446 protein-coding genes, 4 tRNA genes, 1 other RNA gene, 1 pseudogene and 2 riboswitches (1 of these 454 only partly in view) are annotated in these 439,509 nt (G+C 68.4%); of the genes and pseudogenes, 237 read left to right on the top strand and 215 right to left on the bottom strand.

The features are described 5' to 3' along the window. The 3 genes in view from kdpB to AC07NB_RS07005 are tightly spaced (at most 34 nt apart) and all read right to left on the bottom strand, a layout consistent with a single transcriptional unit that may run on beyond the window. Positions 1-1,742: the 5' portion of a potassium-transporting ATPase subunit KdpB gene (gene kdpB, locus AC07NB_RS07015; protein ID WP_494571901.1), read on the bottom strand. Its footprint begins 307 nt before the window's first position; the window shows 1,742 of its 2,049 coding nt (coding positions 1-1,742); its start codon is at positions 1,740-1,742; the stop codon falls past the left edge of the window. A gap of 34 nt (positions 1,743-1,776) precedes the next feature. Continuing rightward, positions 1,777-3,480 carry a potassium-transporting ATPase subunit KdpA gene (gene kdpA, locus AC07NB_RS07010; RefSeq protein ID WP_494571861.1) on the bottom strand — a complete coding sequence of 568 codons (1,704 nt, stop codon included), beginning with the start codon at positions 3,478-3,480 and terminating at the stop codon, positions 1,777-1,779. 12 nt (positions 3,481-3,492) lie between these two features. Beyond that, positions 3,493-3,585 carry a potassium-transporting ATPase subunit F gene (locus tag AC07NB_RS07005; RefSeq protein ID WP_492314038.1) on the bottom strand — a complete coding sequence of 31 codons (93 nt, stop codon included), beginning with the start codon at positions 3,583-3,585 and terminating at the stop codon, positions 3,493-3,495. Positions 3,586-3,865: 280 nt separating this feature from the next. On the opposite strand from AC07NB_RS07005, the gene AC07NB_RS07000 reads away from it, so the two are divergent. From AC07NB_RS07000 to AC07NB_RS06990, 3 genes are read left to right on the top strand one after another with little or no spacing between them, the layout of a single operon-like run. Next, positions 3,866-4,003 (top strand): hypothetical protein, encoded by a 138-nt coding sequence (locus AC07NB_RS07000; protein WP_291837611.1) that lies wholly within the window; start codon positions 3,866-3,868, stop codon positions 4,001-4,003. Next, entirely contained in the window at positions 4,000-4,221 is a 222-nt protein-coding gene (locus AC07NB_RS06995; RefSeq protein WP_494571860.1) for a hypothetical protein, read from the top strand. The genes AC07NB_RS07000 and AC07NB_RS06995 overlap by 4 nt, the downstream gene beginning before the upstream one ends. Next, entirely contained in the window at positions 4,218-4,394 is a 177-nt protein-coding gene (locus AC07NB_RS06990; protein ID WP_291837608.1) for a hypothetical protein, read from the top strand. The genes AC07NB_RS06995 and AC07NB_RS06990 overlap by 4 nt, the downstream gene beginning before the upstream one ends. A 240-nt stretch (positions 4,395-4,634) precedes the next feature. Here AC07NB_RS06990 and AC07NB_RS06985 read toward each other — a convergent pair whose 3' ends face one another. Beyond that, positions 4,635-4,994 (bottom strand): hypothetical protein, encoded by a 360-nt coding sequence (locus AC07NB_RS06985; RefSeq protein ID WP_494571859.1) that lies wholly within the window; start codon positions 4,992-4,994, stop codon positions 4,635-4,637. A gap of 374 nt (positions 4,995-5,368) precedes the next feature. Here AC07NB_RS06985 and AC07NB_RS06980 point away from each other — a divergent pair, with 374 nt between their 5' ends. The 3 genes from AC07NB_RS06980 to AC07NB_RS06970 are packed head-to-tail and all read left to right on the top strand — an operon-like array spanning position 5,369 to position 8,413. Beyond that, positions 5,369-6,691, top strand: a complete 1,323-nt coding sequence (locus AC07NB_RS06980) for a tyrosine-type recombinase/integrase (RefSeq protein WP_494571858.1) — start codon at positions 5,369-5,371, stop codon at positions 6,689-6,691. Next, complete coding sequence (locus AC07NB_RS06975) at positions 6,684-6,953, top strand: helix-turn-helix transcriptional regulator (RefSeq protein ID WP_494571857.1); 270 nt, start codon at positions 6,684-6,686, stop codon at positions 6,951-6,953. The genes AC07NB_RS06980 and AC07NB_RS06975 overlap by 8 nt, the downstream gene beginning before the upstream one ends. Continuing rightward, on the top strand, positions 6,950-8,413 hold the full coding sequence (locus tag AC07NB_RS06970; RefSeq protein WP_494571856.1) for an ATP-binding protein: 1,464 nt from the start codon (positions 6,950-6,952) through the stop codon (positions 8,411-8,413). Before AC07NB_RS06975 ends, AC07NB_RS06970 begins: the two co-directional genes overlap by 4 nt. A gap of 248 nt (positions 8,414-8,661) precedes the next feature. Here the strand turns inward: AC07NB_RS06970 and AC07NB_RS06965 are convergent, their stop codons facing one another. Beyond that, the gene (locus tag AC07NB_RS06965) at positions 8,662-9,819 is read right to left on the bottom strand and encodes a hypothetical protein (RefSeq protein WP_494571855.1); all 1,158 of its coding nucleotides are present in this window, start codon (positions 9,817-9,819) and stop codon (positions 8,662-8,664) included. A gap of 305 nt (positions 9,820-10,124) precedes the next feature. Here AC07NB_RS06965 and AC07NB_RS06960 point away from each other — a divergent pair, with 305 nt between their 5' ends. Then, entirely contained in the window at positions 10,125-11,084 is a 960-nt protein-coding gene (locus tag AC07NB_RS06960; protein WP_494571854.1) for a nucleotidyltransferase domain-containing protein, read from the top strand. On the opposite strand, the gene AC07NB_RS06955 is transcribed toward AC07NB_RS06960, so the two are convergent. Continuing rightward, positions 11,059-11,829, bottom strand: a complete 771-nt coding sequence (locus AC07NB_RS06955) for a hypothetical protein (RefSeq protein ID WP_494571853.1) — start codon at positions 11,827-11,829, stop codon at positions 11,059-11,061. The two genes, AC07NB_RS06960 and AC07NB_RS06955, sit on opposite strands and share 26 nt — an antisense overlap. 128 nt (positions 11,830-11,957) lie before the next feature. On the opposite strand from AC07NB_RS06955, the gene AC07NB_RS06950 reads away from it, so the two are divergent. From AC07NB_RS06950 to AC07NB_RS06935, 4 genes are all read left to right on the top strand, one after another. After that, a complete protein-coding gene (locus AC07NB_RS06950) occupies positions 11,958-12,149 on the top strand; it encodes a helix-turn-helix domain-containing protein (RefSeq protein ID WP_494571852.1) in 192 nt (63 codons plus the stop codon). 420 nt (positions 12,150-12,569) lie between these two features. Beyond that, positions 12,570-12,636: transfer RNA gene (locus tag AC07NB_RS06945), tRNA-OTHER, on the top strand. A gap of 872 nt (positions 12,637-13,508) precedes the next feature. Then, the gene (locus AC07NB_RS06940; RefSeq protein WP_494571851.1) at positions 13,509-13,961 is read left to right on the top strand and encodes a hypothetical protein; all 453 of its coding nucleotides are present in this window, start codon (positions 13,509-13,511) and stop codon (positions 13,959-13,961) included. 110 nt (positions 13,962-14,071) lie between these two features. Next, positions 14,072-14,338, top strand: a complete 267-nt coding sequence (locus AC07NB_RS06935) for a hypothetical protein (protein WP_494571850.1) — start codon at positions 14,072-14,074, stop codon at positions 14,336-14,338. A gap of 63 nt (positions 14,339-14,401) precedes the next feature. On the opposite strand, the gene AC07NB_RS06930 is transcribed toward AC07NB_RS06935, so the two are convergent. From AC07NB_RS06930 to AC07NB_RS06910, 5 genes are all read right to left on the bottom strand, one after another. Beyond that, on the bottom strand, positions 14,402-14,791 hold the full coding sequence (locus AC07NB_RS06930) for a hypothetical protein (RefSeq protein WP_494571849.1): 390 nt from the start codon (positions 14,789-14,791) through the stop codon (positions 14,402-14,404). A gap of 75 nt (positions 14,792-14,866) precedes the next feature. Further along, positions 14,867-15,736: a hypothetical protein gene (locus AC07NB_RS06925; RefSeq protein ID WP_494571848.1), complete on the bottom strand. Its 870-nt coding sequence runs from the start codon at positions 15,734-15,736 to the stop codon at positions 14,867-14,869. Positions 15,737-16,073: 337 nt separating this feature from the next. Further along, a complete protein-coding gene (locus AC07NB_RS06920; protein WP_494571847.1) occupies positions 16,074-17,531 on the bottom strand; it encodes an HWE histidine kinase domain-containing protein in 1,458 nt (485 codons plus the stop codon). 1,698 nt (positions 17,532-19,229) lie between these two features. Continuing rightward, positions 19,230-19,958 (bottom strand): GIY-YIG nuclease family protein, encoded by a 729-nt coding sequence (locus tag AC07NB_RS06915; RefSeq protein ID WP_494571846.1) that lies wholly within the window; start codon positions 19,956-19,958, stop codon positions 19,230-19,232. Continuing rightward, positions 19,951-21,138, bottom strand: a complete 1,188-nt coding sequence (locus AC07NB_RS06910) for a DNA cytosine methyltransferase (RefSeq protein ID WP_494571845.1) — start codon at positions 21,136-21,138, stop codon at positions 19,951-19,953. Before AC07NB_RS06910 ends, AC07NB_RS06915 begins: the two co-directional genes overlap by 8 nt. A 339-nt stretch (positions 21,139-21,477) precedes the next feature. Here AC07NB_RS06910 and AC07NB_RS06905 point away from each other — a divergent pair, with 339 nt between their 5' ends. Then, on the top strand, positions 21,478-22,023 hold the full coding sequence (locus AC07NB_RS06905; protein WP_494571844.1) for a hypothetical protein: 546 nt from the start codon (positions 21,478-21,480) through the stop codon (positions 22,021-22,023). Here the strand turns inward: AC07NB_RS06905 and AC07NB_RS06900 are convergent. From AC07NB_RS06900 to AC07NB_RS06885, 4 genes are all read right to left on the bottom strand, one after another. Beyond that, complete coding sequence (locus AC07NB_RS06900; protein WP_494571843.1) at positions 21,995-22,645, bottom strand: HNH endonuclease; 651 nt, start codon at positions 22,643-22,645, stop codon at positions 21,995-21,997. The genes AC07NB_RS06905 and AC07NB_RS06900 overlap by 29 nt on opposite strands. Further along, on the bottom strand, positions 22,635-24,122 hold the full coding sequence (locus AC07NB_RS06895) for an ATP-binding protein (protein WP_494571842.1): 1,488 nt from the start codon (positions 24,120-24,122) through the stop codon (positions 22,635-22,637). The genes AC07NB_RS06900 and AC07NB_RS06895 overlap by 11 nt, the downstream gene beginning before the upstream one ends. A 125-nt stretch (positions 24,123-24,247) precedes the next feature. Then, positions 24,248-25,918, bottom strand: a complete 1,671-nt coding sequence (locus AC07NB_RS06890) for an ATP-binding protein (RefSeq protein ID WP_494571841.1) — start codon at positions 25,916-25,918, stop codon at positions 24,248-24,250. Positions 25,919-26,032: 114 nt separating this feature from the next. Next, positions 26,033-26,728, bottom strand: a complete 696-nt coding sequence (locus tag AC07NB_RS06885) for a hypothetical protein (protein ID WP_494571840.1) — start codon at positions 26,726-26,728, stop codon at positions 26,033-26,035. Positions 26,729-27,237: 509 nt separating this feature from the next. On the opposite strand from AC07NB_RS06885, the gene AC07NB_RS06880 reads away from it, so the two are divergent. The 4 genes from AC07NB_RS06880 to AC07NB_RS06865 all read left to right on the top strand — a co-directional run bounded on the left by AC07NB_RS06880 (position 27,238) and on the right by AC07NB_RS06865 (position 30,719). Further along, complete coding sequence (locus AC07NB_RS06880; protein WP_494571839.1) at positions 27,238-27,468, top strand: hypothetical protein; 231 nt, start codon at positions 27,238-27,240, stop codon at positions 27,466-27,468. Positions 27,469-27,504: 36 nt separating this feature from the next. Then, the gene (locus AC07NB_RS06875; RefSeq protein WP_494571838.1) at positions 27,505-28,293 is read left to right on the top strand and encodes a DUF2971 domain-containing protein; all 789 of its coding nucleotides are present in this window, start codon (positions 27,505-27,507) and stop codon (positions 28,291-28,293) included. A gap of 69 nt (positions 28,294-28,362) precedes the next feature. Further along, positions 28,363-29,502 carry a PIN domain-containing protein gene (locus tag AC07NB_RS06870; RefSeq protein ID WP_494571837.1) on the top strand — a complete coding sequence of 380 codons (1,140 nt, stop codon included), beginning with the start codon at positions 28,363-28,365 and terminating at the stop codon, positions 29,500-29,502. A 35-nt stretch (positions 29,503-29,537) separates the two neighbouring features. Beyond that, entirely contained in the window at positions 29,538-30,719 is a 1,182-nt protein-coding gene (locus AC07NB_RS06865) for an abortive infection family protein (protein WP_494571836.1), read from the top strand. Positions 30,720-30,837: 118 nt separating this feature from the next. On the opposite strand, the gene AC07NB_RS06860 is transcribed toward AC07NB_RS06865, so the two are convergent. The 4 genes from AC07NB_RS06860 to AC07NB_RS06845 form a co-directional block, all read right to left on the bottom strand. Continuing rightward, a complete protein-coding gene (locus AC07NB_RS06860; protein ID WP_494571835.1) occupies positions 30,838-31,110 on the bottom strand; it encodes a hypothetical protein in 273 nt (90 codons plus the stop codon). A gap of 26 nt (positions 31,111-31,136) precedes the next feature. Then, on the bottom strand, positions 31,137-31,454 hold the full coding sequence (locus tag AC07NB_RS06855; protein WP_494571834.1) for a hypothetical protein: 318 nt from the start codon (positions 31,452-31,454) through the stop codon (positions 31,137-31,139). A gap of 89 nt (positions 31,455-31,543) precedes the next feature. After that, positions 31,544-32,053 (bottom strand): Hsp20/alpha crystallin family protein, encoded by a 510-nt coding sequence (locus AC07NB_RS06850; RefSeq protein WP_494571833.1) that lies wholly within the window; start codon positions 32,051-32,053, stop codon positions 31,544-31,546. A gap of 84 nt (positions 32,054-32,137) precedes the next feature. Next, the gene (locus AC07NB_RS06845; protein ID WP_494571832.1) at positions 32,138-32,626 is read right to left on the bottom strand and encodes an Hsp20 family protein; all 489 of its coding nucleotides are present in this window, start codon (positions 32,624-32,626) and stop codon (positions 32,138-32,140) included. Positions 32,627-33,109: 483 nt separating this feature from the next. Here AC07NB_RS06845 and AC07NB_RS06840 point away from each other — a divergent pair, with 483 nt between their 5' ends. The 6 genes from AC07NB_RS06840 (at position 33,110) to AC07NB_RS06815 (ending at position 45,471) form a co-directional block, all read left to right on the top strand. After that, a complete protein-coding gene (locus AC07NB_RS06840; protein ID WP_494572566.1) occupies positions 33,110-34,810 on the top strand; it encodes a hypothetical protein in 1,701 nt (566 codons plus the stop codon). Between the two features lie 7 nt (positions 34,811-34,817). Then, complete coding sequence (locus tag AC07NB_RS06835) at positions 34,818-36,122, top strand: hypothetical protein (RefSeq protein WP_494571830.1); 1,305 nt, start codon at positions 34,818-34,820, stop codon at positions 36,120-36,122. Between the two features lie 13 nt (positions 36,123-36,135). Next, entirely contained in the window at positions 36,136-37,290 is a 1,155-nt protein-coding gene (locus AC07NB_RS06830; protein ID WP_494571829.1) for a patatin-like phospholipase family protein, read from the top strand. Between the two features lie 29 nt (positions 37,291-37,319). Next, on the top strand, positions 37,320-37,892 hold the full coding sequence (locus AC07NB_RS06825) for a hypothetical protein (RefSeq protein ID WP_494571828.1): 573 nt from the start codon (positions 37,320-37,322) through the stop codon (positions 37,890-37,892). A gap of 174 nt (positions 37,893-38,066) precedes the next feature. After that, positions 38,067-38,606, top strand: a complete 540-nt coding sequence (locus AC07NB_RS06820; protein WP_494571827.1) for a hypothetical protein — start codon at positions 38,067-38,069, stop codon at positions 38,604-38,606. Positions 38,607-38,790: 184 nt separating this feature from the next. Next, positions 38,791-45,471, top strand: coding sequence for an RHS repeat-associated core domain-containing protein (locus AC07NB_RS06815; protein WP_494571826.1), 6,681 nt, complete (start codon positions 38,791-38,793; stop codon positions 45,469-45,471). Positions 45,472-46,541: 1,070 nt separating this feature from the next. Here AC07NB_RS06815 and AC07NB_RS06810 read toward each other — a convergent pair. The 13 genes from AC07NB_RS06810 to AC07NB_RS06750 all read right to left on the bottom strand — a co-directional run bounded on the left by AC07NB_RS06810 (position 46,542) and on the right by AC07NB_RS06750 (position 55,897). Then, positions 46,542-46,626 (bottom strand) — tRNA-Leu (locus AC07NB_RS06810). Between the two features lie 236 nt (positions 46,627-46,862). After that, positions 46,863-47,645 (bottom strand): energy transducer TonB, encoded by a 783-nt coding sequence (locus AC07NB_RS06805; protein WP_494571825.1) that lies wholly within the window; start codon positions 47,643-47,645, stop codon positions 46,863-46,865. Positions 47,646-47,650: 5 nt separating this feature from the next. Beyond that, positions 47,651-48,184, bottom strand: coding sequence for a CcdC protein domain-containing protein (locus AC07NB_RS06800; RefSeq protein WP_494571824.1), 534 nt, complete (start codon positions 48,182-48,184; stop codon positions 47,651-47,653). A gap of 87 nt (positions 48,185-48,271) precedes the next feature. Continuing rightward, positions 48,272-49,123 carry a hypothetical protein gene (locus AC07NB_RS06795; protein WP_494571823.1) on the bottom strand — a complete coding sequence of 284 codons (852 nt, stop codon included), beginning with the start codon at positions 49,121-49,123 and terminating at the stop codon, positions 48,272-48,274. A 65-nt stretch (positions 49,124-49,188) separates the two neighbouring features. Beyond that, positions 49,189-50,202: a fumarylacetoacetate hydrolase family protein gene (locus AC07NB_RS06790; protein ID WP_291837593.1), complete on the bottom strand. Its 1,014-nt coding sequence runs from the start codon at positions 50,200-50,202 to the stop codon at positions 49,189-49,191. Between the two features lie 58 nt (positions 50,203-50,260). After that, a complete protein-coding gene (locus AC07NB_RS06785; protein WP_494571822.1) occupies positions 50,261-51,001 on the bottom strand; it encodes a hypothetical protein in 741 nt (246 codons plus the stop codon). Positions 51,002-51,084: 83 nt separating this feature from the next. Next, the gene (locus tag AC07NB_RS06780) at positions 51,085-51,351 is read right to left on the bottom strand and encodes a hypothetical protein (protein WP_291837587.1); all 267 of its coding nucleotides are present in this window, start codon (positions 51,349-51,351) and stop codon (positions 51,085-51,087) included. Beyond that, positions 51,342-51,812, bottom strand: coding sequence for a methyltransferase family protein (locus AC07NB_RS06775; protein ID WP_291837584.1), 471 nt, complete (start codon positions 51,810-51,812; stop codon positions 51,342-51,344). The genes AC07NB_RS06780 and AC07NB_RS06775 overlap by 10 nt, the downstream gene beginning before the upstream one ends. Continuing rightward, positions 51,809-52,174, bottom strand: coding sequence for a cupin domain-containing protein (locus tag AC07NB_RS06770; protein ID WP_494571821.1), 366 nt, complete (start codon positions 52,172-52,174; stop codon positions 51,809-51,811). Before AC07NB_RS06770 ends, AC07NB_RS06775 begins: the two co-directional genes overlap by 4 nt. Further along, the gene (locus tag AC07NB_RS06765) at positions 52,171-53,235 is read right to left on the bottom strand and encodes an isoaspartyl peptidase/L-asparaginase family protein (protein WP_492314032.1); all 1,065 of its coding nucleotides are present in this window, start codon (positions 53,233-53,235) and stop codon (positions 52,171-52,173) included. The genes AC07NB_RS06770 and AC07NB_RS06765 overlap by 4 nt, the downstream gene beginning before the upstream one ends. 39 nt (positions 53,236-53,274) lie before the next feature. Next, positions 53,275-53,979: an ABC transporter ATP-binding protein gene (locus AC07NB_RS06760; RefSeq protein ID WP_494571820.1), complete on the bottom strand. Its 705-nt coding sequence runs from the start codon at positions 53,977-53,979 to the stop codon at positions 53,275-53,277. Then, entirely contained in the window at positions 53,976-54,965 is a 990-nt protein-coding gene (locus tag AC07NB_RS06755; RefSeq protein ID WP_492314030.1) for a FecCD family ABC transporter permease, read from the bottom strand. Before AC07NB_RS06755 ends, AC07NB_RS06760 begins: the two co-directional genes overlap by 4 nt. Further along, positions 54,962-55,897 carry a TroA family protein gene (locus AC07NB_RS06750; protein ID WP_494571819.1) on the bottom strand — a complete coding sequence of 312 codons (936 nt, stop codon included), beginning with the start codon at positions 55,895-55,897 and terminating at the stop codon, positions 54,962-54,964. Before AC07NB_RS06750 ends, AC07NB_RS06755 begins: the two co-directional genes overlap by 4 nt. A 237-nt stretch (positions 55,898-56,134) precedes the next feature. Here AC07NB_RS06750 and AC07NB_RS06745 point away from each other — a divergent pair, with 237 nt between their 5' ends. Next, positions 56,135-57,817 (top strand): peptide MFS transporter, encoded by a 1,683-nt coding sequence (locus AC07NB_RS06745; protein WP_291838764.1) that lies wholly within the window; start codon positions 56,135-56,137, stop codon positions 57,815-57,817. A 106-nt stretch (positions 57,818-57,923) separates the two neighbouring features. Here the strand turns inward: AC07NB_RS06745 and AC07NB_RS06740 are convergent, their stop codons facing one another. Then, on the bottom strand, positions 57,924-59,960 hold the full coding sequence (locus tag AC07NB_RS06740; protein ID WP_494571818.1) for a TonB-dependent receptor plug domain-containing protein: 2,037 nt from the start codon (positions 59,958-59,960) through the stop codon (positions 57,924-57,926). Between the two features lie 117 nt (positions 59,961-60,077). Further along, positions 60,078-62,105 carry a TonB-dependent receptor plug domain-containing protein gene (locus AC07NB_RS06735; RefSeq protein WP_494571817.1) on the bottom strand — a complete coding sequence of 676 codons (2,028 nt, stop codon included), beginning with the start codon at positions 62,103-62,105 and terminating at the stop codon, positions 60,078-60,080. 171 nt (positions 62,106-62,276) lie between these two features. Between AC07NB_RS06735 and AC07NB_RS06730 the strand changes: the two genes are divergently transcribed. Beyond that, positions 62,277-63,245: a TraB/GumN family protein gene (locus AC07NB_RS06730; RefSeq protein ID WP_494571816.1), complete on the top strand. Its 969-nt coding sequence runs from the start codon at positions 62,277-62,279 to the stop codon at positions 63,243-63,245. Between the two features lie 56 nt (positions 63,246-63,301). Here the strand turns inward: AC07NB_RS06730 and AC07NB_RS06725 are convergent, their stop codons facing one another. Together AC07NB_RS06725 and tldD are read right to left on the bottom strand one after the other, a co-directional pair. Then, positions 63,302-63,976, bottom strand: coding sequence for a hypothetical protein (locus AC07NB_RS06725; protein WP_494571815.1), 675 nt, complete (start codon positions 63,974-63,976; stop codon positions 63,302-63,304). A 93-nt stretch (positions 63,977-64,069) separates the two neighbouring features. After that, the gene (gene tldD / locus AC07NB_RS06720) at positions 64,070-65,500 is read right to left on the bottom strand and encodes a metalloprotease TldD (protein ID WP_494571814.1); all 1,431 of its coding nucleotides are present in this window, start codon (positions 65,498-65,500) and stop codon (positions 64,070-64,072) included. A gap of 22 nt (positions 65,501-65,522) precedes the next feature. Here tldD and AC07NB_RS06715 point away from each other — a divergent pair, with 22 nt between their 5' ends. Further along, positions 65,523-65,654 (top strand): hypothetical protein, encoded by a 132-nt coding sequence (locus AC07NB_RS06715; RefSeq protein WP_494571813.1) that lies wholly within the window; start codon positions 65,523-65,525, stop codon positions 65,652-65,654. Between the two features lie 12 nt (positions 65,655-65,666). On the opposite strand, the gene AC07NB_RS06710 is transcribed toward AC07NB_RS06715, so the two are convergent. The 3 genes from AC07NB_RS06710 to AC07NB_RS06700 are packed head-to-tail and all read right to left on the bottom strand — an operon-like array spanning position 65,667 to position 67,392. Continuing rightward, a complete protein-coding gene (locus AC07NB_RS06710) occupies positions 65,667-66,443 on the bottom strand; it encodes a GIN domain-containing protein (protein ID WP_492314023.1) in 777 nt (258 codons plus the stop codon). Between the two features lie 14 nt (positions 66,444-66,457). After that, complete coding sequence (locus tag AC07NB_RS06705; RefSeq protein ID WP_291839733.1) at positions 66,458-67,030, bottom strand: DUF1700 domain-containing protein; 573 nt, start codon at positions 67,028-67,030, stop codon at positions 66,458-66,460. Continuing rightward, positions 67,030-67,392: a PadR family transcriptional regulator gene (locus AC07NB_RS06700; protein ID WP_291839731.1), complete on the bottom strand. Its 363-nt coding sequence runs from the start codon at positions 67,390-67,392 to the stop codon at positions 67,030-67,032. The genes AC07NB_RS06705 and AC07NB_RS06700 overlap by 1 nt, the downstream gene beginning before the upstream one ends. Before the next feature lie 244 nt (positions 67,393-67,636). On the opposite strand from AC07NB_RS06700, the gene coxB reads away from it, so the two are divergent. From coxB to AC07NB_RS06655, 9 genes are all read left to right on the top strand, one after another. Beyond that, positions 67,637-68,641 (top strand): cytochrome c oxidase subunit II, encoded by a 1,005-nt coding sequence (coxB, locus tag AC07NB_RS06695; protein WP_492314022.1) that lies wholly within the window; start codon positions 67,637-67,639, stop codon positions 68,639-68,641. 23 nt (positions 68,642-68,664) lie between these two features. Then, a complete protein-coding gene (ctaD, locus tag AC07NB_RS06690; RefSeq protein ID WP_492314021.1) occupies positions 68,665-70,329 on the top strand; it encodes a cytochrome c oxidase subunit I in 1,665 nt (554 codons plus the stop codon). 76 nt (positions 70,330-70,405) lie between these two features. After that, positions 70,406-71,365 (top strand): heme o synthase, encoded by a 960-nt coding sequence (gene cyoE / locus AC07NB_RS06685; RefSeq protein WP_492314020.1) that lies wholly within the window; start codon positions 70,406-70,408, stop codon positions 71,363-71,365. A 4-nt stretch (positions 71,366-71,369) separates the two neighbouring features. Next, a complete protein-coding gene (locus AC07NB_RS06680) occupies positions 71,370-71,549 on the top strand; it encodes a cytochrome c oxidase system small membrane protein (protein WP_494571812.1) in 180 nt (59 codons plus the stop codon). After that, positions 71,546-72,112, top strand: coding sequence for a cytochrome c oxidase assembly protein (locus AC07NB_RS06675; RefSeq protein WP_291833270.1), 567 nt, complete (start codon positions 71,546-71,548; stop codon positions 72,110-72,112). Before AC07NB_RS06680 ends, AC07NB_RS06675 begins: the two co-directional genes overlap by 4 nt. A gap of 52 nt (positions 72,113-72,164) precedes the next feature. Further along, positions 72,165-73,073, top strand: coding sequence for a cytochrome c oxidase subunit 3 (locus AC07NB_RS06670; protein ID WP_291833274.1), 909 nt, complete (start codon positions 72,165-72,167; stop codon positions 73,071-73,073). After that, positions 73,070-73,459 carry a DUF983 domain-containing protein gene (locus AC07NB_RS06665; RefSeq protein WP_291833276.1) on the top strand — a complete coding sequence of 130 codons (390 nt, stop codon included), beginning with the start codon at positions 73,070-73,072 and terminating at the stop codon, positions 73,457-73,459. Before AC07NB_RS06670 ends, AC07NB_RS06665 begins: the two co-directional genes overlap by 4 nt. Beyond that, positions 73,452-74,192 (top strand): SURF1 family protein, encoded by a 741-nt coding sequence (locus AC07NB_RS06660; RefSeq protein WP_494571811.1) that lies wholly within the window; start codon positions 73,452-73,454, stop codon positions 74,190-74,192. The genes AC07NB_RS06665 and AC07NB_RS06660 overlap by 8 nt, the downstream gene beginning before the upstream one ends. 50 nt (positions 74,193-74,242) lie before the next feature. Next, positions 74,243-75,454: a M16 family metallopeptidase gene (locus AC07NB_RS06655; RefSeq protein WP_494571810.1), complete on the top strand. Its 1,212-nt coding sequence runs from the start codon at positions 74,243-74,245 to the stop codon at positions 75,452-75,454. Here AC07NB_RS06655 and AC07NB_RS06650 read toward each other — a convergent pair. Continuing rightward, positions 75,451-76,431 carry a DUF2268 domain-containing putative Zn-dependent protease gene (locus AC07NB_RS06650; RefSeq protein ID WP_494571809.1) on the bottom strand — a complete coding sequence of 327 codons (981 nt, stop codon included), beginning with the start codon at positions 76,429-76,431 and terminating at the stop codon, positions 75,451-75,453. The two genes, AC07NB_RS06655 and AC07NB_RS06650, sit on opposite strands and share 4 nt — an antisense overlap. Before the next feature lie 131 nt (positions 76,432-76,562). On the opposite strand from AC07NB_RS06650, the gene AC07NB_RS06645 reads away from it, so the two are divergent. The 3 genes from AC07NB_RS06645 to AC07NB_RS06635 are packed head-to-tail and all read left to right on the top strand — an operon-like array spanning position 76,563 to position 79,236. Continuing rightward, complete coding sequence (locus AC07NB_RS06645; protein ID WP_494571808.1) at positions 76,563-77,153, top strand: GNAT family N-acetyltransferase; 591 nt, start codon at positions 76,563-76,565, stop codon at positions 77,151-77,153. A 26-nt stretch (positions 77,154-77,179) separates the two neighbouring features. Next, positions 77,180-78,847, top strand: coding sequence for a putative bifunctional diguanylate cyclase/phosphodiesterase (locus tag AC07NB_RS06640; protein WP_494571807.1), 1,668 nt, complete (start codon positions 77,180-77,182; stop codon positions 78,845-78,847). Beyond that, the gene (locus tag AC07NB_RS06635) at positions 78,847-79,236 is read left to right on the top strand and encodes a hypothetical protein (protein WP_494571806.1); all 390 of its coding nucleotides are present in this window, start codon (positions 78,847-78,849) and stop codon (positions 79,234-79,236) included. The genes AC07NB_RS06640 and AC07NB_RS06635 overlap by 1 nt, the downstream gene beginning before the upstream one ends. On the opposite strand, the gene AC07NB_RS06630 is transcribed toward AC07NB_RS06635, so the two are convergent. Continuing rightward, entirely contained in the window at positions 79,233-79,802 is a 570-nt protein-coding gene (locus tag AC07NB_RS06630) for a YqgE/AlgH family protein (protein WP_492314011.1), read from the bottom strand. The genes AC07NB_RS06635 and AC07NB_RS06630 overlap by 4 nt on opposite strands. Before the next feature lie 126 nt (positions 79,803-79,928). Here AC07NB_RS06630 and AC07NB_RS06625 point away from each other — a divergent pair, with 126 nt between their 5' ends. From AC07NB_RS06625 to vsr, 3 genes are read left to right on the top strand one after another with little or no spacing between them, the layout of a single operon-like run. After that, positions 79,929-80,414 carry a peroxiredoxin gene (locus AC07NB_RS06625; protein WP_291833302.1) on the top strand — a complete coding sequence of 162 codons (486 nt, stop codon included), beginning with the start codon at positions 79,929-79,931 and terminating at the stop codon, positions 80,412-80,414. Positions 80,415-80,468: 54 nt separating this feature from the next. Continuing rightward, complete coding sequence (locus AC07NB_RS06620; RefSeq protein ID WP_494571805.1) at positions 80,469-80,693, top strand: hypothetical protein; 225 nt, start codon at positions 80,469-80,471, stop codon at positions 80,691-80,693. After that, positions 80,587-80,922: a DNA mismatch endonuclease Vsr gene (gene vsr, locus AC07NB_RS06615; RefSeq protein ID WP_494571900.1), complete on the top strand. Its 336-nt coding sequence runs from the start codon at positions 80,587-80,589 to the stop codon at positions 80,920-80,922. The genes AC07NB_RS06620 and vsr overlap by 107 nt, the downstream gene beginning before the upstream one ends. Here vsr and AC07NB_RS06610 read toward each other — a convergent pair. The 5 genes from AC07NB_RS06610 to AC07NB_RS06590 all read right to left on the bottom strand — a co-directional run bounded on the left by AC07NB_RS06610 (position 80,883) and on the right by AC07NB_RS06590 (position 85,542). After that, on the bottom strand, positions 80,883-82,826 hold the full coding sequence (locus AC07NB_RS06610) for an ATP-binding protein (RefSeq protein ID WP_494571804.1): 1,944 nt from the start codon (positions 82,824-82,826) through the stop codon (positions 80,883-80,885). The genes vsr and AC07NB_RS06610 overlap by 40 nt on opposite strands. A gap of 66 nt (positions 82,827-82,892) precedes the next feature. Continuing rightward, the gene (locus tag AC07NB_RS06605) at positions 82,893-83,930 is read right to left on the bottom strand and encodes a quinone-dependent dihydroorotate dehydrogenase (protein ID WP_494571803.1); all 1,038 of its coding nucleotides are present in this window, start codon (positions 83,928-83,930) and stop codon (positions 82,893-82,895) included. Beyond that, positions 83,921-84,277 carry a DUF952 domain-containing protein gene (locus AC07NB_RS06600; RefSeq protein ID WP_291833313.1) on the bottom strand — a complete coding sequence of 119 codons (357 nt, stop codon included), beginning with the start codon at positions 84,275-84,277 and terminating at the stop codon, positions 83,921-83,923. The genes AC07NB_RS06605 and AC07NB_RS06600 overlap by 10 nt, the downstream gene beginning before the upstream one ends. Beyond that, positions 84,274-84,774 carry a SixA phosphatase family protein gene (locus AC07NB_RS06595; protein ID WP_492314006.1) on the bottom strand — a complete coding sequence of 167 codons (501 nt, stop codon included), beginning with the start codon at positions 84,772-84,774 and terminating at the stop codon, positions 84,274-84,276. The genes AC07NB_RS06600 and AC07NB_RS06595 overlap by 4 nt, the downstream gene beginning before the upstream one ends. A gap of 24 nt (positions 84,775-84,798) precedes the next feature. Beyond that, positions 84,799-85,542 (bottom strand): class I SAM-dependent methyltransferase, encoded by a 744-nt coding sequence (locus AC07NB_RS06590; protein ID WP_492314005.1) that lies wholly within the window; start codon positions 85,540-85,542, stop codon positions 84,799-84,801. Positions 85,543-85,587: 45 nt separating this feature from the next. Here AC07NB_RS06590 and gloB point away from each other — a divergent pair, with 45 nt between their 5' ends. Beyond that, positions 85,588-86,316 (top strand): hydroxyacylglutathione hydrolase, encoded by a 729-nt coding sequence (gene gloB, locus AC07NB_RS06585; protein ID WP_494571802.1) that lies wholly within the window; start codon positions 85,588-85,590, stop codon positions 86,314-86,316. Here gloB and AC07NB_RS06580 read toward each other — a convergent pair. The 4 genes from AC07NB_RS06580 to AC07NB_RS06565 form a co-directional block, all read right to left on the bottom strand. Further along, the gene (locus AC07NB_RS06580; RefSeq protein WP_492314003.1) at positions 86,306-87,073 is read right to left on the bottom strand and encodes a DUF4908 domain-containing protein; all 768 of its coding nucleotides are present in this window, start codon (positions 87,071-87,073) and stop codon (positions 86,306-86,308) included. The genes gloB and AC07NB_RS06580 overlap by 11 nt on opposite strands. Positions 87,074-87,173: 100 nt before the next feature. Next, positions 87,174-87,899, bottom strand: coding sequence for an acetoacetyl-CoA reductase (phbB, locus tag AC07NB_RS06575; protein ID WP_291833328.1), 726 nt, complete (start codon positions 87,897-87,899; stop codon positions 87,174-87,176). 120 nt (positions 87,900-88,019) lie between these two features. Then, a complete protein-coding gene (locus AC07NB_RS06570; RefSeq protein WP_291833331.1) occupies positions 88,020-88,769 on the bottom strand; it encodes a DUF72 domain-containing protein in 750 nt (249 codons plus the stop codon). A 33-nt stretch (positions 88,770-88,802) separates the two neighbouring features. Further along, positions 88,803-89,384: a TetR/AcrR family transcriptional regulator gene (locus AC07NB_RS06565; RefSeq protein ID WP_291833334.1), complete on the bottom strand. Its 582-nt coding sequence runs from the start codon at positions 89,382-89,384 to the stop codon at positions 88,803-88,805. Between the two features lie 112 nt (positions 89,385-89,496). Here AC07NB_RS06565 and AC07NB_RS06560 point away from each other — a divergent pair, with 112 nt between their 5' ends. Continuing rightward, positions 89,497-89,796: a CC_3452 family protein gene (locus AC07NB_RS06560; RefSeq protein WP_291833337.1), complete on the top strand. Its 300-nt coding sequence runs from the start codon at positions 89,497-89,499 to the stop codon at positions 89,794-89,796. A gap of 15 nt (positions 89,797-89,811) precedes the next feature. Here the strand turns inward: AC07NB_RS06560 and AC07NB_RS06555 are convergent, their stop codons facing one another. The 16 genes from AC07NB_RS06555 to AC07NB_RS06480 form a co-directional block, all read right to left on the bottom strand. Further along, complete coding sequence (locus tag AC07NB_RS06555) at positions 89,812-91,383, bottom strand: ATP-binding protein (RefSeq protein ID WP_494571801.1); 1,572 nt, start codon at positions 91,381-91,383, stop codon at positions 89,812-89,814. Positions 91,384-91,497: 114 nt separating this feature from the next. Continuing rightward, the gene (locus AC07NB_RS06550; protein ID WP_494571800.1) at positions 91,498-91,890 is read right to left on the bottom strand and encodes a VOC family protein; all 393 of its coding nucleotides are present in this window, start codon (positions 91,888-91,890) and stop codon (positions 91,498-91,500) included. Next, positions 91,890-93,251 carry a glutamate--cysteine ligase gene (locus AC07NB_RS06545; RefSeq protein WP_494571799.1) on the bottom strand — a complete coding sequence of 454 codons (1,362 nt, stop codon included), beginning with the start codon at positions 93,249-93,251 and terminating at the stop codon, positions 91,890-91,892. The genes AC07NB_RS06550 and AC07NB_RS06545 overlap by 1 nt, the downstream gene beginning before the upstream one ends. Before the next feature lie 194 nt (positions 93,252-93,445). Then, complete coding sequence (locus AC07NB_RS06540; RefSeq protein ID WP_494571798.1) at positions 93,446-94,165, bottom strand: 16S rRNA (uracil(1498)-N(3))-methyltransferase; 720 nt, start codon at positions 94,163-94,165, stop codon at positions 93,446-93,448. 25 nt (positions 94,166-94,190) lie between these two features. Beyond that, entirely contained in the window at positions 94,191-94,985 is a 795-nt protein-coding gene (locus AC07NB_RS06535; RefSeq protein WP_492313996.1) for a hypothetical protein, read from the bottom strand. A gap of 73 nt (positions 94,986-95,058) precedes the next feature. Further along, positions 95,059-95,241, bottom strand: coding sequence for a hypothetical protein (locus AC07NB_RS06530; protein WP_494571797.1), 183 nt, complete (start codon positions 95,239-95,241; stop codon positions 95,059-95,061). Positions 95,242-95,261: 20 nt separating this feature from the next. Continuing rightward, positions 95,262-96,425 carry an acyl-CoA dehydrogenase family protein gene (locus AC07NB_RS06525; protein ID WP_494571899.1) on the bottom strand — a complete coding sequence of 388 codons (1,164 nt, stop codon included), beginning with the start codon at positions 96,423-96,425 and terminating at the stop codon, positions 95,262-95,264. A gap of 207 nt (positions 96,426-96,632) precedes the next feature. Further along, a complete protein-coding gene (locus tag AC07NB_RS06520; protein ID WP_494571796.1) occupies positions 96,633-98,420 on the bottom strand; it encodes an acyl-CoA dehydrogenase C-terminal domain-containing protein in 1,788 nt (595 codons plus the stop codon). A gap of 3 nt (positions 98,421-98,423) precedes the next feature. After that, the gene (locus AC07NB_RS06515; protein ID WP_492313992.1) at positions 98,424-98,909 is read right to left on the bottom strand and encodes a MerR family transcriptional regulator; all 486 of its coding nucleotides are present in this window, start codon (positions 98,907-98,909) and stop codon (positions 98,424-98,426) included. Between the two features lie 144 nt (positions 98,910-99,053). Next, the gene (locus AC07NB_RS06510) at positions 99,054-99,476 is read right to left on the bottom strand and encodes a DoxX family protein (RefSeq protein ID WP_492313991.1); all 423 of its coding nucleotides are present in this window, start codon (positions 99,474-99,476) and stop codon (positions 99,054-99,056) included. A gap of 323 nt (positions 99,477-99,799) precedes the next feature. Beyond that, positions 99,800-99,961 (bottom strand): hypothetical protein, encoded by a 162-nt coding sequence (locus AC07NB_RS06505; RefSeq protein ID WP_494571795.1) that lies wholly within the window; start codon positions 99,959-99,961, stop codon positions 99,800-99,802. A gap of 56 nt (positions 99,962-100,017) precedes the next feature. Beyond that, the gene (locus AC07NB_RS06500; protein WP_494571794.1) at positions 100,018-100,212 is read right to left on the bottom strand and encodes a helix-turn-helix transcriptional regulator; all 195 of its coding nucleotides are present in this window, start codon (positions 100,210-100,212) and stop codon (positions 100,018-100,020) included. Continuing rightward, positions 100,209-100,436 carry a hypothetical protein gene (locus tag AC07NB_RS06495; protein ID WP_494571793.1) on the bottom strand — a complete coding sequence of 76 codons (228 nt, stop codon included), beginning with the start codon at positions 100,434-100,436 and terminating at the stop codon, positions 100,209-100,211. Before AC07NB_RS06495 ends, AC07NB_RS06500 begins: the two co-directional genes overlap by 4 nt. Positions 100,437-100,546: 110 nt before the next feature. After that, positions 100,547-100,786, bottom strand: coding sequence for a helix-turn-helix domain-containing protein (locus tag AC07NB_RS06490; RefSeq protein WP_492313987.1), 240 nt, complete (start codon positions 100,784-100,786; stop codon positions 100,547-100,549). 13 nt (positions 100,787-100,799) lie between these two features. Beyond that, positions 100,800-101,321, bottom strand: a complete 522-nt coding sequence (locus tag AC07NB_RS06485) for a DUF2975 domain-containing protein (RefSeq protein ID WP_494571792.1) — start codon at positions 101,319-101,321, stop codon at positions 100,800-100,802. Positions 101,322-101,428: 107 nt separating this feature from the next. Continuing rightward, entirely contained in the window at positions 101,429-102,865 is a 1,437-nt protein-coding gene (locus AC07NB_RS06480) for a protein adenylyltransferase SelO (protein WP_494571791.1), read from the bottom strand. A 209-nt stretch (positions 102,866-103,074) separates the two neighbouring features. On the opposite strand from AC07NB_RS06480, the gene nhaA reads away from it, so the two are divergent. From nhaA to AC07NB_RS06465, 3 genes are all read left to right on the top strand, one after another. Beyond that, a complete protein-coding gene (nhaA, locus tag AC07NB_RS06475) occupies positions 103,075-104,289 on the top strand; it encodes a Na+/H+ antiporter NhaA (RefSeq protein WP_494571790.1) in 1,215 nt (404 codons plus the stop codon). A 231-nt stretch (positions 104,290-104,520) separates the two neighbouring features. Beyond that, positions 104,521-107,169, top strand: coding sequence for a TonB-dependent receptor (locus tag AC07NB_RS06470; protein ID WP_291835303.1), 2,649 nt, complete (start codon positions 104,521-104,523; stop codon positions 107,167-107,169). Between the two features lie 78 nt (positions 107,170-107,247). Further along, complete coding sequence (locus tag AC07NB_RS06465; protein WP_494571789.1) at positions 107,248-107,721, top strand: hypothetical protein; 474 nt, start codon at positions 107,248-107,250, stop codon at positions 107,719-107,721. Between the two features lie 22 nt (positions 107,722-107,743). Here AC07NB_RS06465 and AC07NB_RS06460 read toward each other — a convergent pair whose 3' ends face one another. Beyond that, entirely contained in the window at positions 107,744-110,857 is a 3,114-nt protein-coding gene (locus AC07NB_RS06460) for an efflux RND transporter permease subunit (RefSeq protein WP_494571788.1), read from the bottom strand. Positions 110,858-110,866: 9 nt separating this feature from the next. Next, positions 110,867-112,012 carry an efflux RND transporter periplasmic adaptor subunit gene (locus AC07NB_RS06455; RefSeq protein WP_492313980.1) on the bottom strand — a complete coding sequence of 382 codons (1,146 nt, stop codon included), beginning with the start codon at positions 112,010-112,012 and terminating at the stop codon, positions 110,867-110,869. A 228-nt stretch (positions 112,013-112,240) separates the two neighbouring features. Here AC07NB_RS06455 and lepA point away from each other — a divergent pair, with 228 nt between their 5' ends. Both lepA and AC07NB_RS06445 read left to right on the top strand, forming a co-directional pair. After that, the gene (lepA, locus tag AC07NB_RS06450; protein WP_492313979.1) at positions 112,241-114,049 is read left to right on the top strand and encodes a translation elongation factor 4; all 1,809 of its coding nucleotides are present in this window, start codon (positions 112,241-112,243) and stop codon (positions 114,047-114,049) included. A gap of 134 nt (positions 114,050-114,183) precedes the next feature. Then, a complete protein-coding gene (locus tag AC07NB_RS06445; RefSeq protein WP_494571787.1) occupies positions 114,184-115,176 on the top strand; it encodes an HNH endonuclease in 993 nt (330 codons plus the stop codon). Positions 115,177-115,317: 141 nt separating this feature from the next. On the opposite strand, the gene AC07NB_RS06440 is transcribed toward AC07NB_RS06445, so the two are convergent. The 4 genes from AC07NB_RS06440 to AC07NB_RS06425 form a co-directional block, all read right to left on the bottom strand. After that, positions 115,318-116,802 (bottom strand): NfrA family protein, encoded by a 1,485-nt coding sequence (locus AC07NB_RS06440; protein ID WP_494571786.1) that lies wholly within the window; start codon positions 116,800-116,802, stop codon positions 115,318-115,320. Positions 116,803-116,819: 17 nt separating this feature from the next. Continuing rightward, positions 116,820-119,132 (bottom strand): glycosyl transferase family protein, encoded by a 2,313-nt coding sequence (locus AC07NB_RS06435; RefSeq protein ID WP_494571785.1) that lies wholly within the window; start codon positions 119,130-119,132, stop codon positions 116,820-116,822. Between the two features lies 1 nt (position 119,133). Then, positions 119,134-120,261 carry a non-hydrolyzing UDP-N-acetylglucosamine 2-epimerase gene (gene wecB, locus AC07NB_RS06430; protein WP_494571784.1) on the bottom strand — a complete coding sequence of 376 codons (1,128 nt, stop codon included), beginning with the start codon at positions 120,259-120,261 and terminating at the stop codon, positions 119,134-119,136. 182 nt (positions 120,262-120,443) lie between these two features. Next, positions 120,444-121,286, bottom strand: coding sequence for a hypothetical protein (locus tag AC07NB_RS06425; RefSeq protein ID WP_494572565.1), 843 nt, complete (start codon positions 121,284-121,286; stop codon positions 120,444-120,446). Positions 121,287-121,563: 277 nt separating this feature from the next. Between AC07NB_RS06425 and AC07NB_RS06420 the strand changes: the two genes are divergently transcribed. Further along, a complete protein-coding gene (locus AC07NB_RS06420) occupies positions 121,564-122,094 on the top strand; it encodes an OmpA family protein (RefSeq protein ID WP_494572564.1) in 531 nt (176 codons plus the stop codon). Positions 122,095-122,188: 94 nt separating this feature from the next. Beyond that, positions 122,189-122,635 carry an SseB family protein gene (locus AC07NB_RS06415; RefSeq protein WP_494571323.1) on the top strand — a complete coding sequence of 149 codons (447 nt, stop codon included), beginning with the start codon at positions 122,189-122,191 and terminating at the stop codon, positions 122,633-122,635. 16 nt (positions 122,636-122,651) lie between these two features. Here the strand turns inward: AC07NB_RS06415 and AC07NB_RS06410 are convergent, their stop codons facing one another. Together AC07NB_RS06410 and AC07NB_RS06405 are read right to left on the bottom strand one after the other, a co-directional pair. Next, on the bottom strand, positions 122,652-123,743 hold the full coding sequence (locus AC07NB_RS06410; RefSeq protein WP_494571322.1) for an MrcB family domain-containing protein: 1,092 nt from the start codon (positions 123,741-123,743) through the stop codon (positions 122,652-122,654). Between the two features lie 140 nt (positions 123,744-123,883). After that, the gene (locus AC07NB_RS06405) at positions 123,884-124,318 is read right to left on the bottom strand and encodes a hypothetical protein (protein WP_492313972.1); all 435 of its coding nucleotides are present in this window, start codon (positions 124,316-124,318) and stop codon (positions 123,884-123,886) included. 98 nt (positions 124,319-124,416) lie between these two features. Here AC07NB_RS06405 and AC07NB_RS06400 point away from each other — a divergent pair, with 98 nt between their 5' ends. After that, entirely contained in the window at positions 124,417-125,163 is a 747-nt protein-coding gene (locus tag AC07NB_RS06400; RefSeq protein ID WP_494571321.1) for an NYN domain-containing protein, read from the top strand. On the opposite strand, the gene AC07NB_RS06395 is transcribed toward AC07NB_RS06400, so the two are convergent. Beyond that, positions 125,160-126,296 (bottom strand): zinc-dependent alcohol dehydrogenase family protein, encoded by a 1,137-nt coding sequence (locus AC07NB_RS06395; RefSeq protein WP_494571320.1) that lies wholly within the window; start codon positions 126,294-126,296, stop codon positions 125,160-125,162. The genes AC07NB_RS06400 and AC07NB_RS06395 overlap by 4 nt on opposite strands. Before the next feature lie 290 nt (positions 126,297-126,586). Here AC07NB_RS06395 and AC07NB_RS06390 point away from each other — a divergent pair, with 290 nt between their 5' ends. Further along, positions 126,587-127,024 (top strand): acyl-CoA thioesterase, encoded by a 438-nt coding sequence (locus tag AC07NB_RS06390; RefSeq protein WP_492313970.1) that lies wholly within the window; start codon positions 126,587-126,589, stop codon positions 127,022-127,024. A gap of 4 nt (positions 127,025-127,028) precedes the next feature. After that, positions 127,029-127,739: a hypothetical protein gene (locus AC07NB_RS06385; protein ID WP_494571319.1), complete on the top strand. Its 711-nt coding sequence runs from the start codon at positions 127,029-127,031 to the stop codon at positions 127,737-127,739. 4 nt (positions 127,740-127,743) lie between these two features. On the opposite strand, the gene AC07NB_RS06380 is transcribed toward AC07NB_RS06385, so the two are convergent. Continuing rightward, entirely contained in the window at positions 127,744-127,944 is a 201-nt protein-coding gene (locus AC07NB_RS06380) for a hypothetical protein (protein WP_291836685.1), read from the bottom strand. A gap of 131 nt (positions 127,945-128,075) precedes the next feature. Between AC07NB_RS06380 and AC07NB_RS06375 the strand changes: the two genes are divergently transcribed. Further along, on the top strand, positions 128,076-128,849 hold the full coding sequence (locus AC07NB_RS06375) for a YebC/PmpR family DNA-binding transcriptional regulator (RefSeq protein WP_492313968.1): 774 nt from the start codon (positions 128,076-128,078) through the stop codon (positions 128,847-128,849). Positions 128,850-128,904: 55 nt separating this feature from the next. Here AC07NB_RS06375 and AC07NB_RS06370 read toward each other — a convergent pair whose 3' ends face one another. The 4 genes from AC07NB_RS06370 to AC07NB_RS06355 form a co-directional block, all read right to left on the bottom strand. Beyond that, complete coding sequence (locus AC07NB_RS06370; protein ID WP_492313967.1) at positions 128,905-129,111, bottom strand: hypothetical protein; 207 nt, start codon at positions 129,109-129,111, stop codon at positions 128,905-128,907. Between the two features lie 9 nt (positions 129,112-129,120). Continuing rightward, a complete protein-coding gene (locus AC07NB_RS06365; RefSeq protein WP_494571318.1) occupies positions 129,121-130,710 on the bottom strand; it encodes a ShlB/FhaC/HecB family hemolysin secretion/activation protein in 1,590 nt (529 codons plus the stop codon). 64 nt (positions 130,711-130,774) lie between these two features. Beyond that, a complete protein-coding gene (locus AC07NB_RS06360) occupies positions 130,775-131,593 on the bottom strand; it encodes a hypothetical protein (protein WP_494571317.1) in 819 nt (272 codons plus the stop codon). 218 nt (positions 131,594-131,811) lie between these two features. Further along, on the bottom strand, positions 131,812-133,242 hold the full coding sequence (locus tag AC07NB_RS06355; RefSeq protein ID WP_494571316.1) for a M20/M25/M40 family metallo-hydrolase: 1,431 nt from the start codon (positions 133,240-133,242) through the stop codon (positions 131,812-131,814). A 103-nt stretch (positions 133,243-133,345) separates the two neighbouring features. Between AC07NB_RS06355 and AC07NB_RS06350 the strand changes: the two genes are divergently transcribed. The 3 genes from AC07NB_RS06350 (at position 133,346) to AC07NB_RS06340 (ending at position 135,631) form a co-directional block, all read left to right on the top strand. Continuing rightward, positions 133,346-134,125, top strand: coding sequence for a hypothetical protein (locus tag AC07NB_RS06350; protein ID WP_494571315.1), 780 nt, complete (start codon positions 133,346-133,348; stop codon positions 134,123-134,125). 44 nt (positions 134,126-134,169) lie between these two features. Continuing rightward, the gene (locus tag AC07NB_RS06345) at positions 134,170-134,862 is read left to right on the top strand and encodes an MgtC/SapB family protein (RefSeq protein WP_492313962.1); all 693 of its coding nucleotides are present in this window, start codon (positions 134,170-134,172) and stop codon (positions 134,860-134,862) included. Positions 134,863-134,941: 79 nt separating this feature from the next. Beyond that, positions 134,942-135,631 (top strand): MgtC/SapB family protein, encoded by a 690-nt coding sequence (locus AC07NB_RS06340; RefSeq protein ID WP_494571314.1) that lies wholly within the window; start codon positions 134,942-134,944, stop codon positions 135,629-135,631. 132 nt (positions 135,632-135,763) lie between these two features. Here AC07NB_RS06340 and AC07NB_RS06335 read toward each other — a convergent pair whose 3' ends face one another. Both AC07NB_RS06335 and AC07NB_RS06330 read right to left on the bottom strand, forming a co-directional pair. After that, a complete protein-coding gene (locus AC07NB_RS06335) occupies positions 135,764-136,990 on the bottom strand; it encodes an MFS transporter (RefSeq protein ID WP_494571313.1) in 1,227 nt (408 codons plus the stop codon). Then, on the bottom strand, positions 136,983-137,393 hold the full coding sequence (locus AC07NB_RS06330; protein WP_492313959.1) for a MarR family winged helix-turn-helix transcriptional regulator: 411 nt from the start codon (positions 137,391-137,393) through the stop codon (positions 136,983-136,985). Before AC07NB_RS06330 ends, AC07NB_RS06335 begins: the two co-directional genes overlap by 8 nt. A gap of 95 nt (positions 137,394-137,488) precedes the next feature. Between AC07NB_RS06330 and ruvC the strand changes: the two genes are divergently transcribed. The 15 genes from ruvC to ftsH all read left to right on the top strand — a co-directional run bounded on the left by ruvC (position 137,489) and on the right by ftsH (position 150,670). Continuing rightward, entirely contained in the window at positions 137,489-138,004 is a 516-nt protein-coding gene (gene ruvC / locus AC07NB_RS06325) for a crossover junction endodeoxyribonuclease RuvC (protein WP_492313958.1), read from the top strand. After that, the gene (gene ruvA, locus AC07NB_RS06320) at positions 138,001-138,618 is read left to right on the top strand and encodes a Holliday junction branch migration protein RuvA (protein ID WP_291836657.1); all 618 of its coding nucleotides are present in this window, start codon (positions 138,001-138,003) and stop codon (positions 138,616-138,618) included. The genes ruvC and ruvA overlap by 4 nt, the downstream gene beginning before the upstream one ends. After that, entirely contained in the window at positions 138,615-139,649 is a 1,035-nt protein-coding gene (ruvB, locus tag AC07NB_RS06315) for a Holliday junction branch migration DNA helicase RuvB (protein WP_291836654.1), read from the top strand. The genes ruvA and ruvB overlap by 4 nt, the downstream gene beginning before the upstream one ends. A gap of 48 nt (positions 139,650-139,697) precedes the next feature. Beyond that, a complete protein-coding gene (locus tag AC07NB_RS06310; RefSeq protein WP_291836651.1) occupies positions 139,698-140,066 on the top strand; it encodes a hypothetical protein in 369 nt (122 codons plus the stop codon). Continuing rightward, positions 140,063-140,533, top strand: coding sequence for a YbgC/FadM family acyl-CoA thioesterase (locus tag AC07NB_RS06305; protein ID WP_494571312.1), 471 nt, complete (start codon positions 140,063-140,065; stop codon positions 140,531-140,533). The genes AC07NB_RS06310 and AC07NB_RS06305 overlap by 4 nt, the downstream gene beginning before the upstream one ends. A gap of 1 nt (position 140,534) precedes the next feature. Further along, a complete protein-coding gene (locus tag AC07NB_RS06300) occupies positions 140,535-140,975 on the top strand; it encodes a hypothetical protein (RefSeq protein ID WP_494571311.1) in 441 nt (146 codons plus the stop codon). A gap of 153 nt (positions 140,976-141,128) precedes the next feature. Next, a complete protein-coding gene (gene tolQ / locus AC07NB_RS06295; protein ID WP_494571310.1) occupies positions 141,129-141,848 on the top strand; it encodes a protein TolQ in 720 nt (239 codons plus the stop codon). 3 nt (positions 141,849-141,851) lie between these two features. Further along, positions 141,852-142,310 (top strand): protein TolR, encoded by a 459-nt coding sequence (gene tolR, locus AC07NB_RS06290; RefSeq protein ID WP_291836640.1) that lies wholly within the window; start codon positions 141,852-141,854, stop codon positions 142,308-142,310. Positions 142,311-142,314: 4 nt separating this feature from the next. After that, positions 142,315-143,106, top strand: coding sequence for a cell envelope integrity protein TolA (gene tolA / locus AC07NB_RS06285; protein ID WP_494571309.1), 792 nt, complete (start codon positions 142,315-142,317; stop codon positions 143,104-143,106). Positions 143,107-143,225: 119 nt separating this feature from the next. Further along, positions 143,226-144,599 (top strand): Tol-Pal system beta propeller repeat protein TolB, encoded by a 1,374-nt coding sequence (tolB, locus tag AC07NB_RS06280; RefSeq protein ID WP_291840261.1) that lies wholly within the window; start codon positions 143,226-143,228, stop codon positions 144,597-144,599. A 130-nt stretch (positions 144,600-144,729) separates the two neighbouring features. After that, a complete protein-coding gene (gene pal / locus AC07NB_RS06275) occupies positions 144,730-145,281 on the top strand; it encodes a peptidoglycan-associated lipoprotein Pal (protein WP_291840263.1) in 552 nt (183 codons plus the stop codon). A gap of 107 nt (positions 145,282-145,388) precedes the next feature. Continuing rightward, a complete protein-coding gene (locus AC07NB_RS06270; protein ID WP_494571308.1) occupies positions 145,389-146,468 on the top strand; it encodes a DUF3667 domain-containing protein in 1,080 nt (359 codons plus the stop codon). 40 nt (positions 146,469-146,508) lie between these two features. Next, positions 146,509-147,420 carry a tol-pal system protein gene (locus AC07NB_RS06265; RefSeq protein ID WP_492313951.1) on the top strand — a complete coding sequence of 304 codons (912 nt, stop codon included), beginning with the start codon at positions 146,509-146,511 and terminating at the stop codon, positions 147,418-147,420. Continuing rightward, complete coding sequence (gene tilS, locus AC07NB_RS06260; RefSeq protein ID WP_494571328.1) at positions 147,417-148,745, top strand: tRNA lysidine(34) synthetase TilS; 1,329 nt, start codon at positions 147,417-147,419, stop codon at positions 148,743-148,745. Before AC07NB_RS06265 ends, tilS begins: the two co-directional genes overlap by 4 nt. Beyond that, a complete protein-coding gene (gene ftsH / locus AC07NB_RS06255) occupies positions 148,742-150,670 on the top strand; it encodes an ATP-dependent zinc metalloprotease FtsH (protein ID WP_492313950.1) in 1,929 nt (642 codons plus the stop codon). The genes tilS and ftsH overlap by 4 nt, the downstream gene beginning before the upstream one ends. Positions 150,671-150,733: 63 nt before the next feature. On the opposite strand, the gene AC07NB_RS06250 is transcribed toward ftsH, so the two are convergent. Continuing rightward, positions 150,734-151,147 carry a GreA/GreB family elongation factor gene (locus tag AC07NB_RS06250; protein ID WP_291832777.1) on the bottom strand — a complete coding sequence of 138 codons (414 nt, stop codon included), beginning with the start codon at positions 151,145-151,147 and terminating at the stop codon, positions 150,734-150,736. A 292-nt stretch (positions 151,148-151,439) separates the two neighbouring features. Here AC07NB_RS06250 and AC07NB_RS06245 point away from each other — a divergent pair, with 292 nt between their 5' ends. Genes AC07NB_RS06245 through folP form a run of 6 tightly spaced genes read left to right on the top strand, consistent with a single transcriptional unit; the run spans position 151,440 to position 156,122 of the window. Next, positions 151,440-152,456 (top strand): alpha/beta fold hydrolase, encoded by a 1,017-nt coding sequence (locus AC07NB_RS06245; protein WP_494571307.1) that lies wholly within the window; start codon positions 151,440-151,442, stop codon positions 152,454-152,456. 14 nt (positions 152,457-152,470) lie between these two features. Next, positions 152,471-153,688 (top strand): acyltransferase family protein, encoded by a 1,218-nt coding sequence (locus AC07NB_RS06240; RefSeq protein ID WP_291832781.1) that lies wholly within the window; start codon positions 152,471-152,473, stop codon positions 153,686-153,688. A 60-nt stretch (positions 153,689-153,748) separates the two neighbouring features. Beyond that, the gene (locus AC07NB_RS06235; RefSeq protein ID WP_291832783.1) at positions 153,749-154,393 is read left to right on the top strand and encodes a hypothetical protein; all 645 of its coding nucleotides are present in this window, start codon (positions 153,749-153,751) and stop codon (positions 154,391-154,393) included. 3 nt (positions 154,394-154,396) lie between these two features. Next, positions 154,397-154,699 carry a winged helix-turn-helix domain-containing protein gene (locus AC07NB_RS06230; protein WP_291832785.1) on the top strand — a complete coding sequence of 101 codons (303 nt, stop codon included), beginning with the start codon at positions 154,397-154,399 and terminating at the stop codon, positions 154,697-154,699. After that, entirely contained in the window at positions 154,699-155,295 is a 597-nt protein-coding gene (locus AC07NB_RS06225; protein ID WP_494571306.1) for a YdeI/OmpD-associated family protein, read from the top strand. Before AC07NB_RS06230 ends, AC07NB_RS06225 begins: the two co-directional genes overlap by 1 nt. Before the next feature lie 35 nt (positions 155,296-155,330). Continuing rightward, a complete protein-coding gene (gene folP, locus AC07NB_RS06220; RefSeq protein WP_494571305.1) occupies positions 155,331-156,122 on the top strand; it encodes a dihydropteroate synthase in 792 nt (263 codons plus the stop codon). On the opposite strand, the gene AC07NB_RS06215 is transcribed toward folP, so the two are convergent. Genes AC07NB_RS06215 through AC07NB_RS06185 form a run of 7 tightly spaced genes read right to left on the bottom strand, consistent with a single transcriptional unit; the run spans position 156,106 to position 160,030 of the window. Then, a complete protein-coding gene (locus AC07NB_RS06215; protein WP_494571304.1) occupies positions 156,106-157,350 on the bottom strand; it encodes an NAD(P)/FAD-dependent oxidoreductase in 1,245 nt (414 codons plus the stop codon). The two genes, folP and AC07NB_RS06215, sit on opposite strands and share 17 nt — an antisense overlap. Before the next feature lie 56 nt (positions 157,351-157,406). Continuing rightward, positions 157,407-157,799, bottom strand: coding sequence for a VOC family protein (locus AC07NB_RS06210; RefSeq protein WP_291832795.1), 393 nt, complete (start codon positions 157,797-157,799; stop codon positions 157,407-157,409). A gap of 12 nt (positions 157,800-157,811) precedes the next feature. Next, complete coding sequence (locus tag AC07NB_RS06205) at positions 157,812-158,234, bottom strand: DUF1579 family protein (RefSeq protein ID WP_494571303.1); 423 nt, start codon at positions 158,232-158,234, stop codon at positions 157,812-157,814. Beyond that, positions 158,231-158,671, bottom strand: a complete 441-nt coding sequence (locus AC07NB_RS06200; protein WP_494571302.1) for an SRPBCC family protein — start codon at positions 158,669-158,671, stop codon at positions 158,231-158,233. Before AC07NB_RS06200 ends, AC07NB_RS06205 begins: the two co-directional genes overlap by 4 nt. Next, positions 158,668-159,135: an SRPBCC family protein gene (locus AC07NB_RS06195; protein WP_494571301.1), complete on the bottom strand. Its 468-nt coding sequence runs from the start codon at positions 159,133-159,135 to the stop codon at positions 158,668-158,670. The genes AC07NB_RS06200 and AC07NB_RS06195 overlap by 4 nt, the downstream gene beginning before the upstream one ends. Further along, positions 159,132-159,722 carry an SRPBCC family protein gene (locus AC07NB_RS06190; RefSeq protein WP_494571300.1) on the bottom strand — a complete coding sequence of 197 codons (591 nt, stop codon included), beginning with the start codon at positions 159,720-159,722 and terminating at the stop codon, positions 159,132-159,134. Before AC07NB_RS06190 ends, AC07NB_RS06195 begins: the two co-directional genes overlap by 4 nt. After that, on the bottom strand, positions 159,719-160,030 hold the full coding sequence (locus AC07NB_RS06185; protein WP_492313936.1) for an ArsR/SmtB family transcription factor: 312 nt from the start codon (positions 160,028-160,030) through the stop codon (positions 159,719-159,721). Before AC07NB_RS06185 ends, AC07NB_RS06190 begins: the two co-directional genes overlap by 4 nt. A 214-nt stretch (positions 160,031-160,244) precedes the next feature. Here AC07NB_RS06185 and thiD point away from each other — a divergent pair, with 214 nt between their 5' ends. Genes thiD through AC07NB_RS06165 form a run of 4 tightly spaced genes read left to right on the top strand, consistent with a single transcriptional unit; the run spans position 160,245 to position 162,980 of the window. Next, on the top strand, positions 160,245-161,042 hold the full coding sequence (gene thiD, locus AC07NB_RS06180) for a bifunctional hydroxymethylpyrimidine kinase/phosphomethylpyrimidine kinase (RefSeq protein ID WP_494571299.1): 798 nt from the start codon (positions 160,245-160,247) through the stop codon (positions 161,040-161,042). Continuing rightward, on the top strand, positions 161,039-161,611 hold the full coding sequence (locus AC07NB_RS06175; protein WP_494571298.1) for a nucleotidyltransferase family protein: 573 nt from the start codon (positions 161,039-161,041) through the stop codon (positions 161,609-161,611). The genes thiD and AC07NB_RS06175 overlap by 4 nt, the downstream gene beginning before the upstream one ends. Before the next feature lie 11 nt (positions 161,612-161,622). Beyond that, entirely contained in the window at positions 161,623-162,174 is a 552-nt protein-coding gene (locus AC07NB_RS06170) for an AAA family ATPase (RefSeq protein WP_291832811.1), read from the top strand. Next, the gene (locus AC07NB_RS06165; RefSeq protein WP_494571297.1) at positions 162,171-162,980 is read left to right on the top strand and encodes a PhzF family phenazine biosynthesis protein; all 810 of its coding nucleotides are present in this window, start codon (positions 162,171-162,173) and stop codon (positions 162,978-162,980) included. The genes AC07NB_RS06170 and AC07NB_RS06165 overlap by 4 nt, the downstream gene beginning before the upstream one ends. Positions 162,981-163,042: 62 nt before the next feature. Here AC07NB_RS06165 and AC07NB_RS06160 read toward each other — a convergent pair whose 3' ends face one another. After that, the gene (locus tag AC07NB_RS06160) at positions 163,043-163,429 is read right to left on the bottom strand and encodes a hypothetical protein (protein ID WP_291832815.1); all 387 of its coding nucleotides are present in this window, start codon (positions 163,427-163,429) and stop codon (positions 163,043-163,045) included. Positions 163,430-163,766: 337 nt separating this feature from the next. Here AC07NB_RS06160 and AC07NB_RS06155 point away from each other — a divergent pair, with 337 nt between their 5' ends. The 17 genes from AC07NB_RS06155 to AC07NB_RS06075 all read left to right on the top strand — a co-directional run bounded on the left by AC07NB_RS06155 (position 163,767) and on the right by AC07NB_RS06075 (position 180,781). Further along, complete coding sequence (locus tag AC07NB_RS06155) at positions 163,767-164,054, top strand: hypothetical protein (protein ID WP_291832817.1); 288 nt, start codon at positions 163,767-163,769, stop codon at positions 164,052-164,054. A 9-nt stretch (positions 164,055-164,063) separates the two neighbouring features. After that, positions 164,064-164,744 (top strand): response regulator transcription factor, encoded by a 681-nt coding sequence (locus AC07NB_RS06150; RefSeq protein ID WP_291832819.1) that lies wholly within the window; start codon positions 164,064-164,066, stop codon positions 164,742-164,744. Beyond that, entirely contained in the window at positions 164,741-166,177 is a 1,437-nt protein-coding gene (locus AC07NB_RS06145; RefSeq protein ID WP_291832821.1) for an ATP-binding protein, read from the top strand. Before AC07NB_RS06150 ends, AC07NB_RS06145 begins: the two co-directional genes overlap by 4 nt. An 84-nt stretch (positions 166,178-166,261) precedes the next feature. Further along, complete coding sequence (locus AC07NB_RS06140) at positions 166,262-167,623, top strand: hypothetical protein (RefSeq protein WP_494571296.1); 1,362 nt, start codon at positions 166,262-166,264, stop codon at positions 167,621-167,623. 37 nt (positions 167,624-167,660) lie between these two features. Continuing rightward, a complete protein-coding gene (ccmI, locus tag AC07NB_RS06135) occupies positions 167,661-168,464 on the top strand; it encodes a c-type cytochrome biogenesis protein CcmI (protein WP_492313930.1) in 804 nt (267 codons plus the stop codon). Further along, a complete protein-coding gene (ccmE, locus tag AC07NB_RS06130) occupies positions 168,461-168,931 on the top strand; it encodes a cytochrome c maturation protein CcmE (RefSeq protein WP_494571295.1) in 471 nt (156 codons plus the stop codon). The genes ccmI and ccmE overlap by 4 nt, the downstream gene beginning before the upstream one ends. Next, complete coding sequence (locus AC07NB_RS06125; RefSeq protein WP_494571294.1) at positions 168,928-170,907, top strand: heme lyase CcmF/NrfE family subunit; 1,980 nt, start codon at positions 168,928-168,930, stop codon at positions 170,905-170,907. Before ccmE ends, AC07NB_RS06125 begins: the two co-directional genes overlap by 4 nt. Beyond that, positions 170,904-171,395, top strand: a complete 492-nt coding sequence (locus AC07NB_RS06120; RefSeq protein WP_494571293.1) for a cytochrome c-type biogenesis protein — start codon at positions 170,904-170,906, stop codon at positions 171,393-171,395. The genes AC07NB_RS06125 and AC07NB_RS06120 overlap by 4 nt, the downstream gene beginning before the upstream one ends. A gap of 116 nt (positions 171,396-171,511) precedes the next feature. Beyond that, on the top strand, positions 171,512-173,053 hold the full coding sequence (locus AC07NB_RS06115; RefSeq protein ID WP_494572563.1) for a trypsin-like peptidase domain-containing protein: 1,542 nt from the start codon (positions 171,512-171,514) through the stop codon (positions 173,051-173,053). A gap of 68 nt (positions 173,054-173,121) precedes the next feature. Continuing rightward, complete coding sequence (locus AC07NB_RS06110; protein ID WP_492313926.1) at positions 173,122-173,793, top strand: response regulator transcription factor; 672 nt, start codon at positions 173,122-173,124, stop codon at positions 173,791-173,793. Between the two features lie 9 nt (positions 173,794-173,802). Continuing rightward, positions 173,803-175,239, top strand: coding sequence for a sensor histidine kinase (locus AC07NB_RS06105; RefSeq protein WP_492313925.1), 1,437 nt, complete (start codon positions 173,803-173,805; stop codon positions 175,237-175,239). Further along, positions 175,236-175,667, top strand: a complete 432-nt coding sequence (locus AC07NB_RS06100) for an acetyltransferase (protein WP_494571291.1) — start codon at positions 175,236-175,238, stop codon at positions 175,665-175,667. The genes AC07NB_RS06105 and AC07NB_RS06100 overlap by 4 nt, the downstream gene beginning before the upstream one ends. Continuing rightward, a complete protein-coding gene (locus AC07NB_RS06095) occupies positions 175,664-178,537 on the top strand; it encodes a bifunctional [glutamine synthetase] adenylyltransferase/[glutamine synthetase]-adenylyl-L-tyrosine phosphorylase (protein ID WP_494571290.1) in 2,874 nt (957 codons plus the stop codon). Before AC07NB_RS06100 ends, AC07NB_RS06095 begins: the two co-directional genes overlap by 4 nt. A gap of 63 nt (positions 178,538-178,600) precedes the next feature. Then, the gene (locus AC07NB_RS06090) at positions 178,601-179,212 is read left to right on the top strand and encodes an EF-hand domain-containing protein (protein ID WP_494571289.1); all 612 of its coding nucleotides are present in this window, start codon (positions 178,601-178,603) and stop codon (positions 179,210-179,212) included. A 65-nt stretch (positions 179,213-179,277) separates the two neighbouring features. Further along, entirely contained in the window at positions 179,278-179,841 is a 564-nt protein-coding gene (locus tag AC07NB_RS06085) for an RNA polymerase sigma factor (protein ID WP_291837675.1), read from the top strand. Between the two features lie 5 nt (positions 179,842-179,846). After that, entirely contained in the window at positions 179,847-180,275 is a 429-nt protein-coding gene (locus tag AC07NB_RS06080; protein WP_492313921.1) for a hypothetical protein, read from the top strand. Next, positions 180,272-180,781, top strand: a complete 510-nt coding sequence (locus AC07NB_RS06075) for a periplasmic heavy metal sensor (RefSeq protein ID WP_494571288.1) — start codon at positions 180,272-180,274, stop codon at positions 180,779-180,781. The genes AC07NB_RS06080 and AC07NB_RS06075 overlap by 4 nt, the downstream gene beginning before the upstream one ends. Here AC07NB_RS06075 and AC07NB_RS06070 read toward each other — a convergent pair. From AC07NB_RS06070 to AC07NB_RS06060, 3 genes are all read right to left on the bottom strand, one after another. Further along, positions 180,778-182,628, bottom strand: coding sequence for a PAS domain-containing sensor histidine kinase (locus AC07NB_RS06070; RefSeq protein WP_494571287.1), 1,851 nt, complete (start codon positions 182,626-182,628; stop codon positions 180,778-180,780). The genes AC07NB_RS06075 and AC07NB_RS06070 overlap by 4 nt on opposite strands. Positions 182,629-182,785: 157 nt before the next feature. Then, on the bottom strand, positions 182,786-183,361 hold the full coding sequence (locus AC07NB_RS06065; RefSeq protein WP_291837684.1) for a hypothetical protein: 576 nt from the start codon (positions 183,359-183,361) through the stop codon (positions 182,786-182,788). 94 nt (positions 183,362-183,455) lie between these two features. Beyond that, entirely contained in the window at positions 183,456-183,866 is a 411-nt protein-coding gene (locus AC07NB_RS06060; protein ID WP_291837687.1) for a CBS domain-containing protein, read from the bottom strand. Between the two features lie 114 nt (positions 183,867-183,980). Between AC07NB_RS06060 and amaB the strand changes: the two genes are divergently transcribed. Continuing rightward, positions 183,981-185,471: an L-piperidine-6-carboxylate dehydrogenase gene (amaB, locus tag AC07NB_RS06055; RefSeq protein WP_494571286.1), complete on the top strand. Its 1,491-nt coding sequence runs from the start codon at positions 183,981-183,983 to the stop codon at positions 185,469-185,471. Positions 185,472-185,548: 77 nt separating this feature from the next. On the opposite strand, the gene AC07NB_RS06050 is transcribed toward amaB, so the two are convergent. From AC07NB_RS06050 to AC07NB_RS06030, 5 genes are read right to left on the bottom strand one after another with little or no spacing between them, the layout of a single operon-like run. Beyond that, the gene (locus AC07NB_RS06050; RefSeq protein ID WP_494571285.1) at positions 185,549-186,682 is read right to left on the bottom strand and encodes an HlyD family secretion protein; all 1,134 of its coding nucleotides are present in this window, start codon (positions 186,680-186,682) and stop codon (positions 185,549-185,551) included. 22 nt (positions 186,683-186,704) lie between these two features. Next, positions 186,705-188,381 carry an MFS transporter gene (locus tag AC07NB_RS06045; RefSeq protein WP_494571284.1) on the bottom strand — a complete coding sequence of 559 codons (1,677 nt, stop codon included), beginning with the start codon at positions 188,379-188,381 and terminating at the stop codon, positions 186,705-186,707. Continuing rightward, the gene (locus AC07NB_RS06040; protein ID WP_494571283.1) at positions 188,378-188,941 is read right to left on the bottom strand and encodes a TetR/AcrR family transcriptional regulator; all 564 of its coding nucleotides are present in this window, start codon (positions 188,939-188,941) and stop codon (positions 188,378-188,380) included. Before AC07NB_RS06040 ends, AC07NB_RS06045 begins: the two co-directional genes overlap by 4 nt. 58 nt (positions 188,942-188,999) lie before the next feature. After that, positions 189,000-190,190 carry a winged helix-turn-helix domain-containing protein gene (locus AC07NB_RS06035; RefSeq protein WP_494571282.1) on the bottom strand — a complete coding sequence of 397 codons (1,191 nt, stop codon included), beginning with the start codon at positions 190,188-190,190 and terminating at the stop codon, positions 189,000-189,002. A 55-nt stretch (positions 190,191-190,245) separates the two neighbouring features. Continuing rightward, positions 190,246-192,060 carry a vWA domain-containing protein gene (locus AC07NB_RS06030; protein WP_494571281.1) on the bottom strand — a complete coding sequence of 605 codons (1,815 nt, stop codon included), beginning with the start codon at positions 192,058-192,060 and terminating at the stop codon, positions 190,246-190,248. 149 nt (positions 192,061-192,209) lie between these two features. Here AC07NB_RS06030 and AC07NB_RS06025 point away from each other — a divergent pair, with 149 nt between their 5' ends. After that, on the top strand, positions 192,210-194,075 hold the full coding sequence (locus AC07NB_RS06025; RefSeq protein ID WP_494571280.1) for a monovalent cation:proton antiporter-2 (CPA2) family protein: 1,866 nt from the start codon (positions 192,210-192,212) through the stop codon (positions 194,073-194,075). Positions 194,076-194,133: 58 nt separating this feature from the next. Beyond that, positions 194,134-194,634 carry a hypothetical protein gene (locus AC07NB_RS06020; protein ID WP_494571279.1) on the top strand — a complete coding sequence of 167 codons (501 nt, stop codon included), beginning with the start codon at positions 194,134-194,136 and terminating at the stop codon, positions 194,632-194,634. 6 nt (positions 194,635-194,640) lie between these two features. Here AC07NB_RS06020 and AC07NB_RS06015 read toward each other — a convergent pair whose 3' ends face one another. Next, complete coding sequence (locus tag AC07NB_RS06015; protein WP_494571278.1) at positions 194,641-194,943, bottom strand: UBP-type zinc finger domain-containing protein; 303 nt, start codon at positions 194,941-194,943, stop codon at positions 194,641-194,643. Between the two features lie 125 nt (positions 194,944-195,068). On the opposite strand from AC07NB_RS06015, the gene dusA reads away from it, so the two are divergent. After that, the gene (gene dusA / locus AC07NB_RS06010) at positions 195,069-196,100 is read left to right on the top strand and encodes a tRNA dihydrouridine(20/20a) synthase DusA (protein ID WP_494571277.1); all 1,032 of its coding nucleotides are present in this window, start codon (positions 195,069-195,071) and stop codon (positions 196,098-196,100) included. Between the two features lie 111 nt (positions 196,101-196,211). Continuing rightward, entirely contained in the window at positions 196,212-196,526 is a 315-nt protein-coding gene (locus AC07NB_RS06005) for a hypothetical protein (protein ID WP_291840550.1), read from the top strand. Here the strand turns inward: AC07NB_RS06005 and AC07NB_RS06000 are convergent. Beyond that, on the bottom strand, positions 196,510-197,247 hold the full coding sequence (locus AC07NB_RS06000; RefSeq protein WP_494571276.1) for a DUF4126 domain-containing protein: 738 nt from the start codon (positions 197,245-197,247) through the stop codon (positions 196,510-196,512). The genes AC07NB_RS06005 and AC07NB_RS06000 overlap by 17 nt on opposite strands. Here AC07NB_RS06000 and AC07NB_RS05995 point away from each other — a divergent pair. Next, complete coding sequence (locus tag AC07NB_RS05995) at positions 197,246-198,229, top strand: SDR family oxidoreductase (RefSeq protein ID WP_494571275.1); 984 nt, start codon at positions 197,246-197,248, stop codon at positions 198,227-198,229. The genes AC07NB_RS06000 and AC07NB_RS05995 overlap by 2 nt on opposite strands. 3 nt (positions 198,230-198,232) lie before the next feature. Here AC07NB_RS05995 and AC07NB_RS05990 read toward each other — a convergent pair whose 3' ends face one another. From AC07NB_RS05990 to AC07NB_RS05960, 7 genes are all read right to left on the bottom strand, one after another. After that, a complete protein-coding gene (locus tag AC07NB_RS05990; protein WP_291840541.1) occupies positions 198,233-198,751 on the bottom strand; it encodes a hypothetical protein in 519 nt (172 codons plus the stop codon). A gap of 66 nt (positions 198,752-198,817) precedes the next feature. Continuing rightward, positions 198,818-199,105: a GNAT family N-acetyltransferase gene (locus tag AC07NB_RS05985; protein ID WP_492313909.1), complete on the bottom strand. Its 288-nt coding sequence runs from the start codon at positions 199,103-199,105 to the stop codon at positions 198,818-198,820. A 105-nt stretch (positions 199,106-199,210) separates the two neighbouring features. Then, the gene (locus AC07NB_RS05980; protein ID WP_291835507.1) at positions 199,211-199,615 is read right to left on the bottom strand and encodes a hypothetical protein; all 405 of its coding nucleotides are present in this window, start codon (positions 199,613-199,615) and stop codon (positions 199,211-199,213) included. A 15-nt stretch (positions 199,616-199,630) separates the two neighbouring features. Further along, positions 199,631-200,284 carry a hypothetical protein gene (locus AC07NB_RS05975; protein WP_494571274.1) on the bottom strand — a complete coding sequence of 218 codons (654 nt, stop codon included), beginning with the start codon at positions 200,282-200,284 and terminating at the stop codon, positions 199,631-199,633. Positions 200,285-200,355: 71 nt separating this feature from the next. Beyond that, entirely contained in the window at positions 200,356-200,751 is a 396-nt protein-coding gene (gene folB, locus AC07NB_RS05970) for a dihydroneopterin aldolase (protein ID WP_492313907.1), read from the bottom strand. 3 nt (positions 200,752-200,754) lie between these two features. Beyond that, positions 200,755-201,513, bottom strand: coding sequence for an SDR family oxidoreductase (locus tag AC07NB_RS05965; protein WP_494571273.1), 759 nt, complete (start codon positions 201,511-201,513; stop codon positions 200,755-200,757). Further along, positions 201,506-201,637 (bottom strand): hypothetical protein, encoded by a 132-nt coding sequence (locus AC07NB_RS05960; RefSeq protein ID WP_291835515.1) that lies wholly within the window; start codon positions 201,635-201,637, stop codon positions 201,506-201,508. The genes AC07NB_RS05965 and AC07NB_RS05960 overlap by 8 nt, the downstream gene beginning before the upstream one ends. 27 nt (positions 201,638-201,664) lie before the next feature. Here AC07NB_RS05960 and AC07NB_RS05955 point away from each other — a divergent pair, with 27 nt between their 5' ends. The 7 genes from AC07NB_RS05955 to pgsA all read left to right on the top strand — a co-directional run bounded on the left by AC07NB_RS05955 (position 201,665) and on the right by pgsA (position 207,791). Beyond that, positions 201,665-202,138: an NUDIX domain-containing protein gene (locus AC07NB_RS05955; protein ID WP_494571272.1), complete on the top strand. Its 474-nt coding sequence runs from the start codon at positions 201,665-201,667 to the stop codon at positions 202,136-202,138. A 59-nt stretch (positions 202,139-202,197) separates the two neighbouring features. Then, on the top strand, positions 202,198-203,061 hold the full coding sequence (locus tag AC07NB_RS05950; protein ID WP_494571271.1) for an alpha/beta hydrolase: 864 nt from the start codon (positions 202,198-202,200) through the stop codon (positions 203,059-203,061). 41 nt (positions 203,062-203,102) lie between these two features. After that, complete coding sequence (locus AC07NB_RS05945; RefSeq protein ID WP_291835525.1) at positions 203,103-203,549, top strand: DMT family transporter; 447 nt, start codon at positions 203,103-203,105, stop codon at positions 203,547-203,549. Between the two features lie 50 nt (positions 203,550-203,599). Beyond that, a complete protein-coding gene (gene uvrC / locus AC07NB_RS05940) occupies positions 203,600-205,510 on the top strand; it encodes an excinuclease ABC subunit UvrC (RefSeq protein WP_291835550.1) in 1,911 nt (636 codons plus the stop codon). A 172-nt stretch (positions 205,511-205,682) separates the two neighbouring features. Further along, positions 205,683-206,381, top strand: a complete 699-nt coding sequence (locus AC07NB_RS05935) for a hypothetical protein (protein WP_494571270.1) — start codon at positions 205,683-205,685, stop codon at positions 206,379-206,381. Between the two features lie 83 nt (positions 206,382-206,464). Next, entirely contained in the window at positions 206,465-207,076 is a 612-nt protein-coding gene (locus AC07NB_RS05930) for a carbonic anhydrase (protein WP_494571269.1), read from the top strand. Positions 207,077-207,146: 70 nt separating this feature from the next. Next, complete coding sequence (pgsA, locus tag AC07NB_RS05925; protein WP_494571268.1) at positions 207,147-207,791, top strand: CDP-diacylglycerol--glycerol-3-phosphate 3-phosphatidyltransferase; 645 nt, start codon at positions 207,147-207,149, stop codon at positions 207,789-207,791. Positions 207,792-207,918: 127 nt separating this feature from the next. On the opposite strand, the gene AC07NB_RS05920 is transcribed toward pgsA, so the two are convergent. Then, on the bottom strand, positions 207,919-209,994 hold the full coding sequence (locus AC07NB_RS05920) for a S46 family peptidase (protein WP_494571267.1): 2,076 nt from the start codon (positions 209,992-209,994) through the stop codon (positions 207,919-207,921). A gap of 119 nt (positions 209,995-210,113) precedes the next feature. After that, positions 210,114-212,207, bottom strand: a complete 2,094-nt coding sequence (locus AC07NB_RS05915; RefSeq protein ID WP_492313901.1) for a S46 family peptidase — start codon at positions 212,205-212,207, stop codon at positions 210,114-210,116. 183 nt (positions 212,208-212,390) lie between these two features. On the opposite strand from AC07NB_RS05915, the gene AC07NB_RS05910 reads away from it, so the two are divergent. Genes AC07NB_RS05910 through AC07NB_RS05900 form a run of 3 tightly spaced genes read left to right on the top strand, consistent with a single transcriptional unit; the run spans position 212,391 to position 215,360 of the window. Beyond that, a complete protein-coding gene (locus tag AC07NB_RS05910; RefSeq protein WP_492313900.1) occupies positions 212,391-213,563 on the top strand; it encodes an ABC transporter permease in 1,173 nt (390 codons plus the stop codon). Then, positions 213,560-214,315: an ABC transporter ATP-binding protein gene (locus AC07NB_RS05905; RefSeq protein WP_291834412.1), complete on the top strand. Its 756-nt coding sequence runs from the start codon at positions 213,560-213,562 to the stop codon at positions 214,313-214,315. Before AC07NB_RS05910 ends, AC07NB_RS05905 begins: the two co-directional genes overlap by 4 nt. 25 nt (positions 214,316-214,340) lie before the next feature. Further along, a complete protein-coding gene (locus AC07NB_RS05900) occupies positions 214,341-215,360 on the top strand; it encodes an HlyD family secretion protein (RefSeq protein WP_494571266.1) in 1,020 nt (339 codons plus the stop codon). A 16-nt stretch (positions 215,361-215,376) separates the two neighbouring features. Here AC07NB_RS05900 and AC07NB_RS05895 read toward each other — a convergent pair whose 3' ends face one another. Then, positions 215,377-216,246 (bottom strand): LysR substrate-binding domain-containing protein, encoded by an 870-nt coding sequence (locus AC07NB_RS05895; protein ID WP_494571265.1) that lies wholly within the window; start codon positions 216,244-216,246, stop codon positions 215,377-215,379. A gap of 53 nt (positions 216,247-216,299) precedes the next feature. Here AC07NB_RS05895 and AC07NB_RS05890 point away from each other — a divergent pair, with 53 nt between their 5' ends. The 4 genes from AC07NB_RS05890 to AC07NB_RS05875 all read left to right on the top strand — a co-directional run bounded on the left by AC07NB_RS05890 (position 216,300) and on the right by AC07NB_RS05875 (position 218,462). Further along, positions 216,300-217,454 (top strand): MFS transporter, encoded by a 1,155-nt coding sequence (locus AC07NB_RS05890; RefSeq protein WP_494571264.1) that lies wholly within the window; start codon positions 216,300-216,302, stop codon positions 217,452-217,454. 66 nt (positions 217,455-217,520) lie between these two features. Further along, on the top strand, positions 217,521-217,775 hold the full coding sequence (locus AC07NB_RS05885; RefSeq protein ID WP_291834400.1) for a RebB family R body protein: 255 nt from the start codon (positions 217,521-217,523) through the stop codon (positions 217,773-217,775). After that, a complete protein-coding gene (locus AC07NB_RS05880; protein WP_291834397.1) occupies positions 217,772-218,110 on the top strand; it encodes a RebB family R body protein in 339 nt (112 codons plus the stop codon). Before AC07NB_RS05885 ends, AC07NB_RS05880 begins: the two co-directional genes overlap by 4 nt. 1 nt (position 218,111) lies before the next feature. Next, positions 218,112-218,462: a hypothetical protein gene (locus tag AC07NB_RS05875; RefSeq protein ID WP_494571263.1), complete on the top strand. Its 351-nt coding sequence runs from the start codon at positions 218,112-218,114 to the stop codon at positions 218,460-218,462. Here AC07NB_RS05875 and AC07NB_RS05870 read toward each other — a convergent pair. Continuing rightward, the gene (locus AC07NB_RS05870) at positions 218,449-219,246 is read right to left on the bottom strand and encodes a crotonase/enoyl-CoA hydratase family protein (RefSeq protein WP_494571327.1); all 798 of its coding nucleotides are present in this window, start codon (positions 219,244-219,246) and stop codon (positions 218,449-218,451) included. The genes AC07NB_RS05875 and AC07NB_RS05870 overlap by 14 nt on opposite strands. A gap of 279 nt (positions 219,247-219,525) precedes the next feature. Then, positions 219,526-219,684, bottom strand: a complete 159-nt coding sequence (locus AC07NB_RS05865) for a hypothetical protein (RefSeq protein ID WP_376858655.1) — start codon at positions 219,682-219,684, stop codon at positions 219,526-219,528. 154 nt (positions 219,685-219,838) lie between these two features. Between AC07NB_RS05865 and AC07NB_RS05860 the strand changes: the two genes are divergently transcribed. Then, the gene (locus tag AC07NB_RS05860; protein ID WP_492313895.1) at positions 219,839-220,069 is read left to right on the top strand and encodes a DUF1289 domain-containing protein; all 231 of its coding nucleotides are present in this window, start codon (positions 219,839-219,841) and stop codon (positions 220,067-220,069) included. Positions 220,070-220,178: 109 nt separating this feature from the next. After that, complete coding sequence (locus tag AC07NB_RS05855) at positions 220,179-220,688, top strand: retropepsin-like aspartic protease family protein (protein ID WP_291834388.1); 510 nt, start codon at positions 220,179-220,181, stop codon at positions 220,686-220,688. Positions 220,689-220,781: 93 nt separating this feature from the next. On the opposite strand, the gene AC07NB_RS05850 is transcribed toward AC07NB_RS05855, so the two are convergent. From AC07NB_RS05850 to AC07NB_RS05825, 6 genes are all read right to left on the bottom strand, one after another. Then, on the bottom strand, positions 220,782-221,606 hold the full coding sequence (locus AC07NB_RS05850; RefSeq protein WP_291834385.1) for a sulfite exporter TauE/SafE family protein: 825 nt from the start codon (positions 221,604-221,606) through the stop codon (positions 220,782-220,784). Positions 221,607-221,629: 23 nt separating this feature from the next. Further along, positions 221,630-221,839 (bottom strand): helix-turn-helix transcriptional regulator, encoded by a 210-nt coding sequence (locus AC07NB_RS05845; RefSeq protein WP_291834382.1) that lies wholly within the window; start codon positions 221,837-221,839, stop codon positions 221,630-221,632. Then, complete coding sequence (locus tag AC07NB_RS05840; RefSeq protein WP_494571262.1) at positions 221,832-222,374, bottom strand: hypothetical protein; 543 nt, start codon at positions 222,372-222,374, stop codon at positions 221,832-221,834. Before AC07NB_RS05840 ends, AC07NB_RS05845 begins: the two co-directional genes overlap by 8 nt. Positions 222,375-222,501: 127 nt before the next feature. After that, positions 222,502-223,200, bottom strand: a complete 699-nt coding sequence (locus AC07NB_RS05835) for a hypothetical protein (RefSeq protein WP_494571261.1) — start codon at positions 223,198-223,200, stop codon at positions 222,502-222,504. A 62-nt stretch (positions 223,201-223,262) separates the two neighbouring features. Continuing rightward, the gene (locus AC07NB_RS05830) at positions 223,263-223,772 is read right to left on the bottom strand and encodes a methylated-DNA--[protein]-cysteine S-methyltransferase (RefSeq protein ID WP_494571260.1); all 510 of its coding nucleotides are present in this window, start codon (positions 223,770-223,772) and stop codon (positions 223,263-223,265) included. A gap of 9 nt (positions 223,773-223,781) precedes the next feature. Then, positions 223,782-224,564, bottom strand: coding sequence for an isocitrate lyase/PEP mutase family protein (locus tag AC07NB_RS05825; RefSeq protein WP_291834376.1), 783 nt, complete (start codon positions 224,562-224,564; stop codon positions 223,782-223,784). Between the two features lie 166 nt (positions 224,565-224,730). Here AC07NB_RS05825 and AC07NB_RS05820 point away from each other — a divergent pair, with 166 nt between their 5' ends. The 6 genes from AC07NB_RS05820 to AC07NB_RS05795 all read left to right on the top strand — a co-directional run bounded on the left by AC07NB_RS05820 (position 224,731) and on the right by AC07NB_RS05795 (position 232,649). Then, the gene (locus tag AC07NB_RS05820) at positions 224,731-225,645 is read left to right on the top strand and encodes a hypothetical protein (protein WP_494571259.1); all 915 of its coding nucleotides are present in this window, start codon (positions 224,731-224,733) and stop codon (positions 225,643-225,645) included. 224 nt (positions 225,646-225,869) lie between these two features. After that, the gene (gene uvrB / locus AC07NB_RS05815; RefSeq protein ID WP_494571326.1) at positions 225,870-228,089 is read left to right on the top strand and encodes an excinuclease ABC subunit UvrB; all 2,220 of its coding nucleotides are present in this window, start codon (positions 225,870-225,872) and stop codon (positions 228,087-228,089) included. Positions 228,090-228,220: 131 nt separating this feature from the next. Further along, the gene (locus AC07NB_RS05810) at positions 228,221-230,470 is read left to right on the top strand and encodes a DGQHR domain-containing protein (protein WP_494571258.1); all 2,250 of its coding nucleotides are present in this window, start codon (positions 228,221-228,223) and stop codon (positions 230,468-230,470) included. Then, positions 230,463-231,281, top strand: coding sequence for a DNA adenine methylase (locus tag AC07NB_RS05805; protein WP_494571257.1), 819 nt, complete (start codon positions 230,463-230,465; stop codon positions 231,279-231,281). The genes AC07NB_RS05810 and AC07NB_RS05805 overlap by 8 nt, the downstream gene beginning before the upstream one ends. Positions 231,282-231,459: 178 nt before the next feature. Continuing rightward, a complete protein-coding gene (locus AC07NB_RS05800; protein WP_494571256.1) occupies positions 231,460-231,933 on the top strand; it encodes a DUF1579 domain-containing protein in 474 nt (157 codons plus the stop codon). Positions 231,934-232,100: 167 nt separating this feature from the next. After that, entirely contained in the window at positions 232,101-232,649 is a 549-nt protein-coding gene (locus tag AC07NB_RS05795) for a hypothetical protein (protein WP_494571255.1), read from the top strand. A 211-nt stretch (positions 232,650-232,860) separates the two neighbouring features. Here the strand turns inward: AC07NB_RS05795 and AC07NB_RS05790 are convergent, their stop codons facing one another. Continuing rightward, positions 232,861-233,064: a cold-shock protein gene (locus AC07NB_RS05790; protein WP_291837410.1), complete on the bottom strand. Its 204-nt coding sequence runs from the start codon at positions 233,062-233,064 to the stop codon at positions 232,861-232,863. A gap of 208 nt (positions 233,065-233,272) precedes the next feature. Next, entirely contained in the window at positions 233,273-234,034 is a 762-nt protein-coding gene (locus AC07NB_RS05785) for an extensin-like domain-containing protein (RefSeq protein WP_494571254.1), read from the bottom strand. A gap of 117 nt (positions 234,035-234,151) precedes the next feature. Here AC07NB_RS05785 and ppk2 point away from each other — a divergent pair, with 117 nt between their 5' ends. Further along, complete coding sequence (gene ppk2 / locus AC07NB_RS05780) at positions 234,152-234,901, top strand: polyphosphate kinase 2 (RefSeq protein WP_494571253.1); 750 nt, start codon at positions 234,152-234,154, stop codon at positions 234,899-234,901. On the opposite strand, the gene gluQRS is transcribed toward ppk2, so the two are convergent. Both gluQRS and AC07NB_RS05770 read right to left on the bottom strand, forming a co-directional pair. Further along, positions 234,898-235,734, bottom strand: coding sequence for a tRNA glutamyl-Q(34) synthetase GluQRS (gene gluQRS, locus AC07NB_RS05775; protein WP_494571252.1), 837 nt, complete (start codon positions 235,732-235,734; stop codon positions 234,898-234,900). The two genes, ppk2 and gluQRS, sit on opposite strands and share 4 nt — an antisense overlap. Positions 235,735-235,746: 12 nt before the next feature. After that, a complete protein-coding gene (locus AC07NB_RS05770) occupies positions 235,747-236,880 on the bottom strand; it encodes a cupin domain-containing protein (RefSeq protein WP_494571251.1) in 1,134 nt (377 codons plus the stop codon). Positions 236,881-236,924: 44 nt separating this feature from the next. Here AC07NB_RS05770 and AC07NB_RS05765 point away from each other — a divergent pair, with 44 nt between their 5' ends. The 4 genes from AC07NB_RS05765 to AC07NB_RS05750 all read left to right on the top strand — a co-directional run bounded on the left by AC07NB_RS05765 (position 236,925) and on the right by AC07NB_RS05750 (position 239,496). Further along, on the top strand, positions 236,925-237,581 hold the full coding sequence (locus tag AC07NB_RS05765; protein WP_494571250.1) for a DNA-3-methyladenine glycosylase family protein: 657 nt from the start codon (positions 236,925-236,927) through the stop codon (positions 237,579-237,581). Between the two features lie 140 nt (positions 237,582-237,721). Further along, complete coding sequence (locus tag AC07NB_RS05760) at positions 237,722-238,372, top strand: trimeric intracellular cation channel family protein (protein ID WP_492313876.1); 651 nt, start codon at positions 237,722-237,724, stop codon at positions 238,370-238,372. A gap of 13 nt (positions 238,373-238,385) precedes the next feature. After that, entirely contained in the window at positions 238,386-238,784 is a 399-nt protein-coding gene (locus tag AC07NB_RS05755; protein ID WP_291837423.1) for an ASCH domain-containing protein, read from the top strand. 151 nt (positions 238,785-238,935) lie between these two features. Continuing rightward, entirely contained in the window at positions 238,936-239,496 is a 561-nt protein-coding gene (locus AC07NB_RS05750) for an HNH endonuclease (RefSeq protein WP_291837425.1), read from the top strand. Positions 239,497-239,517: 21 nt separating this feature from the next. On the opposite strand, the gene AC07NB_RS05745 is transcribed toward AC07NB_RS05750, so the two are convergent. Next, positions 239,518-240,153 carry a glutathione S-transferase family protein gene (locus tag AC07NB_RS05745; protein WP_494571249.1) on the bottom strand — a complete coding sequence of 212 codons (636 nt, stop codon included), beginning with the start codon at positions 240,151-240,153 and terminating at the stop codon, positions 239,518-239,520. 183 nt (positions 240,154-240,336) lie between these two features. Here AC07NB_RS05745 and AC07NB_RS05740 point away from each other — a divergent pair, with 183 nt between their 5' ends. Further along, the gene (locus AC07NB_RS05740; protein ID WP_494571248.1) at positions 240,337-241,116 is read left to right on the top strand and encodes a transglutaminase-like domain-containing protein; all 780 of its coding nucleotides are present in this window, start codon (positions 240,337-240,339) and stop codon (positions 241,114-241,116) included. On the opposite strand, the gene AC07NB_RS05735 is transcribed toward AC07NB_RS05740, so the two are convergent. The 3 genes from AC07NB_RS05735 to rpmB all read right to left on the bottom strand — a co-directional run bounded on the left by AC07NB_RS05735 (position 241,113) and on the right by rpmB (position 243,635). Further along, on the bottom strand, positions 241,113-242,840 hold the full coding sequence (locus tag AC07NB_RS05735; protein ID WP_494571247.1) for a M1 family metallopeptidase: 1,728 nt from the start codon (positions 242,838-242,840) through the stop codon (positions 241,113-241,115). The genes AC07NB_RS05740 and AC07NB_RS05735 overlap by 4 nt on opposite strands. Before the next feature lie 73 nt (positions 242,841-242,913). Continuing rightward, the gene (locus tag AC07NB_RS05730; RefSeq protein ID WP_492313872.1) at positions 242,914-243,252 is read right to left on the bottom strand and encodes an MmcQ/YjbR family DNA-binding protein; all 339 of its coding nucleotides are present in this window, start codon (positions 243,250-243,252) and stop codon (positions 242,914-242,916) included. Positions 243,253-243,335: 83 nt separating this feature from the next. Beyond that, a complete protein-coding gene (gene rpmB, locus AC07NB_RS05725) occupies positions 243,336-243,635 on the bottom strand; it encodes a 50S ribosomal protein L28 (RefSeq protein ID WP_291841029.1) in 300 nt (99 codons plus the stop codon). A 199-nt stretch (positions 243,636-243,834) separates the two neighbouring features. Here rpmB and AC07NB_RS05720 point away from each other — a divergent pair, with 199 nt between their 5' ends. Next, positions 243,835-244,305 carry a DUF3617 domain-containing protein gene (locus tag AC07NB_RS05720; protein WP_291841027.1) on the top strand — a complete coding sequence of 157 codons (471 nt, stop codon included), beginning with the start codon at positions 243,835-243,837 and terminating at the stop codon, positions 244,303-244,305. 52 nt (positions 244,306-244,357) lie between these two features. Here AC07NB_RS05720 and AC07NB_RS05715 read toward each other — a convergent pair whose 3' ends face one another. Together AC07NB_RS05715 and AC07NB_RS05710 are read right to left on the bottom strand one after the other, a co-directional pair. Beyond that, entirely contained in the window at positions 244,358-244,609 is a 252-nt protein-coding gene (locus tag AC07NB_RS05715) for a hypothetical protein (protein ID WP_291841025.1), read from the bottom strand. Between the two features lie 101 nt (positions 244,610-244,710). Beyond that, positions 244,711-245,655: a DUF808 domain-containing protein gene (locus AC07NB_RS05710; RefSeq protein ID WP_494571246.1), complete on the bottom strand. Its 945-nt coding sequence runs from the start codon at positions 245,653-245,655 to the stop codon at positions 244,711-244,713. Between the two features lie 141 nt (positions 245,656-245,796). Beyond that, a riboswitch (cobalamin riboswitch) is annotated at positions 245,797-246,001 on the top strand. Between the two features lie 105 nt (positions 246,002-246,106). Here AC07NB_RS05710 and metE point away from each other — a divergent pair. Continuing rightward, positions 246,107-248,476 (top strand): 5-methyltetrahydropteroyltriglutamate--homocysteine S-methyltransferase, encoded by a 2,370-nt coding sequence (gene metE / locus AC07NB_RS05705; RefSeq protein ID WP_494571245.1) that lies wholly within the window; start codon positions 246,107-246,109, stop codon positions 248,474-248,476. Further along, a complete protein-coding gene (locus AC07NB_RS05700; RefSeq protein WP_494571244.1) occupies positions 248,473-249,213 on the top strand; it encodes an acyl-CoA thioesterase in 741 nt (246 codons plus the stop codon). Before metE ends, AC07NB_RS05700 begins: the two co-directional genes overlap by 4 nt. On the opposite strand, the gene AC07NB_RS05695 is transcribed toward AC07NB_RS05700, so the two are convergent. The 4 genes from AC07NB_RS05695 to fdxA form a co-directional block, all read right to left on the bottom strand. Then, on the bottom strand, positions 249,167-250,426 hold the full coding sequence (locus AC07NB_RS05695) for a glycosyltransferase (RefSeq protein ID WP_494571243.1): 1,260 nt from the start codon (positions 250,424-250,426) through the stop codon (positions 249,167-249,169). The two genes, AC07NB_RS05700 and AC07NB_RS05695, sit on opposite strands and share 47 nt — an antisense overlap. 104 nt (positions 250,427-250,530) lie before the next feature. Continuing rightward, positions 250,531-251,352 (bottom strand): hypothetical protein, encoded by an 822-nt coding sequence (locus AC07NB_RS05690; protein ID WP_494571242.1) that lies wholly within the window; start codon positions 251,350-251,352, stop codon positions 250,531-250,533. A gap of 124 nt (positions 251,353-251,476) precedes the next feature. Then, positions 251,477-252,019: a CarD family transcriptional regulator gene (locus AC07NB_RS05685; RefSeq protein ID WP_492313866.1), complete on the bottom strand. Its 543-nt coding sequence runs from the start codon at positions 252,017-252,019 to the stop codon at positions 251,477-251,479. Between the two features lie 314 nt (positions 252,020-252,333). Continuing rightward, complete coding sequence (gene fdxA / locus AC07NB_RS05680) at positions 252,334-252,675, bottom strand: ferredoxin FdxA (RefSeq protein WP_291834231.1); 342 nt, start codon at positions 252,673-252,675, stop codon at positions 252,334-252,336. A 152-nt stretch (positions 252,676-252,827) separates the two neighbouring features. Between fdxA and AC07NB_RS05675 the strand changes: the two genes are divergently transcribed. Then, entirely contained in the window at positions 252,828-253,454 is a 627-nt protein-coding gene (locus tag AC07NB_RS05675; RefSeq protein ID WP_494571241.1) for a YceI family protein, read from the top strand. Here the strand turns inward: AC07NB_RS05675 and AC07NB_RS05670 are convergent. From AC07NB_RS05670 to AC07NB_RS05660, 3 genes are read right to left on the bottom strand one after another with little or no spacing between them, the layout of a single operon-like run. Beyond that, entirely contained in the window at positions 253,438-253,719 is a 282-nt protein-coding gene (locus AC07NB_RS05670; protein ID WP_492313864.1) for an RNA-binding S4 domain-containing protein, read from the bottom strand. The two genes, AC07NB_RS05675 and AC07NB_RS05670, sit on opposite strands and share 17 nt — an antisense overlap. After that, on the bottom strand, positions 253,716-255,056 hold the full coding sequence (locus AC07NB_RS05665; RefSeq protein ID WP_494571240.1) for an MFS transporter: 1,341 nt from the start codon (positions 255,054-255,056) through the stop codon (positions 253,716-253,718). The genes AC07NB_RS05670 and AC07NB_RS05665 overlap by 4 nt, the downstream gene beginning before the upstream one ends. Further along, on the bottom strand, positions 255,053-257,548 hold the full coding sequence (locus AC07NB_RS05660) for a helicase-related protein (protein WP_494571239.1): 2,496 nt from the start codon (positions 257,546-257,548) through the stop codon (positions 255,053-255,055). The genes AC07NB_RS05665 and AC07NB_RS05660 overlap by 4 nt, the downstream gene beginning before the upstream one ends. Before the next feature lie 297 nt (positions 257,549-257,845). Between AC07NB_RS05660 and AC07NB_RS05655 the strand changes: the two genes are divergently transcribed. Continuing rightward, positions 257,846-257,922: transfer RNA gene (locus tag AC07NB_RS05655), tRNA-Arg, on the top strand. Positions 257,923-257,966: 44 nt separating this feature from the next. Here the strand turns inward: AC07NB_RS05655 and AC07NB_RS05650 are convergent. The 4 genes from AC07NB_RS05650 to AC07NB_RS05635 form a co-directional block, all read right to left on the bottom strand. After that, on the bottom strand, positions 257,967-258,737 hold the full coding sequence (locus AC07NB_RS05650) for an acid phosphatase (protein ID WP_494571238.1): 771 nt from the start codon (positions 258,735-258,737) through the stop codon (positions 257,967-257,969). Between the two features lie 21 nt (positions 258,738-258,758). Beyond that, on the bottom strand, positions 258,759-260,336 hold the full coding sequence (locus AC07NB_RS05645) for an alkaline phosphatase D family protein (protein WP_494571237.1): 1,578 nt from the start codon (positions 260,334-260,336) through the stop codon (positions 258,759-258,761). Positions 260,337-260,408: 72 nt separating this feature from the next. Next, on the bottom strand, positions 260,409-262,628 hold the full coding sequence (locus AC07NB_RS05640; protein WP_494571236.1) for a TonB-dependent receptor: 2,220 nt from the start codon (positions 262,626-262,628) through the stop codon (positions 260,409-260,411). A 270-nt stretch (positions 262,629-262,898) separates the two neighbouring features. Continuing rightward, entirely contained in the window at positions 262,899-264,152 is a 1,254-nt protein-coding gene (locus AC07NB_RS05635) for a TetR/AcrR family transcriptional regulator (RefSeq protein ID WP_494571235.1), read from the bottom strand. A 143-nt stretch (positions 264,153-264,295) separates the two neighbouring features. Between AC07NB_RS05635 and AC07NB_RS05630 the strand changes: the two genes are divergently transcribed. Then, entirely contained in the window at positions 264,296-265,666 is a 1,371-nt protein-coding gene (locus tag AC07NB_RS05630; RefSeq protein ID WP_494571234.1) for a phophatidylserine decarboxylase associated domain-containing protein, read from the top strand. Between the two features lie 195 nt (positions 265,667-265,861). Here the strand turns inward: AC07NB_RS05630 and AC07NB_RS05625 are convergent, their stop codons facing one another. Genes AC07NB_RS05625 through AC07NB_RS05615 form a run of 3 tightly spaced genes read right to left on the bottom strand, consistent with a single transcriptional unit; the run spans position 265,862 to position 271,085 of the window. Then, positions 265,862-266,305: a hypothetical protein gene (locus tag AC07NB_RS05625; protein ID WP_291834259.1), complete on the bottom strand. Its 444-nt coding sequence runs from the start codon at positions 266,303-266,305 to the stop codon at positions 265,862-265,864. Next, the gene (locus AC07NB_RS05620; RefSeq protein WP_494571233.1) at positions 266,302-270,534 is read right to left on the bottom strand and encodes an RHS repeat-associated core domain-containing protein; all 4,233 of its coding nucleotides are present in this window, start codon (positions 270,532-270,534) and stop codon (positions 266,302-266,304) included. Before AC07NB_RS05620 ends, AC07NB_RS05625 begins: the two co-directional genes overlap by 4 nt. Then, the gene (locus tag AC07NB_RS05615; RefSeq protein WP_492313855.1) at positions 270,525-271,085 is read right to left on the bottom strand and encodes a hypothetical protein; all 561 of its coding nucleotides are present in this window, start codon (positions 271,083-271,085) and stop codon (positions 270,525-270,527) included. The genes AC07NB_RS05620 and AC07NB_RS05615 overlap by 10 nt, the downstream gene beginning before the upstream one ends. Positions 271,086-271,360: 275 nt before the next feature. Between AC07NB_RS05615 and AC07NB_RS05610 the strand changes: the two genes are divergently transcribed. The 3 genes from AC07NB_RS05610 to AC07NB_RS05600 are packed head-to-tail and all read left to right on the top strand — an operon-like array spanning position 271,361 to position 275,258. Beyond that, complete coding sequence (locus tag AC07NB_RS05610; RefSeq protein WP_494571232.1) at positions 271,361-272,959, top strand: DUF4153 domain-containing protein; 1,599 nt, start codon at positions 271,361-271,363, stop codon at positions 272,957-272,959. Between the two features lie 2 nt (positions 272,960-272,961). After that, a complete protein-coding gene (locus tag AC07NB_RS05605) occupies positions 272,962-273,672 on the top strand; it encodes a response regulator (RefSeq protein WP_291832527.1) in 711 nt (236 codons plus the stop codon). After that, positions 273,669-275,258, top strand: a complete 1,590-nt coding sequence (locus AC07NB_RS05600; RefSeq protein WP_494571231.1) for a sensor histidine kinase — start codon at positions 273,669-273,671, stop codon at positions 275,256-275,258. Before AC07NB_RS05605 ends, AC07NB_RS05600 begins: the two co-directional genes overlap by 4 nt. A gap of 5 nt (positions 275,259-275,263) precedes the next feature. On the opposite strand, the gene AC07NB_RS05595 is transcribed toward AC07NB_RS05600, so the two are convergent. Next, positions 275,264-275,671: a DUF983 domain-containing protein gene (locus AC07NB_RS05595; protein ID WP_291832530.1), complete on the bottom strand. Its 408-nt coding sequence runs from the start codon at positions 275,669-275,671 to the stop codon at positions 275,264-275,266. A gap of 154 nt (positions 275,672-275,825) precedes the next feature. On the opposite strand from AC07NB_RS05595, the gene AC07NB_RS05590 reads away from it, so the two are divergent. Beyond that, complete coding sequence (locus tag AC07NB_RS05590; protein WP_494571230.1) at positions 275,826-278,675, top strand: tetratricopeptide repeat protein; 2,850 nt, start codon at positions 275,826-275,828, stop codon at positions 278,673-278,675. A gap of 43 nt (positions 278,676-278,718) precedes the next feature. Here AC07NB_RS05590 and AC07NB_RS05585 read toward each other — a convergent pair whose 3' ends face one another. The 3 genes from AC07NB_RS05585 to AC07NB_RS05575 form a co-directional block, all read right to left on the bottom strand. Beyond that, positions 278,719-278,997, bottom strand: coding sequence for an HU family DNA-binding protein (locus AC07NB_RS05585; RefSeq protein WP_492313850.1), 279 nt, complete (start codon positions 278,995-278,997; stop codon positions 278,719-278,721). Between the two features lie 121 nt (positions 278,998-279,118). Continuing rightward, the gene (gene fliP, locus AC07NB_RS05580) at positions 279,119-279,910 is read right to left on the bottom strand and encodes a flagellar type III secretion system pore protein FliP (RefSeq protein WP_291832588.1); all 792 of its coding nucleotides are present in this window, start codon (positions 279,908-279,910) and stop codon (positions 279,119-279,121) included. Positions 279,911-279,942: 32 nt separating this feature from the next. Then, positions 279,943-280,218 (bottom strand): flagellar biosynthetic protein FliO, encoded by a 276-nt coding sequence (locus AC07NB_RS05575; RefSeq protein WP_291832537.1) that lies wholly within the window; start codon positions 280,216-280,218, stop codon positions 279,943-279,945. 150 nt (positions 280,219-280,368) lie between these two features. On the opposite strand from AC07NB_RS05575, the gene flgB reads away from it, so the two are divergent. From flgB to AC07NB_RS05550, 5 genes are all read left to right on the top strand, one after another. Continuing rightward, on the top strand, positions 280,369-280,773 hold the full coding sequence (gene flgB, locus AC07NB_RS05570; RefSeq protein ID WP_494571229.1) for a flagellar basal body rod protein FlgB: 405 nt from the start codon (positions 280,369-280,371) through the stop codon (positions 280,771-280,773). Between the two features lie 50 nt (positions 280,774-280,823). Continuing rightward, on the top strand, positions 280,824-281,210 hold the full coding sequence (gene flgC / locus AC07NB_RS05565; RefSeq protein ID WP_291832540.1) for a flagellar basal body rod protein FlgC: 387 nt from the start codon (positions 280,824-280,826) through the stop codon (positions 281,208-281,210). 9 nt (positions 281,211-281,219) lie between these two features. Next, a complete protein-coding gene (gene fliE / locus AC07NB_RS05560) occupies positions 281,220-281,519 on the top strand; it encodes a flagellar hook-basal body complex protein FliE (protein ID WP_291832542.1) in 300 nt (99 codons plus the stop codon). A gap of 82 nt (positions 281,520-281,601) precedes the next feature. Then, positions 281,602-281,988 (top strand): VOC family protein, encoded by a 387-nt coding sequence (locus AC07NB_RS05555; RefSeq protein ID WP_291832544.1) that lies wholly within the window; start codon positions 281,602-281,604, stop codon positions 281,986-281,988. Then, on the top strand, positions 281,985-282,434 hold the full coding sequence (locus AC07NB_RS05550) for a GFA family protein (protein WP_492313847.1): 450 nt from the start codon (positions 281,985-281,987) through the stop codon (positions 282,432-282,434). The genes AC07NB_RS05555 and AC07NB_RS05550 overlap by 4 nt, the downstream gene beginning before the upstream one ends. A gap of 7 nt (positions 282,435-282,441) precedes the next feature. Here the strand turns inward: AC07NB_RS05550 and AC07NB_RS05545 are convergent, their stop codons facing one another. The 4 genes from AC07NB_RS05545 to AC07NB_RS05530 form a co-directional block, all read right to left on the bottom strand. Next, positions 282,442-283,521 (bottom strand): acyltransferase family protein, encoded by a 1,080-nt coding sequence (locus AC07NB_RS05545; protein ID WP_494572562.1) that lies wholly within the window; start codon positions 283,519-283,521, stop codon positions 282,442-282,444. Between the two features lie 125 nt (positions 283,522-283,646). Further along, positions 283,647-284,159 carry a hypothetical protein gene (locus tag AC07NB_RS05540; RefSeq protein ID WP_291832553.1) on the bottom strand — a complete coding sequence of 171 codons (513 nt, stop codon included), beginning with the start codon at positions 284,157-284,159 and terminating at the stop codon, positions 283,647-283,649. 60 nt (positions 284,160-284,219) lie between these two features. Next, positions 284,220-284,795 carry a GTP cyclohydrolase I FolE gene (folE, locus tag AC07NB_RS05535; protein ID WP_291832556.1) on the bottom strand — a complete coding sequence of 192 codons (576 nt, stop codon included), beginning with the start codon at positions 284,793-284,795 and terminating at the stop codon, positions 284,220-284,222. Positions 284,796-284,859: 64 nt separating this feature from the next. Further along, complete coding sequence (locus AC07NB_RS05530; protein WP_494571228.1) at positions 284,860-285,426, bottom strand: DUF308 domain-containing protein; 567 nt, start codon at positions 285,424-285,426, stop codon at positions 284,860-284,862. Between the two features lie 233 nt (positions 285,427-285,659). Here AC07NB_RS05530 and AC07NB_RS05525 point away from each other — a divergent pair, with 233 nt between their 5' ends. The 11 genes from AC07NB_RS05525 to flhA all read left to right on the top strand — a co-directional run bounded on the left by AC07NB_RS05525 (position 285,660) and on the right by flhA (position 296,512). Continuing rightward, positions 285,660-286,055: a MarR family winged helix-turn-helix transcriptional regulator gene (locus AC07NB_RS05525; RefSeq protein WP_492314089.1), complete on the top strand. Its 396-nt coding sequence runs from the start codon at positions 285,660-285,662 to the stop codon at positions 286,053-286,055. 92 nt (positions 286,056-286,147) lie between these two features. Further along, positions 286,148-286,411 carry a flagellar biosynthesis protein FliQ gene (gene fliQ / locus AC07NB_RS05520; RefSeq protein WP_291832566.1) on the top strand — a complete coding sequence of 88 codons (264 nt, stop codon included), beginning with the start codon at positions 286,148-286,150 and terminating at the stop codon, positions 286,409-286,411. A 7-nt stretch (positions 286,412-286,418) separates the two neighbouring features. Beyond that, a complete protein-coding gene (gene fliR, locus AC07NB_RS05515) occupies positions 286,419-287,189 on the top strand; it encodes a flagellar biosynthetic protein FliR (protein ID WP_492313843.1) in 771 nt (256 codons plus the stop codon). After that, positions 287,182-288,258, top strand: a complete 1,077-nt coding sequence (flhB, locus tag AC07NB_RS05510; RefSeq protein WP_291832573.1) for a flagellar biosynthesis protein FlhB — start codon at positions 287,182-287,184, stop codon at positions 288,256-288,258. Before fliR ends, flhB begins: the two co-directional genes overlap by 8 nt. A gap of 95 nt (positions 288,259-288,353) precedes the next feature. Continuing rightward, entirely contained in the window at positions 288,354-290,000 is a 1,647-nt protein-coding gene (gene fliF / locus AC07NB_RS05505) for a flagellar basal-body MS-ring/collar protein FliF (protein WP_291832576.1), read from the top strand. Between the two features lie 14 nt (positions 290,001-290,014). After that, positions 290,015-291,040: a flagellar motor switch protein FliG gene (gene fliG / locus AC07NB_RS05500; protein WP_492314088.1), complete on the top strand. Its 1,026-nt coding sequence runs from the start codon at positions 290,015-290,017 to the stop codon at positions 291,038-291,040. Between the two features lies 1 nt (position 291,041). After that, positions 291,042-291,692: a FliH/SctL family protein gene (locus tag AC07NB_RS05495; RefSeq protein WP_494571227.1), complete on the top strand. Its 651-nt coding sequence runs from the start codon at positions 291,042-291,044 to the stop codon at positions 291,690-291,692. Further along, positions 291,692-292,024 (top strand): flagellar motor switch protein FliN, encoded by a 333-nt coding sequence (gene fliN, locus AC07NB_RS05490; protein WP_291832583.1) that lies wholly within the window; start codon positions 291,692-291,694, stop codon positions 292,022-292,024. The genes AC07NB_RS05495 and fliN overlap by 1 nt, the downstream gene beginning before the upstream one ends. A gap of 59 nt (positions 292,025-292,083) precedes the next feature. Then, complete coding sequence (gene flbD / locus AC07NB_RS05485) at positions 292,084-293,481, top strand: sigma-54-dependent transcriptional regulator FlbD (RefSeq protein WP_492313840.1); 1,398 nt, start codon at positions 292,084-292,086, stop codon at positions 293,479-293,481. A gap of 3 nt (positions 293,482-293,484) precedes the next feature. Further along, entirely contained in the window at positions 293,485-294,408 is a 924-nt protein-coding gene (bla, locus tag AC07NB_RS05480) for a class A beta-lactamase (protein ID WP_494571226.1), read from the top strand. Positions 294,409-294,421: 13 nt separating this feature from the next. Beyond that, the gene (gene flhA, locus AC07NB_RS05475) at positions 294,422-296,512 is read left to right on the top strand and encodes a flagellar biosynthesis protein FlhA (RefSeq protein ID WP_291839434.1); all 2,091 of its coding nucleotides are present in this window, start codon (positions 294,422-294,424) and stop codon (positions 296,510-296,512) included. A 1-nt stretch (position 296,513) separates the two neighbouring features. Here the strand turns inward: flhA and AC07NB_RS05470 are convergent, their stop codons facing one another. Next, the gene (locus AC07NB_RS05470) at positions 296,514-297,221 is read right to left on the bottom strand and encodes a hypothetical protein (RefSeq protein ID WP_494571225.1); all 708 of its coding nucleotides are present in this window, start codon (positions 297,219-297,221) and stop codon (positions 296,514-296,516) included. 130 nt (positions 297,222-297,351) lie between these two features. Here AC07NB_RS05470 and AC07NB_RS05465 point away from each other — a divergent pair, with 130 nt between their 5' ends. The 5 genes from AC07NB_RS05465 to AC07NB_RS05445 all read left to right on the top strand — a co-directional run bounded on the left by AC07NB_RS05465 (position 297,352) and on the right by AC07NB_RS05445 (position 301,191). Beyond that, positions 297,352-298,860 (top strand): sensor histidine kinase, encoded by a 1,509-nt coding sequence (locus AC07NB_RS05465; RefSeq protein ID WP_494572561.1) that lies wholly within the window; start codon positions 297,352-297,354, stop codon positions 298,858-298,860. Continuing rightward, entirely contained in the window at positions 298,860-299,285 is a 426-nt protein-coding gene (locus tag AC07NB_RS05460) for a response regulator (RefSeq protein WP_492313836.1), read from the top strand. The genes AC07NB_RS05465 and AC07NB_RS05460 overlap by 1 nt, the downstream gene beginning before the upstream one ends. After that, positions 299,282-300,328, top strand: a complete 1,047-nt coding sequence (locus tag AC07NB_RS05455; protein ID WP_291834981.1) for a sensor histidine kinase — start codon at positions 299,282-299,284, stop codon at positions 300,326-300,328. The genes AC07NB_RS05460 and AC07NB_RS05455 overlap by 4 nt, the downstream gene beginning before the upstream one ends. Before the next feature lies 1 nt (position 300,329). After that, positions 300,330-300,848, top strand: a complete 519-nt coding sequence (locus tag AC07NB_RS05450; RefSeq protein ID WP_492313835.1) for an NUDIX domain-containing protein — start codon at positions 300,330-300,332, stop codon at positions 300,846-300,848. Between the two features lie 157 nt (positions 300,849-301,005). Next, a complete protein-coding gene (locus AC07NB_RS05445) occupies positions 301,006-301,191 on the top strand; it encodes a CsbD family protein (protein WP_291834986.1) in 186 nt (61 codons plus the stop codon). Positions 301,192-301,266: 75 nt separating this feature from the next. On the opposite strand, the gene AC07NB_RS05440 is transcribed toward AC07NB_RS05445, so the two are convergent. Genes AC07NB_RS05440 through AC07NB_RS05425 form a run of 4 tightly spaced genes read right to left on the bottom strand, consistent with a single transcriptional unit; the run spans position 301,267 to position 304,565 of the window. Further along, positions 301,267-301,776: a hypothetical protein gene (locus AC07NB_RS05440; RefSeq protein WP_291834989.1), complete on the bottom strand. Its 510-nt coding sequence runs from the start codon at positions 301,774-301,776 to the stop codon at positions 301,267-301,269. A gap of 36 nt (positions 301,777-301,812) precedes the next feature. Further along, a complete protein-coding gene (locus tag AC07NB_RS05435; protein WP_494571223.1) occupies positions 301,813-302,991 on the bottom strand; it encodes a vWA domain-containing protein in 1,179 nt (392 codons plus the stop codon). A 20-nt stretch (positions 302,992-303,011) separates the two neighbouring features. Beyond that, complete coding sequence (locus AC07NB_RS05430; RefSeq protein WP_492313833.1) at positions 303,012-303,545, bottom strand: GNAT family N-acetyltransferase; 534 nt, start codon at positions 303,543-303,545, stop codon at positions 303,012-303,014. 9 nt (positions 303,546-303,554) lie between these two features. After that, positions 303,555-304,565, bottom strand: a complete 1,011-nt coding sequence (locus AC07NB_RS05425; RefSeq protein WP_494571222.1) for a zinc-binding alcohol dehydrogenase family protein — start codon at positions 304,563-304,565, stop codon at positions 303,555-303,557. 84 nt (positions 304,566-304,649) lie between these two features. On the opposite strand from AC07NB_RS05425, the gene AC07NB_RS05420 reads away from it, so the two are divergent. The 4 genes from AC07NB_RS05420 to AC07NB_RS05405 all read left to right on the top strand — a co-directional run bounded on the left by AC07NB_RS05420 (position 304,650) and on the right by AC07NB_RS05405 (position 307,300). Next, a complete protein-coding gene (locus AC07NB_RS05420; RefSeq protein ID WP_494571221.1) occupies positions 304,650-305,027 on the top strand; it encodes a winged helix-turn-helix transcriptional regulator in 378 nt (125 codons plus the stop codon). Beyond that, positions 305,024-305,944, top strand: a complete 921-nt coding sequence (locus AC07NB_RS05415; protein WP_494571220.1) for a histone deacetylase family protein — start codon at positions 305,024-305,026, stop codon at positions 305,942-305,944. The genes AC07NB_RS05420 and AC07NB_RS05415 overlap by 4 nt, the downstream gene beginning before the upstream one ends. A gap of 127 nt (positions 305,945-306,071) precedes the next feature. Beyond that, on the top strand, positions 306,072-306,656 hold the full coding sequence (locus tag AC07NB_RS05410; RefSeq protein ID WP_492314087.1) for a histidine phosphatase family protein: 585 nt from the start codon (positions 306,072-306,074) through the stop codon (positions 306,654-306,656). A 17-nt stretch (positions 306,657-306,673) separates the two neighbouring features. After that, positions 306,674-307,300 carry a peptidylprolyl isomerase gene (locus AC07NB_RS05405; RefSeq protein ID WP_291835004.1) on the top strand — a complete coding sequence of 209 codons (627 nt, stop codon included), beginning with the start codon at positions 306,674-306,676 and terminating at the stop codon, positions 307,298-307,300. Between the two features lie 5 nt (positions 307,301-307,305). Here AC07NB_RS05405 and AC07NB_RS05400 read toward each other — a convergent pair whose 3' ends face one another. Further along, the gene (locus AC07NB_RS05400; protein ID WP_291835007.1) at positions 307,306-307,662 is read right to left on the bottom strand and encodes a hypothetical protein; all 357 of its coding nucleotides are present in this window, start codon (positions 307,660-307,662) and stop codon (positions 307,306-307,308) included. Further along, on the bottom strand, positions 307,659-308,633 hold the full coding sequence (locus tag AC07NB_RS05395; protein WP_494571219.1) for a hypothetical protein: 975 nt from the start codon (positions 308,631-308,633) through the stop codon (positions 307,659-307,661). Before AC07NB_RS05395 ends, AC07NB_RS05400 begins: the two co-directional genes overlap by 4 nt. 127 nt (positions 308,634-308,760) lie before the next feature. On the opposite strand from AC07NB_RS05395, the gene AC07NB_RS05390 reads away from it, so the two are divergent. The 10 genes from AC07NB_RS05390 to AC07NB_RS05345 all read left to right on the top strand — a co-directional run bounded on the left by AC07NB_RS05390 (position 308,761) and on the right by AC07NB_RS05345 (position 315,614). Then, the gene (locus AC07NB_RS05390) at positions 308,761-309,006 is read left to right on the top strand and encodes an exodeoxyribonuclease VII small subunit (RefSeq protein ID WP_494571218.1); all 246 of its coding nucleotides are present in this window, start codon (positions 308,761-308,763) and stop codon (positions 309,004-309,006) included. After that, positions 309,006-309,356 carry a tRNA-binding protein gene (locus AC07NB_RS05385; protein ID WP_492313826.1) on the top strand — a complete coding sequence of 117 codons (351 nt, stop codon included), beginning with the start codon at positions 309,006-309,008 and terminating at the stop codon, positions 309,354-309,356. The genes AC07NB_RS05390 and AC07NB_RS05385 overlap by 1 nt, the downstream gene beginning before the upstream one ends. A gap of 38 nt (positions 309,357-309,394) precedes the next feature. After that, positions 309,395-310,264, top strand: a complete 870-nt coding sequence (locus AC07NB_RS05380; RefSeq protein ID WP_291835042.1) for a polyprenyl synthetase family protein — start codon at positions 309,395-309,397, stop codon at positions 310,262-310,264. 118 nt (positions 310,265-310,382) lie between these two features. Further along, on the top strand, positions 310,383-312,293 hold the full coding sequence (dxs, locus tag AC07NB_RS05375) for a 1-deoxy-D-xylulose-5-phosphate synthase (RefSeq protein WP_291835017.1): 1,911 nt from the start codon (positions 310,383-310,385) through the stop codon (positions 312,291-312,293). 54 nt (positions 312,294-312,347) lie between these two features. After that, on the top strand, positions 312,348-312,767 hold the full coding sequence (locus AC07NB_RS05370) for a hypothetical protein (protein WP_494571217.1): 420 nt from the start codon (positions 312,348-312,350) through the stop codon (positions 312,765-312,767). 249 nt (positions 312,768-313,016) lie between these two features. Next, positions 313,017-313,376 carry an AtpZ/AtpI family protein gene (locus AC07NB_RS05365; RefSeq protein WP_291835022.1) on the top strand — a complete coding sequence of 120 codons (360 nt, stop codon included), beginning with the start codon at positions 313,017-313,019 and terminating at the stop codon, positions 313,374-313,376. Between the two features lie 7 nt (positions 313,377-313,383). Continuing rightward, the gene (locus AC07NB_RS05360; protein ID WP_291835025.1) at positions 313,384-314,157 is read left to right on the top strand and encodes a F0F1 ATP synthase subunit A; all 774 of its coding nucleotides are present in this window, start codon (positions 313,384-313,386) and stop codon (positions 314,155-314,157) included. A gap of 55 nt (positions 314,158-314,212) precedes the next feature. Beyond that, on the top strand, positions 314,213-314,437 hold the full coding sequence (locus AC07NB_RS05355; protein WP_056619394.1) for a F0F1 ATP synthase subunit C: 225 nt from the start codon (positions 314,213-314,215) through the stop codon (positions 314,435-314,437). A 71-nt stretch (positions 314,438-314,508) separates the two neighbouring features. Further along, entirely contained in the window at positions 314,509-315,102 is a 594-nt protein-coding gene (locus AC07NB_RS05350; protein ID WP_291835036.1) for a F0F1 ATP synthase subunit B family protein, read from the top strand. Then, positions 315,102-315,614, top strand: coding sequence for a F0F1 ATP synthase subunit B (locus tag AC07NB_RS05345; protein WP_291835039.1), 513 nt, complete (start codon positions 315,102-315,104; stop codon positions 315,612-315,614). Before AC07NB_RS05350 ends, AC07NB_RS05345 begins: the two co-directional genes overlap by 1 nt. 61 nt (positions 315,615-315,675) lie before the next feature. On the opposite strand, the gene AC07NB_RS05340 is transcribed toward AC07NB_RS05345, so the two are convergent. Further along, entirely contained in the window at positions 315,676-316,140 is a 465-nt protein-coding gene (locus tag AC07NB_RS05340) for a DUF6789 family protein (RefSeq protein ID WP_492313823.1), read from the bottom strand. Between the two features lie 128 nt (positions 316,141-316,268). Next, a complete protein-coding gene (locus tag AC07NB_RS05335) occupies positions 316,269-317,192 on the bottom strand; it encodes an SDR family oxidoreductase (protein WP_494571216.1) in 924 nt (307 codons plus the stop codon). A 71-nt stretch (positions 317,193-317,263) separates the two neighbouring features. On the opposite strand from AC07NB_RS05335, the gene AC07NB_RS05330 reads away from it, so the two are divergent. Next, positions 317,264-317,869, top strand: coding sequence for a TetR/AcrR family transcriptional regulator (locus AC07NB_RS05330; RefSeq protein ID WP_494571215.1), 606 nt, complete (start codon positions 317,264-317,266; stop codon positions 317,867-317,869). Between the two features lie 35 nt (positions 317,870-317,904). Here the strand turns inward: AC07NB_RS05330 and gcvPB are convergent, their stop codons facing one another. The 9 genes from gcvPB to AC07NB_RS05285 all read right to left on the bottom strand — a co-directional run bounded on the left by gcvPB (position 317,905) and on the right by AC07NB_RS05285 (position 327,060). Beyond that, on the bottom strand, positions 317,905-319,473 hold the full coding sequence (gene gcvPB, locus AC07NB_RS05325) for an aminomethyl-transferring glycine dehydrogenase subunit GcvPB (protein ID WP_494571214.1): 1,569 nt from the start codon (positions 319,471-319,473) through the stop codon (positions 317,905-317,907). 14 nt (positions 319,474-319,487) lie between these two features. After that, a complete protein-coding gene (gene gcvPA / locus AC07NB_RS05320; protein WP_494571213.1) occupies positions 319,488-320,834 on the bottom strand; it encodes an aminomethyl-transferring glycine dehydrogenase subunit GcvPA in 1,347 nt (448 codons plus the stop codon). Further along, positions 320,835-321,347, bottom strand: coding sequence for a hypothetical protein (locus AC07NB_RS05315; protein ID WP_494571212.1), 513 nt, complete (start codon positions 321,345-321,347; stop codon positions 320,835-320,837). A 4-nt stretch (positions 321,348-321,351) separates the two neighbouring features. After that, a complete protein-coding gene (gcvH, locus tag AC07NB_RS05310; RefSeq protein ID WP_291837832.1) occupies positions 321,352-321,717 on the bottom strand; it encodes a glycine cleavage system protein GcvH in 366 nt (121 codons plus the stop codon). An 11-nt stretch (positions 321,718-321,728) separates the two neighbouring features. Further along, on the bottom strand, positions 321,729-322,841 hold the full coding sequence (gene gcvT / locus AC07NB_RS05305; protein ID WP_494571211.1) for a glycine cleavage system aminomethyltransferase GcvT: 1,113 nt from the start codon (positions 322,839-322,841) through the stop codon (positions 321,729-321,731). 140 nt (positions 322,842-322,981) lie between these two features. Further along, a riboswitch (glycine riboswitch) is annotated at positions 322,982-323,079 on the bottom strand. Between the two features lie 118 nt (positions 323,080-323,197). Beyond that, a complete protein-coding gene (locus tag AC07NB_RS05300; protein WP_494571210.1) occupies positions 323,198-323,518 on the bottom strand; it encodes a hypothetical protein in 321 nt (106 codons plus the stop codon). After that, positions 323,515-324,525: an adenosine deaminase gene (locus tag AC07NB_RS05295; RefSeq protein ID WP_494571209.1), complete on the bottom strand. Its 1,011-nt coding sequence runs from the start codon at positions 324,523-324,525 to the stop codon at positions 323,515-323,517. The genes AC07NB_RS05300 and AC07NB_RS05295 overlap by 4 nt, the downstream gene beginning before the upstream one ends. A 33-nt stretch (positions 324,526-324,558) precedes the next feature. Next, positions 324,559-326,361 (bottom strand): arginine--tRNA ligase, encoded by a 1,803-nt coding sequence (gene argS, locus AC07NB_RS05290; RefSeq protein WP_494571208.1) that lies wholly within the window; start codon positions 326,359-326,361, stop codon positions 324,559-324,561. Beyond that, complete coding sequence (locus AC07NB_RS05285) at positions 326,362-327,060, bottom strand: Tat pathway signal sequence domain protein (protein WP_492313813.1); 699 nt, start codon at positions 327,058-327,060, stop codon at positions 326,362-326,364. A gap of 149 nt (positions 327,061-327,209) precedes the next feature. Between AC07NB_RS05285 and ispH the strand changes: the two genes are divergently transcribed. Beyond that, on the top strand, positions 327,210-328,181 hold the full coding sequence (gene ispH / locus AC07NB_RS05280; protein WP_494571207.1) for a 4-hydroxy-3-methylbut-2-enyl diphosphate reductase: 972 nt from the start codon (positions 327,210-327,212) through the stop codon (positions 328,179-328,181). A gap of 219 nt (positions 328,182-328,400) precedes the next feature. Beyond that, entirely contained in the window at positions 328,401-331,343 is a 2,943-nt protein-coding gene (locus AC07NB_RS05275; RefSeq protein ID WP_494571206.1) for a hypothetical protein, read from the top strand. Here AC07NB_RS05275 and AC07NB_RS05270 read toward each other — a convergent pair. After that, positions 331,324-332,415 (bottom strand): 5'-methylthioadenosine/S-adenosylhomocysteine nucleosidase family protein, encoded by a 1,092-nt coding sequence (locus tag AC07NB_RS05270; protein WP_494571205.1) that lies wholly within the window; start codon positions 332,413-332,415, stop codon positions 331,324-331,326. The two genes, AC07NB_RS05275 and AC07NB_RS05270, sit on opposite strands and share 20 nt — an antisense overlap. Before the next feature lie 177 nt (positions 332,416-332,592). Between AC07NB_RS05270 and AC07NB_RS05265 the strand changes: the two genes are divergently transcribed. Genes AC07NB_RS05265 through AC07NB_RS05250 form a run of 4 tightly spaced genes read left to right on the top strand, consistent with a single transcriptional unit; the run spans position 332,593 to position 336,264 of the window. After that, positions 332,593-333,513, top strand: a complete 921-nt coding sequence (locus AC07NB_RS05265) for a DUF4232 domain-containing protein (RefSeq protein ID WP_494571204.1) — start codon at positions 332,593-332,595, stop codon at positions 333,511-333,513. Positions 333,514-333,553: 40 nt separating this feature from the next. Next, complete coding sequence (locus tag AC07NB_RS05260; protein ID WP_291839231.1) at positions 333,554-334,747, top strand: glycine C-acetyltransferase; 1,194 nt, start codon at positions 333,554-333,556, stop codon at positions 334,745-334,747. After that, positions 334,744-335,796: an L-threonine 3-dehydrogenase gene (gene tdh / locus AC07NB_RS05255; protein WP_291839233.1), complete on the top strand. Its 1,053-nt coding sequence runs from the start codon at positions 334,744-334,746 to the stop codon at positions 335,794-335,796. The genes AC07NB_RS05260 and tdh overlap by 4 nt, the downstream gene beginning before the upstream one ends. 9 nt (positions 335,797-335,805) lie before the next feature. Continuing rightward, positions 335,806-336,264 (top strand): opioid growth factor receptor-related protein, encoded by a 459-nt coding sequence (locus AC07NB_RS05250; RefSeq protein WP_494571325.1) that lies wholly within the window; start codon positions 335,806-335,808, stop codon positions 336,262-336,264. 4 nt (positions 336,265-336,268) lie between these two features. Here the strand turns inward: AC07NB_RS05250 and AC07NB_RS05245 are convergent, their stop codons facing one another. Together AC07NB_RS05245 and AC07NB_RS05240 are read right to left on the bottom strand one after the other, a co-directional pair. Continuing rightward, complete coding sequence (locus AC07NB_RS05245; RefSeq protein WP_494571203.1) at positions 336,269-337,258, bottom strand: DNA topoisomerase IB; 990 nt, start codon at positions 337,256-337,258, stop codon at positions 336,269-336,271. Further along, positions 337,255-337,599: a hypothetical protein gene (locus tag AC07NB_RS05240; RefSeq protein ID WP_494571202.1), complete on the bottom strand. Its 345-nt coding sequence runs from the start codon at positions 337,597-337,599 to the stop codon at positions 337,255-337,257. The genes AC07NB_RS05245 and AC07NB_RS05240 overlap by 4 nt, the downstream gene beginning before the upstream one ends. 74 nt (positions 337,600-337,673) lie before the next feature. Here AC07NB_RS05240 and rlmJ point away from each other — a divergent pair, with 74 nt between their 5' ends. After that, positions 337,674-338,492, top strand: coding sequence for a 23S rRNA (adenine(2030)-N(6))-methyltransferase RlmJ (gene rlmJ / locus AC07NB_RS05235; protein ID WP_494571201.1), 819 nt, complete (start codon positions 337,674-337,676; stop codon positions 338,490-338,492). A 1-nt stretch (position 338,493) separates the two neighbouring features. Here the strand turns inward: rlmJ and AC07NB_RS05230 are convergent, their stop codons facing one another. Continuing rightward, on the bottom strand, positions 338,494-338,796 hold the full coding sequence (locus tag AC07NB_RS05230; protein WP_291833890.1) for an antibiotic biosynthesis monooxygenase family protein: 303 nt from the start codon (positions 338,794-338,796) through the stop codon (positions 338,494-338,496). Positions 338,797-338,931: 135 nt separating this feature from the next. Between AC07NB_RS05230 and AC07NB_RS05225 the strand changes: the two genes are divergently transcribed. Beyond that, the gene (locus AC07NB_RS05225) at positions 338,932-339,621 is read left to right on the top strand and encodes a glutamine amidotransferase-related protein (RefSeq protein ID WP_494571200.1); all 690 of its coding nucleotides are present in this window, start codon (positions 338,932-338,934) and stop codon (positions 339,619-339,621) included. Between the two features lie 72 nt (positions 339,622-339,693). After that, entirely contained in the window at positions 339,694-342,174 is a 2,481-nt protein-coding gene (locus AC07NB_RS05220; protein ID WP_494571199.1) for a hybrid sensor histidine kinase/response regulator, read from the top strand. Here the strand turns inward: AC07NB_RS05220 and hemF are convergent. Beyond that, the gene (gene hemF, locus AC07NB_RS05215) at positions 342,140-343,015 is read right to left on the bottom strand and encodes an oxygen-dependent coproporphyrinogen oxidase (RefSeq protein ID WP_494571198.1); all 876 of its coding nucleotides are present in this window, start codon (positions 343,013-343,015) and stop codon (positions 342,140-342,142) included. The two genes, AC07NB_RS05220 and hemF, sit on opposite strands and share 35 nt — an antisense overlap. A 213-nt stretch (positions 343,016-343,228) precedes the next feature. Here hemF and AC07NB_RS05210 point away from each other — a divergent pair, with 213 nt between their 5' ends. Further along, entirely contained in the window at positions 343,229-344,497 is a 1,269-nt protein-coding gene (locus AC07NB_RS05210; RefSeq protein ID WP_494571197.1) for a dipeptidase, read from the top strand. On the opposite strand, the gene AC07NB_RS05205 is transcribed toward AC07NB_RS05210, so the two are convergent. The 3 genes from AC07NB_RS05205 to AC07NB_RS05195 are packed head-to-tail and all read right to left on the bottom strand — an operon-like array spanning position 344,498 to position 346,746. Then, complete coding sequence (locus AC07NB_RS05205; RefSeq protein WP_494571196.1) at positions 344,498-345,463, bottom strand: sulfotransferase family protein; 966 nt, start codon at positions 345,461-345,463, stop codon at positions 344,498-344,500. It abuts the gene before it with no gap. Continuing rightward, a complete protein-coding gene (locus tag AC07NB_RS05200) occupies positions 345,451-346,251 on the bottom strand; it encodes an aspartyl/asparaginyl beta-hydroxylase domain-containing protein (RefSeq protein ID WP_494571195.1) in 801 nt (266 codons plus the stop codon). Before AC07NB_RS05200 ends, AC07NB_RS05205 begins: the two co-directional genes overlap by 13 nt. Before the next feature lie 45 nt (positions 346,252-346,296). After that, the gene (locus AC07NB_RS05195) at positions 346,297-346,746 is read right to left on the bottom strand and encodes a tRNA (cytidine(34)-2'-O)-methyltransferase (protein ID WP_291833911.1); all 450 of its coding nucleotides are present in this window, start codon (positions 346,744-346,746) and stop codon (positions 346,297-346,299) included. 196 nt (positions 346,747-346,942) lie between these two features. Between AC07NB_RS05195 and petA the strand changes: the two genes are divergently transcribed. The 9 genes from petA (at position 346,943) to AC07NB_RS05150 (ending at position 356,473) form a co-directional block, all read left to right on the top strand. Continuing rightward, positions 346,943-347,482 (top strand): ubiquinol-cytochrome c reductase iron-sulfur subunit, encoded by a 540-nt coding sequence (petA, locus tag AC07NB_RS05190; protein WP_291833914.1) that lies wholly within the window; start codon positions 346,943-346,945, stop codon positions 347,480-347,482. A 17-nt stretch (positions 347,483-347,499) separates the two neighbouring features. Continuing rightward, complete coding sequence (locus AC07NB_RS05185) at positions 347,500-348,798, top strand: cytochrome b (protein ID WP_494571194.1); 1,299 nt, start codon at positions 347,500-347,502, stop codon at positions 348,796-348,798. A gap of 8 nt (positions 348,799-348,806) precedes the next feature. After that, entirely contained in the window at positions 348,807-349,685 is an 879-nt protein-coding gene (locus AC07NB_RS05180; RefSeq protein WP_492313799.1) for a cytochrome c1, read from the top strand. Between the two features lie 133 nt (positions 349,686-349,818). Continuing rightward, positions 349,819-350,406 (top strand): DUF1579 domain-containing protein, encoded by a 588-nt coding sequence (locus tag AC07NB_RS05175; protein ID WP_494571193.1) that lies wholly within the window; start codon positions 349,819-349,821, stop codon positions 350,404-350,406. A 76-nt stretch (positions 350,407-350,482) separates the two neighbouring features. Continuing rightward, positions 350,483-352,132, top strand: coding sequence for a M28 family metallopeptidase (locus tag AC07NB_RS05170; protein WP_494571192.1), 1,650 nt, complete (start codon positions 350,483-350,485; stop codon positions 352,130-352,132). Positions 352,133-352,355: 223 nt separating this feature from the next. Beyond that, on the top strand, positions 352,356-353,978 hold the full coding sequence (locus AC07NB_RS05165; protein ID WP_494571191.1) for a M28 family peptidase: 1,623 nt from the start codon (positions 352,356-352,358) through the stop codon (positions 353,976-353,978). After that, a complete protein-coding gene (locus AC07NB_RS05160) occupies positions 353,975-354,364 on the top strand; it encodes a RidA family protein (protein WP_494571190.1) in 390 nt (129 codons plus the stop codon). The genes AC07NB_RS05165 and AC07NB_RS05160 overlap by 4 nt, the downstream gene beginning before the upstream one ends. 43 nt (positions 354,365-354,407) lie before the next feature. Continuing rightward, on the top strand, positions 354,408-354,836 hold the full coding sequence (locus AC07NB_RS05155; RefSeq protein ID WP_494571189.1) for a thiol-disulfide oxidoreductase DCC family protein: 429 nt from the start codon (positions 354,408-354,410) through the stop codon (positions 354,834-354,836). Continuing rightward, positions 354,833-356,473 (top strand): saccharopine dehydrogenase family protein, encoded by a 1,641-nt coding sequence (locus tag AC07NB_RS05150; RefSeq protein WP_494571188.1) that lies wholly within the window; start codon positions 354,833-354,835, stop codon positions 356,471-356,473. Before AC07NB_RS05155 ends, AC07NB_RS05150 begins: the two co-directional genes overlap by 4 nt. Positions 356,474-356,499: 26 nt before the next feature. Here AC07NB_RS05150 and AC07NB_RS05145 read toward each other — a convergent pair whose 3' ends face one another. The 6 genes from AC07NB_RS05145 to AC07NB_RS05120 all read right to left on the bottom strand — a co-directional run bounded on the left by AC07NB_RS05145 (position 356,500) and on the right by AC07NB_RS05120 (position 363,258). Further along, complete coding sequence (locus AC07NB_RS05145; RefSeq protein ID WP_494571187.1) at positions 356,500-357,510, bottom strand: DUF6607 family protein; 1,011 nt, start codon at positions 357,508-357,510, stop codon at positions 356,500-356,502. Positions 357,511-357,557: 47 nt separating this feature from the next. Continuing rightward, positions 357,558-359,768, bottom strand: a complete 2,211-nt coding sequence (locus tag AC07NB_RS05140; protein ID WP_494571186.1) for a TonB-dependent hemoglobin/transferrin/lactoferrin family receptor — start codon at positions 359,766-359,768, stop codon at positions 357,558-357,560. Positions 359,769-359,878: 110 nt separating this feature from the next. Next, a complete protein-coding gene (locus tag AC07NB_RS05135; protein ID WP_494571185.1) occupies positions 359,879-360,997 on the bottom strand; it encodes a beta-ketoacyl-ACP synthase III in 1,119 nt (372 codons plus the stop codon). A gap of 93 nt (positions 360,998-361,090) precedes the next feature. Next, positions 361,091-361,912, bottom strand: coding sequence for an HpcH/HpaI aldolase/citrate lyase family protein (locus tag AC07NB_RS05130; protein WP_494571184.1), 822 nt, complete (start codon positions 361,910-361,912; stop codon positions 361,091-361,093). Beyond that, entirely contained in the window at positions 361,912-362,589 is a 678-nt protein-coding gene (locus tag AC07NB_RS05125) for an SDR family NAD(P)-dependent oxidoreductase (RefSeq protein WP_494571183.1), read from the bottom strand. The genes AC07NB_RS05130 and AC07NB_RS05125 overlap by 1 nt, the downstream gene beginning before the upstream one ends. 177 nt (positions 362,590-362,766) lie before the next feature. Further along, the gene (locus AC07NB_RS05120) at positions 362,767-363,258 is read right to left on the bottom strand and encodes a GAF domain-containing protein (protein WP_494571182.1); all 492 of its coding nucleotides are present in this window, start codon (positions 363,256-363,258) and stop codon (positions 362,767-362,769) included. 338 nt (positions 363,259-363,596) lie between these two features. Here AC07NB_RS05120 and AC07NB_RS05115 point away from each other — a divergent pair, with 338 nt between their 5' ends. Together AC07NB_RS05115 and AC07NB_RS05110 are read left to right on the top strand one after the other, a co-directional pair. Then, positions 363,597-365,015 carry a tetratricopeptide repeat protein gene (locus AC07NB_RS05115; protein WP_494571181.1) on the top strand — a complete coding sequence of 473 codons (1,419 nt, stop codon included), beginning with the start codon at positions 363,597-363,599 and terminating at the stop codon, positions 365,013-365,015. A gap of 15 nt (positions 365,016-365,030) precedes the next feature. Then, complete coding sequence (locus tag AC07NB_RS05110; protein ID WP_492313787.1) at positions 365,031-366,506, top strand: hypothetical protein; 1,476 nt, start codon at positions 365,031-365,033, stop codon at positions 366,504-366,506. 64 nt (positions 366,507-366,570) lie between these two features. On the opposite strand, the gene AC07NB_RS05105 is transcribed toward AC07NB_RS05110, so the two are convergent. The 3 genes from AC07NB_RS05105 to AC07NB_RS05095 form a co-directional block, all read right to left on the bottom strand. Continuing rightward, positions 366,571-367,095, bottom strand: coding sequence for a DUF2589 domain-containing protein (locus AC07NB_RS05105; RefSeq protein ID WP_494571180.1), 525 nt, complete (start codon positions 367,093-367,095; stop codon positions 366,571-366,573). Positions 367,096-367,097: 2 nt separating this feature from the next. Next, on the bottom strand, positions 367,098-367,508 hold the full coding sequence (locus AC07NB_RS05100; protein WP_494571179.1) for a hypothetical protein: 411 nt from the start codon (positions 367,506-367,508) through the stop codon (positions 367,098-367,100). 109 nt (positions 367,509-367,617) lie between these two features. Further along, positions 367,618-367,690: transfer RNA gene (locus AC07NB_RS05095), tRNA-Ile, on the bottom strand. 213 nt (positions 367,691-367,903) lie between these two features. Here AC07NB_RS05095 and AC07NB_RS05090 point away from each other — a divergent pair. Further along, a complete protein-coding gene (locus AC07NB_RS05090; RefSeq protein WP_291835628.1) occupies positions 367,904-368,713 on the top strand; it encodes an SIMPL domain-containing protein in 810 nt (269 codons plus the stop codon). Positions 368,714-368,767: 54 nt separating this feature from the next. Here the strand turns inward: AC07NB_RS05090 and AC07NB_RS05085 are convergent, their stop codons facing one another. Continuing rightward, complete coding sequence (locus AC07NB_RS05085; protein WP_291835626.1) at positions 368,768-369,043, bottom strand: hypothetical protein; 276 nt, start codon at positions 369,041-369,043, stop codon at positions 368,768-368,770. 59 nt (positions 369,044-369,102) lie between these two features. Beyond that, positions 369,103-369,459 carry an aspartate 1-decarboxylase gene (gene panD, locus AC07NB_RS05080; RefSeq protein ID WP_492313784.1) on the bottom strand — a complete coding sequence of 119 codons (357 nt, stop codon included), beginning with the start codon at positions 369,457-369,459 and terminating at the stop codon, positions 369,103-369,105. Positions 369,460-369,701: 242 nt separating this feature from the next. On the opposite strand from panD, the gene AC07NB_RS05075 reads away from it, so the two are divergent. The 4 genes from AC07NB_RS05075 (at position 369,702) to AC07NB_RS05060 (ending at position 373,502) form a co-directional block, all read left to right on the top strand. Next, positions 369,702-370,388: a hypothetical protein gene (locus AC07NB_RS05075; RefSeq protein WP_494571178.1), complete on the top strand. Its 687-nt coding sequence runs from the start codon at positions 369,702-369,704 to the stop codon at positions 370,386-370,388. Positions 370,389-370,520: 132 nt separating this feature from the next. Continuing rightward, complete coding sequence (sppA, locus tag AC07NB_RS05070; protein ID WP_494571177.1) at positions 370,521-372,302, top strand: signal peptide peptidase SppA; 1,782 nt, start codon at positions 370,521-370,523, stop codon at positions 372,300-372,302. 105 nt (positions 372,303-372,407) lie between these two features. After that, the gene (locus AC07NB_RS05065) at positions 372,408-372,728 is read left to right on the top strand and encodes a hypothetical protein (protein ID WP_494571176.1); all 321 of its coding nucleotides are present in this window, start codon (positions 372,408-372,410) and stop codon (positions 372,726-372,728) included. Between the two features lie 12 nt (positions 372,729-372,740). Further along, positions 372,741-373,502 carry an N-acetylmuramoyl-L-alanine amidase gene (locus AC07NB_RS05060; RefSeq protein WP_494571175.1) on the top strand — a complete coding sequence of 254 codons (762 nt, stop codon included), beginning with the start codon at positions 372,741-372,743 and terminating at the stop codon, positions 373,500-373,502. Between the two features lie 41 nt (positions 373,503-373,543). On the opposite strand, the gene AC07NB_RS05055 is transcribed toward AC07NB_RS05060, so the two are convergent. Further along, complete coding sequence (locus AC07NB_RS05055) at positions 373,544-375,643, bottom strand: TonB-dependent receptor domain-containing protein (protein ID WP_494571174.1); 2,100 nt, start codon at positions 375,641-375,643, stop codon at positions 373,544-373,546. Between the two features lie 71 nt (positions 375,644-375,714). Here AC07NB_RS05055 and AC07NB_RS05050 point away from each other — a divergent pair, with 71 nt between their 5' ends. Together AC07NB_RS05050 and rnpB are read left to right on the top strand one after the other, a co-directional pair. Continuing rightward, entirely contained in the window at positions 375,715-376,473 is a 759-nt protein-coding gene (locus AC07NB_RS05050; RefSeq protein WP_494571173.1) for a hypothetical protein, read from the top strand. A gap of 32 nt (positions 376,474-376,505) precedes the next feature. Continuing rightward, positions 376,506-376,900: RNase P RNA component class A (gene rnpB / locus AC07NB_RS05045), an RNA gene on the top strand. 70 nt (positions 376,901-376,970) lie between these two features. On the opposite strand, the gene AC07NB_RS05040 is transcribed toward rnpB, so the two are convergent. Further along, positions 376,971-378,434: a serine hydrolase gene (locus tag AC07NB_RS05040; protein WP_492313778.1), complete on the bottom strand. Its 1,464-nt coding sequence runs from the start codon at positions 378,432-378,434 to the stop codon at positions 376,971-376,973. A gap of 399 nt (positions 378,435-378,833) precedes the next feature. Between AC07NB_RS05040 and AC07NB_RS05035 the strand changes: the two genes are divergently transcribed. From AC07NB_RS05035 to AC07NB_RS04980, 12 genes are all read left to right on the top strand, one after another. After that, positions 378,834-379,319 (top strand): division/cell wall cluster transcriptional repressor MraZ, encoded by a 486-nt coding sequence (locus AC07NB_RS05035; RefSeq protein WP_494571172.1) that lies wholly within the window; start codon positions 378,834-378,836, stop codon positions 379,317-379,319. Next, on the top strand, positions 379,316-380,269 hold the full coding sequence (gene rsmH / locus AC07NB_RS05030) for a 16S rRNA (cytosine(1402)-N(4))-methyltransferase RsmH (RefSeq protein WP_494571171.1): 954 nt from the start codon (positions 379,316-379,318) through the stop codon (positions 380,267-380,269). The genes AC07NB_RS05035 and rsmH overlap by 4 nt, the downstream gene beginning before the upstream one ends. Further along, a complete protein-coding gene (gene ftsL / locus AC07NB_RS05025; protein ID WP_494571170.1) occupies positions 380,266-380,706 on the top strand; it encodes a cell division protein FtsL in 441 nt (146 codons plus the stop codon). Before rsmH ends, ftsL begins: the two co-directional genes overlap by 4 nt. Next, the gene (locus AC07NB_RS05020) at positions 380,703-382,421 is read left to right on the top strand and encodes a peptidoglycan D,D-transpeptidase FtsI family protein (RefSeq protein ID WP_492313774.1); all 1,719 of its coding nucleotides are present in this window, start codon (positions 380,703-380,705) and stop codon (positions 382,419-382,421) included. The genes ftsL and AC07NB_RS05020 overlap by 4 nt, the downstream gene beginning before the upstream one ends. Continuing rightward, positions 382,418-383,875, top strand: a complete 1,458-nt coding sequence (locus tag AC07NB_RS05015) for a UDP-N-acetylmuramoyl-L-alanyl-D-glutamate--2,6-diaminopimelate ligase (protein ID WP_494571169.1) — start codon at positions 382,418-382,420, stop codon at positions 383,873-383,875. Before AC07NB_RS05020 ends, AC07NB_RS05015 begins: the two co-directional genes overlap by 4 nt. Then, positions 383,868-385,259, top strand: coding sequence for a UDP-N-acetylmuramoyl-tripeptide--D-alanyl-D-alanine ligase (locus tag AC07NB_RS05010; RefSeq protein ID WP_494571168.1), 1,392 nt, complete (start codon positions 383,868-383,870; stop codon positions 385,257-385,259). Before AC07NB_RS05015 ends, AC07NB_RS05010 begins: the two co-directional genes overlap by 8 nt. Before the next feature lie 4 nt (positions 385,260-385,263). Then, positions 385,264-386,373 carry a phospho-N-acetylmuramoyl-pentapeptide-transferase gene (mraY, locus tag AC07NB_RS05005; RefSeq protein ID WP_492313772.1) on the top strand — a complete coding sequence of 370 codons (1,110 nt, stop codon included), beginning with the start codon at positions 385,264-385,266 and terminating at the stop codon, positions 386,371-386,373. Positions 386,374-386,377: 4 nt separating this feature from the next. Further along, positions 386,378-387,877 carry a UDP-N-acetylmuramoyl-L-alanine--D-glutamate ligase gene (murD, locus tag AC07NB_RS05000; RefSeq protein ID WP_494571167.1) on the top strand — a complete coding sequence of 500 codons (1,500 nt, stop codon included), beginning with the start codon at positions 386,378-386,380 and terminating at the stop codon, positions 387,875-387,877. Further along, entirely contained in the window at positions 387,874-389,055 is a 1,182-nt protein-coding gene (locus AC07NB_RS04995; RefSeq protein WP_291839505.1) for an FtsW/RodA/SpoVE family cell cycle protein, read from the top strand. The genes murD and AC07NB_RS04995 overlap by 4 nt, the downstream gene beginning before the upstream one ends. Positions 389,056-389,130: 75 nt before the next feature. Then, positions 389,131-389,436, top strand: a complete 306-nt coding sequence (locus tag AC07NB_RS04990) for a hypothetical protein (protein ID WP_494571166.1) — start codon at positions 389,131-389,133, stop codon at positions 389,434-389,436. 64 nt (positions 389,437-389,500) lie between these two features. Beyond that, entirely contained in the window at positions 389,501-390,592 is a 1,092-nt protein-coding gene (murG, locus tag AC07NB_RS04985; RefSeq protein WP_494571165.1) for an undecaprenyldiphospho-muramoylpentapeptide beta-N-acetylglucosaminyltransferase, read from the top strand. A gap of 39 nt (positions 390,593-390,631) precedes the next feature. Further along, a complete protein-coding gene (locus AC07NB_RS04980) occupies positions 390,632-391,741 on the top strand; it encodes a mechanosensitive ion channel family protein (protein WP_494571164.1) in 1,110 nt (369 codons plus the stop codon). A 139-nt stretch (positions 391,742-391,880) separates the two neighbouring features. Here the strand turns inward: AC07NB_RS04980 and AC07NB_RS04975 are convergent, their stop codons facing one another. After that, positions 391,881-392,363, bottom strand: a complete 483-nt coding sequence (locus AC07NB_RS04975; protein ID WP_494571163.1) for a hypothetical protein — start codon at positions 392,361-392,363, stop codon at positions 391,881-391,883. 48 nt (positions 392,364-392,411) lie between these two features. Here AC07NB_RS04975 and AC07NB_RS04970 point away from each other — a divergent pair, with 48 nt between their 5' ends. Continuing rightward, positions 392,412-393,131 (top strand): WecB/TagA/CpsF family glycosyltransferase, encoded by a 720-nt coding sequence (locus tag AC07NB_RS04970; protein ID WP_494571162.1) that lies wholly within the window; start codon positions 392,412-392,414, stop codon positions 393,129-393,131. A 41-nt stretch (positions 393,132-393,172) separates the two neighbouring features. Here AC07NB_RS04970 and smc read toward each other — a convergent pair whose 3' ends face one another. The 4 genes from smc to AC07NB_RS04950 form a co-directional block, all read right to left on the bottom strand. Further along, positions 393,173-396,610: a chromosome segregation protein SMC gene (smc, locus tag AC07NB_RS04965; protein ID WP_494572560.1), complete on the bottom strand. Its 3,438-nt coding sequence runs from the start codon at positions 396,608-396,610 to the stop codon at positions 393,173-393,175. Positions 396,611-396,623: 13 nt separating this feature from the next. Continuing rightward, the gene (locus AC07NB_RS04960; protein ID WP_492313764.1) at positions 396,624-397,256 is read right to left on the bottom strand and encodes a thioredoxin domain-containing protein; all 633 of its coding nucleotides are present in this window, start codon (positions 397,254-397,256) and stop codon (positions 396,624-396,626) included. A gap of 9 nt (positions 397,257-397,265) precedes the next feature. Beyond that, positions 397,266-397,907: a thioredoxin domain-containing protein gene (locus tag AC07NB_RS04955; RefSeq protein ID WP_494572485.1), complete on the bottom strand. Its 642-nt coding sequence runs from the start codon at positions 397,905-397,907 to the stop codon at positions 397,266-397,268. 97 nt (positions 397,908-398,004) lie between these two features. Then, positions 398,005-398,562: a DUF721 domain-containing protein gene (locus tag AC07NB_RS04950; RefSeq protein ID WP_291835991.1), complete on the bottom strand. Its 558-nt coding sequence runs from the start codon at positions 398,560-398,562 to the stop codon at positions 398,005-398,007. A gap of 21 nt (positions 398,563-398,583) precedes the next feature. Between AC07NB_RS04950 and AC07NB_RS04945 the strand changes: the two genes are divergently transcribed. After that, positions 398,584-399,618, top strand: coding sequence for an A/G-specific adenine glycosylase (locus tag AC07NB_RS04945; protein ID WP_492313763.1), 1,035 nt, complete (start codon positions 398,584-398,586; stop codon positions 399,616-399,618). Next, positions 399,615-400,172, top strand: coding sequence for an isochorismatase family protein (locus AC07NB_RS04940; protein ID WP_492313762.1), 558 nt, complete (start codon positions 399,615-399,617; stop codon positions 400,170-400,172). The genes AC07NB_RS04945 and AC07NB_RS04940 overlap by 4 nt, the downstream gene beginning before the upstream one ends. On the opposite strand, the gene AC07NB_RS04935 is transcribed toward AC07NB_RS04940, so the two are convergent. The 4 genes from AC07NB_RS04935 to AC07NB_RS04920 all read right to left on the bottom strand — a co-directional run bounded on the left by AC07NB_RS04935 (position 400,169) and on the right by AC07NB_RS04920 (position 407,030). After that, the gene (locus AC07NB_RS04935) at positions 400,169-402,316 is read right to left on the bottom strand and encodes an amylo-alpha-1,6-glucosidase (protein WP_494572486.1); all 2,148 of its coding nucleotides are present in this window, start codon (positions 402,314-402,316) and stop codon (positions 400,169-400,171) included. The genes AC07NB_RS04940 and AC07NB_RS04935 overlap by 4 nt on opposite strands. A 222-nt stretch (positions 402,317-402,538) precedes the next feature. After that, on the bottom strand, positions 402,539-403,651 hold the full coding sequence (locus AC07NB_RS04930; protein ID WP_494572487.1) for a glycosyltransferase family 4 protein: 1,113 nt from the start codon (positions 403,649-403,651) through the stop codon (positions 402,539-402,541). Positions 403,652-403,794: 143 nt separating this feature from the next. Further along, positions 403,795-405,849 carry an alkaline phosphatase D family protein gene (locus tag AC07NB_RS04925; protein ID WP_494572488.1) on the bottom strand — a complete coding sequence of 685 codons (2,055 nt, stop codon included), beginning with the start codon at positions 405,847-405,849 and terminating at the stop codon, positions 403,795-403,797. Between the two features lie 101 nt (positions 405,850-405,950). Continuing rightward, positions 405,951-407,030 (bottom strand): site-specific DNA-methyltransferase, encoded by a 1,080-nt coding sequence (locus AC07NB_RS04920; protein WP_494572489.1) that lies wholly within the window; start codon positions 407,028-407,030, stop codon positions 405,951-405,953. A 171-nt stretch (positions 407,031-407,201) separates the two neighbouring features. Here AC07NB_RS04920 and AC07NB_RS04915 point away from each other — a divergent pair, with 171 nt between their 5' ends. The 4 genes from AC07NB_RS04915 (at position 407,202) to AC07NB_RS04900 (ending at position 413,128) form a co-directional block, all read left to right on the top strand. Continuing rightward, a complete protein-coding gene (locus AC07NB_RS04915) occupies positions 407,202-409,277 on the top strand; it encodes a catalase (protein ID WP_494572490.1) in 2,076 nt (691 codons plus the stop codon). A 194-nt stretch (positions 409,278-409,471) separates the two neighbouring features. Further along, the gene (gene ppdK / locus AC07NB_RS04910; protein ID WP_494572491.1) at positions 409,472-412,162 is read left to right on the top strand and encodes a pyruvate, phosphate dikinase; all 2,691 of its coding nucleotides are present in this window, start codon (positions 409,472-409,474) and stop codon (positions 412,160-412,162) included. 139 nt (positions 412,163-412,301) lie between these two features. After that, a complete protein-coding gene (locus tag AC07NB_RS04905) occupies positions 412,302-412,442 on the top strand; it encodes a hypothetical protein (RefSeq protein WP_494572492.1) in 141 nt (46 codons plus the stop codon). Between the two features lie 209 nt (positions 412,443-412,651). Continuing rightward, positions 412,652-413,128, top strand: coding sequence for a porin family protein (locus AC07NB_RS04900; protein ID WP_494572493.1), 477 nt, complete (start codon positions 412,652-412,654; stop codon positions 413,126-413,128). Between the two features lie 73 nt (positions 413,129-413,201). Here AC07NB_RS04900 and AC07NB_RS04895 read toward each other — a convergent pair whose 3' ends face one another. Further along, a complete protein-coding gene (locus tag AC07NB_RS04895; protein ID WP_291835285.1) occupies positions 413,202-413,465 on the bottom strand; it encodes a hypothetical protein in 264 nt (87 codons plus the stop codon). 127 nt (positions 413,466-413,592) lie between these two features. On the opposite strand from AC07NB_RS04895, the gene AC07NB_RS04890 reads away from it, so the two are divergent. Continuing rightward, the gene (locus AC07NB_RS04890; RefSeq protein WP_494572494.1) at positions 413,593-414,084 is read left to right on the top strand and encodes a hypothetical protein; all 492 of its coding nucleotides are present in this window, start codon (positions 413,593-413,595) and stop codon (positions 414,082-414,084) included. Here the strand turns inward: AC07NB_RS04890 and ychF are convergent, their stop codons facing one another. The 10 genes from ychF to AC07NB_RS04840 all read right to left on the bottom strand — a co-directional run bounded on the left by ychF (position 414,085) and on the right by AC07NB_RS04840 (position 424,616). Then, a complete protein-coding gene (gene ychF, locus AC07NB_RS04885) occupies positions 414,085-415,179 on the bottom strand; it encodes a redox-regulated ATPase YchF (RefSeq protein WP_494572495.1) in 1,095 nt (364 codons plus the stop codon). 79 nt (positions 415,180-415,258) lie between these two features. Continuing rightward, the gene (locus AC07NB_RS04880; protein WP_494572496.1) at positions 415,259-415,738 is read right to left on the bottom strand and encodes a copper chaperone PCu(A)C; all 480 of its coding nucleotides are present in this window, start codon (positions 415,736-415,738) and stop codon (positions 415,259-415,261) included. 14 nt (positions 415,739-415,752) lie between these two features. Beyond that, complete coding sequence (locus tag AC07NB_RS04875) at positions 415,753-417,105, bottom strand: PepSY-associated TM helix domain-containing protein (RefSeq protein ID WP_494572497.1); 1,353 nt, start codon at positions 417,103-417,105, stop codon at positions 415,753-415,755. A gap of 5 nt (positions 417,106-417,110) precedes the next feature. Beyond that, complete coding sequence (locus AC07NB_RS04870; RefSeq protein ID WP_494572498.1) at positions 417,111-419,183, bottom strand: TonB-dependent receptor family protein; 2,073 nt, start codon at positions 419,181-419,183, stop codon at positions 417,111-417,113. Positions 419,184-419,265: 82 nt separating this feature from the next. Then, positions 419,266-419,652, bottom strand: coding sequence for a hypothetical protein (locus tag AC07NB_RS04865; protein WP_494572499.1), 387 nt, complete (start codon positions 419,650-419,652; stop codon positions 419,266-419,268). A 41-nt stretch (positions 419,653-419,693) separates the two neighbouring features. Next, on the bottom strand, positions 419,694-420,314 hold the full coding sequence (pth, locus tag AC07NB_RS04860) for an aminoacyl-tRNA hydrolase (RefSeq protein ID WP_291835274.1): 621 nt from the start codon (positions 420,312-420,314) through the stop codon (positions 419,694-419,696). A 77-nt stretch (positions 420,315-420,391) separates the two neighbouring features. Next, positions 420,392-421,069 carry a 50S ribosomal protein L25/general stress protein Ctc gene (locus tag AC07NB_RS04855; RefSeq protein ID WP_492313748.1) on the bottom strand — a complete coding sequence of 226 codons (678 nt, stop codon included), beginning with the start codon at positions 421,067-421,069 and terminating at the stop codon, positions 420,392-420,394. Positions 421,070-421,207: 138 nt separating this feature from the next. Beyond that, positions 421,208-422,287: a hypothetical protein gene (locus AC07NB_RS04850; RefSeq protein ID WP_291835279.1), complete on the bottom strand. Its 1,080-nt coding sequence runs from the start codon at positions 422,285-422,287 to the stop codon at positions 421,208-421,210. A 162-nt stretch (positions 422,288-422,449) separates the two neighbouring features. Beyond that, a complete protein-coding gene (locus AC07NB_RS04845) occupies positions 422,450-423,607 on the bottom strand; it encodes a hypothetical protein (protein WP_494572500.1) in 1,158 nt (385 codons plus the stop codon). Positions 423,608-423,683: 76 nt separating this feature from the next. Further along, positions 423,684-424,616 carry a ribose-phosphate pyrophosphokinase gene (locus AC07NB_RS04840; protein WP_492313746.1) on the bottom strand — a complete coding sequence of 311 codons (933 nt, stop codon included), beginning with the start codon at positions 424,614-424,616 and terminating at the stop codon, positions 423,684-423,686. A gap of 207 nt (positions 424,617-424,823) precedes the next feature. On the opposite strand from AC07NB_RS04840, the gene AC07NB_RS04835 reads away from it, so the two are divergent. Together AC07NB_RS04835 and recN are read left to right on the top strand one after the other, a co-directional pair. Then, complete coding sequence (locus AC07NB_RS04835) at positions 424,824-425,681, top strand: outer membrane protein assembly factor BamD (RefSeq protein ID WP_492314085.1); 858 nt, start codon at positions 424,824-424,826, stop codon at positions 425,679-425,681. 144 nt (positions 425,682-425,825) lie between these two features. Continuing rightward, a complete protein-coding gene (gene recN / locus AC07NB_RS04830; protein WP_494572501.1) occupies positions 425,826-427,526 on the top strand; it encodes a DNA repair protein RecN in 1,701 nt (566 codons plus the stop codon). Here the strand turns inward: recN and AC07NB_RS04825 are convergent. Together AC07NB_RS04825 and efp are read right to left on the bottom strand one after the other, a co-directional pair. Further along, the gene (locus tag AC07NB_RS04825; RefSeq protein WP_291836536.1) at positions 427,523-428,329 is read right to left on the bottom strand and encodes an inositol monophosphatase family protein; all 807 of its coding nucleotides are present in this window, start codon (positions 428,327-428,329) and stop codon (positions 427,523-427,525) included. The two genes, recN and AC07NB_RS04825, sit on opposite strands and share 4 nt — an antisense overlap. Positions 428,330-428,427: 98 nt before the next feature. Beyond that, positions 428,428-428,997 carry an elongation factor P gene (gene efp / locus AC07NB_RS04820; RefSeq protein ID WP_291836533.1) on the bottom strand — a complete coding sequence of 190 codons (570 nt, stop codon included), beginning with the start codon at positions 428,995-428,997 and terminating at the stop codon, positions 428,428-428,430. Between the two features lie 157 nt (positions 428,998-429,154). Here efp and AC07NB_RS04815 point away from each other — a divergent pair, with 157 nt between their 5' ends. Further along, entirely contained in the window at positions 429,155-429,529 is a 375-nt protein-coding gene (locus tag AC07NB_RS04815) for a hypothetical protein (protein ID WP_291836531.1), read from the top strand. A gap of 2 nt (positions 429,530-429,531) precedes the next feature. Here the strand turns inward: AC07NB_RS04815 and AC07NB_RS04810 are convergent, their stop codons facing one another. Then, positions 429,532-430,077 carry a tryptophan-rich sensory protein gene (locus tag AC07NB_RS04810; RefSeq protein WP_494572502.1) on the bottom strand — a complete coding sequence of 182 codons (546 nt, stop codon included), beginning with the start codon at positions 430,075-430,077 and terminating at the stop codon, positions 429,532-429,534. A gap of 24 nt (positions 430,078-430,101) precedes the next feature. Between AC07NB_RS04810 and AC07NB_RS04805 the strand changes: the two genes are divergently transcribed. Next, positions 430,102-430,971: a hypothetical protein gene (locus tag AC07NB_RS04805; protein ID WP_494572503.1), complete on the top strand. Its 870-nt coding sequence runs from the start codon at positions 430,102-430,104 to the stop codon at positions 430,969-430,971. Between the two features lie 2 nt (positions 430,972-430,973). Here AC07NB_RS04805 and bfr read toward each other — a convergent pair whose 3' ends face one another. Both bfr and AC07NB_RS04795 read right to left on the bottom strand, forming a co-directional pair. Further along, on the bottom strand, positions 430,974-431,474 hold the full coding sequence (gene bfr / locus AC07NB_RS04800; RefSeq protein ID WP_291836522.1) for a bacterioferritin: 501 nt from the start codon (positions 431,472-431,474) through the stop codon (positions 430,974-430,976). A 153-nt stretch (positions 431,475-431,627) separates the two neighbouring features. Then, entirely contained in the window at positions 431,628-431,813 is a 186-nt protein-coding gene (locus AC07NB_RS04795; protein ID WP_291836547.1) for a (2Fe-2S)-binding protein, read from the bottom strand. Between the two features lie 134 nt (positions 431,814-431,947). Between AC07NB_RS04795 and AC07NB_RS04790 the strand changes: the two genes are divergently transcribed. From AC07NB_RS04790 to AC07NB_RS04760, 7 genes and pseudogenes are all read left to right on the top strand, one after another. Beyond that, positions 431,948-433,909 carry a beta-propeller domain-containing protein gene (locus AC07NB_RS04790; protein ID WP_494572504.1) on the top strand — a complete coding sequence of 654 codons (1,962 nt, stop codon included), beginning with the start codon at positions 431,948-431,950 and terminating at the stop codon, positions 433,907-433,909. 31 nt (positions 433,910-433,940) lie between these two features. Next, positions 433,941-434,600, top strand: coding sequence for a thiamine phosphate synthase (gene thiE, locus AC07NB_RS04785; RefSeq protein WP_494572505.1), 660 nt, complete (start codon positions 433,941-433,943; stop codon positions 434,598-434,600). A 73-nt stretch (positions 434,601-434,673) separates the two neighbouring features. Next, the gene (locus tag AC07NB_RS04780) at positions 434,674-436,353 is read left to right on the top strand and encodes a sensor histidine kinase (RefSeq protein WP_494572506.1); all 1,680 of its coding nucleotides are present in this window, start codon (positions 434,674-434,676) and stop codon (positions 436,351-436,353) included. Positions 436,354-436,488: 135 nt separating this feature from the next. Continuing rightward, positions 436,489-437,910, top strand: coding sequence for a cytochrome ubiquinol oxidase subunit I (locus tag AC07NB_RS04775; RefSeq protein ID WP_291841117.1), 1,422 nt, complete (start codon positions 436,489-436,491; stop codon positions 437,908-437,910). Further along, positions 437,910-438,944: a cytochrome d ubiquinol oxidase subunit II gene (cydB, locus tag AC07NB_RS04770; protein ID WP_492313740.1), complete on the top strand. Its 1,035-nt coding sequence runs from the start codon at positions 437,910-437,912 to the stop codon at positions 438,942-438,944. Before AC07NB_RS04775 ends, cydB begins: the two co-directional genes overlap by 1 nt. Next, entirely contained in the window at positions 438,919-439,086 is a 168-nt protein-coding gene (locus AC07NB_RS04765; protein ID WP_291841113.1) for a hypothetical protein, read from the top strand. The genes cydB and AC07NB_RS04765 overlap by 26 nt, the downstream gene beginning before the upstream one ends. Before the next feature lie 18 nt (positions 439,087-439,104). After that, positions 439,105-439,509 (top strand): annotated as a pseudogene (locus tag AC07NB_RS04760) (hypothetical protein); the annotation flags it as partial.

Genomic DNA, 439,509 nt, shown 5'->3' with positions numbered 1-439,509 from the left:
GCGATGGAGAAGGTCGTCAGGGCGCCGCGCGTGATGAGCAGCTGTTTGCCGACCTCGACGATCTCGATGACCTTGGTCGGATCCGAGTCGAGATCGACCATGTTGCCGGCTTCGCGGGCGGCTTGCGCTCCGGTCTGCATGGCGACGCCGACATCGGCCTGGGCGAGGGCCGGCGCGTCGTTGGCGCCGTCGCCGCACATGGCCACCAGCCGCCCCTTGGCCTGTTCGGCCTTGATCAGGCGCATCTTGTCCTCGGGCGTGGCCTCGGCGAGGTAGTCGTCAACCCCGGCTTCCGAGGCGATGGCCGCCGCGGTCACCGGGTTGTCGCCGGTGATCATGACGGTGCGCAGGCCCATCAGGCGCAGTTCGGCGAAGCGCTCCTTCACGCCCGGCTTGACCACGTCCTTCAGGTGGATGACGCCGACCAGGGCGCCGTTCTCGGTCACGGCCAAGGGGGTGCCGCCCGAGCGGGCGATACGGTCCACGGCCGAGCGGAACTCGGCCGGGGCGGCGGCCTCGTCCAGCGCCAGCGATTTCAACACGGCGTCGACCGCGCCCTTGCGCCAGCTGTCCTTGCCCGCATCCAGACCCGACTGGCGGGTCACGGCGGTGAAGGGGATGGCCTTGGAGCCTTCCGGCTGTTCGACCACGATGCCGGCGTTGCGGCCCAGTTCGACGATGGAGCGGCCTTCCGGCGTCTCGTCCGCCAGGGAGGCGGTGACGGCGGCGCGCAGGGCGGCCTCGGGACGCACGCCCGGGACCGGGATGACCTCGGTGGCCATGCGGTTGCCGAAGGTGATGGTGCCGGTCTTGTCGAGCAGCAGGGTGTCGACATCGCCTGCGGCCTCGACCGCCCGGCCCGAGGTGGCCAGCACATTGACCTTCAGCAGCCGGTCCATGCCGGCGATGCCGACGGCGGACAGCAGGCCCCCGATGGTTGTGGGGATCAGGGTGATGAACAGGGCGCCCAGCACCAGGGGATCCAGCTTCACGCCCGAATAGGCGCCCAGGCCCAGCAAGGTCACGACGGCGATCAGGAAGACCAGGGTCAGTCCGGCCAGCAGCACCGACAGGGCCAGCTCGTTGGGCGTCTTGCGGCGGTTGGCGCCCTCGACCATCGCGATCATGCGGTCGAGGAAGGTCGAGCCGGGAGCCGACGTGATACGCACCTTGATCCAATCCGACACCACGGTGGTGCCGCCGGTGACGGCGGACCGGTCGCCGCCGCTTTCGCGGATCACCGGCGCGCTCTCGCCGGTGATGGCGGCCTCGTTGACCGAGGCGACGCCCTCGATGATCTCGCCGTCCGAGGCGATCACATCTCCGGCCTCGACCAGGATGATCGAGCCGACCGCGAGCTCATGCGCCGGGGTCGGGACGATCGTGCCGGTCTTCGGGTCGACGATCAGCTTGGCCTTGGTCGTCACCCGGGTGGCGCGAAGGCTGTCAGCCGCCGCCTTGCCACGGCCCTCGGCGACGCTCTCGGCCATGTTGGCGAACAGGACCGTGGCCCAGAGCCACAGCGCCAGCTGGATGGCGAAGCCGGCCGACTGGCCGCCGGCCACCGCCGCGACCGCCGAGACGGTCGCCAGCAGGGCCACGATCCAGGTGGTGAAGATCACCGGATTGCGCAGCAGTTTGCGCGGGTCCAGCTTGACAAAGGCGTCGCCGAGCGCGCGGCCCAGCATGGCGCCGTTGAGGCCGCCCGCCAGAGGCGCCGGGCGGGTCTTGCCGCCCGGCATTTCAGGATTTGCGAAGGTCATTGGGGATGTCCGTTCAGAACGCCCCGCCGAGCATCTGGAAATGCTCGACGATGGGTCCCAGGGCGAGGGCCGGGAAGAACTGCAACCCGCCGAGGATGAGGATGACGCCGATCAGCAGGCCGATGAACAGGCCGCCGTGGGCAGGGAGCGTGCCCGGGCTGGGCGCCAGCTTGGGCTTGGCCACTAGCGAGCCGGCGATGGCCAGCACCACGACGGCGGGCACGAAGCGACCGGCCAGCATGGCGATGCCCAGCGTCGTGTTCCACCACGGTGCGTTGGCCGTGAGCCCGGCGAAGGCCGAGCCGTTGTTCGCCGCTGCCGAGGTGTAGGCGTAAAGCATCTCCGACAGGCCGTGCGGCCCGTGGTTCAGCAGCCCCGCCAAGGCGGTCGGGAAGACCGCCGCGATGGCCGTGAAGCCGAGGATGGCCAGGGGCAGGACCAGCACCGCGATCATGGCGTACTGGATCTCTCGCGCCTCGATCTTCTTGCCCAGATACTCGGGCGTGCGACCAACCATCAGGCCCGCCACAAAGACCGACAGCATGGCCATGACGACCATGATGGCGATGCCCGAGCCGATGCCGCCGGGCAGAATTTCGCCCAGTTGCATCAGGAACATGGTCAGCCCGCCGGCCAGCGGCATCAGACTGCCGTGCATGCCGTTGACCGAGCCGTTGGAGGCGCCGGTGGTTTGACCGGCCCAGGCGGCGGTGGACGCCACGCCGAAGCGGGTCTCCTTGCCTTCCATGTTCACCGGTTGCTCGATCCCGGCGGCGACGAGCGCCGGCGCGGGCTGGCTTTCAGCGATGTAGATGCCCGAGGTGCAGGCCCCCAGAAGAACCAGGGCGGCGATGGCGAGCGCTCTCACCTCGCGCTTGGCCAGCACGCTGCGGCCGAAGGCGAAGAAGGCGGCCCAGCCCATGACGTTGATCGCCACGGCGGTGATCAGATTGGTCAGGGGCGAGGGGTTCTCGAGCGGGTGGGCGGCGTTGGCGTTGAAGACGCCGCCGCCGTTGATGCCCAGCTGCTTGATGGCGACTTGGCTGGCGGTCTGGAACAGGCTGATGGTCTGCTGTCCGCCTTCCAGGGTGGTCGCCGTGGCGTGCGCCGACAGGGTCTGCGGCAGGCCGAGGCCGACCAGAACGACGGCGAGAATGAAGGCCAGCGGCAGCAGGACGTACAGCGTCGTCCGCGTCAGGTCGGCCCAGAAATTGCCGACGCCTTCGCCGCGGTTGGCGACGAACGCCCGCGCCAGGGCGGCCGCGATGGTCGCGCCGGTGGCGGCGGAGACGAAGTTCTGCACCGTCAGCCCGGACATCTGGGTGAAGGTCGACATGGTCGACTCGCCCCCATAGGACTGCCAGTTGGTGTTGGTCACGAAGCTGACGGCGGTGTTGAACGCCAGATGCGGGCTGACGCCCTCGAACCCCTGCGGGTTCAGCGGCAGCACGCCCTGCAGGCGCAGGATGGCGTAGAGGAACAGGAAGCCGACGGCGTTGAACGCCAACAGGGCGCCGGCGTAGCCGAGCCAGCCTTGGCTGCGGGTCGGATCGACGCCCGAGGCCTTGTAGAAGACGGCCTCGACCGGCTTCAGCACCGGATCCAGCCAGGTCCGCTCGCCGTTCCAGACGCGCGACATGTAAATCCCGATCGGCCAGCCCAGAAGGGCGGCGAGACCGAGTGTGAGGGCGATTTCCGCCCAACCTTGAACAGTCATGACGGCGGCTCCCTAGAACCGCTCGGGGCGCACGAGCGCCGCGATCATGTAGGCGGCGACCACGACGGCCCCGGCCCCCCAGAGGATGGAAACGATCATCGTCACATCCTCTTCATTGCAGCGGCGAGACCGGCGAAGGCGACAAACGCCCCGCCGCCCAACGCCAGAAAGATCAGATCGGCCATGCCGACAGCCTCCGACTAAAGAAGGCCGGACAAGGCTCCCGAACCGCGTAAGCGCGCCATCCGCTTTCGCGGCGGCGGCATAAGGAAAGCGTAAGGACGGGCCATCGGGATTATGCGGCCCTTATGCGCGGCCCCGCTTTTCGAATGGCGCGCTGAGGCCTGCCGGGTGTCGATTTGGGGCCTCTGCAACGGAGGTCGAAATGACCCGCAATTCCCTGCTGATCCACAGTCTTAAACCGCGTCCGCAAGGGACGCCCGGCGTCTGGCGCATGACGCTGGATCTGGTGGGCCTGGCTTTCGGCGCCCGTCCATCGTCGGATCGGGAGCGCGGCCGATGATGAGCGGATATGCGGACGGCGCTCCGGCGTCGGTCCGGCCCCTGCGGCCACGCCGCTACAGGGTGCGGGCGTGCAAGGGCGGCTGGTGCGTCGCCGTCAACGGCTGCCGCACCGGAGCGCTGGCCGACCGCGAGGCTGCGGCGGCGCTGGCCGGAAGCCTGCAGGCCGAAGCCGACCGACTGACCGGCCGCCAGAAATGCGGGAGGGCGTCGGCATGATGGCCCGGGTTCCGGTCGATGTTCGACCCTCCGACGGCCTGTGGACCTTCGCCTCGCGCGACGGGCGGCTGCTCGGCATCTTCACCAGCCGTCAGGCCGCCTTGCGCGCCGCGCGCGACGAGGTCAGCGGCCATCCGGGCTATGTGCTCATCGCAGGTTCGCCGGGCGGCTGACGTCACGGCGCGGGGGGCGGAGCGACCAGTGGAATAGCCGCCTCCGTCTATCGAAAATTATCCGCCGGGGGTGCGACGGACTGGCTGAAATCATCCGTTCAGATAGTGCGTTCGCCTAACGGCCCGGAGTTCCTCACCCCGGTCTGACCCGATGAACGTCGGAGCCCCCGTTGGTCCCCTTCCGACGGGGGCTTTTCCATGCAGAAAGGGCGACCCTTGCGGATCGCCCCCAGGAGCTCATCAGGCCGGCGGGTTCCAGTCGCCCGGCTCGAACGGCCCCATCTCGGTACAGACGTACATCGGCGTCTTCACCTCATAGCCGGACGGCAGGTTGGGCGAGCTGACGTAGATCATCGAGCCGGACTGGACGCAGGTGTCATAGCCGCCGCCGATATAGTTGGTGTGCTCGGCGTCGGAGTAGACCTCATAGGAATAGGCGATGGGGAAGCACTGGTTCGGGCCGAAGCAATAGACCCCGGGACCGGGATAGTACTGCTGGACCGAGGCCGCCGCGGCGGCCGTGGGGGCGGGGGCGGCGGCGCCGAGCGACGCGACCATGACCAGACCGGCCGCCGTCGCGGCCAGGATGTTCTTCAGCATGAGACCCTCCTACAAAAATAAAGCCAAGCTTGGCGCGAGGCAGTAGGGGGCGCCGGATCGGCAACCCAAAGTCACAAGATCGTGCGCGCGATGAGTGTGTTGGGGCGCTGTGCTCGCGTCGGCATGAATCTCACGCCTTGAGTCGATTGGTGCGGGCGGTCGGGCTCGAACCGACACTCCTTTCGGAACCGGATTTTGAGCAAGCGGAAATCGTCTACGAACCTCTACGAGATCGCCGCCAAATCTACGCCAAGTAGCTGTTACGGGTAGACAATCCGGAACAACGCCTTGCGAGATCGCAGCCCTCTCTACGACATGGTTCGCTCTCCGGCTGCTCCTGCCAAGCACCTGAAGCGGACCTGAACGGAGGTCCGATGTCCAAGGCCAAACTCACCAAAACGCTCGTCGAGGCGACCAAGCCCCAAGAGCGGGATTACGAGGTTCGAGACACCCTGACGCCCGGCTTTTTGCTGAAAGTCACGCCCGCCGGCGGCAAGGTTTTTATGCTCGCCCACACCACCGTCCAGGGGTGCAGGCGTAAGCCTGCCATCGGCCGTTTCGGCGAAATGAGCGTGGAGCAGGCGCGCGCAGTCGCCCGGGATTGGCTTGCCGAGGTGCGCAGGGGAGCGGACCCCGGCGGAGACCGGGCGCAGCACCGCCGCTCCCCGACTGTAGAGGATCTCTGTGAGCGCTTTATGCGGGAGTACTCCGAGCCGCGGAACCGGCCGAGTACGATCCGCGGCAACCGTCAGCGGATTCGGGGGCACATCAATCCCAAGCTCGGCTCGATGAAGGTGCAGGATGTCACCCGACCCGACATCGCGGACCTGATCGGCGCCATGCAGGCCACGCCGGGAGCAGCCAATCTGCTGCTGTCGCTGCTGCGCAAGATATTCAATATGGCCGAGGTCTGGGGCTACCGTCCCGACGGATCAAACCCCTGTCGACATGTCCCGCGTTACCCGGAGCGGTCGCGAACCACCTTCATCACCGACGACGAGATGCGTCGGCTCTTCGCTTATATGAACCAAGCCGAGCGCGATGGACTGGAACATCCCTTCATCCTGCTCGCCATTCGGCTCCAGTTCGCATTCGCGGCCCGGCGCTCGGAGATTCTCGGGCTACGATGGGAGTGGATCGACTATGACCGCAAGCGGGTGGTCTGGCCCGACAGCAAAACAGGCGGCATGTCCAAGCCGCTGACCCGGGAAGCTATCGCATTGTTCGAACGCGCTCCGCGTCTGGCCGGCAGTCCGTTCGTGGTCCCGGCGATCTTCGATCCAAAGTCGCCGATGCCGGAGCATACCTATTCAGGCGGTTGGGCGCGCGTTCTTCAAAGAGCGGGCGTACGGCACTATGGGACGCACGCAATCCGCCATCGCGCCGCGACCGACATCGCCAACTCCGGCGTGCCGGCCAAGATCGGGATGGCTTTGACTGCGCATAAGACCGTCGCGATGTTCATGCGCTACGTCCATCCGGAAGATGAAGCGATCCGGGCAGCAGCGGATCGGGTCGCCGACCTTCGCCGGGGCATCAACAGCTCGCCTATGGAGGATCGTGAATTGGCTTCCCTGAGGCGGCCCGCACTTTCGCTACCGCCTCCGAAGACAGCCGTGGGCGCCTACCGGCCGCTCAGACGCGCAGGAACATTGCGCTCCGCCCGCAAGCCCTCGACAGGAGTCACCCATGGCTAAAAGCCGTTGGCCTTCGCCGGACATCGTCGCGCGCGCCGTCATAGTCGATGATCTGGGCTCAGTCCCGTTCGTAACGACAGAAACGGCCGCGCGATTTCTTGCGCTCAGCCCGCATTCTTTGGAGTGCTATCGCGCCAAGGGGACCGGTCCAGCATTTTATAAGTTCGGGAAGGCGGTTCGCTACGCACTCTCCGATCTGGAGGCATGGATCGCACACTGCCGGCATGATCAAACGGCGGGTGACCTCCGGCGGGTATATTGATCAATCCGTTCGGAGATTGCCGATCGGGCGACTTCCGTTATCAGAGACATATGGCGATCACGGCGGCGCAGATCGATCTTTGGCGGCAAGAGCCGACCGAACACCAAGCCTTGGAGTTCAAGGAAGCCAAGGCGTCCTTCAATTTCGATAGGCTGAAGGAATATTGCGTCGCCATCGCCAATGAGGGCGGCGGCCATCTTGTTTTGGGTGTCTCTGACGCGAAGCCTCGGGCCGTAGTGGGAAGTCAGGCGTTCCCGAATATCGTCGATACCGCAGACAGACTTTTCCTCGCTGTGGGTTTCCGGGTGGAGGTTGAGGTCGTCGACCACGACGACGGGAGGGTCGTCGTCTTCACGATCCCACCCCGCCCTCGGGGGTCCGCCCACCACCTCGATGGCAAATATCTGATGCGTTCGGGCGAGAGCCTGCGGCCCATGTCCCCAGACCGGTTGAGGGCCATCTTCGCTGAAGGCCAGCCGGATTGGGTCGAGCAACCTTCGCTATCCGGATTGGATGCAGCCCAGGTCGTAGAGCTGCTCGATACCCAGACCTTCTTCGAGCTCCTCAAACTGCCCTATCCAACATCGCAGGAAGGCGTTCTTGAAAAGCTCATTCAGGAACGTCTGATCGATCGCGAGCCTGATGGCCTTTCGATCCGTCGCCTGGGCGGCCTCCTGCTTGCGAAACGACTCGATCAGTTTCCCGATCTCGCGAGGAAGGCCCCACGCGTCATTGTCTACGAAGGCGCCTCAAAGCTGGACACCCGTATCGATCAGATCGGCCAGCGCGGTTATGCGGTCGGATTCCAGGGCCTGATCGATTTTGTAATGGGGCAACTTCCTCAGAACGAAATCATTGAGCATGCGCTTCGGCAAAAGGTGAAGCTGCTGCCGGAGCATGCCGTTCGCGAGCTGATCGCCAATGCTCTCGTGCATCAGGATCTTTCGATCGGCGGTATGTCGCCGATGATCGAGGTCTATTCCAACAGGTTGGAAATTTCGAACCCGGGCGAGCCAGTCGTTCCGGTCGAGCGATTTATCGACGGCTATCAGTCGCGCAACGAACGTCTCGCGGACCTCATGCGCCGTATGTCGATTTGCGAGGAGCGAAGCAGCGGCGTGGACAGGGTTATTACCCTGGCTGAAACTTATCAGCTGCCCGCGCCGGATTTTAGAGCGGCGCATCACCGAACGGTGGCGACCATCTATGGGCAAAAGCCGTTCGAGGAGATGGATCGCGAGGGACGTATTCGCGCTTGCTATCAACACTGCGCATTGAAGTACGTTTTGTCCGAGAGAATGACCAATCAAAGCTTGCGGGAGCGGTTCGGTTTGGGGGAAGCCAAGAACGCGACGATTTCGCAGGTGATTGCAGCGACCTTCGAAGCGGGCCTTATCAAGCCCGATGCGACGGCGGGCGAATCTCGTCGTTACGCGCGCTATTTGCCGTTCTGGGCATAAGCCCATTTAAACGCTCAACGCATTTGCGAGATTGTAGCGTTGGAAAAGCGATCCTTTCCAACGATCTCCAATTTTATCGCTAATCCGAACGACGCAGCGATTGGCTATTTAAAAGCTGGCTCAAAGATCGCTCTACGAACGTCGTAAAATCCGACGCTACCGCGCTTTGCTCATTTAATCGCAAACCGAGTTGGCGTTAGGAAAATGCCTCACATCGATTTTCTGGTCATAAATAGCGGCGCTAAATTTTAACGCGTTAAAATCCCCTCGGGAACGCGAAGCACGCCCTGCTTAACCGGGTCCAAACGGTCGGCTTCGCCCAAAGCCCAATCGCTCCAATCCTTGTATGAACCGGAGCCATCCGACGCACTTTGTTCCAGAACGGCGCTTACAAAGCCTCTTATATCCATGGCGGTGCGCCACGCGTGCGCCTGTGAGAACAACAGATCCCTTCGCTCTTGGGCCACACGTTCCAGACGTTCGCGTTCCTGTTTCTCGGCCTCGATACGCCGCTTGACGATCTCGGCTTCGTTCTGGGCGCGCCGTTCGATCGCCCAAGCGTGTTGGGATCGCGCGAGGTTGCGATATTCCGCTTCACCGGTCAGCAGGGCGGCGGCGACGATCTCGGCCAGTTGGTCTTCAAGCTTCCTGCCATCTTCGTCAGCCCACACCCGACGCGGCACACCCTCGTCCCAACGCGGCTTCAGCTCGAACTTCAGAGGTCCGACTGGACCGCCTTGGACCTGATGTTCGCCCCAGCGGTCCGGCTTGGCGGCCGGGTGGTCCAGGCTGAACGCCAGCCATTGATCGCCAATTTTCACACGGAGATCGCGACCCGTCTTTCCTGTTACATCGATCTTCGCGCCCTGACGCGACAAGCCGCTGGCAAGGGCGTCCAGCACTCGCAGCCGGCGCTGCTCGAAAGGCGAGTCGAAGATCGGAGGATCCCAACCGAAGCTGGAGGCCTCGTATTTGATGCGCCGTTTCGCGTCGGCCTCGATCAGTTTGCGTACGACAGCCGTTGGTGACGAGAGGTCTCGCACGCGCGCGACCTTGCCAACCTGTTTGATAATCCTCCCGTGGACATCTTCCAGGAGCTCCTCGAACGTCGGAGCCTCGGGGAGAGGCTCGGCCAGTTCCGCTACGGGATCGTAAGGCCAGTGTCGGGCAGAAGCGCCGATCTGAACGAACTCCGCCTTTCCGGGAGCGCGCTGGGGGAGGCGGACGCGCACAACAGGCTTTCCGGCGTTGAGCTTGGCCCAGTAGCCGCGATCGGGCACCGGGATGTTTGCGGCCACGCAGTGCTTTTTAAGACCGACATCCGAAAGGCCGAGCGACGCTGCGACCGTACGGACCGGCTCCTTCCAGACGAGGTCGTAAAGCGCCTGGCGCGAGAGAACGGGCATGGGAAGACCGGAAGCTGAGTCGAAGTTGGGGCGGTCGGCGGCGGGGCCTCGCCTAGGGTGAGAGTGGGCCAGACCGCCGGCGTCACTTCAAGGGCGGCTTCGCCGTCGCTGAGCGATGAGCGCGCCGCGCTCACCCCTGACGTGCCGCCGCCGGTCCGGCTTGGGCCGTCATGGCGAAGGTGCCGTGTCTTGCTCTCGCGAGCGTTGTCGCAGAGACTCGCGCCTCGGCATCCGGCGGAGCGGTTACAGGGGCATAGTGGATGCGAGGACGGCAGTTCGGACGTGGTGAGCGGGAAGAGGCGCGAGTGGCGCGTAAGAAAGAGAGTGGGTTGCAAACGAGCCTGGACCATCTGCCTGCGGCCAAGCGCGCTGAGCTCGCGTTCGTCGTCGAGGTTCTGAAGGACGGCTTGGCAAAGAGCCTGTCGACGAAGAAGGCGCCGGAATTGGTTTCCGCTTCGATCCTGAAGATAATCCTGTTCGGATCGTACGCGCGCGGCGACTGGGTGGAAGACCCAGTTGGCCGCTACTTCTCGGACTTCGACCTCTTGGTGGTGGTTTCGGACGAACGCCTCACGGATGCATGGGACCTTTGGGCGCCAACTGAAAGTCGCTTGCTATCGGAGTTGGTGTCGGGTCAGCATTTGCGGACGCCGGTCAGTTTCGTCGTGCACAGCTTGGATGACGTGAACCGGCAGTTGGCCTTGGGTCGGTACTTCTGGGTCGACGTGATGCGCGATGGCGTGGTCCTGTCGGATACGCCGGGCGCCGAGCTGGTTGAGCCGAAGCCGATGTCGGCGGAGGTCGCGCTTTCAGAAGCTGAGGCTTACGCGGAAGAGGCGTTCGAATTTGTCGAACGACGACTCGAAGCTCTTGCAATGGAAATGGAGCGGGGCCTCACGTCACCGGGATGGCGAAAGGATGCAGCCTTCACCGCGCACCAGATCTCAGAGCGCCTCTATCACTGCCTGCTGATGGTCTTCACACTCTACATTCCCAAGTCACACAACCTCATCTTCCTGCGGAAGCGGACGGACGAGCTTGACGAACGACTGAGAGAGGTGTGGCCGGCGGAGACAAAGTTCGAGAAGCGTGCGTTCGAACTCCTCCGGGCGGCTTACGTGAAAGCGCGGTACTCGCCCCACTATCGAGTCAGCAGCGAGGAGTTGGACTGGGTGGCGTCTCGCATTCGGATGCTTGATCGAATTGTAAGAGACGCTTGCGTTCGCAGGCTCGCTGACCTTAGCTCTGAGGCCGCCGACCACTAACCTGTTCGACAGGATGAACGGTTGTCCTCTTTCCTTCGATGGTGACACGGAATCGCGAGCCATCGGCTTCTATCTCGAAAACATGTCTGACGAAGCCGAGATAAATGGTGTCGGGCCCATTCCCGATCTCTGAGAGCGGAGTGCCGCTCTCTTCTTCGTCCCCAATGTGGCGGGTCTGGTAGCCAAGCAGTCGGATCGACTGCGGCAGACCGCCCAGTTCATCCATAACGGCGCTGATCGCGATCGGAGCTGCGCTTTGCCGGTTCAGGTACGCAGGGCGGGAGAAGAAAGCCCGAATCGCGCGCGCCATGTCCCGCCAAGCTTCCCAATTATCCTTGATGGGCTTGCCGAGGAAAAAGCCTGCGAGCGCCACTTGCCACAGCGGAACCGTGGGCGTCTGCAACAGGGTAATGAAGGCGGGCAAATCTACGCTGGGACCAATGTTCCCTTCCTCGAACGGCACTCCAAACTCGGCTTCCAAGCCGCGCCGGAAAGCCTCGCGCGCTTGGGGCCATTCGTCGTCCCTCACGCCATAGCTGCCGTCCTGGATTGCCACGAGCAGCGGCTCGGGACGCTCACCTGTCATGCTTTCCTCGACCACGTAGACATCCTTTTCAGGCCTTGCGGCGAAACGACGCCGCCACTTCACAGATAGGCGCCCCCGGTAGTCGAAGCCAACAAAGTCGCTAAACGCGCTCGACACTGACAAGGGCAGGATAGGCTTTGCGCCGGCATTGTCAGACAAACTGGCTCACGGCGGATCGCCAGTCGCAGTGATCAGCGCGCTCCCACCCCGGAATCTTGCGGTGGGGCGGGTGCCGGTCTCGCGACGCCTGCTGTTGATGCAGATTGTGGCTGCAGGAGCGCCAGCCCGTGTCCGATCACCTGTCAGAGACCGTCCACTTCCTGCGGACCCCTGAGGCCGCGGCGCTCCTGCGCATCTCGCCTAGGACGCTTGAGAAACACCGTAGCCAAGGCACGGGACCGGCCTTCCGCCGGGCGGGCGGCACCGTCCTTTACACTCGGGATGACCTAGAGGCTTGGACGCTCCCAGCCTGGCAGTAGGTTATGATGGCGGCGCTTTTCGAGAGCCAACTTCTGGGAGGCGCCAGGAGCGGACGTTGATCATCAGCCCGAAAGCGGACGCCCATAAGTCCGAGGGTCTGACGTCTGCTTTCGACCCGTTGCGGACCTTCGCCTTCATGCGAGACTGGCGCGAAAGAAGGAGGTGGCTTTGGCCGAGAAGCTATTCGAAGATGAGCGCTTGAACGTCCATTACGACGGGTCCGCGATCTGCGTCATAGCCGTGGGTGCCTTCGGTGATCCGCTTGATCTTGGCGAGCACGAGGTGGAGGACCTGATTTGCAAGTTGCAGACCGCACTTGCGGAGAGCAGGGCCTAAGGTCCGCTCGCCACCCTTAGGTGAACTTCGCTTTCCGACCCATTGCGGACGTTGACCCCACGCCTTCGCTCTCCGAGACTGGAGCGGGGATGGTGTAATCGAACATACCGGTCACAACCGGAGTCGCAGGTGCAAGCCCTGCTCCCCACGTCAGCTTACCGCGCCTAGTCGACCGTCAGCTCCCGCCCCATTGCGGACCTGCGCCAGCCAAAGGCATCATCGGCCAATGACCGAGACGGAAACTCGCCTCCTTCGCTCGCTTGCCTTGATGTGCGACCAGTACCTCCGGTCACCGGTCGGCGATCTAGATCACCTGTGCATGAGCGCCGGCGAAGATGCTGTCGAAATATTGGTTGAGCATGGGCTGGTGCAGCGTTCGGCTAGAGGCGGACATTGGACCGAGGCGGGGCTAGCGCTGCTACGATCCTAAAGTCCGCTTTCGACCCAAAACGGACCTTCCTCGGACGTGTATAGCGCTCGCAAAATCAAATCATTCCGCAAGCATGAAGCGCACGACCTGCTCGAAGCTGTCCGCCCGATCGCGGCCGGCTGCCCAATCCGGTCGCAAGATACCGATCTCCATGCCTTTCGCGGCGGCCGTGCCGAAACCGAGGTCCGGCTGCGACTCAGCCAGAATTTCGCAGTGGTTGGGTCGACGTTGAGCGTCGACCTGACAGCGAACCGCTGCCCAGCCTGATTGGACCCCTTGCGATCCAGCGACGCCGGGGTACTCCGGACGAGGCGGTCTTTCCCAGACGAGCGGCGCAAAGATCACATCGGACGCCAAGTTTGGCGGCGGCTGAGCGACTTCTTGTCCGAGCACTATGGCGGCGAGGAGCGCTATCACTTGTATGCCCTGTTGGTCTCTGGGCGACATTGGCCGACCAGCCGGTCATCGTCGAGACTTCCATCTGGCTCCGGCCGACGGCAAGGGTGGATGTCCGCTTTCGGGGCGGTCGTTCCCGAAAGAACGTCCGCTTTCCACCCGTTGCGGACATTCAGGCCATCGGCGACAAGAAGCCATGTCTCGCTATTTCAAACCCGGCACGCTCGTTCGGCGCATCAATCATCCCGGCGACAGTTGGGAGGACGGTGTTGTCGTCCATTGCTGGCTGGACGATCAGCTTGGCGTTTTCGACTGCTACGTCGCCTTCTTCGGCAGCGCGATCCCAGATGGAAAACCGCCGGAGAAGCCATACGTCCTGCGCTACGCCTCTACATCACTGACAGAGATTGAGCCTGCTGCACCGGGCGAGGGCAGCTACGAGTTAGTGATGGGGAGCGACGTGACTGATCGAGACGGGATGTATCTCGAACTGAACGACGGCTCTATGGAGGCGATGCCGCTTGGCGAAGTCTTCTATTCTGACATCGACGGCTCCATGACCGCATCCACGTTCGGAAATAGCCTTCCGCTCGACACAGTGGAATGGATGATAGGCGTAGCCAAAAGACGGCTTCCACCGAAGACGTAATGTCCGCTTTCCACCCATTGCGGTCCGTCAGCTACCGACCCGTTGCGGACATTAAATCTGGCCGGCGTAGGGTTCGCGCAGCTAGGCTCCACGGGTGAATAGGAGGCAGGATGAAGGTCTACTGGCTGAAATTCTTGGAGCCCGCCGCCGCCCAAGGACTTGGCTTGGGAGCGGGTATTACCGCGCGCGACCCCGCTGACGCAGCCGCGTTGGCGCAGGACGCGTTCGGGGATGTCCGGATCGAGTCGATTGACCCCGTTGATGACCTATCCTCTCTCGACCAAGGGCACGTCCGCCCAAACATGGGAAATATCCTGACCCGAGGGGTCTGGTTTCCGTTGGGCTACGAGATCAGCGGCGCGCCGCAAACCCGATAGGTCCGTTTTTTTGCCGTGTGGTGGTCGTCGGCCCGACCCATTGCGGATGGAGACCGCACTCGCTCAATCAGCCAACCTCGCACGCTCAAGACGCTGGAGTTCAAGCTTTTGGATGCGAGTTCGGAACTCTGTCTTCTCGAACAGGTGGCCGCTGGGCCAGATGACGGACAGAGCGATGGCTTCGCCCTTTAGTGCTTCTAAATCCTGCACTCGTCGGTAGGCCCAGAGACGCCACCGCGTCACCTGCCACGACCAGATGAGCCAAGGCGCGACAAGCGCCAGAGTGATCAGTAGCAAAGACCAGGGACCTAGCTTGTCGAGCAGAGTCTTTTGCGTGGTGAAGACCCACCCGACGATTGCAAACCCCAGCCCGTAAGCGATCAGAACCGATCCATTGACCCATGCCAGGCCAATCCACGCCGCGCGGCGAGCGGTCATCTTCGATGGCGGCATGTAGCGATCCTTCCTAGTCAGCAGCGGGTGAAGCCAAGGGCCACAAATGCCCGTAACCACCGTTAGCGGATGTCCCTAAATCGAAACCGCATCACGGACGTGCGCGGAACGGACGACGTCGAAGGGGTGGTCCAGGAGCAAGAGGGACCCGTCATCGAACTCCACCGCGTCGTAAGGTCTCCCGCCCGTGGCGATGCGTGAAACCGGCATGAGGCTTTCGCCGGACATGACGAGGATGTCTCCGCTATAGGGCCGAGGCAGCAACCAGTTCGACAAGGATTTTGAGAAGCGCGGGACGCCGACAAAGCCTGAGGTATTTAGCCGATGTTCTGGGTCATAGAACTGAGGTTGCAGCACCTCCGAGGTGCGAAAGGCTCCCGTTCTCAGGTCGAGACAACAGAACCTGTCGTAGCAGGTGAACCACAAATCGTGCCCGACAACGACGGCGTTCGACGCCCCGCCACGACCCGCTGCCAAGGGAAGTAGTTCCGTGGTCCGCGCTACGGGGTCGAAGATCGCGACATGCGAAGTTTTGTGGATCGTGATCGCAAGCGAACGGCGATCCGGCATGAGAAGGGCATTGGTCGGACCTGTCTCAGAGTCATGAGACAAGGCAGCGTCATCGAGTTCGAAACGGGCGAAGCGACCCCTTTGGGTATCGACCAGCACATCGAAGAAGCTGACGGACCAACTTGCTTGGTCGTCGGTCAGTTCGGTCTCGTTCAGTTCGCGCATCGTAAAGTGCGAGCCGGGATCGACGATGGCCACGCCTGTATCGTGGCGAAGTAGAAGTGCTCCTTCCGGGGCCTGCCTGAAGTTCGCGAACCGCCCGCCGAGATCGAAACGCGTCTCGCGACCATGCCGGTCGAGAACGCGGACTCCTGGAGGATCGCGATACGATCGGCCGCTGAAAATGACGCGGTTGTTGTCGATACGGAGAAGCATAGGAGCCCGCGCCCTCGGATAAACAGCGGCCTGGACAATGGACTACCGAGGGGCCGCTAGCCACCCATTGCGGACTTCCACATGCCTTCGGCGACTTAGGTCAGTGCTGCGCCATCAGCGGTCATTAGAGCGCAATCAGGAAGCGGACATTCGTATCGACGTCCGGGCCCGCGGCGCCCTCTGGGTCGCGAATGCCGTTCAGCTCTTCCGGAAGGCTTCTCAAACCATCAGCGCCAGAGGTTCCAGGTTCGGGTGATGTCCCACGGCCTCAAGCGGCACGACCACAGCCCGCCGACCTTAGAGTTTGGTTCATTCGACGGCGAATGAACCAAATCGTTCAGCTTCCGCGGATTAAGGCATCGCGGGTCGTACGCAGGGTGAAGCAGACGCCGTCTGAGGCGTATTCGACCTTGGCCTGACCGCCTATCGTGTGGACAAGCGCCCGCTCGATCAACTGGGAGCCGAAGCCTCTGCGGGTGGGTGGGACGACAGGCGGCCCGTCGACTTCTTTCCAGCTGAAATCGACGGCATCCCCATCCACAGACCAGCGCACCCGGACGCAGCCTTGATCATTAGAAAGCGCGCCGTATTTCGCGGCGTTGGTGGCCATCTCGTGAAGACAGAGAGACATGGCCTGAGCGGCCGACGGGGACAACGGCAGCGCTGGGCCTCTGATGGTGATGCGCTCATGGCCGGCCTCTACAAACGGTGCGAGCGCCCGTCGAACGATGGCGTCCATCTCGACCAGACCCCACTCAGCTCCCATGAGAATTTCCTGGGCGCCGGAGAGCGCCTGAAGGCGTCGCTCGATGTTTTCACGACCCTGTCCGACGGAGACGCCCTGCCGGAGAGTCTGAGCCACGATGGACTGGACGCTGGCCAAGGTGTTCTTGACGCGGTGGTTGAGCTCCTGGGTCAACATGGCCCGATGAGCCTCATCCTCCTTCTGGGCCGTGGTGTCCGACACGACGCCGGTGACACTCACAGCTTCCCCGTGAGGGTTGAAGCGGGTTTCGCCGCGGACGTGGACCCACCGCAGCTCGCCAGCCGGCGTTCGGATCCGATATTCCAGGTTGATCGAACCGTCCGTCGCCAAAGACCGGTCGACCGTGTCGGTCCAGCGCGGCAGGTCATCCGACACGATCGCCGCTCTCAGGTCCTCCATGGTGAAGCTGTCCGCCGGGCCTCTGCCGTAAATGGCCTTGCACAGAGCGCTGGTCATCAGCCTGTTGGTTTCGACATCCAAAGTCCAGGTTCCGAGTCCTCCGGCTTGCAGCGTAAATCGGAGCCTCTCCTCACTGGCCGCGAGGTCGGCGAGGCGGCGCTCTATGTCCGCCTCCAGCGCACTCCTGTCGTCTGACAGCCGAGACAGTTCCAACCGGTCTCGTGTGATGTCCAGCTGAGAGGCGAAGAAGTAGGTCAGTTCGCCGTTGTCAAAGACCGGAGAGATCAACACGCGGTTCCAGAACGTCGTACCGTCCTTGCGATAGTTGAGCAGATCGATCTCGATCGGCACCCGGGCGTTCACCGCGTCCCGGATTCGGCCGACATCGGCGACATTGGTCGCCGGGCCCTGAAGGAAGCGGCAGTTGCGTCCGAGGGTCTCCTCACGGGAGTATCCGGTCAGACGACCGAAGGCGTCGTTGACGAAGATGATCGGATTGTCCGGTTGCCGAGGATCGGTGATCAACATCGGCATGCGGGTCGCCCGAGCGGCGGCGGCGAAGGGATCGGATCCGTCCCCTCGCCGATGAATCTCGACGTCGATGCGATGATCTTCGGCTTTGTCGCTCATTCAACTGTCGTCCGTGCTGCCGCGGCGGCTGACATTCTGCGAATTGCGCGAGACTGTCGATCAGGCTCCGTCAAGCGCTTTCAGCAAAGCGCCATGACCGGACGTTGGCATCAGTCCCGAAAGCAGACGTTCAGCGGGTCGATTGTCGAAGGTCCGCTCCCGACCCATTGCGGACGTTCAGGGAGCACCTCAAGCTGTGCCCCATGACGCGCGCCGACCTTCTCCGTACCGCTACGCCACATCTGATCGCAGATGTTCGCATGTATGCGACAGCAGACGGCGGTCGGAAAACGCCAGCTCTCCCGGGCTGGGGATGCCCATGCTTGGTGTCCCTGACAAAGCCACTCGTGGGGTGGGACGCTTGGCCAGTCTTACACGACGAGCCCCTGCGGCCAGGTGATAGGCGACGGGTGGGCTTGGTCTTCCTGTCGGGCGACGAAGCGGCAGAGGTGATACGCGATGCCGGTCGGTTCTTCCTTTGGGAGGGGCGAGCTATCGGCGAGGCCGAGGTGATTAGCTAGTTCCGCTTCCGGCCCTATCCGTTTGTCGGCTTTCGACCCAGAGCGATCATTCCATGCGTCCGCTTGGTGACCATTGAATGCGCGGGTCGCGGGTCGCCAGCGCCAGAAATCAAGTTGCTCATGATTGGCCGAGTTGACGTTGCCTGCTTGCCAAGGACAACTGCGAGGGAACCGTCGTTCCGTCTCGGATGATCGTCAAGGCATAGGGGGCCCAATATGACTGACGAGCGTCGGTGGGATAGCTTCGCTACAGCCTCTCGCAGATTTGGATTTGCGTTTCTGTTGATGTGTCTGAGTTCCTGCGGGGACAACGGGGGCCTCCAAAGAGCCGTGGACAACTCAAGCCCGCTCTCCCCGAAGCCCCTACCTGATTTCACCTTTGACGTTCAGATCAGCCCCGGAGCGACGGAACGTCTGGCGTTGAACAAAAGCCGTGTTCTCGTCTCCGTCCTGCCGCTTAAGGCCGCGGAAGCAGGGGAGACGCCAGATTGGTGGTCGTGGGTCACAATGGGACCCACGCGCGATGTCTGGCTAGCTCATAGCGGCGAAGCGCGATTTTCCGGTCTGAAGGTAAAGTCAAGATTCCTCGGAAATGGCGATTACAGCAAGATCATCGCGAACGTGAACACCCGAACGGAGAAGCCAGAGGTAGATAATATTACTTGCGATCAGTTCCATGCTTCTGTTTCACAGTTGGCGAGTTCCGACCGTGTCATTGAATGCACATTAGCTGAGGAGTGGCGCGGTCGCCGGGGACAGGTCGCAGCGCCTCGCTAGAATATGCGAAACCCTGCCACGTGCGGGTCGCTGACGTCCGCTAACCACCCATGGCGGACGTTCACGCTGCCTAGCTGATCAAGTCGGCGAAGCGCCAGGAGCAGAACTTGGGTTCCCGCCCTGAAGCGGAACTTCACGCTCCAAGCGTTCGGCCGTGAAAATGGTTGGCACCTAACCCGTTCCGAGCAGGATCTGGCTGTCGACGCCTTACAAGTCAGACATAGTGTCGGTTCATCCGAAAGGCCGGCCTCTCGAAGCCATGCCTAGCAATCGCACCGATTTCAGTGAAACCAAGAGTAGGGCTTTCGTCACTGCCGCCGACCCGGCTCCATCCGCCTGCATCCTGTGTGGGTCATGAGATCGAACTGGGTCCCGAGGATACGCTTCAGAAGGAGATCGATCACGCCTCCTCCTCGCTCTCGCTTTCTGATCGCACCGAAGCCGGCCCGCCGAGTGCGTCATAGCGGCGAGCGGCCAGCCATTGCAGCCGTTTGGCTTGCGTCAACAGGACCCGCCGCAGCCCCCCCTGCACCTTCCGTTCTGAAATGACTTGGGCAAGGCGCGCCAAAATCTGTGCGCGCCGTGCGATTCGAAAGTCCGGGTGCGAGCGGAGTTCGAAGACTCGGTCCGAAACGATTCGTCCCCGGACCGAAGAAGGCGGCTCAACTGCGGATCGACCAGGAGGCGGATCCTTCTCGTTGAGGATCGCCTTGAACTCCGACGCTTCGACCGCTTGTTCGGTGATTAGGCGTTCCAGCGCGTCGAGGTGTTGACGCGCCTCGACATCAGATCGGTTGGCGTCCTGGAAAGCCGGCAATGGCCAGAGCTCAACCTCAAAGACCTCGAACGGGTCGAGCACCGACATCGCAACAGCGTCTGTCCGCTGATTGGTCAGATGGCGTCGAACGCGGGTGCGGAGACGCTCGTTGGTCTGTCCCACATAGATCGGCTCGCCATCGTAATCGAAGAAGGCGTACACGCCCCAGCGAAAGTTGCCGACGGGAACCCCTGTTTGTTCGAACGCCGTATCGAGCAGGCGCGCGAGGTTCTCGCGCAAATCCTCCGTTTCAAAGGGCGGAAAATTTACGGCGTCCGGATTACGGCCGAACAGCAGCCCGGTGTCAGCCACGTTTCGCCCGAATATCGTGCCGTTTGCCGCTCGCCGAGCGCTTTGCGGCCGCCATCGCCTCGACGCCCAGCAGCGGCTCGAAGATGTGCTCGGCCAGGTGTCGAACGACGGGCGCCGCGACGCCGTCGCCGGTGAGATGATAGGCCTCGGTGTAGTTGGCCGGCAGCTTGTAGCTGTCCTTTAGCCCCATGAGCCGCGCCGTCTCCCGCGCCGAAATCAGGCGGCTGCGCACGCTCTCGCCGTCCACGACGAGTATCACCTGACGGCTCGATCCCCCGGCCGGCGTGCGAAGGCATCCGGCGACATCGTCGAACCGAACCTCGGCACGCTGGACCTTGTTTCCGTTCTCATCGAAGCGTGTGCGTTTGTAGACGCCGCCAACCATTCGCCGGCCGGCCCGCTTGGCGGCGGTGAGCTTGTCCAGATTCACGCGAGACATCATCCCGACCAGCGCCTTGGTCTCAGTAGCCGTGTGCCACTTCACGTCCGTCGGATTATCCTCGATGATATCCGCAAAGGTTTCCGTGCGGTGTGGCGGGGTCGGGAGGTTCCACCAAACCCTGCGCTCAAGCACCTCCGGGGCGACGCGGTCGAATGCTCGCTCGAGCGCCGGCGTGTGGAAGGGGCCGATCGGGCCTGACGCTAGGAGGTCGGGATCGATGAGAACGTCTGGCCGCACGCCAATCAGGAACAGTCTCGGACGAGACTGCGGGACAAAGAGTTGTGCATTGATCACCAGCGCGCCGTAACGATAGCCGCTCGTGGAGAAAGCCTCGCAAATGGCCGCGAAATCGCTGCCGTTATGCGACGTCAGCGTGCCGCAGACGTTCTCAAGCGCTACGATCCTTGGCGCACGATTTTCGTCCTTGAGGGCGTCAACGATATCCCAAAACGGATAAAAGGTTCCTGACCGCTCGCCTTTGAGACCTGCTCCGACGCCGGCAAGCGATAGATCCTGGCAAGGGAACGAGCCCCAGATGAGGTCCGCTTCCCCCGGAAGCTGGCGAGGCTCGACCTTGCGAATGTCACCAACGTGAAGCTCGCCCCCCGCGCCCCAGTTCGCTTGGTAGGTCAACCCCTTCTTGCCATCAAAGTCGTTGGCGAAGCGACAGGTCCAGCCCTCGCCGAGGCCGGCTCGAGCCATGCCGGCCCCTGCGAAAAACTCGTAAAAGTCAGCCATTGAGACGCTGAAGCTCCAAAGCGACGACCTTGCTCAGTTCCCGCGCCAACTTCTCTCTTACCGCTTCCGCAACCCAGGTGTTGCGCGAAACGCGTCCTGCCCGCGCTGCACAACTTGCGTCTATCTGGGCAAACACACCCGCCGGAAGCCGCAGGTTGATGCGATCGGGCGCTGTGGTCGTAGAAGTTGTCGAATCTCGCTGCATGGCGCCACAATGGCGCCAGAAGTTGAATTAGTCGAGTTGCTATTTTGTTCTTTTTTCAGGAGGGGGCAAGTTCCTGAATGTCAGCGACTGCGTTCGGTCACCGAATTTATGACGAGCCGCTCCGGAGACGCATCGTGCTTGCCGATCTCGCCGAGATTTCCGATGAGGAGGCGGACGCGGGTGAGGACTATGGATTGGAGGGCAACCATCTCTACCGCGATATCCGGTCTGTGGATTGGGATCTGGTCGCCGCCGCGATCCAAGCCGAAGCCGCGCTCTTCGACCGGTTTAGGGCGTCGGCGGACATGGACGCCGAGTACGAAGCCTGGCGTGAGGAGCTGGACCAAGTCGAAACGCCGGAAGAGGACTTCTGGGGGCTCGACCTCGGCGTCATCAGCGCTGCCTTCGCCCTGTCGGCGATTGGGGCGGTTACGGTCCGGAGTTGCAACGCCGGAGGGTTCGGCGGGCGACACGCTGAAGCCTTTCCGCTCGTCACCATGTTCCTCCCGCGGAAACTCGCGGGCGAGGTTCTCGCCGCCGCCGAGGATGCAGACGTGGGCCTCGAGATGATTGAGGGCGGCCTCGTTCGACTCTACGGGCGCACCGACTTCGACCTGCACAGGTTCGCCCAGGTCGCACTGGCCAGAAAGCTCAGGCTTGATCCGTATCCCCAGCCCTGACCTCGGCTTCGACGGCCTGTTTGATTAGCGCATTGATGGCTAGAACAGATGGCTCGGCTTCATGCGCCGTCCTGGCGAAAAGCACCTGCTCCGCGAGATCGGCATAGCGTCGATCCTGGCCGAAGAGAGCGTCCTGCCCTTCAAGCTCGTAGAACCGCCACAGCCTGCACAGTTCAATCGTTCTCGCCCCCTTGGCCGTTTTGGCCGCGTAGACGACAGTCCCGAACATGAAGTGCTCCTCCCACTTATCGTAGTGCGGATGAACGATCGAATAGGCTGCGGATTCTCGGGGGAAGGTTTTGCGCGGCTTGACCAGAACAACTTGGTCGCTCTTGGCGGAGTTGCAGTCGATGCAGGCGACCGCGAGGTTCGCAGGTTCGAACATGAAGGTCGGGTGCGAAGCTTGGGCGATCACGTGCTCAATGTCCCAGGCGCGCCCATGGGTGGTGGCGTTACGGCGGCGGCAGTAGCAGCATCGCAGCCCCTGATCCTTGAGATAGAACTGCTTGATCCGCCCTCTGAGGGTGTTCAGCTCATCGCAGCCCCAATCGAGCTCCCGCTCGCCGACGGTCTTGATCAGGGCCACTTCGTCCGCAGTGTACTTGATCGCGTTAGTCGCCATCTAGCGACAGCTCCGCCTTGGCGTCTTGCAGGTCCTTTACGATCTGCTTGACCTGAACGCCGTCGTCCATTGTCTCGGATAGCCGGACGAGCTCTGTGAGCTGCTTTTCAAACGCTTCGGACCCAATCTTTCGTTCGCCGACTAGGCGAAGCGCTTCGGCCAGCACATCGCGAAGATAAAGGTTCGACGGCTCCACCACATCGAAGGCGCGGGCCATTACATAATCCGGCGACCGCCCCATCATATCCGAGTTCGACACGGTCTCGCGCCGGTCCATCGAATAAATGCTGGCCCCCTTGGGCATGTCGGCGACGATCAGCGGACTGTGTGTGCTGAAGATGAAGTGACAGCCGCTGAACGTCGAAAAGACTTCCCGCATCAGGTTGATGTAACGGCTTTGCCATTCTGGATGAAGGCTGGTTTCGGGTTCGTCGATGAGGATCAGGCTTCCATCGCGGAGATGAGCCGCAACAGAGAGAAAGACGGTCAGAATGCTGATCTGGCCGGAACTGGCCTCGCGCAGGTCGTGGGTCACGCCATCGGGCCGACGAACGATGACATTCGCTAGGGTCAGCGCGCCCAAGCGTCGCAGCAGTCGCAGAGCCTCCATGTCGAAGGGGCGCGGCGTCGATCGTCCATCGAAGGTGATGGTGTAGATGATCTTCCTGTTCGCCGAATCCACGAAGGGGCGAAGGGCGGCCCGCAGCCAGGCTTCGGAATAGCGTTTCGAACTCGACGCCGACCGCAGGCGCGCAAGCAAACGCGAGTCGGTGCTCGAAGACGCGTCGAGATCACGTTCCCCACGAACGAAGGCCGCCACGTCCGGGGTGATCGCCAGATTCAGCTTGACGTGCACCTCCGCTGCGTACCCGAGAAACTCGAAGACTTGGCTGAGCCGCTCGTTGTCCGCGGCACTGCGGGCGCGATCCAGCCCCTCCAGGGCGCGATACAGCAGGGCGGAGATCGATGCGCGATTGGTGCGATCCCGCATCCCGACATAGCAGTAGAACTGCTCGTCATCGCTGACGTCGGACAGTTCGCGCTCCACGATGTCGTCACTGGACCCTGACGGCTCGAGTGGGAATTTGTCGACGGAGGTCAGTGCGACCGCGATGACGCGCGATGGAAGCTCCGGCAGGAGATCGACCATCGGCGGTGATGACCAGGCATCCTCGAACAATGTCGCGCTGCCCGAAGGCCGTCCATCGACCACGAAATCGAGGACATCGATCCTGCGAGAACGTCCGCCACGTCCACTGGCGCCCCGCTGCAGCCGGACAAACTCGCTGGCGATATTGCCGAGGAGCCGGCTCTTTCCCGAGCCGTTGTTTCCGATGACGACCGAATAGGTGCAGGCCTCGGACGGCTCGCGCCAGTCTTCCGCCAGAACGACAATCGGATCGTCTGCGGCCGGAGCCGCGCCCTTCGGACCCGTTGCGCCGCCCCCGGCGCGAATGAGCCGAAACGTCCGCGCCATTTTCCCCATCCTGAATATGCTGACGCACAGTCTAGGCTGGCGTTCGGATCAAGCGCAACCAATGCGACAGTTATCGTCGCGCCGCTCGCCACATGGGCGTCGCACCGTTCGCCATCATGAGACCTTCAGCGGGCCTTGCTGTGCGGCGGCTGGACTGTTTTGAGGAGTTTTCTGATGCGCGCCTTGATGTTCTCGTACGTGTTGCTCAGGTGAACCTTGGCGTTCTGGTGAAGCAAACCGGTGTGCCCGACGGCGTTTCGCACAGGTTTGTAGGATAGGGCATCTCGCCAAAGCGAGGCGCCGACATTGAGCTTTGAGCCCTCAACGGCGACGGCGAGGGAATCCATTCCCAGATAATCGAGATCCTCTTCGGATTTCCGCAACTGGAAACTGATGTTTGCGGCCTCCTTGGCTTCCGCTTCGCGCTTGCGCCACTCCTCCGCGTCGCGCGCAATTGTCCCCTTGAGCGGCTCGCCTCGATAGACGATGTATTTGCGAACTATGTTTTCGGACAGGAAGCAGTCGATGTAGGCTTGAAGGTTGAACTCGGCGTCGTTTCTCAGATCGCCCAACCAGCCGTCCACGATATCCTTGCCTGCGTCGTCGTCCCCAAGTTCGAACTCGACAACGGTGGCGTTGTAAAGGTCGCGGGCTTTTCTCTGCTTTTTAGACCGTCTCGGGTTCTCCTCGTCGCCTTCCAGATTTCGGTCGAGGCGAAGCTCGTCCCAACGGTTGATGATCTCCGGCAGAAGTCCTTCCTTGACGTACTTCATCAGCGCCTGGAATTGGTCGTCGTCCTCGACCACGCCTTCGCGGCTGCTGGTGAAGGGGTCGGCTCCCTCGCGGTCCATGATATCGAAGTGCAGTTGCCCGTAGAGGTAACTCTCGACGATCCTCTGGGTGGGAATGTGCCGGAGGATATTCTTCTCGCGGAGCCGTCCATTGACGAACAGATCGATAGTCGCGCGTTCGTCCGTCCCGGTAATCTTCAGGTTGCGAGGCATTTCCACCGTCGCAGCGAACCCTTGGACGTTCAGCGCTGCTGTCAATGAAATTGGCTCCCCCTTGAGCCTGTTCAATGTCTTGAGGAAATCGTCCGTATACGCATTCACGATCCAAAGAAATTCCGTATGCTGCGCGAGATCTTTCAGATCCTCTTCCCCTACCCGCTCGCCATTGACATGGATGTTGAAAGCTTCATCCAGCACCGAGAATTTGAAGCTCATCGCCAGCATCTTCTTGATGTGCTGAGGCGAGCTACGCAGCTGCTCCTTCATCCCCTGGAAGACGATGATGGTGCCGTGCTCGTGGTCAACCGCCAGATCCTCGATAAGCGAGAAATCCAGATTCTCGAGGGGATACTCGTCGGCCGTGTTGTCGCTCTTGATCGCATTATCGAGGCCGGTGTTGTCGATGACGCCGCCCGTGAATTCTCCGCCGGCCGTCTTCGAAAAGACTGAGACCCGCTGGGCGCAAGACAGCAGAGCGAGCTTCCCGATGCCCTTTGCGCCGATGTAGGGGCGCCCGTCGGCGGTGGCCCGGTCGCCATTCCGGCGTTTCGAGTAGCCGATCTTCAGAAACTTGTTCTGAAAATCGTCGGGCGTCATGCCGATCCCATCGTCCTTGATCGAGAAGGTCGAGGTTGCGGTGTTTATATCGATCCAGACGTTGTTAGCTTCCGCGTCCCACGCATTGGAGATGGCCTCCGCCAAGACCGTGACGAAGTTACGATAGAGGTTTCTGCCCAAGTGATTGAGCACGCTCAGCGAGATTTCGAAGGTGAACTCTTCCGCCATAATCGCCTCCCCCTTGTCCATTCTCGCGACCCGCTGGCCTTTCGCCAGTTATGCGGGTCCGAAGCTTGGCTTTCAATCTCAGTGCATTGGAAGACGAAAGTCGGCGGGCCTGTATCAGGCCCACCGGGTCTCCGTGGCGATGTAATCTCGAATGACGGACCGAACGACAATGCCGTCGTCCTGAATCACAGCGTATCGATAAATGCCAGGCTGGATAACGATCCACCCATCGACGACATCGTCGCCGGTGATGAGGCGCGACATCAGCCGACATCCGACCTCGGGCCAGACCTCCCAGTCGACCTTCTCGAAGTTCCGTCTCAGCTCTGGAGACATCACGGTCAGCGGTACGCTCGCCACCGCGACGGGATCATCACGCAAGGGCTCGCCGAGCTCGAAGAAGGCGTGGCCTCTAGCGTTCTTCACGATGATCCGCTCAAGGCGCTCTGTCTCGGGCATCCAAGTGGTGTTGCCAGCGGCGTCTGCAACGCGGGCCTGATCCAGCCGAGCCCGAAGACCGGGACTGTTGGTGAGAAGGCGGGAGGCTGCCGGTATCACCTGCTTGTCCGGCTCCGTTGACCCGGTCAGCACGCAGCTAATGAAGGATACCAAGTAGGCCTCGTCCTTAGAGAAGCCGTTGTTGCAGGACGAGCAGACCGGCACCTGCGGTACGTGGTGCGGAAGCGGTTTTCCAAGCAGTGATTTTGTTGGGGTGTGGTCACGGTTGGTGTTCGTGTTTTCCAGCGTAACCCCGCAGTGGATACACCAAGCCTTGTGGCGCTCGTCGCTGAAGTCGTCGATCTTTTCCATCGGCAATCCGCCCTGTCAGTCCGCTCAGCGCACGCCGAAAAACATTATTCCCGATGTCGAGATGAGCGCGCACTATCTCCATTTCACCGCTATTCGGACATTCCGGACGTCTGCTTTGAGTCAGACTCGGACATTCCGAAGGCGGGCGACTCGACGTCGCCTGATGACTCAAAGACGACGCTCGTCGGGTCCGCTCTACGACCAGCAAGGTCCTGATACCAATTGCGCTCCGCTAGGCGGCCGTAGGACTGATTCTTGCCTAAGCGATCAGGCTTGACCGGCCCACCCGACGATCCCATCTCGAAGACGGCCCCACGTTCGCCAGCCCGGGCGACGGGGACGGGGTCTGATCGATGGCCATTGTTGGGGTGGCGCCCCGTCTGCAGTTCGGACGTAAAACGAACCCGATCTCCGCGCCGTGATGGGCGTGCGCCGCCGGGCCAAGGGCGACGCTAAGGCGATCTCCATCCCCAAGAGCCTAGCGCAAATGCCGGGCGGATCGAGATCCCATGTTCAAGTTCGACATCGCCGCCGTCATCAACGCCGTCCGGTCGCCCCTTCAGTTCGTCGCCCTGCTGGCGATCCTGTTCTTCCTGTCCTTCCTCATCCTTCGCCTCGGCCCGGAGACGCGGTCAGGCCCGGGATGCGGGGTCAGTCTGGCCTGTCGGGCACAGGAGGACCGATCCCCGGTTCGCGACCGGGCTCGCATCAGGCTGGAATACGGCCAAGGGGTGCACTAACGCTTCGACTTGGCGACTGAGCGGACCGAGAATCCCATGCTGTATAAGTTCGTCAGCGGCGACGATGACGCCCTCGTGGAGATCTTCGACAAGGCCGTCGCCGAGGGTGGACTCAAATTCGGGGCGGCCTGGGCTTTCAACGATCCCTTCGAGTTCAAGTTCACTTCCGTCGCTCCGGCCTCGCGAGAAGCCTTCGACGCCTGGCATCTGGCCCATGCGCCCGACAAGACGCCGCAACAACTGGACAACGCCTGGGACGCCTTCGCTGGCGGTTCGGCGGACTGGACCACCCAGATGCTGCCGCGCATCCATCTGCTCGGCTCGGTCTATGTGCTCTGCCTCGCCCAAAGGTGGGACAGCCACCTGATGTGGGCCCACTACGCCCGTTCGCACCGGGGCTTCGCCATTCGCTACAAAGCCGAGGTCTTGGACGAACTGGCAGGGCTGGAGGGCTATGTCGGGAAAGGACCGGTCGTCTATCGCGATGAAGTGCCCCAACTGCATTGGTTCGACGGCGATCCCAACAAGAGCATGGGAGCCATCATCGGCACCAAGTCGAGCGAATGGGCTTATGAGCAGGAATATCGGGTCGTCCTGTCCGGCCCGCCCCAGGAAGACGCCCTTTACCGCACTGTTCGGCCGGAGATGGTTGACGGCGTCATCCTGGGCGCACGGGCGCCGGAGCGTCTCATTCGCCGGGCAATCGACCTTCGACGCCTTCGCCCGAACTTCTCCGTCGATCAGGCGCGTTCGCGCGCCGGGGAATTCGGCCTCGTCGCCTCGCGCATGGATGACCTTAGCCGGGTTATAGGCGAATTCCTTTAGGGCCGAGGTTGCCGACAGGGGCGGGCCTAGAGGGCTGGTCCCAGACGATCCAACGGCTAGGCTGGCGATATGAAATACGACGTCCTGACCATCGACACCCAGGTCATCCATGCGAACGGCTTCGACCTGGAAGGCGGGTTGCTGGGCCAGATCGCCCAGTTCCGTGACGGTTCGATACGTTTCGTCCTGTCCCGGATCACGCTCAGGGAGATACTTCGGCACCTGACCGAAAAGGCCGAGGAGGCGCGGCGGGGCCTCCAGAGCGCCTTCCGCAAAGCGCAGGACGGTCAGTTTCCGCTCGAGTTGCCGGACCTCAAGGCGATCGATCCGAAGGCGGTGGCCCGATCCCGTCTCGAGGCCTTCGTCAAGGCGACCGGTGCCGAGATCATCGACTACGACTCCGTCTCGCTCCCGGAGGTCATGGACCGCTACTTCAAACCGGCACCGCCGTTCGCGACGGGCAAGAAGAAGAGCGAGTTTCCCGATGCGGTCGCCCTTCTGTCCCTGGAGGCCTGGGCGAGGGCCAATGACAAGCGGGTGCTGGCGGTCAGCAGGGACGGCGACTGGACGGCCTTCGCCGAAGCCAGTGGGGTGATCGACGTCCAGACCGATCTCGCGGACGCCTTGGCCGATCTGCAGAAGGACACGGCGGAAGCCATGACGATCGCCGCCGACCTGCTCCGTCGGATCAAGACGGACAACGACTGGGAATTGCGGGCCGGCTTCTATTCCAGTCTCGACAGTGAGGTCTCCCGCTATAGCGCCACTGCGGAGGCAGAGAGCTATCACAGCGTGGAGGCTGAAGAGGTCAGCCTGACCTTCCTCGATTTCGACTATGTCGAGGATCCGGCGGAGCAGGCCTTCGAAATCGTCCAGGCCCGGCACGATCGCCTGGTCGTCCAAGTCGAACTGAAGGTGAGGATCAGCGCGGAGGCCGCCTTCACCTTCCAGATCTACGACTCCATCGACAAGGACTATGTCAGCCTGGGATCGTCGCTGGCTCAGACCGAGGACGAACTCGAACTGACCACCCTCGTCACCTTCGACCATGACGAAGAACAGGAGGGAAGCCCCTGGACGGTCTACAACGTCGAACTCCTCGGGTACGGCGAGGTCGTCGACTTCGGCTATATCGAGCCGGACTACAGTCGGGAGTGGGAGGACGACGACTACGGTCGGGAGACACCCTCGGAGAATCCGGCTTCATGACCGTTAACCCCGCCAGAACGACCCTTCCAGGCCGGATGATCGCCAGCCTGCGGGCGACTGTCGCCGACGAGATCGCCAAGGCCAAAGCCTATGAGGTCCCGGCGCTATGCACACGCCTCGGTCTGGCGCCCGGCGACGGCGATGAGGCCTTTCGGAGCAAGGTCCGTTACGCCAGTCGTCGACTGGCGGAGGCGACGCCGGCCGAGGTCCTCGCCATCGCCCGCACCCTACTTGAAGAGGCGGAGAATTTCGACCTGGAGGAGCAGGTCGGCCGGATCGACGATCTCTCGGCCGCCGAGGTCACGGAGATCACGCGCCGCAGGCTCATGACCCTGTTCGACACGACACCCCTGGCCACCCAGTGCGAGGAGATCGACCTCATCCGCAAGGTCTGGCCGATCAGCCAGATGCCACCGGCCCTGGAACCCCAGTGGGGGCAGGCATCCTCCCTGGAAGACGACATCTTCCAGCATGTGATCCGCAACCCGGACTGGTCGGGCAAGGAACTCCTCGAGCACCTGGGTCTGCCAACCTGTTCCCACGCCCGTCTCTTCCGCTTTCTCGCCCTCACCGTCGATCCGATCATGCGGACGCCCGAAGAACAGGACGCGCTCGCCGCCCGGATCAACGCCATTCTCGTCCACGACGGCTATGCGCTGACGGTCGTCCGGCGACGCTCCGGCAGCGCCATCTATGAGGTCCAGACGCGGGCCTCCGCCTCTCCGGCGGAAGACGCGATTTCCGCCGCCCTGGTGGCCTTCGACCCCCGGGATGTGCACCCCCGATGGCAGGCCGCCCTGGACAGTCGGGAGACCGATCCCCAGCGCGCCATCACTCTGGCGCGAACCCTTCTTGAAGACGTCTGCAAATGGATCCTGACCCAGGCGGGCGAGCCCTTCGACGATGGCGCTGATCTGCCCCAACTCTATAGGACCCTAGCCAAGACACTGAACCTCGCGCCGGACGACCACGCTGAACAGGTCTTCAAGCAGATCCTATCCGGATGCCATTCCGTGGTCTCAGGTCTCGGGACACTGCGTAACAAGCTCGGAGACGCGCACAGCCTCGGTCCCGTTCGCGCCCGCCCCTTACCGAGGCACGCCGAACTCGCGGTCAATCTGGCCGGCGCCATGGCGACCTTTCTCGTCGCGACCTGGGAAGCGAAGCGCGCCAGTCCCTCCGACCAGCCTGTAAGCCTTCGCTCTGATGGGCATTAGGGGGTTGGGAGTACTAGGTGAGCGGCTCTAGGGTCCACTCTCGGGTTGGAAGTTAATGTCCGTTTCTGGCGCTTCACCGACGCGTTCCTGACCCGCCACCGCCCTTGGCTCCCGGGGCCTACGCCGCCTCTAGTACGATTGCGGGATCGCGAAGTCGCCGCTCAGCTCGCTTCTCGGGGATGAGCGCTGGACTCAAGAAGCGCCCGCCCAACGATCCATCCCGCAGATAGATGTGGATTTCGGAGGGCGTTCCCATCCTGGCCAGCCGGTCGGCGAGATCCATGGCGGCAGTTTCCGCCGCCCGCCCGCTGAGAAAGACGAGGTCGTTGTCGATTTGATCGCTTTGGACCGTCCAGCCGTCCGCGAGCGGGCGGACATCGATGATGCGCATGGTCGAGTTCCGAGTGTCGTGGATGGTCAGTGGGCCGGGGCGTCCTTGGCAGGGGCCATCGCGTCCAGGCGTTTCAGCGCCGCACGCACCTCGTCCAACGGGACGGGCTCGGGCGTTCCCAGCAGCCATCGCAGGCGTGGATCGTCGCGCACCGCCGAGGCGTCCGAGGCCCAAGACGAGAGGATCTCGCGCTTCTCGTCGTACATCAGGTCCCGGTCCTTCAGAACTTCCGCCGGGTGCTGGAATCCCACGGCGGGCCGGACGCCGCGCTCCAAGGCGGTCCTGAGGCTGCACGGCATGTCGCCGTAGGGCTCGAAGATCTGTTCCGAGGTCGCAAGCCGCATCATCGTCTCTCCTGTCTTCTCCTTTCTCCCAGGGGTGTCCATGCGGGGAGGGGAAGGCGCCGGCCCCCGTCTGGGGCCGGCGCCGGCGATCAGTGGCTGGTCATCCCGGTGTTGATCGGGATCCGCCTCGCCCGTTCCCGGCTTTGCTCGGACTTGGGCGCGATCACCGTCAGCACCCCGTTGCGGAAAGTCGCCTGGATGGCGTCCTCGTCGATGTCGCCGAGCGAGAGCCGCCGCTCGAACCGGCCGTAGACGCGCTCGCTGAAGGCGCGGCTGCGGTCCTCGGTCTCCTGGCGCTTCTCGCCGCGCAGGGTCAGCACGCCGTCGTCGAACAGAACCTCGACGTCCTTCTCCTCAAGGCCGGGCAGTTCGGCGGTCACCCGGTACTCGCGCTCGTGGTCCTGGACCTCGATCTGAGGCCAGGCGAGGCGTCCGCCCCACAGGCCGGGGCCGTCGAACCCGCGGAAGACATCGTCGAACAGCCGGTTCATCTCGCGATGGAGGGTGAACAGCGGGCTCGCGCCCGGGCCCTCGGCCACGGGCAGGTTGCGATCCCGGTCGCTGGACCGGTTCCACGGGACAAGATCACGTACGTTCATGGTGTTGCTCCTCTTCTGGCTTGCAGAGAGGAGTCGAGGCGGAGCCTCGCCGCCTCGACTCCGAGTCTGGAGGACGCCGGCCGGTCAGGCGGCCTGGCGCTCCGGCTGAGGGTTGTCGATACGGCGCATCGCGGGCGGTTCGCCGGACGCGGCGATCTCGATGCGCCGCGGCTTGAGCGCCTCGGGCACCTCCCGGACCAGGTCGATCGCCAGCACGCCATTGTCGTAGGCGGCCGAGGTCACGACCACGTGGTCGGCGAGTTCGAAGCGGCGCTCGAAGTCGCGCCCGGCGATCCCGCGGTGCAGGTAGGCGCGCTCGCCGTCCTTTTCGTCGCGGATTTTGCGGCCAGAGACGACCAACAGGTTGGACTGGGCCGTGATCTCCAGTTCGTCGGCCGCGAAGCCGGCGGCGGCCAGGGTGATCCGGTAGCCGTCCTCGCCGGTCTTTTCCACGTCGTAGGGCGGATAGCTTCGGTCGCCCTCGCTCCTCATCGCGCTGTCGATGAGATCCGCCAAGCGGTCGACGCCGATCATCGACCGGTACAGGGGCGAAAAGTCATATGCCGTTCTCATTTCCATCTCCTCGAACGAGCAAGTTGGACATGGAGAGGCGCCCGGAAGCGGACGCCTCCCGACCGCCAGGCCCTTGCGGCGCCTGGCAGCGGAGAAATTAGAAAGGTTCAGAACAGCGTCAAGGCTCGGCAAGCTGGTCTCGCCGCAAAAAATTGGAGAACCACAGGGGCGCGCCTTCACGGCCATGGAACGGCTCCATCTTCCGCAATCCAAGAGGGAGAAGGTCGGCTATGTGCGAACTTGTCGATGTCCGCTTCTGGCGCGGAACTGACTTGGTTGCCACGGCCCGTCGGGGCACCTGTGAGTGGCAAGCAGAAACCGCCGGGCAAGCTATCGCTTTCGGATCGCCGCCTTCACGCTGAAGAACTAGGCGATTGAGGGAGGGTCTCCTCAGACCACGTCGAGTTTAGGTGCTAGCGGGTCTGGCCACTTTGCGGCCTTCAACAATCAATGGTAGAGCAACTTAAGGGTCGCGGGGGCGCCATGGCGGAAGCTACGCAGGTCAGCGCACGGACACCGCACTCGCGGCGGCTTTGCATTGTCGCCCAAGATCCTTCAATCCGGCGAGGTGCCGATATCCTCACGGCCGAGGTGGAGGTGCCCGCCGAGGCCTTGTCGGCCGGTCCGCGCGGCTACCGCGTCAACGTCATCGACTACGACGTCAGCGCCAACGTCCTCTACAAGCCCGCCGTCCTGCCCGAGCCGGATGCAGCCGAGCCGACGGGCAAGCCGGTGCGGCCTATCCTCGAGGATCCGGCGTTCCACGCTCAGAACGTCTACGCCATCATCATGCGGGTTCTGGCGCGGTTCGAGTTCGCGCTCGGTCGCCGTATCGCCTGGGGGTGCGACGGACACCAGCTGAACGTGGCGCCACACGCCTTCGCCGAGCCGAACGCCTTCTATTCGCGAGAACACAGAGCTCTCTATTTTGGCTACTTTCAGGGCAAGTCCGGCGCGATGGTCTATACCTGCCTCTCGCATGACGTCGTAGCGCATGAGACCACCCATGCGATCCTCGATGGGTTGCGCGCCCGGTATCTGGAGCCCTCCTCAGCCGACCAGGCGGCTTTCCACGAGGGCTTTTCCGACATCGTCGCCCTGCTGTCGGTCTTTTCCCTGCAGGACGTCATCGGCTTCATGCTCGACAGGGGCACCGGCGGGGATCGGCTGGTCTCGCGCAAACACCTGAAACGCACCGCGCTGGAGAACTCGATCGCCGGCCTGGCGGACGAAATGGGTGAGGAACTGTCAGGACTTCGCGGGGACGCGCTGCGGCGTTCGGTCAAGCTCAAGTCGGGGGCGAACTACGCGAATGACGACGCGTTCGAAGCGCCGCATCGGCGCGGCGAGCTACTGGTGGCGGCGGTGATGAACACCTTCCTGGACATCTGGTTGTCGCGGATCGACCGGGTGGGCTTCATTGAACGGGGACGTCGGGACCGCACCCTGGTTGTGGAAGAGGGCGCGCGGGTGGCCGACCATCTGCTTACCATCATGATCCGGGCCATCGACTACTGCCCCCCGACTGACCTTCGGTTTTCCGACTATCTGGCCGCCGTGCTGACCATCGACCGCGAGGTTGTCCCGGATGACAGCCGATATGGCTATCGCGACGCCCTGAAGAAGAACTTCGCGGACTTCGGGATCACGCCGGCCGCCGGCGCCGGTCCGGACGGCGCCTGGCCCTACTTCGACGGCGCGCAGCTGAGCTACAGCCGATCACGCTACGACTCCATGCTGCGGGACGAGGAAGAAGTCTTCCGCTTCATGTGGGAGAACCGGGCGGCGCTGGGCGTCGAAGGAGTCGGCAATCTGGAGGTTCAGTCCGTCCGGCCCAGCGTCCGGATCGGGCCGGACGGCTTCATCCTGAGGGAAACGGTGGCCGAATACGTCCAGACCCTCACCCTGGATGTCGGCGAACTTCAGGACCTGCTGGGCATCGAGCCGCCCGATGGTCTGCCCAAGTGGCTTCCTGTTCGTCTTCTAGGCGGCGGCACCCTGATCTTCGATGAATACGGGCGCCTCAAGCACCAGATCGCCAATCATCTCGGCCGCACCCCTGAAGATAAAACCCGGCAGTCCGACCGCCTAAAACATCTGGTCAAGTCCGACTATTTCGACCGGAAACCGGATGCGGCCTCGCCGTTCGCGGCCCTACACGCGGCGCGCGGGCTGGCGGGGTGAAAACCAAATGACCGCACCCACCAGCCTCCAAATCCGCAGCTACCAGGTCGGCTTCGGCGACTGTTTCCTGCTCAGCTTTCGGTATCCCGAGGGCGATCGCCACGTTCTCATGGACTTCGGCTCGACGAGCCTGCCGAAGGACGCGCCGCCAAGCCGCATGCTCGATGTGGCGAAGGACATCCAGGACCAGTGCAAGCCTGGAGGTCTGACGGCCGTCGTCGCCACCCACAGACACAAGGACCATATCTCGGGCTTCGATCCCGGGGCGAAGCTCAAGGGTCCCGGGGCGATCATCCGAGCGCTCAACCCGGAGCTGGTTCTCCAACCGTGGACCGAGAATCCCGATCTCGAACCCAACGCGACCGCGCCCAAGGCGAGCGGAGATCTAGCGCTGCAGATGCGGCAGTTCGCAGCCCTCGACAACATGCACGACGTCGCCGGTCTCGCCCTGAAGGAAGCCAAGCGCTCGCAGTTCTTCACAGACGAGGCGCGCGACGAACTCAAGTTCCTAGGCGACGACAATATCAAGAACGCCGCGGCGGTGAAGAACCTCATCGAGATGGGGCGGTCGGGCAAGGCGGTCTACGCCTCCTACGGCGTGGAGTCCGGCCTCGGCACCCTGCTTCCCGGCGTCAAGGTTCATGTCCTCGGACCGCCGACCGTGAAACAGTCGAAAGAGGTGCTGAAACAGGCGAGCACCAATGCGGACGAATACTGGCACCTGCAGGCGCGAGGCCTGCGCACCGGCGCGGCCGAAACCGGCAACGCCAAGGCCGCGCCGCTGTTTCCCAAGGATGTGGCTGTGAAAACCCCGCAGGCCTTCCCCGTCGATCAGCGCTGGTTTGTCCGCCAGGCAAGGCGCATGCGGCAGGACCAGTTGCTGGGAATCGTCCGCAGGCTGGACAGCGTGCTCAACAACACCAGCCTCATCCTGCTGTTTGAGATCAACGGGAAGTTTCTCTTGTTTCCCGGGGACGCCCAGTTCGAGAACTGGGCTTACGCCCTGTCACGATCCTCCGTCCGCAAGCGGCTAGCCAAGGTCGATGTCTATAAGGTGGGACATCACGGCAGCCTGAATGCGACGCCGAAGCAGCTGTGGCGGTTGTTCGAGAAGAAGAAGGAGGTCGAGGAAAGCGTCCGGATGATCTCCCTGATGTCGACGATGGCCGGCAAGCATGGTCAGGAGGAGGCCAAGACCGAGGTTCCGCGGGTGGACCTTGTCACCCAATTGGAACGGGAAACTCGCCATTTCTCAACCCAGTCCCTGGCCAATCCCAAGTTCTTCCACGACACGATCGTGGATCTGACGTGAGGTCTCGGCGCACATGAGCGAGCTCGCTCCGGACCCGTCTGACGCCCGCCTCCAGATCCGGAACGACCCGCTAGGCGGCGACATCCGACCTGGTGTCGGCCTGGCGCTGTCCGGCGGCGGCTACAAGGCGGCCCTGTTCCACCTTGGCGCTCTGACCCGGCTCAATGAGTTGGGCGCCCTGCGTCGGATCGACCGAATATCAAGCGTCTCGGGCGGGTCGATCACCTCGGCTTGGCTGGCGCTGAACTGGTGGAGACTGACTTTCGATGCGGCGGGCCGAGCGACCAATTTCGAGGCGGTAGTGCGGGCGCCGTTCGAACGGTTCATCGCATCGGCCCGGATCGACATCTTCACCGGCGTGTCCGGACTGCTCAACCCGTTCAGCACTACCGGCGAATCGCTGGCCGCCGCTTATCGGAACGGACTTTTCGGGACGGCGACTTTGCAGGATCTTCCTGAACCGGGAGACGGGACGCCCAACTTCGTCTTCAACGCCACCAATATGCAATTGAACTCCCTGTGGCGGTTCAGTCGGCGCCGCGCGACCGATCATCGGGTGGGTGAGGTCCGCTCGCCTGCCTTCTCCCTCTCCAAGGTCGTGGCGGCCTCCTCGGGCTTCCCACCCGTCTTCTCGCCGGTAGTGTTCGACTTCGAACCGGGCCAGCTTCACCCCTTCGAAAACGCGGACAGGGGCTCAGGGGATTATCTGACCCGCGCGATCGTCGCGGACGGCGGGATCTACGACAACCTAGGACTCGAGACGGTCTGGAAGCGGTTTGAAACGGTCCTGGTCAGCAACGCCGGCGATCCGTTCGATGAGACGGCGACACCGTCGCGGAACTGGTTGCAGCAGTTGCGCCGTGTCACGAGCGTCATGCATCGGCAGGGCGAGAACCATCGGCTGCGTTGGCTGGTCGCTTTGGCCCGGACGGAGCGCCGGACCGTCGCGGCCTGGTCGCTCCACAACGACCCGCAAGCCTATGGAACGCCGGGCGCGTTGAGCCTCTCGGAGGCGGACAGCCGGCGGGCCAAATCCGCCGCCGTAAGACTTTGGCCGCCGAAGGTCGGCGAAGGCGAAGCGCTCCTCCGTCACGGCTATGCGATGTGCGACGCCGCCGTCAGACGATACTGGATCACCGACGCGCATCCGCCTTCGACATTGCCCTGACGCTCTCGCCTTTCGCCTCGGATGGACCCATGGCCAAGTCTCGTCTCCACCTCCTCAAGGGTGACAAACGTACGATTGAGGTCCGCGACTGGACGCCGTGGCTTGAACAGGCGGCGGGCCTTGTCGAACGGTTCGACGAGGAACTCGGAGACGACCCCTTCGCCTACAATGAGACTGCCAGCGTCAGCCTGCTTGCATCCGCGGCCGCGTGCGCGGGCTATCTTGGTTTGGCCGAATTCGGCGTCACCAAACGCAGCGCTGCGGACTTGAGACGCTCGGCCGCCGGTCGGTGCGATCTGTGGATGTCGTCCGAAGCTCGCGACTGGGGTTTTGAGTTCAAGCAGCTCACGCCGGAGACGCTGACGGAGGCGCGTTGGGAGAAGGAACGGAACAGAGCGATAAAGGCCGCGCGCTGTCTCCGCGCCGACGAGGCGGAGGTTCGAGTCGCGGGGCTGATCGTGTCCCTCTACTGGCAGGAGGAAAGGCCAGCGAGGGATACGGCCGAAAGCCTTCGGCTATTGGCCGAGCAATGCGATTTCGCCTGGGAGATCCGCGCCGGCGACGCGGCCAGCGACACCTTCCTTTTCTTTGACGCCATTTGATCGGCGATCCCGAGCGGCCTTCGCTTGGATCCGAAGGGCGAAGCCAGTGGGCCTCGAAGGTCTGCTTTTTTTGTGGACGCGGATGTCCGCTCATGGCGCAAAGTCGATGCCCTAAAGGAGACACCAGCCGACCTGACTGTTCGCTTGGCATGCAAATGATGAAACTATGCGTCGATGAACAAGGTGCGTTACATCCGCCCGGCGGGCGTAAAGGAAAAGGCTGGCGTGGTCGCCAACGTTAGCGCTGCCGTTTCGGCCGTCGCTGCTCTCGCCGCCGTCATTATTGCGGGTCAGCAAGCAGTATCGGCTCGGGACGCTCCGAAGGCTCAGGCCTTGGCAGCTCAACAGGTGTCCGCCTGTGGCGAGGCGATACGGGCAGCCAGCGCCAATGAACGCGAGCTCCACATGTTTCTCAGGGCCTACGCTGGAAATGCCGAGCCAATTCCGCCTGAGCGGATAGAGAAGCTCGCCGTCGCACAAGAGATCTTGATAAATGCGCTTTCTACAGGCGAGGTGTTTTTTGATCTGACAGATCAACGCGCTTTCAGGCGGGTGAGGGAGGTCACTCTCAATCCCGCACTCGTCGCCTTTGCGCGCACGCACGGAACCATTGCGGGCTTTACGCCTGGGGCCGTGGACGACCTCATGAGCTCCGTAGATGACGCCGAAGAGCGGCTTAGAACCATGTGCAGGGCCAAGCTGTTTCCACGCTAGTGCGACGAGAACCAGAGATTGGTCGCTAGAAGACTAGTTCCAGGCGGTGGTCCAATGTCCGCTCCTGGTGCCCTCCAGCCCTGCGTCGCCCGACGCGCGTCTTCCGTGAAGTTTTCGCTTCCCACCGCCCTCGCCATCGGCTTGTGTCCAAGCGTTACGGTAGCGTTCGGGGGAAGCCGTCTTGGTGTTGGGTGTTGAGGGCGTCCGCCGAGTTGCGGGCCGCATCGGTCTTCGTCGCGTCCTGATCGGCGGGCTCGCCGGGATCGTCGCGATCGGTGGCGCGGCGGGGGTGCTGTTCTCCGCCTCGCGGCTGGGCGCGCGGGCTCAGACGCCTCCCGGTTATACCCTGTCCGGCTATAATGCCTCCGGTCTCCCAGGCTTCCGCCTGTCGGTGCAGCAAGCGCTGACAGCGCCGGGCGGCGCGGATGTGGCGACCGTCTATGGTTCTCCTGCCTCGCCGACGGCGACGGCGCCGAGCGCGCGGATCACGGCCCTGGCTCGGGCGCTGGAGAACGACCCCGACCGCATCTATCAGTTCGTCTACAACTCGATCCTGTTCGAGCCGCAGTTCGGTCTGCACAAGGGCGCTGACGGCGTGCTGCTGGACGGCTCGGGCGGGTCGTTCGACCAGTCGCAGCTGATGGCCGAGTTGCTGCGCGCCTCAGGCTATCAGGCGCGCTTCGTGCTGGGGCAGGTCAATCTGTCGGGGGCGGACGCCAAGTCGATCCTGCGCGTCGATAACGCCAAGCAGGCCTGCCTGCTGCTGGCGGCGGCGGGCACCCCCGCCACCGTCAACGGCGCGACCGATTGCGGCGCGATGTCCGGCGACGTCAGCGGCGTGGCCATGCTGCACCTGTGGGTCGAGGCTGAGATCGGCGGAACCTGGTACGCCTTCGATCCCTCGCTCAAGACCAACACCAAGGTCGCCGGCATCGACCTGTGGGACGCCGCGGGAACCTCGCGCTCCGCCGCCTGGACCAACGTCTCGTCCGGGGTGTCGGTCAGCGGCGGCGCGCTCAACGGCGTCAACGCGACCAACATCCAGAACGACGTGGCCGGCTACGCCACGACCTTGCAGAACGCCCTGATCACGGATCACAGCGGCAGGTCGCTCAAGCAGCTCGCCGGGGGCTGGGAGGTCAACCGCACGGAGGCGGCGCCCCGTGTGGCGGCGACGCCCTATCAGGCGAGCGTGTCCGCGCGTTGGGCGGGCGACGTGCCCGCGCCTTATCGCGCGACCGTGCGCCTGCAGACCGCCGGCTTCGATCACACCTTCGACCTGCCCAGCATCTATGGCTGGCGCACCCAGGCGCAGCTTCAGGGGCGGGCGCTGGTCGTGGCGGTCCGCAAGCGCGAACATATCGACGGACGCGCGACGGCCTACTTCGGAGGCGGCCTGGACCCCGCCCAGTGCGACGGCGCGCAGGTGATCTGCGGAACCGACCCTGGGCAGACGGCCTTCGACGCCCAGGCGCGGCGGCTGGATATCTCGATCAATCACCCGTACGCGGCGCGCCGCACCGGTGTGGACGGCTCAAGTCAGCCCTGGTCCGCGGGCACCTTCGGCGACGAGACGGTCGCCAAGACGCTGCAGCCGACCCGGCGCGAGGACCTGATTGTCCGGACCGCGGGCGGGAACGGCGGTCGCAAGGCGGCGTGGGCGACGGCGGACGACCCCATCCATCTGCATCGCCTGATGCCGACCGACGGCGCCAGATACGCCGACTGCTACCATCCGGTCGGCGAGGATCCCATTCTCACGGCCGAGGAATGCGAAGGACAGATCGTCGAGCCGTGGCGGTATTGGGCGGACGGAACGCCGCCGCAGAACCGGTTCAGTGACCTCAGCCTGGTGACGGAACTGTCCTGGCGCAAGGACGGACTGGTCAACGCCTGGACGGACCTGTTCGACAAGACGGTGCGCGTGATCGAGCCTCTGTCGGGCGCGCGGATCTTCCACCAGCACTCGATCGGTCTGGCCAGCAATCCCGGCGGCGACATCGCCCTGGATATCGACACCGCCGTGGCCATCGGGACGCAAGGGACGGACCAGCCGCATCATATCCTGTCGGCCCTGGCCGCCCTGTCGGTGACGGGCGAGGCGCTGGCGCTGATGCAGACCGAGGCCGAGCATGTGCTGGGGTCGCCCCAGACACGGAAATTCTCCACGGCGCCGCGGCGGCTCGGGGCCGCATCCGGGTTGCAGGTGCTGACGACGGCCGGCTCCAGTTCGGGGCTGCCGGGCGCGATCACGGCGGAAACCAAGGCTGAGATCGAGCGCTATCTCACCAGAGGCTTCACGGTCGTCGCGACCACGGGGAACAACGTCTTCCTCGCCCGCCGCAACGACGGCTCGGAACAGGCCTGGATCATGCAGCAGGCAGCGGCCGCGGACGGAACGCCGGCCTTCCTGCTCAAGGGCGCCGCCGGCGAGACCCCGGATCCGCTCGACTATCTGGGCAAGGAAGAGAGCCGCCGCATCGCGGCCAACGTTTCGCACTCGCTTCTGGGCGCGGTGGATCTGCGCACCGGCAGCATGTCCTTCAGCGAAGGGACCGAGCTGTCGATCGGGCAGGGCGACTTCCCCCATTCGCTGAGCTTCTCGCGCAGCTATGTCTCCACCGGCCCGGTGCAGGGCGGCAGCGGGCTGGGCATGGGCTGGACCCACAACTGGGAGAGCTCCGTCGGCCATACGACCGACATCGGAGCGCTTCTGCCGGACGCCGAAACCGTGACCGCGGCGCCCATGCTGATGGCGGCGCTGGTCGCGCTGGAAGCCGGGCGCGCCGACACCCTCGAGGCCTCCGTCGTGTCCGGGATCGCGATGGACTGGCTGCAGGCTCAGGCCGTTGACAATGTGGTCACCGTCTCCGGCGGCGGCCAGACCGGCCGCTTCGTGCGGCTGGTGGACGGCAGCTGGCGCAATCCGGCCGCGCCGACCCAGAGCCTGGCCCCGGTCGGCGAGCCGTCGATCGGTCCGCGCTCCACCGAGCTGAACTGGACCTTGTCGGACCGGTCGGTGATGACCTTCCGCAACATCGACAACCCGGACGACAACGTCACGGCGCCGCAGGAGCTGCGCGGCGCGGCGACCAGCTGGACCTTCCCGACCGGAGTGGTCATCACCCTGGCCTACGGCGACTACAACGCGACCAATCCGCCGATGCTGAAGACGGTCTCCAACAATCTGGGCGCCGTCCTGACCTTCACGCACAGCCAGTCGGCCAGCACCGCGGGGACCGCCCAGTGCAACAGCTCCGCGCTGGCCGTGTATCCGAAGCGGGGCGCGGGCTACTGGCAGGCGGTGGATCAATGCCAGAGGGAGGCGAGCGACGGCGGCCGGCTGATGCGCGTCCAGGCCGGGACCGCGACGGTCGACTTCACCCAGGAGCGGGAGTGTCCGCAGGGCGTGAACTTCTGCGCCCTTCAACTGACCAAGGCCAAGCGCACGGGCGTGCGGGAGCGGACCTATGTCTACGCCGCCCCGACCGGCGCCCTGGGCGTGAACCCGGCGCTCACCGAGTACCAGCACCTGCTGACCGAGGTCCGGGACGCCGGTGTCGTCGCGCCGGTGGCGCGCTTCGACTGGCGGGCGGTGGGCGGCCAGGTGGCCCCGTATGTGGCCGAGGCGTTCGACGCGGAAAACCGCAAGACGATCTACTATTCGTCGACCTCCACCTTCTCCTCGGCCCTGGATGCGCAGAACGCGACGACCCCGGAGAAGCTGACGGTTCGCCAAACCTACGACGAGGACGGTCGTCTGATCGCCTCGGCCGACGCCCTGGGCCGCACCTCGCGGGCCAAATATGACGGACCCGGCCGCACGACCGAGATCCAGACGCCGTGGGGGGACCGAACGGCCTTCACCTTCGATCCGCGCGGCAACTTGATCAAACGCCGCCAGACCCCGATCGACAACTGTTCGGCCGGCCTGACGGCGGAACAGGTCCAATGGTGGTGCCAGACCATCGAGATCGAGGCGCAATACGACGCCACCTGGAACCTGCCGACCAAGATCATCCTGCCGGCCACGGCGGCCGATCCGACCCGCCCGGAGTGGACGCTGCACTACAACAGCCAGGGCCTGGTCGATGTGATGACCGGGCCGACCGTGCAGAACGGCTTGACGGGTACGAACGCCCAGGCCGTGTGGCGCACCTGGTTCGACGGCTACGGCCGTCCGACCCGGACGCAGGATCCGACCGGGATCGAGGCGACCATGGCCTATGGCGGCTCCGGCCTGCCGGCCTTCTGCCTGCGCGAGAGCGTGCAGGGCTCCCAGAGCCCCGCCGACCGGATCGCAAGCACCTTCGTGTGTGACGACGTGGGCAATGTGACCAGCGCCACCGTGGGCGGGGCGACCACCACGACGGAATACGACACCCTGCGCCGCAAGACGAAGGAGACTGGTCCGGCGGGGACCAACATCCGGACGGAATGGGTCTATGACGACGCGGGCGACCTGACCCAGGTCAAGTCGTGGGACGCGACGGCGGCGACCTGGCGCACGACCACGACGACCTATTCGCTGACGCACCAGCCGCTGACCGTGACCGATCCCTCGGGCGACACGGCCCGCACCTGCTATGACCTAGTCAACCGCCCGGTCGTGACGATCGACCCCGAGCTTCGGGCCACGCGCACGGCCTACAACGCCGCCGGCCAGCCGACTGAGATCCACCGCTTCCAGCGGGCGACAGCGAACAGCTGCGAGATCGGGACCCAGCTGCCGGACAACGCGACCTTCACCGAGACCCGCTGGCGGCGTTTCCTGTACAACGGCGCCGGCCTGCAGAGCGCCGAGATCGACGCCAACGGCAACATGACCCAGCAGGTCTATGACGGCCTGGGCCGCGCGGCGAAGACGATCTTCGCCGATACCAATGAGGAATGGACCGCCATGGACCAGCGCGGCCAGGTCGTGGTCCGCAAACAGAACAGCGGCCACCGGGCCAGCCTGTTCTATGACGCCATGGGCCGGGACTTCCACGTGCGGGAGTACGGTGACTCCGAAAGGGCCTATCAGTGGAAGGGCCGCAACAGCCGGGCCTCCTACGATCTGGCCGGGCGTCCGGTCTGGCGCGACATGTCCAACCAGGAGACCACGACCGCCACGTTCGACGACAGCCTGCGCCGGGACGTGCGCAACTACACCTACAATGACGGCCTGGGCCGGCTGACGGCCGAGCAGTGGCGGCCCGAGGGCGTGGGCGGGCTCAGCTTCACGACCGGCTACGGCTATGCCGACGGGCGCGGCAACCGCACCTCGATCACCCAGCCGGGCGGTTGGACCATCAACTACACCTTCGATCTGGCCAACCGGGTGCAGACGGTCAGCTTCCCGGGCGCCTCCGGGACCCAGACGGTGACGATCAGCCATGACTCGCTCGGTCGGCGCACCGGCGTCGACCGTCCGGGCGCGGCGGCGGACACCAGCTACAGCTACGACATCGACAATGACCTGACGGGCCTGACCCACGCCTTCGTGGCCGGGACGGGGCCGGGGTCGACCAGCTTCGCCTATGGCCGCGACGCCGCGGGCAAGGTCACCTCCATCGGCCTGAACCAGCCGACCTTCGAGTGGATGCCGACCCTGGCCTATGCCCGCACCTACGGTCCGGCCAGCAACATGAACCGCATCGCCTCGGTCAGCGACGCGGTCGAAAGCCGGGCGTTGACCTGGAGCGGGGACGGGGACCTGTACCAAGAGGTGCGCACGCCGGTCGGCGGCGGGGCGCCGGTGACCTGGACCTATCACTACACCTACGGCCACCGGCTCGGGATCGTGGAGAACAATGCGGTCTCGCCGATGACGGCCAGCTACCACTATGACTCAGACGACCGCCGCACCAAGAAGGTGGTCAACGGGGTCACCACCCGCACCCTGTGGTCGGGCACGGACGAACTGGCCGAGTACGACGTCAACGGCGACCTGATCCGGCGGTTCATCCCGGACGGGACCGGGACCATGGATGCTCGGTTGGCGACGGTGACGCCGTCAGGCGTCGTCTACTGGCATCATACCGACCACCAAGGCTCGGTGATCGCCACCTCGGACGCCAGCGGCAAGACCGTGGGGACGGCGACCTACTCCCCGCACGGCGAAGGCGCGCCGCCGGCGCAGAGCCCATTCGGCTACACCGGGCATGAGTACGATCCGGAGACGGGGCTCTACTACTATCGGGCGCGGTACTACTCGCCGTATCTGGGGCAGTTCCTGAGCCGGGATCCCGTCGGGACCAAGGATGATCCGAACCTGTATATGTACGTGGGGCTGGATCCGGTCAACGCGACCGATCCGACGGGGATGTATAAATGCACAGCCTCCGCCAATGCGTGTAGCGTGGTAAGGGCGGGGTTGGTGGCGATGGATCGAGCAATCAGAGGGCTTCCCGAGGGCTCAGAGAGGCGCGCGGCAGTTCAGTCAATTCGTTCCACTTACGGGGAGGAAGGCATTGATAACCAGGTTCAAATTACAGGATCAGCTGATGGCCCCCTCATGGGAGCGGTCGCGCGAGATGGGCAGATTACCGTCAGCATAAACGAGGAAGCTCTTCGCTACGCAATTGAGGACGGAGGCTACAACGATCAAGCCTTTGCAGAATTGCTTGGCCACGAAGGGACGCATGGTCAAGATGATCTGGCACAGGGAGGAACCGCCAGCGGAACCCGGCAACAAGCGCTGAGTTCTGAAATTCGTGCATATACTGCACAATCGTATATTGCTGAGGGCTTGGGAGAGCCGTCCTTGTGGAAAGTATACCAGCCCGATGACGTGGCCGCGCAGGACGCGGAGATCTTGTCGGCCGCTACCGCATCAACCGACTCTTATTGTTCTACGGTTCCAAGTCCATGCTCAGATTGACAATTATCACATCTCTTTTGATCGGTTGTGCGCCGTTATCCAAACCAACTGTTATTTCTGATGGATGTCTCGACGTGTCAGACATCAATGCGCGACCGACCGCATATGAAAATATCGATCTCATTGGATCGGCTTCGTCAGATGGTATAGGGGAGATATACTTTCGTCGCCGAGATTGTCCGTCTCAGACTTACCCAGTTAGGTTTGATGGCGGCGACGTAGTTGGTAGATCTCAATTGCTGCGGTTAATCTATGGGAGGTCGCCAAATAGAATGGCTGTGACGGATCTGAGTGGTCGTGGATCTATCCGGCATTCAAATGGGGTTCTCGGGGTGTTTTTCTCTAGGATTGAAACCATAAACGGGACGAGTATTTCTCAATCGAGCATAAATTCTGAATGATTATCGGTAGTTCATAACAGGGCGCCCAAGGTAGGCAGGATCTAGGGGCTCGACTTGGCCAAGTGGGTGCAGGCGTCAGCTTCCTAGGTGCATCTGAACTCGGGCGGTGACGAGCAGGCCGACCCGGCCTAACTTCCGCGATGGGCGGGAAGGAGCCTCATGCTCCCTGCCAACAAGCAGACGAAGGCGCGTCAATGTCGGGTTTCCGGCGGAGCGTCAATGTCCGCTGCTGGCGCTTCGCCGACTTGATCAGCCAGGCAGCGTGAACGTCCGCTAGGCTGGGAAGCGGACATTCAGCGGGGCGATCGCCCTCCATGCTCAGCTTGGCCGGTCGCCGACGCTTCGGCCTCCAATACTACGTCCCATGCGTCTCGAAGGTGCGCGCCGTGCTCGCGGAGCGCCTTGACCATATTGTCCCTCGACAGAGGAACATGGTTTGCCCAGTCGCTCGTGACGTGGGGTGGAGTGGCCCGCGCGAAATATCCCAAAGCCTCTCGACGTACTGCGATCATACCCACTCCCTCGGTCTGGGCTCCGAGAGTGCGGGCATGGGCGAATGTCCGCAATGGGTCGAAAGCGGACCTCGGCCTCAGCCCGGCTCGAATGCCTGCTTTCAGGCTGCGCGCTAATGTCCGCTGTTGGCGGGAAGCCGACATCCTCAGGAAGGCGTGGTGCGGGTGGCCGGGGTCGAACCGGCACTCCTCTCGGAACTGGATTTTGAGTCCAGCGCGTCTACCAATTCCACCACACCCGCACAGGCGTCAGCGCGCTCTGCTCCTATCGCGCACCTAAGCCAGTTTCAACTGCTTGCGCGGCGCTTGTGAATGGAGTCGCCAAGTGAAGGCGTACTGGACCGAAAATCGACGTGGTGCGGCGAGCTGACGCAGGAAAGCGAAACCGCTTTTTGAGTCCGGCGCGTCTACCAGTTTCACCACGCCCGCATGACGTTGCGCCTACAGGGGCGGTCGCACGAATGCAACTCGCCTCAGGTCACCGGCCGCCCGGCGGTTCGAACTGCATGGCGAAGACCAGCAACTGGCCACGAATATCCGTCCCGTTCGTCGAAGGATTCAGGCGCGCGTCACGGGCGCTTCGCAGCGCGCTGGCGCCGAAGTCTGCGTCCGGTGGCGTCTCGCTCTCGACCCGACAGTCCGTGAGCCCCCATTCCGGCGAGACGATGCAGGACAGACCGACCCGTCCCCGGCCCGCGGTCTGCGCGGCCGGACTCCTTGGGAAGGCCGGGATGGGCATTGCGCTCCAGGTGACGGGTTCGGAGACGCGCACCACCAGGTCCCGCGGCTCATCCAGCGGTTTGGCGCAGGCGGTCAGGACGGCGTCCACCGCGGCGGCGGAGGCCGGGACGGTCAGGCGGTAGCGGTGCGAGCGATCGGTCGGACCTTCGGGATCCAGCCGGATGTCCAGATCGCCGCCGGCGCGAAGCTGGCGCGCCAGCCGGGCGGGCTCGTCGGCGCCCAGGACGGGCTGGCCGGGCTGGGCGATCCAGACCTGGTCCTCGGCCGCGATGGCCCCGGCCGACACCTGCACCTTGCGGGTCGCGCCGGTGGAGACCGGGACGCCGGTCACCAGCATGTCCAGGTCGCCCGCGCGGCAGCGCAGGGCCAGGACGTTGGCGCCGAAGTCGAGCGTGGCCAGGGTCAGCTGCTGTTCGGCGTTGGTGGTCAGGTCCCAATCCTCGGCCGCCTGCTGGGCGAGGGCGGGGGAGGCGCCGAGCGCGCAGACGGCGGCGGCGAGAAGGGTCTTGGTCAGGCGCATGGGTGTCAGGCCTCGGTCTCGACATGGGCGTCGGCGCCGCCGTGGCGGATGTTGCGGGCGCGGATCCACATTTCGATGCGCTGGACTACGACGGTCCCCGCGGCGAACAGCATGAAGGCCTCGAGAATGGCGAGCGGATTGACGTGCCAGTCGGCGGCGTGAGCCTCGAGCCACGGGCGCAGCGTCTGGCGCGCGATCAGGATGGCGATGATGATGACCAGGCCGATGGGCGAGGCCTGGGCCTTCAGCGTGCCGTCCGGCTCCTTGTAGATCGTGGTCATCTTGCCGCGCTGCCAGCCGAAGGCGCAGCCCAGCGCCAGGCCGACGGCGAGGATCAGCAGGGACAGAGGCTCGACCGGCGCGTGGCCGCGCCCGCTGACGGTCATGCCCCAGATGCCGAAGCCGATGGCGGCCACGACCAGCAGGGGCGCCACCCACATGTACTCGATGCGCAGGGTCCGGGGTCTGCGATTGCGCAGCAGGACGAGCGGGATCACCACCGCGATGGCGATGAGCGGAATGAGTTGTGCTTGTGTCACGAAGACTTCCCCCGTTCGCGCTGATCGGCGAACGGGGGAAGCTTAGTCCGTCCTGAGCCCGCGTAAAGACGGGCCGGCGTTCGAGACCTAGTTGGGGGTCACGCGCTGCGGATTGTAGATCTCGTCACGGCCCGGCAGGCGGCTGGGCGGCGATTCCATGTAGTTGCCTTCGAGCTGCCCGTAGTTGGTGACGAAGCTGATCGTCCGACCGGCGATGGACTCGCCCTGAACGATCGGAGACACCCGACCCGAACGGTGGGCGCCGAGCACGGCGGCGCGCCCGAAGCCGCCGTTTTCCGGGAACTCGCTTTCGGCGCGGCAGCCGCGCAGCGATCCATCGGCCTGGACCGTGCACTGGATCCCGGCCAGACCGGCCTCGAAGCTTTCCGAACGGTTGGGGAGGCTGGGGCGCGGCGCGCGGTCCCAACGCAGGCCGACGAAGCTTTCACCGGACGGCGCGACATCGGCGGGGGTGGTCAGGCTGAGGCCGCAGGCCTCGAAGACGCGCCCGACGGCCTGGTTGGACGCCGGAATATCGACCTCGTACCGGCGCACTCGGCTTCCATCCGCGATGGAGACATTGAGGCGACCGCCATGGCTCAGGTCGGTGGCGACGCTGCGCGGCCAGACCGCGAACGCCGAGGTGCTGTTGCGCGCCGACACCCATTGCGAAGTCCGGTCGGCGGCGCCGTTGAGGCTCCAGCCCAGCGACCGGCGGCCGGAGCCCGCAGGCAGGCCCGAGACCACGACGCTCAGCCGGTCGTTGGCGCAGCGTACGGCGACGCCGAAATTCTGGAAGGTGACGGCGGCGATGCTCAGGTTCCGCGATTCATCGCGCCCGAAATCCCAATCCTCACCCGCATCCTGGGCCAAGGCCGGCACGGCTGCGAGCGCCATGCAGGCCATACCGATCGTGCGCCAAAGCGACTTCCGGTTCATTAGTCTACTCCCCATTCCCTTGTTGTCGTGGCCAAGCTTAACACCGACAGAAAGGCGAAAAGGCGTCAGCCCGCAACCGGACCGACAGTTTGCTCGATGGCGCCGAAAATGGAGTGGTGCTTGTCGTCAAGCATCTCGATGCGAACGGTGTCGCCATGCTTGAGGAAGGCCGTTTCGGGCTTGCCGCGCAGGATGGTCTCGACCGTGCGGACCTCGGCGATGCAGGAGTAGCCGAGGCCGCCCTCGGACACCGGCTTGCCTGGGCCGCCGTCGGCGTCGCGGTTCGAAACGGTGCCCGAACCGATCACCGTGCCGGCGCACAGGGCGCGGGTCTTTGCCAGGTGGGCGATCAGGGTTCCAAAGTCGAAGGTCATGTCGACCCCGGCGTCGGCTTTGCCGAAGTCCTCGCCGTTCAGCTGGACCGCAAGGGCGCCGTGCAGCTTGCCGTCGACCCAGCGATCGCCGAGGGCGTCGGGGGTGACGAAGACCGGCGACAGGGCGCTGGCGGGCTTGGACTGGACGAAGCCGAAGCCCTTGCCCAGCTCGGCCGGGATCAGGTTGCGCAGCGACACATCGTTGACCAGGCCGACCAGGCGGATGTGCGACAGGGCCTCTTCGCGGGTCACGCCCTGGGGCACGTCGCCGGTGACGACGACGATCTCGGCCTCGAGATCACATCCCCAGCTTTCGTCGGCCAGCGGGATGGCGTCGCGCGGGGCGAGGAAACCGTCCGAACCGCCCTGATACATCAGGGGATCGGTCCAGAAGCTGTCGGGCATTTCGGCGTTGCGGGCCTGACGCACCAGGGCGACGTGGTTCACATAGGCCGAGCCGTCCGCCCACTGGTAGGCGCGGGGCAGGGGCGAGGCGGCGTCGCGCTCGTGGAAGCGGCCGCGCGGCACGCCGCCGTGCTCCAGGCTTTCAGCCAGGGCCCGCAGGTCGGGCTCGACCCGGTCCCAGTTGTCCAGCGCCGCCTGCAGGGTCGGCGCGATCAGGAAGGCGTCGGTAAACCAGGCGAGGTCGCTGGAAACGAGAACGAGGCGGCCGTCACGACCGTGCTTGAGCGAGGCGAGTTTCATGTTTCCGGCTTAAGCGGTTTCCGGCGTTCGGGAAACCGCCTGTCGCGGGATCGTGTCGTCAGTCGTGGCTGAAACGCGGCCCGTCGACGCCGGACAGCTCGGCCAGCGCGGCCCGCAGCGCCCGGATGCGGGCCTTCTCGTGCCGCCAGTGTTCATTGAAGGCTGCGACGGCGAGGCGCAGGGCGTCGGTCTGTTCGCGCACCGTCATCTCCTTACGCGGTGCGGGGGCCGGATGGTGATCGTGGTGGGGCTTGTCCGGCTTGGCGGGCGCCGGCGGGGCGACGTTGATGGTGATGTTGGCCGTCGCGGCGCTGGCGGTCGGGCCATGGCCGTGGTCGTCGGCAGGCTTGTCGTTATGACCATGGCCGTCATGGGCCTTGTCAGGGTCGGCCTTCGGAGCGTCGTGGCTGTCCTTGGGCTTCTCGGGCAGCTTGCCGTCGACGGCGGAGCGCAGGGCCTTCACGCACGCGGACAGGCCGTCCTTGCCGCCGGCGAGCGCCAGGGTCTTGCCCAGACGGTTGTCGACCACGCCCAGCAGATGTTCGGCCCGGCCCTTGAGGGCGCTGTCGTCCGCCTTCATGGCGTCCTTGGCCGCGCCGTCGATGGCCTTCCAGATCGAGGCCGAGGCGTCGCCGGTCTTCGGCGCAGCGCGCGCGCCGAGGAACCAGCCCATCAGGACGGCGGCGAGCAACAGCAGGATCAGGGCGCCCCACAGCACCGGGTCCGCGCCCAGATAGAGGGGGGCGTCGAGCGGGGCGTTGGCCGGATCGGCCGTGGCGAAGTCTGGGCCGTAGGACATGCAATACCCGCTGAGAGGACCGAACGGCATTCTGCGCCGACGGCAGCGCTTGGCAACGGGAAAAGGTTAACGGTTTTGTGGATTCAGCCGGGCGGGTGGATCAAGGCCTTGGCCTCGGCGCCTTCGCGGCCCCCGATCAGGCGCACCTCGACCTCGACGGCGATGGCGCCCTCGGGCTGGTGGGCCCACAGGTAGCGGCGCTCGATCTCGACCTCGCGGCCGGACGGCGCGACGCCCTCATAGGTGTCGCCCCAAGGCGTGACGGCCTTCATGTCGGGCCACGGCAGGGCGCAGGCGGCGTCCAGCTCCTCGATGGCCACCACGGACAGTTCGTCTTCGTTCACAGCCATCGGCGCACCTTCGAGCGATAGGCGTCCCAGGCGGCGCCGAATTTCTGCGAGAGGTAGCGTTCCTCGCGCAGGATCACGAAGCGGTGGATGACGACCAGGCAAGGCAGAAGTGCGGCGAGCGCCGCCGAGCTGTCCATGGCGACCGCGAAGCCCACATGGATGACGGCGAAGCCGATGTAGATCGGGTTGCGGCTAAAGCGATACAGGCCGTCGGTGATCAGGGCGGTCGAGGGCTTCCACGGCTCGGGCGCGGTGCCCCAGCGGCGGAATCGGCCGAGGGCGATCATTTCGATCAGCAGGCCGCCGACCACGAGGCCGAACGCCAGACCGCGGCGCAGGTTGGTGTCCAGCCCCAGCGAGGAGTCGTGGAACAGCTGGCCCAGACCCCAGCCCGCCAGAAGGAAGGCGAGATAGATCAGCGGCGGCGGGGCGAGGACGCCGGGGGTGTCGCGGGCGGTCATACGGTCTGTCCCGACGGAGCGGTGAAGTCGGAGACGGGTGCGTCGCCGGTGTTGACGACCTCGGACGGCTCGAAGATCATCACCTCGGCCTCCTCGTCGGCGGCGGTGCGGTGTTCGACACCGCGCGGCACGACGATGAACTGGCCGGGGTCGAGGGTGACGATCCGGTCGCGGAACTCGACCCGGAAGCGCCCCTTCCAGACCAGGAACATCTCCTCGGCGTCGGCGTGGCTGTGCCACGGAAAGACGCCCTGCACCTTCACCAGCCGAACGTCCTGACCATTCAGCTGGGCGGCGACGCGCGGCCGCCAGTGATCGGAGAAGGCGGCGAACTTCTCGGTCAGATCGATGGCGGCGGTCACGGCTGGAGGTCCTCATCGCCATAGATGGCGACCTGGGCCGGCGCGGAGCTGGAGACGGCGCCGCGATACATGCCGGAGGTGTTCATGGCGAAGGCGGGCGCTCCGTCGCGGCCCATGACGATTACGCCCCCGTCGCCGCCGATCGAGCCCACATCCGCGATCTCGGTCTCGGCCGCCGCCTGCGCGGTCGCGCCTCCCCGCGTGCTGACACAGATGTCCCGCGCCACGGTCGCGCGGATGAAATACTCGCCCGAGCCGGTCGCCGAGACCGCGCAGCCGTCGGCGTTGGAGGCGTAGGTGCCGGCGCCGATCACCGGCACGTCGCCGACGCGGCCCCAGCGTTTGGCGGTCATGCCGCCGGTGGAGGTGCCGGCGGCGAGACGGCCCTGCTGGTCAAGCGCGACCGCGCCGACGGTGCCGAATTTGCGCTCGTTCAGGGGCGGCTGCGGCAGGTCGTTGGCGGCCTGCGGTCCCGGCGCGCCGGCGGGACGGGGCGGGATCGGCAGGTTCTGGGCGCGCAGGGCGGTCTCCAGTCCCCGCCAGCGGCGCTCGGTGAAGAAGAAGCTCGGATCGACCTGCTCCAGTCCGACGGATGCCGCGAAGCTGTCGGCGCCCGGGCCGATCAGCATGACGTGGGGCGATTGCTCCATCACCGCGCGGGCGGCGCCGATGGGGTGGCGGGTGGTGGTCAGGCCGGCGACCGATCCGGCGTTCAGGGTCGCGCCGTCCATGACCGCGGCGTCCAGCTCGTTGCGGCCCTCGGCGGTGAAGACGGCGCCGCGTCCGGCGTTGAACAGCGGATCGTCCTCCATGACCTGGATCGCCGCCTGGATGGCGTCCAGCGCCGAGCCGCCGTCGGCCAGGATCGTCTGTCCGGCCTCCAGCGCGCGGTGCAGGGCGGCGCGGTAGGCGGCGTCCTGCTCGGGCGTCAGGCTGGCGCGCTCGATGACCCCGGCGCCGCCGTGGATGGCGAAGGACCAGCGGGGCGTCTCCTGCGCCGCGGCGGGCGCGGCGATCAGGGCGAAGACGGCGGCGGCCAGGGCGAGGCGGAGACGGGTCATGACCGCAGGGTCGGCCACCCGGGCCGTCAACTCAAGGGCTCAGGAGACAGCATGGCCGCAGCAGGGGCAGGCGGTGGTCTCGACCCCGAACAAGGCGCGCAGGCGGTCGGGCGCGAGGGCGGCTGCGGGGCTCGCCGATTCGATCCAGTCCGGTCCCAGCGACAACACCCTGTCGGCGCGCACGGCGAAGGGCAGATGGTGGGTGGAGGCGATGACGGCGCGCCCCTCGCCCGCCAGCGCCCGGATCGCGGTCTCGACCTGCAGGCTGTGGGCGGGGTCGAGCAGAGCCAGGGGTTCATCCAGCAGGCAGACGGCGGCGTCCTGCACGAACAGGCGGGCGATCAGGACCAGCTGCTGCTGGCCGCTGGACAGGCGGTCGAAAGGGCGGTCCGCGAGATCGGCGACCTCGAGCCGGACGAGGGCGGCGCGGGCGGCGTCCAGGTCGTCGGGGGCGAGGGCCGAGGACCAGCGCCGCCGTCCCGCCCGGCCCAGGGCGGCCACATGCAGGGCGGAGAAGCCGGCCGACACGGCGCCCGGCGGCGGCAGATAGGCGGCCGGTCCGGCCCCCACGGTACGGCCGTGCAGCGGGGGCAGCAGGCCCGCGACGGTCTTCAGCAGGGTGGTCTTGCCGGCGCCGTTGGGACCGATCAGGGCCACGACCTCGCCCGGCGCGACGGCCAGATCGAGCAGCGGCAGGCGGAAGCCGCGGCGGCCCGCGACCAGTTGTTCTAGGATCAGGCTCATGCCCGCCTCGCGCTGATCACGAACAGCAGCAGGAAGGCCGGCGCGCCGACGGCGGCGGACAGCAGGCCGACGGGCAGCTCCGCGGGGCCGAAGGCCGAGGCCAGGCGGTCGATGACAAGGGCGAACAGGGCGCCCATCGCCATGGCGGCGGGGATCAGCCGCCCGGCCTGTTCGCCGACGACCAGCCGCGCGGCGTGGGGCGCCAGCAGGCCGATCCAGCCGACCACGCCGGCCACGGCCACCGCCGCGGAGGTCATCAGGGCGGCGGCGCACAGGGCGAGGATGCGCAGGGGCCGCGCGGGCAGGCCCAATGAGCGCGCCTGCTCGTCCCCCAGAGACAGCACGTCCAGCCGGAAACCCAGCCATAGCAGGATCACGGCCCCCAGCGCGGCGGGGACCAGGGCGAGGGCCGCCTCCGACAAGGTGGCGCGGGTGAAGGAGCCCAGCAGCCAGTAGGTGATGGCCGGAAGCTGGGAATAGGGCTCGGCCAGGGTGACCACGAGCCCCAGTCCGGCGGAGGCCAGCGCGCCGGCCACCACCCCGCACAGGATGAGGGCCAGCCGCCCGTCGCCGCTGCGGGTCAGCGCCGCGCAGCCGACCGCCAGCGCCCCGGCGGCGAGCCCGCCGATGAAGGCGGCGGTCTGGGTCATGAAGACCCCGGCGCCCAGCAGCAGGGCGACCGCCGCGCCGAAGCCCGCGCCGGAAGAGACGCCGAGCAGGTCGGGCGAGGCCAGGGGGTTGCGGAACAGTATCTGAAAGCCCGCCCCCGCGCCCGCCAGCGCCGCGCCGCAGGTCAGGGCCGCGAGCAGGCGGGGGCCGCGCAGGGCCAGGGCCAGCTCCGCCTCGGGCGAGCCGCGTCCGAACAGGGCGGCGGCGAGGTCGGCCGGGGCGACCGACAGCGGGCCGGAGCACAGGACGGCGGTCGCGGCGGCGAGGGCCGCCAGCGTCAGGGCGGCGGTCGGGACCCAGGCTGGAACGCCTCTCAATCGAGCCATTGCGGGCGGCGGATTTCGGCCGGGGCCAGCCCGTAGAGGCGGCGGCTCAGCATGGCCAGCGCCATGGCGCTGTCGCCGGGAGAGGCCAGCCAGGCGCAGCCCAGCAGACGGTTCACCGACGGCGGCCGGTCGATCCAGCCGAACGGCTTGTCGGGCAGCAGCAGGATGCGGCGCATCCCGCCGTTGGAACGGCGGCGCCAGACCTCGCTGTGCAGGGCGGTACGCGCGAAGCCCTCGTTCAGGGTGACCAGCACTTCGGGGTCCCAGGCGATGATTTGTTCGCGGGTGACCCGTCCGATGTCGGTCGCGCCGACCGCGACATTGGTCCAGCCGGCGCCCTCGAGCACCTCGGTAGCCAGGGCGCCGCGGAAGCCGGTCTCCAGCCCGTCGGCGCCGCGGGCGTAGTAGAAGCTTCGGCCCGGCGGCGACCTGCGCCAGTCGGCCAGCACCCGTTCGGCGTCGTCGGCCAGGCTGGCGCCGCGCTCGGCGGCGCCGAGCAGCCCTCCGGCTTGTCGGAAGGCTTCGGGAATGCGGGTCAGGGCGCCGTCGATCAGGGTCCAGGGCAGGTTCAACCGCGCCTTGATCCGGACCCCGCGCTGGACGTTCTGCGCATCGGTGTCGCCGTAGTCGAGAATCAGGCTCGGGCGCAGGGCGGCGATGGCTTCCAGTCCGGCCTGCCGTCCCGGTCCGGCCAGCCCGCCCAGCTCGGGCAGCGCCGCGGCGCCGGGCGCCAGTCCGGCCAGGCATTCGGGGTCCGGCTTGCGCGGCCATCCCGCCAGCCGCTCGCGGGCGACGGCCCAGATCAGCAGGGCGGCGGGTTGGCCCGCGGCGACTACGTCGCCCGTCACTGTGGGCGCGCGCGAGCAGGCGGCCGCGGCCAGGCCGCCGGCCAATCCGATCAGGGTCGCGCGCCGAGTCGTCATGCTTTTACCTGCCGCCTGTCCGGCGGGCCTATCCTGCCGTCAGGGGGGGCGGCAAGCCACCTCGGCGCCAATTTACCCTTAACTCTTGTCCGGTCTTCATCCGCGTGCTGCTTATGCGCCCATCGCGTCAGGTGGGGCGCAAGGCAAAATGGGAGTTGGCCGTTGAGTACGACGGACACAGGGGGCGCGCTTACCGCCGGGCCCCGCAAGACATTTCTGGGACATCCGCGCGGGCTGGTGATCCTGTTCTTCACCGAGATGTGGGAGCGCTTCTCCTACTACGGCATGCGGGCCCTGCTGGTTCTCTATCTGACCCAACATTTCCTGTTCAGCACCGGCGAGGCGCAGGGCATCTACGCGGCCTACGCCGCGCTGGTGTATCTGATGCCGGTGCTGGGCGGCCTGATCGCGGACCGGTATCTGGGATCGCGCAAGGCGGTCATCATCGGCGCGGTGCTGCTGGTGGCCGGCCACTTCACCATGGCCTTCGAGGGCACGGGCGGGCGTGAGCGCCTGACCATCGGCGCCACGACCTACGAACTTCAGGTCGAAGGCCGAGACCAGAACCGCAAGATGTTCGCCGTCAACGGCGACGAGCGGGTTCATATCTCGATCACGCCGCAAGGCGTCTCGACCGTCGGCGCCGAGCCGGCAGCCGCCAATGCTGTCGCGGCTCCGACCGCCGGCGGCTTCCCGGCCTTCACGCCCGCGGGCGGCTACAGCCTGGAGACCAACCGCGACCTGGCGCTGGGCGAACCGATCCTGTTCTTCGCCCTGTCCCTGATCATCGTCGGGGTCGGCTTCCTGAAGGCCAACATCTCCACCGTCGTGGGGGCGCTCTACGAAGAGAACGACCCGCGTCGCGACGGCGGCTTCACCATCTTCTATGTCGGCATCAACCTGGGTTCGTTCCTGGCCACCGCGGCCTGTTCCTATCTCGGGATCAAGTACGGCTGGGCCTACGGGTTCGGCTTGGCGGGCGTGGGCATGCTGTTCGGCCTGCTGACCTTCGTGCTCGGCCAGGGCTGGCTCGAGGGCCGCGGCGCACCGCCGGTTCCGGTTCAGGGGCGCAGCATCCTGGGCGTGCCGCTGGTGCCGTTCTTCTGGATCGCCGGCCTGGTCGCGGTCTTCCCGACCTGGCTTCTGATGCAGCGTCACGAGATCATCGAGAACCTGCTGCCGTGGCTCGCGGGCGTCATCTTCACCCTGGTTGTCGGCTACACGGTCTTCAAGCTGAAGGGCTCCGAGCGGAGCCGCATGCTGGTCGCCCAGGTGCTGATCTTCTTCTCGGTCCTGTTCTGGGCCCTGTTTGAACAGGCCGGCTCGTCGCTGACCCTGTTCGCCGACCAGTCGACCCAGATGCCCTCGTGGTTCAATGCGGCCATGACGCAGATGTTCAACCCGGGCATCATCGTTCTGGGCGGTCCGATCATGGCGGCGCTGTGGGTCTGGCTGGCCAAGCGCAACGCCGAACCCTCCACTCCGGTGAAGTTCTCGTTCGGTCTGATGTTCGTCGGGATCGGCTTCCTGGTGCTGATGTGGGCGGCGGGCAATCTGGCCAATGCGGACTTCCGCGTGCCGCTGCTGTTCCTGTTCCTGACCTACTTCTTCCACACCATCGGCGAGCTCTGCATTTCGCCGGTCGGCCTTTCGATGATCACCAAGCTTTCGGTGGCGCGCGTGGTCGGCCTGATGATGGGCGTGTGGTTCCTGTCCAGCTCCGTGGCGCACATCGTGGCCGGCATCATCGCCAAGGCGACCGCGACCGACACGGTGGCGGGCGTCGTCACCGACCGCGCCCTGGCCCTGGAAACCTATGGCTCCATCTTCGGGACCATCGGCTGGGTCGGCGTCGGCGTGGGCGTGTTCCTGCTGATCATCTCGCCGCTCCTCAAGAAGGGCATGGCGGGCATCCACTGATCGCCCTCACGGGTTGATCACACAGGAAGGGCGGGACCTCGCGGTCCCGCCCTTTTTTGATGCACCGGGGCATCCTCAGTTTCCGGGGGACGGAGGGACGCCTTCTTCAGAAGGTCTTTCTTATCTGCAGGAACAGCCAAGGGCTCATCTTCGTGCGGCGCACCTCGTGGGTGACGACCGGCGCCACGTCGCGCGGTCCGCTGTAGAGGTCGCGGTTATAGCCCTGGGCCCGGTCGCTGGCGTTGCCCATGTCGACGCGGACGGTCAGGTCGGGCCGCGGCTTCCACTGGCCATAAAGAGATACGCCCGGCTCAGCGTAGAGGGCGCGGATCTCGCGCACCCGGAAGATGCGCCCCTTGTCGACATTGCAGCCGTGGTCGAAGCCATAGGACCAGCGACCGCCCTTTAGGTCCTGGTTGAAGTTGACGCCGCAGCCGAAGGCCTGGTTGCCCTCGAAGCGGCGCTCCTGGCCGGTGACCGGGTCGGTGACGCGGGTCTGTGACCAGCTGCCGCGGGTTTGCAGACGGGCGTTGGACAGGCCCAGCCGGTCCATCGGCAGCGTCAGGCGCACCTGATAGAAGTTCGAGGTCCCGTCGCCGATGTTGCCGACGCCGTCGAAGCCCCCCGCCAGCGGGATCACATCGACCACGTCCTGGACCTCGGCATGCTGGACGGTCACGTCGAAGACGCCCTTGTCCCAGAAGCGGCGCTCGTAGAAGGCCTCGAACACCGTCTCCTGCGACGGCGCCAGATCGGGGTTGCCGCCCTCGACCTGGCCGATGTCGATGTCGGCCGAGGCGACAAAATCACCGAAGTCGAGCTGGCCCACCGTCCGCTCGACCCGGAAGCGGAACTGGTGCCCGGTCCACGGCGTCCACGTCGCCTGGATGCGGGGCTTGGGATAGACGAACGACTTGCTCAGGTCGCTGTCGCCCGTCTGGCTGATCTCGGACACCTCGACCCGTACGCCGAACTCGAGGGTGAACTCGGGATTGGGTCGCCAGGTGGCCTGGCCGAAGACCTCCCCCCGCAGCTCCTCAACCCGCACCGAGGCCGAGGGCAGGGGAACGGGCACGCCGTTCTCGGAATAGGTCGTGGCGCTGTCGAGGAAGTTCCACGCCACCTCGCCGCCGGTCTCGACCGACCACTGGTCCGAGGGGCGATGGCGCAGCTCGACGCGGGCGATCGACTCTCCCTCGGTGTCGTCGGAGGTGAAGGTCGAGCTGTTCCCGCCGCTGGCGGAGACGCCGGTGTAGTCCTCGGTTTCGTAGCGCTGCAGGCCGGTCAGCTCGAGCGCGGTGCGCGGCCCAAGGTCCCGGACCCAGCTGACGCCCAGCTCGCTGTCGATGCCGTGGTCTTCCTCGTCGTTGCGGCTGTCGGTTCCGGGACCCGAGCGGATCAGGACGTCCTGGGCGTTCTCATTGCTGAACCAGCCCAGCAGGCCGGTGATGCGCAGGCGACCGCCGGCGAGGCGGCGCTGTACGGCGCCGGTGCCGCGCACGTTGCGGAAGCGGTCCCACAGCACCAGGTCGGCGTCCTGGACCAGATTGCCCGACGCGTCGTAGCGCCGACGGAAGCCGTCGCCCGTGCCGTCCGTCCGGTCGGAGGTTGCGCTGATCGAGCCTTCGATCTGGTTGTCGCCGTCGCGACGGGAATAGCGGGCCGCCAGAAGCGGACCGAGATGGCCGTCGGGATAGATGTAGCTGTTCAGCTCCAGCACCCGTTCGGTGGTCACCTGGCGCGCCAGAACGACGTTGGCGACGACCGGATGGCCCTGCATGTCGATGCCAGGAGCGCCGCCGCGGATCAGCTCGATGCGGGCGACCCCTGCGGCCGAGATGCGGCGCAGGACCGCCTCCAGATTATCTGTCTTGGCCGAGGGCGGCTGGCCGTCGATCAGGACGTTGCCCGACGCGCCGGCCAGGCCGCGCGTGTCGCTGTCGCCGGAGTTGAAGGCGAAGCCCGGCAGGCGCGTGATCATGTCGAACGCCGTGTCCGGGCGGCTGTCGGCGAAGAAGACGGGTTCGAACACCAGCACGCCCTGCTGGGCGATGGTTTCGGGGGCGGGCGGCGCGGTCTGCGCCAGGGCCGGGGTTACGAGGACGGACGCTGCGACGCTCGCTAGCCAGAATGCCTTGTGCATGACGTCTCCCCTGTCGGTAGAGGTTGCCTGCGAAGCCCCGCCGGCTCCAGTTACAAGCGGGACAGGTGTGTGAACCGGCGGCGGTCAAAGGGAAACCGCCGCCGCCTCCGGAGCCGATCAGAACGTCTTGCGCAGGCGCAGCTGGTAGAAGGTCCGCGGGTCGATCTGACGGGTTTCGATGTAGGCGATCGGCCGGGTCAGGCGGTCGCCGTAGACGATGCGTTCCTGGTCGAAGTCGTTCCAGACGTTGATCTGAGCCCGCAACGACAGGGTCGGGGTCGGCTTGTATTCGGCCCAGAGCTCGAAATAGTCCTTGCCGCGCCAGCTGAACCTCTGGTCGGGGTCGTAGCTCGCCAGGCCCAGCAGCGGCAGCCAGGCGCCGCCCCACTGCAGGTTCCAGGACTTGATGTCCTGAGCGATGGTGATGGTCGCCTGTGTGGGGCGCACGTCTGAGATCGGGCGCGTCTCGCCGGTGGTCGGGTCGGTGACCTCGGTCTTGTTCCAGGTGTTGCGGAAGCCGACGCGGCCGCCCGTGAAGCCGACCTTGTCCATCGGCACCAGGATGTTCACCGCCAACTGGTCCAGCGTTCCATCGCCGATGTTGCCGTTGGCCGACAGGCCGCCGTCCAGCGGGATCACGTCGATGGCGTCGCTGATCTCATCGTGGCGCAGGGTGATGCTGACGATGCCGTCGCCCCAGAAGCGGCGCTCATAGGCCAGCTCGCTGATCCAGCGCTGTTCGGGCTCCAGGTCGATGTTGCCGCCGAAGACGTTCTCGTCCTCCAGTTCGGCCGAAGCGGCGAAGTCGCTGAAGTTCAGCTGTCCGACCTCGCGTTCGAAGCGCAGCCGGAACTGGTTGTTGGGTCTCGGCGTCCAGGTGGCCAGGAAGCGCGGCTTGATGAAGTAGAAGCTCTTCTCCTTGTCCGCGTCGCCCGACTGGCTGATGGTCGAGGCCTCGACACGCACGCCGCTTTCCAGGGTCAGGTTGTCGCGCAGCCGCCAGGTTCCCTTGGCGAAAAGCTCGCCGCGCGTCTCCTCGACCTTGACCGAGGCCGAGGGCAGCGGAACGGCCACGCCGCCGACGCTGAAGGCCTGCTCGGTCTCCAGCATGTTGTAGGCGACCTCGCCGCCGGTCTCTATGGTGAGCTTGGGGGAATGCTCATAGCGCAGCAGGCTGCGCAGGATGGTTTCGGAGCTCTCGCTGACCGAGGAGAAGCGCTGCTCTGGCGCGTTCACCGCATTTTCCGTGACCCGCGAGAAGGCGCTCGAATCGTTGTCGGAGAACTCGTGGATGAAACGGGTTTCGGACTTCAGGCGGCTGTCGATATCGCGGGTGTAGACCAGGCCGAACTCGCCGCTGGCGCCGTCCTCGGCGTAGACGCTCTCACGCCGCACGGTGGGCGAGGTCTGCAGGTTTATGTTCGAGAAGTCGTTGATCCCGTAACGGGCGGTCAGGTCGATCTTGCCGCCCAGGAAGGGGCTGGCGTAGTTGACCCGCAGCGAATTCCCGCCGCCGGACTGGTCGTTGAAGAAGTCTTCCTGACGCAGGAGGGTCCCGGCGCCGTCGCGGCGGACGACCGGGCCGACGCCGTTGGAGTCGCTGGTCGACATGCCGTCGCTGAGGGTGAAGCCCCAGGTGCGATCGCCGTCCTTGGCCGTGAACTGCCACGAGCCGCCGTAGACGTCGTTCCCGCCCTCGAACAGGGCGGCGTTGCCGGTGAAGACCGACTGTCGGCTGGACTCGCTGCGGGTGATGACGTTCACGACGACCGAGAAGCCCTGCATGTCGATGCCGGGGGCGCCGCCGCGGATCAGCTCGATGCGCAGGACCTGGGCGGCCAGGGTGCGCGACAGGACATTGGAGCCGGTGTCGTTCTTGGAGGCGGGCCGCGAGCCGTTGATCAGGATGTTGCCGACCGAACCCTCGAAGCCGCGGCTGCCGTCGCCGTCGTTGACGCTGAAGCCGGGGACGCGGTTGACCATGTCCAGCGCGGTGTTGGGCTGCTGGTCGGAGAAGAAGGCGGGTTCGAAGATCAGCACGCCCTGCTGACCCGCTTCGGCCTGTACAGGCGGCGGCGTCTGAGCGGCGGCGGCGCCGGCGGTCAGCAACAGCGCTGTGGTCGCCAACAGAATGGTTCTGGTCATTGCGAAACTCCCCTCGTCGTGTGACGAGAGGTGTGACCGGATGGTTTGCTTGTCTCCAGTTACAAGACGGACAGGTGGATTAAATCGGCGACAGCATTACAGGGCTGTCATCTTTATGTTCTGATCTGGTCTATCCAATACTTCTCTTCATCAAGTCTAACGGGTGAGTTCGTGAAAGCCGTCGTCGCCGTTGCCGTCTCCCTTCTGCTTCTGACTGCCGGCGCATCGCCGGCCCTGGCGCAGACGCCCTCCGCCCCCGCTTCGCAGGAGGCGACCGAGCTGGATGAGGTCGTGGTGCTGGCCCGTCGCTCGGGCGCGCCGATGTGGACGATCACACGGGGCGATTCGACCCTGATCCTGGTGGGCTCGATCCGCGCCATCCCGCGCGACGTCACCTGGCATCCCGATGCGCTGGAGCAGGCGACCGCCAAGGCGGACCTGATCCTGCTGCCTCAGGAGGGCCGGGCGTCGTTCAGCGATATCCTGCGCGTCATCTGGCGCGCACGGACCATCGGGCGGATGCCCCAGGGGCAGACCACGGCGACCTGGCTGTCGCCCGAGTATCAGGCGCGGCTTGACGCGCTGATGGCCGACGAGCGGAACCAGAACTGGCGCACCCAGAGCCTGCTCTTCACCAGCCTGGACCTGATGCAGGACAAGGCCGGCTTCCGCGCCGGGGGCGAGGCGCAGGACGCGGTGGACGTGGTGCGCCGCGCCGGCCGCCGCGCCCGCATCGACATGCGTCCGGTCGGCACCGTGCGGGGCGACGAACTGGTCGAAAGCCTGATCTCGGCGCCCCAGAGCATCCATGTGCCGTGCGTCGAGCGCGCCATCGCCGCCGCCGAGGCCGGGCCCGAGTCGTCGCGTGACCGCGCGATCGACTGGCGCGCCTTCCGCGTGCCGGACGTGGTCAACTCGCCGATCGAACAGGCGCTGAACGTCTGCTGGCCGTGGGGCGATCCCGAGCTGGCTCCCCAGCTGCACCAGCAATGGGCGGCGGCGGTGGAGACAGCCATGATCTCGCCGGGCACGACGATGGGCGTCGCGCCGGTCCGCCTGCTGGCCGAAGAGGGCGGCGTGCTGGACAGCCTGAAGGCCCGCGGCTTCGAGATCGTAGGACCGGAGTGGCGGTCCCGGTAATCCGGCTCAGAACGTGATCGGCGGCGCGGCGAGAGCGGACTGGCCCGTTCGTCGCCTCACTGCTGGATCAGCAGGGGCACGAGGTCAGTGTTGGACGCCACCGACCGCGCCCATGTCCCGCTGTCCCAGCTCCAGCCGTTGTTGATGTCGAACTGGACCGTGCGCTGCGCGGCGCCCCTGAGGTCGATCAGCACGCCGGGGGCATAGGCCTGATAGATCACGGTGCCGGTGTTGACCGACATGGCCGAGAGCATCAGCAGGACCTGTTCCACCGGCGCGATGACGTCGAGCATGTTCCCGTAGAGCGGTACGGCGCAGACCGGGTTCGCCTGGCTCTCCACCACCTGCGAAACGCCGCAAGTCCACGGCTGACTGGCCTGGTTCAGGATGGAGATCGCGGCGGGCGTTCCTCCATCCGTAGCGGTCATGGCGCCGTTGGCGCCGACCTGAGCGGTCTGGCCGAGGCCGATGTCGGTCGTCGAATTGGGCCGGATCATTCCGTGGGCGATGATCTGACTGGTCGAGGCATAGGCCTGATACTGTTCCTGCCAGGTGATGGAGGTGGTCATCAGCAGTCGGCTCGTCTGGTACCACAGCAGAGGCGCGGCGCCGTTGACCGTGGTCTGGACGGCCTTGAAGGCCGACAGCGCGTAGCCGCTCGCCATGAGCGCCTCCAGCGTGGCCGGCGTCATCTGGATGTCGACTGCGTACTGAGAGAGGGCGGCCTTCATGAAACGTCTCCCCGGACGGGCCGAGACCGCGAGTGCGATCGTTCATGCAACCGTCAAGGGAAGCTCTACCATGAAACGCCGGGCGGCGTCGCCTCAGACCGCCGTGCCGCCGACCGTGAGTCCGGCGATCTTCAGCGAGGGTTGGCCGATGCCGACGGGGACGCCTTGGCCGGCCTTGCCGCAAACGCCGACGCCAGGATCGAACTCGAAGTCGTCGCCGATCATCTGCACCTGGGTCAGCGCCGTGGCCCCGTCGCCGATCAAGGTGGCGCCGCGGACGGGGGCGGTGATCCGACCGTCCTCGATCAGATAGGCCTCGGTGCACTGGAACACGAACTTGCCGTTGGTGATGTCCACCTGGCCGCCGCCGAAGTTCGCGGCGTAGAGGCCGCGCTTCGTCGAGGCGATCATGTCGGCCTTGGAGTCCTTGCCGCCTTCCATGAAGGTGTTGGTCATGCGCGGCATGGGCATGTGGGCGAAGGACTGGCGGCGGCCGTTGCCGGTGGCGCGGGCGTTCAACTGACGCGCCGACAGCCGGTCGTGCATCAGCCCGACCATGATCCCGTCCTCGATCAGCACGGTGCGCGAGGTCGGCGTGCCTTCGTCGTCGATGGTCAGGGAGCCGCGGCGACCCGCGATGGAGCCGTCATCGACCACGGTCACGCCCGGGGCGGCGACGCGCTGGCCCATCTTGCCGGTGAAGACCGACGATCCCTTGCGGTGGAAGTCGCCTTCGAAGCCGTGGCCGATCGCCTCATGCAGCAGCACGCCCGGCCAGCCTGCGCCCAGGACCACGTCCATCTCGCCCGCCGGGCAATCGACGGCCTCCAGATTGACCAGGGCCTGACGCAGGGCCTCATCGACCTGGCCCTGCCAGCGGGCCGGGGCGATCCAGGTCTCGAAGCCGGCGCGCCCGCCGGCCCCCGAGGAGGCGCTCTCGCGCTTGCCGTCCTTCTCGACGGTGACGGAGACGTTCAGGCGGACCAGCGGACGCATGTCGCGCATCAGTCGGCCGTCGCCGCGCAGGATCTCGATCTGGCGATGCTCGCCGACCAGCGAGGCCGAGACCTGCACCACGCGCGGATCGCGGGCGCGGGCCCAGGCGTCGATCTCGGCCAGCAGGGCGATCTTGTCGGAGAAGGCGGGGGAGGCGAGGGGATCGACCTCGTCATAGAGTTTGCGGTTGGTCGCCTGCGGGGCGTCGGCGGCGATCCCGGCGTAGCCGGCGCGGGCGAGGGCGGCGCTGTCGGCGGCGCGGCGCAGGGCGGGGCCGCTGATCTCGTTGGCGTGGGCGTAGCCGGCGGTTTCACCGGCGACGACACGCAGGCCGAAGCCCTCGGTCGCGTCATAGGCGGCGGACTTCAGGCGGCCGTCGTCGAAAACGAGCGATTCCGATTCGGAGCGTTCGAGGAACAGTTCGCCGTCATCGGCTCCGGTCAGGGCGTCCTGGAGGATCGAGAGGGCTTCGTCGGCGCCGACCTCGGCGCTGTCGAGGATGGCGGGCGGGGAAACGAGGACGGTCATGACGGCAGAGATAGGGACTTAGATGCGCCGCGTCACGGTCTTCGCCGCGCACGGGGCGCGGCGAATGAAGCGGGGATGGCGCGACGAGGGAGCAGCGGCCATCCCCGCTCCGGCCGCCGAAGCGGCCGCCCTCCACCACGACGAGGAGGGATAGGGGCGGCGAGGATCAGTCGAGATCGACGTCTCCCCAGCCGGTGATCGACTGGTTCAGCTGGGCCGGGTTGCGCGTCAGGGTGACGTCGCCGTGGCCGGAGATGTCGATGTCGGCGCGGCCGGTCGGACCGACCGTCACATCGCCGCGGCCCGTGAGGTCCACCTTGGCGTCGACGACCTCGAGCCGGCGCAGGTCCGTATCGCCGTCGCCGTTGACGGTGACGGTGACCTTCGGCGCGCGGCCGTCCGCCTCAACCTCGCCGTTGCCGTTGACGGTCACGTCGAGGGTCGGCTGATCGTAGCCGCGGATCTTGAGCCGGCCGTGTTCACCCATTTCGAAGGTGTGGACCGCGGGGGCCGTGACCTCGACCCGCAGGGCCTCGGTCTCGCTCCAGACGCGGATGCCCGTGCCGGTCCAGCGGATGTAGCCGCGCTCGCTGCGGTCGTCGTCGAGCATGATCAGACGGCCGTCGGAGAAGCGAACCTTGTCGACGGCGTCCTTCGGCCCGGTGATGCGGATGCCCGGCTGGTCGCCTTGAATGTAGGTGACCTGCCCGGGGATATCGACGGACAGGCGCTCGCCGCCGGTCCATTCGATGGTGCGGACGGTTTCCGGCGAGACCTCGCCCCGTTCCAGGTGGAAGCCGGAGTCGCCGGCCTCGTCGTCGGTGACGACCCAGGTCCAGTCGTTGCGTCGGACGTCGTTGCCGACCAGCGCCATGGAGCCGCCGATGCCGACCAGTGCCAGGACGAAGCCCACGCCGGTGATGACCAGTAGATTGCGGATCATGTCAGGTCCCTCCCTCAGGCCTGGTTCTGGTTGTCGAGCGCGGGCTTCAGCACGCGGTAGTGCAGTCGGGCGTACCAGACGGTCGCGTCGATCAGCCATTTGGTGAGCAGGGCCATCAGGCCCACCATGAAGATGCCCAGGCCCATCAGGCCCACGCCCATCAGAAGGGCGGCCAGCACGCCTCCAGGCCCGCCGAAGAAGGATCCGGCCACAGCGACGAAGCCGCCGGCGATGAAGACCGCGACGCCGCTCAGCAGCATGGCGATCACCGCGCCGAACACCGGGAAGACGATCGGCAGCAGAATCAGGATGTCGATGGCGCCCAGGCCGATCAGCCCGAAGATGGCGCCCGCCGCCGCGGCGGGGTTCTGTTCCTGGTCCCAGCGACGGGCGCCGGCTTCGGCGCGCAGCTCGCGGGCCAGACGGTCGGGATCGCCGAGGGCGGCCGCGACTTCGGCTTCGGAGCGGCCGTCAGCGATCCCGTCGTCGAAATGCTGCTCATAGTCGGACGCGATGTCGCCGGCGGCCCGGGTGGGAAGGCCCACCAGCCCGCGGCGCAACCGGCCCATGAATTCGTCCCTCGTCATTATTCAGCTCCCTCTTGGGCGGACGGCGCAGCCGGTTCGGCCGGAACGTCCACAATGGTTTCGACGGCGCGGGCGAAGGCGCGCCACTCGGCGGTCTGGGCCGCGAGGGCCCGGCGACCGGCGTCGGTGAGTCGGTAGTATTTGCGCGAGGGCCCGGAGGACGATTCGACCAGATAGGTCTCGACCTGGCCGTCCGACTGCATCCGCCGCATCAGCGGGTAGATGGTGCCCTCGCCCATATCGATGGCGTCCGACAGGGTGGACGCGATCTCGTAGGCGTAGCTTTCGCGCCGGTTCAGGAGGGCCAGGACGCACAGCGTCAGCACCCCCTTCTTCAACTGGATCTCTATGGTTTCAGGCACATCAACGTCTCCTGTGATGTCGATGGGATACTGCAAGGTATCTTGCGCCGCAAGGTAGCTGGCGAAACATGAATGCGATTTAATCCGGCGCCCGAACGTCGCGGAACGGTCGGGACGCTTGGCAAGTGAGGGAGGGGGCGATATGGACCGCCCGATGTACCGCCGCGGGCCGCTGTGTCCCGGCGCTTGTTTGCGATTCACTCGCAAATGATTGCGAAGAAACGGTTTTATGAGGATGTCTCGCATGGGGATGGGCACGCGCGCCCGGGCGATCGTCGGTGGTGGACTCACCGCCCTGAGCCTGGCCGTTTTCGCCGCCACGCCGGCTTTGGCTTCGGGACCCGAGCGCATGGGTCAACCGACGCCGGGCGGTATCGGGCTTCAACCGGCGGCGTCGCCGCTGAAGGTCGAGGCGCACCACTTCCACGACCTGATCCTGATGCCGATCATCACGCTGATCACCCTGCTGGTGCTCGGCCTGATCATCTGGATCGTCATCCGCTACAACAAGAAGTCCAATCCGGTTCCCGCCAAGTGGAGCCACAACACCATGATCGAGGTCATCTGGACGATCGTCCCGGTGCTGATCCTGGTGGGCATCTCGCTGTTCTCGTTCCGCCTGCTGTTCGCCTATCACGACATGCCGACGCCGGACCTGACCGTGAAGGCCACGGGCAACCAGTGGAACTGGGCTTATGAATATCCGGACCAGGGCATCGCCGAGTACGTCTCGAACATGCTGCCCGAGGACAAGCTGGCCGAGCGCGGCCTGTCGCATGACGTCTACCGCCTGGCCGCCGACGAGCCGATCGTGGTGCCGGTGGGCAAGACGGTCCGCGTCCTGGTCACCGCCGCCGACGTGATCCACGCCTTCGCCCTGCCGGCCTTCGGCCTGAAGGTCGACGCCGTCCCGGGCCGGGTCAACGAGACCTGGTTCCGCGCCGACCGCACGGGCACCTTCTATGGCCAGTGCTCGGAGCTGTGCGGCGTCGATCACGCCTTCATGCCGATCGAGATCCGCGTGGTGACCCAGGCTGAGTTTGAAGCCTGGGTGACCAGCAAGGGCGGCTCGATGACGCCGAAGACCGCGGCTGAAGCTCCGGGCGGCACCGCCGCCCAGGCCGCCGCCGGCACCACCGGCGCGCCCACCGTCGCCGACGGCGCTGTCGCCGTTCCCGCCCCTGCCGCGCCCGCCGCGGCCACGCCGGCCCCGGCTGCGGCTCCCGCCGCCGCTCCGGCCGCCCAGTAACGATACGCGAGAGCCCCAAAGACATGGCCACCGCAGCCGAAAACCTCGCCCACGACCACGACGGGCATCACGACCACAAGCCGGGTTTCTTCACCCGCTGGTTCCTGTCCACCAACCACAAGGACATCGGCACCCTGTACCTGCTGTTCGCCATCATGGCGGGCATCGTGGGCGGCGCCCTGTCCGGCCTGATCCGCTGGGAACTGGCCGAGCCGGGCATCCAGATCTTCAAGGAAGGTTCGTCGATCCAGCTGATGGGTCTGATCGAGCAGTCCAAGCACGGCTATAACGCCGTCGTCACGGCCCACGCCCTGATCATGATCTTCTTCATGGTCATGCCCGCCATGATCGGCGGCTTCGGCAACTGGTTCGTTCCGATCATGATCGGCGCGCCGGACATGGCCTTCCCGCGCATGAACAACATCTCGTTCTGGCTGCTGGTCGCCGCCTGGGTGCTGCTGATCTGTTCGATGTTCGTCGATGGCGGCCCGGGCCGCGGCTTCGGCGGCGGCTGGACGATCTATCCGCCGCTCTCCACCACCGGCCACACCGGCCCGGCGATGGATCTGGCGATCTTCTCGCTGCACGTCGCGGGCGCCTCGTCGATCCTCGGCGCGATCAACTTCATCACCACCATCTTCAACATGCGCGCGCCGGGCATGACCCTGCACCGCATGCCGCTGTTCGCCTGGTCGGTGCTGATCACCGCCTTCCTGCTGCTGCTGTCGCTGCCCGTCCTGGCCGGCGCCATCACCATGCTGCTGGCCGACCGCAACTTCGGCACCAGCTTCTTCAACCCGGCCGGCGGCGGCGACCCCGTCATGTTCCAGCACCTGTTCTGGTTCTTCGGCCACCCCGAGGTGTACATCCTGATCCTGCCGGGCTTCGGCATCATCAGCCACATCGTCTCGACCTTCTCGAAGAAGCCCATCTTCGGCTACCTCGCCATGGCCTACGCCATGGTCGCCATCGGCTTCGTCGGATTCATCGTGTGGGCGCACCACATGTACACGGTCGGCATGAGCGTGAACCTGCGCGCCTACTTCATCGCCGCCACCATGATCATCGCCGTGCCCACGGGCGTGAAGATCTTCAGCTGGATCGCGACCATGTGGGGCGGATCGATCAGCTTCAAGACGCCCATGCTGTGGGCGATCGGCTTCATCTTCCTGTTCACCGTCGGCGGCGTGACCGGCGTGGTCCTGTCGAACGCCGGCATCGACTACAGCCTGCATGACACCTACTACGTCGTGGCTCACTTCCATTACGTGCTGTCTCTGGGCGCCGTCTTCGCCATCTTCGCGGGCTTCTACTACTGGTTCGAGAAGATGTTCGGGGTGAAGTACAACGAGTTCCTGGGCTGCCTGCACTTCTGGATCATGTTCGTGGGCGTGAACCTCGTGTTCTTCCCGCAGCACTTCCTGGGCCTCCAGGGCATGCCGCGCCGCTACATCGACTATCCGGACGCGTTCACCCTGTGGAACCACGTCTCGTCGATCGGTTACGCGATCACCGTCGTCGGCGTCGTCGTCTTCCTGGTCATGCTGGCCGAAGCCGCCATCCGTCGCCGCAAGGGTGAAGCCAACCCGTGGGGCGAAGGCGCCACGACGCTGGAGTGGACCCTGTCCTCGCCGCCTCCGCACCACCAGTTCAACGAACTGCCGGTGGTCAAGAGCGACGAGCACTAGGACGACCGGCCCCGGCCGGAACGACAATCGGGGGCCGCTCCTTCATAAGGGGCGGCCCTCAACCGTTAGAAGCGCAATGACCGACACCGCCCCGTCCACGATCTCCACGGCCCAGCCGGAAGACTTCTTCCAGCTGCTGAAGCCGCGCGTCATGTCGCTGGTGATCTTCACCGCCGTGACCGGCCTGGTCGTGGCCCACGGCGCCATCGACTGGATCTCGGCCGCCATCGCCGTGCTGTGCATCGCCGTCGGCGCGGGGGCGGCCGGCGCCCTGAACATGGCGCTGGAGGGCGAAACCGACGCCCTGATGCGGCGCACGCGCGGCCGGCCGGTCGCGGCGGGCCGCGTCCGGAAGAACGATGCGATGGCCTTCGGGGTCGTCCTGTCGGTCTTCTCGGTCATGCTGCTGGGCATGACGACCAACTGGCTGGCGGGCGGCCTGCTGCTGCTGACCATCCTCTACTACGCCGTCTTCTACACCCTGCTGCTGAAGCGCCGGACGCCCCAGAACATCGTCATCGGCGGGGCCGCGGGCGCGCTGCCGCCGGTGATCGGCTGGGCGGCGGCCACCGGCCAGGCCCCGTGGCAGGCCTGGCTGCTGTTCCTGATCATCTTCCTGTGGACCCCGCCGCACAGCTGGGCCCTGGCCCTGTATTCGGCCGGCGACTACGCCAAGGCCGGCATTCCGATGATGCCGGTGGCCCGGGGCGCCAAGAGCACCCGGCTGCAGATCCTGATCTACACCCTGCTGTTCCTGCCCGCGGCGATCGCGCCGGGCCTGACCGGGCTGGGCGGATTGATCTATCTGGTGGTCTCGCTGGTCGGCGGGCTCGGCTTCCTGCTGCTGGCCGTCCGCCTGTGGCGCTCGCGCGCCGGCGATCAGCCTGACAAGGCCGAGGCCGTGGGGCGAGAGGCCGCATTGTATGACGTCCGCGCCGAGGCCAAACCGGCGCGCAACCTGTTCGCCTTCTCGATCCTGTACCTGATGGCCCTGTTCGCCGCCTTGCTGGTCGAGAGCCTTACCCCGGGACTGTAAGCCCATGCGCCGCCTGACCCCTGAAGAACTCGCCGCCCGCAAGAAGCGCAACCTGGCCATCGCCGGGGTGCTGGTGGGCTTCATGATCCTGGTGTTCGGCGTCACGGTGCTGAACCTCAAGCGCAACCTGGACGCCCGCGGGGCGGCCGTCGCCGCCGGCCAGCCGGTGGGCTACGCCCAATGAAGCTGTCGCGAAACGCTGTCGCCATCGTCTGCGTGCTGGGCGTGATGGGGATGACGGGCGCGTCCTTCGCCGCCGTGCCGCTGTACCGCATGTTCTGCCAGGTCACCGGCTTCGACGGCACCGTCAAGAAGGCCGAGAGGGCTCCTGATGTCCAGCTGGACCAGACGGTGCTGGTCCGCTTCGACACCAACGTCCGCGACCTGCCCATGACCTTCCGGGCCGAGCAGGTGACCCAGCGCGTCCGCATCGGCGAAACGGGCATGGCCTTCTTCGACGTGACCAACACCTCGGACAAGCCGATCAGCGCCAAGGCGGCCTACAACGTCGTGCCGGAGCGCGCCGGACCCTATTTCCAGAAGCTGCAGTGCTTCTGCTTCGACGAGCAGATCATCCAGCCCGGCGCGACCATGAAATTCCCGGTCCAGTATTTCGTGGCGCCCGAAATGGCGACCGACCGCGAGAGCCGCGGCGTGACCGAAATCACCCTCAGCTACACCTTCTATCCGACCGAGCGGTTCCAGCAGGCCGTAAACGGCGTCTCGCCCTCTGGCGCGGCCGGATAGCGGGCGCTATAGCCTGCCCCCAATACGACTCTCGACCGTTCAAGAGATACAGATGGCCGACGCCCACGCGACTCCGCATCACGACTATCACCTGGTGAACCCCAGCCCCTGGCCGCTGGTGTCCTCGATCGCCGTCACGATCATGATGATCGGCGCGGTCGTCTGGATGAAGGGGCTGGCGTCGGCTGACGCCGGTCCGGTCGCCGGGGCCCTGCTGGCCAAGGGCGACAAGGTCCTGTTCGTCGCCGGTCTGGCCGGCGTGCTGGTGTCGATGTTCGGCTGGTGGGCCGACGTGATCAAGGAAAGCCGCCAGGGTGATCACACCCCGGTCGTCTCGATCGGCCTGCGCTATGGCATGCTGCTGTTCATCGCTTCGGAAGTGATGTTCTTCGCCGCCTTCTTCTGGATGTTCTTCGAAATGAGCATCTTCAACGAGGCTCGCGCCCACATTCCGGAAGTCGGCGCCTGGGCAGACACCGCCAAGGCCTGGTCGACCTGGCCGCCGAAGGGCATCGAGACCCTGGACGCCTGGCAGCTGCCGCTGCTGAACACCGTCATCCTGCTGCTGTCCGGCACGACCGTGACCTGGGCTCACCACGCCATCGCGCAGGGTGATCGCAAGGCCACCAAGATCGGCCTGATCATCACGATCGCGCTCGGCGTGCTGTTCACCGCCGTCCAGGTCTACGAGTACAGCCACATCATCCACGAGAACCTGTTCTTCAACGAAGAAGCCATCAACTCGGGCCTGTACGGTTCGATCTTCTTCATGGCGACGGGCTTCCACGGCTTCCACGTCCTGATCGGGACCATCTTCCTGATCGTGTGCCTGCTGCGCCTGCTGGCCGGCCAGTTCACCCCCGAGAAGCATTTCGGCTTCGAGGCGGCCGCCTGGTACTGGCACTTCGTGGACGTGGTCTGGCTGTTCCTGTTCGCCTTCGTCTACGTCACCTTCGGGTGATCGACGGGCCCTCAGGTCTGAACAATCAACCGGCGCGGATCGACCCGATCCGCGCCGGTCTGCTTTGCCGCTGCCCCAACTGCGATCAGGCGCCGCTGTATGCGGGCTTTCTCAAGGTGGTGGACCGGTGCGAGGCCTGCGGCTTCGACTACAGCCGCCTGAACACCGGCGACGGCGCGGCCATCTTCATCATGCAGATCGCGGGCGGCGTCGTGGTCTTCGGCGCCCTGTTCGCCATGATCGCCTGGAATCCGCCGATCTGGCTCCTGCTGCTGATCGCCCTGCCGCTGGTGGCCGGGCTGTCGATCGGGCTGATGCGCCCGGGCAAGGGCGTGATGATCGCCCTCCAGATGCGCAACAAGGCCGGGCAGGCGAACCATGGCTGAGGCCCGCGTTCGCTTCCCCTGGGGGCTGACCATCGCCTCCGGACTGTCGCTGGTCCTGCTGTGCGCGCTGGGGACATGGCAGGTGCAGCGCCTGCAGTGGAAAGAGGCCCTGATCGCGGAGGCCGAGGCCGCCGCGACCGCCGCGCCGCAGCCCCTGTCCGCCGTCCTGGCCGCCGCCGATCCGGAATTCCGCAAGGCGATCATCGTCTGTGGCGGGCTGGCCACGGCCCCGTTCGTCGAACTCCAGACCATTCAGGAGGGACAGGTCGGCGTGCGGCTGGTTTCGGCCTGCCGTCCCCAGGGCGCCGGTTCGACCTTCCTGGTCGATCGGGGCTTCATCGCCGACACCATCTCCGCCCGCCCGCCGGTCGCCGCCTCGGGGACGCCGCTGGAGGTCACGGTCGAGGTGCGCCATACGCCGCCGCCAGGCCCCATGGCCCCAGCCGTCAGCGGGACGCATTTCTACGCCCGGGACACCGTCGCCATGGCCCGGGCGCTGGGCGTGATGGAGGCCGTCGATCCGCGCACCCTCTACGCCCTGTCCTCGACCAATCCGGAATGGCAGGCGCTGCAGCCCTCGGCCCCGCCGGCGGCCTTCTCCAACAACCACCTCGGCTACGCCCTGACATGGTTCGGACTGGCGCTGGCGCTCGCGGGAACCTACGTGGCCCTGCTTCGGCGCAAGCTGCGCCCCTCGACGCCGTCCAGCGACACTGAAAAGAGCTCTTCCTGACCGCCACCCTCCACACTCTGTCCAACGGCGTCCGCGTCGTCTGCGATCCCATGCCGGGTCTGCGCACCCTCGCCCTGACCGTCGCCGTGCGCGGCGGGGCCAAGTGGGAAAGCGAGGCCACCTCAGGCTGGTCCCACTGCCTCGAACATCTGGTGTTCAAGGGCGCGGGCGACATGGGCGCGCGGGAGATCGTCGAGCGGATCGAGGCCGAAGGCGGCTCGATCAACGCCGCGACGGGCTATGAGCGCACCAGCTTCGAGGTGCGGGCGCTGGAGGGCGGCCTGCCGCTGGCCATGCAGGTTCTCTCCGACCTCGTCTTCCGCCCCATGCTCGATCCCGCCGAGATCGTGCGCGAAAAGGACGTGGTGGCGCAGGAGATCGCCGAAGCCTTCGACACGCCCGACGACCACGTCTTCGAAATGGCCCAGACGCGCGCCTTCGCCGGCCAGCCGCTGGGACGTCCGATCCTGGGCTCCGTGGCCAGTCTGAAGCCGATCGACCGCGCTTCCATCGGCGTCTGGCGCGCCCGCCTGTATTCCCCCGACCGCATGGTGGTGGCGGCGTCCGGCGCGGTAGATGAGGCCGAGCTGCTGGCCCTGGCCGAGCGCTGGTTCGGCGATCAGGTCGCCACCCCGGCGGAAGAGCCCGATACGCCCCGCTTCACCGGCGGCGACGCAGCCCTGACCCGGCGGATCGAACAGGCCAACATCGTCTTCCAACTGCCCGCCCCGTCGGCGGTCGATCCGGCCTATGCGGCCACCCGGCTGATGAGCGAGATCCTGGGCGGCGGCATGGCCTCGCGCCTTTTCCAGAGCGCCCGCGAGGAGCGGGGACTGGCCTACGCCATCGACGCCTATCACGAGCCCTATGAGAACGCGGGCGTCCTGGGCATCTACTCCGGAGCCTCGGCCGACCGGGCCGTCGAACTGGCCCAGGTCTGCGCCGCTGAACTGAAGGCGCTGGCCGAGACCGGTCCCACGGTCGCCGAGCTGTCGCGCGCCAAGGCGGTGCTGAACGCCGGCCTGTGGATGTCGGACGAGAGCCCGGCGGCTCGTGCGGGCCGGGCCGCGGCTCAGGTGCTGCTCTTCGGCGCGCCGATCGAATCCCGGACCATGGCCGACCGCACCCTGGCCCAGACCGCCGAGGACGTCCGCGCCGCCGCCGCCGGGTGCCTGGCGCCCGGCCTGGCCGCCACGGCGGTGCTGGGTCCCAAGGCCGCCGCCCCGGCGGGCGCGGCCTTCAGGGACGCTCTTTTCAGCTAGTCAGCGAAATAGCCGGAGGCGTCGACGAAGCGCTGAACCGCGGCCTGATCCCCGAAGTCCAGCTCGATCATCGCCTTGATCGCGGCGGGCTTGTCGGCGGCGCGCGCATGATAGCGCGAGACGATGGCGTAGCCGACGTAATAGCCCAGGTCGCGAACGCCGAAGGCGTTGTCGGTGCTGTTGTAGAGCCAGCCGCTGTAGTCGTTGACCATCATGTCCCGGCGGAAGGCCGCCTTGATCGCGGCGTCGTTCTGCGGGCCGTAGGTCACATAGGCCAGGTCGGGCATGCGGCCGGTGACCTGCTCGGCGACGAAGTCGGCCACGCCCTCGTACACGGCCTGGGCCAGCAGGGTCTGGCGCTCACCGCGCTCCTGGGTGTGGACCACCTCGTGCACCGCCAGCAGGTCGAGGTTGGCGAGCGGGTCGCTGGCGAAGTATCCGGCGAAGAACCTCTGCAGTCCGGCCGACATCTGCGAGGTGTCGACGCTCTGGTCTCCGGTGGCCATCTCGACGCCGAGCAGCACCTTGTCGTCCAGGGTCGTGCCCGCCGAGCGCAAGGCCCCGACCTCGAAATAGATGCCGGCCGGCCGCAGGTCCGGATAGAGATCGCGGAAGCGATCCAGGTGCCCCTCGAGCCGGACGAGGGCGCCGGCGGCCAGCGCCGTGCGCGGCCGAACGGTGTCCCAGTACCGGGGGTAGGCGTTGATGGCGGCGACATAGGTGGCGGCGCTGTAGCCCTTGGCTTCCATGAAGGCGTGCAGGCCAGGCGTGCCCTGGTCGATATAGAGGCGCTGGAACTCGGCCTCCTGCTGCACGGGATCGGCCATGCCGCGCACTGCGTCATAGGCGGTCCAGAACCGCGCCACGTCGTCATCGACGACGGCGATCGCGCCGGGCGAGGCGGGGGCCTGGGCGAGGGCGCTCGTCGACGGCCCCAGGGCCATCAGCAGGGTGGCGAAAAGCAGCGCTCTGGTCATTTGATCTCCCGCGACGTCCCGCGCTAGGGGCCGATGACTGGCCGCGCCGTCAAATGAAACTCCGGTAATTTCGCCCCCATCCAGCGCCGAAACCGTCGCCAAGGCGGTCGCGAGCGGTTTATTCTGAGGTCATGGCGCTTCTGGACTGGATCAGCGACGCGGGCGGACCCGTGGTGGAGGGCGAGGGGGTCATCCTGCGCTCGCCGCGCTCGGCCGACCATGAGGCCTGGGCCATGCTGCGGCAGGAGTCCTATCCCTATCTCCAGCCGTGGGAGCCGACCTGGCCGGAGGACGACCTGACCCGCGCGGCCTTCAAGCGGCGGCTGGCGATCTACCAGCGCGAGCTGGAGGCCGGGAACGCCTGGCCCTTCTTCATCTTCACCGATCACGGGCGAACGCTGGTGGGGGCCGTCACCCTGTCGAACGTCCGGCGCGGCGTCGCCGAGACCGGCACCATCGGCTACTGGATCGGCCGCCGGTTCGCCGGGCAGGGCCACGCCACGGCGGCGGTGCGCGCCCTCGTCAGCTTCGCCTTCAACGAATTGAACCTGCATCGGGTCGAGGCGGCGTGCGTGCCGCACAACATGGCCTCGCGCCGGGTGCTGGAGAAGTCGGGCTTCGAGCATGAGGGCCGGGCGCGGGCTTATCTCAAAATTAACGGCGGTTGGGCAGATCATCTCCTGTTCGGCCGCGTGAATGACGGGGCCGGGCGCGCCGGCTGACGCCGTGCACCGGAGAACCGCGGCGCGTGAACACTCGCTCCAGAAGTCTGGCCTGGGACGCGACGACCGCCATTGAGGCGTTGGCCGCCGCCGATGCCGCGCTGTGGATCTGGACGCCCGCCGAGGATCAGATGCGGTTCACGGGCGCGACGCGGGCCCTCGGGCTGGGTCCGCTGGCCCCCGAATGCTCGGGTGCCGCCTTCACCGCCGTGGCCATTCCGCAGGACCGGGCGCTGGCTGAAAAGATTCTCAAGCCGCAGGAGGAGGGGACCGAGGTCGCCGTTCGCCTGCGCATGCGCGATTCCGAGACCTGCATCTGGCGCGGGGTCTGGCTTGAAGACGGCCTGCGCGCCGCTGGCGTCGTGGCGCTGGAAACCAAGTTCGCCGCCTCGCACCGCGATCACCTGACCGGCCTTCTGGACCGCCGCACCTTCCTGTCGCGCGCCGGCGAGACCCTGACCCAGATGGGCGAGTTCGAGCTGGTGGTGGCCGACGTCGACCGCCTGCGCCGTCTCAACGAGGCCCTGGGCCATGAACGCGCGGACCTGGTGCTGGCCGCGCTGGGCTCGCGCCTGAACGCCGCCTTCCCGCACGATTCCAACGCCGCCCGCATCGGGGAGGACGAGTTCGCCATCCTGGTCCCGCGCGGCGCTGGCGCGGCGACCGAACGCCTGCGCGAGGCGCTGGAACAGCCGCTGCGCGTCGCCGGTTTCGACATCTATCCGACGGTCTCCATCGGCGGCGTGACCGTCGAGGGCGGCCCTGACGCCGCCGATCCCGCCGAACTGCTGCGCCGGGTCGAACTGGCGGTGGAACAGGCCAAGACCGCCGGGCGCGGCGGCATCGCCGCCTATGGCCGCGCGCTGGAGAGTGACAGCCTGTCCCGGCTCGCGCTGGAGGCGGACCTGCGCAACGCCTTCGTGCGCGGCGAGATCGAGCCCTTCTACCAGCCGATCGTGAACCTCAACACCGGCGCGGTCGCGGGCTTCGAGGCTCTGGCCCGCTGGCGTCACCCCAAGCGCGGCATGGTCCCGCCGGATGAATTCCTGGGCCTGGCCGACGAGATGGGCCTGATGAACGACCTGGGCCTGCTGATGATGACCGCCTCGGCGCGGCAGCTGGCCGAATGGCTGGCCCGACATCCGTCGGCGGGCAAGCTGTTCTGCAGCGTCAACCTGTCGGTCGGCGAGATCGAGCGGGCCAATCTTGTCGAGGACGTCTCGCGGATCATCAGCGAGGCGGGCCTGCCCAAGGGCGCGCTGAAGCTGGAGGTCACCGAAGGCGACATCATGCGCGACACCACCCGCGCCGCCGAGACGCTGACGAAGCTGCGCAACGCCGGGGCCTCGCTGGCGCTGGACGACTTCGGCACCGGTTTCTCGTCGCTCAGCTACCTGGCCAAGCTGCCGTTCGACACGCTGAAGATCGACCGCTACTTCGTTCTGACCATGGACAAGGACGAGGGCTCGGCCAAGATCGTCAAATCGGTCGTCAACCTGGGCCGCGACCTGTCGCTGGAAGTCGTCGCCGAGGGCGTCGAGAACGCCGGCCTCGCCAAGCTGCTGCTTGAGGCCCAGTGTCACTACGGGCAAGGCTTCGGCTACGCCCAGGCCCTGCCCGCGCAGGAGGCCGAGGTCTATCTGAACGAGTCCCTCGCCGACGGCTCGGCGCCGATCAAGGCCCGGTCGGCTTGATGATCGGAGACAAGACCCCGGGATGGCTGCGCATCCTGGGTATTGTCGCGGCTCTCGGCCTTGTCGGGTGGGGCGCTTGGGAAAAGTGGACCAACTCGGGCGCGGGGCCTGTCGAGCGCGCGCTTCGGCAAAATGACCCTTCCTTCGGCGAGGCTGTGATCCACCTCGCCGAAGGGCCGAACTTCATCGATTCCGATGGATCTCAGCGGCGTCGGACCAGGTTGTGGTGCGGTCAGGTCGACGGCCGTGTCGATGGGAGGGTCGCAGTCCTCATGCGCCACTCGCGAAAATGGACAGGCGTCAGCGTCGAAGAGGTCGCGTCCGGCGAGACCGCGCTGACGGATCGCGCGCGCTGGCTGCTGTCGAAATGCGAGGGCGTGAGGCCCTAGGCCCGCCCGGCCTGCCCTGACAGTTGCGCCGGATCGACGCCAAGCGTCGCCACGGCCCGCGCCCATTTGGCGTCGTAGTCGGTGTCGAAGATCAGGCCCGGATCGGCGTCGGCGGTCAGCCAGACATTCTCGACCAACTCATCCTCCAGCTGCCCGTCGCCCCAGCCCGCATAGCCGAGCAGCAGGATCGACTGACGCGGCCCCTTGAGCGGATCGACCATGGCCGCCAGCGCCTCGCGCGTGCCGGTCATGGCCAGACCCTCGCCGAAGGGCATCGAGGCGTCCTCCATCATCCAGTCGTCGGTGTGCAGGACGAAGCCGCGTTCCCGCTCCACCGGACCGCCCACCAGCACCTTGCGCGCGGCGGCGCCGTCCGGGGCGGGGGTGTCCAGCTTGGACAGCACCGCCTTCAGGTCTACGCCCGGCGCGGGGCGATCCAGTCTCAGGCCCATGGCGTGGTCCGGGCCGTGCGCGCAGACCAGGATCACCGCATGCTCGAAGCGGGGGTCGCTGATGCCCGGCATGGCCACCAGCAGGCGTCCGACGAGGGATTGGAAGTCGTCCATGCCCTTATGATCGGCACGCGAGGGCGGCGGCGCAAGCGCGGCGTGGACGCAGGCGGTTGGCGCGGCCCTCGGCAACGCCTATCTGGTCCGGGAGTTTGATCCTCATCTTCCTTCCAGGAGCCTGCCATGACCGTCCAGATCGGCGACCGTATTCCCTCGGCCAACCTGACCCGGGCCACCGACGACGGCCCCAAGCCGGTCAGCACCGACGACATCTTCGCGGGCAAGACCGTGGCCCTGTTCGCCGTTCCGGGCGCCTTTACCCCGACCTGTTCGGCCCGCCACCTGCCCGGCTTCAAGGATCACCGTGAAGACTTGGCCGCCAAGGGCGTCGACACCGTCGCCTGCGTGTCGGTCAACGACGCCTTCGTCATGGGCGCCTGGGCCGACAGCCAGGGCATCGGCAAGGAAGACATCCTGATGCTGGCCGACGGCAACGGCGACTTCACCCGCCAGCTCGGCCTGGCGCTGGACGCCAAGGGCTTCGGCATGGGCGAGCGTTCGCAACGCTACTCGATGCTGGTCAAGGACGGCGTCGTCGAACAGCTGAACATCGAGCAGGGCGGCGAGTTCAAGGTGTCCTCGGCCGAGCACCTGCTGGCGCAGCTTTAAAGCGTTGGTCGCGAGGCCCTACCGCCCCTCGGCTACTTGAGGGCCTCGCGACCGATGGGTTCAACCGACGTCTTCACCCCGGAAAAGCGCAGCGCCGTGATGCGCCGCGTGAAGGGCAAGGACACCACGCCTGAACTGGCCGTGCGCCGCATCCTGCCTGCGCACGGCCGGGATCGGCTATCGGCTGGGCGGCGCCGGCCTGCCGGGGCGGCCGGACGTGGTCATGAAGGGGCGGCGGACAGTCGTCTTCGTCCACGGCTGTTTCTGGCACGGCCATGAATGCCCGCGCGGGTCCAGACAGCCCAAGGCCAACGCCGCCTACTGGATCGCCAAGATCGACCGCAACCGCGCCCGCGACGCCGCCAACGCGGAGGCGCTGCTGGCGCTGGGCTGGCGGGTCGTCACCGTCTGGGAATGTGCGATGAAGGCGCCGGACTGTCCCGACCGCCTGCTGGCGGCCGTGCGCGATCAGGCGGCGGCCGTCTCGATATCGTCCGCTTCGCCCTGATCCGTCATCACATGGGTGATGGCGCCCAGCAGCATCGGCGGCGTGATCGGCTTGGGCACGAAATAGGTCATGCCGGCGGCGGTGCAGGCGGCGATGTCCTCGGGCGAGGTATCGGCGGTCACCGCGATGATCGGCACGCCCGCGTTCGGGCCGTTTCCGGCGCGGATGCGCTTCGTCGTCTCGCGCCCATCCAGCTCCGGCATCCGCACGTCCATGAAGATCAGGTCGAAGGCGGTGTGTTCGCAGATCTTCAGCGCCGCCATGCCGTCGGCGGCGGTGGCGATGTCGCAGCCCAGCGGCTGCAGGATCAGCTGGATGGCGCGGCGGTTGATGTCGTGGTCGTCGACCACCAGCACCCGCATCGGACGGCCTTCGTCCTCGTCGTCATAGGCCTCGTCCGCGATCGGTTCGGGTGCGGCCTCGGCGGCGACGGGAGCCGGAGCGGGGCGAGCCGTCTCCAGGGGGCGGGGCGCGACGGCGGGGGCGGCAGGGCCCTGCCGGTTCGACAGGACGCGGGCGACGGCGTCGCGGCTCTCCTGATCCAGGCCGGGCGTGACCGCCTCGGTCATCTCTCCCGGCGCCAGGCGCAGGGCCAGAGTGAAGCGGGCGCCCTCGCCAGGGCGGCTGCGGGCGGTCAGACGGCCGTCCATCAGGTCCGCCAGCTGCCGGCTGATAGACAGGCCCAGGCCGGTGCCGCCGTGACGCGCGCTGACCCCGTCCATGGTCTGGTCGAAGGGGGTGAACAGGCGGGCCACCTGCGCGGCGGTCATGCCCGGGCCGGTGTCGACCACCTCGATCAGGACGGCGTAGCCGCCGGGCTCCTCGGTCCAGCCGTTCAGGCGCAGGGTGATCGCGCCCTTGTCGGTAAACTTGATGGCGTTGGAGATCAGGTTGTTCAGCACCTGCCGCAGGCGCATCGGGTCGCCGCGCACCGAGGCGGGCATGGTGGCCGCGCCCTCGACGCGGAACTTCAGGCCCTTGGCCCGCATCGGTCCGCGCCACAGGCGGACGGTCTGGTTGAGCAGTTCACGCAGGTCGAAATCGACCGCGTCGACGGTCATATGGCCGGCCTCGAGCTTGGCGTGATCCAGCAGATCGTCCAGCAGGGCCTTCATCATGAAACCGGCGTCGCTGATCAGGCGGGCCTGAGCGCGCGCGGAGCCGTCGTTGGCCCCCCGTTCCAGCTCTGCCGCGCCGGTCAGGATGGCGCTGATGGGGGTGCGCAGGTCGTGGCCGACCGTCGCCAGGAAGGCGCTGCGGCCGTCCATGATGCGCTCGGCGTCGATACGCTTCTGCTCGGCCTCGATCCGGGCGGCGCTCTCGGCGGTGCGCGCCTCGTTCATCCGCTGCCAGGTCGACAGGCAGTAGGTGATGAAGACGCCCACGGCGATGGCCGCGGCGGTCACGAAGCCGGTCGAGCCGCCGAACAGGGCCATGAACACGGGGATGGAGGTCAGGTACAGGAACTGCGGCGTGACCGTCAGGATCAGCACGCGCATGGAACGCGGCGCATTGATCATCGAATAGATGGCGCCCGCCGACAGCAGCATGGCCGCGCAGACCCCGCCCATCGGACCGCCGATCAGCCACAGCGGGACGGACAGGCTGCCGAAATAGCCCGCGTTGACGAACAGCAGAAGATCGCCGGCCAAGGCGCGGAAGCCGGTCAGCTTCTGGGCGCGGCCGCCGATGATCGGGGCGAAGGCCCACAGGTCCAGGCCCTGAACCAGGAAGTAGCCCAGCACCCATCCGACGCTGATGTTCCAGCCGATCAGGGGACTGAAGACCAGGGCGCTGGCGGCGGCCATGCCGAGACGCTGCAACAGCGCCTTGCGACGCTGGCGGATGGCGATGACCCATGGATCGGTCATCGGCGTCGTGTTGCTGGCGCCGGTGTTCGCCATGCGTCTCCCCGAGGATGGGCGTACTCGCCCTTCCTTCCACCATGACGCGTCTGCCCTAACGGTCCGTCAACGGCCCGTTCCAACGGCCTCCGAGACGGTGGAGAAGCCGTCCGCGCGCAGGCGGGCGGCGAGGTCGCGCTTGATCCGCGACACCAGGCCGGGCCCCTCGTAGATCAGGGCGGAATAGACCTGGATCGCCGAGGCGCCGGCGCGGATCCGGGCCCAGGCCTCGGCCCCGGAATCGATGCCGCCGACCGCGATCAGGGGCAGCTTACCGGCGGAGGCGTCGGCGGCGGCGCGAAGCGCGTCCAGCGCCCGCGCCCGCAGCGGGGCGCCCGACAGGCCGCCGGCCTCGTCCTTGTCGGGCGAGCGCAGGCTGTCGGGGCGGTCCAGCGTGGTGTTGGAGACGATCAGGGCGTCCAGGCCGTGGTCCAGGCTGGCCTCGACGATCATGCCGATCTCGTCGGCGGTCAGGTCGGGCGCGATCTTCAGGAAGACGGGGGTCGGGTCATCGCCGCGGGCCGCCGCCAGCCGCCCCAGCAGGTCGTCCAGCGCTGCTCGGCCCTGCAGGGCGCGCAGGCCCGGCGTATTGGGCGAGGAGACGTTGACGGTGACGTAGTCGGCCAGACCCTTCAGCCGGACCAGACCGGCGACATAGTCGGCCGCCTTGTCCTCGGTATCCTTGTTGGCGCCGAGGTTGGCCCCGATCACCGCCGTCTTCGGGCGGTGCGCCAGTCGGTCCGCGAAGGCCTCCAGCCCGGCGTTGTTGAAGCCCATCCGGTTGATGATCGCCCGGTCTTCGCTGAGCCGGAACAGGCGCGGCTTCGGATTGCCGGGCTGGGCCAGCGGGGTGACCGAGCCGCATTCCACGAAGCCGAAGCCCAGGCGCGCCAGCCCGTGCAGGGCCTCGCCGTTCTTGTCGAGACCCGCCGCCAGCCCGACCGGATTGGGCAGGTCCAGCCCGGCCAGACGGGTGTGCAGCACGGGATCGTCGGCGCCGGGCGCGGGCAGGGGCGTGACCTGCAGCGCCTTGATCGCCAGCTGGTGGGCCATCTCGGGATCCAGGCGGCGCAACAGGGCCGCGCCGAGGTCGGTCAGGGCCATCCGACGGCTCCGTCTTCGAATCGCATGATCCCGTCCGCATCCACCGACAGGCCACGCTCGTCGCGGGCGGCGGAAACGGGCAGCGGGGCGAACAGGTGTGGAAACAGATCGCCGCCGCGCGAGGCCTCCCACTTCAGCGCCTCGCCCAGAACCGCCAGGTCCACCTCGATCAACAGCAGGTCGCCACGCCCGGCGTAGTGGCGGCGCGCCGTCTCGGCCAGCTGGGCCGCGCTGGACATGTGGATGTAGCCGTCCTTCAGGTCCACCGCCGACCCGGCATAGGCGCCGTCCAGACGGGCGAGCTCCCACTCGGCGTGGTCGACCAGCTTGTAGGCGATCTCGCTCATTCGGCGATGTCCCGCGGCTGCAGGAAGCCTTCGAAGGTGCAGCGCCCGGCCACATCCACCGTGAACAGGGCCGCGGCCCCCGGCGGGAAGCCGCCGCTCATCCGGTCCAGCACGGACGGCGAGGCGGCGCTCTCGATCAGATATTCGACAGCCAGCAGGTGAACGCCCGGATTGTGCGCCACCACCAGCAGGCAACCGGCCTCGTCCTCGACCGCCTCGATATGACGGCGCAGCGTATCGGCCGAGCCGTTGTAGAGCGGTTCGTCGTCGCGCACCTCGACATCGCCCATGGCGTCGTGGACCAGGGCCCAGGTCTGGCGGGTGCGGGAGGCGGGGGAGACCAGCGCCAGATCCGGGCGCACGCCCCTGGCCGCCAGGGCGCGGCCCATCAGGGCGGCGTCGCTTCGGCCACGCGCCGACAGGTCGCGGTCGCGGTCACGGCCGGAGCCGCTCGCCCGTTCCGCCTCGGCGTGGCGCATCAGGATCAGTCGCTGCATGGGCCGCCTTTACGGGTGTTCGGCCTATTCGGCCAGATCACGCCGGGCGCGCGAGGCCGGTTGCGGCTGCAGTGCGGAGTTCCGCACCGGGACGGTGGCCACCGCCCCGCCGGGACGGGCCCTGGCGTAGGCCTGGCGGGTGGCCTCCAGCAGGATGACGCCGGCGGCTCCGGGCAGCACATGCTTGCCGATCTGTTCCAGCCCGTCGGCCAGCGGCAGCAGCGGACCCCACGGCGGCACATACAGGGTCTGGGACCAGGCCGTCGGCTCCAGCCCGGCCTCGCGCACCAGCCGTTCCAGCTGGCGACGGGTGAAGGGCCGTCCGTGGCCGAAGGGGGTGTTCTCGGACCGCGCCCAGAGGCCGCCGCGCGCCGCCGCCACCAGGATGACCCGGCCCGCCGGCGCCAGCGCCCGCACCGCCTCCAGCATGAGCGCCTGGGCGTCCTCGGCCTCTTCCAGCGCATGAACCATCAGGATGCGGTCGAATGATCCGGCGGCGAAGGGCAGGCGGCGGTCTTCGACCAGCACGGTGCGGTTCTTGCCCGCCTGCGGCCACAGCTCAACGCCCTGACCGCCCGGCATGGCGGCGACCACCCGGCGTGCGCCGATGAAGGCCTCCAGCCACGGTGTCGCATAGCCCAGGCCCAGCACGTCGCAGTTGCTGGCCTCGCCCCACGCGTCCTCGAGCCGGCGGGCCAGCAGTCGGCGGGCCAGCGCGCCCGCGGGCTCGCCGTAGAAAATCCTCAGGTCCTCGATGCTGCGCCGCATGGGGCCAGCATAGACCCGCCGGGGAGCGGCTGCCAGAATGCCGTCATGACCCTCGAAATCCGCCTCTTCCCCTGCCTGAACGACAACTACGGCTTCCTGGTCCGCGACACGGCGACCGGAACCGTCGCGACGGTCGATACGCCCGACGCGACGGCCATACTGGCGGAGCTGGAGCGGTCGGGTTGGGGGCGGCTGGACCTGATCCTGAACACCCACTGGCACCCCGACCACACCCAGGGCAACGCCGCCCTGCAGGCCGAGACCGGCTGCGAGATCGTCGGCCCGGAGGAGGTGCGCAAGGCCGCGCCGCTGGATCGCGTGGTGCGCGGCGGCGATACGGTGATGCTGGGCGAGACGGTGCTGGAGGTGTCGGACGCGCCGGGGCACACGCTCGGCCACATCGTCTATCGCGCGCCGTCGGACGGTCAGGCCTTCGTCGGCGACGTCCTGTTCACTCTCGGCTGCGGCCGCCTGTTCGAGGGCACGCCGGACCAGATGTGGGACAGCCTGCGGACGCTGGCCGCCTGGCCGGACGAGACGACAGTCTGGTGCGCGCATGAGTACACCGCCGCCAACGCGCGCTTCGCCCTCAGCCTCGACGACCGGCCCGAGATGCGGGCGCGCGCCGCCGAGATCATGGCGATGCGCGAGCGGGGCCAGCCCACCGTGCCCACGACCATCGGTTCGGAGAAGGCCTTCAATCCGTTCCTGCGGGCGACGGACGCCGCAGACTTCGCCGCCCGGCGCGCGGCCAAGGACGGCTTTACCGGTTAGGCGTCGGGTCCTGCGGCAGGAAGGCGCGGATCACCCGCGCGGACGATGGACGCCCCGCGACGCCCTGCGTCGGGGCGACCACGATGCGCAGTTCGCCCCGCACATAGGTGACCGCCGTGCTGCCGCCCTGAACGATGACGATGCGGCGCAACTGGTTCAGCGACGACCGGCCCGTCGGCGAGCGGGCGATGCGCAGCACCGCGTCGGTCGACAGGATCAGGGCTTCGACGGTCAGGCCTTCGGCGTCCGCATCGGTGTCGACATTGATCTCGATCAGCCGACCCATGGTCTGGCTCATCATGGCGCTGCGGCGCGTCATCAGCTGGAACAGCTGCGCCGGCCCCAGCGACGGCTGGGTCAGCGCTTCACCCGGTCCCGTCAGCGAGACGGGCGACCCGCCCGGCGCGCGGCTGGTGAAGACCGTCATGCCGCCGCCGGGCGTCAAGCGCAGGATCTGCTGGCCGGCGTCGTTGCGGTAGATGACGTCCCCGCGCGGCGCGGCGGTGGGGCGCAGCACCCAGGTCTCGTCGCGGCGATCGAAGCGTAGCAGGGGGCGTTGCCCCGACCGGTCCAGGGTGAAGGCCTCGCCCGATTCCGATATGTATCGTCCGACGGGCGGTGGCGCGTGATTGGCGCCACCCCGGCTGCGCAGCGCCTGGCTCTGCTCGGCCTGGGCGTTGCCGCGTTCCTGGGCGAAGACCTGGGGCGCGGTGAATGCAGCGGACAGCAACGCCGCCGCCGCGATGGCAAGCGCCATCACGGTCGGAAGCGGCCCGCGCGCCATTCTGACCCTTGCCGTCAACTCCATGGCTGACTTGGTGCAGTCGTCACGCGGCGGATTTTGGGCAGGGATCGGATCAGCCGACCAGATACTGACCGCCGTTCAGCGACAGGGTGCAGCCTGTGACATATCCGGCACGTTCACCGGCCAGCCAGGACACCATGTCGGCGATTTCCTCGCCTTTTCCGAGCCTTCCGACCGGGATTTGGGCGATGATTCCGGCCAGGACCTTCTCGTCCATCGCGCCCACCATCTCGGTGTCGATGTAGCCTGGGGCGATGCAGTTCACGGTCACGCCCTTGCGCGCGTTCTCCAGCGCCAGCGCCTTGGTGAAGCCGATCATCCCGGCCTTGGCGGCGGAATAGTTGGTCTGGCCGATCTGGCCCTTCTGGCCGTTGATCGAGGAGATGTTGACGATTCGGCCGTGGCCCCGGTCGCGCATGCCGTTGATCACGTGGCGCGTCATGTTGAAGACGCTGTCCATGTTCACGCGGATGACGTCCGACCACTGGTCGGCACTCATCTTGTGGAAGAAGCCGTCGCGGGTGATGCCGGCGTTGTTGATCAGCACGTCGACGGGGCCCAGCTCGGCCTCGACCTCGGCGACGGCGCGGGCGCAGTCGTCATAGGAGCCGACATTGCCTTTCACCACCATCACGCCCAGCTCGCGGGCCGTGGCCTCGGCGGCTTCGGTATTGCCCGAATAGCCGGCGGCGACGGCCATGCCGTCCTCCTTCAGCCGCTGCACGATGGCTTTGCCGATACCGCGGGTTCCGCCCGTGACCAGTGCGACGCGTGCCATATGCGCTTCCTTTTCCCTTGAGCGGCGGTCTCTGACGCGGACCGCCTGCCGTATGGATACGCTTTAGCCCGCGCGCCGTTGCGCGGAAAGACGCCGTTACGCAGCTTTATCGTCGGCGCGTCACCCGAGCTTGGCGATCAGGGCCTGCGCCGCCGCCGGATTGCGCACTTTCGCCCCGGCGATGAAGTAGGCGAACACGTCGCCGCGCTTGGCCCAGTCCTTCGCCCGGGCCGCGATCCCGTCCAGTTCGGCCGAGGTCATGCCGGTCGGCTCGTCCGGCCTGCTCGACATCAGGCGCGCATAGGTGAAGTCGGCGGTCGGCAGGTCGATCCTGGGCCATTCCGGCGCCTCGTCGTCCTCGGCGTAGACGATGGCCGCGCCGTATTTGGCCGCCAGATCGTAGAACTGCTGGGTGTCGAAGGTCGGGCTGCGGACCTCCAGCGCGTGACGCAGCCGGATGCCGTCCTTCTCCTTGGGCAGCAGCTTCAGGAAGCCCTCGAAGTCGACCGGGTCGAACTTCTTGGTGGCCATGAACTGCCAGTTGATCGGCCCCAGCTTGTCGCCCAGCGCGGTCAGACCCTGGTCCAGGAACCGCTCGAAGCTCTCATTGCCTTCCGACAGCACCTTTCGATTGGTGCAGAACCGGCTGGCCTTCACCGCGAAGACGAAGTCGTCCGGCGTCTCGTCGCGCCACTTCATCCAGGTCTCGGGCTTGAAGCCGGAGTAGTAGGTGCCGTTGATCTCGATCGAGCTCAGCTTGCTGGAGGCGTACTCCAGCTCCTTCTTCTGGCTGAGTTTGTCGGGATAGAAGACGCCGCGCCACGGCTCGAAGGTCCAGCCGCCGATGCCGACCCGAATGGTGCCTGTCATGGTGTCCTCTCCCTGTCGTCCAAGGACCTAGGATCAGACCGCCGATCCCACAAGCGCCCGATAGGCCGCCGTCGCCTGCGCGCGGGCCGTATCGTCGTCCAGCAGGCGGCGCGAATGCCCGTAGGCCAGCACGATGCCCTTGAACTGGAACACCAGGATCTCGAGCGCGACGCTGTCGGCGTCGGGCTTCAAGGTCCGGAACTCGCGCTTCAGCGTCTTCGCCCACAGGATCTGGCTGTCCTTCAGGGTGTCGCGCAGAGGGCCCGGCTGATCGTCCAGTTCGATGGCCGCCGCCTTCAGCGGGCAGCCGCCCGGCCGGTCCTCGCCGTCGATCCAGTCCAGCTCGCCCTGGAAGATGCGGTCCAGCCGCTCACGGCCCTGCGCCAGCGGCTCGGCCGGGGCCCAGACGGCGGCGGTGAAGCGGGCGATCATGGCGTCGACCACCTCGGCCTGCAGCGCCTCCTTGGACTGGAAATGCTTGAGCACGGCGCTCTTGGACACCCCCGCCGCGCCGGCGACGTCGGCCAGGCTGACCGCCGCCAGCCCACGCACGGTGACCTGGGCCATCGCCTCGTCGATCAGCCGGGCATGGGTGGACTCGCCCTTGGGCGGCATCAGCGGAAATCCTGTTGACTCAAAGTGACCGATCGGTCACTTATGGGTGTACGACCGGTCACTTTTATCCGATCCCGGTCGTTCTGACCACCCCCTCCGAGGAGGAAGCGCCATGCTTCTCATGTCCCTGATGACGGCGGCCCTTCTGGCCGTTCAACCTGCGCCGGCTCCCACCGGCGCTTCGGCCACCCTGGTCCAGCCGCGCGAGATCCGGCTGAACCTCGACGGCCGCAACTGGGCCTGCGGTCCGGACGGCGCCTGCGTCGGCCGGGGCGGCGGCGCGGCCCAGCCGCTGATGCGCGAGTGCCGCCGGTTCGTGGCCCGCACCGGCGCCGTCTCCGGCTTCAGCCGCGGCGGCCTGGCCCTGACCCAGGCCGAGATCGCCCAGTGCAACACGGCCGTGGCCGCTTAAGAAAGCCGCCGGTCGTCAATCGATCACCGCCTCGATCCCGGCCAGCAGGCTGGCGGCGGTGATCGGCTTGGCGACATGGCTGTCGGCGCCGGCGGCCATCGCGTCCTGGCGGTGTTCGATCATGGCGTTGGCGCTCAGCATCACGATCGGGGTGCGCCCCCGGCCGGGTGAGGCCGCCTCCAGCGCGCGGATGGCGCGGGTCGCCGTCAGTCCGTCCATCACCGGCATCTGCATGTCCATCAGGACCACGTCGAAGTCGTCGTCCTCGAACGCCGCGACGGCCTGGGCGCCGTCCCCGGCGATGACCACCTCGGCCCCGTGGCTGGCCAGGATCAGCTGGACAACGCGCTGGTTCGTCGGGTGGTCTTCCGCCAGCAGGACCCGCAGCGCGCGCTCGGTCAGCGGATGGGCGCCCCCTCCGCTGCGGGCGTCGCGCGCGTCATAGTCGTCGAGGCTCTGCTCCCGCTCCAGCGGCAGGGCGAAGCGGAAGCGGCTGCCTTCGCCGGGCGCGGACTGGGCCTCGATCTCGCCGTCCATCATCTCGACCAGTGAGCGGCAGATGGACAGGCCCAGGCCGGTGCCGCCGAAGCGGCGCGTGATGGTGCTGTCGGCCTGGTTGAAGCGCTCGAACAGGTGCGAGGCGTGGTGAGCGTCGAAGCCGACGCCGGTGTCCTCCACCGAGATCGCCAGCCGGCCCTCCGCCATCTGGACGCGCACGGTGATCGCGCCCTCGGCGGTGAACTTGACCGCGTTGGACAGCAGGTTGCCGAGGATCTGGCGGATGCGAGTGCTGTCGCCGCGGAACATCCCGCGCGCCTCGGGATCGCGTTCGACGTGGAACGCCAGGCCCTTGTCCTCGGCCCGGGTCTGCATGACCGCGATGGGCTCCAGGGCCTCGTCCAGATCGAAGGGCCGCGACTCCAGGTCCAACTGGCCCGCCTCGATCTTGGAGACGTCGAGGATGTCGGACACCAGCCGCTCCAGCGTCACGCCCGAACTGCGGATCAGCTCGACCATCTCGGTCTGGCCGGCGTCCAGCGCGGTGCGCGACAGGGCGTCGACGATGCCGATGACCCCGTTCAGGGGCGTGCGGATCTCATGGCTCATATTGGCCAGGAAGTCGGACTTGGCCCGGTTCGCGGCCTCGGCCGCCGCCTTGGCGTCCAGCAGGGCCTGCTCGGCCGCGACCCGATCCGTGACGTCGCGGGCCACGCCGTAGATGCGGTCGCCGGACCGCTGGGCGCGCCATTCCAGCGTGCGGTAGTGGCCGTCCTTGTGCCGGTAGCGGTTGATATGGCCCACCACGGGGGCGCCGGGACGCCGGTTCTCGACCTCGCGGGCGCTGTCCCGGGTTCCGGGCAGGTCGTCGGGGTGGACCAGGTCCAGCAGATAGGTCCCCTGCAGCTCCGCCGGTGCATAGCCCATGGCCGCCCGCCAGGAGGGGCTGACCCGAACCAGGCGCCCGTCGAGCTCGCGGATGACCAGCAGGTCGAGGGAGACGTCGAAGAAGTTGGCCAGTTCCGCCTGCCCCCCGGCGCCGGGCGCCGTGTCGTCGTTGGAGCTTCTGGCGGGGGCAGGGCAGGTCATCGTCGAGGGACGTCCGCAGGGGTAACCGGAACAACAAGCTTAACGCCGTGATGTTAAGGTCGGATTGCATTGGTCCGCGTCAAATCGCCATGCGCGGGCCGCCGGGCGGGGGCGTCAGCCGCGCAGTTCCAGGTCGTTGCCGTCGGGGTCGCTGATGTAGATCGATACCGCCTCGCCGGTGGAGCCGTACCGCAGGCCTTCGTCGCCCAGCTTGACGCCATGCGACTTCAGATGGGCCCGTACGGCCTTGATCTGGAAGTCGGCGATGCGCAGGCACAGGTGATCCATGTTGCGGCCTTCCGGACCCGGCGCCGCCCCGCCCTTGGCGCCCAGCACGCCGGCGACCGGGACCAGATCGATGAGGGCGTCGCCGGCCCGCAGCTGGATCAGGCCGATGTCGTCGCGGCGGCGTTCGACGGTGCAGCCGATCACCTCGCAATAGAAGGCGATCATCGCCTCCAGGTCGCGGGTGCGGATCACCACGTGATCAATGCCGAGCGGGCGCATCAGTAGGCGAAGTCGCGGTACAGGCGGGTCAGGTCGCCCTGCCATTCGCCGTTGTACAGGTCCAGCAGCCGTTCGGCGGGCGTCACGCCGCTGGCGGCGATGTCTTCCAGTTCGGACAGGTAGCCGCGCTCATCGACCATGCCGCCCGAGAAGCGGGCCCGGTTCTTCAGGCCCTGACGGGCGATCTCGACCATGTCCTTTGCGACGGCCTGCACGGTGCGGCCGCCGACCTCGGCCTTGAGGCCCAGCCGGGTCACGTCACGGCGCAGGCGTTCGTGGTCGGCGATGTCCCAGTCCTTGACCAGGTCCCAGGCGGCGGCCAGCGACGGGGCGTCGTACAACACGCCGGCCCACAGGGCCTGCAGGGCGCAGATGCGGCTCCACGGCCCGCCATCGGCGCCGCGCATCTCAAGATAGGCCTTCAGCCGCACCTCGGGGAAGAGCGTCGTCAGGTGGTCGTTCCAGTCCTTGAGCGTGGCCAGCTCGCCCGGCAGATCGTCCAGCCGGCCGTCCATGAATTTCCGGAACGAGCGGCCCGACAGATCGATGTACTGGCCGTTGCGCTTGGCGAAATACATCGGCACGTCCAGCGCATAGTCGGCGTAGCGCTCGAAGCCGAAGCCGTCCTGGAAGACGAAGTCCAGCATGCCGGTGCGGTCGGGATCGGTGTCGGTCCAGACATTGGCGCGGGCGGTCAGGAAGCCGTTGGGCTTGCCCTCGGTGAAGGGCGAGTTGGCGAACAGGGCGGTCGCGATCGGCTGCAGCGCCAGGGCGGTGCGGAATTTGGCGACCATGTCGGCTTCGCTCTCGAAGTCGAGGTTCGACTGGATGGTGCAGGTGCGCAGCATCATGTCGAGGCCGAGGTTCCCCTTCTTGGGCATGTAGGCGCGCATGATGCCGTAGCGGCCCTTGGGCATGATCGGCACGTCCGCGCGCGTCCACATCGGGTCGAAGCCGGTCCCGAGGAAGCCGAGGTTCAGCTGGTCGGCGACCTGCTTGACCTCCATCAGGTGCTGGCCGGTCTCGTTGCAGATGTCGTGCACGTCCTTCAGGGGCGCGCCCGACAGCTCGAACTGGCCGCCGGGCTCCAGGCTGATGGAGGCGGTCAGACCCTCGGCGTTCTTGCGCTCCAGGGCGATGACGTTCTCGCCCTCATAGACCTTGTCCCAGCCGAAGCGGGTCAGGCCGTCCAGCATCGCCTTGATGCCGTTCGGACCTTCATAGGTCGGGCGGCGCAGGGTCGAACGGTCGAAGCCGAACTTCTCGTGCTCGGCGCCGATGCGCCACTGGTCGCGAGGCTTGGCGCCCTTCGACATGGCCCCGATCAGGTCTTCGCGGGAAAGCGGCGCGGTGTCGGCCATGGATGTCTCAAGCCCCTCGTGTCGCGGCTAGATGGGCGGGAAGCGGCCCTTGCTCAAGGGGCAGGCGGAATTGGAACGGTCCCGACAGCGGTTTCGTCGGACTCGTGGCGGAAAAAAAACGGGTGCGAAGAGTGCGAACAGTGCGATTCCATCGTGCCGTATTCTGCCTCGCCGATACGTCAATTCCGGTCGGATCAGCGGTCCCAGTCGCCGAGGGCCGCCTGCCACAGGGTCAGGGCGGTGGTCGCGGCGGTGTCGGCCCGCAGCACGCGCGGTCCCAGCGAGACGGCGGTGGTGAAGGGCAGGGCCCGCAGCCGGTCGCGTTCCTCAGGCGTGAAGCCGCCCTCCGGCCCGATCAGCACGGCCCAGGACGATCCGCCCGCGGCCTGCAGGGCCTTCATCGCCGGCTCCCCGCCGGTCTCGTCGCAGAACATCAGCCGGCGGGAGACGTCCCAGCTGTCCAGGATCGCATCCAGTTTCGACGGCTCGTCCACCAGCGGCACGTCCAGCCGTCCGGTCTGTTCGGCGCTCTCCTCGGCGATGGCGTCCAGCCGGTCGAGGCGCAGGTGCTGGGGCTGGGTCCGGGCGGTGGTCACCAGCCGGATCCGCGCGGCGCCCAGCTCGGTCGCCTTCTCCACCGCGAACTCCAGCGCCGCCTTCTTCACCGTGGCGATCAGCAGGTGGATGTCGGGCGGATTGATCTGGTCGCGCACCTGTTCCTCGGCGCGCAGCACGGCGCCCTTCTTCAACACCTCGGCGATGGTGCAGCGCCACTCGCCGTCCAGGCCGTTGAAGACCCGCAGCTCATCCCCGGCCTTCAGCCGCATCACCTGGGTGAGGTAGCGCGACTGGTCGAGCGTCGGCGCGAGCGCGGCCCCGGGGGACAGGGGCTGGGGGATGTGGAGGCGGGTCATGGCGCCTTGATACCCGACACCAGGCTCACCGCGGAATGATCTCGCAGGTGAAGGCGTCGGTCTTCTGAAAATGACGGAAGGGCCGCCCATCGCGCGAGATGTGGGTGTCGGCCCGGGTGTCGTACTTCAGGACCAGTCCCGTCTCCGCGTCATGCAGAATGACAGCCTCGGTCCCATGGTCGACCGCGATGGCGGCGCCTGACACCTCGCCGGACCCGCTCGCCGTGATGCGGCCTGCGAACCGCCAGGCGCGTCGGCCCTCGAATTCGACCTGGCCCTCGTACCGCATGTCGACCGATCCGTTCACGGCGAAGGGCAGGCCCATGCCCGCGCCGGCCCGGGTGAGAAGATTCCGCCGCAGGTCCTCCGGATAGTAGCTGTCGCCGACCGCGAAAGACCGACCGAGGAGCAGCCGCTCGGGAACGTCCTCGGCCGTGGCGGTCGCGAGGGCGTACATCTGGTTTCTCGGCAGGGCGTCCACGGACGGTCCCGACATGTCCGCCGTGGTCACGGCTCCATCGGGCGCCGTTTCGAAGCGCAGCGTCGACTCGTTGGATGGCGTGATCACCGAGTGCTCGAAGGCCCACCCGTCCGGCGCGCGTGACGCCCGGAAGCGACGCGTTTGCCGCTCGATCGTCGGCTGGGCGTCGGCCACGGCCTGGCCTTGGTCCATCAGCACGAGCCGGGTCGCCTCGCCCTGGCAGGTCCGCTGCAGGGTCGTGGACAGCTTCGGCGTGATCCGCGCGTCCTCAGCGACGGCGCCCTGTGACAGCAACAGGCCGACGACGAGAGCCGCGCATGCCGTGTGACGACGTTTCATGGCCCCTCGCAACTCGCCCAGGCCGAATATCCGACGGCCGCCGGGAGAGGGCAAGCAACCGTGGATCAGCAGGTTATTCGCCCAGCTTCTCTCTGAGAAGTTCGATGGCGATCGCAAAGGCCGCGATCCTGCGCGTGAGCAGGGTGTGCTGGGCCGTGCCGGGGGTGAGACGGACCAACGCCTTTTCGCATTTGGACAGGGTCGACTCGATCGCCCGCAGCGCCTCTTTGAGATCCTGTTCGCTATGAGCGGTCATGGGGCCCGGCAATTCAGGCCCTACAGCGTCCGCGCGATCAGCAGCTTCATGATCTCGTTGGTGCCGCCGTAGATGCGCTGGACGCGGGCGTCCTTGTACAGCTGGGCGATCGGGTACTCGTTCATGTAGCCGTAGCCGCCGTGCAGCTGGAGCATCTCGTCGATGACCTCGCCCTGGATGTCGGTGACCCAGTATTTGGCCATCGAGGCGGTGGCGGCGTCGAGCTTGCCGTCCAGGTGCAGGCCCATGCAGTGGTCGACGAAGACCTTGGCGACCGTCAGTTTCGTCTTGACCTCGGCCAGTTTGAACTGGGTGTTCTGGAAGTCGATGACGCGCTTGCCGAAGGCCTTGCGCTCCTTGACGTAGGCCAGCGTCTCCTTGAGCCCGCGCTCGGCGGCGGCGACGCCCTGGATGGCGATGTTCAGCCGTTCCTGCGGCAACTGCTGCATCAGGTGGATGAAGCCCTGGCCCTCGGTTCCGCCGATGACGTTCTCCAGCGGGACCTTCACGTCGTTGAAGAACAGCTCGGAGGTGTCATTGGCCTCCATGCCGATCTTGTGCAGGTTCCGGCCGCGCTCGAAGCCTTCCGCGCCGTCGGTCTCGACGACGATCAGGCTGGTGCCTTTGGCGCCTTCGGCCGGGTCGGTCTTGGCGACGACGATGATGAAGTTGGCCAGCTGGCCGTTGGTGATGAAGGTCTTGGAGCCGTTCAGGACGTAGTGGTCGCCCGACTTGATGGCCGTGGTCTTCACGCCCTGCAGGTCCGAGCCCGCGCCCGGCTCGGTCATGGCGATGGCGCCGACCAGTTCGCCGGTCTGCAGGCGGGGCAGCCAGCGCGCCTTCTGCTCGGCCGTGCCGTAGTGCCAGACGTAGGGCATGACGATCGCATTGTGCAGCGAGATGCCGAAGTGGTCCGCGCCCTTCCAGCCCAGCTGGCGCATCAGCACGACTTCGTGGCGGTAGTCGCCGCCGAAGCCGCCGTCCTCTTCCGGCATCGACAGGCCCAGCAGGCCTGCGTCCCCGGCGTCGTTCCACAGCTGCCGCGGCACCGAGGAGTCGGCGATCCACTGCTGGACCTTCTCCAGCGGCGCATGCTCGTCGATCCACTTGCCAACGGAGTCGGAGAAGAGGGTGATCTCCTCTTCCTGCATGAAGGCGGGGTCGGGGCTGTTGAGGACGTTCATGGGGGCATCACTCACGTTCTCCCTCCCCTCATGGGGAGGGTGGCCGCGCAGCGGCCGGGTGGGGGCGGCTCGGCGAGGTGGGGCGCGGTCGTGCCGAGCCCTCCCCACCCGGTCGTCGCTGGCGCGCCGACCACCCTCCCCATGAAGGGGAGGGAGAGTTGTCAGTCCGTCGCTGCCGCGCTCACGCCACGGCAGTCAAATCCGTGCTCAGAACGAGTCCGCCGGCATGGCCATCAGCACGTCGGCGCCGGTCTTCATCTTGACCAGGTGCCCAGCGGCGTCGGGCAGGATGCGCTCGACGAAGTAGCGGCCGGTCTGCAGCTTGGCGGCATAGAACGGGTCGGACGAACCGGCGTCGATCTGCTTCTGGGCGGCGATCGCCATCTGGGCCCAGACATAGGCCAGGGCGGTGATGCCGAAGATGTTCAGATAGTCGGTCGAGCCGGCGCCGGCGTTGTCCGGGTTGGCCATGCCGTTCTGCATCAGCCACATGGTGCCGTCCTGCAGCTTCTTCTTGGCGTCGGCCAGGCCGTCGATGAAGGGCTTCACCGTCTCGCCGGCGTCGTTGTGCTCCGCCACGAAGGCGTCGATGTCGCCGAACCAGCTCATGATGGCGCGCCCGCCGGCCGACGGCAGCTTGCGGCCGACCAGGTCCAGCGCCTGGATGCCGTTGGTGCCCTCGTAGATCATGGTGATCCGCGCATCGCGCAGATACTGGGAGGCGGGGAAGTGTTCGGTGTAACCCGAGCCGCCGTGGACCTGCATGGCCAGCGAGGCGGCGTGGAAGCCCTTGTCGGTCAGATAGGCCTTCAGCACGGGGGTCAGCAGACCCATGTAGTCCTTGGCCTTGGTGGCGACGGCCTCGTCTTCCGACTTCTCCAGATCCGACTGCAGCGCGGTCCACAGGATGAAGGCCTGGCCGCCTTCGACGAAGGCGCGGGCTTCCAGCAGCATGCGGCGCACGTCCGGGTGGACGATGATCGGGTCAGCGGGGCCGTCCGGGTTCTTCGGTCCGGTCAGCGAACGGCCCTGCAGGCGGTCCTTGGCGAACTCGGCGGCGGCCTGGTAGGCGGCCGTGCCGATGGCCAGGCCCTGCAGGCCGGTGCCGAGGCGGGCCTCGTTCATGACCACGAACATGTTGTTCATGCCCCGGCCTTCCTCGCCGATCAGCCAGCCCTTGGCGCCGTCGTACTGCATGACCGCGGTCGCGTTGCCGTGGATGCCCATCTTGTGCTCGAGGCCGGCGCATTCCAGCGTGTTGCGCTCGCCGATAGAACCGTCCTCGTTGACGAGGAATTTGGGCACCAGGAACAGGGACAGGCCCTTGATGCCCGGGACCGCGCCTTCAACGCGGGCCAGGACGGTGTGGATGATGTTGTCGGCGAAGTCGTGCTCGCCCGCCGAAATCCAGATCTTCTGGCCGGTGATCGAATAGCTGCCGTCGCCGTTCGGAACGGCCTTGGTGCGGACCATGCCCAGGTCGGTGCCGCACTGCGGCTCGGTCAGGTTCATGGTGCCGGTCCATTCGCCGGTGGCCATCTTGGGCAGGTATTTCTGCTTCAGCTCTTCCGAGGCGTTGGCGTGGATGCCCGCCCAGGCGCCGGCCGTCAGGCCGGGGTACATCGAGAAGGCCGCCGAGGCGCCGGCGGTGAACTGGCCGACGGCGGAGCCGATGACCGAGGGCATGCCCTGGCCGCCGTAGGCCGGATCCATCATCAGCGAAGGCCAGCCGGCCTCGACCATCTGGTGATAGGCTTCCTTCCAGCCCTTGGGCGTGGTGACGACGCCGCCTTCGGACCAGTGGCAGCCTTCCTTGTCGCCCGGATTGTTGATCGGGGCGATGACCTCGTCCGAGAAGCGCGCGGCCTCCTCGAGGATTTGCTGCGCCAGCTCGGACGAGACGTCCTGGAAGCCGGGCTGGTTGGTGTAGCGGTCGATCTCCAGCACCTCGTTCAGGATGAACGTCAGGTCACGGACGGGGGCTTTGTAGGCCATGCGTCAGGCTCTCGCTTTGAAGGGCTGGTGGTGGTGGTCGATGTTCAGGCGAGCCTTCATCAGGGTCGCGTATTCCTCGGCGCCGGGCAGGAGGTCGGGGCGGAACTCGCCCAGCTTCTCCTCCATCCACCGGCAGGCCTCTTCGGCCGTCTCGATGGCGCCCTCGATGTCGTCCAGCTGTTGCTTCAGCGCGGCGATCTGGGCGCGGTGCTGGCGCAGGGCCACGGCCATCTGGTGGGCGTTGTGATCCTTGCGGTCGTACAGATCCAGCATCGACTGGATCTCCTGCAGGCTGAAGCCGATGCGGCGGCCGCGCAGGATCAGTTTCAGGCGGGCGCGGTCGCGGGCGTCGTAGACGCGCGTCTGGCCCTTGCGGGCCGGATTGAGCAGGCCCTTGTCCTCGTAGAACCGCAGGGCGCGCGCCGTCGCGCTGAACTCGCGGCACAGCTGGCGGATCGAATAGGTGCGGTGGTCGTCGGCGGTCGCCATGTCCGAAGTTCTAGACTGAACTTGACGTGCACGTAAAGGGAAGGTTTGGCCGAGGCGGCAGGCGCCGGATCGTGGCCGCCAAAGCGAAGGGCCGCGACGTTTCCGCCGCGGCCCTGCTGCCTATCCGCCTGTCGCCTTGAGAGTCTAGCGAACCTCGCGGGCCCGCATCCACAGCACGGGCGCCGTCATGGCGATCAGGATCAGGTTGCTGACCGCCGGGCCGACGTCCATGCCGGTCGCGTGGAAGACCAGCATGACGGTTTCCAGCAGCAGCAGGCCCGAGGCGGCGACGACCAGCAGCGGGCGGCCGTGTTTCCACGACGCCAGCGGGGCCAGCAGCAGGACAGCCAGCACGATCTCGGCGACGCCGAGGCCGCGTGTGAAGTTCTCCGACACCAGGGCCGGCCACTTCATGAGGTCGGTCAGGTTGGCCAGCGGCTCGCTCAGCTTGGCGTAGCCGGCGGCGATGAAGAACATCGCGACCCAGCCCTGCAAGGTCCACAGGGTCAGGTTGCGGTAGCTCGCGTTCAGCCGCGAGCGGGCGGGATTCAGTGTCTGAGAAGTCATTGTCGATGACGCCCGTCGGGCGCTCTTGTTATTTGCAACAGTCGCGAGATCGGATCGGCGAAGCCATTCCGCAAGGGGGCGAAGCGATAGCGTAACCATCCGTGACCGCCTTCTGCGGAATCCCCGCGGCCAAAGCGTGGCCGTATTTATAAATCGGTGTAATGCGACCGGCCTTTCCGCCCGGTTAAGCCGGTCCCGGGGTGAATCGTACTGACAGGTCATGACGGGGCTCCGGGGCGGACGGGCCGGCGGGGCGCGCCGGCCAGGACATCTCTACCGCCACCCTGCTGCCAGTTGCTGTCAGCAGCCTTACATGAGCGATGTCAGTTCTCCGCCGTGACGGGGGCGGGCGAGGTGTCGGCGGCGGCGCTGATCTGCGCGTCGGCGGCGTAGAGGAAGGCCGAGGCGACGACCGTCAGGCACAGGCCGGCGGCGAAATGTTCCAGGCAGGAGGCGGCGCGCCCCAGGATGATGCTGGTGACCATGGTCTTGTTCCTTGATGTGAAAGAGGGGGATGGGCTCCGAGGGATCGGGCCCGGGATCAGAGGTGGAAGAGTTCTTCGACCGGCCGGTTCAGCGCTCGCGCCGCCCTGAAGGCCAGGGTGACGGAGGGGTCGTAGAAGCCGTTCTCCATGGCCCGAAGCGTCCGGAGCGAGATGTCCAACCGGTTGGCCAGTTCGGCCTGCGTCAGGTTCTGTTCGAGGCGCAGGGCCTTCAGCGGATGGGGCGCGTTCACTGGGCCTTGTCCCATTGCTCGCGACCGAACCGGCTCAGGGCGAGAAGGATCGCGGTGATCAGCAGGACCGTGCCGACGGACGGCGCCTGTCCCCAGGCCATCGGCCAGAAGGGGATGGGCTCGGGCATGTCCGAAACGATCACGACGATGGCCAGAAGGAAGATCGCGATCTCGCCCCGCGAAGGGCTCCAGGCCGCTTTGGTCGGCGCCGGCGGGTTGGTCATGTCAAGGCTCCCTGTCGTTGTGACAAGGGTGTTTTACATCGCGCCAACATGGAGTCAAGCGTCTTTTACATCATGACAAGCGGGCTTTCCGAAAGCCTGCTGGAACGGCCTCAGGCCGCGGCCTCTTCGTCTTCCGTCGGCTGCGGGCCCTCGCTGCGGGCCAGGAGTTCGCCGGGCTGGCAGTCCAGTTCGCGGCACAGGGCGTCCAGGGTGCTGAAGCGGACGGCGCGGGCCTTGCCGGTCTTCAGGATCGACAGGTTGGCTAGGGTGACCCCGACCCGGTCGCTGAGCTCGGTCAGGGACATGCGGCGCTCGAGCAGCAGGCGATCCAGTTGGACATCGATGGACATCTGCGCCTCCCCCTCAGACCGTCATCTGCTGGTCGTCGCGCATGGCTGCGCCCTGGCGGAACACCTCGGCGAGCATGAAGACGATCAGGATGCCCAGCCAGGCGCCGAGATCGAGCTGATAGTCGAGGTCGGCGATAATCCCCTTGGGGACCGTGAAGGCGAGGATGGCGGCGCTGATCTGCACCCCGATCAGGCCGAGGCCGACTCCTTGCAGCCGCCCGACATTGGCGCGTTCGAAGGCGTCGCCGTGGTTCACCGCCAGGAACATCCGGCGCAGGCGGTTCAGGATCCACCAGGTGCTGAGCGTCGCCACGAAGGCGGCGAGGAAGGTGGCGCGCTCGTTGAGAAGGAGCAACCCCATGCCCGGGTCCTCATCCGCCAGGCCGTCGATGAAGCCGGCGGCGAAGTCCGGCATGACGAGCGAGGCCAGCAGCAGCAGGGCCGTGAAGACGACCGCGAAGGTCACGAACACGTTCACGAACCCCAGAACCCAACGCAGGGCGCTGGCGACGGAGCGACGACCGATGAGCTTCATTTGACTACCTCCCCGCCGCGACGGGCGGCCATGTCGATAGTCGATATGACCGTATCGATTATCAATCAAGGAAATTGTCGATAAACGATATGAAACTTTCGTAAGGTTCAGGCGCGGGCGCTCCGCGTCGCCTCGATCCGGATCAGCTTGTCGTGCAGGGGCGACCAGTCGTCGTGGGCGTCGATGGCGGCCCAGATGGCCTCGACCTCGTCGATCAGCATCTCCTCCGGTTCCGCCGCCGCGAAGACGGGATGCTCCAGCCGCTCGGGCCGGTCCGGCTCATGCTCGAACAGGGCGAAGCGGAAGTCGGCGAACGCCTTGGTCTGGTACAGGGCCGCGCGTGGACCGGCGAGCGCCCGGGCCGAGGAGGCGAAGCCGCCGAACCAGTCGTGGAACAGGGGCTCCCAGCGGATCGCCTCGCCGCCCTCGCGCTGCAGGGCCAGGGTAGAATCGAGCAGGCGCTGGTCCGCGGCCTCGCCGAGGCTCTTCACGCCCAGCCGTTCCAGGAAGGCGGCGCGCAGGTGGCGGATGTAGGCCGGGCCGAACCCGTTCAGGGCCTCGGTCAGGGCTTCGGCGTCGGCCGCCAGCTTCAGCGCCCCGCCCAGCTGGGTCAGGGCCCAGAACACCGCCTCGGGCTGGCGGGCGAAGGCGTAGAGGCCGGTCTGGTCGAAATAGGCGGCGGTGAAGCCGGGCTCGTAGAAGGGCAGGAAGCGCCAGGGGCCGTAGTCGAAGCTCTCGCCCGTGACGTTCAGATTGTCGGTGTTCAGCACCCCGTGCACGAAGCCGGCGGCGATCCAGCGCGCCGTCAGCCGGGCCGACGCCTCGACCACGGCGGCGAGGAAGCCCGGGACATCGCCTTGCGCGACGTGCGGGTGGTAGAGCGACCGGGCGTGCTCGACGAGGGCCTCGATCATGTCGGGCCGCCCGAAATAGGCCGCGCGCTGGAAGGTGCCGAAACGGATGTGGCTGTGCGACAGCCGCACCAGCACCGCCGAGCGGGTGGGGGAGGGTTCGTCGCCGCGCTCAAGATCCTCGCCGGTCTCGATCAGGCTGAAGGCCCGGCTGGTCGGGACGCCCTGGGCTTCCAGCATCTCGGCCGCCAGCACCTCGCGCACGCCGCCCTTCAGCGTCAGTCGCCCGTCCGCCGTCCGTGACCAAGGCGTCGTGCCGGAGCCTTTTGTTCCCAGGTCGAGAAGTCGACCTGGGAGGGCGCTGTCGCTGGCTGCTTGAGCGCGTGAGGTCTCCCTCAACTGTCCCGCCAGGAACCCGCGCCCGTCGCCGAGGTCGGGGTTGTAGGTGCGGAACTGGTGCCCGTGATAGCGCATCGCGATCGGTTGGGGCTGGCCGGGCAGGGGCTCGAACCGGCCGAAGTGGGCGATCCATTCCGCGTCCGTGAGCGTCTCCAACCCCACGGTCGCCGCCGCCCGGTCGTTGCGGAAGCGCAGCAGGGTCTTTGGAAACTCCGCCGCCCGCACGGCGTCGCCGTATTCGTCTCCCAGATCGAAGAAGCGGGGCTCGGGGCGGTAATCGGGAGAGACGGGCATCCGCGCCAGATGCGGTCTGCGCGCCCGCGAAGCAACCGCCCGGCCGTGCGTCTTCGCCTTGAACGGACGGCCGGTGGCCGTATGGTGGCCGCAGAGATCAGGCCCGCGCCCCCTCCGGGGCGCCGGGTCAGGCCGGCGCGCCTCCTGCGAATCCGGTCCGGCGTCCGTCGATAACCTGGCGCCACTGACCTTGTTCGAACGGAGGCCCCATGGCGCGCAAACTCACCCTCGAATTCCTCAAGACCGAGGCCGGCTCCGGCGCGGTTCTGGGCCTTGCGGCCATCGCCGCCCTGGTCGTCGCCAACTCGCCGTGGTCGGCCGACTACTTCAGCTGGCTGAAGAGCGAGCATGTCGTCCAGCTCGGGCCGGTGATGCTGGAGCTGACGATCTCGGAGTGGATCAAGGAAGGCCTGATGGCGGTCTTCTTCCTCGTCGTGGGGCTGGAGATCAAATACGAGATCCTGCGCGGCGAGCTCAGCGATCCCCGCAAGCTGGCGACGCCGGTGCTGGCGGCGGTGGGCGGCATGGTCATCCCCGCCGTGGTCTATCTGGCCTTCTCGACGACGCTGGGCGGGCCGCATGGCGGCTGGCCCATTCCGCTGGCCACCGACATCGCCTTCGCCCTGGCCGTCTTCGCCATGGTGGCGCGCAACCTGCCGTCCTCCCTGCGGGTCTTCCTGCTGACCCTGGCCATCGCCGACGACCTGGGCGCCATCGCCCTGATCGCCATCCTGTTCTCCAAGGGCGTGGCGATCGGCCCCCTGCTGTGGGTCGCGGGGCTGCTTCTGGTCGGGGCTGTGGTGGCGCAGTGGAAGAAGATTCCGGCTCCCTTCTGGGTGCTGGGCTTCGGCCTGATCTGGTACCTGACCGTGCAGTCGGGCCTGTCGACCTCCCTGACCGCCGTGGCCTTCGCCGCCATCGTGCCGGTCAAGGATCGCCGCTCTGACGGCCAGAGCCCGCTGCAGGAGGCCATGCACGACCTGCATTTCTATGTGGCCTATCTGATCCTGCCGCTGTTCGCCTTCGCCAAGGCGGGGGTCAGCTTCGCCGGCCTGTCGCTGGAGCAGGCCTTCGCTCCGCTGGTGCTCGGGATCGCCCTGGGGCTGTTCATCGGCAAGCAGGCCGGGGTCTTCGGGGCCGCGGTGCTGGCGTCCGCCGTCGGTATTGGGCGGCGTCCGACCGGCGCGACCTGGCTGGAGCTTTACGGCGTCAGTCTGCTGTGCGGCGTCGGTTTCACCATGAGCCTGTTCATCGGCATCCTGGCCTTCCCCGGCGCGATCGACTCGCCAGAGCAGGTTGAGGTCAAGCTGGGGGTGCTCGGCGGGTCTATATTATCAGCGATCACCGGAGCGGTGGTTCTTGGGATTGCAGCCTCGCGGCGCAAGAAATTGGCCGAAACAGGCGCGGATACTCACAATAGTTGAGCGAATATTGACGTAACGTCATCGCTTTCTGTCGCTTTTGCGTCACAGTTAGCCTTCACGCACCGGCGAAATTCGATCTGGGCGACCAGCGCTCCTTGTCGCTGAGTCCTGCCTGAGTTACCCCGGATACTGGAGTTTCGCGCTCCACGATAAGGGCGCGGACCAAGGGATCAGGAAACGCCACGACCACCGTCACAACACGGGGTCGGGCCTATGTCGGGGAGCCATTGCATGCGCCTTACCAACCTTCTTCGCACCACCGTCTCGGCCGCTGTCGTGGGCGCCTGCGCCTTCGGCATCGCCGGGACCGCGTCGGCCCAGAGCGCGGGCCAGGACGGCCCGACGACCATCGACGACATCATCGTCACCGCCCAGAAGCGTGAGCAGAACCTTCAGGACGTGCCGATCGTGGTCACCAGCCTGCCGGCGGAAACGCTGCAGAACGCCGGCGTCCGCGACATCAAGGACCTGCAGATCCTGACGCCGGGCATGACCGTCACCTCGACGTCGTCGGAAGCCTCGACCACCGCCCGTATCCGCGGCGTCGGCACCGTCGGCGACAACCCCGGCCTGGAAAGCTCGGTCGGCGTCGTGATCGACGGCGTCTATCGCTCGCGCAACTCGGTCGGCTTCGGCGACCTGGGCGAACTGGCCCGCATCGAGGTCCTGAAGGGTCCGCAAGGCACCCTGTTCGGCAAGAACACCTCGGCCGGCGTCATCAACATCATCACCGAAGCCCCGTCCTTCACCCCGGGCTTCAACGCCGAACTGACCGTCGGCAACTACGGCGCGATGGGCGGTTCGGGCTCGGTCACCGGCCCGATCACCGACACCCTGGCCTTCCGCCTGTACGCCGCCCGCCGCGTGCGCGACGGCTTCTATGACGTGGACATCGGCGACGGCCCCCGTCCGGAGACCGACGACCAGAATCAGGACTTCGGCGCCGTCCGCGGCCAGCTGCTGTGGCTGCCGAACGACAACACCTCGTTCCGCCTGATCGCCGACTACACCTCGCGCGACGAATACTGCTGCACCGGCGTGCAGATCCGCTCGGGTCCGACCCAGGCCTTCATCGACCTGCTGTCGAACGGCTCGGGCGCCCGTCCGCCCGCGCCCGGCTTCGCTCCGCTGCCCTTCTCGCGCCTGGCCTACGCCAACCGTTCGAGCGGCCAGGAAATCGAAGACAAGGGCGTCTCGCTCGAAGCCAACTTCGACATGCCGTCACTGTTCGGCGGCGCGACCCTGACCTCGGTCACCTCGTGGCGTGAATGGGCGACCACCCTGGGCCAGGACATCGACTACACCGGCGCGGACATCGCCTACCGCAACCAGGACGGCGACAACGGCTACAGCGTCAAGAACCTGACGCAGGAGTTCCGCCTGGCCGGCCAGACCGACCGCCTCGACTGGCTGGTCGGCTTCTTCGCCACCAAGGAAGAGATCACCCGCAACGACAGCTGGTACTTCGGCTCCGACTACACGCCGTTCATCTCCTACCTGCTCAGCGCGAACCTGAACGCCGCCACGGCCGGCGCCGTCCCGATCAGCCCCAACATCGTCCCCTGCTTCACCCGTGCCGGTCAGGTCGCCACCAACCCGGCGCCGCCCTTCGGCCTGCGCGAATGCCTGGGCACCGGCGGCGCGGTCGGAGGCGGCGGCCCCGGCTTCACCGTCGGCCAGGGCTATCGCGACACCTACGACCAGGAATCGACCTCGTTCGCGCTCTTCACGAACAACACCTGGCACGTCACCGACCAGTTCGATCTGACGCTGGGCCTGCGCTACACGATGGATGACAAGTCCCTTGACGCGCGCCAGCTGAACGTCGGCGGCAACGGCGCCGCCTGTACGGCGGCCCAGCTGAACGCGGCGGCCATCGCCGGCGCGGCCGGTGCGGCCAACGTCGGCGGCATCCTGGGCGCTCTCTGCCTGCCGTTCGCCAACAGCGCGTTCAACAACCGCACGATCGCCGAGGACGCGGACGACAGCGAACTGACCGGCACGATCAAGGCGTCCTACCGCCTGAACGACTCGGTCATGTTCTACGGCTCGTACGCTCGCGGCTATAAGAGCTTCGGCTTCAACCTGGACCGCGTGCACCGCACCGGCACCATCACTCCGGTGTCGACGCTGTACTTCCCGTCCGAGTACGTCGACAGCTACGAAGCCGGCGTGAAGATGACGCTGCTGGACCGCACCCTGCTGCTGAACGTCACCTACTTCGACCAGAAGTTCGAGAACTTCCAGCTGAACACCTTCAACGGCGTGGGCTTCACGGTCGAGCCGATCCCGGAGCTGACCTCGCGCGGCATCGACGCCGACATGGTCTGGTTCTCGCCCATCGAGGGCCTGAGCTTCCAGGGCGGCGTGACCTACACCGACGCGGAGTACGGCGTGTTCACCGCCGCCGACCTGGTGGATCCGAACAACTTCCCGGCCGCCTCGCTGCTGCCGGGCTCGCGTCCCTCGTTCGCCCCGGAGTACTCGGCCTCGCTGTCGATCAACTTCGAGCGCAACCTGGGCAGCGGCCTGCGCGGCGGCTTCAGCCTCGCCGGCAAGTACATGTCGGAATACAACACCGGTTCGGACCTCTCGCCCTTCAAGATGCAGGACGCCTTCACCACGGTGAACGGCCGCATCTCGATCGGTTCCGAGGACGAGCGCTGGACGATGGAGCTCTGGGGCCAGAACATCACCGACGAAGAGTACCTGCAGGTCGGCTACAACGGTCCGCTGCAAGGCACCGCCTTCCAGTCGACGGTCCAGGCCGCCGGCAGCCACCCGGGCACCTACTACAACCAGGCTCTGGACACCCAGACCTACAACGCCTTCCTGGGCCAGCCGCGCACCTACGGCATGACCCTGCGCTTCAAGTACTGATCGCTTCGCCAAAAGGCGGATCGTGGAACCGGCCGGGGGCGACCCCGGCCGGTTTTGTTTTGGGTGAAGGAGATCGCCATGGTCCGCCGTCCGCTGTTCGCCGCCGCCGCCCTGGCGCTGCTCGCCGCCCATCCGGCCGCCGCCCAGGATCAGTCCGGCCCTTGGACGCCGCTGATGACCTTCGGGCCGGGGGTGGTGGGACGGGAGGCGCGGCCGGCAGTCTCCGGCCCCGACGGTCTCGAGGTCCGGATCATCATCGCCTGGCGGGACCCGGATGACGCCGCCATCGGCGACTACATGCTGGGGCGTTTCCTGGTGAACTGCGACGCGCGGCAGGCCTCGGCCATGGAAGCCGTGACGATGTCGCTGACCGAGGGCGAGCTGAGCCGGGAATCCCGCGAGCGCCCGAACTGGGGCGATGCGGCCCCGGGGTCACCCTCGGCGGCGCTGATCGGGGTGTTGTGCGACGGGAGGATGGTTCAGGACGGCCCGCTTCATGCGGACGCCGCGGCCTTCGTCGCCGCCGCACGTCGGACGCCGCCCGCTCCCTGATCGGGGCGGGCGGCTCCAGGCATTAGTCCGTGGTCCAGGACGCGGGCTCTTCGCGCACCGGAGCCGGCGCGTGGCCTTCGTTACGGCGCGCGGCGAACCCGCCGCCGAGGTGGCGCGAGATCCATTTGGCGATGTCGTCGATGATCGTGAAGATCGGCGGGATGAACAGCAGCGACAGGAAGGTGGACGAGATCAGTCCCCCGACTACGGCGATGGCCATGGGCTGGCGGAACTCGACGTCCGCGCCCCAGCCGATGGCTACCGGCAGCATGCCGGCGCCCATGGCGAAGGTGGTCATCAGGATGGGCCGCGCCCGCTTGTGGGCGGCGTCCATGATGGCCTCGAAGCGGGTCATCCCGGCCTTCTCGGACATGACGATGTAGTCGACCAGCAGGATCGAGTTCTTCGCCGCGATCCCCATCAGCATCAGCACGCCGATGAGGGACGAGATCGAGAAGCTGGACTGTCCGATCATCAGCGCCGCCAGCGCCCCGCCCACCGCCAGCGGCAGGGAGGCCATGATGGTGATCGGGAAGGCGAAGCTGCGGAACAGCAGCACCAGCACGGCGTACATCAGGAACAGGCCGGTGGCGAAGGCGATGGCGAAACCGGTGACCATCTCCTGGATGAATTCGGCGTCGCCGGCCGGAACCTCGCGGACGCCTTCCGGCAGGGTCTTCACCGAAGGCAGCTCAGCGACACGCTTGGCGGCGTCGCCCGACCGGATGCCGTCCAGTTCGGCGGTGATCGAGGCGATCCGCGCCCGGTCCTGCCGGCGGATTTCCGACGGGCCGGCGCCAAAGGCGATATCGGCCACCGAACTCAGCGGGACCGACCCTCCGTTGCTGGTCGGCACGCGCAGGGTCTCCAGCACCGCGAGGTCCTCACGCGCGCCTTCGGTCAGTTGCAGCCGGATCGGCACCTGCCGGTCGCCCAGATTGTATTTGGGCAGGTTCTGCTCGACGTCGCCGATCGTGGCGACGCGAATGGTCTGCGAGATGTCGCCGGTCGACACCCCCATCAGGGCCGCCTCGTCGGCGCGGGGCGTCACCAGGATTTCGGGGCGGGCGATCGACGCCGTGTTCACGACGTTGGCCAGGCCGTCGACGGAGCGCATCTCGGCTTCGATCTTGCGCGCCGCGGCTTCCAGCTTGTCGCCGTCGTTGCTCAGGATGGCGAAGGTATAGCTAGTCCCGTCGCTGGGCCCGCCGCCTTCCTGGGCTGCGCCGGCGCCGATGCGGACCCCCGGCACGTCGTTCCAGCCGTCGACCATCACCCGCTGGAATTCCTGTTGGGTGATCTTGCGATCGCCCTTGGGGACCATGTCCGCATAGATGTTGGCCTGGACGACGCTCTGACCACCGACCTGGGCGTAGACGGAGGTCACCTCCGGCCGGGCTTCCAGATCACGCGTCAGGCGTTGAACCACGTCATCCGTCTGGCGCAGGGTCGCGCCCGGCGGCAGTTCGACCGAGAAGGCCGCGCGGGACTGATCGCCCGCCGACATGAACTCGAACGGGACGGCGCCGCTGGCGATGATGCCGACTGAGGCCAACAGGAAGCCGGTGCCGAGGCCGAAGACTTTCCAGCGGTTGGTCACGCTCCACTTCAGCGCCTTCAGATAGCCGCCCATCCACGGCGGATCCCTGTCCTCGTGCTTGTGGTGCTTCAGCAGATAGGCCGCCATCAGCGGCGTCAGCGTCCGGGCGACCACCAGCGAGAAGGCCACGGAGACGCAGGCCGCCAGGGCGAAGGCCTTGAAGAACTGGCCCACGATGCCAGGCATGAAGCCCACGGGCGCGAACACGGCGATGATGGTGGCCGTGGTCGCCACGACGGCCAGGCCGATCTCGTCCGCCGCCTCCATCGAGGCGTGATAGGGCGTCTTTCCGTCCCGCATATGCCGGACGATGTTCTCGATCTCCACGATCGCGTCATCGACCAGGATGCCGACCGTCAGCGACAGGGCCAGCAGGGTGACCCCGTTCAGCGACTGGTCCAGCGGCCCGATGACCGCGAACGTCGGGATCAGCGACAGGGGCATGGCCACCGCCGTGATGATCGTCGCCCGCCAGTCGCGCAGGAAGATGAACACCACCACGACCGCCAGCACGGCGCCCAGGATCAGGGCTTCGACCGAGGCCAGATAGCTCTCCTCGGTGAACTCGACGTTGGCGTTGACCTGTTCGATGCTCAGTTCGGGGTGAGCCGCGTCGATCTCCGCGACGACCTCGCGCGCCTTCTCGGCGACCGCGACCTCGCTGGCCGTGCGCGAGCGCAGGAAGTTGAAGGTCACCGCCTCCTGGCCGTTGTAGCGGGCCAGGGTCCGGGGCTCGTTCCAGTGGTCCTCGACCGTGCCCAGGTCGCCCAGCCGGACCGTGCGGCCGCCGCCGATCGGGATCAGGGTCTCGCGCAGCTGTTCGACCGATCCGGCCGAGCCCAGGGTGCGGATCGACCGCTCCGAACCGGCGATGGTCACACGCCCGCCGGGCAGGTCGCTGTTCACCGAGGTCAGCGCCTGGCTGACCGTCGCCGCGGTCACGCCGAAGGAGGCGAGGCGGTCGGGGTCGAGGGCGACCCGGATTTCCCGGTCCACGCCGCCCGAGCGATTGACCTGGCCCACGCCGCGCACGGCCAGCAGGTCCCGGCTGATGTCGTTGTCGACGAACCAGCTCAGTTGTTCCGGCGTCATGGTCGGCGACCGGACCACCCAGGTGATCAGGCTGTCGCCGGTGATGTCGATGCGCTGGACGCTGGGTTCCTGCATGTCCTGCGGCAGGTCGGCGCGCAGGCCGCTCATGGCGTTGCGGACGTCGTTGGTCGCGCGCTCGGTGTCCGTGCCCAGCTCGAACTCGATCTGGGTGTTGGAGACCCCGTCGGTGATCTGGGAGGTGATGTGCCGCACGCCGGACAGGCCGGACAGGGAGTCCTCGACCAGGCGCGTCACCTGGACTTCCATTTCGCTGGGCGCGGCGCCCGGGCGGACGGCCGTGACGTTGACCAGCGGGAAGTCGATGTCCGGATTGTTGTTAATCCGCATGCCCATGAAGCTGATGATCCCGGCCAGGGTCAGCAGCGTGAACATCAGGATGATCGGAATGGGGTTCCGGATCGACCAGGAGGAAATCTGGTTCATCTGGGGGCCCTACTGCCGGGCCGCGGGAGCGCGGGGCGCCGCCGCCGGCGTCGGGGCGGAAACCGTCACGCGGTCGCCTTCGGCCAGGAAGCCGGCGCCGTCGACCACCACCTGGGCCCCGGCGTTCAGACCCGTCACCGCCGTGCGGTCCCCGTTGCGCGAGACTACCGTCACGACCTGGAAACGGACCGTCCCGTCCGTGCGCAGCACGAAGGCGCCCGGCTTGTTCTGACGGTACAGCACGGAGGCCGTCGGCACGGTCACGGCGGGCTGGTCGCCCACATCGATGCGGGCGCGGGCGAACATGCCGGGCCGGAAGCCGCTGCCCGACAGGGCGATACGGGCTACGCCCAGGCGGGTCTCCGGGTTGACCTCGGGGGTCACGATACGCACGCGGCCCGAAGCGTCGCCCACCTGATCGGACGACACGGTCGCCGTCTGGCCGGCGCGCACCAGCGCCAGGTCGGTCTCGGGCACCTGGGCGTCCAGCTCAAGCCGGCCGTCGCGGACGATGCGGAACAGTTCGGTTCCGGCCGAGATGATCTGGCCGCGCGTGACGCTGCGGCTGATCACCAGGCCCGACACCGGCGCCTTGATCGTGGCCTGCGACAGGCGGGTCTGGGTTTCCGACAGGGCGGCGCGGGCCGAGGCCAGATTGGCCTGCGAGGCACGCTGGTTCGCCAGGGCCGTGTCCAGCCCCGCCTGGCTCAGGAAGCCGCGGGTCTTCAGTTCCTGGGCCCGGCCCAGCGCCGCGTCGTCGCGCGCCGCATTGGCCTCGGCCGTCTGCACTCCCGCCTGCTGCTGGCGCAGCTGGGCGCGCAGCAGGGCGTCGTTCATCTGCACCAGAGGCTGACCCTGCCGGACGTAGGTCCCCTCGTCGACATAGACCGCCGTCGCCGTCAGTCCGCCGGTCTCGGCGCCCACCGGGACCTCTTCCCAGGCGGAGACGGAACCGGAGGCCGTGATCGTGCGCGTCAGGTTCTGCAGCGTCGCGGCCTGCACCGTGACGGCCTGACCGCTGGCGTGACCGGCATCGGCCTTCTTCTCGGCCTCCTTGGCCTTCTCGTCGCCGCCGCCGCAGGCGGCCACGGCCACGCTCACAGCCATCAAGGCGGCAGCAGTGACGGTCCAGGTGTTGCGGAGTCTCATCGGCATCTGATCCCCTGTGGGCCGGCGCGGTGGGGAGCCGCGGGCCCGGACGGAAGGAACGCCCCTGTGGGCGTCCGGTTGTCATCAGTCGTTGAATACAGATTTCGCCGGCATTCGGAAACGACAAAGCGGCGCCTTACGCGGAAGTAATCAGTAACGAAATCAGTGGCGGAGCCGGAGGGATATCCCGTTGCGTTGGCGCTTTCCCGTGCGTCGTGCTAGGCGCGCCGGACCATGACGACCCCTCCCATCGACCGCATCCGCAACTTCTCCGTCGTCGCGCACATCGACCACGGCAAGTCCACGCTCTCCGACCGGCTCATCCAGTTCACGGGCGGCCTGACCGCGCGCGAAATGTCCGCCCAGGTTCTGGACAACATGGACATCGAGAAGGAGCGGGGGATCACCATCAAGGCGCAGACGGTGCGCCTGAATTACAAGGCCAAGGACGGTCTCGAATACGTCCTGAACCTGATGGACACGCCCGGCCACGTCGACTTCGCCTATGAGGTCTCGCGCTCGCTGGCCGCCTGCGAGGGCTCGCTGCTGGTCGTCGACGCCTCGCAGGGGGTCGAGGCCCAGACCCTGGCCAACGTCTATCAGGCGATCGACAACAACCACGAGATCGTGCCGGTCCTGAACAAGGTGGACCTGCCCGCCGCCGAGCCGGAGCGCGTGCGCGCCCAGATCGAGGACGTCATCGGCATCGACGCCTCCGAGGCCGTGCTGGCCAGCGCCAAGTCGGGCCTCGGCATTGAAGACGTCCTCGAAGCCATCGTCACCAAGCTGCCGCCGCCCAAGGGCGATCCGGACGCGCCGCTGAAGGCCATGCTGGTCGACGCCTGGTACGACCCCTACCTGGGCGTCGTGCTGTTGGTCCGCGTCTTCGACGGGGTGCTGAAGACCGGCCAGCGCGTGAAATTCATGCAGAACGGCTCGACCCACCTGGTCGACCGCGTCGGCGTCTTCCTGCCCAAGAACACCCCGGTCGACCAGCTGTCGGCGGGCGAGGTCGGCTTCATCACCGCCCAGATCAAGGAAGTGGCTCACGCCGCCGTCGGCGACACCATCACCGATGAGAAGAAGCCGACCGCCGAACCGCTGAAGGGGTTCAAGGAGGTCCAGTCCGTGGTCTTCTGCGGCCTGTTCCCGGTCGACGCCGCCGATTTCGAGGACCTGCGCGCGGCCATCGCCCGTCTGCGCCTGAACGACGCCAGCTTCACCTATGAGATGGAGAGCTCGGCGGCGCTCGGCTTCGGCTTCCGCTGCGGCTTCCTGGGCCTGCTGCACCTGGAGATCATCCAGGAGCGCCTGAGCCGCGAGTTCAACCTCGACCTGATCGCGACGGCGCCGTCGGTCGTCTACAAGATCGCCCAGCGCGACGGCACGACCATCGACCTGCACAACCCGGCCGACCTGCCGGACGTGATGCAGATCATGGAAATCAGCGAGCCGTGGATCAAGGCGACCATCCTGACCCCGGACGACTACCTGGGCAGCGTGATCAAGCTGTGCCAGGACCGCCGCGGCACCCAGCTGGAGCTGTCCTACGTCGGCTCCCGCGCCCTGGTGGTCTATGAGCTGCCGCTGAACGAGGTGGTGTTCGACTTCTACGACCGGCTGAAGTCGATCTCGAAGGGCTACGCCTCGTTCGACTACGAGATCACCGGCTACAAGACCGGCGACCTGGTCAAGATGAGCATCCTGGTCAACTCGGAGCCGGTCGACGCCCTGTCTATGCTGGTCCACCGCGGCCGCGCCGAGACGCGCGGGCGCGGCATGGTCGAGAAGATGAAGGAGCTGATCCCGCCGCACATGTTCGTCATCCCGATCCAGGCGGCCATCGGCGGCAAGATCATCGCCCGCGAGACGGTGCGGGCGCTGCGCAAGGACGTGACCTCCAAGTGCTACGGCGGCGACGCGACGCGGAAGAAGAAGCTCCTCGAGAAGCAGAAGGCCGGCAAGAAGCGGATGAGGCAGTTCGGGAAGGTGGAGATCCCGCAGGAAGCGTTCATCGCGGCGCTGAAGATGGATGAGGATTGACCCGCGCGCTTCGAGATCGTCCATAGGTCGAAGAGTTTGTCGGGAGAGCGCAATTGGTATGGTTTGCCGAAAGGTATGGTCCGGGCCAGTTGGCGCTCGATCAAATCCAGACAAATGGCAGCTGACGTTGCGTGATGCCGAACTACTGGTGGGTCAATCATAAGCAAACGCTTCGCCAGGAGATCGAGGGTCAGTACCTTTGGTCGCCTAAAGCTGAGCGAAGAGGCGCGCGGAGCCAGTTTTATGATAACATGCGCCAGGCTTCGCCCGGCGATGTTGTCCTTTCCTATGCAAATGGCCAGATCGGTTGGATAGGGCGAGTCGCGGAGTTCGCCTTTACGGCTCCGAAGCCGGCGGAGTTTGGTAACGTCGGGTCGTATTGGGACCATGAGGGCTGGTTGCTCCCGGTGTACTGGACGCCGCTATCACCACCGGTGCGTCCCAAGACGATGATCGAGACGCTCGGTCCCCTGCTGCCGCAGAAATACTCGCCTATCAGCGCCTTAACGGGCCACGGCAACCAGAAGGCTTATCTGGCGAGCATTTCTGCGGAAGCTTTCGACATGATCCTGGTCGGAGCCGCCTTTAGCGCGGAGGCGCTGGCGCGAGGTGGCGGAAACAGCCTGACCTTCGATGTCGTGACCGAGATACTGGATGATGCGATCCAGAAGGGGGTTGAGCTCGATGCAGGGTTAGACAGTACGATCAAGAAGTCCCTGATCCAGGCCCGCCGAGGTCAGGGTGTTTTCCGTAAGAACGTGGAGGCGCGAGAGCGTGCCTGTCGGCTGACAGGGATCACCAATCCTGCCTTGTTGATCGCGAGCCATATTAAGCCTTGGAGAGTGTGCGAGACTGCGGCAGAGCGGTTGGATGGTGCGAATGGCCTGTTGTTGACGCCCGATGCGGATCACCTGTTCGATCGAGGCTTCATCAGTTTTGGCGACGATGGGGACGTGCTGGTATCCTCCCGCGTGCCTACGGACGACCTGAGGCGGCTAGGCTTCGAACAACTGATGCGTCAGCGGTCGGGTCTAAACGATGAGCCGGCGACTTGGAGTGCGGAGGGATTTCAGACGGCTCATAATGTCTATCTCGGCTACCACCGTAGTCAGGTGTTCATCGCCTAATAGCTGGCGGAGCTCCGTCTGGTTTTAGGCTTCGAGGCTCACGAGGACTTTCGTGAGCGCGGCCTGCACAACCCTTCCCAGGACAGGACTGCGCATCGAAATGTCGCAGGGTGATCTGGAGTGACCGAGGGAGCTCCCACCTCAGAACCCCACCGTCACCGCCGCCACCACCCCCGCATCCCGTGGCCCGTCGTCCAGTGGCGCATAATATCCCAGCGACAGGTCCAGATACCGCCCCGGCGCGCGCAGGTCGTCGCCGCCAATCCAGTGGCGCCAGGCGACGCGGGGGCCGGCGGCCACCGCCCATTCTTGCGCGCGCAGGCTGTCGTAGTCGGCCCGCACGCCGACGCCGGCGGTGAGGGTGTCGCGGCGGCTTTCGGAGGCGACCCAGGTCCAGCCGATATTGGCGTCGGCGACGGCGTAGGTCTGCTCGTCCTCCAGCAGGCGCGCGGCGTCCACATAGACGTGGGCCGAGGGCCAGGCGTCGCGGTCGTAGCGCAGGTCGCCGCCCACGTCCGCCGACCAGGCGGCGCGCAGCATGGTGTCGTCGCGCGCCGCGTCGCCGATGGCGATCAGGCGGCTGGCTTCCAGCGAGAGATTGGTCTCGGTGAAGGGCTTCCAACGCACGCCGACCCAGCCTTGCGTGCTGTCGCCGCCGGTCGGGCCGGTGTCGGCGTCCACGTTCTGGTAGGCGCGGGCGAAGACCTGCACCGGGCGGCCGTTGTTGTCGCCGCCGACCCGGGCCCAGACCTCGCCGCCGACCTGGGTGACCTGGTCGCCGCCGGCGTTGACCAGCGTCGTCGCACTGGCCGCCGGGCCGGTCGCAACCGTCACCGTCCCGCCGACGCGATGTTCCAGCGTCTGCAGTTCGCGACCGATTTCATGGCGGCGCTGCGGCGTCATCTCTGCGGCGGGCAGGGTGCGCGCGCCCTGCTCCAGCCACGTGATCGCTTCGGCGTCCTGGCCGGCGCGGCGGGCGGCATAGGCGGCGTCCAGCGCCTGGGCGCCCTTCAGCGGTTCGGCGCGGTCGGCGGCGGCGAAGCCCTGAACGGCCAGCCGGTCGTCGCGCGCGCCGACGGCGGCGTAGGCGAAGTCCAGCGGCGCGTCGCCCGGCAGCATGCCGGTGGCGGCGGCTTCGCGCAGGACCGTGCGGGCCTCGCCGGTGCGGCCGAGCTGGACCAGGGCCTGCGCCCGCGCGCGGGTCAGATAGGCGCGGCTCTCCGCCGTCGGAGCCAGCGGCGCGGCGAGGGCGTAGGCCTCCACCGCCTGTTCCAGATCGCCGGTCTGGCGCGCGGCCTCGGCGCGGCGGGTCTGGACGCGGTGATCCCAGCTGCCAGCGACGGGCTGCAGGGCGGCGAGCGCGCCCGCATGGTCTCCCGATCCGGTCAGGGCGTCGGCCAGCAGCAGCCGCCAGTCCAGATTGTCCGGCGCGGCGGCGACGGCGCGGGCCGCGGGGGCCACGGCGTCGGCGGGGCGTCCGGCGCCCATGGCTTGGTAGGCGGCGGTCGCGTCGGCGTAGCCGTCCGCCTGGGCGGCCACGGTCTGGGCGCGGGCGTCGGCCGGCGTCAGGACCACGGCGCCGGTGGCGGCGAGGGCGACGGAGGCGAGGAGCAGGGAGCGGTTCACGGCGGGGCCTCGGGGGGTCAGACGGGTTCGTGACGGGGGTCGGGCAGGGATTCGGGCGGCGCGCTTCTCAGCGCCTCAGCCAGATGTTCGTTCAGCCAGCGCGCGCTGCGCTGGTCCTTCAGGGCGGTTTCGATATCGGCGGCCGAGACCATGTTCAGCCGGGTCAGGGTCTCGCCCAGCGAGCGGCCGTCGGCGCGCGACGCCGCCAGCGCGGTCTGCAGGTCGGCGTGGGTGATGCGGCCCTGACGGATCAGGATGTCGCCCAGCCGCGCATAGCCGGCCCGCACCGAACGCCACAGCATGGCCTCACGCGAGGCGTCTAGGCGGCCGGCCGCCCGCATCCGCGTCAGCTGCTCGCGCACGCCGGGGAAGGGATCCTCGCCCCAGGCGAAGCGGATCGCGAAGGCGATGTCGCTGAGCGGCGCGAACAGGAAGCGCACGCCGCGCACGCCCTGCTGGCCGAAACGCTTTTCCAGCGCCGTGCGCTGGTCGGAGGGCAGGGGCTCGGCCAGGGCCACGTCCAGATTGGTCCCGGTGCGGCGCAGCGGCACGGCCCCGTACCGCGCGGCCTCTTCCGGCGTCAGCAGGTTCAGCACCGCGGGGTCGATCTGGAAGGGATCGAAGATCGAGGCGTAGGTCTCGCCGCGCTCGGCGAAGGCCTCGGCCAGATGGTCGTCCTCGACCGTGCCGAGATCGAGCAGCAGCAGGCCGAGCGGGCGGTAGTCGGCCTTCTGGGCCTCGAGTGCGGCGGTCAGGTCCGCCTCGCTCACGTGGTTCCAGAAGCGCAGGGTGTCGCCCAGCCGACCCGAACCCTGCTGCAGTTCCGACAGTGACGGATAGGCGTGCTGGGTCTTGTCCCAGGCGATCGGTCGGCCGGTCATCAGATGGCTGATCCACTGGCGCGAGGCCCGCCAGAAGGCGCCGAACGAGATCAGGTTGGAGGTCACGATCCGCACCGGCGTCAGCGGCACATGCTTCAGGCCGTGATTGATCCCGGTGAACCAGGCGCGGTGCAGGATGCGATTGACCAGGAACAGGAAGTTGATCGTCACGATCACCCAGACCCAGTGCCGGTCGATCACCGGCGGCAGGTTCACGGCCTCCGGCCAGATCATCTCGACCAGCAGCAGGCCGAGCAGCTGCACCACGATCACATAGCCGAACATGCCCACCGGGGCGGTGAACAGGGCCTTGCGGTCGCGGAACAGGTAGTAGCGGTTCACCAGTCCGCCGAACCATCCCAGCTGGGCCCAGCCCATGATGGAGATGCCCAGGGTCCACCGCGCCTTCTGCCGGACGCTGTAGAAGAATTTGTGCGGGAAGAACTCCTTGGTCGACACCAACTCGCGGCGCTGGATGTCCACCATCCCCTTGCGGAACCAGGCCTTCCTCTGACGCGGCACCCGGGCGTGGTAGCGCACGAACATCGACGGATACCCCAGCGCGCTCAGCCGGTGGGCGACGTCATAGTCCTCGGTCAGGCTGTCGGTGTTGAACGGCTGGCCGTCCTTTTCCTCGACCAGCGCCATCATGGCCTGGCGATGGAAGGCGGTGGCCACGCCCGCCGACGGAGTCATGCGGGCCAGGGCCGAGCGGACGGGCAGGTCCTTCGTGTGGAACTCGGCGAACTCGTCCATGTAGTGGCAGGCGACGAGGTTGGTCCATTTGCGGTCCATGGACAGGACCGGCATCTGGATCATGGCCGCCTCGTCGACGAACCAGTTGACCGTCTTCAGGCCGAACGGGTGCACCACGTCCTCGGCGTCGTGCATCAGGAAGGCGCCGAACTTCTGGCCGCTCTTCTCCTCGTACAGAAGGATGTTCTGCACGATCCAGTTCAGGCAGTCGGCCTTGGAAGTCGGGCCGTCGTGCGGCACCTCGGCCCGATGCACGTTGGGGAAGCGCTGACGCACCTTCTCGACCTCGCGCCGGGTCTCCGGGTCGTTGGCGTAGACCCCCACGAAGATGTGGTAGCGGCTGTAGTCGAAGGTGTTGTTGGTGTTGGCCACCATGCTGGCGATGACGTCCGACTCCTGCCAGGCGGGCACCATGATGGCGATCAGCTTCTCGGGCTCGCGTTCCAGCAGGGCTTGCGGCGCCGGCCGCTCCCAGAAGGTGCAGAACCGCACCAGCAGTCCCCACCAGTAGGCGAGATCGATCAGCAGATCGTCCAGCGAGCTGATCAGGATCAGCACCGCCGAGATGATCACCGCCCAGCGCAACACCTCCCAGTAGCCCAGGACGAAGGCGTACAGGTCCGCGCCCGTCGGCAGGAACGCCGTCAGGAGGTTCAGCCAGTACCCGAGGGTGATGGCCAGGACGGGAGACATGTCAGACCGCCGCCCGGATCTGTTCGCCGCCCGGCGCCTTGGCCGGGCTCCAGCGCGAGACGACGTCGGCGATACGCCCGGCCGCGAAGCCGTCGCCGAACGGGCTGATCGCGCGGACCATCTGCATCCGCTGGGGTTCGTTGGTCAGCAGGGCGGTGGCGGCCTCGACCACGTCGTCCGTCCGCGCGCCGACCAGCTTGGCCACGCCCGCCTCCACCGCCTCGGCCCGTTCGGTGGCGTCGCGCAGCACCAGAACCGGCACGCCAAGAACCGGGCCTTCCTCCTGCACCCCGCCGGAGTCCGAAAGGACCAGGGTGGCGCTCTTCAGGTGCGCGAGGAAGCCGAGGTAGTCCAGCGGCTCGACGATGCGGATGCGGTCCTGGTTCACCAGGGCCGCGTCGACACGACCGCGCAGCGCCGGGTTGGCGTGGGCCGCGAAAACGATCTCGATATCGGACACCTGGTCGCGAATCCGGAGCAGCGCGGCCAGAACCTGTTCCAATTCGGGACCCCAGTTCTCGCGCCGGTGCACGGTGACCAGCACCAGGCGCAGGCCATCGGTCAGCGGGACGGGCGTCACGCGGGCGCCCGACAGCCGAACGGCGTCGATTCCGGTGTTGCCGGTCATGTGGATTCGGTGCTGGGACACGCCCCCGCGCAGCAGGTTCCGGACCGCGGCTTCGGTCGGGGCGAAATGCAGGTCGGCCAGCTGACCGACGACGCACCGCCAGCCCTCCTCGGGGAAGGGTTGCTCCAGGTCGAAGGTGCGCAGGCCGGCCTCGACGTGGCCGATCGGAATCCGCCGGGCGAAGCCCGCCATGGCCCCGGCCGCCGTGGTCGAGGTGTCGCCCTGCACCAGCACCAGCTGTGGGGCCAGGCGGCCCAGAACGTCATCCAGCCGGTCCATGATCTGGGCGAAGCGTCCGCCCAGGGTGCGCTCCGGCGAGGGCGGGTCCAGCCGGATCTCCGGCGTGATTCCGAAAGTCTCCAGCGCCTGCGCGTTCAGGGAGCCCTGCTGCTCGGTGGAGATCCACACGGGCTCCAGCCCGGGCACGGCGCCCAGCGCGGCTCGAACCGGCGCCAATTTGACGACTTCAGGACGAGTGCCTGCAAGTATAGCGATCTTCACAACCAGCCCCACAACCTTATCGAGAGGTCTCGATCGTCGCGGTGTGCAACTCTCGCGCCCAACAGAGGCTGAGGGTCTTGTTGTCCGCCGTTCATCTACACGAACCCCCTCAGGCCCGGGCGGGCGTCTAGCCGGGGTAGGCGACCAGACCGCGGCTGCCTCAAGACCGCTTTACGGCAGCTTCACCGTTGCCTCAGCAGATCGTTCCACCGCCAGCTTCCGGTCCCCAGCACCACCCGCGCCGCGCCGGGGGCGTCGCTCATGGTGATCAGGACCAGGCCGCGCATGGTCTCGCGGCGGCAGGCCTGGGGGGCGAAGGCGACCTCCAGGGCGATGGCCTGACGCACGCCCGCCAGTCCCTTGCCCGACTGCCCCGGGGTCTGGCGCCAGTCGCCGTCCCAGACCAGCAGGGCCCGGCCCGGACCGGCGGCGCTATGGGCGCTGGCGATGGCCGCGCGCACATCGGCGTCGCCGCGCAGGGCGTTCTGGAGCTCGCGCACCATGTCGCAGCCGCCGCCGTCCCCGGAACCGCCGCCTCCGCCGCCCGCACCGCCCGCGCCTCCGGCTCCGCCGCCGGATCCCGCGCCGGCCCGCAGCGCTCCGGCCAGCTGGGCCTCGCCCACGGTCGGCATCGGAAGGGCGGGCGGCGCTTCAGGCGCTGCGGCGGGCAGGGGGACGGACGCCATCCGCGGCGTCGGCGGGGCCGGGCGCACGCGCAGGGGCGGGCGCGGCGCCGGCGGCCTGGGCGGGGCGGGCGCGGGATCAGGCGGTCCGGCGGGCGGCGTCGGCGTCTCCGCCTTCGGGCCGGGCGGCGGCGGCGCCTCGGTCGGCGCTGGCGGCGGCGGCGGGGGTTTCGGCGGCGGGATCAACTCCACCAGGATCGCCGGCGGCTCGACCGGCGCCGGCAGGGCGCCCGGATCGCCGCTGGCCGCGAACAGAACCGGCAGCAGGGCGGCGTGGGCCAGCACCGCGACCGCCGTCGCGCCGACCCTTCCGCCGTTTCGCCGTCGCCTCGCTTCGCGCATCCGATCTCCGGAACGATGTTAGATGAAAATCGCTGCCTCGATGATGAGTCGCGCCTCGCGTCAGCATCATGGCGCCGCACTACAAGTTGAAAGCAAGCTTTACCGTAAGAGATGACAGAGTATCTCGATGCAATAAATCGCATAGCTTCCATTCGTCTCATGCAACCTCATTCGCCGTTCGTCGTTGGGCAACCTGTGCTGGGCGGCTCGCGCGACAACCGGACCATGGCGCACCGGACCATTGATGGAGAGACTCTTGATCAGATCGAAACTCAGGATGGCCGCGGCCGCAGGCGTTCTTCTGGCCGTGGGCGTCGCCGCCTCGGGCTGCGCCAGCCACCGCTTCGTGCGCGATCAGACCGCCGTGGTCGATGCGCGCGTCACCACGGTCGAGGGCACCGCCGGCGAAGCGCTCGCCCGCGCCAACTCGGCCCACAAACTGGCCGAGGGCAAATTCCTGTACGAGGTCGTCCTGTCGGATGACTCGGTGAAATTCCCGACCGACATGCACGGTCTCTCGCCCGAGGCGGAACAGCGTCTTTCCGAATTCGCCCAGCGCCTGACCAGCGAGAACCAGAACGTCTATCTGGAGATCCAGGGCTATACCGACAGCGTCGGCGACGCCGCGCACAACGACCAGCTCGGCGAGGCCCGGGCCGAGGCCGTGCGCCGCTTCCTCAGCCGTCGGGGCGTGGCCCTGAACCGCATGGCGGCCATCTCGTACGGCGAGGAATCGCCGGTGGCCTCCAACGACACCCCCGAGGGCCGCGCCCAGAACCGGCGCGTGACCATCGTCGTCCTGGCGTAAGCCGCACGACGACGGACTTTCCCGGCGGCCGCGCGGTTGACGCCGCGCGGCCGTTCCCGTCTGTGTGTCGGCCCGCCTGTAGCCGAGTCCGACCATGACTGACGCCCTCAACCTCGCCTTCACCGACAGCCCGCTGAACCCGCTCGAGGTCGCCCTGAACGACAGTCTGGCGCCGCCCGCGGACATGGGCCTGTTCGAGGCCCTGCTGCTGGGCGAGGACCTGTTCGCCGTGCCCCAGCCGGACAGCGTCGGCGCCGGTCTTTCCGAGGGCGCCCAGATGATCAGCCCGGGGCAGGAGCTGATCCTGCGCGGCCTGCGCATGAAGGACGGCCGCGACACGGTCGCCCTCTTCACCGATCCCCAACGCGTCGCCCAGGTGTTCGGCGCCGACGCCGCCTTCATCGCCATCCAAGGCCGCCACCTGTTTGAACTGCTGCAGGACGCGGTGATCCTGATCAACCCGGCCGGCGGTCGCGGCGTGATGATGACCCCGGACCAGATCCGGGCCATTCTGGCTCGGGCTCCGGCGCGGATGGGGTAGGGGCCGCCGGCCGGGCCTAGACCAGCCGGTATTCATAGCTGGTGGGGCTCAGGCGATCGTCCTCCAGAAGCCACGGCGAAAGAACCAGAAGCGTCCCGCCCGAGGCGGACACGCCGTCCTTCCCCAGCTTGACGCCATGCACGACGAGGAGCGCGTTCAGCGGATGGGACGCGCGATGCAGCGCCACCTCGTTCCGCGTGACCAGGATGCTCTTGGGGCCCGCGGTCGTGCCCTTGACCTCGATGACCCAGTCCTCGCCGTCGCGCTGGGCGCGAAAGTCGCAGCTGTCGGTGGATGAGACGTCGGTGAAGGTGAACCCTTCCTGCGAAAGCCATTCCTCGGCGACGCGCATCGCGCGCAGTTCGACCGCCGTCTTGGCCGCGGTGTCGAGGCCCCATCCCTGTCCGCGCTGAGGTGGTTTGAACGGCGCCGCCATCTCCTCCGCCAACTGCAGGATGTGGACGACTTCCGCACTGGAGGAGCCGGGCGTGATCCCCGCCTCGTCGGCGCGATAGAGTTTGGCCAGCGCGCCGGAAAACAGAATGAGATCGCCGACCAGCGCCTCGTCGGCGGGTATCGATCCGTCGGCGTAGAATTTCGAGAACAGGGCCGTTCGTTCGTAGGCCGCCGCCAGATGCTGCCGGCCCAGAACGACGCCGGCCTGCACCGCCTCATCGTGGGCCAGGTCGTTCCTCACGACGGAGCGTCCCCAATCGACCAGCTCAGCGGCTTCGCCTCGGCCCAGGCTTTTGAATTGTCGGCCTTCCCCGGTCGTAGATCCGTGGATCAGGCACAGGGAGACGCCGGCGCCGTCCGGATGGAAGAGATAGCTGATGGACCAGCCCTTGGTCGGGGCCGGCGCCATTCTCCTGGAATAGAGCCTGACCCACGGGATGACGGCCTTGCGGCCCGAGCCGTCGCTGCCCCGGACTTCCAGATCGTCCCCGTAGCGTCCCAACACCCGCGCGATTTCAAGACGCCACTCGTTTATCTCCAGCCGCAGGGTGTCGCGAACCAACTCACCCCTCAGCGCCATGGCCGGCGTGCCGACCGACGAATGTTCGTGCTGGAGCGAGATGATGGATTGCAGGATCGACGAGAGTGACATGCGCCTTTGCGCGCCTCCCCCGCGCCCTCGGCGGGTTCCTATCTCAGGTAGGAAGCAAACCTATCCGCCTACTCTAGGTTAGGCATGGCGCGAGGGGGGACAGCAACAGGTTTTAGTCGGCCTGAGGTGTCTTCACCGCCCTAACGCTTCCTGAACCGCGTCGCCTCGGCCGCCATCTTCGATCCCCAGTCGTCGCCGCGGTCGTCCGGGCCCGGTTCGGGCTGGAAGGGCAGTTCGCCGGCGACGCCGCGCATGGCCAGCGCCAGCGGCAGGGTCCAGTGGGCCAGCATGCGCAGGGGCTTGCGCTTGGCGTCCGCGACATCCCAGCCCTCGGCCTCGAAGGCGTCGGCCAGGTCGAAGCCGGTGAGGCGCTCGATACCGTCCCAGTCGGCGGGCAGGGCCACGGCCTCCGCCTCGTCCGGGGTCAGGCCGAAGGCGGCCTTCGCCGCCTCGGCGATCTCGGGGAATTCGTCGCGCGTGTCGGGGTCGGCGAGGCGCGGCTTCATCAGCGCCTTCATCTCCAGGGCGTCGAGGCCCGGCAGGTCGATCAGGCGGCGCAGGGGAGCTTGGGTCATGGGCGCGGTGTAGCGTGTCGGGCTCAAGGACGACAGAGAGGAGGCGACAGCGGCGGCGAAGAGGTGGAGGATGGGCTCCCCTTCGCCGAGATCATTTCATGCCCGCTTCCGACGCCGCCAAGCCGCCCCGCCTCGCCGTGCTGATCGACGCCGAGAACGCCTCGGCCCGGATCGCCGAGGCCCTGTTCACCGAGATCGCCACCTTGGGCGAGGCCTCGGCGCGGCGCATCTACGGCGACTTCTCCAGCGCTCAGCTGGCCGGATGGACGCGGGTCCTGGCCCGCTTCGCCATCCAGCCGCAGCAGAATTTCGCCAACACCAAGGGCAAGAACTCCGGCGATATCGCCCTGGTGATCGACGGCATGGACCTGCTGCATTCGGGCCGGTTCGACGGCTTCTGCCTGGTCTCCTCGGACGCCGACTTCACCCGGCTGGCGTCGCGGATCCGCGAGGAGGGGGTCGATGTCTACGGCTTCGGCGAACAGAAGACGCCCGAGAGCTTCCGGCAGGCCTGCACCCGCTTCATCTACACCGAGAACCTCAGCGCCCCCGCCGCCGAGGGTTCGGTCGCCGCGCCGGCGGGCAAGACGGCGCCCGCGCCGTCCGTGCGCCGCAAGCCGTCCGAGGCCGCGCGCCTGATCGCCTCGGTCATCGCCGACATGGACGAGGACGGCGACGGCTGGGTGACGGTCGGCGGCATCGGCAACCGGCTGCGCAACGCCTATCCCGACTTCGATCAGCGGTCCTACGGCCACGCCAAGCTGTCGGACCTGATCCGCGCCACCGGCCGCTTCGATGTGGAGACCGGCCAGGGCGGCGCGATGCGGGTGCGCGACAAGGCCTAGAAGCGGACGACGGTCCGCACGGCCTTGCCCGCGTGCAGGTCGTCAAAGGCGGCGTTGATGTCCTCAAGCGCGACGACGCCGGTCAGCAGCCGGTCGACCGGCAGACGGCCCTCGCGGAACAGGGCGATGTAGCGGGGGATGTCGCGCGACGGGATGGCCGTGCCGATATAGCTGCCCTTCAGGGTCCGCTCCTCGGCGACCAGATTGACGACGTTGACCGCCAGCGCCGCCTCGGGCGGGGGCAGGCCGGCGGTGACCGTGGTCCCGCCCCGGCGGGTCATCTTCCACGCCGCCTCCAGCGCCCGGACCGAGCCGGCCATTTCCAGGACCACGTCGGCGCCGCCGCCGGTCAGGGCGCGCACCTGTTCGACGGCGTCGGCGTCCGCGGCGTTGACGGTGAGGACGGGGCCGAGGGAGCGGGCCAGCGCCAGCTTGTCCTCGGACAGGTCCACGGCCACGACGGGGCTGGCGCCGCTGGCCAATGCGCCCAGCACCGACGCCAGGCCGACGCCGCCCAGACCGACCACGGCCACCGACTGCCCGGCCTTGACCTGCGCGGTGTTCACGACGGCCCCGACCCCGGTCAGGACGGCGCAGCCGAACAGGGCGGCGTGCTCGAACGGCAGGTCGGCCGGGACCTTGACCAGCGACCGGCGCGAGACGACCGCGCGGTCTGCGAATGCGGAGCAGCCGAGGTGATGGTGCAGGTCGCTCTCGGGGCCGTGCAGGCGGACGCCGCCGCCCAGCAGTTCGCCCTTGCCGTTGGCCGCCGCGCCGGGCTCGCACAGGGCCGGGCGGCCGCCGGCGCAGGGCTGGCAATGGCCGCAGCTGGGCATGAAGACCATGACCACATGGTCGCCGGGCCGCAGGTCGTCGACGCCGGGGCCGACCGCCTCGACCACGCCGGCCGCCTCATGGCCCAGCGCCATCGGCATGGGGCGGGGCCGGTCGCCGTTGATGACGCTGAGGTCCGAGTGGCACAGGCCCGCCGCCCGGACCGCCACGAGGACCTCTCCGGCGTCCGGCGGGTCCAGGGTGACGGTCTCGATCGCCAGCGGACGGCTGTCGGCATAGGGGCGGGCGGCGCCCATGGTGCGGAGGACGGCGGCGCGGGTCTGGATCGGCGTGCTCATGACCAGACGCTAGACCATTTTCGCTTCGGGCCGGAACGGCCCGAATCCAGAAAATGGTCCAGCATTAAACTGGACCGAAATCTGGGTTGAGTTGGGCCCTGCCCAACCCAACCGATTTCGGTTCGGGCGCTTGACGCGGCGTCCGCCAAGCCCGAGCGTCGGTATCGGAAGTCGGCGCAGACCGGCTCCGAGGGACGAACGACCACACAGCGCGGCGCACTCATCCTGCGCTCAAGCAGCGAGGCGCCGCGCGCCGAGCGGTAGCGCACCTAAAAGAGGGAAGGGACTTAATGACCGGGACCATCGAACGCACGAAGCGCGGCGATTACCGCCGCTTCCAGCAGATCTCGACGCGCTGGATGGACAACGACGTCTACGGCCACGTGAACAATGTGGTCTATTATTCGTGGTTCGACACGGCGGTGAACCGGCTGCTGGTGGTCAACGGCGTGCTGGACATCCACGAGGGCACGACCATCGGCCTGGTGGTCGAGACGGGCTGCCGGTACTTCTCGCCGACGGCCTTCCCGGACGAGATCGAGGCCGGGGTGCGGGTGGCGCACGTGGGCTCAAGCTCGGTCCGCTACGAGATCGGCCTGTTCCGCAACAACGAGCAGGAGGCCGCCGCCGTCGGCTATTTCGTCCACGTCTATGTCGACCGAGAGACCAAGCGGCCGGTGCCCGTGGACGAGAAGATGCGCGGCTTCCTTGAGAGCCTGAAGAGCTGACCGGATGAAGAGCACGGCCCTCGCGCTTCTCAAGAAGGCCGAGACGGTGCTGCAGGAAAGCCGTGACGCTCGCGGGGAATGGCTCGCGTACAGAACCTCGCTTGCGCGTTCAGAGGCCGTGAAACGCTCGCTGGCCGAGGTGGACGCCGCGATCAGGCAGGCCCTCGCTAGCCACGCGGAGATGATGCGGGCCTATACGGACCTGGACGACGCCCTTGCGGCCATTAGCCGGGCGTCAGCCAGTACGCTGCCGCCACAAGGTGCGGAGGCCGGGGCGGTGGACCGGATGCAGATCGAGACCCTGTCTCGCGCTGACGCCGCGTTTGGACTCGCGCTCGACACGGCGGCGTTTCGTGTCGCTCAGGAGTGCGGACGTCTCGCCTCGGTCCTGGCGCCCAACGACAGCCAGACGCTGACTTCGCTGATCGATTCACTGGTGCGGAACGGCGCTGACGCCGCGGCCAACTTCACCCCGATCGGGAATTTCATCGCGATCTCGAAGGCTGTGCAGAGGGCGGCCGACGATATCGCCAATCACGTCTCCAAGCCCTGGCCGGTGGAGATCGTGCTGGCGGATGGATGGTTCAGCCTGTCTGATCGCCTGAAAGACCAGTTGGTTGAATGCGACAACTGGAACAAGCTCGTGGAGGCCGACCTCACATACCGGAGACATTCCATCCAGAACTCCGCCCTTTTCGGGACGGCGAGCGAATAGCGTCTCAGTCGTCCAGGCGGCCCATCAGGGCCAGGGCGCCGACGGCGGTCAGCACACCGAGCGCAAAGGCGCCGATGACGGCGCCGGTGGCGACGGCGGTCGGCACGGTGACGGGGCGGGCTTCGTACCACTCGACGATGTCGGCCTCATGCAGGTCGTCGTCGTGATAGCCCTCGGCTGCATAGATGGCGTCTTCGGCGGTCATGTCGGGGCTCCGTCTGCTGATCCGAAATGCCTGTAAAGCTCTACAGGTTCCTGAATCGTGACACCGCCGCCGCCTTCGGCTAGATCGCGGCTCCGACTTTCGACCCTTTGAGACGACCAGAGACCGAACCCATGGCCGGCCATTCCAAGTTCAAGAACATCATGCACCGCAAGGGGCGCGCCGACGCTCAGCGTTCCAAGCTGTTCTCCAAGCTGTCGCGCGACATCACGGTCGCCGCCAAGTCGGGCATGCCCGACCCCGCCATGAACCCGCGCCTGCGTCTGGCGGTGAACAACGCCAAGGCCGAAAGCCTGCCCAAGGACGTCATCCAGCGCGCCATCAACAAGGCCTCGTCGGGCGATGTCGATACGATGGAAGAGGTCCGCTACGAGGGCCGCGGCCCGGGCGGCGTCGGAATCATCGTCGAAGCCCTGACTGACAACCGCAACCGCGCCGCCTCCAACATCGGCGCCGCCTTCAAAAAGAACGGCGGGGCGCTGAGCGAGATGAACTCGGTCGCCTTCATGTGGGATCGCGTCGGCCAGATCATCTACAAGGCCGAGGCCGGCACCGAGGACGCCGTCATGGAAGCCGCCATCGAGGCGGGCGCCCAGGACGTCGAGAGCGATCTGGTCAAGCCGGACATCTATGAGGACGCGCCCGGCCATACCATCTGGACCGCCTTCGAGGATCTGAACGAGGTGGCCGAGGCCATGTCCAAGGTGCTGGGCGACCCGAAGTCGACCGCCATCGTCTGGAAGCCCCAGTCGGAGGTGCCGGTCACCGGCGAAGCCGTCGGCACCCTGCTAAAGCTGCTCGACGCGCTGGACGCCGAGGACGACGTGCAGAACGTCTATTCGAACGAGGACATCTCGGACGAAGACGCCGCCAAGTACGCGGGCTGACCCCGTACGCCGTCCAGCAGACGGCGCCTGAGGGGAAGCGGCGGGGCTTCTCTCTCTAGACGATGTAGGGCGACTTTTCCTCCAGCCAGCCGGAGTCATGGCTGATCGGCCGGCCCGGGCGGCGCAGGCGGATCATGCTGTGCAGGGCGTCGCTCAGCGCCATCAGCTGTTCGTCCGACAGTTCCACGGCGGCGCGGATCACCTCAGCCTTCAGGGCGGTGAATGTCTCAGGACAGAGGCCGCGTTCGGGCGGGGAAGTCATGACGTTGTCCTAGAAGCGGGCGGTGACGGCGAAGCCGAAACGGGATCGGGCGCCCGAAGGCCGCGGATCATCGACGGCGCGGGCGCCCTCCAGCTCCACCATGACCTTGTCGGCGACGGCGATGCGGACGCCGCCGCCGGCGGACATCAGGCTGTCGGACCGTTCGGCGAAGGGGCCGCGGGCGTTGACCATGACCTCGCCGCCATCGGCGAAGGCATAGAGCTCGCTGCCGGCGAACGGGCGGGGGACGAAGGCGGGGCGCCAGGCGGTCTCGATCTTGGCGCCGTAGCCGCTGTCGCCGACCAGCAGGCCCGATCCGAAGCCGCGGCCGAAGTCGGTCCCGCCCAGGCTGAACAGCTCGGCGGTCGGGGTGCGGTCTTGCGAATACTGCGCGGCGACAGCCCCGCTGACCCGGATGCTCCGGCCGAAGGCGCGGGCCCCGTCGACGCGGCCGTTGAGTTTGGTGAAATCGGCGTCGGTGAAGCCGTCGACTTCGGCGCCCAGGCCGTCGACACCGCGGCTGATCGTCAGGCTGGCGTTGAGGGTCGAGCCTGTCCCGATCTGGCCGAAGGCGGCGGAGGCGCGCAGGGCGCGGGTCTTCTCGGTCGCGCGCAGATTGCCGAACACGGCGTTGTCGCTGTCCAGGCTGTCCAGCCCGGCGCTGAGCACCAGGTTGCGGCGATAGCTGCGGATCATCGGCCAGCTGAGGACGGCGCCCAGGGTGGTGGCGTCGCCGTCCGCGCCCTCGACCCGGGTGCGCAGCCGCCCGGAGGCCAGCGTCACCGCCATCCCGTCCGCGCCGATCGGCTGGCGGTGGGACAGGCTCAGGAACTGGAACCGGTCGGGGTCGGTCGGGACGGTCAGGGCCAGCCGCGTCTGGTCGCCCATCCGCCAGCCCCCGTTCAAGGTCACCGCGCCGGTGACCTGGGTCCGGCCCAGCGTCCGGGAGCCGCGATTATTGATGTCGGTCTCGAACACCCAACGGCTGAAGTCGACGTCGAAGCCCAGATCGGTGGCGCCGGGCGTCGCCGACGGCGCGCTCTCCAGCGTCGTCTTCGCCCCGGGGATGTCGGCGATCAGCGACAGGTAGCGTTCAGCCGTCTCGCGGGTCAGCGGCGCCTCGGCGGCCAGCCGCCCGGCGTAACGGCGCATCAGATCCACGCTCGGCCGGGTGTCGCCATAGATGGCCACGCGGCCGACCCGGCCCGGCGCGGCGGTGATGCGCAGCAGGCCCGTGGCCGACTCGCGGGTGTCGATGGAGACGATGGGCAAGGCGGCCCGGCGCGACAGGGTCGTGCTGACCGCGGCGCGCAGCCGGGCCAGGCCGTCGGCGTCGAGGGTCTGGCCGATGAAGGGATCGACCGCGGCGCGGATCTCGTCCGCGGCCACGGGCGGCGTCCGGATATCGACGGCGCGCAGCACGAACGGGGCGACCGGCGCATCGGCGCCTTCCGCCTCGGCGGGGGTCGGGGTCGGGGGCGGGGGCTGTTCGGGCAGGGGCTGGCTGCGGTCCAGCCGGCCGCGATCGACGATCAGTCCATCCTGGGGACCGTCGGGGGCTGTCATCAGAAGAGCGGCCAGCACGGCGGGGGCGATCATTCACGACATCCTTGCAAGGGACGAGAGGCGGGCGGCGTCGAAAGGCGACGCCGCCCGTCCATTCTCAGTGGCCGCCGCCGGGGCGCAGGCCGCCCAGCAGGCCGCCGACCGGGTTGGCTCCGCCCGTCGCGCCGCCGTTCAGCAGCCCGCCGACCGTGCCGGTGACGCCGCCGAGGACGCCGCCGACGGGATTGGTCCCGCCCGTGGCTCCCGGCGCGCCGCTGACTCCGACGCCGACCGGCTGTCCGTTCGACAGGATGTTGCCCGTCACCGCCGTGCCGGAGGCTCCGGTGGGCGACAACACGTTCAGATCAATGGCCGGATTGCCGCTGCCGGAACCGACGACCTGATGACTGCCGACCGTGAGCCCCAGCAGTCCGGTGGCCGGACCCGAGGCGTTGGTCACCGGCGTATTCGGCGTGCCGGCGCCGACCGTGGCGATCTGCCCGCCGGACAGGACGCCGACCGTGGCGACCGAGCCTGTCTGCTGTGTCGGAGACAGGACGCTGACGCCGAGCGGGCCGCCGGTTCCACCTTGGCCGAGGACCGTGCGGTCGCCGACGGTGACGCGGCCCAAGGGGTCGGTCAGGCCGGTCAGGCCGGTGGTCTCGCCCAGATCGCTCAGGCCGCCGACCAGTCCGCCGCCGATGCCGCCGGGCGCGCCCGGGGTTCCGGGACCTCCGGGCGTACCGGGAGGGCCGGACGGTCCGGGTTCGCCTGGAGCGCCCGGAGCGCCCGGAGCGCCTTGTCCGCCGTCGGAGCCGAAGCCGCCTCCGCCGCCGAGTGAGTATGATCGGTTTCCGTTGCAGCCCGCCACCATGAGCGCCGCGGCGATGCCGCAGCAGATCAAGGCGTTGGGAGCGCTAAAGGTTGTGTGACCCATGGTATTCTCCTTTCCCGAGCCGAAAAAGGAGCGATCCCCCAGGTGGTTCCCTTGGGGTTCCAAGTAATCACTCATTCGTGATCAGGTTAGGAAATTGTTAATACTATATTAACCTAGGAAATTCAGTCGTGGCGGCAATTTCAATAGCAAGGCTTGATGTATTCGTTGATGTTACAACATACGCAGCCGGAGCTTTGCTGTTGTGATGAAGGTGCGGACTACTTTCCGTACGCCTTCACCAGTTCGAACAGGAAATCTCGTCCTTCATACAGTGACCGGACGCGAATGCGTTCGTTCAGCCCATGCACGCCGCCGCCGTCGGGGTCGGAGAACAGGCCGGTGACGCCATAGGTCGGGATGCCGGCGGCGTTGGTGAAGCGGCCGTCGGTGGCGCCTGGGCTCATCGATGGGACCACCGGCACGCCCGGCCACAGATCGGCGGCGATGCGGCGGATCGGATCGACGATGGCGGGGCTCAGCGGCGGGGGCGGCGATGTGGGATCGATCTGGCCCGGAATCGTCACCGCGATGTCCCGATCCGCCAGCACCCGCTCCAGTTCGGCGCGCACCGCCTGTGGATCGTGACCCGGCAGGATGCGGCAGTTCACATTGGCGGTCGCGCGTTGGGGCAGGGCGTTGGGCGCGTGGCCCGCATCGACCATAGTCGCCACGCAGGTGGTGCGCAGCACGGCGTTCCATGCCGGATCGGCCGCGGAAAGCCGCTGCGCCGCCCGCTCGCGGATGTCCAGATTGGCGGCCGCGGCGACCTCGCGCATGGGCAGGGCGTAGGCGGGCGTGACCTCGGCCAGGGCGGTGAAATAGGCCCGGACCGTCGCGTTCGGCTCGGTCGGGAAGGTGTAGCCGCCCAGTCGGGTCAGGGCGGCGGACAGGCGGTAGATGGCGTTGTCCGCAACCGGCCGCGACGAGTGGCCGCCCGGATTGGTGATCTCCAGCCGGTAGTCCTGATAGATCTTCTCGCCGGCCTGGATCTCCAGCGCCACGCGGTTTCCGTCCGCGTCCAGACGCCCGCGCGCGCCCTCGTTCAGGGCGAAGTCCGCCTGCAGCGCGTCGCGATGGTGCTCCAGCAGCCACGAGACGCCGTTGAAGGTGTCGGAGGTCTCCTCGCCGCAGGTCAGGGCGATCTTGATGTCGCGACGCGGGGTGAAGCCCTGCGCCTTCAGCCGGATCAGGGTGTCGACCCAGATGGCCGCCTGGGCCTTGTCGTCCTGCGCGCCGCGCGCGTGGAAATAGCCGCCCTCCTCGACGAGGGTGAACGGATCACGGTCCCAGTCCTCGCGGCGGGCCTCGACCACGTCGATGTGGGCCAGCAGCAGGATCGCACCGGCCGACGGGTCCGACCCGCGCAGCACCGCCGACAGATTGCCGTCCTTCGGCCGCTCCGCCGGGACCAGCACGCGCACGTCGGCGGCCGGATAGCCGGCGGCCAGCAGCCGCGCCGCCATCCGCTCGGACGCCAGGGTGCAACTGCCCTCGGACAGGGTGGTGTTGGTCTCGATCAGTTCCTCGTAGAGGCCGCGAAACGCCTGCTGGTCGGGCCGGGGCGCGGCTTCCTGGGCCCGCGACGGGGCGCCCCCGAAGGCGATGAGGGCGACCGCGATCGCGGCGACGGTTCCGGCGGACTTGGACATCAGGCTTCTCCCCAGCAGCCAGACGCTAGCGCGGCGCGGCGCGGCTGTCTCGGGCGTTGCAAGACAGGGGGCTGACCGGTCAGGATAGGGCCGGGGAGGCGCCATGACGCACAGCTATGACGATCCGGCGGATGCGAGGCCGCGCGGCAGGACCGAGCGGTGGCTGATCCGCGCCTTCAGCGCGACCCTGGCGGTCGCGACCGTCGTGTCGCTGGTCCATCTGGTCGGCCAGTATCGACAGGCCGGACCTTATCGCACGGCGCAGGCCGCCGAGCGGGCCGCGCGAGCCGCCCAAAGGGCGCTTGAACGCCAACCGCCCGTGGCGACTCCTGTCGCCGAGGCGTCGTCGTCGATCCCCCTCACGGTCCCCGTCTCGCCCACGGGCGATCCCTCTTACGGCGATGCGCCCCCCGATACGGAGCAGCGCGGCGTATCGTCCGAGCGTGGGAGCCGTGAGCCGTCCTGGGGGCCGCTGCGCTGGTCGGTCCCGCCGGCCTGGCCATCGGTCGGAGACGACGCCTACCCGTCGGGCGTCACCCGCATGAGCGTTCGGTTCCGCTGCAACGTCAGCCGCGGCGGGACCCTGTCGAGCTGTTCGGCGACCGAGGAGCCCGCGGGCACGGGGCTGGCCGCGCGGACGCGGCCCGCCCTGGCGGGCGCGCGCATGGAGCCGCTGACGGCCAACGGCCGCACGGTCGAAGGCACGGTCACGCTCGGCGTGTCCTACACCGCCACCCCTCGATGGGTGAGGCCGCCTCAGCCGACGCCGCCGCCGGCCGAGGCTGAAAAGCCGCCGGTCTACGTGCCGCCGTCGACCCTGCCGCCTGCCGATCGGCTGGAAACGCCCCTGGCTCCGTCGCCGGAACCCACGCCGGCCGGCTGATCGCCGGAACCGCTACGCTCGACCACCGTTGCTCGCCCATGGACATGAGCGACCTGCCCGGCTTCACCCTTCCACTTCTGGCCGCCGTCCTGGCCGGCGGGCTGATCGGCTTCGAACGCGAATGGCGGGGGCGGGCGGCGGGCTTTCGCACCCACATCCTCGTCTGCCTGGCTTCGGCCCTGCTGATGGAGGCGGCGGTGTCGCAGGGCGCATGGCGGTTCCTGCCGGTCGCGGGCGCCGCAGTGGTGGCCGATCCGGCGCGTCTGGCGCACGGCGTCCTGACCGGGATCGGCTTCCTGTGCGCCGGGGTGATCTTCCGCGCGGGCTTCTCCATTCACGGCCTGACCACGGCGGCGTCGCTGTGGATCACGGCCGCGATCGGCCTGCTGTTCGGGGCGGGCCTGTATGGGCTCGGCTTGGTCGGGACGGTGCTGACGGTCGCCATCCTGGTCGTCCTGCGGCTGGTCAGCCTACGCCTGCCGCAGAAGGCGGTGATCGACGCCCAGATCGTCTGGCGGCGCGACGCGACCGGCGCCGAGGATCGCATCGAGGCGGCGCTGGCCGGCATCGACCGCTCCTCCACGGTGGACCATTTCGAACTGATCGACGGCGGCGCCGCCCTGCGTCGCAGCTTCCGCTTCAAGGTCGAAGGCGAGCCGGCCCTGAAGACGCTCGCGGCCCGCCTGCGCGGCATCGACGGCGTGATCGGCTACTCGCTGGATCCGCGCGACGACTGACCCCTGCTTGCCCGCTGCTTGATTGAAACCGCCGGACTGGCCTAGGTTCGGGATTCGTCAGTTTGCGGAGCGAATTTCATTGCTGAACTTTGATCTGGTCTGGCCCGTGCTTGCGGCCATGACGGCCGGGGGGCTGATCGGCGTCGAGCGGACCTATCACGGCCATCCGGCGGGCTTTCGCACCCACATCCTGGTCTGCCTGACCAGCTGCGTGCTGATGCTGGCGGCCATGCACCAGTCGACCTGGGCCTTCACCGCCCTGCCAGGGCAGAATGTGGTGGTCGATCCGACGCGGATGTCGCACGGCCTGCTGACCGGCATCGGCTTCCTGTGCGCGGGCGTGATCTTCCGCGAGGGATTTTCGGTCCACGGCCTGACCACGGCGGCGTCGTTGTGGGTGACCTCGGCCATCGGCGTGCTGTTCGGCGTCGGCATGCTGCCGCTGGCCCTGCTGGCGGCGGGCGCGACGCTGGCGGTGCTGGCCGTACTGCGCCTCGCCGACGCCAAGCTGCCCCACATCGGCGTCATGGACGTGGTGCTGAAGTGGCGGCGCAACGCCGCTCCGGGCGAGGCCGTCGTCCGCAACCTGCTGCGCGACTCGGGCATGAAGGCCGTCCGTCTGGGCCACGTCATCTCGCAGGACGGCAAGGTCCACGAGCACCACATGAAGGTGAAAGGCGCCATGCCCCTGGACGTCGACGGCCTGGTCGCCCGTCTGTCGCAGGAGGACGATCTGTCCGGCTTCTTGGTGATGCCCAGAGACGAATAGGCCCGACGAACAGGCCTCAGGCGCAGAAGGCGACCATGGCGTCCAGGAACACCGCCATGCCGTTGCGGCTCCATAGCCAGAGCCCCAGCCCGGTCAGGACCAGCGCCGCGCCGCCGATGGCCAGCTTGCGCGTCATTGCGCCGGGACCGCTTTAGGCCGGAGCAGCGGCGCTTCCCGGATCGGCAGATTGGCGGCGGCGGCCAGCAGGCCCAGGGCGATCGAGACCATCCAGATCAGGTTGTAGGAGCCGGTGACGTCGAAGGCCACACCCGCCGTCCAGGCGCCGAGGAAGGCCCCGACCTGGTGGCTCAGGAAGACGATCCCGCCCAGCGCCGACAGGTGCCTCAAGCCATAGATCTGGGCCACCAGCCCATTGGTGAGCGGCACCGTGCCCAGCCACAGGAAGCCGAAGGTCGCGGCGAAGACCAGCACGCTGACCGACGACAGGGGCAGGATCATGAACAGGACGATGGTCACGGAGCGCAGGCCGTAGAGCAGGGCCAGCAGGTTCTTCTTCGACCGCTTCGAGCCCCAGGCGCCCCACAGCCAGGAGCCCGCGATGTTGAACAGGCCGATCAGGGCCAGGGACCAGGCCCCGACCTCGGCGGGCAGGCCCTGGTCGCGGATGTAGGACGGCAGGTGGGTGCCGACGAAGGCGATGTGGAAGCCGCAGACGAAGAAGCCCGCGTTCAGTAGCCAGAACGAACGGTCGACGAACGCCTCCTTCAGCGCCTCGCGGATCGGTGGGCCGTCCTGCTGGCCGATCGAGGCGGGCGGCTTGCCCGCGATGCCGATCGCCAGCAGCGCGATCACGGCGATCAGGCCGGCCATGACGAACAGGGTCAGCCGCCAGTCCAGGGCGTCCAGCAGGCCCTGCGCGGCGGGCACGACCAGGAACTGGCCGAGCGATCCGCCGGCGGTGACGATGCCGAAGGCCAGGGTGCGCTTCTCGGCGGGCACGATCTTGCCGACCGCGCCGAGGATGACGGTGAAGGTACAGCCGGCCATGGCCAGGCCCACCAGGGCGCCGAAGCCGACGGCGAGGCCCAGCGCGTTCACCGCCGTCGCCGCGATGATCAGCCCGACCGCATAGACGGCGGCCCCGACCACGGCGACACGGCCCGCGCCGTGCCGGTCGGCCCAGGCCCCGACGAAGGGCTGCAGAAGGCCGAACAGCAGGTTCTGGCCGGCGACGATCAGGCCGAAGGTCTGGCGGTCCACGCCCAACTCCAGGCCCAGCGGTTGCAGGAACAGGCCGAACGACTGCCGCACCCCCATCGACAGGGTCACGATCACCGCCCCCGCCAGGATCATGGTCCAGGCGCGGTTCGACAGCTTCGGGTGCAGGACGTCAGACATGGGCTTCGACTTCCCGCAGCAGGGCGATCAGGGCGGCTTCGCGGTCGCCGAGGGTTTCGGACACCTTCGCCTGCGCCGCGCGCCAGTGGGGCATCGCGTCGTTCAGCTTTTCGAGGCCCGACGGCGTCACCGACAGGCGCTGCCCGCGCTCGCCCTTCGGCGAGGCGGCGTCGATCCAGCCCTTCTTCACCAGCGGCTGCAGGATGCGCCACAGGGCGCTTTTCTCATGGGCGGTGGCGTCCGCCAGCTCCGTCAGCGTCGGCCGGTCCAGCCGCGACAGGGTCCGCGTGACCGAGAATTGCGTGACCGTCAGCCCGACCGGCGCCAGCGCCTCGTCATACAGTCGCGTCAGGGCGCGCGAGGTGCGGCGCAAGCGGCCGCAGATGCAGGGGGTGGTGTCCATTGCATACGCAAAGCACGACTTCATTGCGTATGCAATGGTCGATGATCGCATCCGGTCATTGTCCGTTAGGCATCTCTCGGGCAATAACGGAACGGATGGCGAACGAAACGACTCGGATACTCGGTCTGGATCCCGGCCTCAGACGCGCCGGATGGGGGGTCGTGGCCTCCGAAGGCTCGCGGCTGCGCTGGATCGCGCACGGCGTCGTGACCCCGCCCGAGACCGCCCCGTTCAGCGAGCGGCTGCTGCACCTGCTAGACGCCCTGAGCGCGATCTGCACCGAATACGCCTGTGACGAGGCGGCGGTGGAGGAGGTGTTCGTCAACATGAACCCGTCCTCGACGCTGAAGCTGGGCCATGCCCGCGCCGCCGTCATGCTGGCCCCCGCGAAATGCGGCCTGCCGGTCGCGGAATATTCGCCCAACCTGATCAAGAAGGCGGTGGTCGGCGCCGGCCACGCCGACAAGGGCCAGATCGCCTTCATGGTGAAGCGGCTGCTGCCCTCGGCCGGCGACGTGAAGGCGGACGCCGCCGACGCCCTGGCCGTCGCCATCACCCACGCCCAGCTGCGCAAGCGCGCGCTTCTGACAGCCCTGCGAGGCGCGGCATGATCGGACGTCTTCGCGGCGTGCTGGCCGAGGTCGAGCAGGATCACTGCCTGATCGACTGCGCCGGGGTCGGCTATGTCGTCGCCTGCGGGGCCCGCACCCTGCAACGCCTGCCCGCGCCCGGCGACGAGGCGACCCTGCACATCGAATCGAACTGGTCCGCCGAGAACGGCCCGCGCCTGTACGGCTTCCTGACCCGCGACGACCGGCGCGCCTTCACCACCCTGACCGGCATCCAGGGCGTCGGCCCCAAGGCGGCGCTCAGCGTTCTGGATGTCCTGCCGCCGGGCGAACTGGCCGCCGCGGTGGCGCGCGAGGACAAGGCGGCGGTGGCCCGCGCCAACGGCGTCGGCCCCAAGCTGGCCCTGCGCATCGTCACGGAATTGAAGGGCAAGCCGCTGGGCGACACCTCCTTCACGCCCTCCGCGCCTGGCGTCCACGCCGAGATCGCGGCTCCGACCCCCAGCCTGACCGGCGAAGCCGTCTCGGCCCTGCTCGGACTCGGCGTGGCCGAGGTCAACGCCCGCCGCGCGGTGGATCAGGCCCTGATCCGCCTGGGTGAGGACGCCGACCTGTCCGCCGTCATCCGCGCCGCCCTGCAGGAGCTGGGGCGTTGACCGACGACCGCATCATCTCCGCCGAGCCCGCCCCCGGTGAGGCCTATGACCGCGCCCTGCGGCCCCAGACCCTGTCCGAGTTCGTCGGCCAGGAGCAGACCAAGGGCAATCTGAAGGTCTTCATCGACGCCGCCCGCGCCCGCAACGAGGCGCTGGACCATGTGCTGCTGTTCGGCCCTCCGGGGCTGGGCAAGACGACGCTGGCGCAGATCGTGGCGCGCGAGCTGGGCGTCGGCTTCCGCGCCACCTCCGGCCCCATCCTCGCCAAGGCCGGCGACCTGGCCGCCATCCTGACCAATCTCGAACCGCGCGACGTGCTGTTCATCGACGAGATCCACCGTCTCGCCCCGACGGTGGAGGAGATCCTCTATCCGGCCATGGAAGACCATGTGCTGGACCTGATCATCGGCGAGGGGCCGTCCGCGCGCTCCGTGCGCATCGATCTGGCCCCCTTCACCCTGGTCGGCGCCACGACCCGCGCGGGCCTGCTGGCCACGCCGCTGCGCGACCGGTTCGGCATCCCGATGCGGCTGGAGTTCTACACTCCGCAGGAACTCACCCGCGTGGTCATGGGCACGGCGCGCAAGATGGGCGCGGCGATCACCGAGGACGGCGCGCTGGAGATCGCCTCGCGCTCGCGCGGCACGCCCCGGGTCGCGGGCCGCCTGCTGCGCCGGGTGCGCGACTTCGCCTCCGCCGAGGGCGCGACCTCCATCGACAGACTCGCCGCCGCCCGCGCCCTGGCCCGGCTGGAGATCGACGAGGTCGGCCTGGACGCCAACGACCGCCGCTTCCTCAAGGCCCTGATCGAGAACTACGGCGGCGGCCCCGTCGGCATGGACACCCTCGCCGCCGCCATCGCCGAGGCGCGCGACGCGGTCGAGGACGTGATCGAGCCCTATCTGCTGCAGCAGGGCTTCATCCAGCGCACCCCCCGCGGCCGCATGGCCTGCGCGCGCGCCTACAGCCATCTGGGCCTGACCGAACCGCCCAAGGTTCCCCAAGCCGGCGACCTGTTCGGGGGCAAATAGCCTTCACCTGCGCGCCGAACCCCGGCATGGTTGGAGCAGGGAGGCCGCATGGCGAAACGGACAATCCGCGTTGAACGCCTGATCGCCGTCCTCGGCGTGGCCGTCATCCTGCTCGGCGCGCTTCTGGTCTGGCTGGTCAGCCGCAACGCCTTCGGAACGCCCGAGCCGACGCCCGAGCAACGCGCCCAGGCCCAGGTGCATCGGCTGGTCGGCCGTCAGGCGCGCGTCACCTATACGGAGACCGGCCGCCGCCGCGCGGTCTGCGGCTACATCCGCAACGGCGATGACATCGTCGCCTTCATCTCCCGCCCCAATCGCCTGATGTTGGAGACCGATCCGCTGAAGGTCGAGTTCGACCAGTTGCAGGGCGACCTGTGCCCCGGCTTCCTCAAGCGTCATGAAGAGCTGGTGCGATGACCGACCGTCCCACCGCCGGCCGTTTCGAAGGACGCGAGCATCGCCTGCCGGTCCGCGTCTATTACGAGGACACCGACTTCACCGGCCTCGTCTACCACGCCAACTACGTCCGCTATTTCGAGCGGGGGCGGTCCGATTGCCTGCGCCTGATGGGCGTCGGCCATGCGGAGCTGCTGGACGGCGACCAGCCCATGGCCTTCGTGGTCTCCAAGATGAACCTGACCTTCCTCAAGCCCGCGCGCATCGACGATGAGCTGGTGGTGCGCACCTGGTATGAGGCCGTGAAGGGACCCCGCCTGCTGATCGCGCAGGAGATCGTGCGCGGCGATGACGCCCCCACCGAAAGCGTCCTGTGCCGCGCCGAGGTCGAGGTCGTCTGCATCCACATGGACGGCCGCCCGCGCCGGCCCACCAAGACCCTTGTTGAAAAGGTCCGCCCCTGGCTGGCCGACGAAAGGAAGCCCTGACATGGCCCAGACCTCCGAGATGACCGGCCGCCAGGCCTGGACCCTGCTGGCCATCGTCACCCTGTTGGCCGTCCTGCTGCTGGGCGGCGGACTGGTCGGCTGCCCCTACTACAAGGTCTGGGAGCGCAAGATGGCCGGTCAGGCCGAGCTGCAGTATCAGCAAGGCGCTCGCCAGGCCCTGATCGCCCAGGCCGCCGCCGAGGACGAGGCCGCGATCAAGCGGGCCGAGGCGGCCACCCGTCGGGTGCGGGGCTGGGCCGATGCGGCCAAGCGCGGCTGCGAGGATCTGGGCCGTCCGAATGATCAGGCCTGCGAGAACCAGCTGCTGCGCGACGCCGCCACCTATTCGATCGCCAAGGAAGGCCACGAAGGTGTGATCATCAGCGTCGGGGCCCCCGTCTCGGTGGCCGTGCAGCCGAACGCCGCCCGCTCGCCGGAATAGCTTGAGGCGAGAGCGGCGGCGCATTGCGAACCTGTCACGTGCACGAGCGTGACCGTGCCGCTACAGGACACTAAACCCGGCTGACGACATCTGACTCGCCACAGAACCGCCACGCCCGTCCGCTGCACAGGACGGACACGCAAGGACGCCTGAATGACCATCGCTGCAGACCCCTCGATGCTGAATCCCGTCGACCTGTTCCTGCGGGCCGACCTCGTCGTGAAGGCCATCATGGTCGGTCTGGCGCTCGCCTCGGTCTGGTCGTGGGCGGTGATCATCGACAAGGCGATCCGGTTCTCCGCACTGAACGGTCAGGCCAACGCCTTCGAGGACGCGGTCGGCTCGGGCCGGTCGCTGGAAGAGATCGCGGCGCAGGCCGGTCCGAACCCTTCGCATCCCCTGCCGCGCATGCTGGTGATCGCCCTGTCGGACTGGCGCGAGGCCCGCACGCGCGGCCCGCTGACCGAGGGGCAGGGCAATCTGCTGATGGCGCGTATCGACCGCGCGCTGGACAGCCTGATCGCCCGTGAGGGTCAACGGGTCGAGAACGGTCTCGGCGTCCTGTCGGTGGTCGCCACATCCTCGCCCTTCATCGGCCTGTTCGGCACGGTCTGGGGCATCATGAACGCCTTCGGCGCCATCGCCTCGGCGGGCAACACCAATCTGACGACGGTGGCCCCGGCCATTTCGGAAGCCCTGTTTGCGACGGCCATCGGCCTGTTCGCGGCCATCCCGGCCTATATCGCCTACAACAAATTCTCGATCGACGCGGGCAAGTTCACCGGCCGTCTGGAGAGCTTCGCCGACGACCTGCAGGCCGCCGTGGCCCGCCGCCTGGGCGCGCCCTCGTCCGAACCGCGCCGGGAGGCCTGAGCCATGGCCCTGGGTGGAGCAGGCGGAGGCGGCCATGTCCGCGGCCGCCGCCGGGCGCGCAAGCGTCCGCTGAGCGAGATCAACGTCACCCCGCTGGTGGACGTCATGCTGGTGCTGCTGATCATCTTCATGATCTCGGCGCCCCTACTGACGACAGGCGTCGAGGTGGAGCTGCCCAAGACCGAAGCCAGCGCCGTCGATACCGAAAGCCAGCCGGTGACGGTCTCGATCAAGGAGAACGGCGAGATCTTCGTCGGCGACGGCGAGGTGCGCTGGGATCAGCTGCTCGCGCGTGTCGCTGAGGAAGGCGGCGCGGACGCCCGCGAGAAACCGATCTTCATCCGCGCCGACGGCCGGGCTCCCTATCAGGCGGTGGCCCGCGTCATGGCCCGCCTGTCGTCGGAAGGTTTCACCAAGCTGAACCTGATCACCGACACCGCCGCGACGCCCGGGGAGGGCTGACGGCGTGGAGCGGCCCGGAGTAGCTCTGGTCGGCGCGTTGGCGGTGCACGCCCTGATCGGCGCCGGCCTGGTGTGGATGGTGCTGTTCGCGCCGACCCCGCCGCGCCTGCCGGTCAACAACGCCATACCGGTCCAGATCGTGTCGGACACGCTGGTGTCCGGCGGCGGAGAGATCACCCCAAGCGACGAACCGACCACCGAGGAGGCCAACACCGCCCCGGTGGAGGCTCCGGTCGAACCGCCTCCGCCGGAGCCGACGCCGCCCGCGCCTGCGCCGCGTCCGACCCCGCCGCGCCCCGCGCCCCAGCCGACGCCGCGCCCGCCGGAGAAGCGTCCCCCGACGCCCCCGCGTCCCCAGCCGCCGCGCCCCCAACCTCCGCGCCAGCCGCCCCAGCCCAGCTTCGACCCGAACGCCAACGCGGGGCCGCTGCGCAACAATCCGGGTCCCGCCCGCCGCCCACCGCCCGGCGGTGGCGGCGCCGGTCCGGTCCAGCAGAGTTCGGGTCCGCAGATCACGGCGATGTTCCAGCAGATCATCCCGAACTGGATTCTGCCCTGCGACGTGCCCGAGGCCCGCAACCTGCGCATCCAGATGGATGTCACCCTGTCGCGCGACGGCCGGATCACGGCGGGCCCGACCCTGATTTCGCCGCGCTCGGATCCGGTCTGGCGCGCCTCGGCCGACGCGGCCATGCGCGCCCTGCGCCAGACCGCGCCGTTCGACGTGCCCGACGGTTTCACCGGCGGCTCATTCCGCCCGACCTTCAACACCGAAGAAGCCTGCCGGAACCGGTAGGAAAGGTTCTGACGAACCCTGACGGGGCCTGAAAGTCGCCCCAATCACGGCCATGCTGGCCATAAGCGACCGGTTCGGCGACAAGAACCGGCGGACGTTTGAACTTGCGGGAGCTTCTCATGCGATTGAACCGACTACTGGCCAGCGCCGCGATCCTGGCGATGACGGTGAGCGCGGCCACGGCCCAGACGCCGCCCGCCGGACAGCCGCAATCGCAGGAACCGGTCGAGGTCGAGATCAATCAGGGCGTCCTGCGTCCCATGCAGATCGCCGTCGCCGACTTCGGCGGCCAGAACGGTTCCGACCTGTCGGGCGTGATCCGCGCCGACCTGCGCCGCTCGGGCTATTTCGAGCCGCTGGATCCGGCCAGCTTCGTCGAGACCGGCCTGACGCTGGCCAACGCGCCGAACTTCGCCCAGTGGACCTCCATCGGCGCCCAGGCCGTGCTGTACGGCTCGGTCACCGCCCGGCCCGACGGCCGCAACGACTTCGGCTTCCGCCTGTACGACCCCTATCGCCAGTGCCAGCTGGTCGCCTACCAGTTCACCGCCACGCCCGAGCAATGGCGCCGGATCGGCCACAAGATCGCGGACATGGTCTATCAGCGCATGACCGGCGAGAGCGGCTTCTTCGACAGCCGCGTGGTCTTCGTCTCGGAAAGCGGCACCCAGCTGAACCGGCTGTCGCGCCTGACGATCTCGGATCAGGACGGGTTCAGCCCCATCTACCTGACCCAGGGCGACGAGATCATCATGTCGCCGCGCTTCTCGCTGAGCGATCCGAACGAGATCACCTACGTCGCCCTCGGCAAGGACTACAGCCGCATCTACCTGTTCAACCTGGCCACCCAGCGCCGTGAGAGCCTGGGCGAGTTCGACGGTCAGGTGCTGGCGCCGCGGTTCTCGAACGACGGGGCCAAGATGGCCTTCTCGATCATCCGGAACGGCAACACCGACGTCTATGTGATGGACCTCAGCAGCCGTCAGGTGCGCCGCCTGACCAGCGATCCGGGCATCGACACCTCGCCGTCGTTCAGCCCGGACAACAGCCAGATCGTCTTCACCTCGGACCGTTCGGGCAGCGCGCGCCTGTACACCATGCGCGCCGACGGTTCGGGCCAGCGGCCGATCTCGCGCGGCGGCGGCCTCTATACCGCCCCGACCTGGAGCCCGCGCGGCGACCTGATCGCCTTCACCAAACAGGGTGGCGGCCGCTTCTCGACCGGCGTCATGAACACCGACGGCTCGGGCGAGCGCATCCTGTCGTCCAGCTATTTCGAGGAAGGCCCGACCTGGGCGCCCAACGGCCGCTACATCATGTTCGCGCGTCAGAGCCCGGGCGGCGACACCCGCCTGTGGACCGTCGATCTGTCCGGCCGGGTGGTCAGCCAGGCCGGCTACAGCGGTCGCGGCACAGACCCGGCGTGGTCGCCGCTGCTGGATCAGCAGCCCAGCCGTCTGGGCGCCTCCGGCGCGGACGCCTGTCCCAGCTGATCACAAGCGGAGCCTTTGGCCTCACTACCGCGTTATCGTGTCTGGTGAAAAAGCTGGCGCGACAGTACCGACCTACTACAGCAAAGCTAAGCGGGGCCTGGCCCCGACGACCTAGGAGACGACCTCGATGATGAAGCCCTCGACCCTCGTCCGTCTGGCCGCCGTGGGCGTGGCCGTGACGGCCATCGCCGCCTGCACCCCGCGTCGTCCGGTCGAGACCGGTACGGGCGAAGTCCCGCCGCCGGTCGGTCCGCAGTATCCGCCGGTCAACAACGGCAACGTCGACGGCGGAAACCTCGGCGCCGCCGCCCCGGGTTCGGAGCAGGACTTCGTCGTCAACGTCGGCGACCGCGTCTATTTCGACCTCGACAGCTATTCGGTCCGTTCGGAAGCCTTCCCGCGCCTCGACGCCCAGGTGGCCTGGCTGCAGCGCTACCCGTCGGTGACGATCCGTATCGAAGGCAACGCCGACGAACGCGGCACGCGTGAGTACAACCTGGCCCTGGGCGCCCGCCGCGCCGAGTCGGTCCGCACCTATCTGATCGAGCGCGGCATCAACGCCGGCCGCATCGACACGATCAGCTTCGGCAAGGAACGTCCGATCGCCGCCGGTTCGTCGGAAGAATCGTGGGCCCGCAACCGCAACGCCCACACCGCGATCGTCTCCGGCGCCGCGCGCTAAATCGCGGCGACAGTTGTATGGGGAGGGGGCGTCGGTTTACCGACGCCCTTTCCTTTTGTACGGCGGGTTTGACATCCGCCTGAGTGCGGCCCGGGGGGATGCTGGCGATGGATATCGAAGGTGCAGGCGGCGTCGTGACCGCGGGTTTGATCGCCGGCGCGATCGAGAAGCCGGCCGGCAAGGCGGGCGAGGACCACACCGGAACCTGCGCCGACTGCGGGTCCGAGACCTCCGGCAATTTCTGTTCGAACTGCGGTCAGCCGACCCATGTTCACCGCACCCTGCTGCATCTCGGCGAGGAGGTGCTGCACGGCGTCATGCATTTCGACGCCCGTATCTGGCGCACTCTGCCGTTGCTGGCCTTCAATCCCGGCAAGCTGACGCGCGAGTGGATCCACGGCAAGCGCACCCGCTACGTCTCGCCGCTGGCGATCTTCCTGTTCACGGTCTTCGTCTCCTTCTTCGCGCTCAGCTTTGTGCACATGCCGGAGTCCAGCTTCCACCCGGTCAGCACCGTCGCGGGGGAAGAGGGCGCGGCCGAGTTCGAGAAGGGGCGTCAGGATATCGCCGCGGCCCGCGCCGCGGCGACAACCGCCGGCGACAAGGCGGCGCTGGACGTCGCCGACAATGTCCTGGCGGGTCTCAGCAAAAAGGCTGATGGCGCCGAAGCGGCCTCTTCCGACGAGGTGCAATCGGACAGCTGGCAGGGGTCGGTCAGTGAGATCGCCAACGACGTCTACTCTGACCCAACCGTCAGTCCGGGCGTCAAGAAGGTCGCCAAGAAGCTGATGAACCCTGACCTCGCGGTCTACAAAATCCAGCAGACCTTCTACAAATTCGCCTTCCTGCTGGTGCCGCTGTCGATCCCGTTCATGGCCCTGCTGTTCCTGTGGCGGCGCAAGACGACCCTTTATGACCACGGTGTCTTTGTTCTGTATTCGCTGACCTTCGTGGTGTTGGTGGGCCTGATCGCGATCTGTCTGGGCTTCATCCACCCGGCGCTGGGTGTGGCGGCGTGGTTCGCGGTCATGGTCGGTACGCCGATCCATCAATTCGCCCAGCTGAAGGGCGGTTATGAGCTCGGCTGGTTCTCGACGATCTGGCGGTTCGTCCTCCTCCAGAACTTCTGCCTCATCGTCGTGGGGCTGTTCGTCACGGCGATCATCTATCTGGCGGTCGCGGTCTGACTGCCTTGCGACCGCCCCAAATCCGGTGAAATCTGATCCCATGCTCAAGCTCCCGTCCGCCCTGCGCACCCGCAAAGTCGTCATCACCGCCTTGGGCGTCGTGATGATCGCCGGCACGACGACCGTTGTGGCCCAGACCACGCCGATGGAGCCGATCCAGTGGGACAAGCGCCGGCTGGATCAACTGGACCGCAATGTCCGCCGCCTCGAGCGCGCCGTGACCCAGCGGAACGCCGCGGGCCAGCCGGTGATCATCGAGCCGGACGAAGAGGTCGTGGCGCTGCAGGGCCGCGTCGGCCTGATGGACCGCCGCCTGCAGGATCTGGAAGCCACCACCCAGCGGGTGAACGGCGAGATCGAACGCCTGACCTTCGCTCTGGACGAGTCCAAGCGCGACAACGCCGCCCTGTCGACCCGCGTCCGCGACGCCGAGGGCCGGGTCCGCGCCATCGAGCAGGCCGCCGCCCGCGAGGCCGAGCTGAATTCGCCTATTCCCAACACCTCGCCGACGGGCGACGCGGCGCGCGATCTGGCCGCCGCCGTCCGTCTGGCCGCCACCGATCCGGCGCGGGGCGACCGCGCGCTGCAGACCGTGACCCTGGCCTGGCCCGACACGCCGCAGGCGCGCGAGGCGTTCAGCCGCATCGGCGATCTGCGCGTCTCGGACGGCGACTACGACAACGCCGTGCGCGCCTATTCCTCGGCCATCCGCGGCTGGCCGACCACGTCCTGGGCCGCGGCGACCACGCTGGAACTCGCCAATGCGCTGAACGCCGCCGACCGCAAGACCGACGCCTGCGGCGCGCTGGCGGAGTTCACCAACCGCTACGCCGCCACCGCCACGGCGCCCCAGCGCACCCGCGCCACCGAGATGGGCGCGCGCTTCGCCTGCGCCCCCGCCCGCGCCCCGGCGGCGACCCCCGCGCGTCCGCCGGCCCGGAGACCGGGCTGAGCCGGTCGGATCCTGACTGGGTCGCCCGGGTCAGGGGCCGCCTGACCGCCCGCCTTCTGACGGAGACTTCGCGCCCGCTCGCCGTGGCCCTGTCCGGCGGCGGGGATTCCATCGCCCTGCTGCGGCTCGCCGCCGACTGGGCCGGAGCCCATGGCCGCCGTCTGCTGGCGCTGACCGTCGATCACGGCCTGAACCCCGACAGCGCGGACTGGACCGCCCGCGCCGAGGCCGCCGCCCGGGTCGTCGGCGCCGACTGGCGCGGTCTGGTCTGGTCCGGCGACAAGCCCGCCACGGGCCTGCCCGCCGCCGCCCGCGCCGCCCGCCACCGGCTGCTCGCCGACGCGGCCCGCGCGGCGGACGCCTCGGTCATCCTGATCGGCCACACCGCCGACGACGTCTCCGAGGGCGAGGTCATGCGGGCCGAAGGCTCGACCCTGGGCCGCCTGCGCGAATGGACGCCGTCTCCCGCCTGGCCCGAGGGACGCGGGCTGATGCTGCTGCGTCCCCTGCTGGACGTCCGTCGCGCAGACCTGCGGACCTGGCTGCAGGCGCGCGGCGCCGACTGGATCGACGATCCGGCCAATGAGGACCTCCGCTTCGCCCGCGCCCGCGCGCGGGCCCTTCGCAGCCTGGCCGCCGCCGTCTCCCACGGCGTCTCGGCCGAGGGCCCCGTCGCGGGCGTGCTCGGCGTCGAGGAGGACCTCATCCGCCTGTCGCGCCGGGTCTCCGCCCGCGCCCTGTCCGCGGCCCTCGTCTGCGCCGGCGGCGGCGACCGGCCGCCGCGCGGCGAACGCCTGGGCGCCGTTCTGGAGCGTCTGCGGACGGGCGAGGACTTCACCGCCACCCTGTGCGGAGCCCGTCTCGAGGCGAGGAGGGCGAAGATCAGCGTCCTGCGCGAGCCGGGCGAGTTCCGGCGCGGGGCGGGCCGCCCCGTCCCCCTGTCGCCCGGCGTCGGCACGGTCTGGGACGGCCGGTGGCTGGTGACGGCGCCGGACGCCGGCTGGACCGTCTGCCCCGCCGCGGGTCGTATGGCCCTGTTGTCAGACGCCGATCGCGAGGTCCTGAAGGCCCTTCCGCCCGCCGCCCGCGGGGCTCGCCCTGTGCTGATCCGGAACGCTCCGGATGCTGCGGTTCTTGCAGGGGAGGGCATGAAGGCGCACGCCCTGGTCGAAGCGAGACTGGCGGCGGCGCTGGACGGAATGACGCATGAACGGGATCTGGATGCTCACGCACATGGCGCGACGCCCCGGAACCACCTATTTTCTGGCGTGACATCATCGAACGACGGGCCGCAACCGCGTTCCGAGGAAACGAGACGAGAATGAATCTGCGCAACCTGGCCATCATCGGCGTCCTGATCCTGGGACTGGCGACGGCCTATATGGCCTTCAACCGCGGCGGCCTGACGGCCCCCGACAACGCCAAGGCCACCGCCGCGCGTCCGGCCGAGATGAGCTATTCGGATCTGCTCCAGGCCCGCAACGCCAACGCCATCGCCAGCATCGAAGTTCATGGCGAGCAGGTGAAGGCCACGCTCAAGGACAACCGCGTCGTCACCGTCGTCACGCCCATGCCCAACGGCGCGCTGATCGACAGCATCACCGAGAAGGGCGCGACCGTCGACGTCAAGAACACCCGCCAGCCGATCTGGATCGGCATCCTGATGGCGGCGCTGCCCTTCCTGCTGATCATCGGCCTGTGGATCCTGATCATGCGCCAGATGCAGGGCGGCACGCGCGGGGCCATGGGCTTCGGCAAGTCCAAGGCCAAGCTGCTGACCGAGCACAAGGGCCGCAAGACCTTTGACGACGTCGCCGGCGTGGACGAGGCCAAGGAAGAACTGCAGGAGGTCGTCGACTTCCTCAAGGACCCGGGCAAGTTCCAGCGCCTGGGCGGCAAGATCCCCAAGGGCGCCCTGCTGGTCGGCCCTCCGGGTACGGGTAAGACCCTGCTGGCCCGCGCCGTCGCGGGCGAGGCCGGCGTGCCCTTCTTCTCCATCTCCGGCTCGGACTTCGTCGAGATGTTCGTCGGCGTCGGCGCCAGCCGCGTGCGCGACATGTTCGAACAGGCCAAGAAGAACTCGCCCTGCATCATCTTCATCGACGAGATCGACGCCGTCGGTCGCCATCGCGGCGCCGGTCTCGGCGGCGGCAATGACGAGCGCGAGCAGACCCTGAACCAGCTGCTGGTCGAGATGGACGGCTTCGAATCCAACGAAGGCATCATCCTGATCGCCGCCACCAACCGTCCCGACGTTCTGGACCCGGCCCTGCTGCGTCCGGGCCGCTTCGACCGTCAGGTCGTGGTGCCCAACCCCGACGTCGCGGGCCGCGAGAAGATCCTGCGCGTCCACATGAAGGACGTGCCGCTGGCCGCCGATGTGAATGTGAAGACCATCGCGCGCGGCACGCCGGGCTTCTCGGGCGCCGATCTGGCGAACCTGGTCAACGAAGCCGCCCTGATGGCCGCCCGCAAGGACCGCCGCATGGTCACGCACCGCGACTTCGAGGACGCCAAGGACAAGGTCATGATGGGCGCCGAGCGCAAATCCATGGCCATGAACGAGGAAGAGAAGCGCATGACCGCCTATCACGAGGCCGGTCACGCCCTGGTCGCCATCAACGTCAAGATGGCCGATCCGGTGCACAAGGCGACCATCGTCCCGCGCGGCCGCGCGCTCGGCATGGTCATGCAGCTGCCGGAAGGCGACCGCTACTCCATGAAGTACCAGCAGATGATCGACCGTATCGCCATCATGGCGGGCGGCCGGGTGGCCGAGGAGCTGATCTTCGGCAAAGAGAACATCACCTCGGGCGCCAGCTCGGACATCCAACAGGCCACCAAGCTGGCGCGGGCCATGGTCACGCGCTGGGGCTTCTCGGACAAGCTGGGCACCGTCGCCTACGGCGAGAACCAGGAAGAGGTCTTCCTGGGCCACTCGGTCGCGCGCAGCCAGAACGTCTCGGAAGAGACCGCCCGGATCATCGATGAAGAGGTCAAGCGCCTGGTCACCGACGGCTGGGATGAGGCGCGCCGCATCCTGACCGAGAAGGCCGAGGATCACGAGAAACTGTCCCAGGCCCTGCTGGAGTACGAAACCCTGTCGGGCGACGAAATCCGCGACCTGCTGGAGAAGGGCCTCGCGCCGAACCGCGACGAGAGCAACTTCCCCACCGCCGGCCCGTCGGTCTCGGTGCCGATCACCCCGGTGTCGGACGGCGTCGAGGTCGAGGTTCCGACGGTCCACTGATCCGTCGCGCCATACGAAACAGGAAGGGCCGGGGAGTGATCCCCGGCCCTTTTTCCGTCCGCCTTAGACCAGGTCGTCGGGATCCTCGATCAGGACGGGCGTCAGGGTGCGGATCTGCCCGGATGGGGCGGGCCACCGGATCGACTGCCCCTGCGCCAGGCCCAGCAGGCCCGCGCCGACGTGCGACAGGGGCGAGATCAACCCCTGATCGATATCGGCCTCGGCCGGAAGCACGATCTTGATCCGCCGCGTCCGGCTGTTGTCGCCGTCGACGTAGTGGACCCAGTGGTTCAGGCCCACGGTGGGGATGCGGCGGCCCGAGCGGTGCACATGGGCGCGGGCGAGTTCCTGCTGCAGCAGGCCCGCCGCGCCTTCGGCGTCGGCGTCTCCGACAAGGCCTGAAAGCAGGGCGTGGTCCGTGGCGCTGAGGTGGATGGCGGGCAGACGCGGGGCGGCGCCCGTGGAACGGGTTGTCATGGAATTGATCTCGATATGAAAGTGCAGCGCGCCCGCTTGGGCGCCGTCGCTGCTGTTGAACAGGTCGCGCCTCCCGGAGGCGCGACACGCGTCATCGCCCCCGGGTCAGTCGCCTGCGACGAGGCGGCCCGCGTGATTCAGCATTCGACCCTGTTCGGACAATCCGCACATGCCCCGCAGGCTAGGCCGACCACGGGGGAAGTCAAACCAGATGGACGTCGCCGTAATGAACAAGTTTGCATTTCAAACAAGTCTGACGTAGAACGCTGCTCTCAACGAGGGGAAGCCCATCATGCCGTCATCTGAAATCCGCCCCATCGGCCGTTCGCATCGGTTCGGCGCGCGCAAGGCTGGAGCTCTGGCGATCAGTCTGCTGGCGTTCGCCGCCGGGAGCACGTCAGCGGCGGCCCAGGGCGCGGTGAATCCGGCTCCCGCCGCGTCGGGCGGCTATGTCCGTCCGGCGGCTCCGGGTCGACTGGTCGCCATCGCTGACGGTCGCCGGCTGCACATCCTGTGCGAGGGCGAAGGCGGCGGACCTGCGGTGATCTTTGAAGCCGGGCTGTCCCAGTACACCGCCAACACTACCCTGAGGGCGGCCCAGGACGCGATCGCGGGCTTCGCGCGGGTCTGCACCTATGATCGCGCCGGGATGGGCTGGAGCGACCCCGCTCCGGAGGGCTGGAGCTATCCGGACAGGGTGGAAGACCTGCGCGCCCTGCTCACGGCGGCGGGGATCGACGGCCCTTATGTGCTTGTCGCCCATTCAATGGGCGGGCTCCTGGTTCGCGCCTACGCCGCCGCCAATCCCGATCAGGTGGCGGGCCTGGTGCTGGTGGACGCCACTTCGGAACGCAATCTCCCCGAGATCGACGCCGCCCGGGGGCCGACCCTTTCGCAGATCGACGCGGCCCTGGCGGTCTCCCGGCCGGGCGTGCCGGTGATCGGCATGCCGGCCGGGACGCCGGCGGAAGTGCAGATGGCCTTCACGCCGGAGGTCCTGCGGGGCGTGAAGGCGGAGTTCGAGGCCCTGGGCCGGCTCGGTCCCGAGACCCTGCCGCCGGGCGGACCGGGCGCGCTGGGCGACCTGCCTCTGATCGTCATCCGCCGGGGGCGGACGATGTCGCCGCCGAGCGAGGCGGATCTGAACCATCGTCAGGGCCAGGAGGATCTGGCCGCCCTGTCCTCGAACAGCGTGCTGATCGTCGCGGAGAACAGCGGCCACACCATTCCGCTGGATGAGCCGCAGGTCGTGGCCGACGCGGTGCGCCGCCTGCTCGACGCCCTGAAATCCAACAACCGACGCCTGTGAAAGAGACCGGTTCAATGACCCATTCCGAAATCCGCCCACCCGAACGCCTTCATGGCCTCGACGCCCTGCGGGGCGGCGCGCTGTTGCTGGGCGTCGTCCTGCACGCCAGCCTGTCCTTCTTCCCCCAGCAGATCTGGATCGTCGCCGACGACAGCCGGTCGATCGGGGCGGCCTGGCTGTTCTTCGCCATCCACCTGTTCCGGATGACGGCCTTCTTCCTGATCGCCGGCCTGTTCGCCCACATGATGCTGAGCCGCAAGGGCTGGTGGGGCTTCGCGCGGGACCGGGCGGTGCGCATCACCGGGCCGCTGCTGGCCTTCTGGTTCCCCGTCATGGCGGGGATCGTGACGGCCCTGGTCTGGAACGCCCACGCCAACGGGATGATCGTCCCGGGCGCGCCGCCGCCGCCGCCGCCGACCTATGACTGGACCAATGTCCCGCTGACCCACCTGTGGTTCCTGTACGTCCTGTCCCTGTTCTGCATTGCGACCCTGATCCTGCGCGCGCCCTTCGCGGCGCTGGACCGCAATGGCGGCTGGGGCCGGGTGGTGGACCGGATCACGGGCGCGCTGATCGGCTGGTGGACGCCCGTCCTGATGGCCGCGCCGCTGGCGCTGGCGCTTTGGCTGGACCCGAAATGGATCGCCTTCTTCGCCGTGCCGACGCCGGACGCGGGACTGGTCCCGCACACCGCCGCCCTGGTCGGCTTCGGGTCGGCCTTCGGGCTGGGCTTCCTGCTGGATCGGCGGCGCGAGCTGCTGGACAGGATCGCCGCCTGGTCGCCGATCTTCCTGCTCGTCGCCGTGGCCTCGGGCGTCGCGGCCTATGAACTGGCGGGCGGACCGAAGCTGGCGCCGATGGTCGAGCCGACCACGACCAAGGCGATCGCCGCCGCCGTGTGCGCCCTGGCGGTCTATTCGTCCGCCTTCGCCGCCCTGGGCCTGAGCCTGCGGTTCCTGTCCGGCCATAGCCCGGTCCGCCGCTACCTCGCCGACGCCTCCTACTGGGTCTACATCCTGCACCTGCCGCTGGTCATGCTGGCCCAGGTGTGGGTGCAGGACTGGCCCGCGCCCTGGTGGATCAAGCTGGCGGGCGTGTCGCTCGGCGTCTTCGCCGTCTGCCTGGGCTCCTATGAGTTGCTCGTGCGGCACGGCTTCATGGGCAAGTGGCTGAACGGCCGCCGCATCCCGTGGCGTCGTCGGGCTGAACCTGAGGCGGTTCCCGCCGAATAACTTGCCAACCCCTTCCGGCTCGTCCACCCCGATGGACGAGCCGGTTCGGAGAGAGTCGCCATGCCCGCCAAGCCCCGTCTGCATTCGCCCGAGGACGACCTCGCCTTCATGCGCTCGATCGTCGAGGGCGGCGGGCGCGTGCCCATGACGCTGGCGGTCTGCTACCTGGCCGGCGGCCTGATCTACGGCGCCCAATGCCTGTTCCACCTCGGTCAGGTCTTCGGAGTGGTCCGCCTGCCGGACCTGGCCAATCTGATCATCGTGGTCGGCTTCACCGCCGCCTTTCTGGTCGTCCTGACCTGGGCGATCCTGCGGGATCGCAAGCAGGGCGCGCTCAATCGGGGCCCGACGGCGTCGCGCACGCTGAGCGCGGCCTTCAGCGCCACCGGCATGGCCAATACGGCGGTGATCATCGTTTTCGCCGTGGGCGCGATCCGGGACAAGGATTTCGCCATCTGGCTCTATTACGCCGCCATCGTCTTCGCGCTTCAGGCCGCCGCCTGGTACGTGGCCTGGATGCTGAAGCGGAAGGGCTGGATGCTGGCCACCGCGCTGGGCGGCTGGGTCACGGCGGTCGCCCTTGGGGTGCTGGTGCGCCAGCCGCTCGCCTATCTCGGCGTCTGCACCATCGCCCTGTTCCTGCTGTTCGCCCTGCCGGGCCTGATCCTGTTCCGCGACGCCCGCGCCGGATCGAAGGCGGTCTGAGCCATGGGACTGGCGGATCTCGGACGGATCGACGAGGTCATCCACGGTCGCATGCGGCTGGGGATCATGGTCTATCTGGCCGACGCCGACACCGCCGACTTCACCGAGCTGAAGACCGTGCTGGAGGCGACGCAGGGCAATCTGTCGGTCCACCTCAAGAAGCTGGAGGAGGCGGGCTATGTGGCCATCGACAAGAGCTTCAAGGACAACAAGCCGCTGACCCGCGTCTCCATCACCCCAACCGGCCGCAAGGCGTTCGGCGCCTATCTGGATGCGCTGGGCGGACTGATCGGGAGCAAGGGCTGATGGCGCCGGTCATCGTCGATCCCGCCCGCGTCCGCGAGTTCGAGGACGCCGACGCCTTCTACGCCTGGCTGGCGAAGAACCACGACCGCGAGCCCGAGGTCTGGATCAAGATCCACAAGAAGGGCTCGGGCCTGAAGTCGATCAATCACATCGAGGCCATCGAGACCGTTCTGTGCTGGGGCTGGATCGACGCCATCCGCAAGGGCTTCGACGACAAGAGCTTCCTTCAGCGCTACGTCCCGCGCGGGAAGAAGAGCACCTGGAGCCAGGTCAACGTCGACAACATCGCCCGCCTGATCGCCGACGGCCGCATGACCGAACACGGCCTGAAGCAGGTCGAGGCGGCCAAGGCCGACGGCCGCTGGGACGCCGCCTACCGCATCAAGGGCTCGACTGTCCCAGATGACCTCCAGGCCGCCATCGAGGCTGATCCGCAAGCCAAGGCCTTCTTCGCGACCCTGACCGCCCAAAACCGCTTCGCCCTGATCTTCCGGCTGCAGGCCCTCAAGACCGAGGCGGGCCGCGCCAAGCGCATCGCCGCCACCGTCGAGATGCTGCGCAAGGGCGAGACCGTCTATCCGCAGGGCAAGGGCTGATGGCGGTGCTTCGCCCCCATCCCCGACCGAGGGTCATGGGCATTGTCAACGTCACGCCGGACAGCTTCTCGGACGGTGGGCGGCACGACACGGTCGAGGCGGCGATCGCGCACGGACTGGAGCTGGTCCGGCAGGGCGCGGATATCCTCGACATCGGCGGCGAGAGCACGCGGCCGGGGGCTGAGCCGGTCAGCATCGAGGACGAGATCGCCCGCACCGCCCCGGTCATCCTGGGCCTGCGCGCATCGGGCTGGGCGGGGCCGATCAGCATCGACACCATGAAGCCGGAGGTGGCGGCGACCGCCATCGGCGTCGGCGCGAACATCTGGAACGACGTCTCCGCCCTGGGCTTCTCTCCGCGCAGCCTGCCGACCGCCGTCGACCTGGCCTGCGACGTCGTGCTGATGCACATGAAGGGCGAGCCGCGCACCATGCAGGACGCCCCCTACTATGACGACGTGGTCGACGAGGTCGCCACTTGGCTGGCGCTCAGGGCCGGCGAGGTGATGGCGGCGGGCGTGGCGCCGGACCGCATCTGGCTGGATCCCGGCATCGGCTTCGGCAAGACGGCGGCGCACAACATGGCCCTGACCGCCCATCTGGAGCGGATCGGCGCGACCGGCCTGCCCATCCTGTACGGAGCCAGCCGCAAGCGCACCATCGCCGCCATCGATCCGACGGCGATCAAGGCCTCCGACCGTCTCGGCGGCTCGCTGGCCCTGGCGCTGGAGGCCGCTCGACGCGGCGCGGCGATCATCCGCGTCCACGACGTGCGCGAGACGGTTCAGGCCCTGGCGGTTCAGGCCGCCGTCACGGCAGCCGGGTAAGCAGCCGCGCGCCCCGACCCATGGTGAACCAGGCCCAGGTCCAGTTGACGTAGACCGCCGCCCGGCTGCGGAAGTCGATCAACAGCATCAGGTGGACCAGCGACCACGCCAGCCAGGCGATGAACCCCTTCAGCTTCCACGGCCCCAGCAGGGCCACGGCGCGGGAGCGGCCGATCACCGCCATCGTGCCCCAGTCGTGATAGCGGAACGGCGCCGGATCGGGCCGTCCCTCCGCCCGGGCGCGGACCAGCCGGCCGACCCACTTGCCCTGCTGCTTGGCCACGGGCGCGAGGCCGGGCAGGGGCTTGCCGTCCTGCCGGTAGCTGGCCACGTCGCCCAGGGCGAAGACGTTCTCCATCCCCGGAACGGCGCAGGTCGCATCGACCACGACGGCGCCGTTGCGCACCTCCTCCGCGCCCAGCCACTGGGCCGCCGGCCGGGCTTCGACCCCCGCGCTCCACAGCACGGCGGCGGCCTCGATGGTCTCGCCGCCGGCGCGCACCAGGCCGTCAGAGATGGCCTCCACCGCCGTTCCGGTGCGGACCTCGACGCCCAGTTCCTCCAGCGCCCTTTCGGCATAGGCGGACAGGTCCTCGGGGAAGGCGGCCAGCACGCGCGGCCCGGCCTCGAACAGGATGACCCGCGCCTGGGCCGGATCGATGCGGCGGAACTCGTTGCGCAGGGTCATCCGCGCCATCTCGGCGATGGTCCCGGCGGTCTCCACCCCGGTCGGCCCGGCCCCGACCACCACGAAGGTGGTCAGCTTGCGCGCCTGCTCCAGATCGTCGGCCAGCTCCGCCCGCTCGAAGGCGGCCAGCAGCTTGCGGCGGATGGTCAGAGCGTCGTCCAGCGACTTCAGCACCTCGGCGTCGCCGGCCCATTCCGGATGGCCGAAGAAGCTGTAGGCCGCGCCGGTGGCCAGGATCAGCCAGTCGTATTGCTGATCCGGGCCGTCCTTCAGCCGCACGCATTTCGCCGCGGCGTCGACCGCCGTCACCTCGCCCATCAGGACGGTGACGTTCTTCTGGCCCTTCAGCAGGGTGCGCGAGGCGGTGGCGATGTCGGCGGGCGACAGGGCCGCGGTGGCGACCTGGTAGAGCAGGGGCTGGAACAGGTGATGGTTGGTGCGGTCGATCAGCACCACGTCCACATCGGCGCCCTTGAACGCCTTGGCGGCGGCCAGCCCCCCGAAGCCGGCCCCGACGATCACCACGGTCTTCCTCGACACGACGGCTCTCCTGTTTCGATATTCCCTATGTAGTGAATACCGCGCCGGAAAGCCCGTCAGATCGTCTGGTAGAGCATGATCAGGTTGCCGCAGGTGTCGTTCAGCGTCGCGGCGCGCACCGCACCCATATCGGCGGGCGGGCCGCGGAACGCGACGCCCAGTCCGGTCAGGCGTTCGTAGTCGGCGTCGATGTCGTCCACCTCGAAGGCGGTCCATGGGATGCCCTGCTCGACCATCCAGGCCTGGAAGGCCGCCACCTCCGGCTTGGTCGAGCCGGGCTCGATCGACAACTCGACCCCGTTGGGATCGGCCGGTGAGACGACGCTCAGCCAGCGGACCGGTCCCATCGGAATGTTCTGCTTCACCTGGAAACCGAGCTTGTCGACGTAGAAGCGTTCGGCCTTGTCCTGATCGGGCACGGAAATGCTGGTCAGTTTGATGCGGATCATCGGTCCCCTCCTTCAGGTCTTGCGGCGGTAGGTCGTGGTGGTGAAGTCGCGCCACTGTCCGTCCTGGCCGAGCACGCGCCCGGTCAGCCGGCGCTCGTCGGGCGAAAGGATTTCGAAGACGTCGTCGTAGTCCGTCTCCTCGCCCTCGATATCGAAGCTGGGACCCCGGCTGCGCATGTGCAGCCGGCCGTCCTCGACGGCGCCGTCATAGGTCCACAGAGTGGGGTGTTCCCAGCTTACGAAATCGCCCGTGACCCTGCCCGTCGCCGGATCGAACGCGAACTGGAAGCGGACGTCGTCGCTGGATTCGATGATGATCCAGGTGCCGCGGCGGGTGACGGTCTCCGCGCCCGTGCGGCGCTGAGAAGGATCGTCGGGGATCGTGCGGCCGTCGAATGTCCACTCGCCGATCAGTTGGTCGAGCCAGTCGCTCATGATTGATCTCCAGTTGGTGACGCCTCCACGGTCCTCGCGAGGCCGTCCAGGATCATGGTCCAGCCCTTGGAGGCGCCCTCGACGAAGTGCGCCCATTCGTCCGGCAGGGCGTGTTCGAGCACGACAAGGCAGCCGTCGCCGGCAGGCCGGAACGTCACGGTGACGATGATCGACGGATCGTCGGCGTATCGGGTCTCGAACACGATGCGGTGCGGCCGGTCGATCTCGATGAAGACGCCGTGATGTTCGGCGAGTTCTTCACCGCGTCGTTCGAACAGCTCGATCACCCCGCCCGGACGGGGCTCGTAGCGGACATGCTCCATCACGCCCGTGGGGGTCGCGTATAGCCATTCGCCGACATGGGCGGGATCCAGGAAGGCGTCGAACACCCGCTCCCGCGGATGGCGGAACCGCTTCTCCACACGTACGCCCGTCATGCCGACCACCCCGGTACGCGGTGCTCGGGGAAGCGATCGGCGACGAAACCCGGCTCGATCCCGTGCTCCAGCCAGATCTTGGCCCCGGCCATGACCAGGGCGAAGCCGCCGGTGGAATCAAGAGCCTCGGCGACGCCTTCCGCGTCGTCCGTGAAGCCGCGGTTCTGGACCGTGACCCACGCGTGGTCGCCCCGGGGCTCGAACAGCCACTCGACCTCGGTCGGGGACGAGGTGTTGTCCCAGTCGATCAGGATGCGGCGGTTCGGCTCGACGGCCTTGACCACGACCTCGGTCGAGACGCCGTACATGGCCCAGGTCCAGGTCAGGGTCGCGCCGGGCTCCAGCCGCCCGCCGCCGTCAGTGAACCAGAAGCGGCGGGTGATCGCCGGATCGATGAAGGCCTCGAACACCTCGGCGACGGGCCGGCGGATCAGCATGCCGGCGGCGGCGACCGGGGCGGTCATCTGGTGGTCCAGTCGTTGGTGTGGTCGGCGTCCTGAGCGCCTTCCAGCCGCGCGCCATAGGCGTCGCGCAGGGCGAACCAGCGGTCCCAGTTCCACGGATGCCGCACGCCGCGCACCGCGTCGTCCAGGCCTTCCATGTGATGCTGCCAGCCGCTGAGCACATTGGCCCGCGCGCCTGCCCAGGTTTCCGGCACCCGGTGCACCAGCGTCAGATGGGTGCCGTCGCCGTCCGGCTCGAGCCGCCACGAGACGACCGAGTCCGGATTGCTGCCGAAGGTGTGCTCGAAGCAGCTGTAGGGCTGCACCGTCAGCACCTCGTTCGACTGCCGGCGCTTCTCCGGAATGTCGGGCATGAAGTCATTGTCGGGCTGGCGGAAATTGAGCTCCATCTTCCCGCCGGGGGCCAGTTCGATCTCGGCCTCGGCCAGCCAGCAGGCCAGGCCGTCGCCCGTGGTCAGGGCCTTCCAGACCCGCTCGGGCGAATGGCGCAGGCGGCGCTCGAAGCGGATCTCCCAGCCGTCCTCCACCCGGCGGATGACGCCCGCGTCGGCCCCGAGGGCGACGGGCGGATAGGTGGTGTCGGTCATTGCGGAAACTCCCTGTCGAGGTGCGCCTCCAACGCATCCAGCGTGCTCGTCCAGAAGCGGCGATAACCCGCCAACCACTGGTCCAACTCCTTCAGCGGCGCGGGGTTGAGGCTGTAGAGCCGCCGCGTCGCGTCCTTGCGCACGGTCACCAGTCCGGCCTCACGCAGCACCGACAGGTGTTTGGACACCGTCGGCTGGGCGATGGGCAGGGCGTCGACGAAGTCCCCGGCGGGGCGTTCGCCGTCCGCCAGCATGGCCAGGATAGCCATGCGGTGCGGTTCGGAGAGGGCTTGAAGGGCGGCGTGCATAAGTATTGCCTATCGGCAATATAGCCATAGGGCAATGAAAAATGTGCACCTGAAAAAAAGCGAGTGCACATTGTGCACTTTTTCTCGTTCAGGTGAGGGTGGCCGTGGCGGCTCGCCTCTCCCGAGCGGAAATTGAGTAGCACGCGACCCCGTCAGTTTTGGTCGTAGCGGGATCGGACTTGTCCCGACCTTCGGACTCGGCCATCTGCGGGGCATGACTTCCTACCTCGGACGCGTCCTGATCATCGCCGGCTCCGACTCGGGCGGCGGGGCGGGAATTCAGGCGGACATCAAGGCCGTGACCGCCCTGGGCGGCTATGCGGCGACGGCCATCACCGCCATCACGGTCCAGAACACCCTGGGCGTCCACGGCGTGCATCCCCTGCCGCTGGACCTGATCGAGGCCCAGGCCCGGGCGGTGCTGGACGACATCGGGACCGACGCGATCAAGACCGGCATGCTGGGATCGACCGAGGTGGTCGAGCGGGTGGCGGCCATTCTGGACACCTCTGACGCCCTGACCGTCGTCGACCCGGTCATGATCGCCAAGGGCGGCCACCCGCTGCTGCCCGACGAGGCTGTGCAGGCCGTCCGCACATTGATGATCCCGCGCGCCACCCTGCTGACTCCCAACGCGCCCGAGGCCGAGGCCCTGACCGGGCTGACGGTCGCCGATCTCGACGGCCAGCGCCGGGCGGGCGAGTTCCTGCTCGGCATGGGCGCCAAGGCGGTGCTGATGAAGGGCGGCCACGTCCCGGGCGAGACCGTGGTCGACGTGCTGGTCACCCCGAACGGCGAGACCCTGCTGGAGGGCGAACGCGTCGATACCCGCCACACCCACGGCACCGGCTGCACCCTCGCCAGCGCCTGCGCCGCCGGCCTGGCGCGCGGCCTGACCCTGGAAGTCGCGGTCGCCGAGGCCTGGGCCTATGTCGCCGAGGCCATCCGCCGCGCGCCCGGCCTGGGCGGTGGCCACGGCCCGCTGGATCACGGCTGGACGCTGCGGAAATGAGCGATCTCGAGGCTCGCCTCGCCGACATCGTCCGCGCCAACCCGGATCTGATGCACGTCCTGACGACGGTGCGCACGCTCGGCCTCGACGACTGGCGCGTCTTCTCCGGCGCCGTCTATCAGGCGGTCTGGAACGACGTCACCGGCCGCCCGGCGGGCTACGGGATCAAGGACTACGACCTGGGCTATTTCGACCCGGATGTCAGCTGGGACGCCGAGGACGTCGTCATCAAGCGGGTCGCCGCCGCTTTCGAACCGCCCTTCCGCGACATCGTCGAAGTCCGCAATCAGGCCCGCGTCCACCTGTGGTTCGAAGATCGCTTCGGCGAACCCTATGACGCCCTGCCCGACACCGACACGGCCCTGAGCCGCTTCGTCGCCCCGGCCTTCTCCATCGGGATCCGGCTGGAGGAGGACGACGCCATCAGCGTCGCGGCGCCCTTCGGCCTGGAGGACATGTTCGACATGGTCCTGCGCCCCAATCCCAACCGCCCGCTGGCCAAGGGGTGGGACAAGGTGGTGGCGAGCGCGCAGGGGCGATGGCCGGAGCTGACAGTCGTTCGGCCATGACCCCAAAGCCCTTGCCCGACACCGATCGCTTCGTCGTCATCTCGGGTTGCTCGGGTGGCGGCAAGTCGACGCTTCTGGCGGAGCTGGCGCGGCGAGGTCATTCCGTCGTTGAGGAGCCGGGCCGGCGCATCGTCAGGCAGGCGTCGGAAGACAATGACCCATCCCTGCCTTGGCGAGATCTCGCCGCCTTCGCTCGCCGCGCGGCGGACATGGCGTCGGCGGATCGAGAGACCGCGCCGGCGGCGGGGTGGGTCTTCTTCGACCGGAGCCTGGTGGATGCGGCGGCGGCGCTGCAGCACGCAACGGGCGAAGCCGCCGTCGAACGCCTGGGCCGGGACCATCGCTATAATCCGGAAGTGTTCCTGACGCCGCCCTGGCCCGAAATCCGCGTCACCGACGCTGAGCGACGGCAGGGGTTCGACGAGGCTGTGCGGGAGTATGATCGCCTGATCGAGGCCTACAAATCGCTCGGCTATCAGATCGTCGATCTGCCCAAAGTCAGTGTCACTGAGCGTGCCGACCTGATCCTGCGAAGTCTGAACGCTCAAGGGAAGAACCGATGAAGCAGTGGACTGTCGACGCCTTCGCCGCCGCGCCCTTCCGGGGCAATCCCGCCTGCGTGGTCGAGCCCTTCGAACGATGGCCGGACGCCGGATGGATGCAGGCGTTGGCGAAGGAGAACAATCAGGCCGAGACCGCCTTCCTGCTGCGCACCGCCGATCCCGCGCGCTTCGGCCTACGCTGGTTCACCCCGGGGACGGAGGTCGATCTGTGCGGCCACGCCACCCTGGCCGCCGCCCATGTCCTGCTGGCGGAGACGGGTCTGGAGGCCGAAGCCCTGATCTTCGACACCCGCTCGGGGCCGCTGATCGTGCAGGCGTCGGGGCAGGGGTATGAGATGGACTTTCCCGCCGATCCGCCGCGCCGCACCGGGCCGGTCGAGGGGCTGGCGCGGGCGCTGGGCGTCGAGCCGGTCGAGGTCTGGGCCGGGCGCTATCTGGTCGCCGTGCTGGCGGACGCCGCCGCCGTCCATGCCGTTTCGCCCGACATCCGCGCCCTGGCTGCGCTGCAGGGCGAGGCGGGGGAGGCCGGGCAGGTCATCGTCTGCGCCCGCGCCGATGCGTCGGACGGCGTCGATGTGGTCGACCGCTTCTTCGCGCCGGGCTGCGGCATCGACGAGGACCCCGCCACCGGCTCGGCCCACTGCATCATGGCGCCGCTCTACGCCGACAAGCTGGGCCGCCCGGACGTGCGCTTCCGCCAGGTCTTTCCTGGCCGCGGCGGGGATATCGAAACGGTGCTGAACGGCGACCGCGTCCTGCTGCGCGGACAGGCGGTGACGGTGATCGAAAGCGTGCTCAGGCTCTGAACGGCGAAAGGGCGCGACCCTTTCGGATCGCGCCCCTCCGACGTCAGGGAGGACGTCAGAGCTTAGTGGCGACGGCCGTCGCGGTCGCGGCGCTCTTCGCGGACCTGGCGCGACAGCTGGTCATAGCGGCGGTCCAGGTCCTGACGCTCGCGGGCCGACAGGCCGCCGCGCTGGTAGCTGTACTCAAGGCGGACCAGCGAGTTCAGCTCAGCCCGCAGGCGGCTGGCCTCGCGGCGGCTCAGCTGGCCGTTACGCTGACCGACGTCGATGCGCTGGTCGAGGTTGTACTTGCGCTGGGCGATCGGCTGCCAGCCGCGGTGGTTCTGCTCGTAGCGGGGACCGCCGCGATCATGGCCGCGATCGTGCTGGCCGTAGGACTGGGCGGCGGCGGGGACCGCGACGGAAGCCGCGGCCAGGACGAGGGCGGGGATGAGGGCTTTCTTGAACATCGGGTCTCTCCTTGGCTTGGCGCAACCGGATGGGCTGCGTTGACCCGGATAAGAGCAGCCCCGGCCTGAGCCCGACCTGAACAGCCGAAGTCAGTTAACGTTCATCTGCATGAAATCGGCGTCACGCTGGCCAGAGCCTGTTCTGGTTTGGGAGAGATGGTCCGCGCACGCGCGCGAGCCACGTCAGGCCGCATGGGGTCGGGAGGTAGCGCAGGGCCGACAGCTCGCGGCCAGAAAAAGATGCTTCGCGCCGACCGGTCGATGCCCGCGAACCGTGAAATATGTCTAGACTGCTCGTTCAGCCGTCGTTCAGAGCCCCGAGACTAGAAACCGATCCATGAACCGGATGTCCGCCCTTGTCGTCGCCGCCTTGCTCGCCGCAGCGCCCTTCCAGGCCGCGGTCGCTCAGGATGGGCCGCGCGGCGATCGCCGTCCGCCGTCCCAGGAGCAGCCGCAGCGCCAGGAACGGCCCCAGATGAGCTCCGCTGAAGCGCAGCGCATCGCCCAGTCGCGGGCGGGCGACGCCCGCTTCGTGGGCTATCGCGGCTTCTCGGGCGGGGCCCATGTGTTCACCTTCGAGCGCGACGGGCGGGTGTTCAACATCTCCGTCGACGCCAGCCGCTAGGATCCAACGATGCGAGTGCTTCTGGTCGAAGACGACGCCGACCTCTCGCGCCAGCTGAAGCTGGCGCTCGGCGACGCGGGCTATGCGGTGGATCACGCGGCGGACGGCGAGGAGGCGCATTTCCTCGGCGACACCGAACCCTATGACGTCATCGTCCTCGATCTCGGCCTGCCCAAGATCGACGGGGTGTCCGTGCTGGAACGCTGGCGGCGCGAGGGCAAGACCACGCCGGTCCTGATCCTGACCGCGCGCGGCGCCTGGTCTGACAAGGTGTCGGGCTTCGACGCCGGCGCCGACGACTATCTGACCAAGCCGTTCCACACCGAGGAGCTGCTGGCCCGCCTGCGCGCCCTGCTGCGCCGCTCGGCCGGCATCGCCTCGGCGACCCTGTCCTGCGGCGGCCTGCGTCTCGACCCCCGCGCGGCCCGCGCCAGCGTCAACGGCGAACCCCTGCGGCTGACGTCGCTGGAGTACCGCCTGCTGCACTACATGATGATGCACCAGGGCCGGGTGATCAGCCGCACCGAGCTGGTCGAGCACCTGTACGATCAGGACTTCGACCGGGATTCCAACACCATCGAGGTGTTCGTCGGCCGCCTGCGCAAGAAGATCGGCTCCGACCGGATCGAGACCGTGCGCGGCCTCGGCTACCGCCTGACGCCGCTGGCCGGGGAGTCTGACGCGGCGTGACCGACACGGCGGGGGAAGGCGAGACCGCGACGGAGCCGAAGACCTGGGGCCGCTGGTTCGGCCGTCCGGGCCGCAGCCTGACCCGGCGCCTGATCTGGCTGGCCGCCGCCTGGATCGTCGTCGCCCTGGCGCTGACCAGCTGGGCCCTGACGAGCCAGTATGAGGAAAGCACCCTGCGTCGCCTGGGCTTCCTCCTGAACCAGACCATCGACGAGGTGGTGCTGGCGACGACGGTGACCCCGGACGGCGTGACCGTCGCCGAGATCAAGGACTCGCAGACCCTTCGCCCGTTGTCCGGCAAATACTGGGCGGTCGGCGAGCTGGACGGGGAGGGCGGGGTTCGGACGCTGGCCCGTTCGCCCTCGCTGGCGGGCGAGGACCTGAACGTGCCGCCGGGGCTCGGCAACCGTCTGCAGGGCGCGTTCGGCGAGACGATCAGCTACAACGCCCCCGGCCCCATCGACAAGCCGCTGCGCGTCGCCGCCAGCCTGAAGACCATGCCCGGCCGGGATGCGCCGCTGGTGCTCATGGCGGGGGTGGACCGCTCGATGATCGACGCCGACACGCGCCAGTTCGCCACCTTCACCGGGACGGCGCTGCTGATCCTCGGGCTCGGCCTGGTGGTCGCGGTCTTCCTGCAGGTGCAGATCGGCCTGCGCCCGCTCTACAGCCTGCGCAACGAGATCGCCGACGTGCGCAAGGGCAAGGCCGCCCGCATCGCCCGAACCTACCCGCTCGAAATCCAGCCCCTGGCCGAACAGGTCAATCAGCTGCTGGACCACAATCAGGAGACGGTGGAGCGCCAGCGCACCCACGTCGGCAACCTGGCGCACGCCCTGAAGACGCCCCTGTCGGTGATGCTGGCCGAGGCGGGCGCCCAGGAGGGCGACCTGCCCGACATGGTGCGCAAGCAGACCGAGGTGATGAAGGCCCAGGTCGATCACCACCTGCGCCGCGCCCGCGCCGCCGCCCGCGCCCAGTCGCTGGGCGAACGCACCCCCATCGCCGAGGTGCTGGACGAGATGGCCGTCATGCTGGAGCGGGTGTTCGAGGAGAAGGGCGTCGAGATCGACTGGCGCGCGCCTGACGAGCTGGGCTTCCGCGGCGAGCGACAGGACCTGCAGGAAATCCTCGGCAACCTGATGGAGAACGCCTGCAAATGGGCCAAGCGCCGTGTCCGCATCTCGGCCGGGCCCACCCATCTGGGCCAGATGATCGTGGTGGTCGAGGATGACGGCCCGGGTCTGCCCGAGGAGCAGCGCGCGGCCGCCCTGCAGCGCGGCATGCGCATGGACGAGACCACGCCCGGCTCGGGCCTGGGCCTTTCCATCGTGGTCGAGCTGACCCGCGCCTACGGCGGGAAGATCACCCTAGGCGACAGCGACATGGGCGGGCTCAAGGTCCTGCTGGAACTTCCCACGGCGGAAATCTGACCACAGAACAGTTGGTTAGAGCCTCTTAACCCTGGCTACCCCATTTTGGGGGCCTGCCGGACCTTGCCGGCTCGAAGAGGTCCCATGTCCGGGCTGACCGCCGCCCATCGCGTCGCGCTGGCCGCCCTGATCGGGCGGTGCCCGGAGACCGTCCTGAAGTCCGTCTCCGCCGCCGTCGCCGCCCTGCCGGGCGGCCGCGCCGCCGAGCTGCGCCTGATGCTGGCCGATGAGATGCGCGATCGCGCCCGTCGCGCGGTGGTCCTGGCGCCGATCGCCCGCATGTTCCAGCCCCGCGCGGACGGCATCGCCGCCCTGGGTTTCCCGCCCGCGGTCCTGCCCCGCCTGTGGCGCGCGGCCATCGAACGCGAGCCGGATCTGCTGCCGCGCCTGGACACAGACGGGCCGGACGCGGTGGCGGTGGCCAACCGCTTCTGCCTGGCCGCCGCCTGCGCCGTCCGTGATCGGCCCGCCCTGGTCTGGCCCGAGAGCCTCGCGCCCGACCGCAGGGCTCAAGGGCTGATCGACCTGGCCTGTTGTCTCGATCTGGCCCACCTGGCGCGGCGCGGCCTGCCGTCGATCGAGGTCTGGCTCAAACGCCCGGACGGCGATCAGCTGGCCGAGCTGCGCCTGCTGGTGAAGGACTGTTCCGAAATCCATTCCGACGGCGCCACCCGCCTGCTGGAGATGCTGTTCGCCCGGCTGGACGATGCGGTGCTGGTGCTGCGCATCATCACCCGCACCTCGGGCGTGGCGGGCCGTCAGGGCTTTCTCAGCGGTTCGGAGCTGGCTGATTTCGTCGATCGGCTGCTGGCGGGCGTGGACGACCGCGCGGCCCGGCTGGCGGCCTATCGCCCCGACGGAACCGTCGGCGGCGTCGATGCGGTGATCGCCGATCTCGACTGGTGCGCAAGCGTGCTGGCCGAGCTGGACGTGACCCTGACCCTGGATCCGGATTCGGAGTGGGGACGGCGGGTGCGGGACAGCCGGGTCAAGGTCGCCGCCTGGCTGTCGGGCCTGCTCCGCAGCGCGGACAAGGCCGTGGACAAGGCGCTGCCCCTGGCCCGGGTGCAGACCACCGGCCGGATGAGCCGGATGGCCCCGATGCTGGAGGCCGCCGCGCGGGGAGAAGCGGCCGACGCGGCCTTCGCCCTGCTGCGGCTGGTCGGCGCCACCCGCGGCGCCGCCGCCATCTTCGGCGCCGAGGCGGCGCGCAAGGCGCTGGTCGAGGCCCTGACCGTACGACTGGTCGACTATGCGGACCAGGTGCTGGGCCAGATCAACGACGGCGAGGCCGCCGACGAGGCGCATGCGCTGAAGCTGGTTTCGGTCGCCGCCCGCTATCTGGAACTGATCGACGCCCGCGACCCGGCGCGGACCGTGCGTCGCCGCGCCGCAGTGGCCGGAGGGCCCCCGGTATCGAGCGGGGCCTCGTCGCGGGCGGCCTGATCGGCTACATCGCGCGGCGATGATGTTTTTCTGGATCATGACAGCTCTGCTGGCGGCCCTCGCGGGCCTGCTGGTGCTGACCGGCGCCCGCCGCGGCGCCGACGCCGGCGAGGCGGTCGAGACCGCCGCCGCTGCCGCCGAGCTGGCTGAGCTGGATCGCCTCAAGGCGCGCGGGCTGATGGACGAGGCCGGCTGGGCCGCCGCTCGCGCCGAGGCCGGGCGCCGCATCCTGTCGGGCGAGCGCGCGGTCGCGCCGGTGCGGGCCGGATCTAAGGACCGCATCTGGACCCTGGCCGGTGCGGGCGCGGCCGTCGCGGCGGCGCTGGGGCTGTATCTTCTGGTCGGCACGGTGGGACTGCCGGACCAGGCCTATGAGCGGCGGGTCGACGAATGGGCGGTCCAGCCGGAGGCCCTGGAAGGCCCGCAGATCGCGGCGGTCGTCGCTCGCATCGTGCGCGAGCAACCCGACAATCGTCAGGCCCTGACCATGCTGGGCGCGGCCCGCTTCGACGCGGGCGATCCCATCGGCGCGGCCTCCGCCTTCCGCCGGGCGCTGGCGCTCAACCCCGAGGACGCCCAGAGCTGGGCCCGGCTGGGCGAAAGCCTGGTGCGAGCCAATGACGGCGCGGTCGGCGGCGACGCCGAGGCGGCCTTCCAGGAGTCCCTCAAGCGCGACCCGAACCAGCTGGGGGCCCGCTACTTCCTGGGCGAGGCCGCCCTGGCGCGGGGCGACGCGGCGGGCGTGCGTGCGATGTGGCTGCCCCTGATCGCCGCGCTCGATCCCGCCGATCCGCGCCGGACCGATCTGGAACGCCGCCTGCCGCCGGGAGGCGCCGCATGAGCTGGCTGCCGAAATCGCCCAAGGCGCGCCGCCGCCTTTGGATCGTCGCCGCCGTGGCGCCTATCCTGGCGCTGGCTGTCGGCCTGTCGCTCTACGCCATGCGGGACAGCGTGACCTTCTTCTTCTCCCCGTCCGAGGCCTCTGCGGACAAGGCGCCGGCCGGCCGGGTCATCCGTCTGGGCGGCCTGGTCGAGATGGGCAGCGTCCAGCGCGACGCCGACGGCCAGGTGGCCTTCGTCGTCACCGACAATGTCGCGGCCACCCGCGTGGTCTACCGCGGCGACCTGCCCGACCTGTTCCGGGAAGGGCAGGGGATCGTGGCCCAGGGCGCCTTCCTGCCGGACCGCTCGTTCCGCGCCACCCAGGTGCTGGCCAAGCATGACGAGACCTATATGCCGCGCGAGGTCGCCGACCGGCTGAAGGCCAAGGGCGAATGGCGTCCCGCCGCCGGAGATCCCGCCTCGTGATCGTCGAAACGGGCGCCTTCGCCCTCATCCTCGCGCTGGCGCTGTCGGTGCTGCAGGCGGTCATGGCGGCCGCCGGACGCCTGCGCCGCAGCCCGGTTCTGGCCGGAGCCGCCAACGGCGCGGCCATCGCCGCGGCGGGCCTGGTCGCCGTGGCCTTCGCGGCCCTGATCTTCGCCTTCGCGGTGTCGGACTTCTCGGTCGCCAACGTCGCGGCCAACAGCCACACCGACAAGCCGATGCTTTACAAGGTCGCCGCCGCCTGGGGCAGCCACGAGGGCTCGCTGCTGCTGTGGTGCCTGGTCATGACCGGGTTCGGCGCGGCGCTGGCGCGGGCGCACAACCTGCCCTTCGGCCTGAAGACCTGCGCGGTGGCGACGCAGGGCCTGCTGGGCGCCCTGTTCCTGGCCTTCACGGTCTTCACCTCGAACCCGTTCACGCGGCTGAACCCGGCCCCGTTCCAGGGGGACTCGCTGAACCCGCTGCTGCAGGACCCGGCGCTGGCCCTGCACCCGCCGCTGCTCTACCTCGGCTATGTCGGCTTCTCGGTCTGCTTCTCGCTGGCCGTCGCCGCCCTGATCGAAGGGCGCGCCAACGCCAGCTTCTGGCCCGCCTGGGGCCGTTGGGTGCGGCCGTGGGCCTTGGCCAGCTGGGCCTTCCTGACCGTCGGCATCATGCTGGGCAGCTTCTGGGCCTACTATGAGCTGGGCTGGGGCGGCTGGTGGTTCTGGGACCCGGTAGAGAACGCCTCCTTCATGCCCTGGCTGGTGGGCGCGGCCCTGCTGCACAGCGCCGTGGTCACCGAGCGGCGCGGAGCGCTGGCGGGCTGGACCACCTTCCTGGCCCTGCTGGCCTTCACCTTCTCCATGCTGGGGGCCTTCCTGGTGCGCTCGGGCGTGCTGACCAGCGTGCACGCCTTCGCCGTCGATCCCGAGCGCGGAATGATGCTGCTGGCTATCCTGGGCGGGACCGCCGGACTGGCGTTCGCCCTGTTCGCCTGGCGCGCGCCGCAGCTGAAGGGCGGCGGCCTGTTCGCCCCGGTCAGCCGCGAGGGCGCGCTGGTCATCAACAACCTGTTCCTCACCGCCGCCGCCGCGACGGTGCTGCTGGGCACCCTCTATCCGCTGATCCTGGAGGCCGCGTCGGGCGCGACCATCTCGGTCGGCCCTCCCTATTTCGCCCTGACCTTCGTGCCGCTGATGGCCGTGGCCCTGCTGATCCTGCCCGCCGGGCCGCTGCTGGCGTGGAAGCGCGGCGACCTGAAGGGGGCGAGCCAGCGGCTGGCGGTCGCCGCCGCCCTGACCGTGGTGATGGCGCTTCTGGCCTTCGCCGTGTTCGAGCCGCGCAAGGCCCTGTCGGCGGCGGGCGTCGGCCTGGGCGCCTGGCTGATCCTGGGCGCGCTGGCCGAGACCGCCGAGCGCATCCGCCTGTTCCGCGCCCCTCTGGCTGAGACGCTGCGCCGGGCGAAGGGCCTGCCGCTGGGCGCCTGGGGCATGACCCTGGCCCACGCCGGGCTGGGCGTCTTCGTGCTGGGGGCCGTGGTCGAGACCGGCTATCGCGTCGAGGCGGCCCGTCCGCTGGCCGTCGGCCAGTCGGTGCAGGCAGGGAAGTGGACCGTGACCCTGGATCAGGTCCGCATCGTCGAGGGGCCGAACTATCTGGCTGAGCAAGGGAAGCTCAGCGTCGCCACGCCCGGCGGCCGCACGCGCGAGGTGACCGCCGAGCGGCGGTTCTTCCCGGCGGGCGGCCAGACGACGACCGAGGTCGGGCTCGATTTCCGCGGGCTGGACGACGTCTATGTCGTGGTCGGCGAACGGGCGCGGGCGACGGACGGCCAACCCGCCTGGAACGTGAGGGTCTGGTGGAATCCGTGGGCGCGGCTGATCTTCCTAGGGCCGCTGATCATGGCGCTGGGCGGGGTGTTGTCGCTGATGGACCGTCGGTTGCGGCTGGCCGTGAACGCGAGGAAGGCGGCATGAAGCGCGCCCTGCTGATCGCGGTCGCCGCCGTGGGGCTGATGGCCGCCGAGCCGCCGCCCGCGCCGGACCGGCCCCTGCCGGATGCGGCCCAGGAAGCCCGCGCCCAGCGCCTGTTCGACGACATCCGCTGCGTCGTCTGCCAGCACGAGGCCATCGCCGACAGCCCGGCGGGCATCGCGGCCGACATGCGCGGCCTGGTGCGCGAGCAGATCGCCGCCGGCCGCACGGACAAGGCGATCCGCGAGGACCTGGTGCGCCGTTACAGCGACTTCGTCCTGTTCAAGCCGCCGGTGCGGATCGGGACCTGGCTGCTGTGGTTCGGACCCCTGGCGGTGTTGCTGGCGGTGGGCGCCGCGCTGCTGGTCTTCGCGCGTCGCCGGAAGATGGAGATTTCTCCGCTTTCGCCTGATGAGGAGGCTCGACTGGCCGATATTCTCGCCGGAGAGCAGCTTCGCCGCGATCCTGACGCAAAGCCGTCCGACGACTGACGCGGGGCAGGAGCCATCATCGCGCCGTGGCGTTGGTGAGATCCACAAACGCTCTATATTCATCGCCGTAACGGGCGCATTCGTCGCCCGGCAAGAGGATCGCAAGACCGCCTATGATGAAGCGCAAGGAATTCATGCTCGGAGCCGTCGCCGGCCTGGCCTTCGCCGCCGCCGCGACCGCGGGTGGAGTGATCGACTGGCCGGCCGCCCATGCCGACCCCGTCGCGGGCGTCAGTGGACGTCTGATCCCCAGCGCCGGCGCCGCCGGCCTGAACTTCGCGCCGCCGCAGGGCGCGCCGCTGAGCTTCGCCGACATCTTCGCCCAGGTCGCTCCGGCGGTCGTGCAGATCGACGTAAAGACCCGCGTGCAACAACCGCGCGGCGGTTTCATCCAGATCCCGGGCCTCGGCCCTGTGCCGGTTCCGGCTCCGAACGGACAGGGCGAAGGCGAAGACGGCGAGGGCGCGACCGCCCTGGGCGCCGGTTCGGGCTTCTTCATCTCGGCCGACGGCTTCATCGTCACCAACAACCACGTCGTCGCCGACGCGGTCGAGATCAGCGTCAAGCTGGCCGACGGGCGTGAGATGGCCGGCCGGATCATCGGCCGCGACGAGGCGACCGATCTGGCCGTCATCAAGGTGGACGGCTCGGACTTCCCGTTTGTCAGCTTCGAGGAGACGGCACAGCCCCGCGTGGGCGACTGGGTCATCGCCGTCGGCAATCCCTTCGGCCTGGGCGGCACCGCCACGGCCGGCATCGTTTCGGCGCAGGGGCGCAACCAACTGGACAGCGCCACGCCCTACACCGACTACATCCAGATCGACGCCGCCATCAACCGGGGCAACTCGGGCGGCCCGACCTTCGACATCTACGGGCGCGTCATTGGCGTGAACTCGGCCATCCTGTCGCCGTCGGGCGGCTCGGTCGGCATCGGCTTCGCCATTCCGGCCTCGGTCGCCAAGCCGATCACGGACCGCCTGATGCGTGGTGAGAACATCGAGCGCGGCTACCTTGGTGTCGAGATCGGGCCGATCGACCGCACCTGGGTGGGACCGTTGGGGCTTCAGAGCCGCGATGGGGCCTATGTGAACAGCGTCACGCCCGGTGGTCCGGCCGAACGCGGTGGTCTGCAACAAGGCGACGTGGTTCTGAGCCTGAACGGCCAGAAGATCACGGACTCCAACGATCTGACCCGTCGGGTCGGCCAAGCCAAACCGGGCGACAACCTGCGGCTGGAAGTTCTGCGCGACCAGCGCCGCCAGACGATCAACGTCCGCTCTGGTACGCGCCCCTCGGTCGCGGAGCTGAACAATGACGGCAGCACGGCTCCGGGCGACGAGCCCACTCCGGGCGGCGTCACGGCGGGTACGGCTGTCGGCGGCCTGACCGTCGCCGCAATGAGCCCGGCCTTGCGTCAGCGCTACGACATCCCCGCCAACGTCAACGGCGTGGTGATCACCCAGCAAGGGCGCGGCGACAACCGCGTCTATCAGCCGGGCTTTGTGATCATGCGGACGGGACGCGGCCCGGTGACCTCGGTCGCCGACTTCCAGGCCGCCGTTCAGGCGGCGCAGGCCGCGGGCACGGGGGTCTTCCTCTTGGTCTGGACGCCGCAGGGAAATCAGCCGGTCGTGCTGGACCTTCCGAAGTCTGAATAACGCTTAACTGACTTCATCGCCGCCGATGCGCTAACATCGGCGGCGATTTGCATTCAGGGGCTGATTCCATGCGCATTCTGGTGGTCGAGGACGACGCCGAGGCCGCGACCGCGATGGTCCGGGGACTGACCGAGGCCGGTCACGACACCACCCACGCCGTCGACGGCGCCTTCGGCCTGCTCGAGGCCCAGAAGGGCGGCTATGACGTCTACGTCGTGGACCGCATGATGCCGCGCCTGGACGGCATCGGCATGGTCGAGACCCTGCGCAAGGACGGCGACCAGACTCCGGTCCTGTTCCTGTCGGCGCTCGGCGAGGTCGAGGACCGCGTCGTGGGCCTGAAGGCCGGCGGCGACGACTATCTGGTCAAGCCCTACGCCTTCGCCGAGCTGATCGCCCGGGTCGAGGCCCTGTCGCGCCGCCGCGAGACCGGCTCGGTCGCCACGGTGCTGAAGGTCGGCGACCTGGAGATGAACCTGATCGCCCGCACCGTGCACCGCGCCGGGCAGGAGATCGACCTGCAGCCGCGGGAGTTCCAGCTTCTGGAGTTCCTGATGCGCCACGCCGGCCAGTCCGTGACCCGCACCATGCTGCTGGAGAAGGTCTGGGAATATCATTTCGACCCCCAGACCAACGTCATCGACGTCCACATCAGCCGCCTGCGCGCCAAGATCGACAAGGGTTTCGACAAGGCCATGCTGCAGACGGTCCGCGGGGCGGGATATCGGCTGGAGGCGTAGCGCCTCCGCATGAAGCTGCCCTCGCTCCTTCGCCGCACGCCATTCCGGCTGACGCTGCTGTTCGTCGCCCTGTTCGCAGCGGCGGCCAGCGCGGTGCTGGCCTATGTCTATGTGGCCTCGGCCAATGAGGCGCGGTCCAAGACCCAGGTGGACGTGACGACCGAGTTCGGGGTGCTGACCGGCATCTATCGCGAGCGGGGGAAGGACGCCCTGAACGCGGCCCTGGTGGACCGGACCATCCGGGGCGGGTCGTATCTGTACATGCTGATGGACGCCAACGGCGGCCTGATCACCGGCAACCTGACCGAGACGCCGATCGACCTGATCCCGGAGGGCACCGAGGACGGCGGCCGGACCCCGCGGTGGAGCACCTTCACCTATACCGACAACGACGCCAGCGGCCGGGTCACCCGGCCCCAGTCGCTGGGGGTGCAGGCGCGGCTGGCCGGCGGCGAGGTCCTGTTCGTCGGTCAGTCGATGGGGGACACCGAGGCCTATCTGAGCCGCCTGACCCAGGCCCTGTGGGCGGCCATGGGCATCGTCCTGCTGCTGGGCCTGGCGGGCGGCCTGTTCGTCAGCCGCAACCTGGAACGCTCGATGGGCCGGCTGAACAAGGTGGTCGGTGCGGTTCAGGAGGGCGACCTCAAGGCGCGGGTGCCGGTGCGGAATTCCGGCGACGAACTCGACGAACTGGGCGCCGGCCTGAACGTCATGCTGGACCGGATGGAGTCCTCCATGGCCTCGATCCGCCACGCCGGCGACGCCATCGCCCACGACCTGCGCTCGCCCCTGACCCGGATGCGGGCCAAGCTGGAGGTGGCGCTGATCGACGCCGAAGCCGGCAAGATCGACGGCACCGAGGCGCTGGAGCTGGCCCTGTCCGAGGCGGACGACCTGCTGAAGACCTTCAACACCGTGCTGGCCATCGCCCGCCTGCAGGCCGCCGCCGGTTCGGGCCGCACGCCGGATCCGGCGGTGTTCGACGCCGCCGACCTGGCCGCCGACATGGCCGAGCTCTACGAGCCCGCCAGCGAGGACAAGGGGCTGGAGTTCTCCGCCGAGATCGAGCGCGGCCTGATGGTCAACGCCAACCAGCCCTTCCTGGCCCAGGCGCTGGCCAACATCATCGACAACGCCATCAAGTACACGCCGGTGGGCGGCGCGGTGATGCTGCGCGCGCGCCGCCGGTCTTCGGGCGAGATCGAATTCTCGGTCACCGACACCGGCCCCGGCGTGCCCGAGGACGACCGTGAGCGCGTCATCCAGCGCTTCGTCCGCCTCGACAACAGCCGCACCGAGCCCGGCTCGGGCCTCGGCCTGTCGCTGGTGGGCGCGGTCATGGAGGCCCATGGCGGGCGCATCGTCCTGGACGAGGGCCCCGGAGCCTACGCCGGCTTCGGCCCCGGGCTGCGCGTGGCGCTGGTCCTGCCGGCGGCGGAGGGATGATCCGCGCCGCCACCGTCGCCGACGCTCCGCGCAATCTGGAGATCTGGCGCGCCGCCGTCCGCGCGACCCACGACTTCCTCGCCCCGGACGATCTGGAGGCGATCGACGCCCTGGTCGCCGAGCACCTGCCCGCGATGGTGTCCTGGGTGAAGGTGGACGGCGAGGATCGCCCGCTCGGCTTCATCGCCATGACCGAAGCCCACGTCGACGCCCTTTTCGTCGATCCGGCCCGCCACGGCTCGGGCGTGGGCCGCGCCCTGATGGACCACGCCCGGTCGCTGCACCCGGCGCTGACGGTCGATGTGAACGAGCAGAACCCCCGCGCCATCGGTTTCTATGAACGCCTGGGGTTCGCGCGGACCGGGCGTTCCGAAACCGACGACCAGGGGCGCCCCTATCCGCTGCTGCATATGCGGTCGCCGGGATGAGCGCCCTGCGGCCCTGCGGACCGATCGTTGACGCCGCCGCCGCCGAGCGCGCCCATGAGCGGCTGTCGGAGGCTGCGGCGGAAGGCGGCTGGTCCGATACGCTGCAGGCCGCTTGGCCGGTTCTGGGCCCCGTCTTCTCCGCTTCGCCCTATCTGTTCGGCCTCGCCCGCCGCAGGCCGCAGATGCTGCATGATCTGCTGGAACAGGGCGCCGATGCGCGCCTGGCCGAGGTTCTGAACGGGACGGCCGCCCTGACCGGGGGGGCGGACGACCTGCGCGCGCCGCTGCGGCGTCTGAAGGGCGAGCTTCATCTGCTGACGGCCCTGGCCGACCTGGGCGGTCAATGGGACCTCGATCAGGTGACCGGCGCGCTCAGCCGTTTCGCTGACGTTTCGGCCCGGGCGGCGCTGGCGGCGGTGGCCCATGACCAGCGCGAGCGCGGCAAGCTGATCTCCGCCGCCGACGACAGGCGCGGCCCCATTCCAGGCCTGTTCGGCCTGGCGATGGGCAAGCACGGCGCGGACGAGCTCAACTACTCCTCGGACATCGACATCAGCCTGTTCTGGGAGCCGGAGGTGCTGACCGCGGCGCTGGCCGACGGCGTCGAGCCGCAGCGCTTCGTCGACCGGATCGCCCACGCCTTCTCGACCCTGATGCAGGAGCGCACCGGCGACGGCTATGTATTCCGCGTCGACCTGCGGCTGCGGCCCGATCCGTCCTCGACCCCGCCGGTGATCGCGGTCCCCTTCGCCCTGACCTACTACGAGGGCGTCGGCCAGAACTGGGAGCGGGCGGCCTTCATCAAGGCCCGGGCCATGCTGGGCGACGAAGCGGAGGGCCGGGCCTTCCTCAGGGCGCTGACCCCCTTCATTTGGCGGCGCAGCCTCGACTATCCGGCCATCCTCGACATCCAGTCGATCAAGCGACAGATCCACGTCCACAAGACCGGCGAGGGGCTGGAGGCGGCAGGGGCCAACCTGAAACTGGGGCGGGGCGGCATCCGCGAGATCGAGTTCTTCGCCCAGACCCAGCAACTGATCCTGGGCGGGCGGGACCCGCAGCTGCGGGTCCCGCGCACCGTCGAGGCGCTGGCCGCCCTGCGCGACGCGGGCCACGTGAAGGCCGAGGTCTGCGCCGAGCTGACCGCCGCCTATGTCGAACTGCGCGGGCTGGAACACCGGGTCCAGATGCTGGACGACGAACAGACCCACAGCCTGCCCACGGACCCCGTCCGCCGCGCGGCCGTGGCGGCCCTGGCGGGGGAGGGCGACCTGGCGGTTTTCGACGCCCGCGTGGAGGCCGTGCTGGTCGGGGTCAACGGCCGCTACGGCGAGCTGTTCGAGGGCGAGGAGGAACTGTCGTCCCGCTATGGCTCCCTGGTCTTCACAGGCGTCGAGAACGACCCCGAGACCCTGGCCACCCTTGAACGGATGGGCTTTTCCGAACCCGCAGCCGTCGCCGACACGATCCGCAGCTGGCACCACGGACGCATTCCGGCGACCCGGACGGCCCGGGGGCGGGAGCTGTTCACCCGGCTGGCCCCCCGGCTGCTGACGGCGCTGGCCGACACCGGGGCGGCGGATGACGCCTTCCGCCGCTTCGCCGTCTTCTTCGCTGGCCTGAGCGGCGGGGTGCAGGTGCAGGCCCTGTTCCTGGCCCAGCCCCGGCTGTTCGACCTGGTCGTCGGCGTGATGGCCTTCGCGCCCCGACTGGCGCGCACCCTGGGCCGCTATCCGGCGGCGCTGGACAGCATGCTGGACGCCCGCTTCACCCGAGACCTGGAAGAGGACACCGGCGTCGCCGAGCAGATGCTGGCCGAGGCCGGCGCGGCCCCTGATTTCGAAGGCGCGATGAACGCCGTCCGGCGCATCCACCGCGATCAGATGTTCCGCATCGGCCTGCAGATCCTGACCGGTCGCGCGGGGGCGGAAAGCGCCGGTCGCGCCCTGACGGCGCTGGCCGACGCGACGCTGGCCGCCCTGGCCCCCGCCGCCCTGGCCGAGGCCGCGCGGCAGGGCGGGGACCTGCCCGGCGGACAGGTGGCGGTGGTGGCGCTGGGCAAGGCCGGATCGCGCGAGATGCGGGCCAGTTCCGACCTGGACCTGATGACCCTGTACGACGCGCCGCCCGAGGCGGTGTCGTCCGACAAGGGCTGGGCCGCCGGCGTCTTCTATTCCCGCTTCACCCAAAGGCTGATCGCCGCCCTGTCGGCGCACACGGCGGAGGGCGGGCTGTATGAGGTCGACATGCGGCTGCGCCCCGGCGCGGCCAAGGGACCGGTGTCCCTGCGGCTGTCCTCCATCCAGGACTACTACGCGGCCGAGGCGGACACCTGGGAGTTCATGGCCCTGACCCGCGCCCGCGTCGTCTGGGCCGACGATCCGGCCTTCGGCGCGGCGGTCACGGCGGCGCTTGAGGCCATTCTGCGCCGCCCCCGGCCCGGCGTGGACATCGCCGCCGACGCCCGCCGCATGCGGGACCTGATGGCGCGTGAACGGCCCGGGCGCGGCGCCTGGGACCTGAAGCTGGCGCCCGGCGGGCAGGTCGACGCCGAGTTCGTGGCCCAGGCCGGCCAGCTGCGCGCGGCGGCGACGGGCGCCCCGCTGACCGTCTCGACGCTGGACGCCCTGGTGGGCGATCCTGAGCTGGCCGAGGCCTGGCGATTGCAACAGGCCCTGGGACAGGTGCTGGCCGCCGCCTTCGACGAGACCGGCGATCCTTCCGACGAGCCCGAGGGGTTCCGCCGCCGTCTCGCCGAGGCCGCGGGCGCGCCCGATTTCGACGCCCTGACGGCGCGTCTGGCCGAGGTCCGGGCCGCGGCGCGAGCAGCCTTCGAGACGGCCCTGCCGCCGGTTCGCGACGGAGACTGAAGCCACCCCCGTTTGATCTCCTGACAGGGACGCACACGGCCGAACGGCCATGGAGATCATCGCATGAGCAGGACCTTGGCTATCGGCGCCGTCGCCACCGTCGTTCTGGCCGCCCTCGCCGGGGGCGCCACCGCCCAGCAGCCCGCCCGCCCCATCGTCGAGCGACAGGCGCACGCCCAGCGCGCCGACACGGACGGCGACGGCCGCATCAGCCAGGCCGAGTTCGTCGGCCGCCGCGTCGCTCGCCTGACCGCCGCCGACGCGGACCGCGACGGCTCGGTCACCCGCGAGGAGAGGCAGGCCCGGCGCGTCGCCCATCGGCAGCAGCGGGCCGAAGCGCGGTTCGCCCGGCTCGACGCCGACAGCAACGGCGCCATCAGCCGCGAAGAGTTCACCGCGCCCCGCGCCGCTCGCGCCCACGGCGAGCCCGGCCGTCATGGTCCGCGCATGGCCCGCCGTGGCGGGCCGCGCGCCGAACGCGGCCCGGTTTCGGTGGCCGAGGCGCAGGCGAAAGCCGAGCAGGCCTTCGCGCGTCTGGATGCGGATCACGACGGCTTCGTCACCGCCGAAGAACGCCGCGCCGGGATGCAGCAGGCGCGCGAACATCGCCGCGAACGCATGGCCGAACGCCGCGCCGCACGTCAGGCGTCGCGTCCGGCCCCCGCTTCGGAGTAAGGAGATGGCGGGGACGACGGACCTGCGCCGACCGACCCTCTCGATGATGTTCGAACGAGGGCCTATTGGCGCTGATCGCCGACCCCGACGAGGATCTGGTGCGCCGCGTGGGTCAGGGCGATCCGGCGGCCATTCAGGCCATGGTGGCGCGCAAGCTGCCCCGCATGCTGGCGCTGGCGCGCCGGATGCTGGGCGACGCCGTGGAGGCCGAGGACGTGGCGCAGGAAGCCATGTTGCGGGCCTGGCGGCAGGCGCCGCGCTGGACGCCGGGCAAGGCGCGCTTCGATACGTGGCTGCACCGGGTGGCGCTGAACCTCTGCTACGACCGGCTGCGTCGGCGGCGCGAGATCGCCACCGACAGTCCGCCGGATCGGCCCGACGAGGGCGCGGCCCCGGATCGGGGCCTGCTGGCGGCGGACGTGGGGGCGCGGGTCGAGGCGGCCCTGGCCCGTTTACCGGATCGTCAGAGAGAGGCCATTGTCCTGTGCCACTATCAGGAGTTGACCAACATCGAGGCCGCGGCCCTGATGGAGGTCAGCGTCGAGGCTTTGGAAAGCCTGCTGTCGCGAGGGCGGCGGGCGTTGAGACTGGCTCTGGCCGATATGCGGCCGGACGCTGAAGGAGCATGAGTGTGATGACGGCGGAACGGTTCAACGCCCTGGTATCGGCCTACGGCGCCGACGCGCGGCGCTGGCCTGAAAGCGAACGGACGGCGGCGCAGGCCTATATGGCGGCTGAGCCCGAGGCCGCGCGCGCGGTCCTGGCCGAGGCGGACGCCGTCGACGCCCTGCTGCACGCCGCGCCGACGCCGCAGGTCTCGCCGGCCCTGCGCGACCGGGTCATCGCTTCGGCCGCCGAACTGGGGCTGAAGGCGCGTCGCAACGGTCGCCTGTGGCTCGACCGGCTGGCGCTGGTTCTCGGCGCCGGCTGGGCCGCCGCGGCCTGCGCGGGCGTGGCCGCCGGCGTCATCATGACCGGCCACCTGACCGCCGACGCCCAGGCCGACGCGGTGCTCTATCAGGCCTCGCTGCAGGGCGTGGATGACACGGAGGTGCTCGGTTGAGCCCCAAGGCCCTCAAGATCGCGCTCGCCGCTTCGGTGGCGTTGAACCTGTTCGCGGTCGCGGCCGGCGCGACCCTCTGGGTGGGCCGGGCCAAGGTCGAGGACCGCATCGACGCCGCGCAGCGTGCGCCGCACGAGCGCTCGCCGATGCAGGTGGTGGTCAGCCGTCTCGATCCGCAGGTCCGACAGCGGGTTCGCCAGACGCTGAAGGCCTCGGCCCTGGTCGCCAAGCCGGACTTCGAGGAGGCGCGTCTGAAGCGCCGCGCGGCCGTCGATCTGGCCGGTTCGCCGGACTTCGATCCCGCCCGCGCCACAGCCCTGCTGGAAGAGTCCCGCGCCGCCGAGATCCGCGGCCGCGCCCGGCTGGAGGCCGACGCCGTCCAGCTGCTCGGCACCCTCGATCCGGCGGATCGGCAGGCGCTCTCGGAGATCCTGACCCGCCGCGGCCGCGTGGTGGTTCGGGATCGTCCGGACATCCCGTCCGCCGACAAGAAGGCGGTCGATTAAGCGGCCGCCCGCGCCGCCTGCACCGGCGCGCCGGGGGGATGGATCGGCAGTTCGAAGCTGACGGTGGTGCCCTGACCCGGCTCGCTTTCCATCATGAGCTGGCCGCCGTGCAGCTCGATCAGCGACTTGGTCAGCGCCAGGCCCAGGCCGGTGCCCTGGGTGGTCTTGGAGTGCTGGCCCTCGACCTGTTCGAACGGGCGCGCCAGGCGCGCCAGGTCCTCGGGCGCGATGCCGATGCCGGTGTCGGTCACCGCCACCCGCACCCGGTCGTCGTCGAGCCGTGACAGGGTCACCACGATGTCGCCGCCCTCGGGCGTGAACTTCACGGCGTTCGAGATCAGGTTCAGCACCACCTGCTTCAGACCGCGATGGTCGGCCTCGATGTCGGGGATTTCGGCGGCGTCGACCAGAAGCTTGAGCCCCGCCTCCTGGATCTTGCCGCGCATCAGCCGGGCCGCGTCGTCCACGACCTCCTTCAGCGACACCTGTTCATAGTGCAGGGTCAGCTTGCCGGCCTCGATCTTGGCCATGTCGAGGATGTCGTTGATCAGGCTGAGCAGATGCTGGCCCGACTTCAGGATGTCGCCCGCGTAACCCTTGTATTTGGCGTCGCCCAGCGGACCGAACAGTTCTCCGGCCATGATCTCCGAGAAGCCGTTGATGGCGTTCAGCGGCGTGCGCAGTTCGTGGCTCATATTGGCCAGGAACTCGGACTTGGCCTGGTTGGCGGCCTCGGCCCGGGTCATGGCGACTTCGTATTTTCGCGCCAGCAGGGACAGCTTCTCCTCGCGGTCCTCCAACTCGGCGATGGTGGCGTGCAGGCGTTCGACCGCGCGCTGGCGCTCGGCTTCCTTCTGCTTGATGGCGGTGATGTCGGCGGCCGAAACGACCGAGCCGCCGTCCGAGGTGAAGCGCTCGACCAGCTGCAGCCAGCGGCCGTCGACCAGCTCGACCTCGCGGGCGCCGGCCCGGCCGCCTGCGGCGGCCTGCTCGGACTTGATGGCCAGGGCGGCGATGCGGTTCAGGTCCTGCTTGTAGGCCCCCTTGCGGACCACGCCGTCCTCGAACCCGAAGGCGTCCTGGAAGGCCTGGTTGGACAGGATCAGCCGACCCGACTTGTCGAACAGGACGAAGGCGTCCGAGACGCTCTCGATGCCGTCGCGCAGGCGGCTTTCGGCGGCCTGGGCCTGAGACTTGGCGCGGCGGGCCTCGGTGGTGTCCAGCGCCACGCCGAGAATGGAGGTGAAGCCGTCCTGCCCGCGCTCGCCGCGGGCCTGGCCCCGCGCGTCGATCCAGCGGGCCCGGCCCTGGTCGTCCGGAACGGGGAAGCTGACCTCGAAGGCGCCGTAGGCCTGGGCCTGACGCAGGGCGTGCTGCACGGCCTCGCGGTAGCGCGGATGGATGCGCTCCATGATCACGGTGTCAGGCAGGGAGCCGCTGCGGTCCAGACCCAGCAGGCTGGCCATATAGTCCGAGATCATCACCTCGCCGGCCTCGATGTCCCAGTCCCAGACGCCGCAGTGCGCCGCCTCGACCGCGCCGCGGAACCGGCGCTCGGACGCCGCCCATTCACGGCTGATGCCCATCTGTCGCCGCTGCATGATGACGACGAGGACGAGGGTGAACAGGCCGATGCCGATCGGCGGGCCCAGCACCCACAGATCGTGCAGCGAGAAGCCGGCGCCCGTGCTCTGGGGCGCGGCGACGCCGCGGGCGACCAGAAGCACATGGGCGGTGATCGCCAGCGCCAGCGTCAGGATCGAGATGCGCAGCCATGCGGGCGCCCCGCGCTCGCGATCGGAGGCGCGTCGTCCCTGCGGTGATATGCGGCGCTCCTCACCCCGCAAGGCGCTCTCCCGGACGATTCGACAACGAAGCCCGAATCTAGGCTGCGTCGCGGATTCGTGTCGAGCGGGGTTAACCCTCGCTCAACATTCTTGAACGGGGTGAGTCGCGGGAGTCGCACTCCGGCGCCGAAACGCCGGAACCGGCCTGTCCTCGCGCCTACGCCGCCTGAATCGTCGGAGCCGCCGCCAGCTCGCCCGTCGGGGCGGCCAGCACGTCCGTCACGGTCCTGAGCACGGTCCGGGCCTCGCGGGCCAGGGCGCGCATCTCGGGCGGCGCGTCGTCGGGCGCCTCGTCGACCGAGGCCAGAAGCTGCTCGGCCAGCGCCATCAGGCGCGGGGCGGCGGCGATCAGCCGGGCCTGGAATTCGATCTGTTCGGGGTCGCGGTCGTATTCGGCGCCCGGCACGCGCCAGCCGCCCCAGTCGGCCTTGTCGGTCACGACGACGGGGTAGGTGCCGGGAAAGGGATGGTGCGGGGTGTCCTCCGCCGCCTGCCACTTGTTCCGGGCGCGCATCAGCCGCCAGTTCTGGCCGGAGACCTCGGCGGCCGGATCCTCGACCGGCAGCAGCAGTTCATGGCCCAGGAACTCGCGGCCCAGGCCCACGTCATAGGTGACACGGACCGGCTCCTCGAAGCCCTTGGCCCAGACGGGCTGGACCTTCTCGATCTGGGCCCACGCGCCGACGCACTCGACCCAGACCTTCTGGCCCTTCTGGAACTGCGCGCGCGCCATTGATCACTCCCGTCCTGAGACAGGGCACAATGCGGCCTGCGGATGAACAGCCGGTTTGGCGAAAGGGTAAAGAGAATCCTGACGCCGCCGCCGGTCAGTTTCGGGAAATGCCTTCCAGGGCCTCGCCCGCGTACTTCTCCTTCACCCGGGTCGAGAGGTCGCCCAGAGACACTACGCCGACCAGACGGTTGTCCTTGTCCAGCACGGGTAGGCGGCGAATCTGCCGGCTGCTCATGGCGTCCAGCACGGTCTTCAGATCATCGTCGACGCGGGCCGTGTAGGGATCGCGGGTGATGAACTCCACCACGGGGGCGGTGGCCGAGACGCCGCCGGCGAGGGCGCGCACGACGAGGTCGCGGTCGGTGATCGTCCCGATCAGGGTGTCGCCGTCGGCGACGGGCATGAAGCCGAAATCGCCGTCATGCATGCGGCGAGCCACCTCCTGCAGGCTGTCGCCGGGACGGGCCACCTGCACGTCCTTGCTCATCAGATCGCGTACCTTCATCGGGCTCTCTCCCTGGACTGGTTCGCCGACAGAACCCTTGCCCGGCGCGGCGGTTCCGCTTCCGCCCGCGCGATGGCCGGGCTACACGCCGCTTCAGACGAGGGAGAGCGGACGATGACGGCGGCGAATGAGGCGAAGGCCATCCTTCAACGACTGGGCGTCGATGCGGCGGTCTGGAACGGCCAGCTGCCGACGCGCTCCCCCATCGACGGCTCCACGGCCGGTTCGGTCGCCGAGACCGCGGACATCGACAGCGTGATCGCCCGCTCGGTCCAGGCCTTCCACGCCTGGAAACGCGTACCGGCCCCGCGCCGGGGCGAACTGGTCCGCCTGCTGGGCGAGGAGCTGCGGGCGTCGAAGGAGGACCTGGCCCGTCTGGTCACCCTGGAAGCCGGCAAGATCGTCTCCGAAGGCCTCGGCGAGGTGCAGGAGATGATCGACATCTGCGACTTCGCCGTCGGCCTGTCGCGCCAGCTCTACGGCCTGACGCTGGCCAGCGAACGGCCCGGCCACCACATGCGCGAGACCTGGCAGCCGCTGGGGCCGGTTCTGGTCATCTCGGCCTTCAACTTTCCGGTCGCGGTGTGGGCCTGGAACGCCTGTCTCGCCCTGGTCTGCGGCGACCCGGTGATCTGGAAGCCGTCGGAGAAGACGCCGCTGACAGCGCTGGCCACGCAAGCGATCTTCGACCGCGCGCTGTCGCGTTTCGGCGATGCGCCCGCCGGCTTGTCCCAGCTCGTCATCGGCGGCCGCCAGGCCGGCGAGAGACTGACCGCCGACGCCCGCGTCGCCCTCGTCTCCGCCACCGGCTCGACCCGCATGGGCAGGGCGGTGGCCCAGACAGTGGCCGCCCGCCTCGGCCGGTCGCTGCTTGAGCTCGGCGGCAACAACGCCATGATCGTCGGTCCGAGCGCAGACCTCGACATGGCGGTCCGGGCGATCGCCTTCTCGGCGGTCGGCACGGCGGGACAGCGTTGCACCACCTTGCGCCGTCTGTTCATGCACTCGGATATCTCCGCCAAGCTGATTGATCGCCTGGTCCAGGCCTATGAAACCCTGCCCGTGGGGGATCCTCGCGAAGACGGCGTGCTGGTGGGACCTCTCATCGATGAAGACGCCTACACCGCCTTCCGTAAAGCGGTGGACCAAGCCAGCCGCGAAGGTGTCCTGATTTGCGGCGGTGAGCGCCTCGACCGCGATGGCGTCTACGTCACGCCCGCCCTCATCGGCATGAGCAAGCAGACCGAAACGGTCAAACACGAGACCTTCGCCCCGATCCTCTACACCTTCATCTACGATGACTTCGATCAGGCAGTCGAAATGCAGAACGCCGTGCCGCAAGGCCTGAGCTCCTGCATCTTCACCGACAGCGTCCGCGAGGCCGAGCAGTTCCTGTCGGCCTGGGGTTCGGACTGCGGCATCGCCAACGTCAACATCGGCCCCTCGGGCGCCGAGATCGGCGGGGCGTTCGGCGGCGAGAAGGACACCGGCGGCGGCCGCGAGTCCGGCTCCGACGCCTGGAAGGCCTATATGCGCCGCCAGACGCAGACGGTGAATTTCAGTCGCGAGCTGCCGCTGGCGCAGGGGGTGAGGTTCGAGGTGTGAGGCAATAGGCAGGTAGGCAGTAGGCAATAGGGACGATTGCTCCCTCCGCCGACGGTCTGCACCCTACTGCCTACTGCCTACTGCCTGTCTCGCGTATCCACCCGCGCCACCACCGACAGGCCCGGCCGCAGGCGGTCCAGCCCTTCCTGGCCCGGATCCAGCGCGATGCGAACGGGCACCCGTTGGGCCACCTTGGTGAAGTTGCCGGTGGCGTTGTCTGGACGGATGACGCTGAACTCGGAGCCCGTGGCCGGGGCGATCTGCTCGACCTTGCCGGTCAGGGTGCGGCCGCCCAGGGCGTCGACCGACAGCTCGACCGGCTGGCCCACACGGATGTCGCGCAGCTGGTTCTCCTTGTAGTTGGCGGTCACCCAGATGCGGTCGGGGACCAGCGCCATCAGCTGGGTTCCGACGGCGACCTGCTGACCCTGCCGTACGCTGATCTCGCCCAGCCGTCCGTCGCGCGGGGCGACGATGCGGGTGTTCGACAGGTCGATCTCGGCCAGATGCACCTGGGCCCGGGCGTTCTCGACGGCGGCTTCCAGCGAGCCGCGGCTGACGACGGCGGAGGTGACGTTGGTCTGGGCGATGCCCTCGGCGGCGCGGGCCTGGGCCAGCTGGGCCTGGGCGGCCCTGAGCGCCGCCTGGCTGACGTCGACCTGGGCCTGCGCCACCCAGCCGCCCTCGAACAGCCGCCGCGCCCGGGTCGCATCCGCCTGAGCCTTGGCCAGATTGGCTTCGGCGCCGGCGATGGTGGCGCGCTGCTGGGCCACCGACCCGCGCGCCGAATTCTGGGCCTGGGCCGAGTTGGCCAGGGCGGCCTCGGCCGAATGCAGGCTCGCCTTCGCCTGCTCCAGGCGCTGGCGATAGATGCGGTCGTCGATGGTGGCCAGCAGCTGACCCTGTTTCACGGTCTGGAAATCCTGCACCTCGACCGAGGTGACATAGCCGGTCACCTGCGGCGCGATCACCGTCACCTGCCCGCGGACATAGGCGTTGTCCGTGTGCTGAACGCCGGAGACGAAGGGCGGCAGCTGCCAGGCCCACAGCACCAGCAGGACCCCGATCACGGCCGCCGCGATCAGCACGACGGTGAACAGCACGGTCTTCTTCGGCGCAGGCGCGGGCGCCGGAGCGGTGGGCTGCGTCGGCTCCGGGGCGGCTCCGGTCGTGGGAGCCGGGGTGGATGCGGGTGCGGTCGTGTCGGTCATGGCTTCAAGAGGGTCTCGTCGGTCATTGCGTGGCGGCGACGGGTTCGCCGGCCTTGCGCGCGGCCCGGCGGGCCAGGATGCGGGGTCGCAGGTGATGGAAGGTCGTCCACGCACAGCCGACCGCCGCGAACACCGCGATCAGCAGGAAGACGTCGTTGTAGGCCAGCACGTGAGCCTGCTGGGTGATCTGTTGCTGCAGCATCGCCTGTCCCTGCGTCGTGCGCAGGGCGGGATCGCCGAGCACCCGCGCATAGGCACCGCCCAGCTGCTGCAGCCGCAGGACGACGTTCGGGTCGCCGAGGTTGATCGCCTCGGACAGCTGGTTGGAGTGGAATTTCTCCCGGATCGTCTCGATGGTGCCGACCAGGGCCGACCCCATCAGGCCGCCGATGTTCTGGCCGACCGTGAACACCACGATGAAGCTGACCAGGTTCTGGGCGCCCTTCTGGAGCACCTGCAGGAAGCCGATCAGCATCGCCGGCCCGATGAAGAACGAGGCCGCGAAGGCCATCAGGGCCTGGCTGAAATACAGCTGCGCCGGACGCGTCAGGACGGTCGAACGGGCGTCCAGGAAGGCGCCGACCGCGATCAGGGCCAGGGCGATGGCGATCAGGGCCATCAACCGGTCCGGCTTCAGCGTCAGGATGCTGACCACCGTCCCCGCCGCCGTGGCGACCAGGACCACCCAGAACAGGCTGTAGAGCTGCTCCGGCCCCAGGCCCATCTGGGTCATCAGGCCCACGGCCCCGGAGGTCTGCTCCGACAGGACGATGCGGGTCCCGATGATCACCAGCCCCAGCCGTAGGATGTCCGGCCCGGCCATCCATTTCAGGTTTATAAGCGGGGTCTCGCGATTGTACTCGATGGCGATCGCCGCGGTCAGCAGGATGATGGAGCCGACCAGGGCCCAGCCGATCCAGGCGGCCTCGGTCCACCAGACGATCCGGCCCAGGCCCAGCACGGCGCAGAGCAGGGCGATCCCCGGCGCGAACAGGGCGAAGGTGACGAAATCGAGGGGCTGGAACACCTTGGTCCGCTCGGACGGGGGCAGGCGCACGGCCAGGACGGCGGCGAGGGCGACCAGCGCCAGTCCCAGTTCGAAGACGTAGACGCCCCGCCACTCCGACAGGTCGATCAGCGAGGTCGAGAACAGCCGGGCGGCCGGTATGGCCAGGCCCGAGATCCCGATGCCGGTCAGCAGGCCGCCGATCCGCAGCTTGGGCGGAAAGGCCTGGATCAGATACAGAATGCCCAGGGTCGACAGGGCCGCCGCCGCCATGCCGGCGAACCCGCGGGCGATCAGCAGCGACTGGTAGTCTTCGAAAAGCAGGGTCCCCAGGCCGATCAGGACGTAGGCGACCAGGAAGATCTGGGCGAACAGCCGCAGCCCGTACTGCATCCGGAACTTGATCAGCAGCAGGTTCATGCAGGCGTTGGTCATGACGAACACGACCGGCAGCCAGGCCGCCTCGACCAACGACACGCCCAGGGCGCCCGCCAGTTGCGGCGTGTTGGCGGTGACGATGGCGTTGCCGATGCTGCCCGTGGCCGTGATCAGCACACCGGTGCCGGCATAGGCCAGCCGCCACGGGGCCGTGTGGTCCGGCGTCGCGGGCGAGCCGGGCAGCATCGGCCGCTCGTGCGGCTTCAGGGTCTCGAGATACTCGGCCCAGGGCAGGTGGAAGTTCCGACGGCTCATGCCTCCTCCCCGAGGCGCGCCTTCACAGCGTCCAGCACAAGCTCCAGCGTTCGGCGAGCGATGCCGTTCCGTTCACGCACCGTCGCATTGTGCAATCCGCCGCCCAGCATGGCTGCGAGGACGCGGATATCCTTCAGGGTCAGGTCGGACCGGACCACGCCCGCGGCCTGCGAAACCTTCAGCGGCGCGGCGGCCGCTTCGATCATCGCAGCGCGCAGCGGAGTCAGGAGTTCGGGCGACGGCGGCGACCGCACGACCCCGCCCAGGGCCGCGTTGCGGACCATCCGGTCGGACAGGGCGGCGAGGAAGTCCAGGAAGGCGTCCGGCGTGTCGCGGTCCGCGAACCGCTCGCCCAGTTCGGCCATGTCGTCCAGCAGCACCGCCAGCGCGATCTCGGTCCGGCCGGGGAAGTTCCGGTACAGGGTCGCGCGGCCGACGCCCGCCCGTTCGGCGATGCGGTCCAGCGGCGCGTCGATGCCCTCTTCCGCGAAGACGGCGCGGGCGGCGTCCAGCAGCGCCTTGCGGCGTTCGGCGGCGTCTTTCCTCAGCGGGCGATCCATGATGGCGCGTAAGTGGACAGTCGTGTCCACTTAATCAAGGGGCGCCGCCCCGGACTTTTCAAAGCGCGCCGGCCAGGGCCTCCGCCAGATCGCCCTTGCCGACGACGTGGACGCCCCCCAGCCCCAGCCAGCCGGCCATCCGCTTCAGCTCGTCCGCCAGCCGCACGGCGGTGTCGGGCGTGGCGTCCGGTTCACGCCAGGCGGCCTGCACCAGCAGTTGACCGGCCTTGCGGTCCGCCTTCAGATCGACGCGCGCCGTGATGGCCTCGTCCTCCAGGAAGGGCAGGACGTAGTAGCCGTGCTCGCGCTTGTGGGCGGGGGTGTAGATCTCCAGCCGCACCCGCACGCCGAACAGCCGCTCGGTCCGGTCGCGCGCCCAGATCAGGTTGTCGAACGGCGACAGCAGGGCGACGCCCTCGACCTTCCTCGGGGTTCGGGCGCCCGGCGCCAGATAGGCGGCGTGACGCCAGCCCTTCACCGTCACCGGCGTCAGCTCCCCCGCCTCGACCAGTTCCGCGATCCGCGCCTTCGTCTCGGCCACGGGCATGCGGAACCAGTCGCGCAGGTCGGCCTCGGTCGCGACGCCGAGCGCCCGCGCGGCGATGCGGACCATCTCGCGCTGGGCGTCCGGTTCGTCGGGGGTCGGCAGGTCGAGGATGCGGTCGGGCAGGGCGCGCTCGGTCAGGTCATAGACCCGCTCGAAGCCGCGCCGGGTCTTGGTCGTGATCAGCCCGGCCCAGAACAGCCACTCGAGAGCGCGCTTGCCGTCCGACCACGACCACCAGCCGGGCTGGCCGCGCGGCCCTTGCGCGAAGTCGCCGCCGGTCACCGGGCCGCGCCGTTCGATCTCGGCCAGCACGCCGTCGATGTAGTCCCGCTTTTCGCGTCCGAACCGCGCCAAGCCGGTCCACATCGCCCCGTCGCGCGCCCGCGCCATACGCCAGCGGAACAGGGGTTGAAGCTCCATCGGCATCAGCGAGGCTTCGTGGCCCCAGTATTCGAACAGGCTGCGCCGCGCGCCCCAGGCCTCGGCCTCCAGTGCTTCTCGCGGATAGTCGCCCAGCCGCGAGAAGGCGGGCAGGTAGTGGGTGCGCGCCACCACATTGACGCTGTCGATCTGCACCACGCCCAACTTGCGGACGAGGTCGCGGACATGGCTCCGGCCGGGCGCCGCGGGGCGGGTCCGGCCGAAACCCTGGGCGGCCAGGGCGATGCGGCGGGCGGTCTTCAGGCTGATGGTTTCGGTCACCGGGTCAGCCTAGCCGAAGTCTGCCGCCACGCCATGGCAGGATGGCGGAAACCGGCTACGGAACCGTTCGGGCGGGCAGGCCCTGCGCGGCCCGGACCAGCTGCACGAACTCGGCCCGGTCGCCGTACGGGTCATCGCCGCGCGCGCCCTGCGCCTGCTCCAGGATCTGATCCCAGCCGTAGTCGACGGGCATCCACGGATCGCCGCGCAGGCGTTGACCGAAGGCCGCGACCGCCAGCGCCCAGCGCGTGCTTTCCGGCGGCTGGGTCGAGCGGGCCGGCTGGCCGCTGTTGGACACCACGCGCTGGATCAGGCGCGAGTCCGCCTCGCCCGGCAGCTTGTAGCGGACCTGGACGAAGCCGATCTCCCCATTCGGATCGCCGCCGCCGACGCCGATGCGGTTCTGGTCGTAGCGCCGCTCGGGGATCTGGCTCGGTCCGCCGACGGGCGTGATTTCGTACAGGGCGGTCACCGAGGCGCCGGAGCCGACCTCGCCCGCATCGACGCGGTCGTTGTTGAAGTCTTCCTCGTTCAACATCCGGGTCTCATAGCCGATCAGCCGGTATTCGCTGACCCGCGCCGGATTGAACTCGACCTGGATCTTCACATCGTCGGCGATCGGGAAGGCGCCGCGGTCGAACATCGGCCCGAACAGGCGGCGCGCCTCGTTCAGGTCGTCGACATAGGCCGCCGTCCCGTTGCCGGCCTGGGCGATCGTCTGCATGCGGGCGTCCTGGTAGTTGCCGCGCCCGAAGCCGTAGACGGACAGGTAGATCCCGGTCGCGCGCTTGGCGGCGACGTAGTCCTCCAGCCGCTGGTTCTCGGTCACGCCGACGTTGAAGTCGCCGTCGGTGAACATCAGGATGCGGTTGACCTTGTCGGCCCCGAACGCGGCCTCGGCCTGCTGATAGGCGTTGACCATGCCCTGGGCTCCGGCGGTCGAACCGCCGGCGTTCAGGGCCGCCACGGCGCAGCGCAGCTTCAGCTTCTGGTCGCCCGGCGTCGGGCCGACGGCGGTGCCGACGTCGGAGGCGTAATAGGTCACCGCCACCCGGTCCTGGGGCCGCAGCCGGTCGATGATCAGGTTCATGGACCGCTGCGCCAGCGCCAGCTTGTCCGGCGAGTGCATCGAACCCGAGACATCGACCATGAAGGTCAGGTTCAGGGGCCGCCGCTGTGCCGCGGGCAGTTCATAGCCCTGCAGGCCGACGTGGACGATCTGGCGGCCCGGCGACCACGGCGCGGCCGCGACGACGGTGGTGATCGCGAACGGCTGACTGGCCGAGGTCGGACGGTCGTACCCGTAGTCGAAATAGTTGATCAGCTCCTCGACCCGCACGGCGTCGGCGGGCGGCGCGCGACCCTCGTCGATGAAGCGCCGGACGTTGGAATAGCTGGCCGTGTCCACGTCGATCGAGAAGGTGGACACCGGTTCGTCGGCGACGCGGCGCACGGGATTGGGCGTGGCGTCCGGGTAGCGCTCTGTATCCGGCGTCGGCCGGGGGGCGACCGAGGGGTGCATCACCGGAGGAGCGACGGCGTACTGGGGGGTGGCGGCCCGCGCCTCAAGGCGCGGAATCGGTGAGGGCGCGACCGGCGGGGGCGGGGGCGGAGGAGGTGGCGGAGGCGGCATGGGCATTGAGGATTGCGGTCCAGTGCGTCTCATCCGCGTACCCGTGACGACGACATCGCCCTGAGCGACCTCCCGCTGCAGGGTGATCCCGACCTCACGGCAGGCCGCGACCGAGACTTCGCCGTCTCGCGCCAGCCGCCTTTGCGGCGCGCCCGCGGGAGGCGGCGGCGCGGCGCCCATGATCATGAGGGCGCTCATCGCCACGACGGTGGCGGACTTCAGCGGGCTGTGGGTCATCACGCATCTCCCTTTGGCTCTGACGGGCATCAGGGAGTTCAGCCTCGGGCCAAACTGTGGCGGGCGGACCTGACGAAGTCTGACGGCGCGGGGTGGCGATTCACGCCGTCGCGCCCCACTATGGAGCCTCGACTGACGAGGGGATGACAATGGCCGATGCGACCGGCGGACTCGAGCTGGGCCATGTGGCGGCGCTGCTGGCGGCGGGCGTCGTCGCCGTACCGCTGTTCCGCAGGCTGCAACTGGGCTCGGTGCTCGGCTACCTGGCCGCCGGCCTGGCGATCGGCCCGTTCGGCGTCGGCCTGTTCACCGAGCCCGAGGTCATCCTTCACGTCGCCGAGTTCGGGGTGGTCATCTTCCTGTTCATCATCGGACTGGAGATGCGGCCCAGCCGGTTGTGGAGCCTGCGCAAGGACATCTTCGGCCTCGGCGCGGCCCAGGTGCTGGGCGCCGGCCTGCTGCTGACCTTCACCGGCATGGCCGCGGGCCTGTCGGTTCCGGTGGCCTTCGTCGCGGCCATGGGCTTCGTGCTCAGCTCCACCGCCGTGATCATGCAGATGCTGGATGAGCGTGGGGAGATGTCCGCGCCCTCGGGCCAGCGCGCCGTCTCCATCCTGCTGCTGGAAGACCTCGCCATCGTGCCGTTGCTGGCCGTGGTCGCCGTCATGGCCTCGGTCATGGGACTGGCGGGCGAGGCGGCGCCGCCCCTGTGGCGCACGGTCGGCCTCGCGATCGGCGCGGTGGCCATCGTCTTCCTGGCCGGCAAATTCCTGATCAATCCGATCTTCCGCCTCCTGGCCCGCTATGGCGGACGCGAAGTGATGACCGCCGCGGCCCTGCTGGTCGTGGTGGGCGCCGCCTGGCTGATGGACCTGGGCGGCCTGTCGATGGCCATGGGCGCCTTCCTCGCCGGCGTGCTGATGTCGGAGTCCACCTTCCGGCACCAGCTGGAGGCGGACGTCGAGCCCTTCCGCGCCATCCTGCTGGGCCTGTTCTTCCTCAGCGTCGGCATGTCGCTGGACCTCGGCGTGGTGCTGGCCGACTGGCAGGTCGTGGTCGGGGGCGTCATCGCCTTCATGGCCGTGAAGGCCGTGGCCATCTATGGCGTCGCCCGCATCTTCAAGGCCAGCGAGCGCGAGGCCGTGGAACGCGCCGTCCTGTTCGCCCAGGGCGGGGAGTTCGCCTTCGTCCTGTACGCCGCCGCCCTGACCACCGGGGTCTTCGACGCACGCATCTCGGGCATCGCCACCGCCGTGGTCATCCTGTCGATGGTGCTGACGCCGCTGACCACCCTGCTGGTCGGCCGCCTGATGCCCGCCTCGACCCTGAACCCCGAGGATGCGGACGGCGTCGACAAGGCCAAGAACCTGCGCGAGCGGGTTCTGATCATCGGTTTCGGCCGCTTCGCCCAGGTGGTCTCCCAGCCTCTGCTGGCCCGCGACGTGGATGTCTCCATCATCGATCTGGACGTGGAGATGATCCAGGCCGCCGGCAATTTCGGCTTCAAGGTCTACTACGGCGACGGGACCCGGCTGGACGTGCTGCGCGCCTCGGGCGCCGGCAACGCCGAGACCATCCTGGTCTGCGTCGACAAGCAGGCGGACGCGGACAAGATCGTCGAACTGGTCAAGGCCGAGTTCCCGCTGACCAAGCTGTTCGTCCGCGCCTACGACCGGGGCCACGCCATCCGCCTGGTCCAGGCCGGGGTCGAGTATCAGCTGCGCGAAACCTTCGAAAGCGCCCTGGTGTTCGGCTATCAGGTGCTGATCGACCTGGGTTTCACCCACGAACAGGCCGGAGAGACCATCGAGGACGTCCGCCGCCGCGACGAGGAACGCCTGTCCATCCAGATGGTCGAGGGCATTCAGGGCGGGCGGTCGCTGATGCGGGGCAACATCCGCACCACCAAGCCGGAGCCCTACATCAAGCCCCGTCGCGAGGGGCAGGCCCTCAACGAGGAAGCGGCCGAAGCCCTCGAGGAAGAGGAAGAAGAGCGCGAGAAGGCCGGCGTTTGATCCATCACGGCGCCGGCGCGTTCAGCCTCGGGGTCGCAGCAATCTTCAGGAGCCCAGAATGTCGAAGCTGTCCGCCGTCGCCGTTTCGCTTGCCGTCTTCTCCCTGGTCGCCGCCTGTTCGCCGCCGGCCGAAGCTCCGGCCGCGCCCGCCGAACCGGCCGCAGCTGCGCCCGCGCCGTTGCCGACTGTCGACGCCGCGGCGCTGCAGGCCATCCTGTCGCCCGATGAAACCCTGTCGGTGATAGAGCTTCCGCGCGAGGGTTCGACCACGGTCAGGGGCGAGGTCAAGGGTTACAAGTCCACCGTCTGGGCCGTCCCGGTGGCGGCGGGGCAAACCCTGACGGCGACCTTCGCGCCCTCGAACACCAACCTCTACATCAACGTCATCGACGCGGCGGACACCAGCGGCGCCGCCGTCCATGCCGGAGAGACCGCCGGCGCGACGGCGACGGTCACCGCGGAGAAGGGTGCGATCTACATCATCCGGCCCTTCCAGCCTCGCGCCATGGCGCGTCGTGACGAGACCGGTGGCTACAGCCTGACCATCGCCCGGCGCTGAGCCGGGCTAGAAGAATTTGGGGATCGGCCCGAGCTGCGGCGTCTGGTCGGGCAGGTCGACGAACTCCTCGTCCGCGTAACACCAGCCCCACCCCTCGGGCGGGTCGTAGCCTTCGATGATCGGATGGTGGGTGGCCTGATGGTGCGCGGTCGCGTGGCGGCTGGGCGAGTCGTCGCAGCAGCCGACATGGCCGCAGCTTCGGCACAGGCGCAGATGCACCCACCAGCCGCCGGTCTTCAGGCATTCCTCGCAGCCCTTCGATCCCGGGGTGACCCGGTTCACGGTGGCCAGATGTCCGCAGCCCGCCATGGTCTGTTCTCCTGTCGTGGAACCGAGGTTCGCCCTGTCGAGGACCCCGTGCAAGCGCTCCGGTCGCCTTCCGGGTCCGGATGACGTAAAAGCCGCCGCCTTCGTCTTCCAAACGGCCGTCTCGCTTGTCCGACCCGCTCGCCCTCTCCCGCCGCCTCTCCGTCGCTCCGATGATGGACTGGACCGACCGGCACTGCCGCGCCTTCCACCGCGCCATGTCGGCGCGCGCGCTGCTTTATACCGAGATGGTCACGGCGCCCGCGGTGGTGCACGGCGACCGGGACAAGCTGCTGGGTTTCGACGCGGTCGAGCATCCGGTGGCCCTGCAACTGGGCGGCTCCGACCCCGCGCAATTGGCCGAGGCCGCCCGCATCGGCGAGCAGTATGGCTATGACGAGATCAATCTGAACGTCGGCTGTCCGTCTGACCGGGTCCAGTCGGGCAAGTTCGGCGCCTGCCTGATGCGCGAGCCGGAACTGGTCGCCGACTGCATGGCGGCCATCAAGGAGGCGGTCTCGGTTCCCGCCACCGTCAAATGCCGCATCGGGGTGGACGATCAGGACCCTGAGGTCAGCCTGTTCGCCACCGTGGACGCCAGCGCAGCGGTCGGGATCGACACCTTCATCGTCCACGCCCGCAAGGCCTGGCTGAAAGGCCTCTCGCCCAAGGAAAACCGGGACGTTCCGCCGCTGGACTACGCCCTGGTCCGCCGCCTGAAGCGTGAGCGGCCCCACCTGTCGATCAGCATCAACGGCGGCATAGCGTCACTCGACGAGGCCGAAGCGCATCTTGACGACGCTGACGGGGTGCGGCTGGACGGGGTCATGCTGGGCCGCGCCGCCTATCACGAGCCCGCGCTGCTGGGGCAGGCCGACCGGCGTCTGTTCGGGTCGGCGGGGGCCGACGTGGACGCCTTCGAGGCGCTGGAGCGCTACCGTCCCTATCTGCGGGCGCGGCTGGAGGAGGGCGTGCACCTGGCCCACATGACCCGCCACATGCTGGGCGTCATGCACGGTCGGCCGGGCGCGCGCGCCTTCCGCCGCATCCTGACCGTCGAGGGGGTGAAGTCCGGCGCCGGCCTTGAGGTCGTCGATCGCGCCGCCGACGCCGTACGCGAGGCCGAGGCGCGTCTCGAGGCACACGACGACGCGGCCTGACCGCGTTCACCTGAGGCGTGAAAGCCACAGCCCCGCTTTTGTGAAATCCGTCCGCGTGAGGACGGGAACTCCGACGAGTCAGCCCGCATTGGCTTGGCAGGAGACACCGCCATGCCCAAGCGCTCGCCGCCTTCTCAACCCGATCTGCGCCTCGTCCAGGCCGAGGCTGAAATCTACGACCTGATGCGGACGCCGGAGACCACGGCGGACCGCGTCCGTCGGCTTCAGATGGAAGCCCGTGCGCTGGCCGTCGAGCAGGTCGAGGCGCTGGAGGCGGTCCTGATGCAGGCGGCGGCTCTGGCCCGCGAGATTGCCGAGGGCGGCGACGCCTATCCGGTGGGCGCGCGTGAGCTGGCCGGGCGGCTGGCTTCTGACCTTCCCTCCAAGTCCGAGACGCTCAAGGCGATCGTCAGCCGGGCGCTCTGACTCGTCCCGCGTCGCGGCCGCGCAGACGGTTGGCCAGCCGAAAGACGATGACCGCCAGCACGATCAGCGCCAGCGGGATGAGGATCGGCGCGAGGAAGGCGACGATCACGGTCAGGACCGCCAGGACGTCCTCGATCAGGGACACCACCGGATTGCCCAGCCCGGCCGTGGTCGCGGTCGATCCGACCCGCACCCCGGTCTGGGCGGCGTTGAAGGCCAGCGCCGCGGGCGCTCCTACGATGACCCCGGCGATGGCCGCCGTCGTCGGATCCACGGCCCAGAACACGCTGCCCGCCGCCACCGCTCCGGCTACCGGTCGCGTCACATAGCCGATCGCGTTCAGCGCATGGTCGACCGCCGGGACCTTGTCGCCGGCGAATTCGGCCACGGCCGCCGTGCCCAGGGCCGCGATGGCGGGCCACGAAACCAGCCAGTCCATCTGATCGATCAGCCGCACGCCGAACAGCTCGAACTTCGCCGCCAGCGCCAGCATCAGCAACGGCAGGAAGGTGCGCAGCCCCGTCGCCGAGGCCAGGCCGAGTCCCAGCAGGGCCGGCAGGATCCAGGTCTGCAGCGGCCCCGCCGCGGCGCCCAGGGTGTTCAGGTCCAGTTCCGGCATCTCGCCTCCCTCCAGCCGCTTCGGCTGGTCGAACACCATAATGCGCTGGAACGGTCGGCGCTCCCTCGGCTTTCCCTTCACCAGCTGAAGGAGAATCGACATGGATGACCGCTTCGAACCTCGCGCCGATACCATCGCCGATCAGGAGCGGAAGATTCAGGCTGTGATCGACGCCAAGGGCTCCTCGGGCGATAGCGAGAAGAAGGGCGCGGTCCAGGCCGGCGCGCGGAAATACCCTGAACCGCCGTTCCCGAAACAGCACCAGCGCAAGCCTGGCGAGGAGTTCAGGCTCGATCCCGCGCCGATGTACGAGGCGCCCTTCTGGAAGGGCTCGGGCAAGCTGGAGGGTTTGGCGGCGATCATCACGGGCGGCGATTCCGGCATCGGCCGCGCCGTCGCTGTCCTGTTCGCCCGCGAAGGCTGTGACATCGCCCTCTGTCATCTGGACGAGGAAAGAGACGCCGAGGATACGAAGAAGGCCGTCGAGGCCGAGGGCCGCAAGGCCATCGTGCTCAAGGGCGACGTCTCGGATCCCGCCTTTGCGACGGCGGCGGTGAAATCGGCGCTCGACGCCTTCGGGCGGCTGGATGTCGTCGTCCCCAACGCCGCCTTCCAGGAGCATGTGGAAACGCTGGAGGACCTGACGTTCGAACATTTCGACCGGACGCTGAAGACCAATCTCTACGGCTATTTCAACCTGGTGAAGGCGGCGGTCCCGCACTTGCGGCCCGGCTCGGCCATCGTAATGACCGGCTCGGTCACGGGCATCATGGGGAACGAGGACTTGCTGGACTATTCGATGACCAAGGGCGGCATCCATGCCTTCGCCCGGTCCTTGGGCACGCATCTGGCCCCTCGGGCGATCCGTGTGAACGTGGTCGCGCCGGGGCCGGTCTGGACGCCGCTGAACCCGGCCGACAAAGACGCCGAGGCGACTTCGAAATTCGGCTCAGGGACCGTCATGAAGCGTCCCGCCCAGCCCGAGGAAATCGCGCCCGCCTTCGTCTTCCTCGCCTCGCGCCAGTGCTCCAGCTACATCACCGGCGAAGTTCTGCCGATCATCGGCGGCTACGGAGGCGGCTGACGCCTAGCGGCCCTTGCCGGGGGCGGCGGAGGCGGCGCCCTTGTCCGGCCAGGCCTTTTCCGTCACCAGCTCGCAGGTGCCGATGAAGCGGTCCAGCTGCGCGCGGAGGTTGGTCAGATTGACCCCGCCCGTCAGCTCGACCGCCCGTTCGACGACGTAGTCTTCGCCATCGGCCATGTCCGCCACGAAATTGTGGATCAGTTCGGATTCCAGCCGCCGGGCGCGAGCGGCGTCGTCGATCTCGAACAGGGCGTTGAAGGTCATCTCCTTGCAGCGCAGGGCCGGGCCCCGACCGTTGCAGTCCTTGCCGCCGATCAGGACCTTCAGCCAGCCGTCGAAGGTGGCGTAGACCTCCAGCGTTCCGTCATCGGGGCGCAGCACCTCGTCGACCACGCCGTTCTCGGCGGCGACCAGGGTGCGGGCTTCGGCCTCGCTCCAGTCGCTCCAGACCTGCGCGGCGGCCATGCCGGGCGCGGCCATGACGCAGACGGCCGCGACGGCGGCCAGATGGCGAACGATCATGTGAAAACTTCCCCCTGAGCGGGGCAGTCCAGCACAGGCTCCGGCGCAAGGCCAGTCGGGCGCGGCTCAGGCCAGGACGTCGTCGTACTCAGGGTGGCGACGGTGCCACAGGACCGCATAGCTGCAACGCGGTTGGAGTTTCAGCCCCTCGGCGCGGGCGTGGCCGGCCAACGCCTGCATGAATCGCCCGGCCGCGCCCCCGCCCCGCAGGGCGGGATCGGCCTCGACATGCAGGATCACCCGGACGTCGTCCTGCGTCGCATAGTCGGCGAAGACCGTGCGCATCTCGCCCTCGGAATCGGCGAAGCCCTGTTCAAAGCGCTGTTCGGCGCGAACGTCACGAAAGGTGGTCATGCGGAACTCCTGACTCTTGTCGGCGAACCGACATGCCCCCAATCCGCGCGCCGTCCTGGCGTTCCTGGAAAACCGCGAGTCGCCGACGTCCGTGGTTCCGTCGCCTCAGGGCGCGCGGTCGTTGAGCAGGTTCAGCAGGCCGAGGATGCTCTTCACCGTGAACCAGACGGTGATCAGCAGCCACAGGATGCCGAAGAGGATCAGGAAGGGAATGCCCACCAAGATCATCGACAGCACCGCGCTGACCGCCAACCCGATCCAGCAGCCGATCGTCCACCAGAAGACCGACCAGAACAGCTTGATCTGCGCATCCAGATGGTCGCGCGAGAGGCCGGTGGCGGTGTCGCGCGAGGCGTAGGCGACCACCAGGCCGACCAGCACCAGGATGTTCGCGCTCGGAATGGACAGGATGTAGAGGGCCCAGGTGATCAGCGCCGGAACCCTGCCGCCGTCGCCGCTTCCGCTGTCAAAGCGCGGCGTGTCAGAATCCTGAGGGGGCACATGCGACATCGGGTTGTCTCTCTTTCAGATCCACCAGCTTCGTGGGCTGGAAATGGAGCGGCCTGATTTCAGGTTCCAGACGCCGGTGGCGCCGCGCAGCACGACCCACAGCGCCGCCAGGAACAGGATGGGCACGCCCAGGGCGAAGGGCGCCGCCAGCAGGATCACCCCCGCCACGACCGCCACCGCCGCGGCCCACAGGGTCCGCTGCTGATAGATGAAGTGCGACCGCGCCAGGGCGTCGTCCGGACCGGGCCGTCCGGTCACGGCGAACAGGGCGATCACCGCCGAAGCGCCCAGCGTCGGCACGGCCAGCAGGATCAGGGCGTAGACGGCGTACAGGCCCATGCCGCCGGGCGGGTCCTTGACCGGCGCGGCGCGCGAACGCGAATGGCCGGTGAAGTCGGGCGAGGCCTCGAAGATCGAATCGGCGGAGGCCGGGCGCCGGTCGGGCGTCGCCGGCTCCGGGGGCTTCGCACGGAGGGGCGGAGGATCGAACAGATCGGGTTCGGGTTCCGGCTGCGGAGCCGCCTGGGGTTCCGGTTCCGGCTCCGGTTCGGGCGTGGGCTCGGGCTCCGGCGTCACGTCGCGCGGACGGCCCTCGAGCGCCGCCGCTGAGGCGAAGCCGACATGATCATCATGATCATCAGGGTGTTGGGGATCGCCGGGTTCGGCCATCGGGGGTCCTTCGAGTCCGTCCTCAGGTATGACGGTCCGGCTCGCGGGGCGCAACCGCCAGAGTCCGGAGACTAGCGGCTCATCACCAGTTCGCAGCCCGGAACCTCGTCGCCGCCCAGGGCGCCCGGCTTCTCGACCCGCACGGTGCAGCGCCGCACGCGCGCATCCCCAAGCATGGCCACGGCCAGCCGTTCGGCGAAGGTCTCGACCAGGCCCACGTGGCCCTCGGCGACGATGGCGCGCGCGGCCTCGGCCACGGTCTCGTAGTTGATGGTGTCGCTCAGCCGCTCGATCGGTGCGGGCGTCAGATCCAGCGTCACATCGATGACCAGCCGCTGCAGCCGGCCCTGTTCATGGTCGTAGACGCCGATGCCGGCGGCGACCTCCAGCCCTTTGACGAAGACGGTCAGCCCCTCGCGGACCGGCGCGCCAGGGGCGGGGAAGGGCAGGGGAGACGGTGCGGCCACGGGCTACTCCACAATGTCCGGGGTTCGCCAGGCCAGGTGCTGGCCCCCGTCGACAGCGATCATCTGGCCCGTCACGAGGTCGGCTTCAACCAGCCAGCGCACCGCTGCGGCCACGGCTTCGGGGCTGCCCGCCCGTTCCAGCGGCACGGCGGCGGCCTCGGCGGCGAAATCTTCGGGGCTTTGATGGATGGAGGGCAGGGTCGGACCGGGGCCCACGCCGTTGACGCGAATACGCGGCGCCAGCGCCTGCGCCATCGTCCGCGTCGCCCACCACAGGCCGTTGCGCGACAGGGCGTAGGAGAAGAAGCGGGGATCGGGTTTCAGCACCCGCTGGTCCAGCAGGTTGATGATGCAGCCGCCGTCCGGCGCCTGGGCCGCGAAGGCCTCGGCCAGCACCACGGGCGCCCGCAGATTGGTCTCGATATGCGCGTCCCAGGTCTCGCGCCCCAGCGTCCCGACCCGATCGTCCTCGAAGATGGAGGCGTTGTTGACCAGCACGGCCAGCGGACCGATGGCCTCGGCGGCGGCGGGAACGATCCCGCGCACCTCGGCCTCGACCGACAGGTCGCCGTGGACGACGGCCGCCCGGCGACCCAGGGCGCGCACCTCTTCGGCCACGGCCTCAGCCGCCTCCTTCGACCCGCGATAGTGGATCACGATGTCGAAGCCGGCGCGCGCCAGCTCCAGACAGATCGCCTTTCCGATCCGCTTGCCGCCGCCGGTGACCAGCGCGGCGCCGCGATCGGCGGCGGACTTAGTCAACCCGGCCGAACTCGACGAAGTTGATGAGGGCGAGGACGGCGATGAAACCGAAGATGATGTAGAGGGCCAGCATGGGAAGCTCCTTGATGCGACCGGCAATAAAGCGGCGTGCCTCGCTGTTCAAGGATGCATCAGGGCGTATCGTCGCCGCATGACGACGTGGCGCGCCCGCATCGAGCCCTTCACCCGGCCCCTGTTCTTCGCCTTCGCCCGCGCCAGCCGGGGCATGACCCTGGGCGTGCGGGGCGTCGCGGTGGACGGCGAGGGGCGGGTGCTGCTGGTCAAGCACACCTATGTCCACGGCTGGTGGCTGCCCGGCGGCGGGGTCGAGCGCGGCCAGACCGCCGAGGACGCCCTGATCCGCGAGATGCGCGAGGAGGCCGGGCTGATCGTCGAAGGGCGGCCGATCCTGGTCAGCGCCCATTCCAACGAACGCTATTTCCGCGGCGATCATGTGCTGGTCTACCGTATCGACCGCTTCACCCTGACCGACCGCTCCAGCCACGGCGAGATCGCCGACATCGGCTGGTTCGACCCCGCCGCCCTGCCTGAGGACACCCATCGCGCCACCCGGACCCGGCTGGCGGAGGTGTTCGGCGCGAACGAGGCCACGCCGCACTGGTGACGACGGAAAGAGGTCAAGCTTGGCGTTGAAAACCCTCGGGGGCTTAGGGAGACACATCTATGCGTGAACTGGATCGCCGCGCGGCCCTGATCGCGGGTATGGCCGCCACCTTCGCCGCCGGGGCCGCCGCTGCGCAGGATCGTCCTCGACTGCTCGGTCGCCGCCGAGGGCGGGGGGACGGCGCCTCCGACGCACCGCACCTTTCGATCTCGACCGGGCCCGATCCGCAGCAGGCCTATGACCTCTACAGCGGCGGTCCGGATACCGGGCCTGTTCTGGCCTTCATCCATGGAGGCGGCTGGTCGAGGGGCGACCGGAGCATGGTGCACGGCCTGCCGGAGTACGCCCGCCGTCACGGTCTGACGTTCGCCTCCATCGGCTACCGGCTGGTCCCGCAGGTGACGCCGCGCGAGCAGGCGCAGGACGTGGCCGCCGCCGTCGCGGGACTGAAACGCACCCATCCGGGGCGCCCGTTGTTCCTGATCGGCCATTCCGCCGGGGCTCATCTGGCCGCGCTGGTCGGGGCCGATCCGGCCTACCTGGCCGGGCAGGGGCTGCAGCCGTCGGACCTGGCGGGCATCATCCTGCTGGACGGCGCGGGCTATGACGCCACCGGCGATCGGGGCGGGCGGCTGCTGGGCGATCTGTACGGCGCCGCCTTCGGCGATCAGGCCGCGGAGCTGTCGCCGATCCTGCTGATCCGGTCCGGCGTGACCTATCCGCCCTATCTGATCTTCCACATCGCGAGCCGCGCCGATTCGAAGCGTCAGAGCGAGGCTCTGGCCGCCGCCTTGATCCGCGCGGGCGGCCGGGCCGAGGTGGTCGCCGCTCCGGGTGACAGCCACCGCGACATCAATGTCGACTTCGGCAAGGCGGGCGATGCGGAAGGCGAGCGCGCCGCGCGCTTCATGCTCGACCGCTGACGACCGGTGCGCGTCGCATCGGGAGGTGGTAGCCAGACAACATGAACCCGATGCTGCTTTCCATGATCGCCGTCGTCCTTGCGGGGGGCGCCACCGCGCTTCAGGCCCCGACCAACGCGAAGATGATGACCGCCGTCGGGTCGCCCGTGAACGCCGCCTTCGTGTCGTTCGCGGTGGGAACGGCGGCGCTGGGCGTCATGGCGGTGATCCTGCAGACCAAGCCGGACATGGCCGCCGCGCGCGGCCTGCCCTGGTACGCCTGGATCGGGGGGCTGTACGGCGCGATCTTCGTGGTCGCGGCGGCCTGGGGCGTGCCGCGTCTCGGCGTCGCCCTGACCATCACCCTGATGGTCGCCGGCCAACTGCTGATCGGCCTGATCCTGGATCAGATCGGCGCCTTCGGCGCGCCCCAGCACCCGATCAGCCTGGGCCGACTGGCCGGGGTGGCCCTGGTCATCGGCGGCGTCCTGATGGTCCGGCGCTTCTAGACCGGCTGCTGACGCTTCGCGGCGGCGCTGGGACGCCTATATTGCTTCCGATGACCGAGGAGACGCCCACGACTGATTCGCCGCTCCCGGAGTCGCCCCTGAGCGCCGCCGACCTGATCCGCGACGAAGCCCGTCGCGCGCCGGACAAGCCCGGCGTCTACCGGATGTACGGCGAGGACGGCGCCTGCCTGTACGTCGGCAAGGCGCGGTCGCTGAAGAAGCGCATCCTCCAGTACGCGCAGGGCCGGTTCCACACCCAGCGCATCGGCCTGATGGTCTCTCTCACCCGCTCGATGGAGCTGGTGGTCACGGCGTCCGAGACCGAGGCCCTGCTGCTGGAATCCAACTTCATCAAGAAGCTGAAGCCGCGGTTCAACGTCGTCCTGCGCGACGACAAGTCGTTCGCCGAGCTGATGATCCGCCGCGACCACCGCGCCCCCCAGGTCCGCAAGCATCGCGGCGCCCACACCATCAAGGGCGACTATTTCGGCCCCTTCGCTTCGACCTGGGCGGTGAACCGGACCCTGACCACCCTGCAAAAGGCCTTCCTGCTCCGGTCGTGCTCAGACAGCGTCTACGAGACCCGCACCCGGCCGTGCATGCTGCACCAGATCAAGCGCTGTTCGGCCCCCTGTACGGGCCTGATCAGCCTGGAGGATTACGGCGAGCTGGTCAGCGAGGCCGAACAGTTCCTGCGCGGCAAGTCGCGCGCGGTCATCGGCCGCCTGTCCAAGGAGATGCAGGCCGCGTCCGACGACATGGACTTCGAACAGGCCGCCCGCGTCCGCGATCGTATCCGCGCCCTCTCGGCCATCTCGATGGAGAACTCCGTCAGCGCCGAGGGTGTGGCCGAGGCCGACGTCTTCGCCCTGCATTCCGACGGCGGGCAGGCCTGCGTGCAGGTCTTCTTCTATCGCGGCGGCCAGAACTGGGGCGGGCGCGCCTACTTCCCGCGCGTGGACAAGACCGACACCGATCCAGAAATCCTCGCCGCCTTCCTGGGCCAGTTCTACGAGGACAAGCCGGTCCCGCGTCAGATCCTGTCCAACGTCGTCCCGTTCGAGAAGGAACTGCTGGAAGAGGCCTTCTCGATGAAGGCCCGTATCGTCGACGGCCGCCGCGTCGTCAGCATCGAGAAGCCCGCCCGGGGCGACCGCAGGGCGCTGGTCGATCACGCCCTGACCAACGCCCGCGAGGCGCTGGGCCGCAAGATGGCGGAGAGCTCGGCCCAGTCGAAGATCCTGGACGAGGTTTGCGAGGCCTTCGGGCTGGATTCGCGCCCCGAGCGGATCGAGATCTACGACAACGCCCACATCTCCGGGACCAACGCCGTGGGCGGCATGGTCGTCGCCGGACCCGAGGGCTTCCGCAAGAACCAGTACCGCAAGTTCAACATCCGGGGCGAAGACCTCACCCCCGGCGACGACTACGGCATGATGCGCGAGGTCATGCGGCGACGCTTCACCCGCCTGGTCAAGGACGAGGATGAGGGCGAGGAGGTCGAACGCCCCGACCTGTTGCTGATCGACGGCGGGGCCGGCCAACTGGCCGAGGTGCAGGCGGTTCTGGCCGATCTGGGGCTGGACGACATCCTCGCCGTCGGCGTGGCCAAGGGGCCGGACCGCGACGCGGGCAAGGAGCATTTCTTCATGCCGGGCAAGGCGCCCTTCATGATGCCGCTGAAGTCGCCGGCGCTCTATTACATTCAGCGCCTGCGCGACGAGGCGCACCGTTTCGCCAACGGCGCCCACGCCAAGCGGCGCTCCATGGACATCAAGAAGAACCCGCTCGACGAGATCGAGGGCATCGGCCCCGGCCGCAAGAAGGCGCTTCTGCACGCCTTCGGTTCGGCCAAGGGCGTCGGTCGGGCGTCGGTCGCCGACCTGATCCAGGTCGAGGGCGTCAGCCAGGCGCTGGCCGAACGCATCCACGGTTTCTTCCATCCCGAGGCGAACCGCTAGATCGAGGCGCGGCCCGATACGAGGTGCGGGGCGATGACCGTCGCTCCCGCAGGGATCGAAATTATATACAGATACCACCATAGGTCATTGACCGGTGTTCTTCAGTCTGTTTCTTGAGCGGCGGATCGTGGCTGTCACGCTCCATTGAACCGTCGGAATTGGACCCTCTCAGATGTCGAGTGCACCCGGTCAAACCTCTCAGGCGCAGGCGCTTATTCCGTACACGGGCTTCTATGTCGTGGACGCGATGACCAACGCCTTCGTCATGGTCGATACCCATGAAGTCTGGACGGCGTCGCCGACAGGCGGTCAGTCGCAATATTTCGGCACCATCACCCTCTGCCCGGACGGCGTAACGTCCAACAAGTTCGAGATCGGCGCCGGGGCGAGCTTCGACGGCACGACCCTGACCGTCTCCGATGGCCAAGGCGGCGCTGCGGCCACCCTCGCCTTCAGCAGCACCTCATCGGGGGTCAGCCTGAGCGGCGCGCTGTACGGCGCTCAGGTGAAAGGGACCACGCCGTTCGGGCCGGTTCTGCTGCCGCTCTGGACCGGGACCTACTATCAACAGGGGGCGGTTGAGCACCACGGCGGCCTTCTGCACTACCCCTATACCCCGGCCCTGCAGGTCAACCCCGACGGCTCCATGCTGTACACCGCCACCCAGGGCGGCGAGATGAAGCCCGTGTCGTCCTACTGGTACGACTACGGCATGTTCGTGATCGGACTGATGGGTGTCGGTGCGGCGGGCAGCCCCCCCAAGCTTTACGAGATGGGCACTTCGTCCGGCTGGGGCCGGGTGGCCGGTGACGCGGACAGCGGCGTGATGCTGGTCAGCCTTCAACTGCAGCAGCTGGCTCCGAATCTGTGACCCCTGCAGCCCGCCGCGCGACCTCTCCTCGCGGCGGGCGAGGGCATCTCCCCTAACGGCGCAGGAATGCTTATACGGGCGTCATGACCGACGAACTGGCTTCCGGCTATCGCCGCTTCCGTGAAGAACGCTGGCCCGAGGCCCGCGCCGAATACGAGGCTCTCGCAAAGGGCCAAAAGCCGCACACCCTGATCGTCGCCTGTTCCGACAGCCGCGCCGATCCGGCCCTGATCTTCGATACCGCGCCGGGCCAGCTGTTCGTGGTGCGCAACGTCGCCAACCTGGTCCCGCCCTATCAGCCCGACGGCCACCTGCACGGCGTCTCGGCGGCGCTGGAGTTCGGGGTGAAGGTGCTGAACGTGTCGCGCATCGTCGTCATGGGCCATGCCTCCTGCGGCGGGGTCAACGCCATGATCCACGGCGCGCCCGACAATGTGCGGGACTTCGTCGCGCCCTGGGTCGCGCAGGGCGCGCCCGTCGTGCGCCGCGTCTGCGAGGAGGTCGCTCCGGCGGAGCGGGAGCAGGCGGCGGAGGAGGCGGTGGTCCGCCTGTCGCTGGACAACCTGCGCACCTTCCCGTGGATCGCAGAGCGCGAGGCGGCGGGAACCCTGACGCTGAGCGGCCTGCATTTCGGCATCGCCGACGGCGTGCTTCGCGCGTTGAAGGGACCGGGGCGGTTCGAGCCCCTGGACTGAAGCCCCTTGTGACGCCTCGCCTCGTCCGACGAAGCGTGGCACACCGGACACCTGTTTTCGGAAAGCCGCGATGACCCCCACCCCTCACGCCAATCCCATCCCCAACATCCTGACCGGCCTGCGCCTCGCCGCGGGCGTGGTGATGTTCCTCATGCTGGCGGGCGCGGCCCCGGGCTTCATGGACGGCTTCCTGTCGCCCGAGCAGCAGCTCAGCTTCGGCGTCTGGGCCTTCTGGATCTACGCCGTCGCCGCCTCGACCGACTGGGTCGACGGCTTCCTGGCGCGCCGCTGGCACGCCACGACCCGCTGGGGCGCCATCCTGGATCCGATCGCCGACAAGGTGCTGATCACCGGAGCGATCCTGGGCGTGCTGGCGTCCGGTTCGCTGCCGGGCATCGCCATTCCCTGCGGCCTGATCCTGTTCCGCGAGTTCGCGGTTTCGGCCCTGCGCGAGACCGTGGCGGGCAAGGTCAAGCTGCCGGTCACCCTGCTGGCCAAGTGGAAGACCCTGCTGCAGATGCTGGCGCTGGGCGCCCTGCAACTGACCCTGCTGTGGGACGCTTTCGGCCTGACCAGCCCGGACGGCACCGCCCCGGAATGGCAGACCCATTTCGAGACCTTCGCGGTCGTCCTGACCTGGGTCGCCGCCGGCGTCACCCTGTGGACCGGCTGGCAGTATTTCTCGAAGGCCCAGCAGAAGATGAGCCAGCTCTGAAGGTCTCCCTCCCCCGAAGTGGGGAGGGTGGCTGAGCGCAGCGAAGCCGGGTGGGGAATGCCAAACGCACCCCACCCTGTCGCCGCTTCGCGTCGACATCCCTCCCCATGAAGGGGAGGGAGAAGCCTCACCGAACGCCCAGTTCCCGCACCAGCCCGTCCATGCCGTAGACGTCCCGCAGGGCGGTGGTCACCGCGCCGGTGGTCACGATGACCGAGCGGTTGACGTTGCGGTCGTAGCCGTAGGCGTTGCGCTGGGTCAGGACGGTGGAGTCGAAGTTCGCGCCCACGATCTCTCCCGCCGCCGTGACGATCGGCGAACCCGACGAGCCGCCGATGGTGTCCGACGACACCGTCATGTTCAGCACGGTCGAACCGTCGATGCGGTCACGCGCGGCCAGGAGCTTCGGAGCCAAGTCGAACGGCGCGGCGCCGGTCGCCCGGTCCCACAGCCCGCTGAAGGTGGTGAAGGCGCCGAACCGCTGGCCCGGCACGTCCGACCCTTCGATCTTGCCGTAGGTCAGACGCAGGGTGCCGGTGGCGTCCGGATAGACGGCGTCGCCGTAGGTCTGGAAGCGCAGGGCGGCCAGGCGTTCCGAGGCGCGGTCGGTCGGAGCCTGGACCCGGGCCTCCCAGTCCGAGCGGGCGGCGCGGGTCTCGTCCTGGATCGACAGCAGGTATTTGATCAGCGGATCGTTCGACGCCTCGACGGCGGCGAGGCCGCCCTCCCACAGCGCGCGGCGAACGGCGGGGTCGGCCAGGGTCGTGCCTTCGATCAGGCGCGCCGACAGGCCTTCCGGCGACTCGGCGCCCAGCAGGCCGCGCACCGCCGGATGATCGACCGTCAGCCACTCGCGGGTCTTGGACAGCCACCATTCCATGCGGACCTGCTCGAGGCCGGGATAGACCGGACGTTCGGCGAACAGGCCGGTCTGCACCGCCGCCAGACGGCTGTCGGCGAACTCGGGCAGGCGCTCGGCCGACGGCTTGCCGCGCTCCTGCGCGCCGCGCACGATGGTCCGCGCCCACAGGAACAGCTGGGATCCGCCAGCCACCGGCGTGGTGCCGATGCCGGTCGTGCCTTCCAGCAGGGCGTAGGCCGGATAGCTCTCCCGCAGGATCGGCTGCACGCCGCTCAGCGTGGTCCAGGGATTGTCGGCGCCGACGCCGGCCTCGGCGCGGCCGCGGAAGTCGGCTTCCTGCTCGGCCTTCATGGCCATGAACGACGGATCGGTCAGCGCCCGCATCCGGCCCAGGCCGCGCTTGTAGGTGTTCTCCAGGCCGACGATCGGATCCATGGCTTCGAAGGCCTGGCGCTCGCCCTCTTCGGAGTAGCGGATCAGGCGGCCGCGCAGCTCGGACGCGATCAGCTGGTCCATCGGCAGGACGACGTCGCGCACGCTGAACAGCTGGTCCTGCGTCAGCAGGCGCTGGGTCGCGCCGGGGCTGCCCGAAACGAACACCGGCGTGCCCTCGACCGGACGATCAGCCTTCCAGGTGAAGTGGGTCGGCGTCGCCGCCGGGGCGCCGTTCTCGTACAGGCGGATGAAGGCCGCATCGATGGCGAAGCGCGGGAAGCTGAAGTTGTCCAGATCGCCGCCGAAGGTCGCGGCCCGGTCCTCCGGCGCGAAGGCCAGGCGGACGTCCGAGTATTTCTTGTACGTGTAGAGCTTGAACTGACCGCCCCGATACAGGGTCACCACCTGGCAGCGCTTGTTGGGATCGCCGGCGCAGGCCTCCTGCTCGATCCGGCCCGCTTCCGCGTCACGGGCGCGGGTGAAGGCCTGGCCCGACAGGCCGGCGCCGACGGCGTGCATCCGCTCGGTCACGTCGGTGATGTCGGTCAGGATCTCCGCGCTGCCGCCGGGGCATTTCAGCTCCTCTTCCCGGCTGCGCGGGGTAAAGCCGGTCTCGGCGTAGTTGATCGCCTGCGTCGACAGGTTGGCGATGCAGGTGGCGACGCAGTGATTGTTGGTCATCACCAGGCCTTCGCCCGACACCAGGCCCGCCGAACAGCCGCCGAACTTCACCGACGACAGCCGCACCCGGTCCAGCCACGCCTGGTCGATATGGGTGCCCAGCGTCTGGTTGGCCCGCGCGATGGGGAAGTTGTCGAACGTCCACATGCCTTCTTCCGCCTGGGCGGCGGAGCCTGCGGCGAGGGTCAGAAGGGCGGCGGCGACGGCGGGGGTGAGATGACGCATGAAAACGGACTCCGGGCGGGCGGCGTGCGCCCTCATTTGCGGCGGACCATGAAACCAGAAGGGGCCGCCCGGCAAGTCCGGACGGCCCCTCTCGAAGGCGTTGCGGTGTCGCGCCGGACTTAGCGGCGGCGACGCTGCGGTTGATCGACCCCCAGCTCCTGAAGCAGGCGCGGGTTCGGGTAGATGTTGCGCAGCGCTTCGGTGATCGCCGCGGTCGAGACGGAGACGGTCCGGTTCAGCTCGCCGTCGTAGCCGAACGAGCCGCCCAGCGAGTGGATGTTGCCGTCGAAGGCGGCGCCGATCACTTCGCCGGCGGCGTTGATCACGGGCGAGCCCGAGTTGCCGCCGATGATGTCGTTGGTCGACGAGAAGTCATAGACCACCGACTTGTTCACCCGGCTCTCGTTGTCGATGAAGGCCTGGGCCGCGTTGAACGGCTCGGCGCCCGTGGCCCGTTCGTACAGGCCGCCCATGTAGGTGAACGGCGGCACGGTCACGCCGCGGTAGCTCCAGCCTTCGATCTTGCCGAAGGACAGGCGCAGGCTGAAGGTCGCGTCCGGATACAGGTTGGTGCCGTAGACCGCGAAGCGGGCCTGGGCGACCTTCTCGGCGGCGCGGGCCGTCGGGGCGTTGACCTCGGCGTTCCAGCGGTCGCCGATCGCCTTGGCGGCGTCGTCATTGGCGACGACGAAGGCCAGCAGCGGATCGGCTGCGGCCAGTTGCTCGGTCGTCATGGTCGCGGCCTGGGCGCGGAAGGCCGGATCCGCCAGCTTGGTGCCGGTGATCAGGCGCTCGGCCAGGGCTTCCGGGCTCTCGCGGCCCAGCATCGCCTTCACCTGCGGATTGTCGACCGTCAGGTACTCCCGCGTCTTCGACAGCCAGTAGCGCATGCGGATTTCTTCCATATCCACATAGATCGGCGTTTCGGCCGAGATCGTCGCCGCCATCCGGGTGCGCTGCTCGGCGGTCATGGTGGTGTTCTTGGACGCGCGGACCAGGGCCTTGGCGTAGGCGTACAGTTGCGAGCCGCCGCCGGCCGATTGCTCCAGCTGGCGGACGGGCAGGTAGAGGTCGCGGGCGGTGGCCTGCACGCGCTCCAGGTCGGCCCACGGATCGCCGATGCGCTGGACCAGCGACGGGTCGGCGGCGACGCGGGCGCGCAGCTCGGTCTCTTCTTCCCGCTTGCGGGCCATGAAGGCCGGATCGGTCAGGGCGCCTTGCTGGCCGTAGTAGACCTTGAAGCTGTTCTCCAGGCCGAACACCGGATCGAACGACACGCGCTTGGCCTCGTCGCCGGTCAGCGAATATTCGAGCAGGCGGCCGCGCAGTTCCGAGTTCTGGATCAGGGTGACCGGCAGCTGCTGGTCGCGCAGGCGCTCCAGCTGGCTCATGGTCAGCAGGCGCTGGGTGGTGCCCGGGTTGCCGGACACGAAGGTCACGTCACCCTCGGCCGGGGCGTTCGGGTTCCAGCGCAGATAGTTCTGGCCGACGTTGACCGGCTTGCCGTCCTCGTAGGCGCGCAGGAAGCCCGCATCCAGGGCGTAGCGCGGGAAGTTGAAGTTGTCGGGGTCCCCACCGAAGAAGGCGGCCTGGTTTTCAGGCGCGAACACCAGGCGGACATCGTCGTACTTGCGGAACTTGTACAGGGCGTATTTGCCGCCGCGGTAGAAGCTGATGACCTGGCAGTTGAACTTGGCGTCGCCCGCGCAGGCTTCGGTCTGGATCTTGTTGATCTCGGCCGAGCGGGCGGCGTTGAAGGCCGCGCCTTCCAGGCCCTGGCCGGCGCCCAGCACGCGGTCGGTGACGTCGACGATCTCGGTCAGGACTTCGGCGGTCTGGCCGGGGCAGCGGCGCTCTTCCTCGCGGGTCGCCGCCGTGAAGCCGTTCTTCACGAGGTCCTGCGTCGGGGTGGACAGCTCCTGCGAGCAGCCGACCACGCAGTGCCAGTTGGTCAGGATCAGGCCTTCCGGCGAAACGAAGGAGGCCGAGCAGCCCTGGATGCGGACCGAGGCGTTGCGCACGCGATCCAGCCACGCCTGATCAATGCGGGTGCCGTAGCGCTGGTTCACCGTCGCGATCGGGAAGTTGTCGAAGGTCCACATGCCTTCATCGGCCTTGGCGGCCGACGGCGTGGCCATGATCGCCATAACGCCGCCCACGGCGATGATGGACGCGGTCGCCTGAACAGCGGCGCGCAACGAACGGAACATCATTTTGGCATTTCTCCCTTGGGCCGGCCCCCGGCCTGGTGCGGGTAACTAGCGCCTGTGCAACGCGGTCGTCCACGGTTTCCCGTCGCCGCCGTTTCATATCGGCGCTCGCCTTACCCCGATTTAACTTGGCCACAACCTTGGGCGTCGTCACATAGCGGGCAACGTCCGGGACCCGCTGATTTCATGTCGCTCGCACTTTCAACCCTTCTGTACGAGTGGCGCCGCTACATGGCGGCGGTGATGGCGCTCGCCCTTTCCGGCCTGCTGGTGTTGGCCATGACCGGCGTCTTCATCGGCATCGGCAAGGGCTTCACCGCGACCATCGAGCGCTCCAGCGCCGACATCATCATCATGCAGCCCGGCGCCAAGAGCCTGATGGGCGGACCGTCGGGCGTGCCGCGCCGCTTCATCCCGCTGGCCTACCGCAATCCGGCCGTGGTCGAGGTCCAGCCGCTGGACGGCGCCGGCGGCTCCTTCCAGTCGGTCAAGAACGTCGATCCGACCATGTCGCAGGCCGATCGCGCCAAGATGGGCGCGCCGCGTCAGGAGTTCGTCCAGGCCAGCATCATCGACACGACGCCGGGGTCCGTGACCATCCCGACCGACTATTCCCAGGAACTGGTCGACGCCCTGCGTCAGCCCTACACGGTCGCCATCGACGAGACCGCCACGCGCAAGCTGGGCGTCAAGCTGGGCGACAAGGCCCTGTACAACGGCCAGACCGTCACGGTCGTCGGGATCACCCGCGGCTATCCCAACATGATGCAGGCGACCATCATCATGTCGCGCGACACCCTGCGCATGGTGGGCCAGGCCGATACCGGTCCGCGCGTCGGCCCGCTGATGATCAAGCTGTCCGATCCGACCCAGGCCCAGCGCGTCGCCAATGAGCTGAACGTCCAGGGCGACGGCCAGTGGAAGGCCTGGACCCGCCAGCAGCTGGCTGACGCCAACGCCGGCGCGATGTTCGAAGAAGGCATCCTGGTCATCATCATCGGCGGCTGCGTGGTGCTGGGCACCATCATCGGCGTCGCCATCACCTGGCAGACCCTGCGCGGCGCCATCATGGCCAACATCAAGGAGTTCGCCTCGCTGCGCGCCCTGGGCGTGGGCATGGGGAGCCTGCGCCGCATCGTCATGGAACTGAGTTTCTGGGTCGGCTGCGTCGGCGTCATCGCCGCCATCTTCCTGACCTGGCTGGTGCAGCTTCTGGCCCTGTCCAACGCCGTCATCATCGCCCTGCCGATCCCGCTGCTGATCATCGTGGGCGGCGGCCTGATCATCATCGCCATGCTCTCGGGACTGCTCTCGCTCGGCATCCTCAAGAACAGCCAACCCGCGGACCTGCTGCGATGAACAGTCACACCAAGGTTCACGGAAAACACGGCGACTTCGCCATCGAGGCCAAGGGCCTGGTCAAGCGGTTCAAGTCCGGCAAAAGCTTCGTCGAAGTGCTGAAGGGCGTGGATTTCGACGCCCGCCACGGCGACCTGACCATGGTCATGGGACCGTCGGGCTCGGGCAAGTCGACCCTGATCGCCGCCCTGTCCGGCCTGCTCCGTCCCGAGAAGGGGCGGGTGGACGCCCTCGACGTGGACGACCTGTGGAGCTTCTCCTCGGGACGGATCGACCGCTTCCGGCTGGACCACTGCGGCTTCATCTTCCAGGGCTTCAACCTGTTCCCGGCGCTGTCGGCGCTGCAGCAGGTCGAGATCGTCCTGAAGTTCCAGGGGCTGTCCAAGGGCGACGCCACCAAACGCGCCAAGCTGGCGCTGGAGGAGGTCGGCCTCGGCCATCGCCTGCACCAGCGGCCGTCGGCCCTGTCGGGCGGCGAGAAGCAGCGCGTGGCCATCGCCCGCGCGCTCGCCAAGGATCCGAAGATCCTGTTCGCCGACGAACCCACATCGGCGCTGGACGGCGAGAACGGCCAGGTGGTCATCCGCCTGCTGCGCCGCGCCGCCACCGAACACGGCGCCGCCGTCATCTGCGTGACCCACGACCCCCGCCTCGAGGCCTGGGCCGACCGGGTCATCCACATCGAGGACGGCGTCATCATCAGCGACGAACGCCGCACCCCCAATCCTGACGCCGTCTTGGCGTCGCACTGAACGCCTTCCAGGACCGAGAAACGACATGCTCCGCTTTCTGAAGAACAAGTGGCTCTGGATCGGCCTGATCGCGGTGATCATCGCGGTCGCCGGCTTCACCATGGTCAGGGGTAACGCCAAGGCGAAAAAGGCCGAGGAAGAGAAGGCCGCCGCCGAGAAGGTTGAAAGCCCGTATGCGGCGATCGCCAACGGCAAGGTCGATATCGAGGGCGGCATCATCCAGATCGCGGCCCGCCGCGGCGGCGTGGTTCGCGAGGTTCTGGTGCAGGAAGGCGACCGTGTCGTCGCCGGTCAGATCCTGGCCCGTCAGGAAGACGATGAACCCCGTCTGGCCCTGCAGACCGCCAACGCCGATCTCGTCGCGGCCGAAAGCCAGCTGCGCCTGATCCAGGTCAACATCCGCACCGCCCAGCGCGAGTTCGAGCGTCTGGAACATCTGGCCGCCACCAACTTCGTCGCCGCTCAGCGCCTCGACCAGGCCCGTGACGCCATCGCGTCGGCCCAGGCCCAGCTCGGCTCGCAGCAGGCGGCGGTCGAGACCGCGCGCGCCCGCCGCGATCAGGCGACCTATAATGTCGAGCTGACCGTCATTCGCTCGCCGGCCAACGGCCGCATCGTGCGCCGCTACGCCAACCCGGGCGCCGGCGCCTCGACCCTGAACGTGTCGAACATGTTCGATCTGGAGCCCGACGCCCCGCGCATCGCCCGCGCCGAGATCGTCGAGAGCGACATCCCGAACGTGACGGTCGGCCAGCAGGTCGAGATCACGCCCGAAGGCGACACCTCCAAGGTCTACGTCGGCACCGTCCTGCGCCGCGCCGCCGTCTTCGGCGCCCGCAAGCTGGCCTCGGACGATCCCTCGCAGCGTTCGGACGAGCGCGTCATCGAGGTGGTGGTCACCGCCGGCGACGCCCCGCTGCTGATCGGCCAGCGCGTGCTGGTGAAGTTCATGAAGCCCGGCCAGGTCGCCGGCGCCCCGCGCACGGTCGCCGCCGGCGTTCCGGCCGACCGCTCGATGCGCGCCCCGGCCCGTCAGGGCGGTTGATCAACGGCTGTGAGGATCAGGTTCGCGTCGCGCGGACCTGATCCCTCAGCCATCGCAGCACGGTTCGCTCGCTGCGGGTCGCCTCGCCTCGCCCGCGGATGACGGCCAGCACGCCGCCGTCCGGCACGAAACCGAACGGCGCCGCCAGCCGCCCGGCGGCCACCTCATCCTCGACGATGGCCCAGGGCAGCACCGCCGCCCCCAGGCCCGCCACGGCGGCGTCCACCACCACATGAAGATGCGCCAGCGTCCGGTTCCGCCCGCTCGGCGGCGTCTGTCCGGTGACGGCCGTCCAGTCCGTCCAGGCGCTTTCCCGGGTTCGCGTCGTCAGGCGCGGCGCGGTCGCCAACGTTTCGATCAACTGCGGCGCGCAGACCAGTCCGATCCGGTTCTCCGCGAGGATCTCCACCCCCGGCTCTTCCGCCTGGACGCGGTCGATATAGCGCAGGGCCAGGTCCGCGCCGCGCTGGCGCAGGGCGTGGGTCTCCAGTTCGCTCAGTGACAGCGCCACCTCCGGGTGTCGCGCTTCGAAATCGGCCAGCCGGGGCACCAGCCACTTCACCGCGAGGCTCGGATGCACCGCCAGTCGCACGGTCTCGCGCTCGCGCACCTGCCGCACCGCCGCCGCCAGCGTGTCGAAGCCGGACGTCAGCCCCGCCAGCAGGGTCTGGCCGGCCTCGGTCAGCTTCAGTCTGTGCCTGGGGCCCTCGAACAGTCGCACGCCCAGCGCGGCCTCCAGCGCCTTCACCTGCCGGCTGACGGCGCTGTGGGTCACATGCAGTTCGGCGGCCGCCCGGGTGGCGCTGCCGGTCCGTCCCATGGCCTCGAAGGCGCGCAGTCCGTTCAGCGACGGCAGCGACCCACGAGGTGTGAGGTTTTCGAACATGGTCTAGCCGATAAGTCGCTTTCGCGGGCGCCGCAATCCCGCGATCCAGCGCCATGTTCACGCGCGCCCGTCTCGTCGTCCCCGTCCTCGGCTTCGGCCAGATCGTCGCCTTCGCCTCCAGCTACTATCTGCTGGGGGTTCTCGCGGACCCGATGGCGCGGGCCTTCGGCCTGCCGCCGACGCAGGTGTTCGCCGCCCTGTCCGTCGCCTTCCTGATCTCGGCGGTCCTGACGCCCTGGGCGGGCCGGTGGCTCGAGCGGCGGGGCGGGCGGCGCGTTCTCGGATGGGCCCACAGCGCCTTCGCCGCCGCGCTGCTGCTCATGGCGACGGCCCCGTCGAAATGGGTCCTGCTGGCGGCGGTCGCGGGGCTGGGCGTGGGCATGTCGATCGGCCTGTACGGCTCGGCCTTCGCGACGCTGGTGGAAATCCACGGCGCGCAGGCGCGTCGTCCCATCACCGCCGTCTCGCTGCTCGGCGCCCTGGGCGGAGGGCTGGGCTGGCCGATCAGCCGCCTGATCGTCGAAACCTTCGACTGGCGGATCGCCTGCGCCGTATGGGCGTTGGCGCATCTGGCGCTCTGCCTGCCCCTGACCGCCTTCGTCCTGCCGCCCCGACCACCGGGCGTGATCGATGGCCGGGCGCCCGCGGAGCGCATCCGCTGGGACCGCCGCATGGTCCAGATCGCCGCGGTGTTCGCCGGAGGCTGGATGGTCTCGACCGCCATGGGCGCGCATCTGCCGCGCCTGCTGGCCGATCTCGGCCTGACGCCCGCCCACGCCGCCTGGGCCGCGGGACTGATGGCCGCCAGCGCCGTCGCCGCCCGTCTGTTCGACCTGCTGATCCTGCACCGCTCGCACCCGGTCCTCACCATCCGGATCGCCAGCCTGTTCCATCCTCTGGGCGCGGTCCTGGCGCTGCTCGGCGGCGCGCGCCTGGCGCCCCTGCTGGCGGTGGGGCAGGGGCTGGGCAACGGCCTGCTGTCCGTCGCCGCCGGCGTCCTGCCGCTGCATGTGTTCGGCCCGGATCGCTACGCCGTCCGGCAGGCGCTGGTCCTGACGCCGGCCCGCTACCTCCAGGCGGTCGCGCCCGCCGCCTATGCCTTCGCCGTGGACGCCTCGCCGGCCGCGGCCCTGATCCTGTCCGGCCTGGTGTGTCTGGCCATGTTCGCGATGACGCTGGGGCTGCGGCCGGTCGGGGAGGTCGCATAGCTTTCACTATGCAATCGATGCGAGAGGTGTAGGCTCCCGTTTCTGAAGCTTCACAGGAGACGTGCCATGGCCTTTCCGACCGCCGTCAACGACCAGATCACCGACGCGATCACCCAGAGCAATGTCAGCGTGCTGGGCGAGTCGCCCGCCGTGGCGCTGGGCAGCCTGTACCAGAGCATGGCGCACGCCACCGGCCTGATGTTCCACAACGCGGTCGCCGCCCAGCAACAGCAGAACATCGCCGCCCAGGCCGCGACCACTCAGGGCGTGATGCAAATTTACAGCCTGGACACCGTGGCGACCAGCAAGATCCTCGGATGAAACGGCCCACGCCGAAGGCTGGAGCCGAGGCCGGACCGGCGCAGCCCGCCGCGCGGTCCCGCTATGCTCACGTCAACCGGGAGGTCACCGACTCGGTGACCGAAACCAATGTAAAAGTGACGGCCGAAGCGCCCGCCATGGCGATGGGCGGGCTGTTCCAGAGCTTCGCCCATGCTTCGGGGATGATGTTCGAGAACACGACCGCCGCCCAGCAACAGCAGTTGGCGCTCGCCCAGGCCGCGAGCGACATCGGCATCGCCTTGCTCTATCGGGCGGCGGGCGTCACGCCGCCGACGCCGGCGAACGGCAAACCGCCCGTGGAGGGAACGACCTGAGATGGCGAAGCCTCCGCCCCCGAAACCCGCGCCCCCGAAGCCGTCCAAGTCCGTTCCGCCCACGCCGGACCCGACCATCGACGCCATGGTTCGACTGGCGGTGGCTCAATCGGTCTGCATGAATCTGATCGACGCCGCCGCGCATGTGCGGCGCACCTCCATCCTGGTCGAGGCGGCGAGCACCGCGGCCCTGATGCGCGCGCTTCAGGCCCCCGAAGGCGACAGGAGCTGGGTCCAGGCCCTGGAAGGCGCCGGAGTGATGATGAGCACGGCCTCCTCGGCCTTCGTCGCCGCCACACAATCGGCAATGGCGATGGCGGTCGATCCGCCGAAGCCGCCTAGCGTCCGTTGAAGTCCGCGGACCGCTTCTCCAGCACGGCGGCCACCCCCTCGGCGTGATCGTCGGTCAGATGGGCCAGCGCCTGCATGGCGGCGGTCATCTCCAGGATCTGGTCGAAGGTCGCGTCTCGGCCCTGACGCAGCAGGGCCTTGGTCATGCGCAGGGCGTTGGGAGCCTGGGCCGCGACCTGGCCGGCGGTGGCGAAGGCCTCGTCCAGCAGGGCATCGGCGGGAACCACCCGGTTGACCAACCCCCACTCCAGCGCCGTCTGAGCGTCCAGCGTCCGGCCGGTGAACAGAAGTTCCGCAGCCCGGACGTAGCCGACGTTGCGCGGCATCAGCCACGCCCCGCCGTCGCCCGGCAGGATGCCCAGCTTGAGGAAGGGCACGCCGAAAGAGGCGGCTTCGGAGGCGATGCGGATGTCGGCCAGGCCGGCGATATCGCAGCCCAGTCCCATGGCCGGGCCGTTCACCGCCGCGACCAGCGGAACCTCCAGTCCATACAGAGACCGCACGATCCGGTGCACGACGCGGCGGTAGCGCTCGCGGATGTCGGTCCCGGCCCCGGCGAAGAGGTCGCGCCTGTCCTGCATCGCCCGCAGGTCGCCGCCGGCCGAGAAGGCTCGGCCCGCGCCGGTCAGCACCACGCAACGCACATCTCGGTCGGCGTTCACGGCCTCGCAGGCGGCGGCGAAGGCCTCCCCGTCCTCCAGGTCGGGCAGGGCGTTCAGCCGCTCGGCGCGGTCCAGCGTCCAGAGTTCGATCGGGCCGCGGCGTTCAATGTGGATCAGGGTCATGACCGAGCAGTGCCGCATTCGGCGAGCGCGCTCAAGCTGCCGCCGGGGGAGCGCCGACCCGCTCAAGCCGCGAGCGGCCGCGTCGCGAACGGTAGCGCCCTCTGGAACAAGCCGCGCTCAAGCCGCGAGCGACCGCGTCGCAAGCGATAGCGCCCCCTGGAACCAGCCGCGCTCAAGCAGTGAGCGACCGCGTCGCGAGCGATAGCGCCCCTCTAGAAAGACAAAAGCCCCGGACCTTGCGGGCCGGAGCTTCTGTGTTCTTCGGATCCGGGTCTCGCCTTACCGGCGCGCCCTGTCGATCTTGATGGGCACGAAGTTCGACGGGTGGCTGATCACGCGATCGCCTGCGCCGTTGGTGTTCTTCGTGTTCACCAGCATCCCGCCCCAGAGCGCAAAGCTCATCATGGCGTGCTGGAGGTTCCTGTCTTTGTCGTTCATCTGTGATGTCTCCTTTCGTTGAACGATGAAAAGAGACACGTCGTGCTGATCGGGAGTCTCACCGTCATAGTCGTTTCGCGTCATGGTCAAGGTAGGATAATCCTGATCGAATTGCAAGTATTTTTACTCCGCTACCGGACCATATTTCGCACCCATGTCATCAACTGTCCCCTCCGCGCCACACCAGCCGCCCCGGCCCATCGTCACGCCCTGCGTGAAGGTGTGCATCGTCGACGGTCCTACCGGCCTTTGCCTGGGCTGCTATCGCACCCTTCCGGAGATCGGCGGTTGGAGCGCCCTGACCGACGAACAGCGCGCCGCCGTCATGGCCGAGCTGGCCTCGCGCCGCTCGCGGATCGATCCGGCGAAACTGGGGCCTGTCTGACTGGACGGATTCAGATTCCGTCCACCATCCTCCTTCACCGCATCCCAATCGGCCTGTGCGACAGGGGAGGGGCCGCAGTAAGCGGTGATCGCCGCGAGTTCGCGTCTTCATGCGTGTCGACCTGTCTTCCCTCGGGGTGCTGGCCCTGGCCGTTGCCTCGTCGCTGACCGTCCTGTGGTGGATGGAGCAATCCGGCCTGCGTGGCGAAGCCCAGGCCGCCGAAATCCCCGCAATCCACGCCGCCGCGACGGGCGTTCCGGGCCAGGTGCTCAAGGCCGCCGACGGCCACTACTGGGCTGAGGCGCGGATCGACGATCATGCGGTGCGCGTCATGGTCGATACCGGCGCCAGCGTGGTGGTCCTGACCCCCGCCGACGCCGCCCGCCTGGGCTTCGATCTCAAGGCCTCGGATTTCAGCGCCAAGGTGGTAACCGCCTCGGGCCCCGTCCGCGCCGCCCCCGTCCAGCTTCAGGCGGTCTCGGTCGCCGGCGCCCGCGTCGAGCAGGTCGAGGCCCTGGTGGTCGAACAGGGGCTGCCCCACTCGCTGCTGGGCATGAGCTACCTCGGCCGCCTGTCCGCCTTCACCGCGACCCCGGCCGCGCTGACGCTGAGGCCGTAGGGCGAGGGACTAGGGGCTAGGGATTAGATTGATGGGTTCTTGCGGTTCCGGCCTGCTCGCCAAACTAGCCCCTAGCCCCTAGCCCCTAGCCCCTCACAGCGCCTTCACGACCACCGACAGCGCCGTCGCCACCATGTAGACGGCGAAGACCTTGCGCAGGACGCGCTTGTCCAGCCGATGCGCCAGCTTGGCGCCCCAGGGCGCGACCGCCGTGGTCAGCACCCCCATGACGATGGCCGCGGGCACGTTGACGTAGCCGACCGAGAACGGCGGCCGTCCGACCGCATCCCAGCCGAACACCACGAAGCCGAACGCCGCCGCGGCGCCGATGGCCACGCCGAAGCCCGAGGCGGTCGCCACCGCCTGATGGATCGGCCGTCCGCACAGGGTCATGGTCAGGCCGCCGAAGCTGCCGCCGCCGATGCCCATCATCGCCGACAGCCCGCCGATCCCCGTGCCCACGATGCGCCGAGTCCAGCCGGTCGGCATGTCCTTCGCCAGGGTGAACCGTTCGGGCAGGAAGCCCAGCTGCAGCCCGATCAGCGCCAGGCAGACGCCGTAGACGACGGCCAGCCCTTCCATGGAGGCGACGCCCGCGATGGCCGCGCCGACCAGGCCGCCAAGCCCGACCCAGGGCGTCCAGCTTTTCAGCACCGCCTCGTCCACGGCGCCGTGGCTGCGGTGCGCCTTCAGCGAGCGCCAGCTGGTCGCCACGATGGTCAGCAGCGAGGTGCCCACCGCGACATGCAGATTGCTCTCGCCGCCGACGCCCAGCACCTCGAAGGCGTAGAACAGGGCGGGCACGATCACGGTCCCGCCGCCCACGCCGAACAGCCCGGCCACCAGTCCTCCGGCCAATCCCGCCGCGACCAGCGCCGCCAGCAGGATCAGGATTTCGGACAGGGGGAGGGCGGTCATGGATCGGGTTTAGCGGCTCCGCCTCAATCCGCCAGCCAGAACAGGTCCTCGACCTTCGCGTCCAGCGCCCGCGCCAGCGACAGGGCGAGGATGGTCGAGGGGATGAAGACCCCGTTCTCGACCGTGTTGACGGTCTTGCGCGACACCCCGGCTCTTTCAGCCAGTTCCGCCTGCGTCAGGCCCGCCGCCTGCCGCGCCTCCTTCAGCCGCGAGGCCAGCCGCGGATCACCCATCGTCGACCGGGCCCTTGTCCGCCTGACGATGAAGCCAGGCGAAATGGACACAGGCCACGCTGCCGCCCAGCCACAGGGCGAAGGGCAACAGGTACGTCAGCATGCCCGGGGCGCTGAAGCTAATCAGAAAGGCGGCGGCGCCCCCGGCCAGCAGGGCCCAGAAGCCGGACGCGGTGGCTCGCGCCCGGAAGGCATGATTCAACTCGCGATCCGGATCATCACGCAGCCGCTTTCCTTGGTGCCCCCAACCCATCAGGGTCGCGGGGGAGGCATAGAGCCAAAGCAGCACCAGGGACGCGTAGCAGTAGCCCGCCAATCGGTCGCCGTCTTCGAAAGCGCGAGCGGCTTGTGCGGTCCCCCATGCGATCCAGAGCAGGCCGGCGACAACATTGCTGACCAACTGCCAGGTCAGACCGGGTTCAACCGTTGGCTTCCCCTTGAGGCCGGTGTGCGGGATCGGCGCTGGCGTATAGGTCAGCGCTGCTCCCCCGAGGGTAATGCCGATCACGCAAGACAGGATCAGCGAGGTGGACATGTCTAGAGTGTCCAATCGCCCGACGCGCCACATCCACAGGGTTAGGGCGGCGCAGATAAAAGCCATCAAGGCCACGGCGGCCAGGCCAAGTCTCACGCGCGGAACCGCGCCCCATTTCGGCGATCTCTTAGTCATCTCCGCTCATCTCCTGCTCGGCCCGCCGGTGCAGGGCGGCGAACCTCAGGGCCGCCGTCGCCGCCGCGACCCACAGGATCATCGGCAGGGCGATCACCGTCGCGTCCGCGTTCCACAGCCCGACCAGATAGGCCCCGGTCACCCCGACCAGCAGCACCCAGAAGGCGCAGGTTATGGCGCTCGCCCGATAGGCGCGGGTCAGTTCGTCGTCCAGCAGGCGCTTCACCTTCCGTGAACCGCCGTCCCAGCCCATGATCATCAGCGGGATCAGCAGCAGGTTCATCGCCGCCGCGCCGGCCAGGATGACCCCGCCCCAGCTGGTGTCCTCGCCGCTCAGCCATTCCTGGGCACGGGCCATGGCGACCGCCGTGATGCCCAGGGTGGCGGCGGGCAGGATGGTGATCCGGCTGACCCAGTCGCGCTGCAGGCGGTCTCGGTAGCTGCCGGCTCCCTCCCGCGTCCGCTCGGCGTCGTCCCGGCGGAAGGCGAACATTCCACCGACCCCGGCCGCCGCCATCACGGCCCCCACAACGATCGCGATCGCAGAAAGGCCGTGCGCGTCCGGCCCGTCCTCGTGCCGCCTGATGGCGGCGAAGCAGGCGATGAAGACGCCCAGGCAGAAGACCGCCACGGCGACGCCGTACCGCGTCGCCCTCCGTCGTTCCACCGCCTGCCAATTTCCGTCGCTCATGACCCTGCTTCCCGTGTCACCTACGGGTTACATGTCACCTCAGGGTTACATGAGTCAAGCGGTCAGAGCAGCAGGGCGCCCTCGTGCCTCAGCAGCCAGGTTTTGCGCTCCAGCCCGCCGCCGAAGCCGACCATGGCGCCGTCCGCGCCGACGACGCGGTGACAGGGCAGGACCACCGCGATCGGATTGCGGTTCAGCGCCACGCCCGCCGCCTGGGCCGCGCCGGGTTCTCCCGCCCGCTTCGCCATCTCGCCGTAGCTGATGGTCAGGCCGGCCGGGATCTCCACCAGCGCCTTCCACACCCGCGCCTGAAAGCCGTCGCCCGCAGACGCGCCGTCCAGCGACCATGGGATCCGATGCAGCGCGGCCTGGTCGCCGGCGAAATAGGCCGTCAGTCCGTCCTGCACCGCCGCCGGGGTTTCGCCCTCGATCTGGACCGCGTCCGGATATTCCCGCCGCATGGCCTTGCTCAGTCCCTCGCCGAACGACACGCCGCGCAGCCGCCCTTCGGCGTCGCAGGCCAGAGCCAGCGGACCGACGGGGGAGGGCAGGATGGAGAGGGTCAGAATCATCGGGCCAGTCTAGCCCGGCATCAGGGCGTTCATCTCGCCCCAGCCCAGCGCGCCCTCCATCATCGGTTCGGACACGCCCGTGCTCAGGAAGTCCTTCGCCAGCGCCGCCGTCCGGCCGTAGGCGGCGCTCGCCAGTCCCGATCCGGCGCTCAGCCGCCGCACGCCAAGCCGCTCAAGCTCCGCCGCGTTCGGCAGGCCCGGGAAGGCCAGCAGGTTGACCGGCAGGGATGTCGCGCCGGTCAGGGTGGCGATCCCCTCGGCCTCGACCAGCCCCGGCGCGAACAGGCCGTCGGCCCCGGCCGCCTGATAGATCACCGCGCGGCGCACCGCCTCGTCGACCCGCCCCGCCGGCGCGCCCACGCCCGCCAGCCAGATGTCGCAGCGGGCGTTGATGAACAGGGCGTCGCCCACCGCCGCGCGGATGGCCGCGATCTTGGCCGCCAGCGCCTCGGGCGCCTTGCCGCCGTCCTCGATGTTGACGCCCTGGGCGCCCGTCGCGACCAGCCGCTTCGCCGTCGCCGCCACCTCGGCCGGATCGTCGGAATAGCCGCCTTCGAAGTCGACGCTGACCGGGACGCCCTGCGCCGCCCGCACCACGTCGGCGGACATCTGCACGGCGCGGTCGACCGGCAGGGCGTCGCCGTCCGGCCAGCCCAGGGCCCAGGCGCAGCCCGCGCTGGTGGTGGCGATGGCCCGCGCGCCCAGCGACCGCATCACCGCCGCGCTCCCGGCGTCCCAGGCGTTGGGCAGGATCAACAGGCCGGATCGATGCAGGTCGTGAAAGGCGGTCATGGGAAACTCCTCCGTGTCGGACGTCTACATGGGGGCGCGTTCGGCCCGACGCTGGCGGTTTCCGGACATCCTCACCATCCTCGCCATCCTCGCCTTGCCGCGCCGCAGCAACCTTAACGGCTGCGCACCGTTCTTCCGGCCTCGAACAACGGTCGGAGCCTGACCCATGACGTCCAACAAACTCCTTTACGCAGCCGCCGCCGGCGCGCTGGTCCTTGGCGCCGCGCCGCTGGCCGCGGCCCAGACGCCCTACGGCTCGACCCAGCAACAGCCGACGAACCAGCAGGACGCCGTCGGCGCCATTCTCGGCGCCCTGTTCGGGGATCGTCTCGGTGTCTCGTCTTCGCTGGAGACCGAATGGAGCCGGGGACGCCGTCCGCTCTCAAACCAAAGCAGCCAATTCCAGACCCGGCTCGACGCCGATGTCCGCTCGGGCCGTCTGTCCAGCAGCGAAGCCCGTCGCCTGCGCGACGAATACGATGATCTGGTCCAGCTGGAGGCCCGCTACACTGCCGACGGCCGGGTCACAACCCAGGAGCGGGCCGATCTGGTCGCCCAGTATCGCGAGTTCTCGCAGCGGGTCGAAGCCGGCGGCTCCGACTATTCCTCCGGCCGCGCATCGGTCGCCGACGGCCGCGCCGATTTCGAGGCCCGGGTCGACACCGCCGTGCGCAACCGCCGCCTGACCCGCACCGAGGGCACGCGCCTGAAGACCGATTATCAGGACCTGATCCGCGTCGAGAGCGGCTACCTGCGCGACGGCCGCCTGACCGCCCAGGAACGTGACGACCTCGACAGCCGGCTGGACGCGCTGGACGCCCGCGTCGGCGACGCGCCCTCGGGCGGGAACAACGGCGGCGGCTATCAGGACAACCGCACCCGCCTGTCCAATATCGAGCGCGCCCTGTCGTCGAACAGCGCGGGGCTGAGCCGCACCGAGATCGCCGACATCCGCGTCGAGGCTGGCGACCTGGCCCGCCTCGAAGCCGCCTACGGCCGCACCCAGCCTTCGTCCGACGATCGGTCCTATCTGGATCGCCGCATCGGCGAGCTGGAGGTTCGCGCCCGCGTGCGCCGCTAAGGATCTGACTGCTGCCAACCTGCTGTCAGCAGCCTAACATGCGGGGCGTGCGTTCACTGGCGCACGCCCCCTTCGCTGACTAGATTGCGTTCATGGCCCGTTCTCCCCGGAATTCCTCCCAGACCACCCCGCAGGGGACGCGCAAGCCCGAGCATGTCCCCGGCGTGGCCGAGGCCCAGGAGCCGTTCATCTTCGACCCGGCGGCGGGCAAGAACCGCCAGCCCATGTTCGCCCCCGTCACCGGCCCGCGCCTGACGCCGGAGGAGGCGCCGGGCAAGCCGTCCGACTGGGTCCCGCACCGTCCGGACCGCCCGCAGGACCGCAAGTCCATCCCCTTCCGGCTGGAGACCCGGTACAGTCCCGCCGGCGACCAGCCCTCGGCCATCGCTGAACTGGTCGCGACCGCCGAGGCCGGCGAGCGGGATCAGGTGCTGCTCGGCGTCACCGGCTCGGGCAAGACCTTCACCATGGCCAAGGTCATCGAACAGACCCAGCGCCCGGCCCTGATCCTGGCCCACAACAAGACCCTCGCCGCCCAGCTCTATTCCGAGTTCAAGAGTTTCTTCCCGGACAATGCGGTCGAGTATTTCGTCTCGTACTACGACTATTATCAACCGGAAGCATATGTACCAAGAACTGATACATATATCGAAAAGGATAGTAGTATAAACGAGCAGATCGACCGTATGCGCCACTCGGCGACGCGGGCGATCCTGGAGCGGGATGACGTCATCGTGGTGGCGTCGGTCAGCTGCATCTACGGCATCGGCTCGGTCGAGACCTATACCGCCATGACCTTCACGCTGAAGGTCGGGGACCAGATCGACGAGAGCAAGCTGCGCGCCGACCTGATCGCGCTGCAGTACAAGCGCAACGACCTGAATTTCGAGCGCGGCATGTTCCGCAAGCGCGGCGACGTGCTGGAGATCTTCCCGGTCCACATGGAGGACCGCGCCTGGCGCATCCAGCTGTTCGGGGACGAGGTCGAGAGCATCCAGGAGTTCGACCCCCTGACCGGCAAGAAGACCAATGACCTGACCGAGGTCACCGTCTACGCCGCCAGCCACTACGTCACGCCCAGACCCTCGCTCAACCAGGCCATGACCGGCATCAAGGCCGAGCTGAAGGAGACGCTCGACTGGATGGTCGAGAACGGCAAGCTGCTCGAGGCCCAGCGCCTGGAGCAGCGCGTGCGCTTCGACCTGGAGATGATGGAGGCCACCGGCGCCTGCGCCGGCATCGAGAACTACAGCCGCTGGCTGACCGGCCGCGCCCCGGGCGAGCCGCCGCCCACCTTCTTCGAATACATCCCCGACAACGCCCTGCTGTTCGTCGACGAGAGCCACGTCACCGTCGGCCAGATCAGCGCCATGTACCGCGGCGACTACCGCCGCAAATCAACCCTGGCCGAGTACGGCTTCCGCCTGCCCAGCTGCATCGACAACCGCCCGCTGAAGTTCGACGAGTGGGACGCCATGCGCCCCCAGACGATGTTCGTCAGCGCCACTCCCGGCCCGTGGGAGCTGGAGCGCACCGGCGGCGTCTTCACCGAACAGGTCATCCGCCCCACCGGCCTGATCGACCCCCCGGTCGAGATCCGCCCGGTCAGCGGAACCACCCGCAACCAGGTCGACGACGTCATCGACGAGGTGAAGGCGGTCGCGCAGCAAGGCTACCGCTCCCTCGTCACCGTCCTGACCAAGAAGATGGCCGAGGACCTGACGGAGTACATGCACGAGCAGGGCGTCCGCGTCCGCTACATGCACTCCGACGTCGACACGCTCGAACGCATCGAGATCCTGCGCGACCTGCGCCTGGGCGCCTTCGACGTCCTGATCGGCATCAACCTGCTGCGCGAGGGCCTGGACATCCCCGAGTGCGGCCTGGTCGCCATCCTCGACGCCGACAAGGAGGGCTTCCTGCGCTCCGAGACCAGCCTGATCCAGACCATCGGCCGCGCGGCGCGGAATGTCGACGGCCGCGTCATCCTCTACGCCGACCGCATGACCGGCTCGATGGAGCGCGCCATCGCCGAGACCAACCGCCGGCGTGAGAAGCAGGTCGAATACAACACCGCCCACGGCATCACCCCGGAGTCGGTCAAGCGCGACATCAAGGAGATCCTGGCGTCGCCCTACGAGTCCCGCGAGATGGACCGCCTGACCAACCCGGGCCTGAAGGACGAGTCCAAACCCTTCGTGGGCACCAATTTCCAGGCCGCCCTCAAGGACCTGGAAGGCCGCATGCGCAACGCCGCCGCCAACCTGGAGTTCGAGGAAGCCGCTCGCCTGCGCGACGAGATCAAGAAGATGAAGCTCCTCGACCTGGAGTTCGCCAACGAGGTCCTCACCGGCGCCGGCGAGGAGGTCGACAAGGCCGCGCCGAAACGGTGGCGGGCGGAAGCGGCGGCGGAGAAGGCGGAGGCGTTCAGGAAGGGGCGGTGAGGGGAGGGGGGACTAGTTTTGATGGTGCTCTAGGCAATTCCGACAACTCTTAGTAGCTTCGGCTTGGGCGTTGTTAAGCGGGGGCTGAGGTATTGTCGGAATCTAACTCTGCGGTGATCCCGGTAGACGGGTTGACCGAGTCCAAGGCTGCACGGATCGCTGAATACAAGAAGCGTCGCCAGCCGTACTCCACGAAACGGATCAGTCAGGCAGAGCTTCAAGATCATCTTGATGGCGACTGGGAGCTGGACCGCGAGATGCAACGTGGGGTCCGCGTCCGTCGGCCAAAACGTTTAGACGAACAGCTGGAGAACCAGCTTTGGGTTCTGCTCTACCTTCTCGGCTACGAGAAACTGAACGTCGGCCGGCATTTCAAGGTCACGGTGGACGTCGAAGGTAAGAAAATCTCCAAGCAGATCGACGTCCTGGCGCTTGATGACGAGACTGCAGTCGTTGCGGAGTGCAGGTCCGCCGAGTCCATGAAGTCGAAGAGCCTTCAGGCGGAAATCTCGGAGTTTGATTCCGTCAAAAAGCAGATTGCGAACGCCATCCGCGCGCACGGCGGGCCGGGCTACAAGCCAAAGATCATCTGGATGATGGTCACGGCCCGTATACGTTGGAAAGAGAACGATCTTGCTCGCGCGAAGGATCGCCAAATCCATGTCGTCCGCGAGCATGAGTTGCGATACTTTATGGAGATCGCAAAAATCCTGGGCCGGGCCGCAAAGTATCAGTTCCACGCGGAGTTTCTCAAGGGACAGTCGATTCCAGCGCTGTCGCAGACCTTCGTTATGGCGTCGCGGTTCAAACTAGGAGGGCGGAATGCCTACGCCTTCACTATCACGGCCGCTGACTTGCTTCGGCGAGCCTTTGTGAACCACAGGGATCTACGTGACCCCTCTGGAGCGCCCACGTATCAACGGCTGATCAACCCAGGGCGACTGAAGAAGATTGCGAACTTCCTTGAGGGAGGTGGTTACTTCGCTAACTCGATCCTCGTGAATTTCCATCACGATCTTCGGTTCGACATTGGCCAAAAAGATCTCGCAGGAGATACCCATTTTGGACAATTGTATCTTCCCGATACGTACAAGAGCTGCTGGATCATAGACGGGCAACATCGGCTCTACGGAGCTGCGGTTGTTAGTGATCCGGATCTTGCGCCAGCTATCCCAGTGGTCGCGTTCGAACGGCTGCCCGCTGAAGAGGAAGCCAATCTGTTCGCGACAATCAATCGGGAACAGAAACAGGTTCAGAAGAAGCTCCTAGACGAACTGGACGGAGAGCTTAAGTGGGGCTCTGACGATCATCGGGAGGCGTTGAACGCGATCGCGGTCCGTGCGCTCGACATGCTCCGTGGAGAAGTGCTTGGTCCATTCGAGGACCGCATTGCCTTGCCGGGAATGCGTGGGCGCCAGCAACCCCTGACCGTTCCCCAACTGAAGCCAGCCATTATTCAGAGTGGATTGATCGGCCGTATTTCGAGTCGTGACGGCGGGTTCGTCGCGGGGCCGCTGACCGGTTCATGCCACGAGGACACGCTCGCTAACCTGACGAGTTTTATGAGCGACTTCTTCGAGGGAGTGAGACAGGTCAACCCAGATAGATGGGCCGGCTCGGACGTTCCTCTTTGCCACAACGTGGCGGTGGCGGCGATCATTCGACTGGCGGGCGACTTGGTAAGGCACCTCGAACGAACTGAGAGGATCGACGTCCATGAACTGCCGCCTGGCGAGTTGGCGGATCAGACGAAGTTACTCGCTCAGCCTTTCATCGCGTTTTGCCAAAGCGCTACGGATGAAGAGTTCAAGGCTCGTTTCCCGATAACGTTCGGCACCGGCGGGCCGCGTCGCTACTTCCTGCAAGCAGCGAACCTGATCTCTGAGCAGGTGGCGTCATTCTCCGTGGAAGGACTCGACGAGTTCCGCGTCAACACCTCCAAGGGTCGGACGGATCATGGCGATCAAGCCGTACGATGGATCAGCGACACGCTGCACAGCTTCGTCGTCGGTAAGCTACGGGAGGTCTACGGTGCCGATTTCTTCGAGAAGGGCATCAAGAATAAAGATATCAAAATCAAAGCGTACAGCAAAAGAGCCGACACGGATCCAGATGGAAATACCCCGCTCGAAACGTATCTAGATATCATTGAGCTGAAGAAAATTGCTGAAACCACCGAAAACTGGGCCCATTTCCGCGATGTATTAAACATTCCATTGCCAGGTCAGCAAAAGGGGCTCGCCAAATACGTCAAGTGGATCGACGATTTCAATGATGTGCGGAAAATTTATGCGCATCCGTTCAATAGGTCTTACTCTGATGCTGACGTAGAACTTCTAGAGTTGGTTCAAGAAAAACTGAAGGCGAGCCTCAATGTCTGAGCTCGCGTCCTATGTTACTCCACCGCTCAAATGGGCTGGTGGAAAGCGTTGGTTCGTACGTAACCACATGTCTCTTTTTCCGGAAGAATACGGCGCGTATTTTGAGCCGTTCTTTGGAGGGGGCGCTGTGCTCTTTTCATTGTTGCCGGAAAGAGCAACTATCTCCGACGCCAATCTCGACCTAATACGTACCTACAAGGCAATTCAATTCGATTTTGAAGGTGTGGAAGCTGCGCTAAGGCGTCACGCAAAGAATCATAGTGACGAATATTTCTATGTGGTCAGGTCTGATCGACCTGATGACCCTGTAGAGTTAGCTGCGTGGTTTTTGTATCTTAACCGTACATGCTACAACGGTCTCTATCGTGTGAATAAAAAAGGTAAGTTCAACGTACCTCGAGGAACGAAGGATGCGGTCCTTTTGCCATCAGACGATTTTGAGGCGGTCGCTAAAGCCTTGGACGGGTGCGAAATACTCTATTCAGATTTCGAACCTGTCGTTGACAGTAGCAAGGCTGGCGATTTTGTTTTCTTAGACCCTCCATACACAGTGAGGCACAACAATAATGGCTTCATTAAATACAATGAGAATCTATTCTCATGGGAAGATCAGGTCCGTTTAGCTAAGGCTGTGGCACGGGCGGCGCGTCGAGGCGTGAAGTTATTGGTGAGTAACGCAGACCATCAATCCGTCCGCCAACTCTATGAGGGCATTGGGGCAACCCTCACTGTTGATCGGCACTCTGTCATCGGCGGCGGTGCCGGCTATCGAGCGAACACGTCGGAGATTGTGGTGAAGGTCGGGTATTAAAAGTAACTGCCCGAAGTCCACTCTACCAATTCCACCTTCACCCCCCCGTCCTGCCACCTTCGCTGCACGCGCTCGGGATAACGATAGCGGGGAGAGTGAAGACTCCTCACCTGCTGCCACTCTGCTGTCAGCAACACCCTGCTACCCCTCCCGCCATCACCATGACCGGGAGCCCCTCATGACGGATTTCGAGTTCCAGACCGGCGACTGGCGGGTGCGCCATCGCAAGCTGAGGGGACGGCTCGTCGGGTCTACGGAGTGGGTCGAGTTCGGCGGGACCTGCCGCGCCGTCGGGTTGATGGCCGGGGAGGCCAATGTCGAGGACCAGGTGCTGGAGGACCCCGACGGCGCCTGGCGCGCGGCGGCGTTCCGGCGGCGCGATCCGGCGACCGGGGTCTGGTCGATCTGGTGGCATGACGGGCGCTCCAGCCAGGTCGACCCGCCGGTGCAGGGACGATTCGAGGACGGCGTCGGCCGGTTCTTCGCCGAGGACAGCCTGGACGGCCGGTCCATCCGGATACGGTTCGTCTGGTCCGACATCACGGCGACCAGTGCGCGGTGGGAGCAGGCCTTCTCCGCCGACGGCGGCGCGACTTGGGAGGTCAACTGGATCATGACCTTCGAACGGGTGGGGGCGGACGGGGGCGGCTGACCTTCGGCATTCCGCCGGCTCACGCAGCGCGAGCGGGGGATGAAGATGGGGAAGGTGCGGCCGCGCCCCACCCGTCTGTCGCTGCGCGACAGCCACCCTCCCCAGAAGGGGAGGGAGAATGAGGGCGTACGTCCGGTTTTGACGTATCGCCGGTCTATCGTTCGCGCATGGACTGGAGCGATCAGAAAATCCGTTCGGAGGAGACCTGGGACGAGATCCGTCGCCAGTGGGAGGCCGGGGAGACCGGGGCGTCGCTGGCGCGGCGGTATCAGGTCGGGCTGGCCAACCTGTGGCGGCGACGGGCCTCGGAGAACTGGGGGCGGCCCGAGCGGGCCGATCCGAAGCCGGAGCCCGTGGAGGGCTGGGACCGGTGGGCGCGGGCGCGGCTGGAGGCGTTCGAACTGAGGCTGGCCGAGACGCGGGCGCTGGCGATGACCCTGGCCGCCGCCATGCAGGGGGAGGAGACGCCCGTGGGCGTGCCCCTGTGGCATGTCGGCTTCGTGCTGGAGTGGCGGGCCGAACATCTGGGCGCGGAGGTCGCGGCGAAGGACCGGGCGTGGCTGACCGACAAGCACCCGTGGACCGAAACCTTCTGGGACGAGGAGGGGCGGCTGGGGCCGTCCGGCTATCTGGACGGGCTCACACTGATGGCCAACCGTGAGGCGTGGCGGGAGGAGACAGGGCTGCCGGCGGGCGTGGCGGAGGATGTGCCGTGAGAAGGCGGCATCTCGTCCTTCTCCCCTCGGGGGAGCAGGTGGGCGGCGGAGCCGCTCGGATGAGGGGATGTCGGCGGAGGATGGGTTCGTGCGGCGGTTCCCCCACCCGTCCCGCTTCGCGGTCCACCCTCCCCAGGAGGGGAGGGAGAAAACAAAAAGGCGCGGAGGCCTTGGCCCCCGCGCCCATCTTGTTCGACGTGGGTGTCGATCCCTAGAGGATCTTCAGGTCCACGGCCGAGGTCTTGCCGCGCTGGGATTCCAGCTCGTATTCGACCTTGGCGTTTTCATCGAGGCCCGCGAGGCCGGCCTTCTGAACCGCGGTGATGTGGACGAAAACGTCCGAGCCGCCGCCATCAGGCTGGATGAAACCGAAACCCTTGGTCGGGTTGAACCACTTGACCGTGCCGGTCGCCATAATGCGTCTCCGTAAACGCGCTTTCCAGGCGGATGCCCCGACGGGGTCATCCGTCAGCCCATCTGGACAAGCTCGTTCCGTAAGAAGGAGCGGTGCACGGGTGTGGAGGCCGCGCGAAATCCGGACTGCGGGCGAAGTTCTCTCCCGCAAAACCGGACTGGTCAACAGCAAAGAGATTCGTTCGCAAGGCGAACATTATGAGCAGGGTTTAACCACACAGGCCGCGCGGGGCGCCGTCAAGGTGCAGGTGGTCCTTGTGCGCCTCATTGTAGTCCGGGGTCAGAACGGTCGAGAACACCCGGCAGCCGCCGTCCTTCAGGCGGTGCAGGAAGCGGGCCCCGGGCTCCCCCGCCTGGCCCTGGCCGGCCCAGTCATTGGCCACGGAGACGGTGCGGCCGTCCTCCAGGGTGACGCCGGCGACGTCCAGGGCGTTGGCGCGGGCGTGTTCGCTGGGGCGGTCCTGGGGCCTGTCGGAGTTGTAGATGCGGCGGCAGGCGTAGGAGCCGTAGTTGTCGACCCGGGCGACCTTCGAGCCGAGGATCTCCTGCGCGGCGGGGCGCAGCACCTGCCGGTCCCAGATGACGTAGCGGACCGCCAGCGGGCACTGCATGACCAGGCCGCCGGGGGCCAGGGGGGTGATGTCGCCGCCGGTGATGCGCACGGCGCCGCGCACGATGCAGAAGCCGCCGTCGTCGCGGTCGGGCGCGCGCTCCACCGTGACGCCCGCGTCGCGCAGGATCTGGATGCAGGCGTCGGTGACGGCGGCGACCTCCTCCGGGGCGGAGACGCGGGTCAGCTCGAAGTCGTCGACCTTGGCGGCGGTGGCTTGGCCGATGGGATGGCTGAGGTCCAGCGGCTTCCACGGCAGGTCCTGGGCTGGGGCGAAGGCGTTCAGCAGGGCGAAGGCCGCGCAGACGCCCAGCGCGGCCTCCCACATCAGGTTCCAGAAATCGGCGAAGTCGCGCTGCATGCCCGCACAGGGTTAACCGGCCCGGGCGGTTCGGCAAAGGGCGATCGGGGGGCTGCAACGGCCCGCAAGCTTGGGCGTTGCATTGCCCGACGCGCCATGGGGGCGCAGGGTGGGCGCATGGCCAAGACCAAGAATGACTATGACGACGTGCTGGAGCGGCTCCAGATCGCGATCGTCGACACCCAGGCGTGGACGATCGACAACGGCCGGCGGACGCTGATCGTGTTCGAGGGACGGGACTCGGCGGGCAAGGACGGGGCGATCAAGCGCCTGACCGAATACATGTCGCCGCGGCAGACGCGGGTCGTGGCCCTGCCCAAGCCGACCGACCGCGAGATGACCCAGTGGTATTTCCAGCGCTACGTCGGCCACCTGCCGGCGGCGGGCGAGACGGTCATCCTGAACCGCTCCTGGTACAACCGCGGCGGTGTCGAGCCGGTGATGGGCTTCTGCACCCCGGCGCAGCACGAGCAGTTCCTGAAGGACGCGCCGCGCTTCGAGCGGATGCTGGCCGACGACGGGGTGACGATCATCAAGCTGTGGCTCGACATCTCCAAGGACGAGCAGGCCAAGCGGCTGGGCGAGCGGATCGAGGACCCGCTGAAGCGGTTCAAGGTGTCCTCGCTGGATTCCGAGGCGCAGGCCCGCTGGGACGCCTACAGCGCGGCGCGCGACCGCATGCTGGACGAGACCGACAGCAAGCACGCGCCGTGGAGCGTGGTGGCCACCGACGACAAGAAGACCGCGCGGCTGAACATCATCCGCCACATCCTGCGGACCATCGGCGGGCCGGGCGCCAAGGTCGAGGCGCCGGACAAGGCCGTGGTCTTCTCGCCGGCGAAGAACACCGACGGGCTGTTCCGCTAGAAGCCCAGCTCGGCGCGCAGGGTGGCCGGGTCCAGCCCCTCCGAGCGCAGGTGGGCCAGGGTGACGGAGCCGTCGCGCTTGGCGTAGCGACGGCCGTCCTCGCCGGTGATCAGCCGGTGGTGGCGATAGACCGGCGTGGGCCAGCCCATCAGGGCCTGGATCAGGACCTGGATATGGGTCGCCTCGAACAGGTCCTGCCCGCGGATGACGTGGGTGACGGCCTGCAGGGCGTCGTCATGGGTGACGGCCACATGATAGGCGGTCCCGGCGTCCTTGCGGGCCACGACCACGTCGCCGGCGGTTTCGGGCCGGGCGCGGATCAGGCCGCGGTCGCCGTCGCCCTCCTCGACGAAGGCCAGGGCGTCCCAGGCGCGGGCGCCGAGCGTCTCGCGGGCGCGGTCCAGCGACAGCCGCCAGGCGAAGGGACGGCCCTCCGCCAGCAGGGCGGCTTCCTCGTCGACGGGGTGCGGGCCGGGCCGCACCGCCTCCGCCGCGCCGTGCGGGGCGTCGCCGATGGAGTCCAGGATCTCCTTGCGGGTGCGGAAGCAGCGGTACAGCAGGCCGCGCCGGTCCAGGGCGTCCACCACCGTGGCGTAGTCGGCCAGGTGTTCCGATTGACGCCGCACCGGCGCGTCCCAGTCCAGCCCCAGCCAGGCTAGGTCCTCGAGGACGCCGGCGTCGAACTCGGGCCTGCAGCGGGTGGGGTCGATGTCCTCGATCCGCAGCAGGAAGCGCCCGCCGGCCGCCCTGGCCGCACGCCAGGCGGTCAGGGCCGAGAAGGCGTGGCCCTTGTGCAGCCGTCCGGTCGGAGAGGGGGCGAACCGGGTGATCATGCGGCGCGCGCCTCAGACCCTTTGCAGGGCGCCCGCGGCGAGGGCGGCTTCGACCCCCGCGCGGATGTCGGCCTCGGAGACGAAGTCGAAGCGGGCGACGGCGTCCTCGACGGCGAACTGGCGCTCGAACTGCATCCACTCATAGGCCACCTGCACGCCGGTGGGGGCGCGGGGGAAGGGGCGGCCCGTGATCCGGCACAGCGTCACCGGCTTGCGCTCGGGCAGGCTGAAGCCAGAGGGGCGGGCGACCAGCTGGGTCTGGGTCATGGCCACCTCGTCGAGGAAGGCCGGCGAGGCGGACAGGGCGGCGAGCAGCTCGCCCAGCTCCTTGAGCCGCCGTCCGAGGGCGGCGCCGCCGTCGCGCGAGGCGGGCGGCAGATAGGCCCGGAAGGCAGTGTTCTGCATGGCGGCGTTGTCGAGCAGCTTGAGCAGGATCCGGCCGTAGAGCGGCGCGACGGAGAAGGTCACGTGCAGCGATCCGCCGTCCTGGGCGAGGGCGTCGTGATACCAGCCGCGCGGCAGGTAGAGGACGTCGCCGGGCTTCATGACGACCTTCTGGATCACCGGCCCACGCGTCTGCTCGAAATAGCGGCGGGTCTCGGCGTTGTCCGGCAGGGGATCGACGGGGTTGGCCGCGCGGCCCTGATACAGGTTCCAGACCTTCTCGCCCTCGGTGTGGATCACGAAGACGTCGTGGTTGTCGTAGTGGGTGCCGAACGCCTGCACGCCCTGGAACGAGCAATAGACATTGGCCCCGACCCTGGCGCCGAAGGCCTCGCCCAGCGCGGCGGTGATCGCGGTCAGGGGCGGGTGCAGGTACATCACGTCGTTGGCGACCAGGCTGGCGCCCGTGGCCAGCAGCATCTCGACCTTCGCCGGCACGGGCCGCGGGATCGCGCCCTCCATCGTCGTCAGCGTCGTGCAGTACTGTTCGGGCGGCACGGCCTGATGGTTCATCATCAGGCGAAGGGTGTTGGCCGACCAGTTGGTGGTGCGGTCCAGCATGGCGTTGAAGTCGGCCCAGGCCAGGACCTGCCGCTTGCGGCGATCATCGCCCGCCGGGACGTGCAGCGGTTTCCGGTCATCATAGTCCGCGAAGAATTGCGCGGGCGTGATCGGGTGCAGAAGATCGTCCAGGGTGAACATGCCAAACGATTAGATCGCCCGCTTTCCCCTGTCGATGAGGTCCCATGCCCGTTCCGCCCGACCCCGCGCAGATCGCCGCCGCCCGCGAGGCGCTGATCGCGCTCGACCCCGCCCTGGGTGAGGCGCACCTGCGCCTGCCGGTGTTCGAATGGCGGCAGAGGACCGGCGGTTTCGAGGGCCTGTTCCGGATGATCGTGGAGCAGCAGGTCTCCGTGGCCTCGGCGAACGCCATCTGGAAACGGGTGGTGGACGGGCTGGAAGGGGTGGTCACGCCGGAGCGTGTGCTGGCCACCGACATCGAGACGCTGCGGTCCTTCGGCCTGTCGATCCAGAAGGCCACCTACGGCCACGAGATCGCCCGCGCCCACGTCGAGGGGCGGATCGATTTCGATCATCTGGAGACGCTGTCGGACGACGAGGCGGTGGCCCGGCTGGTGGCCATCAAGGGCGTTGGGCGATGGACGGCCGAGACCTTCCTGATGTTCTGCGAGGGGCGTACGGACGTCTTCCCCGGCGGGGACATCGCCCTGCAGGAGGCGATGCGCTGGGCGGACGGCGCGCCGCTGCGGCCCCGCGAAAAGGAGGCCAATCGCCGGGCCGAGGCGTGGAGCCCGCACCGCAGCGTCGCCGCCCATCTGCTGTGGGGCTGGTACGGCGCGGTGAAGCGGGGCGAGATCGCGCTGGAGAACCCGCCCGCGTAGAGCGAAACCGGTTTGGATGCTTTGGCATCCGAACTCAGATTTCGCTCCAACGTCGTGCCTGGAGCCTGATCCACGGCATCGATGGATCGCGAAGCGATTCCATCTCAACCGATCAGGCTCTAGGCGCTACAAGCGAAACCATGACGCCGATCATCGATCCCGCCATCGCCAATCCCGAGACGGTTCTCGGCGCGCTCGACTTCGCGGGCGTGGCCGTGTTCGCCGCGACCGGCGCGCTGGCGGCGGCGCGGCAGAAGCATGATCTGGTCACCTTCGCCTTCTTCGGCGCGATCACCGGCGTGGGCGGCGGCACCCTGCGCGACCTGCTGATCGGGGCGCCGGTCTTCTGGGTGCAGGACTGGCGCTACATCGCCGTCTGCCTGGCCGCATCGGTGGCGGTCTGGCTGATCGGCGCACGGCCGTGGCGGTTCCGCGCCCTGCTGTGGCTCGATGCGGTCGGACTGGCGGCCTATGGCGTCATGGGGGCGGCCAAGGCCGGCGCCTTCGGCATCGCGCCGCTGATCTGCATCGTCATGGGCGCCCTGACGGCCTGTTTCGGCGGGGTGGTGCGCGACCTGCTGGCGGGGGAGCCGTCCATCCTGCTGCGGCGCGAGATCACCGTGTCCGCCGCCCTGCTGGCGGCCACCGTTTTCGTCATCGCCCGCGTGCTGGGTCTGGATATCTGGCCGGCGGCCATCGTCGGCGGCGCGCTGGGCTTCGGCCTGCGGGCCGGGGCGCTGGCCTGGGGCTGGAGCCTGCCGGCCTTTCCGGGCACCGTCGTCCGCAACTGAGGAAGAACCCGTGATGACCCTATCGCTCGACGCCTTTGGCGACGCGCCCCGCTGGGCGTTCGGGGACAGCCCCGAACTGGCTGACGAGCTTCTGGCCCTGGTTCTGGCGGGCGGAAAGCGGGCGACCTGTTCGTCGCTCGCATCCTGCCAGGCCGACATCATGCCCACGGTCGGCGAACTGAGCGTGATCCTGGACGGGGCGGGAACGCCCACCTGCGTCATCCGCACGACCGAAGTCGAGATCATGCCTTATCGCGACGTGAGCGAGGACTTCATGCGCGCCGAGGGCGAGGGCGATCTGTCGCCCGAGTACTGGCGCACGGAGCACGAGGCCTACTACCGGCGAGAGGGGCATTTCTCGCCGGATATGCTGGTGGTGTGCGAGCGGTTCGAACTGGTCGGCCGCTTTTAGGCGGCGTCGCGAAAGCGTCGTCGTCCAGTCATCGCCAAGCTGTCGAATCAGGTCTAGCCTTCTCCTTGCCCTCATTGGGGCCTGACGAGGGAAGGAGACGTGTCTTCAGTCCTGTCGCTTCCATAACCCTCCGTCACGCGGAGCGGACCTGATGCAGGTCCTCAGTCGCCCCCCGTCGGGTTGGCCCGCGCTGGTGTTGAACGCCGACTTCCGTCCGCTGTCCTACTATCCGCTGTCGATCTGGCCGTGGGAGGAGGTGGTGAAGGCGGTGTATCAGGACCGCGTCGACGTGGTCTCGGTCTACGACAAGGTCGTGCGCAGCCCGTCCATGGAGATCCAGCTGCCCAGCGTGATCGCGCTGAAGAGCTATGTGGATCAGGACCGGCAGCCCGCCTTCACCCGCTTCAACGTCTTCCTGCGCGACGGCTTCGCCTGCCAGTACTGCGGCGACAGCGCCGAGCTGACCTTCGACCACGTCATCCCGCGCTGCCGGGGCGGCCGCACGACGTGGGAGAACATCGTGGCCGCCTGCGGCCCCTGCAACCTGCGCAAGGGCGGGCGCACGCCCCAGCAGGCGCAGATGATGATCCGCCGCGCGCCCCATAGGCCCAGCGCCTGGCAGCTGCAGGAACACGGCCGCCGCTTCCCGCCGCACTACCTGCACCAGAGCTGGCTCGACTACCTGTACTGGGACATCGAGCTGGAGCCATAGGCTTCTGGCCGGTTCGCCGGATCAGCCGATCCGCGTCAGCCGCCGCAAACCCTCCTCCATCTCCCCGATCACCCGGTCGATGTGCGGATCCTCCCTCGACAGGCGGGCGTAGGTGTCGAGGGGCGAGCCGGGCTCGAGCAGGTCCAGTCCGAGACGGTCGGCGGTGACCGCGACCGCGAACAGGGCGGGGGCCAGGGCGCAGTCGGCGATGGTGAGATGATCGCAGAGGGCGTATCGCGGCCCCTCCAGCAGGCCATCGACCATCTGGAGGCCATTCAGAAGATCCTCGACCGCGCGTCGCGCGCTCGCGCTATCGGTCCGTGGATCGGCGAGCGTCACCACCGGCGGCATCAGATAGAGATCGACGTGCTGCACCAGCAGCCGTGCGGTCGCCCGGTCAAAGAGATCGACGGGCATCAGCGACGAAGGGCTCGGGAAGCGCTCCTCCAGATATTCGAGCAGGACGGAGGACTCCCAGAGGGCGCCCCGGTCGTCGAGCAGCACCGGGACGCGGCCGGTCGGGTTCAGGTCCCGAAACTGGCGACTGTTGGGCCAGCCCGAGGGCGGCGGGACGATGTTGACCAGCAGATCCTTGGCGTAGATCGCGATACGAACGCGAGCCGCGAACGGCGAAACCGGAAGGCTGATCAGGTCCATGCCGGGGCTCCTCCAAAGCCGGTCCCCGGAAAATCGGAGCCGGGCATTCTTCGGTCTGCCACTCCTGAGTCAATGTCGGAACGGGCTCCGCGAACCGGCCCTCGCGGCTCGTGATGATTTCCCGGAACGCCGCTTCCATCGCCGACGTTGACGGCAGGTCCCGCTTGGCCCAGTCGAGACCTCATGAAAATCCGCGTCCGCGCCGACCTCGTCTATCGTTTCGATCCGCCCACCGACGCCATCTACAAGATCCAGGTCGCGCACTGGCCGGGTCAGCATGTGCTCGAGGAACGGCTGACGACGACGCCGCATGTCGACTTCATCGAGGACGAGGACGATGAGTTCGGGGCCCGGACCCTGCGCGCCCACCTGTCCGGCGAGGTGGCCCTGACCTATGAGGCGGTGGTCGACAACGGCACCCTGAAGGGCCTGCCGCCAGTGACGGTGCAGCACGACTGGAACGACCTGCCGCCCGAGGTGCTGACCTATCTCTGGCCCAGCCGGTACTGCCCGTCGGACCAGTTCGGCCGGTTCGTGGAACGGACCTTCGACGGCACCGTCGGCGGCGGGCGGGTGCTGGCCATCCTCGACTGGATCAAGACCAACATCGACTATGAGCCCGGGGCGTCGGACAGCGATACGACGGCGGCGCGGACCTTCATCGATCGGGCCGGGGTGTGCCGCGACTTCACCCACATGGGGATCACCCTGTGCCGCGCCTCGGGCATCCCGGCGCGGGCGGTCAGCGCCTATGCCGACCAGCTGCAGCCGCCGGACTTCCACGCCATCTTCGAGGTCTGGCTGTCGGACGGCTGGTGGCTGGTCGATCCGACAGGGCTGGCCCCGGTCGAGGGGCTGGTGCGCATCGCCTGCGGCCGCGACGCCGGCGACATCGCCTTCCTGACGACGCAGGCGGGCTGTCAGCTGGTGCGGCAGTCGATCAGCGCGGCGGCGGTCGACTAGCGGGGCTGCCGCCCCTTCCACACCTCGATGAAGTCCTGCTGGCGCAGGACCTTGTTCTGCGGGTCGATCAGGACGTGGGCGCCCGCGGGCGCCGTGACCTGGCCCCGGCCGCCGGTCATCGGCACGGTGACGACGCGGCCGTCGATCTCGACCTCGACCGGCATGGGGAAGACCCCGCCGTCGCCCGTGACCCACTCAAGCGTCAACCGGTCGCCCTCGCGCGTCTGACGCAGGTCGGGCAGGGCGGCCTGATACAGGTAGCCGCGGAAGAACCAGGTCAGGTCCCGGCCCGCCTCCTCGTTGACGATGGCCAGGAATTCGTCGGTCGTCGCATAGCGGGTGGTGAAGTTGCCGGGGCGCGGGTCCGGGCGTCCGTAGACCAACCGGGTCACCGACCGGAAGAAGGCCTCGTCGCCGATCAACAGGCGCAGCGAGTGCGCGATCAGCGATCCCTTGTAGTAGATATCGTTTCCGGGGCCGACCTCGCCCTTGTAGACCTCGTCCTCGGCCTTCTCGACGCCGGACACCACCGGGAAGCGATTGGCCAAGTTGTTGCGCTGGCTCAGCAGTTCGGCCTGGAAATACCGTTCGCCGTACAGCCAGCGCAGGTAGAGGGGCTGCATGTAGCTGCCCAGACCCTCGTGCAGCCACATGTCGTCGGCGTTGCGGTTGGTCATCTGGTTGCCGAACCACTCGTGCGCCAGTTCGTGGTGCAGCAGCCAGTCGTAGCCCTTGCCGTCCAGCCGATAGCCGTTGCCGTAGGCGTTGATGGTCTGGTGCTCCATGCCCAGGTGCGGGGTCTCGACCACGCCCATCTTCTCGTCGCCGAAGGGGAAGGGGCCGACGGTGGCTTCGTAGAAGTCCATCATCGGCGTGAACTCGGCGAACAGGGCCTGTACCTTGGCCGGGTCGTCCGTGCGCAGGTACCAGTAGGACATCGGGATCGTGTTGCCGAAGCGGCTGCGGTAGCCGGTCGTGACCTCCTCGTACGGCCCGATGTTCAGGGCGATGGCGTAGGTGTTGGGATTGGCGGCCGACCAGTTCCAGGTGGTCCAGCCGTCGCCGTGATCCTGCTTGCCCATGAAGCGGCCGTTGGAGGGGGCGGAAAGGTCCGAGGGCACGGTGATGTGCAGGTCGACCCGGCCGGGTTCGGCCAGCGGGCTGTCGATGCAGGGCCAGAAGATGTCGCAGCCCTCGGGCTGGACGGCGGTGGCGATCCACGGCTTGCCGTCGACGGTCGTGGCCCAGACGAAGCCGCCGTCCCATGGGGCGCTGGGGGCCACGCGCGGGGCGCCGGCGTAGGCGATGCGCACCGCGGCCTTGCCGCCCTCGGCGAGGGGACGGGGCAGGGGGATGGTCATGCGGCCTTCCGGATTGCTCCAGCCGCCCGGTCCGACCTCGGCGCCGTCGATCTGGACCGACGAGACGGTCAGCAGGGTGTCCAGCTCCAGCACCACGGCCTCCAGCGGTGCGGTGGCGGTGATCTCCAGCACGGCGACGGCGTCGATGGCCTTGTCGTCGGGGATGACCTTGATCGACAGGTCCGCCCGGTCGATGCGCATGGCCAGCTGTTCCGGCGTCCGGGGCTGATCGGTGCCCAGGGTGAAGTCGGTGGATTCGCGGGTGATCTCCGGCGTGCCGGCGTCCTGCGCCAGGACAGGCGCGGCGGTCAGGGCCAGAAGCGAGGCGCCCAGCAGGGCGGCGCGGCGGATGGATGCGGACATGGCGTGACTCCCCGGCGAACAGGCGGGCAGACTGGCGGGGCGGCGACCGTCACGCAACCGCCAAGGTCTGGCTTCAAGCCTCCAGTCCGCGCGCCTTGCGCTGGGCCCGGGTCGCCCGCCGGGCCCAGGCCTTGTCGATCTGTTCGCGCAGCCGGTCGTCGTCGGCCGCGGCGTAGCGCACCAGCACCGCCGGCCAACCCTCATAGTGCGGGGTCTGGAAATAGGTCCCTGGCTCGGTCTCCTTGAGGAAGTCCACCGTGCCGAGATCCAGCGCCAGGGCCAGGGCGTCCGGCTCGCGCCCTTCGTTGACGATCCAGTGGCCGCGCACCCGCACGCAACGCCCGCCGTGCAGGGTCGAATCCTCGGCCCCCGGCTGGGTCAGGGCGTAGGCGAACATCTCGTCGCGGGTCATGGGCGCAGGATGCGCCGCCTTTCGCGCAAAGCAAAAGGGCCGGTGTTTCCACCGGCCCCTTCAAACGTGATGGTCGTCGCGGATCAGGCGGCGGCGGCTTGTTCAGCCAGCTTGGCCTTGATCTGGCGCTTGATGCGCTGGGCGGCGATCGACAGCTGCTCGTCGCGAGCCTTGACGATGAAGGCGTCCAGGCCGCCCTTGTAGTCGAGGGTGCGCAGGGCGGCGTTCGAGATACGCAGCGAGAAGGTCTGGCCCAGGGCGTCCGAGCTGACCTTGACCGCCTTCAGCGACGGCAGGAACCGGCGCTTGGTCTTGATGTTCGAGTGGCTCACGCTGTGGCCGACCATCGGGCCGATACCGGTGAGTTCGCAACGACGCGACATCTGACTATCCTTCGGAGCCGTCCGCGAAGCGTGCAGACGCATGAAACAGGTGCGCGCGGGACGACATCCCGCGCGAGAGGTGGGGCGTATAGAGGAAGAGTCTGCCGGGCGTCAAGGCGTGGGGCCGTTCAGCCGCCGTTCAATTCCGGCCATATATCCCTTCTAGTCATAACGGACCAACCGCCTGAGGGGCCACGAGATGAAGACCGTCCTGACCCGAGCCGCCGCCGTCGCCGTGCCCGCGATCATCGGCGCCCTGTTCCTGGCCGCGCCCGCGACCCCGCAGGCGGCCATGGCGGCGCAGACCGGCGGCGACACCGTCCTGCCCGGCTACTGGGAGTATACGACCAGCGCGGTGGGGTCGCGCGACACCCAGCAGAAATGCGTCCGCCCCAGCGAGATCAACCGGTTCTTCGGCGGCCTGTCGACGCGCCGCTGGCGCTGCACCTATCCGGTGCGTCAGGTCGGCAACGGCAACGCGCGCTTCGAGGGCGTCTGCACCGACCACAAGAACCGCCGGGTGAACGTGCGCCTGAACGGCACCTACACGCAGGAAAGCTTCACCTTCCGCGGCGGGGCCCAGCTGGCGCGCGGCACGCCTTACCTGCCGGCCTCGATCACCGCCCGCCGTCTGGCGGCGACCTGCCCGGCCGACGCCGAATACTTCTGATTCCGGAGGAGGACCCCCCGCCGTCGGTGACGGCGGGGGGTCGCCCGCGGGCCTACCAGTAGCCGCCCGGGCAGGAGCCGACGGCTTCCGCGACGACGAAGTCCGACTTCGAACCGGCCAGCGGGCCGGAGCCGACGTTGCCGTTGACGCACCGGTCGACCTGGATGCCCACCACCGTCGTCAGGGTGGCGTCGCTGTAATAGGTCTTCTGGTACATGAGCCCCGGGGGCACGGCCGAGGCCGCGCCGGCGATACCGGCGACGGCGACCGCCGCCGCGAGCGCCAGAGACTTGATGAGCTTCATAGCAGACCCTCCTTTGGTGAAGGTCCGCATTGGGGCAAACGGCGACGCGCCTGTACAACCCCAAATAAGGTGAATGGATAACGTTCGCGTGTTTGGAGAAGCTAGTGCGTGGCGGCGCCGGGCTTCAGCTTCAGGATCTGGTGCAACACGACCGCGATCACGGCGCCGACGACAATCCCGATCACCGCCGAGATCAGGGCGGTGGTCAGCCAGCCGGCGAGGCCGCCAATCGGGCCCAGCGCATGGGCGACCGTATGGGCCAGCTGCTCGACCGGCACGGCGGGCCAGTCCAGCCCCAGGGTGTGCGTTCCGTGAAGCAGGATGCCGCCGCCGACCCACAGCATGGCGGCGGTGCCGATCACGGACAGGGACGACATGACGATGGGCATGCCCTTGACCAGCCAGCGGCCGACGGTCCGGCTGAAGCGCGACGGGCGCTCGGCCATGTGCAGGCCGATGTCGTCCATCTTCACGATCAGCCCGACCGCGCCATAGACGATCACGGTCATGCCCAGGCCGACGACGATCAGCACTCCAGCCTGGGTCCACAGCGGGGCGTCCGAGACGTCGTTCAGCGCGATGGTCATGATCTCGGCCGACAGGATCAGGTCGGTGCGCACGGCGCCCGCGACGGTCGTGGCCTCCAGATGGGCGGCGTCGCCCTCGACGGGCGCATCTTCGCCATGGCCGCCGCCGAACATCTCCATCAGCTTTTCGGCCCCCTCGAAACAGAGGTAGGCCCCGCCGCACATCAGCAGCGGCGTGATGGCCCATGGCGCGAAGGCGGTCAGCAACAGGGCGACGGGCAGGATCAGCAGCAGCTTGTTGCGGATCGAGCCGATGGCGATCTTGCCGATGATCGGCAGCTCGCGGCTGGGCGACAGGCCGGTGACGTATTTCGGCGTGACCGCCGCGTCGTCGACCACGACCCCCGCCGCCTTGACCCCGGCCTTGCCCGCCGCGGCGCCGACATCGTCGATCGACGCCGCCGCAAGCTTGGCGATCCCCGCCACATCGTCGAGCAGGGCGATAAGTCCGGAGGGCATGGGCGCGGTCACAGGTGAGAAGGGGAGGCCGCAGGGGTACGGCAGGCGAGGGCGCGTGTCGATCCGGGCACCCTCCGATGCGGCGTCCAAAAACACATAAGGATATCCTTATATGTTTCTTGACTTTGCCCCGACGCCCGGCATTGTAGCGCCTGTCGTGGTCTGCGCGTCGTCTTCGGGCGGCGCGGAGCTAAGAGGGAAGCCGGTGCGACGCCGGCGCTGCCCCCGCAACTGTAAGCGGCGAGCCGAAGGTCCATCACGTGTCACTGGGGGTTCGCTCCCGGGAAGGCCGGACCCGAAGCCGTGACCCGTGAGCCAGGAGACCTGCCCCGACAGATAACGTCCTCCGGCGGGGTGTCCGGTCAGGTCGCCTGTGCGCCGCCGGACCGTTTCCGCGCGGGCGTTCGCGCGTCCCTGCCCGAAGCCTTGCCACCAGCAAAGGCTTCGCATCATGACCGCCCGTCTCCCCGTCCAGGTCGCCACCCTCGGCTTTCCCCGCATCGGCCCTAAGCGCGAACTCAAGACCGCGCTTGAGCAGCATTGGTCCGGCCGGATCGACGAGAAGGCCCTGCTGGCCGCCGCCGCCGAGCTGCGCGGCCAGGCCTGGCGACGCCAGCGCGAGCTGGGCGCCGATATCGTCCCGTCCAATGACTTCTCGCTCTACGACCATGTGCTGGATGCGACCGCCATGGTCGGCGCCGTGCCGGACATCTACGGCTGGAGCGGCGAGCGGGTCGGGCTGGAGACCTATTTCGCCATGGCGCGCGGGTCGCAGGGTGACGGCGAGACCGTCTGCGCCCACGGCCATTCGCACGGCGGCGACGGGGTTCCCGCCGCCGGGATGACCAAGTGGTTTGACACCAACTACCACTATTTGGTGCCCGAGTTCACGGCGGACCAGGCCTTCCGGCTGGGTTCGACCAAGGCGCTGCACGAGTATCTGGAGGCGAAGGAGCAGGGGATCGAGACCCGGCCCGTGCTGCTGGGACCGGTCAGCTATCTGTTGCTGGGCAAGGCGCGGGCCGTCTCGAGCGGCGCGGCGGCGAACGACGCGGGCTTCGACCCGCTGACCCTGCTGCCCAGGCTGCTGCCGGTCTACGCCGAGGTGCTGCGGTCGCTGGCGCGGGCGGGGGCGACCTGGGTGCAGATCGACGAGCCCTGCCTGGTCACTGACCTGAGCGACACGGCGCGCGAGGCCTACGCCCATGCCTACGCCGTGCTGAGCGATGTGACCCCGCCGATCAAGCTGATGCTGACGACCTGGTTCGGCGCGATCGGCGACAATCTGGAAACGGTGCAGGCCTTGCCGGTGCACGGCCTGCACGTCGACCTGGTCCGCGCGCCGGAGCAGCTGGACGCCGTCGTCGCGGGCGCGCGGCCGGATCTTGTCCTGTCGCTGGGGGTGCTGGACGGGCGCAACGTCTGGAAGGCCGACCTGAACGCCGTGCTGGACCGGATCGAACCGGTGGTCGCGGCGGGCCGTCAGGTGATCATCGCCCCCTCATGCAGCCTGTTGCACACCCCGATCGATCTGGAGCGCGAGACCGCGCTGGACGCCGAGGTGAAGGACTGGCTGGCTTTCGCGGTGCAGAAGATCGCCGAGCTGGCGACGCTGGCGAAGGCCCTGAACGAGGGGCGCGACGCGGTGCGTGAGACCCTGGACGCCTCGACCGCCTCGGTGGCTTCGCGCCGGGTCTCGCGGCGCATCAACGATGCGGCGGTGCAGGCCCGGGCCGCCGAGCGCGACCCCGACCTGAGCCGGCGCACGGCCTCGTTCGAGGTACGCCGCCTGCTGCAGGACGCCCGCCTGGGCCTGCCCGACTGGCCCACGACCACCATTGGCTCCTTCCCCCAGACCCCCGAGGTTCGAAAGGCCCGCGCCGACCACGGCAAGGGGGCCATCGATGACGCGGCCTACGAACGGTTCCTGCGCGAGGAGACCGCCCGCACGGTCAGATGGCAGGAGGAGATCGGCCTGGACGTGCTGGTCCACGGCGAGTTCGAGCGCAACGACATGGTCCAGTATTTCGGGGAGCAGTTGTCGGGCTTCGTCTTCACCAAGGCGGCGTGGGTGCAGTCCTACGGCTCGCGCTGCGTCCGCCCGCCGATCCTCTACGGCGACGTGTCGCGGCCGAAGGCCATGACGGTGGAGTGGTGGCGCTACGCCCAGTCCCTGACCGAGCGGCCGATGAAGGGGATGCTGACCGGTCCTGTAACGATCCTGAACTGGTCCTTCGTGCGCGACGACCAGCCGCGCAGCGAGACCTGCCGCCAGATCGCCTTCGCGATCCGGGACGAGGTGGTCGATCTGGAGACCGCCGGCGCCCCCATCATCCAGATCGACGAGGCCGCTTTGCGCGAGGGCCTGCCGCTGCGCCGCGCCGACTGGCAGGCCTATCTGGACTGGGCGGTCGAGGGCTTCCGCATCGCCGCCTCGGGGGTGCGGGACGAGACCCAGATCCACACCCACATGTGCTATTCAGAGTTCAACGACATCATCCGGTCGATCGGCGCCATGGACGCCGACGTCATCTCCATCGAGACCTCGCGCTCGAAGATGGAGCTGCTCGACGCCTTCTCCAGCTATCGCTATCCGGCCGGGATCGGGCCGGGCGTCTACGACATCCATTCGCCGCGCGTGCCGGCGGTGGAGGAGATGACGGCCCTGCTGAAGGCCGCGGCCGCCAAGCTGCCCGTCGGCCAGCTGTGGGTGAATCCAGACTGCGGGCTGAAGACCCGCCAGTGGCCCGAGACCGAGGCCGCCCTGCGCAACATGGTGGCGGCGGCCCGGGAAGCGCGAAGTGGGGCGGTGCGGGCATGACCGTTCGCCTGATCGACATGGTGTTCCCCGGGGACGCCAACCACCACGGCACCCTGTTCGGGGGCGTCGGGCTGGCGCACCTGGACAAGGTCGCCTTCCTGGCCGCCAGCCGCCATGCGCGGCGGGCGGTGGTGACGGCCGGGTGCGAGCGGATCGACTTCGCCGCCCCCGCCCGCATCGGGGAGATGGTGGAGGCCACGGGCCGGGTCGTGCGCACGGGCCGGTCGTCGCTGGGCGTGGAGGTCGAGCTTCACGCCGAGGCCCTGCTGACCGGCGAGCGGCGGCTGTGCACGCGCGGCCTGTTCAACATGGTCGCCCTGCGCGGCGACGGAGACGAGACGCCGCTGTCGCCGGTCCAGGACGAGGCGGAGGAGGCCGATGGCTGGCTGCGAACGGTGGAAATGGTGTTCCCCGGCACGACCAACCACTACGGCACCCTGTTCGGCGGCGACGCCCTGAAGCTGATGGGCAAGGCGGCGTTCGTCACCGCGACGCGGTCCGCCCGCGCCGTGGTGGTGATGGCCGCCACCAACCGCATCGACTTCAAGGCCCCCATCGACGGCGGCGACATGATCGAACTGGTCTCGCGGGTGAAGATGACGGGGCGCAGCTCGCTGGCCGTCGAGGTTCAGCTGTGGGCCGAGGGGCTGGTGAGCGGCGACCGGCGCCACTCGGCCACGGCGGAGTTCATCATGGTCGCCGTCGACCGTACGGGGATCCCGACGCCGGTGTCCTGAGGCTCAGGCGGTCGAGAAGCCACTGCGCCGCCGCGGCGGCCCCGTCGCTCCGGACGTCGCCTGCGAGCGCCGCAGCCCGCGCTGTCGTTTCGGGCCGCAGCGCCGCGTCCAACGCCGCCGTCAGCGTCTCGACCGTGGGCGTTGGGCCCTCGTGCGCCACGCCGACGCCCAGGCCGGCGACCCGGGCGGCCCAGTAGGGCTGATCGACGAGCTGGGGGACGATGACCTGCGGCGCTCCGGCGCGGGCGGCGGCGGTCGTGGTGCCCGCCCCGCCGTGGTGGATGACGGCGGCGACGCGGGAGAAGAGGGCCTGCTGATTGATGTCGCCGACCCGGAAACAGTCGGCTCCGTCGTCGGGCAGGGCGAAGCCGGCCCAGCCGCCGGCCAGAACCACGCGGCGGCCATGGGCGCGGGCGGCGGTGACGGCGGCCCGCGCCGCGTCCTGCGAGGCGGCCATGCTCATGCTGCCGAAGCCGACATAGACAGGCGGCGCGCCGGCCTCGAGAAAGTCGTCCAGCCCCTCCGGCAGCGGGCGCGGGTCCGGCAGGATCCAGGCGCCGGTCTGGACGGCGTCGCACAGGTCGGTCGGCGCCCAGGGCCACAGGGCCGGGTCCGAGGCCAGGAGCGGGCGATCAGAGAAGACCTGGTCGCGGACATTGTCGGTCGGCGACAGGCCGACGGAGGCGCGCAGACCGTTCACCGCCTCGCCGAACAGCGCGTTCATGACGCCGATGTTGAGGTCCCACAGCGCGCGGTTATCGGTCACCTCCGGCGGGTGGGGATGGCCGGGATAGGGGAAGGGGGCGTGATGCTCGGACGGCAGGATCAGGGGGCAGAAAGAGACGTGGGCGTAGGCCGCGCCCTTCTGCTCGGCCACGGCCTGCGAGGCCGCGCAGGACGGCATCAGGCCGGTCGCCACGATCAGGTCGCAACCCTCGGCCGCCCTGGAGATCGCGCCCAGCTGGGCGAAGGCCATTTCGGCCGCGCGTTTGGGCAGGTCCACCGGCGGCTTGCCGGCGACGGCGATCCAGTCGCGGATACCCATGAAGGCCGGGACGAATGGCACGCCGGCGCGGGCCAGCAGGTCGATGAACTCCTGATCGGGCGGGGCGCAGACCACCGCTTCCGCGCCCTGCGCCTGAAGCGCCTCGGCCAGCGCCGCCATCGGCTCGACGTCGCCGCGCGATCCATAGGTCGTCAGCAGAATACGCATTCGGTCACCCTCCATTCCGAGGGTTCCGGACTCTGCGCATAAAAGCCGGCGCGCCAAGCCTTGAACGAAACTGTTTCGTGCCCACTTCCAGTCCAACTGGACGGTCAGTCGGGCAACCGAAGCGCCTTCCACTTCAACACAGCCGGAAGTCGGGTCCCCTCCGCCCAGGCCGTGAACGCTCCCAGGATGTCCTCGAATTCCAGAACTGTCTGGCCGCCTTCCGTCTCCGCGCGGAAGTGGCGATCCGCGCCGCCGTCGCGGCGCTCGAGCGTGAAGCCGCCGTTGGTCCAGCGGGTCTGGATGTAGTCCTCGGGGGCGGCCTCAAGGATCAGGATGTCGTTCGGGCCGGTTTCGGAAAGCGCCTCCTGCAACTCGGCCGCGGAGATCACACCGGTCCGCGTCGTCTCGTTGACGATCAGGGTCAGCGTCCGGAGCGGAGCGGTTGCAGACGGCGTTCGCCTGGACGGCGCCGTCGCATTGCGCACGAAGCGGACCAGAGGGTCGGCCTCAACATGCATCGCGTTCCGCAGCCAGACGCCCAACAGCCACAGGGGTATGAAGATCGCGGCCATGAACGGGATAGACCGCAGGGCTTCGGTTGCATCCCGTCCAGTGAGAAGCGCCACGAGCGGGACGAACAGGAAGGCTACGCCGATCAGGGTCACGCCAATGACTCCGTTCAGGTCGGAGCCCGCGCGGCCGGTGATCCGGGCGCCCGAGGGGTCGGAGGAAATCCAGCCGATGAGCATGGGGCCTCGGGTTATGCCCGTCCACCACAGGCAGACCAGGGAGCCGAGGATCCAGCCGCGGGCGCCGTTCTTCTGTTCGAACCAGCCCTTCGCCCGGCGGCGAATGCGGGCCTTGGCCTCGTCCGGCGAGAGGGGCGACAGGATCTCGAACGGATAGCCGAACGGTTGCAACGCCATGAACTTTCCCGACCTTCCGCGCTCGCCGGGAGTCTTGTCGGGCCCGCCGGTCCGCGCAAGACAGGGCAAACAAAAAGGCCCGGGATCGCTCCCGGGCCTTTCGTATTCCAGCGATGCGCGTCGATCAGGCGGCTTCGGCCTCGGCGGTCGCCGCGACGATGGCCTTCTTGGCGCTCAGCGACTTGCCGAGCAGTTCGACGGCGGCGTCCTTGTCGATCTTGTTGGCGGCGGCGACTTCACGGGCCATGCGGTCCAGGGCCGATTCATAGAGCTGACGCTCCGAATAGGACTGTTCCGGCTGGCTGTCGGCGCGGTGCAGGTCGCGGACCACTTCGGCGATCGAGATCAGGTCGCCCGAGTTGATCTTGGCTTCGTATTCCTGGGCGCGACGCGACCACATCGTGCGCTTCACGCGGGCGCGGCCCTTGAGGGTCGTCAGCGCCTTGGTGACCACGTCATCGGCGGCCAGCGAACGCAGGCCGGCGGTCTTGGCCTTCTTGGTCGGAACGCGCAGGGTCATCTTCTCGTGGTCGAAGGTCACGACGTAGACCTCCAGCGACATGCCAGCGATTTCCTGGGTCTCGACGGCCGCGACCTTGCCGACGCCGTGCGCCGGATAGACCACCGCATCGCCTACCTTGAATTCCAGACCGGTTTTGCTCGTCATGTCATTCCTTTCCCGGCTTCAGCGGGAGGGAGAGGCGAAGGCGCAAGGACAATAGATAAACAGCCGCCGGAAACACGCCCGTCGGTAATGTCTTTCTAGTCGTCAAATGCGGAAACGGATCACCCAACCTCTGGCCGATCCCGTCTTCGTGGACGGGATTCTGTCGCAAACGCGGGCGGCGCGAAGAAATCGCATACCGCCCGACCCAATGACAGGAACCTATCACAAATCTGCGGAATTTCAAAACGTCCACAGCGTCAGTGTAGAGAAGGCTGGAAATCCTCTCCGGATCAGGGCAGCGCGCGGGACTAGTCTCAGCTGCCCTTGCCGGGGTTGGGCGAGAAATACTTCTCGAACTTGCCGGTCTCGCGCTCGAACTGTTCCTTGTCCGCCGGCGGCTCGCCCTTGACCGTGATGTTCGGCCAGACCTTAGCGTACTCGGCGTTGACCTGAAGCCATTTGCCGTCCGGTTCGTCCTCGGTGTCCGGGACGATGGCGTCGACCGGACATTCCGGCTCGCAGACGCCGCAGTCGATGCATTCGTCCGGGGCGATGACGAGGAAATTCTCGCCCTCATAGAAGCAGTCGACCGGACACACCTCGACGCAGTCCATGAACTTGCAGCGCACGCAGGCGTCGGTGACGATGTAGGTCATGGGGTGAGGCGGGGCGTTCAGTTGGGCGCGGGAGGCGCAGATGACCCCGCGGGCCGCAGGTGTCAACAGCAGCAGACCTCTCGGGGTTGCGTAGCTGGGCTATCGGGCTATTTGTATCTAATCCGATTGCAGTTTCTCACAGGTCTCCCTCCATGCGCTCACCGTTCCGCTACATCGCCTCCAGCGTCGCCGCCGTCGCCCTTCTGACCGCGGGGGGCGTTGTCGCCCAGTCCGCCCTGACCCGCGTTCCCGCCGAAGTCAGCGCGGGCGCCTACAAGCTGGATTCCGACCACGGCAAGATCACCTGGTCGGTCAGCCACCTGGGCTTCTCGACCTACACCGGCCAGTTCGTGAACGTGCAGGCCGAGCTGAAGCTGGACCCCGCCAATCCGTCGGCCTCGACCCTGACGGCGACCATACCGCTGACGGACGTGGCCTCGGGCAATGCGGGCCTGAACGGCCACCTGCAGACGGCGGACTTCTTCGACACCGCCAACCATCCGACCGCGACCTTCGTCTCGCGCTCGGTGACGGTCGACGCCGACGCCAACGAGGCGACCGTGGTCGGCGACCTGACCCTGCGCGGCGTGACCCGTCCGGTGACGATGGAGGTCGAGTTCAACCAGGCCGGCCCGTCGATGGGCAACGCCTATCGGGCCGGCTTCGACGGCGAGGCGACCATCAAGCGCTCGGAGTTCGGCATCACCTACGGAACCCAGATGGGCCTGGGCGACGAGGTGAAGCTGCACATCGAGGGCGAGTTCACCCTTCAGCGATAGGCGCATACAGGGCGCGGGCTTCCTCGGCGGGCCCGCGCCGCTCGCCCAGACCGGTCACCTCCAGATCGATCAGCCGTCCGCCGAGGGCGAAGACCAGCCGGTCGCCGACGTGGACGGTGCGGCCGGGCTTGTCGAGGCGCACCTGGCGTCCCTGATGGGTCAGCCGGATCGCGCCCTTGTCCACCAGCGCCGCGGCCTGCGTCCGCGTCTTCGCGAACCGCGCACGCCATAGCCAGACATCGATGCGGCAGCCCGTTTCGCTCATTCGGCCGCGCCGGATTCCGGATCCGGGGTGCGGGCGTAGGCCGCGGAAAGCCGCCGGTAGTAGGTCGAGTTGAAGGCCAGGACGGTCATCAGGACGCCGGCCACGCCCGCGATGGTGAAGACCAGGGCGATGCCCCTGTCCGGCCCCCGGCCGAACCAGTCGCCGATGGCGTCCGCGCCGGCGCCGTCGGTCATGAAGGGGATGACCACGAACTGGGTCAGCGGTCCGATCAGGAAGGCGGTCAGGGGCGCGGCGGACATCTCCACGGACTGGGCGAAGCCGAACACCCGGCCCTGACGCTCATAGGGCACGACCTTCTGCAGGGTGGTCTGTTCGGCCGCCTCGGCGAAGGGCCCCACGAACATCCAGATGAAACAGCCGACCGCCAGCAGCAGGATCCACGGCTGCAGGGTGAAGACCGCCGCCGTGCACCAGGCGATCAGGTTGACCAGCATCAGGGTCCGCAACGGGTTCCGACCCAGGCCGGTTCGCGAGATGACGATCCCGCTGAGGATGAAGGCGACCGAGACCGCGCCCCATAGCAGGCCCCAGTGTTGCACCTTCATCAGCGACAGGCCGTAGGCGTCCATCAGGGCCATGAAGACCCCGCCCAGGAAGTTGTTGAAGGTCGCGAACAGGATCAGGGCGAACAGGCCCGGCACCGCGCCGATGATCCGCAGCGTCCCGCGCAGATCGATCTTGCTCAGTCGGGGGCCGTCCCCAGGGCCGGCCTTGTGGTCCGCCGTCGGCGCGGGCTCGTCCAGCCGGACCGTCAGCAGGTGGGCGAAGGCGAGGGCCGTTCCGATCAGGCCGAAGGCCAGGGTGGCCGTCAGCCCGCCCCAGGCGACGAGGAAGCCGCTGATCACCGAGGTGGTCAGGATGCCGACGCCGCTGACCATGCCGACCAGTCCGTTGGCCTTGTCGCGGCGATCCTCGGGGATCAGGACGGTGACCAAGGTCGGCAGGGCGATGCCGCGGATATTGCCGGCGATGACGCCCAGCATGATCAGGCCGATCAGCAGCCACAGGGGTGCGCCCCCGACGTCGGCCAGCGCCTGCTCCGGCGCCGGGGCGTAGGCCATGAAGGCGACGGCGTAGAAGACCAGCGAGGTGATGCTGGAGCCCAGCATGACCCGCTTCTTGCGATGATGGTCGACCAGGCTGCCGAACCACAGGGCGAAGGCGGCGGTCAGCACCAGATACAGGCCGGCGATCATGCCGGTGGCGAAGACGGATTGCGTCTTGATGTAGACCCAGAAGGTGAGCGCGAACCACACCGTGTAGTTGGTGATGCTGGCCAGGGCGTTGTTGGCGAGCACATGATGAAAGGGCGTCATCGGGCCTCTTTCGTCCGGCGGCGGCGTGGGCGGGTGGGCCTTGCGGTCGCCGGCGCCGGGGGCGGCGCGGTCAGGGCCGACAGGGCGGCGAAAGGCGAATCCTTGATCGGCTTGACGGCCTTGTCCAGACGGTCGGGTTGCCGGGCGCGGGTGGTCCTGAGCGCGGTCAGCAGCGCCCGGGCTTCGTCGGCCGTGACGCCGAGATCGCGCAGGGTCTTGTCGGACAGGCGGATTTCACCGCCCGCCCGTCTTTCAGGCAGGGCCTCCAGCAGCTCCACCGGCGCGGCGAACCGACCGACGGCGCGCAGGCCGAAGGCGGACAGCAGGCGGGGAGACGGCGGCGGGTCGGGCAGGACGCTGAGCCCCGCCGGCTTCGGGCGGAACGGTTCGCGGGCCACGAAGGCCTGGGCCGTGATCCGGGCGCGGTCTTTGAGCAGGGCGGGTTGCCAGACGGAATGGGTTCCCACCCGGATGCCGAATTCCTTGAGCGTGCGGCGCTCGGCCTGGCTGAGGGCGGCCAGATCGCGTTCGACTTCGCGCCGGTCGATGATCCCGCCGGCCTCGACCAGCCGGTAGGCGACCCCGCGCGGAAGGCCCTTCAACGTACCGTTCTCGATGGCCGTCTTCAGCCGGCGCAGGGGACGTAGCGCGCGGCCGGCCTCGCCCGCCAGCCAGGCCTCCAGCCGCTTGGCCGCCCGTTCGCGGGCGGCGACGGCGCCGAGGTCGCCCAGCAATCGGACCTTCGGCGTGAACGGTTCGCCGCCGGTGATCACGGCCGCCTGCACCCCGCGCCACAGGACCGCCCCGTCGGGGGTGACCGAGAAGGCTTCGTCCGGTTCGGCCGCCAGCTTCCCCAGGCGCCGGGCGATCTCGGGCGTCACCGCCTGTCGGGCCGCGTGGCGCAGGGCGCGGTCTTCCAGCGCCGAGGAGCCCTTGTCGATCTGGAAGTCGACGCCCGATAGGCGGCCGACCGAATGGCCTTCGACGATGACCTCGCCGGTGTCCTCGACCTCGGCCACCGCATCGCCGCGCACATTCAGCGCCTGCATCAGGGCGGTGGTGCGCCGGTCCACGAAGCGGGCGGTCAACCGTTCGTGCAGGACGTCGCTGAGCCGCTCCTCCAGCGCCTTGGTCCGGTCGCGCCAGCCCTGGGCCTGGTCCAGCCAGTCGGGGCGGTTGGCGATGTAGCTGAGCGTGCGCACGCCCGAGAGTCGGGCCGACAACTGATCGATCTGGCCGTCGTCGCGGTCCAGTTCGGCGAAGCGCGGCGCGATCCAGTCCTCGGTCAGGCGCCCCCGCTTGCCGGTCAGGGCCTGGAAGATGTCCTTGGCCAGCCGCCCATGCTCATCCAGCGTGGTCTTCTGGAAGTCCGGCAGCTGGCACGCCTCCCACAGGCGCATGATGGCCCCGCGCGAGCGGCCGATGCGGGCCACCTCCTCGTCCTTGATCAGCCGGCGCAGCAGGGTCTCGTCCAGCGCCGGGGCGGTCAGGTTCAGGCCGAAGGTGTTGGGCGTCACCGTCAGCGAGCGCAGCAGGTCGTTCAGGGTGTCGAAGTCCAGCCGGGCGTTGCGCCACTCGGCGCCCTGGACCGGATCGAAGCGATGCTCGACCACCTGTTCGACCAGGTCGGGGTCCAGCTCCAGCGCCTCGCCCGTGACGCCGAAGGCGCCGTCTCGCAGGTGGCGGCCGGCGCGGCCTGCGATCTGGCCGATCTCATTGGCGTGCAGCCAGCGGGTGCGGCGGCCGTCGAACTTCCTCAGGCCGGCGAAGGCGACATGGTCGACGTCCATGTTCAGCCCCATCCCGATGGCGTCCGTGGCGACCAGGAAGTCGACCTCGCCCGACTGGAACAGTTCGACCTGGGCGTTGCGGGTGCGGGGCGACAGGCTGCCCATCACCACCGCCGCCCCGCCGCGCTGACGCCGGATCAGCTCGGCGATGGCGTACACCTGGTCGGTCGAGAAGGCGACGATGGCGCTGCGTCGGGGCAGGCGGGTCAGCTTCTTGGAGCCGGCGTAGCTGAGGGTCGACAGCCGGTCGCGGGCCACGATCTCCACGTCGGGGACGAGCGCCCGCATCAGCGGCGCCATGGTCCCGGCCCCCAGGAACATGGTCTCCTCGCGCCCCCGGGCGTGCAGCAGCCGCTGGGTGAAGACGTGGCCGCGCTCCGGGTCGGCGACCAGCTGGATCTCGTCCACGGCCAGGAACTCGACCGTCCGCTCCAGCGGCATGGCCTCGACGGTACAGACGAAATAGTGCGGCCGGGCGGGGATGATCTTCTCTTCCCCCGTGATCAGGGCCACGGCGGCGGCCCCGCGCCGGGCGACGATCCGGTCATAGATCTCGCGCGCCAGCAGACGCAGCGGCAGGCCGATCATGCCCGAGGCGTGACCCAGCATCCGCTCGACCGCCAGGTGGGTCTTGCCGGTGTTCGTGGGCCCCAGGATCGCCGTCACGCGCGAGGGGGCCTTGCCTGTGCCGCGGTCACTCATCTCAGGTGAAAGGTGGCGTGTCCCGCACGGTTCCTCAAGCGGAAGTCTCGTCTTCGGGACCGGCGTAAACGTCGCGCTGTCCCTCAGCGGAACAGGGGCGAAACGAATCAGGACCGAATCACCGACACGGCCCGATTCGGGGTTTGTTCCCTACAAGATATTGTATCTTAAGGGCGATTAACCACAATCATTTTGAGGCGGCTCGCGCCGGGGCGGGCAAGAAAAAGGGGCGACGGGAAGAAATCCCCGCCGCCCCGCTTCCGTCACGCTTTGCGCTCCGGTAGTTCACCCGGCCATGGCCCCGTAGCTCAGCTGCATAGAGCAAGGCTTTCCTAAAGCCGAGGTCGCAGGTTGGAGTCCTGCCGGGGTCGCCAAACCCATTGTCGAACTGTCCCGTCCGCGGAGCGTCATGGCGCGCTCAGCGACCGGTGCGGCGAGCTTCAGCCAGTTCTTCAGCGGCGATGGTGAAGTCGGCCTGGAACTCGGGGGCGGCCTTCAGGGCCGCGACGATCGCCGCGCCGACGATGCGGCCGGCCTCGACGTCGCTGGCGTAGTGGACGCCGCAGATCATCCGGCTTTCGCCGTAGGCGACGCCGCGCGACAGCAGGGCGTCGGCGCGGTCCGGCGCCATCTCCGCCAGCACCAGGGCCCAGGCCCAGCCGAGGGCGGCGTGGCCCGACGGATAGGAGCCGCTGGTCCCGAGCCACGGTTCCGGCTGGAAACAGGTCTCGGCTGGTTCGACGACGAAGGGGCGAGGCCGGAAATAGTTACGCTTGGCGGGGGTCTGGATGGTCTCCAGATCGCCCAGCATGCGCCCCAGCAACAGCGTCAGGGTGGGCATCCGCTCCGGGACGAAGGCGATGCCGAGCGCCTCGTCGAAGATGCGGGGCGCCGACGGCGTCTCGATCTCGTTGTCGGCGGCGGCCTGGGCCCAGCGCGCCGTGCCCTTGAGGGCGCGGGTGGCGCGGTAGACGGCGATGTCGTCCTGTTCGCGCAGGGAGCCGGGCCGGGGCGGCGGGGGCAGGAAGTTCGCGGCGTTGGGCGCGGAGCCCTCATCCAGGTAGCCGTGCGGATGATCACGGAAGCCGATCCAGAAGATCGGGTCCCGCGCCGGCGCGGCGGCGCAACCGGCGAGGACGAGAGCGAGGGCGGCGCCGACCAGAAGGGGGGCGTTGGGAAGGTGCATCATGGGCGTTCTGGAGCTTGTTGGTCAGGCGGACTGGGCGCCGGGGCGGCCGTTCTCGACCACCCAGGTGTTGAGCGTCGACAGGGACGCACGCGGGTCGCGGACGTCGCTGATCTGCTGATAGCGGGTGGTCATCAGCTCCGGCGTGACGTCCATCGAGATGTAGCCGCGCACCCGGCCGTCGAAGAATTTGATGTGCGGATTGGCGGGCATGGCCGACATCAGGCCCTCGTAGGGCGGGCCGCCCGAGGTGATGGAGGTGCCGACGAACTCGGTCGCCACTTTCGGCGAGGACTCATCCTGGCTGTCGAGCAGGACATCGTTGGTCCAGAACGAGTGGTAGTCGCCGGCCAGCACGACCGGATTGTTCGGCTTGAGCGTATGCAGGGCGCGGGTCATGCGATCGCGCGCGGCGGGGAAGCCGTCCCAGGTGTCGGTCCAGTAGCGGGTCTCGTCGCCCCGGTTCTCGAACCGCAGCCCGGCCATCACGAGGTTCTGACCCAGGATGTTCCAGCGGGCGTCCGTCCGAGCCAGGCCATCGTAGAGCCAGGTCTCCTGATCGAAGCCCAGGAAGGTGCGCGACGGATCCAGACGGTCGGTGCACTGGCTGTCGGCGACGATCTGGCCCTTGGCGCCGCCTTCGACCGTACAGGCGCCGCGCGAGCGATACTGCCGCCCGTCCAGCATGTAGAATTCGGCCAGCCGGCCATAGCGGACGCGCTTGTAGATCGGCATCTGCAGCCGGGCGTCGACGCGCGTGCGGCGGATCGGCATGGCCTCGTAAAAGGCTTGGTAGCCGGCGGCGCGGCGCTGCCGGAAATCGGCCGTTCCGCCGTCCTTGTCGGGCCAGACGCCGGAATAGTTGTTCAGCACCTCGTGGTCGTCCCAAGTGACCAGACAGGCGGCCGCGGCGTGCAGGCGCTGCAGGTCCGCGTCGGTGCGATGCAGGGCGTAGCGGTTGCGGTAACCGGCCAAGGTGGTGGCTTCCTCGAAGCCGTAGTGGCGCACGTTCGAGGCCGCGCGCTCGCCGGTGCGGCTGTATTCGTAGATGTAGTCGCCCAGGAACAGGGTCAGGTCCGGCACCTCGTCGGCCATGTGGCCATAGGCGCTGAAATAGCCGACCTCCCAGTTCGAGCAGGAGGCGACGGCGAGGCGCATCCGGTCGACGGCGGCGTCGGGGGGCGGGGCGGTGCGGGCCATGCCGACCGGGCTCTGCTGGCCGGCCGCGGTGAAGCGGTACCAGTAGGGCCGGCCCGGGCGCAGACCCTGCACCTCGACATGGACGGCGTGGGCGCTGGAGGCGTCCGCGGTGATCCGGCCGCCCGCCGCGATCCGGGTGAAGCGCTCGTCGGCCGAGACTTCCCACAACAGATCGATGGGAGCGGACAGGCCGCCGAAGCCGTCCGGTGCGATCGGGTCGGCGGCCAGGCGCGTCCAGATCACGAAGCCGTCGGGCCAGGGATCGCCGCTGGCGACGCCGAGCGGGAACAGATAGGTGCCCCCGGCGTGGGCGCGACCGAACTGAAGCACCACCGGCGCGGCGACCAGGCCGCCGATCAGGGCGCGGCGGTTCAGGGATGGCGGGGCGATCAGCAGAGACATCGGCGGCGTCCGGGAAGACGAAAGGAAGGACCGGCGGGTCGGAGGGCCGACCCGCCGGAGGGGCGACTTCGCTTAGAAGTCCATCGACAGGCGCAGGCCGACCGTGCGGCCCTGGTTCGGCGAGGCGGTCGGACGGGCCGAGCCGTTGAAGCCGTTACGGGTCTCTTCGTAGTAGGTGTTGAAGAGGTTGCGGCCCCACAGGGTCACGCGCCAGTTGGCGTCCGAGGGTCCCATGCTGAAGTTGGCGTTCCACAGCCAGTAGCCGGGCAGGACCGAGCTGGACGCCGCGTTGTAGATGGCGTCGCGCTGCATGTAGTTGGTCTCGGCCCGCCAGTCGAAGCCGGCCAGCGACCAGTCATAGGCGACCGAACCGCCGTAGTTGTATTTCGGGAACTGCAGCGGTTCGCCCGAACGGTCGTTCGAGATGATGACGGTCCACGGCCCGTTCGTCGGGTTGGCCGCGTCTGTCGCCGCGCCGTCGATGGCGAAATACTCGGTGTATTCGCCCTCCTTGTAGCCGAAGTTCTGGCTGATCGTCAGGCCTTCGAGCGGCATCCAGGTCAGCTCGATCTCGCCGCCGTAGATTTCCGACTTGGGCACGTTGGTGATCTTGCCGAGGCGACCTGCCTCGCGGTCGTACTCCAGGCCCTGAACCTGCTGGTTCTCATAGTCGTAGAAGAAGACCGAGCCGTTCAGGCGCAGGGTGTTGTCGAACAGGTCCGACTTGAACCCGGTCTCGTAGGCGATGACGATCTCGGGCTTGAACGGGGTCGCCGAGGTGCCGTTGTAGGTGGTGAAGCCGCCGGACTTCACGCCCCGCGCCACGCTGGCGTAGAGCATGGCGTTGTCGGCCAAGTCGTACTCCAGACCGAAGCGGCCGGTCACTTCCGACAGGTCGGTCTCGTAGGTCACCTTCGGGCCGACCGGCACGTTCAGGCGACGGGTGCCCGAAGTGGTCAGGCTGCGGTCTTCCTGTTCCCAGCGCAGGCCGGCGATCAGGGTCAGGCGGTCGGTCAGGGCGAAGCTGTTGTGGGTGAAGACGCCCATCGCCTGCACCGACTGCTCGTAGGGCGTGTTGATCAGTTCGCGGTTGGCGCCGCGGAACTGGGTGTAGAAGCCGCCGTCCAGGCTTTCATCGGCGTAGTGGGCGCCGACCATCCAGTTCAGGCGACCGATCTCGTTCGACAGGCGCAGTTCCTGGGACAGCACTTCCAGGTCGTTGTAGAAATAGACGTCGGACTCGTTGAAGCGGGTGCCGTCCCAGTCGTTGTATTCCGAGCGGTTGAAGGTCTGGTAGGCGGTGACCGAGTTCAGGGTCGCCCAGCCCAGATCGGCCTCGACGCGCGCGGCCAGGTCCAGACCGTCGTTGTCGCGGCCCGGCTTGGAGCCGAGCGCGCGGCCCGAGACGGCGGCCATTTCCGGCGACAGCTGCCAGCCCGTGATGCGCCAGGCGGTGTCGGTCGGATAGGTGATGCTGCCGTCGTTGACCGCGTAGGGCCCGCGCAGGCGGAAGCCCAGGCCGTCCGACTTGTCCATGGCCCAGGTCGCGGCCAGGTCGACGGTGACGTTTTCGGCGGCGTCCCAGGTCAGGCGGCCGCGGATGGCGGTCTTGTCGCGATCACCGAGGCGCTGGCCGGTGTCGCGGTGGTACTGCCAGGCGCCGCCCTGTTCGGTGACGGCGGCCAGGCGGCCCAGCAGGCCCGGCGCGATCCGGCCCGAGACGAAGCCCTCGACCTTGTAGCGGTCGTAGGAGCCGTATTCCGCGGTGAAGCCGGAGCGCAGGTCGGCCGTCGGGGCGTTGGTGATGATGTTCACCGCGCCGCCGGTGGTGTTGCGGCCGTACAGGGTGCCCTGCGGCCCGCGCAGGACCTCCATGCGGGCAATGTCGAACATCGCGCCCTGGGTGGTGATCGTATAGGGGTGCGCGACCTCGTCGACATAGACGCCGACCGTCGAGGAGTTGTTGCTGGAGTATTCGCGGGTGCCGATGCCGCGGATGCGGAAGCTGGGCTGGCCGCTGCCGAACTGGCTGTCGACCTCGAGGTTGGGGACGACATTCTCGATGTCGTTGACGACGTTGACGCCCTTCTCGTCGAGCTCCTCGCCGCCGATGACGCTCAGGGCGATGCCTACGTCCTGGCTGTTCTGTGCGCGGCGCTGGGCGGTGACCACGACATCATCGAGCGCAGAGGCGCCGTGCGTCGTTTGGGGCTCGGAAGCGGTCTGGGCCATGGCGGGCAGCGCCGCCAGGGCCAGAATGGCGCTGGACGCGCCGAAGAGGAGACGTTGCATTTTTTGACCATCCATCGGGCGACGCGCGGAGTACCCCCACCCTCGCGAGCCGAGTGTTCTGGGATGTCGTCGAACGCCTGCTGGTCCGGTCGAGGGTCGAGGCGGCTCCCGCAATGGGGAGGAGCTGGAGCCACCGTCGCGACGAAGAAAAACAAACGTTCGACAACGATCCGGCAGTAGGATGGGCGAGCTATGCTTTTGTGACGCCCGCCTGAAGTGTTTTTGTCAGATGTTCTGGGACTTTGTGACGCCCTGGAGAAAACGCCTGTTTTACCGCGCCTTGCGCGCGACCAGCTGGCCCGCCGCGGTCTGGAGGTCCGTCGCGCTGACCGGGGTTCCGGTCGTCAGGGCGATCAGGGCCGCGCCCTTGTACCAGAGCGCGAAGCGGGTGGCCGCCAGCCGGGTGAGGTCGAACTCGGCGGGCCAGATTCCCGCCTGGTTATAGTAGGTGCCGCCGCCCTCAGGGCCGCGCAGCAGCATGGCGAGATCTCGCAGGGAGGCGTCGCGGCGGGCCTCCACGCAGATGCTGGCGATCAGGCGGGCGTAGCGGACATAGAACCCTTCGGCGTCCGGCTGGATGGAGGCGAGCGGGATCATCCGGGAGGCCCAGCGATCCAGGTCGACGCGGGCGGGATCGTCGTCCGGCTTCTGGCCGGCGAGATAGCGCGGCATGTCCCGGAAGACGGCGTGCCAGACCGCGTCCAGGACGAACCTGCGCATGTCCGGCCAGTGGTAGGCGAGGGTGGAGGTCGAGGTCCCGGCCACCGCGCTGACCGACCGGTTGGTGATCGCCGTGAGGCCGCCGGCGAGGATCTGGTCCGCGGCGATGTCCAGCAGCTTCAGGGGCATGGAGTCCGGATCCATGCCGTCCGTCGGCGCCTTGGGCAGGATCAGGCGGTGGCGATACCACAGGGTGGCCGTCGGCGGGCCTTCGGGAAGACCCAGAAGCCGGTCGGCGAGACCGCCCAGGCCCTCGGCCGCGATGACCTGGTAGTCGGGGCGGCCCGCAAGCGCTCCGGCATAGAACTGCTCGATGGTCAGGGTCGCGACCAAAGGCTCGGAAAAATCAGCTGTTCGATCTTCGGTTGCGAGGTGGGCGCGCCACGCGTCTACCCTGAGCGCATGCCAGCGGCGCATGAGGTCGCGGCGCTCGGCGCCGGCGTCCGCATCCAGCGTCAGGGCCTCCCAGATGCGGACGAAGCCGGCGTCGTCCGCGGCGCGCCGGTGAAGATAGTGCTGGACCAGCGCCAGCAGGCTGTCGCGCCCCGGGCTCAAGCCCTCCGCCGCGTGGAAGAATTCGGCGTGGAAGGTCGCGTCGCGGCGCAGGGCCTCCTCGCCGACCGCCTGGATCAACCCGGCCTTGGTCCCGAACAGGTTGACGATGACGGTCGTGCTCTTGCCGACCGCCTGGGCGAGGTCGCGCATGGTCAGGCTGTGCAGGCCGTCCTTTCCGGCATGGGCGATGGCCGCATCCACGATCTGCTGGGCGTCGGCCGCGCGACTGGTCGCCTGGAGGAAGGGCATGGCGTTCAATGCCGGTGAGGTCGCGAGATGTCGAGAGTGGTGAGCTCGGGTGATATCAACCTGAAATTGGGTTGCGCGGTTTCACTATATTAAGTTGTATTCCCCTTCAGGGCACCATCCGGCGCGATCTGGGGGGACTATCCATGACTACGCGACCGATTGAGGGTTCGGGTTCGAACCTGCTGACGCTCGACAATGCGGGACCGATCCAGATGGGGTTCTGGGTCCCCAACCGGGTCTGGGCGACGGCGAAATTCCTCGTGCCGCTGCGCGACCATATCGCGGCGAAGAAGGCGGCGGGCACGCTCACGCCGATGGTCTCCGCCGTTCAGGACCTCAAGGACTGGGTCAGTTCGAACAGCGTCTACCGGATGTGGGTCAACTCGATGATCGAGCAGGCCAACGCCTTCGTCCTGACGCTGGACCCCGCGACCCGGGAGCAGATCCAGGACCAGGACGGAGACGTCGTATGGATCCCGGACTTCGACACCTTCTTCGACATGCTGAACGAGATCATCACCACCTCGCCCTCGTTCAACACGACGGCCCAGGTCGGCACGCCCATGAACGGCATGATGGCCATCGGCATGGCGACCGAGGCGGGGTTGGCCCTGTTCCACGACACGACCTTCAACGAGCAGTTCCGCACGGTGCTGGACGCCTGGAACGCCTTCCTGAAGAGCCCGGCCTCGCTCGATAAGCTGGATATCAACGATCCGGAAAAGGCCGGCTCGTGGATTTCGCAGGCCGCGTGGTCGGCGGGCGTGTGGAACCAGATGCAGTTCGACGCGACCCAGCCCGGCTATGGCTTCGACTCGTGGAATTCCTTCTTCATCCGGCTGTTCGTTCCCGGCGCCCGGCCCTTCCAGGGCGACCCGGTCACCCAGATCAACATCGGCTGCGAGACCACGCCCTGGGAGTACAGCAACAGCGTCGCGCTCGAGACCGAGTTCTGGATCAAGGACGTGAACTACTCCCTGACCGACCTGTTCGCCGGACAGACCGCCATCGCCTCGCTGTTCGAGGGCGGCCAGCTGTACCAGGGCTTCCTGTCGGCGACCCACTATCACCGCTGGAACTGTCCCCTGGACGGCCGGCTGGTCCGCTCGTGGGTGCAGCCGGGCACCTATTTCGCCCAGCGGCCGGGCCAGGGCGAGGATGTCGGCACCTGGGAGGGGACGGAGTCGCAGCCCTATCTCGGCCACGTCGCGGCCCGGGCGATCTTCATCTTCGAACACCCGACCTGCGGCTATGTCGCCCTGATCTGCATCGGCATGGTCGAGGTCTCGACCTGCGTCATCGATCCGCAGTTCCTGGTCGGGCCCGGCGATCCGGCGGTCATCGTCAGCCGCGGCGTGGAGATCGGCCATTTCGAGTTCGGCGGCTCCACCCACATGATGGTGTTCCAGAAGGATCGGGTGGTGCTGGAGGACTGGGCGGTCAACGCCGTGCAGCACCAGAACGACCCCAATCCGACCCCGCTGGGCAGCGTCATCGCCACGGCGGTGGTTTAGTCGGACCGGCCGGCGAAAACCGCACCGGACAAGGGCTAGCTGCGCTGGTGCGTGAGAGCGGGCTCCCTCGAAAAAGGGGCGGCGGGAAGAAATCCCCGCCGCCCCGCTTCTGCCACGCTCCGCGTTCGGCCAGTTCACCCGGCCATGGCCCTGGAGCTCGGTTGCATGGAGCTCTCCTGAAGCCGTGGTCGCACGCTAACGCTTAGCGATCTCGTCGAGCAGCCTTAGGAGTGTGGCGGGGCCATCAACATGTTCGAGGGTCACCCGGTCAGACCGAACGCCATTCGACAACACTTGGACCCGCTTGCCGTCAGTGCTTACCGCATAGCTCAATGGGTGGCCTTCGCTCACGTTAAACGTGCGATCTCGCCATCCTCTGATCAGGAGGTGTTGACCGTCGAATTCTACAGCCGGAATTCTGAAGAGGGCCCGAAAGGTCTCTGGAAGCCGCAACAGGAATATGACCGCGACGCCCAACCAAATCAAATAGAACAAGTAGAGGCCGGGCGGAGTATCCATATAGGAAAACAAGACTGCGGGGAATTGTTCACGATACAGGAGAAAAATCAGGATCGTCAATAATATCGACTGCTTCAGTAAGACGATCATTGATTTTGGATAGATTTTCTGGACGCTCATTTGCAGTACTGTCCCCGCAGCTTTTCGTACCGATTAGCGGCATAACCACCCAATCTGTCTCCCAAGAAACTGCCGCCGAGTCCACCAAGTGGGCCTCCCGCAAATCCCCCAACCGTCCCACCCAGCAAGGAACCGACGAGAGGGGCGCCTACGTTCACGAATGTCACATCGCCAGTTTGGCCGTTAGCAACACTAGTGGACCAAGTTGAAACACTGCTCGTAATCGCGAAGAGGCTCCCAAGGCGTCCGTAAGCGCTTGCGTCACGGCCGGTGCTCATTTCAATGGCTATCATTTTGAAATTTTGAAGATATTCTCCAGCTTGGCTCACCTTTCCTATATCGTCAACTTGCTTGGAAGCGGCGCAACTCACAGGTGTCGAACGGCCGGCGAAGGAACTGGATACGGCATAGTCCCAAGGACTTCCGTCGAAGAAGCCTCCTCCTCCGCCAAAGCTAAGGCTGAAGCCAGGGCCGAGGATATCCCGGCCGCATTCTTCTAATCCAGTTTCTGGGTCATATGTCCCGGTCGGCACCAACCCACGACGCCGACATTCGGATTCGCTAATCTTTTCTCGTTCTTGAAGGCCTGAAGGGTCCACCAGGTTCACCGGATCTCCGCCCACATAGGCATACAGGTTCGCCCCCGCCCGATACCCGATCGGATCCGTTTGCAGGAACCGCCCGACTTCCGGCAGATAGGTCCGCGCCCGGTAGTGATAGGCGCCCGCCTCCGGCAGCCATTGCTGGCCGGTGTACTGGAAGCGACCGACGTTGCCCGAAGCCGGGACGCCGTATTCGTCGTAGGTGTTGATGTTGGACACCGCGCCGCTCGCGCCGGACTGGGCGATGACGGAGCCGCGTTCGTCGGCCAGTTGCCAGCTGCGGTTCGAGGTTCCCGCGCCGTCATAGGCCGCCGCCACATCGTCCAGGCCGAGGCCGGGGATGTAGCGGCGCGTCAGGGCGCCCGTGCCGGCGTTGTACTCGGCCGCCAGTTGCTCGCCGGCATATTGACGCCGGGTCGTGGAACCCCCGACGGTCGAGGTCGCCAGCCGGCTCAGCGGATCGAAGGTGAAGGCCGCCGCGCCCGCTCCGGCACTGGCCGAGGTCAGGCGGTTGGCGGCGTCGTAGCCGTAGGTGTCGCCTGAAATCCCGGTGGTGTTGCCGTTGCCGTCATAGGTCACAGGCGAACCGCCGACGACCGTCGCCTGGTTCAGGCCGTTGACCGTGTAGTCCACGCCGCCGCCGGACCGGGTGTAGGCGTTGTTGGACACCGTTCGGGTGACGAGCTGACCGGCCGGATTGTGGCTGAAGCCGAACGTCACGTCGTTGGTGGAGCCGTCGGCGTTCTGGGCGAGGCTGGAGAGCCGGCCCCAGGCGTCGTAGCCGTAGGTGGTCGAGGCCCCGCTTCCGCCGGCGCGGGTGATCGACGTGGATTGGCCCAGGTCGTTCCAGCCGTAGCTGGCCAGGACGCCCGCCCCGGACGTGGCGCCGTTCTCGCGCACCGTCTTGAGGCCGCCGTACAGGTCGTACTCATAGTCGGCGTAGAAGGCGTCCGGCCAGGTGATGCGGGTCACACGGCCGGCGGCGTCATACTGGTACGCCATGGCGCCGACGCCGCTGGAGCTCTCGCTGACCGGGCGGGACAGGGCGTCCCAGGTCGTGTTGACCGTGATCGTTCCGTCGCTGGTGCTGAACACCCGCCCGAGATTGTCATAGGCCGTGCTGACGTCCGGGGTGCCGGACGGCAGGTTCAGGGTGACCAGCCGGTTTAGGGCGTCGTAGCCGAAATAGGTCAGCTCGCCCGCCCGGTTCCGCGCGCTGTAGGGGCGGCCGACGGCGTCGTAGACGGTCTGCTCATAGTCCGTGGTCGAGGTTCCGCCGCCCGTCGCATTGGGATAGCGCAGCTTCACCTGGCGGTTGAAGCCGTCGTACTCGAACAGCGAGACATTGCCCTTGGCGTCGGTGAAGGACGCGAGTTGTCCGCCGGCGGTATAGGTCTGGCTCTGGGGCTGGGCGTCGCCCGTGCCGTAGGCCGTGGTGACCGATAGCGGCCGGTCGGCGATGTCATAGGTCACCCGGGTGATCCGGTCCGGGCCGAAACCGCCGGTCGTGGCGGCTGTACAGGCCGAGGACGGCAGGGCGCCGAAGGTCGACGGGTTCATCCGCACCGCCGTGCAGGTGACCCGTCCGGCCGCGTCATAGCTGGTCTGCTGCACGCCGGAGACGACGTCGGCGGCGGACATCTGACGCGTCTCGATCGGCCGGCCGAAGTCGTCGTAGACGGCGCTGCTCTTCTGAAGCGGCGAGAACGCCGCCCAGTTCGGATCGGTATGGCCGGCGGTCGTTCCCACCTCGCTGAGGATCGTCTGACCACGATCATTGTAGGTCACGCGCTGGGCCCGATTCAGGCCTGCGCCGACCCCGTCAGGATCGGGACCGATCACGCCGACCACACGCCGCGACGTGTCATAGCGGTAGGTGGTCGTGTCGTCGGATCCGCTGAGCGGACCGTTGACCGAGGCGACGTCGCCGTCCGGCGTATAGGTCAGGGCCGTCACCGCCATGGCGGGGACGGCGCCGGAGCCCTGGCTGATCGAGGCCGGAAGCAGGTTGTTGGCGACGCCGCTGGCGACGCCGTAATCGATCGTGGTCAGGACCTCGTCAGCGGTGGCGTCGCAGGTGGCGCCGGTCACGCAGGCGGAGGTCTCGACCGGCAGGGTGACGGGGGTCGAGGCCGCCACGATCACGCCCGCGCTGTTCTTGAACTGGGCGGTCTGGGGCGCATAGGCGTAGCGGGTCTGCGGCCGGACGGCGCCCACGCCCGGTGCGGGCAGGGTGACCGTCAGCGGTCCGCCGTGGGTGCTGTCCCAGGTGTAGTCGGTGACGGCGCCCGTCGCATCGGTGGTCGAGGTCGGCCGGTTGCAGGTGACAGGGTTGGCGCAGGTCGCCGGGTAGGCGGCGCTGGTGACGATGTCCGCCTCCGTTCCACCGGTCTTGGGCGACAGGGTCACCTGGGTGACGTTGCCGCGGCCGTCATAGACGTATTCCGCGGTTTCACCCTCGGGCCCCGTGGCGGCGTCGACACGAGACCCGGCGTTGTAAGTCCATGCCCAGGTGCGGCTCGTCGTCGGCGACGTCGACGTGACTTCGGTCGCGGAGGTGACGAGGCCGGTGTCGAGGTCCGAGACGACCTCCGTCTTCTGCCCTAGCGGACCGTAGACATGGGCGGTGCGGGTCGCGCCCGTATCCTGAAAACCGTATTCCCACCGGCCGGTCGAGTCGGTCACCGCCTCGACCCAATGGTTGATATGGTCGTACTGGACCGACACGAGAGGGGTGGTGCTGGCTCCGACCGAGAGTTCCACCAACCGGTCGCCGTCGAGCAGGGTGCTGTAGCGATAGCGCGTCTCGACGCCGGCCTGATCCACCAGGATCTGATCTTGGTAGCCCGGCCCCTCCGCGTAGCCGAATGTTACGCTGGGCCATGTGCGAGTCAGACCCGTGCAGGTGAAGGCGGCCTTGTCACAGAAGTCCACCGCAAGATTCAGCCCGGTGACTTTTGCAACCCTGCCCCAGCTGAGAGCCATCGGGTCTGTGTTCTGCTCGTAGTCATAGTGGATCTGATAGCCGGTGTTTGTCTGATAGGACTGGAGCCGGGCGGTATGCGTTTCATTCCACCAGCCGCAAGGATCGCCGGGGTTCTCCGGAAGGCAGTATTTGTCGATGGTGTAGGTGTAATCCGTCCGTAGCCCGTTCGGCTGCTCGCGCCGCGTCAGCATCGGGGCGGACAACAGATTTTCAGGGCCGACGGGCTCAATTCGATAGGACGTGCCGGCGCGAACATAGGTGTACGCGTTCGCGACCGAGTCGTAGACCAGCGTGGACCCGTTGTTCTCGACAGGAGTCCAGGGGCCGCCGAACGGGCCGTCGAAGGCTTCGGAAATGCCATCGGCGGTGATGATGACGCCGGTGTCGGTGTATCGGACAGCGGCGATCGCGTTGTCCCACCACGGCTGGTCATAGGCCAGTTGGACCCGGCTGTAGGACAGGCCGGTCTCGCCGCCGATCGCCACCTGGGCGCTGATGGGCGTCCATTCCCTCCGCACCAGATCGATGCCTCGGGGATCGAGCGTATAGCGCGCGGGCGGGAGCGTCTGCGCGGCGGCGTATTGCGGGGCGATGAGGCCGAGCCCCAGCGCGGTTGATGCGAGAAGATGGCTCAGGCGCATGGGGTGCTCGATGTCCAGAGGGTGGTTCCGCCCGCGCTCTTCAGGATCGCGACGCCGGAATTTTGAAGGGTGAGAACGGCGCCCGGATTGCCGGACGCGCCGGCGGTCCAGAACGGAGCGCCGGTGGTGTCGAAGATGGCCAGCTGGCCGTCGGACGAGACCCGCACGAACCAGGAGCGTCCCTGGCCGGTGCAGCTGTTCCAGACCTGAGCGCCGGAAGTGTTGCGGATGACCAGGTCGCCGCTCGGCTCGAACGTCATCGTGTACTGGCCGTTGGCCGAGGTCAGCTTCTGGGTCGGGACCAGGGTGTAGGGGAAGGTGAAGGTATCGCCGGCCGGCGGGGGGCTGACGGGGACCGCCCCGTGGCCCAAGCGGTTGTCGGCCGCGTCCAGGATGTAATACGACCGCACGGAATCGCCGGTCGTTCGCGCCGTCGTGTTCGCCGTGAGGCGGCCGTTGGCGTCGTACAGGAATGTCTGGGCGTCCTGGGCCGTCGCCGAGCCTGCGAGCAGGCTCGCCGCACAGGCGAGGACGTGAATGGGTGTTCGCAAGTGTCCCTCCGTCTATAGGTCCGCCCAAGGCGGGCAGGAAATAAATCCTACAGTACGGATGCGTCAGAAATGGACGTAGGCAGGAATATATTCTTGCTTGATTGGCTGGCTGATCTTTCGGCCGGGCGGGCGGCGCTCAACCTGTGATTGACGGAAGACGTGACCGACGGGGCGCTGCACCGCTTCTGCACGCCGTCTGCGCCGAAGCTCCCCGGGCCGCCCCGCACGTCTGAACCGCACCGCGCGACAAGGGCCCCTCACTTGAGGGGAGGCCCATGCTCAGCACTCATCCATTCACGCGATCGTCGTTCTGGCTGAAGGCGGGGGTCGCCGCCGGCCTGGCCGTTCTGGCGGACGCCCTGTTCTTCCAGTCCATTCCATGGGGCGCGGTCGTCGGCGGGTTCGCGGCGGCGTGGATCGGCGGATTGCTGCTGATCCGAAAGGGCCTGGCGCGCGACCGCCGGGCGCAGTTCGCGGTGGTCGCGGCGGGGGCCATGGCGGCGGTGATGATCGAGCGGCCCGATGCGCTGTCATGGCTGCTGTTCGGCCTGATGCTGACCGTCGCGGCCCTGTCGGCGCGGGTGCGCGAGGGGGAAGCCGTCTGGCGGTGGGCCCAACGTCTGGTCATTCATGGCGTGGTGTCGCTGGTCGGGCCGATCCTCGATCTGGTCCGGCTGGCGCGGCTGCGACGGCGCAGACCCGCCCGGGTGTCGCTGGCGGCCGTGCTGAAGGTGCTGGCCCTGCCGGCGGCCGGGGGATTGATCTTCCTGCTGCTGTTCGCGCGCGCCAATCCCCTGATCGCCGACGTTCTGGACACGGCGCGGATCCCGGCGCCGTCCGGATCGACCGTGCTGCGCCTGATCGGCTGCGGGATCGTGGCGGTGATGGTCGGCACGACCCTGCGGCCGCGCTGGTATCGCAAGCTGATCGCTCTGCCGTCCTTGGGCGAGCGCCGGATCCCGGGCGTGAACACGGCCTCGGTGACCCTGTCCCTGCTGGTCTTCAACGCCCTGTTCGCGCTCCAGAACGGACTGGACGTCGCCTTCCTGTGGAGCGGCGCGCCGTTGCCGGGCGAGATGACCCTGGCGGACTACGCCCATCGCGGCGCCTATCCGCTGATCGCGACGGCGCTGCTGGCCGGCCTGTTCGTGCTGGTGGCCCTGCGGCCCGGATCGGAGACGGCGCGGCGTCCGCTGGTGCGGGGACTCGTGGTCCTGTGGGTGGCCCAGAACATGGTGTTGGTCGCCTCGTCCCTGCTGCGCACGGCGGACTATATCGAGGGCTACGCCCTGACCCGCTTCCGCATCGTGGCCATGATCTGGATGGTCATGGTCGGACTCGGCCTGCTGCTGATCTGCTGGCGGTTGCTGAAGAACAAGGACGGCGACTGGCTCATCGGCGCCAATGTGAAGCTGGCGCTGGTGGTTCTGGCCGTCGTCAGCACGGTCGATCTGGGCGCCGTCGCCGCGGCCTGGAACGTCAGGCACGCCCGCGAGATCGACGGGACCGGCGCCCAGCTGGACCTCGGCTACCTGCGCGATCTCGGCGCCCCGGCGCTGGTGTCGCTGGTCGAGCTGGAACAGGCGACCGACGATCCGGAACTGCGCGACCGCGCCGCCGCCGTGCGCCGCGACCTGATGGCGCGCCTGCAGGAGGATCAGTCAGAATGGCGCGGCTGGACCTGGCGCAATGCGCGGCGGCTGCAGCGGATCGACGCCCTGACCGCGCATCGGCCTCTGCTGGTTCCGAGGCCCGGCGAACGGATGTGGGACGGCCGCCTGAGGCCCCCGCCGCCGCCCCGGCTCGCACCCTCGGCGACCGTTCCCCCGACCGTGGCCGTCCCGGCCCCGTTGACCTCAGCCTCTGGAGTCTGAACATGGCGATCATGCAGCGCACTGTCCTGGTGGTCGATGACGACCCCCACATCCGCGATCTTCTGACCTTCGCCCTGCGCAAGGCCGGCCTCGCCACGCGCGAGGCGGCGGACGGGGAGGCGGCCCTGAGCGATCTTGAGGCCCATCCTTCCGATCTGGTGGTGCTGGACATCAACATGCCCCGCATGGACGGGATCGAGACCTGCCGCCGCCTGCGCGCCAGGGGCGACGTGCCGGTGCTGTTCCTGTCCTCGCGCGACGACGAGTTCGACCGGGTGCTGGGCATCGAGCTGGGCGCGGACGACTATGTCACCAAGCCTTTCAGCCCGCGCGAGGTGGTGGCGCGGGTGGCCGCCATCCTGCGGCGCACGGCACGTACGCCGGCGCCCCTGCCGTCGGGGGCGGTGAGCTACGGCCGGCTGACGCTGGACGCCGAAGGCTGGCGCGCCGCCTGGGGCGGAGCCGAGGTGCCGCTGACGGTGACCGAGTTCGCCATCGTGCGGGTGCTGGCGGCCCAGCCCCGCATGGTTTTCACCCGCGACGCCATCATCGACCGGGTGCACGGCCCCGGCTTCGCGATGACCGACCGGACCATCGACAGCCATGTCCGCAACCTGCGCGGCAAGTTCGCGGCGGTGGGCGGCGGCGACGTGGTCGAGACCCGGCCCGGCCTCGGCTACCAGCTCGGACCCTGCGTCGGCGCGGCGGCGTGAGCGACAAGCCGCCCGGGCGCTTCCGGCTGTTCGTGCGGCGGCACTGGCCGGCCCTGAGGCTGCGGACCATCCTGCTGTCGGTGCTGCTGTTCGCGGCCCTTCTGCCCGGCTTCGCGGCCATCTTCCTGCGGGTCTACGAGAACACCCTGGTGCGCCAGACCGAGGCGGAGCTGGTGGCGCAGACCGCCGCCCTGTCGGCCACGGCGGAGGCGTTGTGGCCGGGCTCGCGCCTCACCGCGCCGACCGCGGCGCAGCGGCTGGCGCCCGGCTGGTACCAGCCCGAGGCGGCGACCATCGACCTGGGTTCAACCCCGATACTGCCCGCCCGTCCGCCCGCTCGACCCTCCGGCCCGCCGGCTCCGGAGGCCGTCATCGTCGGCCGCCGTCTGGACGTCGTGATGCAGGAGACCAGCCGCACGACGCTGGCCTCGATCATCTTCCTGGACCGCAACGGGGTGGTGGTCCGCGGCTTCGGCGAAGGCGGCAGCTGGAAGGACATCCCGGAGGTCCACGCGGCCTTGTCCGGGCGACCCGCGACGATGCTGCGCCGGAACGCCGCCTATCATCCACGCTATTCGTGGGAGTGGCTCAGCCGCGCCTCGGCCCTGCGCATCCATCACGCCCGGCCGGTAGTGGTGAACGGACAGGTCGAGGGGGTGATCCTGGTCTCCCGGTCGCCGCGCGCCCTGTTTCGGGGCATCTACCAGGACCGCATCAAGATCGCGCTGGGCATCGTCGGGGTGCTGGGTTTCATCGCCTTCCTGGCGGTGCTGGTGTCGCGGGGCATCGCCCGGCCGATCGAGGCGCTCAGCCGGGTCACGCGCGAGGTCGCCAGCGGGGGCGGGTCGGTGCCGCCGCCGCCCAGCACCGCCGCCATCGAGATCCGGACCCTGTACGAGGACTTCGGCATCATGGCCGAGGCGGTGGAGCGTCGCTCCCGTTACCTGCGCGACTTCGCCGCCGCCGTCAGCCACGAGTTCAAGACGCCCCTGGCCGGCATCCAGGGCGCGGTCGAGCTGTTGCAGGATCACGAGGACATGGAGCCCGCGCGGCGGCGCAAATTCCTGGACAACATCGCCGCGGACGGGCGGCGGCTGTCGGGGCTGGTGACGCGGCTGATGGACCTGGCCCGCGCCGACATGGCCCGGCCCGAGGCGGGGCTGTCGGTCGACCTGAGGCCGCCCCTGCTGAAGTCCGTCGACGCCTGCTCGCCGGGATTGAACATCACCCTGGACCTGCCCGGGGACCTGCCGCCGGTGGCCGCGCCCGCCGCGACGCTGGAGGTGGTGGTCTCGACCATGCTGGAAAACAGCCGCCAGGCAGGAGCGAAGGCGGTTCGGATCGCGGCGCGGGTGGCGGGCGACTCGGTCATTCTGTCGGTGTCGGACGACGGCCCCGGCGTGGCGCCGGCGGATGCACGACGCATCTTCGAGCCCTTCTTCACAACCCGGCGCAGCGAGGGCGGGGCCGGCCTCGGCCTGTCGATCGCGCGCGCCCTGCTGGCCGCCAATCAGGCGACGCTGGACCTGGCGCCGTCCGAGAGCGGGGCGGTGTTCGAGATCGGACTACCGGTGGCGGAACGCTAAGGCGCTCAGCGCCACTTCGACCCGTCGCCGTGCTTGCCGATGCTTTCCCACTCCGGCGGGGCCGCCTTGTGGATGTACTGTTCCGACACCAGCCAGCCCTTGAGCGGGCGGAGCACGGCCAGGCAGGCGAGGACCAGCAGCGGCATGGTGACCGCGAAATGCACCCAGACCGGCGGGTGGACGGTGAACTCGAACCACATGAACAGGGCCATGCCGATGACGCCGACCAGGCTCATGCCGAAGAAGGCCGGGCCGTCCGCCGGGTCCGCGAAGCTGAAGTCCAGTCCACACTTCGGGCAGTTGTCGCGGATCTTGAGGAAGCCCCGCAGCAGGGGACCCTCGCCACAGCGCGGGCAGCGGCAGCGCAGGCCGGTCTTCAGGGTGCTCAGCGGCGGATAGACAGGGTCGCTCATGGCGTTCCGGTTCCTCAATGGCCTGCATGTCGGCCTGTTGAGGGACGGGTGCAACCGGGGCCGTTTGTCGCGGTGTGGAAACCGGTGGCGCGCCGGGGTCCAGTCACCATCCGTTAACCGCGTTTAAAGGGGCGTCGCGCGAGGGTGCGCGCGCATGTCCGGGGCCCGTTCCAGCAAGCGCATCCTGAAGTCGACCGTGGCCGCAGCCGCGGCCGGCGCGGTGGTGCTCGCCCCGCTGGCGCCGCTCTATGCTCAGGAAGCCGGCGCGGCCCTGGATCCGGTCACCATTCGCATCGGCGCCAATGAGGCCTTCACCCGGGTAGAGTTCGCCGGCGTCATCGGCGCCCGGTCGCAAGTCCGGCGTGAGGGCCGGACGGTCATCGTGCGCATCGGCGCCACAGCCGCCCCTGATGTTTCACGCCTGCGCGTCGATCCGCCACGCGGGGTCGAGAAGGTCGAGACCCGCGCCGTGCGCGGCGGCACCGAGCTGGTCCTGACCCTGGCCGAGGGCGCCGATGTGCGCACCGGTTCAGCCGACGGCGCGGTCTTCGTCAACCTTTACGCCACCGCCCCCGAGGCGCCCGTAGCGCCGGTCGCGGCCGCCCAGGCCGCGGTCGTGCCGGTGGTCTCGCATGTCAGCCCGGAAAAGGTCAGCCTCGACTTCAAGTGGGAACGGCCGGTCGGCGCCGCGGTCTTCCGCCGGGGCGACGCGGTATGGGTGGTGTTCGATACCCCCGCCCGCCTCGACATGGGCGGGGCCAAGGCGCTGGGCCCGGCCACCGGCGCCCACTGGACCGCCGGTCCGGACCACGTCGCCGTCCGTATCGCCGCGCCGCGCGCCCTGCGGGTGTCGGCGACCTCGAACGGCTCGACCTGGACCGTCAGCATCGGCGGCCCGGCGGCCTCGGCCGGCGGCGTCACCGTTGATCGCGACGATACAGGGGAGCCCGCTCTGGTCGCCCGCATGGCCGGGGCGACCAAGGCCATCTGGCTGACCGATCCGATGGCCGGCGACCGCTTCGCCGCCGTCACCGCCCTGGCGCCCGGCAAGGGCTTCGCCGACAGCCGGCAAAGCCTCGACATGTCCCTGTTGCCGACGGCGCACGGTCTGGCGGTCGAGACCCTGGTGTCCGACCTGGCCATCCGGGCCGACGGCGACCTGGTCACCCTGAGCCGCCCGGGCGGCCTGACCCTGTCGGCGCCCTCGGCCGCGCTGGAGACCGCCGAGGACGAGCCGGGCGCGCCGCGCAAGGCCAAGTATCCGGGCCTCATCGTCGAGGGCTGGGAGAGCACCGGCCACGCCACCTTCGCCGCCCGCTATCGCGAGCTGCAGTACGCGGCGGGCGCGGAGTCCGCCGTCGCCGGAGAGAACCCGCGCGCGCCCATCGAGGCGCGCATGGCCTTCGCCCGCTTCCTGGTCGGTTCGGGCCTGTCCTATGAGGGCATCGGCGTGCTGAACGCCATCGTGGCCCAGGCGCCGAACATGGCCGGCGAGCCCGAGGTGCGCGGTCTGCGCGGCGCGGCGCGGGCCTCCATCGGTCGTCTGGACGAAGCCCAGGGCGACTTCGCCTCGGCCGCCGTCGCCGGGGATCCGGCTTCGGCGGTGTGGCGCGGCTATATCGCCTCGAAACAGGGCGACTGGGCCGCCGCGCGCCAGGCCTTCAACGCCGGCGCCGGGGCGGTCGACGACTTTCCGCCGATCTGGCGCGCCCGCTTCGGCGCCGCCCACGCCGAGGCCGCGCTGGAAAGCGGCGACCCGGAAGCCGCCCGCGCCCTGCTGTCCTACGCCTTCAGCCAGAACGCGCCCGCCGCCGACCAACTGGCCGCCCGCAACGTGCAGGCCCGGCTGTTCGAGCAGGACGGCATGGGCGACCGGGCGCTGGCCGTCTATCGCGCCGTCGGCCGCGCGCCGCTGGACAAGGTCGCCGTGCCCGCCAAGCTGGGTCTGATCCGCCTGTCGCTCGAGCGCGGGACAATGAAGCCTGACGAGGCGGCCAAGGAGCTGGAAGCCCTGCGCTGGCGCTGGCGGGGCGACGCCACCGAGCTGGCCGTCATCCGTCAGCTGGGCAAGCTGTACCTGTCTCAGGGGCTGTACCGCGAGGCGCTGACGGCCCTGAAGGGCGCCGGCGGCCGCATGAGCCGCCTGCCGGGCGCGGCGGACCTGTCGATCGATCTGAACAACGCCTTCCGCATGCTGTTCCTCGAAGGCGGCGCCGACGGCCTGCAGCCGGTGCAGGCGCTGGGCCTGTTCTACGACTTCCGCGAACTCACCCCCATCGGCGCCGACGGCGACGAGATGGTCCGCCGCCTGGCCCGCCGCCTGATCGACGTCGACCTGCTGGACCAGGCCGCCGAACTGCTGAAGCACCAGGTCGACAGCCGACTGGAGGGCGTCGCCAAGGCCCAGGTCGCGACCGATTTGGCCACCGTCTATCTGATGGACCGTCAGCCCGAGCAGGCGCTGCAGGCGATCTGGAGCTCGCGCTCGACCCTGCTGCCCACGCCCCTGAACGCCGAGCGCCGGGCGCTGGAGGCCCGGGCCCTGATGAACCTGGGCCGCTACGACCACGCGCTGGAAGTGCTGGGCGCGGACGCCTCGTCCGACGCCAAGGCCGTGAAGGCCGAGATCTTCTGGAAACAGGAGAACTGGGGCGGCGCGGCGGCCCTGTACGAAGCGGCGATGGGCGAGCGTTACCGCAACCCGGCGGCCCTGACCCAGGACGAGGAAGCCCGGCTGATCCGCGCGGGGGTCGGCTATTCGCTGGCGCAGGACACGGCCGCGCTGGGCCGGCTGTCGCGCAACTATCGTCCGTTCGTGGCCGGAGCCCGGTCCAAGGTCGCCCTGTCGATCGCGCTGGACGGCCCGGACGGCATGGCCTCGGCGGGCGACTTCGCCGCGCTCAGCGCCTCGGCCGACACCTTCGCCGGCTGGGTCAACGAGATGAAAGCCGAGCTCAGACAGAAAACGGGCGGGAATCGCCCTGCGACTCCCGCCCGTTCCTGAATAGCCCTGGCAGCGGAGCCGTCAGGCTCCGTCGCCGAATGGCTTAGCCGTTGACGGCGTCCTTCAGCGGCTTCGAGACGCGGAAGCGGACGGCCTTCGAGGCGGCGATCTTGATGGTCGCGCCGGTGGCGGGGTTGCGGCCTTCGCGCGCGGCGCGGGCAGCGGTGTCGAACACGCCGAGGTTCGAGATGCGGACGTCGCCGCCCGAGGTCAGCGACTTGTGAATGTTCTTCACGATCGCTTCCAGGACGCGGCCGGCGTCGGCTTGGCTGACGCCCGCGTCTTTGGCGACGGCGGCGATGAGTTCGGCTTGAGTGGTCATTGTGGGTCGTTTCCCGATTGAAGCTCGCCCCCCAATTCAAGGGCGATGACGGACGGATCAACGCCGCTTTTTCTCGGGATGGCAAGCGGGATCGCCGCTGTAAGCCCCACGGGCTGGGGATTTACCCTGTTCCGGACGCCCGCTGGAAGCTCTCGACCAGGCTTCCGGCGACCAGTCTCCAACCGTCCACGAGCACGAAAAAGATCAGTTTGAAGGGCAGTGAAATCACTACCGGGGGGAGCATCATCATGCCCATGGACATGAGCACGCTGGCGACCACCAGATCGATCACAAGGAACGGAACGAAAAGGAGAAATCCGATTTCGAACGCCCGCTTCAACTCGCTGATCATGAAGGCCGGAGTGACCACCCGAAGGGGCAGGTCCACGGCCTGCGCCGGGGCCTCGATGTTGGACAGTCGGGTGAACAGGGCGAGGTCGTCCTGATCGACCTGTCCGAGCATGAAAGTCTTCACAGGTTCCGACGCCGCATCGAAGGCCTGAGGCAGCTCCATCTGCTGGTCCAGCAGGGGTCGGATGCCCGAATCATAGGCGTCCTGCCATGTCGGAGCCATGACGATGGCGCTCAGAAACAGGGCCAGGGAGACCAGCACCGCGTTGGGCGGCGACTGCTGCATGCCCAGGGCGGTGCGGAGCAGGGACAGCACCACGACGATTCGCACGAAGCTGGTGGTCATGATCACGATCGACGGCGCCAGCGACAGGACGGTCATCAGGCCGACCAGCTGGACGACCCGCTCGGTCAGGCCCGCGCCGGTGCCCAGGTCGACATTGATCGCCGCGCCGCCGGCGGCGACATCCTGGGCCAGGGCCGCGAGCGGCCAGCACAGGCAGAGCAGGGTGGTCAGCAGGGACAGCAGGGCCGCGCGCTTCAACTCATCGCGCGTCGGCATGACGAAGATGGATTTCAGGCCGGCTCGTCCGCTCACCGGCCCGCCTCCGGTCCGCGCGGCTCAATAAGCTCGCGGCCTTCGCCGAGCAGCAGCAGGCGTTCCTCGTTATCGACCTTGACCAGCACCAGGCGGCGAGCGGGGTCCAGCACCAGGGTCTCGACCACCTGCATGCGGCGTTCGCCGCGCTCGGCGCTGAGCTTGGCCAGCAGCTGCGGGGCGTACCGCCGGGCCGCCCAGGCCGCCAGACCGATGATGCCGAGGGTGAAAGCCAGGGCGAACACGGCCCTGAGCAGATCGAGGAAGTTCATGCGACGGGCCCCGCCGAAGACTGATTCCGGCGCGTCAGACTTCGGCGATCATGGTTAACGTCTCGTTGAGATAACGTCTCATTAACCATGGAGGCGGCATTTTCTGCCCATCGAACCGTGGGCGATCCGCGCCCGGAGACTTTGACGCCCGTGGGCTTCACCGACCTTCCGCTGCTAAGCCAGATCAAGGGCCGCCTGTCCTGGCTGGACGAGCGCCAGCGCGTCATCGCCGAGAACGTGGCCAATGCGGACACGCCCGGCTACGTCGGCCGCGATCTGAACGCGTCGAAGGACTTCGCCGCCGCCCTGCGCAGCGGCGGCGGCCTGCAGATGACCCGGACCAGCGCCATGCATATCGCCCCGGCGGGACAGCGCGCGCGCTTCGACGCCGTCGCCGCGCCGGACTCCGAGACCACGCTCGACGGCAACGCCGTGGTGGTCGAGGAGCAGATGCTGAAGATGGCCGAGAGCCGCATGTCCTACGACGCCGCCATCGGCTTCTATCAGAAGTCGATGCAGATGCTCCGCATGGCCGCCCGCGCGCCCGGCCGTTGATAAACAGGGAATAGCCGATGCCTGATCCCGTCCCCCCGAGAAACAGCGCCATGGCTGTCGCGGCCAGCGCGTTGAAGGCGCAGCAGTCGCGCATGCGCATCATCGCCGAGAACATCGCCAACGCGCAGTCGACGGCCCAGACTGCGGGCGGCGAGCCCTATCGCCGCCAGATCCCCGTCTTCCAGGCGCGCGAAATCGACGGCGCCACCGGCGTGACCCTGGCCGAGGTCCGACCGGATCAGGGCGATTTCCGCTCCGAGTACGACCCATCGCACCCGGCGGCCAACGCCGAAGGCTATGTGCTGCGGCCCAACGTCGACACCCTGGTCGAGGCCATGGACATGCGCGAGGCCCAGCGGGCCTATGAGGCCAACCTGAACGTCATCGAGACGGCGCGGTCGATGGACGCGCGCACCCTCGACATCATCAAGAAGTAGGGCTGACCCATGAACCCCATGATGGCGGCCAAGGCCTATTCGGCGATCCAGGGCGGGGCGATGCCGACCGCGCCGGCCGCCGCGCCCGAGCAGTCCGGCTTCGCCGAGATGCTGACCAACGTCATGGGCGACATGACCCAGACCTCGCGCGCCGCCGAGGGCCAGATGGCCTCCGCCGTGCAGGGGCAGGGCAGCCTGATCGACGTGGTCACCGCCGTCAGCTCGGCCGAGGCCTCGCTGGAAACGGTCATGGCCGTCCGCGACCAGGTGATTGCCGCCTATCAGGAAATCATGCGGATGCCGATCTGACGGCGGCGGCCTGTTCGAGCTGAGCCGGGAACCGGATCCGCGGCCCGGACGCTGCCTCTCCCATATCGAAAGGGAGACCGTCATGCTGAAGGACCGCAACGCGTCCGCCATCGTCGCCGTCAGCGATCTGGCTCGCGCCCGGGCGTTCTACGAGGATACCCTGGGCCTGACCCGCGACGGTGGGAGCGAGGACCAGGGCGTGCTGGGGTTCCGCACCGGGGCGACGCATCTGACCGTCTACAGGTCCGACTTCGCCGGGACGAACAAGGCCAACGCCGTCACCTGGGACATGAAGGGCGATCTCCTCGCGGTGGTGGATGACCTGAGGGCGAAGGGCGTGACGTTCGAGCACTATCCCGACATGGGCTTGACCCTGAACGGAGACATCCACGAGGCTGGCCCCATGAAGCTGGTCTGGTTCAAGGATCCGGACGGCAATATTCTTCATCTGATCGAGGGCATGGAATGATCCGGACGAGGCGCGGCAGCTGTCATTGCGGAGCGGTGAAGTTCGAGTGCGAGATCGATCTGGCGCCTGAGGGACAGCGCTCGCCGCAGCTTCGGCCCGGGCCGTGGTACGCGACCACGCTGCGCTGCAACTGCTCGATCTGCCGCAAGACCCGGATGTGGAAGAACCACGTGCCGTCCGAGGCCTTCCGGCTGCTGGAGGGCGCGGACAACCTGACCCACTACCGGTTCGGCGAAGGCGGGATCGATCACACGTTCTGCAAGACCTGCGGGATCTACGCGTTCGTCCTCGCCAGCGAGCCGGTGATGGGCGGAGACTTCGTGTGCGTGAACGTCGCCGCGCTGGACGACGTCAGCCCCGAGGAACTGGCCGAGGCGCCGATCCGCTACGAGGACGGCGCCGCCGACGAATGGGGCAGGGCGCCGGCGATCACCGGCTACATGTAGCCGGGACTCAGCCTTCCAGCGACACCACCGGCTGTCCGACGACCGGGGCCGACCGACGGCGCGACTTCAGCCAGCCGCGAACGCGGTCCTGGATCGGGGTGTCGATGATCTGGTGGAACAGGAAGGCGAAGACGAAGGCCGCCGCCACGCCCGCGAACCACAGGGCCCACTGCACCGGCGAGGGCAGGGCGAATTTGGCGATCAGCACATTGGCGACCCCGAACCAGGCGATGCGCACGACCTCGTTGGTGATGAACATCGAGAATGACACCTGGGCGGCCTTCTCTACGAATTTGGAGGGGCGCGGCGTCGGCGTGGCGCCGGCGGCCAGGATGATGGTCGAGATGCACGCCAGCGAGATCAGGGCGTGCTTGTCGAAATACTGGACGAAGGCCAGCAGCAGGGCCGCGCCGATCCCGGCCCAGCCCGCCAGCTTCGGCGCGATCCAGACCTTCTGGGCGAACCAGGCCAGCGACATGCCCAGCACGAACAGCGGCAGGGCGCGGAAGAAGCCGAAGCCCATGGGCATCTGGTAGACGGGATAGCCCAGCAAGGTCCAGGTGATCTGGTTGGCCAGCAGATATAGGCCGACGCCCAGGCCCAGCACGCTCCACGGGCCGAGCTTGATCAGCTGGCGCAGGATCCACGGGAAGGCCAGGTAGCAGCCGACCAGGGCCGAGATCGACCAGCTGGGCGCGTTCCAGCCGTAACCGCCCGGAACGCCGTAGGCCTGGGTGAGCGTCAGTTGGGCCCACAGCTGGTCCCAGCGGAACCATTCGGGGGCCCGGGGCGCGAACCCCAGGGCGCCGCCGACGACGACCAGCGCGACCAGCGACAGGCCCATGATCAGGTGAGCGGGCAGCACGCGCAGATAGCGCTTCAGGAAGAAGTCGCCCGCGGACATCGAGCCCTTGGCGACCGACGCGCCGTAGACCCGCATCAGCACATAGCCGCTGTCGATCAGGAAGAAGTTGGTCAGCAGGAAGCCGCCCCGCTCGAACACCGGATGCAGCCCTTCGGCCAGCGGCACGGGGGCCGACATCTGGAAGTGATGCAGGATGATCAGGCTGGCCACAATGAAACGCAACGCGTCGAGCCAGCCGCCCCGAACGATGGGGGGTGTTTCATTTCGGGTCGAAATCGCGGTCCAGGCCATGGGAAGGGCCTCCTTCGAGGCGAATTCCGCAAGGACCGGGCCGTGACGGCCCCGGGTTACAGCTTGCCGAAGGCGACGCCGCGCCAGCGCCAGCCCGCCTCAAGGACGGCGGCCCGCACCGGGTTTTTGATTTCGGTGGTGTCGAACGCGTAGTCGTAGACCTCGCCGAACGATCCGTCCTCGCGGAAGGCGTAGACGGTCTCGAAGCTCTTTTCGAACGTCTGGCCGCGCGAGGCGCTGCCCCGGGCGCTCAGCGTCGGCACGCCGGCCCGCCATTCGACTTCCCACAACTCATCGACGGACCGGACCTCGCCCTTGGCCTCGTCGAACTTCATCAGGACCTTGAACACCTTCTTGATGCCGGCCTTGGCGAAGAACTCGTACCATTTGGCGTCGACGATCCGCCATTCGGCGACCATGTCGACGCCTTCCTTCTTCCCGTCCCGGATGACGAAGGGCGCCGTCGCGCGGTTGACGGCCATCAGGCGCTTGCGCAGGTCGGTCGTGGACTGGCGCTTGGTCCCGGCGGGCGGTGAGCGCGTTCCGGTCAGGAAGTCGAAAAGTCCCATGGTCGTCCCCCGCGCGTTGCCGGGGGACAGTGGTCGATCGCTCGACCGAAGACCAGCGTTCTACGTCCGCGTCAGCCGCAGGAACTCTTCCCGGGTCCGCGGATCGTCGCGCATGACGCCGCTCAGGTGGCTGGTGGTCAGGCTGGCGCCCGGGGCGTTGACGCCGCGCAGGGTCATGCAGCTGTGCTCGGCCTCGATGACCACGCCGACGCCCTGAGGACGCAGCACCTCCTCGATGGCCAGGGCGATCTCGGAGGTCATCTTCTCCTGGATCTGCAGCCGCCGGGCATAGCCGCGGACCACGCGCGCCAGCTTGGAGATGCCGACGACGCGGTCGGTCGGCAGGTAGCCGACGTGGGCCACGCCGACGACCGGCAGCATATGGTGCTCGCAGAAGCTGACGAAGCGGATGTCCTTCAGCACGACCATCTGGTTGTAGCCGCCGACCTCCTCGAAGGTCCGCTCCAGATAGGCGCGGGGCTCGACCTCATAGCCCTCGAACAGCTCCTTGTAGCTGCGCGCCACCCGCGCCGGCGTGTCCAGCAGGCCCTCGCGGTCGGGATTGTCTCCCGCCCATTCGATCAGGGTGCGAACGGCGGCTTCGGCGTCGGACTGGGTGATGGTCGGCTTGGTCATGGGGCCTTCATAGAGGGGGAGAACGCGAAAGGGGAGGCTCGACGAAACGAACCTCCCCCTGATTTCACGCTTTCCGCCGCCGGTTCCGGATCGTCAGGGCGATGGCCGAGACGAGGAAGTAGAAGGCGCCGAACGCGGCGTAAGGCGCGACGGTCGTGAGGACCGAAGGAACCACGGGAGCGAAGGACTGCTGGATGAAGAACCCGCCCGCCAGCGCGGACTGGGCTCCACTCAGAATCATCGCCCACTGCGCCCCATAGGCGCGCCAGCGGCGAACGCCCGCCAGCAGTTGAAGCAGGCCCGCCAGGATGGCCCAGGCCCCGAACAGTTGAAGCACTCGGGCCATATCGACCTGCATCAACAGGGCGACGCCGAGCGCGACGACGGCGCTGACTCCCAGGTTCAGGGCCTGGGCCGGATTCGCGCGCAGGCCGCCGTTCGCCAAGGCGTCCCGCGCGTTCGCGACGGCGTCCCACGCCGGATAGAGGACCAGAAGCACGCCTCCGATGAGGGGATTGGCCCCGCCGATGGTGAAGGCCGCCGCGACCCAGGCGGCGGAGACGCCCGCCCTGAGGAAGTAGTAGCGGGTCAATGCGGCGGCGCGTTCGGGGCTGGGAGCGGGGGCGGCCATGCGAAATCCTTGGGGATGAGGAAGCGGGGAGGGTGTGATATGCTGCGACATAATATGTCTTGACATATAATAACTATCGAGGTGGCTCGCCTCTGTCCAGGGATTATATGTCGCGATATGTTTTGAGGCGGCCCGGATTCGCTTCGGGAGCCGTCTGAGGAGTCGTTTTGCCCAATCCTGCCCCAACCCTGACCCTGGACCAGCAGCTCTGCTTCTCGCTGTACGGGGCGAGCATGGCGATCAATCGCGCCTACAAACCGCTGCTGGACGCGCTGGAGATCACCTATCCCCAGTATCTGGTGCTCGGCGCCCTTTGGGAGGCCGACGGCCTGACCATCGGCGAGATCGCGGGCAGGCTGGGGCTGGATTCAAGCAATGTGACGCCTCTGGTGAAGCGGATGGAGGGAGCCGGCCTGGTGTCCCGCATCCGCAATCCGGCCGATGAACGTCAGGTGGTCGTGCGCCTTACGAACGCGGGGCGGGACATGCAGGCGCGCAGCACCTGTCTCGGCGAGACCCTGTTCGCCTCCGCCGGCCTCAGCGTCCAGAAGCTGGTGCAGCTGAACAAGGATGTTCAGGCGTTCCGGGACTCGGTGGCCCGTTTCGTCGCCGATCGTCCTCATAGCTGAGGTGCGGCGCCTCCGGTTAGCACCCTGTTAACCACACTCCCGGCATTTCTTGCCCAGTTCGGCTGCGCGTCCTGCGGCCTGTGGAGCGTGGAATGAACGGCGCGGAAGTTCTGGATGTGGGCCGCGACGCCTTGTGGCTGACGATCCAGCTGTGCGCGCCGATCCTTCTGGTCGGGCTGGTCGTCGGCGTGGTCATCGGCCTGGTGCAGGCCCTGACGCAGATCCAGGAGCAGACCCTGATCTACGCGCCCAAGATCATCGCCATCTTCATCTCCCTGCTGCTGTTTCTGCCGCTGATGGGCGCCCTGCTGGGCGGCTTCATGCGCACGATCGCCGCCCGCATCGCCGGCATGTGACCGGCCGGTGGAGCCCTGGGCCACTTCTGATCAGGTCTGGCAAGGCGCGCTGATCTTTGCGCGGATCGGCTCCGTGCTGCTGATGCTGCCCGGCGTCGGCGAAAGCTATGTGCCGCCGCGCATCCGCCTGGCCTTCGCCCTCGTCGTGACCCTGGCCCTGTGGCCGGTGGTGGCGGGCGCGCTTCCGGCCCTGCCGCAGACCCTGGGCGCCATGGCCGGCTGGATCATCCGTGAGGTCATCGTGGGCCTGATGATCGGCGCCCTGCTGCGCAGCTTCCTGACCGCCCTGTCGACGGCGGGCGAGATCGTCTCGCTACAGACCACCCTCAGCTTCGCCCAGACGGCCAACCCGCTGCAGGCCCAGCCCGGTTCGACCATCTCGGCCTTCCTGATGCTGCTGGGCACGACGCTGATCTTCGCGACCAACACCCATCACCTGTTCATCGCGGGCCTGGTCGGCTCCTACGAGCTGATTGCTCCGGCCAGACCTCTGGTCACCGGCGACTTCGCCACCCTGGCGATCCGCACGCTGGGCGACAGTTTCGCGCTGGGCGTCCAGCTGTCGGCGCCGCTGCTGGTCTTCGCCCTGATCTTCAACCTCGCCTCGGGGCTGGTCGGGCGGGTCATGCCCCAGTTCCAGGTCTTCTTCGCCGCGGCTCCGCTCAGCGTCATCCTGGGCCTGTCGATCTTCGCCCTAAGCCTCGGCGTGCTCGGCACGGTCTTCATCGACCGCTACCGGGCGCTGGCCCAGATCTTCGCGGGAGGCGCCGGTGGCTGAAGGCGCCGATCCCGAGTCGAAGACAGAAGAGGCGACACCGCGAAAACTAGCGGACGCGCGAAAGAAGGGTGATGTCGCCAAGTCCATGGACGTGGGCTCGGCCGCGTCCCTGCTCGGCGCCTCGGCGGTCCTGCTGGGGATGGGGGGCTATTTCGCGACCTCGATGGCCGAGCAGCTGCTGCCCTTCATCGCCGCGCCGCACACCATGCTGGGCGGGCTGGAGACGGGCGCCGGCGTCGAGATCGGCGCCCAGGCCCTGTGGGCCATCGCCCCCTTCCTCGGCGCGGTCATGCTGGCCACCATCATCGGCGGGGCGGGCGGCAACCTGGCTCAGTCCGGCATCATGTTCACCGCCGAAAAGCTGAAGCCGCAGTGGGAGCGCGTCAGCCCCATGGCGGGGTTCAAGCGGATCTTCGGCCCGGATGGCCTGGTGCAGTTCATCAAGACCTTCCTCAAGCTGATCGCCGTCGGAGCCATCTGCTGGATGGTGATGAAGCCGCATATCCGGGAGTTCGAGAACCTGGCGGCCATGCCGCCCGCCGCCATCCTGCCGCTGGCCCGCGACCTGGCCATCGCCCTGATGAGCGCGGCCCTGATCTTCCTCAGCTTCACCGCCGGCGCCGACTATCTGTGGCAGCGCTACCGCTTCAACGAGCGGATGAAGATGTCCAAGGAAGAGCTGAAGGAAGACTACAAGCAGTCCGAGGGCGACCCGCACGTCAAGGCCAAGCTGAAGCAGATCCGGGCCCAGCGCAGCCGCCAGCGGATGATGCAGAACGTGCCCAAGGCCACGGTCATCGTCACCAACCCGACCCACTATTCGGTCGCCCTGCGCTACGAGCCCACCGAGGGCGACGCCGCGCCGGTCTGCGTGGCCAAGGGCGTCGACGCCCTGGCTCTGCGGATCCGCGAGCTCGCGCGCGAGCACAATGTGCCGATCATCGAGAACGTGCCGCTGGCCCGCGCCCTTTACGCCGCCGTCGATGTGGACGAGACGATCCCGCGCGAGCATTTCGAAGCCGCCGCGAAAGTGATCGGCTTCGTCATGGGGCAGCGCAAGAAACGCTGATTGGTCAACGTCCTTAACGCGGCGTTTACCACGCGCCCGGCATTTTCTGCCCAGCGGGTCGTTCCAGAGTCGCGTGAGTATCGGGGCTAGAGCGCGTGGGCGGCTTCACGGCGGCGTTGCAGAGATTCGGGATCGGTCGACTGACCGTGGTGCTGGGCGTCGCCGCCGGCGTCGCGGCCATGCTGGTCTTCGTCATGCTGCGGATCGGCCAGGCGCCGGATGCGCTGCTGTATTCCAACCTCGACCTGCGCGAAGCCTCGGAAGTCACCACGGCGCTGGACGGCGCCGGCATCAAATACAGCTCCAAGGGCGACGGCTCGACCATCTTCGTCAACCGCGACCAGGTGGGCGAAGCCCGCATGCTGGTGGCGGGCAAGGGGCTCGTGACCTCCGGCAGCGTCGGCTACGAGATCTTCGACAACCAGTCGGTGCTGGGTCAGACCGAATTCCAGCAGAACCTCAACGAAAAGCGCGCCCTCGAAGGCGAGCTGGCCCGCACGATCCAGACCATGCGCGGCATCCAGTCGGCGCGGGTCATGATCGCCCTGCCGCGCCGCGAACTGTTCCAGTCCCAGGCCGCCGAGCCCACGGCCGCCGTGGTCGTCGGCGTGACGGGCGGCCAGCTGACCGGCGCCCAGGTCCAGGCCATCCGCAACGTCGTCGCCTCCTCGGTGCCCAATATGAAGCCTGAGAAGGTCACCCTGACCGACACTTCGAACCGCACCCTCGCGGCCGGAAACGCCGGCGAGGGCTTCAGCTCCGCGTCGGCGGAAGAGGCGCGCGGCCAGACCGAGTCCCAGCTTCAGGCGCGCATCAAGGATATCGTCGAGGGCGTCGTGGGCGTCGGCGGCGCGCGGGTGCAGGTCACCGCCGAGATCGACCACGCCCGCTCCACCACTCAGGAGCAGCGCTACGATCCGGACGGCCAGGTCGTCCGCTCGACCTCGACCAACGGCTCGGAGAGCCAGGACACCACCGGCGCGACCGACGGTGGCGCGACGGCGACCAACAACATTCCGGGCGGTCAGGCTCCGGGCCTGACTCCGCAGGGCTCGCGCGACACCCAGAACACCGAGACCACCAACTACGAGATCTCCAACACCACCACGACCACGGTGAAGGAAGCCGGAGAGATCAAGAAGCTGGCCGTCTCGGTCGCGGTCGACGGCAAGTGGACCCCGGGCGCCAACGGCGGCGAGCCGACCTATGCGGCGCGCACCGCCGAGGAGATCGCCCAGATCAAGTCCCTGGTCGCCGCCGCCGTCGGCATCGACGAGAGCCGGGGCGACAAGATCGAGGTGCTGAACGTCCGCTTCAACCGCGATGTCGCGGCCGCGGGCGGCGAGGAGGGCGGCTCGCCCCTGTTCAACTTCACCAAGAACGACCTGATGCGCGGCGTGGAGTTGCTGGTGCTGCTGATCACCGGCCTGCTGCTGATCTTCTTCGTCCTGCGTCCGCTGCTGAAGGCCGCCACGGGCGGCGCCGGCGCGGGCGCGGGCGGCCAGCCGCAACTGGCCGGGCCCGGCGGCCAGCCGGTCACCTCGCTGCAGACCACCATCGTGGGCGGCGCGGGCTCCGCCCTGCCGCAACTGGGCGGTCCGTCCGAGATGGACCAGCGGCTCGACATCGCCCGGATCGAGGGCCAGGTGAAGGCGTCGTCGGTCAAGAAGGTCGCCGACTTCGTGGAGAAGCACCCGGAGGAATCGACCTCGATCCTCCGCAGCTGGGTGCATGAAGGCTGATGTCCGGCGCCCGCATGGTCACCAAGAAGCCTGCTGTCGATGACATCAGGAAACTGACCGGCCCCGAGAAGGCGGCCGTCATCCTGCTGTCGCTGGGCGAGGACCACACCAAGCTGTGGCAGGGGCTGGACGAGGAGGAGATCAAGGAGATCTCCCAGGCCATGGCCTCGCTGGGCACCGTCAGCGCGAGCGTCGTCGAGGAGCTGCTGGTCGAGTTCGTCTCGGGCATGAGCGGCTCGGGCGCGGTCATGGGCAGCTATGAGCAGACCCAGAAGCTGCTGGCCTCCTTCATGCCGGGCGATCGCGTCGACGCCCTGATGGAGGAAATCCGCGGGCCCGCCGGCCGGACCATGTGGGACAAGCTCGGCAATGTGAACGAGGCCGTTCTCGCCAACTATCTGAAGAACGAATACCCGCAGACCGTCGCGGTGATCCTGTCTAAGATCAAACCTGACCACGCCGCCCGCGTGCTGACCAGCCTGCCCGAGGACTTCGCCCTGGAATGCGTGCAGCGGATGCTGCGCATGGAGCCGGTGCAGCGCGACATCCTGGACAAGATCGAGCAGACCCTTCGCACCGAGTTCATGTCGAACCTGGCGCGCACGTCCAAGCGCGACAGCCACGAGCTGATGGCCGACATCTTCAACAGCTTCGACCGCCAGACCGAGGCCCGCTTCATCGGCGCGCTGGAAGAGCGCAACCGTGAGGCCGCCGAGCGCATCCGCGCGCTGATGTTCGTGTTCGAGGACCTGGCCAAGCTGGATCCGGGCGGCATCCAGACCCTGCTGCGCGCGGTCGAGAAGGATTCGCTGGGGCTGGCCCTGAAGGGCGCCTCCGAGACCCTGCGCGAACTGTTCTTCTCCAACATGTCCGAGCGCGCGGCCAAGATCATGCGCGAAGACATGGAGTCGATGGGCCCGGTCCGTCTGAAGGACGTCGATCAGGCCCAGATGGCCATGGTTCAGGTCGCCAAGGATCTCGCCGCCAAGGGCGAGATCATGCTGGTCGGCCAGGGCGGCGACGACGAGTTGATTTACTGACATGAGCGCGCAACCCGAAACGAAAGCCTTCTTCTTCGACACCGAGTTCGACGCCGGCGGCGAGGTCGTGCGCGGTTCGAGCTGGCGTCCGACCAAGCGCGCCTGGACCCAGGGCGAGGTCGAGGCGCTGGTGGCGCAGGCTTCGGTGGAGGCGCGCGAGACGGCGCTGGCCGAGATCGCCAGCATCCAGGCCATGGCCCTGTCGAGCATCGGTCAGGCGCTCGAGGCCGCGGCGCCGGCCCTGACCCAGATCGCCCAGGCTCACCGCGAACAGTCGGCCGAGCTGGCCATGGCCGCCGCCCGGGTCGTCGCCGCCGCCGCTCTGGATCGCTTCCCGGAGGCGCCGTTGCAGGCTGCGCTGGAAGCCCTGGGGCAGGAGATCGACGCCTCGCCGCGCCTGGTCATCCGCACCGGCGACCTGACCGACGAGACCCGCGCCCGTCTGCAGCAGCTGGGCGCCGACGCGGGCTTCTCGGGCATCGTCGCCTTCCGCGATGAGCCGGGCCTGCCCCCGGCCGCCTTCCGCCTGGAATGGGCCGACGGACGCGCCGACTTCGATCCCGCCGACGCTTTCGCCCGCATGGCCGAAGCGCTGAACTCCGCCCTGGCCGCCGAGGCCGGGCACGCTGAAACCCTGAACGGGAGGTCCTGATGGCGACCGACACCATGGCGTTGGAGGAGTTTCCGGACTCCACCGCCCTCGCAGAACATGAAGAGCACACCGACAAGACCGCGCACGATCTCGCGCCGGTCTTCGACGTGCCCGTCAACATCTCCGCCGTGCTGGGCAAGGCCCACATGTCCGTGGCCCAGCTGCTGAAGCTGAATCGCGGCAGCGTGCTGGAGCTGGACCGCAAGGTCGGGGAGGCGATCGACATCTTCGTCAACAACCGTCTCGTCGCCCGCGGCGAGGTGGTGGTGGTCGAGGACCGTCTGGGCGTGACCATGACGGAAATCATCAAGATCGAGGACAGCAACGCCTGACGGTGTTGCACCCGGACCCGCGGAGCGGACCGGTGCGTAGGATTTGAAGGAGAAGACCCATGCGGCTTCTGGTGGTTGGCAGGCTCAGCGGACAGCTGGCGACGGCGGTGAAGATGGCCATGGCGCACGGCGCCAAGGTCCAGCACGTCGAGCGCGGCGATCAGGCAACGGAGCAACTGCGTCGCGGGCAGGGGGCCGACCTGCTGATGGTCGATTACCGCGTGGACATCGCCGCCCTGATCGCGGCCAACGAGAACGAGCGCATCCACGTGCCGGTGGTGGCCTGCGGCGTCGACGCCGACGCCACGGACGCGGCCAACGCCATCCGCGCGGGGGCCAAGGAGTTCATCCCCCTGCCGCCGGAAGCCGACCTGATTGCGGCGGTGCTGTCGGCGGTCGCTGACGACGAGCGCCCGATGATCTCGGCCGATCCGTCGATGAAGCACGTGATCCAGCTGGCCGACCAGGTCGCGCGCTCGGAAGCCTCGATCCTGATCACCGGCGAAAGCGGCGTCGGTAAGGAAGTCATGGCCCGCTACCTGCACAGCGGGTCCAAGCGCGCCGACCGCCCCTTCATCAGCGTCAACTGCGCGGCCATCCCGGACAATCTGCTGGAGTCGGAACTGTTCGGGCATGAGAAGGGGGCCTTCACGGGCGCCCTGGCCCGCCGCATCGGCAAGTTCGAGGAAGCCGACGGCGGCACCCTGCTGCTGGACGAAATCAGTGAAATGGACGTGCGCCTGCAGGCCAAGCTGCTGCGCGCCATCCAGGAGCGCATCATCGACCGCGTCGGCGGCACCAAGCCCGTTCCGGTCAACATCCGCATCATCGCCACGTCCAACCGCGACCTGGCCCGCTCGGTCAGCGAGGGGACCTTCCGGGAAGACCTGCTGTACCGCCTGAACGTCGTGAACCTGCGCCTGCCGGCGCTGCGGGAGCGTCCGGGCGACATCGCGGCCCTGGCCGACCACTTCGTCAAGAAATACGCCGCCGCCAACGGCGTGCCGGTGCGTCCGATCTCGGCCGAAGCCAAGCGCGCCCTGACCACCCACCGCTGGAACGGCAACGTCCGCGAGCTGGAGAACGCCATGCACCGCGCGGTGCTGCTGGCGGTCGGGCCCGAGATCGACGTCGAGGCCATCCGCCTGCCGGACGGCCAGCCGCTGACCGCCGGCGCCTATGGCGCGGCCGCTGCTGACGCCGGCCCCGCCGCCCGCGCGGCCCACGCCGCCGACGTCGTCACCCGCTCGCACGTCGGCCAGACCGTCGCGCAGATGGAGAAGACCCTGATCCTCGACACCCTGTCGCACTGCCTGGGCAACCGCACCCACGCGGCCAACATCCTGGGCATCTCGATCCGAACCCTGCGCAACAAGCTGAACGAATACGCCGACGAGGGCACGTCGATCCCGGCGCCCCAGTCGGGCGTCGCCTCCAGCGGCTACGCGGCCGCCTGATCCATGACCACGGGAACGGACCGCAGAAGCGTCCTGACCGGCCTCGGCGCGCTGGCTGTGGCCGCGTGCGGGCCCTCGCCTGAAGCGGCGGCTGGCCCTCAGTCGGACACGCCCCACAGGCTCGCCGGCCCGCCGCGGCAACTCGACCTCTCCGGCCTGGAAGCCACCTATGGCGGACGGATCGGCCTTGATGGCGTGGACACCACGAACCGTCGTCGCGTGGTCTGGCGCAGCAGTGAGCGGTTCGTCTACTGCTCGACCTTCAAGATGTACCTGGCCGCCGCGACGCTGCTGAGGGTGCAGGCCGGTCACGAACGTCTGGATCGGGCGATCCCGATCACCCGCGCCGACATGCTCAACCATGCCCCCACCACGGAGCCGGCGGTCGGTTCGACCCTGACGGTCCAGCAACTGATGCAGGGGACGGTTGAGCTCAGCGACAACCCCGCCGCCAACATCCTGATCCGCGAGATGGGGGGGCTGGACGCTCTGCGCGCCTTCTACCGGGGCATCGGCGACGACAGCACGCGCGTCGATCGGCTTGAGCCGGAAATGAACCGTCTGGACGGCGACAAGGACACGATTACGCCGGCCCAGTCCGTGGACAACATCGAGCGTCTGCTGGTCTCGGCCGAGACTCCGCTGAGCCCAAGCTCGAAGGCTCTCCTGACCCGCTGGATGATCGACACTCCCACCGGTCCGGGCCGGATCAAGGCGGGCGTTCCCGCCGGTTGGACCGTGGCGCACAAGACCGGCACCGGCGGCTATGGTCCGACCAACGACATCGGCGTGCTTACGCCCCCGTCCGGCGCGCCGATCACGCTGGCGATCTACTACCACGCCGACCGCTCTTCATCATCGGAGCAGAACGAAGCGGTCATCGCCGAGGCGACCCGCATCACGCTGAAGGCGCTCGGCCATGACTGACGCTCCCGTCCTGATGAAGGACGGCTACGCCCGTCCCACCGCGCTGGACATGCGCGGCTGGCTGATGCGCGGCGAGGTGCTGATGGCCGTCGGCGTGATCGGCGTGATCATGCTGCTGATCCTGCCGGTGCCGAAATTCCTGCTGGACCTGCTGCTGGCCATTTCGCTGGTCTCGTCCGTGCTGATCCTGATGACGGCCGTGATGATGAAGCGGCCGCTGGACTTCGCCATCTTCCCGACGGTGCTGCTGGTCTCGACCCTGTTCCGTCTGGGCCTGAACCTGGCCTCGACGCGCCTGATCCTGACCCATGGGCAGGAGGGGCACGCCTCCGCCGGTCAAGTCATCGCCGCCTTCGGCGAGCTGATGATGGGCGGCAATTTCATCATCGGGGTGATCATCTTCGCGATCATCCTGGTGGTGAACTTCGTGGTCATCACCAAGGGTTCGACCCGGATCGCGGAAGTGTCCGCCCGCTTCACCCTGGACTCCATGCCGGGCAAGCAGATGGCCATCGACGCCGACCTGTCGTCCGGCCTGATCACCGAAGACCAGGCCAAGCTGCGCCGCAAGGAGCTGGAGCAGGAATCGACCTTCTTCGGGGCCATGGACGGTGCGTCCAAATTCGTGCGCGGCGACGCCGTGGCCGGCCTGATCATCACCTTCATCAACGCCATCGGCGGCATCCTGATCGGCGTCATCTCGCACGGCATGCCGATCAGCGAGGCGGCCAACACCTATATCCAGCTGACCATCGGCGACGGCCTGGTGACCCAGGTCCCGGCCATCATCATCTCGATCGCCGCCGGCTTCCTGGTGTCCAAGGCGGGCGTCGAGGGCACGGCGGACAAGGCCTTCGTCAGCCAGCTGGCCACCAATCCCGTCAGCCTGGGCGTCGTCTCGGCCGCCTCGGCCCTGATCGGCGTCATCCCCGGCATGCCGCTGATCCCCTTCATGGCCCTGGCGGCGGGGGCGGGCTTCATGGCTTGGCGGCTGGGCCGCCAGCGGCTCAAGCCTCAGCCGACAGAAGCCGAGATCGCCCAGGCTGCAGCCGGTCCCAAGGAGGATGTCGAGGAGCCCATCGGCACCGCCCTGACCATCGACGAGGTCAAGATCGAGCTGGGCTATTCCCTGCTGTCGCTGATCAACGATCTGGAGGGCCGCCGCCTGACGGACCAGGTCCGCGCCCTGCGCCGTTCGTTGGCCCAGGAGTACGGCTTCGTCATGCCGTCGGTGCGCATCCTGGACAACATGCGGCTGGGCACCCAAGGCTATGCGATCCGGATCAAGGAGATGGAGGCCGGGACCGGCGAGGTGCGCCTGGGCTCCCTCATGGCCATGGATCCGGCCGGCCGTCAGGTCGAGCTGCCGGGCGAGCACACGCGCGAGCCCGCCTTCGGCCTGCCCGCCACCTGGATCGACGAAAGCCTGCGCGAGGAAGCGACCTTCCGCGGCTACACCATCGTCGATCCGTCGACGGTGCTGACCACCCACCTGACCGAGATCCTCAAGGAGAACATGGCCGACCTGCTCTCCTACGCCGAGGTGCAGAAGCTGCTGAAGGAACTGGGCACGGAAGAGAAGAAGCTGGTCGACGAACTGATCCCCTCGGTGGTCACCGTCACCACCCTGCAGCGCGTCCTGCAGTCCCTGCTGCGCGAGAAGGTCTCGATCCGCGACCTGGCCGCCATTCTGGAGGGGCTGGCCGAGGCCGCGCCGCACACCAGCTCGGTCACCACCCTGGTCGAGCACGTCCGCGCCCGTCTGGCCCGCCAGCTGTGCTGGCAGCACAAGGGCGACGACGGCGCCCTGCCCATCGTCACCCTGTCGCCCGAGTGGGAAGCCGCCTTCGCCGAAAGCCTGATCGGCCCCGGGGAAGACAAGCAACTGGCCATGGCCCCCTCGCGCCTGCAGGACTTCATCCGCGCTGTCCGCGACGTGTTCGAGCGGGCCGCCATGGCGGGCGAGACGGCGGTGCTGCTGACCGGGCCGCAGGTGCGGCCCTACGTGCGCTCCATCATCGAGCGCTTCCGCGGCCAGACCGTGGTCATGAGCCAGAACGAGGTGCACCCCAAGGCGCGCCTGCGGACCATCGGCTCGGTCTAGATCAGTCCACCGAGACCCAGCCGCCGGCCGAGGCGTTGCGGGCCACGTCGTTGGCGGGGCGGGCGATCAGGCCGGACTGGGTGATCCACACGTCGTAGCGCGCCCCGTCGGCCATCGGCATATAGGCCGCGCCGCCGTACAGGGTGTCCACGGCGTCGACGTACTTGCGGTACTTCCGCGCCGTATCCCAGGTGCTGATCTTCCACGGCAGGCCGTTGTCCGCCTCGGTCATCGACAGCGGATGCACGCTGCGCTCGGCGTTGATCTCCTGCTGGATGGACTGATAACGGCCTGACAGGCGGTCCAGCCGGTACTGGGTGTTCAGGCCCAGGACATTGGCCCACGGCTTCCATTTCAGGACCTGGGCCTCGATGCGCCATTCGTCGCCGTGCAGTGGATACAGATTGGTCGCCGCCGGCATGTTCTCGCCATTGCCAGGCTGGATGACGGTGGCTTCGTAATACTGGGGGCCCAGCTGGCGGGTGGTGATGGTCGCCACCGGCCGCTCATAGACCAGCCGCGAATAGGTCTGGATGTCCAGCGCCAGCAGCGCCGCGATCGCCGCCACGGCCATGAAGCCGGCTCCGCCGACGCCGCCCAGGAAGCCGGAGACGAGTTTGCCCCGGAACAGGGCCCCCAGGCCCCTGAACAAGAGCACCAGGCCGATCAGTCCCACGACCGCCGGTACGATCCACCACCACCAGACCATTTGCGCCTCTTCCCCCGAACAAGACCCGACGATCTTTACCCTAAATCCTCAACTCGGCGAGAGTTTCTCCCTGCGCGCGACTGGACAGGGCAAAGCGCGACGCTAATGCTCGTATCCGATGAGTTCGGCGTTGCGCGACACGCTTGAGGCCCTGGGCCAGTTTTTGCGGACGCCGACCCTGGGTCGTCGGGTCGCGGGCCTTCTCGCGCTCGCGATTGTCCTGCTGCTGGCCAGCAACGCGGCCACCTTCGTGATGATCCGCCGCACGGCGACCTTCAACGACGAGGTCGAGAAGGCGCAACTGCTGCGCCGCCAGACGCGGACGGTGCTGATCCGGCTGATCGACGCCGAGACCGGGCAACGGGGCTTCCTGCTGACGGGAAACACCGAATACCTCGAGATCAACGACGAGGCCTCCCGCGACCTGCCGAACATCCTGGCCGAGCTGACCGAGCTGTCGCGCGGTGATCCGGACATCGAGCCCCGCGTCGTCCACCTGCGCCAGCTGGCGGAGACCAAGGACGCCGAGCTGGAACGGACCATCGTCATGGCGCGCACCGGGCGTCTGGGGCAGGCCCTCGGGGTGGTGCGCGGCAATGAGGGCAAGGCGACGATGGACGCCTTCCGCAGCGAGGCGTCCAGCATCGACGAGATTCTGGATACCCGGATGCAGTTCCGGACCCGCCAGTCCGAATGGGCCGGCAGCATCACGGTTCTGGTCAACGCCATCGGCGGCGTGCTGATCATCGTCCTCGCCGGCGTCAGCGCCTGGCTGATCCGCCGCTATGTGGCCGAGATCCAGGCCGCCCGGGACGCTGTGCATCGCATGAACGCGGGCCTGGAAGCCAAGGTCCGCGAGCGAACCTCGGACCTGACCCGCGCCAACGAGGAAATCCAGCGCTTCGCCTATATCGTCAGCCACGACCTGCGCGCGCCCCTGGTCAACGTCATGGGTTACACCTCCGAGCTGGAACAGGTCGGCAAGGTCATCGACAAGGCGATCGTCGAGGCCGAGAGCCGCCGGAAGGTGGACCCTGAGATCATCGTGGCCGTCCGCGAGGACATGCCGGAGGCCATCGGCTTCATCCGCGCCTCGACCGAGAAGATGGACCGGCTGATCAACGCCATCCTGAAGTTGTCCCGCGAAGGCCGCCGGACGCTGGTCCCCGAACTGCTGGACATGACGCAGATGGTGCGGGGCATCGCCGACAGCGTCCGCCACCAGACCGAGTCCGCCGATGCCGAGGTCGTCGTGGAGCCCCTGCCCCGGCTGGACAGCGATCGGCTGTCGGTCGAGCAGGTGTTCGGCAACCTGATCGACAACGCCGTCAAATACCTCGAGCAGGGCCGCCCGGGCCGCATCGTCGTTTCGGGAGAGGTGCAGGGCGACTGGAACGTCTACCGCATTGAGGACAACGGCCGGGGCATCTCGCCCAAGGATCACGAGCGCATCTTCGAGCTGTTCCGCCGGTCGGGCCGCCAGGATCGGGCTGGCGAAGGCCTGGGACTGGCGTTCGTGCGCAACAGTGTTCGCCGCCTCGGCGGTGATATCGCAGTGGATTCAGAGCTCGGAAAGGGCTCGACATTCACTCTCAAATTCCCCACACGCCTGACCCTTGCCGGCCCCGGAGATTATTGATGAGCAGTTCCGTCAAGATCGTCATGATCGAGGATGATCTCGGTCACGCCAAGCTGATCGAAAAGAATATCCGCCGCGCCAACATCGCCAATGATATCGCGCACTTCGCCGACGGCAGCTCCGCCCTGGACTATCTGTTCAGCGCCCCCGTCAAGGCCAACGGGCCGCTGCTGATCCTGCTGGACCTGAACCTGCCGGACATGTCGGGCACGGACATTCTGGAGAAGGTCAAGAACGACGAGCGACTGCGCCGCGCGCCGGTGGTCGTCCTGACCACCACGGACGACAAGGTCGAGATCCAGCGCTGCTACGATCTGGGCTGCAACGTCTACATCACCAAGCCGGTCGACTACGAAAGCTTTGCGGGAGCTATCCGCCAGCTCGGGCTTTTCCTGTCCGTCATGCAGGCGCCGGAGATCGAGTGAAGACCCACGGGGAGGTCATCCGCCTGCTCTACATCGACGATGACCGCGGACTGTCGCGGTTGGTCGAGAAGGAGCTCGGGCGTCACGGCTACGCCGTTTCCTGCGCCCCCGACGGGGATGCGGGGCTGAACCTTCTCATCACGCGTCCGGGCGATTTCGACGCCGTCGCCCTGGACCACTACATGCCCGGCCGCGACGGGCTGGACGTATTGCCGGACATCGTCGCTCTGACCGACCCGCCGCCGGTGGTCTATGTGACCGGAGCCCAGGAGGGGCGTATCGCCGTCGCCGCCCTGCGCGCCGGCGCCGCCGACTACGTCATCAAGGACGTGTCCGAGGACTTCACCGCCCTGCTGCGCAACGCGGTCGAGGAAGCGGTGCGGCGCCGCCGCCTGCAGCGCGAGCATGACGAGGCGCAGGAACAGGTCCGCCTCGCCCGCGACCGCGCCGAGGCCATGCTGCGCGAGGTCAACCATCGTGTCGGCAACTCGCTGCAGCTGGTGTCCAGCTTCATGTCGCTACAGCTGCGCCACCTCGCCGATGAGGGCGCCCGGGCGGCGCTGAAGGAATCCCAGGCCCGCATCGAGGCCGTCGCCCACGTCCACCGCCGCCTCTACACCTCGGGCGACATGACCTCCGTGGACATGGACGAGTACCTGAAGGGCCTGATCGACGAGCTGGGCAAGTCGGTGGGACCGGGCGCGGGCTCGCCCGCCATCACGCTTGAGGTCGAGCCCCTGCGCGTGTCGACCGATCAGGCGGTTTCCCTTGGCGTGGTGGTCACCGAGCTGGTCACCAATGCGGTGAAGTACGCCTACGCGCCCGGACAAGGGGGCGAGATCCGCGTCATCCTGCGCGCCGACGCTGACGGCCGCGCCCTGCTGACCGTCGAGGACGACGGCCCGGGCATGGGTGACGGCTCCCCCAAGGGCACCGGTCTGGGCGGCAAGATCATCTCGGCCATGGCCTCGGGCCTGCGTTCGACGGTCGAGTTCGACCGGGCGCACAAGGGCGTTCGCGCGCGCCTGGCCTTCGATCTCTGACATGACCGCCGCCTTGCAGTTCGGCGTTGCGGAGCCTGGGCTCGACTATGTCCTGCGCCCCACCGCCTTCGGCCTGGTTTTCCACGACGGCAAGCTGGCCTGTGTTCGGGTCGATCGCGGCGAGGGCAGCTATTACGACCTGCCGGGCGGCGCGGTGGACGGCGACGAGAACGAGGAACAGGCGCTGATCCGCGAGTTCGTGGAGGAGACGGGCATGACCGTTCGCCCCTTCGCCCGCATCGCCGAGGCCTCCCAGTTCTTCCGTAAATCGACCGGCGAGCCTCTCAACAACACCGGCGGCTACTGGATCGCCGAACAGGTCTCGCTGGATCCCTCGGCCAAGGTCGAGGCGGATCATGAGCTGGTCTGGCTGCATCCGCACACCGCCCTGAACGAGCTGCGCCACGACGCCCATGCCTGGGCGGTGGCGGCGTGGTTGCGGCGCAAGACCATTTTTGCTTCAGGTCGGATCGACCTGAATCCAAAAAATGGTCCAGCATCAAACTGGAGCGAAATCTGAGCCGAGCTGGACAGCGTCCAGCTCAACCGATTTCGCTCTAGGGCTGATCTCCGTACGGTCCCGCACACTGTGACGCGGGCGGGAACATCGCTCCGCCTTCGCCCGTTCTCCTATCGAAGCGCCGTCCTCCCCTCGGCGCTCTTCCAAGGAGACTCTGATGCCCGATCAAGACCGTATCGACGGCGCCGCCAAGAACATCGGCGGCAAGGCCAAGGAACTCGCCGGCAAGATCACCGGCGACGAAAAGCTGAAAGCGGAAGGCAAGGCCGACCAGGCCGCCGGCAAGATCCAGAACGCCGTCGGTGGCCTCAAGGACACCCTGCGCGGCGACAAGCGCAGCTAGGACCGTCCGATCCTGCATTTCGAAGCGCCGCGTTCCCTCGGGGAGCGCGGCGTTCGCGTATCCGCCTGAGGGGAGTCAGTCGCGGCGGCCGAGGTTGATCTTCAGGCCTTCTTCGCGAACCTCCCGGCCGCCGACCGTGCATTCCTCGCGGAAAGCGACCGCGCCCTGGTTCGTGACGGCGGGTCGGGTTGTGCAGTTCCGGTCGCTCAGATCCGGGCCGGCGGGCACGCTGCGGCTCGGCGCGCCGCACTGCATCGCATAGCGGTCGCCGGCCGCTTCCTGGCGGCAGTTGTCCGGCGATCCGCTGGGGCGCAGGCCGGCGGGCAGGGCGTCGCCGAGATTGGCGGCCAGGGCGAGGCGCACGCGGCTTTGGCATGCCTCCATCGGCTCCGAGGCCGCGCGGATCAGGGGGCTGCATTCCGAGCGCTCATAGCCGAAAGGATCGGCGCGGGCCCAGTCAGGAATCGCGGGGGCGGCGGCTGTCGCGGTCACGGCGGGAGCGGGCTCCGCGGGCGCGGTCCAGACGACCGGGCCGGGCGCGGCCTGTTGCAGCATCAGGGCGGAAAGCACGGCGGCGGTCAGCATGGGAGGAGCCTCCGAAATGTACGGCCCCACGCTAGCCTATTTCGCCAGCGCCCGCATCGCCTTCTCCAGCCCGTCCAGCGTCAGCGGATACATGCGTTCGTCGATGACATCGCGGATCAGGCCCACGGACGCCGAATAGTTCCAGTACCGCTCCGGCGACGGGTTCAGCCACGCCACCTTGTCCCACTGCTGCGTGGCCCGCTTCAGCCAGACCGCGCCGGCCTCCTCGTTCCAGTGCTCGACCGAGCCGCCGGGCATGGTCACCTCATAGGGGCTCATGGTCGCGTCGCCGACGAAGATGGCGCGCCAGTCGGCGGGGTATTTGTTCAGCACCTCCCAGGTCGGGATCTTCTCGGCGTGCCGGCGCCGGTTGTCCTTCCACACGCCCTCGTAGAGGCAGTTGTGGAAATAGAAGAATTCCAGGTGCTTGAACTCGGTCTTCGCCGCCGAGAACAGCTCCTCGCACATCTTCACATGGGCATCCATCGAGCCGCCGATGTCGAGGAACAGCAGCACCTTGATCGTGTTGCGCCGCTCGGGCCGCATGTGGATGTCCAGCCAGCCCTGGCGCGCCGTACCGTCGATGGTGGCGTCCATGTCCAGCTCGTCCGCCGCGCCCTGGCGGGCGAAGCGACGCAGGCGGCGCAGGGCGACCTTGATGTTGCGCGTGCCCAGCTCGACCTGGTCGTCCAGGTTCTTGTACTCGCGCTTCTCCCAGACCTTCACGGCCCGGCCCTGCTTGCCGGGGCCGCCGATGCGCACGCCTTCGGGATTGTAGCCGCCGTGGCCGAAGGGGCTGGTCCCGCCCGTGCCGACCCATTTGCTGCCGCCCTCGTGCCGGCCCTTCTGTTCTTCCAGACGCTCTTTCAGCGTCTCCATCAGCTTTTCGAAGCCGCCCATGGCCTCGATCTGGGCCTTCTCCTCGTCTGAGAGGAATTTCTCGTTCAGCAGCCGCAGCCAGTCCTCGGGCAGGTCGGTGGTCAGGTCCTCGCCCGCGCCGACCGTCTCGATCCCCGCGAACACCTTGCCGAACACCTGGTCAAAGCGGTCGTAGTGCTTCTCGTCCTTGACCAGAACGGCGCGCGACAGGTGGTAGAAGTCATCCACCTTTCCGCCGGCCACGCCCTTGTCCATGGCCTCCATCAGATGGAGCCATTCCTTCATCGACACGGGGACTTTCGCGTCGCGCAGGGCGGTGAAGAAGGGCAGGAGCATGCCCCTAACCTGATCGCCGATCAGCCGCGCCGCAAGATGAACTCGTCATCGAACCACGAGCCGACCGGATAGCGGTACTCGCCCGCCTTCTCGAAGCCGTAGGCCTCGTACAGCTTCTGGGCCTTCAGGTTGCCGCTCCAGACCCCGATCCACATCGGGCCGGTGGTGTTGGCCTGCATCCACTCCAGCGAGATCGCCAGCAGCCGGGTGCCCAGTCCCAGCCCCTGCGCGGCCTTCGAGACGTACAGCCGCCGCAGCTCGGCATGGCCGGCCTCGCCCTCGGGGTGGGGCAGGGTGTTCGGCCCGGTGTTGGCGAAGGCCAGCAGGTCGCCGTCGCGCTCCGCCACCCACCAGGCCGCGCCCGGCTCGGCCAGTTTGGTGCGGATCGTGTCGGCGTTGAAGCTCGCGTCCAGGAAGGCCGTTAGGTCGGCTTCCGGATAGGGAATGGCGAAGCCGTCGGCGGCGACGAAGGTGTCGATGAAGGTCTGGCGGCCCAGGTCGGCCAGCGCCTGTGCGTCTTCGGTGCGGGCGGGGCGGATGATCGCGTCGGTCATCCGCCCCGCTTAGCGTGGGAAGGCGTCCAGCGCGAGCTTGCCGATGGTCGATCCGCTCTCCAGCCGCCGGTGTCCTTCCAGCAGGGCCTCCACCGACAACGGGCCCAGGTTTTCGGTCAGGGTGGTGCGGATCTTCCCGGCGTCCACCAGGGCGGCGACCTGTGTCAGCAGGTCATGCTGCGCCTGGATGTCGGCGGTCTGGTGCATCGGGCGGGCGAACATGAACTCCCAGACGAAGCCCGCGCTCTTGCCCTTCAGCAGTTCGACGGGCAGGCCCTTGAAGTCGTCGATGCAGCCGATCACGCCCTGCACGGCGATCGCGCGGGCCAGGGCCTCGAAATGGCGTGGCGTCTGGGTCAGGGCGGCGATGTATTTCGGCGCGCGTTCGCCCGCGGCCTCCAGCGCCTCGTCGATGGGGCCGGTGTGGTCGATGACGGCATGGGCGCCGAGATCGAGGCACCACTGCCGCGTCTGGGGCCGCGAAGCCGTGGCCACGACGCGCAGGTCCGTCACCGCCCGCGCGATCTGGATCAGGGCCGAGCCGACGCCGCCGGCCCCGCCGACGACCAGCAGGGTCTCGTCCTCGTCCTTCCCGGCCTTCATCCGATCGAACAGCAGTTCCCAGGCCGTGATGACGGTCAGGGGCAGGGCGGCGGCTTCGGCGAAGGTCAGCGACTTCGGCTTCGGCCCCACGATTCTCTCATCCACCGCCTGCCGTTCGGCGTTCGAACCCGGCCGATCGATCTGCCCGGCGTAGAAGACCTCGTCCCCGACCTTGAACAGGCTGGCCTCGGCGCCGACCCCGACCACCACGCCCGCGGCGTCGTAGCCCAGGATCGACGGTTGGCCGTCAGTGGGGGTCCGGCCGGCGCGGACCTTGGCGTCCACCGGGTTCAGGCCCACGGCCCGGACCTCGACCAGCAGGTCCCGGGGCCGCGGCGCCGGCTCGGGCGCGTCGAAGGCGATCAGGGCGGCCGGATCGTCAGAGGGGCGCGGGGCGAGGGTTCCGATGGCTTTCATGGTGATCTCCGTTGCGACGGACTCCCACCTGATGCACCCTGCCATTGACGGCAAGTACGGTCATTTTCTGGATGTAGTACCCGAATGGATACCGCCTCTCACTTCTACCATCGCCCTGTCGAGCGTCGTGTGCGTGACGGGGAATGCGTCGTTGACGCCTCGCTCGACCTGATCGGCGGCAAGTGGAAGGGCATGATCGTTTATCAGCTGCTGACGCAGGAAAACCTGCGCTTCAACGCCTTGCGGCGGCTGGTCGGCGACGTCACCCAGCGGATGCTGACCAAGCAACTGCGCGAGATGGAGGAGGACGGCCTGATCTCCCGCACCGTCTACGCCGAGGTTCCGCCGCGCGTGGAGTATCGCCTGACCGACGCCGGGCGGGACCTGACGCCGGTGGTCCTCGCCCTGAAGGTGTGGGGCGAAAGCCACCTGCGCGTCACCGACCGGGCCTGCGCCGCGTGAGCGCGGTTCTCTTCACCCATCCCGATATGCTGGCCCATCAGCCGGGGCTGGGACATCCGGAAAGCCCGGAGCGGCTGAAGGCGGTGCTGGACGCGCTGGACGACGCCGGCCTGGGCCGCGACCGCCGCGCCGCCGCCGAAGCCTCGGTCGCCGATCTGGAGCGGCTGCACCCGGCGGCCTATGTCGCCCGCCTGCTGGACGCCTCGCCCGCCGAGGGGCTGAACCAGCTGGACGCCGATACCGTCCTTTCGCCCGGCAGCATCCGCGCCGCCCGCCTGGCCGCCGGGGCGGTGGTCGATGCGGTGCGCGCCGTGGCCCGGGGCGAGCTGACCCGCGCCTTCGCCGCCGTCCGTCCGCCCGGTCACCACGCCGAGCCCGACCGGGCCATGGGGTTCTGCCTGTTCTCCAACGTCGCCGTCGCCGCCCGCGTGGCCCAGTCGGAAGGCCTGGTCCGCGTCGCCGTGATCGATTTCGACGTGCACCACGGCAACGGCACCCAGGCGGCGTTCGAGACCGACGACAGCCTGTTTCTGGGCTCCATCCACCAGATGCCGCTCTATCCCGGCACGGGCGCTGCCTCCGAGACCGGCGTCGGCAACATCGTCAACGCGCCCGTCGCGCCCCACGCGGCGCGCGAGGCGTGGCGCGCGACCTTCGCCAGCGGACTGATGCCGGCCTTGCAGGGCTTTCGGCCCGACCTGATTCTGATCTCCTCCGGATTCGACGCGCACCGCCGCGATCCATTGGCCCACCAGAGCCTGGAGGCCGAGGATTTCGCCTGGGCCACCCGCGCCGTCATAGAGGTCGCGCGTTCGTGCTGCGGCGGGAAGGTTGTCTCATCGCTCGAGGGCGGTTACGACCTAGAAGGGCTGGGCCGTTCGGCGGTCGCCCATGTACAGGCCCTGGGGGAGGAATAAGGACGGTCTGCCAAAGGTTTGGCCCTCCAATGTTATGCCCCTCGCCGCTAGAGACTCATCCTTGGTCGATACCCCCGCGTCCGCGCCGTCAGAGCCTGTCCCGCCCCAAGATCGCGTCAGGGCGGCGCTGGTCGCGGTGCGTCCCGGCGCCATTATCCTGGCCCGCCATGGCGAACCGGCCCTGTCGCGCAAATGCATGCTGACCTCGGACCAGTACCGCGACTGGTGGGCGAAGTATGAGATCGGCGGCCTGCGCGCCGGCCAGACCCCTCCGCCTGAACTGGTCGCCGCCGCCGAGGGCGCGGGCGCCATCTACGCTTCGACCCGCCCCCGTGCGCAGGAGACGGCCGCCGCCGCCGCCGCGGGCAAGGAGGTCATGACCGACGCCCTGTTCATCGAGGCGCCGCTGCCGCCGCCGCACTTCCCCGCCTGGTTCAAGCTGCCGCCGAAATACTGGGGCGCGGTCGCCCGTTTCTGGTGGCACGCCTTCAATCACCACGAGGGTCAGGAGACCCGGCACGAGGCCGAGGCTCGCGCCGAGCAGGCCGCCCAGGTCCTCATCGGACGCGCCGAAAGCGGTCAGGACGTGCTGGTGCTGGCGCACGGCTATTTCAATCACATGGTCGGTCGCCGCCTGAAGGCCGACGGGTGGAAGCTGGTTCACAACCAGGGCTTCCGCTACTGGTCCCAGCGCCGCTACGAGAAGCGCTGAAGCGAAACGGAGGCGTCATGATCCGGCGATCCCTGCTTTCCGGCCTCCTCGGCCTTCTTCTGCTGTTCGGCGCCGGCCCGGTCCTGGCCCAGGACGCCGCGACGCCCGCACCCGCCGGGGTCCGCGTGGCCCTCGTCACCGATCTGGGGACCATCCTCGTCGAGACCGATCCGCGCGCGCCGCTGACCTCGGCCAACTTCCTCCGCTATGTCGATCAGCGCCGTCTCGACGGCCTGACCTTCTATCGCGCCATGCAACTGGGGCCGGACGCGGGCCTGATCCAGGGCGGCGCCAGCGGAGCCCGGGACCGGATCCTGCCGCCCGTGGCGCATGAACCGACCAGCCAGACCGGCCTGACCCACACCGAAGGCGCCCTGTCGATGGCGCAGAACGCGCCCGGCACGGCGACGGCCGACTTCTTCATCATCGTGGGCAGCCTGACCTCGCTGGACGCCGGCAAGACCACGCCCGACGATCCGGGCTACGCCGTGTTCGGCCATGTGGTCGAGGGCATGGATGTGGTTCGCACCATCCTGGCGGCGCCCAAGTCGCCGACTGAAGGCGAAGGTGTCATGCAGGGCCAGATGCTGGAGCCGCGGGTCCGTATCATCTCCGCCCGCCGGGTAGAGACGCCGTCGCCCTGAGCCGGTCAGGCGTCTTCCGTCGCCTTCGCCGCCTTGTCGATCAGGGTTTTCACCCCGTCCAGCAGATCGGCGAACGCCCGCAGCCGGGTGACGATGTCCACCTCGTCCTTACGCGCCTTGTCGACCGCGGCCTTGGCGTCCTTCGCGGCCTTGAACGCGGCCTCCACCGCCGGGCCGGTTTCGGCCAGCCAGGCGTTGGCGGCGCGCAGCATCTGGGTGTGAAGGCCGTCCAGGTTGGCGTTGACCGCCTTCAGCTTCACCGCGTCGCCGCCGCAGGCCTTGCGGTCCGTCTTGCGGGCGCTCCACGCATCCGAATAAGCCTGCGCGGCCAGGGCGAAGCGCTCCTCATGGGTGCTGCTCATCGGGCGGCCTCCTTCGGCGCGGGGATCAGGGCTGTGATCTCGGCGATGGCCCGGTTCAGGTCCGCGATGTCGGCGGCGCCCACGGTCTCGAAATCGGTGTGGGCCGTCTCCAGCTTGGCGAGGGTGTTCAGGATGGCGTAATAGCGCGCGGCCTGCAGGCGCACCCGGTCATTGGCCTGTCCGCGCAGGAAGGCGAGGGTCGCGCCCCGCGCGCTGGGATTGGACGCCAGGATCTGCTCGGCGTCAGGGACCAGGGTCACGCCCAGGTCGGCGGCCATGGGCTGCAACAGAGGCGATCGCGAGATCAGTCCGGCGTTGTAGAGGGCCTCGACCGCGGCGCCTTCCTGATCAGCGAACGATCCCGACAGGGCGTTGAACAGCCGCATCTCGGCCCCCAGCGACCGGCGCAGCAGGACGACGGCGTCGCGGATGCGGGCGCTGCCGTTGCGCAGCCGGGTCCGTTGCCGGTCGCCGGCCAGCAGCCCCGCGCCCTGACTGATCGCGCTGCCCAGAGGGGCGCTGATCAGGGCGCCCGATCCGGGTTGCAGGATGTCGGCATAGGCGTTGACGCTGGTGGTCAGGCGACCGACCACGGCCTCCATCGCGCCCGCCGCGTCGTACTGCGCCTCCTGTCCCAGCGCCCGATAAGCGTCGGCCAGGGCGGTCAGCGCATCGGCCCTCAGGTTGATCGCCCGGATCAGCTTGCCGACCTCCTGGGCGTTGGCGTCGCTCTGGTCCGCCGGCTCACACTGGTTCGGATCGGCCAGTTCGATGCAGGTCTCCCAGGTGTTGGTGAAGGCCATCAGCTCTTCCTGCCGGTCCAGCCGTCCCGACAGGTCGCGCACCTCCTTCGCCGCAAGGTCCGAGGCCTCCGCGCCGCTCTTGGCTAGATCTGCCGCCTGGTCGCGAGGCACGGTGGCGCAGCCCGCCAGTCCGGCGCACACTCCCGCGATGATCAGCCATCCCCGCATGATCGCTCCCCGCTCTTCCCGAACCTGAACGCGTGTAGTCGGTAACGGCGGTATGTGGAACGCCCTTTCAACGCATTGCCGCCACGGGGTCCACTGACTAAGGAAGGTGTTCGTCCGTGGAAGCCCTATGACCGACACTCCCATCGCCGCCGAACTGAGTTTTGAAGACGCGCTGCAGCGCCTGGAGCAGATCGTCCAGAAGCTGGAATCCGGCCAGGCGCCGCTCGAGGAATCGATCGCCCTGTACGAGGAGGGCGCGCGCCTGAAGGCGCATTGCGAGGCGCGGCTGAAGGCCGCCCAACTGCGCGTCGAGAAGATCGTCGTGGGTCCCGACGGCCAGCCGCGCGGCGCCGAGCCGGCGGCGTTCGACTGATGTCCGCACCGGCCGAAACAATCGGCTTCGACGACTTCATGAAGGTCGATGTTCGCGTCGGCCGGGTGCTGAAGGCCGAGCCGTTCCCGGAGGCCCGGAAGCCCGCCTACAAGCTGACCATCGACTTCGGTCCGGACATCGGGGTCAAGAAGTCCTCGGCTCAGATCACCGTGCACTACACGCTCGAGGAGCTGGAGGGCCGCAAGGTCGCCGCCGTGGTCAACTTCCCGCCGCGCCAGATCGGGCCGGTCCGGTCCGAGGTCCTGACCCTCGGCTTCCCTGACGAGAACGGCGCCGTGGTGCTGGTCGGGGTCGATCGCGACGTTCCCGTGGGCGGGAGGCTGTTCTGAACAAGCCTCACGCCGCCAACTCGCCCGAGCAGGGCGTCATCGACCGGGTGGCCGAGGTCGCCGACCTGGTCACCGTGGCGCTGGATGAATTGCTGCCGCGCGCCGAGGGGCCGGAATCGCGCCTGACCGAGGCCATGCGCTACGCCGCGCTCGGTCCGGGCAAGCGGCTGCGGCCCTTCTTCGCCCTCGAGGCCGCCCAGTTGTTCGACATCGAGGAACGCCCGGTCCTGCGCGCCGCCTGCGCTCTGGAGTGCGTCCACGCCTACAGCCTGGTCCATGACGACCTGCCCTGCATGGACGATGACGACGTCCGGCGCGGCCGTCCGACGGTGCACATCGCCTATGACGAGGCTACCGCCGTCCTCGCCGGCGATGCGCTGCAGACCGCCGCCTTCGACATCATCCTGCACGAGGACACCCACGAGGATCCCGCCATCCGCTGCGAGCTGGCGGCCCGTCTGTCGATGGCGTCCGGCGCGCGCGGCATGGCCGGCGGCCAGATGATCGATCTGCTGGGCGTCCGCGACGACCTCGGCGGCGTGGCCCGCATGCAGCGGCTCAAGACCGGCGCCTTGTTCACCTTCGCCTTCGAGATCCCGCTGATCATCGCCCAGGCCCGCGAGGTGCACCGCCAGGCCCTGACCAGCTTCGCTCACGACATCGGCCTGGCCTACCAGATCGTCGACGACCTGCTGGACGTCGAGGGCGACGAAGACATTCTGGGCAAGGCGGCCCGCAAGGATCACGCCCAGGGCAAGACCAATTTCGTCACCCTGCTGGGCGTCGACCAGGCGCGGCACAGGGTCGCGCACCTGGCGGACCAGGCCCGCGCCCACTTGGACGTGTTCGGGCCCGACGCGGATATCCTTAAGGCCAGCGTGGACTTTGTGCTTCAGCGCCGGTCCTGATACGGAGCGGATCCCTGCACTGGTCCTGCACGGATTTTTCAGATCGCATCGACCTCGACCGCAGCGAAATGCTCTACTGCGTGTTGGAAGACCAAAGGCCTAGGTACGAACCGCCCGCATGCCCGATACCCCGATCCTCGACCAGGTGAAGTTCCCCGCCGATATGCGGGACTTCGACATCGCCCAGCTGAAGCAGCTGGCTGACGACGTGCGGACCGAGACCATCGACGCCGTATCGGTGACCGGCGGCCACCTCGGCGCCGGCCTGGGCGTGGTCGAGCTGACGGTCGCCCTGCACCATGTGTTCGAGACGCCCAGGGACATCCTGATCTGGGACGTCGGTCACCAGTGCTATCCGCACAAGATTCTGACCGGACGCCGCGACCGCATCCGCACCCTGCGTCAGGGCGGCGGCCTGTCGGGCTTCACCAAGCGATCCGAGAGCGAATACGACCCCTTCGGCGCGGCCCACGCCTCGACTTCGATCAGCGCCGCGCTCGGCTTCGCCGCCGCCCGCGACCAGAAGGGCGAGAGCAACCGCGTGGTCGCCGTCATCGGCGACGGCTCGATCTCAGCCGGCATGGCCTACGAGGCCATGAACAACGCCGCCGAGGCGACCAATGGCCAGCTGATGGTGATCCTGAACGACAACGACATGTCGATCGCCCCGCCGGTCGGCGGCATGAGCGCCTACCTGGCCCGCCAGGTCTCGGGCGGCGCCTATCGCCAGGTCCGCAACATCGGCAAGAAATTCGTCGAGCACCTGCCGCGCCCGTTCAAGAACGCCGCCCGCAAGGCCGAGGAATACGCCCGCGGCATGATCGTCGGCGGCACCTTCTTCGAGGAGCTGGGCTTCTACTATGTCGGTCCCATCGACGGGCACGACATGGACAACCTGGTTCCCATCCTCAAGAACGCCGCCGCCATCACGGATCGCCCGGTGCTGGTCCACGTCGTGACGCAGAAGGGCAAGGGCTACGCCCCGGCCGAAAGCAGCGCCGACAAACTGCATGCCGTGGTCAAGTTCGACGTCGTCTCGGGCAAGCAGTCCAAGCCGGTCTCCAACGCGCCCAGCTACACCAAAGTGTTCGGCACAGAGCTGATCAAGCGGGCTCAGATCGATCCGACGGTGGTGGCCATCACCGCCGCCATGCCCTCGGGCACCGGCCTCGACCTGTTCGGCGCGGCCTTCCCGACCCGCACCTATGACGTCGGCATCGCCGAGCAGCACGCCGTCACCTTCGCCGCCGGCCTCGCCGCCGACGGGATGAAGCCGGTCTGCGCCATCTATTCGACCTTCCTCCAGCGCGGCTACGACCAGGTCGTCCACGACGTGGCTATCCAGTCCCTGCCGGTGCGCTTCGCCATGGACCGCGCCGGCCTGGTCGGCGCTGACGGCTCGACCCACGCGGGCAGCTTCGACATCGGCTACATGGGCGCGCTGCCGGGCATGGTTCTGATGGCCGCCTCGGACGAGGCCGAGCTGGCCGCCATGATCGCCACCAGCCTGGAGATCGATGACCGCCCCTCGGCCTTCCGCTACCCGCGCGGCGACGGCGTCGGGGTCGAGATTCCGGAACTGGCCGCCCCGCTCCAGATCGGCAAGGGCCGCGTCGTGCGCGAGGGCACGACCGTCGCCATCCTGTCGCTGGGCACCCGCCTGCAGGAATCGCTCAAGGCCGCCGACGCCCTGGCCGCGCGCGGCGTCTCGGCCACCGTCGCCGATGCCCGCTTCGCCAAGCCGCTGGATGAGGCGCTGATCCTGCGTCTCGCTCGCGAGCATGAATGCCTGATTACGGTGGAAGAGGGCGCCATGGGCGGCTTCGGCGCCTTCGTGCTCCAGATGCTGGCCGAGAAGGGCGCGTTGGACGGTGGGCTCAAGATCCGCACCCTGCACCTCCCCGACGTCTTCCAGGACCAGGACAGCCCGGCGGTCCAGTACGCCCAGGCCGGCCTGAACGCCGAGCAGATCGCCGCCACGGCCCTGCAGGCCCTGGGCGTCGAGGCGACCCGCGCCGTTCGGGCCTGAGGCAACCTAGAGGCCGGCATGCCGTTTTGAACCGGGGCGGTTCGGAGCGTCGTCATGAAATCCATCGTCCTGTCTCTCGCCCTGGCGCTCGCCGCCGGGCCCGTGCTCGCCCAGGAGGCGCCGGCGGGATCGCCGCCGCCCGAGCAGCTGCAGATCTTCCGCACCGGCGACTCGGCCATGAACTGCCGGCAGATTTCCGACGAGGCGGCCGACCTCAGCGCGCAGATGGGGGGCGGGCAGGGCGGCGGAGTGTTCAGTTCGGTCGTCGGCGTCGGCCGCGCGGGCGCCTCCATGCTCATCCCCGGCGCGGGCCTGGCCCTGGCCGGCGCGGACGCCCTGACCCGGCCGGAACGCGAGCGCCGCGAGGCCCGGGCGCGGTCCATCGAGCAGCGCTGGTACTACCTCAACGGCCTCTACACCGGCCTGCGCTGCGGCGAGGAGCCGGCGATCCCGGCGCCGACGCCGGGCCGATAGACGCGGTTGCGCGGTCGTCGCCGTCACTTTGATGCGGCCCGGTTCGACGGCCCGTGCGCGAATCCTCACGCAGCACAGCGACCGTTCGCCACGCCCGCTCAAACGGCGAAATAATCGTGCGCATTTTCAATGATCTAAAGCATCCTCGCGCCGCCTTGACCTGCGGGGGTCTCGCCTATAGGTTCCGCGCCGAATTCAGACCCCCTCCGGGGTTCGCCAACCGGCGGATCAAGGAGCGCTGAGGCCGCCATGTCCCTGCCACCGGAATCGCGCGAAGAGGCGATCGCTCGTCTCAACAAGAGCGCATCCGACCTGGAGGCGCGCACCGCGCCGCCGCTCTCTCACGAGGCTGCGGGTCAGGCGGCGGCGGGCCAGGCCTGGAAGATCATCGCCGACCTGTTCGGCGGCGTCTTCGTGGGTCTCGCGATCGGCTTCGGGGTCGATCATTTCGCCGGCACCTCGCCGGTGGGAATTATCGGCGGGGTCCTTCTGGGCTTCGCCCTCTCGGTCTGGATGGCGTGGCGCACGGCGCAGCGTCTCATGGCCGAGGCCAACAAGAGTGGGGAGCCGAAGTCGGTTCCCTTCGACGACGAAGATGAAGGAGCCTGATCGACCGATGGCCGATCCGCTACACCAGTTCCAGATCCAGAAGATCGTCGATCTGCCCGACGTCACCCTGCCGCTCGTCGGCAAGGTCGATCTCGCGTTCACGAACTCGCACCTGGCGATGACCATCGCCTTCGTCATCGTCGTGGGTTTCCTGACGCTCGTGACCAACGGCGCCAAGGTCGTCCCGGGCCGCATGCAGGCCGTGGGCGAGACCCTCTTCGGCATGATCGACGGCCTGACCGAGTCCATCATCGGTCACGACGGCAAGAAATACTTCCCGTTCGTCTTCTCGATCTTCACCTTCATCCTGGCGATGAACCTGCTCGGCATGTTCCTGAGCTTCACCGCCACCTCGCAGCTGGCCATCACGGCCACCTTCGGCGTCATCACCTTCGCGCTGGTGGTCATCGTCGGCATCGTCAAGAACGGTGTCGGCTTCCTGAAGCTGTTCTGGCCGACCGGCGCCCCGCTGGTCATGCGCCCCGTCGTCGGCCTGATCGAGTTCTTCTCGTTCCTGCTGCGCCCCATCACCCTGACGCTTCGTCTGTTCGGCAACATGATGGGCGGCCACATCGCCCTGAAGGTGTTCGCCGGTTTCGTCGCCACCGCGATCATCGGCGGCGCCGGCTGGTTCGGCATCCTGGTCTTCCCGCTGTCGCTGGGCATGACCATCGGCCTGACCGCCCTCGAGTTCCTCGTGGCCTTCCTTCAGGCCTTCGTTTTCGCCGTTCTGACCTGCATCTACCTCAACGATGTGGTCAACCTGGACCACGCCCACTAGGGCCGGACCAGTTCTTTCCAACCCAACCAAAACCTAGACCAACAGGACTGAGACCATGGATCCCCAAGCCGCTAAACTCATTGGCGCCGGCATCGCGATGTGCGGCATGATCGGCGCCGGCATCGGCGTCGGCAACATCTTCGGCCAATTCCTGGCGGGCGCCCTGCGCAACCCGTCGGCCGCCGGCTCGCAAATCGGCAACCTGTTCGTCGGCGCCGCCCTGGCTGAAGCCCTGGGCATCCTGGCCTTCGTCATGGGCATCCTGATCTGGATCTCGTAATCGGCTTTGGCGGCGCGGACCCGGTCCGCGCCGCTGGCTGACGACCTTCCAGACTCTTCTCCAGGCGACCGATGACCGCTCAAGCCCACCCCGTCATGCCCGAAGACGCGACCCACCCGGTCGCGGTCGAGGACACGCACGCCACGACCGAAGCCGCTCACGGCGGTGAACACGAGTCGGGCGGCCTGCCCCAGTTCGAGTTCCAGCACTGGGTCGGCCAGATCGTCTATCTGGTCTTCCTGTTCGCCGTTCTCTACCTCCTGATCGCCAAGATCTTCGCGCCGCGCATGCGTCGCGTGTTCGATGAGCGCGCCTCGACCATTTCGACCGCGGTCGAGACGGCTCGTCAGGTGCAGGCTGAAGCCGCCGGTCAGGCCGAAGCCGCCAAGCGCGAAGTCGAGGAGGCCCGCGCCGCCTCGCGCGCCACGGCCACCGCCGCCAAGACCCGCGTGACCGACGAAGCCAACGCCCGCGCCGCCGCGGAAGAGGCCGTCGTCTCGGCTCGTATCGCCGAGGCGGAAGCTGCGATCGGCAAAACCCGCGACGCCGCCATGGCCAACGTCTCGACCATCGCGTCGGACACCGCCGTAGCGATTGTCGAACGTCTCACCGGTAAAGCGCCGACCGGCGCTGAAGCCGCCGCCGCCGTGAAGGGCGCCGCCTGATGGAATTCTTCAATCCCCATCTCTACGACCTGGCCAACCCGGAACTTTGGGTCGCCATCGGTCTGATCATCTTCTTCGTGATCGCCGCCATCGCAGGCGTGCCCAAGCTGGTCGCGGGCGTGCTCGACGCCAAGGCCGCCAAGATCCAGGCTGAACTCGACGAGGCCGCCCGCCTGCGCGCCGAGGCCGAGGCCCTGCTGGCCCAGATCCGCGCCGAGAAGGCCGAGGCAGAAGCCCAGGCCGCCGAGATGCTGAAGGCCGCCGAAGCCGACGCCCGCCGCATGGAAGAAGAGGCGAAAGCCAAGCTAGAAGAGACCCTGACCCGCCGTCAGGCTCTGGCCGAGCGTCGCATCGCCCAGGCCGAGGCCCAGGCCGCCGCTGAGGTGAAGGCCGCCGCCGCCGATCTGGCCGCCAAGGCCGCCGAACAGATCCTGACCGCCCGTGTGGCCGGCCAGAAGAGCGATCCGCTCCTCGACGCCGCCATCGCTCAGCTGGGCACGCGGCTGAACTGATCAGGCCGTCAGGTCAAAACAATCAGGCCCCGCCGGTTCGCCGGCGGGGTCTTTTTCTTGCTCAGTGGGCCGGGGCCGCGTGGATCGGCGGATGCAGCTTCTCGCGTCGCACCAGCCGGCCGTAGACGTTGCCCAGCACGATGCCGAAGATCGCGTGGCTGACGATCATCCAGGCCAGGGTGCCGAAGCCGCCGCGCATGAAGAACATGCCCATGCCGGCGATCGGCGCGACTGTCAGGCCCATCAGGATGAAGGCGCCTACGGCGAACAGGATGCCCTTCGATTCAGGCGTATCCGTCGGCAGCCGGGGACAGAGGATGGCGAACAGCGGTCCCAGCACCAGGGTGCCGACCACGATGTGCGCGATCCAACCGACCGCTGGAATATCCGGTGTCCTCAGCATGACGGAGAGCAGTTGCGGAAAACTCACCGCCCAGTGCCCGACCGTCATGTTCACGGCCTCGATGATCGAGACCGCCACGGTGGCCGCAAAACCCGCGACCAGACCCTTTTGTACGCGTGACATCATGACCTGCAGCGCCTCCAACGCCTGTTTCCGGTTCTGACAACGCAACGCAAGCATACGCCTCTGACGGGAGAGGACATTCACTTTGGCGTGCTTCGCAGGTGCGGGAGGAAGCGAGGTCGGACGCGTCAGGGGAAGGCGACGCCGGTCAGCTCCTCCGATGCGGCCCAGAGCTGCTTGGCGACGGCGGCGTCCAGCGCCTGGGATTCGATCTTGCCGCGTCCGGGCGGGCCCTTCATCTCCTGCCAGCCTTGGGGGCCGAAATACTGGCCGCCGGCGACGCCGGGAGCCGTGGCGGCCATCAGGGTCGGTAGGGCGCCCTGGGCCGCCGAATGGCTGAGGAAGGGCGTAATCAGGCTGGTGCCCCATGCGAACAGGGCGCCGCCGTCCACGGCCGGCCCGTTGGTGATCAGGTCGGTCCGCGCGAAGCCCGGATGCGCCGCGACGCTGGTCAGACCCCAGCCGTTCGCCCGGCTGCGGCGATCCAGTTCCAGGGCGAACATCAGCATGGCCAGCTTCGACTGCTGATAGACCGGCCAGGGCCGATAGCCCCGCTCGTAGTTGAGGTCATCCAGACGGATGCGCCCTCCGCGGTGCGCCATGCTGGACAGTTGCACCACCCGGGCTTTCGCCGCCGTCAGCAGGGGCAGCAGGCGCGCCGTCAGGGCGAAATGGGACAGGTAGTTCGTGCCGAACTGCATCTCGAACCCGTCGGCCGTGCTCTGCCGCTTCGGCAGGGCCATGACGCCCGCATTGTTGATCAGCAGGTCGATCGGCCGGCCCGCGGCCAGATATCGGTCCGAGAAGGCCGTGACCGAGGCCAGATCGCCCAGGTCCAGCAGATCGAAGCGCACATTAGCCGACGGATGGCGCGCGCGGATCAGCTGCTCGGCTTCCGCGCCCTTCCTGGGATTGCGGGCCGCCAGCACCACCTCCGCGCCCGCGCCCGCAAGAGCGATGGCCGTTTCCAGCCCCAGCCCGCCAGTCGCGCCGGTCACCACGGCCAGCTTGCCGCTTTGATCGGGAATATCCTTTGTGGTCCACGTCGCCATCGGCTTTATCCTGTCGTTGAAACCAGTCGCCTCGAAGGGCTCCGGCTTGCGTATCTGCATCCGGTGCAAATATGCAAGAAGTGCAATATCACAATTCTTCCAGCGAGCCCGGTCTGCGCGAGCGCAAGCGCGCGGAGACGCACGCCCGCATTCAGACGGAAGGCGTCCGGCTGTTCCTCGAGAAGGGGTTCGAGGCCACGACTCTGGACGAAGTCGCGGCGGCGGCCGACGTCTCGCGGCGGACGCTGCTGAACTATTTCGGCAGCAAGGAGGAGATCATCCTCTCGACCAAGGCGCAGTTTCCGCAGTTGATCGCTGACGCCGTGGCCGTGCGGCCGGCGGACGAGCCTCTGCTGGAGATGGTGGAGAACGCCTTCGTCGATCTGGCGCAGCGCCACCGATCCGAGGAAATGCGCGCCGTGGCCGCCCTGATCGGCTGCACGCCGTCCCTGCAGCCCGGCGATCAGGCCAAGTACGAGCGGATCGAACGGCTGCTGGCGCAGACCCTGGCGGCCCGCAAGGGACTGCCCGAGGACGACATCAGCTGCCGGGTGGTCGCCGGCGCGGCCGTCAGTATCCTGAAGCTGTCCACGGAGGCCTGGCTGAAAGACCCGTCAGCGAACCCGGAGGTCTTAGGCCGCGCGGCGTTCGCGGCGCTCAGGCGCGTCGCGGGGTGACGGCCTCCCCCGCGCGGCGGAGGAGGCTATCGTGATCAGGCCGCCTGGTTGGAGCCATCCGGGGCGGTCCAGCGCAGCACCGGCGAGCGGGCGGCGCGGGTCTCGTCCAGACGACGCAGGGGAGCGTGGAACGGCGCGCCCTTGAAGCGGTCGACGTCGCCGGCCTTCGCGGCCTCGGCCAGCAGGCGCATGGCGTGGATGAAGCGGTCCAGCTCGGCCTTCGATTCCGTTTCGGTCGGCTCGATCAGCATGGCCCCGTGGACGACCAGCGGGAAATACATGGTCATCGGGTGGAAGCCCTCGTCGATCATCGCCTTGGCGAAGTCGAGCGTGGTGATGTCCGTGCCCTTCAGCCACTCGTCGTCGAACAGGGCCTCGTGCATGCACGGGCCGTCCGGGAAGGCCGGGCTCATCAGGTCCTGCAGGCGGGCCTTGATGTAGTTGGCGTTCAGGACCGCGTCCTCGGCCACCTGACGCAGGCCGTCCGAACCATGGCTCAGCATGTAGCTCAGCGCGCGGACGTACATGCCCATCTGGCCCTGGAAGGCGCACAGGCGGCCGAAGGCCTGGGCGGCCTCGTCTTCCTCGCGCTCGACCAGGCGATAGCCGTTGTCGTCGTGCACGACCCACGGGGCCGGGGCGAAGGGAGCCAGGGCCTCGGACAGCACCACCGGACCCGCGCCCGGACCACCGCCGCCATGGGGCGTCGAGAAGGTCTTGTGCAGGTTGATGTGCATGGCGTCGACGCCCAGGTCGCCCGGGCGGACCCGGCCGACGATGGCGTTGAAGTTGGCGCCGTCGCAGTAGAAATAGGCGCCCGCTTCGTGCGTCAGGCGGCTGATCTCCAGGATGTCGCGCTCGAACAGGCCGCAGGTGTTGGGATTGGTCACCATGATGGCGGCGACGTCGTCGCCCAGCTTGGAGGCCAGGTCGGCGACGTCCACGCGGCCGTCGTCGGTCTGGGCCACTTCCACGACCGAATAGCCGACGAAGGCGGCGGTGGCCGGGTTGGTGCCGTGGGCGGAGGTCGGCACCAGAACCTTGCGGCGCTTCTCATGCTGGCCCGAGGCCTCGTGCGCGGCGCGAATGGCCATCAGGCCGCACAGCTCGCCGTGCGCGCCCGCCTTGGGCGACAGGGCGACGGCGGGCATGCCGGTCAGGGTCTTCAGCCAGTGGGCTAGGGTGTCCATCAGCTCCAGCGCGCCCTGCACGGTCGAGATCGGCTGCAGCGGGTGGATGTCCGAGAAGCCGGGCAGGCGGGCCATCTTCTCGTTGAGGCGCGGGTTGTGCTTCATCGTGCACGAGCCCAGCGGATAGATGGCCAGGTCGATGGCGTGGTTCTTCTGGCTCAGGCGCACATAGTGGCGCATGGCCTCGGGCTCGCTCAGGCCCGGCAGGCCGATCGGATCCTTGCGGACCAGATCGCCGAGGTCCGAACCGGTCGTCTTCGGTTCCGGCAGGTCAACGCCGGTCTTGCCCCAGCCTTCGCCCTCGAAGATCAGGGCTTCGTTCTGCAGCAGGCCGCGGCCGCCGGTCAGGGTGGCGGGCTTCTCGGAAACCTGGTTCGGGGCGGTCGGGCGGCCGACGGTGTTCATGGTGCTCATCGTTCGATCTCCGCTCAGGCCGCCAGGACCGTGGCGAGAGCCTTCGCCAGGAACTTGATGTCGTGATCCAGGGTGGTTTCGGTGGCCGCGACCAGCAGCACGTCGTCCATGCCCGCGTCGGGGGCCAGACGGCTGTACGGCACGCCCGCCAGCACATGGTGTCCGGCCAGGGTGTCGACCACTTCGGCGGCGTTCTTGGGCAGCTTGATCGCGAACTCGTTGAAGAAGCGCGGGGTCAGGACCTCGACGCCTGGAATGGCGGCCAGGGCGTCGCGGGTCGCCACGGCCTTCTCGTGGTTCAGCAGGGCCAGCTTGCGCAGTCCCGTCTCGCCCAGCAGGCTCATGTGGATGGTGAAGGCCAGGGTGCAGAGGCCCGAGTTGGTGCAGATGTTCGACGTCGCCTTGTCGCGGCGGATGTGCTGCTCGCGCGTCGACAGGGTCAGGACGAAGCCGCGCTCGCCGTCGGCGTCCACGGTCTCGCCGGTCAGGCGGCCCGGCATCTGGCGGATCAGCTTCTCGCGGGTGGCGAACAGGCCGACGTAGGGGCCGCCGAAGTTCAGGGCGTTGCCGATCGACTGGCCCTCGGCCGCGACGATGTCCGCGCCCATCTCGCCGGGCGACTTCAGCAGGCCCATCGAGACGGCCTCGGTGACCACGACGATCAGCAGGGCGCCGGCGGCGTGAGCGGCCTCGGCGATCTTGGTCACGTCGGTGGCGGTGCCGAAGACGTTCGGGGTCTGGACGACCACGCAGGCTGTGTCCGGGCCGATCTGGGCGATCACGTCCGCCTCGGCGTCCACGGCGGCGGGCAGGGCCAGGGTCTCGACGCCGACGGCGTGGACCACGGTCTCGGTGGCGCGGACGTAGTGCGGGTGCACCCCGCCCGAGATCACCGCCTTGTTGCGGCGGGTCACGCGGGTCGCCATCAGCACGCCCTCGGCCATGGCGGTCGAGCCGTCATAGAGCGAGGCGTTGGCCACCGGCATGCCGGTCAGGTTCGCGACCTGGGTCTGGAACTCGTACAGGTACTGCAGCGTGCCCTGGGCGATTTCCGGCTGGTAGGGGGTGTAGCTGGTCAGGAATTCCGACCGCTGGATCACGTGGTCCACGGTGGCCGGGACGTGGTGCTTGTAGGCGCCGGCGCCGCAGAAGAAGGGCACCGAACCGGCCGAGGCGTTCTTGTTGGCCATGGCCGAGAGCGTGCGCTCGACTTCCAGTTCGCCCGCCACGCGCGGCAGGTCGACGAAGCCTTCGCGGCGCGCCGCCTGCGGCACGTCCACGAACAGGTCGTCGATGGATTTGGCGCCGATCGCGGCCAGCATGGCCTCACGGTCGTCGGGCGTCAGGGGGAGGTAACGCATCTAGACAGCTTTCCCGAAGAGGAGATCGAGGATGAAGGAGCCCGGGCCGGGCTTTGAAGGGCGTCGCGCCGTGTGAACAGGCGTCGGACGGGGCGTGTGCTCGGAGCCCGCGCTGTCCTCGTGAATCTGCTTCAGCAGATCCAGAAGGACGTCGGCCGACTCGCTCTCGGTGATCTGCGGCGCGAAGATCAGGGGCGCGCGGGGATCGCCCACGACGCCCATGGCGCGCACCAGGGCGGCGCCCTGGGGATCACCGAGCAGAAAGCTGTTGGTCCTCGACAGGATCGCGAGAAGCGCCTCGGCGACCGTCGGGGTGAGGACGGGATACTCGGCGAGCATCCCCTCGTTCTCGTCTTCCCCGAACAGGTACAGAAGCGCCCCGTCGTTGAGCCGGACTTCAGCCTCCAGACCGGTCCGCTCCGCGCCGCAGTCAATGAGCGCCGCCTCGACCAGCTGGCGCAGGCCTGGCTGGAACGGCGTCGTCGTCGCGTGGCTGAAGTAGACCGTGAACACCGCGTCAGAGGGTGGCGAGGAAGGCGTCGTAGGCGGCGCGGTCCATCAGGGCGTCCAGCTGCGAGGCGTCCGAGACGCGGATCTTCGCGAACCAGCCTTCGCCTTCCGGGTCGGCGTTGACGGTTTCCGGAGCCGAGGCGAGGACGGCGTTGCCTTCGACGACTTCACCCGACACCGGGGCGTAGACGTCCGAGGCGGCCTTGACGCTCTCGACGACGGCGAAGCTGTCGCCCTTCGAGACGGCCTTGCCGGCGTCCGGGGTTTCGACGAACACCACGTCGCCCAGGGCGTCGGCGGCGTGCTTGGAGATGCCGACGGTGGCGATGTCGCCGTCGACTTTGACCCACTCGTGATCCTTGGTGAAGCGCATGGGAGTGATCCTTAGACCTTGGGTTTGCGGTAGTAGCGTTGGGCGACGAAGGGCATGGCGACGACCTCGGCGGCGGCGGGCTTGCCGCGCACCAGGACCTTCAGGTCCGTGCCCAGTTCGGCGAAGGCGGGGGGCACATAGCCCATGGCGATGTTGCGGCCCAGCGTCGGCGAGGGGCCGCCCGAGGTGACCGTGCCGATGATGTTTCCGTCCAGGTCGGCGATCTCGGCGCCTTCGCGGGCCGGGGCGCCTTCCTTGACGCTCAGGCCGACGCGGACGCGGCTCGGGCCGTCGGCCAGTTCCTTCAGGATGCGATCGGCGCCGTTGAAATCTGCGGCTTCCTTGCGCGACTTTGACAGGGCGAAGGTCAGCGCGCCCTCGACCGGGCTGGTCGAGGCGTCGATGTCGTGGCCGTGCAGCGGCAGGCCGGCTTCCAGGCGCAGGCTGTCGCGGGCGCCCAGGCCGATCGGCTTGACGCGGGCGTCCTTCAGGATGGCGTTCCAGATGCGCTCGGCGTCGGCGGCCGGGACCGAGATCTCGTAGCCGTCCTCGCCGGTGTAGCCCGAGCGGGAGACGTAGCAGTCCACGCCGAACAGCATCAGACGCGCGCTGTCCATGAAGCCGAAATCGTTGAAGACCGGATCGTGGGCGGCCATGACCTCGGCGGCCTCGGGCCCCTGGATGGCGATCAGGGCGCGGTCCAGCACGCTCAGCTTGGCGTCGCCCTGCAGGTTGGCTTCCCAGAAGGCGAAGTCCTCGTCCTTGTTGCCGGCGTTGACGACGACGAACAGGCCGTCGTGGTCGGGCTTGCCGGCCATCAGATCGTCGATGATGCCGCCGCTCTCGTTGAGCAGCAGCGAATACTTCTGCCGGCCGGACTTCAGGACCTGGTAGTCGCCGGGCACGAAGCGTTCGAACTGGGTCACGGCGTCCGCGCCGGTGATCTTGCACTGGCCCATGTGCGACACGTCGAACAGGCCGGCGTGCTCGCGGGTCCAGCGGTGCTCGGCCAGCACCCCTTCATACTGCACCGGCATGTCATAGCCGCCGAAGCCGACCATGCGGGCGCCCAGCGCGCGGTGCGCGGCGTTCAGGGGAGTGGTCTTCAAGGCTTGATCGGTCATCAGACTCTCGCGGTCGCGGGTTTTGGCGGAAGCTCCGCCGTCTTCGCGCCCCCGCTGTCCTGAAGCCTGAGAGATTCCGCCCCGGACGTGATCCGGGACTTGCTCCGTCGGCGCGCCATGCGGCGGCTTTCCAGCGTCCGTGCGCTTTCGCGGTCCTTTTGCCTGAGCGTTTCCGGGGCGGTTGCGCCTTCGGCTCCGGGTCTGCCGAGGCAGTCCCGATCTCTCCCGCGAGAGCCCCGCTCCAAGACCCCGACTCCGGGGTGAAGTCAAGCTGCGCCGAGTGGAATGGGTCGCGATCCCCGCCGATCAAACACCACCGGAAGACCGGCGTGCGCCGGGAGTCCTCGCATTTTCGCTCAGCGGAGCTTGCCGGCGATCATCAGGATGAACATGGCGCTGATGAAGATCACGGCGAGCGGAGCGGTGACGCGGACGATGTACACACAGCGCGTGATGAACCGGCTGCGATAGAGGGCGTGGGCGTTGGTGTAGACGTGTTCGATGAAGCGGGTGGAAAACGGATCCCAAAGCGACAGCAGGAAGTCAGGAGTCTCGCGTGGAACTTCGCCATTCGCTCTGAGACGTCCGGCCTCGAACGCCGCCGCGAATACAGCCGCCGCGTTCAGCGCCGCCACGCCTATGGCTATCAAGCAGAAAACGGTCGCCGGCAGGGTCATCGCGCGGCCGCGTACGCCTTCACTTCCGCGATCCGCTTCGCCTTGTCCGCCCCGCCCAGGAAGCTGCCTTCAAAGCTGTTGATCGCGATCTGCGTCACCTGTTCACGGGTCAGGCCGACGGCCTCGGCCAGACGGGCGTAGTTGGCGTTCACATAGCCTCCGAAATAGGCCGGGTCGTCCGAGTTCAGGGTGACGTGCAGGCCCCGGCGCAGCATCTCGGGGACCGGGTGGTCCTTCAGGTCGTTCACCACGCAGAGCTTCAGGTTCGACAGGGGGCAGACGGTCAGGGTCATCTGCTCGGCGGCCAGCCGCTCGATCAGGCTCTCGTCCTCCATAGAGCGGTTGCCGTGGTCCATGCGGTCGATGTGCAGCAGGTCCAGCGCCTCGTGCACATAGGCGGGCGGGCCTTCCTCACCGGCGTGGGCGCACAGCTTCAGGCCCAGTTCCCGGGAAGCGGCGAAAACGCGGACGAATTTCGACGGCGGATGTCCGACCTCGGACGAATCCAGCCCCACCCCGATGAAGTGGTGCAGGTAGGGCTTGGCCATCTCCAGCGTGGCGAAGGCCTCCTCCTCGCTCAGGTGACGCAGGAAGCTCAGGATCAGGCCCGAGGTCACGCCCAGTTCGGTCTTCGCCCGCTCCATGCCCGCGATCAGGCCCTCGACCACCACGTCGAAGGGCACGCCCCGGTCGGTGTGGGTCTGGGGGTCGAAGAAGATTTCTGCGTGGCGGACGTTGTCCGCGGCCGCGCGCTGGAAATAGGCGAAGGCGAGGTCCTCGAAATCCTTGCGCGTCAGCAGGACGTTGGCCCCGGCGTAATAAATGTCCAGGAAGTCCTGTAGGTTCGAGAAGTCATAGGCCGCGCGCACGGCCTCGACGCTGTCGAATGGAATGGCCACGCCGTTGCGCTGCGCCAGCTCGAACATCAGCTCGGGCTCCAGCGAGCCCTCGATGTGAAGGTGCAGCTCGGCCTTGGGCAGACCGGCGATATAGGCGTCGAGCGACATGAGGGGGCTCCTGAAAGGCCCCGCCAGTCTAGCCTACATCCGCTCCGGCGTGTCGATTCCCAGCAGGCTCAGCGTCAGGACCAGTTGATCCAGCGTGGCCTTCGACAGGGCCAGCCGCGACGCCTTGGTCGCCTCGTCCGGCGCCACCAGCACGGGGCAGGCGGCGTAGAATTTCGAGAACGACTGCGCCAGCCGGTAGGCGTGCTCGGCGATCACGTGCGGCATGCGCTTGTCGTAGGCCTCGGCCGCCGCCTGCGAGAAGGCGTCCAGCGTCAGGGCCAGGTCGCGCTCCGCCGGTTCGGCGATGACGATGGCTCCGGGCCGGGCGCCCTGTTCCTCGCCCCGGCGCAGCAGGGATTTGATGCGCACGGCCTGATACAGCAGGTAGGGACCGGTCTTGCCCTCGAAGCTCATGAAGCGGTCGAGGTCGAAGACGTAGCTGGTGGTCCGGGCGTTCGACAGATCGGCGAACTTCAGGGCGGCGATCGCCACCTTGTGCGCGATGGCCTCGAACGCGTCGGGCGGCAGGTCGTCGCCCAGCTTGGCCTCATGCAGGCGCTCGCGCGCCTTTTCGGTCGCCTGGTCGATCAGGTCGCGCAGCTTCAGGACGCCGCCCGCGCGGGTCTTGAAGGGCTTGCCGTCCTGGCCGTTCATGGTGCCGAAGCCGAGGTGCTCCAGCGCGCCTTCGGCCGCGTAGCCCGCCAGATAGGCGGCGCGGAACACCTGTTCGAAATGCTCGGCCTGGCGTTCGTCGACGACGTACAGGGCCAGGTCCGGCGCCAGCGCCTTCTTGCGGTCCAGGATCGTGGCCAGGTCGGTCGTGCCGTACATGGCCGAGCCTTCCGAGCTGATCACCAGCAGCGGCGGCGGGGAGGGGGCCTCGATCACCGAGCCGTCGGCCAGCTTCTTCTTGCGGGTCTCGCCGGGCCGGGCGACGTGCACCACCTGCGCCCCGTCGTCGGGGACCAGCAGGCCGGTCGCCTTCAGATGCTCCAGCATCTCGGGCATCTGCGGATCGGCGTCGCTCTCGCCGTTCCACAGGTCGAAATCGACCGACAGGTCGCCGTACTCGCGCTTCAGCGCCTCGCGGCTGACCGCCACGAAATGCTTCCACAGGGCGCGGTAGCCGGGGCGGCCGCCCTGCAGCTCCGCCGTCGCCTTGCGGGCGCGGTCGCGGAAAGCCGGGTCTTCCTTGGCCTTGCCGGCGGCCAGCGGATACAGCCGGTCGAGGTCGCCCAGGGTCACCGGGCTTTCGGCCGGGAAGGGACCGTCGCCCTCGGCCATGAAGGCGTCGGCCAGCCCCTCGTCGCCGCAGGCGACGATCAGCAGGCCCATCTGGAAGCCCCAGTCGCCGAAGTGGGCGTCGCCGGTCACGTCGTCGCCGCGGAAGCGGAACAGCCGCTTCAGGCTTTCGCCGATGATGGCGCTGCGCAGGTGGCCGACGTGCATCGGCTTGGCCACGTTCGGGCCGCCGTAGTCGATGACCACCTTGCGGGCTTCGGCGACGACCGCGGCTCCGGCGTGTTCGGCGTCCGTGGCCACCTCGGTCGCGCGCCGGGCCAGGGCCGCGTCGGCGATCTTCAGGTTGATGAAGCCCGGGCCCGCGATCTCGACGGAGGCCAGGCGCGGATCGCCTTCCAGGCGCGCCGCGATCTTGCCGGCCAGCTCACGCGGATTGGCCTTCAGGGCCTTGGCGGCGGCCAGGGCGCCGTTGGACTGGAAGTCGGCCAGGTCGGGCCGGTCCGAGGGGGTGACGCGCGCCAGCGCGGGGTCCACGCCTTCGGCGGCGAAGGCGGCCCCGACCGCTTCGCCCAGTTCCGTTCTGAGATCGGTCATTTACTGGGCCGGGGGCTGGGTCGTGGGGGCGGCGGCGCCCGCGTTGACGCGGAAACGGCTGCCCGATCGGTTGAACTCGGCCATCTGCGGCGTGATGTCGAAGCCGACCAGGATCTCGAAATGGTCGCCCGCGGTCGTGGCAGAGGCGCGCGGGATGACGATCGTGTTGTCCTGGGTGACCGTCGTCGTGGTGGCGCCGTTCTCGAACGTCACCGGCAGGTCGAAATAGGTCTTCTCCAGCACGGCGCTGTTCCGCTCGGTGACGGCGATCCAGTACCGGTAGGTGCGGCCGTCGCCCTGCGCCTGCGGTCCGCGGCCCAGGTTGAACAGCACGCGGGTCTCGACCTGGATCGGCCCGTCGCCCTGGTAGGCGCAGTCGGACACCAGGCCCTCCATCTCGCCGGTGTAGCCGACGTTGGCGGCCGCGACCCGGTCGCCGGTCATTTCGACGTAGCGGGCGGCGTCGTAGAGGATCTTCACATAGGGGCAGGGACCGGCCGCCGAGCGGCGCTGCAGCGGGGCGATGCGCACCCGACGGGCCCGGTCGCCGGTCTGCTCGCCCGGTTCGGGGCGGTCGCGGCCCGCCGGATCCTGTCCGCGTCCGCCCGGCCGGCTCTGCGCGACGGCGGCGGGCGCGACGGCCGCGAGGGTGGCGGCGACAAGAGCCGAGGCCAGGGAAACCTTCAGGACGCGACGCATCAATGCTCTTCCAGATCACGAGGAGGCGGCGACAGCCCGACGCCGTCCGCACGCTTGCCGCTGATAGCGGCTAAACCGAGGCGCGGCAAACCCGCCGGACGCGGAAACGACGGTGGCGGCGAACGGTCCGAACGACTAGGTTCCGGCCCATGACCGTTCATCAGCCGATCCGACCGGCGGACAAGCGTCCCCTGACCGTGCGCCTCGCCACCCCGCGGGGGTTCTGCGCGGGGGTGGACCGGGCCATCCAGATCGTCGAACGCGCCATCGAGAAGTACGGCGCCCCGGTCTATGTGCGGCATGAGATCGTGCACAACCGCCACGTCGTCGAGCGGCTGCGCGCCATGGGCGCCGTCTTCGTCAAGGAACTGGACGACTGCCCCGACGACCGTCCGGTGGTCTTCTCCGCCCACGGCGTGCCCAAGTCGGTGCCCGCCACCGCCCGCTCGCGCGAGATGCTGTTCCTGGACGCCACCTGCCCGCTGGTCTCCAAGGTCCATGTCGAGGCCGAGCGCCATCATGCGAACGGCAAGCACATCATCCTGATCGGCCACGCCGGACACCCTGAGGTCGTCGGCACCATGGGCCAGCTTCCGGCCGGGGCCATCAGCCTCGTCGAGACGGTCGAGGACGCCGAGACCTTCCAGCGTCCGGGCGACGCCCCCCTGGCCTATGCGACCCAGACCACCCTGTCGGTGGACGACACCGCCGAGATCCTGGCTGCCCTGAAACGCCGTTTCCCGGAGTTGCCGGACCCCCACAAGGAAGACATCTGCTACGCCACCACCAACCGTCAGGAGGCCGTGAAGCGGCTGGGCGACGGCTGCGACCTGGTGCTGGTGGTAGGGTCCAAGAATTCGTCCAACTCGGTCCGGCTGGTCGAGGTGGCGATCAAGGCCGGCGCCCGCGACGCCCGGCTGGTGGATGACGCCAGCCACGTCGACTGGACCTGGCTGGACGGGGTGTCGACCCTGGGCATCACCGCCGGGGCCTCGGCGCCCGAACGGCTGATCGAGGATCTGGTCCAGGCCGTCCGCGACCGCTTCGACGCCGATGTGGTCGAGGACGCCGGCGAGCGCGAGACCGTCACCTTCAAGCTGCCGCGTGTCCTGACCGCCTGATGGGCCATTGGGCGGGGCTGAGCCGCTTCCGCCGCAGGTCATCTCGCGACCGTCTCAAAGCTTGATATCCGCAAGCGACGGACTCGCTATTGGCGGGTGAGTGTCGTTAAGATGTCATGCCATGTGTGGTTGTATTATACAATGCTTCATTTGATTTGTATTTTTGCTTTGTAGTTATTGTTTCGGCGAATAACAGAATAATATTCAGGCGATATCGGCGTGAATGAAAAGAAAAGCATAAATACCGTTGGAGATGTTTCGGGAAGCAACATCAACATATCGCAGATTTATGCGCCCGGCGGGCTGGGTCTGCGCTCGGAAGTTTTCGAGCGTCTGGATGGTCCTGATCCATTCTCTATCGACTGGCTCATGTTTTCCCAGCAGAGCGTCCCCCTGATTGGGCGGGGCCAAGAGCGAGAATCACTGCAGCGCTTCCTGGAGGCGCCGTCAGGCTTTTCGTGGTGGGCGGTTGTCGGGGACGGGGGCGTGGGCAAGAGCCGTCTGGCGCTTGAGACCGTCCAGGGGCTTCCGAAGGATTGGGTGGGCGGCTTCATGGCCGCGGAGAACGTCACCCAAAGGGACGCGGCGTCCTGGATTCCCACAGCGAACACCTTGTGGATCATCGACGACGCGGCTTCGCATGGTCCGGCGCTTCTATCGCTGATCAGTGTTCTCGCGCAGCTTCATCGTCAATCCCGGTTCAAGGTGCGTCTCCTGCTGCTCGAACGCGGATATAGTGAGAACGGCGGCTGGTGGGACACGGTGACGAACGGCTTCACCCCAGAAACGCTGGCCAGTCGGCAGGCCCTGTACAAGGCTCCACTGGAATTGCCCCCCCTGAAGGGCCTCGGCGACGCCTTCCTGGACTCGCTCGCTCTGCTGCTGAACCCATCCGACGCGGAGCGTTTCGCCGCCGCGCGCGCCGCGCTGGATGAGGAGAGGCTTTTTGAGCAGACGCAGGGGGGAAACCCTCTTTTGCTTCAACTCCTGGCCGCTGAACTGATCAGTGAGGAAGGGCCTGTCCTCAGCGCTTCTCCGGCCGATACCATCGTAGAACGTCACCTGGGGCGCGAGCTGGATTTGCTGCGAGCGCGCTGCGACGCAGCGGGCTTGCGCTTCGACGCCATGCTGAACCTGCTGTTTTTGACGACATCGGCGTTTCCGCTGCCGTTGGACGACGATCACGACATCATCGTGCCGCGCATGGGGGACGAGGTCCTGATGCTCACGGACAATGATGGAAAAGTCAGGTTTCCCACTACGGCCGAGTTGCATGGCCTCGGCATCGATATTGGAGGACGCCAGAAGGTGCTGGCGTCGATCTCGTGGATCACTGAAATCGATGATCCGGATGCTTATCTCGCCGTACTGGAGGGCTTGGGGCGAGGGCGCGCGACCAAATATTCAATCATGCCAGATCTGGTCGCCAGCGCGCTTATCGAGTTGATGCTGAACGTGCCGTCTACGCCTGGCTCGCTGAAGTTCAAGCGAGGCGAGTTCAACCGTCAGCGCGTGATGCGATTGATCGAAGGGGCTTTTCACATTGCGCCGGGCGCGGCGCCGGCGATCTGGGCGCGCCTGGACGACACAGCCGTCATGGTGCTGATCGATCTCGTTCGCCGGGGGGGCAAGAGCATCCGCTACCCCTTGTTGATATTGCGCGGCCTGAATCAGGTTCGCAGCCGAAAGGCCGCTTTCGACCCCAACATAGTCTTCGCCGCCAACGATGTGCACCCCGACGCCCAACACGTGGGGCGTTACTTCACCGAGGTTCGAGAGGCCATCGGCAAAGATTTGACGGCGGACGTCGTGCGTTCTCTGAGCCGGAGTCAGCACGCCTGGGTGCTGCCCTACGTAGAGGCGCTCCTGGAGCTTTCGCTTCTGGAGACTGCCAGGCTGGCGCTGATCATCTGCCACATCGAGGATGCGGGGCTCCTCAATCGCCTGACGAACCTCTCGAACTTCCTGGTGACCGTAAACCGGGCCGTCGCGCCAGGCTTCGGCTCTCAGCTGAGGAGGCTTTCGAACCAGGAACGCAGCGCCTTGGCGCAGCTCGTCGATGCGGCGTTCGCCTTTGCCGCTGCGTACGCCTACCCGGCGCTCGTCGCCGCGGACGATAAGGATTTCAAAGATCCCTACATGCTGCTGGCCCGGGTGCTGATCGCATGCGGATACGCCGTCGGAAACAATCTGATGGGCCGGACCGAGACGGCGGAATCCCGGAAGCGGGCGCTTGATGGGTTGAGGATCGCCCGGCTGGCGTTGGAGGTCGCTCCCGACCGGCAAGACATGGCCTACACTGATCGCAACACAGCTATCCTGAAAGCGGTCGATACGCCGGATCCACATCTGGCTGTGGCAATCTATCTGGATGGTTTGACGGCCATGCAGGCCTACGCCGACCAGGAGGCCCTCGCCGATATGGTCGGCGACCTCGTATTGCTCGCCGTCATGCGGAGGAGCCCGGAGATAGCGTCCTGTCTCGGCGATGCGCTTGACCGGTTCGTACCGGAGACGACGGCGCGCGACCTCGTCGTCCGCAGAACCGTTGAATGTCTGTTCGTGGCGATCGGACCAGATCAGGACTTCGCTGTAATCGCCGATTCCATTGGTGCGGTTTGCCTCCAACTCGTACCGGCCCTGAGCATGACTGAGTCCCCAGAGACCGTGGAGGGCTTGGTTACGCTTGTCCAAATTGCACTCAACACAAGGCCCTATCGCCCCGATATCGAGGCGGAGCTGATCACTGTTTTTGAGCGCGCGCGCGCGAATTTCGACGCCGGGCGCGTGAGTTCGATGTTCGCGGACGCGATCCTGTCCTGCGCTCAGAGCGCCAACACGGTTTGGGTGACGGACGATCAGACGCCGTCTCAGGTCGCGAAGATTCCATTTGTGACGACCGTGTTTCCCGTCAGCCGTGACGATCTGAAGGCATTGCTGACCGACGAGCGCGAACTGGCCTGGCTTGGCTGCGTCAAGACTGTGGAAATTCTGACGACAGCCTATCATTCCTCAGTCGGCGAGGTCCATGAGGTGACCAACGTGGCGATCAACGTGTCGCATCTTCCGGACGACAATAAAGGCCGGGATTTCTTGCGGTCGTTGCAGAAGCATATCGAAGAAGCCGCGATGCGCGGCGACCTTACAGGGTCGTACGATTGAGGACCTGAGTGATCGAGATATTCTCTCCCGAGACGTTGCCGATCACATTGGCCGCCGCGTCCTTCGGGCTTTCGAAGGCTTGAGTGGTCTTGGGGCTGTCGAAGGAGGCCTTCTGTAGGAGCCGCACCAAGACCTCGGCGCTGGCCCGGGCGGCGAAGGGCTTCATGCGATCATCCTTGTTCGGATCGGCGTAGTCCATGACGCCCTTGGCTACGATCCAGCTGGGAACGGCGAGGCGCTGGGCCACCTGGGCGATCGCGGCGGCTTCCATTTCCAACCCCAGAACGGTCCGAACTCCGAGCGCCTTGAGCATGTCCCAGGTCACCCCGTCCTTGACCACGACGTTGCCGCTCGCCATCGGGCCGACATGTACGGCGTACGGCAGACGTCTGATTGGATCGATGTTGTAAGCCTGCCACGCTTCGACCTCGGCCCGTCCGCGTGACGTGATGGCGAATTTGGCGCCGGTGCGCTCGATCAGTCCGCCGGTCTCCAGCGCGGTGACCAGATCGGGCCACTGTCCTTCGGCGACGTATCTCGATCGGGCGGGGTGTTTGCGGGGATCGACGCCGATCTCGAGCTGTTGAAGCAGCCAGATTTGGACCGCGGGCAGGTCTGGCGTCCCGTAGGTCGGCAGCACGGTCGCATCGAAATCTTGCACCGCCCGCACCCATCGATCAGCGGCCGGCACCTGGCGATGGTCCGGTTCGAAGCCGGCGGCGGTTCGCTTCCCCTCATCATACGCATAAGCGCATTCGGCGACGATCACGTCGCCCAATACGACGTCCGCCGGATTGCCTGCGCACACGCCGCTCATGGCCAGGCAGAGTGGAGCCAGACGCTCCACGAGGCTGGACGCCAGAGACGCGGTCGGAGTCGGCCCCATCCGCGTAGGCCGCGCCACGGCGACCGAAATCTGGCGATCCCGACCGGCGAGCAGGCCCTGCAGGTATGGCGAGGAGGTGTCCTCGTCCGTGGGCGCGAGCACGACCCCGGCGGCGATCAGGGCGTCTCGCGCAGCATCGTGTTCCAGAGGCAGCGCCGTCACCAAGAGAACGTCGGTGCCTGACATATCATCATCCAATCAAAGAGATGTTCTAAGGGCCTTTCGTACACCGGCCTGGTTCACCGCATCAACGGTCGCTCCCGGCGCCCGGGCCACGGCCTGACCGGTCCGCGCAGGCTTGCGCAAGCGGAGCCTTTGCCGTTCGGTGGCGTTAACGCTGCGACCGGGAAAAGGGACTTCTCCATGCGCCTGACAGCCGCCTGCACCACCGCCGTCTCCATTCTGGCCCTCGCCGTCGCGGCCTGTTCACCCGAAGCCGAGCAGCCGCCGGCCCCCATCCCGCCGTCGCCCGCGCCGACCACCCCGGCCGCGCCGCCGGTCAGCTACGCCTGCGAAAGCGGCCAGTCGATCACCGTCGCCTACCCGGACGATTCCACCGCCCAGCTGGCCTACAAGGGCCAGGCCTACGCCCTGCGCATCTCCCAGTCGGCCTCGGGCGCGCGCTACGTCGGCTCGGGCGTCGAATGGTGGACCGCCACCCGCGACGGCGCCGAGAGCGCCACTCTCAGCCGTCTGGGTCCAAATGAGGAAGTCGGCACGGCGGTGCTGGAGCGCTGCAGCCGTCCGTCCCCCGGCCCGGTCGTCGCGCCCGGTCCGGTTCCGACGCCCCAGCCGGCGCCCGGCGGCGTCCTGCCCGCCGCCGCGCCCTGCCGCGGTCCCCAGCTGAAGCTATCCAACGAGGGCGGCGACGCCGGAGCGGGCAACCGGGTTTCCAACATCGGCGTCCAGAACATTGGAACCACGGCCTGCAGCCTGACCGGCTATCCCGGCGTGGTCCTGCAGGATCGCCAGGGCCGCAACCTGACCGCCATCCGCAGCGAGCAGAGCCCCGGCAGCTACTTCACCCAGGGCCAGGCGCCGTCGCCTGTGCTGCTGGCCCCGCAGGCCAAGGCCGCCTTCGAGATCGCCTGGAACGTCATGCCGAACGAGGCCGAGGGCCAGACCACCTGCCCCAATGTGACGCGCCTCCGGGTGACCGCGCCGGGCGATACCGCGGCGGTTTCGATGGACATGGCGTTCAGCCCCTGCAGCAACCGCGTGCGGGTCAGCCCGATCCGTCCGCTGACGCCCGCGGGAACGCCCGCGCCCGAGCCCACGGTTTAGGGGGTTCAAACCGTCACGGATTCGGCGTAGCGGAGCGCGCATGACAGCGACCTTCTACGACCGCGTCTCCGCGGAACTCGCCGACATCGACGCCCAGGGGCTGACCAAGCCCGAACGCGTGATCGCCTCCCGTCAGGGACCCGTCATCAAGGTGGGCGGGCGTGATGTCCTGAACTTCTGCGCCAACAACTACCTCGGTCTCGCCGGCGACGAGCGGGTGACCCAAGCGGGCATCAGGGCGCAGGAAAAGTGGGGGGCGGGCACCGCCTCGGTTCGCTTCATCTGCGGCACGCTGGAGATCCACAAGGAGCTGGAGCGGGCCATCGCCGACTACCTCGGCTTTGAAGACACCATCCTGTTCGCCGCCGCCTTCGACGCCAACGGCGGCATCTTCGAGCCCCTGTTCGGCGCCGACGACGCCATCATCTCCGACAGCCTGAACCACGCCTCGATCATCGACGGCGTGCGCCTGTGCAAGGCCAAGCGGTATCGCTTCGCCACTTCGGACATGGCCGATCTGGAGGCCCAGCTGAAGCAGGCTCGGGCCGACGGCGCCAAAGAGATCATCATCGCCACCGACGGCGCCTTCTCGATGGACGGCTATATCGCCAAGCTGAAGGACATCCGCGCGCTGGCCGACCAATATAACGCCCTGATCATGGTCGACGACTGCCACGCCACCGGCTTCCTCGGCCCGCAGGGGCGCGGCTCCTACGCCTGGAACGGGGTCGAGGTCGACTTCGTCACCGGCACCTTCGGCAAGGCGCTGGGCGGCGCCATGGGCGGCTTCATCTGTGCGAAGTCCAACGTCGTGGCCCTGCTGAAACAGCGCGCCCGGCCCTACCTGTTCTCCAATGCGCTCAGCCCCGCCGTCTGCGGCTCGTCGCTGGAAGCCATCCGCATCGCCGCCGGCGAAGAAGGCGACACGCTGCGCGAACAGCTGTTCGCCAACGCCGCCCGCTATCGCAAGGCGATGACCGAGGCGGGCTTCACCCTGCAGCCGGGCGAGCATCCGATCATCCCGGTCATGCTGGGCGACGCCAAGCTGGCCCAGGACATGGCCGCCCGCCTGCTGGAGCTGGGCGTCTACGTCATCGGTTTCAGCTTCCCGGTGGTGCCGCGCGGCCAGGCCCGCATCCGCACCCAGATGTCGGCGGCGCACACCTTCGAACAGATTGATCAAGTGGTCGCGGCGTTCACGACGGCCGGCAAGGAATTGGGAGTTATCGCATGACCGACACCATGAAGGCCCTGGCCAAGACCCGTCCCGAAGTCGGCCTTGAGCTGATCGACGCCCCGATCCCGGTCGCTGGCGACGAGGATGTGCTGATCAAGGTCAAGCGCACCGCCGTCTGCGGCACCGACATCCACATCTGGAACTGGGACGAGTGGTCCCAGAAGAACGTGCCGGTCCCGATGATCACCGGCCACGAGTTCGCCGGCGAGATCGTCGCCATCGGCAAGGACGTGGATCGCCGCCTCAAGATCGGCCAGCGTGTCTCGGCCGAGGGCCACGTCATCGACCTGAACTCCGAAGCGGCCCGCGCGGGCCACTTCCACCTGGACCCCGACACCCGCGGCATCGGCGTCAACCGTCAGGGCGCCTTCGCCGAGTACGTCGTGGCCCCGGCCTTCAACGTCATCGAGCTGCCGGATGACGTGCCCTATGAGATCGGGTCGATCCTGGATCCGTTCGGCAACGCCGTGCACACGGCGCAGCAGTTCGACCTGCTGGGTGAGGACGTGCTGGTCACCGGCGCCGGTCCCATCGGCATGATGGCCGCGGCCGTCGCCCGCCACGCCGGCGCGCGCACCGTGGTCCTGACCGACATCAACGACTTCCGCCTGGACCTGGCCCAGAAGGTCGCCCCCGGGGTCCGCACGGTGAACACCACCAAGGAAGACCTGAAGGACGTGATGCACGAGCTGGGCCTGAAGGTCGGCTTCGATGTGGCGCTGGAGATGTCGGGCTCGCCCATCGCCTTCAAGCAGTGCGTCGACACCCTGATCATGGGCGGCGGCATGGCTCTGCTGGGTATTCCGTCCAAGCCGATGGAGACCGACTGGGGCCAGATCATCCTCAAGGCCCTGACCATCAAGGGCGTCTACGGCCGCGAGATGTTCACCACCTGGCGCAAGATGCTGGGCCTGCTCAAGGCCGGGCTCGACCTCCAGCCCCTGATCACCCACCAGATGTCGTACGAGAACTACCGCGAGGGCTTCGAGGCCATGCGGTCCGGCCAGTCCGGCAAGGTGGTGCTCAACTGGGACAAGGCGGCCTAGGAGGCGACGCTGACCGCATCGACGCCCTCCGTCCTCGCCTTCCTTGAGGGCGAAGGGACCGATGCGCGCGGGCGCACGATCTTCGACGTCCTGGCGTTCGACGATGCGGCGCTGGAGAACACCCACGATTTCATCCAGTGGCTGTTCCCGCTGACCGAGCCCTCGTCCGCCGTGCCGGAATCGCCCGTGCTCACCGAGGACGAGGCCACGGCCATCTGCGACTCGGTCATGGCCCAGTGCACCCTGGCGGCGGCCACGGACCGGATTGCCGCGTTCTACCGCAACAACGACCATTGGCTGAAGGCGGCGGACCACAACCACCTGCGCATCACCCGCATCATCCGCGCCCTGCGCCGCCTGCGCGGCGACGAGGAGGCGGAGGCCTTCCGCGCGGCCATCCTGGCGAAGGTGACGACGACCGGCGCGCCGGTCAGTCTTCGCAGCCGCGGCTACTGGACGACGGCCTGAGCGCTCATCGCAGGGCCCGGATCAGGGCGGCTTCGAATCCCTTGGCGTCCGGGCCGGGCAGGGCGGCCAGGCCTCCGGCCTCGAACATCTCGAACACCTTCGGATGGACATAGGACGACCGGCAGACCGTCGGCGTATTGCCCAGCAGGCCGGAAACGGCCCTCACGCAGACGGTGATCTTGCGCTTGGCGTCGGTGGGCGAGGTCGGGGTCTCCGCCTCCCTCAGCGCCCGCGCCGCCGACACGGTCCCTGCCCAGGTACGGAAGTCCTTGGCTGAAAAGGCCTCGCCCATGGCGTCGCGGATATAGGCGTTCACATCGTCCGACGTGATGGGGCACAAATCGCTATCGGTGTTGCGGTATTTGAACAGTTGCTGGCCCGGCAGGTCACGCAACGACCGGACCACGGTCGCCAGCCGCCGGTCGCGCACCTTCACCTCATGCTCCACCCCGCTCTTGCCCTTGAAGGCGAAGGTCAGGGCGGCGCCCTCCAGTTCCAGATGGCGCTTGTGCAGGGTGGTCAGCCCGTAGGATCGGTTCTGCTTCGCATATTCCGCGTTGCCCACCCGGATCAGGGTGATCTCCAGCAGCCGTACGGCGGTGGCCAGCACCTTGTCCCGGGTCATGCCGCGCCTAGCCAGGTCGGCCTCGACCCGCGCCCGCAGTTTCGGCAGCGCCTTGGCGAAGGCGGGCAGGCGGTCGAACTTGCTCTCCGAGGCGTGGCGGCTCCAGTCGGGGTGATAGCGGTACTGCTTGCGGCCCTTGACGTCCCAGCCGATGGCCTGGATGTGGCCGTTGGCGCGCGGGCAAATCCAGACGTCGGTCCACGCCGGCGGGATGGCCAGCATCCGGATACGGTCCAGCGCCTTGATGTCGGTGATGCGCTTGCCGTCGCGATCCAGATACCGGAACCCTGTTCCCGACTTCCGGCGAGAGAAGCCGGTCGCCTCGTCGCTGCACCAGGTCAGGCCCTCGGGCACATCGACGTGGGTCACACCCCGACCTCGGGCAAGGTCTCGCGCAGTCCGTGGATCCAATCCCGCGCGGCGTCTCCGCCCCACAGCCGCCAGGCGATATAGCCGGCCGAGGGCTTGTCCTTGTTGTTCCAGTCTCGCCCGTGCTTGTCGACGACGTGGCGGGCGAAATAGCTGTACATCGACCTGATGTCCCGATCGCTCAGGATCTCCTGCCTCATCAGCTGCTCGGCCCGGCGCACGCCGACCTCGGCGCCGCCGCGCTTGTGCTCGCGGCGCAGCTCCAGTCCTCGCTCCGCAGCGTCCGCGACGGCCTTCGGAGGGGGGCGGTTTTCGTCGGACAGGACGGGGTGTTCGATCATGGCGAACTCCAACGACGAGCTAACGAAGGCGGTTCCTCTTGACCGCGCGGGCGCGGAGGCGGAGGGCAGGGGGCATGAACTATCGCCACAGCTTCCATGCCGGAAATTTCGCCGATCTGGTCAAGCACGCTCTCGTGCTCTGGCTGCTCGACCGCCGTCGCGCCACCGGCCCCGTGACGGTGATCGACACCCATGCGGGGGCCGGGGTCTACGACCTCAGCGGCGACGGAGTCCGGTCGAACGAAGCCGAGGCCGGCATCGCGCGTCTGATGGCCGCCGATCATCGTCCGCCCCTGATCGAGGCCCTGGCCAGGGCGGTCGGCGAACTGAATCCGCACGGCGGCGCGCGCCTCTATCCGGGCTCGCCCCTGCTGATCGCTCGCCGGCTCGGCCGCGACGACCGCTATCTGGGCTTCGAGCTGAACCCGCCGGTGCTGGAGCTGCTGACCGCGGCGCTGGAGCCCTTCCCCCAGGCGACCGCCCGGGGCGGCGACGGCTATGATCAGGCGCGGGCCGAGGCGGCGCATGCGTCCGGCGCCCTAGTCCTGATCGACCCGCCGTTCGAACGGCCAGACGACTATCAGCGCGCCGCCGACACCGCCGCCGCCATCGTCCGCGCCGATCCCCGCGCCATGGTCGCGGTCTGGACTCCGCTGAAGGACCTGGAGACCTTCGACGGCTTCCTGCGCCGGCTGGACGAGGCGGGCGCCAAGCGGGTGCTGGTCGCCGAGGCGCGCCTGCGGCCGCTGACCAATCCGATGAAGATGAACGGCTGCGCCATGGTCGTGCTGAATGCTCCCGCCGGGGCGGAAGACGCCGCGCGCCAGATCTGCGACTGGGTCGCCGGCACGCTGGGCGAGGCCGGAGCGAAGGCCGAGGTCTGGACGGCGTAATTTAGTCGATCACTTCGCCGGGCTCGTACAGGTGCGGCTCGAAGGTGGCGATGGCCATGATAGGCTCCATCGCCTTGGCCACCCCGGCGGTCCGGGCCATGGCCTTCCAGTCCTCGCGTGTGCGCCAGACCGCATAGACCGCCGCCACCTTGCCATTCAGGCCCCGGTGCAGGGTCGCCGAGATGAAGCCCTCGGCTCCGCGCTGGGCGGCGACCATCACCGCCAGATGTTCCATCAGCAGCGCCTGCTTTTCAGGATCGCAGCGATAGACGTTGATGAGCACTATGGGATCAGCATCGGACATGTCGCGTCCTCTAGACCAGTTTTGCTTCAGGTTTGTACGGTCTGAACCTAAAGAATCCTCTCTCGCCCAACGACGGGAGCGGCGTCTTGTCTGTCGGGCCCACGAGGCCATATCGGGTGGCCCGTGGAGAGCCGAATGACCCGTATCGCCATCCTGAAGACCGGTGCGCCGCCGCCGGCCCTGGCCGAAACCCATGGCGACTATCCGGCCATGTTCGGGACCCTGCTGGGCGACGGGTTCGAGACCACGGTGTTCGACGTGCGGCAGGGCGAATGGCCTGACCCCGTCGGCTTCGACGGCGCCGTCATCACGGGCTCGGCGGCCGGGGTCTATGAGGACGACGCCTGGATCGGCGCCCTCCTGGACTGGATCCGTCTGGCCCGGGGCGAGACCAGGCTGGTCGGCGTCTGCTTCGGCCACCAGGCCATGGCCCAGGCCCTGGGCGGCCGGGTCGAGAAGTCGGACCGGGGCTGGGGCGTCGGCCTGCATCGCTACGACGTGGCCGCGCCGGCGCCGTGGATGACCCCCGCCGCCGCCACGGTCGCCATCCCCGTCTCGCATCAGGACCAGGTGGTCGCCATTCCCGGCGACGCCCTTGTCACCCTGAGCAGCGCCTTCACCCCCTACGCCGGCCTGGCGTGGGGCGAGGACGCCATCAGCTTCCAGGGCCACCCCGAGTTCACCCCCGCCTACGCCTCGGACCTGACCGCCGGGCGGCGCGGGCGGATCGATCCGGTGCTGGTCGACCGGGCGCTGGAGACCCTGGCCCAGCCGAACGACCGCGCCCTGGTCGCGGACTGGATTCGCGGCTTTCTCGCGCTGTAAATCTTACTCAAGGAATGCGTGCGAATACGGAGGGACATGTGCCTTTCCCGGTTCGCGCTTACGATTGCAGCAGTGTTCGCCGTCCTCGGCGCCGCTCCCGCGTTCGCACAGCCGGACGCCCGGGGGACGGACGACGGGATGCAGCTGGCGGCCTTCGTGGAGGCTCGGGCCTCCTCGACCACCTTCGCGGCGCTGGAGGCCTTCGGCCATGACGCCATGCGGCGCACCGACCGTGAGGGGCTGAACCGGCTCTACCACGTCACCTGGACCATCCTGAACCAGGGCGAGTTCGAGCGCGCGGCGGTGTGGAACGCCCGGCTGGAGGCCGCCGCCCGCCGTCGCCGCGACGCTCGGTACATCGACATCGCCCACCTGAACGCCCTGACCATCCGCTACGATCAGGGCGAGGGCGCCGTGGCCGCGGAGATGAACCGCATGGCCGCCTCCGGCCGCGACTGGTTCGTGCGCGCCCACGCCGCCCGCCTGACCGCCCTGTGGATGATCGACAACGCCCGCGTCGGGGAAGGCCTGCAGCTGTTGAGCCAGGCGGAGGCCGACATTCCCGCCAACGACCCCTTCGCCGCCACCGCCCGCGCGGGCATCTGGGAGGTGGCGGGCATGGGTCTGAAGGCGCTCAACGACGTCAAGGGCGCCGCCGACGCCTTCCGCAAGTTCGAGATCGACTATTCCACCCCGGCCTATCCGCGTCCGGATTTCGACAGCCTCTACAACCTGGCCATGATGGCGGTGAAGGTGGGCGAGATGGATCGCGCCGCCCGCTTCTACGCGGCCCACAACCGGCTGGCCCTGCGTTCCGACCTGCCGACGCTGAAGATCTATGACGCCAGCCTGTGCGCGACCGTCGCCGACGCCCGCCAGGCGCCGCGCGCGGTGCTGGCCTGTCTGGAGCCGTACGGCGAGGACCTCGGCGAGGCCGCCTTCCTGGCCCGGGACGCCCTGCCGCTGCGCGCCGTCGCCCGCGCCCGCACCGGCCAGGCCACCGCCGCCCGCCGGGACCTGGAGAGGCTGAGGCGGCTCGAGGCCGGCGTCGGTGAACAGTCGGACGTGGATCAGGTCGAGGCCGAGGTGCTGTTCGCCGAGGGCCGTCCCGAAGAGGCCTTCCGCATCCTGCGCGCCCATATGGCGGCCCAGGAGACTTCGGCGGCCCGAAGCTTCAGCGCCGGCATCCACCAGGTCACCGGCAACATGCAGCAGCAACTGGCCGAGCGCCGCCGCCAGCTGGAGATGGCCCGCGCCAACACCCGGCTGCAGCTGACCGTCACCGTCATCGTCGTCCTGTTCCTGCTGTGCGCCGCCGCGGCGCTGGCGTGGCAGTGGCGGCTGGGCCGGTTCCTGCGCGACGCCCGCCGCCGCGCCGAGGAGGCCAACCGCGCCAAGAGCGAGTTCCTGGCCAATATGAGCCACGAGATCCGCACGCCCCTGAACGGCGTGGTCTCAATGGCCGACTCGCTGGCGCGCCGCGATCTCGACGCTCAGGAGCGCGAGATGGTCGAGCTGATCCGCTCGTCCGGGGCGACCCTGGAGCGCCTGCTGTCCGACATCCTCGACAGCGCCAAGATCGAGTCCGGGCAGGTCACCCTGGAACCGGTCGCCTTCGATCTGGAGCAGACCGTCGGCGACGTGGCGGCCCTGTGGCGGGTCAAGGCCGAGGACAAGGGCGTCGCCCTGAACGTCGACTTCGACCCGGCCCTGTCCGGCTTCGTCGAGGGCGACGCGGTCCGCCTGCGCCAGGTCCTCAACAACCTTGTCTCCAACGCCCTGAAATTCACCGCCGAGGGCGAGGTCCGGATCGTCGTGCAGGCGGTCGAGGACGGCCGCGCCGTCTTCCGGGTCAGCGACACCGGCGTCGGCTTCGACGCCGAGCAGAAGGGCCGCATCTTCACCCGTTTCCAGCAGGCCGACGGCTCGATCACCCGGCGCTACGGCGGCACGGGCCTCGGCCTGGCCATCTCCACCGCCCTGGTCGATCTGATGGGCGGCGCGCTGGATTGCGACAGCACGCCGGGCGAGGGCGCGGCCTTCTGGTTCGAGATCGCCCTGCCGCCGGCCGAGCCGGTCGCCGCCGAGGCGGCCGCGCCCGCCGACACGATCGACGTGGCCGCCACGCCCCTGCGCATCCTGCTGGCCGACGACCACCCCGCCAACCGCAAGGTGGTCGAGATCATGCTGGCCGCCACGGCCATGGAGATGATCGCCGTCGAGGACGGCCGTCAGGCGCTGGACGCCTTCGCGGAAGGCGGCTTCGACCTGGTGCTGATGGACATGCAGATGCCGGTGATGGACGGTCTGAGCGCCACCCGCGCCATCCGCGCGCTGGAGGCCGACCAGGGGCTGCCGCGCACGCCCGTGGTGATGCTGACCGCCAACGCCATGGCCGAGCATGTCGCGGCGGGCCGCGCCGCCGGCGCCGACGGCCACCTGACCAAGCCGGTCACCCTGGCCAGTCTGTTCGAGGCGATCCGCAGCGCCCTGGACCCCGAGGGGCCGGGCGGTCAGGTCAGGGCCACTTCACCACGGGCGGCATCGAGCTGAGGATCGAATCGACGTTGCCGCCGGTCTTCAGGCCGAAGGTGGTGCCCCGGTCGTACAGCAGGTTGAACTCGACGTAGCGCCCGCGGCGGACCAGCTGTTCATCGCGCTCCTCCGCCGTCCAGGCCTCGCCCATCCGGCCCGCCACGATCCGCGAATAGACGTCCAGGAAGGCCTCGCCCACGTCGCGGGTGAAGGCGAAGTCGCGATCCCAGCCGCCGCTGTCGTGATGGTCGTAGAAGATCCCGCCGGTGCCGCGCGGCTCGTTGCGGTGGGGCAGGAAGAAATACTCGTCGCACCACGCCTTGAACTTGGGATGCCAGCTGGGATCGTGGGCGTCGCAGGCGGCCTTCATGGCGGCGTGGAAGGCGACGGTGTCGGGCGCATCCTCGCGCCGGTCCACGTCCAGCACGGGCGTCAGGTCCGCCCCGCCGCCGAACCAGCTCTTGGTCGTGGCGATGAAGCGGGTGTTCATATGCACCGCCGGAACCCGCGGGCTCACCGGATGGCAGATCAGGCTCACGCCGGTGGCGAAAAAGCGCGGGTCCTCCGCCGCGCCCGGCACCGTCTTCGCATAGTCCGCCGGGAAGGTTCCGTGCACGGTCGAGACATGGACGCCGACCTTCTCGAACAGGCGGCCATGCATCATGCCCATGACGCCCCCGCCGCCCTCCTTGCGCTCCCACGGGGTGCGCACGAAGCGACCGGGCTCGCCGGGGAACAGGTCGGCGGGCGCCTGGTCCTCCAGGGCCTCGAACCCGGCGTGGATGCGGTCGCGCAGGGTTTCGAACCAGGCCCGGGCTTCGGTCTTCTTCTGGGCGAGGGGATCGGCGGCGTCGGTCATGGCGGCTTCCTAGACCATTTTTGCTTCAGGTCGCTTCGACCTGAATCCAAAAAATGGTCCAGCATCAAACTGGAGCGAAATCTGAGCCGAGCCGGACTTCGTCCAACTCGACCGATTTCGCTCTAGGCCCCCGTCGCCTTCGACGAAAGTGCGGCCCGTTGACCGCCCCCGCAACTCTGCCACTGTCGCCGCTTCGTTTTTGGGGAACCGTCCATGATCCGCACCGTCCTTCTGGCCGCCGTCGCCCTGTCCGCCGTCGCCCTCCCGGCGCTGGCCCAGTCGGCGGCGCAGACCGATTCTGGCGAGGCGCGCGCCCGGCGCATCCTGGACGGCACGCCGCTGATCGACGGCCACAACGACCTGCCCTGGGCCCTGCGCGAGCACCACGGCAACGACCCCTACGCCGTCGACCTGACCCACGACCTGCGCGCCACGACCAAGCTGCACACCGACATTCCCCGCCTGCGCGCCGGCGGCGTGGGCGGCCAGTTCTGGTCGGTCTACGTCCCGGCCGACCTCAGCCCGACCGTGGCCGCGCGCGAGACCTGGAAGCAGATCGACACGGTCCGCCGCATCGTCGCCGCCCATCCGGATGTGTTCGAGCTGGCGACTACGGCGGACGACGTCGTCCGCATCCACGGCGAGGGCCGCATCGCCAGCCTGATCGGCATCGAGGGCGGCTATTCGATTGACGATTCGCTGGGCCTGCTGCGCGAGTTCCAGGAGGCCGGGGTCCGCTACATGACCCTGACGCACTCCAAGACCACGACCTGGGCCGACAGCGCCACGGACGCGCCGAAATGGGGCGGCCTGTCGCCGTTCGGCGAGCAGGTGGTCAAGGAGATGAACCGCATCGGCATGATGGTCGACCTCAGCCACGTCTCCGAGGACACCATGCTGGACGCCATGCGGGTCTCGGAGGCGCCTGTGATCTTCTCCCACTCCTCCGCCCGCGCCGTGACCAACCGGACCCGCAACGTGCCCGACAATGTCCTGCGCCTGATGCCCGAGGACGGCGGCGTGGTGATGGTCACCTTCGTGCCCGGCTTCGTCAGCGCCGCCCAGATGGCGTGGAACCAGGAGTTCGCGCTCGAGGCCGACCGTCTGGGCGTCGATCCGGGGGCGGAGACCCCTGACCCGCGCCTGCTCGCCTGGGCCGAGGCCCACCCCCGGCCCCGCGCCACGATCGCCGACGTGGTCGCCCACATCCAGCATGTCCGCGACGTCGCGGGTATCGACCATGTCGGCCTGGGCGGCGACTTCGACGGCGTGGACAGCCTGCCGGACGGCATCACCGGGGTGGACGCCTATCCGCGCATCCTCGCCGCCCTGATGGCCAACGGCTGGACCGAGGCCGACATCCGCAAGCTGGCGGGCGAGAACGTCCTGCGCACCATGCGCGCCGTCGAGGCCGTGGCCGCCGCCAAGCGCGCCGAACGCCCCAGCCTGGCCGCGCCGCTGGCGGGCGGGGCGCCGGAATAGCTAGTTCGAGCGCGCGTCCTCCAGCCGCTCGTAGGCCGGCTGCATCCACCGCTCCGCCAGCGCGCGCAGGCCCTCCGGCGCGGACCGGCGCTTGGCTTCTGCGTCGGCGGTGAACGGTTGGTCGCCCTGTTTGGGATTGCGGCCCGAGGCGGCGGTCAGGCGCGCGATCTCGTCGGGCGTCGGCGTGATCCCGAAATGGGCGGCGACCTCACCCCAGGCCGCGCCGGGCAGTTGGCCGTAGTCGACCAGCAGCCCGGGCGCCCGACCGTGCGCCTCCAGCCCCGCCGCATAGATCGCACCCAGCACCCGGGCGGCGTAGGCGTCCGCATCCGGCTCGGCGTCGATCCCGAACAGGGACGCCGGCAACAGGCCCGGCACGGTGTGCACCCCGCGCTGGCCCAGGGCGCTGACCAGCACTTCCACCGGATCGCGGTACAGGAAGACCCAGGGCGTCTCGGGGAAGGCCTCGCGGATCAGGTCGTGCTGCAGGGTGTTCCAGGCGTCGAACTTGACGAACAGCCGGCTCTGCCCGGGCGCCCGCGCCTGACCCAGCGCTCCGACCATGGCGCGCAGCAGGGCGACCTGCCGCTCGCGGCCCAGCCGCTCGCCCGCCCGGATGAGGCTGTCCACCGGCCCCGGCTCCGACAGCACCAGCGCCCCGTCCAGCCGACCCAGCAGATGCGCCAGCAGGGTCGAACCGCAGCGCGAGACATGGAAGATGAAGCCGGTCGGCGGGACGCCCGGACTGCGCCCGACCCAGGTCTCCAGTTCCGCCAGCGTCGTTCGCCGCCTGAACAGCGTGTTGGCCGGATGGCGCATCAGCCCGGTGAAGGTGTCGTCCAGGAAGGCCTCGGTGAAGCGCGGGGCGTCGCACCAGATCCATTCCACGACCGACGCCACGACATCGGCGTCGTCCCAGAAGATGCGGCCGGGCAACCAGCCGTCCAGCGCGCCTACTTCATCCATTGGTCGTTCCAGCGGCGGCGTTCGGTCGTCATGGCCTCGCGTACGGCCTCGGCGGTGAAGGGCAGGCCATGCTCGAGACCCAGCCGCACGGTCTCCTCGACGAACAGGTCGCGGTCGGTGGTGTCGCGCAGGTCGCCGTGCAGGGCGGGTTCGGCCGCGACCAGCGCCCGGAATCGGTCCAGATTGGCCATCGCCGCCTCGGCCCCGATCTCCGGCTCCGCCAGCCGGAAGGGATCGTCGGCCTCGAAGGGGATCCGGTCGCGCAGCCAGTCGTTGACGCCCACGTCGATGACCAGATGGATGCGGTCGGTCGCGCCGCCGTTGACCACCCGGTGCGGCTGGCTGAGGTCCAGATACCAGGTCTCGCCCGGCGCCATGACCACCCGCCGGTTCCGCAGGTGGAAGCTGACGTCGGGGTTGGTGACCACGGGCACGTGCAGCCGGGCCTCGCCCCGGTCGTAGCCCAGGTCGTAGTCGCGATGCTCCCGGATGACCCCGCCAGGCCCCAGCCGCAGCAGCCGCACCGACCGCAGCGGACAGTCCAGCGTCGCCAGCACCGCGCGGACACCGGGACAGAGATCCAGCAGGGGCGTGTCGGCGAAGGCCTCGGCCGTCGCCACCAGGCTGTCGGCGCCCTGCGCCGGACCGCGCAGCACCAGTCCGCTCCAGTCGCCGTCGTAGAAGCCCCGATTGAAATGCGGAATCCAGCCCTCGGCCGACAGGGCGTCGAGATCGGCCGTCAGGGCCGCGGCGTCGAAGGTGAGGGGCAGCCGGAAGCGGTCGATCATGCCCGCAGATTGTATTGGCTGTTCCGGCTCGCGCGTCCAGACGCTTCAGGGCAGGCCGTCGGTCTGCCGCAGCGCTTCGAACAGGGCGATTCCCGCCGACACCGACAGATTCAGCGACCGGGCCTCGGGCCGAAGCGGGATCACCACCCGTTCGTCGGCCGCCGCGTGCACGAAATCAGGCGCGCCCGTCGGTTCGCTGCCGAACAGCAACACATCGTCCGGCCTGAACGCGAAGCCGGGCAGGGGCGTCGCGCCCTTCGTCGTAAACAGCACCAGCCGCCCGGCGCCCCGATCACGCTGGAATTCGTCCCAGCCGGCGTGCCGGGTCATATGGCCGAGGGGGCCGTAATCCAGCGCAGCGCGCTTCATCGCCCGGTCATCCAGACGGAAGCCGGTGGGTTCGATCACGTGCAGTTCGACGCCGAAACAGGCGCTCAGCCTGATGCAGGCGCCCACGTTCTGCGGAATGGCCGGTTGAAAAAGGGCGAGACGCATTCTAAGGCCCTCATACGCGCGGCCCGGGGGCTTGTCGCGGCCTGTTTTGCGACCGTTTCGCAAGAAGCGTCAGCAACTTGCGGCTTTCCGCCGCAAACTCGGGCCGGGCGAGATTTCCGGGTTTCCGCTAATGCATTCATGCCGTGACCGCCATGCTCCTTCCCGGGCGTGGAATGCGGCGTACGAGGAGTGAGACGTGGCCGAATCGGTCGTTGAAGGCGAAGGCGGCGACGCCACCCGCCGGGACTTCATCCATATCGCCGCCGGCGCGGCTGCGGTCGGCGCGACCGCCATGGTCGTCTGGCCGTTGATCAATTCGATGAACCCCGCGGCCGATACCCTGGCCCTGGCGTCGATCGAATTCGACATGACCAAGGTCCAGGAAGGCCAGCAGGTCGTGATCAAGTGGCAGGGCAAGCCGGTGTTCGTGCGCTATCGCAGCCCGGCCGAACTGCAGCGCGTGATCGCCGACGATCACGCCAGCGACCTGAAGCAGCCGCAGACCGACGCGGAACGCACCAAGCCGGGCCACGAGAAGTATCTCGTCGTGCTGGGCAACTGCACCCACCTGGGCTGCGTCCCGACCTTCGGCACCGGCGATTTCGGCGGCTGGTTCTGCCCCTGCCACGGTTCGCACTACGACGCCTCGGGCCGCATCCGTAAGGGACCGGCTCCGGCCAACCTCGTGGTGCCGGAGTATGACTTCGTGTCCGACACCCGCATCAAGATCGGCTGAGGACGGATAAGAGAACGATGAGCGATCACGAATCCACCTACGTCCCCAAGACCGGCGTCGAGAAGTGGCTCGACACCCGTCTTCCGATCGTCCGCTTCGGCGCGGACTACATGTCGCTGCCGACTCCGAAGAACCTCAACTACTGGTGGACCTTCGGCGGCATCCTGGCCCTCTGCCTGGTCACGCAGATCGCGACCGGCATCATCCTGGCCATGCACTATGTGCCGAACACCGAACTGGCCTTTGCTTCGGTCGAGCGCATCATGCGTGACGTCAACGGCGGCGACCTGATCCGCTACACCCACGCCAACGGCGCCTCGATGTTCTTCATCGCGGTCTACCTGCACATGCTGCGGGGCCTCTACTACGGGTCCTACAAGGCGCCGCGGGAGATGATCTGGATCGTCGGCTGCGTGATCTTCTTCCTGATGATCGCCACCGCCTTCCTCGGCTACGTCCTCCCGTGGGGCCAGATGTCCTACTGGGGCGCCGAGGTCATCACCAACCTGATCGGGGCCATCCCGGTCGTCGGCGAGCCGATCCTGATCTGGCTGCGCGGCGGCCCGGCGATCGACAACGCCACCCTGAACCGCTTCTTCTCGCTGCACTACCTGCTGCCGTTCGTTATCGCCGGCTGCGTGGTCCTGCACCTGTGGGCCCTGCACCACGCGGGCCAAAACAACCCGGTCGGCATCCTGATCCCGAAGGATCGCGCCAAGAAGGACATGGTCCCGTTCCACCCGTACTTCACGGTCAAGGACGGCTTCGCCATCATCCTGTTCCTGATCCTGTTCGCGGTGTTCGTCTTCTTCATGCCGAACGCCCTGGGCCACGCCGACAACTACATCCCGGCCAACCCGCTGCAGACCCCGGCGCACATCGTGCCCGAGTGGTACATGCTGCCCTTCTACGCGATCCTGCGCGCGGTCCCGGACAAGTTCGGCGGCGTGCTGGCGATGTTCGGCGCCATCGGCGTGCTGTTCATCCTGCCGTGGCTGGACACCTCGAAGGTGCGCTCGATGCGCTACCGCCCGACCATGAAGATCTTCTTCGTGATCTTCGTCGTCGTCGGCGTGATCCTGGGCTGGTGCGGCGGTCAGCTGCCGGACGCCGCGGTCGTCCCCGGCATGCCCAGCTTCACCCTGATCGACGGCAAGCTGAACAGCTACCTGTGGCTGACCCGCCTGGCGACGCTCTATTACTTCGCCTTCTTCTTCGTGATCCTCCCCTTGGTGGGTCTGAAGGAGAAGCCGCTCCCGATCCCGGCGACCATTTCGGAACCCGTCCTGTCGGGCAGTGACGAGCACAAGGGCTGATCGCGACCATGATGACCCTCAAGACTCCGATGCGCTCCATGAAGAAGACCCTGGTCCTGATCGCCGCGGCGGCCGGCCTGACCCTCGCCGCCGGCCCCGCGCTGGCGGAAGGCGGCGGCCACCACCTGCGTGACGGCGGCTTCTCGTTCGACGGTCCCTTCGGGACCTTCGATCAGGGCCAGCTGCAACGCGGCTACAAGGTCTACCGCGAGGTCTGCGCATCCTGCCACAGCATGGACCTGATGCATTTCCGCACGCTCGCGGAACCGGGCGGTCCCTTCTACGACGCGCACCAGGCCAGCCCGGCCGAGAACCGCTTCGTCAAGGCGCTGGCCAAGGAAGTTCAGATCGCGGACATCGACACGGAAACCGGTGAGCCGGTGATGCGTGACGGCACCGCCGCCGACCGCTTCCCGCACCCGTATCCGAACGCCACGGCCGCCGCGGCGGCCAACGGCGGCGCGGCTCCGCCCGACCTGTCGGTGATGGCCAAGGCCCGTCACGGCGGCGCGAACTACATCTACTCGCTGCTGACCGGCTACCACGCCGTGCCGGAGGGTCTCACGATCCGTCCGGGCCAGAACTACAACGCCTACATGGCCGGCGACCTGACCCCGTTCTGGACGGGCGACGCGAAGCACGTGCCGGCCGGCGGCTTCATCGCCATGCCCGCGCCGCTGCGCGCCGGCCAGGTGACCTATGACGACGGCACGGCCCAGACGGTCGACAACTACGCCAAGGACGTCGCCGCCTACATCGCATGGGCCTCGGATCCCAAGCAGGTGGCGCGCAAGCGGGCCGGCGTCGGCACGCTGATCTTCCTGCTGCTGTTCGCGGGCGTGACCTACCTGTCCTACCGCCGCATCTGGAAGGGCGTCGCCCACTAAGGCGCCCTCCACAGGCTGACATGATCGACCCGCCGGAGCCCGCGCTCCGGCGGGTTTTTCATTTCCGTCTCCAGTGCGTTGCCAAGGTTGGGAAAGAACTTTAGAATACAAAGCGAAATCAAGGGAGGTCTCCATGATCCGCCGTCTTCGCTCCGTGTCCGCCGCCGCCCTGGCCGTGTTCGCCCTCTCCACGGCGATTCCCGCCGCCGCCCAGGTCGCGCCCAGCCCGACGGGCAGCCAGGCCCAGCGGACCGCCGTCGGCGCGCTCGACTTCCTGGACGGCGAGTGGCGCGGCGAGGCGGTGATCAACATGCCCGGCGGCCGCCTGGTCCTGACCCAGACCGAACGCGTCGGCTCCCTGCTGGGCGGTTCGGTCAAGGTGATCGAAGGGCGCGGTTACGCCGCCGACGGCGCGACCGGCTTCAACGCCCTCGCGATTCTCTCGTGGGACGAGCGGGCCGGACGCTACGGCTTCCGCAGCTACGCCAACGGCTACAGCGGCGACTATCCGTTCGAGCGCACCGAGGACGGATTCCGCTGGGAAACGCCCGCCGGGCCGAACGCGAAGATCCAGTACGTCGCCACCGTCCGCGACGGCGTCTGGCATGAGGTCGGGGACTATGTCGCCGACGGTCAGCCGCCCCGCCGCTTCATCGAGATGCGCCTGACCCGCGTCGGCGACTCGACCTGGCCCGCCGGCGGGGCCGTGTCGCCGCAGTAGGCGGCGCCTGATCGACAGCCCCCGAACGGCGCCCTACGGTCCGCCCCCTGTTCAAAAGGCTGAGGGTGTCCCGAGCATGCGTTTGTCCGTCTCTGTCGCCGCGCTGGTCGCCGGCGCGCTCCTGTCCGTCGCGGGCGCCGCCGGCGCCCAGACCCCGACCTTCGACACCGGCCGGCTGTCCGAGCATGTCCGCGTGCTGTCCGACGACAGCTTCGAGGGCCGGGGCATCGCCACGCCCGCCGAGCAGAAGGTCATCGACTACCTGAGCGCCCAGTACGCCGCCGCCGGCTTCCAGCCGGGCGGGCCGAACGGCCAGTGGACCCAGGACGTGACGCTGAACCGCTTCACCGCCTCCAACATCCGCGCCGGCTTCAAGGTCGGCGACACCGCCATCCCGCTGACCCAGGGCCAGCAGATCGTCATCTCCACCCGCCTGCCCAGCCAGCACACCATGCTGATGGACAAGCCGCTGGTCTTCGTCGGCTATGGCATCGACGCGCCCGAGCGGCAGTGGAACGACTTCAAGGACGTGGACGTCCGCGGCAAGGTCATCGTCGTCCTGGTCAACGACGCCGACTTCGAACAGCCGGAGCTCAACACCTTCGGCGGCCGGGCCATGACCTACTACGGCCGCTGGACCTACAAATACGAAGAGGCGGCGCGCAAGGGCGCCGCCGGCGTCATCATCGTCCACGAAAGCGCGCCCGCCTCCTATGGCTGGGCCACCGTGACCAACAGCTGGTCGGGGCCGCAGTTCGACATCGTCCGCGCCAACGCCGCCGCCGAGCGCGTGCCCATGGAGGCCTGGCTGCAGCGCGACGTCGCGGTCGAACTGTTCCGCGCCGCCGGCCAAGATTTCGAGGCCCTGAAGGTCGCCGCCCGCAGCCGTGACTTCCGCCCGGTCGAACTGACCGGTGCCACCTTCAGCGGCATGTTCGACGTCGCCACGACCCAGGTCACGACCCACAACGTCATCGCCCGCCTGCCGGGCACGACCCATCCGGACGAGACCGTCCTGTTCACCGCCCACTGGGACCACATCGGCGTCGGCGCGCCGGACGCCGAAGGCGATACGATCTTCAACGGCGCGGTCGACAACGCCACCGGCACCGCCGGCCTGCTGGAACTGGCCCGCGCCTTCGGCGCCGGTCCGCGGCCCCAGCGCTCGATCGTCATGATCAGCTTCACCGCCGAGGAAAGCGGCCTGCTGGGCTCGGAATACTATGCGTCCAACCCGGTCTATCCGCTGGCGACGACGGTCGGCGGCTTCAACGTCGATTCGATGAACGTCTACGGCCGGGTGAACCGCTACGGCATCACCGGCTACGGCCAGTCGGACCTGGACGAGCGCATCGCCGCCGTGGTCGAGACCCAGGGGCGCACCATCCAGCCGGACGCCAACCCGGCCTCGGGCGGCTACTTCCGCTCCGACCACTTCCCGTTGGCCAAGCGCGGCGTGCCGATGACCTACGGCGGCTCGACCGGCGACTTCCGCGACGAGCCGATCGCCGAGCGCCAGGCGTCCCGGTCCGAGTACGGCCGCAGCCGTTATCACCAGGCCGCCGACGAATGGTCGCCGGACTGGGATCTGCGCGGCCAGGTCGAGGACCTGCAGGTCCTCTATTCGGTCGGCCGCGACCTGGCGAACAGCCGCGTCTGGCCGCAGTGGAAGGAAGGCTCCGAGTTCGGACCGGCCCGCGCCGCGACGGCGGCCCAGCGGCGGTAGAGACCCCGCGTTTCCCTCCCCCTTGTGGGGAGGGATGTCGGCGCGTCAGCGACGACAGGGTGGGGTCCATATCCGAGCGCTCGGTTCCCCACCCGTCTCGCTTCGCGAGCCACCCTCCCCAGAAGGGGAGGGAGACGGCGCTGACATGACAAAAATGTAAGGAGCGGTCCTTCGGGGCCGCCCTAGAGTGCGCGCCATCAAATCGGGGGATGGAGCCTACTCAATGTTTCGCAAACTGACGGGCGGCATCGCCCTCGCCGCCATGCTTCTGGCGGCCGGCGCCGCCTGGGCCCAGAGCTTCTCGGCCGAGCGCATCAGCAACGACATCCGCACCATCAGCGCGGACGAATACCAGGGCCGCTATCCCGGCGCCGAGGGCGAGCGCATGGTGCTGGCCTGGCTGCAGGGGCAGTACGAGGCCATGGGCCTGCAGCCCGGCGGCCCGAACGGCCAGTGGCTGCAGCCGGTCGAGCTGAAGCGCTACACCCCGGTCGCCGGCGGCACGGCCAGCTGGACCGGCCCGGACGGCCAGTCGCACCCGCTGACGGTCGGAACCGACATCGTCCTGCGCGCCGTCACCAACGACGGTCGCGCCTCGATCCGCAATGCGGGCCTGGTCTTCGCCGGCTACGGCATCACGGCTCCCGAGCGGAACTGGGACGACTACGGCGACCTGGACGTGCGCGGCAAGGTCGTGGTGGTCATCGCCGGCGAGCCGGACGGCGAGCGGTTCAACGGCGAGTACGCCACCAACTATCAGTCGGGCGCCTACAAGGCCGACGAGGCCTTCCGCCGCGGCGCGGTCGGTGTCGTCACCCTGGTCCCCATGGCCGCCTCATCGCCCCCGTGGCAGGGCGCCATGCGCGGCGCGGGTCGCACTCGCACCCTGACGCCCGGCGCGGCGAACCTGGAGTTCTCGGGCGCCATCAACCACGACCTCGCCTTCGCCCTGGCCGCGGCGGCCGGGCTGGGCATGGACAGCTTCGCCAACACCGCCGGTGGGTCGTTCAAGGCCGTGCCGCTGAACGGCGTCACCCTGTCGCTGGACATCTCGGAGACCATCGACACCCTGGTCACCCACAACCTGCTGGCCCGCATTCCCGGGACCGAGCATCCGGAAGAGACCATCATCTATTCGGCCCACTGGGACCACGTCGGCGGCGCCGCCCAGCACCCCAATGTGACCGGCGACAACATCTGGAACGGCGCCTGGGACAACGCCTCGGGCACCATCGGGGTGCTGGAGATGGCGCGTCAGCTCAGCCAGGCCCCGCGCCCGAAGCGCTCCATCGTCTTCGCCCACATGGCGGCCGAGGAGATGGGTCTGCTGGGCGCCTACGGCTACGCCGCCGATCCGGTCTATCCGCTGGAGACGACGGTCGCGGACATCAACATCGACATGCTGCCGCTGTCCGGTTCGACGCGCGACATTCCGATCTTCGGCAAGGGCCAGAACGATCTGGAAGACCGGCTGGAGGCCCTGGCCGCACCGCTGGGCCGCTACGTCTCGGACGACCACATGCCCGAGGAAGGCTTCTACTACCGGTCGGACCACTTCCCCTTCGCCCGCATGGGCGTGCCGGCGATCATGCCGTGGCACGGCTGGGACTGGGTCGAGGGCGGCCGTGAAGCCGGCGAGGCCGCCTGGCGCGCCAAGTTCGCGGCCGACTATCACAAGCCCTCGGACGAATGGTCGGCGGACTGGAACCTGACGTCGGCGGTCGAGAACCTGACGCTGCTCTACCATCTGGGTCTGGACCTCGCGAACAGCAACGACTGGCCCGGCTGGAAGCCGACCTCCGAGTTCGCCCAGGTGCGCGCCCGTTCGGACGCCGCTCGCCAGTGACGGTCAGCATCCGCCCTCTGACCGGCGACGGCTCGCCGCCGGCGGAGGGCGAGTACGCCCAGGCCTGCGAAGTCAGTGGGGCGACCCGCTGGCTCTATCTGTCCGGCCAGATCCCGGTCGCGCCGGACGGGTCGCTGGCGCCCGACTTCATTGGCCAGTGCGAGCAGGTCTGGGACAATCTGGAGACCCAGCTGCGCGCCGCCGGCATGACGCTGGACAATCTAGTGAAGGTCACGACCTTCCTGTCCGACCGCGCCTACGCCCTGGAGAACCGCGAGGTGCGCATCCGCCGTCTGGCCGGCCGCCAGACCGCGCTGACGGTCATCGTCACCGGAATCTTCGACGAGGCCTGGCTGGTCGAGATCGAGGCCGTGGCGGCGGCGTAAGGTCGCCTTGTGGGGCTTCGCCAATCGCCCCACAGTCCGCCCCATGAGCCGCTGGTCGCCGCAGCCCGCACCGCAGGAACCCGACGGCCTGATCCTGTTCGACGGGGTCTGCGTCTTCTGCTCGCGCTGGGTGCGGTTCGTGATCGACCATGATCCTGAGGGGCGGTTCCGCTTCCTGCCGATCCAGTCCGAGGCCGGGCGGGCGCTGGCGGTGCGGTACGGCATCGACCCGGAGGCGCCGCAGACCAACGCCGTGGTCCTGGACGGACGCATCTTCTTCAAGTCGGACGCGGCGCTGAGTGTGCTCGGCGTGCTCAGGGACACGCGGCCGTTGGCGGTCTTGAAGGCGGCGCCCCGGGCGCTGCGCGATCCCGTCTACGACCTGATCGCCAAGAACCGCTACGCGATCTTCGGGCGGACGGAGACCTGCATGGCGCCGTCGGCGGCCGACCGGGCGCGCTTCCTCGCATGACCACAGTTCTCGTGATCGGAGCGGGCGGGGTGTTCGGTTCGCGGCTGGCCGAGGGGCTGCTGCGGCACGGCTTCGGCGTGGTGGTCGCGGGGCGGGACCGGGCGCGCGCCGAAGGCGTGGCCGCGCGGCTGAGGGCGGCCTTCCCGGACGGGCGGGTCGAGGTCGCCGTCATGGACACCGCGACCCTGACCCCGGAGACGCTGAAGGCCACGGGGGCGACCGTCGTCGCCGACATGGCCGGGCCGTTCCAGGGCGCGCAGCCGACGACGGCGCGGGCCGCCATCGCGGCGGGCCTGAATTACGTCGACCTCGCTGACGGCCGGGACTTCGTGAAGGCCTTCCCCACGCTGGACCAGGCGGCGAAGGCGGCGGGCGTCGTGGCCCTGACCGGCTGCAGCTCGACCCCGGCCCTGTCCAACGCCGTGCTGGACCGGCTGACCGAGGGCTGGCGCGAGGTGGTCTCGGTCGAGGCCGCCATCTCGCCGGGCGCGCGGGCGCCGAAGGGCCTGTCGGTGATGCAGGCCATCCTGTCGTGGCTGGGACGGCCGGTCATGGTCTTCGACGGCGGCGTCTGGACGATGCGGCGGGGGTGGAGCGGGCTCTACAAGCGCGACTTCGGCAAGGCCGGACAGCGGAGGGTGTCGCTGTGCGAGACGCCGGATCTGGACCTGTTCCCCGCCCGGTTCGAGCCACGCGAGCGGGCGCTGTTCCTGGCCGGGATGGAACCGTGGCCCCTGCATCTGGAAGGCTGGCTTCTCGGTTGGCTGGTCAGCCTGTTCCGCTTCGATCCCGTACCGCTGGCCAAGCCTCTGCTGGCGCTGGCCGGGCCGCATTCCGTCACGGGTTCGGACCGGGGCGCGATGCGGGTGCAGGCCTATGGCGTGGACGGCGAGGGCCGGGCGGCGCGCGCGGTCTGGCGGCTGGTGGCCGAACCGGGGGAGGGGCCGGTGACGCCCAGCCTGCCCGCGCTGGCGGCGATCCGCGCCATCATGGCGGGACAGGTCGCGCCGGGCGCGGGGCCTTGCGTCGGCGTGTTGCCGCTGGAGGCGATCGTGGACGAGATGGCGCCGCACGGACTGGCGACGGAGAGGCGGGCGGAGCGGGGCGCGATCTACGCCCGCGCCATCGGCCCGGCGTTCGACGGCCTGCCCGCGCCGGTCCGGGCGCTGCATGAGACGCCGGGGCGGTCGCTGTGGCGGGGACGGGCGACGACCGAGGGCGCGTCGAGCCCGCTGGCGGCGCTGGTCGCCCGCATCGTCGGCTTCCCGAAGGCGCAGGCCGACTGTCCGGCGGAGGTGGCCATCGACGCGGACGGCGACCGGTCGATCTGGCGCCGCCGGATCGGCGGCCATGCCTTCGCCAGCATCCTGTCGCGGCCGCGTCCGGGCGGGCGGGTCAATGAGCGCTTCGGGCCGCTGAGCATGGACCTGGGCCTGACGCCCGAGGACGGGCGGCTGGTCTATCGGGTCGAGGGCTGGCGGGCGGGTCCGATCCCGCTTCCACACTTCCTGTGTCCCGCCACCACGGCCTTCGAGGAGGTCGACGGGCAGGGCCGCTTCGTCTTCGACGTGACCATCACCGCGCCGGTGATCGGGCGGCTGGTGCGGTATCGGGGCTGGCTGGAGCGGGAAGCCTGATCCTTCTCCCCTTGGGGGAGAAGGGCTCAGCTCGTCGGAGCCACCGTGGCGCGGGCGATCAGGTCGCACGCCTGGGCGATGCCGGCTTCGGTGGTCAGGGTCCCGGCCTGGATTTCCTCGGCCCAGTCCATCAGCGGCTTGCCGGTGACGGCGCCGCGGTTGGCCTCTTCTTCCAGGTAGATCCCGCCGTTGGCGGTCGCGACCGCGTCCCAGGCGGCGCGGACGCCGGCCCAGTAATCCTTGGTGGCGGCCCAGTAGTCGTCGCCGGGCTTGGCGTCATAGTTGTCGACGCGGCGGTAGGTGTTGATCACGTCTTCCTGGACGATGGCGACGGGATCGCCGGCGTCGCCCTCGGCCTGGCCCATCTTCACGTTGTCCTGGATGTGGACCCAGCCCTGCGGGGTCAGGGCGTGGCGGTTGACGCCCAGGTAGCGGTCGTAGATCGGGTTGCGGACCGCGTCGCGGCGGGCCAGCGGGCGCCAGGTGGCGTTGCTGGTCCACTCGGCCAGGCCGTGGTCGTAGTCCCAGTGGCCGACGCCGCCGTAGCGGGGGCTGTCGTCGGTCTGCCAGACGGTCTGCGACCAGGCGCCCCGGCGTTCCCCGGCCGAAACCGGGGTGACGGTCCAGCGGTTCGGACCGGCGTAGGTCAGGACCGTCTCGGGCTCATAGACCCAGTCCTGGCGCCAGTGCTTGATCACGAAGTGGTTGCCCGCGTCGTCGCCCATGACGAGGATGTGCTGCAGGCTGATGCGCGTGCCGTCGTCGTAGACGACGCGGACGATCTCGTCGCCCGCCGACAGCTTCTCTTCCAGCGGCTCATAGCCCTCGCGGAAGCTGACGTTCTCTCGCATGTCGAAACGGACCCGCCATTGCCCCGCCTGGGCGAGGATCGACTGGCGATCCCGCTCGAACTGGCTGGCCGCCGGCGCGTCGACCGAGGCCGCCGCGGCGGCGGGCTCGGCGCCACTCGAGGCTTGGGCCGGGGCGGTCGCCGCGAGGGCGGCCAGGACGGTGGTCAGCAGCAGTGCGCGGCGCATGGAGCGTTCCTTCGAATGCGAGTCAGTCGCGTTATCGTCTTCTGGTCTCAGTACCGCAAGGCCAGCGAGAGACCGAAGTTGCGGCCGGGCTGGGTGTAGGCGTCCTTGACCGCCGACGAGGCGGCGACGCCGCGGACGTCGCTCCACCAGCTGTACTTCTCGTCCAGGACGTTGAAGAGGCCGGCGCGGGCCGTGACGCGGTCGGTAAGGGCGAACCAGGCGGTCAGGTCGACCAGGGTGAAGTCATCGCCGGTGTAGCAGCCGGCGGCCGGGTTGGCCGCGTTGTAGCAGCCCAGACCGTCCGTATCCTCGGCGTCCTTGGCCTGCGACCAGGTCAGAACGGCTTGACCGCCGAAGCGGCCCTGAGGCTCTTCATAGCCGAGGCCGAAGACGACCTTGATCGGGTCGATGGTCGGCAGCTGGCGGGTGACGCCGGCGCTGGTGGTCTCGCCGTCGGCATAGGCGAAGGCGAAGCGGGCGCTGACGCCGTTGTCCCAGAAGGCGTTGGCGCTGGCCTCGAAGCCCTGGATCTCGACGTCGGTGAAGTTGATCCACTGGTAGACCATCGGATCGGCCGGGGTGCCTGCGCCAGAGACGACCTGCTGGCTGATGAAGTCCGAGTAGTCGGACTGGAAGACCACGGCCTGGCCCGCGAACGTGCCGCCCAGCAGCGAGATGTCGCGGACGCGGACGCCGAACTCGACGCTCTGGCTGGTTTCCGGCTTCAGGTTCGGGTTCGGCAGCGAGGTGTAACCGAAGGCCAGGTTGGCGAAGTAGTTGTTCACCTGGCTGGGGGTCGGGGCCTTGAAGCCCTCGGCCCAGTTGGCGAACAGGCCGAAGTTGTCATGTCCCCACCAGACCACGCCCAGCTTGGGCGAGACGTGGTCGTCCGACTGGTCGGCGCGCGGCCCCGGATACAGCGGATCGTTGGCGGTGCTCAGGTCATAGGTGTCCCAGCGGACGGCCGGGACGATGCGCAGGTCGCCGCCCAGCAGGGTGATCTCGTCCTGGACATAGACGCCGCCCAGCGAGAAGTCGGTCTTGGGGAAGGCGCTGGTCGGGAAGGTCTCGCCGGCCGGCGGCACGGTGCCCGAGCGCACGCCTTCCTGGGTCGTCTCGGACCAGTCGCCGCCGACGGTCAGGCGGTTGACGCCGATGGTGCGGGTGAAGTCGGTCGAGACGCCGAACACCTCGTTGTCGAAGGTGTTGTCGCGGCTGCGGTCGACGGCCGGGGTGCGGTCCTCGAAGGTGTACTGGCGGGTCTCGGCGGTCTGGCCGTAGACGGTCAGGCGGCCGCTGTCGAAGCCGAGGACGTCCTTGCCGCGCCAGCCGGCGCTCCAGCCCTCGCGGGTGGTGGTGTCGTCGGCCAGCAGTTGCAGCACGGTGAGGCTGCGGCCGCTGAGGACGTCCGCGGTCATCTCGCTTTCGAAGTAGTCGTAGGTCAGGCGCAGGCTGTGGCCCGGCGCGAAGTCCCAGACGCCCTTGGCCAGGAAGGCGTCGGAGCTGACGTCCATGGGGTTGGCCTGGGTGCGGGCCGAGCCCGTGCCGCCGACGGATCCGGCGTTCTCGGTCTCCTGGGCGTCGCGGCCCGTCCAGGCCAGCATGCCCGAGAAGGCGCCGCTGCGGGCGGCCATCATGCCGGACTTGGTCAGGCCTTCGTCGGCCGAGTTGTAGCCGACGCGCGCGCGGGCGCCGAAGCTCTCGCCGCTGCGAATGAGGTCGGCGGGGTCCTTGGTCGTGAAGGCCACGGCGCCGGCCAGGCCGTCCGAGCCGTACAGGGCCGAGGCCGGGCCGCGCAGGATCTCGACCGAGCGCATGAGGTCGAGGTCGGCGTAGCCGCCGCGGCCCACGCTCTGGGCGCCGAAGGTGAAGCCGTCCGGCACCCGGACGCCGTCGACCAGCATGAGGACGCGGTCGCCGCCCATGCCGCGGATGGTGAAGCCTTCATTGCCGCCGCGGCCGGTCGTGCCCAGGGCGGCGCCGAAGCGCTGGGGCTGGCTGACGACGCTGACGCCCGGCTCGAAGCGGACCAGGTCCTTGATGTCGGTGACCAGCTCGTTCTCGATCTGGGCGGCCGTGATGACGGTGACGGTGGCCGGGGCTTCGTCGGGGCGGACCTCGGTGCGGGTCGCCAGCACGCTGACCGGGGCCAGCTCGGTCGCGTCCTGCTGGGCGGCCGGGGCGGTCTGGGCCATGGCCGAGGGAGCGGCGGCGACGGTCAGGGCGGCGAGCCCGGCGGAGAGGAGAAGCGTGCGCATGTATGGTCCCGCTTGAAGAGGTGGCGGGGCAATTACTGCGAACGACTCTCACAATCAATCGCGATAGGGACGAAGTTGTGGCCTGATGCGAATAAGTCGCAGGTTCTGGCTCAGCGCTTGCGGACGAAGACGGTGCCGGCGGAATAGCCCGCGCCGAAGCTGCAGATCAGGCCGGTGTCGCCGGGCGCGAAACCGTCCTGGTGCAGATGGAAGGCGATGATCGAGCCGGCCGAGGATGTGTTGGCGTATTCGTCCAGGATGATGACGTTCTCGTCGCCCTCGGGCTCGCGGCCCAGCACCTTGCGGCCGATGAACTGGTTCATGTTGATGTTGGCCTGGTGGAGCCACATCCGCTTCAGCCCCGTGGGATCGACGCCCAGTTCGGCGGCGTGGTCGACGATCATGTCCGAGACCATCGGGACCACATCTTTGAAGACCTTTCGGCCCTGCTGGACGAACAGCTTGTCCGGCGCGCCGATGCCCTCGGGGGCGGCGTTGTTCAGGAAGCCGAAATTGTTGCGGATGTTGTTCGAGAAGGTGGTCTTCAGGCGCGTGCCGAGGATCTGCCAGCCGCCCGGAGCGGCCTGGTCTTCCGCCTCGATGATCACGGCGGTGGCGACGTCGCCGAAGATGAAGTGGCTGTCGCGGTCCTTGAAGTTCAGGTGGGCCGAGCAGACTTCCGGGTTGACCATCAGGACGGCCTTGACCGAGCCGGAGGCGATGAAGTCCGCCGCGGTCTTGATGCCGAAGGTGGCCGAGGAACAGGCGACGTTCATGTCGAAGGCGAAGCCGTCGATGCCCAGGGCCTGCTGGACCTCGATGGCCATGGCCGGATAGGCGCGCTGCATGTTGGAGGCGGCGCACAGGACGGCGCCGATCTCCGACACCGGCTTGCCCCAGGCGGCGATGGCGTCTCGGGCGGCCTTCACCGCCATCTCGGCCAGGACCGACAACTCCTCGTTGGAGCGTTCGGGGATGTTGGGGGCCATGCGCTCGGGGTCGAGTACGCCGGCCTTGTCCAGGACGAAGCGCGACTTGATGCCCGAGGCCTTCTCGATGAACTCGACCGACGACGGGGTCAGGGCGGCGACGTCGCCCTCGGCGATTTCGGCGCTGTGGCGTTCGTTGAAGCGCTCGGCGTAGGCGTTGTAGGCGGCCACCAGTTCTTCGTTCGAGATGGACTGGTCGGGCGTGAACAGCCCTGTGGCGGCGATGACGGCGTTGGTCATGGTTTTCTCTAAGCGCCCCTAACGCTCGGCGTGCGACGCCTCGCTGCATGAGGGGCGCGCCCGTTCTGTTTCTGGACTGACTAGATAGGCCTGTCAGGTTCGCCGGTCGAGGTGGGCGAGAACACGTTCGGCGACGGAAAGATGCAGCCGTTCGACCATCTGGCCGTCGATCCGGATCGCTCCCTTGCCCCCGGAATCCGGCGAGGCGAAGGCGGCGACGACGGCGCGGGCCCAGGCGATCTCGGCCTCGGAGGGCGAGAAGGCGGCGTTGGCGGGCGCGATCTGGGACGGATGGATCAGGCTCTTGCCGTCGAACCCGTAGAGCCGCCCCTGAGCGCATTCGGCGGCGAAGCCCTCGGTGTCGGTGAAGGCGTTGTAGACGCCGTCGATGGCCAGCAGGCCGTGGGCGCGGGCGGCCGCGACGGTGGCGGCCAGCCAGGGCTTCAGCGGTTCGCGATCGGGGGAGGGGCCGGTGCGCAGTTCGGCGGCCAGGTCGTTGACCCCGAGCATCAGGGCCTCCAGCCCATGGAGGCTTGCGATGGCGTCCAGCTGGGCGAGGGCGCGAGGCGTCTCGATCATGGCCCACAGGGCTATGCCCTGAGGCCGGAGGGCGTTCAGGATCTGGGCGATCCGGGCGTCCACCTTGGGGACGACGATCAGGCCGACGCCGGCGTCTGCGAGCGTCCGGAGATCGTCGGCGCCGTCCTGGGTGTCCAGCCCGTTGATGCGGACGCCGAGGCGCGGGCCGAAACCGCCGGCGCGGACGGCCTCGACGGCGGCGGCGCGCGCGTCCGCCTTGGCCTCGGGCGCGACAGCGTCCTCCAGGTCGAGGATGGCCACGTCGCAGTCCAGCGTGCGCGCCTTCTCGATGGCGCGCGGATTGCTGGCTGGGAGGAAGAGGGCGGAGCGGGCCATCAGACCTTGCCGGTGACCGGAACCAGGGCGCCCGTGATGGCGCGGCTCTCCGGCGAGGCGAGGAAGAGGATGACCCGGGCGAGGTCCGACGGCTGGACCCATTTGGACGGGTCGGCGTCGGGCATGTCCTTGCGGTTCTGCTCGGTGTCGAGGATCGAGGGCAGGACGGCGTTGACGGTGACCGCGGTCGACTTCAGCTCCTCGGCCAGGCTTTCGGTCAGGCGGTGGACGCCGGACTTGGAGGCGGCGTACGCGCCCATGCCGGCGGCGGCCTTCAGCGCGCCGTTGGCGCCGACGTTGACGATCCGGCCCTCGGGCGAGGCCTTCAGGTGGGGCAGGGCCGCGCGGCTGGCGTTGAGCGCGGTCGACAGGTTCAGGGCGAACATCCTGTCCCAAGCCGGTTCCGCATCATCCGTCGTTTGCCAGACGAAGCCGCCGGCGACGTTGAGCAGGGCGTCCAGCCGGCCGAAATGCGCCGCGGCGGCGTCGACGGCCGCCCTGGCCGAGGCCGGGTCGGTGAGATCGACCCCGCCCAGCTCCAGCACGCGGTCCGGAACCGCATGTCCCGAGGCGTGATCGATGACGGCGACCTTCAGGCCGTCGGCCAGGGCGGCCTCGACGACGGCGCGGCCGAGAACCCCGTGGCCTCCGGTGACGGCGATGACGCGATCAGACATGGGGAACTCCGGCGAATGAAAAAAACTTGGGTGCGAAGAGTGCGAAACAGAGACTGAAAAACACCGTCCGAACCGTCCGATGCGTTCGGATCGAATTCGGGAAAACGCTACGAAAACAACGAAACCCGGAAGAATCGTCCGGGTGAAATAGTCGGACGGTCCGGGCTCCGTTTCGACCTAGCCGAACACCTTGGCCATCAGGCCTTCAAGAGCATAGGCGTCCGCTGCGTCAAAAGCGGACGTTTCGGTCGCGTCCACGTCGAAGACGGCGATCAGGGCGCCCGAGGCGTCGAAGACCGGGACGACGATCTCGCTGGCCGAGCGGGCGTCGCAGGCGATGTGGCCGGGGAAGGTGTGGACGTCCTCGACGATCTGGGTGGTCCCGGTCGCGGCCGCCGCGCCGCAGACGCCGCGGCCGAAGGCGATTCGCAGGCAGCCGAGCGTGCCCTGGTAGGGGCCGACCACGAGCTCGTCCCGCTTGGTCTCGTCGACGACGTAGAAGCCGGTCCAGAAGAAGACGGGGAAGGCGTCGGCCAGCATGGACGAGACGGTGGCCATGCGGGCGACGCGGTTCGGCTCTCCCTCCAGGACGGCGAGGATCTCGGCCTCGACCTCGGCATAGCGGGCGGCCTTGTCGGCGGGGCGATCGTCGCGGGCGACGTAGGACATGGGGGCAGGGCTCCGGCGGGCGTCGGTCGCATATAGGTCGATGGCGAACGGGAAGCGAGGCCGGGACTTTTCGCCTGACAGGCGAGTTCGCAAGCCGCTGATTCCCGTGGACAACTCCTGAAAGGACACAAAATGGCCGTGTTGCGGCAACGCTTTGTCGCGAAACGGCGTTAACCTTGACAGGTTGTTAACTGGATCGGACTGTCGAAGTCCCGCAATGGTTAACGGCCCGGGGGCGGTGGCGCCGGTACATGGGTGTGCGAGGGGTTATGGCGGACGGCGAACGCGATCACGGAAGACGCTCGCGTTTCGGAGCTTCGCGCGGCCCGATCGCCGTGGTGGCCGTCGCGGGCCTGCTGGGGCTGACCGCCCTGGGCATGGCGTCGTGCGGCGATCGCGGAAACGGCGTGCGCTTCTGGCAGGGCGGCGACAACGCCGCGACCAACAGCTGCCCGCGTCCGGCCTCGATGACCGGGTCCGAATTCAACGCCCAGGAAACCGGCCTGCGCGCCCTGCGCCGCGCGGCCTTCCAGAACGACTTCTTCGCCCAGCTGGAGCTGGGCGCGCGCTATTCGGCGGTGCGCGCGACCGACAAGAACATCGAAGATCCGATCGAGAGCGCCACCTGGCTGGCGATGGCCCTGGCCAACGACGAGGGCTACGCCCCGATCAACCGGGTCAACCGCGGCGGCTGGGGCGGCTGGCGCCCGCTGTCCCGCTATGACGACTGCCGCGCCTTCGAACGGCACGAGGCCTATCGCAAGCTGGACCGGCTGCTGGGGTCGATGACCCTGGACGAGCAGGGGGCGGTGCGCGACCGGGTCATCTACATCCTGTCGACCCAGGACGCCGAGGGGTACCGCACCCTGGCCCGGCTGCACGACAGCCTGTACGGCCCGTTCGGCGAGCCCGAGGACAACCGCGAGGCGCGCGAGGCCTGGGGACGCGGCAATGCGGACCGGGGCCAGGGGCGCGAGCGCAACCGCCGCGGCTATCCGGCGGCGACCAGCCTGTTCCAGCGCAACGACGTGGACGCCTATCTGTACAACTACCTGGCGGTGCAGACCGGCGACGTGGGCGCCTATGTGCTGATGCGCGACTTCGAGCGCTCCGCGCCGAGCCGGGCCCAGTACCAGCGCTTCGTCGAGGTGAAGGCGCGCCAGTGGACGCCGCCGTTCGAATTCTATCCCAACACCGCGCCGCAGTCGGGCGTGCCCTTCTCGGACGAAAGCCGTCCGCGCGGCGACGCCTATGAATATGCGCTGGGCCGGATGGCGGGCGAGCTGCCCTTCATCCACGTGGGCCGCGCCCTGCGCTATCTGGGCGTGACGGACACGGCGGCGCAGCGGCCCGAGGACCTGTCCAAGCGCCAGATCGAGACGCTGGAGGCCATGCTGGGTCACCCGATGGAGGGCCGGCTGTCCTATCTGGAGCGCGTGCGCGCCATCCAGATGGCCGCGGTGAACGGGTCTTCGGAAGCGCAGCTGGTGCTGGCGGTGATGTACGCCGAGGGCATCGGCCTGCCCGCCGACTACGCCCGCGCCTTCAAATGGTTCGAGGAGGCGGCGCGTCAGGGCAGCCCCGAGGCCAAGTTCGCCATGTCGAGCTATTTCGCGCTCGGCGTCTCGGGCGTGGCCGACCAGGACAAGGCCCAGGCCGTCGCCTTCCGCATCGATTCGGCCCTGTCAGGCTTCGGCCCGTCGGCGAGCCGCCTGCAGGCCGTGCTGGCGCAGGTTTCCCGTTCGCAGCGCCGCTAAGGAGGGCGTGAACCCATGACGACCCGCACATCCTTGAGCCTTCTGGGCGGAGCGGCGGCGATCGCCGCCGCCGTCGCGGCCTTCGCCCTGGGCGCGCCGCCGACCCACGCCCAGGTGGCGGCCAAGGTGGAGAGCCAGACGCGGCCGAATTTCGGCGTCCTGCTGGATCCGCCGACCCGGTCGTACAGCCAGCGCCGCGACCGCGGCCGCTATGACTATCGCCGCCACCGGCCCGACTGGCGCCCCGGCTATCCGCCGCTGCGTCCGGGCGGGGAGGAGATCGTGCTGGTCGACTGCGGCGGCAATCCGGGCACGGGCGCCGTCGAGGATGCGGTGCGCCGGGTGCGCCCCGGCGGGACGCTGGTGATCCGCGCCCGGGCCGGCGCCTGCGTCGGCTGGCTGAACATCGACAAGCCGATGACCATCATCGGCGAGGGCGGCTTCGACCCGCGCGACTGGGCCCGGGCCTCGGAGCCGACGCTTCAGGCGCCGGACGGCCTGCCCTGCATGACGGTGGCCCAGGGCGTGCGCGTCGAGATCCGAGACATGGTGTTCGCCTCGCCCCGCGCCGGCGACGCCGCCTGCATCGTCGGCTACGGCGCCGAGATCGTCATGAACCGGGTCGGCTTCCACCACGCGGGCGACGAGGCGGCGATCTACGCCGACGGCGGCCTGCTGGACATCCGCAACGCGGTGATCGAGGCCCAGACCATCGCCCCGGCCATCGTGTCGGACGGCGCGGTGCTGAACACCTGGGAGACGGTGGTGTCGGGCGCCCAGTCGGGCATCGAGATCACCCCCGCCGCCGGCCCGGCCTCGCGCCTGACCTCCACGACGCTGAAGGGCACCAACGCCCCCAACGCCTTCGGCCCGCGCAGCATCGGCGTGATCGTGCGCGCCGGCCGCGACTACGGCCGGGTCGAGATCGACAACACCGCTGTCTGCGGCTTCGTCGAGGGCGTGGTGGTCGAGGGGGCCTCGGTCGACATCAAGAACAGCCGCGTCTGCCGCTCGGACAAGGGCGTGGTGCTGTACAGCGGCGAGCTGCGCCTGGCCGACAGCCGGGTCCGCGCCACCACGGTCGGCGTCGCCGCCGCGGCGGGCAATGCGGTGATCGTCAACAACGCCTTCGCCGGCATGCGCGAGGTCATCTACCGCGAGCCCCGCGCCAATGTGCAGGCCAGCGGGAACCGGGTCTGGTCGCAGTACGCCTGCCGCCCGCAGTTCCGCGACCGATACCGCGGCCGCTACGAGCCCTACTGGCGTCCGGGCGAGGGCTGGGAGTGCGCGCGCGGCTCGTATCCGCGCGACTGGTGGAGCCAGGAAGACGGCCTGCTGGGCGTCGCCTACGCCGACGACGGCTATCAGCTGGACGGCTACGACGACTATCAGGACGGCGAAGGCTGGTACGACCGCGACGGCCGCTATGTGCCGGACAGCCGGTACCGCGGCGACGACCGCTGGAGCCGGGGCGGCGGCTGGGGGCGGTAGGGCTTCGCTGATATCGAAACATGAAACGGCGCTCCGGATCGGGGCGCCGTTTTCGTTTGAGCGTTCAGGTTCGGGATGGCGCGTGCGGGATGGCGTGGGCCATGATGTGGATCATCTGATCCAACCCCGCGGAGACGCCGACGTCCTGCGCCTTGAGCGTGATGTGGACGCGGGGCGCGGCGCCGGGCGGCGGGAGCGCGTCCGAGGCGTGGGCGAGGCCGGAGAGGCGGATGGCTCCGCCGTCGCTGTCGGGCGGCGTCAGGGCGGTGATCTCCAGCGCGAAGTCGATCGAGACATCCTTGATCGTTAGCGGGGACATCTCGGTGATGGCCAGGGCCGGGATGGGCATTTTCACCGCTTCGCTCAGAATCTGGCCGTCCGGGCCGGGTCCGGCGGGCCGGGTGAATTCAAATTCGACCGTGCGCGCCTGGAGGGCGTCGCCGTCCGCCGTCGGCTCGAAGCCCGCTGTCCGGATGTAGTCGAGGGTGGCCTGCGATATCTCGACCCTGGCCGCGTGCGCCGCCATCAACGGGTCGGCGAGCAGGTCGGCGAGGGGGCGGCTTTGGCGGGCGGAGTCGGGTTCGCTCATGGTCAGGTGTTCGCCGCGGGGGCCGGGATCGCCTCGAGCCGGAGGGTCATCGTCGCGGGCTTGCGGCCGTCGGCGCCGGGCGTGACCGTGGCGTGGGCGGCGAACCCGTTAGGGGTCAGGTCCGCGACGGACTCTCCAAGCAGAACCAGATCGGCGGGATCGATCTCGAACGCGAGGGTGGCCTCGGTGACCCGCAGGGCGGTCGGGGCGGCGAAGCTCAGCAGGGGGATGTCCACGACCTTCTCCCCGTCCGGACCGGGCAGGCGCACGGTGAGCGCCCGGGGGCGGCCGTTCTCGTCGATGAAGCGTTCGAGGTCGGCGCGCTGGGCTGCGTCGATGCGGGCCTGGGCCTCTGTGATGGCGGCGGCGACGGCCTCGGCGAGGCTGCTGAGCGTGAGGGGCGTGCTGGACATGGGAACCGCTCCCGGCGGCAGGGTTCGACGGGCTTGCGGGGCGGTCGAGCCGGGCGGCAGCGAAGCTTACGGTTGTCCGGCTGTCAACGCGGGACGCGTCGGCGACCAGTAGGCCCGGCAGGACTCGAACCTGCAACCAGACCGTTATGAGCGGTCGGCTCTAACCATTGAGCTACGGGCCCCCGGAGCGGAGGACGCCCGGCCTAGCAGGTGGGGCGGCGAGTTGCCAAGCACGCCTTGCCCGCGCCTTCGACCTGTCGGCGTTGTCACGCACATGAACGGTTTCTGCCAGCGGAGCCAAGCCGCCCGTTCAGGCGTATATGGTCATGGTTGGAACACGGACGCCGACGACGGTGTTCGCAACGACAACATCGTCTCTCACGGAGTTTCCCCCGATGATCCGCCCCGTCGCAGCTTCTGGCGCCGCCGTGCTGCCCGCCGTCTCCAACCGCGCCCTGATGATCGGCGGCGCCCTGATGGCCGCGGTCGCTCTGACGGTCGCCGCGCCGTCCGCCCACGCCCAGTCCCAGCCGCAAGGAGGCGCTCCGTTGACCATCCAGGCCGTTACCGAGCGCCCGTCGCTGAACCTGTCGGCCTATGGCGAGGTGAAGGCCACGCCGGACATGGCGACCATCAATTTCGCCGTGGTCACCGAGGCGACGACCGCCGCCGAGGCCATGAGCCAGAACGCCACGCGGATGAACCAGGTGATGGCCGCCCTGCGCCGCGCCGGGATCGCCGAGCGCGACATCCAGACCTCGGGCCTGAACCTGTCGGCCCAGTACGACTACGTTCAGAACGAGCCGCCGAAGCTGCGCGGCTACCAGGCCTCGAACCAGGTGACCGTGGTCATCAACGACCTGACCAAGGTCGGCGCCACCGCCGACGCTGTGGTCTCGGCCGGGGTCAACCAGATCAACGGCATCAGCTTCGGCCTGAAGGATCCGTCGGCGGCCGAGAACCAGGCGCGCCAGATCGCGGTGCGCAACCTGCAGGCCAAGGCGGCCCTGTACTCGCAGGCCCTGAACACCCCGCTGGGCGGCATCCGCTCGCTGACCGAAGGCGGCGGCTACGGCGGCCCGCAACCGGCCCCGATGTACGCTCGCGCCATGGCCATGGACTCGGCCGGGGGCGGCACCCCGGTCGCGGCCGGCGAGCTGACGATCCGGATCGACATCACCGGCGTCTACGACCTGAACCGCTGATCCGGCGGACAGGCTGAGATGAACGAGGCTCCGGCGTCCGCGCCGGAGCCTTTTTCAATCGACCGACCGCACCAGCATCAGGCCGATCGAGACGCTGAGCAGATGGGCGACGAAGATGATCGCCAGCGAGGTGACGGAATCGAAGTCGAACAGGAACAGCGGCAGGGTCCACGGCAGGCCCGTGATCATGCCGGGCAGGAAGGTCACCCGCTCCGGCGGCAGGCCCAGCAGCTCCAGTCCCGGCGTCAGCGCCATCATCAGCGCGACGAGGGCGGCCAGCACCCAGGCGCCGTACAGCACCCAGCGAACCCTGATGATCGTGCGCGTCATGACCGTTCCTCCGGAAGGAGAGGGAAGGCCTCGGCGCGGCTCAGGTCAAGCCGGCCGGATCAGGCCGCCGGCTTGATGTTGTTCTGGTCGTCCAGCAGGACCACGGTCGGGGACCACTGGCGCGCCTCTTCGGAGGGGAGCTGGCCGTAGGTGACGACGATGACCTTGTCGTTCTTCTGCACCAGGCGGGCGGCGGCGCCGTTGACGCCGATGACCTTGGACCCGCGCGGGGCCTCGATGGCGTAGGTGGTGAAGCGCGCGCCGTTGGTGATGTTCAGCACATCGACCTGCTCGTGCGGGAAGATGCCCGCGGCGTCCAGCAGGTCCATGTCGATGGCGATGGAGCCTTCATAGTCGAGGTCGGCCTGGGTCACCGTGGCGCGGTGCAGTTTGGCCTTCATCAAGGTGACCAGCATGGGGAGTGCGGTCCGAACATGACGCGGGGCGATAGGCCCCCGCTCGCAGACCGCCCATATAGGGATTTCGGAGCGGCGCATCAATCTCGCTTTCGGCAGCGCACCATGACGATGCTGCGCCGCATTCGCGCAGATAATAGATCTTCCGTGGTGCCGCGAGGCGGGCCGGAAGCCTGTTGACTAACTCGCAGCAAGATCGCCCAAGATCGCCTTCGGATGTCATTCTCAACGGACTTCATAATATGGCGAAAAGCCTATTTGATGCATCGAAAATAAAAATCGTAAGAGCGAGGGGCTTCATCCGAGAGCTTGAGCAATATCAGGAAAGCTACGCCAGAATGGAATGGGAGGGTAAGATCGAATATGTTAATGGCGAGCCAGTATTCTATACCAAGCCTCCGACAGCTAGCTACCTTCCTGGAGCAATCATCGGCGACTGCATTCATAATATGAGAACGGCGCTCGACTTGATGGCTTCAGATCTTGCGCGCCTGAGAAATCAATCTCCGAAGGACGTCTATTTTCCGTTCGCAGGAACAGAGGATGAACTCGAAATTGCTATTGACCGAAAAAGATTCTCGAAAGCCGGGGTGGACGCGGTCGAATTGTTGCGCTTCTTCAAACCCTACAAGGGGGGTAACGCCGATCTGCGTGCGATCCATGACTTAGATATTGCGGATAAACATACGGCGCTGATCCCCGCGGGTGCGAACCTCCAGGTGAGAGTCTATGGAACAGCCGAAAACCCTCAGGTCGCGACACGCAATCTGCGGCTTGTTTTTCCCGAGGGTGAGCAGTTCGGCGGGGAGCCTATTCTTCCGACGCTCGAGCGGCTCGTGGGTGTTGTGGAGGGGGTTCTCGATGGGTTTGCACGTATGGTCGAGCTGCGGGAAGCGGGCGAGCTAGAGACCGATGTGCCAGCTGGTTGAAATCCGGCGTGATTTCAATTTGCTGCGCCGCATTCTCCCATTGCGGGACATTCATTTGACCGCAAGCCCTGCCGCCCTATGGTCAAAATGTGGCCATGACCCGGCCCGCGCTCCGGACGACGTGTCGCCCCCATGAAGCAATTCTTCCTCACGATGGCGGGCGTCTTCGCCGGGCTGTTCCTGTTCTTCGTCATCATCCCCTTCGTCTTCCTGGCGATCGCGATCAGTTCGCTGAGCGCAAAGGAGCCCACGCCGGGGCACACGGTGCTGGAACTGGACCTGCGCGAGGGGCTGACCGACCAGGCGCCGACCAATCCGTTCGCGGTGTTCGGCGGCGGCGGGCTGTCGACCATGCAGATCGTCGACACCCTGGCCCAGGCCGAGACCGACACCCGGGTGAAGGCCCTGCTGATCCGCCTGCCGGAAGGGGGCGTCACCCCGGCCGCCGCCGACGAGATCCGTCAGGCGATCCGCCGCTTCCGCCGCTCGGGCAAGGTCGTCATCGCCCACAGCCAGGGCTTCCAGCCCATCGGCACGACGGTCTCCAGCTACATGCTGGGCGCCGCGGCGTCCGAGCTGTGGATGCAGAACACGGCCAGCTTCCAGCTGGCGGGCTTCTCGGCGGAGAGCGTCTTCCTGGGTCGCGCCTTCGAGAAATACGGCGTCGAGGCCCAGTTCGAGCAGCGCTACGAGTACAAGAACGCGGTCAACGAATACACGCAGAGCGACTTCACCGCCGCCCACCGCGAGGCGATGACGGCGTGGATGACCTCCATCTACGACAGCGCGCTGAACAATGCGGCGCAGGACCGCCGCACGACCCTGCCGCAGCTGAAGGCGGTCATCGAGGCCGGGCCCTATTCGGCCGCCGACGCCCTGCAGCGCCGCCTGATCGACAAGATCGGCCAGGTCGAGGAGGCCGAGGCCGAGGTCAAGCGCCGCGCCGGCAAGGGCGCCGAGATCATGGAGTTCCACGACTACGCGGCCTCGATCGGCGAGCGCGCCGGCTCGGGCAGCGACGCCATCGCCATCGTCAGCGGCGAGGGGGCCATCGTGACCGGCCGCAGCGGCGGGGCCAGCCCGTTCGGCGAGGGCTCGTCCATCACCTCGGATGACACGGCCAAGGCCATCTATGACGCGATTGAGGACAAGGACGTGAAGGCTATCGTCTTCCGAGTCTCGTCGCCCGGCGGCTCGCCGGAGGCCTCGGAACAGATCCTGGCCGCCGTCCGCGCCGCCAAGGCGGCGGGCAAGCCGGTGGTCGTCTCGATGGGCGAATACGCGGCCTCGGGCGGTTACTGGATCAGCTCGGAAGCCAACTGGATCGTGGCCCAGCCGACGACCCTGACCGGCTCGATCGGGGTGTTCGGCGGCAAGTTCGTACTGGCCGACGCCCTGGGCCGGTTCGGGGTGGACATGCGCCACCTGACCGTCGGCGGCGAATACGCCGACGCCTTCTCGCCCTCGCAGGAGTTCACCCCGGCCCAGCGCGCCGCCTTCGCGGCCCAGATCGACCGGACCTATGAAGAGTTCATCGCCCGCGTCTCGGCCGGTCGCCGTCTGCCGCCCGCCCGGGTGCGCGAGATCGCCCGAGGCCGGGTCTGGACCGGCGCCCAGGCCCGCAGCATCGGCCTGGTGGATCAGCTGGGCGGCATCGAGGAAGCCGTCGCCAAGGCCAAGGAACTGGCCCGCATCCCGGCCGGGACCGAGGTCCGCTTCAAGCGCTATCCGGAAGCCGGTTCGACGTTCGAGGCCCTGTCGAAGATGTTCGGCGTCTCGGGCGAGGCGGCGCGGGTGCTGGTCGGCATCGGCCGGGTCATGAACGACCCGCAGGCGGAGGCGACCGTTCGCCGCATCCAGACCGACCGCGCACGGGCTTCGGGCGCGTCGGTGCTGGCTGAGCAGCCCTACTGAGCGACCCGGACACTCGCCTGTGAAGCGGCCCATCATTGACCGGCCGACCCTATGGACCGACATTGGGGGTTCGGCGTTGTACGCAGCGCCCCTGAAGGTGAAGTCATGACCGAGTCCGAACGCCTGATCTTCGGCGCCGCCGCCCGGCGGCCCTCCAACGGCCTGCTCGCCCCCGTGGTGTGGCTGTTCGGCCTGATCGCCACCCTGGCCGCCATGGCCATCGGCGCCGTGCTGGCGGTGGTGACCGCCGCCGCCGTGGCCGTGATCGCTGTGATCGCCGCCGTGCTGGTGTTCGTGGCCGGCCTGGCCATGCGCGCCCGCCGGACCATGACCCGGCGCGACCGCCGCGCCGACGACGGCGTCATCGAGGCCCGCAAGGTCGGCGACGCCTGGGTCGCCTACGGCTGGGAGCGGACGGGCCGGTAAGGCTGCGCCGCCATGCTGGTCGCCAAGGACGCGCCATCCCCCAATTTCGATATGCGCCGGGCCCCGCCGGACATGCTGGTGCTGCACTACACCGGCATGCAGACAGGCGAGGCCGCCGTCGCGCGGCTGCGGGATCCGGAGGCCCGGGTCTCGGCCCACTACGTCGTCGACGAGGACGGCTCCATCCTGCGGCTGGTCGATGAGGCGCGCCGGGCCTGGCACGCGGGCCGCGGCGGCTGGCAGGGCGAGACCGACTGCAACGCCGCCTCGATCGGCATCGAGATCGTCAATCCGGGCCATGAGTTCGGCTACCGCGACTTCCCCGAGGTCCAGGTCGACGCCGTGATCAGCCTGATCTCGGACATCCGCACCCGCTGGACCATCCCCGACGCCCGCATCATCGGCCATTCCGACATGGCGCCCGAGCGCAAGCAGGACCCGGGCGAGCGCTTCCCTTGGAAACGGCTGGCCGGGGTCGGCCACGGCCTGTGGTTCGAGCCCGCGCACGAACGGATCGCCGCCCTGGGCGCGCCGCTGGGGCCGGGCGACGAGGGGCTGGGCGTCATTGTGCTGCGCGCCGGCCTGCACCGGCTGGGCTATACCCTGCCGCCGGGCGGCGACTATGACGAGGCGACCCGCCTGACCGTCGAGGCCTTCCAGCGCCACTGGCGGCCTTCGCAGGTGGACGGCGTCGCCGACGGCGAGACGCGCGCGACCCTGATGGGGGTGCTGCAACTGGCGACAGCGGAGAGCGTCACGGGCGTGTTGCAGTAAGGGGGTGTCCGGAGGACCCAAGGCCCTCCGGACCGGTTTCCTCAGAAGCGGGCGCGCACGCCGAGCACCAGGTTGCGGCCCCGCAGCGGCGCAAGATTGCTGATGAACGAGGCGTGGTTCAGCGCGACCTCGTCCAGCAGGTTCGTGCCGCGCACGAAGACCTGTCCGTCGGCGCCCGCGACGGAGACGTCGTAGGCGAAGGTGGCGTTGACCATGTCATAGCCGGGGGTCTCGCGTTCGTAGTCGGCGATGCGGTCCTGTTCGAAGACGCGGACGTACTCCAGATCGCCGGACAGGTCGCCGCGCCGGGCGTCCGCGCGGACCCCCGCCCGCGCCGCCGGGATCCGCGGCAGGTTTCCGCCGTCCTTCAGCTCGGCCCGGACCATGTCGCCGAAGACGGTGAAGGACAGGTCGGGACGAACCCGCCAGGTCACATCCCCCTCGACGCCGGTGAAGCGCGCGTCGGCCTGGGTGTAGCGGATCAGCCGGAAGTCCTCGAACCGGTCCAGGGTGTCGGCATAGATGTACCCGTCATAGTCATACCGGTAGGCGCCGGCCGAGAAGGTCACGGTCCCCGTCGTCTTGCGCAGGCCCAGCTCCAGCGACCGCACGGTCTCGACGTCCAGGTCGACCGAACCGATCTCATAGGTGTTGGTCGCCAGGTGAACGCCCCGGGCGTACATCTCCTGGGCCGTCGGAGCCCGCTGCGAGCGCGCCACATTGGCCGAGATCACATAGCCCGGCGCCACGGCCCAGCTGGCGCCGGCCGAGATCGAGAACGGGTCATGGCTGCGCGCGGCGCGGCCCTTGGCCGAGGCGTCCTGCCATTCCTGGCGGATCGCGCCTTCGAACCGCCAGTCGCCCAGCCGGTACTCCTCGACCACGAACAGGGCGTTGGTCTCGATCCGGCTTTCAGGGATGAAGGATTCGGTTCCGACCGCGGCGAAGTCGCTGCGCCCGTTCTGGACGCCGACCACGCCCCGGAAGCCGGCGATCGGCGCGTGCTGGACCTCGATGCGGGCGTCGTGACCCTCGTTGGAGAAGGTGGTCGAGATCGCGCCGTCGTCGATCTCGTGATGCCGATAGTCGGTGAAGCCGCCGCGGAAGCGGATGCGCTCCACCCCGGCGAAAGGATCGTTGATCTCGCCGCGCACATCGACGCGGCGGCTGACCAGATCGACCGTGGGCGCGCCCTCGTGCTCATGGTCATGATCGTGATCATGGTCGTCCTCGCCATGGTCGTGGCCGCCGCAATGCAGGCTGGAGCCGTGCGGGTGGCAGCTTTCGTACTCGTGGCTGTGGCCCGGCAGGCCGTATTCGCTGCGCTGTTCGGTGAAGGCGGCGCCGAGGTAGCCGCGCGCGCCGATCCACGAGCCGCCCAGGGTCAGGGTGCGGGTGTCGTTGAAGGAGCCTTCCAGCCGGTCGAAGCCTTCGTTTTCCTCGTGCTCGTCTTCCGCATGCTCATGATCGGCGTGGGTCGGGGTGTAGAAGGGGACGTCGTAGTCGTTGGACCGGCGGCCGGCCGCCTCGATCCGCACCGCAAATGATCCCAGGGCGGCGGTCAGGCCGACGACGGCGCTGCGCTCGTCGTCCGCGCCGCCCAGGCGCAGTTCGGCGACGCCGTCGTGACCGCCGGCCGGCAGGCGGGTCGGCACCTTCTTGTCCAGCAGGTTGACCGCTCCGCCGATGGCGCCGCCGCCATAGATCAGGGCGCTGGGGCCGCGCAGGATCTCGACGCCCTCCAGCAGCAGGGGGTCGCCGGAGACGGCGTGGTCGGGCGAGACCTCGGAGGCGTCGAGGATGGCGGCGCCGTCCGTCAGCACCTTGACCCGCGGCGCGGTCTGGCCGCGGATGACCGGGCGGGCGGCTCCGCCGCCGAAGGTGTCGGAGTTGACGCCGGGCAGGCCGCTGAGGGTTTCGCCGAGCGTGGCCTGACGGCGGTGCACCAGGTCGTCGCCGCGGACGACCGCCACATTGGAGATGACGTCCCGACCGGCTCGGCCCAGGGGGTCGGCGGTGACGACGACCTCGTCGAGCTGGGTCGTCGGGCCAGACTGGGGCGGCGTGTCGGGAAGGGCCTGGGCCGCGCCGGCGAGCGCGCTGACGCCGGCGGCGGCGAGAAGGATGGTTCTGGTGTGCATGACAGCCCCCGGCTTGATTGAAGAGGGGTCTGTTATGTTATACTATAACAACAATCAAGACGGTTTCCCCCATGACCTCGGCTCTGTTCACCCATATCGAAGCGCTTCAGGCGGGCCGCCCCTGGGGCGGGTTTCTGGACGCGGGGACCGGGGTCAATTCCAGCCTGTGGAGCACGGCCCTGCCGACGGACCGCTGGTGCGGGGTGACGGGATCGCCAGGTCACGCCGCCCAGGTCTCGCGCGCGGTCGGCGACCGGATGCGGCCGGCGGACCGTCTGATCGTCGGCAACTGGACCGATCCGGCGCTGCTGGCGGGAGAGCGGTTCGAGACCGTGCTGGCCGACTATCTGCTGGGCGCCGTCGAAGGCTTCTCACCCTATTTCCAGGGCGAGCTGTTCGCCCGCCTCAGGCCGCTGGTGGGAGAGACCCTCTATGTCGTCGGCCTGGATCCCTACGTGGTCGGAGCGGCCGGGAGCGACGCGGGACGGCTGGTCCAGGCCATCGGCCGGATGCGGGACGCGGTCCTGCTGCTGGCCGATGAGACGCCCTATCGCGAATATCCCGCCGAATGGGTCGAGGTGTCCCTGGCCCGGTCGGGATTCGTGATCACCGCCTCGCGCCGCTTCGCCAATCGGTACCGCGAAAAGTGGGTGAACGGGCAGCTCGACATGGCGGTGCGGCGCCTGGAGCGGATCCGGGACCGCGGGGTCGCGGAGAGCCTGGCGCAGGAGATCGAGCGTCTGAGGGCCGAAGGCCTGGCCCTGTGCGCGGCCGAGGGCGGGCTACGCCACGGGCATGACTATGTGATCGCCTGCCGACCCGTTCCTTGACGCCGTCCCTCGAAAAGCTCACCTAGCCCCCGTCAGACGGCCGGGCGGTCGCGGCGGGGGTTATGCTCTCGTCGAGGAAAGTCCGGGCTCCACGGTGAAAAGGCGGCGGGTAACGCCCGCCCGGGGCGACCCGAGGGATAGCGCCACAGAAAGCAAACCTCCGGCCTCGCGAGGCCGGTAAGGGTGAAAGGGTGGGGTAAGAGCCCACCGCGGGACTGGCAACAGGACCGGCATGGCAAGCCCCGCCTGGAGCAAGACCGAATAGGGATGTCGCGTGGGTTTCGGCCTGCAGGGCTCACCGCCCGAGAGCATCCGGGTAGGTCGCGAGAACCGGTCAGCAATGGCCGGTCCAGAGGAATGATCGTCGCCGTCCCCAGACTTCGGTTCGGGGGCGGAACAGAACCCGGCTTACAGGCCGTCTGACCATATTTCTTGCTCTAGCGCTTGCGCCGCGGGCGCTCGCTCCTTGAGCGCGGACGGGGCCGCCGCTCGCCGCGCTAGCGCCCGTCCTCCAGCGTCTTGAGCTGTTCGACGGCGTTGGCGTTGGCGGGATCGAGCGTGAGGGCGCGCCGGTAGTTCTCGATGGCGCGGGCGCGGTCGCCGGAGCGGGCGTACACCTCGGCCAGGCTGTCGTAGGCGTTGCCGCTGTCCGGGTGGAGTTTGACGATCAGCTTCATCAGCGTGAGGGCGTCCGCGACCTGGCCCCGGGACAGCAGACGATAGCCCCAGTTGTTCAGATCGCTTTCGGACAGGGAGGCGGCGCCGTCCCGCGCGACGAGCTCCGCCGCGATCCGTTCGGCCTGGTCGAAGCCTTCCGCTTCCAGCCGCTCGCGCAGGGCGGTCACGCCGGTCAGGGTCATGCCGGGGATGAAGCGGGCGGCGACGGGGTCGGTCAGTTCCTCCGGATAGGCGCCCGCCAGATTGGTCAGGATGATCACCGCCACGCCATCGTCCGGATAGACGGAGAAGGCGGACCGGCCGCCGCCGCTCATGCCGACGGACCGGTGCTCGGGGCGGTCGACAACGACCCAGCCGTTGGCCCATTCGCCGGTCCGGCCGTCGTTGAAGCGGCCCTGGGTCCACAGCGCCTCGAGCGTCGCCGGCTTGAGAATCTGGCCGGCCTGCAGCGCGATCAGCCAGCGCGCCAGGTCCTGACCCGAGCTGTTGATCCCCGCCGCGGCGCGGGTGAAGGGCGGGAAGAGCTCGTGCACGTTCTGGAGGCGAGGCGGCTGTCCGTCCGTCGGGCGATTGTAGCGATAGCTGTCGGCCTTGCCGGGGATGAGGTCGAGAGAGTCGCCGAAGCCGGAATGGGTCATGCCCAGCGCGGCGAAGGCGTCCTGGCCCACCACGGCCTCGAAGGCGCGGCCACGCGCCTGCTCGATGACCCATTGCAGAAGCAGATAGTTGGTCTGGTTGTAAGCGAACCGCTCGCCGGGCGCGGCGCGCAGGGGCTGGTCCGCCAGGGCGGCGATGGCCGAGGTTCGGTCCTGGCCGACATAGCCGCCGTCGCGCGTGATGATGTCAGGCAGGCCCGACATGTGGGTCAGCAACTGGCGCACGGTGATCGGCCGCCAGGCCTGGGGCAGGTCCGCGAGATAGGTCGAGACCGGGGCGTCCAGATCCACCTCGCCGCGCTCGACCAGCCGCAGGATCTCGACGCCGGTGAAGGTCTTGGTCGCGGAGTTGATCGAGAAGACGGTGTCCGGGGTGACCGGGACCGGGGTCTGCAGATTGGCCAGGCCATAGGCGCCCGAGAAGACGACCCGTCCGTCCTTCACGACCACGACTTGCATGCCCGGGATTGAACGCAGGCTCATTTGCCGGCCGACCCAGGCGTCGAGGTCAGCGCGGGCCGAGGGCTGGCTGGAGAGCGGGGGCGACGGCTGGGCCGAGGCCGCGACCGGCGCGCCGGCCAGGGCGACGGTGATCGCCAGGGCGAAGATCAGGGGGCGAAACGTCATGGCGGCTCCAGTCGCGTGCCGGCAAGCGACCACTTCGGGTTCCGGTCCGCCAGTGAAGCTTTGGTAATCGGCGCAAGCCGCGTGCCGGCCCGAAAATTTTCATCGCCGGTTGGGATCGGCGGAAGGGTTTCGATCCCAGTGGTTTCGCCCCGTCTTAACCGATTGGATCGAAAGGGCTGTCAGCATCGATCCACCGTCCGTCCACATGTGCATAGTTCACTGTATGTTCCGGTTTTCGTTCAATTTTGAGCGGGTCTGACGGTTAACGATCGTCAACTAATCCCATTGAGACCCACTCAATCCCATGCTATCCCAGAACCTCAGTAAGGGTGTGGGTGCGCCGGCTGGCGTCAACGGGATTCAGGGGAGCGGGCCTTCAGGGGCTCGAGTGGGCAGGGCGTGTTTCTCTCGACCTATGAGAAACAACTGGACGGCAAGCGCCGCCTGCTGATCCCGCAGGAGTTCCGCACCGCCGACAACGGCGCCGAGCACGGCGTGTTCTGCTTCTTCTCGATCGAGTCCGATTGCCTTGAGGCCGGCGGCGACAAGCTGATGGCCGAGTACGTCTCGATGATCGAGGAGCTGCCCTTCGGCGACGACCTGCGCACCGCCCTGGAAGAGACCTTCTACGCCGGCCAGCGTCCGCTGGCCTACGACGGCGGCGGCCGCATCACCCTGCCGGAAAGCCTGTGCCAGGAAGCCGGTCTGGGCGAGGACGTGGTCATCGTCGGCCTGGGCTCGCGCTTCCAGATCTGGGACCGCGCCCGCTGGACCGCGCGCCGCGACGAACGCCGGGCGCTGGCGCGGCAGGCCGTGCGCGAGCGCGGCGAGGCGGGCCGCAAGGCGCTGCTGGCCGGACGCCGTCCGGGCGGGGAGGGCGCATGACGTCGCCGCACGCCCCCGTCCTGATCGATGAAGTGATCGAGGCGCTGGCCCCGCGGGCCGGCGACGTGATCATCGACGCCACCTTCGGCGCCGGCGGCTATACGCGCGCCATCCTGAAGACCGGGGCGACGGTGATCGCCCTGGATCGCGACCCGACCGTGCAGCCCCACGCCGACGCGGTGGCCAACGACTATCCCGAGACCTTCCGCCTGATCCGCACGCCGTTCTCCGGGCTGGCCGACGCCTTCGCCCAGACGGATGAGGCGAAGCTGGACGGGGTGGTGTTCGACATCGGCGTGTCGTCGATGCAGCTGGACCAGGCCGAGCGCGGCTTCTCCTTCATGCGCGACGGGCCGTTGGACATGCGCATGTCCGATGAAGGCGAGACCGCCGCCGACATCGTCAACACATGGGACCACGGTCCCATGGCCCATATCTTCAAACTGTACGGCGACGAGCGTCAGTCGGGCCGGGTGGCGACCGCCATCCTGCGCCGCCGCGTCGAGAAGCCGTTCGAGCGCACGCTGGATCTGGCCGAGGTGGTCGAGAAGGCGCTGGGCGGCCGCCGCGGCGCGCCGATCCATCCGGCGACCCGGGTGTTCCAGGCCCTGCGCATCGCCGTGAACGACGAGCTGGGCGAGCTGCGCGCCGGGCTGGAGGCCGCCGAGGCGACGCTGGCGCCCGGCGGGCGGCTGGTCGTGGTGACCTTCCATTCGCTGGAAGACCGGATCGTGAAGGCCTTCCTGACCGAGCGGACCGGCAATGCGCCGGGCGGCTCGCGCCATGCGCCCGTCGCCGTCGAGACACGCAAGCCCAGCTTCACCCTGAGCTTCAAGGGCGCGGTCGAGGCGGGCGAGGCCGAGCTGGCCGCCAACCCTCGCGCCCGGTCGGCCAAGCTGCGCGCCGCCGTCCGCACCGACGCGGCCCCCTGGGGGAGGATCGCCGCATGAACGCCGCGGTCGTCGCCCGGAGCGTCAACCGCCTGTTCGCCTGGAAGGTGCGCGGGATCCGCTGGATCGAGATCATCGGCGTGCTGATGGTCGCGGCCATGATCTTCTCGGTCTATCTGGCCAAGGCCGCCGCCGCGCGCGAGAGCGCCGAGATCGCCGACCTGGAGCGCCAGATCGGCATCAGCGGCCAGCGCGTCCGCCTGCTGAAGGCCGAGGTGGCGCGGCTGGAGCAGCCGGGCCGGCTGGAGGCCCTGTCGCGCGGCGCGGGCCTGGGTCCGGTCGACATGAAGCGGCAGGCCAGCGAGGACAACCTGGCCCAGCTGCAGCCGATCCCGGAGCCGAAGCCGGTGATCATCGTCGCCCCGACCCCGGCCCTGGTTCCGGCCGCTCAGTCCGCCGCCCCGTCCGCCGCTCCGGCGGGGGAGGGCGCGCGATGAGCGTCCACGATCCCCACGCCTGGGACCGGGCCGCCCCGCGCGGACCGCGCCCTGTCGTCTACGGCATTCGCCGCCTGCTGCCGTCATGGCGCTGGCTGGCCGAGGCCATGTGGTGGGTCGAGCATTCGTTCGGCCGCGCCCGCGCCGACGCCCGGCCCGAGGAAGACACCCGCGTCCGCATCTTCGTGATCGCCTCGGCGTTCACGGCGGTGTTCTGCTGCCTCGCGCTCGGCGCGGCCCATGCGGCCCTGATGACGCCCAAGGGGGTGATCGGCTCGGCGGCCAATCCGAACGCCGTGGCCCGCGCCGACATCGTCGACCGCAACGGCGCGCTGATGGCGACCAACATCACCCACTACGGCCTGTACATCGATCCCCGCGAGGTCTGGGACCCGACGTTGGCGGCGCAGCAGATCAAGCGCGCCCTGCCGCGCATCTCGACGGCCAAGCTGCGGCGCATCCTGGCGGGCGACCGGCGCCTGATCGCCCTGCCGGGCCTGACCCCGCAGGAGAAGTCCGCCGTCCACGCGCTGGCGCTGGGCGGGGTGACGTTCGAGCCCGAGGATCGCCGGGTCTATCCGCTGGACAGCTCGGCGCGGCACGTGCTGGGCGTGGCCGACAGCGGCGGCCAGGGCCTGACCGGCGCCGAACTGGCCTTCAATGCCGATATCCGCGCCGCCGGGGCGCGGGGCGAAAGCTTCCCGCTGTCGATCGATCTGCGGGTGCAGGGCGTGCTGGAGAACGAACTGGGCGCCGCCGCCTCGGCGGTCGGGGCCAAGGGCGCCGTGGGCGTGGTCGTCGACGCGAGCACCGGCGAGGTGCTGGGCATGTCCAGCTGGCCGACGACCGACGCCCTGAACCGCGTGACCTCGGCCCATTACGAGATGGGCTCGGTGTTCAAGACCTTCACCATCGCCGCCAGCATCGACACCGGCAAGGCGGACATGAACACCATGTTCGACGCCTCGCAGCCCTACATGATCGGCAACCGCCGGATCACCGACTTCCACGCCACGAACAAGATCCTGAGCCTGGAAGAGGTCTACCTGCACTCGTCCAACATCGGCACCTCGCGGATGGCGGTGGAGCTGGGGCCGGACGTGATGCGCGACTATTTCGGCCGGTTCGGCCTGCTGGACGCCGCGCCGATCGAGCTGCACGAGTCGGCCCGGCCGCGCCGTCCGGCCAACTGGGAAGACTCGACCCGGGCCTCGATGTCGTTCGGCTACGGCATCATGATCACCCCGCTGCAGATGGCGGCGGCGACGGTGTCCCTGGTCAACGGCGGCGTCTACCGGCCGCTGTCCCTGCGCCGCGGCGGCTCGGGCGCCGAGGGCCGCCAGGTCGTCAGCCCGGAAACCTCGCGCAGCATCCGCGACCTGATGCGCGCCAACGTGCTGCGCGGCTCGGGCAAGTCGGCGAACGCCCAGGGGCTGCGCGTCGGCGGCAAGACCGGCTCGGCGAACAAGCTGGTCAACGGCCGCTATGACCCGCGTCACGGCGTGGGCTCCTTCGCCTCGGTCTTCCCGGCGGACGGTCCAGACACGACCCGCCGCTATGTGGTGTTCGTGCTGATCGACGAACCGGCCCAGGGCTCGCAGCTGGGCGGCGCGGTCGCGGCCCCGACCGTCGGACGCGTCATCGACCGGATCGCCGGCTTCCTGGGCGTCGACCGCGTGGCCGATCCCGTCATCGCTCCGGCGGCGCCCCAATGAGCGCCGTCCGCCTGTCCGACCTGCTGCGCCGCGACGTGTCGTCCGACCCGATGATCACCGGCGTCACCGCCGACAGCCGCAAGGTCGCGCCCGGTTCGCTGTTCGTGGCCCTGCCCGGCACGGCCGCCGACGGACGCGCCTTCATCCCCCAGGCGTTGTCGCAGGGCGCCGCCGCCGTGCTGGCCCCCGCCGACACCGACGCGGCCCTGGCCCCGGTGCTGGTCACCTCCGGCGACGTGCGCCGGGCCTACGCCATCGCCGCGCGCGGCTTCTACGGCGCCCAGCCCGCCCAATGCGTCGCGGTCACCGGGACCAACGGCAAGACCTCGGTCGCCGCCTTCTGCCGCCAGATCTGGGCGGCGCTGGGCCTGACCTCCGCGAGCATGGGCACACTCGGGGTTTTGAAACAGTCGGGTAACGTTAATCAGGCGTTGACCGGCCCCGGCCTGACCAGCCCGGACGCCGCCGACGCGGCGCGCCTGCTGGCCGAACTGGCGACCCAGGGCGTGACCCATCTGGCGCTGGAAGCCTCGTCGCACGGCATCGACCAGCGCCGCCTGGACGGGGTGACGCTGAAGGCGGCGGCCTTCACCAACCTGACCCAGGACCACCTGGACTACCACGGCGACATGGAGAGCTACCGGGCCGCCAAGCTACGCCTGTTCGAGACCCTGCTGCCGCGCGGCCGGACCGCCGTGCTGAACGCCGACAGCGACGCCTATTCCAGCTTCGCCTCGGCCAGCATCATGTCCGGGCTGGGCGTGATGGGCGTGGGGCAGCGCGGGCGGGACCTGGCCCTGGTCGCCCGCCGGGCGGTTCCGGAAGGCCAGCGCCTGACCATCGACGTGCAGGGCGAACTACACGAGATCCTGCTGCCGCTGGCCGGGGCCTTCCAGGCGTCGAACGCCCTCGTCGCCGCGGGCCTGTGCATCGCCGCGGGCGAGAGCGCCGGACGCGTGCTGGCGGCGATGGAGAAGATCGAGGGCGCGCAGGGCCGGCTGGAGCGCATTCCGGGCGGCGCAGGGCAGGGCGAGGTCTATGTCGACTACGCCCACACGCCCGACGGGCTGGAGACGGTGCTGAAGGCGCTGCGTCCGCACGCGACGGGCCGGCTGATCGTGGTGTTCGGCGCCGGCGGCGACCGGGACCGGGCCAAGCGGCCCCTGATGGGCGAGATCGCGGGCCGTCTGGCCGACATCGCCATCGTCACCGACGACAACCCCCGCTCGGAAGACCCCGCCTCGATCCGCAAGGCCGTGCGCGAGGGCTGTCCCGACGCGCAGGAGATCGGCGATCGCCGCAAGGCCATCCACCACGCCATCGCCCTGATGCGCGAAGGAGATGTGGTCGTGATCGCCGGAAAAGGGCATGAACAGGGCCAGATCGTCGGCGGGGTGACCCATCCCTTCGACGACGCCACCGAAGCCGCCGAAGCCCTGCGTATCCATGCCTGATTCCGAACCCCTCTGGACGTCCGCCGAGATCGAGGCCGCGACCGGAGGACGCCTGTCCGGCGCCCCCTTCGCGGCGACCGGGATCACCTACAACAGCCGCGAGATCGTTCCGGGCGACCTGTTCGTGGCGCTGAAGGGCGCGCGCGACGGGCACGACTTCGCCGACATGGCCTTCGCCAACGGCGCGGCCGGCGCGATCGTCGAGCGGGCGGTCAACGGCCCGGCCGTGATCACGGGCGACACCCTGCATGCGCTGGAGGCGCTGGGCGTCTTCTCGCGCGAGCGGGCGCCGCAGGTGAAGCGGGGCGCGGTCACCGGCTCGGTCGGCAAGACCAGCGTGACCCAGGCGATCAAGGCGGGCCTCGACCTGGCGGGGCCGGCCCACGCCTCGATCAAGAGCTACAACAACCATATCGGGGTGCCACTGACCCTGGCCCGGATGCCGCGCACGGTGGAACGGGCGGTGTTCGAGATCGGCATGAACGCGCCGGGCGAGATCGCGCCGCTGTCGAAATTCGTCCGGCCGCACGCCGCCTGCGTGACCACGGTGGGGCCGGTGCATATCGAGGCCTTCGCGGACGGCGAGGCCGGGGTGGCGGCCGAGAAGGCGTCGATCTTCGAGGGGCTGGTCCCCGGCGGGACGGCGGTGGCCAACGGCGACGTGGCCCTGTCCGGCGTCGTGTGCGACCGGGCCCGGGCGCTGGGCGCGCGGCTGGTCACCTTCGGGACCGACATGGGGCATGACGCCCGCCTGCTGGACTTCCAGCCGTTCGAGGGCGGGGCGCGGGTCAGGGCCGAGCTCTACGGCAGGCCGCTGGACTTCGAACTGGCGCAGTCGGGCTTCCACTGGGGGCTGAACAGCCTGTGCGTCCTGCTGATGCTGGATGCGCTGGACGTGCCGCTGGAGACGGGGCTGCAGGCGCTGGCCGGGTTCCGGCCGCTGGCGGGACGGGGCGAGACGATCACCGTGCGCGCGCCCGGCGGGGCCTTCACCCTGATCGACGAAAGCTACAACGCCAATCCGCTGTCGATGGCCGCGGGCTTCCGCAGCCTGGGGGCCAGGCCGGTCGCGACGGGCGGCCGCCGGATCGTGGTGCTGACCGACATGCTGGAGCTGGGCGAGCAGTCGCACGCCCTGCACGAGGGGCTGGCCGAACCGATCGCCGCCGCCGGGCTGGACCTGGTCCACGCCGCCGGGCCGGAGATGAAGCGGCTGTACGACGTCCTGCCCGCCGCCCGCCGGGGCGAGTGGCGCCAGACCGCCGCCGAACTGGCCGCCGACGCGGCCACGCTTGCAGGCCCGGGCGACATCGTCATGGTCAAGGGATCAAACGGATCGAAGGCCTCGCTGATCGCGAAGGCTCTCGCCGCGCTGGGGGAATAAGAGCGTGTTCTATCTGCTGTATCTCTACTTCCAGGACGTGGCGAAGGACTATCCGCTGCTGCACCTGATCCAGTACCAGACGGTGCGGGTGGCGCTGGCCATGGTCACGGCCATGATCGTCGCAGTGGCCATGGGCAGCCGCTTCATCGCCTGGATGCGGGTCAAGCAGGGCAAGGGCCAGCCGATCCGCTCGGACGGCCCGGTCACCCACCTGTCGAAGGTGGGCACCCCGACCATGGGCGGGCTGATGATCCTGGCGGGCATCGCGGTGGCGGTGCTGCTGTGGGGCGACCTGACCAACCCCTACATCTGGATCGTCTCGTTCGTGACCGCCGCCTTCGGCGTGCTGGGCTTCATCGACGACTACGCCAAGGTGACCAAGCAGACCTCGGCGGGGCTGACCTCGAAACAGAAGCTGGTGGCGCAGGTGATCGTCTCGGTGATCGCGGGCGTGATGACCGTGGCCTGGATGACGGTGTCGCCGACCTCGCCGGGGCTGGAGACGTCGATCGCCTTCCCGTTCTTCAAGGCGGTGCTGCTGAACATCGGCTGGTTCTATGTGGCCTTCGCCGCCTTCACGATCGTGGGCTTCTCCAACGCGGTGAACCTGACCGACGGTCTGGACGGCCTTGCCATCGTGCCGGTGATGATGGCGGCGGCCGCCTTCGGCATCATCTCCTACCTGGTCGGCAACTTCATCTTCTCCCAGTACCTGGGCGTGCACCACGTGCCGGGCTCGGGCGAGCTGGCCATCTTCTGCGCGGCCATGATCGGCGGGGGCGTGGGCTTCCTCTGGTACAACGCCCCGCCGGCCAAGATCTTCATGGGCGACACCGGTTCGCTGGCCCTGGGCGGCGCCCTGGGCGCCATCGCTGTGGCCACCAAGCATGAGCTGGTGCTGGGCATCGTCGGCGGCCTGTTCGTCGTCGAGGCCGCCTCGGTTATGATCCAGGTCGCCTACTTCAAGGCCACCAAGAAGCGCATCTTCCTGATGGCCCCGATCCACCACCATTTCGAGAAGATGGGCTGGCCGGAATCGACCGTGGTGATCCGCTTCTGGATCGTCGCGGGCATGCTGGCCCTGGCCGGCCTCGCCACCCTGAAGCTGCGCTGACGCGATGATCCCGGTTCCCGGCTTCGAAGGGCGGAGGATCGCGGTCTTCGGCCTCGGACGGTCGGGGCTGACGGCCGCGCGCGCGCTGAAGGCGGGCGGCGCCCTGCCGGTGCTGTGGGACGACAGCGTCTCCAGCCGGATGCAGGCCGAGGCCGAAGGGTTCGCGGTCGAGGACCTGACGGTCGCCGACTGGTCGGGCTTCGCGGCGCTGGTGCTGTCGCCGGGCGCGCCCCTGACCCACCCCAAGCCGCACTGGACCGTCGAGAAGGCCAAGGCCGCCGGCGTCGAGGTGATCGGCGACATCGAACTGTTCGCGCGGGCGCTGGCGGCGTTGCCGGAGGGGGAGCGGCCGGCGGTGATCGCCATCACCGGCACCAACGGCAAGTCGACCACGACGGCCCTGATCGGCTGGGTGCTGAAGAAGGCCGGGCTGACGGTGCATGTCGGCGGCAACATCGGCATCGGCGTGCTGGCCCTGCCGGCGCCGACGAAGGACGCCGTCTATGTGATCGAGGTGTCGAGCTATCAGCTGGACCTGACGACACGCTTCGCGCCGGACGTGGCGATCCTGACCAACGTCAGCCCGGACCATCTGGACCGGCACGGGGGGATGGAGGGGTATGTCGCGGCGAAGGCGCGGATCTTCGCCCATGCCGCGCTGTCGCTGGTCGGGGTGGACGAGGATTGGGGTCGCAGGGTCGTGGATGAACTGACGGCCCGAGGCCTTTCGGGTGTTCGCATCTCCACATCCGCTCATCCCGGCGAAAGCCGGGACCCAGTGCTGTCCAGCGAGGCGCAGGCGCGTCGGGACGGCGACCCGAGCGAGGCCGCGCTTACCGATCTTCCAAAGGACTGGGTCCCGGCTTTCGCCGGGATGAGCGGAGAGATGGGGGCTGTACCGGGACAGCTCACCGTCGCGGGAAACGTCATCGCCGAACTGACCGCCGCCCGCTCGCTGCCCGGCCGACACAACGCCCAGAACGCCGCTTTCGCCTATGCGGCCGCGCGAGCCGTCGAGGTGTCGCATGACGCGGCGATTGAAGGCCTCCTGTCCTTCCCCGGTCTCGCGCACCGGATGGAGACCGTGGGTCACCTCGGCAAGGTGCGGTTCGTCAACGACTCCAAGGCCACCAACGCGGATGCGGCGCGGCAGGCGCTGATGTCCTACGACCGCAGCTTCTGGATCGCCGGTGGCCGCGCCAAGGCGGGCGGGATCGACGACCTGGAGGACCTGTTCCCCCGGGTGGTCGAGGCCTTCCTGATCGGCGAGGCGGCTGGGCCGTTCGCGGCAAGGCTGGGCGAGACGCCGCACCGGATCAGCGGCGACATGGCCAGTGCTGTGCAGCAGGCCTATGAGGCCGCCACCGCGACCGGTCGAGAGGAGGTGGTGCTGCTGAGCCCCGCCGCCGCCAGCTTCGACCAATATCCTGACTTCGAAGCGAGGGGAGAGGCGTTCCGCGCCGCCGTCCTGGCCCTCGGCGCGATCCCCGCGAGCGCCTCATGAGCCAGCAGGGCTACAATCCCGCCTTCTCGCGCAACGACCAGAGCCTGCTGGCGCAGTGGTTCTGGACCGTGGACCGGGGCCTGCTGGCCGCGGCCCTGACGTTGATGGGGCTGGGGGTGGCGTTGAGCTTCGCCTCGTCGCCCGCCGCCATCCTGGCCGACCAGTCGATCTCGGACCCGTTCCACTATTCGTGGCGGATGATGGTGTTCGCGGGCGCGGGGCTGGGGGCGATGCTGACCATGTCCCTGCTGTCGCCGCGCGGCGTGCGGCGGATCGCGGTGCTGGTCCTGCTGGGGGCCATCTGCATCATGGCCCTGCTGCCCTTCATCGGCGACACGGTGAAGGGCGCGGCGCGCTGGATCAACCTGGGGCCGTTCAGCCTGCAGCCGTCCGAGTTCGCCAAGCCCAGCCTGATCGTCTTCGCCGCCTGGATGTTCGCCGAGGCGCAGAAGGGGCAGGGGGTGCCGGGCGTCAGCATCGCTTTCGGGGCCTGGGCCCTGACCGTGGGCCTGCTGCTGATCCAGCCGGACATCGGCCAGACCCTGCTGATCACCACCACCTTCATGGCCGTCTTCTTCATGGCCGGGGTGCCGCTGAAGTGGGTGATGGCGCTGGCCGCCGCCGGGGGCGCGGGCGTCGTGGGCCTGTTCTTCACCTTCAGCCACATGCGCGACCGCCTGAGCCGCTTCGGCTCGGACGACGCCGGGGCCACCTACCAGATCGACCGCGCGTCCGAGGCCATCCGGGCGGGCGGGCTGGTCGGCCGGGGCGTGGGCGAGGGGGTGATGAAGCGCTCGGTGCCCGACCTGCACACCGACTTCATCTATTCCGTCGGGGCCGAGGAGTTCGGCCTGGTGCTGAGCCTGGCCATGATCGGCCTGTACGCCTTCATCGTCATCCGCGGGATGCGGCTGGCGATGAAGCTGAACGACCCGTTCGAGCAGGTGGCGGCCGCCGGGCTGTTCATGCTGATCGGGCTGCAGGCCTGCATCAACATCGCGGTGAACCTGAACCTGATCCCGACCAAGGGCATGACCCTGCCCTTCATCAGCTACGGCGGCTCGTCTATGCTGGCCATGGGTCTGACCATGGGCTTCGCCCTGAGCCTGACCCGCCGTCGCCCGGGCGCCTACGAGCCCGGAACCACCCTCGGCGCCCGCCGCCGCATCCTGCCTTAGGACTCACCCAGCGCGAGCGGCTTGAGTGAGTTCTGAATCCATGGTTGTTTTTCGACACAACCATTGGGGGATGTAATGCGACTGAACAGGCTCTCCATCATCGGGCTCGTGGCGGCGATTCCGGCCCTTGCGGCCACCGCCAGCGCGGCCCTGCCGCGCGACATGACCATCATCGACTACTACACCGATGCGACGCATCAGGAGCAGGCGGGGACCTACGTCGAATTCTGCTCGGGTCGTCGCACGACGGTGGGCACGGTGACGGCCTTCACAGAAACCACGCGTCACCGGTGCTATAATGGTATCGACTACGATCTGTTGATCTCCGACTGGTACAAGTTCAACTGTGCCCAGCCGGGCGTGACCTGTTTCTTTTACTGAGCCTAAGGCCCGCCATCCGAGCCTGAAGCGGATTGCGTGTGGGGCTGATGACCAGCTTGTCTGAATGCCGGTGAAAGTCTGTGTCGTCGCCGCCGGGGGCACCGGCGGCCACATGTTCCCCGCCGAGGCCCTGTCGCGCGAACTGGCGGGGCGCGGCTGGCGCATCGTACTGGCCACCGATCATCGCGGCGAGCAGTACGCGCACGGCTTTCCCGCCGAGGAGCGGCTGGCGCTGGACGCCGCCACGGGGCGCGGGCCCATCGGCATGGCCAAGGCCGGCGTGGCGATCCTGAAGGGGGTGATGCAGGCGCGCGCGGCCCTGACCCGGCTGGACGCCTCGGTCGTGGTCGGCTTCGGCGGCTATCCGTCGGCGCCCGCCCTGCTGGCGGCGCTGAGCCAGAAGCGCCCGACCCTGCTGCATGAGCAGAACGCGGTGCTGGGCCGCACCAACCGCTGGCTGTCGCCCTATGTTGGGGCCATCGCCTCGTCCTTCCCCAACCTGCAGAAGGTCCCGCAGGCGGTGGGTGCGCGCGTGACCCTGATCGGCAATCCGGTGCGCCCGGACATCCGCGCCCTGTGCGACCGGCCCTTCGTCGCCCCGGCGGGCGAGGCCCCCATCCATGTGCTGGTCACCGGCGGCAGCCAGGGCGCGCGCATCCTGTCCGAGACCGCGCCGCGCGCGCTGGCGGCCCTGCCCGAGACCCTGCGCCGCCGCCTGAAGGTGCAGCAGCAGTCGCGGCCCGAGACGCTGGAGACCGCGCGCCAGATTTATCTGGAGGCCGGGATCGAGGCCGAGGTGGCCCCCTTCTTCCGCGACATGGCCGCCCGCCTGTCGGCGGCGCACCTGGTCATCGGCCGGGCCGGAGCCTCGACCTGTTCTGAGCTGGCGGTGGCGGCCGTGCCGTCGCTGTTGATCCCGCTGAAGATCGCCATGGACGACCACCAGCGCTTCAACGCCGCCAGCCTGGCCGACGCCGGCGGGGCCGAGGTGATGCTGGAGGACGCGGTGACGGTGGAGGCGATGACGGCGGCGCTGGACGCCATCCTGTCCGACCCCGCCCGCCTGAGGGCCATGAGCGCCGGGGCCCGCTCCGCCGCCCTGCCGGACGCGACGGCGGACCTGGCGGACATGGTGGAAGCCGCCGCGATCACCTGAACGGTTCTGATCGACGGCTTCGCGCGTTACAGCTTCACCATGCCGACCTTCATCACCGATCTGACCCACGAGGTCTTCCGTCTGTGGCGGGAGTTCTACTGGCTGCCCGAATGGGTGGTGATCAGCGTGATCGTCGTCAGCTGCGTCTTCATCGGCTGGGCGGCGAACCAGCTGGTGTTCTGGCTGCTGCAGCTGGCGGTGAAGAACCGCAGCCTGTTCTGGCGGGGGTCCGTTGGACGGGCGCGGCTGAAGGTGCGGATCGCGGTGATGATCGCGGCCATGGCGCTGGCGGTGACCATCTCTCCGCTGGATCCCGGCCCGTCGCTGGTGATCCGCCAGACCCTGTGGTTCGGCTTCATCCTGACGCTGGGCTGGATGCTGATCGGGGCCAGCGACATGTGGGCGGTGGTCTATCTGCGCCGCTTCAACATGGCCGAGGAAGACAACCTCATCGCCCGCAAGCATGTGACGCAGGCGCGCATCCTGCAGCGTGTGGCGGCCCTGCTGATCGCCATCGTGACCCTGGGGCTGGCGCTGATGACCATCGGCGCGGTGCGGCAGTGGGGCATGAGCCTGCTGGCCTCGGCGGGGGTGGTCGGCATCATCGCCGGCCTGGCGCTGCAGCCGCTGCTGACCAACATGATCGCGGGGGTGCAGATCGCCACGGCCCAGCCGATCCGGCTGGACGACGCCGTGATCGTCGAGGGCGAATGGGGGCAGGTGGAGGAGATCACCTCGACCTATGTGGTGGTCAAGCTGTGGGACTGGCGGCGGATGATCCTGCCGCTGAGCTATTTCATCTCCAAGCCGTTCCAGAACTGGACGCGCGAGACGGCCCGGCTGATCGGCTCGGCCTTCCTGTACGTGGACTATGAGGCGCCGATCGACCGGCTGCGGACCGAGCTGGAGCGCATCTGCCGGGCCAGCGCCTACTGGGATGGCGACGTGGTCAATCTGCAGGTCACCGACGTCACCGACCGGGTCGCCCAGATCCGCTGCCTGGCCAGCGCCCGCAACGCGCCGACCGCCTTCGATCTGCGTTGCGAGATCCGCGAGAAGATGCTGGCCTTCATGCGCGACCAGTGCCCGGAGGCCCTGCCGAAGCAGCGGCAGCTGAATGCGGGGCTGGGTGAAGATCGGATCTCATAAATCCGCTCATCCCGGCGAAAGCCGGGACCCAGTGATTTGGGTGATGTGATTATGGCGGATGGCTCCTAACCCCAGTCCGGAAACGCTCGCGCCAAGCTGGACAGGACTGGGTCCCGGCTTTCGCCGGGATGAGCGGAAATTATTGAGCCAAAGCCTCGCGGCCGACGCTGACCGCGTCTTCCAGCGTCCGGACGCCGTAGGGGCCGACCGAGTCCGGGGCGCAGGCGGCGGCCAGAAGTTCGGCCGCATCGCCGCCCGGCACGGCGTCATAGGCCGGGGCGGGGTCGGGCGTCGCGGGGCCTTCCGCGCCGCCGGCCTTCACCGCGGCGAAGTCCAGCCGGTCCGCCGTGCGGGCGGCGCAGTCGAACCGCCACCACGACCAGCCGCCCCAATAGGCCTGGTCGCCGACGTGGAAATCCTCTTCCGTCACCTGGAAGGCGCGCAGGCGCACCGCCTCGCCGTCGCGCTCCAGCGAGACCATGTCGGCCAGCACGGCGAACCGGCCGACGCTGATCAGGACGAAGCGGTGCTCGCCCTCGTCGCCGTCCCGCGCCTGGCCGGGAAGGGCCGAGGTCGCGAGCAGGGCGGCGGTCAGGGCGGCCTTCAGCAGGAGATGTTTCATCCCGCCATCGTAACCGGACGTTGACCGCGCCGCGAGTACAAGGCGGGCATGACGCGCTTCATGACGCTGGATTTCGCCGACGGGGACCGGGCCGGACTGCTGGGGCAGGTCGCCGCCCTGGCGCGCGCGCCCTACGGCTATGTCGTCACGCCCAACGTCGACCACGTGATCAAGCTGATGGACGGACGGGTGGACGCCGAGGTCTATCGCGGCGCGGCCCTGATGACCTGCGACAGCCGGATCCTGGCCCATCTCGCGCGGCTGCGGGGCAAGCGGCTGTCGGTCTATCCGGGCTCTGACATGACGGCGGACCTGCTGGCCTCGGACCACGACCTGACCTTCGGCGTGTTCGGTCCGGACCGCGCGGCCTTCGATGATCTGGCGGCCCTGTACCCGCGCCGTCGCTTCACCTTCGTCGCGGCACCGATGCTGACGCCAGGCACGCCCGAATGGGATGCGGCGGTGAAGACGGCCTGCGCGGCCGAGTGGGATGTATTGCTGGCCTGCGTCTCCTTTCCCAAGCAGGAGCGGTTCGCCCACGCCCTGCGCGCCGCCGGCCGCCCGTTCGGCGTGACCCTGTGCGTGGGAGCGTCGGTGGACTTCCTGACCGGAAGGCAGCAGCGGGCGCCCAAGGTGTTCCAGCAGTTGTCGCTGGAATGGCTGCACCGGCTGCTGAGCCAGCCAAAGCGGATGTTCCGCCGCTATGTGGTCGAGGGGCCGGCGATCTTCGGATGGTTCGTCAGGACGGAAGTGCTGGGGCAGCGGTAGCTTCTCCCCCGAGCGTAGCGACAGGGGGAGGAACTCGGCGCCTAAGCCACCAGCGTTTCCGCCTGCGTCAGGTCCACGCTGACCAGCTGCGACACCCCGCGTTCGGGCATGGTCACGCCGTAGAGGCGGTCCATGCGGCTCATGGTCACCGGGTTGTGGGTGATGACGATGAAGCGGGTGTCGGTGCGGTTGCGCATCTCGTTCAGCATCCGGCAGAAGCGGTCGACGTTGGCGTCGTCCAGCGGGGCGTCGACCTCGTCCAGCACGCAGACGGGCGCGGGATTGGCCAGGAAGACGGCGAAGATCAGGGCCGCCGCCGTCAGGGCCTGCTCGCCGCCGGACATCAGGCTCATGACCGCCAGACGCTTGCCGGGCGGGCAGGCGAAGATCTCCAGGCCGGCCTCCAGCGGATCGTCGCTCTCGACCAGTTTCAGCTCGGCCTGACCGCCGCCGAACAGTGCCTCGAACAGAGCCTTGAAGTTGTCGTTGATGACGTCGAAGGCGGCGATCAGGCGCTCGCGGCCCTCGGCGTTCAGCTCGTCGATGCCGTCGCGCAGCTTGGCGATGGCGCTGGTCAGGTCCGAGCGCTCGACCTTCATGGTCTGGAGCCGGTCCCCGTATTCGTTGGCCTCTTGCTCGGCCAGCAGGTTGACCGCGCCCAGCTGCTCGCGTTCGCGCTCCAGCCCGAACAGCAGGCTCTCGGCGCCGGCGGCGTCGGGCGGGCGGGCGATGGCGTCGTCGGTCAGCTTCTGGCCCAGCTCTTCCGGCGACATCTGCGCCGTCTCGCGGACGTTGGCGGTGGCGTCGGCCAGGCGTTCGGCGGCGGCCTCGGCGCGGGCGGCCAGGCCGGCGCGGGCCTCGCGGGCCTGGGAGGCCGCGCTCTCGGCGGCGCGGGCCGTGCGGTCGGCCTCGCCGGCGGCGCCCTCGGCCACGGCCAGGGCGTCGGCGGCGGTCTTGCGGCGGGTCTCGGCCACGGTCAGGGCGTCCAGCAGGGTCGAGCGCTGGGCGGCCAGTTGCTCGGGCGCGTCGGAGGCCTGCTTCAGCTTGGCGGCGGTGGCGCCAGCGTCCTTCTCCAGGGCGACGATGCGGGCCTTGGCGTCCCTGGCGCGTGCGGCCCAGCCGTCGCGCTCGCGCTTCAGGCCCTCGATGCGCGACTGGCGGCCCGCCACCTCGCGCGCCTCGGCGTCGCGCTCGACCCGGGCGGTGGCGGCGGCGCCGCGCGCGGTGTCGGCCGACGCGCGGGCGGCGGTCAGGTCGTCGCGCAGGGCGGCCAGGGTCTCGGACGGGGCCTCAGTCCCCTGAGCCTCGGCCCGGGCGGTCTCGGCGGCCTCGACCTCGGTGGTCAGGCGCACCAGGGTTTCGTCCAGCGCCTGGGCGCGGGCCTCCTTGCGCGCCTGTTCGCGGCCCAGGGCCTCGACGCGGTCGCGGGCGGCGGTCAGGGCCTTGTCGAGCGGGAAGGGCGCGGCGCGGGCGGTCTTCACCGTCTCCTCGGCGGCGCGGAAGGCGTCGCCGGCGGTCTTCAGGGCGGTCTGGGCGGCCTCCAGCGCGGGCTTGCCCTGATCGATCTCGGCTTCCAGCTCCGACAGCCGGGTGCGCTGCGCCAGACGGACGGCGGCGGGACGCGGGGCCTCGGCGCGCTGGACGAAGCCGTCCCAGCGCCACAGGTCGCCCCCGGTGGTGACCAGGCGGGCGCCGACGGGCAGGGTCTTGGCCAGCGTCGCGATCTCGCCCTTGTCCGCCACGCCGCAGAGGGCGAGACGCGCCTTCAGCTGGTCGGGCGCCGAGACGTGGTCGGCCAGGGGCGTCACGCCCTTGGGCCACGACGGCGCGGGAACCTCGGCCCCGGCCCAGTGGGCGGCGGCGCGGGCGTCCAGCGCGGCGTCCAGATCGTCGCCGAGGGCGGCCGCGAGGGCGGCTTCATAGCCCTTGTCGGCCTGGACCTTGTCGAGCGCGGGCGGATGCTCGCGCTTGCCCTGGACCAGCAGCTGGGCGAGGCCGCGGGCCTCGGTCTGCAGGCGGCCCAGACGGTCCTCGGCGGCGCGGGCGGCCTGGCGGGCCTCCTGCTCGACGCGGGCCTTGTCGCCCCGGTCGGCCTCGGCGCTCTCGACGGCGGCGCGGGCGGCGGCGAGGGCGGCCTGGGCCTGCTCCAGCGCGGTCCTGGCGGCCTCGATCTCGGGCGTTTCGAGCGGGCCGAGGGCCTCGCGCTCGCGCTGGGCTGACGCCAGCTGCGCCTTGGCGCGTTCGACGCGGGCTTCGGCGTCGCGCTTGCGGGCGTTCTCGGCGGAGACGCGGGCCTCGACGGCGGCGACGGCGCCGGCGACGCGCTCGACCTCGGCGTCGGCGGCCTTGCGGGCGTCCTCGGCGGCGGCGAGGGCGGTGTCCAGCTGGGGCCCGCGCGCGGGGGCGGCGGCGATCTCGGCGGTCAGGGTCTCGAAGGCCTCGGTCAGGCGGGCCAGTTCGCTTTCGGCATCCCCGGCCATGCCGGTCTCGCGCTCGATGTCGGCGGCGATGCGGACGCCTTCGCTCTTGAGGCGGTCAACCTCGGCGCGGGCGGCCTGTTCGGCCATGTCCAGCCGGTCGCGCTCAAGGCTGGCGCGGTGCAGCAGGGCGCCGGCGACGGCGTCCTCCTCGCGGGCGGGCTTCAGGGCTTCCTGGGCGTTGAGCGACGCCGTCTGCGCCCGGCCCGAGGCGGTCGTCGCGTCCAGCACCGCGCGGTCGGCCTCGGCCAGCTCCTGAGCGGCGGTCTCGGCGGCGACGCGGGCGTCGTTCCAGCGGACGAACAGCAGGGAGGCCTGCAGGGCGCGGATCTCGGCGGAGATCTTCTTGTATTTCTCGGCCTGCCGCGCCTCGCGCTTCAGCCGGGTCAGGGTGGTCTCCAGCTCGCGGCCGATGTCGTCCAGCCGTTCGAGGTTGGTCTCGGCGGCCCGGAGGCGCAACTCGGCCTCGTGGCGGCGGGTGTGCAGGCCGGCGACGCCGCCCGCCTCTTCCAGGATGCGGCGGCGGTTCTGCGGCTTGGCGGCGATCAGCTCGCTGATCTGGCCCTGGCGGACCAGGGCGGGGCTGTTGGCGCCGGTCGAGGCGTCGGCGAACAGCAGCTGGACGTCGCGGGCGCGCACCTCCTTGCCGTTGATGCGGTAGGTCGAGCCCTGGCCCCGGTCGATGCGGCGTGAGACCTCGAGGATCGGGCTGTCGGTGAAGGGCTGGGGCGCACGCCGCTGGGCGTTGTCGATGGTCAGCTGGACTTCGGCGTGGCTGCGCGGCGGGCGGTTGGCGGCCCCGGCGAAGATGACGTCGTCCATGCCCTGGCCGCGCATGGCCTTGGCCGAGTTGGCGCCCATGACCCAGCGCAGGCTTTCCAGGACGTTCGACTTGCCGCAGCCGTTCGGCCCCACGATGCCGGTCAGGCCAGGCTCGATATGGAACTCCGACGCGTCGACGAAGGATTTGAAACCGACAAGCCTGAGGCGCTGGAATTGCACCGGCGGCGGGGCTCTAGCGGGCCGCGGCGGCCGCGCGGACAGCGACCTCCAGACCGCCCAGGGAGCGGTCGGTCACGCGGCGGCCGTTGACGAAGAAGGCCGGGGTGGTGGTGGCGTCGGCGGCGATGGCGCCGTCGATATCGCGCTGGAGCGCCGTCCGGGTGGCGGGCAGGTTCACGCAGGCGTCGATCTGGGCCCGGGTGCGGCCGCTGGCGGCGATGGCCGGGTCGTACCAGTCTTCCTGCTTGCCGCCGCGCAGCAGGGCGGCCTGGCCGCTCATCAGGACCGAGGCGACGTCGAAGAATTTGTCCGTCGCCGCGCACCGGGCCAGGGCCGCGGCGGGCATGGACAGCTGTTCCGGATCGGTCGGCAGGTTGCGGAAGACGAACCGCACCTGGCCGGTGTCGATCAGGCGCTGCTTGAACAGCGGGAAGACGAACTGGTGCCAGTCCGCGCAGTGGTGGCAGGTGAAGGAGGCGTACTCGATCACCGTCACCGGCGCGTCGGCCCGGCCCAGCACGCGGTCGGACGCCGTGACGGGCGGCACCGGCTCGGTCGCCGCCGCCCGCGACGGCGCGGAGGCCGTCGCGATGGGCGCCAGCAGAGCCAGCGCCGCAAGCAGCAGAGATCGCCGGAGCGCCGTCACGGCCTGTCCTTACTTGGCCAGGGCGGCGTCGATCGCCGTCGAGAGGTCGGCCAGCGAGGCGCCGCTGTTCGAGCCGGGGGTGATCACGGTCACGCCGTTGACCAGGAAGGTCGGGGTGCCGGTCACGCCGTTGCGCTGGGCGGCGCGGTCGCGGTCGTCGCCGGCCTTCAGGTTGGCCGGGTCCTTGATGCAGGCCTCGATCTGCTGGTTCGACAGGCCGGCGCCGTTGCCGATCCGGTAGAGAGTGCTGCGGGGATCCGGGCCCTGCAGTTCGGCGAGGTTGGCCATCAGCTCGTGGACCACATCGAAATACTTGTCCTCGCCGGCGCAGCGCGCGACCGAGAAGCCGGCGCCGGCGACGTTGGCCGGCGGGGTGCGCAGTTCGCGGAAGACGTAGCGGACCTTCTGGGTGTCGACATACTTGGCCTTGAAGCCAGGCCAGGTCTCCTGCTGCCAGGCGGCGCAGTGGGGGCAGGTGACCGAGGCGTATTCGATGACGGTGACCTTGGCGCCTTCGGCGGCGCCCAGGGCCATGTCGCCGTCGGCCGGGGTGCCGGCGTTGCCGGTGCAGCCGGCCAGGGTCGCCATGGCCGCGAGGGCCGCGGCGGTCATCGCCGCGCGGCGGCTCATGTCGGCGTAACGGAGCTTCATGGGATCTTCCTCACCTCGACGGGATTTCGGAGCATCGCGCGATTCCCCGCAAAGTCGCGCTGCCGTGGTTTTCGAGAACAGGTGCGGCGAAGTTTTGTCAACGCCGCCCTTCGCCGCGATCCCCAAGAATGACGCGGCCCAGCCTTTCCAGCGCGCCCTTCAGCGCGTCGGGGGCGGCGGCGACGGAGGCCTTGAGCTCGGCTTCCTGATGGGCGGGCAGGGGGGCTGCGGCCGCGGCCTTGCGGGCGGGGAGGACTGGACTGTCGGGCAGGGGCTTCACCGGCCCTTGGGCGATGCGCAGCTTCTCGACCGTGCCCGGCCCGAGGAACAGGTTCACCCGCTGCAGGATCTCTTCGGACTGGTGCTGGACCAGCAGGGCCGCCGGACCGGCGACGCGGAGTTCCAGGGTTCCGCCGTTCTCGCCCCGGCCCTTGGTCAGTTTCTGCGGGCGGGTGACGCGGGCCAGTCGTTCACCGACGATCTCGCGCCAGCGGGGCTCCAGCGCGCCGGCGCCGCGCCCAAGCTTGCCGTCCAGCTCCTTGATCAGCCCCTGCAGCGCGCGGCCCGCCTTGGGCGCCGGGCGCGGGGCCGGGCGCGTGCGGCGTCGGGACAGGATTTCCCGGGCTTCGGCTTCGGTGGGCAGCGGGCGGCGCATTTCCGGGTTATAGCGCGGACGATGGCTTCCGTCCCCGCAGACGTTCCCGAGATCCGCCGCGCCCTGCTGGACTGGTACGACGCCCATGCGCGCGCGTTGGTCTGGCGGTCGCCGCCGGGAACGGCGGCGCGGCCCGATCCCTATCGGGTGTGGCTGTCCGAGGTGATGCTGCAGCAGACCACGACGCCGCACGCCACGCCTTATTTCCTGACCTTCACGACCCGCTGGCCGACCGTTTCCGATCTGGCGGCGGCCGAGGACGGCGAGGTCATGGCCGCCTGGGCGGGGTTGGGCTACTACGCCCGCGCCCGCAACCTCCTGGCCTGCGCCCGGGCGGTGGCGGGGGCGCACGGCGGGACCTTCCCGGACACGGAGGCGGGGCTGCTGGCCCTGCCGGGAGTGGGCGCCTATACCGCCGCCGCCGTGGCCGCCATCGCCTTCGGGGAAGCCGCCAATGTGGTGGACGGCAATGTCGAGCGGGTGACGTCACGCCTGTTCGCGGTGGAGACCCCGCTGCCCGCCGCCCGCCCCGAACTGCGAAGGCTGGCCGGATCGCTGGTGCGGGACCAACGGCCCGGCGACTGGGCGCAGGCCCTGATGGACCTGGGCGCGACCATCTGCCGTCCGAAGTCGCCGCTGTGCGGGGACTGTCCCGTGACGGCCTGGTGCGCCGGCCATGCCTCCGGTCAGCCGGAGCGCTATCCGCTGAAGCTGAAGAAGGCCGAGCGGCCGCATCGGTCCGGCGTCGCCTGGGTGCTGCGCGACGGGCGGGGGCGGGTGGCGCTGGTCCGGCGGCCGGACAAGGGACTGCTGGGCGGAATGCTGGGCCTGCCGACCTCGGACTGGAGCGCCGCGCCGGGCTTGGCGCCGCCGGTGGCGGCGGACTGGCGCGAGGCGGGGTTCGTCGAGCATGTCTTCACCCATTTCAGCCTGACGCTGGAGGTGCGGGTCGCTGAGGGGAGCGGTGACTTCGTCTGGACGCCGGTGGAGGAGGCGCTGGGCGCGCTGCCGACCGTGTTCCGGAAGGCGCTGGAGAGAGGATTGGGCGCACCATGACCGACACCGCTCACGCCCTGATCGTCATCGACGTCCAGCGGGCCTTTGTGATCGGCGCCGACGCCGTTCCCGGGCATCAGGCGCTCATGGGGGCGGTGGGCGTGCTGCTGGAGAGAGCCCGCGCGGCGGGCGCGCCGGTGATCTTCCTGCAGAACGACGGCCCCGAGGGCGCGCCGGATCAGCCCGGGACCGACGGCTGGGCGCTGGCCCTCGACGTCCGGCCCGGCGAGATCGTGCTGCGCAAGACGGACGACGACGGCTTCGAAGGGACGGCGCTGGAAGCCCTGCTGAGGGAACGGTCCGTCGAGGCGATCGCCCTGTGCGGCGTGCTGTCCGAGATGTGCGTGGCGGCCACGGCGCGCGCCGCCCTGGACCGCGGTTTCACGGTGCTGCTGCCCCACGACGCGCACGCGACCTACGACGTGCCGCCCGGTCCCGGCGGATCGCCCGGCGTGCCCGCGGCCCTGGCCGCCCGCGCCGCCGAATGGTCGCTGGGCGACGAGATCGTGATCCCGGGCGCGGCGGACGAGGTGGTCTTCGGCCCGCCCGCCTAGCCCAGGGTCCGCACCTTCACAGCGCCCTCGCGCCGACGGGGCATGGCCACCGTCCGGTTTCCAAGCTGCTGGAAGGTCAGGTCCACGAGGCCGTCGCCGACCTGCAGGCCCGTGACGTTCAGCCGGTCGATGCCGGCGGGCAGGACCGGATCGTCGATCTCGACCACGCCCTCGACGGCGTCGATGTTCACTCCCAGCGCCGCCTGCAGCATCAGGAAGACCGAGCCCGCCGCCCAGGCCTGGGGCAGGCAGGCGACCGGATAGGCGATGGGCGGCTCTCCCGTCGCGCGTTCGAAGCCGCAGAACAGCTCGGGCAGGCGCAGACGGAAATGGGCCGCCGCCGCATAGATCTCGCCCAGCAGCAGGGCAACCGCGCGGCGCTCGCCATAACGGGCCATGCCCGCCGCCGCCATGGCGGTGTCGTGGGGCCAGACCGAGCCGTCGTGATAGCTCATCGGATTGAAGCGGGCCTGACCCGTGGCCAGGGTCCGAACGCCCCAGCCCGAGCGGAACTCGGCCGACAGCAGCCGTCTGGTCACCTTCAGCGCCCGTTCGCGCGACGGCAGGCCCGTGAACAGCAGATGCCCGGCGTTCGAGCCGATGGCCCGGCATTGCGCCCCGTCGCCGTCCAGGGCGATGGCGTAGAAGCCCTCGTCCTCCATCCAGAACCGGTCCTCGACCAGGGCGCGCACATCTTCGGCGCGGGCGACCCATTCGGCCTGCCGGTCATCGCCCAGCGTCTTCGCCAGATCGGCCATGGCCTGCCAGGCGGCGTAGGCGTAGCCCTGCACCTCCAGCAGGGCGATGGGCCCCTGGGGGAAGCGGCCGTCGGCGTGGAAGATGGAGTCCTCGCTGTCCTTCCAGCCCTGGTTGGACAGGCCGGTGTCGGCGCCGCGCTGGTAGCTGATCAGGCCGTTCTTCTGGATGTCGCCGTAGTCCTTCATCCAGCCGATGGCGGCGATCAGATTGGGCCACAGCTCCCGGATCAGCTCGAAATCGCCGGTGCGTCGCGCATAGGCGCCGGCCAGGGCCACGAACAGGCAGGTGGTGTCGACCCCGCCGTAATAGAGGCCGAACGGCACCTCGCCGAGGCCGCTCATCTCGCCGCCGCGGGTCTCGTGCATGATCTTGCCGGGGGCCGAGTCCTGGAAGGCCGAGGTCTCGGTCGCCTGCCGCTTGGCCAGATAGGTCAGCACCCCCTTGGCCAGCGACGGGTCCAGCCACAGCATCTGCCAGGCGGTGATGATCCCGTCGCGTCCGAACGGCGTCGAGAACCACGGCACCCCCGCATAGGGATAGGGGCCGGTGGGCAGGTCGGTGGTCAGCAGGGCGACGTCGGCGCGGCTCTGGTCCAGCCAGTCGTTGAAGCGCGGGCTGCGTGGGCCCCGCAGCGAGGCGCCCCGGCGGCGACGGCGGCGCATCGCCAGCCGCGCCTCGATGGCGTTCAGGCGGAACCGCGCCTCGTCCGGCTGGTCGCAGCTGTCGAGGCCGCATTCGATGTAGAGATCGACCCGCTTGCCCATGGGCAGGCTGAACATGAAGTCCGCGCGGGCGCCGGTCAGCCGGGCGGGCGGCTCGGAGAAGGCGAGGCAACTCGTACGTTCGACCTTATCCAACCCGGTGTAGGCGAAGGTGACGCGGCGGCCGTCGTGGGTCGGGGCCTCGGACGCGCCGCGCTTCAGCCGGGGCGTGCCGCGCACCTGGAAGATGTCGGCGAAGTCGGCGCCGAACTCGAAGCCCAGCGGCAGCAGCACGTCCTCGACGCCGTGGTTGACCATCCGCACCCGCTCGAACAGCCGCCGGTCCCAGATGAAGCGCCGCCGCTCGATGTGCAGCACCCCCGCCGGGGCCGAACGCCCGCCCATGGGGGGCAGGGGACGGTTGGTCGTGTGGCAGATGAAGAAGACGTTGTCCTGGCTGACGCCCGAACTGAGCCGCGAGGGCCGGACGCCGCCCACGGTCATCACGAAGCGGGACAGCAGGCGGGTGTCATGGTCGAACAGGCCGTCGGCCCCGCCCTTCAGGTCGCCCCAGTGATCGGCCACGCAGAAGGTGTCGGCGTCCTTGAGCGCCATCAACTGCTCGAGGCCGTCGGCTTCCCCGCTGTCGGCGGCGGTCGTCTGCACCGAATAGGCGTCGTCCATGAGGCTCCTCGACGGCGGTTCAGGTCAGTCCCGAGCCTTCCATCCGAATGCGGGCGCTTGATGGCCGCCAGAGCGAAATCGGTTCGGATGCGTTCGCATCCGAGTTCAGATTTCGCTCCAGCATCAAGCGAGAGCCTGATTCACAGCATCGATGGACCGCGAAGCGATCCCTCTCAACCGATCAGGCTCTGGTTGGGATAATGGACGAACCCGCGTCGGGGTTCAGGCGGAGGCCGCGAAAGTGCGGTCCTCGGTCAGGCGAAGCGGCCTGACCACGTCGTCCAGCGGCGGCTCCGCGAAGGGGCGGCGGGCCAGCAGGTCGCCGTAGACGTCCAGATAGCGGCGCGCCATGGCTGTGGATGAGAAGCGCAGCTCGAACCGCGCCCGGATGGCCTCGCGCTCCAGCAGGTGCGCACGGCCGGCGGCGGCCACGGCCTGCTCCAGGGTGTCGACCAGGAAGCCGGTCTCGCCGTCCTCGATGATCTCGGGCGTCGAGCCGCAGCGGAAGGCGACCACCGGCGTGCCGCAGGCCATGGCCTCGATCATCACCAGGCCGAAGGGCTCGGGCCAGTCGATGGGGAACAGCAGGGCCTCGGCGCCGCCCAGGAAGGCCGACTTCTGGTGGTCGCCGATCTCGCCGACGAACTCGACCAGCGGGTTGGCCTCGACCATCGGCCGGATGACGGTTTCCCAATAGGCGGCGTCCGCGGCGTCGACCTTGGCCGCCATCTTCAGCCGCTTGCCCAGCCGCGTGGCGATCTCGATGGCCCGGTCCGGGCGCTTCTCGGGCGAGATGCGGCCGAGGAAGGCGAGATAGCCCTCGGGCCTGTCGTTGAACACGTAGAGGTCCGCCGGCATGCCGTGATGCACCGTGGCCTTCCAGCCGGCGAAGGGCAGGGGGCGGCGCTGGTCGTCGGAGATCGACACCAGGCCGAACTGCGGCCAGCGCTGGTAGACCCCGGCCAGGTCCTTCAGATCCAGCCGTCCGTGCAGGGTGGTGATGGTCTTGTCCGCCCACCGCTCGAAGAACGGGAAGTGGATCATGTCGGTGTGGAAGTGGATGATGTCGAAGTCGTCGGCGCGCTTCAGCACCTCGGCCAGCATGGTCATGTGGGCGGCGAGGTCGGATTTCAGCGGCGCGGGGTCCAGGCGGATCGCCTGGTCGCGCACCGGGACTAGCCGCGCCCGGGTCTCGGCCTCGGCGGAGGCGAACAGGGTGACGTCGTGCCCCAAATCGACCAGGGCGTCGGTCAGATGGGCGACGACCCGTTCGGTTCCGCCGTAGAGCTTGGGCGGCACGGCTTCGTACAGCGGCGTGACTTGCGCGATCTTCATGGCTCAGGTTCCCGACACCCGACGGGGCGCCGGATTGTCCAACTGTCTCGCAAGTGCGAAGTTCCCCGAACGCGGATTTTTCCTGTGCAAACTGCGCAGGTTACGGCGCGCTCAATGTCGGATACCGCACATTTCTCCGACGGTTAGACCGCCAGCCCCGGGTCGCCTTCCAGGACGTCCTGCCTCAGCTCTGGACGTTCCCCCGCCTTCCAAAGCGAGACGCGGTGAACCACGCGATAGCGCAGCGGTCCGCCGTCGTCCGTCTCGGCGCGCTCCAGCGGTATGGGCATGCAGACGAATTCGGTTTCCAGTTCATCCGGCGTCGCCCGCACCGTCGTGTAGCCGTGGCCGGCGTAGTCCAGGAATTCGAGGTGGGGCGCCAGTTCGGGATTGCTCGCCGCCCGCGCCTGGGCGGGGTCTCCCGTCTCCTTCAGGACCAGCGACGACCGCACCCCGTGCATCAGGGTCATGTTCCAGCTGCACTCCATCGCGCCGTCGGGCCGGTCGTGGATATTGAGCGCCCGCAGGGGACGGTCCTTCGGCATGGTCAGCTGCTGGACCTCGCTCAGGGTCTGGGCCGAGATCGAGCCGGTGACGAACTCCACGCCGACCGGATCGAAGGCGCGCGGCGGCAGGGTCTTGGAGGGATAGCCGGCCCAGAAGGCGTGCCGGTCGCCCGCGACGATGGTGAAGCCCGTGATCCCTTCCTGGCGGACCATGTCGAAGACCTCGCCGTGCTCGAGGCCGTAGGCGCCGGTCGTCACGCCATACCCTGCGCCCTTCGGCCACTGGTCCGCGAACGCTTCGGGCAGGTTCTGGGGATCGGTGCGGCCCGTCAGCGTGCCGAAGGAATGACCCCAGATCTTCCACGGGGCCTGGGCGGCGCGAAGCCGGTCCTTGAACCAGGCCATCTGCTCAAGGCCGAGGTAGGCTTCCGGCGGCGCGTCCACGTGCGGATTGGGAAACTCGATATCGTCGCCGACGCGAATGACGGCCGGCGGATGGCCGCCCGCGTAGTCCCGGGCCTGGTCCAGGGCTTCAAGCATCTGTTCGGGCATGGCGCCGAACTTGATCGCCGGAAGTCCCTCATAGCTGCCGCCCGGCGACCCGAACGACCGATTGTCGGTCAGGATCATGTCGACGTTCTTGCCGTACCGGAACGCCCGCTGGATCTGCAGCGCCTTGATCGCGGCCAGATTGTTGGGCTCCAGCCCGACGCCCCGCGCGTCCAGCTCGGCCAGCGGCTTGTTCTCGACCGGCGGCGCCTCGAAGACGTCGCCGGCGCCGGGTTTGCGGACGCGCGCGGGCTGGTACTCGTACCAGGCCTTGCTGGCCGCGACCTTCAGCGTCTGGGCCGGCCGGATCTCGCCGTTGATGATCTGCTGGCTCTGGTAGGAGCGCCAGTTGAACTCGTGATTGTCCCAGACGGGAACGAACGGCCAGCGGGCCCGGGCGTCCTGCAGGTCGGGGTCCGACAGATAGCCCTTGTAGGCCGTGCGGTAGTCGTCCAGGTCCGCCGGGATGTGGAAGGTGCTGACCTTCTCGCCGGTCGGGTAGCGCACGATGTCGCGCAGGCGCCGGCCGCGCTCCACGCCGTTCGGCCGTTCCTCGGGATACCAGACCAATTCATAGATGAAGTCGCCCAGATGCAGGACGAAGCCCAGCTGCTCGGCGCGCGGTCGGCGCGCGTCCTCGTGGATCATGCGGCGATAGGCGTTCAGGGCGCCCTGGGTGACGTCCTGGCAGCTGACGAAGGCGAACGTCACCGCCCGGTCGTCGTCGTCCGCCGGCGCCGTCAGGGTGCGCCCGACGCGGCTGGCGTTCCCCGCCTCGTCGATGAAGCGGTACCAGTACTCCCGCGCCGGCCTCAGTCCCGCGGCCAGGAAGCGGCAGGTCCAGTCGGTCGCGGGGGTCACGGCGACGTCGCCGCGCGCGACCACCCGCGCGAACGCGGGATCGTCGGCGACCTCGACCGTCAGGCGGTGGGACGCCGCGCCCTCGTCCGGCTGGCGGCGCGTCCACAGGATCACGCTGTCCGCCCGAGGATCGCCCGAGGCGACGCCGTGGGGAAACAGGTCGCGACGTTCGCCGCGCGGGACCGGCGCAGCCCGCGCGGACGTCGGTCGGAACGCCAGCGCCGCGCCCAGCGCAGCAGCCTGGGCGGCGAACGCGCGCCGCGACAGTGACACCTTGTCCATGTCGTCCTCCCGCGGCGAGCAGGCGCTCGCCGTGACGACCGGTCAACTTACAGTCTCGTAACGCGGGTCGCCCGTTTCCGGAGCGGCTCGGCGCGAGCGGCCTACTGCATCCCGGCGCGGATTTCGGCGCGCAGGGCGTCGATCGAGCGCAGGCCCTGGTCCGACTTGAAGCGCCAGTAGGTCCAGCCGTTGCAGGCCGGGGCGTTCTCGAAAAGGGCGCCCATCTTGTGGATCGAGCCGCTCAGTTCGCCGGAGACCAGCGAGCCGTCGGCGCGGACGCGGGCCTCGCGCTCGCCCTTGGGGCAGTACAGGCGGTCGCCCGGACGCAGCAGGCCGGCCTCGACCAGGGCGCCGAACGGCACTTTGGGCTCGTTGCGCTTGGAGCCCATGACGGCCAGGTCTTCCGGCGCGGCCGGGATGACGGCCTTGATGCGCTTCTCGGCGACGTCGGCGTAGGTCTCGTCCCGCTCGATGCCGATGAAGTGGCGGCCCAGCCGCTTGGCGGCGGCGCCGGTGGTGCCGGTGCCGAAGAAGGGATCCAGCACCACGTCGCCGGGCTTGGTCGCCGACAGCAGGACCCGGTGCAGCAGGGCCTCGGGCTTCTGGGTCGGATGGGCCTTCTTGCCGTCGGCGTCCTTGATCCGCTCGTCGCCGGTGCACAGGGCCAGCGTCCAGTCCGAGCGCATCTGGGTGTCTTCGTTGAAGGCCTTCAGGGCGTCGTAGTTGAAGGTGTAGCGCTTCTGCTCGCGACTGCGGGCGGCCCAGATCAGGGTCTCGTGGGCGTTGGTGAACCGGGTGCCCTTGAAGTTCGGCATCGGGTTCGACTTGCGCCAGATGATGTCGTTCAGCACCCAGAAACCCAGGTCCTGGATCGCGGTGCCCAGGCGGAAGACGTTGTGATAGCTGCCGATCACCCAGATGGAGCCTTCCGGCTTCAGCACACGGCGGCACTCTTTCAGCCAGGCGCGGGTGAAGGTGTCGTACTCGGCGAAGCTGTCGAACTTGTCCCAGTCGTCATCGACCGCATCGACCTTGGAGTTGTCGGGGCGCAGCAGGTCGCCGCCCAGTTGGAGGTTATAGGGCGGGTCGGCGAAGACCATGTCGACCGAGGCGTCCGGCAGCGAACGCAGCACCTCGATGCAGTCGCCCCGGTGGATGACGTCGGTCTTGAGTTCGGACATGGAAACGCGGCCCCGGCACAATGAGAACCGACAGGGTGAATCCTTACGGTTAAGGCGGGGTAACCGGCGGGTCGGCTCGTCGCCTCGAAATAAGCCAAGGCCAAGCTGGGGCTTTGCCTGCGCGGGGGCGTTGGGCTGTCAGCTCATCCCTTACCGTCAGGACTTCTCGACATGGCCGCTTCGAAAACCCTCTCGCCCGGAACCGGGGGCGAGACCCATCAGACCGCGTCCACGCCCGAGACCCGCCTGACCACAAATCACGGCGTGCCGGTCAGCGACAACCAGAACTCCCTCAAGGCCGGTCCGCGGGGCCCTTCCCTGCTGGAAGACTTCGTCCTGCGCGAGAAGATCCAGCATTTCGACCACGAGCGGATCCCCGAGCGGATCGTCCACGCTCGGGGCTCGGCCGCGCATGGTTTCTTCGAACTGACGGAAAGTCTCGCCGACTTCACCACCGCGAAGATCCTGACGGAGGTCGGCAAGAAGACGGAGCTGTTCACCCGCTTTTCGACGGTCGCCGGCGGGGCCGGATCGGTGGACACGCCGCGCGATGTCCGGGGCTTCGCGGTCAAGATGTATACGGTCGAGGGCAACTGGGACCTCGTGGGCAACAACATCCCGGTCTTCTTCATCCAGGATGCGATCAAGTTTCCGGATCTGATCCACGCGGTGAAGATGGAGGCGGACCGAGGTTACCCGCAGGCGGCCAGCGCCCACGACACCTTCTGGGACTTCGTCGGCCTGATGCCGGAATCGAGCCACATGATCATGTGGGCCATGTCGGACCGGACCATCCCGCGCTCGCTGCGCATGATGGAGGGGTTCGGGGTCAACACCTTCCGTCTGATCAACGCGGCGGGCGATGCGACGCTGGTCAAATTCCACTGGCGTCCCAAGCTGGGCACGCAGTCGACCTGCTGGGACGAAGCGGTGAAGATCGCCGGCGCCGATCCCGACTTCCACCGCCGCGATCTGTTCGAGGCCATCGACAAAGGCGACTTCCCCGAGTGGGAGTTCGGCGTCCAGTTGCTGACGCAGGAAGAGGCCGACGCCCTGCCTTTCGACGTGCTGGACGCGACCAAGCTGATCCCTGAGGAGCTTTATCCGATACGGATCGTCGGCCGGATGGTGCTGGACCGGAACCCCGATAATTTCTTCGCCGAGACGGAACAGGTCGCCTTCCTGCCGACCAATATCGTCCCGGGCATCGACTTCTCGGAAGATCCGCTGCTTCAGGGGCGGCTGTTCTCCTATCAGGACACCCAACTGTCGCGGCTGGGCACGCCGAACTTCCATCAGATTCCGATCAATCAGGCCCGGGGCTGCCCGTTCCAGAACCTGCAGCGCGACGGTCAGATGCAGACTTTCGTGCCCAAGGGGCGCGCCAACTATGAGCCCAATAGCCTGGCGGACGCCGGGGAAGAGGGCGGCCCGCGCGAGGACCCCAAGGGCGGCTTCCGCAGCTTCGCGGCGCCGGTTGAGGCGGCCAAGATCCGTATCCGGGCCGATACGTTCGCCGATCACTACAGCCAGGCGCGCCTCTTCTTCCGGTCACAGACCGAGATCGAGCAGGCCCACCTCGCCAGCGCGCTGGTCTTCGAACTGTCCAAGGTGACGATGGACCACGTTCGCAATCGGGTGCTGGGCAACCTGCGCAACATCGACGAGACCCTGGCCGCGCGGGTCGCGGATGGTCTGAACGTTCCGCTCCCGGGGGCCAATGACGCCGCCAGCGCGCCGTTCGACATGGACGCTTCGCCCGCCCTACGCATCGTCGGCAAATATCCCGATACTCTGAAGGGGCGAGCCGTGGGTATCCTCGTCACCGACGGCGCGGACGGCGCCGTGATCGACGCGGTCAAGGCCGCGGCGGAGGCCGAGGGCGCGACGGTCAAGATCGTCGCTCCCAAGATCGGCGGCGTGAAGCTGAAGGGCGGCAAGAAACTGAAGGCCGACGGACAGCTGGCGGGTACGCCGTCCGTCGTGTTCGACGCCGTTGCGCTGGTGCTGTCCGAGGCGGGCTGCGCGGCGCTGTTGAACGAAGGCGCCGCCGTGGATTTCGCGGCCCATGCCTTCGGCCACCTGAAGGCGATCGGGCATACGGCTGAAGCCCAGCCGCTGCTGGACAGGGCCGGCGTCGTGGCGGATGCGGGGGTGATCGATCTGGCGGATGGCGTGGACGCCTGGCTCGAACCCGCGCGCACCCGCCAATGGGAACGCGAGCCCAAGGTGCGCATGCTCGCCTGAGGCCGCGCGGAAGCCCGCATCTTCACCGTATCGGGAAAGTGCGGGCGAGCCGCGTTGCGGGCGGAACCGTCACAGGCGCTCACGTTTTGTTACGCGCTCGGCCTCGCCTTGCCGCGCCTTGCGGGGTAAGCGGGGCGCATACGCCGCGAGCGGAGCGAATCCGCCGCGCACAGACCACGGTTCAGGGGCTGTCTATGACGCAGTGGGTGTACGGTTTCGGCGGCGGCTCGGCCGACGGCGACGCTTCGATGAAGAACCTTCTCGGCGGCAAGGGCGCGAACCTGGCCGAGATGTCCTCGCTGGGCCTGCCGGTCCCGCCGGGCTTCACGGTCACCACCGAAGCCTGCAATCATTATTATGCGCAGGGGCAATCGTATCCCGCCGACCTCGCCGCCCAGGTGAAGACTGGGCTGGCCAAGGTCGAGGGCATCGTCGGCAAGACCTTCGGAGACGCGAAGAACCCGCTGCTGGTCTCGGTCCGCTCGGGCGCCCGCGCCTCGATGCCGGGGATGATGGACACGGTCCTGAACCTGGGCCTCAACGACGAGACGGTCGAGGGACTGGCCGCGCTGAGCGGCGACCGCCGCTTCGCCTTCGACAGCTACCGCCGCTTCATCACCATGTACTCCAACGTGGTGCTCGGCCTCGGCCATGACGATTTCGAGGGCGTGCTGGACGATCACAAGGATCGCCTGGGCGTCACGGTCGACACCGACCTGACGGCCAAGGACTGGGAGAAGGTGGTCGCCGACTACAAGGCTGTGGTCGAGCGCGAACTGGGCCAGCCCTTCCCGCAGGACCCGCACGACCAGCTGTGGGGCGCCGTCGGCGCCGTCTTCGCCAGCTGGATGAACGACCGGGCCAAATTCTATCGCCGCATGCACGACATCCCCGAAAGCTGGGGCACGGCGGTGAACATCCAGTCGATGGTGTTCGGCAATATGGGCGAGACCTCGGCGACGGGCGTGGCCTTCACCCGCAACCCGTCGACCGGTGAAGCCCGGTTGTACGGCGAGTTCCTGATCAACGCCCAGGGCGAGGACGTGGTCGCCGGCATTCGCACGCCGCAGTCGCTGACCAAGGCGGGTCGCGAGGAGATGGGCGAGACGGCGCTGTCGATGGAAGAGGCCATGCCGGTCGTCTTCGGCCAGTTCGTCGAGGTCGTCGGGCGGCTGGAAAGCCACTACCGCGACATGCAGGACATCGAGTTCACGGTCGAGCAGGGCCGTCTGTGGATGCTGCAGACCCGGAACGGCAAGCGCACGGCCAAGTCGGCGCTGAAGATCGCCGTCGATCTGGCCAGCGAAGGCGTGATCTCGCAGGAAGAGGCCGTGTCGCGGGTCGAGCCCGCCGCCCTGGACCAGCTGCTGCACCCGACCCTGGATCCGAACGCCGAGCGCAAGGTGGTCGCCGCCGGCCTGCCCGCCTCGCCGGGCGCGGCCACGGGCAAGATCGTCTTCGACGCCGACGAGGCCGAACGCCTGGCCCAGCTGGGCGACGCGGTCATCCTGGTGCGCGAGGAAACCAGCCCCGAGGACATCCACGGCATGCACGCCGCCCGGGGCATCGTCACGGCGCGCGGCGGCATGACCAGCCACGCGGCGGTGGTCGCGCGCGGCATGGGCCGTCCCTGCGTCTGCGGCATCAACGAGCTGTCGATCAACGACAAGGCCGGGACCTTCACGGCCCGGGGCCGCACCTTCAAGGCGGGCGACATCATCACCATCGACGGCTCGAAGGGCGAGGTGCTCGAGGGCGCTGTCGCGATGATCGAGCCGGAGCTGACGGGCGATTTCCAGACCCTGATGGCGTGGGCCGACAAGGTCCGCCGCCTGCGGGTCCGCGCCAACGCCGAGACCCCGCTGGACGCCCGTACCGCGCGCGGCTTCGGCGCCGAGGGCATCGGCCTGTGCCGGACCGAGCACATGTTCTTCGACGACACCCGGATCGCCGCCGTGCGCGAAATGATCCTGGCGGACGACGAGGCCGGACGCCGCCTGGCGCTGGCCAAGATCGCGCCGTTCCAGAAAGCCGACTTCGTCGAGCTGTTCGAGATCATGTCGGGGCTGCCGGTGACGGTCCGTCTTCTGGACCCGCCGCTGCACGAGTTCATCCCGCACACCGACGCGGACATCGACGCCCTGGCCGCCGGATCGGGCCTGGACGCCGCCAAGCTGAAGCGCCGCGCCAAGGAGCTGCACGAGACCAATCCGATGCTGGGCCACCGGGGCTGCCGCCTGGGCGTCGCCTATCCCGAGATCTATGAGATGCAGGTCCGGGCGGTCATCGAGGCCGCGCTGGAGGTGAAGAAGAGCTCGGGCGTGGCCCCCATTCCGGAGATCATGCACCCGCTGGTCGCCCTCGGGCTGGAGATGAAATACCTGCGCGAGCTGACCGACCGCACGGCCCAGGCGGTCTTCACCGAAGCCGGCGACACGGTCGAATACCTGGTCGGCACCATGATCGAACTGCCGCGCGCCGCGCTGCGCGCCGGCGACCTGGCCGAGCACGCCCAGTTCTTCAGCTTCGGCACCAACGACCTGACCCAGACCACGTTCGGCATCAGCCGCGACGACTCCGGCCGCTTCCTGCAGGCCTATATGGACAAGGGCATCTTCGAGACCGATCCCTTCGTCCGCCTGGATCAGGAGGGCGTCGGCGACCTGATCCGCATCGCCGCCGAGCGGGGCGGGGCGGTCCGGGCCGACATCAAGATGGGCATCTGCGGCGAACACGGCGGCGACCCGTCCTCGATCGCCTTCTGCGAGGAGGTCGGCCTGAACTACGTCAGCTGCTCGCCCTATCGCGTCCCGATCGCCCGGCTGGCCGCGGCGCAAGCCGCCCTGCACGCCCGTGCGGGGACCGAGCGCGAAAAAGACCGGTAACGCTGGTGGCCGGAGCCAAGGCCTGGATCGTCAGGGGCCTGCTCTTCGCGGCTGCGGTTATCGCGCCCGTGGTCGGCTATTGCACTCGGGTGGCTGAGACCGGCAATGCCGAGACAGCGATAGATGGACTGGCTGGGGATTGATCGGCACGCCGGTGGCCTTGATCTGTCTTGCGTTCAGCTTCCGCGCCTCGGCGATCGGCCGGCTGGGGCGGCTGGCCGTCGCGACGGTTGCCGTCCTGCTGGTGTGGCTGAGCGTCCTTGGAATCGCCAATATTTAGTCATTTTTAGTAGAACGACGTCTGTGCCTGTTGGTCCACAGTCGTTGGCAAGTCGCGTCTGCGGTCTGGAACTCGACCGTTCTCACCCCATTTGTATCCTCGCTGGATGGGGCCGGTGACCGCAGAAGTCACCGCATCTAGAGGATACATAAACTATGCGTAACGTTCTTCTCGCAACCGCTGCTCTTACTCTGATTTCGGCGCCCGCTATGGCGCAAAGCATTTCGAATCCTCAGTATCAAGGGTCGATCGGTTACACGGGCATCGACGCCGACGGCGCGACCCTGGGCGCGATCACCGCGCGCGGCGGCGCCAAGCTGAGCCGCTACTTCGGGGCCGAGGCCGAGCTGTCGGTCGGCGTCAAGGATGACGACGTCAACTTCGGCGCCATCCCGGGCAAGGTCGAGCACCGCTATGACGCCGCCGCCTATGGCGTGGCGACCCTGCCGGTGACCGAGAATTTCGAGCTCTTCGGCCGTCTCGGCTACGGCACCACCGAACTGAAGACCTCGGCGGCCGGCCTCTCGGGGTCGGACAGCACCGAGAGCGTCAACTACGGCGCCGGCGCCAACTACTTCTTCGACGGCCAGAACGGCGTCCGCGCCGACTGGACCCGTCGGGACTTCCGCGGCCGTGACGGCATCGAAGCCGACACCTGGGGCCTCGGCTACGTTCGTCGCTTCTAAGACGACTAGGTCCTGAAAAGACGAAAGGCCCGCGGCGCAAGCCGCGGGCCTTTTTCGTGGTCCTGAACCGGGGTCAGGCGACGCCGGGCTGCAGGGCCCAGCGCATCGAGCCTTCGCCGAACGGACGGAAGAAGAGGTCGCGGTAGCGTTCGAACGCCTCGACGATCTTGGAGGCCAGGTCCTGGGCGACGGTCTCGCCGCGCTGTCGCTTCATGGCGGCCACGCACTGGACCACGTCCTGCTGGTGAGCCGAACCGCCCATGCGCTTGAGCACCGCGGCGATATCCAGGGCCAGCGGATCGACGGCCTTGCTCCAGGGATTGGTGTTCTGAGCCATGCGGGACACCCCTTGTTCTCAACACTGGCGAACCGGTCGCAAAAACCTGCGTGGGATGCAAGCGTGACCGCGAATTCGTGATCAGGGCGAGCGGGGAGCCCCTGTGGGCGCACGGCGTTCTTCCGTCATGACCCGAGCTCTCATCCCGGCCTTCGCCGCCGTCCTGCTGATCGCCGCCTGTGATCGCCAGACCGTCAATCCGCCCACCGAACCGGCCGCGCCGATCGCCACGCCTGAGGCCGCTCCGCCCGCCCCGAAGCCGCCCGGGGTCGGCACGGTCATGCCTGGAGCCGGACCGGCCAGCTTCGTCGGCCGCTGGGCCGGGAACCTGGCCTGGTGCGCCAACACCAGCGGCGCACACCAGCCCGTCATGCTTACGCCGCTGCGGTTCGAAGGCTATGAGAACAGTTGCGCCATCACCTCGCTGGAGCAGGTGGTGGACGGCTACGAGGTCACCCTGGCCTGTCAGGCCGAGGGCGGGGCCTCGCGCGAGCGCGTGCGCCTGTCGGTGCAGGATAATGTGTTGCGCCTGACCTGGCTGAACCGGAACGAGGCGGTGCTGTTGCTCAGGCGCTGCCCGGCGGCCCCCGTCGTCGACGAAGGCCAGCCGCCCGGCTGATCAGTTGAACAGGAAGTTCATCACGTCGCCGTCCTTGACGACATAGGCCTTGCCTTCCGCCCGCAGCTTGCCGGCCTCGCGGGCTTTGGCTTCGCCCTTCAGCGCGACGAAGTCCTCGTAGGCGATGGTCTCGGCGCGGATGAAGCCCTTTTCGAAGTCGGTGTGGATCACGCCGGCGGCCTGCGGGGCGGTGTCGCCGACGTGGATCGTCCAGGCGCGGGCTTCCTTGGGACCGACGGTGAAGTAGGACTGCAGGCCCAGCAGCTTGTAGGCCTCGCGGATCAGGCGGTTCAGGCCCGGCTCGGCCAGGCCCAGGCTTTCCAGAAACTCGGCCTGCTCCTCGGGGTCGAGGACGGCCAGTTCGGAATCGATCTTGGCCGAGATGACGACGGCGTTGGCGTTGTCCTCGGCGGCGCGCTTGGCGACCAGGTCGGACAGCTCATTGCCCTTGTCGGCCGACCCTTCATCGACGTTGGAGACGTACAGGGCGGGCAGGGAGGTCAGCAGCTGCAGCATGTGCCACGCCTTCTCGTCCTCCTTGTCGACCTTGACCACGCGGGCGGGCTTGCCGGCGCGCAGGGGCTCCAGCGCCATGTTGATCAGGCGCAAGGTCTGCTGGGAGTCCTTGTCGCCGCCCTTGGCCTTCTTCTCGACGTTGACGACCCGCTTCTCGAGGCTTTCGAGGTCGGCCAGCATCAGTTCGGTCTCGATGATGTCGAGGTCCGAGATCGGGTCGATGCGGTTTTCGACGTGGGTGATGTCGTCGTCGATGAAGCAGCGGGCCACGAAGGCCACGGCGTCACAATCCCGAATGTTGGCCAGGAACTGGTTGCCCAGGCCCTCGCCCTTGGACGCGCCGCGCACCAGGCCGGCGATGTCCACGAAGGTGATCCGCGACGGGATGATCTCTTTCGACCCGGCGATGGCGGCCAGGGCGTCCAGGCGCGGCTCGGGCACGGCCACGTCGCCGGTGTTCGGCTCGATGGTGCAGAACGGGTAGTTGGCCGCCTGGGCCGCCGCCGTCTTGGTCAGGGCGTTGAACAGGGTGGACTTGCCGACGTTGGGCAGGCCGACGATCGCGACTTTAAGGGCCATGGGTCTCAGCAGCTTTCAATGAGCGCGAGCCTTTAGCGGGTTCAGTCCCGTTTGTCAGGCTCGCGCGCGTCGAACGGCTCTAGTGGGCGGCGTAGACGTCGTCCTCGGTGGTCTTCGGCTGGCCCACGGCGGCCTGCACCACCACCGGAGGGGCCGAGGCGAAAGTCAGGGTCAGGGGCACGGTCTGGCCCGCGACCAAGGGGTTCTCGACGGCCAGCAGCATGATGTGGTTGCCGCCGGGCTTCAGCTCGACCACCTGCCGGGCCGGAAGGGGCAAGCCCTCCTTCAGCTCGCGCATCATCATCATATTGCTTTCGATCTTGCTCTCGTGGATCTCCACGCGCCCGGCGACGGGGGTGGCGATGCTGAGCAGCCTGTCGTCGGCCCCGGCGGTGAGCGTCAGGTAGCAGCCGGTCATCTTGCGGCCGACGGGCGTCGGGCGGCAGACGGCGTCGGTTACGGCGACGGCGCTCTGTTCACCCGCCGGGACAGGCTTGGGCTCGTTCGAACAGGCGGCCAGCAGGGCGAAGGCGGCGATGGGGATCAGGGTACGGTTCATGGGTCGGATGTCTCTCAGGCGGCGGCAGGTCTGGAACGGAAAAGGCTGCGGATCAACCGGTCGGTCGCCAGGGCGACGATCAGGCTGGCTCCGGTCAGGGGATAGAGAAGGCAAAGCGGGAGAACGATGGCGAGAACCGCGACGCGCAGGCGCGGGCCGTCCGGGACCGGGGGCGCGCCGATCAGGCCCCGCGACAGGCGCGGCGGACGGCGCTTCCACCAAATCATCAGGCCGCTGACGGCCAGCAGCCAGACCCCGATGCAGCCGGCCAGCATGATCCAGCGGTTGATCTGGCCGAACTGCGTCCCCTGGTGGGTGTAGATGCCCCATTCGATCGCCTTCGCGCCGGGGCCGAACTGATCGAAGCCGATATCGCCCAGCAGCTTGCCGTCACCGGCGTCGATGTAGAGCGCGCGGCTGTCCTGCACGCGGCGCACCTGGGCGGTGGCGGTCCAGGCGGTGTTCGCCGCTTGGGGAATGGAGATCGCATACGGGCGCGCCAGACCCTCGGCCTCGGCCCGGGCGATGACGCCGGACAGGGGACCGGCGGCATGGTGCGACGGCGCGGGAAGTACGACGCCCTCCATGGTCCAGCCGGCGCCGGCTGGATGGTCGTGGTGTTCCGCCCGCTGCCAGGCGCCCGCGACCGGGGCCGGCGGCCGTCCCCAGCCGCCGGCCTTGACCGCGCCCATGACCTGATCGCCCCAGACCGCCGACCACGGCATGCCGGTGACGGCGAGGAACAGCACCACCCCGCCGACGTAGACGCCGGTCAGGGCGTGCAGGTCTCGCCAGAAGGGGCGGCGACGCACATCCGTGGTGGTCATGGTCAGGACACCCGCGGTCCGCTTGCGCGGCCACCACAGATAAACGCCCGTGGCGAACAGGACGATCGTCCAGCCCGCCACGATCTCCACCACAATGTTCATCACGGACCCGAAGAAGGTCAGCGAGTGTAGGGCCTTGATGGTCTCCATCACGCCGCCGTAGCCGGTCACGCCGGTGATCCCGGCGGTGTGGGGATCGACGAAGACGGTGCGCTGTCCGCCGTCCGCCCGGTCCACCCGGACGCGGACGGCCTGATCCGGCCTGTCCGGCATCAGGACGCTGGCCACGCGGCCGCCGCCCGCCCGCACCGCGGCTTCGACCCAGTCGTCGGGCGAAGCCTGCTGCGCCACGGGCGGAACCTCGATCATGCGCCGGTAGACGGCCTGATCGATCTCGTCCTTGAACAGGTAGAGGCCGCCGGTGAGGGCCAGCAGCATGAGGAAGGGCATGACCAGCACGCCCGCATAGAAATGCCAGCGCCAGACGGCGCGGTAGGCGCCGGACAGGGGCGTGGCGGCCGGGGTCTGAATCTCGGTCATCGGACTCACAGGGCCACGCGCAGGCCGACGAAGAACGCGCGCCCCTCGCCGGGATTGAACACGACGGTCGAGGCGGTGCGGGCGTCCGTGATGGCCGAGAACTCGTTCACGTGCCGCTCGTCCGTGAGGTTGCGGGCGTCCGCGAACACGGTCAGCCCGTCCTTGACCTCCCAGCTCGCGTTCAGTCCCAGCAGCATATAGCCGGGCGCCTTCCTCGTATTGGCGTAGTCGACCCAGGCGTCGCTGATCCGCCATTCGACCGACGGAGTCAGCGACAGGCCAGATGGATGCCGCCAGGCCAGCTCGGCCCGGTAGGCGTGTTCCGGCGCGACCGGCAGGCGGTTGTCGCCCCAGCGCGCGTCATCCACGAAGCGGAAGTCGTTCCACGCATAGGTCTGGCGCAGCAGCAGCGAACCCTGCGCCGGGCCGGTCGGCAGGCGCCAGTCCAGTCCGGCCTCGATCCCCTGGTGCACGGTCTCGCCGGCGTTGAAGGTCGCGGCCGGAATACCAGGGCCGGTGATGAAGTTCAGCAGTTCGCCTTCGATCTCGCTGCGATAGACGGTCACGTCCCAGGCCAGGGCGCCATGACGGCCGCGCGTGCCGATCTCGGCGGTCCAGGCGTCCTGCACCTTCACCGGCGTGAAGCCGACGAGCGGCGCCTGAACGAGCGCGCCATAGGTCGGAGGCTCGACCGACCGGGTAACATTGGCGAACACCTGAGCGCCGTCCTCGGTCTCCCACAGCAGGCCCAGGCGAGGCGAGAACCATTCGTAGTCGATGTCGTCGTTGTTGGCCGCGTTGACGCGATCCGAGTAGTCGCGCGTGGCCCGGCCGAACGAGCCGCCCGCCACCAGCGCCAGCCGGTCGGTCACGAACAGCCGGCCTTCCGCGAAGACATCCAGCCCCGTCGCCTTCTGAAGATTGTCGGCGGTCAGGGCGCCCGCCTGGCCGGCGATATTGACGTAGCGCTGGCCATCGACCTGACCGTCGCGATAGCTCAGGCCGTAGAACAGGTCGGCCCGCATACCGGCGACTTGACCGGTCCAGTCGAAGCGTCCGAACAGGCCGACGGTCTTGCTATTGGTGTTCAGCACCTGGAAGATCGGGTGCCACAGTTCCTTTTCCCAGCCCCAGACAGCGCCTTCGAACACGGTCGAATCGTTTAGCCGCCAGCGGGTCTGCAACGTCAGCCGCTTCAGCGTCAGGTCGCGGGCCTGATCGCCGCTGATCGCGCCGGGGTTGGCCATTTCGGGGCGGGTCAGGGCGTCGGTGAGCGACAGCGACCCCGGGATGTCCTGCTTGATGTCGGCCGCCTGATAGATCAGCCGCACCTCCCGGTCCTCGCCGAACGTTCGGCCCAGGTTCAGGGTCAGGCGGGCCTGGCTCTGTTCGCTGCGGTCGCGATAGCCGTCCGATTCCATCGCCGAAACGGCCGCGAACACGTCCCAGTCGCCGGATGTGCGCGCCAGCTGCACGCTGCCCCTCAGGCTGTCGAACGACCCGCCTTCCAGCTGAAGCACCGTATCATCCATGGCGGTGCGGCCGGTCGGGGTGATCTGGTTGATCGCCCCGCCCAGTTGGGCTCCGCCGAAGCGCAGGGTGTTGGCCCCCTTGTAGATCTCGATGTAGCGGGCGCTCAGCGGATCCACGCCCTGGAAGTCGGAGAAGCCGTCGGCGTCCGCGAAGGGCACGCCGTCCTGGGCGAACAGCACGCCGCGCTGGTGGAAGCCTTGGGCGAGGCCCGAGCCTCGGATCGACAGGCGGGCTTCCTCGCCATAGCGCTTCTGCGCCAGCACGCCGGGCACGTTGCGCAGGGTGTCGGCGAAGGTCTGGGCGCAGCGGTTGGCGTAGCTCTCGGCCGAGACCACGGCCACGGCGCCGGGCGTGCGTGACAGGCGGTCGCGAGCCTCCGCGACCACGGCGGGGTCTTCGGGATTGCGTCGGGCGGTGACGATGACGGTGTCGAGGGTGGCGGGGTCTTCCGGCCCGGCGGCGGGCTCGGAGGCATGGGCGAAGACGGGCGCGGCGAGGGCCGCGAGCAGCAGGGCGCAGGGCGCCGCAGTGGTCCGAAGGGACATGGGAATTCGATCCTGAAACAGAGAAAGGCCCGCGCCGCCGGACGGCGTGCGGGGTCAGGCGCAGGTCAGCGCCGGGTCTGCTTCAGGCGTGGGGAGGGGCGGTCGAGGGCGGTCGCGGCGGCGCGCGCGCGGGTGGCGGCGGGCCGGCGATCAGGGCGGTGAAGGTCGACGCCGGGGTGACGGCGGGCGTGGCGCAGGGCTGGGGCGCCGGCGGTGTCGGCAGGACCGCCGCGACAGCCATGACGCAGGCGGCGCATTTCGGCGGCGGGACCGAGCGGTCCGGCTGGCCGTCGGCGCCGACGCGGATGGTCTGCGGCCCGTCGCTGGAGCAGAGCACCAGGGTCTCGCCCGGCCGCGCCGCCGCCATGGCGGCGTAGGGCAGCAGGGAGCCGAGCACGATCGCGAACGTCGCGGCCATCAGGGCCAGCGAACGCCAGATCGACCAGGATTCGGTCTGCGGACGGGTCACGCGCGGTCCATAGCCGTGAAGACGGCTGACGGGAAGCGCGGCTATTCGCCCTTCTGCGCCGTCTGGCGCGGGCTGAATTTGGGGGCGGGGGCCAGGCGCATGACCTCGCCCTGATAGCGTTCGTCGTCGCCGGCCAGGGCGAAGGGCAGGGCGTCGGCGCAGGCGTTCAGCATGGCTTCCAGCCACGGCTGGTCGGCCTTGGCGAAGTCTCCCAGCACATGCGGCATGACCAGGTGGCTCTCGCCCGGGTGGCCCACCCCCATGCGGGCGCGGCGGAAGTCGGCGCCCAGGTGGCTGATCAGGCTGCGCACGCCGTTCTGGCCCGCCGCCCCGCCGCCGGTCTTCATACGGAAACGGCCCGGCGCCAGGTCGATCTCGTCATGGAAGACGATGACCTCGCCGGGCTTGATCTTGTAGAAGCGCGCGGCCTCGCCGACGGCCCGGCCGCTTTCGTTCATATAGGTCTGGGGCTTCATCAGAAGCACCTTCACCGGCCCGGCGGCGGTGGCGACCTCGCCTTCGCGGATCACCGACTGGAATTTGGCCCGCTCGGGACCGAACGACCAGCGGCGCGCGATCTCGTCGGCGGCCATGAAGCCGATGTTGTGGCGATTCTTCTCGTATTTCGGGCCCGGGTTGCCCAGGCCGGCGACGATGATCATGGCTCAGGTCCAGACAAGGAAACGGCCCCATCCGTAACCGGAAGGGGCCGCTCCAGAAACAGTCGATCGAAGGGCGATCAGCCTTCGGTCGTTTCGCCTTCAGCGGCGTCGCCCGATTGCTCGGTCGCTTCAACTTCGGCCTCGGCGGCGACTTCGGCGTCGTGGGCTTCGTCAGCGGCGGCCGAGATGGCGGCCGACGACGTCTTGATCGAAGCGATCACGAAGTCGCGGTCGGCGATGGTCGGCTCGACGTCGGAGGGGACCTTCAGGTCCGACCAGCGGATGGTGTCGCCCAGCTTGTGGCCGGCCAGATCGACGATCAGGTCTTCCGGGATGTGGTTCGCCGGAACCTTCACTTCGACCGAGTGACGGACGATTTCCAGCGAGCCGCCCTGACGGAAGGCCGCGCACTGGTCTTCGTTGATGAAGCGGACCTGGATTTCGATCTTGATGGTCTGATTTTCATCGACGCGCATCAGGTCGAAGTGCAGCGGGCGGTCCGACACCGGGTCGAATTGCACGTCGCGGGCGATGACCGGCTGGGTTTCCTTGCCGTACTTCAGGGTCACCAGGTGGCCCAGCAGCTTGCCGGTGTAGAGGGACTTGCGGAAGTCCTTCTCGTTCACCGAGATGGCGACGGGGGCTTTGTCGCCGCCGTACAGGATGCCGGGCACCATGCCGGCGCGACGGGCGGCGCGGGCGCCGCCGGTGCCGACGCCGTCGCGGACGTCCACGTTCAGAATGATCTCGGCCATCTGGCTCGCCTCAACAGAAACAGAAACGCCGCGCCAACCGGGGCCCGCGCGGCGGGGGTCATGAACCCTCGAATTCAAGAGCGCGGGCTATTACACGCTAGCGCCGGAGGACGCAACCGCTGTCGCGCCCTGATCGACTCAACGACCGCTGTTCAGCGCCGCCGTGGCCGAGGTGGAGGCCGCGGCGGCCTCCGCGGCGACGGGCGACTGGACCGGTCCTTCGGCCCCCGCGACGGCGGTCGGGGTCAGCTCAGCCGGGATCGGCGTGATGTTCTGGGCGGTGCAGGTCGACAGGTCGCGGGCGATGTGGCGGCCGACGCAGAACATGTCCTCATAGCTGGGTCGCGAGGCCGCAAGGCACTGGAACAGCATCAGTTTGGACATGTTGAGGCAGAACTCGCTGTTCTGGTCGACGGTCATGGCCTCGGTGTTGGCGCGCGAATCCTCGCCGCCGGCGCCCAGGGCGGCCAGGGCGGCCAGGGCCAGCGAACGGACCACCGCCGGGGTGTAGGGCGGGCCCGAGCGGTTGGTGGTCACGCCCAGGCCGCTGCCCGAGTTGGCGGCGGCGAACAGGCGGGCCGATTCTTCGGACGACGGCAGCATCTGGGCCGCCGACAGGGTCTTGGCGCTCTGCAGGCGGACTTCGCGGTTCGGAATGTGGGTGGTGGCCCAGCGGCGGCGAGGGTCGCGGCGTTCCTGGATCGTGTAGGCGTCGCCCTCGACGCCCTCGGCGATGACCAGCATGGCGGCGACGTCGCGGCTCAGGGTGCTGACGATCAGGCCTGCGGCGGCGTCGGCGCCCGGCAGGGTCGCGGCGGTGGCCGGATCGGCGATGATGCGGGCGATCAGCTCCTGGCGGACGGCGGGATCGACGGCGTAGGTGCGCACGCCCTGCACGAACTCGGGCGACTGCAGCGCCAGGATCGAGCCGTAGGCGATCATGCCGCGCGACAGCTGTGCCGGCTCATAGGCGGCGCCCTTGCGGATGGCGGCCTGGATGGCTTCCGCGTCGGTGAAGCCGCCGGGCGGAATGGTGCCGACGTCGCGCATGAACGAGACGTAGATGGAGGCGGCCTGGGCCACGCCCTCGTTCATCGACAGGGCCGGCGGCGGGGGCGGCGGAGGGGGCGGAGGCGGGGGCGCGACCGGTTCGTCGGTGGCGCAACCCGCAAGCACGGCGGCGGCGGCGACGGCGGCGAGCGCGAGCCCGCGGCGCATTTGACCCTTGAACATGAAAAACCCCGACCCACGGCGCCCATCCGGCAGGGCGCAGACGACTGACTGGCACATATATCGCGGCGAAAAGGGTTCGCCGAGCGTTAATCCCAGCGTTGCAGGAAGTCCGCCATCACAAGGAGATGATTCTCCTCGCTCGGGAGTTTATCCCGGCCCTGTATTGAGGCGTTCGGTGGCGGTCTGCGGCGTCGATGTCGGGGCCGGCTGAACGGGCGTGCGGACCGGGGGCGCGGCCGGCGGATCGGACAGGGGCGACACGGGGATGCGCGGCGGCTCCGGGTCGGCGACGCTCAGGGGCGATACGATGACGGAGCCGGCGGGCATGGCCGCGCCGCGCGTGCAGGTGGCGATGTCCCGCACGATGTGCCGCCCGAGACAGAAGACGTCCTCATAGCTGGGACGGGAGGCCGCCAGGCACTGGAACAGGTTCAGCTTGGACTCCGTCAGGCAGGTCTGGCTGACCGGATCGTTCTGCAGCGGATCGGTCCGCGCGGCGTCCGCCGCCTCGCCCAGGGCCGCCAGGGCGGCGATGGCCAGGGCCCGCTCCACGACCGGCGGATAGGGCGGATCGCGCCGCCGGTTGCCGGAGACGCCCAGTCCCGACCCGCTGTGCGCGGCGGCCAGCAGGCGGGCGGCCTCGGGCGCGGAGGGCAGCATGGTCTGGGTCGAGCGCGCCTTGGCGTCCGCCAGTCGGCTGTCACGGCCCACGACCTGGGCGACGGCCCAGGAGCGGCGGGAGTCCGCCTGAATGGCGTAGGCGTCGTTCTCGATGGAATCCGCGGCCCGGTTCAGGCTGGTGATGTCAGCGCGTAGGGTGGTCACGATCAGGCCCGCCGCGGCGTCGGCGCCCGGCAGGTTCAAGGCCCAGCGCGGATCGGCGGCGAGGTTGGCGGCCAGCTGCTCGCGGGTGGCGCGGTCGACGGCGTACTGGCGCACCCCCTGCACGAACTCCGGCGACTGCAGCGCGATGATCGAGGCGTAGGCCACCAGACCGCGCGACAGCTGGGCGGGGTCATAGGCCGATCCGCGGCGGATCGCGGCCTGGATCGCCTCGGGGTCCTGGAAGCCGCCCTCGATGGCGGCCATCTCGCGGCTGAAGGCGACATAGACGGACGCGGCCTCGGCGACGCTCTGGTTCAGGCTGATCGGCGGCGGGGTGCGCGCGGCCAGTTCGGCCGCCTGCCGCGCGGCCTCGATCTCGGCGGCCTTCTCGGCGGCGTTCTGCGATGCGCAGCCGGCCAGCAGGGCGGCGACGGCGAGTGCGGCCACGGCGAGGCCGCGGCGCTGGACGAGCGAACCCATCAAGTCTCCTTCGAAAACGACGCCCCGCGTCGAAGTCTCAGGCGCTAATGGGGCGAGACCGTGGACGTTCCCTCGATCAGTCGAAGAGTTTCGACACCGATTCCTCGTTGGCGATGCGCCGGATGGCCTCGCCGATCAGCGGCGCGACCGACACGCGGCGGATCTTGGAGCAGTTCAGGACCTCGTCCGGCTGCTCGATCGAATCGGTGATCACCAGCTCCTTCAGCGGACCGTCGGCCACGCGCTGGACCGCCGGACCCGACAGCACGCCGTGGCTGATGTAGGCCGAGACTTCGGTTGCGCCCTTTTCGATCAGCGCCTTGGCGGCGTTCACCAGGGTGCCGCCCGAATCGACGATGTCGTCGAACAGGATGCATTCGCGCCCCGCCACGTCGCCGATGATGTTCATGACCTCGCTCTCGCCCGCCTTGGGGCGGCGCTTGTCGACGATGGCCAGGTCGACGTTCAGGCGCTCGGCTAGCGAACGGGCGCGCACCACGCCGCCGACGTCGGGCGAGACGATCATCAGATTGCCGCGCGTGTAGCGGTCCTTGATGTCCTGGGCCAGCACCGGCGTGGCGACCAGGTTGTCGGTCGGGATGTCGAAGAAGCCCTGAATCTGGCCGGCGTGCAGGTCCATGGTCAGGACCCGGTCGGCGCCCGCGCGGGTGATCATATTGGCCACCAGCTTGGCCGAGATCGGCGTGCGGCCGCCGGTCTTCCGGTCCTGCCGGGCATAGCCGAAGTAGGGGACGACTGCCGTGATGCGCTTCGCCGAGGCCCGCACCAGGGCGTCGGTGAGGATCAGCAGCTCCATCAGGTTGTCGTTGGCCGGATAGCTGGTCGACTGGATGATGAAGACGTCCTCGCCGCGGACGTTCTCTTCGATGACGGCGAAGACCTCGTTGTCGGCGAACCGCTTCACCTGGGCCTTGGTCAGGGGCATGTCGAGGTGGGTCGCGATCGCCTGGGACAGCGTCCGGTTGGAGTTGCCAGAGAGCAGCTTCATGTCCGGTCATCCTTTCGCCGTCATCGCCCGGCTGACAATGCCGCCGTTGCGCTGGCGCGCTACATATCAGGGGACGGCTCAGCCACAAGGCGCGCGGACGAATTTCTCGCCCGTTCGCGTCGCATTGGCGCGCATCGATCCGCTGGTGTAGAGATCGCGTCTGAATTCCGGGGGCGCCGACGGGTGAGCGCCCGCCGGCCTGTCATGTTGAGGTCGTCCTTGCCTGCTTCGAAGATTCGCACCGGCCTTGTTCTCTCGGCCGTTGCCTTGTCGGTCCTGGCCGTTTCGGCCTGTAATCGCGGCGGAGCCCGTCCGCGCCTGGCCTATGAGGAGCGCCCGGTCGAGGCGCTCTACAATACCGGCTATACGCGCCTGCAGGCGCGCCGCTGGGCCGACGCGATCGACTACTTCCAGGAAGTGGAGCGTCAGCACCCGTATTCGGAATGGTCGCGCCGCGCGATCCTGATGCAGATCTACGCGTATTATCAGGATGATCACTACCAGGAAGCGATCGCCGCCGCCGACCGCTTCATCGCCCTGTTCCCGGGCAATCCCAGCGCGCCCTACGCCTTCTACATGAAGGCCATCTGCAACTTCGAGCAGATCACCGACGTGGGCCGCGACCAGGGCTACGCCCAGGCGGCGCTGGACGGCCTGCGCGACGTCGCCCGCCGCTATCCGGGCACGTCCTACGCGATCGACGCCACGGTCAAGATCGACATGGTCAACGACCAGCTGGCCGGCAAGGAAATGGCCATCGGCCGCTACTATCAGCGCGCCAACCAGCCGCTGGCGGCCATCAACCGCTACAAGACCGTCATCGACAACCAGTCCTTCCAGCGCACCTCGCACGCGCCGGAAGCCCTGTACCGCCTGGTCGAGGTCAACCTGCAGCTCGGCCTGAAGGACGAGGCCATGCGCAACGGTTCGGTGCTGGGCTTCAACTATCCGGGCAGCCCCTGGTACGCCGAAGCCTACGCCCTGCTGTCCGAGGAAGGCGCCCGTCCGGACGCCGCCCCCACCGGTCCGCGCGAAAGCTGGCTGCGCCGCCTGATCCCGGGCTGACGTTTTCGCTTTGTTCCGCTATTCCCGGGGTTGTCCCGGGAGGCGGTTGCTCCGCATTCTCCGGCGTCGCCTGAGAAAACGATTCGCCTTGCTCCAGCTTCCTGACCGCGTTTCCGGCCGTTCGCTTCTTTCGGGGAGCCTGCCGTGCTGACCGCGCTTTCGATCCGCGACATCGTGCTGGTGGACGTGCTGGACCTCGATGTCCGCGACGGCCTGACCGTGCTGACCGGCGAGACCGGGGCGGGCAAGTCGATCATCCTGGACGCGCTGGGACTGGCCCTGGGCGCACGCGGCGACGCCGGCCTGGTGCGCGCCGGGGCCAAGCAGGCCAGCGCCACCGCCGTCTTCACCGCTCCGGACGACCCGGCCCTGATCGCCCTGATCGCCGACCGGGGCTTCGACGTGACGCCGGGCGAGGAGCTGATCCTGCGCCGCATCGTCGCCGCGGACGGCCGCAGCCGCGCCTTCGTCAACGACCAGCCCGCCGGCGTCGCCGCCCTGCGCGAGATCGGCCAGGCCCTGGTCGAGGTCCACGGGCAGCATGAGACCGTCGGCCTGCTGGACTGGAAGACCCACCGGGCCCTGCTGGACAACTACGGCGGCCTGCAGCCGCAGCTGGACGCCGTAGCCGCCGCCGCCGACGCGCTGAAGACCGCCGAGCGCAAGGTCGCGGATCTGAAGGCCGCCGCCGCCGACGCCGCCGCCCATGCGGAAGAGCTGACCCTCAACCTCGCCGACCTCGACGCCCTGGATCCCCGGGCCGACGAGGAGACTGAACTGGCCGGGGAGCGCGCCCTGCTGGGCGCCGCCGAAAAGGCCATGGCCGACCTGACCGACGCCCGCGCCTCGCTAGGCGGGGACAAGCTGTCGCGCAATCTGTCCGCCGCCCTGCGCGCGGTCGAGCACGCCCGCACCCGCGCCACCCAGTCGGGCGCCGAGGGCGACCACCCCCTGCTGGTCAAGCTGACCGCCGCCGCCGAGGCCATCGACCGGACGCTGGTGGAGGCGGAGGAGGCCCTGGCCTGCGTCGACGCCGCGGCCAACGCCTTCGACGTCGAGCCCGGCCGGCTGGACAAGACCGAAGAGCGGCTGTTCGCCCTGCGCGCCGCGGCCCGCAAGCTGAACACCTCGGTCGAGATGCTGCCCGTGCTGCGCGAGCGCTTCCGCGAGCAGCTGCGCCTGATCGAGGACGGGGCCGACGCCATCACCGCCGCCGAACGCGAGGCCTCGGCCGCGCGCGAGGCCTATGACCTGGCCGCGACCTTCCTGACCTCGGCGCGGGAAGCCGCCGCCGAGCGCCTGACCGCCGCCGTCATGGGGGAGCTGGGTCCGCTGAAGCTGGAGCGCGCCCGTTTCCGCGTCGCCTTCGAGCCGGTGGCCGACGGTCGCCGCGGTCCGCTGGGCGTCGAGACCGTCCGCTTCGAGATCGCCACCAACGCCGGGACCGCCTTCGGTCCGCTGGACGCCATCGCGTCGGGCGGCGAGCTGGCCCGCTTCGCCCTGGCCATGAAGGCGGCGCTGGCGGGGCGCGAGGACCAGCGCCAGCCGGTGATGATCTTCGACGAGGTTGATCAGGGCGTCGGCGGCGCCGTGGCCGAGGCCGTGGGTACGCGGCTGCAGCGTCTGTCCCAGGGCGCCCAGGTGCTGGTCGTCACCCACAGCCCGCAGGTCGCCGCGCGCGGCCACGCCCACTGGAAGGTGCGCAAGTCCGACCACAACGGCCTGACGGCCACCACGGTCGACACGCTGGACGAGGATCAGCGGCTGGAGGAGATCGCCCGCATGCTCTCCGGCGCCACCATCACGGATGAAGCGCGCGGCGCGGCGCGGGCGCTGATCGGCTAGCTGGCCTGCAGCACCTTGCGCAGCGCGCCGTGGATGTCGGTGTTGCCGGCCAGGATCTGCTTGCCGTTCTTGGGATCGCCGTCGATGTCGATCGAGGTGACGATGCCGCCCGCCTCGGTGACGAACAGGATGCCCGCCGCCACGTCCCACGGGTTCAGATTGCGCTCATAATACGCGTCGTACCGGCCCGCGGCGACCCAGGCGAAGTCCAGGGCGGCCGAGCCGAGGCGGCGGATGCCCGCGACGCGCTGGCCGACGGCGTGGATGTCCTTGATGGCCTGGGCGTGGCCGGTCTTGCCGATGAAGGGCAGGCCGGTGGCGATCAGGCTTTCCGACAGGTCGCGGCGACCCGCGACGCGGATGCGCCCGTCGTTCAGGTAGCAGCCCTTGCCCTTCTCGGCCCAGAACATCTCGTTCATGACCGGGTTGTAGGTCACGCCCGCCACGATCTCGGACGAGCCGTCCGGGGCGTAGCGCTCCAGCCCCACCGTGATGGCGAAGTGGGGCATGGCGTGCAGGAAGTTGGTGGTGCCGTCGATCGGATCGACGATCCAGCGGTGCGACTTGTCCGAGCCCTCGATCATGCCGCGTTCCTCGCCGAGGAAGCCGTAGCCCGGCCGGGCCTTGGTCAGCAGTTCGAACAGGGTCTCTTCGGCCTTGATGTCGGCGGCGCTGACGAAGTCGCCGGGGCCCTTGCGGGACACCTGCAGCTGGCTGACTTCACCGAAGTCGCGCAGCATCGGGCGGGCGGTCTTGCGGACCGCGTCCATCATGACGGTGAGCAGGGCGGAGGCGAGGGCCATCGGGAATCTCCTGGTCCGCATGTCCTGAAAAGGCGCTCTGGCCCGGACATGCGGAGAAGTTCAAACGCTGATCGGCCCCGGACGGAGCCGATGAAAACTCAGTCCGCGCGGCGGACGTATTCGCCGGTCGTGGTGTCGACGACGATCTTTTCGCCGACGCCCATGTACGGCGGGATCATGATGCGCACGCCGTTGTTGGCGATGGCGGGCTTGTAGGACGACGAGGCGGTCTGGCCCTTCACGGTGGGCTCGGTCTCGACGACTTCCAGATTGACCTGGTCGGGCAGCGACAGGCCGATCGGGCGCTCTTCGTGCAGCTCGATGACGACCTTCATGCCTTCCTGCAGGTAAGGGATACGGTCTTCGCCGACCCAGTCCTTCTGCAGTTCGATCTGCTCGTAGTTTTCGTCGTTCATGAAGACCAGGCTGTCGCCGTTGTCGAACAGATAGGAGAAGTCGCGCTGCTCCAGCGTGACGCGCTCGACCTTGTCTTCCGAACGGAAACGTTCGTTCAGCTTGTTGCCGGTCTCGAGGTTCTTGGCCTCGACGTTGGCGAAGGCGCCGCCCTTGCCCGGCTTGACGTGGCTGGCCTTGGTGACGACCCACAGGCCGCCGTTCACTTGCAGGACCATGCCGGGCTTGATGGTGTTGCCGTTAATCTTGGCCATGATGTCTCGGAGGGGTTGAGGCGCAGCCCTTGCGGCGCGCGCGAGCGGGCGCAGTCCCTAAAGGAAGCCGCGTCATCCGGCAAGGTGGGCATAAAAAGTTGTATTGACTTGGTTAAGCAACCATAGGAATTGAAAATCGCCGTTATGGGAGGGTGCTATGGTCAGCTTGACTCAGGAAGATTTCGCCACGCTGCAAAGCACCAGCGAAGAGGATCTGCTCGGCCAGCTGGGGCTTGCGGTCATGGGCAGCGAAGGTGAATCCGCGTCGCTCAAGAGCCTGCAGGCGGCCTCGCTGGATTTCTCGTGGCCCAACTTCATCCAGGCCGGGATGAACTACTTCAACCGGATCTGGCCGACGGTGAAATCCGTCGTCTGCGAGGCCTATGAGGCCTACAGCGAGGACAACAAGGCGTGGATCGAGCAGGCCGCCACGGCCCTGCTGGCCCTGATCAATGTCGGTTCGGCCATCGCGATCCTGATCGTCAAGATCGCCATCAAGAAGGGTCTCGACACCCTCTGCGCCGCCGACTGAGGCTAGTGGAGGGTCGCCCTGGAGTCGGCCTTCTTCTGCACCATGTTGGCCAGCGCCACCTGTCCGCCCACCGGGGCGGCCAGCTTGCCGGCGCGCGCGTCCAGCTTGCGCGCCTCGTGGGCGAAGGCGGCGGCCATGCCGGCGGACGACATGGCGGCGGCGATCTGCAGGCCCCGGCTGGCCGGGCGCATGGCGATCCAGACGGCGTTCAGCGCCTGGGCCGCCGCCCACAGGCCCATGGCCAGGTTGCGCTCCGGCGCCCGGGGCGCATTCCACACCCGGACCGCCGACAGGGTGGTGGCCGAGAAGACGGCGGGCAGGATCAGGCTCAGGGGGCCGCGCGGCCGCTCGGTGATCGGCGCGTCGGTTTCCGTCAGATGTACGGGGCGGGGGCGGATGGTCCGCTTGGCGAAGGCGGTGGCGGCCAGGGCGAAGCCGACCGTGAGCGCGACGCCCAGCAGGACATGAGAGGCGTTGCGGCCCTCGGCGTTCAGGAAGTCGGTCGCGGCGTCCTGAACGTCGTCGAACACGTCATCGATGTCGGTCATCCGGGTCTCCAGCTTGAGAGGGGAATGAGCCGGATGGGGGAGCGGTTCCGTGTTCAGGCTTGTCTGCACGCGCCCGCCGCGCAATCGTTCGCCGAGGGGGACGTCATGCTGCACATTCTCGCCGCCATGCTGGCGCTGTCCGGTCCCGCCGAGCCGGTGGTCGAAGCCCGTATTGCTGACGTGATCGCCGATCCCGAGCGCTACGCGGGGCGCACGCTCCGTCTGCGGGGGCAGGTCGACGCCTGTTACGCTGATCTGTGCAGTCTCTGCCCGGAAGAGTTGGCGGGCAGGGTGGACGCCCGCCAAAGCTGCCTCGTGATGACGTTCGATGACCTCGAGGCCGAGGACTATCGGGATGATGGGTTCGACTGGAAACCGCGCGGTTCCGTCGGGTTCAGAACACGGCCGGACGGCGCGGGTCCCTTTGAGGAGGCGTTCCGGTTTTCCCTTGTGACGGTCGAGGGCGACTTCTGGCCGAGGCGCGGCGATGCGGATGAAGATCAGCTGACCGAGCGTCTCGGCGTCACCTTGCGCGATGTGCGGGTTCAGGCCCTGCATCGCCGGATTCCGTCGAACGACGGCGTGGCGACCGATGGCTATACTGATCGGCTTGAGCCCGCGCCGGCGCGGGTCGCACAGGAGATAGCGGCGGCTTATCGCCCGTATGGGCACACGTTCGAGCCGAGGCGGGGGCAGACCGTCGCGCTGGTGATATCCGGCCATTTCCAGCGCGGAACCAGCAACGACGCCTGGGCCTGCACCTGCCAGATCGACGACTGTTCCGGGAAGTGGCCGGAGCGAACGATCAGCGTCTACGCTCCGACCATCAATGATCCCTACACCTGCGACATGGCGCGGCGCGAAGATGGCGCTTGGAGCCTCTACCTGGGCTAGCCTCAGTTCCCGGTCGCGCTCTTGTCCGGGGCGATCTCGGTCATGGCCGATTGCAGGTAGTTCTGCTCGCCCAGCTGTTCGATCAGCTTGTGCTGGGCCTCCAGGAAGTCGATGTGCTCCTCGGTGTCGGCCAGGATGCGCATGACCAGGTCACGGCTGACGTAGTCCTTGGCGGCCTCGAACTGGGTGACGGCGGCGACGACCACGTCGCGCGAACCCAGCTCCAGCTGCAGGTCGGCGCCCAAGCATTCGATGGCGCTCTCGCCGATCTTCAGCTTGTGCAGGTCCTGCAGGTTGGGCAGGCCGTCCAGGAACAGCACCCGCTTGATCAGCATGTCGGCGTGCTTCATCTCGCCGATGCTCTCGTCGTAGATGATCTGGCCCAGGTGCTTCAGGCCCCAGCTTTCGAACATGCGGGCGTGCAGGAAATACTGGTTCACGGCCGTCAGTTCGTTGGTCAGGATCGCGTTCAGCGTCCGGATGATCGCGGGGTCGCCCTTCATGGCCTCGGTCCTTCAAGCGGCGGCGGCTCCAAGTCCGGAGTCGCCTGATTTCCCGCCGTTCATAACACGAACGAAGGCCCTGTGTTCACTTGCGAACACTTATCACGACATTGAAATTGCGAGTAAAAATCGCCCGCAGCGCGGCTGAGAATGCTACTCAGCAGCGAGGGCGAAGGCCTGCCGGGTTTCCTGGATCATCTGGCGCATTTCGCAGACGCATTTGGCGCACTGGGCCTGGCACTGATGCTTGATAAAGACGTCGCGCGGACGCGTCGCGCCCGCCTCGATGGCCGAGGCGACGTCACGTTTGCGAAGGCCGTTGCAGTTGCAGACGTACAAGGAGGCGAACCCACTCAATGCGAATGGTTCGCTATAGCAACGGGAATGCGGCGAATGCAAGTCGTTCGCATGGGTGCGTCGTTGCCGCACCGCCGGTTCTCTGATCACATCGGCTTCGGGACAGGAGGGGCGCCGTGACCATCAGGACTCTGTTCGCTGCTCTGGGCGCGGCCGCGGCGCTGTTCAGCGCGGCGTCGGCGACGGCCTCGGACCGGCCGGGGCTTCCCGCCTTCACCTCCATGGCCGAGCTCAGCGCCTTCCTTGACGCCCATGCGCCGCAGGAGGCGGGGCAGGAGGTCTGCCCGCCCGAGCATCCGGACTGTCCCGACAACACCGAGGTGGAGGATATCGTCGTCACCGGATCGCGGATTACCGCGCCGTCCATCACCAACAACCAGGAAGCCGGGGTCGACGAGGGCGACATCGTCAAGGCGCGCGGCGACACCCTGATCATCCTGCGCCGGGGGCGTCTGTTCACCATCGACACCGGCCAGGGACGGCTGCGGCTCGTCGATCGGATCGACGCCTATCCGCCGGGCGTCGATGGGGAGGACGACTGGTACGACGAGATGCTGGTCTCGGGCGACCGCGTCATCGTCATCGGCTACAGCTACGGACGCGGCGGGACCGAGATCAATCGCTTCCGGCTGGACGCGGCGGGAAACCTGACCTTCGAGGACAGCCACCACTTGGCGTCCGACGACTATTATTCGTCCCGCAACTACGCCTCGCGGCTCGTGGGGGATCAGCTGGTGGTCTATTCGCCCGTCGATCCCTCGACCGGCGATCCGCTGAAGGACCTGCCGCGCCTGACCCGCTGGACGCCCGACGCCGTGGGGCAGGAAGACAAGGACGACGACTACGAGACGATGCCGGGTCGTCCCATCGTCACGGTGGGCGACGTCTATCGCGCGCCGGGCCTGGATGAGGGGGCGCGCGGCCTCGTCTTCCACACCACCATCCGCTGCGCCCTGTCCGCGCCCGAGCTGAGCTGCCGCGCGACGGCGGTGCTGGGGCCGGACTCGCGCAGCTTCTATGTCGCCCCGACGGCGGTCTACGTCTGGATGGTTGAGGAGAGATGGGGGCTTCCGAAGGGGGAGCAGCCCCGCGGCTGGCTGTATCGCATGCCGCTGGACGGCGGCCGTCCGCAGGCGGCGGCCACGGTGGGCGCGCCGATCGACCAGTTCTCCTTCCTCGAACAGCCGGAGTTGGGCCGCATCAATGTGCTGGTGGTGGCCGACAACGACGGCGACGGGATGGGGCGGCCCGAGACCGTGGCGGGCGGCGCGGCGCTGCTGCAACTGCCCTTCTCGCGCTTCGGGACCGGCGAGGGCGAGGCGGACCTCTCCGACTACCGGATCCTGCCCGGGGTCGGACAGCAAGGGCGGGCGCAGAACCGGTTCGTCGGCGACTTCCTGCTCTATTCCGCCCAAGTCTACAGCGACCTCCCGTACGCCGAGGACCTGCCGCGTTACGAGAGCCGCCTGATCGTGACGCCGTTGGCTCCGGGACCGACCCTGATCTGGGGCGTGCCGGGCCGGGTCAACCGGATCGAGGCGATGGGGCCGGACGCCCTGGTCGTGTCGGGGGAGACGGACGCCTTCTTCACCACCTTCGAACTTCAGACCCCGCGCCCGACCATCGGCGACCAGTATGTCATGCCCGGCTCGGAAGAGACCGAGAGCCGCAGCCACGCCTTCTTCTACCGGCCTGACCCGTCCAGCGCCGACGGCTCGACCGGAGTGCTGGGCCTGCCGGTCTCGCGCGCCGGGACCGGGCCGGTCGATCCGGAGACGGAGGAGCGCCCGACGCTGGAGACGATCACCTACATTCGCCGCAACGGCCTGGGGCGGCTGGGCGAGATCGGCTCGCTGGACGCCACGCCCCTGAACGGCCGGATCGACGACGGCTGCATCGCCTCCTGCTACGGCTGGTACGGCGACGCGCGCCCGATCTTCCTCGGCGACCGCATCTTCGCCCTGCTCGGCTATGAGGTGATCGAGGGGCGCGAACGGAACGGCCGCATCCGCGAGGTGCGCCGCATCGACATGACCCCGCCGCCGCCGGAGGGGCCGCGGCCCTACTACATCGATTGACCTTGGGCCCGGTTCGTCGCACTCCCCGGACATGGCCAGAGAACCCGTCGTCCCGCCGCGTCCGCCGTGTGCGCTGTATCTGATCACGCCGCCGGCGATCCCCGACCTGCCCGCCTTCGCCAGGACGCTGGGCGAGGCGCTGGACGCGGGCGCCGTCGCGGCCCTGCAGATCCGGCTCAAGGATATCGATGACGCCGCTGTCCTGGCAGCCGTCGCCGTGCTGAAGCCGGTGGCCGCGGCGCGTCGCGTGGCGGTGATCCTGAACGATCGGCCCGACCTCGCCGCCCGCTCGGGCTGCGACGGGGTGCATGTGGGGCAGGGCGACGCCTCCTACGCCGAGGCGCGCCGGACCATGGGGCCGGACGCCATGATCGGCGTGACCTGCCACGATAGCCGCGAGCTGGCCATGGAGGCCGCCGAGGCGGGGGCCGACTACGTCGCTTTCGGGGCCTTCTTCCCGACCGCGACCAAGGAAACGGCGCACCGGCCCGAGCCGGAAATCCTGACCATCTGGCAGGAGACGGTGGAGACGCCCTGCGTCGCCATCGGCGGGATCACGGCCGCCAACGCCGCCGACCTGGCCCGCGCCGGGGCCGATTTCGTGGCCGTCAGCGGGGCCGTCTGGGGCCATCCCGATGGTCCGGCGGCGGCGGTTCGTGAGCTTGATCAGGTGCTTGCGGCGGCCTTCTGACCTTCAGGGGATGTTAGGAAGCGCCCGGTTAGGTAGCGATGAGACTTTTCGCCTGCCGGACCAGATTATGACGATGAGCCGCGTGCTCGATCCCCAGCCCGTTCCTGTGGTGGAGACCGCGACGCGTTCGCGCGCGGCCCCCGTGGACGTGGCTGCGACGAGCGGCATCGGCCAGCCCCTGGCGCCGATCTTCACCGCCATGGCGGTGATGGTCCTGACGATCATCGCCCTGACCTTCGCCCGCACCGCCGACATGGTCGCGGCCCTCTGGGGCGCCGGCGGCCTGGCGGTCGCGGTCTGGCTGCGCACCTCGCGCGGTCCGCTGTACGACGCCTGCTTCGGCGGCCTGCTGGCCTGCGGTCTGGCCGCGGGTAACCTGCTGGCGGGCAATTCGACCAAGACCACCCTCATGTTCACCGTCGCGAACATGATGGACATCTACTGCGCCGTCCTGATGGCCCGCCGGTTCGCCCCGACGCTGAATCTGGCCTCGGTCGAGGGCGCCAGCCGCTTCCTGGTCAGCGCCGCGGTGCTGGCCCCCCTGCCGGCGGCGGCCATGGTGGGCGGCATGCTGTGGTGGATCAACGGAGCCGACTTCCTGGAGACGGCCCAGACCTGGTGGTTCGGGCATGCGCTCAGCATCGCCGTGGTCGGCAGCTTCGGCCTGGCCCTGACCAAGCGGGAGGTCCTGCGCTTGCGGTCTCCGGCGCGGGCGACGGAGGCGGTGGTCCTGCTGGGCCTGCTGACGGTCGTGAACGTGCTGATCTTCGGCATGCAGTCGCTGCCGATCAGCTTCGTCACCCTGCCTCTGCTGCTGCTCATCGCCGTGCGCCTGCGCCTGCTCGGCGTGACGGCGGCCCTGCTGATCATCAGCGTGCTGGCCATCGGCGGCAGCATGCTGGGGCATGGTCCCTATGCGAGCGCCTTCAGCGGGGCCGACCGCGCCATGATGGCACAGCTGCTGGTGCTGTTCGGCTACCTGCCCATCCTGCTGGTGGCGGCGCTCCTGGAGGAACGTGATCGCCTGGCCGACCGCGCCAAGGCCGGTCAGGTCCGCGCCGAGCGCGCGTCCGAGGCCAAGTCCCGCCTGCTGGCCAATGTGGCGCATGAGATCAAGAGCCCGGTCGGCGGCATCATCGGCATCGGCGAACTGTGGCGCGCCGGCCAACTGGGTCCAGTCACCCCGACCCAGGGCGAGATGGCCGAGATGCTGGTCAAGACCGCCCGTCAGGTCGAGGCCCTGTCCCACGATCTGCTCGACGTGGCCCGCGCCGAATCCGGCGCCGTGAAGGTCGAGCTGCGGCCCACCGACGTGCCCGGCGTGCTGGACGACGTCCGCCGCGCCACGGCCCTGCGTCCGGAGGCCCAGGGCATCCGCATCGATCTGGTCAGCGAAGGCGACGGTCTGGTGGCCCTGGCCGACTCCCAGCGCCTGGTCCAGGTGATCGGCAACCTGACCTCCAACGCGGTCAAGTACGGCGGGTCCGGCGGGGTGGTCGTCCTGCGCGCCAGCCGCATCCATGACGGCGTCCGCATCGAGGTTATCGACCACGGTCCGGGCCTGACGGCTGAGAAGCAGACCCAGCTGTTCGAGCCCTTCAACCGGCTGGGCCTGGAACGCTCCACGGTCGAGGGGCACGGCATCGGCCTGGCCCTGGCCAAGCGTCTGGTCGAACTGCAGGGCGGCTCAATCGGCGTGACCTCGACCCCGGGCGAGGGCGCCTGCTTCTGGGTCGAACTGCCCGCGGCCTGATCGCGCCGACGGCCGTCTCCTACCGGCCAACTGGGTCTTTGCGACGTTCCGACGCGCGGCCGAACGCGCATCGACTTTGCCTCGGCGTGGGCTTAAGGCCACAAGCAAGGTAGGGCTATTCGGAAGGATCCGGCCGTGGAAATTGACGCGCTGCTGCTCTCGCGCCTGCAGTTCGCCTTCACCGTCTCGTACCACATCCTCTTTCCGGCCTTCACGATCGGCCTGGCGGCCTTTCTGGCCGTGCTGGAGGGGCTGTGGCTCTGGACCAAACGGGACGCCTTCAAGACCCTCTATCTGTTCTGGGTGAAGATCTTCGCCATCAGCTTCGGCATGGGCGTCGTCTCGGGCATCGTGCTCAGCTACCAGTTCGGCACCAACTGGTCCGAGTTCATCCGCATCACCGGCGGGGTCATCGGGCCGCTGCTGGCCTATGAGGTCCTGACCGCCTTCTTCCTCGAGGCCTCCTTCCTCGGCGTCATGCTGTTCGGCTGGAAGAAGGTGGGGCCGCGGCTGCACTTCCTGGCCACCGTCCTGGTCGCCGTCGGCACCTCGATCTCGGCCTTCTGGATCCTGTCGGCCAACAGCTGGATGCAGACGCCGCAGGGCTTCGAAGTCCTCGCCGACGGAACCATGCGGGCGACCGACTTCGCCGCCGTCATCTTCAATCCCAGCTTCCCTTCGCGCCTCGTGCACATGCTGCTGGCCGCCTTCCTGACCACCGGCCTGGTGGTCGGCGCGGCCTCGGCCTACCGGGTGCTGAAGGAGCGCGCGAAGGGCCCCGTCGAGGGCTGGACCGAAAGCCGGATCGGACTGGTCATGGCCATCGGCCTGGTTGCCGTCGTCGCGCCGCTGCAACTGGTCGCCGGCCACTGGTCGGGCGAGGTCGCGCACGAGCATCAGCCGCTGAAGACCGCCGCCATCGAGGGCTATTGGGAGACCCGCGCCGACCAGCCGCTGCACCTGTTCGGCATCCCCGACCGCGCGGCCCAGAAGAACCATCTGGAAGTCTCGATCCCGGGGATCGGCAACATGATCCAGAACGTGCCCAAGGACGAGGTCATCAAGGGCCTGGACCAGTGGGCGCCCGACGACCAGCCGCCGGTCGCCATCCCCTTCTTCGCCTTCCGCGTCATGGTCGGCCTGGGCCTGCTGATGATCGCCCTGGGACTGGGCGGGGCCTGGCTCCATTGGCGCAAGCGGCTGTTCGACAGTCCGTGGTTCCTGCGCTTCTGCGTGGCCATGGGGCCGTCCGGCTTCCTCGCCGTGCTGGCGGGCTGGATGGTGACCGAGGTCGGGCGCCAGCCGTGGCTGGTCTACGGCGTGCTGCGCACCCGCGACGCGGTCTCGCCGGTCACGACCGCCGAGGTCGCGACCAGCCTGATCGCCTACATCAGCGTCTATGCGGTGGTCTTCACCGCCGGCGCCATCTTCATCCTGCGCCTGATGGCCGAAGGCCCCGTAGCCGCCGCGGCCGAGCCTGATCCGCGTCAGGACCGCGCCCCCGGCTCGGCCCTGGCCAAGGCGCCGGCGGACACCACTCCCGGAGAGGACGCGTGATGCTGGACCTGCCGCTGATCTGGGCCGGGCTGATCGCCACGGCCGTCCTCCTCTACGTCGTCCTCGACGGCTTCGACCTCGGGGTCGGCATCCTGTTCCCCTTCGCCAGGCGCAAGGAAGAGCGGGATGTGATGATGAACACCGTCGCCCCCGTTTGGGACGGCAACGAGACCTGGCTGGTGCTGGGCGGCGGCGGCCTGCTGGCGGCCTTCCCCGGCGCCTTCTCGGTGCTGATGCCGGCCCTCTATCTGCCGGTGCTGCTGATGCTGGCGGGCCTGATCCTGCGCGGCGTGGCGTTCGAGTTCCGCTTCCGCGCCCGGGATCGGGGCCGCAAATTCTGGACCCAGATGTTCGCCGGCGGCTCGATCCTGACGGCGGTGGCGCAGGGCCTGATCCTGGGCGGCTTCATCCAGGGCGTGACCGTCCAGGACGGCCGGTTCGCGGGCGGGACCTTCGACTGGCTGACGCCCTACAGCCTGCTGGTCGCGGCGGGCCTGGTGGCCGGCTACGCCCTGCTGGGCGGGGCCTGGCTGATGATGAAGACCAAGGACAACCTGCACGGCGACGCCAAGCGCTGGACCCTGATCTCGGCGGGGGCCGTCGCGGCCCTGCTGGCGGCGGTCAGCCTGGCGACCCTGTACATCCATCCGCGCATCGCCAGCCGCTGGGGCTTCGATCTCAGCAACGGCTTCGCCATCGACTGGGCCGCGCTGGCGCCGTTGCTGGTCATCCCGGCGGTCGGCCTGGCCGGGCTGGCGATGGTCTTCGTGATGGCCCGCAAGGGCTCGCACCGCTGGCCTTTCGTGGGCGCGATCGCGGTCTTCCTGTCCGGCTATCTCGGACTGGCGGCCAGCTTCGTGCCCTATGTCGCCCCCTATGCGCTGGACTACCGGCAGGCGGCGGCGCCCGACAACGCGCTGGCCCTGATGCTGTGGGGCACGGCGTTCATCCTGCCGCTGATCCTGATCTACACGGCCTGGGTCTACTGGGTCTTCCGCGGCAAGGTCGATGAGGAGTCCGGCTATCATCATTGAACCCGTTCCCCCGCCCGGGCCCGGCGAAGCCGGCGGCCCGCTGTGGAAGAAGCTGGCGTGGTTCGTGGCCCTGGCGGTCGCGGCTTCGGCGGTGACCGCCATTGTCGCCTATGGTCTCAGGGCCTTGCCGTTCATGGGCTGAAGGGCGAAGGTCGCGGTCATGAAAGTCTCTGTCGCGTCCGCCGCCGCCGCCCTTCTCCTCGCCGGAGCCGTCCAGGCCCAGACGGCGCCCCCCAGCGGGGCCCAGCCGCAAGCCCAGACCCCGGCGCCCGCCGCCGCGCCCGGCGCGGACTTCACCCGCGACCTGAACGCCGGTCCGCCGCGCCCGGCGACCTATCTGGCCCCGGCGCCGGCCCCGGTCACAACGCCTCCGCCCGCCGCCGTCACGCCGGCTCCCGCGACCCCGGCGCCGCGTCCGGCGGCTCCGACCGCCACTCCGGCGCCGACCCCGGCTCCTCGCACGGCGGCGCCGACCGCCACTCCGGCGCCGACCCCGGCTCCTCGCACGGCGGCGCCGACACCCGCACCCACGCCGCGTCCGGCCGCGCCTAGCCCGGCCCCGCGC

Source organism: Brevundimonas sp. GW821-FHT09G01 (genome assembly GCF_059416065.1).
This window is presented reverse-complemented; position numbering and strand designations above follow the sequence as displayed.

What these genes read in the sequence shown, in the direction of transcription:
- kdpA (WP_494571861.1), bottom strand. Translation starts at nt 3,480, where the DNA reads ATGACTGTTCAAGGTTGGGCGGAAATCGCCCTCACACTCGGTCTCGCC.
- AC07NB_RS07000 (WP_291837611.1), top strand. Translation starts at nt 3,866, where the DNA reads ATGACCCGCAATTCCCTGCTGATCCACAGTCTTAAACCGCGTCCGCAA.
- AC07NB_RS06995 (WP_494571860.1), top strand. Translation starts at nt 4,000, where the DNA reads ATGATGAGCGGATATGCGGACGGCGCTCCGGCGTCGGTCCGGCCCCTG.
- AC07NB_RS06990 (WP_291837608.1), top strand. Translation starts at nt 4,218, where the DNA reads ATGATGGCCCGGGTTCCGGTCGATGTTCGACCCTCCGACGGCCTGTGG.
- AC07NB_RS06985 (WP_494571859.1), bottom strand. Translation starts at nt 4,994, where the DNA reads ATGCTGAAGAACATCCTGGCCGCGACGGCGGCCGGTCTGGTCATGGTC.
- AC07NB_RS06980 (WP_494571858.1), top strand. Translation starts at nt 5,369, where the DNA reads ATGTCCAAGGCCAAACTCACCAAAACGCTCGTCGAGGCGACCAAGCCC.
- AC07NB_RS06975 (WP_494571857.1), top strand. Translation starts at nt 6,684, where the DNA reads ATGGCTAAAAGCCGTTGGCCTTCGCCGGACATCGTCGCGCGCGCCGTC.
- AC07NB_RS06965 (WP_494571855.1), bottom strand. Translation starts at nt 9,819, where the DNA reads ATGCCCGTTCTCTCGCGCCAGGCGCTTTACGACCTCGTCTGGAAGGAG.
- AC07NB_RS06940 (WP_494571851.1), top strand. Translation starts at nt 13,509, where the DNA reads ATGTCTCGCTATTTCAAACCCGGCACGCTCGTTCGGCGCATCAATCAT.
- AC07NB_RS06935 (WP_494571850.1), top strand. Translation starts at nt 14,072, where the DNA reads ATGAAGGTCTACTGGCTGAAATTCTTGGAGCCCGCCGCCGCCCAAGGA.
- AC07NB_RS06930 (WP_494571849.1), bottom strand. Translation starts at nt 14,791, where the DNA reads ATGCCGCCATCGAAGATGACCGCTCGCCGCGCGGCGTGGATTGGCCTG.
- AC07NB_RS06925 (WP_494571848.1), bottom strand. Translation starts at nt 15,736, where the DNA reads ATGCTTCTCCGTATCGACAACAACCGCGTCATTTTCAGCGGCCGATCG.
- AC07NB_RS06920 (WP_494571847.1), bottom strand. Translation starts at nt 17,531, where the DNA reads ATGAGCGACAAAGCCGAAGATCATCGCATCGACGTCGAGATTCATCGG.
- AC07NB_RS06910 (WP_494571845.1), bottom strand. Translation starts at nt 21,138, where the DNA reads ATGGCTGACTTTTACGAGTTTTTCGCAGGGGCCGGCATGGCTCGAGCC.
- AC07NB_RS06900 (WP_494571843.1), bottom strand. Translation starts at nt 22,645, where the DNA reads ATGGCGACTAACGCGATCAAGTACACTGCGGACGAAGTGGCCCTGATC.
- AC07NB_RS06895 (WP_494571842.1), bottom strand. Translation starts at nt 24,122, where the DNA reads ATGGCGCGGACGTTTCGGCTCATTCGCGCCGGGGGCGGCGCAACGGGT.
- AC07NB_RS06890 (WP_494571841.1), bottom strand. Translation starts at nt 25,918, where the DNA reads ATGGCGGAAGAGTTCACCTTCGAAATCTCGCTGAGCGTGCTCAATCAC.
- AC07NB_RS06885 (WP_494571840.1), bottom strand. Translation starts at nt 26,728, where the DNA reads ATGGAAAAGATCGACGACTTCAGCGACGAGCGCCACAAGGCTTGGTGT.
- AC07NB_RS06880 (WP_494571839.1), top strand. Translation starts at nt 27,238, where the DNA reads ATGTTCAAGTTCGACATCGCCGCCGTCATCAACGCCGTCCGGTCGCCC.
- AC07NB_RS06875 (WP_494571838.1), top strand. Translation starts at nt 27,505, where the DNA reads ATGCTGTATAAGTTCGTCAGCGGCGACGATGACGCCCTCGTGGAGATC.
- AC07NB_RS06870 (WP_494571837.1), top strand. Translation starts at nt 28,363, where the DNA reads ATGAAATACGACGTCCTGACCATCGACACCCAGGTCATCCATGCGAAC.
- AC07NB_RS06865 (WP_494571836.1), top strand. Translation starts at nt 29,538, where the DNA reads ATGATCGCCAGCCTGCGGGCGACTGTCGCCGACGAGATCGCCAAGGCC.
- AC07NB_RS06860 (WP_494571835.1), bottom strand. Translation starts at nt 31,110, where the DNA reads ATGCGCATCATCGATGTCCGCCCGCTCGCGGACGGCTGGACGGTCCAA.
- AC07NB_RS06855 (WP_494571834.1), bottom strand. Translation starts at nt 31,454, where the DNA reads ATGCGGCTTGCGACCTCGGAACAGATCTTCGAGCCCTACGGCGACATG.
- AC07NB_RS06850 (WP_494571833.1), bottom strand. Translation starts at nt 32,053, where the DNA reads ATGAACGTACGTGATCTTGTCCCGTGGAACCGGTCCAGCGACCGGGAT.
- AC07NB_RS06845 (WP_494571832.1), bottom strand. Translation starts at nt 32,626, where the DNA reads ATGAGAACGGCATATGACTTTTCGCCCCTGTACCGGTCGATGATCGGC.
- AC07NB_RS06840 (WP_494572566.1), top strand. Translation starts at nt 33,110, where the DNA reads ATGGCGGAAGCTACGCAGGTCAGCGCACGGACACCGCACTCGCGGCGG.
- AC07NB_RS06835 (WP_494571830.1), top strand. Translation starts at nt 34,818, where the DNA reads ATGACCGCACCCACCAGCCTCCAAATCCGCAGCTACCAGGTCGGCTTC.
- AC07NB_RS06830 (WP_494571829.1), top strand. Translation starts at nt 36,136, where the DNA reads ATGAGCGAGCTCGCTCCGGACCCGTCTGACGCCCGCCTCCAGATCCGG.
- AC07NB_RS06825 (WP_494571828.1), top strand. Translation starts at nt 37,320, where the DNA reads ATGGCCAAGTCTCGTCTCCACCTCCTCAAGGGTGACAAACGTACGATT.
- AC07NB_RS06820 (WP_494571827.1), top strand. Translation starts at nt 38,067, where the DNA reads ATGAACAAGGTGCGTTACATCCGCCCGGCGGGCGTAAAGGAAAAGGCT.
- AC07NB_RS06805 (WP_494571825.1), bottom strand. Translation starts at nt 47,645, where the DNA reads ATGCGCCTGACCAAGACCCTTCTCGCCGCCGCCGTCTGCGCGCTCGGC.
- AC07NB_RS06795 (WP_494571823.1), bottom strand. Translation starts at nt 49,123, where the DNA reads ATGAACCGGAAGTCGCTTTGGCGCACGATCGGTATGGCCTGCATGGCG.
- AC07NB_RS06790 (WP_291837593.1), bottom strand. Translation starts at nt 50,202, where the DNA reads ATGAAACTCGCCTCGCTCAAGCACGGTCGTGACGGCCGCCTCGTTCTC.
- AC07NB_RS06785 (WP_494571822.1), bottom strand. Translation starts at nt 51,001, where the DNA reads ATGTCCTACGGCCCAGACTTCGCCACGGCCGATCCGGCCAACGCCCCG.
- AC07NB_RS06780 (WP_291837587.1), bottom strand. Translation starts at nt 51,351, where the DNA reads ATGGCTGTGAACGAAGACGAACTGTCCGTGGTGGCCATCGAGGAGCTG.
- AC07NB_RS06775 (WP_291837584.1), bottom strand. Translation starts at nt 51,812, where the DNA reads ATGACCGCCCGCGACACCCCCGGCGTCCTCGCCCCGCCGCCGCTGATC.
- AC07NB_RS06765 (WP_492314032.1), bottom strand. Translation starts at nt 53,235, where the DNA reads ATGACCCGTCTCCGCCTCGCCCTGGCCGCCGCCGTCTTCGCCCTGATC.
- AC07NB_RS06760 (WP_494571820.1), bottom strand. Translation starts at nt 53,979, where the DNA reads ATGAGCCTGATCCTAGAACAACTGGTCGCGGGCCGCCGCGGCTTCCGC.
- AC07NB_RS06750 (WP_494571819.1), bottom strand. Translation starts at nt 55,897, where the DNA reads ATGACGACTCGGCGCGCGACCCTGATCGGATTGGCCGGCGGCCTGGCC.
- AC07NB_RS06740 (WP_494571818.1), bottom strand. Translation starts at nt 59,960, where the DNA reads ATGCACAAGGCATTCTGGCTAGCGAGCGTCGCAGCGTCCGTCCTCGTA.
- AC07NB_RS06735 (WP_494571817.1), bottom strand. Translation starts at nt 62,105, where the DNA reads ATGACCAGAACCATTCTGTTGGCGACCACAGCGCTGTTGCTGACCGCC.
- AC07NB_RS06725 (WP_494571815.1), bottom strand. Translation starts at nt 63,976, where the DNA reads ATGAAGGCCGCCCTCTCTCAGTACGCAGTCGACATCCAGATGACGCCG.
- tldD (WP_494571814.1), bottom strand. Translation starts at nt 65,500, where the DNA reads ATGACCGTCCTCGTTTCCCCGCCCGCCATCCTCGACAGCGCCGAGGTC.
- AC07NB_RS06715 (WP_494571813.1), top strand. Translation starts at nt 65,523, where the DNA reads ATGCGCCGCGTCACGGTCTTCGCCGCGCACGGGGCGCGGCGAATGAAG.
- AC07NB_RS06710 (WP_492314023.1), bottom strand. Translation starts at nt 66,443, where the DNA reads ATGATCCGCAATCTACTGGTCATCACCGGCGTGGGCTTCGTCCTGGCA.
- AC07NB_RS06705 (WP_291839733.1), bottom strand. Translation starts at nt 67,030, where the DNA reads ATGACGAGGGACGAATTCATGGGCCGGTTGCGCCGCGGGCTGGTGGGC.
- coxB (WP_492314022.1), top strand. Translation starts at nt 67,637, where the DNA reads ATGGGGATGGGCACGCGCGCCCGGGCGATCGTCGGTGGTGGACTCACC.
- ctaD (WP_492314021.1), top strand. Translation starts at nt 68,665, where the DNA reads ATGGCCACCGCAGCCGAAAACCTCGCCCACGACCACGACGGGCATCAC.
- cyoE (WP_492314020.1), top strand. Translation starts at nt 70,406, where the DNA reads ATGACCGACACCGCCCCGTCCACGATCTCCACGGCCCAGCCGGAAGAC.
- AC07NB_RS06680 (WP_494571812.1), top strand. Translation starts at nt 71,370, where the DNA reads ATGCGCCGCCTGACCCCTGAAGAACTCGCCGCCCGCAAGAAGCGCAAC.
- AC07NB_RS06675 (WP_291833270.1), top strand. Translation starts at nt 71,546, where the DNA reads ATGAAGCTGTCGCGAAACGCTGTCGCCATCGTCTGCGTGCTGGGCGTG.
- AC07NB_RS06670 (WP_291833274.1), top strand. Translation starts at nt 72,165, where the DNA reads ATGGCCGACGCCCACGCGACTCCGCATCACGACTATCACCTGGTGAAC.
- AC07NB_RS06660 (WP_494571811.1), top strand. Translation starts at nt 73,452, where the DNA reads ATGGCTGAGGCCCGCGTTCGCTTCCCCTGGGGGCTGACCATCGCCTCC.
- AC07NB_RS06655 (WP_494571810.1), top strand. Translation starts at nt 74,243, where the DNA reads ATGCCGGGTCTGCGCACCCTCGCCCTGACCGTCGCCGTGCGCGGCGGG.
- AC07NB_RS06650 (WP_494571809.1), bottom strand. Translation starts at nt 76,431, where the DNA reads ATGACCAGAGCGCTGCTTTTCGCCACCCTGCTGATGGCCCTGGGGCCG.
- AC07NB_RS06645 (WP_494571808.1), top strand. Translation starts at nt 76,563, where the DNA reads ATGGCGCTTCTGGACTGGATCAGCGACGCGGGCGGACCCGTGGTGGAG.
- AC07NB_RS06635 (WP_494571806.1), top strand. Translation starts at nt 78,847, where the DNA reads ATGATCGGAGACAAGACCCCGGGATGGCTGCGCATCCTGGGTATTGTC.
- AC07NB_RS06630 (WP_492314011.1), bottom strand. Translation starts at nt 79,802, where the DNA reads ATGGACGACTTCCAATCCCTCGTCGGACGCCTGCTGGTGGCCATGCCG.
- AC07NB_RS06625 (WP_291833302.1), top strand. Translation starts at nt 79,929, where the DNA reads ATGACCGTCCAGATCGGCGACCGTATTCCCTCGGCCAACCTGACCCGG.
- AC07NB_RS06620 (WP_494571805.1), top strand. Translation starts at nt 80,469, where the DNA reads ATGGGTTCAACCGACGTCTTCACCCCGGAAAAGCGCAGCGCCGTGATG.
- AC07NB_RS06610 (WP_494571804.1), bottom strand. Translation starts at nt 82,826, where the DNA reads ATGGCGAACACCGGCGCCAGCAACACGACGCCGATGACCGATCCATGG.
- AC07NB_RS06605 (WP_494571803.1), bottom strand. Translation starts at nt 83,930, where the DNA reads ATGGCCCTGACCGACCTCGGCGCGGCCCTGTTGCGCCGCCTGGATCCC.
- AC07NB_RS06600 (WP_291833313.1), bottom strand. Translation starts at nt 84,277, where the DNA reads ATGAGCGAGATCGCCTACAAGCTGGTCGACCACGCCGAGTGGGAGCTC.
- AC07NB_RS06595 (WP_492314006.1), bottom strand. Translation starts at nt 84,774, where the DNA reads ATGCAGCGACTGATCCTGATGCGCCACGCCGAGGCGGAACGGGCGAGC.
- AC07NB_RS06590 (WP_492314005.1), bottom strand. Translation starts at nt 85,542, where the DNA reads ATGCGGCGCAGCATCGAGGACCTGAGGATTTTCTACGGCGAGCCCGCG.
- gloB (WP_494571802.1), top strand. Translation starts at nt 85,588, where the DNA reads ATGACCCTCGAAATCCGCCTCTTCCCCTGCCTGAACGACAACTACGGC.
- AC07NB_RS06580 (WP_492314003.1), bottom strand. Translation starts at nt 87,073, where the DNA reads ATGGCGCTTGCCATCGCGGCGGCGGCGTTGCTGTCCGCTGCATTCACC.
- phbB (WP_291833328.1), bottom strand. Translation starts at nt 87,899, where the DNA reads ATGGCACGCGTCGCACTGGTCACGGGCGGAACCCGCGGTATCGGCAAA.
- AC07NB_RS06570 (WP_291833331.1), bottom strand. Translation starts at nt 88,769, where the DNA reads ATGACAGGCACCATTCGGGTCGGCATCGGCGGCTGGACCTTCGAGCCG.
- AC07NB_RS06565 (WP_291833334.1), bottom strand. Translation starts at nt 89,384, where the DNA reads ATGCCGCCCAAGGGCGAGTCCACCCATGCCCGGCTGATCGACGAGGCG.
- AC07NB_RS06560 (WP_291833337.1), top strand. Translation starts at nt 89,497, where the DNA reads ATGCTTCTCATGTCCCTGATGACGGCGGCCCTTCTGGCCGTTCAACCT.
- AC07NB_RS06555 (WP_494571801.1), bottom strand. Translation starts at nt 91,383, where the DNA reads ATGACCTGCCCTGCCCCCGCCAGAAGCTCCAACGACGACACGGCGCCC.
- AC07NB_RS06550 (WP_494571800.1), bottom strand. Translation starts at nt 91,890, where the DNA reads ATGCGCCCGCTCGGCATTGATCACGTGGTGATCCGCACCCGCGACCTG.
- AC07NB_RS06545 (WP_494571799.1), bottom strand. Translation starts at nt 93,251, where the DNA reads ATGGCCGACACCGCGCCGCTTTCCCGCGAAGACCTGATCGGGGCCATG.
- AC07NB_RS06540 (WP_494571798.1), bottom strand. Translation starts at nt 94,165, where the DNA reads ATGACCCGCCTCCACATCCCCCAGCCCCTGTCCCCCGGGGCCGCGCTC.
- AC07NB_RS06535 (WP_492313996.1), bottom strand. Translation starts at nt 94,985, where the DNA reads ATGAAACGTCGTCACACGGCATGCGCGGCTCTCGTCGTCGGCCTGTTG.
- AC07NB_RS06530 (WP_494571797.1), bottom strand. Translation starts at nt 95,241, where the DNA reads ATGACCGCTCATAGCGAACAGGATCTCAAAGAGGCGCTGCGGGCGATC.
- AC07NB_RS06525 (WP_494571899.1), bottom strand. Translation starts at nt 96,425, where the DNA reads ATGAACGTCCTCAACAGCCCCGACCCCGCCTTCATGCAGGAAGAGGAG.
- AC07NB_RS06520 (WP_494571796.1), bottom strand. Translation starts at nt 98,420, where the DNA reads ATGGCCTACAAAGCCCCCGTCCGTGACCTGACGTTCATCCTGAACGAG.
- AC07NB_RS06515 (WP_492313992.1), bottom strand. Translation starts at nt 98,909, where the DNA reads ATGGCGACCGCCGACGACCACCGCACCTATTCGATCCGCCAGCTGTGC.
- AC07NB_RS06510 (WP_492313991.1), bottom strand. Translation starts at nt 99,476, where the DNA reads ATGACTTCTCAGACACTGAATCCCGCCCGCTCGCGGCTGAACGCGAGC.
- AC07NB_RS06505 (WP_494571795.1), bottom strand. Translation starts at nt 99,961, where the DNA reads ATGGTCACCAGCATCATCCTGGGGCGCGCCGCCTCCTGCCTGGAACAT.
- AC07NB_RS06495 (WP_494571793.1), bottom strand. Translation starts at nt 100,436, where the DNA reads ATGACCAACCCGCCGGCGCCGACCAAAGCGGCCTGGAGCCCTTCGCGG.
- AC07NB_RS06490 (WP_492313987.1), bottom strand. Translation starts at nt 100,786, where the DNA reads ATGTCCATCGATGTCCAACTGGATCGCCTGCTGCTCGAGCGCCGCATG.
- AC07NB_RS06485 (WP_494571792.1), bottom strand. Translation starts at nt 101,321, where the DNA reads ATGAAGCTCATCGGTCGTCGCTCCGTCGCCAGCGCCCTGCGTTGGGTT.
- AC07NB_RS06480 (WP_494571791.1), bottom strand. Translation starts at nt 102,865, where the DNA reads ATGCCCGTCTCTCCCGATTACCGCCCCGAGCCCCGCTTCTTCGATCTG.
- nhaA (WP_494571790.1), top strand. Translation starts at nt 103,075, where the DNA reads ATGGCGCGCAAACTCACCCTCGAATTCCTCAAGACCGAGGCCGGCTCC.
- AC07NB_RS06470 (WP_291835303.1), top strand. Translation starts at nt 104,521, where the DNA reads ATGCGCCTTACCAACCTTCTTCGCACCACCGTCTCGGCCGCTGTCGTG.
- AC07NB_RS06465 (WP_494571789.1), top strand. Translation starts at nt 107,248, where the DNA reads ATGGTCCGCCGTCCGCTGTTCGCCGCCGCCGCCCTGGCGCTGCTCGCC.
- AC07NB_RS06460 (WP_494571788.1), bottom strand. Translation starts at nt 110,857, where the DNA reads ATGAACCAGATTTCCTCCTGGTCGATCCGGAACCCCATTCCGATCATC.
- AC07NB_RS06455 (WP_492313980.1), bottom strand. Translation starts at nt 112,012, where the DNA reads ATGCCGATGAGACTCCGCAACACCTGGACCGTCACTGCTGCCGCCTTG.
- lepA (WP_492313979.1), top strand. Translation starts at nt 112,241, where the DNA reads ATGACGACCCCTCCCATCGACCGCATCCGCAACTTCTCCGTCGTCGCG.
- AC07NB_RS06445 (WP_494571787.1), top strand. Translation starts at nt 114,184, where the DNA reads ATGCCGAACTACTGGTGGGTCAATCATAAGCAAACGCTTCGCCAGGAG.
- AC07NB_RS06435 (WP_494571785.1), bottom strand. Translation starts at nt 119,132, where the DNA reads ATGTCTCCCGTCCTGGCCATCACCCTCGGGTACTGGCTGAACCTCCTG.
- AC07NB_RS06425 (WP_494572565.1), bottom strand. Translation starts at nt 121,286, where the DNA reads ATGCGCGAAGCGAGGCGACGGCGAAACGGCGGAAGGGTCGGCGCGACG.
- AC07NB_RS06420 (WP_494572564.1), top strand. Translation starts at nt 121,564, where the DNA reads ATGGCCGCGGCCGCAGGCGTTCTTCTGGCCGTGGGCGTCGCCGCCTCG.
- AC07NB_RS06415 (WP_494571323.1), top strand. Translation starts at nt 122,189, where the DNA reads ATGACTGACGCCCTCAACCTCGCCTTCACCGACAGCCCGCTGAACCCG.
- AC07NB_RS06410 (WP_494571322.1), bottom strand. Translation starts at nt 123,743, where the DNA reads ATGTCACTCTCGTCGATCCTGCAATCCATCATCTCGCTCCAGCACGAA.
- AC07NB_RS06405 (WP_492313972.1), bottom strand. Translation starts at nt 124,318, where the DNA reads ATGACCCAAGCTCCCCTGCGCCGCCTGATCGACCTGCCGGGCCTCGAC.
- AC07NB_RS06400 (WP_494571321.1), top strand. Translation starts at nt 124,417, where the DNA reads ATGCCCGCTTCCGACGCCGCCAAGCCGCCCCGCCTCGCCGTGCTGATC.
- AC07NB_RS06395 (WP_494571320.1), bottom strand. Translation starts at nt 126,296, where the DNA reads ATGAGCACGCCGATCCAGACCCGCGCCGCCGTCCTCCGCACCATGGGC.
- AC07NB_RS06390 (WP_492313970.1), top strand. Translation starts at nt 126,587, where the DNA reads ATGACCGGGACCATCGAACGCACGAAGCGCGGCGATTACCGCCGCTTC.
- AC07NB_RS06385 (WP_494571319.1), top strand. Translation starts at nt 127,029, where the DNA reads ATGAAGAGCACGGCCCTCGCGCTTCTCAAGAAGGCCGAGACGGTGCTG.
- AC07NB_RS06380 (WP_291836685.1), bottom strand. Translation starts at nt 127,944, where the DNA reads ATGACCGCCGAAGACGCCATCTATGCAGCCGAGGGCTATCACGACGAC.
- AC07NB_RS06375 (WP_492313968.1), top strand. Translation starts at nt 128,076, where the DNA reads ATGGCCGGCCATTCCAAGTTCAAGAACATCATGCACCGCAAGGGGCGC.
- AC07NB_RS06370 (WP_492313967.1), bottom strand. Translation starts at nt 129,111, where the DNA reads ATGACTTCCCCGCCCGAACGCGGCCTCTGTCCTGAGACATTCACCGCC.
- AC07NB_RS06365 (WP_494571318.1), bottom strand. Translation starts at nt 130,710, where the DNA reads ATGATCGCCCCCGCCGTGCTGGCCGCTCTTCTGATGACAGCCCCCGAC.
- AC07NB_RS06360 (WP_494571317.1), bottom strand. Translation starts at nt 131,593, where the DNA reads ATGGGTCACACAACCTTTAGCGCTCCCAACGCCTTGATCTGCTGCGGC.
- AC07NB_RS06355 (WP_494571316.1), bottom strand. Translation starts at nt 133,242, where the DNA reads ATGTCCAAGTCCGCCGGAACCGTCGCCGCGATCGCGGTCGCCCTCATC.
- AC07NB_RS06350 (WP_494571315.1), top strand. Translation starts at nt 133,346, where the DNA reads ATGACGCACAGCTATGACGATCCGGCGGATGCGAGGCCGCGCGGCAGG.
- AC07NB_RS06345 (WP_492313962.1), top strand. Translation starts at nt 134,170, where the DNA reads ATGAGCGACCTGCCCGGCTTCACCCTTCCACTTCTGGCCGCCGTCCTG.
- AC07NB_RS06335 (WP_494571313.1), bottom strand. Translation starts at nt 136,990, where the DNA reads ATGTCTGACGTCCTGCACCCGAAGCTGTCGAACCGCGCCTGGACCATG.
- AC07NB_RS06330 (WP_492313959.1), bottom strand. Translation starts at nt 137,393, where the DNA reads ATGGACACCACCCCCTGCATCTGCGGCCGCTTGCGCCGCACCTCGCGC.
- ruvC (WP_492313958.1), top strand. Translation starts at nt 137,489, where the DNA reads ATGGCGAACGAAACGACTCGGATACTCGGTCTGGATCCCGGCCTCAGA.
- ruvA (WP_291836657.1), top strand. Translation starts at nt 138,001, where the DNA reads ATGATCGGACGTCTTCGCGGCGTGCTGGCCGAGGTCGAGCAGGATCAC.
- AC07NB_RS06310 (WP_291836651.1), top strand. Translation starts at nt 139,698, where the DNA reads ATGGCGAAACGGACAATCCGCGTTGAACGCCTGATCGCCGTCCTCGGC.
- AC07NB_RS06305 (WP_494571312.1), top strand. Translation starts at nt 140,063, where the DNA reads ATGACCGACCGTCCCACCGCCGGCCGTTTCGAAGGACGCGAGCATCGC.
- AC07NB_RS06300 (WP_494571311.1), top strand. Translation starts at nt 140,535, where the DNA reads ATGGCCCAGACCTCCGAGATGACCGGCCGCCAGGCCTGGACCCTGCTG.
- tolQ (WP_494571310.1), top strand. Translation starts at nt 141,129, where the DNA reads ATGACCATCGCTGCAGACCCCTCGATGCTGAATCCCGTCGACCTGTTC.
- tolR (WP_291836640.1), top strand. Translation starts at nt 141,852, where the DNA reads ATGGCCCTGGGTGGAGCAGGCGGAGGCGGCCATGTCCGCGGCCGCCGC.
- tolB (WP_291840261.1), top strand. Translation starts at nt 143,226, where the DNA reads ATGCGATTGAACCGACTACTGGCCAGCGCCGCGATCCTGGCGATGACG.
- pal (WP_291840263.1), top strand. Translation starts at nt 144,730, where the DNA reads ATGAAGCCCTCGACCCTCGTCCGTCTGGCCGCCGTGGGCGTGGCCGTG.
- AC07NB_RS06270 (WP_494571308.1), top strand. Translation starts at nt 145,389, where the DNA reads ATGGATATCGAAGGTGCAGGCGGCGTCGTGACCGCGGGTTTGATCGCC.
- AC07NB_RS06265 (WP_492313951.1), top strand. Translation starts at nt 146,509, where the DNA reads ATGCTCAAGCTCCCGTCCGCCCTGCGCACCCGCAAAGTCGTCATCACC.
- ftsH (WP_492313950.1), top strand. Translation starts at nt 148,742, where the DNA reads ATGAATCTGCGCAACCTGGCCATCATCGGCGTCCTGATCCTGGGACTG.
- AC07NB_RS06250 (WP_291832777.1), bottom strand. Translation starts at nt 151,147, where the DNA reads ATGACAACCCGTTCCACGGGCGCCGCCCCGCGTCTGCCCGCCATCCAC.
- AC07NB_RS06245 (WP_494571307.1), top strand. Translation starts at nt 151,440, where the DNA reads ATGCCGTCATCTGAAATCCGCCCCATCGGCCGTTCGCATCGGTTCGGC.
- AC07NB_RS06240 (WP_291832781.1), top strand. Translation starts at nt 152,471, where the DNA reads ATGACCCATTCCGAAATCCGCCCACCCGAACGCCTTCATGGCCTCGAC.
- AC07NB_RS06235 (WP_291832783.1), top strand. Translation starts at nt 153,749, where the DNA reads ATGCCCGCCAAGCCCCGTCTGCATTCGCCCGAGGACGACCTCGCCTTC.
- AC07NB_RS06230 (WP_291832785.1), top strand. Translation starts at nt 154,397, where the DNA reads ATGGGACTGGCGGATCTCGGACGGATCGACGAGGTCATCCACGGTCGC.
- AC07NB_RS06225 (WP_494571306.1), top strand. Translation starts at nt 154,699, where the DNA reads ATGGCGCCGGTCATCGTCGATCCCGCCCGCGTCCGCGAGTTCGAGGAC.
- folP (WP_494571305.1), top strand. Translation starts at nt 155,331, where the DNA reads ATGGGCATTGTCAACGTCACGCCGGACAGCTTCTCGGACGGTGGGCGG.
- AC07NB_RS06210 (WP_291832795.1), bottom strand. Translation starts at nt 157,799, where the DNA reads ATGATCCGCATCAAACTGACCAGCATTTCCGTGCCCGATCAGGACAAG.
- AC07NB_RS06205 (WP_494571303.1), bottom strand. Translation starts at nt 158,234, where the DNA reads ATGAGCGACTGGCTCGACCAACTGATCGGCGAGTGGACATTCGACGGC.
- AC07NB_RS06200 (WP_494571302.1), bottom strand. Translation starts at nt 158,671, where the DNA reads ATGACGGGCGTACGTGTGGAGAAGCGGTTCCGCCATCCGCGGGAGCGG.
- AC07NB_RS06195 (WP_494571301.1), bottom strand. Translation starts at nt 159,135, where the DNA reads ATGACCGCCCCGGTCGCCGCCGCCGGCATGCTGATCCGCCGGCCCGTC.
- AC07NB_RS06190 (WP_494571300.1), bottom strand. Translation starts at nt 159,722, where the DNA reads ATGACCGACACCACCTATCCGCCCGTCGCCCTCGGGGCCGACGCGGGC.
- AC07NB_RS06185 (WP_492313936.1), bottom strand. Translation starts at nt 160,030, where the DNA reads ATGCACGCCGCCCTTCAAGCCCTCTCCGAACCGCACCGCATGGCTATC.
- thiD (WP_494571299.1), top strand. Translation starts at nt 160,245, where the DNA reads ATGACTTCCTACCTCGGACGCGTCCTGATCATCGCCGGCTCCGACTCG.
- AC07NB_RS06175 (WP_494571298.1), top strand. Translation starts at nt 161,039, where the DNA reads ATGAGCGATCTCGAGGCTCGCCTCGCCGACATCGTCCGCGCCAACCCG.
- AC07NB_RS06165 (WP_494571297.1), top strand. Translation starts at nt 162,171, where the DNA reads ATGAAGCAGTGGACTGTCGACGCCTTCGCCGCCGCGCCCTTCCGGGGC.
- AC07NB_RS06160 (WP_291832815.1), bottom strand. Translation starts at nt 163,429, where the DNA reads ATGTTCAAGAAAGCCCTCATCCCCGCCCTCGTCCTGGCCGCGGCTTCC.
- AC07NB_RS06155 (WP_291832817.1), top strand. Translation starts at nt 163,767, where the DNA reads ATGAACCGGATGTCCGCCCTTGTCGTCGCCGCCTTGCTCGCCGCAGCG.
- AC07NB_RS06150 (WP_291832819.1), top strand. Translation starts at nt 164,064, where the DNA reads ATGCGAGTGCTTCTGGTCGAAGACGACGCCGACCTCTCGCGCCAGCTG.
- AC07NB_RS06140 (WP_494571296.1), top strand. Translation starts at nt 166,262, where the DNA reads ATGTCCGGGCTGACCGCCGCCCATCGCGTCGCGCTGGCCGCCCTGATC.
- ccmI (WP_492313930.1), top strand. Translation starts at nt 167,661, where the DNA reads ATGACAGCTCTGCTGGCGGCCCTCGCGGGCCTGCTGGTGCTGACCGGC.
- ccmE (WP_494571295.1), top strand. Translation starts at nt 168,461, where the DNA reads ATGAGCTGGCTGCCGAAATCGCCCAAGGCGCGCCGCCGCCTTTGGATC.
- AC07NB_RS06120 (WP_494571293.1), top strand. Translation starts at nt 170,904, where the DNA reads ATGAAGCGCGCCCTGCTGATCGCGGTCGCCGCCGTGGGGCTGATGGCC.
- AC07NB_RS06115 (WP_494572563.1), top strand. Translation starts at nt 171,512, where the DNA reads ATGAAGCGCAAGGAATTCATGCTCGGAGCCGTCGCCGGCCTGGCCTTC.
- AC07NB_RS06110 (WP_492313926.1), top strand. Translation starts at nt 173,122, where the DNA reads ATGCGCATTCTGGTGGTCGAGGACGACGCCGAGGCCGCGACCGCGATG.
- AC07NB_RS06105 (WP_492313925.1), top strand. Translation starts at nt 173,803, where the DNA reads ATGAAGCTGCCCTCGCTCCTTCGCCGCACGCCATTCCGGCTGACGCTG.
- AC07NB_RS06100 (WP_494571291.1), top strand. Translation starts at nt 175,236, where the DNA reads ATGATCCGCGCCGCCACCGTCGCCGACGCTCCGCGCAATCTGGAGATC.
- AC07NB_RS06095 (WP_494571290.1), top strand. Translation starts at nt 175,664, where the DNA reads ATGAGCGCCCTGCGGCCCTGCGGACCGATCGTTGACGCCGCCGCCGCC.
- AC07NB_RS06090 (WP_494571289.1), top strand. Translation starts at nt 178,601, where the DNA reads ATGAGCAGGACCTTGGCTATCGGCGCCGTCGCCACCGTCGTTCTGGCC.
- AC07NB_RS06080 (WP_492313921.1), top strand. Translation starts at nt 179,847, where the DNA reads ATGACGGCGGAACGGTTCAACGCCCTGGTATCGGCCTACGGCGCCGAC.
- AC07NB_RS06065 (WP_291837684.1), bottom strand. Translation starts at nt 183,361, where the DNA reads ATGGCGCGCGCGCAGTTCCAGAAGGGCCAGAAGGTCTGGGTCGAGTGC.
- AC07NB_RS06060 (WP_291837687.1), bottom strand. Translation starts at nt 183,866, where the DNA reads ATGAAGGTACGCGATCTGATGAGCAAGGACGTGCAGGTGGCCCGTCCC.
- amaB (WP_494571286.1), top strand. Translation starts at nt 183,981, where the DNA reads ATGACGGCGGCGAATGAGGCGAAGGCCATCCTTCAACGACTGGGCGTC.
- AC07NB_RS06050 (WP_494571285.1), bottom strand. Translation starts at nt 186,682, where the DNA reads ATGACCGACACGACCGCACCCGCATCCACCCCGGCTCCCACGACCGGA.
- AC07NB_RS06045 (WP_494571284.1), bottom strand. Translation starts at nt 188,381, where the DNA reads ATGAGCCGTCGGAACTTCCACCTGCCCTGGGCCGAGTATCTCGAGACC.
- AC07NB_RS06040 (WP_494571283.1), bottom strand. Translation starts at nt 188,941, where the DNA reads ATGGATCGCCCGCTGAGGAAAGACGCCGCCGAACGCCGCAAGGCGCTG.
- AC07NB_RS06030 (WP_494571281.1), bottom strand. Translation starts at nt 192,060, where the DNA reads ATGACCCACAGCCCGCTGAAGTCCGCCACCGTCGTGGCGATGAGCGCC.
- AC07NB_RS06025 (WP_494571280.1), top strand. Translation starts at nt 192,210, where the DNA reads ATGGCCGATGCGACCGGCGGACTCGAGCTGGGCCATGTGGCGGCGCTG.
- AC07NB_RS06020 (WP_494571279.1), top strand. Translation starts at nt 194,134, where the DNA reads ATGTCGAAGCTGTCCGCCGTCGCCGTTTCGCTTGCCGTCTTCTCCCTG.
- AC07NB_RS06015 (WP_494571278.1), bottom strand. Translation starts at nt 194,943, where the DNA reads ATGGCGGGCTGCGGACATCTGGCCACCGTGAACCGGGTCACCCCGGGA.
- AC07NB_RS06005 (WP_291840550.1), top strand. Translation starts at nt 196,212, where the DNA reads ATGCCCAAGCGCTCGCCGCCTTCTCAACCCGATCTGCGCCTCGTCCAG.
- AC07NB_RS05995 (WP_494571275.1), top strand. Translation starts at nt 197,246, where the DNA reads ATGGATGACCGCTTCGAACCTCGCGCCGATACCATCGCCGATCAGGAG.
- AC07NB_RS06000 (WP_494571276.1), bottom strand. Translation starts at nt 197,247, where the DNA reads ATGTCGATTCTCCTTCAGCTGGTGAAGGGAAAGCCGAGGGAGCGCCGA.
- AC07NB_RS05990 (WP_291840541.1), bottom strand. Translation starts at nt 198,751, where the DNA reads ATGATCGTTCGCCATCTGGCCGCCGTCGCGGCCGTCTGCGTCATGGCC.
- AC07NB_RS05985 (WP_492313909.1), bottom strand. Translation starts at nt 199,105, where the DNA reads ATGACCACCTTTCGTGACGTTCGCGCCGAACAGCGCTTTGAACAGGGC.
- AC07NB_RS05980 (WP_291835507.1), bottom strand. Translation starts at nt 199,615, where the DNA reads ATGTCGCATGTGCCCCCTCAGGATTCTGACACGCCGCGCTTTGACAGC.
- AC07NB_RS05975 (WP_494571274.1), bottom strand. Translation starts at nt 200,284, where the DNA reads ATGGCCGAACCCGGCGATCCCCAACACCCTGATGATCATGATGATCAT.
- AC07NB_RS05955 (WP_494571272.1), top strand. Translation starts at nt 201,665, where the DNA reads ATGACGACGTGGCGCGCCCGCATCGAGCCCTTCACCCGGCCCCTGTTC.
- AC07NB_RS05950 (WP_494571271.1), top strand. Translation starts at nt 202,198, where the DNA reads ATGCGTGAACTGGATCGCCGCGCGGCCCTGATCGCGGGTATGGCCGCC.
- AC07NB_RS05945 (WP_291835525.1), top strand. Translation starts at nt 203,103, where the DNA reads ATGAACCCGATGCTGCTTTCCATGATCGCCGTCGTCCTTGCGGGGGGC.
- uvrC (WP_291835550.1), top strand. Translation starts at nt 203,600, where the DNA reads ATGACCGAGGAGACGCCCACGACTGATTCGCCGCTCCCGGAGTCGCCC.
- AC07NB_RS05935 (WP_494571270.1), top strand. Translation starts at nt 205,683, where the DNA reads ATGTCGAGTGCACCCGGTCAAACCTCTCAGGCGCAGGCGCTTATTCCG.
- AC07NB_RS05930 (WP_494571269.1), top strand. Translation starts at nt 206,465, where the DNA reads ATGACCGACGAACTGGCTTCCGGCTATCGCCGCTTCCGTGAAGAACGC.
- pgsA (WP_494571268.1), top strand. Translation starts at nt 207,147, where the DNA reads ATGACCCCCACCCCTCACGCCAATCCCATCCCCAACATCCTGACCGGC.
- AC07NB_RS05920 (WP_494571267.1), bottom strand. Translation starts at nt 209,994, where the DNA reads ATGCGTCATCTCACCCCCGCCGTCGCCGCCGCCCTTCTGACCCTCGCC.
- AC07NB_RS05915 (WP_492313901.1), bottom strand. Translation starts at nt 212,207, where the DNA reads ATGATGTTCCGTTCGTTGCGCGCCGCTGTTCAGGCGACCGCGTCCATC.
- AC07NB_RS05910 (WP_492313900.1), top strand. Translation starts at nt 212,391, where the DNA reads ATGTCGCTCGCACTTTCAACCCTTCTGTACGAGTGGCGCCGCTACATG.
- AC07NB_RS05905 (WP_291834412.1), top strand. Translation starts at nt 213,560, where the DNA reads ATGAACAGTCACACCAAGGTTCACGGAAAACACGGCGACTTCGCCATC.
- AC07NB_RS05900 (WP_494571266.1), top strand. Translation starts at nt 214,341, where the DNA reads ATGCTCCGCTTTCTGAAGAACAAGTGGCTCTGGATCGGCCTGATCGCG.
- AC07NB_RS05895 (WP_494571265.1), bottom strand. Translation starts at nt 216,246, where the DNA reads ATGTTCGAAAACCTCACACCTCGTGGGTCGCTGCCGTCGCTGAACGGA.
- AC07NB_RS05890 (WP_494571264.1), top strand. Translation starts at nt 216,300, where the DNA reads ATGTTCACGCGCGCCCGTCTCGTCGTCCCCGTCCTCGGCTTCGGCCAG.
- AC07NB_RS05885 (WP_291834400.1), top strand. Translation starts at nt 217,521, where the DNA reads ATGGCCTTTCCGACCGCCGTCAACGACCAGATCACCGACGCGATCACC.
- AC07NB_RS05880 (WP_291834397.1), top strand. Translation starts at nt 217,772, where the DNA reads ATGAAACGGCCCACGCCGAAGGCTGGAGCCGAGGCCGGACCGGCGCAG.
- AC07NB_RS05875 (WP_494571263.1), top strand. Translation starts at nt 218,112, where the DNA reads ATGGCGAAGCCTCCGCCCCCGAAACCCGCGCCCCCGAAGCCGTCCAAG.
- AC07NB_RS05870 (WP_494571327.1), bottom strand. Translation starts at nt 219,246, where the DNA reads ATGACCCTGATCCACATTGAACGCCGCGGCCCGATCGAACTCTGGACG.
- AC07NB_RS05865 (WP_376858655.1), bottom strand. Translation starts at nt 219,684, where the DNA reads ATGAACGACAAAGACAGGAACCTCCAGCACGCCATGATGAGCTTTGCG.
- AC07NB_RS05860 (WP_492313895.1), top strand. Translation starts at nt 219,839, where the DNA reads ATGTCATCAACTGTCCCCTCCGCGCCACACCAGCCGCCCCGGCCCATC.
- AC07NB_RS05855 (WP_291834388.1), top strand. Translation starts at nt 220,179, where the DNA reads ATGCGTGTCGACCTGTCTTCCCTCGGGGTGCTGGCCCTGGCCGTTGCC.
- AC07NB_RS05850 (WP_291834385.1), bottom strand. Translation starts at nt 221,606, where the DNA reads ATGACCGCCCTCCCCCTGTCCGAAATCCTGATCCTGCTGGCGGCGCTG.
- AC07NB_RS05845 (WP_291834382.1), bottom strand. Translation starts at nt 221,839, where the DNA reads ATGGGTGATCCGCGGCTGGCCTCGCGGCTGAAGGAGGCGCGGCAGGCG.
- AC07NB_RS05840 (WP_494571262.1), bottom strand. Translation starts at nt 222,374, where the DNA reads ATGTCCACCTCGCTGATCCTGTCTTGCGTGATCGGCATTACCCTCGGG.
- AC07NB_RS05835 (WP_494571261.1), bottom strand. Translation starts at nt 223,200, where the DNA reads ATGAGCGACGGAAATTGGCAGGCGGTGGAACGACGGAGGGCGACGCGG.
- AC07NB_RS05830 (WP_494571260.1), bottom strand. Translation starts at nt 223,772, where the DNA reads ATGATTCTGACCCTCTCCATCCTGCCCTCCCCCGTCGGTCCGCTGGCT.
- AC07NB_RS05825 (WP_291834376.1), bottom strand. Translation starts at nt 224,564, where the DNA reads ATGACCGCCTTTCACGACCTGCATCGATCCGGCCTGTTGATCCTGCCC.
- AC07NB_RS05820 (WP_494571259.1), top strand. Translation starts at nt 224,731, where the DNA reads ATGACGTCCAACAAACTCCTTTACGCAGCCGCCGCCGGCGCGCTGGTC.
- uvrB (WP_494571326.1), top strand. Translation starts at nt 225,870, where the DNA reads ATGTTCGCCCCCGTCACCGGCCCGCGCCTGACGCCGGAGGAGGCGCCG.
- AC07NB_RS05805 (WP_494571257.1), top strand. Translation starts at nt 230,463, where the DNA reads ATGTCTGAGCTCGCGTCCTATGTTACTCCACCGCTCAAATGGGCTGGT.
- AC07NB_RS05800 (WP_494571256.1), top strand. Translation starts at nt 231,460, where the DNA reads ATGACGGATTTCGAGTTCCAGACCGGCGACTGGCGGGTGCGCCATCGC.
- AC07NB_RS05795 (WP_494571255.1), top strand. Translation starts at nt 232,101, where the DNA reads ATGGACTGGAGCGATCAGAAAATCCGTTCGGAGGAGACCTGGGACGAG.
- AC07NB_RS05790 (WP_291837410.1), bottom strand. Translation starts at nt 233,064, where the DNA reads ATGGCGACCGGCACGGTCAAGTGGTTCAACCCGACCAAGGGTTTCGGT.
- AC07NB_RS05785 (WP_494571254.1), bottom strand. Translation starts at nt 234,034, where the DNA reads ATGCAGCGCGACTTCGCCGATTTCTGGAACCTGATGTGGGAGGCCGCG.
- ppk2 (WP_494571253.1), top strand. Translation starts at nt 234,152, where the DNA reads ATGGCCAAGACCAAGAATGACTATGACGACGTGCTGGAGCGGCTCCAG.
- gluQRS (WP_494571252.1), bottom strand. Translation starts at nt 235,734, where the DNA reads ATGATCACCCGGTTCGCCCCCTCTCCGACCGGACGGCTGCACAAGGGC.
- AC07NB_RS05770 (WP_494571251.1), bottom strand. Translation starts at nt 236,880, where the DNA reads ATGTTCACCCTGGACGATCTTCTGCACCCGATCACGCCCGCGCAATTC.
- AC07NB_RS05765 (WP_494571250.1), top strand. Translation starts at nt 236,925, where the DNA reads ATGCCCGTTCCGCCCGACCCCGCGCAGATCGCCGCCGCCCGCGAGGCG.
- AC07NB_RS05760 (WP_492313876.1), top strand. Translation starts at nt 237,722, where the DNA reads ATGACGCCGATCATCGATCCCGCCATCGCCAATCCCGAGACGGTTCTC.
- AC07NB_RS05755 (WP_291837423.1), top strand. Translation starts at nt 238,386, where the DNA reads ATGACCCTATCGCTCGACGCCTTTGGCGACGCGCCCCGCTGGGCGTTC.
- AC07NB_RS05750 (WP_291837425.1), top strand. Translation starts at nt 238,936, where the DNA reads ATGCAGGTCCTCAGTCGCCCCCCGTCGGGTTGGCCCGCGCTGGTGTTG.
- AC07NB_RS05745 (WP_494571249.1), bottom strand. Translation starts at nt 240,153, where the DNA reads ATGGACCTGATCAGCCTTCCGGTTTCGCCGTTCGCGGCTCGCGTTCGT.
- AC07NB_RS05740 (WP_494571248.1), top strand. Translation starts at nt 240,337, where the DNA reads ATGAAAATCCGCGTCCGCGCCGACCTCGTCTATCGTTTCGATCCGCCC.
- AC07NB_RS05735 (WP_494571247.1), bottom strand. Translation starts at nt 242,840, where the DNA reads ATGTCCGCATCCATCCGCCGCGCCGCCCTGCTGGGCGCCTCGCTTCTG.
- AC07NB_RS05730 (WP_492313872.1), bottom strand. Translation starts at nt 243,252, where the DNA reads ATGACCCGCGACGAGATGTTCGCCTACGCCCTGACCCAGCCGGGGGCC.
- rpmB (WP_291841029.1), bottom strand. Translation starts at nt 243,635, where the DNA reads ATGTCGCGTCGTTGCGAACTCACCGGTATCGGCCCGATGGTCGGCCAC.
- AC07NB_RS05720 (WP_291841027.1), top strand. Translation starts at nt 243,835, where the DNA reads ATGAAGACCGTCCTGACCCGAGCCGCCGCCGTCGCCGTGCCCGCGATC.
- AC07NB_RS05715 (WP_291841025.1), bottom strand. Translation starts at nt 244,609, where the DNA reads ATGAAGCTCATCAAGTCTCTGGCGCTCGCGGCGGCGGTCGCCGTCGCC.
- AC07NB_RS05710 (WP_494571246.1), bottom strand. Translation starts at nt 245,655, where the DNA reads ATGCCCTCCGGACTTATCGCCCTGCTCGACGATGTGGCGGGGATCGCC.
- metE (WP_494571245.1), top strand. Translation starts at nt 246,107, where the DNA reads ATGACCGCCCGTCTCCCCGTCCAGGTCGCCACCCTCGGCTTTCCCCGC.
- AC07NB_RS05700 (WP_494571244.1), top strand. Translation starts at nt 248,473, where the DNA reads ATGACCGTTCGCCTGATCGACATGGTGTTCCCCGGGGACGCCAACCAC.
- AC07NB_RS05695 (WP_494571243.1), bottom strand. Translation starts at nt 250,426, where the DNA reads ATGCGTATTCTGCTGACGACCTATGGATCGCGCGGCGACGTCGAGCCG.
- AC07NB_RS05690 (WP_494571242.1), bottom strand. Translation starts at nt 251,352, where the DNA reads ATGGCGTTGCAACCGTTCGGCTATCCGTTCGAGATCCTGTCGCCCCTC.
- AC07NB_RS05685 (WP_492313866.1), bottom strand. Translation starts at nt 252,019, where the DNA reads ATGACGAGCAAAACCGGTCTGGAATTCAAGGTAGGCGATGCGGTGGTC.
- fdxA (WP_291834231.1), bottom strand. Translation starts at nt 252,675, where the DNA reads ATGACCTACATCGTCACCGACGCCTGCGTGCGCTGCAAGTTCATGGAC.
- AC07NB_RS05675 (WP_494571241.1), top strand. Translation starts at nt 252,828, where the DNA reads ATGCGCTCACCGTTCCGCTACATCGCCTCCAGCGTCGCCGCCGTCGCC.
- AC07NB_RS05670 (WP_492313864.1), bottom strand. Translation starts at nt 253,719, where the DNA reads ATGAGCGAAACGGGCTGCCGCATCGATGTCTGGCTATGGCGTGCGCGG.
- AC07NB_RS05665 (WP_494571240.1), bottom strand. Translation starts at nt 255,056, where the DNA reads ATGACGCCCTTTCATCATGTGCTCGCCAACAACGCCCTGGCCAGCATC.
- AC07NB_RS05660 (WP_494571239.1), bottom strand. Translation starts at nt 257,548, where the DNA reads ATGAGTGACCGCGGCACAGGCAAGGCCCCCTCGCGCGTGACGGCGATC.
- AC07NB_RS05650 (WP_494571238.1), bottom strand. Translation starts at nt 258,737, where the DNA reads ATGATGCACCTTCCCAACGCCCCCCTTCTGGTCGGCGCCGCCCTCGCT.
- AC07NB_RS05645 (WP_494571237.1), bottom strand. Translation starts at nt 260,336, where the DNA reads ATGTCTCTGCTGATCGCCCCGCCATCCCTGAACCGCCGCGCCCTGATC.
- AC07NB_RS05640 (WP_494571236.1), bottom strand. Translation starts at nt 262,628, where the DNA reads ATGCAACGTCTCCTCTTCGGCGCGTCCAGCGCCATTCTGGCCCTGGCG.
- AC07NB_RS05635 (WP_494571235.1), bottom strand. Translation starts at nt 264,152, where the DNA reads ATGCCCTTCCTCCAGGCGACCAGTCGCGCGGCCGACGCCCAGCAGATC.
- AC07NB_RS05630 (WP_494571234.1), top strand. Translation starts at nt 264,296, where the DNA reads ATGACTACGCGACCGATTGAGGGTTCGGGTTCGAACCTGCTGACGCTC.
- AC07NB_RS05625 (WP_291834259.1), bottom strand. Translation starts at nt 266,305, where the DNA reads ATGAGCGTCCAGAAAATCTATCCAAAATCAATGATCGTCTTACTGAAG.
- AC07NB_RS05620 (WP_494571233.1), bottom strand. Translation starts at nt 270,534, where the DNA reads ATGCGCCTGAGCCATCTTCTCGCATCAACCGCGCTGGGGCTCGGCCTC.
- AC07NB_RS05610 (WP_494571232.1), top strand. Translation starts at nt 271,361, where the DNA reads ATGCTCAGCACTCATCCATTCACGCGATCGTCGTTCTGGCTGAAGGCG.
- AC07NB_RS05605 (WP_291832527.1), top strand. Translation starts at nt 272,962, where the DNA reads ATGGCGATCATGCAGCGCACTGTCCTGGTGGTCGATGACGACCCCCAC.
- AC07NB_RS05595 (WP_291832530.1), bottom strand. Translation starts at nt 275,671, where the DNA reads ATGAGCGACCCTGTCTATCCGCCGCTGAGCACCCTGAAGACCGGCCTG.
- AC07NB_RS05590 (WP_494571230.1), top strand. Translation starts at nt 275,826, where the DNA reads ATGTCCGGGGCCCGTTCCAGCAAGCGCATCCTGAAGTCGACCGTGGCC.
- AC07NB_RS05585 (WP_492313850.1), bottom strand. Translation starts at nt 278,997, where the DNA reads ATGACCACTCAAGCCGAACTCATCGCCGCCGTCGCCAAAGACGCGGGC.
- fliP (WP_291832588.1), bottom strand. Translation starts at nt 279,910, where the DNA reads ATGCCGACGCGCGATGAGTTGAAGCGCGCGGCCCTGCTGTCCCTGCTG.
- AC07NB_RS05575 (WP_291832537.1), bottom strand. Translation starts at nt 280,218, where the DNA reads ATGAACTTCCTCGATCTGCTCAGGGCCGTGTTCGCCCTGGCTTTCACC.
- flgC (WP_291832540.1), top strand. Translation starts at nt 280,824, where the DNA reads ATGGCTGTCGCGGCCAGCGCGTTGAAGGCGCAGCAGTCGCGCATGCGC.
- fliE (WP_291832542.1), top strand. Translation starts at nt 281,220, where the DNA reads ATGAACCCCATGATGGCGGCCAAGGCCTATTCGGCGATCCAGGGCGGG.
- AC07NB_RS05555 (WP_291832544.1), top strand. Translation starts at nt 281,602, where the DNA reads ATGCTGAAGGACCGCAACGCGTCCGCCATCGTCGCCGTCAGCGATCTG.
- AC07NB_RS05550 (WP_492313847.1), top strand. Translation starts at nt 281,985, where the DNA reads ATGATCCGGACGAGGCGCGGCAGCTGTCATTGCGGAGCGGTGAAGTTC.
- AC07NB_RS05540 (WP_291832553.1), bottom strand. Translation starts at nt 284,159, where the DNA reads ATGGGACTTTTCGACTTCCTGACCGGAACGCGCTCACCGCCCGCCGGG.
- folE (WP_291832556.1), bottom strand. Translation starts at nt 284,795, where the DNA reads ATGACCAAGCCGACCATCACCCAGTCCGACGCCGAAGCCGCCGTTCGC.
- AC07NB_RS05530 (WP_494571228.1), bottom strand. Translation starts at nt 285,426, where the DNA reads ATGGCCGCCCCCGCTCCCAGCCCCGAACGCGCCGCCGCATTGACCCGC.
- AC07NB_RS05525 (WP_492314089.1), top strand. Translation starts at nt 285,660, where the DNA reads ATGGCGATCAATCGCGCCTACAAACCGCTGCTGGACGCGCTGGAGATC.
- fliQ (WP_291832566.1), top strand. Translation starts at nt 286,148, where the DNA reads ATGAACGGCGCGGAAGTTCTGGATGTGGGCCGCGACGCCTTGTGGCTG.
- fliG (WP_492314088.1), top strand. Translation starts at nt 290,015, where the DNA reads ATGGTCACCAAGAAGCCTGCTGTCGATGACATCAGGAAACTGACCGGC.
- AC07NB_RS05495 (WP_494571227.1), top strand. Translation starts at nt 291,042, where the DNA reads ATGAGCGCGCAACCCGAAACGAAAGCCTTCTTCTTCGACACCGAGTTC.
- fliN (WP_291832583.1), top strand. Translation starts at nt 291,692, where the DNA reads ATGGCGACCGACACCATGGCGTTGGAGGAGTTTCCGGACTCCACCGCC.
- flbD (WP_492313840.1), top strand. Translation starts at nt 292,084, where the DNA reads ATGCGGCTTCTGGTGGTTGGCAGGCTCAGCGGACAGCTGGCGACGGCG.
- bla (WP_494571226.1), top strand. Translation starts at nt 293,485, where the DNA reads ATGACCACGGGAACGGACCGCAGAAGCGTCCTGACCGGCCTCGGCGCG.
- flhA (WP_291839434.1), top strand. Translation starts at nt 294,422, where the DNA reads ATGAAGGACGGCTACGCCCGTCCCACCGCGCTGGACATGCGCGGCTGG.
- AC07NB_RS05470 (WP_494571225.1), bottom strand. Translation starts at nt 297,221, where the DNA reads ATGGTCTGGTGGTGGTGGATCGTACCGGCGGTCGTGGGACTGATCGGC.
- AC07NB_RS05460 (WP_492313836.1), top strand. Translation starts at nt 298,860, where the DNA reads ATGAGCAGTTCCGTCAAGATCGTCATGATCGAGGATGATCTCGGTCAC.
- AC07NB_RS05450 (WP_492313835.1), top strand. Translation starts at nt 300,330, where the DNA reads ATGACCGCCGCCTTGCAGTTCGGCGTTGCGGAGCCTGGGCTCGACTAT.
- AC07NB_RS05445 (WP_291834986.1), top strand. Translation starts at nt 301,006, where the DNA reads ATGCCCGATCAAGACCGTATCGACGGCGCCGCCAAGAACATCGGCGGC.
- AC07NB_RS05440 (WP_291834989.1), bottom strand. Translation starts at nt 301,776, where the DNA reads ATGCTGACCGCCGCCGTGCTTTCCGCCCTGATGCTGCAACAGGCCGCG.
- AC07NB_RS05435 (WP_494571223.1), bottom strand. Translation starts at nt 302,991, where the DNA reads ATGCTCCTGCCCTTCTTCACCGCCCTGCGCGACGCGAAAGTCCCCGTG.
- AC07NB_RS05430 (WP_492313833.1), bottom strand. Translation starts at nt 303,545, where the DNA reads ATGACCGACGCGATCATCCGCCCCGCCCGCACCGAAGACGCACAGGCG.
- AC07NB_RS05425 (WP_494571222.1), bottom strand. Translation starts at nt 304,565, where the DNA reads ATGAAAGCCATCGGAACCCTCGCCCCGCGCCCCTCTGACGATCCGGCC.
- AC07NB_RS05420 (WP_494571221.1), top strand. Translation starts at nt 304,650, where the DNA reads ATGGATACCGCCTCTCACTTCTACCATCGCCCTGTCGAGCGTCGTGTG.
- AC07NB_RS05405 (WP_291835004.1), top strand. Translation starts at nt 306,674, where the DNA reads ATGATCCGGCGATCCCTGCTTTCCGGCCTCCTCGGCCTTCTTCTGCTG.
- AC07NB_RS05400 (WP_291835007.1), bottom strand. Translation starts at nt 307,662, where the DNA reads ATGAGCAGCACCCATGAGGAGCGCTTCGCCCTGGCCGCGCAGGCTTAT.
- AC07NB_RS05395 (WP_494571219.1), bottom strand. Translation starts at nt 308,633, where the DNA reads ATGCGGGGATGGCTGATCATCGCGGGAGTGTGCGCCGGACTGGCGGGC.
- AC07NB_RS05390 (WP_494571218.1), top strand. Translation starts at nt 308,761, where the DNA reads ATGACCGACACTCCCATCGCCGCCGAACTGAGTTTTGAAGACGCGCTG.
- AC07NB_RS05385 (WP_492313826.1), top strand. Translation starts at nt 309,006, where the DNA reads ATGTCCGCACCGGCCGAAACAATCGGCTTCGACGACTTCATGAAGGTC.
- dxs (WP_291835017.1), top strand. Translation starts at nt 310,383, where the DNA reads ATGCCCGATACCCCGATCCTCGACCAGGTGAAGTTCCCCGCCGATATG.
- AC07NB_RS05370 (WP_494571217.1), top strand. Translation starts at nt 312,348, where the DNA reads ATGAAATCCATCGTCCTGTCTCTCGCCCTGGCGCTCGCCGCCGGGCCC.
- AC07NB_RS05365 (WP_291835022.1), top strand. Translation starts at nt 313,017, where the DNA reads ATGTCCCTGCCACCGGAATCGCGCGAAGAGGCGATCGCTCGTCTCAAC.
- AC07NB_RS05360 (WP_291835025.1), top strand. Translation starts at nt 313,384, where the DNA reads ATGGCCGATCCGCTACACCAGTTCCAGATCCAGAAGATCGTCGATCTG.
- AC07NB_RS05355 (WP_056619394.1), top strand. Translation starts at nt 314,213, where the DNA reads ATGGATCCCCAAGCCGCTAAACTCATTGGCGCCGGCATCGCGATGTGC.
- AC07NB_RS05350 (WP_291835036.1), top strand. Translation starts at nt 314,509, where the DNA reads ATGACCGCTCAAGCCCACCCCGTCATGCCCGAAGACGCGACCCACCCG.
- AC07NB_RS05345 (WP_291835039.1), top strand. Translation starts at nt 315,102, where the DNA reads ATGGAATTCTTCAATCCCCATCTCTACGACCTGGCCAACCCGGAACTT.
- AC07NB_RS05340 (WP_492313823.1), bottom strand. Translation starts at nt 316,140, where the DNA reads ATGTCACGCGTACAAAAGGGTCTGGTCGCGGGTTTTGCGGCCACCGTG.
- AC07NB_RS05335 (WP_494571216.1), bottom strand. Translation starts at nt 317,192, where the DNA reads ATGGCGACGTGGACCACAAAGGATATTCCCGATCAAAGCGGCAAGCTG.
- AC07NB_RS05330 (WP_494571215.1), top strand. Translation starts at nt 317,264, where the DNA reads ATGCAAGAAGTGCAATATCACAATTCTTCCAGCGAGCCCGGTCTGCGC.
- gcvPB (WP_494571214.1), bottom strand. Translation starts at nt 319,473, where the DNA reads ATGAGCACCATGAACACCGTCGGCCGCCCGACCGCCCCGAACCAGGTT.
- gcvPA (WP_494571213.1), bottom strand. Translation starts at nt 320,834, where the DNA reads ATGCGTTACCTCCCCCTGACGCCCGACGACCGTGAGGCCATGCTGGCC.
- gcvH (WP_291837832.1), bottom strand. Translation starts at nt 321,717, where the DNA reads ATGCGCTTCACCAAGGATCACGAGTGGGTCAAAGTCGACGGCGACATC.
- gcvT (WP_494571211.1), bottom strand. Translation starts at nt 322,841, where the DNA reads ATGACCGATCAAGCCTTGAAGACCACTCCCCTGAACGCCGCGCACCGC.
- AC07NB_RS05300 (WP_494571210.1), bottom strand. Translation starts at nt 323,518, where the DNA reads ATGACCCTGCCGGCGACCGTTTTCTGCTTGATAGCCATAGGCGTGGCG.
- AC07NB_RS05295 (WP_494571209.1), bottom strand. Translation starts at nt 324,525, where the DNA reads ATGTCGCTCGACGCCTATATCGCCGGTCTGCCCAAGGCCGAGCTGCAC.
- argS (WP_494571208.1), bottom strand. Translation starts at nt 326,361, where the DNA reads ATGACCGATCTCAGAACGGAACTGGGCGAAGCGGTCGGGGCCGCCTTC.
- AC07NB_RS05285 (WP_492313813.1), bottom strand. Translation starts at nt 327,060, where the DNA reads ATGCGTCGCGTCCTGAAGGTTTCCCTGGCCTCGGCTCTTGTCGCCGCC.
- ispH (WP_494571207.1), top strand. Translation starts at nt 327,210, where the DNA reads ATGACCGTTCATCAGCCGATCCGACCGGCGGACAAGCGTCCCCTGACC.
- AC07NB_RS05270 (WP_494571205.1), bottom strand. Translation starts at nt 332,415, where the DNA reads ATGTCAGGCACCGACGTTCTCTTGGTGACGGCGCTGCCTCTGGAACAC.
- AC07NB_RS05265 (WP_494571204.1), top strand. Translation starts at nt 332,593, where the DNA reads ATGCGCCTGACAGCCGCCTGCACCACCGCCGTCTCCATTCTGGCCCTC.
- AC07NB_RS05260 (WP_291839231.1), top strand. Translation starts at nt 333,554, where the DNA reads ATGACAGCGACCTTCTACGACCGCGTCTCCGCGGAACTCGCCGACATC.
- tdh (WP_291839233.1), top strand. Translation starts at nt 334,744, where the DNA reads ATGACCGACACCATGAAGGCCCTGGCCAAGACCCGTCCCGAAGTCGGC.
- AC07NB_RS05240 (WP_494571202.1), bottom strand. Translation starts at nt 337,599, where the DNA reads ATGATCGAACACCCCGTCCTGTCCGACGAAAACCGCCCCCCTCCGAAG.
- rlmJ (WP_494571201.1), top strand. Translation starts at nt 337,674, where the DNA reads ATGAACTATCGCCACAGCTTCCATGCCGGAAATTTCGCCGATCTGGTC.
- AC07NB_RS05230 (WP_291833890.1), bottom strand. Translation starts at nt 338,796, where the DNA reads ATGTCCGATGCTGATCCCATAGTGCTCATCAACGTCTATCGCTGCGAT.
- AC07NB_RS05225 (WP_494571200.1), top strand. Translation starts at nt 338,932, where the DNA reads ATGACCCGTATCGCCATCCTGAAGACCGGTGCGCCGCCGCCGGCCCTG.
- hemF (WP_494571198.1), bottom strand. Translation starts at nt 343,015, where the DNA reads ATGACCGACGCCGCCGATCCCCTCGCCCAGAAGAAGACCGAAGCCCGG.
- AC07NB_RS05210 (WP_494571197.1), top strand. Translation starts at nt 343,229, where the DNA reads ATGATCCGCACCGTCCTTCTGGCCGCCGTCGCCCTGTCCGCCGTCGCC.
- AC07NB_RS05205 (WP_494571196.1), bottom strand. Translation starts at nt 345,463, where the DNA reads ATGGATGAAGTAGGCGCGCTGGACGGCTGGTTGCCCGGCCGCATCTTC.
- AC07NB_RS05200 (WP_494571195.1), bottom strand. Translation starts at nt 346,251, where the DNA reads ATGATCGACCGCTTCCGGCTGCCCCTCACCTTCGACGCCGCGGCCCTG.
- AC07NB_RS05195 (WP_291833911.1), bottom strand. Translation starts at nt 346,746, where the DNA reads ATGCGTCTCGCCCTTTTTCAACCGGCCATTCCGCAGAACGTGGGCGCC.
- AC07NB_RS05185 (WP_494571194.1), top strand. Translation starts at nt 347,500, where the DNA reads ATGAGCGATCACGAATCCACCTACGTCCCCAAGACCGGCGTCGAGAAG.
- AC07NB_RS05180 (WP_492313799.1), top strand. Translation starts at nt 348,807, where the DNA reads ATGATGACCCTCAAGACTCCGATGCGCTCCATGAAGAAGACCCTGGTC.
- AC07NB_RS05175 (WP_494571193.1), top strand. Translation starts at nt 349,819, where the DNA reads ATGATCCGCCGTCTTCGCTCCGTGTCCGCCGCCGCCCTGGCCGTGTTC.
- AC07NB_RS05170 (WP_494571192.1), top strand. Translation starts at nt 350,483, where the DNA reads ATGCGTTTGTCCGTCTCTGTCGCCGCGCTGGTCGCCGGCGCGCTCCTG.
- AC07NB_RS05165 (WP_494571191.1), top strand. Translation starts at nt 352,356, where the DNA reads ATGTTTCGCAAACTGACGGGCGGCATCGCCCTCGCCGCCATGCTTCTG.
- AC07NB_RS05155 (WP_494571189.1), top strand. Translation starts at nt 354,408, where the DNA reads ATGAGCCGCTGGTCGCCGCAGCCCGCACCGCAGGAACCCGACGGCCTG.
- AC07NB_RS05150 (WP_494571188.1), top strand. Translation starts at nt 354,833, where the DNA reads ATGACCACAGTTCTCGTGATCGGAGCGGGCGGGGTGTTCGGTTCGCGG.
- AC07NB_RS05145 (WP_494571187.1), bottom strand. Translation starts at nt 357,510, where the DNA reads ATGCGCCGCGCACTGCTGCTGACCACCGTCCTGGCCGCCCTCGCGGCG.
- AC07NB_RS05140 (WP_494571186.1), bottom strand. Translation starts at nt 359,768, where the DNA reads ATGCGCACGCTTCTCCTCTCCGCCGGGCTCGCCGCCCTGACCGTCGCC.
- AC07NB_RS05135 (WP_494571185.1), bottom strand. Translation starts at nt 360,997, where the DNA reads ATGACCAACGCCGTCATCGCCGCCACAGGGCTGTTCACGCCCGACCAG.
- AC07NB_RS05130 (WP_494571184.1), bottom strand. Translation starts at nt 361,912, where the DNA reads ATGGCCCGCTCCGCCCTCTTCCTCCCAGCCAGCAATCCGCGCGCCATC.
- AC07NB_RS05125 (WP_494571183.1), bottom strand. Translation starts at nt 362,589, where the DNA reads ATGTCTGATCGCGTCATCGCCGTCACCGGAGGCCACGGGGTTCTCGGC.
- AC07NB_RS05120 (WP_494571182.1), bottom strand. Translation starts at nt 363,258, where the DNA reads ATGTCCTACGTCGCCCGCGACGATCGCCCCGCCGACAAGGCCGCCCGC.
- AC07NB_RS05110 (WP_492313787.1), top strand. Translation starts at nt 365,031, where the DNA reads ATGACGACCCGCACATCCTTGAGCCTTCTGGGCGGAGCGGCGGCGATC.
- AC07NB_RS05105 (WP_494571180.1), bottom strand. Translation starts at nt 367,095, where the DNA reads ATGAGCGAACCCGACTCCGCCCGCCAAAGCCGCCCCCTCGCCGACCTG.
- AC07NB_RS05100 (WP_494571179.1), bottom strand. Translation starts at nt 367,508, where the DNA reads ATGTCCAGCACGCCCCTCACGCTCAGCAGCCTCGCCGAGGCCGTCGCC.
- AC07NB_RS05090 (WP_291835628.1), top strand. Translation starts at nt 367,904, where the DNA reads ATGATCCGCCCCGTCGCAGCTTCTGGCGCCGCCGTGCTGCCCGCCGTC.
- AC07NB_RS05085 (WP_291835626.1), bottom strand. Translation starts at nt 369,043, where the DNA reads ATGACGCGCACGATCATCAGGGTTCGCTGGGTGCTGTACGGCGCCTGG.
- panD (WP_492313784.1), bottom strand. Translation starts at nt 369,459, where the DNA reads ATGCTGGTCACCTTGATGAAGGCCAAACTGCACCGCGCCACGGTGACC.
- AC07NB_RS05075 (WP_494571178.1), top strand. Translation starts at nt 369,702, where the DNA reads ATGGCGAAAAGCCTATTTGATGCATCGAAAATAAAAATCGTAAGAGCG.
- sppA (WP_494571177.1), top strand. Translation starts at nt 370,521, where the DNA reads ATGAAGCAATTCTTCCTCACGATGGCGGGCGTCTTCGCCGGGCTGTTC.
- AC07NB_RS05065 (WP_494571176.1), top strand. Translation starts at nt 372,408, where the DNA reads ATGACCGAGTCCGAACGCCTGATCTTCGGCGCCGCCGCCCGGCGGCCC.
- AC07NB_RS05060 (WP_494571175.1), top strand. Translation starts at nt 372,741, where the DNA reads ATGCTGGTCGCCAAGGACGCGCCATCCCCCAATTTCGATATGCGCCGG.
- AC07NB_RS05055 (WP_494571174.1), bottom strand. Translation starts at nt 375,643, where the DNA reads ATGCACACCAGAACCATCCTTCTCGCCGCCGCCGGCGTCAGCGCGCTC.
- AC07NB_RS05050 (WP_494571173.1), top strand. Translation starts at nt 375,715, where the DNA reads ATGACCTCGGCTCTGTTCACCCATATCGAAGCGCTTCAGGCGGGCCGC.
- AC07NB_RS05040 (WP_492313778.1), bottom strand. Translation starts at nt 378,434, where the DNA reads ATGACGTTTCGCCCCCTGATCTTCGCCCTGGCGATCACCGTCGCCCTG.
- rsmH (WP_494571171.1), top strand. Translation starts at nt 379,316, where the DNA reads ATGACGTCGCCGCACGCCCCCGTCCTGATCGATGAAGTGATCGAGGCG.
- ftsL (WP_494571170.1), top strand. Translation starts at nt 380,266, where the DNA reads ATGAACGCCGCGGTCGTCGCCCGGAGCGTCAACCGCCTGTTCGCCTGG.
- AC07NB_RS05020 (WP_492313774.1), top strand. Translation starts at nt 380,703, where the DNA reads ATGAGCGTCCACGATCCCCACGCCTGGGACCGGGCCGCCCCGCGCGGA.
- AC07NB_RS05015 (WP_494571169.1), top strand. Translation starts at nt 382,418, where the DNA reads ATGAGCGCCGTCCGCCTGTCCGACCTGCTGCGCCGCGACGTGTCGTCC.
- AC07NB_RS05010 (WP_494571168.1), top strand. Translation starts at nt 383,868, where the DNA reads ATGCCTGATTCCGAACCCCTCTGGACGTCCGCCGAGATCGAGGCCGCG.
- murD (WP_494571167.1), top strand. Translation starts at nt 386,378, where the DNA reads ATGATCCCGGTTCCCGGCTTCGAAGGGCGGAGGATCGCGGTCTTCGGC.
- AC07NB_RS04995 (WP_291839505.1), top strand. Translation starts at nt 387,874, where the DNA reads ATGAGCCAGCAGGGCTACAATCCCGCCTTCTCGCGCAACGACCAGAGC.
- AC07NB_RS04990 (WP_494571166.1), top strand. Translation starts at nt 389,131, where the DNA reads ATGCGACTGAACAGGCTCTCCATCATCGGGCTCGTGGCGGCGATTCCG.
- murG (WP_494571165.1), top strand. Translation starts at nt 389,501, where the DNA reads ATGCCGGTGAAAGTCTGTGTCGTCGCCGCCGGGGGCACCGGCGGCCAC.
- AC07NB_RS04980 (WP_494571164.1), top strand. Translation starts at nt 390,632, where the DNA reads ATGCCGACCTTCATCACCGATCTGACCCACGAGGTCTTCCGTCTGTGG.
- AC07NB_RS04975 (WP_494571163.1), bottom strand. Translation starts at nt 392,363, where the DNA reads ATGAAACATCTCCTGCTGAAGGCCGCCCTGACCGCCGCCCTGCTCGCG.
- AC07NB_RS04970 (WP_494571162.1), top strand. Translation starts at nt 392,412, where the DNA reads ATGACGCGCTTCATGACGCTGGATTTCGCCGACGGGGACCGGGCCGGA.
- AC07NB_RS04955 (WP_494572485.1), bottom strand. Translation starts at nt 397,907, where the DNA reads ATGAAGCTCCGTTACGCCGACATGAGCCGCCGCGCGGCGATGACCGCC.
- AC07NB_RS04950 (WP_291835991.1), bottom strand. Translation starts at nt 398,562, where the DNA reads ATGCGCCGCCCGCTGCCCACCGAAGCCGAAGCCCGGGAAATCCTGTCC.
- AC07NB_RS04945 (WP_492313763.1), top strand. Translation starts at nt 398,584, where the DNA reads ATGGCTTCCGTCCCCGCAGACGTTCCCGAGATCCGCCGCGCCCTGCTG.
- AC07NB_RS04940 (WP_492313762.1), top strand. Translation starts at nt 399,615, where the DNA reads ATGACCGACACCGCTCACGCCCTGATCGTCATCGACGTCCAGCGGGCC.
- AC07NB_RS04935 (WP_494572486.1), bottom strand. Translation starts at nt 402,316, where the DNA reads ATGGACGACGCCTATTCGGTGCAGACGACCGCCGCCGACAGCGGGGAA.
- AC07NB_RS04930 (WP_494572487.1), bottom strand. Translation starts at nt 403,651, where the DNA reads ATGAAGATCGCGCAAGTCACGCCGCTGTACGAAGCCGTGCCGCCCAAG.
- AC07NB_RS04925 (WP_494572488.1), bottom strand. Translation starts at nt 405,849, where the DNA reads ATGGACAAGGTGTCACTGTCGCGGCGCGCGTTCGCCGCCCAGGCTGCT.
- AC07NB_RS04920 (WP_494572489.1), bottom strand. Translation starts at nt 407,030, where the DNA reads ATGTCCGAACTCAAGACCGACGTCATCCACCGGGGCGACTGCATCGAG.
- AC07NB_RS04915 (WP_494572490.1), top strand. Translation starts at nt 407,202, where the DNA reads ATGGCCGCTTCGAAAACCCTCTCGCCCGGAACCGGGGGCGAGACCCAT.
- ppdK (WP_494572491.1), top strand. Translation starts at nt 409,472, where the DNA reads ATGACGCAGTGGGTGTACGGTTTCGGCGGCGGCTCGGCCGACGGCGAC.
- AC07NB_RS04900 (WP_494572493.1), top strand. Translation starts at nt 412,652, where the DNA reads ATGGCGCAAAGCATTTCGAATCCTCAGTATCAAGGGTCGATCGGTTAC.
- AC07NB_RS04895 (WP_291835285.1), bottom strand. Translation starts at nt 413,465, where the DNA reads ATGGCTCAGAACACCAATCCCTGGAGCAAGGCCGTCGATCCGCTGGCC.
- AC07NB_RS04890 (WP_494572494.1), top strand. Translation starts at nt 413,593, where the DNA reads ATGACCCGAGCTCTCATCCCGGCCTTCGCCGCCGTCCTGCTGATCGCC.
- ychF (WP_494572495.1), bottom strand. Translation starts at nt 415,179, where the DNA reads ATGGCCCTTAAAGTCGCGATCGTCGGCCTGCCCAACGTCGGCAAGTCC.
- AC07NB_RS04880 (WP_494572496.1), bottom strand. Translation starts at nt 415,738, where the DNA reads ATGAACCGTACCCTGATCCCCATCGCCGCCTTCGCCCTGCTGGCCGCC.
- AC07NB_RS04875 (WP_494572497.1), bottom strand. Translation starts at nt 417,105, where the DNA reads ATGACCGAGATTCAGACCCCGGCCGCCACGCCCCTGTCCGGCGCCTAC.
- AC07NB_RS04870 (WP_494572498.1), bottom strand. Translation starts at nt 419,183, where the DNA reads ATGTCCCTTCGGACCACTGCGGCGCCCTGCGCCCTGCTGCTCGCGGCC.
- pth (WP_291835274.1), bottom strand. Translation starts at nt 420,314, where the DNA reads ATGATCATCGTCGCCGGCCTGGGCAACCCGGGCCCGAAATACGAGAAG.
- AC07NB_RS04855 (WP_492313748.1), bottom strand. Translation starts at nt 421,069, where the DNA reads ATGGCCGAGATCATTCTGAACGTGGACGTCCGCGACGGCGTCGGCACC.
- AC07NB_RS04850 (WP_291835279.1), bottom strand. Translation starts at nt 422,287, where the DNA reads ATGCGCCGCGGGCTCGCGCTCGCCGCCGTCGCCGCCGCCGCCGTGCTT.
- AC07NB_RS04845 (WP_494572500.1), bottom strand. Translation starts at nt 423,607, where the DNA reads ATGGGTTCGCTCGTCCAGCGCCGCGGCCTCGCCGTGGCCGCACTCGCC.
- AC07NB_RS04840 (WP_492313746.1), bottom strand. Translation starts at nt 424,616, where the DNA reads ATGAAGCTGCTCTCTGGCAACTCCAACCGGACGCTGTCCCAGGCGATC.
- AC07NB_RS04825 (WP_291836536.1), bottom strand. Translation starts at nt 428,329, where the DNA reads ATGGCCCTCGCCTCCGCCCTGCTCACCGTCATGATGGACGCGGTCCGC.
- efp (WP_291836533.1), bottom strand. Translation starts at nt 428,997, where the DNA reads ATGGCCAAGATTAACGGCAACACCATCAAGCCCGGCATGGTCCTGCAA.
- AC07NB_RS04815 (WP_291836531.1), top strand. Translation starts at nt 429,155, where the DNA reads ATGGTCAGCTTGACTCAGGAAGATTTCGCCACGCTGCAAAGCACCAGC.
- AC07NB_RS04810 (WP_494572502.1), bottom strand. Translation starts at nt 430,077, where the DNA reads ATGACCGACATCGATGACGTGTTCGACGACGTTCAGGACGCCGCGACC.
- AC07NB_RS04805 (WP_494572503.1), top strand. Translation starts at nt 430,102, where the DNA reads ATGAGCCGGATGGGGGAGCGGTTCCGTGTTCAGGCTTGTCTGCACGCG.
- bfr (WP_291836522.1), bottom strand. Translation starts at nt 431,474, where the DNA reads ATGAAGGGCGACCCCGCGATCATCCGGACGCTGAACGCGATCCTGACC.
- thiE (WP_494572505.1), top strand. Translation starts at nt 433,941, where the DNA reads ATGGCCAGAGAACCCGTCGTCCCGCCGCGTCCGCCGTGTGCGCTGTAT.
- AC07NB_RS04780 (WP_494572506.1), top strand. Translation starts at nt 434,674, where the DNA reads ATGAGCCGCGTGCTCGATCCCCAGCCCGTTCCTGTGGTGGAGACCGCG.
- cydB (WP_492313740.1), top strand. Translation starts at nt 437,910, where the DNA reads ATGCTGGACCTGCCGCTGATCTGGGCCGGGCTGATCGCCACGGCCGTC.
- AC07NB_RS04765 (WP_291841113.1), top strand. Translation starts at nt 438,919, where the DNA reads ATGAGGAGTCCGGCTATCATCATTGAACCCGTTCCCCCGCCCGGGCCC.